The sequence below is a fragment of the Cellulomonas sp. CW35 genome (assembly GCF_052378485.1).
In the GTDB taxonomy this organism is placed as follows: Bacteria; Actinomycetota; Actinomycetes; order Actinomycetales; family Cellulomonadaceae; genus Cellulomonas; species Cellulomonas uda.
Window position 1 is genome coordinate 281,495 of record NZ_CP199000.1, and the last position, 453,527, is coordinate 735,021.

At 73.7% G+C, this 453,527-nt stretch carries 416 protein-coding genes, 7 tRNA genes, 1 other RNA gene, 9 pseudogenes and 4 riboswitches (2 of these 437 running past the window's edge); of the genes and pseudogenes, 246 read left to right on the plus strand and 187 right to left on the minus strand.

The window, feature by feature from the left end:
* A protein-coding gene (locus ACT17Q_RS01340; protein WP_444664204.1) for a cold-shock protein crosses the window boundary here: on the plus strand, positions 1–558 show its 3' portion. The gene continues 390 nt to the left of window position 1, outside the view; the window shows 558 of its 948 coding nt (coding positions 391–948); its start codon lies beyond the left edge, outside the window; its stop codon occupies positions 556–558.
* An 8-nt stretch (positions 559–566) separates the two neighbouring features.
* Here the strand turns inward: ACT17Q_RS01340 and ACT17Q_RS01345 are convergent, their stop codons facing one another.
* A complete protein-coding gene (locus tag ACT17Q_RS01345) occupies positions 567–1,544 on the minus strand; it encodes a DUF5692 family protein (RefSeq protein WP_444664206.1) in 978 nt (325 codons plus the stop codon).
* A gap of 203 nt (positions 1,545–1,747) precedes the next feature.
* Between ACT17Q_RS01345 and ACT17Q_RS01350 the strand changes: the two genes are divergently transcribed.
* Positions 1,748–2,422 (plus strand): TetR-like C-terminal domain-containing protein, encoded by a 675-nt coding sequence (locus tag ACT17Q_RS01350; RefSeq protein WP_268534673.1) that lies wholly within the window; start codon positions 1,748–1,750, stop codon positions 2,420–2,422.
* A gap of 55 nt (positions 2,423–2,477) precedes the next feature.
* Here the strand turns inward: ACT17Q_RS01350 and ACT17Q_RS01355 are convergent.
* The 4 genes and pseudogenes from ACT17Q_RS01355 to ACT17Q_RS01370 form a co-directional block, all read right to left on the minus strand.
* Positions 2,478–2,687, minus strand: a pseudogene (locus ACT17Q_RS01355) (AAA family ATPase); the annotation flags it as partial.
* Positions 2,688–3,353: an SDR family oxidoreductase gene (locus ACT17Q_RS01360; RefSeq protein ID WP_444664208.1), complete on the minus strand. Its 666-nt coding sequence runs from the start codon at positions 3,351–3,353 to the stop codon at positions 2,688–2,690.
* 44 nt (positions 3,354–3,397) lie between these two features.
* A complete protein-coding gene (locus ACT17Q_RS01365) occupies positions 3,398–4,165 on the minus strand; it encodes a 2-phosphosulfolactate phosphatase (RefSeq protein WP_444664210.1) in 768 nt (255 codons plus the stop codon).
* Positions 4,166–4,186: 21 nt separating this feature from the next.
* A complete protein-coding gene (locus ACT17Q_RS01370) occupies positions 4,187–4,705 on the minus strand; it encodes an AAA family ATPase (protein ID WP_444664212.1) in 519 nt (172 codons plus the stop codon).
* Positions 4,706–4,772: 67 nt separating this feature from the next.
* Here ACT17Q_RS01370 and ACT17Q_RS01375 point away from each other — a divergent pair, with 67 nt between their 5' ends.
* A complete protein-coding gene (locus ACT17Q_RS01375) occupies positions 4,773–5,156 on the plus strand; it encodes an HNH endonuclease (RefSeq protein WP_444664214.1) in 384 nt (127 codons plus the stop codon).
* On the opposite strand, the gene ACT17Q_RS01380 is transcribed toward ACT17Q_RS01375, so the two are convergent.
* On the minus strand, positions 5,157–5,639 hold the full coding sequence (locus ACT17Q_RS01380) for a GNAT family N-acetyltransferase (RefSeq protein ID WP_444664216.1): 483 nt from the start codon (positions 5,637–5,639) through the stop codon (positions 5,157–5,159).
* 183 nt (positions 5,640–5,822) lie between these two features.
* On the opposite strand from ACT17Q_RS01380, the gene ACT17Q_RS01385 reads away from it, so the two are divergent.
* Complete coding sequence (locus tag ACT17Q_RS01385; RefSeq protein WP_444664218.1) at positions 5,823–6,806, plus strand: LacI family DNA-binding transcriptional regulator; 984 nt, start codon at positions 5,823–5,825, stop codon at positions 6,804–6,806.
* 114 nt (positions 6,807–6,920) lie between these two features.
* On the plus strand, positions 6,921–8,396 hold the full coding sequence (locus ACT17Q_RS01390; RefSeq protein WP_444664220.1) for a cellulose binding domain-containing protein: 1,476 nt from the start codon (positions 6,921–6,923) through the stop codon (positions 8,394–8,396).
* 31 nt (positions 8,397–8,427) lie between these two features.
* Here ACT17Q_RS01390 and ACT17Q_RS01395 read toward each other — a convergent pair whose 3' ends face one another.
* Complete coding sequence (locus ACT17Q_RS01395) at positions 8,428–8,790, minus strand: hypothetical protein (protein WP_444664222.1); 363 nt, start codon at positions 8,788–8,790, stop codon at positions 8,428–8,430.
* A gap of 200 nt (positions 8,791–8,990) precedes the next feature.
* Here ACT17Q_RS01395 and ACT17Q_RS01400 point away from each other — a divergent pair, with 200 nt between their 5' ends.
* The 4 genes from ACT17Q_RS01400 (at position 8,991) to ACT17Q_RS01415 (ending at position 12,184) form a co-directional block, all read left to right on the plus strand.
* The gene (locus ACT17Q_RS01400; RefSeq protein ID WP_444664224.1) at positions 8,991–9,398 is read left to right on the plus strand and encodes a TOBE domain-containing protein; all 408 of its coding nucleotides are present in this window, start codon (positions 8,991–8,993) and stop codon (positions 9,396–9,398) included.
* A 68-nt stretch (positions 9,399–9,466) separates the two neighbouring features.
* Positions 9,467–10,225 (plus strand): molybdate ABC transporter substrate-binding protein, encoded by a 759-nt coding sequence (modA, locus tag ACT17Q_RS01405; protein WP_444664225.1) that lies wholly within the window; start codon positions 9,467–9,469, stop codon positions 10,223–10,225.
* 19 nt (positions 10,226–10,244) lie between these two features.
* Positions 10,245–11,090 (plus strand): ABC transporter permease, encoded by an 846-nt coding sequence (locus tag ACT17Q_RS01410; RefSeq protein WP_444664227.1) that lies wholly within the window; start codon positions 10,245–10,247, stop codon positions 11,088–11,090.
* On the plus strand, positions 11,087–12,184 hold the full coding sequence (locus ACT17Q_RS01415) for an ABC transporter ATP-binding protein (protein WP_444664229.1): 1,098 nt from the start codon (positions 11,087–11,089) through the stop codon (positions 12,182–12,184). The genes ACT17Q_RS01410 and ACT17Q_RS01415 overlap by 4 nt, the downstream gene beginning before the upstream one ends.
* Before the next feature lie 4 nt (positions 12,185–12,188).
* Here ACT17Q_RS01415 and ACT17Q_RS01420 read toward each other — a convergent pair whose 3' ends face one another.
* The 3 genes from ACT17Q_RS01420 to ACT17Q_RS01430 form a co-directional block, all read right to left on the minus strand.
* Positions 12,189–12,929 (minus strand): YqjF family protein, encoded by a 741-nt coding sequence (locus ACT17Q_RS01420; RefSeq protein ID WP_444664231.1) that lies wholly within the window; start codon positions 12,927–12,929, stop codon positions 12,189–12,191.
* Positions 12,930–12,969: 40 nt separating this feature from the next.
* On the minus strand, positions 12,970–13,761 hold the full coding sequence (locus ACT17Q_RS01425) for a TlpA family protein disulfide reductase (protein WP_444664233.1): 792 nt from the start codon (positions 13,759–13,761) through the stop codon (positions 12,970–12,972).
* 114 nt (positions 13,762–13,875) lie between these two features.
* A complete protein-coding gene (locus tag ACT17Q_RS01430) occupies positions 13,876–14,469 on the minus strand; it encodes a TetR/AcrR family transcriptional regulator (protein ID WP_444664235.1) in 594 nt (197 codons plus the stop codon).
* A 122-nt stretch (positions 14,470–14,591) separates the two neighbouring features.
* Here ACT17Q_RS01430 and ACT17Q_RS01435 point away from each other — a divergent pair, with 122 nt between their 5' ends.
* On the plus strand, positions 14,592–15,182 hold the full coding sequence (locus ACT17Q_RS01435) for a maltose acetyltransferase domain-containing protein (protein ID WP_444664237.1): 591 nt from the start codon (positions 14,592–14,594) through the stop codon (positions 15,180–15,182).
* 35 nt (positions 15,183–15,217) lie between these two features.
* On the opposite strand, the gene ACT17Q_RS01440 is transcribed toward ACT17Q_RS01435, so the two are convergent.
* A complete protein-coding gene (locus tag ACT17Q_RS01440; RefSeq protein WP_444664239.1) occupies positions 15,218–15,790 on the minus strand; it encodes a GNAT family N-acetyltransferase in 573 nt (190 codons plus the stop codon).
* Between the two features lie 64 nt (positions 15,791–15,854).
* Positions 15,855–16,421: a dihydrofolate reductase family protein gene (locus ACT17Q_RS01445; RefSeq protein ID WP_094181209.1), complete on the minus strand. Its 567-nt coding sequence runs from the start codon at positions 16,419–16,421 to the stop codon at positions 15,855–15,857.
* A 113-nt stretch (positions 16,422–16,534) separates the two neighbouring features.
* Between ACT17Q_RS01445 and ACT17Q_RS01450 the strand changes: the two genes are divergently transcribed.
* Positions 16,535–17,155: a GNAT family N-acetyltransferase gene (locus ACT17Q_RS01450; RefSeq protein ID WP_094181208.1), complete on the plus strand. Its 621-nt coding sequence runs from the start codon at positions 16,535–16,537 to the stop codon at positions 17,153–17,155.
* 80 nt (positions 17,156–17,235) lie between these two features.
* Here the strand turns inward: ACT17Q_RS01450 and ACT17Q_RS01455 are convergent, their stop codons facing one another.
* The 4 genes from ACT17Q_RS01455 to ACT17Q_RS01470 form a co-directional block, all read right to left on the minus strand.
* The gene (locus ACT17Q_RS01455) at positions 17,236–18,624 is read right to left on the minus strand and encodes a cellulose binding domain-containing protein (RefSeq protein WP_444664241.1); all 1,389 of its coding nucleotides are present in this window, start codon (positions 18,622–18,624) and stop codon (positions 17,236–17,238) included.
* A gap of 111 nt (positions 18,625–18,735) precedes the next feature.
* Positions 18,736–19,107 (minus strand): VOC family protein, encoded by a 372-nt coding sequence (locus ACT17Q_RS01460; RefSeq protein WP_444664243.1) that lies wholly within the window; start codon positions 19,105–19,107, stop codon positions 18,736–18,738.
* 94 nt (positions 19,108–19,201) lie between these two features.
* Entirely contained in the window at positions 19,202–19,660 is a 459-nt protein-coding gene (locus tag ACT17Q_RS01465) for a helix-turn-helix transcriptional regulator (RefSeq protein WP_444664245.1), read from the minus strand.
* Positions 19,657–20,112: a MarR family transcriptional regulator gene (locus ACT17Q_RS01470; protein ID WP_268531239.1), complete on the minus strand. Its 456-nt coding sequence runs from the start codon at positions 20,110–20,112 to the stop codon at positions 19,657–19,659. The genes ACT17Q_RS01465 and ACT17Q_RS01470 overlap by 4 nt, the downstream gene beginning before the upstream one ends.
* 111 nt (positions 20,113–20,223) lie before the next feature.
* Here ACT17Q_RS01470 and ACT17Q_RS01475 point away from each other — a divergent pair, with 111 nt between their 5' ends.
* The 4 genes from ACT17Q_RS01475 to ACT17Q_RS01490 all read left to right on the plus strand — a co-directional run bounded on the left by ACT17Q_RS01475 (position 20,224) and on the right by ACT17Q_RS01490 (position 21,825).
* Entirely contained in the window at positions 20,224–20,793 is a 570-nt protein-coding gene (locus ACT17Q_RS01475) for an isochorismatase family protein (RefSeq protein ID WP_268531238.1), read from the plus strand.
* A gap of 62 nt (positions 20,794–20,855) precedes the next feature.
* Positions 20,856–21,224: a thioredoxin family protein gene (locus ACT17Q_RS01480; protein ID WP_094181202.1), complete on the plus strand. Its 369-nt coding sequence runs from the start codon at positions 20,856–20,858 to the stop codon at positions 21,222–21,224.
* Positions 21,225–21,256: 32 nt separating this feature from the next.
* The gene (locus tag ACT17Q_RS01485) at positions 21,257–21,421 is read left to right on the plus strand and encodes a hypothetical protein (RefSeq protein WP_094181201.1); all 165 of its coding nucleotides are present in this window, start codon (positions 21,257–21,259) and stop codon (positions 21,419–21,421) included.
* A 29-nt stretch (positions 21,422–21,450) separates the two neighbouring features.
* A complete protein-coding gene (locus ACT17Q_RS01490; RefSeq protein WP_444664248.1) occupies positions 21,451–21,825 on the plus strand; it encodes a rhodanese-like domain-containing protein in 375 nt (124 codons plus the stop codon).
* Positions 21,826–21,852: 27 nt separating this feature from the next.
* Here ACT17Q_RS01490 and ACT17Q_RS01495 read toward each other — a convergent pair whose 3' ends face one another.
* Positions 21,853–23,562, minus strand: a complete 1,710-nt coding sequence (locus ACT17Q_RS01495; RefSeq protein WP_444664250.1) for a glycoside hydrolase family 27 protein — start codon at positions 23,560–23,562, stop codon at positions 21,853–21,855.
* A 209-nt stretch (positions 23,563–23,771) separates the two neighbouring features.
* Between ACT17Q_RS01495 and ACT17Q_RS01500 the strand changes: the two genes are divergently transcribed.
* Entirely contained in the window at positions 23,772–24,032 is a 261-nt protein-coding gene (locus ACT17Q_RS01500) for a hypothetical protein (RefSeq protein ID WP_444664252.1), read from the plus strand.
* 116 nt (positions 24,033–24,148) lie between these two features.
* On the opposite strand, the gene ACT17Q_RS01505 is transcribed toward ACT17Q_RS01500, so the two are convergent.
* Positions 24,149–24,955 carry an SRPBCC family protein gene (locus ACT17Q_RS01505; RefSeq protein WP_444664254.1) on the minus strand — a complete coding sequence of 269 codons (807 nt, stop codon included), beginning with the start codon at positions 24,953–24,955 and terminating at the stop codon, positions 24,149–24,151.
* Positions 24,952–25,530, minus strand: a complete 579-nt coding sequence (locus ACT17Q_RS01510) for a winged helix-turn-helix domain-containing protein (protein ID WP_268531232.1) — start codon at positions 25,528–25,530, stop codon at positions 24,952–24,954. Before ACT17Q_RS01510 ends, ACT17Q_RS01505 begins: the two co-directional genes overlap by 4 nt.
* A 135-nt stretch (positions 25,531–25,665) precedes the next feature.
* Between ACT17Q_RS01510 and ACT17Q_RS01515 the strand changes: the two genes are divergently transcribed.
* On the plus strand, positions 25,666–26,859 hold the full coding sequence (locus ACT17Q_RS01515) for an NAD(P)/FAD-dependent oxidoreductase (protein WP_444664257.1): 1,194 nt from the start codon (positions 25,666–25,668) through the stop codon (positions 26,857–26,859).
* 12 nt (positions 26,860–26,871) lie between these two features.
* Here the strand turns inward: ACT17Q_RS01515 and ACT17Q_RS01520 are convergent, their stop codons facing one another.
* The 4 genes from ACT17Q_RS01520 to ACT17Q_RS01535 all read right to left on the minus strand — a co-directional run bounded on the left by ACT17Q_RS01520 (position 26,872) and on the right by ACT17Q_RS01535 (position 29,238).
* A complete protein-coding gene (locus tag ACT17Q_RS01520; RefSeq protein ID WP_444664259.1) occupies positions 26,872–27,474 on the minus strand; it encodes a hypothetical protein in 603 nt (200 codons plus the stop codon).
* Positions 27,475–27,523: 49 nt separating this feature from the next.
* Complete coding sequence (locus ACT17Q_RS01525; protein WP_444664261.1) at positions 27,524–27,901, minus strand: hypothetical protein; 378 nt, start codon at positions 27,899–27,901, stop codon at positions 27,524–27,526.
* Between the two features lie 128 nt (positions 27,902–28,029).
* Complete coding sequence (locus ACT17Q_RS01530; protein WP_268531229.1) at positions 28,030–28,449, minus strand: SMI1/KNR4 family protein; 420 nt, start codon at positions 28,447–28,449, stop codon at positions 28,030–28,032.
* A 138-nt stretch (positions 28,450–28,587) separates the two neighbouring features.
* Complete coding sequence (locus ACT17Q_RS01535; protein ID WP_444664263.1) at positions 28,588–29,238, minus strand: class I SAM-dependent methyltransferase; 651 nt, start codon at positions 29,236–29,238, stop codon at positions 28,588–28,590.
* A 111-nt stretch (positions 29,239–29,349) separates the two neighbouring features.
* Between ACT17Q_RS01535 and ACT17Q_RS01540 the strand changes: the two genes are divergently transcribed.
* Positions 29,350–30,291: a helix-turn-helix domain-containing protein gene (locus tag ACT17Q_RS01540; RefSeq protein WP_444664265.1), complete on the plus strand. Its 942-nt coding sequence runs from the start codon at positions 29,350–29,352 to the stop codon at positions 30,289–30,291.
* Between the two features lie 102 nt (positions 30,292–30,393).
* Here ACT17Q_RS01540 and ACT17Q_RS01545 read toward each other — a convergent pair whose 3' ends face one another.
* Positions 30,394–31,374: a DMT family transporter gene (locus ACT17Q_RS01545; protein ID WP_444664267.1), complete on the minus strand. Its 981-nt coding sequence runs from the start codon at positions 31,372–31,374 to the stop codon at positions 30,394–30,396.
* Positions 31,375–31,562: 188 nt separating this feature from the next.
* Entirely contained in the window at positions 31,563–32,762 is a 1,200-nt protein-coding gene (locus ACT17Q_RS01550) for an RICIN domain-containing protein (RefSeq protein WP_444664269.1), read from the minus strand.
* 402 nt (positions 32,763–33,164) lie between these two features.
* On the opposite strand from ACT17Q_RS01550, the gene ACT17Q_RS01555 reads away from it, so the two are divergent.
* Entirely contained in the window at positions 33,165–34,817 is a 1,653-nt protein-coding gene (locus ACT17Q_RS01555) for a cellulose binding domain-containing protein (RefSeq protein ID WP_444664271.1), read from the plus strand.
* Between the two features lie 127 nt (positions 34,818–34,944).
* On the opposite strand, the gene ACT17Q_RS01560 is transcribed toward ACT17Q_RS01555, so the two are convergent.
* Complete coding sequence (locus ACT17Q_RS01560; protein ID WP_444664273.1) at positions 34,945–35,376, minus strand: MarR family winged helix-turn-helix transcriptional regulator; 432 nt, start codon at positions 35,374–35,376, stop codon at positions 34,945–34,947.
* Positions 35,377–35,487: 111 nt separating this feature from the next.
* Between ACT17Q_RS01560 and ACT17Q_RS01565 the strand changes: the two genes are divergently transcribed.
* Positions 35,488–36,066, plus strand: a complete 579-nt coding sequence (locus ACT17Q_RS01565; RefSeq protein WP_444664275.1) for an isochorismatase family protein — start codon at positions 35,488–35,490, stop codon at positions 36,064–36,066.
* Positions 36,067–36,105: 39 nt separating this feature from the next.
* Positions 36,106–36,588 (plus strand): VOC family protein, encoded by a 483-nt coding sequence (locus ACT17Q_RS01570; protein ID WP_444664277.1) that lies wholly within the window; start codon positions 36,106–36,108, stop codon positions 36,586–36,588.
* Positions 36,589–36,682: 94 nt separating this feature from the next.
* On the opposite strand, the gene ACT17Q_RS01575 is transcribed toward ACT17Q_RS01570, so the two are convergent.
* Entirely contained in the window at positions 36,683–37,909 is a 1,227-nt protein-coding gene (locus tag ACT17Q_RS01575) for a phosphotransferase (protein ID WP_444664279.1), read from the minus strand.
* 232 nt (positions 37,910–38,141) lie between these two features.
* Between ACT17Q_RS01575 and ACT17Q_RS01580 the strand changes: the two are divergent.
* From ACT17Q_RS01580 to ACT17Q_RS01595, 4 genes and pseudogenes are all read left to right on the plus strand, one after another.
* Positions 38,142–38,246 (plus strand): annotated as a pseudogene (locus ACT17Q_RS01580) (MerR family transcriptional regulator); the annotation flags it as partial.
* A 193-nt stretch (positions 38,247–38,439) separates the two neighbouring features.
* Positions 38,440–38,931, plus strand: coding sequence for a GyrI-like domain-containing protein (locus tag ACT17Q_RS01585; protein ID WP_444664281.1), 492 nt, complete (start codon positions 38,440–38,442; stop codon positions 38,929–38,931).
* 484 nt (positions 38,932–39,415) lie between these two features.
* Positions 39,416–41,104 carry an NERD domain-containing protein gene (locus ACT17Q_RS01590; protein ID WP_444664283.1) on the plus strand — a complete coding sequence of 563 codons (1,689 nt, stop codon included), beginning with the start codon at positions 39,416–39,418 and terminating at the stop codon, positions 41,102–41,104.
* Positions 41,105–41,249: 145 nt separating this feature from the next.
* Positions 41,250–41,936, plus strand: coding sequence for a DUF6308 family protein (locus ACT17Q_RS01595; protein ID WP_444664285.1), 687 nt, complete (start codon positions 41,250–41,252; stop codon positions 41,934–41,936).
* A 172-nt stretch (positions 41,937–42,108) separates the two neighbouring features.
* On the opposite strand, the gene ACT17Q_RS01600 is transcribed toward ACT17Q_RS01595, so the two are convergent.
* Genes ACT17Q_RS01600 through ACT17Q_RS01620 form a run of 5 tightly spaced genes read right to left on the minus strand, consistent with a single transcriptional unit; the run spans position 42,109 to position 60,739 of the window.
* Positions 42,109–44,322 carry a UvrD-helicase domain-containing protein gene (locus tag ACT17Q_RS01600; protein WP_444664287.1) on the minus strand — a complete coding sequence of 738 codons (2,214 nt, stop codon included), beginning with the start codon at positions 44,320–44,322 and terminating at the stop codon, positions 42,109–42,111.
* Complete coding sequence (locus tag ACT17Q_RS01605; protein WP_444664289.1) at positions 44,322–50,678, minus strand: DEAD/DEAH box helicase; 6,357 nt, start codon at positions 50,676–50,678, stop codon at positions 44,322–44,324. The genes ACT17Q_RS01600 and ACT17Q_RS01605 overlap by 1 nt, the downstream gene beginning before the upstream one ends.
* On the minus strand, positions 50,675–53,173 hold the full coding sequence (locus ACT17Q_RS01610; RefSeq protein WP_444664291.1) for a GmrSD restriction endonuclease domain-containing protein: 2,499 nt from the start codon (positions 53,171–53,173) through the stop codon (positions 50,675–50,677). The genes ACT17Q_RS01605 and ACT17Q_RS01610 overlap by 4 nt, the downstream gene beginning before the upstream one ends.
* Before the next feature lie 19 nt (positions 53,174–53,192).
* Entirely contained in the window at positions 53,193–57,863 is a 4,671-nt protein-coding gene (locus ACT17Q_RS01615; RefSeq protein ID WP_444664293.1) for a class I SAM-dependent DNA methyltransferase, read from the minus strand.
* Complete coding sequence (locus ACT17Q_RS01620) at positions 57,860–60,739, minus strand: SNF2-related protein (protein WP_444664295.1); 2,880 nt, start codon at positions 60,737–60,739, stop codon at positions 57,860–57,862. Before ACT17Q_RS01620 ends, ACT17Q_RS01615 begins: the two co-directional genes overlap by 4 nt.
* Positions 60,740–60,945: 206 nt before the next feature.
* Between ACT17Q_RS01620 and ACT17Q_RS01625 the strand changes: the two genes are divergently transcribed.
* The 9 genes from ACT17Q_RS01625 to ACT17Q_RS01665 all read left to right on the plus strand — a co-directional run bounded on the left by ACT17Q_RS01625 (position 60,946) and on the right by ACT17Q_RS01665 (position 77,755).
* Positions 60,946–62,229, plus strand: a complete 1,284-nt coding sequence (locus ACT17Q_RS01625) for a protein NO VEIN domain-containing protein (protein WP_444664297.1) — start codon at positions 60,946–60,948, stop codon at positions 62,227–62,229.
* A gap of 431 nt (positions 62,230–62,660) precedes the next feature.
* Positions 62,661–63,026 carry a hypothetical protein gene (locus ACT17Q_RS01630; RefSeq protein ID WP_444664299.1) on the plus strand — a complete coding sequence of 122 codons (366 nt, stop codon included), beginning with the start codon at positions 62,661–62,663 and terminating at the stop codon, positions 63,024–63,026.
* Between the two features lie 238 nt (positions 63,027–63,264).
* Positions 63,265–64,791: a DNA (cytosine-5-)-methyltransferase gene (dcm, locus tag ACT17Q_RS01635; RefSeq protein WP_444664301.1), complete on the plus strand. Its 1,527-nt coding sequence runs from the start codon at positions 63,265–63,267 to the stop codon at positions 64,789–64,791.
* A 76-nt stretch (positions 64,792–64,867) separates the two neighbouring features.
* On the plus strand, positions 64,868–65,284 hold the full coding sequence (locus tag ACT17Q_RS01640) for a very short patch repair endonuclease (protein ID WP_444664303.1): 417 nt from the start codon (positions 64,868–64,870) through the stop codon (positions 65,282–65,284).
* A 41-nt stretch (positions 65,285–65,325) separates the two neighbouring features.
* Positions 65,326–66,921, plus strand: coding sequence for an ATP-binding protein (locus ACT17Q_RS01645; RefSeq protein ID WP_444664305.1), 1,596 nt, complete (start codon positions 65,326–65,328; stop codon positions 66,919–66,921).
* Positions 66,918–69,131: a Z1 domain-containing protein gene (locus ACT17Q_RS01650; protein ID WP_444664307.1), complete on the plus strand. Its 2,214-nt coding sequence runs from the start codon at positions 66,918–66,920 to the stop codon at positions 69,129–69,131. The genes ACT17Q_RS01645 and ACT17Q_RS01650 overlap by 4 nt, the downstream gene beginning before the upstream one ends.
* A 100-nt stretch (positions 69,132–69,231) precedes the next feature.
* A complete protein-coding gene (locus tag ACT17Q_RS01655; RefSeq protein ID WP_444664309.1) occupies positions 69,232–72,255 on the plus strand; it encodes a hypothetical protein in 3,024 nt (1,007 codons plus the stop codon).
* Positions 72,256–72,264: 9 nt separating this feature from the next.
* The gene (locus ACT17Q_RS01660; RefSeq protein ID WP_444664311.1) at positions 72,265–77,481 is read left to right on the plus strand and encodes a DEAD/DEAH box helicase; all 5,217 of its coding nucleotides are present in this window, start codon (positions 72,265–72,267) and stop codon (positions 77,479–77,481) included.
* Between the two features lie 13 nt (positions 77,482–77,494).
* The gene (locus ACT17Q_RS01665; RefSeq protein WP_444664313.1) at positions 77,495–77,755 is read left to right on the plus strand and encodes a hypothetical protein; all 261 of its coding nucleotides are present in this window, start codon (positions 77,495–77,497) and stop codon (positions 77,753–77,755) included.
* 67 nt (positions 77,756–77,822) lie between these two features.
* Here the strand turns inward: ACT17Q_RS01665 and ACT17Q_RS01670 are convergent.
* The 7 genes and pseudogenes from ACT17Q_RS01670 to ACT17Q_RS01700 form a co-directional block, all read right to left on the minus strand.
* Positions 77,823–77,942, minus strand: a pseudogene (locus ACT17Q_RS01670) (IS481 family transposase); the annotation flags it as partial.
* A gap of 14 nt (positions 77,943–77,956) precedes the next feature.
* Positions 77,957–78,297 (minus strand): annotated as a pseudogene (locus ACT17Q_RS01675) (transposase); the annotation flags it as partial.
* 59 nt (positions 78,298–78,356) lie between these two features.
* Entirely contained in the window at positions 78,357–79,145 is a 789-nt protein-coding gene (locus tag ACT17Q_RS01680) for an HNH endonuclease (protein ID WP_444664315.1), read from the minus strand.
* Between the two features lie 133 nt (positions 79,146–79,278).
* Positions 79,279–79,620, minus strand: a complete 342-nt coding sequence (locus ACT17Q_RS01685; RefSeq protein ID WP_444664317.1) for a HepT-like ribonuclease domain-containing protein — start codon at positions 79,618–79,620, stop codon at positions 79,279–79,281.
* Complete coding sequence (locus tag ACT17Q_RS01690) at positions 79,617–80,339, minus strand: nucleotidyltransferase domain-containing protein (protein WP_444664319.1); 723 nt, start codon at positions 80,337–80,339, stop codon at positions 79,617–79,619. Before ACT17Q_RS01690 ends, ACT17Q_RS01685 begins: the two co-directional genes overlap by 4 nt.
* A gap of 8 nt (positions 80,340–80,347) precedes the next feature.
* Positions 80,348–80,953, minus strand: a pseudogene (locus ACT17Q_RS01695) (ABC transporter ATP-binding protein); the annotation flags it as partial.
* 109 nt (positions 80,954–81,062) lie between these two features.
* Complete coding sequence (locus ACT17Q_RS01700; protein ID WP_444664321.1) at positions 81,063–82,157, minus strand: ABC transporter permease; 1,095 nt, start codon at positions 82,155–82,157, stop codon at positions 81,063–81,065.
* 151 nt (positions 82,158–82,308) lie between these two features.
* Here ACT17Q_RS01700 and ACT17Q_RS01705 point away from each other — a divergent pair, with 151 nt between their 5' ends.
* From ACT17Q_RS01705 to ACT17Q_RS01755, 11 genes are all read left to right on the plus strand, one after another.
* Complete coding sequence (locus ACT17Q_RS01705) at positions 82,309–83,619, plus strand: sensor histidine kinase (protein WP_444664323.1); 1,311 nt, start codon at positions 82,309–82,311, stop codon at positions 83,617–83,619.
* Positions 83,616–84,242 (plus strand): response regulator, encoded by a 627-nt coding sequence (locus ACT17Q_RS01710; RefSeq protein WP_141370287.1) that lies wholly within the window; start codon positions 83,616–83,618, stop codon positions 84,240–84,242. Before ACT17Q_RS01705 ends, ACT17Q_RS01710 begins: the two co-directional genes overlap by 4 nt.
* Before the next feature lie 209 nt (positions 84,243–84,451).
* Positions 84,452–84,844 (plus strand): ArsR/SmtB family transcription factor, encoded by a 393-nt coding sequence (locus ACT17Q_RS01715; protein ID WP_444664326.1) that lies wholly within the window; start codon positions 84,452–84,454, stop codon positions 84,842–84,844.
* Positions 84,841–85,491, plus strand: a complete 651-nt coding sequence (locus ACT17Q_RS01720) for a cation diffusion facilitator family transporter (RefSeq protein WP_444664328.1) — start codon at positions 84,841–84,843, stop codon at positions 85,489–85,491. The genes ACT17Q_RS01715 and ACT17Q_RS01720 overlap by 4 nt, the downstream gene beginning before the upstream one ends.
* A complete protein-coding gene (locus tag ACT17Q_RS01725) occupies positions 85,481–86,131 on the plus strand; it encodes a methyltransferase family protein (RefSeq protein ID WP_444664330.1) in 651 nt (216 codons plus the stop codon). Before ACT17Q_RS01720 ends, ACT17Q_RS01725 begins: the two co-directional genes overlap by 11 nt.
* Positions 86,128–87,045: a cation diffusion facilitator family transporter gene (locus ACT17Q_RS01730; RefSeq protein ID WP_268531209.1), complete on the plus strand. Its 918-nt coding sequence runs from the start codon at positions 86,128–86,130 to the stop codon at positions 87,043–87,045. The genes ACT17Q_RS01725 and ACT17Q_RS01730 overlap by 4 nt, the downstream gene beginning before the upstream one ends.
* A 491-nt stretch (positions 87,046–87,536) precedes the next feature.
* Positions 87,537–89,393 carry a molecular chaperone DnaK gene (gene dnaK / locus ACT17Q_RS01735; protein WP_444664332.1) on the plus strand — a complete coding sequence of 619 codons (1,857 nt, stop codon included), beginning with the start codon at positions 87,537–87,539 and terminating at the stop codon, positions 89,391–89,393.
* Positions 89,390–90,022 (plus strand): nucleotide exchange factor GrpE, encoded by a 633-nt coding sequence (locus ACT17Q_RS01740; RefSeq protein ID WP_444664334.1) that lies wholly within the window; start codon positions 89,390–89,392, stop codon positions 90,020–90,022. Before dnaK ends, ACT17Q_RS01740 begins: the two co-directional genes overlap by 4 nt.
* A 37-nt stretch (positions 90,023–90,059) precedes the next feature.
* On the plus strand, positions 90,060–91,031 hold the full coding sequence (locus tag ACT17Q_RS01745; RefSeq protein WP_444664336.1) for a DnaJ C-terminal domain-containing protein: 972 nt from the start codon (positions 90,060–90,062) through the stop codon (positions 91,029–91,031).
* 115 nt (positions 91,032–91,146) lie between these two features.
* Positions 91,147–91,557: a heat shock protein transcriptional repressor HspR gene (locus ACT17Q_RS01750; RefSeq protein WP_141317864.1), complete on the plus strand. Its 411-nt coding sequence runs from the start codon at positions 91,147–91,149 to the stop codon at positions 91,555–91,557.
* 141 nt (positions 91,558–91,698) lie between these two features.
* Positions 91,699–93,066 carry an FGGY-family carbohydrate kinase gene (locus tag ACT17Q_RS01755; RefSeq protein ID WP_444664339.1) on the plus strand — a complete coding sequence of 456 codons (1,368 nt, stop codon included), beginning with the start codon at positions 91,699–91,701 and terminating at the stop codon, positions 93,064–93,066.
* 59 nt (positions 93,067–93,125) lie between these two features.
* Here ACT17Q_RS01755 and ACT17Q_RS01760 read toward each other — a convergent pair whose 3' ends face one another.
* On the minus strand, positions 93,126–93,437 hold the full coding sequence (locus ACT17Q_RS01760; protein WP_444664341.1) for a helix-turn-helix domain-containing protein: 312 nt from the start codon (positions 93,435–93,437) through the stop codon (positions 93,126–93,128).
* Between the two features lie 167 nt (positions 93,438–93,604).
* On the opposite strand from ACT17Q_RS01760, the gene ACT17Q_RS01765 reads away from it, so the two are divergent.
* The 3 genes from ACT17Q_RS01765 to ACT17Q_RS01775 all read left to right on the plus strand — a co-directional run bounded on the left by ACT17Q_RS01765 (position 93,605) and on the right by ACT17Q_RS01775 (position 97,832).
* Entirely contained in the window at positions 93,605–95,887 is a 2,283-nt protein-coding gene (locus ACT17Q_RS01765) for a SpoIIE family protein phosphatase (RefSeq protein WP_444664343.1), read from the plus strand.
* Positions 95,888–95,997: 110 nt separating this feature from the next.
* On the plus strand, positions 95,998–96,981 hold the full coding sequence (locus ACT17Q_RS01770; protein WP_444664345.1) for an ATP-binding cassette domain-containing protein: 984 nt from the start codon (positions 95,998–96,000) through the stop codon (positions 96,979–96,981).
* Positions 96,978–97,832, plus strand: coding sequence for an ABC transporter permease (locus ACT17Q_RS01775; protein ID WP_444664347.1), 855 nt, complete (start codon positions 96,978–96,980; stop codon positions 97,830–97,832). The genes ACT17Q_RS01770 and ACT17Q_RS01775 overlap by 4 nt, the downstream gene beginning before the upstream one ends.
* A gap of 5 nt (positions 97,833–97,837) precedes the next feature.
* Here ACT17Q_RS01775 and ACT17Q_RS01780 read toward each other — a convergent pair whose 3' ends face one another.
* Complete coding sequence (locus ACT17Q_RS01780; RefSeq protein WP_444664349.1) at positions 97,838–101,101, minus strand: AfsR/SARP family transcriptional regulator; 3,264 nt, start codon at positions 101,099–101,101, stop codon at positions 97,838–97,840.
* A 185-nt stretch (positions 101,102–101,286) separates the two neighbouring features.
* Here ACT17Q_RS01780 and ACT17Q_RS01785 point away from each other — a divergent pair, with 185 nt between their 5' ends.
* The 6 genes from ACT17Q_RS01785 to nrdF all read left to right on the plus strand — a co-directional run bounded on the left by ACT17Q_RS01785 (position 101,287) and on the right by nrdF (position 107,243).
* Positions 101,287–102,162 carry an SDR family oxidoreductase gene (locus tag ACT17Q_RS01785; RefSeq protein ID WP_444664351.1) on the plus strand — a complete coding sequence of 292 codons (876 nt, stop codon included), beginning with the start codon at positions 101,287–101,289 and terminating at the stop codon, positions 102,160–102,162.
* A 418-nt stretch (positions 102,163–102,580) separates the two neighbouring features.
* Positions 102,581–102,829 (plus strand): glutaredoxin-like protein NrdH, encoded by a 249-nt coding sequence (nrdH, locus tag ACT17Q_RS01790; protein WP_094181154.1) that lies wholly within the window; start codon positions 102,581–102,583, stop codon positions 102,827–102,829.
* A gap of 83 nt (positions 102,830–102,912) precedes the next feature.
* A complete protein-coding gene (nrdI, locus tag ACT17Q_RS01795) occupies positions 102,913–103,329 on the plus strand; it encodes a class Ib ribonucleoside-diphosphate reductase assembly flavoprotein NrdI (RefSeq protein WP_094181153.1) in 417 nt (138 codons plus the stop codon).
* A gap of 11 nt (positions 103,330–103,340) precedes the next feature.
* The gene (gene nrdE, locus ACT17Q_RS01800) at positions 103,341–105,446 is read left to right on the plus strand and encodes a class 1b ribonucleoside-diphosphate reductase subunit alpha (RefSeq protein WP_208405296.1); all 2,106 of its coding nucleotides are present in this window, start codon (positions 103,341–103,343) and stop codon (positions 105,444–105,446) included.
* A gap of 10 nt (positions 105,447–105,456) precedes the next feature.
* Complete coding sequence (locus ACT17Q_RS01805; RefSeq protein ID WP_444665350.1) at positions 105,457–106,266, plus strand: NUMOD3 domain-containing DNA-binding protein; 810 nt, start codon at positions 105,457–105,459, stop codon at positions 106,264–106,266.
* Positions 106,263–107,243 (plus strand): class 1b ribonucleoside-diphosphate reductase subunit beta, encoded by a 981-nt coding sequence (nrdF, locus tag ACT17Q_RS01810; RefSeq protein WP_094181151.1) that lies wholly within the window; start codon positions 106,263–106,265, stop codon positions 107,241–107,243. Before ACT17Q_RS01805 ends, nrdF begins: the two co-directional genes overlap by 4 nt.
* A 132-nt stretch (positions 107,244–107,375) precedes the next feature.
* Here nrdF and ACT17Q_RS01815 read toward each other — a convergent pair whose 3' ends face one another.
* From ACT17Q_RS01815 to ACT17Q_RS01825, 3 genes are all read right to left on the minus strand, one after another.
* Positions 107,376–107,948, minus strand: a complete 573-nt coding sequence (locus tag ACT17Q_RS01815) for an NADPH-dependent F420 reductase (protein ID WP_444664355.1) — start codon at positions 107,946–107,948, stop codon at positions 107,376–107,378.
* Positions 107,949–108,061: 113 nt separating this feature from the next.
* On the minus strand, positions 108,062–109,138 hold the full coding sequence (locus ACT17Q_RS01820; RefSeq protein ID WP_444664356.1) for a DUF7910 domain-containing protein: 1,077 nt from the start codon (positions 109,136–109,138) through the stop codon (positions 108,062–108,064).
* A gap of 108 nt (positions 109,139–109,246) precedes the next feature.
* Positions 109,247–110,269, minus strand: coding sequence for a zinc-binding dehydrogenase (locus ACT17Q_RS01825; RefSeq protein ID WP_094181148.1), 1,023 nt, complete (start codon positions 110,267–110,269; stop codon positions 109,247–109,249).
* A 176-nt stretch (positions 110,270–110,445) separates the two neighbouring features.
* Between ACT17Q_RS01825 and ACT17Q_RS01830 the strand changes: the two genes are divergently transcribed.
* The 4 genes from ACT17Q_RS01830 to ACT17Q_RS01845 are packed head-to-tail and all read left to right on the plus strand — an operon-like array spanning position 110,446 to position 115,175.
* Positions 110,446–111,003 carry an SRPBCC family protein gene (locus tag ACT17Q_RS01830; RefSeq protein WP_141317889.1) on the plus strand — a complete coding sequence of 186 codons (558 nt, stop codon included), beginning with the start codon at positions 110,446–110,448 and terminating at the stop codon, positions 111,001–111,003.
* Positions 111,000–112,541 (plus strand): AMP-binding protein, encoded by a 1,542-nt coding sequence (locus tag ACT17Q_RS01835; protein ID WP_094181146.1) that lies wholly within the window; start codon positions 111,000–111,002, stop codon positions 112,539–112,541. The genes ACT17Q_RS01830 and ACT17Q_RS01835 overlap by 4 nt, the downstream gene beginning before the upstream one ends.
* Before the next feature lies 1 nt (position 112,542).
* Entirely contained in the window at positions 112,543–113,166 is a 624-nt protein-coding gene (locus ACT17Q_RS01840) for an isochorismatase family protein (protein ID WP_094181145.1), read from the plus strand.
* Complete coding sequence (locus tag ACT17Q_RS01845; protein WP_444664359.1) at positions 113,163–115,175, plus strand: chorismate-binding protein; 2,013 nt, start codon at positions 113,163–113,165, stop codon at positions 115,173–115,175. The genes ACT17Q_RS01840 and ACT17Q_RS01845 overlap by 4 nt, the downstream gene beginning before the upstream one ends.
* Here ACT17Q_RS01845 and ACT17Q_RS01850 read toward each other — a convergent pair.
* Positions 115,113–116,255 (minus strand): glycosyltransferase, encoded by a 1,143-nt coding sequence (locus ACT17Q_RS01850; protein WP_444664361.1) that lies wholly within the window; start codon positions 116,253–116,255, stop codon positions 115,113–115,115. The genes ACT17Q_RS01845 and ACT17Q_RS01850 overlap by 63 nt on opposite strands.
* Before the next feature lie 203 nt (positions 116,256–116,458).
* Here ACT17Q_RS01850 and ACT17Q_RS01855 point away from each other — a divergent pair, with 203 nt between their 5' ends.
* The 5 genes from ACT17Q_RS01855 to ACT17Q_RS01875 all read left to right on the plus strand — a co-directional run bounded on the left by ACT17Q_RS01855 (position 116,459) and on the right by ACT17Q_RS01875 (position 121,629).
* Complete coding sequence (locus ACT17Q_RS01855; protein WP_444664363.1) at positions 116,459–117,517, plus strand: LacI family DNA-binding transcriptional regulator; 1,059 nt, start codon at positions 116,459–116,461, stop codon at positions 117,515–117,517.
* Between the two features lie 37 nt (positions 117,518–117,554).
* A complete protein-coding gene (locus ACT17Q_RS01860; protein ID WP_444664365.1) occupies positions 117,555–118,115 on the plus strand; it encodes an NADPH-dependent FMN reductase in 561 nt (186 codons plus the stop codon).
* A 36-nt stretch (positions 118,116–118,151) separates the two neighbouring features.
* A complete protein-coding gene (locus ACT17Q_RS01865; protein ID WP_268530873.1) occupies positions 118,152–119,396 on the plus strand; it encodes an MFS transporter in 1,245 nt (414 codons plus the stop codon).
* Between the two features lie 14 nt (positions 119,397–119,410).
* Complete coding sequence (locus tag ACT17Q_RS01870) at positions 119,411–120,307, plus strand: glycosyltransferase (RefSeq protein WP_268530874.1); 897 nt, start codon at positions 119,411–119,413, stop codon at positions 120,305–120,307.
* Between the two features lie 77 nt (positions 120,308–120,384).
* Positions 120,385–121,629 (plus strand): transposase, encoded by a 1,245-nt coding sequence (locus ACT17Q_RS01875; RefSeq protein WP_444664368.1) that lies wholly within the window; start codon positions 120,385–120,387, stop codon positions 121,627–121,629.
* Between the two features lie 167 nt (positions 121,630–121,796).
* Here ACT17Q_RS01875 and ACT17Q_RS01880 read toward each other — a convergent pair.
* Together ACT17Q_RS01880 and ACT17Q_RS01885 are read right to left on the minus strand one after the other, a co-directional pair.
* A pseudogene (locus tag ACT17Q_RS01880) lies at positions 121,797–122,654 on the minus strand (AAA family ATPase); the annotation flags it as partial.
* A gap of 203 nt (positions 122,655–122,857) precedes the next feature.
* Positions 122,858–123,295 (minus strand): hypothetical protein, encoded by a 438-nt coding sequence (locus ACT17Q_RS01885; protein ID WP_444664370.1) that lies wholly within the window; start codon positions 123,293–123,295, stop codon positions 122,858–122,860.
* Between the two features lie 603 nt (positions 123,296–123,898).
* Here ACT17Q_RS01885 and ACT17Q_RS01890 point away from each other — a divergent pair.
* Entirely contained in the window at positions 123,899–124,531 is a 633-nt protein-coding gene (locus ACT17Q_RS01890) for a GNAT family N-acetyltransferase (protein ID WP_444664372.1), read from the plus strand.
* 185 nt (positions 124,532–124,716) lie between these two features.
* On the plus strand, positions 124,717–125,016 hold the full coding sequence (locus ACT17Q_RS01895) for a DUF1540 domain-containing protein (protein ID WP_141321099.1): 300 nt from the start codon (positions 124,717–124,719) through the stop codon (positions 125,014–125,016).
* Between the two features lie 10 nt (positions 125,017–125,026).
* Here the strand turns inward: ACT17Q_RS01895 and ACT17Q_RS01900 are convergent, their stop codons facing one another.
* A complete protein-coding gene (locus ACT17Q_RS01900; RefSeq protein WP_244937757.1) occupies positions 125,027–125,773 on the minus strand; it encodes an aminoglycoside phosphotransferase family protein in 747 nt (248 codons plus the stop codon).
* Between the two features lie 341 nt (positions 125,774–126,114).
* Positions 126,115–126,870: a hypothetical protein gene (locus ACT17Q_RS01905; protein WP_444664375.1), complete on the minus strand. Its 756-nt coding sequence runs from the start codon at positions 126,868–126,870 to the stop codon at positions 126,115–126,117.
* 143 nt (positions 126,871–127,013) lie between these two features.
* On the opposite strand from ACT17Q_RS01905, the gene ACT17Q_RS01910 reads away from it, so the two are divergent.
* On the plus strand, positions 127,014–130,955 hold the full coding sequence (locus tag ACT17Q_RS01910) for a sigma-70 family RNA polymerase sigma factor (protein WP_444664376.1): 3,942 nt from the start codon (positions 127,014–127,016) through the stop codon (positions 130,953–130,955).
* 4 nt (positions 130,956–130,959) lie between these two features.
* Here the strand turns inward: ACT17Q_RS01910 and ACT17Q_RS01915 are convergent, their stop codons facing one another.
* Positions 130,960–131,625: an NAD(P)-binding oxidoreductase gene (locus ACT17Q_RS01915; protein WP_444664378.1), complete on the minus strand. Its 666-nt coding sequence runs from the start codon at positions 131,623–131,625 to the stop codon at positions 130,960–130,962.
* A gap of 110 nt (positions 131,626–131,735) precedes the next feature.
* Positions 131,736–132,371, minus strand: a complete 636-nt coding sequence (upp, locus tag ACT17Q_RS01920) for a uracil phosphoribosyltransferase (RefSeq protein ID WP_094181120.1) — start codon at positions 132,369–132,371, stop codon at positions 131,736–131,738.
* A 123-nt stretch (positions 132,372–132,494) separates the two neighbouring features.
* On the opposite strand from upp, the gene ACT17Q_RS01925 reads away from it, so the two are divergent.
* A complete protein-coding gene (locus ACT17Q_RS01925) occupies positions 132,495–132,932 on the plus strand; it encodes a nucleoside deaminase (protein WP_094182348.1) in 438 nt (145 codons plus the stop codon).
* A 21-nt stretch (positions 132,933–132,953) separates the two neighbouring features.
* Here ACT17Q_RS01925 and ACT17Q_RS01930 read toward each other — a convergent pair whose 3' ends face one another.
* Positions 132,954–133,772: an NAD-dependent protein deacetylase gene (locus tag ACT17Q_RS01930; protein WP_444665351.1), complete on the minus strand. Its 819-nt coding sequence runs from the start codon at positions 133,770–133,772 to the stop codon at positions 132,954–132,956.
* Positions 133,773–133,974: 202 nt separating this feature from the next.
* Here ACT17Q_RS01930 and ACT17Q_RS01935 point away from each other — a divergent pair.
* A tRNA-Ser gene (locus ACT17Q_RS01935) sits at positions 133,975–134,064 on the plus strand.
* A gap of 58 nt (positions 134,065–134,122) precedes the next feature.
* Here the strand turns inward: ACT17Q_RS01935 and ACT17Q_RS01940 are convergent.
* Positions 134,123–135,382 carry a serine hydrolase domain-containing protein gene (locus tag ACT17Q_RS01940; protein ID WP_444664381.1) on the minus strand — a complete coding sequence of 420 codons (1,260 nt, stop codon included), beginning with the start codon at positions 135,380–135,382 and terminating at the stop codon, positions 134,123–134,125.
* 178 nt (positions 135,383–135,560) lie between these two features.
* Positions 135,561–137,054: an MFS transporter gene (locus ACT17Q_RS01945; RefSeq protein WP_444664383.1), complete on the minus strand. Its 1,494-nt coding sequence runs from the start codon at positions 137,052–137,054 to the stop codon at positions 135,561–135,563.
* Positions 137,055–137,227: 173 nt separating this feature from the next.
* Here ACT17Q_RS01945 and ACT17Q_RS01950 point away from each other — a divergent pair, with 173 nt between their 5' ends.
* A complete protein-coding gene (locus ACT17Q_RS01950; protein ID WP_444664385.1) occupies positions 137,228–137,821 on the plus strand; it encodes a TetR/AcrR family transcriptional regulator in 594 nt (197 codons plus the stop codon).
* A gap of 36 nt (positions 137,822–137,857) precedes the next feature.
* Here ACT17Q_RS01950 and ACT17Q_RS01955 read toward each other — a convergent pair whose 3' ends face one another.
* From ACT17Q_RS01955 to ACT17Q_RS01970, 4 genes are all read right to left on the minus strand, one after another.
* Complete coding sequence (locus ACT17Q_RS01955) at positions 137,858–138,811, minus strand: diguanylate cyclase domain-containing protein (protein WP_444664387.1); 954 nt, start codon at positions 138,809–138,811, stop codon at positions 137,858–137,860.
* Positions 138,812–138,917: 106 nt separating this feature from the next.
* Positions 138,918–140,384 carry an NAD-dependent succinate-semialdehyde dehydrogenase gene (locus ACT17Q_RS01960; protein WP_444664389.1) on the minus strand — a complete coding sequence of 489 codons (1,467 nt, stop codon included), beginning with the start codon at positions 140,382–140,384 and terminating at the stop codon, positions 138,918–138,920.
* A gap of 376 nt (positions 140,385–140,760) precedes the next feature.
* Positions 140,761–142,176, minus strand: a complete 1,416-nt coding sequence (gene phoA / locus ACT17Q_RS01965) for an alkaline phosphatase (protein ID WP_141321116.1) — start codon at positions 142,174–142,176, stop codon at positions 140,761–140,763.
* Between the two features lie 156 nt (positions 142,177–142,332).
* Entirely contained in the window at positions 142,333–142,728 is a 396-nt protein-coding gene (locus ACT17Q_RS01970) for a L,D-transpeptidase (protein WP_444664391.1), read from the minus strand.
* A gap of 176 nt (positions 142,729–142,904) precedes the next feature.
* Here ACT17Q_RS01970 and ACT17Q_RS01975 point away from each other — a divergent pair, with 176 nt between their 5' ends.
* From ACT17Q_RS01975 to ACT17Q_RS01985, 3 genes are all read left to right on the plus strand, one after another.
* Positions 142,905–144,827 carry an AAA family ATPase gene (locus tag ACT17Q_RS01975; RefSeq protein WP_141321120.1) on the plus strand — a complete coding sequence of 641 codons (1,923 nt, stop codon included), beginning with the start codon at positions 142,905–142,907 and terminating at the stop codon, positions 144,825–144,827.
* A 53-nt stretch (positions 144,828–144,880) separates the two neighbouring features.
* Complete coding sequence (locus ACT17Q_RS01980) at positions 144,881–145,840, plus strand: Fpg/Nei family DNA glycosylase (protein WP_444664393.1); 960 nt, start codon at positions 144,881–144,883, stop codon at positions 145,838–145,840.
* 322 nt (positions 145,841–146,162) lie between these two features.
* Positions 146,163–147,098: an LLM class F420-dependent oxidoreductase gene (locus ACT17Q_RS01985; protein ID WP_094181111.1), complete on the plus strand. Its 936-nt coding sequence runs from the start codon at positions 146,163–146,165 to the stop codon at positions 147,096–147,098.
* Here ACT17Q_RS01985 and ACT17Q_RS01990 read toward each other — a convergent pair.
* Both ACT17Q_RS01990 and ACT17Q_RS01995 read right to left on the minus strand, forming a co-directional pair.
* On the minus strand, positions 147,086–148,327 hold the full coding sequence (locus ACT17Q_RS01990) for a glycosyltransferase 87 family protein (RefSeq protein ID WP_444664396.1): 1,242 nt from the start codon (positions 148,325–148,327) through the stop codon (positions 147,086–147,088). The genes ACT17Q_RS01985 and ACT17Q_RS01990 overlap by 13 nt on opposite strands.
* Before the next feature lie 125 nt (positions 148,328–148,452).
* The gene (locus ACT17Q_RS01995; protein ID WP_094181109.1) at positions 148,453–148,668 is read right to left on the minus strand and encodes a hypothetical protein; all 216 of its coding nucleotides are present in this window, start codon (positions 148,666–148,668) and stop codon (positions 148,453–148,455) included.
* 165 nt (positions 148,669–148,833) lie between these two features.
* On the opposite strand from ACT17Q_RS01995, the gene ACT17Q_RS02000 reads away from it, so the two are divergent.
* On the plus strand, positions 148,834–150,183 hold the full coding sequence (locus tag ACT17Q_RS02000; protein ID WP_444664398.1) for a uracil-xanthine permease family protein: 1,350 nt from the start codon (positions 148,834–148,836) through the stop codon (positions 150,181–150,183).
* 80 nt (positions 150,184–150,263) lie between these two features.
* On the opposite strand, the gene ACT17Q_RS02005 is transcribed toward ACT17Q_RS02000, so the two are convergent.
* The 4 genes from ACT17Q_RS02005 to cspE form a co-directional block, all read right to left on the minus strand.
* Positions 150,264–150,875: a LytR C-terminal domain-containing protein gene (locus ACT17Q_RS02005; RefSeq protein WP_094181107.1), complete on the minus strand. Its 612-nt coding sequence runs from the start codon at positions 150,873–150,875 to the stop codon at positions 150,264–150,266.
* Positions 150,872–151,168, minus strand: coding sequence for a type II toxin-antitoxin system VapB family antitoxin (locus ACT17Q_RS02010; RefSeq protein ID WP_094182346.1), 297 nt, complete (start codon positions 151,166–151,168; stop codon positions 150,872–150,874). Before ACT17Q_RS02010 ends, ACT17Q_RS02005 begins: the two co-directional genes overlap by 4 nt.
* A 68-nt stretch (positions 151,169–151,236) precedes the next feature.
* Entirely contained in the window at positions 151,237–151,911 is a 675-nt protein-coding gene (locus ACT17Q_RS02015) for a DUF2510 domain-containing protein (protein WP_444664400.1), read from the minus strand.
* Between the two features lie 104 nt (positions 151,912–152,015).
* Entirely contained in the window at positions 152,016–152,219 is a 204-nt protein-coding gene (gene cspE, locus ACT17Q_RS02020) for a transcription antiterminator/RNA stability regulator CspE (RefSeq protein WP_094181106.1), read from the minus strand.
* Positions 152,220–152,464: 245 nt separating this feature from the next.
* Between cspE and ACT17Q_RS02025 the strand changes: the two genes are divergently transcribed.
* The 3 genes from ACT17Q_RS02025 to ACT17Q_RS02035 are packed head-to-tail and all read left to right on the plus strand — an operon-like array spanning position 152,465 to position 155,127.
* Positions 152,465–153,823 (plus strand): hypothetical protein, encoded by a 1,359-nt coding sequence (locus ACT17Q_RS02025; protein ID WP_444664403.1) that lies wholly within the window; start codon positions 152,465–152,467, stop codon positions 153,821–153,823.
* A gap of 32 nt (positions 153,824–153,855) precedes the next feature.
* A complete protein-coding gene (locus ACT17Q_RS02030; RefSeq protein WP_444664405.1) occupies positions 153,856–154,212 on the plus strand; it encodes a TraR/DksA family transcriptional regulator in 357 nt (118 codons plus the stop codon).
* Between the two features lie 39 nt (positions 154,213–154,251).
* The gene (locus ACT17Q_RS02035) at positions 154,252–155,127 is read left to right on the plus strand and encodes an endo alpha-1,4 polygalactosaminidase (protein ID WP_444664407.1); all 876 of its coding nucleotides are present in this window, start codon (positions 154,252–154,254) and stop codon (positions 155,125–155,127) included.
* 15 nt (positions 155,128–155,142) lie between these two features.
* Here ACT17Q_RS02035 and ACT17Q_RS02040 read toward each other — a convergent pair whose 3' ends face one another.
* The 3 genes from ACT17Q_RS02040 to idi all read right to left on the minus strand — a co-directional run bounded on the left by ACT17Q_RS02040 (position 155,143) and on the right by idi (position 156,974).
* Positions 155,143–155,652, minus strand: a complete 510-nt coding sequence (locus ACT17Q_RS02040; RefSeq protein ID WP_444664409.1) for a mycothiol transferase — start codon at positions 155,650–155,652, stop codon at positions 155,143–155,145.
* 75 nt (positions 155,653–155,727) lie between these two features.
* Positions 155,728–156,369, minus strand: coding sequence for a maleylpyruvate isomerase family mycothiol-dependent enzyme (locus ACT17Q_RS02045; RefSeq protein ID WP_444664411.1), 642 nt, complete (start codon positions 156,367–156,369; stop codon positions 155,728–155,730).
* A 5-nt stretch (positions 156,370–156,374) separates the two neighbouring features.
* Entirely contained in the window at positions 156,375–156,974 is a 600-nt protein-coding gene (gene idi, locus ACT17Q_RS02050; protein ID WP_094181102.1) for an isopentenyl-diphosphate Delta-isomerase, read from the minus strand.
* Between the two features lie 347 nt (positions 156,975–157,321).
* On the opposite strand from idi, the gene ACT17Q_RS02055 reads away from it, so the two are divergent.
* The gene (locus ACT17Q_RS02055) at positions 157,322–157,813 is read left to right on the plus strand and encodes a hypothetical protein (protein ID WP_094181079.1); all 492 of its coding nucleotides are present in this window, start codon (positions 157,322–157,324) and stop codon (positions 157,811–157,813) included.
* Here ACT17Q_RS02055 and ACT17Q_RS02060 read toward each other — a convergent pair.
* Positions 157,810–158,064, minus strand: a complete 255-nt coding sequence (locus tag ACT17Q_RS02060; protein WP_444664413.1) for a hypothetical protein — start codon at positions 158,062–158,064, stop codon at positions 157,810–157,812. The genes ACT17Q_RS02055 and ACT17Q_RS02060 overlap by 4 nt on opposite strands.
* Positions 158,065–158,169: 105 nt before the next feature.
* Positions 158,170–158,254: transfer RNA gene (locus ACT17Q_RS02065), tRNA-Ser, on the minus strand.
* A gap of 134 nt (positions 158,255–158,388) precedes the next feature.
* Between ACT17Q_RS02065 and ffs the strand changes: the two genes are divergently transcribed.
* An RNA gene (gene ffs, locus ACT17Q_RS02070) (signal recognition particle sRNA small type) lies at positions 158,389–158,485 on the plus strand.
* Positions 158,486–158,498: 13 nt separating this feature from the next.
* Here the strand turns inward: ffs and ACT17Q_RS02075 are convergent.
* Both ACT17Q_RS02075 and ACT17Q_RS02080 read right to left on the minus strand, forming a co-directional pair.
* On the minus strand, positions 158,499–159,170 hold the full coding sequence (locus ACT17Q_RS02075; RefSeq protein ID WP_444664415.1) for a GNAT family N-acetyltransferase: 672 nt from the start codon (positions 159,168–159,170) through the stop codon (positions 158,499–158,501).
* A 1-nt stretch (position 159,171) separates the two neighbouring features.
* Positions 159,172–159,600 (minus strand): Lrp/AsnC family transcriptional regulator, encoded by a 429-nt coding sequence (locus ACT17Q_RS02080; RefSeq protein WP_094181076.1) that lies wholly within the window; start codon positions 159,598–159,600, stop codon positions 159,172–159,174.
* A 132-nt stretch (positions 159,601–159,732) separates the two neighbouring features.
* On the opposite strand from ACT17Q_RS02080, the gene ACT17Q_RS02085 reads away from it, so the two are divergent.
* The 4 genes from ACT17Q_RS02085 (at position 159,733) to ACT17Q_RS02100 (ending at position 164,869) form a co-directional block, all read left to right on the plus strand.
* Positions 159,733–160,386 (plus strand): LysE family transporter, encoded by a 654-nt coding sequence (locus ACT17Q_RS02085; protein ID WP_444664418.1) that lies wholly within the window; start codon positions 159,733–159,735, stop codon positions 160,384–160,386.
* Positions 160,387–160,480: 94 nt separating this feature from the next.
* A complete protein-coding gene (locus ACT17Q_RS02090; RefSeq protein ID WP_444664420.1) occupies positions 160,481–163,447 on the plus strand; it encodes a DNA polymerase III subunit gamma and tau in 2,967 nt (988 codons plus the stop codon).
* 179 nt (positions 163,448–163,626) lie between these two features.
* On the plus strand, positions 163,627–164,226 hold the full coding sequence (gene recR / locus ACT17Q_RS02095; RefSeq protein ID WP_094181071.1) for a recombination mediator RecR: 600 nt from the start codon (positions 163,627–163,629) through the stop codon (positions 164,224–164,226).
* Between the two features lie 64 nt (positions 164,227–164,290).
* Positions 164,291–164,869, plus strand: a complete 579-nt coding sequence (locus ACT17Q_RS02100; protein ID WP_444664422.1) for a DUF5063 domain-containing protein — start codon at positions 164,291–164,293, stop codon at positions 164,867–164,869.
* A gap of 60 nt (positions 164,870–164,929) precedes the next feature.
* Here the strand turns inward: ACT17Q_RS02100 and ACT17Q_RS02105 are convergent, their stop codons facing one another.
* Positions 164,930–166,036, minus strand: coding sequence for an ABC transporter permease (locus ACT17Q_RS02105; RefSeq protein WP_444664424.1), 1,107 nt, complete (start codon positions 166,034–166,036; stop codon positions 164,930–164,932).
* Complete coding sequence (locus ACT17Q_RS02110) at positions 166,033–167,085, minus strand: ABC transporter ATP-binding protein (protein WP_141322162.1); 1,053 nt, start codon at positions 167,083–167,085, stop codon at positions 166,033–166,035. The genes ACT17Q_RS02105 and ACT17Q_RS02110 overlap by 4 nt, the downstream gene beginning before the upstream one ends.
* A gap of 164 nt (positions 167,086–167,249) precedes the next feature.
* Between ACT17Q_RS02110 and ACT17Q_RS02115 the strand changes: the two genes are divergently transcribed.
* The 7 genes from ACT17Q_RS02115 (at position 167,250) to ACT17Q_RS02145 (ending at position 173,876) form a co-directional block, all read left to right on the plus strand.
* Positions 167,250–167,696 carry a thioredoxin family protein gene (locus ACT17Q_RS02115; RefSeq protein WP_444664427.1) on the plus strand — a complete coding sequence of 149 codons (447 nt, stop codon included), beginning with the start codon at positions 167,250–167,252 and terminating at the stop codon, positions 167,694–167,696.
* 82 nt (positions 167,697–167,778) lie between these two features.
* On the plus strand, positions 167,779–168,237 hold the full coding sequence (locus ACT17Q_RS02120) for a DUF4395 domain-containing protein (RefSeq protein WP_094181066.1): 459 nt from the start codon (positions 167,779–167,781) through the stop codon (positions 168,235–168,237).
* Positions 168,238–168,371: 134 nt separating this feature from the next.
* Positions 168,372–169,643: an aspartate kinase gene (locus ACT17Q_RS02125; protein ID WP_094182341.1), complete on the plus strand. Its 1,272-nt coding sequence runs from the start codon at positions 168,372–168,374 to the stop codon at positions 169,641–169,643.
* The gene (locus tag ACT17Q_RS02130) at positions 169,640–170,698 is read left to right on the plus strand and encodes an aspartate-semialdehyde dehydrogenase (RefSeq protein ID WP_141322158.1); all 1,059 of its coding nucleotides are present in this window, start codon (positions 169,640–169,642) and stop codon (positions 170,696–170,698) included. The genes ACT17Q_RS02125 and ACT17Q_RS02130 overlap by 4 nt, the downstream gene beginning before the upstream one ends.
* A 198-nt stretch (positions 170,699–170,896) precedes the next feature.
* Positions 170,897–172,321 (plus strand): sensor domain-containing protein, encoded by a 1,425-nt coding sequence (locus ACT17Q_RS02135; protein WP_444664430.1) that lies wholly within the window; start codon positions 170,897–170,899, stop codon positions 172,319–172,321.
* On the plus strand, positions 172,309–172,971 hold the full coding sequence (locus tag ACT17Q_RS02140; protein WP_141322519.1) for a response regulator transcription factor: 663 nt from the start codon (positions 172,309–172,311) through the stop codon (positions 172,969–172,971). The genes ACT17Q_RS02135 and ACT17Q_RS02140 overlap by 13 nt, the downstream gene beginning before the upstream one ends.
* Positions 172,968–173,876, plus strand: a complete 909-nt coding sequence (locus tag ACT17Q_RS02145; RefSeq protein ID WP_444664432.1) for a DUF4097 family beta strand repeat-containing protein — start codon at positions 172,968–172,970, stop codon at positions 173,874–173,876. The genes ACT17Q_RS02140 and ACT17Q_RS02145 overlap by 4 nt, the downstream gene beginning before the upstream one ends.
* Before the next feature lie 84 nt (positions 173,877–173,960).
* On the opposite strand, the gene ACT17Q_RS02150 is transcribed toward ACT17Q_RS02145, so the two are convergent.
* The 3 genes from ACT17Q_RS02150 to ACT17Q_RS02160 all read right to left on the minus strand — a co-directional run bounded on the left by ACT17Q_RS02150 (position 173,961) and on the right by ACT17Q_RS02160 (position 177,564).
* Positions 173,961–174,034 (minus strand) — tRNA-Pro (locus ACT17Q_RS02150).
* 99 nt (positions 174,035–174,133) lie between these two features.
* Positions 174,134–175,096, minus strand: coding sequence for a metallophosphoesterase (locus ACT17Q_RS02155; RefSeq protein WP_444664434.1), 963 nt, complete (start codon positions 175,094–175,096; stop codon positions 174,134–174,136).
* Complete coding sequence (locus ACT17Q_RS02160; RefSeq protein WP_444664436.1) at positions 175,093–177,564, minus strand: transglycosylase domain-containing protein; 2,472 nt, start codon at positions 177,562–177,564, stop codon at positions 175,093–175,095. The genes ACT17Q_RS02155 and ACT17Q_RS02160 overlap by 4 nt, the downstream gene beginning before the upstream one ends.
* Positions 177,565–177,938: 374 nt before the next feature.
* Here ACT17Q_RS02160 and ACT17Q_RS02165 point away from each other — a divergent pair, with 374 nt between their 5' ends.
* The 3 genes from ACT17Q_RS02165 (at position 177,939) to ACT17Q_RS02175 (ending at position 178,935) form a co-directional block, all read left to right on the plus strand.
* Positions 177,939–178,229, plus strand: coding sequence for a WhiB family transcriptional regulator (locus ACT17Q_RS02165; RefSeq protein ID WP_094181059.1), 291 nt, complete (start codon positions 177,939–177,941; stop codon positions 178,227–178,229).
* Positions 178,230–178,291: 62 nt separating this feature from the next.
* Positions 178,292–178,450, plus strand: coding sequence for a DUF4177 domain-containing protein (locus tag ACT17Q_RS02170; RefSeq protein WP_094181058.1), 159 nt, complete (start codon positions 178,292–178,294; stop codon positions 178,448–178,450).
* Positions 178,450–178,935, plus strand: a complete 486-nt coding sequence (locus tag ACT17Q_RS02175) for a RidA family protein (protein ID WP_141322415.1) — start codon at positions 178,450–178,452, stop codon at positions 178,933–178,935. Before ACT17Q_RS02170 ends, ACT17Q_RS02175 begins: the two co-directional genes overlap by 1 nt.
* Positions 178,936–178,988: 53 nt before the next feature.
* On the opposite strand, the gene ACT17Q_RS02180 is transcribed toward ACT17Q_RS02175, so the two are convergent.
* Both ACT17Q_RS02180 and ACT17Q_RS02185 read right to left on the minus strand, forming a co-directional pair.
* Complete coding sequence (locus tag ACT17Q_RS02180) at positions 178,989–179,666, minus strand: Crp/Fnr family transcriptional regulator (protein ID WP_094181056.1); 678 nt, start codon at positions 179,664–179,666, stop codon at positions 178,989–178,991.
* A gap of 126 nt (positions 179,667–179,792) precedes the next feature.
* Positions 179,793–180,206, minus strand: a complete 414-nt coding sequence (locus tag ACT17Q_RS02185; RefSeq protein ID WP_444664439.1) for a hypothetical protein — start codon at positions 180,204–180,206, stop codon at positions 179,793–179,795.
* Between the two features lie 171 nt (positions 180,207–180,377).
* Here ACT17Q_RS02185 and nth point away from each other — a divergent pair, with 171 nt between their 5' ends.
* Complete coding sequence (nth, locus tag ACT17Q_RS02190; RefSeq protein WP_141322411.1) at positions 180,378–181,091, plus strand: endonuclease III; 714 nt, start codon at positions 180,378–180,380, stop codon at positions 181,089–181,091.
* 20 nt (positions 181,092–181,111) lie between these two features.
* Here nth and ACT17Q_RS02195 read toward each other — a convergent pair whose 3' ends face one another.
* Genes ACT17Q_RS02195 through ACT17Q_RS02205 form a run of 3 tightly spaced genes read right to left on the minus strand, consistent with a single transcriptional unit; the run spans position 181,112 to position 184,116 of the window.
* Positions 181,112–182,047 (minus strand): alpha/beta fold hydrolase, encoded by a 936-nt coding sequence (locus ACT17Q_RS02195; protein WP_141322409.1) that lies wholly within the window; start codon positions 182,045–182,047, stop codon positions 181,112–181,114.
* A gap of 10 nt (positions 182,048–182,057) precedes the next feature.
* On the minus strand, positions 182,058–183,413 hold the full coding sequence (nhaA, locus tag ACT17Q_RS02200; protein ID WP_444664442.1) for a Na+/H+ antiporter NhaA: 1,356 nt from the start codon (positions 183,411–183,413) through the stop codon (positions 182,058–182,060).
* A complete protein-coding gene (locus ACT17Q_RS02205; RefSeq protein WP_444664444.1) occupies positions 183,385–184,116 on the minus strand; it encodes a winged helix-turn-helix transcriptional regulator in 732 nt (243 codons plus the stop codon). Before ACT17Q_RS02205 ends, nhaA begins: the two co-directional genes overlap by 29 nt.
* Positions 184,117–184,377: 261 nt before the next feature.
* Here ACT17Q_RS02205 and ACT17Q_RS02210 point away from each other — a divergent pair, with 261 nt between their 5' ends.
* The 10 genes from ACT17Q_RS02210 to ACT17Q_RS02255 all read left to right on the plus strand — a co-directional run bounded on the left by ACT17Q_RS02210 (position 184,378) and on the right by ACT17Q_RS02255 (position 192,602).
* Entirely contained in the window at positions 184,378–185,112 is a 735-nt protein-coding gene (locus tag ACT17Q_RS02210; RefSeq protein ID WP_141322405.1) for a hypothetical protein, read from the plus strand.
* Between the two features lie 248 nt (positions 185,113–185,360).
* The gene (locus ACT17Q_RS02215) at positions 185,361–185,981 is read left to right on the plus strand and encodes an FABP family protein (RefSeq protein ID WP_444664446.1); all 621 of its coding nucleotides are present in this window, start codon (positions 185,361–185,363) and stop codon (positions 185,979–185,981) included.
* 19 nt (positions 185,982–186,000) lie between these two features.
* Positions 186,001–187,179, plus strand: coding sequence for a CAF17-like 4Fe-4S cluster assembly/insertion protein YgfZ (gene ygfZ, locus ACT17Q_RS02220; protein ID WP_444664448.1), 1,179 nt, complete (start codon positions 186,001–186,003; stop codon positions 187,177–187,179).
* A 2-nt stretch (positions 187,180–187,181) separates the two neighbouring features.
* Positions 187,182–188,321, plus strand: coding sequence for an FUSC family protein (locus ACT17Q_RS02225; RefSeq protein ID WP_444664450.1), 1,140 nt, complete (start codon positions 187,182–187,184; stop codon positions 188,319–188,321).
* 282 nt (positions 188,322–188,603) lie between these two features.
* Positions 188,604–188,939: a type II toxin-antitoxin system Phd/YefM family antitoxin gene (locus ACT17Q_RS02230; protein WP_444664452.1), complete on the plus strand. Its 336-nt coding sequence runs from the start codon at positions 188,604–188,606 to the stop codon at positions 188,937–188,939.
* Positions 188,939–189,358: a type II toxin-antitoxin system VapC family toxin gene (locus ACT17Q_RS02235; RefSeq protein WP_094181046.1), complete on the plus strand. Its 420-nt coding sequence runs from the start codon at positions 188,939–188,941 to the stop codon at positions 189,356–189,358. Before ACT17Q_RS02230 ends, ACT17Q_RS02235 begins: the two co-directional genes overlap by 1 nt.
* Before the next feature lie 194 nt (positions 189,359–189,552).
* On the plus strand, positions 189,553–189,885 hold the full coding sequence (locus ACT17Q_RS02240; RefSeq protein WP_268535531.1) for a DUF2516 family protein: 333 nt from the start codon (positions 189,553–189,555) through the stop codon (positions 189,883–189,885).
* Positions 189,885–190,856, plus strand: a complete 972-nt coding sequence (locus ACT17Q_RS02245) for an asparaginase (RefSeq protein WP_094182338.1) — start codon at positions 189,885–189,887, stop codon at positions 190,854–190,856. The genes ACT17Q_RS02240 and ACT17Q_RS02245 overlap by 1 nt, the downstream gene beginning before the upstream one ends.
* 58 nt (positions 190,857–190,914) lie before the next feature.
* Positions 190,915–191,352, plus strand: coding sequence for a D-aminoacyl-tRNA deacylase (dtd, locus tag ACT17Q_RS02250; RefSeq protein WP_094181045.1), 438 nt, complete (start codon positions 190,915–190,917; stop codon positions 191,350–191,352).
* Positions 191,353–192,053: 701 nt separating this feature from the next.
* Positions 192,054–192,602 carry an O-acetyl-ADP-ribose deacetylase gene (locus tag ACT17Q_RS02255; protein WP_268535533.1) on the plus strand — a complete coding sequence of 183 codons (549 nt, stop codon included), beginning with the start codon at positions 192,054–192,056 and terminating at the stop codon, positions 192,600–192,602.
* Positions 192,603–192,612: 10 nt separating this feature from the next.
* On the opposite strand, the gene ACT17Q_RS02260 is transcribed toward ACT17Q_RS02255, so the two are convergent.
* The 11 genes from ACT17Q_RS02260 to ACT17Q_RS02310 all read right to left on the minus strand — a co-directional run bounded on the left by ACT17Q_RS02260 (position 192,613) and on the right by ACT17Q_RS02310 (position 199,893).
* Entirely contained in the window at positions 192,613–193,197 is a 585-nt protein-coding gene (locus ACT17Q_RS02260; RefSeq protein ID WP_444664456.1) for an alpha/beta hydrolase family protein, read from the minus strand.
* Positions 193,198–193,202: 5 nt separating this feature from the next.
* Complete coding sequence (locus ACT17Q_RS02265) at positions 193,203–194,102, minus strand: Cof-type HAD-IIB family hydrolase (protein ID WP_444664458.1); 900 nt, start codon at positions 194,100–194,102, stop codon at positions 193,203–193,205.
* An 11-nt stretch (positions 194,103–194,113) separates the two neighbouring features.
* The gene (locus ACT17Q_RS02270; RefSeq protein WP_244937736.1) at positions 194,114–194,833 is read right to left on the minus strand and encodes a SanA/YdcF family protein; all 720 of its coding nucleotides are present in this window, start codon (positions 194,831–194,833) and stop codon (positions 194,114–194,116) included.
* 212 nt (positions 194,834–195,045) lie between these two features.
* Positions 195,046–195,387, minus strand: a complete 342-nt coding sequence (locus ACT17Q_RS02275) for a HepT-like ribonuclease domain-containing protein (RefSeq protein WP_444664460.1) — start codon at positions 195,385–195,387, stop codon at positions 195,046–195,048.
* Positions 195,384–195,830, minus strand: coding sequence for a nucleotidyltransferase domain-containing protein (locus ACT17Q_RS02280; protein WP_444664462.1), 447 nt, complete (start codon positions 195,828–195,830; stop codon positions 195,384–195,386). The genes ACT17Q_RS02275 and ACT17Q_RS02280 overlap by 4 nt, the downstream gene beginning before the upstream one ends.
* Before the next feature lie 37 nt (positions 195,831–195,867).
* Positions 195,868–196,602, minus strand: coding sequence for an SIR2 family NAD-dependent protein deacylase (locus ACT17Q_RS02285; RefSeq protein WP_268535514.1), 735 nt, complete (start codon positions 196,600–196,602; stop codon positions 195,868–195,870).
* A gap of 1 nt (position 196,603) precedes the next feature.
* The gene (locus tag ACT17Q_RS02290) at positions 196,604–197,086 is read right to left on the minus strand and encodes a PPOX class F420-dependent oxidoreductase (protein ID WP_444664465.1); all 483 of its coding nucleotides are present in this window, start codon (positions 197,084–197,086) and stop codon (positions 196,604–196,606) included.
* A 20-nt stretch (positions 197,087–197,106) separates the two neighbouring features.
* Positions 197,107–197,700 carry a hypothetical protein gene (locus tag ACT17Q_RS02295; protein ID WP_444664467.1) on the minus strand — a complete coding sequence of 198 codons (594 nt, stop codon included), beginning with the start codon at positions 197,698–197,700 and terminating at the stop codon, positions 197,107–197,109.
* Positions 197,697–198,209 carry a hypothetical protein gene (locus ACT17Q_RS02300; protein ID WP_444664468.1) on the minus strand — a complete coding sequence of 171 codons (513 nt, stop codon included), beginning with the start codon at positions 198,207–198,209 and terminating at the stop codon, positions 197,697–197,699. The genes ACT17Q_RS02295 and ACT17Q_RS02300 overlap by 4 nt, the downstream gene beginning before the upstream one ends.
* A complete protein-coding gene (locus ACT17Q_RS02305) occupies positions 198,206–198,760 on the minus strand; it encodes a nucleotide-binding protein (protein WP_198303437.1) in 555 nt (184 codons plus the stop codon). Before ACT17Q_RS02305 ends, ACT17Q_RS02300 begins: the two co-directional genes overlap by 4 nt.
* Entirely contained in the window at positions 198,757–199,893 is a 1,137-nt protein-coding gene (locus tag ACT17Q_RS02310) for a helix-turn-helix domain-containing protein (RefSeq protein WP_444664471.1), read from the minus strand. The genes ACT17Q_RS02305 and ACT17Q_RS02310 overlap by 4 nt, the downstream gene beginning before the upstream one ends.
* A gap of 226 nt (positions 199,894–200,119) precedes the next feature.
* Between ACT17Q_RS02310 and ACT17Q_RS02315 the strand changes: the two genes are divergently transcribed.
* The 3 genes from ACT17Q_RS02315 (at position 200,120) to ACT17Q_RS02325 (ending at position 204,340) form a co-directional block, all read left to right on the plus strand.
* A complete protein-coding gene (locus ACT17Q_RS02315; RefSeq protein WP_444664473.1) occupies positions 200,120–203,302 on the plus strand; it encodes a type I restriction endonuclease subunit R in 3,183 nt (1,060 codons plus the stop codon).
* Between the two features lie 106 nt (positions 203,303–203,408).
* Complete coding sequence (locus tag ACT17Q_RS02320; protein ID WP_444664475.1) at positions 203,409–204,023, plus strand: hypothetical protein; 615 nt, start codon at positions 203,409–203,411, stop codon at positions 204,021–204,023.
* A complete protein-coding gene (locus tag ACT17Q_RS02325) occupies positions 204,020–204,340 on the plus strand; it encodes a hypothetical protein (RefSeq protein WP_157732586.1) in 321 nt (106 codons plus the stop codon). The genes ACT17Q_RS02320 and ACT17Q_RS02325 overlap by 4 nt, the downstream gene beginning before the upstream one ends.
* A 61-nt stretch (positions 204,341–204,401) precedes the next feature.
* Here ACT17Q_RS02325 and ACT17Q_RS02330 read toward each other — a convergent pair.
* A pseudogene (locus tag ACT17Q_RS02330) lies at positions 204,402–204,734 on the minus strand (MMPL family transporter); the annotation flags it as partial.
* A gap of 545 nt (positions 204,735–205,279) precedes the next feature.
* On the opposite strand from ACT17Q_RS02330, the gene ACT17Q_RS02335 reads away from it, so the two are divergent.
* The 4 genes from ACT17Q_RS02335 (at position 205,280) to ACT17Q_RS02350 (ending at position 210,856) form a co-directional block, all read left to right on the plus strand.
* Complete coding sequence (locus ACT17Q_RS02335) at positions 205,280–207,859, plus strand: ATP-dependent Clp protease ATP-binding subunit (RefSeq protein WP_094181028.1); 2,580 nt, start codon at positions 205,280–205,282, stop codon at positions 207,857–207,859.
* Between the two features lie 129 nt (positions 207,860–207,988).
* Complete coding sequence (locus ACT17Q_RS02340; RefSeq protein WP_444664477.1) at positions 207,989–208,819, plus strand: hypothetical protein; 831 nt, start codon at positions 207,989–207,991, stop codon at positions 208,817–208,819.
* On the plus strand, positions 208,816–210,321 hold the full coding sequence (locus tag ACT17Q_RS02345; protein ID WP_094181026.1) for a serine hydrolase domain-containing protein: 1,506 nt from the start codon (positions 208,816–208,818) through the stop codon (positions 210,319–210,321). The genes ACT17Q_RS02340 and ACT17Q_RS02345 overlap by 4 nt, the downstream gene beginning before the upstream one ends.
* A 25-nt stretch (positions 210,322–210,346) precedes the next feature.
* Positions 210,347–210,856 carry a gluconokinase gene (locus ACT17Q_RS02350; RefSeq protein WP_094182333.1) on the plus strand — a complete coding sequence of 170 codons (510 nt, stop codon included), beginning with the start codon at positions 210,347–210,349 and terminating at the stop codon, positions 210,854–210,856.
* Positions 210,857–210,866: 10 nt separating this feature from the next.
* On the opposite strand, the gene ACT17Q_RS02355 is transcribed toward ACT17Q_RS02350, so the two are convergent.
* Complete coding sequence (locus tag ACT17Q_RS02355; protein WP_268535492.1) at positions 210,867–211,946, minus strand: LacI family DNA-binding transcriptional regulator; 1,080 nt, start codon at positions 211,944–211,946, stop codon at positions 210,867–210,869.
* 131 nt (positions 211,947–212,077) lie between these two features.
* On the opposite strand from ACT17Q_RS02355, the gene ACT17Q_RS02360 reads away from it, so the two are divergent.
* The 4 genes from ACT17Q_RS02360 (at position 212,078) to ACT17Q_RS02375 (ending at position 215,195) form a co-directional block, all read left to right on the plus strand.
* Positions 212,078–212,539 (plus strand): tRNA (cytidine(34)-2'-O)-methyltransferase, encoded by a 462-nt coding sequence (locus ACT17Q_RS02360; RefSeq protein WP_094181025.1) that lies wholly within the window; start codon positions 212,078–212,080, stop codon positions 212,537–212,539.
* On the plus strand, positions 212,539–213,291 hold the full coding sequence (locus ACT17Q_RS02365) for an IclR family transcriptional regulator (protein WP_444664480.1): 753 nt from the start codon (positions 212,539–212,541) through the stop codon (positions 213,289–213,291). The genes ACT17Q_RS02360 and ACT17Q_RS02365 overlap by 1 nt, the downstream gene beginning before the upstream one ends.
* 122 nt (positions 213,292–213,413) lie before the next feature.
* Complete coding sequence (gene eda, locus ACT17Q_RS02370) at positions 213,414–214,058, plus strand: bifunctional 4-hydroxy-2-oxoglutarate aldolase/2-dehydro-3-deoxy-phosphogluconate aldolase (RefSeq protein ID WP_094181024.1); 645 nt, start codon at positions 213,414–213,416, stop codon at positions 214,056–214,058.
* 27 nt (positions 214,059–214,085) lie between these two features.
* Complete coding sequence (locus tag ACT17Q_RS02375) at positions 214,086–215,195, plus strand: sugar kinase (protein WP_268535488.1); 1,110 nt, start codon at positions 214,086–214,088, stop codon at positions 215,193–215,195.
* 109 nt (positions 215,196–215,304) lie between these two features.
* Here the strand turns inward: ACT17Q_RS02375 and ACT17Q_RS02380 are convergent, their stop codons facing one another.
* The 3 genes from ACT17Q_RS02380 to ACT17Q_RS02390 form a co-directional block, all read right to left on the minus strand.
* Positions 215,305–216,594 carry an ABC transporter substrate-binding protein gene (locus ACT17Q_RS02380; protein WP_444664483.1) on the minus strand — a complete coding sequence of 430 codons (1,290 nt, stop codon included), beginning with the start codon at positions 216,592–216,594 and terminating at the stop codon, positions 215,305–215,307.
* A gap of 147 nt (positions 216,595–216,741) precedes the next feature.
* On the minus strand, positions 216,742–217,665 hold the full coding sequence (locus tag ACT17Q_RS02385; protein WP_094181021.1) for a carbohydrate ABC transporter permease: 924 nt from the start codon (positions 217,663–217,665) through the stop codon (positions 216,742–216,744).
* Between the two features lie 7 nt (positions 217,666–217,672).
* The gene (locus ACT17Q_RS02390) at positions 217,673–218,653 is read right to left on the minus strand and encodes a carbohydrate ABC transporter permease (protein ID WP_444664485.1); all 981 of its coding nucleotides are present in this window, start codon (positions 218,651–218,653) and stop codon (positions 217,673–217,675) included.
* A gap of 207 nt (positions 218,654–218,860) precedes the next feature.
* Here ACT17Q_RS02390 and ACT17Q_RS02395 point away from each other — a divergent pair, with 207 nt between their 5' ends.
* The 13 genes from ACT17Q_RS02395 (at position 218,861) to ACT17Q_RS02455 (ending at position 234,180) form a co-directional block, all read left to right on the plus strand.
* Positions 218,861–220,807: a DUF6807 family protein gene (locus tag ACT17Q_RS02395; protein ID WP_232514455.1), complete on the plus strand. Its 1,947-nt coding sequence runs from the start codon at positions 218,861–218,863 to the stop codon at positions 220,805–220,807.
* Entirely contained in the window at positions 220,804–221,988 is a 1,185-nt protein-coding gene (locus tag ACT17Q_RS02400; RefSeq protein WP_094182331.1) for a Gfo/Idh/MocA family protein, read from the plus strand. Before ACT17Q_RS02395 ends, ACT17Q_RS02400 begins: the two co-directional genes overlap by 4 nt.
* Before the next feature lie 24 nt (positions 221,989–222,012).
* Positions 222,013–223,461: a Gfo/Idh/MocA family protein gene (locus ACT17Q_RS02405; protein ID WP_094181018.1), complete on the plus strand. Its 1,449-nt coding sequence runs from the start codon at positions 222,013–222,015 to the stop codon at positions 223,459–223,461.
* A gap of 124 nt (positions 223,462–223,585) precedes the next feature.
* Positions 223,586–224,371 carry a 3-ketoacyl-ACP reductase gene (locus ACT17Q_RS02410; protein WP_094181017.1) on the plus strand — a complete coding sequence of 262 codons (786 nt, stop codon included), beginning with the start codon at positions 223,586–223,588 and terminating at the stop codon, positions 224,369–224,371.
* A 43-nt stretch (positions 224,372–224,414) separates the two neighbouring features.
* Positions 224,415–226,547: an FAD-binding protein gene (locus ACT17Q_RS02415; protein ID WP_444664488.1), complete on the plus strand. Its 2,133-nt coding sequence runs from the start codon at positions 224,415–224,417 to the stop codon at positions 226,545–226,547.
* A gap of 89 nt (positions 226,548–226,636) precedes the next feature.
* Positions 226,637–226,731, plus strand: a riboswitch (TPP riboswitch).
* Between the two features lie 313 nt (positions 226,732–227,044).
* Positions 227,045–228,073 carry an ABC transporter substrate-binding protein gene (locus tag ACT17Q_RS02420; protein WP_444664490.1) on the plus strand — a complete coding sequence of 343 codons (1,029 nt, stop codon included), beginning with the start codon at positions 227,045–227,047 and terminating at the stop codon, positions 228,071–228,073.
* Complete coding sequence (locus tag ACT17Q_RS02425) at positions 228,070–228,837, plus strand: ABC transporter permease (protein WP_444664491.1); 768 nt, start codon at positions 228,070–228,072, stop codon at positions 228,835–228,837. Before ACT17Q_RS02420 ends, ACT17Q_RS02425 begins: the two co-directional genes overlap by 4 nt.
* Positions 228,830–229,654: an ABC transporter ATP-binding protein gene (locus ACT17Q_RS02430; protein WP_094181013.1), complete on the plus strand. Its 825-nt coding sequence runs from the start codon at positions 228,830–228,832 to the stop codon at positions 229,652–229,654. The genes ACT17Q_RS02425 and ACT17Q_RS02430 overlap by 8 nt, the downstream gene beginning before the upstream one ends.
* The gene (locus tag ACT17Q_RS02435; RefSeq protein ID WP_444664492.1) at positions 229,651–230,490 is read left to right on the plus strand and encodes an ABC transporter permease; all 840 of its coding nucleotides are present in this window, start codon (positions 229,651–229,653) and stop codon (positions 230,488–230,490) included. Before ACT17Q_RS02430 ends, ACT17Q_RS02435 begins: the two co-directional genes overlap by 4 nt.
* On the plus strand, positions 230,487–231,488 hold the full coding sequence (locus ACT17Q_RS02440; protein ID WP_094181011.1) for an NrtA/SsuA/CpmA family ABC transporter substrate-binding protein: 1,002 nt from the start codon (positions 230,487–230,489) through the stop codon (positions 231,486–231,488). Before ACT17Q_RS02435 ends, ACT17Q_RS02440 begins: the two co-directional genes overlap by 4 nt.
* Positions 231,485–232,189, plus strand: a complete 705-nt coding sequence (locus ACT17Q_RS02445) for an ABC transporter ATP-binding protein (RefSeq protein WP_444664495.1) — start codon at positions 231,485–231,487, stop codon at positions 232,187–232,189. Before ACT17Q_RS02440 ends, ACT17Q_RS02445 begins: the two co-directional genes overlap by 4 nt.
* Positions 232,190–232,362: 173 nt before the next feature.
* The gene (locus tag ACT17Q_RS02450; protein ID WP_157732584.1) at positions 232,363–233,394 is read left to right on the plus strand and encodes an ArsR family transcriptional regulator; all 1,032 of its coding nucleotides are present in this window, start codon (positions 232,363–232,365) and stop codon (positions 233,392–233,394) included.
* Positions 233,395–233,463: 69 nt separating this feature from the next.
* Entirely contained in the window at positions 233,464–234,180 is a 717-nt protein-coding gene (locus ACT17Q_RS02455; RefSeq protein ID WP_444664497.1) for a prevent-host-death protein, read from the plus strand.
* Positions 234,181–234,276: 96 nt separating this feature from the next.
* On the opposite strand, the gene ACT17Q_RS02460 is transcribed toward ACT17Q_RS02455, so the two are convergent.
* The 4 genes from ACT17Q_RS02460 to ACT17Q_RS02475 all read right to left on the minus strand — a co-directional run bounded on the left by ACT17Q_RS02460 (position 234,277) and on the right by ACT17Q_RS02475 (position 238,936).
* Positions 234,277–235,173 (minus strand): sugar phosphate isomerase/epimerase family protein, encoded by an 897-nt coding sequence (locus ACT17Q_RS02460; protein ID WP_444664499.1) that lies wholly within the window; start codon positions 235,171–235,173, stop codon positions 234,277–234,279.
* Complete coding sequence (locus tag ACT17Q_RS02465) at positions 235,170–236,306, minus strand: Gfo/Idh/MocA family protein (protein ID WP_444665352.1); 1,137 nt, start codon at positions 236,304–236,306, stop codon at positions 235,170–235,172. Before ACT17Q_RS02465 ends, ACT17Q_RS02460 begins: the two co-directional genes overlap by 4 nt.
* 141 nt (positions 236,307–236,447) lie before the next feature.
* The gene (locus ACT17Q_RS02470) at positions 236,448–237,926 is read right to left on the minus strand and encodes a mannitol dehydrogenase family protein (RefSeq protein ID WP_444664501.1); all 1,479 of its coding nucleotides are present in this window, start codon (positions 237,924–237,926) and stop codon (positions 236,448–236,450) included.
* The gene (locus ACT17Q_RS02475) at positions 237,923–238,936 is read right to left on the minus strand and encodes a LacI family DNA-binding transcriptional regulator (protein WP_444664503.1); all 1,014 of its coding nucleotides are present in this window, start codon (positions 238,934–238,936) and stop codon (positions 237,923–237,925) included. The genes ACT17Q_RS02470 and ACT17Q_RS02475 overlap by 4 nt, the downstream gene beginning before the upstream one ends.
* Positions 238,937–239,151: 215 nt before the next feature.
* Between ACT17Q_RS02475 and uxaC the strand changes: the two genes are divergently transcribed.
* On the plus strand, positions 239,152–240,573 hold the full coding sequence (gene uxaC, locus ACT17Q_RS02480) for a glucuronate isomerase (RefSeq protein WP_444664505.1): 1,422 nt from the start codon (positions 239,152–239,154) through the stop codon (positions 240,571–240,573).
* 114 nt (positions 240,574–240,687) lie between these two features.
* On the opposite strand, the gene ACT17Q_RS02485 is transcribed toward uxaC, so the two are convergent.
* A complete protein-coding gene (locus ACT17Q_RS02485; protein ID WP_444664507.1) occupies positions 240,688–242,220 on the minus strand; it encodes a UxaA family hydrolase in 1,533 nt (510 codons plus the stop codon).
* 85 nt (positions 242,221–242,305) lie between these two features.
* Between ACT17Q_RS02485 and ACT17Q_RS02490 the strand changes: the two genes are divergently transcribed.
* The 3 genes from ACT17Q_RS02490 (at position 242,306) to ACT17Q_RS02500 (ending at position 244,991) form a co-directional block, all read left to right on the plus strand.
* Positions 242,306–243,331 carry a LacI family DNA-binding transcriptional regulator gene (locus ACT17Q_RS02490; RefSeq protein WP_444664509.1) on the plus strand — a complete coding sequence of 342 codons (1,026 nt, stop codon included), beginning with the start codon at positions 242,306–242,308 and terminating at the stop codon, positions 243,329–243,331.
* Between the two features lie 79 nt (positions 243,332–243,410).
* Positions 243,411–244,454 carry an L-glyceraldehyde 3-phosphate reductase gene (gene mgrA / locus ACT17Q_RS02495; RefSeq protein ID WP_444664511.1) on the plus strand — a complete coding sequence of 348 codons (1,044 nt, stop codon included), beginning with the start codon at positions 243,411–243,413 and terminating at the stop codon, positions 244,452–244,454.
* On the plus strand, positions 244,455–244,991 hold the full coding sequence (locus ACT17Q_RS02500; protein WP_444664513.1) for a GNAT family N-acetyltransferase: 537 nt from the start codon (positions 244,455–244,457) through the stop codon (positions 244,989–244,991). It abuts the gene before it with no gap.
* Between the two features lie 28 nt (positions 244,992–245,019).
* Here ACT17Q_RS02500 and nirB read toward each other — a convergent pair whose 3' ends face one another.
* Positions 245,020–247,902 carry a nitrite reductase large subunit NirB gene (gene nirB / locus ACT17Q_RS02505; RefSeq protein WP_444664515.1) on the minus strand — a complete coding sequence of 961 codons (2,883 nt, stop codon included), beginning with the start codon at positions 247,900–247,902 and terminating at the stop codon, positions 245,020–245,022.
* Positions 247,903–248,043: 141 nt separating this feature from the next.
* On the opposite strand from nirB, the gene ACT17Q_RS02510 reads away from it, so the two are divergent.
* From ACT17Q_RS02510 to ACT17Q_RS02525, 4 genes are all read left to right on the plus strand, one after another.
* A complete protein-coding gene (locus ACT17Q_RS02510; RefSeq protein WP_232514453.1) occupies positions 248,044–248,619 on the plus strand; it encodes a YbjN domain-containing protein in 576 nt (191 codons plus the stop codon).
* On the plus strand, positions 248,616–250,559 hold the full coding sequence (locus ACT17Q_RS02515; RefSeq protein ID WP_444664517.1) for an HSP90 family protein: 1,944 nt from the start codon (positions 248,616–248,618) through the stop codon (positions 250,557–250,559). Before ACT17Q_RS02510 ends, ACT17Q_RS02515 begins: the two co-directional genes overlap by 4 nt.
* Positions 250,556–252,571 (plus strand): hypothetical protein, encoded by a 2,016-nt coding sequence (locus tag ACT17Q_RS02520; RefSeq protein ID WP_444664519.1) that lies wholly within the window; start codon positions 250,556–250,558, stop codon positions 252,569–252,571. The genes ACT17Q_RS02515 and ACT17Q_RS02520 overlap by 4 nt, the downstream gene beginning before the upstream one ends.
* 163 nt (positions 252,572–252,734) lie before the next feature.
* Positions 252,735–253,334: a YdeI/OmpD-associated family protein gene (locus ACT17Q_RS02525; RefSeq protein WP_444664521.1), complete on the plus strand. Its 600-nt coding sequence runs from the start codon at positions 252,735–252,737 to the stop codon at positions 253,332–253,334.
* Between the two features lie 26 nt (positions 253,335–253,360).
* On the opposite strand, the gene ACT17Q_RS02530 is transcribed toward ACT17Q_RS02525, so the two are convergent.
* The 3 genes from ACT17Q_RS02530 to ACT17Q_RS02540 all read right to left on the minus strand — a co-directional run bounded on the left by ACT17Q_RS02530 (position 253,361) and on the right by ACT17Q_RS02540 (position 256,000).
* On the minus strand, positions 253,361–253,753 hold the full coding sequence (locus ACT17Q_RS02530; protein ID WP_444664523.1) for a PIN domain-containing protein: 393 nt from the start codon (positions 253,751–253,753) through the stop codon (positions 253,361–253,363).
* Position 253,754: 1 nt separating this feature from the next.
* Complete coding sequence (locus tag ACT17Q_RS02535; RefSeq protein ID WP_444664525.1) at positions 253,755–254,027, minus strand: type II toxin-antitoxin system Phd/YefM family antitoxin; 273 nt, start codon at positions 254,025–254,027, stop codon at positions 253,755–253,757.
* A 77-nt stretch (positions 254,028–254,104) separates the two neighbouring features.
* Positions 254,105–256,000: a DNA/RNA helicase domain-containing protein gene (locus ACT17Q_RS02540; protein WP_444664527.1), complete on the minus strand. Its 1,896-nt coding sequence runs from the start codon at positions 255,998–256,000 to the stop codon at positions 254,105–254,107.
* Positions 256,001–256,250: 250 nt separating this feature from the next.
* On the opposite strand from ACT17Q_RS02540, the gene ACT17Q_RS02545 reads away from it, so the two are divergent.
* Positions 256,251–257,006: a DUF6318 family protein gene (locus ACT17Q_RS02545; RefSeq protein WP_444664529.1), complete on the plus strand. Its 756-nt coding sequence runs from the start codon at positions 256,251–256,253 to the stop codon at positions 257,004–257,006.
* Between the two features lie 166 nt (positions 257,007–257,172).
* On the opposite strand, the gene ACT17Q_RS02550 is transcribed toward ACT17Q_RS02545, so the two are convergent.
* The gene (locus ACT17Q_RS02550) at positions 257,173–258,333 is read right to left on the minus strand and encodes a lytic polysaccharide monooxygenase (protein ID WP_444664531.1); all 1,161 of its coding nucleotides are present in this window, start codon (positions 258,331–258,333) and stop codon (positions 257,173–257,175) included.
* A 157-nt stretch (positions 258,334–258,490) separates the two neighbouring features.
* The gene (recQ, locus tag ACT17Q_RS02555) at positions 258,491–260,569 is read right to left on the minus strand and encodes a DNA helicase RecQ (RefSeq protein WP_444664533.1); all 2,079 of its coding nucleotides are present in this window, start codon (positions 260,567–260,569) and stop codon (positions 258,491–258,493) included.
* Positions 260,570–260,689: 120 nt separating this feature from the next.
* Here recQ and ACT17Q_RS02560 point away from each other — a divergent pair, with 120 nt between their 5' ends.
* The 4 genes from ACT17Q_RS02560 to ACT17Q_RS02575 are packed head-to-tail and all read left to right on the plus strand — an operon-like array spanning position 260,690 to position 263,454.
* On the plus strand, positions 260,690–261,490 hold the full coding sequence (locus ACT17Q_RS02560) for an SDR family NAD(P)-dependent oxidoreductase (protein ID WP_094180978.1): 801 nt from the start codon (positions 260,690–260,692) through the stop codon (positions 261,488–261,490).
* 29 nt (positions 261,491–261,519) lie between these two features.
* Positions 261,520–262,098, plus strand: a complete 579-nt coding sequence (gene pyrE, locus ACT17Q_RS02565) for an orotate phosphoribosyltransferase (RefSeq protein WP_094180977.1) — start codon at positions 261,520–261,522, stop codon at positions 262,096–262,098.
* Between the two features lie 35 nt (positions 262,099–262,133).
* Complete coding sequence (locus ACT17Q_RS02570) at positions 262,134–262,853, plus strand: hypothetical protein (protein WP_444664536.1); 720 nt, start codon at positions 262,134–262,136, stop codon at positions 262,851–262,853.
* Between the two features lie 31 nt (positions 262,854–262,884).
* Positions 262,885–263,454: a LemA family protein gene (locus tag ACT17Q_RS02575; protein WP_094180975.1), complete on the plus strand. Its 570-nt coding sequence runs from the start codon at positions 262,885–262,887 to the stop codon at positions 263,452–263,454.
* A gap of 231 nt (positions 263,455–263,685) precedes the next feature.
* Here the strand turns inward: ACT17Q_RS02575 and ACT17Q_RS02580 are convergent, their stop codons facing one another.
* From ACT17Q_RS02580 to ACT17Q_RS02590, 3 genes are all read right to left on the minus strand, one after another.
* A complete protein-coding gene (locus ACT17Q_RS02580; RefSeq protein WP_444664538.1) occupies positions 263,686–264,600 on the minus strand; it encodes a YwiC-like family protein in 915 nt (304 codons plus the stop codon).
* A 100-nt stretch (positions 264,601–264,700) separates the two neighbouring features.
* On the minus strand, positions 264,701–265,474 hold the full coding sequence (locus tag ACT17Q_RS02585) for an HAD-IIA family hydrolase (protein WP_444664540.1): 774 nt from the start codon (positions 265,472–265,474) through the stop codon (positions 264,701–264,703).
* Positions 265,471–266,199 (minus strand): VTT domain-containing protein, encoded by a 729-nt coding sequence (locus ACT17Q_RS02590; RefSeq protein WP_141322218.1) that lies wholly within the window; start codon positions 266,197–266,199, stop codon positions 265,471–265,473. Before ACT17Q_RS02590 ends, ACT17Q_RS02585 begins: the two co-directional genes overlap by 4 nt.
* Positions 266,200–266,382: 183 nt before the next feature.
* Here ACT17Q_RS02590 and ACT17Q_RS02595 point away from each other — a divergent pair, with 183 nt between their 5' ends.
* The 3 genes from ACT17Q_RS02595 to fbaA all read left to right on the plus strand — a co-directional run bounded on the left by ACT17Q_RS02595 (position 266,383) and on the right by fbaA (position 269,274).
* The gene (locus ACT17Q_RS02595) at positions 266,383–267,432 is read left to right on the plus strand and encodes an NAD(P)H-dependent flavin oxidoreductase (protein ID WP_444664543.1); all 1,050 of its coding nucleotides are present in this window, start codon (positions 266,383–266,385) and stop codon (positions 267,430–267,432) included.
* 56 nt (positions 267,433–267,488) lie between these two features.
* A complete protein-coding gene (locus ACT17Q_RS02600) occupies positions 267,489–268,124 on the plus strand; it encodes a TrmH family RNA methyltransferase (protein ID WP_371860801.1) in 636 nt (211 codons plus the stop codon).
* Positions 268,125–268,251: 127 nt separating this feature from the next.
* Positions 268,252–269,274, plus strand: coding sequence for a class II fructose-bisphosphate aldolase (fbaA, locus tag ACT17Q_RS02605; RefSeq protein ID WP_268535259.1), 1,023 nt, complete (start codon positions 268,252–268,254; stop codon positions 269,272–269,274).
* Between the two features lie 79 nt (positions 269,275–269,353).
* On the opposite strand, the gene ACT17Q_RS02610 is transcribed toward fbaA, so the two are convergent.
* On the minus strand, positions 269,354–269,791 hold the full coding sequence (locus ACT17Q_RS02610; RefSeq protein ID WP_232514452.1) for an STAS domain-containing protein: 438 nt from the start codon (positions 269,789–269,791) through the stop codon (positions 269,354–269,356).
* Positions 269,792–269,964: 173 nt separating this feature from the next.
* Here ACT17Q_RS02610 and ACT17Q_RS02615 point away from each other — a divergent pair, with 173 nt between their 5' ends.
* Positions 269,965–272,100 (plus strand): SpoIIE family protein phosphatase, encoded by a 2,136-nt coding sequence (locus tag ACT17Q_RS02615; protein ID WP_444664546.1) that lies wholly within the window; start codon positions 269,965–269,967, stop codon positions 272,098–272,100.
* Positions 272,101–272,209: 109 nt separating this feature from the next.
* Here ACT17Q_RS02615 and ACT17Q_RS02620 read toward each other — a convergent pair whose 3' ends face one another.
* Positions 272,210–272,569: an STAS domain-containing protein gene (locus ACT17Q_RS02620; protein WP_141322215.1), complete on the minus strand. Its 360-nt coding sequence runs from the start codon at positions 272,567–272,569 to the stop codon at positions 272,210–272,212.
* Positions 272,570–272,786: 217 nt separating this feature from the next.
* On the opposite strand from ACT17Q_RS02620, the gene ACT17Q_RS02625 reads away from it, so the two are divergent.
* Together ACT17Q_RS02625 and ACT17Q_RS02630 are read left to right on the plus strand one after the other, a co-directional pair.
* The gene (locus ACT17Q_RS02625; protein ID WP_094180966.1) at positions 272,787–273,215 is read left to right on the plus strand and encodes a DUF3151 domain-containing protein; all 429 of its coding nucleotides are present in this window, start codon (positions 272,787–272,789) and stop codon (positions 273,213–273,215) included.
* A 165-nt stretch (positions 273,216–273,380) separates the two neighbouring features.
* Positions 273,381–274,667, plus strand: a complete 1,287-nt coding sequence (locus ACT17Q_RS02630) for an adenylosuccinate synthase (RefSeq protein ID WP_268530666.1) — start codon at positions 273,381–273,383, stop codon at positions 274,665–274,667.
* 67 nt (positions 274,668–274,734) lie between these two features.
* Here the strand turns inward: ACT17Q_RS02630 and ACT17Q_RS02635 are convergent, their stop codons facing one another.
* Positions 274,735–276,069 carry an MFS transporter gene (locus ACT17Q_RS02635; protein ID WP_444664548.1) on the minus strand — a complete coding sequence of 445 codons (1,335 nt, stop codon included), beginning with the start codon at positions 276,067–276,069 and terminating at the stop codon, positions 274,735–274,737.
* Between the two features lie 135 nt (positions 276,070–276,204).
* Between ACT17Q_RS02635 and ACT17Q_RS02640 the strand changes: the two genes are divergently transcribed.
* The 12 genes from ACT17Q_RS02640 (at position 276,205) to ACT17Q_RS02695 (ending at position 286,061) form a co-directional block, all read left to right on the plus strand.
* Positions 276,205–276,858, plus strand: coding sequence for a helix-turn-helix domain-containing protein (locus ACT17Q_RS02640; RefSeq protein WP_444664550.1), 654 nt, complete (start codon positions 276,205–276,207; stop codon positions 276,856–276,858).
* A 167-nt stretch (positions 276,859–277,025) separates the two neighbouring features.
* On the plus strand, positions 277,026–278,291 hold the full coding sequence (gene purD / locus ACT17Q_RS02645; protein ID WP_094182326.1) for a phosphoribosylamine--glycine ligase: 1,266 nt from the start codon (positions 277,026–277,028) through the stop codon (positions 278,289–278,291).
* Positions 278,292–278,388: 97 nt separating this feature from the next.
* Positions 278,389–279,321, plus strand: a complete 933-nt coding sequence (locus ACT17Q_RS02650) for a phosphoribosylaminoimidazolesuccinocarboxamide synthase (protein ID WP_444664553.1) — start codon at positions 278,389–278,391, stop codon at positions 279,319–279,321.
* A gap of 58 nt (positions 279,322–279,379) precedes the next feature.
* Complete coding sequence (locus tag ACT17Q_RS02655; RefSeq protein WP_444664554.1) at positions 279,380–280,123, plus strand: phosphatase PAP2 family protein; 744 nt, start codon at positions 279,380–279,382, stop codon at positions 280,121–280,123.
* Complete coding sequence (locus ACT17Q_RS02660; RefSeq protein WP_444664556.1) at positions 280,123–280,860, plus strand: phosphatase PAP2 family protein; 738 nt, start codon at positions 280,123–280,125, stop codon at positions 280,858–280,860. Before ACT17Q_RS02655 ends, ACT17Q_RS02660 begins: the two co-directional genes overlap by 1 nt.
* Positions 280,857–281,780, plus strand: a complete 924-nt coding sequence (locus tag ACT17Q_RS02665) for a diacylglycerol/lipid kinase family protein (protein WP_444664558.1) — start codon at positions 280,857–280,859, stop codon at positions 281,778–281,780. Before ACT17Q_RS02660 ends, ACT17Q_RS02665 begins: the two co-directional genes overlap by 4 nt.
* Positions 281,781–281,821: 41 nt before the next feature.
* On the plus strand, positions 281,822–282,157 hold the full coding sequence (locus tag ACT17Q_RS02670) for a PadR family transcriptional regulator (RefSeq protein ID WP_444664560.1): 336 nt from the start codon (positions 281,822–281,824) through the stop codon (positions 282,155–282,157).
* Positions 282,157–283,344 carry a hypothetical protein gene (locus ACT17Q_RS02675; protein ID WP_094180958.1) on the plus strand — a complete coding sequence of 396 codons (1,188 nt, stop codon included), beginning with the start codon at positions 282,157–282,159 and terminating at the stop codon, positions 283,342–283,344. Before ACT17Q_RS02670 ends, ACT17Q_RS02675 begins: the two co-directional genes overlap by 1 nt.
* Before the next feature lie 43 nt (positions 283,345–283,387).
* Entirely contained in the window at positions 283,388–283,648 is a 261-nt protein-coding gene (purS, locus tag ACT17Q_RS02680; RefSeq protein WP_094180957.1) for a phosphoribosylformylglycinamidine synthase subunit PurS, read from the plus strand.
* Positions 283,645–284,340, plus strand: coding sequence for a phosphoribosylformylglycinamidine synthase subunit PurQ (gene purQ / locus ACT17Q_RS02685; RefSeq protein ID WP_141318385.1), 696 nt, complete (start codon positions 283,645–283,647; stop codon positions 284,338–284,340). The genes purS and purQ overlap by 4 nt, the downstream gene beginning before the upstream one ends.
* Positions 284,341–284,343: 3 nt before the next feature.
* Positions 284,344–285,330: a GNAT family N-acetyltransferase gene (locus tag ACT17Q_RS02690; RefSeq protein WP_444664563.1), complete on the plus strand. Its 987-nt coding sequence runs from the start codon at positions 284,344–284,346 to the stop codon at positions 285,328–285,330.
* A 197-nt stretch (positions 285,331–285,527) separates the two neighbouring features.
* Entirely contained in the window at positions 285,528–286,061 is a 534-nt protein-coding gene (locus ACT17Q_RS02695) for a hypothetical protein (protein ID WP_444664565.1), read from the plus strand.
* 103 nt (positions 286,062–286,164) lie between these two features.
* On the opposite strand, the gene ACT17Q_RS02700 is transcribed toward ACT17Q_RS02695, so the two are convergent.
* Both ACT17Q_RS02700 and ACT17Q_RS02705 read right to left on the minus strand, forming a co-directional pair.
* A complete protein-coding gene (locus ACT17Q_RS02700) occupies positions 286,165–287,418 on the minus strand; it encodes an O-succinylhomoserine sulfhydrylase (protein ID WP_444664567.1) in 1,254 nt (417 codons plus the stop codon).
* A complete protein-coding gene (locus ACT17Q_RS02705; RefSeq protein WP_444664569.1) occupies positions 287,415–287,834 on the minus strand; it encodes a rhodanese-like domain-containing protein in 420 nt (139 codons plus the stop codon). Before ACT17Q_RS02705 ends, ACT17Q_RS02700 begins: the two co-directional genes overlap by 4 nt.
* A gap of 6 nt (positions 287,835–287,840) precedes the next feature.
* Positions 287,841–287,939: riboswitch (SAM riboswitch) on the minus strand.
* A 118-nt stretch (positions 287,940–288,057) separates the two neighbouring features.
* Positions 288,058–288,171, plus strand: a riboswitch (SAM riboswitch).
* A gap of 39 nt (positions 288,172–288,210) precedes the next feature.
* Between ACT17Q_RS02705 and ACT17Q_RS02710 the strand changes: the two genes are divergently transcribed.
* Positions 288,211–289,653, plus strand: coding sequence for an aminotransferase class V-fold PLP-dependent enzyme (locus tag ACT17Q_RS02710; RefSeq protein WP_444664571.1), 1,443 nt, complete (start codon positions 288,211–288,213; stop codon positions 289,651–289,653).
* 74 nt (positions 289,654–289,727) lie between these two features.
* Positions 289,728–290,144, plus strand: a complete 417-nt coding sequence (locus tag ACT17Q_RS02715; protein WP_444664573.1) for a hypothetical protein — start codon at positions 289,728–289,730, stop codon at positions 290,142–290,144.
* Positions 290,145–290,163: 19 nt separating this feature from the next.
* Here the strand turns inward: ACT17Q_RS02715 and ACT17Q_RS02720 are convergent, their stop codons facing one another.
* Positions 290,164–290,751, minus strand: a complete 588-nt coding sequence (locus ACT17Q_RS02720; RefSeq protein ID WP_094180951.1) for a pentapeptide repeat-containing protein — start codon at positions 290,749–290,751, stop codon at positions 290,164–290,166.
* A 91-nt stretch (positions 290,752–290,842) separates the two neighbouring features.
* On the opposite strand from ACT17Q_RS02720, the gene ACT17Q_RS02725 reads away from it, so the two are divergent.
* Entirely contained in the window at positions 290,843–292,051 is a 1,209-nt protein-coding gene (locus ACT17Q_RS02725; RefSeq protein ID WP_444664576.1) for a GNAT family N-acetyltransferase, read from the plus strand.
* An 835-nt stretch (positions 292,052–292,886) separates the two neighbouring features.
* Here the strand turns inward: ACT17Q_RS02725 and ACT17Q_RS02730 are convergent.
* From ACT17Q_RS02730 to ACT17Q_RS02740, 3 genes are read right to left on the minus strand one after another with little or no spacing between them, the layout of a single operon-like run.
* Positions 292,887–293,774, minus strand: a complete 888-nt coding sequence (locus ACT17Q_RS02730) for a MaoC/PaaZ C-terminal domain-containing protein (RefSeq protein ID WP_444664578.1) — start codon at positions 293,772–293,774, stop codon at positions 292,887–292,889.
* Entirely contained in the window at positions 293,771–295,168 is a 1,398-nt protein-coding gene (locus ACT17Q_RS02735; protein ID WP_268535269.1) for a 3-oxoacyl-ACP reductase, read from the minus strand. The genes ACT17Q_RS02730 and ACT17Q_RS02735 overlap by 4 nt, the downstream gene beginning before the upstream one ends.
* A 1-nt stretch (position 295,169) precedes the next feature.
* The gene (locus ACT17Q_RS02740) at positions 295,170–296,495 is read right to left on the minus strand and encodes an acetyl-CoA C-acetyltransferase (protein ID WP_444664580.1); all 1,326 of its coding nucleotides are present in this window, start codon (positions 296,493–296,495) and stop codon (positions 295,170–295,172) included.
* A 224-nt stretch (positions 296,496–296,719) separates the two neighbouring features.
* Between ACT17Q_RS02740 and ACT17Q_RS02745 the strand changes: the two genes are divergently transcribed.
* The 3 genes from ACT17Q_RS02745 (at position 296,720) to ACT17Q_RS02755 (ending at position 299,938) form a co-directional block, all read left to right on the plus strand.
* Positions 296,720–297,472 (plus strand): TetR/AcrR family transcriptional regulator, encoded by a 753-nt coding sequence (locus tag ACT17Q_RS02745; RefSeq protein WP_268535275.1) that lies wholly within the window; start codon positions 296,720–296,722, stop codon positions 297,470–297,472.
* A gap of 13 nt (positions 297,473–297,485) precedes the next feature.
* On the plus strand, positions 297,486–299,564 hold the full coding sequence (locus tag ACT17Q_RS02750; RefSeq protein WP_444664583.1) for an acyl-CoA dehydrogenase family protein: 2,079 nt from the start codon (positions 297,486–297,488) through the stop codon (positions 299,562–299,564).
* A gap of 92 nt (positions 299,565–299,656) precedes the next feature.
* The gene (locus ACT17Q_RS02755; protein WP_444664585.1) at positions 299,657–299,938 is read left to right on the plus strand and encodes a DUF1361 domain-containing protein; all 282 of its coding nucleotides are present in this window, start codon (positions 299,657–299,659) and stop codon (positions 299,936–299,938) included.
* 18 nt (positions 299,939–299,956) lie between these two features.
* Here the strand turns inward: ACT17Q_RS02755 and ACT17Q_RS02760 are convergent, their stop codons facing one another.
* Together ACT17Q_RS02760 and ACT17Q_RS02765 are read right to left on the minus strand one after the other, a co-directional pair.
* Complete coding sequence (locus tag ACT17Q_RS02760) at positions 299,957–300,835, minus strand: DUF2599 domain-containing protein (protein ID WP_444664587.1); 879 nt, start codon at positions 300,833–300,835, stop codon at positions 299,957–299,959.
* 165 nt (positions 300,836–301,000) lie between these two features.
* Complete coding sequence (locus ACT17Q_RS02765) at positions 301,001–301,936, minus strand: LPXTG cell wall anchor domain-containing protein (protein ID WP_094180944.1); 936 nt, start codon at positions 301,934–301,936, stop codon at positions 301,001–301,003.
* 357 nt (positions 301,937–302,293) lie between these two features.
* Between ACT17Q_RS02765 and purL the strand changes: the two genes are divergently transcribed.
* Positions 302,294–304,633 carry a phosphoribosylformylglycinamidine synthase subunit PurL gene (gene purL / locus ACT17Q_RS02770; protein ID WP_444664589.1) on the plus strand — a complete coding sequence of 780 codons (2,340 nt, stop codon included), beginning with the start codon at positions 302,294–302,296 and terminating at the stop codon, positions 304,631–304,633.
* Between the two features lie 272 nt (positions 304,634–304,905).
* Here purL and ACT17Q_RS02775 read toward each other — a convergent pair whose 3' ends face one another.
* Both ACT17Q_RS02775 and ACT17Q_RS02780 read right to left on the minus strand, forming a co-directional pair.
* Positions 304,906–305,328: a flavin reductase family protein gene (locus ACT17Q_RS02775; RefSeq protein WP_444664591.1), complete on the minus strand. Its 423-nt coding sequence runs from the start codon at positions 305,326–305,328 to the stop codon at positions 304,906–304,908.
* Positions 305,325–305,906, minus strand: coding sequence for an NAD(P)H-dependent oxidoreductase (locus ACT17Q_RS02780; protein ID WP_444664593.1), 582 nt, complete (start codon positions 305,904–305,906; stop codon positions 305,325–305,327). The genes ACT17Q_RS02775 and ACT17Q_RS02780 overlap by 4 nt, the downstream gene beginning before the upstream one ends.
* A 17-nt stretch (positions 305,907–305,923) precedes the next feature.
* Positions 305,924–306,032, minus strand: a riboswitch (SAM riboswitch).
* A 240-nt stretch (positions 306,033–306,272) separates the two neighbouring features.
* Here ACT17Q_RS02780 and gdhA point away from each other — a divergent pair.
* The 9 genes from gdhA (at position 306,273) to purM (ending at position 316,305) form a co-directional block, all read left to right on the plus strand.
* Positions 306,273–307,607, plus strand: a complete 1,335-nt coding sequence (gene gdhA / locus ACT17Q_RS02785) for an NADP-specific glutamate dehydrogenase (protein ID WP_094180940.1) — start codon at positions 306,273–306,275, stop codon at positions 307,605–307,607.
* Between the two features lie 132 nt (positions 307,608–307,739).
* Positions 307,740–308,837 (plus strand): glycoside hydrolase family 6 protein, encoded by a 1,098-nt coding sequence (locus ACT17Q_RS02790; protein ID WP_444664596.1) that lies wholly within the window; start codon positions 307,740–307,742, stop codon positions 308,835–308,837.
* Positions 308,838–308,913: 76 nt separating this feature from the next.
* Positions 308,914–309,978, plus strand: coding sequence for a ribosome small subunit-dependent GTPase A (rsgA, locus tag ACT17Q_RS02795; protein WP_444664598.1), 1,065 nt, complete (start codon positions 308,914–308,916; stop codon positions 309,976–309,978).
* 180 nt (positions 309,979–310,158) lie between these two features.
* Positions 310,159–310,992: a glycoside hydrolase family 6 protein gene (locus ACT17Q_RS02800; protein WP_444664600.1), complete on the plus strand. Its 834-nt coding sequence runs from the start codon at positions 310,159–310,161 to the stop codon at positions 310,990–310,992.
* 47 nt (positions 310,993–311,039) lie between these two features.
* On the plus strand, positions 311,040–311,420 hold the full coding sequence (locus ACT17Q_RS02805; protein ID WP_444664602.1) for a sterol carrier family protein: 381 nt from the start codon (positions 311,040–311,042) through the stop codon (positions 311,418–311,420).
* Between the two features lie 50 nt (positions 311,421–311,470).
* A complete protein-coding gene (locus ACT17Q_RS02810; RefSeq protein WP_444664604.1) occupies positions 311,471–311,851 on the plus strand; it encodes a histidine kinase in 381 nt (126 codons plus the stop codon).
* Between the two features lie 254 nt (positions 311,852–312,105).
* On the plus strand, positions 312,106–313,491 hold the full coding sequence (locus ACT17Q_RS02815; protein ID WP_444664606.1) for a glycoside hydrolase family 6 protein: 1,386 nt from the start codon (positions 312,106–312,108) through the stop codon (positions 313,489–313,491).
* Between the two features lie 61 nt (positions 313,492–313,552).
* Positions 313,553–315,100, plus strand: a complete 1,548-nt coding sequence (purF, locus tag ACT17Q_RS02820) for an amidophosphoribosyltransferase (RefSeq protein WP_141318342.1) — start codon at positions 313,553–313,555, stop codon at positions 315,098–315,100.
* A gap of 71 nt (positions 315,101–315,171) precedes the next feature.
* Complete coding sequence (gene purM / locus ACT17Q_RS02825; RefSeq protein WP_444664609.1) at positions 315,172–316,305, plus strand: phosphoribosylformylglycinamidine cyclo-ligase; 1,134 nt, start codon at positions 315,172–315,174, stop codon at positions 316,303–316,305.
* 220 nt (positions 316,306–316,525) lie between these two features.
* On the opposite strand, the gene ACT17Q_RS02830 is transcribed toward purM, so the two are convergent.
* Positions 316,526–316,729, minus strand: coding sequence for a DUF3073 domain-containing protein (locus ACT17Q_RS02830; RefSeq protein WP_094180932.1), 204 nt, complete (start codon positions 316,727–316,729; stop codon positions 316,526–316,528).
* Between the two features lie 539 nt (positions 316,730–317,268).
* Between ACT17Q_RS02830 and ACT17Q_RS02835 the strand changes: the two genes are divergently transcribed.
* Positions 317,269–317,472 (plus strand): BldC family transcriptional regulator, encoded by a 204-nt coding sequence (locus ACT17Q_RS02835; protein ID WP_094180931.1) that lies wholly within the window; start codon positions 317,269–317,271, stop codon positions 317,470–317,472.
* 138 nt (positions 317,473–317,610) lie between these two features.
* On the opposite strand, the gene ACT17Q_RS02840 is transcribed toward ACT17Q_RS02835, so the two are convergent.
* From ACT17Q_RS02840 to ACT17Q_RS02865, 6 genes are all read right to left on the minus strand, one after another.
* The gene (locus tag ACT17Q_RS02840; protein ID WP_268532598.1) at positions 317,611–317,910 is read right to left on the minus strand and encodes a DUF3618 domain-containing protein; all 300 of its coding nucleotides are present in this window, start codon (positions 317,908–317,910) and stop codon (positions 317,611–317,613) included.
* Positions 317,911–317,953: 43 nt separating this feature from the next.
* Entirely contained in the window at positions 317,954–318,358 is a 405-nt protein-coding gene (locus tag ACT17Q_RS02845) for a phage holin family protein (protein ID WP_141318337.1), read from the minus strand.
* A gap of 163 nt (positions 318,359–318,521) precedes the next feature.
* Entirely contained in the window at positions 318,522–318,959 is a 438-nt protein-coding gene (locus ACT17Q_RS02850; RefSeq protein ID WP_094180928.1) for a phage holin family protein, read from the minus strand.
* Between the two features lie 159 nt (positions 318,960–319,118).
* Positions 319,119–319,191 (minus strand) — tRNA-Phe (locus ACT17Q_RS02855).
* Between the two features lie 54 nt (positions 319,192–319,245).
* Positions 319,246–319,319 (minus strand) — tRNA-Asp (locus ACT17Q_RS02860).
* A 42-nt stretch (positions 319,320–319,361) separates the two neighbouring features.
* A tRNA-Glu gene (locus tag ACT17Q_RS02865) sits at positions 319,362–319,434 on the minus strand.
* A 128-nt stretch (positions 319,435–319,562) separates the two neighbouring features.
* Here ACT17Q_RS02865 and ACT17Q_RS02870 point away from each other — a divergent pair.
* Positions 319,563–319,907, plus strand: coding sequence for a metallopeptidase family protein (locus ACT17Q_RS02870; RefSeq protein WP_166772193.1), 345 nt, complete (start codon positions 319,563–319,565; stop codon positions 319,905–319,907).
* Between the two features lie 36 nt (positions 319,908–319,943).
* Entirely contained in the window at positions 319,944–320,843 is a 900-nt protein-coding gene (locus ACT17Q_RS02875; RefSeq protein ID WP_444664613.1) for an LLM class flavin-dependent oxidoreductase, read from the plus strand.
* A gap of 4 nt (positions 320,844–320,847) precedes the next feature.
* Here ACT17Q_RS02875 and galE read toward each other — a convergent pair whose 3' ends face one another.
* Positions 320,848–321,807, minus strand: coding sequence for a UDP-glucose 4-epimerase GalE (gene galE, locus ACT17Q_RS02880; RefSeq protein WP_444664615.1), 960 nt, complete (start codon positions 321,805–321,807; stop codon positions 320,848–320,850).
* 252 nt (positions 321,808–322,059) lie between these two features.
* On the opposite strand from galE, the gene ACT17Q_RS02885 reads away from it, so the two are divergent.
* The 3 genes from ACT17Q_RS02885 to ACT17Q_RS02895 all read left to right on the plus strand — a co-directional run bounded on the left by ACT17Q_RS02885 (position 322,060) and on the right by ACT17Q_RS02895 (position 325,631).
* Positions 322,060–323,310: a winged helix DNA-binding domain-containing protein gene (locus ACT17Q_RS02885; protein WP_444664617.1), complete on the plus strand. Its 1,251-nt coding sequence runs from the start codon at positions 322,060–322,062 to the stop codon at positions 323,308–323,310.
* 10 nt (positions 323,311–323,320) lie between these two features.
* The gene (locus ACT17Q_RS02890) at positions 323,321–324,421 is read left to right on the plus strand and encodes a DNA glycosylase AlkZ-like family protein (protein WP_444664619.1); all 1,101 of its coding nucleotides are present in this window, start codon (positions 323,321–323,323) and stop codon (positions 324,419–324,421) included.
* A 103-nt stretch (positions 324,422–324,524) separates the two neighbouring features.
* Positions 324,525–325,631 carry a M23 family metallopeptidase gene (locus ACT17Q_RS02895; RefSeq protein WP_141318329.1) on the plus strand — a complete coding sequence of 369 codons (1,107 nt, stop codon included), beginning with the start codon at positions 324,525–324,527 and terminating at the stop codon, positions 325,629–325,631.
* Positions 325,632–325,680: 49 nt separating this feature from the next.
* On the opposite strand, the gene ACT17Q_RS02900 is transcribed toward ACT17Q_RS02895, so the two are convergent.
* Positions 325,681–326,967, minus strand: coding sequence for a hypothetical protein (locus ACT17Q_RS02900; RefSeq protein ID WP_444664622.1), 1,287 nt, complete (start codon positions 326,965–326,967; stop codon positions 325,681–325,683).
* Positions 326,968–327,271: 304 nt separating this feature from the next.
* Positions 327,272–328,033: an arsenite methyltransferase gene (gene arsM / locus ACT17Q_RS02905; RefSeq protein ID WP_444664624.1), complete on the minus strand. Its 762-nt coding sequence runs from the start codon at positions 328,031–328,033 to the stop codon at positions 327,272–327,274.
* A gap of 104 nt (positions 328,034–328,137) precedes the next feature.
* Between arsM and ACT17Q_RS02910 the strand changes: the two genes are divergently transcribed.
* The 3 genes from ACT17Q_RS02910 (at position 328,138) to ACT17Q_RS02920 (ending at position 332,105) form a co-directional block, all read left to right on the plus strand.
* Positions 328,138–328,512, plus strand: coding sequence for an ArsR/SmtB family transcription factor (locus tag ACT17Q_RS02910; RefSeq protein ID WP_232514445.1), 375 nt, complete (start codon positions 328,138–328,140; stop codon positions 328,510–328,512).
* A gap of 327 nt (positions 328,513–328,839) precedes the next feature.
* A complete protein-coding gene (locus ACT17Q_RS02915) occupies positions 328,840–330,372 on the plus strand; it encodes a non-reducing end alpha-L-arabinofuranosidase family hydrolase (protein ID WP_444664626.1) in 1,533 nt (510 codons plus the stop codon).
* A 302-nt stretch (positions 330,373–330,674) separates the two neighbouring features.
* Positions 330,675–332,105: a non-reducing end alpha-L-arabinofuranosidase family hydrolase gene (locus tag ACT17Q_RS02920; RefSeq protein WP_444664628.1), complete on the plus strand. Its 1,431-nt coding sequence runs from the start codon at positions 330,675–330,677 to the stop codon at positions 332,103–332,105.
* A 119-nt stretch (positions 332,106–332,224) separates the two neighbouring features.
* On the opposite strand, the gene ACT17Q_RS02925 is transcribed toward ACT17Q_RS02920, so the two are convergent.
* From ACT17Q_RS02925 to ACT17Q_RS02950, 6 genes are all read right to left on the minus strand, one after another.
* Positions 332,225–333,487, minus strand: a complete 1,263-nt coding sequence (locus ACT17Q_RS02925) for an outer membrane protein assembly factor BamB family protein (RefSeq protein WP_198303433.1) — start codon at positions 333,485–333,487, stop codon at positions 332,225–332,227.
* Positions 333,488–333,672: 185 nt separating this feature from the next.
* The gene (locus ACT17Q_RS02930) at positions 333,673–334,101 is read right to left on the minus strand and encodes a GNAT family N-acetyltransferase (protein ID WP_094182321.1); all 429 of its coding nucleotides are present in this window, start codon (positions 334,099–334,101) and stop codon (positions 333,673–333,675) included.
* Between the two features lie 118 nt (positions 334,102–334,219).
* Positions 334,220–335,353, minus strand: a complete 1,134-nt coding sequence (locus ACT17Q_RS02935; RefSeq protein ID WP_444664631.1) for an acetamidase/formamidase family protein — start codon at positions 335,351–335,353, stop codon at positions 334,220–334,222.
* Positions 335,350–335,796, minus strand: coding sequence for a RidA family protein (locus tag ACT17Q_RS02940; protein ID WP_094180915.1), 447 nt, complete (start codon positions 335,794–335,796; stop codon positions 335,350–335,352). Before ACT17Q_RS02940 ends, ACT17Q_RS02935 begins: the two co-directional genes overlap by 4 nt.
* Positions 335,797–335,801: 5 nt before the next feature.
* Positions 335,802–337,388 carry an amino acid ABC transporter permease/ATP-binding protein gene (locus ACT17Q_RS02945; protein WP_094180914.1) on the minus strand — a complete coding sequence of 529 codons (1,587 nt, stop codon included), beginning with the start codon at positions 337,386–337,388 and terminating at the stop codon, positions 335,802–335,804.
* Between the two features lie 46 nt (positions 337,389–337,434).
* Positions 337,435–338,376, minus strand: a complete 942-nt coding sequence (locus tag ACT17Q_RS02950; protein ID WP_444664634.1) for an ABC transporter substrate-binding protein — start codon at positions 338,374–338,376, stop codon at positions 337,435–337,437.
* Between the two features lie 328 nt (positions 338,377–338,704).
* Here ACT17Q_RS02950 and ACT17Q_RS02955 point away from each other — a divergent pair, with 328 nt between their 5' ends.
* Positions 338,705–339,355: a FadR/GntR family transcriptional regulator gene (locus tag ACT17Q_RS02955; RefSeq protein WP_232514444.1), complete on the plus strand. Its 651-nt coding sequence runs from the start codon at positions 338,705–338,707 to the stop codon at positions 339,353–339,355.
* The gene (locus ACT17Q_RS02960) at positions 339,355–340,104 is read left to right on the plus strand and encodes a YoaK family protein (protein WP_444664637.1); all 750 of its coding nucleotides are present in this window, start codon (positions 339,355–339,357) and stop codon (positions 340,102–340,104) included. The genes ACT17Q_RS02955 and ACT17Q_RS02960 overlap by 1 nt, the downstream gene beginning before the upstream one ends.
* 32 nt (positions 340,105–340,136) lie before the next feature.
* On the opposite strand, the gene ACT17Q_RS02965 is transcribed toward ACT17Q_RS02960, so the two are convergent.
* Positions 340,137–340,955 (minus strand): hypothetical protein, encoded by an 819-nt coding sequence (locus ACT17Q_RS02965; RefSeq protein ID WP_094180910.1) that lies wholly within the window; start codon positions 340,953–340,955, stop codon positions 340,137–340,139.
* 132 nt (positions 340,956–341,087) lie between these two features.
* On the opposite strand from ACT17Q_RS02965, the gene ACT17Q_RS02970 reads away from it, so the two are divergent.
* Both ACT17Q_RS02970 and ACT17Q_RS02975 read left to right on the plus strand, forming a co-directional pair.
* On the plus strand, positions 341,088–341,543 hold the full coding sequence (locus ACT17Q_RS02970; RefSeq protein WP_094180909.1) for a potassium channel family protein: 456 nt from the start codon (positions 341,088–341,090) through the stop codon (positions 341,541–341,543).
* 139 nt (positions 341,544–341,682) lie between these two features.
* Positions 341,683–341,755, plus strand: a tRNA-Lys gene (locus ACT17Q_RS02975).
* A 181-nt stretch (positions 341,756–341,936) separates the two neighbouring features.
* Here the strand turns inward: ACT17Q_RS02975 and ACT17Q_RS02980 are convergent.
* Positions 341,937–342,665 (minus strand): hypothetical protein, encoded by a 729-nt coding sequence (locus ACT17Q_RS02980; RefSeq protein WP_444664640.1) that lies wholly within the window; start codon positions 342,663–342,665, stop codon positions 341,937–341,939.
* An 81-nt stretch (positions 342,666–342,746) separates the two neighbouring features.
* Here ACT17Q_RS02980 and ACT17Q_RS02985 point away from each other — a divergent pair, with 81 nt between their 5' ends.
* Complete coding sequence (locus tag ACT17Q_RS02985) at positions 342,747–343,478, plus strand: DUF6308 family protein (protein WP_444664642.1); 732 nt, start codon at positions 342,747–342,749, stop codon at positions 343,476–343,478.
* A gap of 360 nt (positions 343,479–343,838) precedes the next feature.
* Here the strand turns inward: ACT17Q_RS02985 and ACT17Q_RS02990 are convergent, their stop codons facing one another.
* Entirely contained in the window at positions 343,839–344,663 is an 825-nt protein-coding gene (locus ACT17Q_RS02990; protein WP_444664644.1) for a protein kinase family protein, read from the minus strand.
* Between the two features lie 216 nt (positions 344,664–344,879).
* Here ACT17Q_RS02990 and ACT17Q_RS02995 point away from each other — a divergent pair, with 216 nt between their 5' ends.
* Complete coding sequence (locus ACT17Q_RS02995) at positions 344,880–346,121, plus strand: IS256 family transposase (RefSeq protein WP_444664646.1); 1,242 nt, start codon at positions 344,880–344,882, stop codon at positions 346,119–346,121.
* A gap of 12 nt (positions 346,122–346,133) precedes the next feature.
* Here the strand turns inward: ACT17Q_RS02995 and ACT17Q_RS03000 are convergent, their stop codons facing one another.
* The 7 genes from ACT17Q_RS03000 to ACT17Q_RS03030 all read right to left on the minus strand — a co-directional run bounded on the left by ACT17Q_RS03000 (position 346,134) and on the right by ACT17Q_RS03030 (position 353,849).
* Positions 346,134–346,424 carry a hypothetical protein gene (locus ACT17Q_RS03000; RefSeq protein ID WP_444664648.1) on the minus strand — a complete coding sequence of 97 codons (291 nt, stop codon included), beginning with the start codon at positions 346,422–346,424 and terminating at the stop codon, positions 346,134–346,136.
* 148 nt (positions 346,425–346,572) lie between these two features.
* Positions 346,573–347,741 (minus strand): IS3 family transposase gene (locus ACT17Q_RS03005; protein WP_444664650.1). Its coding sequence is split into 2 segments (ribosomal slippage): positions 346,573–347,454 and positions 347,457–347,741, totalling 1,167 coding nucleotides; the frame shifts between segments, so codons are not numbered across the junction.
* 95 nt (positions 347,742–347,836) lie between these two features.
* A complete protein-coding gene (locus ACT17Q_RS03010) occupies positions 347,837–349,081 on the minus strand; it encodes a type II toxin-antitoxin system HipA family toxin (RefSeq protein WP_094180901.1) in 1,245 nt (414 codons plus the stop codon).
* Entirely contained in the window at positions 349,068–349,409 is a 342-nt protein-coding gene (locus tag ACT17Q_RS03015; RefSeq protein ID WP_094180900.1) for a helix-turn-helix transcriptional regulator, read from the minus strand. Before ACT17Q_RS03015 ends, ACT17Q_RS03010 begins: the two co-directional genes overlap by 14 nt.
* Positions 349,410–349,596: 187 nt before the next feature.
* Positions 349,597–349,923 carry a hypothetical protein gene (locus ACT17Q_RS03020; RefSeq protein WP_444664651.1) on the minus strand — a complete coding sequence of 109 codons (327 nt, stop codon included), beginning with the start codon at positions 349,921–349,923 and terminating at the stop codon, positions 349,597–349,599.
* A gap of 268 nt (positions 349,924–350,191) precedes the next feature.
* Entirely contained in the window at positions 350,192–353,239 is a 3,048-nt protein-coding gene (locus tag ACT17Q_RS03025; protein ID WP_444664653.1) for a glycoside hydrolase family 2 TIM barrel-domain containing protein, read from the minus strand.
* Positions 353,240–353,291: 52 nt separating this feature from the next.
* Positions 353,292–353,849, minus strand: a complete 558-nt coding sequence (locus ACT17Q_RS03030; protein ID WP_444664655.1) for a hypothetical protein — start codon at positions 353,847–353,849, stop codon at positions 353,292–353,294.
* 270 nt (positions 353,850–354,119) lie between these two features.
* Between ACT17Q_RS03030 and ACT17Q_RS03035 the strand changes: the two genes are divergently transcribed.
* Positions 354,120–354,722 (plus strand): class I SAM-dependent methyltransferase, encoded by a 603-nt coding sequence (locus ACT17Q_RS03035; protein ID WP_444664657.1) that lies wholly within the window; start codon positions 354,120–354,122, stop codon positions 354,720–354,722.
* 186 nt (positions 354,723–354,908) lie between these two features.
* Complete coding sequence (locus ACT17Q_RS03040) at positions 354,909–355,172, plus strand: GlsB/YeaQ/YmgE family stress response membrane protein (protein ID WP_094180895.1); 264 nt, start codon at positions 354,909–354,911, stop codon at positions 355,170–355,172.
* 99 nt (positions 355,173–355,271) lie between these two features.
* Here the strand turns inward: ACT17Q_RS03040 and ACT17Q_RS03045 are convergent, their stop codons facing one another.
* The gene (locus ACT17Q_RS03045; RefSeq protein WP_444664659.1) at positions 355,272–358,535 is read right to left on the minus strand and encodes a glycoside hydrolase family 48 protein; all 3,264 of its coding nucleotides are present in this window, start codon (positions 358,533–358,535) and stop codon (positions 355,272–355,274) included.
* Positions 358,536–358,805: 270 nt separating this feature from the next.
* Here ACT17Q_RS03045 and ACT17Q_RS03050 point away from each other — a divergent pair, with 270 nt between their 5' ends.
* The 4 genes from ACT17Q_RS03050 to ACT17Q_RS03065 all read left to right on the plus strand — a co-directional run bounded on the left by ACT17Q_RS03050 (position 358,806) and on the right by ACT17Q_RS03065 (position 362,201).
* Complete coding sequence (locus ACT17Q_RS03050) at positions 358,806–359,399, plus strand: NUDIX domain-containing protein (RefSeq protein ID WP_444664661.1); 594 nt, start codon at positions 358,806–358,808, stop codon at positions 359,397–359,399.
* Between the two features lie 9 nt (positions 359,400–359,408).
* A complete protein-coding gene (locus ACT17Q_RS03055; protein ID WP_444664663.1) occupies positions 359,409–360,887 on the plus strand; it encodes a hypothetical protein in 1,479 nt (492 codons plus the stop codon).
* 145 nt (positions 360,888–361,032) lie between these two features.
* On the plus strand, positions 361,033–361,308 hold the full coding sequence (locus ACT17Q_RS03060; RefSeq protein ID WP_094180891.1) for an adhesin: 276 nt from the start codon (positions 361,033–361,035) through the stop codon (positions 361,306–361,308).
* A gap of 29 nt (positions 361,309–361,337) precedes the next feature.
* Entirely contained in the window at positions 361,338–362,201 is an 864-nt protein-coding gene (locus ACT17Q_RS03065; RefSeq protein ID WP_444664665.1) for a M15 family metallopeptidase, read from the plus strand.
* A gap of 20 nt (positions 362,202–362,221) precedes the next feature.
* On the opposite strand, the gene ACT17Q_RS03070 is transcribed toward ACT17Q_RS03065, so the two are convergent.
* Both ACT17Q_RS03070 and ACT17Q_RS03075 read right to left on the minus strand, forming a co-directional pair.
* A complete protein-coding gene (locus ACT17Q_RS03070) occupies positions 362,222–362,842 on the minus strand; it encodes a CE1759 family FMN reductase (RefSeq protein ID WP_444665353.1) in 621 nt (206 codons plus the stop codon).
* A 23-nt stretch (positions 362,843–362,865) separates the two neighbouring features.
* The gene (locus ACT17Q_RS03075) at positions 362,866–364,041 is read right to left on the minus strand and encodes an LLM class flavin-dependent oxidoreductase (protein ID WP_444664667.1); all 1,176 of its coding nucleotides are present in this window, start codon (positions 364,039–364,041) and stop codon (positions 362,866–362,868) included.
* Between the two features lie 286 nt (positions 364,042–364,327).
* Here ACT17Q_RS03075 and ACT17Q_RS03080 point away from each other — a divergent pair, with 286 nt between their 5' ends.
* Genes ACT17Q_RS03080 through ACT17Q_RS03105 form a run of 6 tightly spaced genes read left to right on the plus strand, consistent with a single transcriptional unit; the run spans position 364,328 to position 370,631 of the window.
* The gene (locus tag ACT17Q_RS03080) at positions 364,328–365,437 is read left to right on the plus strand and encodes a response regulator (protein ID WP_444664669.1); all 1,110 of its coding nucleotides are present in this window, start codon (positions 364,328–364,330) and stop codon (positions 365,435–365,437) included.
* Positions 365,434–366,426 carry an ATP-grasp domain-containing protein gene (locus ACT17Q_RS03085; protein ID WP_444664671.1) on the plus strand — a complete coding sequence of 331 codons (993 nt, stop codon included), beginning with the start codon at positions 365,434–365,436 and terminating at the stop codon, positions 366,424–366,426. The genes ACT17Q_RS03080 and ACT17Q_RS03085 overlap by 4 nt, the downstream gene beginning before the upstream one ends.
* Complete coding sequence (locus tag ACT17Q_RS03090; protein WP_444664673.1) at positions 366,426–367,169, plus strand: histidinol-phosphatase; 744 nt, start codon at positions 366,426–366,428, stop codon at positions 367,167–367,169. Before ACT17Q_RS03085 ends, ACT17Q_RS03090 begins: the two co-directional genes overlap by 1 nt.
* Positions 367,169–368,659: a glycosyltransferase gene (locus ACT17Q_RS03095; RefSeq protein WP_444664675.1), complete on the plus strand. Its 1,491-nt coding sequence runs from the start codon at positions 367,169–367,171 to the stop codon at positions 368,657–368,659. The genes ACT17Q_RS03090 and ACT17Q_RS03095 overlap by 1 nt, the downstream gene beginning before the upstream one ends.
* Complete coding sequence (locus ACT17Q_RS03100; RefSeq protein ID WP_444664677.1) at positions 368,656–368,835, plus strand: hypothetical protein; 180 nt, start codon at positions 368,656–368,658, stop codon at positions 368,833–368,835. The genes ACT17Q_RS03095 and ACT17Q_RS03100 overlap by 4 nt, the downstream gene beginning before the upstream one ends.
* A complete protein-coding gene (locus ACT17Q_RS03105) occupies positions 368,832–370,631 on the plus strand; it encodes a sensor histidine kinase (protein ID WP_444664679.1) in 1,800 nt (599 codons plus the stop codon). Before ACT17Q_RS03100 ends, ACT17Q_RS03105 begins: the two co-directional genes overlap by 4 nt.
* 18 nt (positions 370,632–370,649) lie before the next feature.
* Here ACT17Q_RS03105 and ACT17Q_RS03110 read toward each other — a convergent pair whose 3' ends face one another.
* The 4 genes from ACT17Q_RS03110 to ACT17Q_RS03125 form a co-directional block, all read right to left on the minus strand.
* Positions 370,650–370,901, minus strand: coding sequence for a hypothetical protein (locus ACT17Q_RS03110; RefSeq protein WP_268531997.1), 252 nt, complete (start codon positions 370,899–370,901; stop codon positions 370,650–370,652).
* A complete protein-coding gene (locus tag ACT17Q_RS03115; RefSeq protein WP_444664681.1) occupies positions 370,882–371,487 on the minus strand; it encodes a signal peptidase I in 606 nt (201 codons plus the stop codon). Before ACT17Q_RS03115 ends, ACT17Q_RS03110 begins: the two co-directional genes overlap by 20 nt.
* A 124-nt stretch (positions 371,488–371,611) precedes the next feature.
* On the minus strand, positions 371,612–372,292 hold the full coding sequence (locus ACT17Q_RS03120; protein WP_444664682.1) for a TasA family protein: 681 nt from the start codon (positions 372,290–372,292) through the stop codon (positions 371,612–371,614).
* 108 nt (positions 372,293–372,400) lie between these two features.
* Positions 372,401–374,473 carry a putative bifunctional diguanylate cyclase/phosphodiesterase gene (locus ACT17Q_RS03125; RefSeq protein WP_444664684.1) on the minus strand — a complete coding sequence of 691 codons (2,073 nt, stop codon included), beginning with the start codon at positions 374,471–374,473 and terminating at the stop codon, positions 372,401–372,403.
* A gap of 164 nt (positions 374,474–374,637) precedes the next feature.
* On the opposite strand from ACT17Q_RS03125, the gene msrB reads away from it, so the two are divergent.
* The 3 genes from msrB (at position 374,638) to ACT17Q_RS03140 (ending at position 376,570) form a co-directional block, all read left to right on the plus strand.
* Positions 374,638–375,048: a peptide-methionine (R)-S-oxide reductase MsrB gene (gene msrB, locus ACT17Q_RS03130; RefSeq protein ID WP_094182317.1), complete on the plus strand. Its 411-nt coding sequence runs from the start codon at positions 374,638–374,640 to the stop codon at positions 375,046–375,048.
* 165 nt (positions 375,049–375,213) lie between these two features.
* Entirely contained in the window at positions 375,214–375,966 is a 753-nt protein-coding gene (locus tag ACT17Q_RS03135; RefSeq protein ID WP_268532005.1) for a nuclease-related domain-containing protein, read from the plus strand.
* A 127-nt stretch (positions 375,967–376,093) separates the two neighbouring features.
* Positions 376,094–376,570 (plus strand): MarR family winged helix-turn-helix transcriptional regulator, encoded by a 477-nt coding sequence (locus ACT17Q_RS03140; RefSeq protein ID WP_094180880.1) that lies wholly within the window; start codon positions 376,094–376,096, stop codon positions 376,568–376,570.
* A gap of 130 nt (positions 376,571–376,700) precedes the next feature.
* On the opposite strand, the gene ACT17Q_RS03145 is transcribed toward ACT17Q_RS03140, so the two are convergent.
* The 3 genes from ACT17Q_RS03145 to ACT17Q_RS03155 form a co-directional block, all read right to left on the minus strand.
* Positions 376,701–378,269: an MDR family MFS transporter gene (locus ACT17Q_RS03145; RefSeq protein ID WP_444665354.1), complete on the minus strand. Its 1,569-nt coding sequence runs from the start codon at positions 378,267–378,269 to the stop codon at positions 376,701–376,703.
* Between the two features lie 169 nt (positions 378,270–378,438).
* On the minus strand, positions 378,439–378,918 hold the full coding sequence (locus ACT17Q_RS03150) for a MarR family winged helix-turn-helix transcriptional regulator (RefSeq protein WP_444664687.1): 480 nt from the start codon (positions 378,916–378,918) through the stop codon (positions 378,439–378,441).
* Positions 378,919–379,062: 144 nt separating this feature from the next.
* Positions 379,063–380,601, minus strand: a complete 1,539-nt coding sequence (locus ACT17Q_RS03155; protein ID WP_444664689.1) for a sugar porter family MFS transporter — start codon at positions 380,599–380,601, stop codon at positions 379,063–379,065.
* A 201-nt stretch (positions 380,602–380,802) separates the two neighbouring features.
* Between ACT17Q_RS03155 and ACT17Q_RS03160 the strand changes: the two genes are divergently transcribed.
* Positions 380,803–381,438: a hypothetical protein gene (locus ACT17Q_RS03160; protein WP_232514439.1), complete on the plus strand. Its 636-nt coding sequence runs from the start codon at positions 380,803–380,805 to the stop codon at positions 381,436–381,438.
* Between the two features lie 46 nt (positions 381,439–381,484).
* Here ACT17Q_RS03160 and ACT17Q_RS03165 read toward each other — a convergent pair whose 3' ends face one another.
* The 5 genes from ACT17Q_RS03165 to mshD form a co-directional block, all read right to left on the minus strand.
* On the minus strand, positions 381,485–382,486 hold the full coding sequence (locus tag ACT17Q_RS03165) for an anion permease (RefSeq protein ID WP_444664691.1): 1,002 nt from the start codon (positions 382,484–382,486) through the stop codon (positions 381,485–381,487).
* Positions 382,487–382,491: 5 nt separating this feature from the next.
* Positions 382,492–383,112 carry a DUF47 domain-containing protein gene (locus tag ACT17Q_RS03170; RefSeq protein ID WP_094180877.1) on the minus strand — a complete coding sequence of 207 codons (621 nt, stop codon included), beginning with the start codon at positions 383,110–383,112 and terminating at the stop codon, positions 382,492–382,494.
* A gap of 368 nt (positions 383,113–383,480) precedes the next feature.
* Positions 383,481–384,452, minus strand: coding sequence for an NUDIX hydrolase (locus ACT17Q_RS03175; RefSeq protein WP_444664694.1), 972 nt, complete (start codon positions 384,450–384,452; stop codon positions 383,481–383,483).
* Positions 384,449–386,689, minus strand: a complete 2,241-nt coding sequence (locus ACT17Q_RS03180) for an RNA degradosome polyphosphate kinase (RefSeq protein WP_444664696.1) — start codon at positions 386,687–386,689, stop codon at positions 384,449–384,451. Before ACT17Q_RS03180 ends, ACT17Q_RS03175 begins: the two co-directional genes overlap by 4 nt.
* Entirely contained in the window at positions 386,686–387,672 is a 987-nt protein-coding gene (gene mshD, locus ACT17Q_RS03185; protein WP_141318922.1) for a mycothiol synthase, read from the minus strand. Before mshD ends, ACT17Q_RS03180 begins: the two co-directional genes overlap by 4 nt.
* Positions 387,673–387,828: 156 nt before the next feature.
* Between mshD and ACT17Q_RS03190 the strand changes: the two genes are divergently transcribed.
* Positions 387,829–389,406: an NAD(P)-binding domain-containing protein gene (locus tag ACT17Q_RS03190; RefSeq protein WP_444664698.1), complete on the plus strand. Its 1,578-nt coding sequence runs from the start codon at positions 387,829–387,831 to the stop codon at positions 389,404–389,406.
* Positions 389,407–389,476: 70 nt separating this feature from the next.
* Here the strand turns inward: ACT17Q_RS03190 and ACT17Q_RS03195 are convergent, their stop codons facing one another.
* A complete protein-coding gene (locus ACT17Q_RS03195) occupies positions 389,477–389,704 on the minus strand; it encodes a cellulose binding domain-containing protein (RefSeq protein WP_244937650.1) in 228 nt (75 codons plus the stop codon).
* 97 nt (positions 389,705–389,801) lie between these two features.
* Between ACT17Q_RS03195 and ACT17Q_RS03200 the strand changes: the two genes are divergently transcribed.
* A complete protein-coding gene (locus tag ACT17Q_RS03200) occupies positions 389,802–389,897 on the plus strand; it encodes a hypothetical protein (RefSeq protein ID WP_444665355.1) in 96 nt (31 codons plus the stop codon).
* 182 nt (positions 389,898–390,079) lie between these two features.
* Here ACT17Q_RS03200 and ACT17Q_RS03205 read toward each other — a convergent pair.
* The 4 genes and pseudogenes from ACT17Q_RS03205 to ACT17Q_RS03220 all read right to left on the minus strand — a co-directional run.
* Positions 390,080–390,895 (minus strand): annotated as a pseudogene (locus ACT17Q_RS03205) (glycoside hydrolase family 5 protein); the annotation flags it as partial.
* 260 nt (positions 390,896–391,155) lie between these two features.
* Positions 391,156–393,168, minus strand: a complete 2,013-nt coding sequence (gene acs, locus ACT17Q_RS03210) for an acetate--CoA ligase (RefSeq protein ID WP_141318926.1) — start codon at positions 393,166–393,168, stop codon at positions 391,156–391,158.
* 130 nt (positions 393,169–393,298) lie between these two features.
* Entirely contained in the window at positions 393,299–394,141 is an 843-nt protein-coding gene (locus ACT17Q_RS03215; protein ID WP_444664700.1) for a hypothetical protein, read from the minus strand.
* Between the two features lie 48 nt (positions 394,142–394,189).
* The gene (locus ACT17Q_RS03220; RefSeq protein ID WP_444664702.1) at positions 394,190–395,125 is read right to left on the minus strand and encodes a formate/nitrite transporter family protein; all 936 of its coding nucleotides are present in this window, start codon (positions 395,123–395,125) and stop codon (positions 394,190–394,192) included.
* 90 nt (positions 395,126–395,215) lie between these two features.
* Here ACT17Q_RS03220 and ACT17Q_RS03225 point away from each other — a divergent pair, with 90 nt between their 5' ends.
* Positions 395,216–396,343 carry an NADH:flavin oxidoreductase/NADH oxidase gene (locus ACT17Q_RS03225; RefSeq protein ID WP_444664704.1) on the plus strand — a complete coding sequence of 376 codons (1,128 nt, stop codon included), beginning with the start codon at positions 395,216–395,218 and terminating at the stop codon, positions 396,341–396,343.
* A gap of 37 nt (positions 396,344–396,380) precedes the next feature.
* Here ACT17Q_RS03225 and ACT17Q_RS03230 read toward each other — a convergent pair whose 3' ends face one another.
* Positions 396,381–397,766: an NAD-dependent malic enzyme gene (locus tag ACT17Q_RS03230; protein ID WP_094180867.1), complete on the minus strand. Its 1,386-nt coding sequence runs from the start codon at positions 397,764–397,766 to the stop codon at positions 396,381–396,383.
* Between the two features lie 225 nt (positions 397,767–397,991).
* Here ACT17Q_RS03230 and ACT17Q_RS03235 point away from each other — a divergent pair, with 225 nt between their 5' ends.
* Positions 397,992–398,906, plus strand: coding sequence for a Fic family protein (locus tag ACT17Q_RS03235; protein ID WP_444664706.1), 915 nt, complete (start codon positions 397,992–397,994; stop codon positions 398,904–398,906).
* 337 nt (positions 398,907–399,243) lie between these two features.
* Here the strand turns inward: ACT17Q_RS03235 and ACT17Q_RS03240 are convergent, their stop codons facing one another.
* On the minus strand, positions 399,244–400,077 hold the full coding sequence (locus ACT17Q_RS03240; protein ID WP_444664708.1) for an HAD family hydrolase: 834 nt from the start codon (positions 400,075–400,077) through the stop codon (positions 399,244–399,246).
* Between the two features lie 336 nt (positions 400,078–400,413).
* Here ACT17Q_RS03240 and ACT17Q_RS03245 point away from each other — a divergent pair, with 336 nt between their 5' ends.
* The 7 genes and pseudogenes from ACT17Q_RS03245 to ACT17Q_RS03275 form a co-directional block, all read left to right on the plus strand.
* Positions 400,414–401,319, plus strand: a complete 906-nt coding sequence (locus ACT17Q_RS03245) for a pilus assembly protein FlpE (RefSeq protein WP_198303430.1) — start codon at positions 400,414–400,416, stop codon at positions 401,317–401,319.
* A gap of 152 nt (positions 401,320–401,471) precedes the next feature.
* Positions 401,472–402,752 carry a TadA family conjugal transfer-associated ATPase gene (locus ACT17Q_RS03250; protein ID WP_444665356.1) on the plus strand — a complete coding sequence of 427 codons (1,281 nt, stop codon included), beginning with the start codon at positions 401,472–401,474 and terminating at the stop codon, positions 402,750–402,752.
* A complete protein-coding gene (locus tag ACT17Q_RS03255; protein WP_444664710.1) occupies positions 402,749–403,402 on the plus strand; it encodes a type II secretion system F family protein in 654 nt (217 codons plus the stop codon). Before ACT17Q_RS03250 ends, ACT17Q_RS03255 begins: the two co-directional genes overlap by 4 nt.
* On the plus strand, positions 403,389–403,955 hold the full coding sequence (locus ACT17Q_RS03260) for a type II secretion system F family protein (RefSeq protein ID WP_444664712.1): 567 nt from the start codon (positions 403,389–403,391) through the stop codon (positions 403,953–403,955). Before ACT17Q_RS03255 ends, ACT17Q_RS03260 begins: the two co-directional genes overlap by 14 nt.
* Positions 403,956–404,157: 202 nt before the next feature.
* Entirely contained in the window at positions 404,158–404,436 is a 279-nt protein-coding gene (locus ACT17Q_RS03265; protein ID WP_268532035.1) for a DUF4244 domain-containing protein, read from the plus strand.
* Positions 404,433–404,777: a TadE family type IV pilus minor pilin gene (locus ACT17Q_RS03270; RefSeq protein WP_094180862.1), complete on the plus strand. Its 345-nt coding sequence runs from the start codon at positions 404,433–404,435 to the stop codon at positions 404,775–404,777. Before ACT17Q_RS03265 ends, ACT17Q_RS03270 begins: the two co-directional genes overlap by 4 nt.
* 77 nt (positions 404,778–404,854) lie before the next feature.
* A pseudogene (locus tag ACT17Q_RS03275) lies at positions 404,855–405,091 on the plus strand (Rv3654c family TadE-like protein); the annotation flags it as partial.
* Between the two features lie 84 nt (positions 405,092–405,175).
* On the opposite strand, the gene ACT17Q_RS03280 reads toward ACT17Q_RS03275, so the two are convergent.
* Together ACT17Q_RS03280 and ACT17Q_RS03285 are read right to left on the minus strand one after the other, a co-directional pair.
* Positions 405,176–407,596 carry a DEAD/DEAH box helicase gene (locus tag ACT17Q_RS03280; RefSeq protein WP_444664715.1) on the minus strand — a complete coding sequence of 807 codons (2,421 nt, stop codon included), beginning with the start codon at positions 407,594–407,596 and terminating at the stop codon, positions 405,176–405,178.
* A 70-nt stretch (positions 407,597–407,666) separates the two neighbouring features.
* A complete protein-coding gene (locus tag ACT17Q_RS03285; RefSeq protein ID WP_444664717.1) occupies positions 407,667–408,227 on the minus strand; it encodes a GNAT family N-acetyltransferase in 561 nt (186 codons plus the stop codon).
* A 68-nt stretch (positions 408,228–408,295) separates the two neighbouring features.
* Between ACT17Q_RS03285 and ACT17Q_RS03290 the strand changes: the two genes are divergently transcribed.
* From ACT17Q_RS03290 to ACT17Q_RS03310, 5 genes are all read left to right on the plus strand, one after another.
* Entirely contained in the window at positions 408,296–409,042 is a 747-nt protein-coding gene (locus tag ACT17Q_RS03290) for a LamB/YcsF family protein (protein WP_444664719.1), read from the plus strand.
* Positions 409,039–409,773 (plus strand): 5-oxoprolinase subunit B family protein, encoded by a 735-nt coding sequence (locus tag ACT17Q_RS03295; protein WP_444664721.1) that lies wholly within the window; start codon positions 409,039–409,041, stop codon positions 409,771–409,773. The genes ACT17Q_RS03290 and ACT17Q_RS03295 overlap by 4 nt, the downstream gene beginning before the upstream one ends.
* Positions 409,770–410,708, plus strand: coding sequence for a biotin-dependent carboxyltransferase family protein (locus tag ACT17Q_RS03300; protein WP_444664723.1), 939 nt, complete (start codon positions 409,770–409,772; stop codon positions 410,706–410,708). Before ACT17Q_RS03295 ends, ACT17Q_RS03300 begins: the two co-directional genes overlap by 4 nt.
* A 257-nt stretch (positions 410,709–410,965) precedes the next feature.
* Positions 410,966–412,789 carry a ribonucleoside triphosphate reductase gene (locus ACT17Q_RS03305; protein WP_094180858.1) on the plus strand — a complete coding sequence of 608 codons (1,824 nt, stop codon included), beginning with the start codon at positions 410,966–410,968 and terminating at the stop codon, positions 412,787–412,789.
* Positions 412,786–413,538 carry an anaerobic ribonucleoside-triphosphate reductase activating protein gene (locus ACT17Q_RS03310; protein WP_444664725.1) on the plus strand — a complete coding sequence of 251 codons (753 nt, stop codon included), beginning with the start codon at positions 412,786–412,788 and terminating at the stop codon, positions 413,536–413,538. The genes ACT17Q_RS03305 and ACT17Q_RS03310 overlap by 4 nt, the downstream gene beginning before the upstream one ends.
* Here the strand turns inward: ACT17Q_RS03310 and ACT17Q_RS03315 are convergent.
* Both ACT17Q_RS03315 and ACT17Q_RS03320 read right to left on the minus strand, forming a co-directional pair.
* The gene (locus ACT17Q_RS03315; RefSeq protein ID WP_444664727.1) at positions 413,525–414,295 is read right to left on the minus strand and encodes a hypothetical protein; all 771 of its coding nucleotides are present in this window, start codon (positions 414,293–414,295) and stop codon (positions 413,525–413,527) included. The two genes, ACT17Q_RS03310 and ACT17Q_RS03315, sit on opposite strands and share 14 nt — an antisense overlap.
* Positions 414,292–414,876: an RNA polymerase sigma factor gene (locus ACT17Q_RS03320; RefSeq protein WP_444664729.1), complete on the minus strand. Its 585-nt coding sequence runs from the start codon at positions 414,874–414,876 to the stop codon at positions 414,292–414,294. The genes ACT17Q_RS03315 and ACT17Q_RS03320 overlap by 4 nt, the downstream gene beginning before the upstream one ends.
* 121 nt (positions 414,877–414,997) lie before the next feature.
* On the opposite strand from ACT17Q_RS03320, the gene ACT17Q_RS03325 reads away from it, so the two are divergent.
* Both ACT17Q_RS03325 and ACT17Q_RS03330 read left to right on the plus strand, forming a co-directional pair.
* Positions 414,998–415,549: an RNA polymerase sigma factor gene (locus ACT17Q_RS03325; RefSeq protein WP_094180854.1), complete on the plus strand. Its 552-nt coding sequence runs from the start codon at positions 414,998–415,000 to the stop codon at positions 415,547–415,549.
* Complete coding sequence (locus tag ACT17Q_RS03330; protein ID WP_444664731.1) at positions 415,546–416,625, plus strand: hypothetical protein; 1,080 nt, start codon at positions 415,546–415,548, stop codon at positions 416,623–416,625. The genes ACT17Q_RS03325 and ACT17Q_RS03330 overlap by 4 nt, the downstream gene beginning before the upstream one ends.
* An 84-nt stretch (positions 416,626–416,709) precedes the next feature.
* Here the strand turns inward: ACT17Q_RS03330 and ACT17Q_RS03335 are convergent, their stop codons facing one another.
* Both ACT17Q_RS03335 and ACT17Q_RS03340 read right to left on the minus strand, forming a co-directional pair.
* Positions 416,710–417,984, minus strand: a complete 1,275-nt coding sequence (locus ACT17Q_RS03335; protein ID WP_444664733.1) for a hypothetical protein — start codon at positions 417,982–417,984, stop codon at positions 416,710–416,712.
* On the minus strand, positions 417,981–418,520 hold the full coding sequence (locus tag ACT17Q_RS03340; protein WP_094180851.1) for a sigma-70 family RNA polymerase sigma factor: 540 nt from the start codon (positions 418,518–418,520) through the stop codon (positions 417,981–417,983). Before ACT17Q_RS03340 ends, ACT17Q_RS03335 begins: the two co-directional genes overlap by 4 nt.
* A gap of 277 nt (positions 418,521–418,797) precedes the next feature.
* On the opposite strand from ACT17Q_RS03340, the gene ACT17Q_RS03345 reads away from it, so the two are divergent.
* Positions 418,798–421,107 (plus strand): sodium-translocating pyrophosphatase, encoded by a 2,310-nt coding sequence (locus ACT17Q_RS03345; RefSeq protein ID WP_444664736.1) that lies wholly within the window; start codon positions 418,798–418,800, stop codon positions 421,105–421,107.
* Between the two features lie 106 nt (positions 421,108–421,213).
* On the opposite strand, the gene ACT17Q_RS03350 is transcribed toward ACT17Q_RS03345, so the two are convergent.
* Both ACT17Q_RS03350 and ACT17Q_RS03355 read right to left on the minus strand, forming a co-directional pair.
* Positions 421,214–421,933, minus strand: a complete 720-nt coding sequence (locus ACT17Q_RS03350) for a ThuA domain-containing protein (protein WP_444664738.1) — start codon at positions 421,931–421,933, stop codon at positions 421,214–421,216.
* Positions 421,934–422,118: 185 nt separating this feature from the next.
* Positions 422,119–423,675, minus strand: a complete 1,557-nt coding sequence (locus tag ACT17Q_RS03355) for a DUF7059 domain-containing protein (RefSeq protein WP_444664739.1) — start codon at positions 423,673–423,675, stop codon at positions 422,119–422,121.
* Between the two features lie 256 nt (positions 423,676–423,931).
* Here ACT17Q_RS03355 and proC point away from each other — a divergent pair, with 256 nt between their 5' ends.
* The 11 genes from proC to ACT17Q_RS03410 all read left to right on the plus strand — a co-directional run bounded on the left by proC (position 423,932) and on the right by ACT17Q_RS03410 (position 438,642).
* The gene (gene proC, locus ACT17Q_RS03360) at positions 423,932–424,759 is read left to right on the plus strand and encodes a pyrroline-5-carboxylate reductase (RefSeq protein ID WP_444664741.1); all 828 of its coding nucleotides are present in this window, start codon (positions 423,932–423,934) and stop codon (positions 424,757–424,759) included.
* A gap of 160 nt (positions 424,760–424,919) precedes the next feature.
* Positions 424,920–425,945, plus strand: a complete 1,026-nt coding sequence (locus tag ACT17Q_RS03365; protein WP_444664743.1) for a LacI family DNA-binding transcriptional regulator — start codon at positions 424,920–424,922, stop codon at positions 425,943–425,945.
* Positions 425,946–426,114: 169 nt separating this feature from the next.
* The gene (locus ACT17Q_RS03370; protein WP_444664745.1) at positions 426,115–427,746 is read left to right on the plus strand and encodes a xylulokinase; all 1,632 of its coding nucleotides are present in this window, start codon (positions 426,115–426,117) and stop codon (positions 427,744–427,746) included.
* A gap of 46 nt (positions 427,747–427,792) precedes the next feature.
* A complete protein-coding gene (locus tag ACT17Q_RS03375; RefSeq protein WP_444665357.1) occupies positions 427,793–428,539 on the plus strand; it encodes an L-ribulose-5-phosphate 4-epimerase in 747 nt (248 codons plus the stop codon).
* Positions 428,536–430,044, plus strand: a complete 1,509-nt coding sequence (gene araA, locus ACT17Q_RS03380) for an L-arabinose isomerase (RefSeq protein ID WP_094180843.1) — start codon at positions 428,536–428,538, stop codon at positions 430,042–430,044. Before ACT17Q_RS03375 ends, araA begins: the two co-directional genes overlap by 4 nt.
* A gap of 590 nt (positions 430,045–430,634) precedes the next feature.
* Positions 430,635–431,627, plus strand: a complete 993-nt coding sequence (locus ACT17Q_RS03385; RefSeq protein ID WP_444664748.1) for an ABC transporter substrate-binding protein — start codon at positions 430,635–430,637, stop codon at positions 431,625–431,627.
* A 228-nt stretch (positions 431,628–431,855) separates the two neighbouring features.
* Complete coding sequence (locus ACT17Q_RS03390; protein WP_444664750.1) at positions 431,856–433,397, plus strand: sugar ABC transporter ATP-binding protein; 1,542 nt, start codon at positions 431,856–431,858, stop codon at positions 433,395–433,397.
* Positions 433,394–434,479, plus strand: a complete 1,086-nt coding sequence (locus ACT17Q_RS03395) for an ABC transporter permease (RefSeq protein WP_444664752.1) — start codon at positions 433,394–433,396, stop codon at positions 434,477–434,479. Before ACT17Q_RS03390 ends, ACT17Q_RS03395 begins: the two co-directional genes overlap by 4 nt.
* Entirely contained in the window at positions 434,476–435,528 is a 1,053-nt protein-coding gene (locus tag ACT17Q_RS03400) for an ABC transporter permease subunit (protein ID WP_444664754.1), read from the plus strand. Before ACT17Q_RS03395 ends, ACT17Q_RS03400 begins: the two co-directional genes overlap by 4 nt.
* Before the next feature lie 82 nt (positions 435,529–435,610).
* Positions 435,611–436,366: an Ig-like domain-containing protein gene (locus ACT17Q_RS03405; protein ID WP_444664756.1), complete on the plus strand. Its 756-nt coding sequence runs from the start codon at positions 435,611–435,613 to the stop codon at positions 436,364–436,366.
* 107 nt (positions 436,367–436,473) lie between these two features.
* Entirely contained in the window at positions 436,474–438,642 is a 2,169-nt protein-coding gene (locus ACT17Q_RS03410) for an alpha-galactosidase (protein ID WP_444664758.1), read from the plus strand.
* A gap of 14 nt (positions 438,643–438,656) precedes the next feature.
* Here the strand turns inward: ACT17Q_RS03410 and ACT17Q_RS03415 are convergent, their stop codons facing one another.
* The 3 genes from ACT17Q_RS03415 to ACT17Q_RS03425 form a co-directional block, all read right to left on the minus strand.
* Positions 438,657–439,532, minus strand: coding sequence for a PPK2 family polyphosphate kinase (locus ACT17Q_RS03415; RefSeq protein WP_444664760.1), 876 nt, complete (start codon positions 439,530–439,532; stop codon positions 438,657–438,659).
* Positions 439,533–439,624: 92 nt separating this feature from the next.
* Positions 439,625–440,320, minus strand: a complete 696-nt coding sequence (locus ACT17Q_RS03420) for a potassium channel family protein (protein ID WP_094180839.1) — start codon at positions 440,318–440,320, stop codon at positions 439,625–439,627.
* A 4-nt stretch (positions 440,321–440,324) separates the two neighbouring features.
* The gene (locus ACT17Q_RS03425) at positions 440,325–441,701 is read right to left on the minus strand and encodes a TrkH family potassium uptake protein (RefSeq protein ID WP_094180838.1); all 1,377 of its coding nucleotides are present in this window, start codon (positions 441,699–441,701) and stop codon (positions 440,325–440,327) included.
* A gap of 175 nt (positions 441,702–441,876) precedes the next feature.
* Here ACT17Q_RS03425 and ACT17Q_RS03430 point away from each other — a divergent pair, with 175 nt between their 5' ends.
* The 3 genes from ACT17Q_RS03430 (at position 441,877) to ACT17Q_RS03440 (ending at position 443,766) form a co-directional block, all read left to right on the plus strand.
* The gene (locus ACT17Q_RS03430; protein WP_094180837.1) at positions 441,877–443,052 is read left to right on the plus strand and encodes an acetoin utilization protein AcuC; all 1,176 of its coding nucleotides are present in this window, start codon (positions 441,877–441,879) and stop codon (positions 443,050–443,052) included.
* A 212-nt stretch (positions 443,053–443,264) separates the two neighbouring features.
* Positions 443,265–443,489, plus strand: coding sequence for a helix-turn-helix domain-containing protein (locus ACT17Q_RS03435; RefSeq protein ID WP_094180836.1), 225 nt, complete (start codon positions 443,265–443,267; stop codon positions 443,487–443,489).
* 178 nt (positions 443,490–443,667) lie between these two features.
* Complete coding sequence (locus tag ACT17Q_RS03440) at positions 443,668–443,766, plus strand: 30S ribosomal protein bS22 (protein ID WP_003792170.1); 99 nt, start codon at positions 443,668–443,670, stop codon at positions 443,764–443,766.
* 96 nt (positions 443,767–443,862) lie between these two features.
* Here ACT17Q_RS03440 and ACT17Q_RS03445 read toward each other — a convergent pair whose 3' ends face one another.
* Positions 443,863–444,393: a GNAT family N-acetyltransferase gene (locus ACT17Q_RS03445; protein WP_268531257.1), complete on the minus strand. Its 531-nt coding sequence runs from the start codon at positions 444,391–444,393 to the stop codon at positions 443,863–443,865.
* A gap of 136 nt (positions 444,394–444,529) precedes the next feature.
* Complete coding sequence (locus tag ACT17Q_RS03450; RefSeq protein ID WP_094180834.1) at positions 444,530–445,348, minus strand: HAD family hydrolase; 819 nt, start codon at positions 445,346–445,348, stop codon at positions 444,530–444,532.
* Positions 445,349–445,439: 91 nt separating this feature from the next.
* Between ACT17Q_RS03450 and ACT17Q_RS03455 the strand changes: the two genes are divergently transcribed.
* Positions 445,440–445,712 (plus strand): glutaredoxin family protein, encoded by a 273-nt coding sequence (locus ACT17Q_RS03455; protein WP_232514433.1) that lies wholly within the window; start codon positions 445,440–445,442, stop codon positions 445,710–445,712.
* Between the two features lie 10 nt (positions 445,713–445,722).
* A complete protein-coding gene (locus ACT17Q_RS03460) occupies positions 445,723–446,364 on the plus strand; it encodes a redox-sensing transcriptional repressor Rex (RefSeq protein ID WP_094180833.1) in 642 nt (213 codons plus the stop codon).
* Between the two features lie 152 nt (positions 446,365–446,516).
* Here ACT17Q_RS03460 and ACT17Q_RS03465 read toward each other — a convergent pair whose 3' ends face one another.
* Positions 446,517–447,080: a YceI family protein gene (locus ACT17Q_RS03465; RefSeq protein ID WP_444664765.1), complete on the minus strand. Its 564-nt coding sequence runs from the start codon at positions 447,078–447,080 to the stop codon at positions 446,517–446,519.
* Positions 447,081–447,339: 259 nt separating this feature from the next.
* Between ACT17Q_RS03465 and ACT17Q_RS03470 the strand changes: the two genes are divergently transcribed.
* Genes ACT17Q_RS03470 through ccsB form a run of 6 tightly spaced genes read left to right on the plus strand, consistent with a single transcriptional unit; the run spans position 447,340 to position 453,072 of the window.
* Complete coding sequence (locus tag ACT17Q_RS03470) at positions 447,340–447,858, plus strand: MarR family winged helix-turn-helix transcriptional regulator (protein ID WP_094180831.1); 519 nt, start codon at positions 447,340–447,342, stop codon at positions 447,856–447,858.
* A gap of 49 nt (positions 447,859–447,907) precedes the next feature.
* Positions 447,908–448,666, plus strand: coding sequence for a histidine phosphatase family protein (locus tag ACT17Q_RS03475; protein ID WP_268531252.1), 759 nt, complete (start codon positions 447,908–447,910; stop codon positions 448,664–448,666).
* A 1-nt stretch (position 448,667) separates the two neighbouring features.
* A complete protein-coding gene (locus ACT17Q_RS03480; RefSeq protein WP_232514432.1) occupies positions 448,668–449,300 on the plus strand; it encodes a TlpA family protein disulfide reductase in 633 nt (210 codons plus the stop codon).
* A complete protein-coding gene (locus ACT17Q_RS03485) occupies positions 449,297–450,214 on the plus strand; it encodes a cytochrome c biogenesis CcdA family protein (RefSeq protein WP_444664768.1) in 918 nt (305 codons plus the stop codon). The genes ACT17Q_RS03480 and ACT17Q_RS03485 overlap by 4 nt, the downstream gene beginning before the upstream one ends.
* Position 450,215: 1 nt before the next feature.
* Positions 450,216–452,024, plus strand: a complete 1,809-nt coding sequence (gene resB, locus ACT17Q_RS03490; RefSeq protein ID WP_444664770.1) for a cytochrome c biogenesis protein ResB — start codon at positions 450,216–450,218, stop codon at positions 452,022–452,024.
* A complete protein-coding gene (ccsB, locus tag ACT17Q_RS03495) occupies positions 452,011–453,072 on the plus strand; it encodes a c-type cytochrome biogenesis protein CcsB (protein ID WP_444664772.1) in 1,062 nt (353 codons plus the stop codon). Before resB ends, ccsB begins: the two co-directional genes overlap by 14 nt.
* 168 nt (positions 453,073–453,240) lie before the next feature.
* Here ccsB and ACT17Q_RS03500 read toward each other — a convergent pair whose 3' ends face one another.
* On the minus strand, positions 453,241–453,527 hold the 3' portion of the coding sequence (locus ACT17Q_RS03500; protein ID WP_444664774.1) for a PLDc N-terminal domain-containing protein. Its footprint extends 52 nt past the window's final position; only the last 287 of its 339 coding nucleotides appear in the window; its start codon lies off the right edge, out of view; its stop codon occupies positions 453,241–453,243.

A 453,527-nucleotide genomic window follows, 5' to 3' on the forward strand; every position in this document is an offset into this window, starting at 1 on the left:
GGCCCGCAGGCGGACCACCTGCTGCCGCTGGGCCCGTCGGCCGGTGGTGGCGGCGGGGAGGACGACGGCGCGAACGGCACCGTGACCTGGTACGACCCCGACAAGGGCTTCGGCTTCGCGACCGCCGACTCCGGCGGCGACGTGTTCGTCCACGCGTCCGCGCTGCTCGGCGGGGTGCGCGAGCTGGCCGAGGGCGACCGGATCGCGTTCGACGTGGTCGAGGGGGACCGCGGGCTGCAGGCGCGCGACGTCGAGCTCGTCGGCGGCCGTCCCCGGCGCCCGTCCCCGCGCACGGGCGGCCGGCGCCGCCCCGACTCGCACCGCCCCGACTCGCACCGCGGGTCGGGGGCGCCCGCGCGCGGCGGCGAGGGCGTCGTCGCGCGGTACGACGCCGACCGCGGCTTCGGCTTCATCCGGCCCGACTCGGGCGGTGACGACCTGTTCGTGCACGTCTCCGTCGTGCGCGGCGGCGAGGTGCTGGCCGAGGGCGACCGCGTGCGCTACCAGGTGCGCCAGAGCGACCGCGGCCCCCAGGCGGACCGCGTCGAGCTGGTCTGACCCGACGGTCAGGCGTGCACCGGCGTCGGGGTGGGCCCGACGGCCGGGACGCCGACCGCAGCGGTGGTCGGCGCGTTCGCCTCGACGACCTCGCGGTACTGCGGCAGGTGCGTGAACAGCTCCTCGCGCAGCGGGTTGCGCCGGCGGGTCACGATCACGCGCACCTGGTAGACGGCGACGGCCACGTTCACGACGAGCGACAGCGCGGACACGACGAACAGCGCGGTGGTGTCGTGCGACGACGCGACGGCGAACGACGACGACGAGACGAACGTCGGGACCGCCATCGTGAACATCATCCACAGCGCGAGCGTGTGCGCACGGTGCTGGAGCCAGGCGCCCTTCTTGATGAAGAACGCGGGGATGGTGCAGGAGATGAGCAGCGCGGCACCCGCGTAGAACGCGTGGTCACCCACGCAGTTGTAGACGTACGCGAAGTTCCACAGGTCGTACGCGACGATCCAGAACCACATCATGTCCGGCCAGATCATGTCCTTGGACCGGTCACGCGAGACGACGATCCCCATCCACCCGCAGATGGTCAGGGCGTTGAGGATGCCCGCGACGCCGTTCATGTAGTTCCACACGCCGCCGACCATGAAGACGCCGTCGTGCATGCCCTGCAGGCCCGCGACCTGGAAGTCCCGGATCACGGCCTCGCCGATGTTGACCGCGAGGATCAGCGCGGGGAACAGCAGCATCCAGCGGTTCTTGGACAGCTTGTCGACGTACCGCAGCAGCATGAACCCGAGGCACCCGGCGAGCGCCGAGTACACCTTGACCCAGTGGAACCACGTGCCGGTCGAGGACCCCTCGCCGGCGGTCGAGGGCCACACGAACACCGTCAGGACGAGCGGCAGGGCGACGAAGAACGCGATGCCTGCCCACTTCCAGCGGCGCGTGACCTCGTTGAGGGCGATCAGAGCGCCCAGGACGACGAACCACATCACCCAGGACTGCCAGGGGATGGACTCGAACAGGAACACCACGGCCTCCTCTGCACGGCCCGCGGCCGGTCGGCCCCGGGGGACGTGGGAAACGTAGGCACGCACCGCGGCGGCGGTCACTGGACACCGGGCGCGGTCTGTCCAGACGGGGGCGCTCGGCGGCGTCGTCGGGCCGCGGTCCGGGGCGTCCGGGGGGACCTTGGGCCCACGGGAAACGCGCGTCGACGGTCGTTGCACAGGACGTGACCCTCGACGCGACCCTCGACGTGACTCTCGACGCGACCCTGGACCGCTCCGTCGACGCGGGGCCGGACCTCGCCCTCGACCCGCCCCGCGACGAGCGCCGCCCCGACGCCCGGGTCGCGCTCGCCGCCGCCCTCAAGGAGCGCCTGCGGACGCAGCCGCTGGCCCGCGTCACGGTCACGCAGCTCGTCCGCGACCGCGGCCTGACGCGCCAGGCGTTCTACTACCACTTCCACGACGTGCAGGACCTGGCGGCGTGGGTGTTCGAGACCGAGGTCGCGCAGCTCGTGCACGCGGAGGCGCGCCACGACTCATGGGCCGACGGGCTCGTACGGCTCCTGGCGTACCTGCGCGCGAACCGCACGTCGACCGAGGCGGTGCTCGACGGCCTCGGCCGTGCCCGGCTCGCGGACTTCCTGTTCCGGCAGATGCGGCCCGTCACCGACGCCGTGGTGCGTGAGGTCGGGGGCGGCGGGCCGGCCCAGGCGGCGGACCACGCGCTCGTCGTGGACTTCTACACCTCGGCCGTCGTGGCGGTCGTGCTGCGGTGGGTCGTGGACGGCATGGTCGACGACCCGTACCGCCTGGTCGGTGACGTCGAGCTGATCCTGCACGGCTCGGTGCGCGAGTCCGTCGAGCGGCTCGACGCGCGGGCCCGCCCCCGAGCGCGGTGACCGCGGCCCACGCCGCGAGCTCGTCGCGGCTCCACAGCCCGAAGTCGAGCACCACGTCGACGCCCAGGGTGAGGGCGCGCAGTGCGACCGCGACCAGCCGCCCCTCGATGACCGCCGTCGCGGCGCGCGGGTTCTCGTCGCCGAGCAGCGCCTTGACCCACTCGTCCTTCGTCAGCCGCAGCGCGCCGCACCCGGCCTCGAGACGCCGCGCCTCGGTCGTCTTGCCCGTCCCCGGCAGGCCGACCATGAGGTGCAGCGTCGCCATCTAGAACCGGGCCGAGAACGCGCCGTCGGACTGCAGGAGCTGGCCCGAGACCCAGCGGCCCTCCGGCGAGACCAGGAACGCCACGACCGCGGCGATGTCCGTCGGCGTGCCGAGGCGCCCGAGCGGGTGCGCCGCGGTGAGCGCCGCGCGCGTCTCGTCGTCCATCCAGCCGGTGTCGACGGGTCCGGGGTTCAGGACGTTCGCCGAGATGCCGCGCGGTCCGAGCTCGCGGGCGGCGGAGATGACGATCCGGTCGAGCGCGCCCTTCGACGCGCCGTACGGCAGGTTCCCGGTGGTGTGGTCGCTGGTCAGCGCGACGACCACGCCGCCGTCGTCCGGTGCCTGCCGCGCGAACGCCGCGATGAGCAGCAGGCTCGCGCGCGCGTTGACCGCGACGTGCAGGTCGAAGCTCTCCGGGGTCGTGTCGAGGATCCCGGTGTTCACGTCGTGCGCGTGGCTCAGCACGAGCGCCGCGATCGGCCCGTGGTCGCGCGTGACGGCCGCGACGAGCTCGTCGGGACCCGTGGCGGTCGACAGGTCGCACGGGTAGTCCGCGTCGGCGAGGTCGCTGGTCACGACCGTCCACCCGTCGGCGCGCAGGCGGGGGACGATGCCGGCGGCGATGCTGTTCGCGCGCGCGGCGCCGGTCACGAGGGCGAGAGGCATGGTCCGGTGTTCTAGCACGCACCGCCTGGCCGCGCGGGCAGATCTCACACGTGGCCGTCGGTGAACGCGCCGCCGACGAGCACCGGCACGGTCGTGCAGGCGTCGAGCTCGGCGGCCACGACCACGTCCGCCCCGAAGCCCGACCCGACGAGCTCACGGCCGCTCACGCACTCGCGCAACAAGCGGCCCAGGTCCGCCCGCGACGCGTCGAAGAGCGTGGCTGCGGCGCTCGCCTCGGGGCTGAACCCGTCGCCGTGCCCCGTCGCTCGCAGGTGCGCGAGGACCGCACCCGCCCCGAGGTGGTCCTCCAGGCACGGGCGCAGCGACCCGTCGGCCCACCGCTCGCCCGCCGCGACCACTGCGACGCTCTGGCCGGCTGTCACGGCACGCGCGACGTGACCGGCCACCGCACGCGCGTTGCGCAGGCACCCGGCGGCGACGCCCGCACCCGCGTCCGCGAGCGCCGCCGCGATGCTCGACCCGTTCGGCGACGGCAGGACCAGGCGCGGGACGGACGGTGCGACGAGCAGGCCCGCGGGGGACAACGACGGTGCGACGACGGCGCCGGCCCGCGTCGCCTCGAGCCGCCCGACCGCGAGCGTGGCGCCGTGCGCCGCCGCGAGCGCCGCCGCGCGCTCGTCGGACCAGGGGCAGGGGATCACCCGCGTGCCGCGGTCCACGGCGACCGTCACCGCGGTCGAGAAGCTGAGGACGTCGACGACGACGACCACGTCCGCTCCGAGGGTCGCGGCGCCGGCCGGACCCCAGTCCAGGCGCACCTGGTAGCGACCCTGAGAGAAGACGTCGCTCACCAGCCGACTGTATGCCGAGGGTCAGGGCATCGCGTCGACGATCTGCCGGGCCGCCTCGGCGGGCGTGCAGGTGGTGGTGTCGACGACGTGCGCGTCGGCGTGCAGCCAGGTGCGCGCGGCCTGCGCGTACGCGTCGACGTACGCGAGGCGGAAGGGGGAGGGGCCGAGGACGGTGTCGCCCAGGATCCGCGCCCGCAGCGTGTCCGGCTCGGCGTGCAGGACCAGGTGCCGCACGGGGATGCCGTGCGCCGCGAGGCCGCCGCTGATCTCGCGCCAGTACTCCTCGACGAGCACGGTCATGGGCATGACCAGCGTCCCGCCGACGAAGTCCAGGACGTGCCGGGCGGTCTCGACGACGAGCGGTCGCCACGGCGCCCAGTCCTGGAAGTTGCCGGTCGGCGGGAGCGCGGGCCGCACGTCCATGAGCGTCTCGCCGACCTTCTCCGCGTCGAGGACGTGCGAGCCGGGGAGCAGCTCCTGCACGAGCGCGGCGGTGGTGGTCTTGCCCACGCCGTGGGTGCCGTTCAGCCAGACGATCATGACGCGCGACGGTACAGGTCGGAGCGTCGCGGCCGGCCCCCGCCCGGCCGGTGCCTACGCTCGGCCCATGGCCACGCCCACGCGGCGCACGCGATACGCCCGCCGACGAGCGCGCCGGCTCTCGCTCGTCGACAACGACCTCACGACGGCGCAGTGGGACGCGCTGCTCGCCGCGTGGGGCGGGTGCGCGTACTGCGGGGCAGCGGACCGCTCGCTGCAGCGTGACTGCGTCCTGCCGATCTCCCGGGGCGGCCGGTACACGGTCGAGAACGTGGTGCCGGCGTGCGGGCCGTGCAACGCGAGCAAGTGCAACACCGAGGTCGTCTCGTGGCTGCGCCGCAAGAAGCTCGACGAGCGGGCGTTCCTGCTGCGGCACGCGACGCTGGTCGTCGCGCTGCGCGCGGCGTGCACGGACCCGGTGCCGCCCACCGACCCCGTGACCACGGCCTGATCAGGCGCGCGGCGCCATGTCGTAGGTGACCCACGGGGTCGCGGTGGCGTGCTTGTCGTACACCGCGCGGGCGGTGGCGTTGTCGGTCGCGGTGATCCACCGCACGACGCTCGCGCCGCGCTGTGCGGCCAGCGTCGCCGCGGCCTCGAGGAGCGCGCCGCCCGCACCGGACCGCCGCGCGGACGGGTCGGTGAACAGGTCGTCGAGGTACAGGCCCTGGGTGCCCGTCGTCGGGCGCGCGAACGTGCGCAGGTTGGCGAGGCCGAGCAGCGTCGTGCCGTCGGGCGCGGTCGCGACGAGGCCCGTCATCCCGTGCTGCTCGCCGAGCACCCAGCCCCACGCGGTCGCGACGACGTCCGGCTGCTCGGGCATCTCGTAGAACGCCCGGTAGGCCGCGTACAGGCGGGCCCACTGCGGACCATCCTGCGCCCGGACCCGGCGGACGGTCGGTGCGGGCGGGCGGGTGCTCTCGTCGTCGCTCACGGACGACAGCGTGGTGCACGCCCGGGTGTCTCCGATGCGGGCGACCGCCCCCTGGACGCCCGACGAGGCGGCGGTCGCGCGCGAGGGCCCGGCCCCGGCGCGCTCGTCGGGGGTACGTTCCTCGTCGAGGAGACCCGCCCGACTCGCGCCCAGGAGGTCACGATCGCCATCACGCTGCGGGACGTGGCCGAGCTGGCGGGCGTCTCGATCAAGACGGTCTCCGAGGTGGTCAACCGCACCGGCCGGGTCGCGCCCGCGACGAGCGCGCGGGTCGAGGACGCGGTGGTGCGCCTCGGGTACCGCCCGAACCTCAGCGCGCGGCGGCTGCGCTCCGGGCGGGCGGGCGCGATCGGGCTCGTCGTGCCGGAGCTGGGCTCGTCGGGATACTTCGCCGAGCTCGCCGAGCTCGTCGTGTCCCGGGCGGCGCGGCACGGTGTCGCGGTGCTCATCGAGGAGACGGGCGGCGTGCGTGAGCGCGAGCGCGACGCGCTGCTGGGCCCCCGGCGCTCGCAGCTCGACGGCATGCTGCTCAACGCGCTGCGGCTGACGGACGACGACGTGCCCGGCGTGCCCGACGACTTCCCCGTGGTGCTGCTGGGCGAGCGGCAGGTGGGCGCGCTCGACCGCGTCGCGTTCGACAACGCCGCCGCGGCCCGGCTGGTGACCGAGCACCTGCTCGAGGTGGGGGCGCGCCGGATCCTCGTGGTGGGCGGCGACCCGTCCGTGAGCGAGAGCGCCGTGCAGCGGCTCGCGGGTCACCGTGCGGCGCTCGAGGCGGCGGGCCGGCCCGCCGCGGTGCGGCACGTGGTCACGACGCAGTGGGACCACGAGAGCGGGTTGGCCGCGATCGCGGGTGCGCTCGCGGCGGGCACCGACTTCGACGCGGTCCTCGGGCTCAACGACGCCCTCGCCCTCGGGGTGGTGCGCGGGCTGCTCGACGCGGGCCTTCGCACCCCGCAGGACGTGCTGGTCGCGGGGATCGACGACATCCACACGGCGCGGTTCACGACGCCGCGCCTGACGACGGTCGACGCGCGCCGGCCCGCGATCGTCGAGCGCGCGCTCGCGCTGCTACTCGCGCGGATCGCGGGGGCGGACGACGAGGGCGGCCTCGTGGAGCTCGAGCCGTCGCTCGTCGTGCGGGAGAGCACGACCCCCGCCACCTAAGGGTTTAGGTGCGGTCCCGCCCTCTGGCGGTGCGCGCACGAGGGGCGCCACGATGCCGATCACAACGTTTACCTCCGGGCCGCACGCCCGCCCACGACCTCGATGGAGACAGTCATGGTGCACACGTCACGGCGCCGCGCCGGAGCCTGGCTGACGTCGGCGCTCCTCGCGCTCGGCGCCCTCGGCCTCGGCGCCTCGAGCGCGCAGTCCGCCACGTCCGCAGCCGACGACGGCACGTTCGTCGGCGTCTTCCGGGAGACGCGGCCCCTCACCGCGATCGCCGACGGGTACCGGGCGGACACCGGTCTCGAGCTCGCGAGCGCGCTGTGGTTCGAGGCCTGGAGCAACAAGCGCGCGTTCCCCGTCCAGGAGGCGAAGGACCTGTGGGCGCGCGGCGTCCTGCCGCACTGGACCTGGGAGCCCTGGGACCCGTCGCTCGGCGTCAGCGCCCCCGGCCAGATCACGCTGCAGGACATCGTCGACGGCGACTGGGACTCCTACATCCGCGCCCGCGGCGCCGAGCTCGCGTCCGTCGGGTCGCCCGTGATGGTGCGCTGGGGCCACGAGTTCAACGGGAACTGGTACCCCTGGTCGACGAGCGTCAACGGCGCCTCCGGCGCGCTCTACGTCCAGGCGTACCGGCACGTGCACGACCTCGTGGTCGCGCAGGGTGCGACGAACGTGCAGTGGATCTGGGCGTTCAACAACTCCTCGACGGGCACCGACGCCGCGAGCATGCCGGCGGGCGCCTACCCGGGGGACGCGTACGTCGACTGGGTCGGCATCGACGGCTACAACTGGGGCTTCGACCCGACGTGGGACCCGGGCGTGAACCACTGGACGACGTTCGACCAGACCATCGGCGACGCCTACCGCACCGCGCTGCGCATCGCGCCGTCCAAGCCGATCGCGGTCTCCGAGTACGCCAGTGCGCAGGAGGGCGGGGACAAGGCCGAGTGGTTCCGCGCGATGTTCGCGGACCTCGACGCGGGCCGCTACCCCGGCATCCGGCTCATCACGTACTTCGACACGGTCAAGGAGAAGCCGTGGGCGATCACGTCGTCCGCGTCCGCGCTGCAGGCCTGGGTGGCGGGCGCGTCGAAGCCGGGCTTCCGCGGCACGGGCGCGCAGCTCGCGGCGATCGCGGGTGACCCGACGCCCACGCCCACCCCGACCCCCACCCCGACTCCGACGCCGACCCCCACCCCGACTCCCACGCCGACCCCGACCCCCACGCCGACGCCCACGCCCACCCCGACGCCCCCGCCGGCCCGCGGCTGCACCGTGCGGTACACGACCAACGACTGGCCGGGCGGGTTCACGGCGTCGGTCCGCATCACCAACACCTCGGGCGCGAGCCTGTCGTCCTGGTCGCTCGGGTTCACGTTCCCCGGTGACCAGCGCGTCACCAACGGCTGGTCCGGCACGTACGGCCAGGCCGGCCAGGCCGTCACGGTCACCCACGCACCGTGGAACGGCACGATCCCCGCGGGTGCCTCGACGGAGATCGGCTTCAACGGCTCGTTCACCGGCGCGAACCCGAGACCCGCGGCCTTCACGCTGAACGGCACGCCGTGCGAGGTCGGCTGACCCGACGAGCGCCCCGGCAGGCCGCCTGAGCTCAGCCCACGAGGTGGCCCGGGCGACCGGGGGGACGACGAGGCCGCGCTCGTCGTCCCCCGCGGGCGCGTCCGCCGTTGGCGTTGAGAACCGCCCGGTCACGGTAGGGGAACGTCTCGACGACCCCGCCCAGGCGGGTCTGGATCCACCAGTGCTCCCACGAGATGTTCGTCTGGCGCTCGTGCATCCCGATGAACCACCGGCTCGGCGTGCCGGGCGGCAGGACCGTGAAACCCGACCCCTGGACCATCAGCTCCATCATCGCCCGTTGTGCGTCGCGCTCGCGGTGCGGGCTCGCGCCCGTCATGAACCGGGTGACGCTCCCCTGGAGCACGCCCGCCTGGTTGTCGAGCCGGCCGCGCATGCCGACGTCGTCCGTCGCCGCGTCGCGCGCCTGCGTCCGGGTTGCGTGCGTCGAACCCCTGGGTGGCCCAGGAGCTCGGAGCGGTGCTCGGGAATCGGAGGCGCAGATGCGGCTTCACGCTCCCATCGGACCCGCATCTTCGGATAGCCTGCGTCCGTCACGACGACGAAGGGGGTCCGATGGGGGCGGGAGGGCGTCACGTGCCGACGTTCCGGATCCGGGACGCGGCGGACCTCCTGGGGGTCAGCGACGACACCGTGCGCCGCTGGGCGGACAGCGGCCGCCTCGCGACGACCACCGACGCGTCCGGGCGGGCCGCGGTCGACGGCGCGGAGCTCGCCCGGTTCGCGCAGGAGCTCGCGCGCCACGCCGCGCCCCCGCCGGGCGACCTGAGCGCCGCATCCGTCCGCAACCGGTTCACCGGGCTCGTCACGCGCGTCGTCAAGGACACCGTGATGGCGCAGGTGGAGATCCAGGTGGGGCCGCACCGCGTCGTCTCCCTGCTGAGCCGGGAGGCGGTCGACGAGCTCGGGCTCGAGCCGGGCGTGCTGGCGGTCGCCGCGGTCAAGGCGACGAACGTGTCCGTCGAGATCCCGCGCTCGCGATGAGACGACCGGCTCGGTCCCGGCGGTCGCCGCGCGTCCGCCCGGTCACGGCGGCGCTCGCGGTGGCGGTCGTGACGGGCCTCGGTCTCGTCGCGTGCGCACCGGGTGCCGCGGACGCCTCGGGCTCGACGGCGGAGCCGACCGGTGGCGCGACGCTGCGCGGCGACCTGACGGTGCTCGCCGCCGCGTCGCTCACCGAGGCGTTCACGGCCCTCGGGGAGCGGTTCGAGTCCGCCCACCCCGGCGTGCACGTGACGTTCGTCTTCGCGGGGAGCTCCGCGCTCGCCGCGCAGGTCGCCGACGGCGCGCCGGCGGACGTGCTCGCGACCGCCGATCCCGCCACGATGGACGGGGTCGTCGCCGCCGGCCACGCGCACGCACCGGTCGTGTTCGCGACGAACACGCTACGGATCGCCGTCCCGCGCGGCAACCCCGGCGCGGTGACCGGGCTCGACGACCTGGCGGACCCCGCGGTGAAGGTCGCGCTGTGCCAGCCGGAGGTGCCGTGCGGGACGGCGGCCGCCGCGGTGCTCACGCGGGCCGGCCTCGAGGTCACGCCGGTCACGCTCGAGCCGGACGTCAAGGCGGTGCTCGCCAAGGTCCGCCTCGGCGAGGTCGACGCGGGCCTGGTGTACGTGACCGACGTGGTCGCCGCGGGAGACGACGTCGAGGGCGTCGACCTCCCGCCCGGCTCCGACGTGACGACCGACTACCCCGTCGCGACCCTGACCGCCGCGCCCCACCCCGACGCCGCCGCCGCGTTCGTCGACCTCGTGCTGTCCCCGACCGGCACCGAGGTGCTCTCGGCCGCCGGCTTCGGGCGACCGTGAGCCCGGCCGGAGCGTCCACGTGGCCTCGACGCTGAGCGCACGGGAACGGGCACGCCGCACGACGGGCGGCGGCGGTCCGCGGTCCGCGCCCGCGCCGCTGCTCGTCCCCGCGCTCGTCGGCATCGCGTTCCTCGCGGTGCCGGTCCTCGGCCTGCTCGTGCGCGCGCCCTGGGGCCAGGCCTGGGAGGTCCTCCGGGCGCCCGCGACCGGGGAGGCGCTGCGGCTGTCGCTGTGGACGTCGCTCGTGGCGACCGGGATCAGCCTCGTGGTCGGGGTGCCGCTCGCCTGGCTCCTCGCCCGCGCGCGCCTGCCCGGTCTGCGGCTCGTGCGCGCGCTGGTCACCCTGCCGCTCGTGCTGCCGCCCGTCGTCGGGGGCGTCGCGCTGCTGCTGGCGTTCGGGCGGCGCGGCGTCGTCGGGCAGTACCTGGACCAGTGGTTCGGGCTCACGCTGCCGTTCACGCCCGCCGCGGTGGTCCTCGCGCAGACGTTCGTCGCGATGCCGTTCCTCGTCGTGACCGTCGAGGGTGCGCTGCGCACCGCGGACCGTGGACTCGAGGAGGCCGCCGCGACGCTCGGTGCGACGCGGACCGCGGTGTTCCGCCGCGTCACGCTCCCGCTCGTCGGGCCGTCGCTCGTCGCCGGCGCGGTCCTGTGCTGGGCGCGGGCGCTCGGCGAGTTCGGCGCGACCATCACGTTCGCGGGCAGCTTCCCGGGGCGCACCCAGACCATGCCCGTCGCCGTCTACCAGGCGCTCGAACGCGACCCGGACGCGGCGATCCTGCTCAGCCTCGTCCTGCTCCTCGTGTCCGTCGGCGTGCTCGTCGCGCTGCGGGACCGCTGGTTGCGCACCGGGGCGGCGCCGTGAGCGGCCCGCGCACGGGCGCGCTCGTCGGGCCCCCCGGGCTCGTCCTCGACGCGCGCGTCACCCGCGGCGCGTTCACCCTCGACGCGGACGTGCGCGTCGCGCCGGGCGAGGTGGTCGCGGTGCTCGGCCCGAACGGGGCGGGCAAGTCCACGCTGCTCAGCGCCGCCGCCGGGCTCGTCCCGCTCACCGCGGGCCGCGCCGTGCTCGACGGCCGCGTGCTCGACGACGCGCGCACCGGAACGTTCCTCGAGCCCGCGGACCGGCCCGTCGGCGTCGTGTTCCAGAGCTACCGCCTGTTCCCGCACCTGAGCGTGCTCGACAACGTCGCGTTCTCGCCGCGCGCACGCGGCGCGGGGCGCACGCGGGCCCGGGCGGTCGCCCGCGACTGGCTCGACCGGCTCGGGCTGGCCGATCTCGCGTCGCGTCGGCCGGGCGACCTGTCCGGTGGGCAGGCGCAGCGCGTCGCGCTCGCCCGCGCGCTCGCCGGCGCCCCGGACCTGCTGCTGCTCGACGAGCCGCTCGCCGCGCTCGACGCCCGGACGCGGCTCGACGTCCAGTCCGAGCTCAAGCGGCACCTCGCGGGCTTCGCCGGCCCCTGCCTCGTCGTGACGCACGACCCGCTCGAGGCCCTCGTGCTGGCCGACCGGCTCCTCGTCCTCGAGGGCGGGCGCGTGGTGCAGGAGGGCGCGCCCGCGCACGTCGCCCGGCGCCCGGCCACGGAGTACGTCGCCAGGCTGGTCGGGCTGAACCTCTACGCGGGCGTCGCCGACGGCGACGCGGTGCACCTCGACGGCGGCGGCACGCTCGTCGTCCCGGACCACGGCGAGCGCGGGCCGGTGCTCGTCGCGCTGCGTCCGTCCGCGGTCGTCGTCAGCCCGCACCGGCCCGACGTCTCGAGCGTCCGGAACACGTGGCCCGCGACCGTCGTCGGCCTGACCATGCTCACCGACCGCGTGCGCCTGGACCTCGCGGGCGAGCCGTCCGCGCTCGTCGACGTCACGCCCGCCGCGGTCGCCGAGCTCGGGCTCGCGCCCGGCGACCGGGTGTGGCTGTCCGCCAAGGCCACCGAGCTCGAGGTGTACGCCCGCGGGTAGCGCGTCAGGCGCCCGCGTCCGCGGGCGTGCCGAACACCGTGCGGACGCCGCGGGAGAACAGGACCGAGTCCGGCGGGCGGTCCGCGACGCCCGGGAGCCCGCACGCGGCGAGGAGCCGCTCGTCGAGCGTCAGCAGCTCGGCGGTGCGCAGCGGCCAGGGCTCGTGGTGGTTGCGCAGGTAGAGGGTGCGGCCGTACGCCCGCGTGTGCAGTGCCCAGCGCGCGGTGAGGAAGTCGGCCAGCGGGTCGCCCGGCGGGAGCGGCTCGCCCGGCCGCACGACGACGCGCGTCGTCGCCTCCCGCGGACCGGGCCACCGCCGCCGCGAGGTGTACGTGAGCACGCCGTCCTGCTCGGTCACGCGCATCCGGGCCCACGTGTACGGAAGGGCGAGCGCCGCACGCGAGCCGAGGACGAACGCCAGCCGGGCCGCCTCGAGCGTCAGGAAGACGACCGCTCGGCGCCCCTGCGCGTCGACCGAGTAGAGGCGGACGTTCGTCTCGGGGAACGTGCCGAACCAGGGGATGTGCGGACCGGCCGCCGCGCCCGCGCCGACCATGCGGAACGGGACCAGCCCGACCCAGCTCGACCCGCCGTGCACGTCCGGCCGCGTCCCGGGCGGCAGGAGCGGCGCGACGACGTCCTCGTCGACCCGCCAGAGCACGAACGTCAGGTCCCGCCACGACTGCCGCAGGACTGCTCGCCCGCGCAGCGGGGGTGGGCTCGCCGTGACGGGCTCGGGCTGCATGCCCCCATCGTGCCTTCTCGCCCCCGTTCCCGGCCCTCCGTCAGAGGGTCACGAGGAGGCCCACCGCGGCCGCGAGGGCGACACACGTGAGGGCCGCCGCGGCGGCGGGTCCCCGCCGGTCGAGGGGCAGGTCACGCAGGAGCCCGGCGGCCCGCCCGAGCAGGGCCAGGGGCGGGACCGCGCGCCACACGTCGCGTTCGGCCTTGCTGCCCGCGCGGCGGACGACCTCGGGCAGGTGCCCGATCGCCTCGAGCAGAGGGCGGGCCGTGCTGCCGCGCCGGCGGTGCGGCGCCGTCCCGCGCAGGACGTGCTCGACGCCCGCCCGCACCGCGGCCGCGTCGTTGGCCCAGTGGACGCGTGCGGTGATGGTCCCGTCGGGCCGCAGGACGTACGCCGAGTTGGGCTTGGGCCCGACGGCGCGGTGGAGCGTGCCCGCCACGTCGTCGACCGCGACCTCGAACGGGACGTGCAGGTCGTCGCGCATCGCGGCTGCGTGCGCGGCCTTCTGCTCGTCCGTGCGCGGCTGCGGCAGGAGCTCGCCGGGGTGCGCCTCGCGGGTCTGCACGAGCACGAAGCGGACCCGGTCGGCGTACTCGTCGTGCAGGTCGCGCAGGTGCGGCACGGAGCTGCGGGTCACGGGGCAGGTCTGTGACCCGAACACGAGCAGCACGGGACGGTGGCCGAGCGCGTCGCTGCGGAACCGGGTGCCGTCGAGCGTCGGGAGGTCGAACGCGGGGATGCGGTCGCCGGGTGCGGGGTCGGTCGGGAGGTAGCGCATGTCGGCGAGCACGTCGCGCGTGCGCAGGTCGTCGAACAGGTAGGTGGTCGCCATGGTGGTCCCTTCGATGGAGTTGACCGATCGGTCAACCGAGTGGATACGGGTGGGCGTCGGCCTGGGGCGGAGGGTCAGCGAGGGAGGGTCAGCGAGGGGGTGAGCGAGGGCGGGTCAGCGAGGGAGAAGCAGGAGGGTCCGGACGAGGGGGCGCAGCGGGTCGAGCGCCTCCGGGTCGTCCTCGGCCTTCGCCAGGACGCTGTAGCCCTGGATGCAGGCCACGACGGCGCGCGCGGCCGACGTCGCGTCGAGGGTCGGCTCGACGTCGCCCCGGGCCTGCGCCTCACGGACGACGTCGGCGATGCGGTCGCTCCACGCCGCGAGCACCTCGGTGATGCGCGCGCGCATCACCGGCTCGTGGGCCGAGAGCTCGGCCGCGAGGTTGCCCAGCGGGCAGCCGGGCACCACGCCCAGGTGCTCGCGCATGGTGCGCATCATCGACGCGTAGCCGGCGAGGAACGCGTCCAGGCGGTCGAGCGGTGGGCCCTGCACCCCCAGCGTCTGGTCGAGCAGCGCGCACATGAGCTCCCAGTTGCGGTCGAGGACCGCGAGGCCGAGCGCCTGCTTCGACGGGAAGAAGTGGTACAGGCTGCCCTTGTTGACCCGGGCCGCCCGGCACACGTCGTCGACGCCGACGTCGGCGTACGTCGACGCGTGCACGAGGTCGCGCGCGGTCGTGAGCAGCCGCTCCCGGGTGTCCCTCGCCATGCCGCCACGCTAGAGGCGAGTTGACAGATCGGTCAACTACTGGGCCGCGGAACCGAAGGTCACGCGGGGAGACGAGCGTGGGCTGGGAGACTGGCCGGGACGACGAGCGAGCGGGAGCGTGCATGGACCTGGACGTCGCGGCGGCCCTCGAGGACGCCCGCACCGAGTACGACAAGATGGTGGCGGGCGACTGGTACCGCTACCGCCACGGGCCCGAGCTGGCCGACCTGACGACGACGACGCAGCGCACCTGCCGTCGGATCACGGCGCTGTACGACGAGGACCGCGCCGCCGCGCACGCGCTGTTCCGCGAGCTGCTCGGCACCGTCGGCGAGGGAGTCGACTTCCGCCCGCCGTTCTACCTGGACTACGGGCACCGCCTGCACGTCGGCAACCGGACGTTCATCAACGCCGACTTCCTCACGCTCGGCGGTGGCGAGATCCGCATCGGTGCCGACGTGCTGATCGGCCCGAGCGTTCGCCTGTACACCCCGACGCACGTGCTCGACCCGGAGCTGCGCCCGCAGGGCTGGGAGCGGGTCTCGCCCGTCACGATCGAGGACGGTGCCTGGCTGGGTGGCAGCGTCGTCGTCTGCCCGGGCGTGACCATCGGTGCGCGCTCGGTCGTCGGCGCCGGGTCGGTCGTCACCAAGGACGTCCCGCCCGACGTCGTCGTCGCCGGCAACCCCGCGCGCGTGGTCCGGGGGCTCTAGCCGGACGCGCCACCAGGCGACCGGTCGCGGGGGCCTCAGCCCTCCGGGTCCCACTCGGTGTCGAGGACCGCGTACAGGTAGGCGTCGTGCCACACCGGTCGGCCGGCGTCGTCGGTGCGGAACGACGCCGCCTGCCGGACGTGGCCCTCGCGGCGCAGGCCGAGGCGTTCGAGCAGCCGCCAGGACGCCTCGTTGCGGGGATCGCACCGCGCGGACACCCGGTGCGCGCCCCACTGCCGGAAGCAGACGTCCAGCAACGCGCGGCACGCCTCGGTGGCGTAGCCCTGGTGCCACTCGTCGGGGTGGAACACGTACCCGAGGCTGTAGCCGTGCCAGCCGCGCGGCTCGTCGTGGTGCAGGTAGAGGTTGCCGACGAGTGCGCCGTCGCTGCCCCGGCACACCGCCCAGAACGACGGGTCCTGCGCGCGGGCGGTGGCGAGCTCGTCGCACTGCGCACGCGTCTGCACGTCGTAGGGCTCGAACCGCACCGCCTCGGGCCGGGACAGGTACGCGTGCAGGCCCGCGCCGTCGTCGCGCGTGAACCGGCGCAGGACGAGGCGGTCGGTGCTGACGCGGGACGGGGGGCGCGCGGGGCCCACGGCTGTCATCCCCGCAGCGTCCCGCGCGGCGGTCCCGTCCGCCGCGGACCTTCGTCCGCGGCTCAGGCGTCCGTCACGCGACGCCGCGGACCGCGTGGTGCACGGCGACCACGCCGCCGGCGAAGCGGCGTTCGTCGAGCAGCTCCAGCTCCAGGCGGACCCCGCGCGGCAGCGCCGGCTTGCCGCCGCCGACCGTCACCGGGCACAGGAGCAGCACGCACTCGTCGACGAGCCCGTGCCGGAACGCCTCGGCCGCCAGGATCGCGCCGCCGATGCTCAGGTCCCCGGGTGAGGCCGCCTTGAGCTCCCGGACCGCGTCCGGGTCGAACCGCCGCTCGATGCGCGTGCGCGCCGTCGAGACCGCGTCGAGGCTGCTGGAGTAGACGATCTTGTCGGTGTCGCGCCAGATCCCCGCGTACTCACGGACGACCGCCGGCTCGTCGGCGAGCCAGTCGTCGTCCTCCCAGACGCGCATCGTCTCGTACATGCGGCGGCCGTAGAGCGACGTGCCGATCTGCCGCTCGTGCTCGTTCCAGAACGCGTGGACCTCCTCGTCGGGCATCGAGAAGTCGAACGCGCCGTGCTCGTCCTCCAGGTAGCCGTCGAGCGAGGTGTTGGCCGCGTAGATCAGCTTGCCCATGAGTGCCTCCGGCTCGACGAGGTCTCCAGCCTGCAGGTGTCCCGGCCGCACCAGCAAGAGCGTGAGGACGACGAGGTCTGGTCCCGCGCGGTCGGGCCGGGCAGGCTGGTGCCGTGCCGCTCACCTCTGTGCCCGTCGTCCCCGCCGGCTGGTTCCGTGACCGCACCCAGCCCACGCTCGCCGCCGACGGCCTCGTCCTGCGCCCGTGGCGCGCGCACGACGCCGCTGCGGTGTGTGCCGCCTACGACGACAGCGCGATCCGCCGCTGGCACGCACGCACGATGGCCGACCACGACGAGGCCCGTGCGTGGATCGCCGGCAAGCGTGCCGCGTGGCAGGAGGAGCGCGCCGCGGAGTGGGCCGTCGTCGTCACGCCCGGCGACACCGACGGCCCTGGTGCGGCGACGACGCTCGGCCCTGACCGGCTCGTCGGCCGCGTCGCGCTCACGCACCTGGACCTGCACGAGGGGTACGGCGCGCTGGCGTACTGGGTCGTCCCGGAGTCGCGGGGGCGGCGCGTCGCCGTCCGTGCGGGCACGGAGGTGCTGCGCTGGGCGTTCGAGGACGTCGGGCTGCACCGCGTTGAGGTCGAGCACTCCACCGCGAACCCCGCGTCCTGCCGCGTCGCGCACCTGCTCGGCTGCCGCCCCGAGGGTGTGCGACGAGCTCACGCCCTGCACGCGGACGGGCATCACGACATGCACCTGCACGCGCGGCTGCGCACCGACGACTGACCGGCGGGCCCGTCACCCACGCTGGGGTGTCGGACCCGCCGGGGCAGGCTTGTCGACGCTGGGCGTCGGCGTCGGGGACGTCAGGCCGCGCAGGTCAGCTGCGGGGTGCCGGGGGAGCCGGAGCCGACGAATCCGAAGCTCGTCGTCCCGCTGGCGACCACGGTGCCGTTGTACGGCGCGTTGGCGACGGTCGTCGTCGAGCCGGACGTCGTCACGGTCCCGTTCCAGAGGCTGCTCACGGACGCGCCGGAGAGCGTGACAGTCCAGGACGAGATCGCCGAGGCGCCGGCCGTCACCGTGACCTCGCCTTGGTACCCGCCGGGCCAGGTGCTCACGGCGCGGAACGTCGCGGTGCAGGTGGCCGGGCCACTGGTCGGGGTGGGCGTCGGGGTCGGCGTCGGCGTCGGGGTCGGCGTCGCAGTGGGAGTGGGAGTGGGGGTCGGCGTCGGGGTCGGCGTGACCGTCGGGTCGGGGGTCGGCGTCGTCGTCGGCGTGGGCGTCGGGGTGGGGGTCGAGTCGTCCCCGCCCTTCGTCGTGTACGGGACGACCGTCCGCGGCGCGGAGCACTTGCCGCCGCAGCTCGTCGGCAGGGAGAAGGAGTACTCGCGGCCACCGAACAGGTACTGGTCGTCGACGTCCTTGACGCGGATCCGGTAGTCGGTGCCGCCGGTCGTCGTCGGCTTCACCAGGAACGACTGGCCCATGTCGACGTTCATCGCCGCGCTCACCCAGGCGCCGCCGGTGAAGTTCTCCACGCCGTGGATGCCGTTGGGCAGGTGGTTGATCGACACCCCGGCCCACCACTTCTCCGAGCCCTGGATGAACCCGATCTCGATGTCGCCGGAGTAGTTCGGCGCCTCGATGAACTGCCAGGTCACGTGCCGGTTGCCCCAGTGCGCAGGCTCCAGGTCACCGACCGGTGCGCCGTTCTTGACGAACGTGTTGATCGCCGCGTGCGCGAGGTCCAGGTGGTACGGGTCGTCGCGGCACCACGCGTTGGGGTCGCCGCAGGAGTCCGCGACGAGCATGTCGAGCGTCGCGCCGTTGTACTTGTCCGCGACCCACGAGCCGTTGCGGCAGAACGCCTGCCCGGCGGCGCCGTCGTTGATCCCGGTGCAGTAGTCGTCGATCGAGACGCGCACCCAGCGGCCGCAGTTGCGGCCGTTGTCGAACAGGCCGAGCTTCGGGTCGTCCGCGGCCATCGGGCGCGGGTACATCGCGTAGTCGCCGGGGGTGTTGAACACGTTGAGCGCGATCCAGCTCTGCGTCTCGAGCTGGTCCTGCGGCAGCCCGCAGCCCCCGTACGGCGCGCCGAGGTTGTCGAACCACGTCGCGTTGCCGGTCACCGGGCCGGTCTCGCCGCCGGGCGGCACGGCGTGCGCCTGGGCCTGCACCCCGACGAGCGCGCCACCCGCCAGCAGCACGGCGAGCAGTCGGCTCCACGAACGGATCTTCCCGGGCGACGACATGACGAGCTCCTCTGGTGGTCAGCGATCGGCCCGAGTCTTCACCTCCGCGCGGGCCCCGGGCGGCGGGGTCGTCCCACCGGCCCGGGGCGCAAATCGATTACGCGCGGCCGGTCAGGCAGGCGGACGGCTGAAGAGGTTCACGACATTCCCGTCCGGGTCCCGGAGCAGGGCGGACCGGTTGCCCCACGGCATGGTCGACGGCGGCAGGACGACGTCCTGCGGGTCGGGCTGGAGCCGGGCGAGCTCGGCGTCGACGTCGGCGACCTCGAACTCGACGATCACCGAGCGGTTGGCCCCGGGTTCCACCGCGCCGCCGAGCATCGCCACGGTCTGCGTGCTCGCGATGGCGAGGGCCGCGCCCGGGCCGCCGAGCTGGGCGAAGACCGGGGCGGGACGGGCCGCGACCTGCCCGGTGAGGCGCTCGTAGAACGCCACCAGGCGGTCGACGTCGTCGGTGACGAGACGGATCGATGCGAACGGCACGGGAGAACCTCCAGGTCGGGGATCGGTCGTCCCAGCGTCCCGCCGGTCCGCGACAGCGTCCTGTCGGTGTTTGTGCGCGGGTGTGCCCGACGTGTCAGGAGGGGTGGTCGACGACGGGCCGCAGCACCCCGGTCGGGATCCGGAGGTCCTGCGGCCGCAGCGCACGCGGGGTGGGGCGGACCCTGCCCGCGAGCGCGGCGGCCCGGCGGGCGTCCTCGCGGGGCAGCACCGCGAGGAACTTGGTGAGGGCCGTCCCCGCCGACTCCCGGAACGGTCCTCGACGCAGCGTGCCGAGCCCGACGAGCACCGCTAGCGCCTCGTCGCGCGTGAAGGCCATCGGTCCGAGCGTCGCGGACGCGTCGATCGCGTACCCGCCCGTGCGTCCCGGCTCGGCCCAGATCGGCACGCCCGCCTGCTGGAGTGCGGACAGGTCCCGCTCGACGGTCCGCACCGAGACCTCGAAGCGCGCGGCGAGCCAGCGCGCGCTCCGGCGTCGGGGCGAGACGGCGCGCAGCTCGTCCACGAGCGCGTAGAGGCGATCCGTCCGGTTCACGGGGCGGATGCCTCGTCGCGTCCGTCCGCACGGTGCTCGTCCCAGGCGACGATGCGGGCGAGCAGCGGGACGGCGGCCTCGATCGTCTGCTTCTCCCGGGGGTCGAGCGCCTCGGCCAGCGCGAGCGTGAGCCAGTCCGTCCGGCGCCGCCGCTCCTGCTCGAGCGCGGCGCGGCCGTGCGCGGTGAGCACCAGCGGCGACTTGCGGCCGTCCGTCGGGTCCGTGGAGCGCTCGACGAGGCCCTCGTCCTCGAGCGCGCGGACCGTGCGCGCCATCGACTGGGGGCGGACGCGCTGGGCGCCGGCGAGCTCGCTGGTGGTCAGCGCACCCTCACGTGCGAGCAGCCCGAGGACCGCGGTCAGGGCCTGGGGGCGGGGGTCCTCGGCGCGTCCTCGTCTCACGAGCCGGCCCAGCTGCAGGCGGAGCTCGGCGGCCAGCAATGCGTCGTCCATGCTCGCAGCGTACCCAGACGAACAGCAGAACTGTGCAGTCTTGCTTGACATCGAGCGCCACGGCGATAGACAGTCTTGCTGTCTTTCTCGTCCCGAGTCAGGAGCCACCCCATGCCCGTCGACGCACTCGACCCCGCCACCGCCCTCGTCCTCGTCGACCTCCAGAAGGGCATCACCGCGCTCCCGACGGTCCACGACCCGGCGGTCGTCGTCGCCCGCGGCGCCCTGCTCGCCGGTGCCGCGCACCGGGCCGGGCGCCCGGTCGTCCGCGTGCGCACCGAGTTCTCGCCGGACGGCGGCGACCTGCTGCGCGGCCGCACCGACTCGCCCGGTCCCGCTGTCGCGCAGCCCGCCGACTTCTCCGACCTCGACCCCCGCGTCCCGGTCTCGCCGTCCGACCTGCACGTCGCCAAGCGCGGGTGGGACGCGTTCACGGGCACCGAGCTCGACTCGCGGCTGCGCCGCCGGGGCGTGCGCTCGGTGGTCGTCGCCGGGATCGCGACGAGCATCGGCGTGGAGTCCACCGCGCGGACCGCGCGCGAGCTCGGCTACGAGGTGGTCGTCGCGCACGACGCCGTCACGGACCTCGTCGCCGCCGCGCACGTGAACAGCCTGGAGGTGATCCTCCCGCGCATCGCGCGGCTGGACACGGCGGCGACGCTCGCCGGCCTGCTGGGCTGACGCGCGCTCGTCGTGCCTGCCTCGACGTGACAGTGATACCCCCGGGGGTATATGGTCGGGACATGGCAACGCGAGAGATCACCCTCGAGAACCTCCAGGAGACCGTCGCCGGGAACGGGATCGTCCTCCTGGACTTCTGGGCGCAGTGGTGCGGACCGTGCCGGTCGTTCGGCCCGATCTTCGAGGCCGCGTCCGAGCGGTACCCGGACGTCGTGTTCGGCAAGGTCGACACCGAGGCGCAGCCCCAGCTCGCCGCAGGCTTCTCCATCACGTCCATCCCGACGCTCATGGCGTTCCGCGACGGCGTGATCCTGTTCGCCGAGCCCGGGGCTCTGCGCGCGAACGACCTGGACCAGCTCGTCGACGCGATCAAGGCCGTCGACATGGACACGGTCCGCGAGCAGCTCGCCGCCGAGCGCGCCGCCGTCTGACCCCGCACCCCCACCACCTCGAGGAGAACCCCATGTGCTACCCCGCCACCTGCAAGACCTGCGGCAAGACGACCTGGAAGGGCTGCGGCCAGCACGTCGCCGACGTCAAGCGTTCCGTCCCCGCGTCCCAGTGGTGCCCCGGGCACCCCGACGCGCCCTCGTCGGGCGGCTTCCTCGCACGCCTCTTCGGCCGCTGACCCCCCGGCCTGACGAAGGAGAGCGACGAGTGACGAGGAACCGACGGACCGCGCTGGTCCCCGGCGCGGTCGTCCTGGCCGGCGCCCTCGCGCTGGCGGGCTGCACGAGCACGCCGGCGGGCATCGAGATGGACGCGGACACGGTCGTGATCGACGTGCGCACGGCCGCCGAGTACGACGCCGGGCACCTCGAGGACGCCGTGAACTACGACGTCCAGAGCCCCGGCTTCGCCGCCCAGGTCGCCACGCTCGACCCCGAGGGCAGCTACGTCGTGTACTGCCGCACGGGGAACCGCGCGGGCGTCGCCGTCGACCGCCTGGAGGACCTCGGCTTCGACGACGTCCAGAACGCCGGTGGTCTCGACGACGCCGCGCGGGCGACCGGCCTCGACGTCATCTCCTGACCCCTCGCCCGACGAGCCTGCCCGCCCCTACCGGCGCGACCAGACCTGGTTGGCCGAGCCCGTGCACGTCCAGAGCAGCACCGCGGTGTTGTTGGCCGTGAGGTTGTGGTCGACGTCGAGGCACAGCCCGGACCGGACCCCGCGGATCGTGCCGTTGCCCTCGAGCGTCCACTGCTGGTTGGTGCCGCCGTTGCAGTCCCACAGCTGCACACGCGTGCCGGCGGTGGCGCTCGGGGCCGCGTCGAGGCACTTGCCCAGCGAGCGCAGCGTGCCGTCGGTGCCCGCGGTCCACGTCTGGTTGGCCGCCGAGTGGCAGTCCCAGATCACCAGGCCCGTGCCGTTCGTCGTCGCGCTGTTCGGCACGTCGAGGCAGCGTCCCGACGAGGCGCTGACCAGGCCCGTGCCGGTCGGCGGCGGCGGAGGCGGCGGGGTCGAGCCGTCGCTGGTGCTCACGCGGAACAGCGCGACGCCGTGCTGGGCGACCTGCGCGGAGATCTGCCCCGTCGTCGTGCCCGTCGCCCCCGTCCAGACCTCGCGGTACTGGTAGGTGCCGGAGCCCAGCCCGACCTGGCCGAGCGTCGTCGAGATCTGCCTGCTGCCGTTGCCGCGGTTGAGCAGCGCGACGGCCACCGAGCCGTCCGCGAGCGGCTTCGCCCACACCTCGGCGTCACCGTCGTCGCGCACCCGGTCCGCCTGGCGGACCAGCGGGTCCTGGTCGATCGCGAGGACGTCGCGGTTGGTGAGGACCGCACGGACGTCGGAGCTCATGTTCCGCAGGTCGTTGCCCGCGACGAGCGGTGCGCCGAGCATCGCCCACATGCTCATGTGGGCGCGGTTCTCGGTCGGGCTGAGGGCGCCCCGCACCCCGACCATCAGCATGTCGGGGTCGTTGTACTGGCCCGGCTTGGTCCACTCGCGCATGGGTTCGACGATGTCGAGGGCCTCGGTGATGCCGACGAAGCAGTCGGCGGACGGCGAGCAGCCGGTCGACCAGGAGGCGGACAGGTCCTCCGACGTGCGCCACATGTCCGCGAACGCGCCCCAGCCCGAGTAGGTCGGGGCGGTGTTGGAGTGCGCGCTGTTCGGGTTGATCGAGTAGACGATCGGGCGGCCGGTGGCCTTGAGCGCGTCGCCGAACCGCTTGAAGACGGTGGCCTGCTCGCTCACGTTGCCGCGCGGGTCGCACCAGTCGTGCTTGACGTAGTCGACGCCCCAGGACGCGAACAGGTTCGCGTCCTGCTGCTCGCGCCCGTACGACGACGTGCCGGGCAGGTTGGCGAAATACTGGTTGCAGGTCTTCTCGCGGGGCGCGTGGTAGATCCCGAACTTCAGCCCCTTGCCGTGGATGTAGTCGCCGAGCGCCTTCATCCCCGACGGGAACCGGTCGGTGCGCGCCCGCAGGTTGCCGTTCGCGTCGCGCGTGTCCTGCATCCAGCAGTCGTCGACGACGACGTACTGGTACCCGGCGGCCGCCATGCCCGAGCTGACCATCGCGTCCGCGGTCTGCCGGATCATCTGCTCGTTGATGTTGCAGTAGAACGTGTTCCAGCTGTTCCAGCCGAGGGGCGGCAGCGGCGCGGGCTCCGCGACCGTGGGTGCGGCGGCCTGGGCCAGTGGCGCGGCCTGGGCCAGTGGCGCGGCGGCCTGCGCGCCGCCCGTGCCGAGCGCGAGGCCGGACACCGTCAGGGCGGCCGTGGCCAGCGCGGCGCACCAGCGGCGACGACGAGACGTTCTCATGGGGCACTCCCTCGTGCGGTGAGGTCGCGGCCGGCTGCCGCGAGGTCGTGGTGCAGGCGCTCCGCCCGGTCGGAGCTGCATGAGAGCGCTCACATCACTCGCATCGTCGCAGCGGCGTCCCCGTCCGCAACCCGCTGGGCGCGGCCTGAAACAGTTACGGCAGGACCTCGGGGCGGCGCCCGGCCGCACGCGCGGGAGCTCGCCGGCGGATGACGGCGGCGGCGGCGGACCTCGTCGCCGGGGCCGACGACCTGCTGACCCTCGCCGTGCGCTACGGCTACGGGTCGGCCGAGGCGTTCGGGCGCGCGTTCCAGTCGGTGCACGGGCTGACTCCCGGTCAGGCCCGGCGTGACGGCGGACCCTTCCGCACCCAGCCCCGCCTCAGGTTCCGCCTGACCGTCGAAGGAGCAGCACCCATGGACGTCCGCCTCGCGGCCGCCCTGCCCTCGGGACCGCCGGCAAGTTCATAAGGGCACAGGGTGGATGCCTTGGCCCCTCCAACCCGTGGCGGCTGCGGCCCGGACCGGAGGTCGTCGCGGTCGTCGACCGCGCTGACGACTTCAGCACCGCCACGGTCGAGCTGTGGCTACCGGTCGAGCCGGGCTGAGCCGACGGGCAGCGCGTCGAGCCACGCCTGCCAGGCGGGCTCGGCGCGACGCCCGTGCTCGGGCGCGTCGTCGGAGAACCACGAGGCCCGCACGATCGCGAGCGCGTCACCGTCCTCGCCCGGCCACACCCCGACGCTCAGCAGGCCGGGGACGGGCGCGTCGAGCAGCACGACCGCATGCCGCTCGGCGACGTGCTCGACGCTGCCCGTGGCGCCGTTCGCCGCCACGACGGCGCCCGCACCGGTCAGGCCCAGCTCGTCGCGCACCACGGTCCACAGCGCCGCCTCGTCGGCCGGGAACGACGCGCTGACGTCCATGCGCGTGGCGGCCTGCCCCGCGAAGTGCCGCAGGTAGGCGCGCAGGGTGTCGAACGACGGGAGCCAACCCGGTCCCAGCGTGTCCCACCACTCCTGCTCCCAGTCGGCCCCGACCCCGAACCCGCTGGTGGTGACCCGCACGACGCACGTGCCGCCCGAGCGTGCCTCGACGAGGAACTCCGAGGTCAGCGGGCTCAGCTCGGCCGGGTCCTTGCCCATGAGGGCGGCCCAGTCCTCCTCGTACTCGAGGCGCCGCGGCGGGTCCCAGCCGGTGACCCGGCCGTCCGAGCCCATGTCGGGACCCATCGCGAAGTGCAGCGACCCGCCCTCGTGCTCGTCGAGGTCGGTGGGCAGGAACCAGGCGCTCATGCCGGTGGCGGTGGCGATCGCGTCCCACACCTGGTCCGGCGTGCCGGGCACCTCGACGCTGAACTCCAGGCGGTACGGGACGTCGGGGTTCGGGCTCATGTCTCCTCCTCGGGGACGGGGTGGGCGGCGACGACGAGGCGGTGCGGCCGTCCGTCGTCGTGGTGGTAGCGCGCGGCCAGGTCGAGCACGGCCGCGGTGAGGTCCTCGGCGAACGCCGCACGGTCGGCGGCCGAGCGGAAGCCGATCGTGGTGTCGACCGTCATCGTCGGGAGCCGGCCGCCCGACGAGCCGGCCCGCCGCGCGAGCGACCCGACCTCGCGGACCAGGCGGCCGGCGAGCGCGAGCAGGTAGGTGGCCGAGAGGTGGTCGGCGGTGGCGGCCGGGTCGGCCGCGGACGGGCTGACGGCCGCCGGCGAGACGACGTACGCCTGCGCGGAGGCCTGCAGCACGCGTTCGGTGATGCCGCCGTGGCGGCGCTCGTCGGCGAGCTCCACGAGGCCGTGGGCCTCGAGCGAGCGGAGGTGGTAGTTGACCTTCTGGCGGGCCATGCCCACCCGGGCTGCCAGCCCCGCGGCCGACGCCGGCACCCGGAGCTCACCCAGCAGCCGGGCACGCACGGGGTCCAGCGCGGTCGCCGCCGCGCGCGCGTCCTCGATGACCTCGACGTCCTGCATGACTCCACCGTGCGCCTTGACAAACATTGTTGTCAATACCTCGACGGCGGACGGTCGGGCGTCTCCCCGCGCGTCCGGCGGGCGGGTCGCCTAGCGTGGCCGGTCCGGGCGTCGATCGGTGAGGGGGCACGGCCCATGGGCGGTCCGACGCATCACGACGTGCTGGTCATCGGCGGCGGCAACGCCGGCATCTCGCTCGCGGCCAAGCTGCGGCGCGACGGGTGCCGTGACGTCGCGGTGGTCGACCCCCGCGACACGCACCACTACCGCCCCCTGCTGTCCTACGTCGCGTCGGGCATGGCGACGCTCGACGACCTGCGCCGACCCGAGCGCGACGTCGTCCCGGTCGGCGTGCGGTGGTACCGCGACGAGGTCACGGGCGTCGACCCGCAGGCGTCGCACGTGCGGCTCGCGAGCGGCCAGGTGCTCCACGGCACCGACGTCGTGGTGTGCCCGGGGTCGCAGGTCGACTGGGACGCGGTGCCGGGCGCCGAGGCGGCCATGGCGACGCCGGCCGCGGCGACCAGCTACCTGCCCGAGCTCGCCGCCAAGACCTGGACAATGCTCTCGTCGCTCACGAGCGGGACCGCGGTCTTCGCGGTCTGCGACCGCCACGTGCCGTGCAGCCCCGTGGCGCTCAAGCCCCTGCTCACGCTCGCCGACCACTGGCGCCGCACGGGCGTGCTCGACGCGATCGACATCCGGCTGGTCCACGAGGGTGACGCGCTCGTCGGGCAGGAGCGGGCGGACCGCGAGCTGCGCGCGGCCGCGCGGCGGTTCGGCGTCGACGTGCGGATGCGGACCAGGGTCGAGAGCGTCGACCCACAGCGCCGCGTGGTCCGCGTCTGGGGACCGGACGGGCCCGACGAGGTGCACTACGACGCGTTCTACCTCGCGCCCCCGCACCGCGCGCCCGCGTGGATCGCCGGGTCCGGTCTCGCCACGGCGGCGAGCGACGGCTTCGTCGCGGTGGACCCGTACACGCTGCAGCACGTCGAGCACCCCACGGTCTGGGGCCTCGGCGACGCCGCCGACGTGCAGACCCCGCCGTCGGGCGGCGCGCTGCGCAAGCAGGTGCCCGTCGTCGCGCACAACATCGCCGCACGCCGCACGGGCGCACCGATGCGGCGGTACCGGGGCTACACGGTCGCCCCGGTGACCACCGACCGGCGGCGGCTGCTGCTCGGTGAGTTCGACCGCGACGGCACGCCCGACCCGACGTTCCGGTTCCCTGACCTGGTGCGCCCGCGGCGGTCGCTGCTGGCCTTCGACCGGTACCTCGAACCGGCGGTCTACTGGCACCGCCTGCTCAAGGGCAAGGTGTCCTGACCCGCTCGTCCCTCAGGGCTGCATGTCCCCGAGCTGGCCGACGCCCGTGACGGCGAGGACGAACAGGACCGCGCCGACGACGACGGCGACGACGTGCGGCAGCACCACGTGCGGCATGCGCCACGACCGTCGGACCAGCCGCCGCACGGTCGCCGGGTCGAGCCGCCACGGAGGGTCCCCGCGCCAGTCGGGCTCGTCGCCCTTGTACGACCACGAGACGTCGATCCGCGGCGAGGAGAAGCCCGTGAGCCCCGTCGGCAGGTCGACGCGGTTCAGGTGGAAGGACGCGACCTCGAGGTCGCGCATGCGCGAGTAGTAGCGCACCTGGTGGACCTTGGTGAGCGCGTCGATGGTCCAGAACCCCAGCGCACTCACGGCCGCGAGGCCGAACAGCGCGTAGTGGTCGTGCTGGAACCCGAGGACGAGAGCGGCGAGGGAGAGCGTGACGGACCAGCCCTTGATCGTGAGCAGGCGGCCGTCGAAGTCGGACACCACCTTGACCAGCAGCTCGTACTCGCTGCGCATGGTGGCGGCGAGCGCGGCCGCGTCACGGCGGGGCGGCGGGCTCTCGTCGGAGGCCTGGTACGTCGAGTCGGTGGCGTCGTCGCCGGGCATACCGCCCATTGTTCAGCGACGGGCCGCGCAGGCAAAGGCGAGCCGTGTCCTAGTCGCCGGTCTGGTGCGGGTGTCCGGGTCCGGGTCCCGGGCCCCCGGGCCGCTTCGCCGGTGTGACGGTCACCAGCGCCGACTCCGAGATGCTCACGCCGCCCGCGGTCGCGGTGGCCGTGACCCTCACGTGCCCCGGCCGGGTCGCGGTCAGGACGCCTGCGGCGGTGACCGTGGCCCCCGCCGTGTTGGTGTCCATCGGGGCGATCCGGTAGCCGTACGTCGTGCCGGGGAGCGCCGGGACCAGTCGGGCGGAGAGGCGGACCGCTCCGTGCGTGGCGGCGTGGAGCGGCACGCTGCGGTCGGCGAAGTCCGCCGCGGGGCTGTGGGTGTCGGGGAACGCGCTGCCCGAGGCGTCGAGCGCACCGGCGGTCACGACGACCGGGAACGTGGTCGAGCGCGTCTCGCCGTCGGCGGTCGCCTTCGCCGTGATGAGGGCGGTGCCGACGCGCCGCGGAGCGACGGCACCGGGCGACGAGCAGCTCGGCTCGTCGCCGGACCGGACTAGACCTCCAGGCGGTCATGCATCGCCTTCTCGAGGTAGTCGAGCACGCTCCAGGCGACGTACACGCGACTGTCGGTCTCGTGGTCCCAGAGGAAGATCTGCTTGAGCCCGCTGAGGCTCATGAAGAACTGGTCTCCGTTCCCCGGGTCGCCGAAGAAGACCAATCCCTCGAACGGCATGTAGAGCTCGGGGAACACCTTGTGCGTGCGGAAGAGCGCGTTCTCGCGGCCGATGCGCGCCGCGTCCCAGAGCAGGCCCTCGCCGGTCTCCGCGACGATGCCGTTGGACTCGGCGAGCAGGGTGCGCAGCCCGTCCGGCAGTCGATGGCCGAGCTGCGCCTCCGCCGCCTCGATCTCGTCCGGCGTCGCGGGGTCGCTGAACTCCGCCTCGCCCCAGGCCGCAATCCGGTCGATCTGCATGGCGGCATGGTGCCCCAGGGAGGGCTCACGTGGGCGCGGTGCTACTCCCTGTGGATGACGAGGAGCCTCGTGAGGAAGTGGGCGGCGACGGTCGCGCGCGCGTCGGACTCCCGCGGGAGTCCGACGCCGTCGGCCACGTCACGTGCGGGCGGCGACGAGCACGAACGAACCGAGCCGGGTCTGTACGGGCGTCACGCTCGCGACCTCGATCCCGGCGGCGCGCACGAGCGCGGGGATCGCGTCGAGGTCCGCGTCGGGCTGCGGGTCGCGTCGGGTCCGACGAACGGCGAGCCCGTGCGTGTGGTTCTCGCCGAGGAAGTCGAGGACGTGGAGCCGCCCGCCGGGACGCAGCACGCGCCGTGCCTCGCGGAACGCCGGGATCTTCGCCTCGTCGGGCAGGTGGTGGAGCATCAGCGAGGACAGCACGACGTCGACGCTCTGGTCGGGGTAGGGCAGCGCATCGGCGAACCCGTGGTCGAGCCGCACGTCGAACCCGCGGCGGCGGGCCTTGCGTGCCGCGCGGGCGAGCGCCGCGCCGTCCGGGTCGAGGCCGGTGGTGTCGACCCCCGGCACGAGCCGTTGGGCGAGCAGCAGCAGGTTGCCGGTGCCGCAGCCGGTCTCGAGCACCCGGTCACCCGGCTGCAGGCACGCCTCGCCGAGCAGCCGGCGGTGCAGGCGCTCCGCTCCGACGAGCCGGGAGAAGGGGTCGTAGAGCGGCAGGAGCCACACCTTGCCCATCGGTGGCAGGTGCTCGCGCTCGCCTTCCGTGGCCGTGCTTCGGGTCGACATGGACGTTCTCCCTTCGGCGGTCCGCCCCGGTGCGGGTGGATTCCTCCAGCGTGGACGGGTCGTCCGTCGTCGACCAGGACCGCGGGCAGGGAGGAGTAGGACGATGTTCCGATGGACGACGACGCGCTCCTCGACGCGGCGTCCACACGCCTGCGCCGCCACCGGCCGGACGGTGTCCCTGTGTACGCGTGGGTCGGGCAGCCGGGCCGGCCGCCGGTCAGCCTGATGTGGTTCGGCGGCCCCGGGTCGGGAGCGCGACCGTCGGCCGTCGAGCACCGCCACGCGCACGACTTCCTCGTCCTCGCGTACGTCGAGCAGGGCGGCAGCCGTCTGCGCGCGGGCGACGTGGAGTACGACGTGACGGCTGGCGACGTGCTCGTCGTGCCGCCCGGGCAGGTCGTCGGACCCGTGGGACCGCGGCCGTTCGACGGCGTCGTCCGGGCCGTGTTCTTCCCGCCCGACGCGGTCGAGGGACGCAGCCCCGGTGCGCTGCGCTCGTGGCGTCGGCACCCGCTCCTCCTGCCGTTCGTCGGGCCGGGCACGAGGACGGTGCGTCGACTGCGCGTCCCGGAGGCCGACCGGAGCCGCTGGTCCCAGCGGCTGGCGGACCTCGAGGCGGAGGTGGCGCGGGGCGACGCGGTGGGGTCACCGGAAGCGGCGGTCGCCCATCTGACGCTCCTGCTCGTCGACGTCGCGCGCCTCGTCGACGACGCGCACGAGGGGTGGGACGACCCGCTGCTCGCCGCCACGTTCGAGGTGCTCGCCCGGCGGTTCGCCGAACACCTGTCCCTCGGGGACGTCGCGGCCGAGCTCGGTCTCACCCCGGGGCACGTCACGACGGCCGTCCGGCAGCGCACGGGCCGGACCGTGCAGCAGTGGCTCGTCGAGTACCGCATGGCCGAGGCCCGCCGGCTGCTCGAGGACGGCGACCTGCTCGTGGGGCTCGTCGGGACGCGCGTCGGGTACCCGGACCCCGCGTACTTCGCGCGCGTGTTCCGCCGGTCGCACGGGATGTCCCCCGCCGCGTGGCGGCGCGCGAGCCGAGGCACGTGATCAGACCGTTGCCCCCGGCGCGGGGACCGGGCGGGTCACGCCGGGTGTCCAGGCACGGGACCAGGTCCAGGCCGTGCTCGCCCACGTCGCGGGCGTCCGGCCTCAGTGGTCGTGGCGGTGGTGCGCGTCGGGGTAGTGCTCGTGGGTGTGCGTCAGCGCCTCATGCGTGTGCACGTGGCGATGCCGCACCCCGGGCGCCACGAGCTCGCCGGGTGCGTGCTCGTGGTCGTGGTGCCCGTCGTCGTGCGTGTGCCAGTGCTCGTGCGTCACGGCCTCGTGGTGGTGCTCGTGCGCGTGCTCCTCACTCAGGTGCAGCCACGTGCCCACGGCCATCAGCCCGCCGGCCGCCAGCAGCTCCCACGTGACCGGGTCACCGAGGGCGACCGCGAGCACCGCGCCGAAGAACGGCGCGACCGAGAAGTACGCGCCGGCGCGCGCGGTCCCGACGTGCCGCAGACCGACGATGAACAGCACGAGGCTCAGCCCGTACGAGACGAAGCCCAGACCCAGCGCCGCGGCCGAGGTGGCGAGCCCGGGCAGCTGTGCGCCGAGCACGAGCGCGACGACGAGGTTCGTCGGACCTGCGACCGCGCCCTTGACCATCGCGAGCCACGTCGCGTCCGTGAGCGAGACCTTCCGGGTCAGGTTGTTGTCCAGGGCCCAGCACGCGCACGCCCCGACGATCGCCGCGGCCGGCCACAGGCTGGTGACCTCGGCGTGCCCCGTCGGCACCGCGATCACGACCGCGCCGGCCACGATCGCCAGCATGCCCAGCACCACCCGACGATCCGCCGGCTCGCGGAACACCACCCACGCGACCACCGCCGTCAGCACGCCCTCGGCGTTGAGCAGCAAGGACGCGCCCGAGGCCGGCATCGACGACAGCCCGACCATCAGCAGCACGGGCCCCGCCACGCCCCCGGCCCCCACCGCTCCGACGAGCCACGGGACGTCCCGACGCGGGAGGTGGACCCGTGGGGCGCGGCGCACCCGGCGCCACACCCCCATCCCGACACCGGCACCGACGTAGAGCAGGCCGGCCAGCAGCCACGGGCTCACCTCGCCCAGCAGCAGCTTCGCCACCGGCGCGCTCGCCCGAACAGGACCGCGGCCCACAGCGCCGCCTGCACGCCCGCGTTGCGCAGCCCTCGCCTCGACTCGATCACCCACCCATCGTCGCCCACGGGCCTGGCGCCCTGCGCTGCGCGAGCCGCGACGGCCCCGCCCTCCCGAGGACGGGGCCGTCGTCGGTCACGCCGTGCGCGCCGGGGTCAGCCCACCTCGACGAGCTGCCACTGCTGGTTGGTGCCGTTCCAGTCGGCGTACTGGACGACATTGCCGCCGTCGGCGGTGGACGCCCCCTGCACCTCGACCGCCTTGCCGCTGTGGCGCGCGATCAGCTGGATGTAGCTGTCGATCGTCTGGATGCTGAACTGCTGGTTGGCGCCGCCGTGGTCGCCGTACTGCTGGATCGCCGCGCCGTCGGCGGTGGAGTTCCCGCTGACGTCCAGGACCTTGCCGGACAGCCGTGACTTCAGCCGGTAGTACCCGTTGCCGGAGCTGACGAACTGCCACTGCTGGTTGGTGCCACCGTGCCGCGACCACTGCGTGATCCGGGCGCCGTCGTTGGTCGCGTAGTTGTACACGTCGATGGCCTTGCCGCTGTTGCGGTTGACGAGCGTGTACCAGGCCGAGGTGTCCACGGTGCCGTTGCCCGGGTCAGGGGTCGGCGTGGGCGTCGGGGTCGGGTCGGTGCCGCCGGACGGGTTGCCGATGCTTCCCGGCACGGCGCGCAGCGCGGTGAACCAGGCGGCGGCCATCTTGTCGTAGCCCGTCGCGTTGGGGTGCACGCCGTCGCCCAGGTCGGCGGTGGTCAGCGCCCGGTACATGTCGACGAGGTGGACCTTCTTCCCGGCGGCGGCCCTGCTCGACACGATGCCGGGGATGGCGGAGTTGTAGGCCCGGACCTGCGAGTCGGCGAACGACACCGGGATCAGGGTCGCGACGAAGACGTCGGTCTGCGGGGACGTGCTCGTGATCTTGTCGATGACGGACGCGAGCCGGGCGGGTGCGTTCGCCAGGTCGCGGTTCTGGGTGATGTCGTTGGTGCCGATGTGCAGCAGCACGGTGCGCGGCTGGTAGGTGCGTACCCAGTTCACGACGTTGGCGTCGATCTGGTCGATCCGCCAGCCTCCGTGCCCCTCGTGGTCGTGGTCCCACAGGCTGGCCGGGCCGTTGAAGGCCGACCCGACGAAGTCGGTGGTGTAGCCGTTCTGCGCGAGGCGCTGCCACAGCCCGACGCGGTAGCCGCCCCCACCGGGGTAGCCCTCCGTGATCGAGTCGCCCAGGGGCATCACGCGGGTGCCCCCGTTGCTCTCGGCGGTGGCGGGCGCGGACGTCGCCGTGGCACCGCCCGCCAGTGCGATGCAGAGGGTGACGGCGAGCAGCAGCCGTCGGCCGATTCCGTGCATGTCTGCCTCCTGAGGGTGGCTGTGCGCCGTCCGTCCGGGCCCCCGGGCCGCGTCGTCGCGGTGGGGAGCACGTCGTGCGAGCCCTGGCCGGCGCCGTGCGGGTCCGCCTGTCGATGTGAGCGCTCACAGAGCGCGATCCGCCCACTTTGCACGGACTTCGCGAGCCTCGCGATCGGCCCAAACGGTTAGGGGAGGGGGCGGTGGACAAGGCCGATCCGGGCCGAGATAGTCGCGCCATCCGGGCACCCCCGGTCCCCGTCCGCCCACTGCCGACGAGGGCCGTCGGCGCGCATCGAACGACCAACAGCGATTGGACGAATCATGCGAGGAACTCCATGGCGGCGCCGAACGTGGCCGGCGGCTCTGGCGCTGGCCACGCTGCTCACCGGGGGGACGGTCGCCGTGGCGCCCGCGGCATCCGCCGCGACCGGCTGCCGCGTCGACTACGTCGTCCCGTCCCAGTGGAACGGCGGGTTCACGGCGAACGTCAAGGTCACCAACCTCGGTGACGCCGTGAGCAGCTGGCTGCTCACCTGGACCTTCCCCGCGGGGCAGACCGTGACCCAGGCGTGGAACACCAGCCTCACGCAGAGCGGCGCCACGGTGTCCGCGAGGAACGCGTCGTACAACGGCTCCCTGGGCACCGGCGCCTCGGCGGAGATCGGCTTCAACGGCACCTCCGGCGCCTCCAACCCGTCGCCCACCACGTTCGCGCTCAACGGGACCACGTGCACGGGGTCGACCACCGGCACCCCGACGCCGACCCCCACCCCGACGCCGACGCCCACCCCGTCGCCCTCCGTGAGCCAGACGCCGCGCCCGGGCTCACCCGCGGACCTCACGGTGAACACCGGCACCAAGTACCAGACGATCGACGGCTTCGGCGCCGCCGTGTCGATCTGGGGAGGTGCCTGGTCCACGGCCGACACCCAGACGCTCGTCGGGATGGGTGACAACCAGCTCGGCCTGTCCATCGTGCGCACGGGCATCTCGCCCGTGTCGAGCGAGTGGGGAGCGCAGGTCAGCGCCCTGAAGACGGCGAAGACGTACGGGTCGAACGTCAAGATCCTCGCCTCGCCGTGGACCGCGCCCGCGGCGTGGAAGACGAACAACAGCCGCACCGGCGGCGGGTCGCTCAAGACCGACTACTACGACGACTACGCCAACCACCTCAACAGCTACGTGCAGTACATGCGCAACCAGGGCGTGGCCATCGACGTGACGTCCGTGCAGAACGAGCCCGACTGGCACCCCGACTACGACTCCATGGCCTGGACCGGGGACCAGCTGCGCACCTTCGTGCGCGACCAGGGCGCCAAGGTCCAGAACACCAAGCTCATGGTGGCCGAGTCGCTCGGCTTCAACCGCTCCTACAGCGACCCGACGCTGAACGACGCCGCAGCCCGCAACAACATCGGGTACGTCGGCGGGCACATCTACGGCCAGGAGAACGGGCCGAACCTCTCCCCGTACCCGCTGGCCGCGCAGTACGGCAAGAACCAGTGGATGACCGAGTGGAACTACCACCAGGCCGACGGCAACGGCTCGAACATCTGGGGCGACCCGTCGAACGCCGCCGCCTGGAACGAGACCCTCGACAAGGTCATGTACACCGTGGACCGCTCGATGCAGGCCAACTGGAGCGCGTACGTCTGGTGGTACGGGCGGCGCTACTACTCGTTCATCGGCGACGGCGAGTCGGCGTACGGCACCACCGGCGGCGCGGTCCTCAAGCGCGGCTGGGCGTTCTCGCAGTACTCCAAGTACGTCCGCCCCGGCTACCAGCGGGTCGGTCTGACGAAGAGCTCGAAGGCCTCCCCGCTCGAGGTCACGGCCTACCAGGGCGACGGCAAGATCACGCTCGTCATGCTCAACCGCTCGACCAGCGCGGTGAACGGGACGGTGATCCAGGCCCCGCAGGCGGTCAAGGCTGCGCTCCAGACCATGACGTCGCAGTACTCCAGCCGCGCGCCCCAGGCCACGAGCGTCACCGGCAGCCAGGTGACGGTCAACGTGCCCGCGCGGAGCATCTCGACGGTCGTCATCACGCTCTGACGCCCGGAGCGCCCGGTGGATCCAGGCGCCTGTGACGGTGGCCCACGCCGAGCTGACGTGGGCCACCGTCGCGGTCGTCGAGGGGTGGCCCCGGTGGCGAGGCCGACGAGCGCGGCGAGCGGTGGCGTCAGCGCATGCGGCGCTCGTCCCACGCGACGATGCGCGCCATGAGGGGCACGGCGGCCGCGAGGGTCTCCCGCTCCGCCGGATCGAGCGCGTCGGCCAGCGCGAGCGTGAGCCAGTCCGTCCTGCGGCGGCGTTCCTGCGCGAGCGCCTCGCGCCCCCGGGCGGTCAGCACCACCGGCGACTTGCGGGCGTCGGTGGGGTCCGTGGACCGCTCGACGAGCCCGTCCTCCTCCAGCGTGCGGACCGTGCGCGCCATCGACTGCGGCCGCACGCGCTGCGCGGCGGCGAGCTCGCTCGTGGTCAGCGGACCCTCGCGGTCGAGGAGGCCGAGCGCCGCGGTGACCGGCTGGGGCCGCGGGTCCTCGGCGCGGCCTCGTCGGACCAGACGGCCGACCTGCAGGCGGAGGTCGGCGGCGATCTCGGCGTCGTCCATGCGGCCACCCTAGTCCGCAAGACAGCGCATCTGTGCAGTCTTGCTTGACATCGGCATGCGACACGATAGACAGTCTTGCTGTCTTTTCGCCTCTTGCGTCAGGAGCACCTCATGCCCGTCGACACGCTCGATCCCGCCACCGCCCTGGTCCTCGTCGACCTCCAGAACGGCATCACCGCGCTGCCGACCGTGCACGACGCGTCGCTCGTCGTCGCGCGTGCCGCGCTCCTCGCGGAGGCCGCGCACCGCGCCGGCCTGCCCGTGGTCCGGGTGCGGACCGCGTTCTCGAGCGACGGCGGCGACGTGCTCCGCGGTCGTACCGACTCTCCCGGGCCCGCGGTGACCCAGGCCGCGGACTTCGCCGAGCTCGACGCGCGTGTGCCGAGCGATCCTGCCGACCTCGTCGTCACCAAGCGGGGGTGGGACGCGTTCACGGGGACCGAGCTGGACTCGCGGCTGCGTCGCCGGGGCGTGCGCTGCGTGGTGATCGCCGGGATCTCGACGAGCATCGGCGTCGAGTCCACGGCCCGCACGGCACGTGAGCTGGGCTACGAGGTGGTGGTCGCGCAGGACGCGGTGACGGATCTGGTGGCCGCGGCGCACGCCACCAGCCTGGAGGTGATCCTGCCGAGGATCGCGCGCCTGGACACGGCTGAGGCGATCGCCCAGTGCCTGGCGGGGGAGCGCTGAGTACGTTCCGCCCGTGCCGGGGACACCTATCGTCCTGGTATGACGGACGACACCGCACGAACCGCCGGCGCGCCCAGCCCGGTCCGCCAGCTGCGCCTCGTGGTGGAGGCTGCCGACTACGACGAGGCCGTGACGTTCTACCGCGACGTGCTCGGCCTGCCCGAGCAGGCGGCCTTCGAAGGTGACGGCGACGCGCGCGTCATCATCCTCGACGCCGGCCGCGCCACCCTGGAGATCGCCAACCCTGCTCAGAAGCGCATGATCGACGACGTCGAGGTAGGGCGGCAGGTCGCACCCCACCTGCGGGTAGCGTTCGAGGTGGACGACGCCGTGGCGACCACCAGGGCGCTGGCCGACGCGGGTGCACACGAGCTTGCGCCGCCCACCCGCACGCCGTGGCAGTCGTTGAACGCCCGCCTGGACGCGCCGGCCGGGCTCCAGATCACGGTGTTCGAGGAGCTCGAGTCGCTCGACGAGCGTTCCGGCCGGCCCGGGTTCGGCACCGCCGGCACCCGCGACTGACCGCCGCACCCTCGGACGCGCCCGTGCCAACCAGGAGCCCCTGCGGGCACAGGAGTGCCCCCTGCCGGGGGTCGGGCGGGCACGGCCCGACCCCCTAGCATCGCGTCGTGACCGACTCAGCACCCCCGTTCGTCGTCCCCCGTCCCGATGCGCTCGACGCGTTGCGGGAGATCGACCTCGTCCTGGCCTCGCTGCACGCGATCGCCTCCGACGAGCACGCCCGCGACGACGACTGGTACGGGCGCGAGCTGGCGCGGTTCGTCGATGGCTGGCGCGTGACGCGCCGCCTCGCGCACGTCCGCCAGCTGCTGGACCCCGGGTTCGACCACGAGATCGGCGCGGACGGCATGGACGAGGCGGAGCGGGCGTGCGCCGGCTTGCCGTACTGGGAGACGTCCGAGACGCCGGCGCCCGGCCGCTGAGCCAGGACGGTCGGTCTCGCGAGGGCCGCACGTGCCGACTCATGGCCGATCACTGAGGACCCGGGCGAGCGCGGCACGTCCCGCCGGACCCCACGCCGGCTTCCCCCGGGCAGGCCGCGCTCGCCGTTCTGGCCCATGAGGATGAGGAACAGGCTCTTCAGCGCCGCCAGGCCGCGGGCTCGGCGGATCGTCGCGTCGTCCGCCCGCGAGTAGCCGTCGAAGAACCGGGCGGACGACCCCGCCGGCAGCAGCAGCCACGCCGCGGCGAGGTCCCACGCGGGATCCCCCGCGAACAGGTCCCCGAAGTCCACGACGCCCGCCAGCGTCCCGTCGGCGACGACGACGTTCGCTGGGTGCAGTTCCCCGTGCACCCACACCGGCGGGCCCTGCCAGGCAGGCGCGGCGACGGCGTCCTCCCACACGGCACGGACGTCGCGGGCCGCGCAGCCGAGTGCGGCGGGGTCGACGGACTCGAGGAAGTGGGTGAACCCACCGGTGCACTCCCGCGGGTGCGCACCCCGGTCAACCCCCGCCGGTGCGTCGGCGGGCGCTTCGACGTGCAGCGCCCGGAGGAACGCCGCCAGGGCGTCGGTCGCGTGCGCGGCGCGCGTGATCGTGGCACGGTCCAGCGGTTCACCGGGGACCCATGCGACGACCGTCCAGAGCTTGGCCGAGCGCGCGGAGGGCGCGCCGTGCCGCACCGGGACAGGGACCGGCAACGGCAGCAGCGGTGCGAGGACCGGCAGCCACCGACGTTCCTTGAGCTGGTGGTCCGGGCTGGTGTCCATGCGCTGGATCCGCACCGCCAGATCAGTGCCCAGGCGCCACATCTGATTCCCCCACCCGCCGTCCACCTCGACGAGGGGCAGGTCCGCGAGGTCGGGGTGCTGCTCGCGCACCAGGTCGCGGATGAGCTCCGCGGTGAACTCCGACGCGATGCGGCGTCACGTTAGCCGGTGCGTGGCTGGGATGCTCTGGTCGTGCCGACGCGCGTCTGTCGGGCCGCAGGAAGCGCCCCTCGTCGGAGGGCCGAGGCAGTCGCTTGACCTTCACACCGTGTCAGGGCCCACCGTCGGAGGTGCCATGTTCACCATCGGGGAGTTCGCCGCCCTGGGCCGGGTCTCGGTCCGCATGCTGCGCCACTACGACGCCGTCGGGGTGTTGCCGCCTGCGTCCGTCGACCCGGCGACCGGGTACCGCCACTACGCCGCCGAGCAGCTGCGCCGGCTCAACCGCATCGTCATCCTGAACGACCTCGGGCTCACGCTCGCCCAGGTCCGCCGGGTGCTCGACGACGAGGTCGACGCCGACCAGCTGCGCGGGATGCTCGCGCCTGCGCGAGGCGCAGCTCGAGGAGCAGCTCGTGCAGGACGCGGCGCGGCTGGCGGTGCTACGGGCCCACCTGAGAGCCGTCGAGAGGGGAGGTCGCATGTCCACCTACGAGGTCGTCGTGAAGTCCGTGCCGGTCCAGCGGGTCGCGCACGTCCACGCCTTCGCCGCGAGCTACGAGCCCGGCGACATCACGCCCGTCATCACGCCCCTGTACCCGCGCCTGTTCGACGGGATCGCCGCCGCGGGGCTCGCCATGACGGGCGCGCCGCTGGCCTGGTACGAGCCGGTCGAGGACAGCGAGGCAGTCGTCGTGCACGCGGCCGTACCCGTCGACGCGCCCCTGGCGCAGCACGACGACGCACCGTTCGAGGTCGTCGACCTGCCGCCGCTCGAGCGCGTCGCGACGATCGTGCACCACGGGCCGATGGACGAGGTCGAACCCACGATGGGTGCGCTGGCCGCGTGGATCGAGCAGCAGGGGTACCGCCCGCTCGGCCTGGCCCGCGAGGTCTACGTCGACTACGACCCCGAGCACGCCGCGACCGGCGTCACCGAGCTCCAGGTCCCGCTCGGCAACCGGAACCCCTGACGGGCCGAGCTCGGGCGCGGTCGACAAGCCGTGGGTCTGACTGGGGCGAGGCCGCCGACATGCCAGCGATCCTGGATGGACGCCCGCGCCGGCTCAGCGATGCGCCGGTTCCGTCGCCAGGACGAGGCGCCGAATGGCAGTGCTTGCCTCCTGCGGGGCCGGTAGCCGGACGTACGCGCCGTCCCCGCCACGGAAGACACAGTCCACCCCGTACCGGTGGAGCAGTGCGACCGCGGAGTCGTCGGGCCGGTGGGGGAGGAGCGCGGTCAGCACGTCAGGCGGGTCGGAGGCCATTGCCGCGGCGTAGTCGAGCAGCTGGGCTCGGTCACGGGGCCGAGCGTAGGACGCCTCGGTCAGCACCACTCGGCGTGCGCGGGCGGATGGTCACGCGGTCGGCGGACGAGCTCTTGCCCCTTCCGTCCTCCGGCACCGACCGGCCCATGCCGATAGCGGGAGTGGACACGAACCTCTGGAGGTCACGGCAGTGGCACGTACCTACCCCGAGCATCCCGCCTTCCCCGAGGACGGCGGCGCCGAGCAGGCCGTCTGGCAGGCGTTGCGGGACCACCTGCCTGACGACGCGGTCCTGCTCGCGGGCACCGCGTTGCAGGACGGTGCGAAGGAACGCGAGATCGACCTGCTCGTCGTGTGGCCGGGCCTTGGGCTCGCCGCGATCGAGGTGAAGGGTGGGCACGTCGCGCGCGCGGACGGGCAGTGGTGGCAGGGCTCCGGTGAGGGGCGCCATGCGATCGACCCGGTGGGGCAGGTGCAGGACGCGAAGCACACGCTTCTCGCGCTGCTGCATCGGCACGGTCTCGCGGCGGCGCGGGCACGGGCCGCGCACCTCGTCGCGCTTCCGCACACGTTCGTCCCAGGGGGGCGGGACGCACCGGAGCTGCCTCGCACGATGCTGCTCGACCGGGGCGACGTCACGGACGGCGGGCGGGCCGTCCACCTCGTGCGTCGGGCGATCGACGAGCACGGGGCCGGGCAGGCTCCGCTCGACGAGCCGTCGGCCGAGGCCCTCGTCGAGTGGCTGACCGGCGGTTTCCCCTCGCAGTCCGAGGCGCTCGCGGTGGCCGCCCAGTACGAGGACCACCTCGACCGGCTGACTCGCGATCAGGCGCAGGCCATGCGCTACCTCGACGCGGTGCGACGCGTGCACGTCGTCGGCGGGGCGGGCACGGGCAAGACGTGGCTGGCCCTCGAGCACGCCCGTCGCCGCGCGAAGGCGGGGGAACGGGTCGCGCTCATGTGCTACTCGCGTGGTCTGGCCCGGTACCTGGAGCGGACGACCGCCCAGTGGCCGGTCCGGGAGCAACCGGCGTACGTCGGGCTGTTCCACGAGCTGCCGGTGCGCTGGGGTGCCGCGCCCGGCGACGACGCCGACCCGACCGACTGGGAGGAACGCCTGCCGCGCGACCTCGGGGAGCTGGCCGCGCAGCGACCGGAGACCGACCTGTTCGACGCGGTCGTCGTCGACGAGGCGCAGGACTTCGGCGACGCGTGGTGGCCGGCCGTGCTGCGCTGCCTGCGCGACCCCGACGGCGGGAGACTGACGGTGTTCTCCGACGACGGGCAGCGCGTCTTCCCACGCGCGGGCACCGCACCGGTCGAGCTCACCGTCGTCGAGCTCGACGAGAACCTGCGCTCCACCAAGCAGATCGCCCAGCTGTGCGGGGCGCTGCACGAGGGCGTCACCCGCCCGCGCGGGTGGCCCGGCGCGCCGGTGCGTGTCGTGGACGTGCCGTTCGAGGACGCCGTCAGTGCCGCGGACGACGCCGTCGAGGCGCTGCTCGACGAGGGCTGGGAGCCCGGGCAGATCGCGCTGCTCACCACCGGGCGGCGGCACCCGATGCAGGTCGAGACCGTCGGGCTTGCCGGGTACCAGGAGTACTGGGACGGGTTCTTCGCCGGTGAGGACGTGTTCTACGGGCACGTGCTGGGGTTCAAGGGGCTCGAGCGGACGGTCGTGGTGCTGGCGGTCAACGGGGTCCGGGACGCGGCGCGGGCTCGGTCGATGATCTACACGGGGTTGTCGCGGGCGCGTGTGTTGCTCGTGGTGGTGGGGCCGCTCGGGTACGTGGAGGAGATTGGTGGGGAGGCCGTCAGGAGGCGGTTGGGGGACGCGTGGGAGTGGGGGGAGCAGGGCCACGCGACGACTGCCGGATAGCGCGATGCCTCCGTCGCGCCAGCACGCGCTGACATGACGGCACGAGACCGGGCGGCAGGGGGTGCTCGCAGCCCAGTTCGCGCGCTACCCTGCCGATCCTCTCCTCGGCAGAGCACCGACCGGTAGACGCGGGAGAACCGGACCGATGACCACGACCACGGTGCGCGTCGGCGCACGATCGACGACGGTCGACGACGCGTTCGTGTTCGTCCGTCGGTACCTGAACGCCCCGGAGGAGCGGTGGTCGTACCCGGCGTACGACGAGTACCCCGGGGCGGCGACTGACCTGCTCGGACCCCAGGACCTCTTCGCACCGGAACTCCTCAACGCCGGCCTGAACCTAGGTTCGTACTACGCCTTCCTCAGCGTTCTCGACGAGGTGAACGCGGCGCTGGCTGCCGTTCCGACGGGTGTGGCGCTGGACGAAGCGGAGAACGTCGCTGTCACGGCCGTCGCCGACCTCATCGGCGTTCTCGACGATCCGTCGATCCCGGGCGTCAAGCTGACGAAGCTGTCCAAGGTGCTCCACCGCAAGCGGCCCTCGCTCATCCCCTTGTACGACGAGCAGATCCGCCGCTGCTACCAGGACGGAGACGGCGCACCCGTGCCCGCCGCGAATCGGACGTGGCGTGAGTTCGCGACGCTGTGGCTCGGCGCCGTGCAGGCCGACCTGGCGTCCCAGTTGGACGTCTGGAGGGCGCTCGCCGCCCTCACCCCGCCCGGAGGGCCGACGATCACCCCGTTGCGGGCACTGGACATCGTCGGTTGGAGGCTGGGTAGTCGAGCCACTGACCGTGGGCTCACGAGGTTGACGACGCCGCGCGAGGCGTGAGGGAGGGTAGGCCTTCCGGCGGCAGGATGGGAAAGTGCGACCGACGCGTCCGCCCCGAGAACGACGCTCGGTCAGTCAGGCGTCGATCCGCGCCGGGCTCACCGCTCCGGCCGCACTCCGAGTCTGCGCGTCTGGGAAGATCTCGGTCCTGGTTGTACCCAGGTCGCGGTTCTCAGCGAGTCACGACCACCAACTCGTCCCGGGCACGCGTCGCCGCGACGTACAGCACCGACCGGTTGCGCTGCTCCGCGTCCTCGCGCTCGGCCGCGTCCATGGCAGCCAGACGCTGCACCTCCCACGGAGCCGTCCAGCCTACGTCCGTCAGCAGGACCTTGGAGAACTCCGTGCCTTTGGCGCGGTGGCGGGTCATCACGGCGACCTTCTTCGCCGGCGGACGTTCGCGGTCGACAGGGTGCGCGGGCACACCGGCGTCTGCCAGTGCCTGCGCGACTCGGTCGCGCTGCTGGCGGTCGGGCACGAGCACCGCAACGGTGCCCGGATCCTCAGTCGTGGGGAGCCAGCTCTGGACGCGGTCGACGACGACCGCGAGCTCCTCACTCAGGCTCGCGGTGTGGACCACCTCGGGCGGGGGGCCGGTACGGGCGGAGCGGTACCCGGTCTGCTCCTGCTCGCCCTCGAGGTCGACCCACTCGACACCGTCGAGCTGAGCCAGGGCCCACCTGAGGTTCTGTGCGGTGGTGCGGTAGTTGAGCGTGAGGCGGCGTGACCGGCCGACGATGTTGACGCCCAGCCGCTTGAGCGGAGTCCGGTGGCCGTAGATGCGCTGGTGGGAGTCCTCGGCGATGAAGAGGTCGTCCGGACCGCTCGGGGCGAGGGCGCGCAGTAGCTTCCAGTGCGCGGGCGTGAGGTCCTGCCCTTCGTCGACGAGGACATGGTCGGCGAGCTGCGCTCCTGGATGACCGGGGGTGCCCTTGAGGTAGGCGGCTGCGACCACGCCTGCTTCGGCGAAGTCGAGCGAGCCGTCGAGACGAGCCTGGGTGCGGTACTCCTGGAGCAGTCGCCACATCTCGGTCCGTGAGGCGCGGTCGAGGGCCACTCCGCGTCCGGTGCGACGCACGCGGAGGTACTCCTCGAGGGTCGTGACGCCCGATGGCAGCACGACGAGGTCGTACTCGTCCTTTAGGAAGCTCTCGTTGGCGACAGTCGCCGGCAGGGAAGTGGCGACGTGGTCGAGGACGGCCCGCCACCGTGCGTGCGGGGTGCGCTGGTTCGGGTGGGATCGTGACTCCCCGAGCACCGCGGTCTGGGCGGCGTCGAGCGCTGGCCCCGGCGCGCGCCGGACGACGGCGCGCGCGAGGGCGTCGACGCCGGTGACGTGGATGCCCGGGGCGCCGAGCTCGACCAGAGGCACCGAGGGGTCGAGGCGTCGGACCTGGTCCCGGAGCGCATCGGCGAGGTTCGTCGTGTACGTGGTCAGCACGATCCGGGCGTGCGGGTCACGGGCGGCGAGGGCGCGCGCCCGGTGGACGAGCACGACCGTCTTGCCGGTGCCGGCCCCACCGGAGACGCGGAAGGGTCCGTTCGTGCGCTGATCGACGTAGCGCCGCTGCTCCGGGTGGAGGAAGACGCGCCAGGCCTCGAAGTCGTCGGCCTCGATGACCCTCCGCAGCTCCTCCTGGCCCTCGATGAACGCGAAGGTGGTACGGGCGGCCGGTCGCCGCAGCGCCCGCACCAGGTCCTCGTCCGCATCGCCGGTCGTCGGTTCGGGCGTCAGGTCGAGGCGCTCGATGATGCTCTCGACCGGCTCGCCGGAGCCGAGGTCGACGAGCACCAGGCCGATCCAGCCGTCGTGCTCAGCCGCCAGCGTCAGCAGGTCGTCCTCGGTCGCCACGGCGAGCGCGGCGTCGGCGAGCGCTTCCGGCAGACCGAGGCGCTGGACGAGGTCGTCACGGCTGTACCCGAGAGCGACCAGCGTCGGAGTCGGCGCGCCGTCCTGTGCCAAATCCTCCTCGACGGGACGAGGGGGCACGGGCGTCGTGTCTGCGGTGGGTCCCGCCGGGGTGGGGATCGGTGCCGGGGTCGGTTCCGGCACGGCGATCTCCTCGATCACCGGCATGCCGTTGATCGGGTTCTGCTTGAGCGTGACCTTCATGGCGACGGCGATCGCGTCGTCGTGCGCCCAGATGCCGTGGAACACGTAGTGCGTGTCGCCCTGGCCGGTGAGCTTGAACAGCACGGCTCGCCAGAACTCGTCGACACGCCCTGTCCGCACCCGCGGGTCGCGCGACCCGTTGATGGGCTCGATGTGCAGGCCGGGTGTGGTGTCGTCCTCCTGGAGCTTCTCCAGGAAGGTCCAGGCCTTCTTCTTCAGCGCGCCGTCGGCGATCTTGTGCGGGGCCTTGCCGGCCATGACGAGCGTGGGCATCAGATGTCAGCCTCTCCGGTGGCGTCGCCGACGACGGCGGCGACCTTCTCGATGTCGTGCGCGTCCAGGACCCGCCAACCGGCCGCCTGCAGGTCGGCACGGTCCTCGTCCGGGAGCGGGTGGACGGCGAGCGCGACGTGCAGCCCGGGCCATGCCAGGTCGAGCACGATGCCGTCCGGCCCCTCGGCGCCGACGCTCGGCACCGGGACGGACCTGTCCGCGAGCTGCACGAGCACCTCGCGCTCCACCGGAGTCGCCTGCTCGAGCGCCGTCTGCCACTCCGCGGGCAGGTCGTCCGTCGCGGCCGGTGCGGGGACAGGTGTCTCGGTCGTGCCACTCGTCGCGGCCGCCTGCCACGCCGTGACCGTGGTGATGGTCGTGGGCCAGTCGCGCAGGTCCAGCGCGTTGGACAGCTCGAGCCACCGACGCCACGCCACGGCGTGCTCGTCGTCCATGACGCTCGCTCGGTCGTCGAGCACGACGGCCACCCGTGCGACCGTGCCCACCTGCTCGACGGCACAGGCCAGCGGCCCGGTGCGCATGACGTAGACGAACCGTGCCGTCGGCTCGCTGGTCGCCGGTGCACCGACGAGGGTGTCCACCGCGACCTGCGCGATGTCGACGCCGTCGGCAGCCGCGACGAACTCGCCCGGGTGCGCGGGCGAACCCAGCAGGTAGAACGGGACACCGCGCGTGACCTGGCGACGGTCGTCGGGCGCGGGGTCCGCGACCCAGGCGACGAGCTGGTCCAGCACGCCCCGGCCGAGGTCCTGGTACGCCGTCATCGACGCCTGCGTCGACGCCCCAGCGATGAGACGGGACGTGATCTCCGCGCTGTACCAGTCGGGCGTCGCGGGTGCGGCGTCGTCCAGGTCCGCGGACGTCACGGCGATCACGCGGTGCCCGGCGAGGCGCAGGCGTGCGCGCTTCTCGGCGTCGTCGGCCAACCGGTTGTGCGCGACGCTCGCGTGGTACGCCCGGCCGTCCGCGTAGATGGCGGTCTGCGGGACGCCGGCGGTCGACAGCACGAAGTCGGGACGCGTCCCGAGGATGTCGACCTGCGGCGCCAGGACCCACTCGCGGCCGCGGCCCGTGAACCTTGCGGTGTTCCCCCGCGGGCCGGGCACCTCGGTGACCTTCATGCCGAGACCGCGCGGCCCGAGTCGCTCGAGGAGGCGACGGTACAGCTCCTGCTCCAGAGCCGAGTCCCCGCTGCCGGCGGTGGCCGGGGCGTCGCGTGTGATCGTCCAGGCCCCCGGCTCTGCCCCGTCCTCCTGCACCGTCAGCAAGCGGCGCAGATGCCGTTCCGCGGAGGCTCGCGACACGGTCTGGACATGACCGGACAGCGCGAACGGCAGGAGGCAGCGGTGGCAGGCGAGGCGATTCTCGAACCGGCACTCGCAGTCGCGAACGGTCTGCCACGCCACGGTCAGGAGACGGTGCAGGTGCTGCGGGTCGGCCAGCTCGGCCAGGTAGCCGGTCCCTCCGGGGACGACGTCGTGCAGCAGGATCGCGTCGTGGACGTCGCCGCCGTCCGTCGGATCGGGGTCCTTGACGACCTGCACCGCGAGGTGGTCGGGGTGCCCGCCGATGTGCTCGCGCAGCCCCAGCAGCAGCGCGGCCGCGAGGCTTGGGACGGCGAACGTGTCGCCGATCGTCACGCTGTAGGGCAGCCGTAGCAGCAGGCCCTGGGTCTGCAGCGTCCGGCTCAGCGCGATGGTGCGGGTCTGCTCGTCGCGCGCCGTGCGGTGCGGGCACCACGGGCGGTGCTCGTGCGGCTTGTTGGTCCCGGCATCGGAGTCGAGCTTGCCGCAGCCGGCGCAGACCCGGAAGAGCCCGGCCTGCAGCTCGTGCCCGGCGATGCGGCGTGCGCCGCCCAGCGACGGCAGGCCGAGGTTGATCCAGCGCAGGTCCACGCGCCGCAGCAACGTGCACCCGAGGCCGACGCCGTCGACGAACCACCGGTCCACCACGTTCGCCAGGTCGATGTCCGCGGCGACCGGGATCTGGAAGCGGGTGCGCTCGCGGTCGTCGCTGCGGTCGGTGATGACGGCCTCGTCGCGGCGCACCTCGGCGGTGACGTGCTGCAGCTCCACGACCTCGTACCGCTGACCGGTGTCGGCGATGCCGGTTCCGCCACAGCGCGGGCACGAGGCGACCTGCCGCTCGTCGCCCTCCGCGCCCACGTCGATCGCGTAGCCACAGCCCGGGCAGAACCGCCACGGGCGCACGGCGGCGCCGTCGTTGCCCAGATCGACGGCGTCGATGGCGATCTCCCACCCGCTGGCGTAGAAGGTCGCGCCGGGGGCGAGCTCGCGGATGGCCTGGCCGGCGCCGCGCCGGAACTCGGCGTGCGACGTCTCGAACTGCTGTGTGTCCGGGTCCATCCAGGAGAACCCGACGTCCAGGGTGACGCCGTCGTCCAGCAGCGTGTAGTTGGGGAGGATCCCGTACTGCTCGAGGACGCCGATCCAGTACTCCCCGGTGAGCTCGGCGAGCTGCCCGCCGGTCAGTGCCCGAGCGGCCCGCGCCGAGCGCAGCGCCCGCTTGTCGTCGTCCGTGACAGCCGGTGAAGCGGCCGCCGCCTCGAGGGTGGGGAGCAGGGCGTCGACCGCTGCGAGCCGGTGCCGCAGGAGCTCGACGGTGCGCTGCCACCGCCCGCAGGCGTCGGCGACGTGCGCGGCGAACGGGCTCGTGCGCGGGCCGTCGGACGGAGTCAGCCACGCGCGCAGGCCGGCGGTGACGTCGGCGGGGAAGTCCGCGGGGAAGGTCGCCACGAACGTGTCGACGTGCGCGTCGGGGTCACCCTCGCCGAGGTCGACGAGCGTGCCCAGGTAGGTCCCCGGGTCGACCGACCCGATGGCGGCCGTGGCCGTCCGGGGCTGGACGAGCGCGGCGTCCCGGGCGAGCCCGTCGGCGAGGTGCGCCGTGAGCTGGCGGCGCAGGATCTCCTCGGCGCGCAGGTACGTCGCCGGGGGGCGGACCTCCCCGTTGATGACCGACAACGGGTCGCCCAGGCGGGGGAGCTGGTCGCCGCGCCCGGTGACGAACGCAAGGTCCAACGCGTTGCCGGTGAGGCGACCGGCGCGGCCGACGCGCTGCAGGTAGGACGCGACGGTGCGTGGCAAGGAGGAGAGCAGGACGGTCGACAGGTCGCCGATGTCGATGCCCATCTCGAGGGTGGGCGTGGCGACGAGCACGTTCGGGTCACCGGGCTCCTGCTCGGGCCTCTTGAACGCGGTCTCGTACGCCTCGCGGTCCTCGTCGGTGAGCAGGCTGGTGTGCTCACGCGCGACGATCCGCCGCATGTCCGGGGACGCGTAGAGCCGCTGGTAGAAGCCTGCCTCGAGCGGCTCGCGGCGCAGCACGCCGGGGCAGCGGACGGAGAAGCAGGGGCAGCCGTCCAGCTGGTCGACGGTCGCGGTGCTGCCCGGGTTGCCTGCCTGACACACGTCGCACACCAGCAGGTGGCGACTGGCCGCGAGGTCCGCCGGGTCGGCCGGCTGCACCAGCACCCGGTCCTGAGGGATGCCGTAGACCCTTGCGCCCGACCCCGACGTCTCGAACGTGAGCAGGCCGTCGTGGGCGAGTCGTTCGATGAGCAGCTTCGCGAGCGCACCGCCGTCGCGCGGCGGGACGCCGAGCACGCGACCGGTCCAGCGCGCGAACCACGACTGTGCCGGCGTAACAGGCTCGAGTCCCGTGGCCCGCTCCAGCGCACTGCCGCCGATGCGAGGAAAGCCCGGAGCGGGACGACCGGATCGGAAGGCCGGCATCCCCTCGTGCCGGGGCCGACCGCCCCAGATCGACCAGCGGGCACCGTCCTCACGGCGGTAGCGCGTGAACCACGGGTGGTCGATGGCGCCCTGCGTCCGCATCCGCTCGAGCACCCCTCGGGACCAGGCGGCGAGCGTCGGGTCGTCGGGGTCGCCGTCGAGGGTTCCCTGGACGGCGAAGCCGTCGAGCACGCTGCGGGCGGCGCCGGCCAGGTACGCGGGGGAGCCGGCCTGGATCTCGACCGCGACGGAGCCGGTCAGCTCCAGAGTGCGTCCGAGTCGGGACGCGAGGCCGAGCTCCAGCGCGGTGTCGAGCTCGAGGCGTCGGCGCACTCGGTTGCGGACGCTGACCGGCACGGCGCTGCGCCGCGGCGCCTGCCAGAACGGCCGGAACGTGTCACGGTCCGCCAGGTCCGTGGGCAGCAGGCGGTGGCGGGCGAAGGGGTCGTCGCCCGCCTGCTCCAGCAGCCGCACCACGAGCTCGTCGAGGGTGACCGGGCCGTCGGCGACCGCGGCGCGCACGGCGGCACGGAAGGTGACCGTGTGCGACCGCGCCTGGACGAAGCCTGCGCGGTGCGCGGCGTCCTGCACCGAGTCGGTGAACACGAGCGCGCGCTTCTCGCGCGGGTTGAGGGTGGCGGAGCCGAACATCGTCGACAGCGTCACCGAGAGCAGCGTCGCGATGGCGCTGCCGAGGAACCGGATGCCGTCGGCCTGCCCGCACGAGGGGCACACCTCGTCCTTGGCCTGCTTGTCGGCGTCCTGGTCGCCCGTGCCGACGGTGAGGACGGGCAGTACCCAGCCCTCCTGCAGGTCCGGGTCGTCGTCCGGCGGGGGTGAGGTGAGCAGCTCGCGGTTGCGGACGTGGAACCACTGGAGGCCCTCGACCGGCCGGCCCCGCAGCACGGCGTCGTCGGCCTCCCCGGCGGCGTGCAGCAGCGCCCGGGTGCGGCCGGCGCGGGTGGCGTGCTCGCGCCGGATCGTCTCGTCGTCGCCGGCCAGCCCGCGCCCCACGGGGTTGAGCAGCACCATCCAGCCCGACCGTCCGCAGTGCCGGCAGTACACGGCCGGGAAGGACGGGCGCAGGGTGTCGGTCGCGGACTCGGCGACCACGGGGCCGTCGTCCCCCCACCGGAACTCGGTGCGGGAGTCCGCGGCGCGGTCGATGCGGGTGAGCTCGCGCACCCACAGGTGCACCTCGGTGGAGAGGGCGGCGCGTCCACCGACGGCACGGACGTGACCCAGCATCGCGACGACGTCGGCCACGACGCTCTCCCACAGCGCGGTGTCGAGCGCCGCCGTGGGGGAGACGTGCGCGGCGAGCTCGCTCAGGGACACCGCTTCGAAGGACGCAGCGGCCAGGTCCGCGACGAGGGGGTGGGCGCGCGTCGCCGCCAGGAGGGCGTCCACGTTCCAGTCGACGTCCGCGTGGTCGCCGTCGTAGAGGTGCGTGAGCACGACACGCGCGAGGTCCGTGCCTGCCGGGTCGTCGCCGAGGTCGTCGACGGCCTGGCGCATCGCCGCGGCCCGCGCACCGTCGACGACGGCCGGCGTCAGTCCGAGGCGGGCGACCTGCGTGGCCGCGTCCCCCACCCAGGCGTCGAGCGTCAGACGGGTCTCGGTGACGACGGCGTCGGGTCCGAACGGCTCGCCGAAGACGGTCTCGGCGAACCCGCACATCACCGACAGGTCGCCCTGGTCGCCGAGCGTCGCGGACGTGGCGACGGGGGTGACGATCCCCAGCGGGCGAGCCCGGTCCTCCTCGGTGACCGGCGCGTCGTCCGGCCAGTGGCTGCGCAGCAGGAGGCCGAGCCGGCGCAGCAGCATGGCGACGTCGGTGCCCTGGGCGCCGTCGTAGGTGTGGAACTCGTCGAGCACGAGGTACTGCAGGCTCAGCGCCGAGGCCCGCCACAGGTGCTGGTCCTCCTGCCGCAGCAGGAGCTGGTCGAGCATCTTGTAGTTGGTGAGCAGGATGTCCGGCGGGTCGTCCCGGATGACACCGCGGTCGGTGATGAGCCCCTCTGCGGTGACGGTGGAGCGTGGCTTGCCCTTCTCCCCGACGTACAGCGCGGCGGTGACGCCCGAGAGCTCGGCGTGCTCGGTGATGATGCGGGCGAGACGCTGCGCCTGGTCATTGGCCAGCGCGTTCATGGGGTACAGCAGGAGCGCCTTGGTGCCGCGCACACCGCGGCGTCGGGCGCGCAGGACGTGGTCGAGGATCGGGAAGAGGAACGCCTCGGTCTTGCCCGAGCCGGTACCGGTGGTGACGAGGGTGGGCTGCGGCCGGCGGTCGAGGCCGTCGCGGACCGAGGCCAGCCGTGCGAACGCCGCTGCCTGGTGCCCGTACGGGTGCGGCCCGCCGTACCACTCGAGGACCTCGCGGGGGTCACGGTCGGCAGGGCGGAACGGCAGTCGCAGCCGGACGTACGGGCCCTTGAACATGCCGGTGTCCGGGTGGGCGAGGAACCGGTCGAGCGCGGCGCGTGCGTCGGCGTCGGCGAGCGCGAACGTCGTCGTCAGGTAGTCGACGAGGCTCGTGCGGACCGAGGACGCCTGGACTGTGGGCAGCAGCTCGCTCATGGCAGGAGGTCCCTGAGATCGGCCAGGGTTCGTCCTGGTTCGGGGCGCCAGAAGCGCCAGCCGTTGACGGCGTCCTGGCCGCTGACGACAGCGGCCGCCGTCGACGGGGACGTGAACAGCTCGCCGTCGTCGGCCCGCAGGCGTCCGTCGGCGAGGACCGTGACGCCGAAGGTCGTGCCCAGGTGCTGCCCGGTGAGTCGGGTACCCGTGGGGAGGAGCCCGGCCTCGACGAGGTCGACGACCCGAGTGAGGTGGACGGTGCGGGTGCGCTGCTCGCGTGCGCTGCCGTCCTCGGCGGCCTCCTCGGGCGCGCGCTGGAGCACGACCCTCTCGGCGTCGAGATCGACGACCGCCGTCCGCCAGCCCGCGTCGACGATCGCGCGGTACAGGGCGGAGCCCTGGTAGCCGCGCCAGTGCTGCTCGAAGGCGCGCGCCGATGCAGGCAGGGGGGCGGCGACGACGTCCTCGACCTGCTCGAACGAGAGGCTGACGACGTCGATAGGCTGCTCGGCGAGCCACTCCCTCAGAGAGTCGTACGTTCCCGCCGCGTTGCGGCTGCGACCTGCACGAGCCTCGCCGGAGGCATCCGAGTCGGGGGCAGTCGCGGGGGCGTCCTCGTCAGCAGGCTGCGTGGCCTCGGCGTCATCTGCTGGCTCGACCGCACGGCGCTCGGCCGGCCCCGGCCAGATGCGCAGAAGGGAGTCCACCAGCACCGCGGTGCGGTCGTCGATGTCCTCGTCCGTCCAGGCCGACTCGTGCCGTGCCGCGATGGCGGCGCTCAGCTTGAGCTGGGCGTGCTCGAGCAGATACGTGCGCTTGCCCGTCTGGCCCAGTCCCCGGCGCGTCGCGTGCTCGTCGCGCCAGGGGCGGTTCGACAGCGTCGGGTTGAGACGGCCGCTGACGAGGGTGAGGTTGCCCAGGCGGTGCAGGCGTTCGTCACGCTCGGCGACGAGGTCCGCGTCGTCGTCGAGGTAGGCGGTCCAGTGCTCACGCCACGCCTGGGGCATGACGTGCTCGATGGTGAGGTTGCGCGGGCAGGGGATCCCCTCGCCGAGTGGCCCGCGGTGGTGGTCCTCGAGCGCCTCGAGGACCATCCGCAGACGCGGGCGCGTGAGCGTGAGGTAGACGGGCGCGCGCAGCAGGGTCGTCGTGACCGTGAGGTCGTCGGGCCAGGAGCGGGACGGCGCCGTCTGCGACTCGAGGTGGTCGACGAGGGCGTCCCCGGCCGTCGCGGGCGCGGCGTCCCGCAGTACCCGGAGGATCGTCAGCACCGCGTTGTTGAGGTCCTTGCTGGTGCCACGCACGAGCGCCCGCCGCACGAGCCAGCTCTCCAGTGCGCGCAGGGCCGTGTCGCGCTGGTCGGTGGGGAGGTCGGCGGGAGCCTGGCGAAGGAGCCACAGCAGGACGGGCCAGACGACCGTCGCGTCGAGGGTCTGCAGCACCCGGTACCGGAACAGGCCGGGCACGCTGGTGGCCGGCAGGGCGTCCATGCCGGCGTAGACCTGCGCGTCGTGGGCGATCTCCTCGAGGAGCGGCACCAGGTCGACGTCCTCGGCGGCGAGGACGCGGTCGCGGAACGTGGCGAACACCTGGTCGGCAGGCACTTCCTGGACCAGTCGCATGGTGAGCCAGTGGTGGAAGAACACGTCGAGGCGGGGCCGCATGAGGCGTCCCTGCCGCTGCGGTCGCCGCCACTCGTCGGTGTCGAAGGGGCGCCACAGGCGCCGGTAGAGCCCCACCACGTCGAGTCGGCGGCTCTGGGCGACCTGGAAGACGAGGTTCTTGATGAGGTCGGCCGCCAGCAGCGGGCTGCCGCGGTGGTTGAGCGTCTCGAAGATCACCTGGGCGTTGTCGCCCGGCTCCAGGTCGATGACGACGAGACGCAGGTGCTGCGCGAGTGCCTGCGTGAGGGCCGCCAGCCGCTCTCCGACACCGTTCGGCTCAGCCAGGGCCCACTCCCGGGCAGCGTCGGTGAAGTACCGGTGCGCGCGGACGAGCAGCGACCCGGACAGCTCGCCCGAGCGGTTCCCCTCCATGGCGGCGGTGAACGCCGCCTGGTCTCGGTCGGTCGGCCAGACCTTGAAGACCTCCTCGGGACGGCCGGCGATCGCGCTGTTGTTACGCGCGAGGCTGTGCAGTCCGGCCGCGTCTTGCGGTGAGCCGTGCTCGGCGACCACGCCCTGCACCGCGTCGAGCAGGAGCTGCAGCGTGGTGAGGCGCTGCTGCCCGTCGACGACGTGCCGCACGTCGATGAACCCGGCAGGCACGGACTGCTGGTCGACGACGACGGCCCCGAGGAAGTGCGGCGAGACCTGGGCCGGCCCGAACGCCACCGACGGGGCGTCGAGCACACGCTCGGCGAGCGTCCGCACGTCCTCCCACAGCGGCTGCCACTGCGTGTCGCGCTCCCAGACGTACGGCCGCTGGAACAGCGGCACCACGTACCGCACCGAGTTGCCGAAGATCTCCGCCGGTGTGCGGGCGTACGCCTTCATCGTCGTTCCCTGCCCCGGCTCACGAGCGCTCCGCGAGGCGACGTTCGAACTCGGCGTACGCGCGGCGCATGTCGGCCTCCCGGTCGAGGGTGACGAACGGGAGCTCGTAGGTGTACGCGATACCGCTGCCGGGATGGACGGCGGTGCGCTCGGCGGTCGCTAGAGAGTTGCCTGTCTTTCGCCACATCCTCATCACGGGAGCCGGCACGAGTCGACCGTGCGCGTCATAGAACCGCTCCATTTCGTCATACTTGCGCAGAATCGGAAACTGCAAACGGTATATGTCGACCAACTCATTGATGGATAGGCCAAGCATGAGTGCAACAAGTGAGTCGATCTCCACCTGAGCGCGTTGCCGATCTGCGGCGATCCGAATCCCATTACCGATAGGTCGATCCAAGAACCGAGTGAGTTCGCCCGCCTTAGCTGCCTCATCCATGAGAGCTGACTCCGCATCCTTGTACGCATCCGTCAGGAACGTCAGCCGCGCGACTCTTTCGACTAGATCCCAAACAAGGGGGTGATTGGCACACGAGAACATGCGCCTCATTGCGGTGGCGCTGATTGTGGACTTTGGGATCAGGCGGATCCAGAAATCTCCGAGTATTGAGTAGACCGAACCGGCAACTGTGAGCAAATCTCGGATGCGGGTCTCAGCAAAGCCGGCTGATTGGATGCCATCGACGTGCGAGACGCCGGGCGGGATGACTGCTGCGATCAACGAGCGCTCTCGGTCGAGTTGCATCATGTATCGCCAGGCTACGCGGTAGTAGTCCCTGGCTGGCAACGGGTAATCCGGAGTGCCCCAGTCAGAGTAGGCGCAGTCAAAAGAGTACGAGTCTGTCGCGCGCTTGAAGGATGTTACCTGGATCTCGCTTGGTGCCAAGGACTCCAGATCGACCTCGGTCCAGTCTTGCTTGTTCTTTAGTGACGGATTCGGGTATTTGTAGAATGCTGTACCGACCCATAGGTTCGGTCCCAAGAGGATGGTGTCATCCAGAGAGCCCGGGCGCCCCCATTCCTCGACTATAAGCCCGCGGCGTTCGCTGTTCGCCTTGTGCCATCCTGCCGAGTAATGCAGTTCAGTCTCGGAGAGTCGGTGTGCGCGCGACAGTTTCTCCGCTGCGGAAGCAAGGCCCGAACTGACCATAAATACCATCGGGGTTTCGGGCGGCGATGCGGTGCCATGCAAATCGGCCCAGGCGCGGAGCATCTCTTCGTTGACCGTGACGATGCGGCTCCTGTGGGGGCGCGTGTCCCACTTTCCCGCGGCGTCTTTCACCCCTGGCGGGTCGCCAGCGCCGTCGTGGCGAAGCGAGTCGCTCACGGTCGACGGTGTGTAGATGTAGGCAGCCATCAAGAAGTCTGCACGGCTTCGACTGGAGCCGTAGACGTGGACGCCAAAGAACGCGTCGCTTGCCAGCGAGGCCGTATCAAATAGGCGTAGCGAATTTTTGAAGTGCCAGAACCTGCGAAGGCGCGGATAGGTGTTCCTGCGCAGCAGGCTCGCGCGGTTATCGGTGAAGTGAGTTTCCGGATGAATGAGGCTCACTGAGCCACGTGGTGTGCCGTTTCGCCATGTGGTCTGCATAAAGCAACGATAGAGATCTGGCTGCAAGCCTTCCGTCAGCGGGTAGTTGGCTCGAGCGGAGCAGTATGCGGTGGTGCCAGAGTTCTCCACAATGCAACGCGAGAAGTAATCCCTTCGCGCATTGTCCCCCTCGGATGCCTGCAGAAGTGCCGTGCTCGGTGAGAACTTGTTCTTCCTTAGCGACCACCGTGGATCGGCTTCTGCGAGCCATGCGACGTAATCCGCCTGGGGTCGTACCCAGGGCGGGTTGCCCACCTGCAGGTCGAACCCGGCACGCAGGAACACCGAGGAGAAGTCGAGCTCCCAGTGGAAGAACCCCTGCTCGGCGGCGACCCGTTCGCACACCTCCATCCACGGGTGGTCCCGGACGACGTCGGCGACGGGCTTCGCGTCGGCGAACATGAGCACCTGCTGCTCGACGTCCTGCAGCTCGTCCCAGGAGGCGGCGTCGGTGAGCGTCTGGTTGCCCGGCAGGGACCGCCGCGTGAGCTCCGGTGCCCGTCCCACCAGGCGCTGGAGTGCGTCGATCCACTCGTCGAGCCGCGGCGGTGTGGCCCGCACACGCGCGCCGGCACGCTCGACCGTCGTGGCCGCCTCGGTCAGTGGCCAGAACCACAGGGCGCACCACGCGTCCATCACGCGACGTAGCCGGCGGTACGCGCCGTCGGCGTCGGCGAGCGATGTCTCGACCTGCTCACGGGTCACCGTGCCCGCCTGCTCGACGTCGGCCCCCCACACCTCGACGCTGCGGCGGATGCCCTGCTCGGCGATCGACATGCGACGGGCCGCGATCTGCCAGAGCACCTCGACGCGGTGCGCGACCTCCGTCAGCGCGTCGATCTGCGACTTCGTCGGCTTGGCCTTCAGGGCGCTGCGCCACGCCTTGAGGGCCTTGGTCGCCTCGGGGGCGAGGGTGGCCGCCTCCTTGGCGTCGGCGGCCGCGCCCCACCCGTCGGCCGGCAGGAGGAAGTGGTGGACGCCGGTGGCGGGGCCGTCGAGGAGCGTGCTCAGGGCGGCGTCCGCGGGCACGGCCGACAGCCACGACTTGTCCGTCACCTGATCGCGCCGGTACAGGGCGCGACGGGCGCCGATGAGCGAGTTGCCACGGCGCAGGTGCAGGCCGAACCACGGGGCGTCGAGGCCGGCGACCATCGTGTCGAGCCACAGCGAGATCTCGGCGAGCTCGACGGCGGTGGCGTTGAGGTCGACGCCGTACACGTTGTGGAGCGCGATGTACGCCTTGGTCCGCTGCAACTCGCGCGGGTACGCGTCGGGGTCGATGCGCTCACCCAGCTCGGCCTGCCGGCGGGTGAGGTACTGCTCCGCGAGCTGACGGACCGCCTCCAGGGCGAACGCACCCGATCCGAGGGCCGGCTCGCAGACCGTCATGCGCAGCACGTCCGCGGCGGGCGTCGTCGTGCCGTCCTGGTCGAGCAGCTCCTCGAGGGCCTGGCCCACCGTGAAGCGCGTGAGCACCTCGGGCGTGTAGAACGACGCCGACTGCTGCCGCTCGCGCCCCGCGAGCCGGAACACGAACGTGCCCCGGCGGTGCAGCACCGGCTGCTGCTCGCTCGTCACGGGGTCCGGGGCCCGCACGAAGTCCTTCGTGGCGATGCCCTCGATGCGGTCCGCCGGCACCACCCAGGAGCCCTTGGACGCGTCGCCGTCCTTTGCGACCTCGAACAGGTCCTCCTGCGCGAAGAACCCGGTGTACGACATGAGCCCCTCGTACACCGCACCGAGCTGGTTGATGCCCAGCTCGGCATAGGAGATGTAGCCGCGGTCCGCGCCGCGCTTCTCCTTGCTGAGCAGCAGGTGGCCGAGCACGCGCTGCAGCGCGCCGTTGCCCAGGCCCACCTCGTCGATGTGCGCCGTTGCCGCTGCGGAGAACAGGTCGGCGCGCAGCGCGTGGAAGGTCAGGCCCTCGCCGCGCAGACCGTCCTCACGCGGCGCCGCGGGCTCATGCCCCGTGTCGACCAGCCGGAACAGCACCGCCAGCGACTCGTACAGGTGCGTGCCGTGCAGCGCGCGATCGGACGTCAGCGGCACCTGCACCGTCTCGCGGAGGCGGTCGAGGCTGTACCCCGCGTCGTACTCCGGGGCGCCGGTCGGCAGCACCCCCAGCTCGGGGGACGCCTCGGCGTACAGCAGGAACAGGATCCGGTAGAGGAAGCGCAGGGACTGCTTGGCCAGCACCTGGGCCTCGGCCTGCGGCAGCGGCTCCAGGCCGGCGCGGGCGCGACGGGCCACGACGTCGTTCGCGATGATCTCGATCGACAGTCGCACACCGTCGCGCAGGTCCTGCGAGACGCCGACGGTGTGCTTGACCGACGCCTCGAGCACTCCGTCCCACCACAGGCGCCCCTCGGCGTCGGGCGCCACCGAGGCTGCTTCCAGGCACGTGAGTGCCGTGTCGACCTCGCCGCCGCGGCGGGCGTCGTTGCGCTCCGCGACGAGCTGCAGGTCCACCGCCAGGTACCGGCCCTCCGCCCAGCGCGCCCGCTCGGCGAGCAGCACCCACCGGCCCGCGAGGACCAGCGCGTACGCCGGGCCGTCCTCCTGCACGAAGAGCTGCGACAGCAGCCGGGCTGCCGACCGGGTCGGGTCGGAGTCCTCGTCGACCGCGACTGGCACGGCCAAGGTCAGGCCGTCCTTGGCGAGCAGGTCCTCCACGGCCGTCACCGGCAGCGCCTTGACGAGGGTGAGCGGCGCCCCACCCGTGAGCCCCGCCGCGCGTACGCGCCGCAGCGGCCCGTCGCCCTCCAGTCGCAGCCCGTGCTGGTCGAGCTCCAGGACGGACACCATCCGGTCCGCCACCGTGTCGGCGAGGTCGGCCAGGGCCATGGTGTCCAGCGCTGCGTCCTCGTCGCGCGCCTGCTCCCGCAGCGTCTCGACCCGCTGCGACAGGTCCGCCAGAGCCGTCTGCAGCTCACCGCGCGCGGCGCTGAACCGGCTGCGCGGCGTCTCACCGGACTGTCCGTCCCACTCCTTGCGGCGCGCGAGGACCAGCGTGCGGAACGACTGCGACGTCGCATCGGACGTGAAGAAGTGCTCCGAGATCCAGTTCTCACCGACGACGAAGGCGTCCGACGCGCTCACCGTGCCTCCCCTCCGTGCTCCGGGACCACCACGAGCAGCGGCCGCAGCAGGCCACGGTCGGGCAGCATCGACTCCACCAGGTCCCGCTCCTCCTGCACCGGCAGGCGGCGCTCCTTGAGCAGCTTGGTCTGCACGTACCCGCGCGCGTCGGCATCCCACTCGTCCAGGCGCGTCGCCCACTGCTCGACCCGCAGCCGGACGTCCTCGGCCGCGACCTCGAAGTGCTGGTCCAGCTGCGGCGTCGCACGGTCGATGGCGACGCGCACGAACGGCCGCAGACCCGCCGCGTCCGGGACCGGCCCGGGGTTCGCGCGGCGCCCGTCGACCCCCAGCGCTGCGAGTGCCTCCGCCGCCGCGTCGTGCGCGGTCACCAGGGCGAGCCCGTCGGCGTTCGCGGTCGGGAACTCGACCGTGAGCCACGATGCCGCCACCACCTGCCCACGGCGGTTGGTCAAGGTGCCCTGCAGCAGCACGGTCGGCCCGTCCACCGGCCCGCGCACCGCGAACACCTCGTTGCGTCCCAGCCGGGCCAGGGCACGGTCCGCGGCCCACTCCAGCACGGGGTGCAGCGGGGAGAGGAAGTGCGCGTCCGGCCAGGACGACCCGCCGGCGTCCGTCAGGGCATCGCTCAGCCGCTCCTTGCCGCGAGCCGCAGTGGTCGCCAGCACCAGGGACTCGGTGACGCGGCGGTCGGTGAGGTACGACTGGGGGAGCACCTCGAGCCGCTGCCGCAGGTCCGCCGGCGGGGTCAGGCGCGCGGTGCCGAAGCCGGCGTCACGTGACCACGCCACGCCGCCCTTGGCCGGGGGCGACGCCGGGTCGGCCTCCTCGAACGCGGCGTGCAGCGCCTCCTCGAGGAACTCGACCTCGGTGGTGAACAGGCCGGTGTCCGCGGCCGGCGCCGTCGCGGGTGCGGACGGTGCGGCCGGGGCGGGGGCGGACGGCATGCCGCCCGTGAGCTGCGCAAACAGGGCGGCGAGGTCGTCGCCCGCCGCGACCTGCTGCGGGGTGCGGACCACCTCGTCGAGGTCCTTCTGGCCCGCGAGCACGCGCGTGAGGATCTCCTCCTCGCCCTTCACGTCGTACGTGCCCATGAGGCTCGCGACGTCCCCGAGGGCCCGGTGGGCCTCGTGCTCCTTGTCCACGAGACGCGCGAGCACGCGGACGTCACCGGAGAACCGCTCGTCCGACGGGGTGAGCAGCAGTGTCGTGATCCGCGGCGGGTGCTTCTGGCCGTACCGGTCGATGCGCCCGTTGCGCTGCTCGATGCGGATGAGGCTCCAGGGGATGTCGTAGTGCACCAGCTCGTGGCACTGCGCGTGCAGGTTCACGCCCTCGGACGCGACGTCGCCCGTGACCAGAACACGCACGGGTGTCGACGCCTGCTTGAAGCGGTCGACGACCGCCTGCTGCTCCTCGTCGGTCAGGCCGCCGTGCATGATCTCGACCGCGTCGGCAGGCAGGCCGAGGTCCGTCGGAAGCTGTGCCCGCAGGTGCGTCAGTGTGGCGACCCGCTCCGCGAACACGACAGCGCGTGTCGCTGAGCCCTTGCCCACGCCGATGCTCCGCAGGTGCGCGAGCAGCGCGTCGTACTTCGCCGACCGGGCCACCGCCGCGTTGAGGTCGGCCAGGCGGCGCAACGCCGCACGCTCGGTCTCTGCCGCCGGGCCCGTCGCAGCGGCCAACCGGGACAGCCGCTGCCGGATCGACTCCGCCAGCGCGGCAGGGGACGAGAGGTACGCCTTGGCCAGCGTCCACGGGAAGAGGGACTCGTTGCGCCCGGAGTACGGTGACGCCCCACCCGCAGGGTGCAGCCACGTGCGGACCAGCTCGTCGGCGACCGCGTCCTCCGCGGCGCTCGCCACCACCCGCACGTGGTGCGGCTCCTGGCGCTCCGCCCAGTCCGCACCCACGACGCCTGCCACCTCCGGACTGTGCCGGTGCCGGCGGACGACGAGACGCGCGACCTCGTCGGGGCGGATGTCGCCGTCCGGGGCGGCAGCCGTCGGCTCGAGCAGGCGCACCAGCTCCGCGAACGACTCGGTCCTGCCGTTGTGCGGTGTGGCCGACGCCAGGATCAGCGCCTCCGTGGTCCGCGCGAGCGTCCGCGCCAGCTTGTTGTTCTGCGTCGAGGGGTTCGTCAGGTTGTGGGACTCGTCGATGACCACGGCGTCCCAGCGCTGCTTGCGCAGGTTGTGCACGTACCGGTCGGACTTCAGCGTGTCGATCGAGATGATGACGCGGCGGTAGTGCGAGAACGGGTTACGGGTCGCCGGGAGCTTCTGCCGCACGCGCTGGATGCCCGCGGAGTCCAGCCGGACGAACGGCAGCGCGAACCGGTTCCACAGCTCCTGCTGCATCTGCTCGAGCACGTGCCGTGGCGTCACCACGAGGATTCGCTCACCCCGGCCACGGCGCACCAGCTCGGACAGGATCATGCCGATCTCGAGCGTCTTGCCCAGACCCACGGCGTCCGCCAGCAGGATGCGGGGGCGCAGGTTGGCCGGGTCGAGGGCCGTGCGAACCGCCGTCTGCTGGTACGGCAGCGGATCGGCCAGAGCCTGCGTCGACACGGTGAGTCGAGCGTCCGTCAGCGGCACGGGCGTCTTGCGGATCGTCGACTCCAGCCACAGCCGCGCAGAGCGATACCGCGGGCTGGCGTCCGCGACCACCGTGGCGTCGCGAGGGTCCTTGGGGACGATCGTGTCGAGTGCCGTGTAGAAGACGGCGGGCAGATCCCGGACCAGCTCGCTCACACCCTGCACCCGGATCAGGGTGCCGTCAGCGGTGTCCTCGGTGGAGTGGACCAGCCACTCCTCGTCACGCACGACCACGACGGACCCGGGCGCGACGACGAGGTCAGTGTCCGGACCCACGCCCAACCCCCTTGGTGCTCGAGCGCGGAACCCCGCGCCTGGCCAGGATCGTAGCCAGGCGGCAAGACGTCACCGGCATGACTTGCGTCTGGACTCCGCGTTCCTTGGCTGTCGGTGCGGAACTTCACCCGACCTTCGCGGGTGACTTGCACGATGGCGTAAGGAATCGAGGGCGGCTACGAAGCCGAGCGACGAGGATGCGTGCCGTGGCCATCAACTTCGCTCTCACAAGGGCAACCTCGGAAGACCCTCGGGTCGATCCCATGGCTCGCTCATGGTACGGATGGGATCCGACGCGGACGGACGCCGAGCTCTGGGCGGCCAACCGCGGGGTGTGGCGGCTGGATGAGAAGAGTGTCGCGGCCGAGCGATACGCGACACTCTCCTTCGACGGCGTGGTCCAGGTCGTGACACGCATCGAGGGTCTCGAGCCGTATGTCGACGGTGTCGTGGCCAAGAAGGCACTCACCGGTGAAGTCCTGCCGCGCCATCACCCGGTTGCGAGGGCGCTCCTCGGATGGCCCGTGCCGGCCCAGCGGAATCCTGTTGCCTATCTTGAGACCGGGGACGTCGAAGCGGCAGCTGAGACGAGCAGCGCCGTCCGGCCGTCCAGCGCGGCGAGTACGTCGGGTTTCCTGTTGACGTACAACCCCGCAGTCTGGGTCTGGCCTCCCGACGACCTGACCGCGGCGATCGATGTCACGCGGAGCGGTGGTCTCTACCGCGACTCGTGGGCAACCGGCGGCCGGACGTCGGGTGTGGCGCCTGGCGACCGGGCGTTCCTCCTCAAGCAGGGGGCGGGCCAACGGGGCGTCGTCGCCGCAGGCCGGTTCGCGTCCGGCGTGTTCCAGGCACCGGACTTCCGGGAGGGGAGCGAGGGACCCGTGAACTACGCGCAGGTCGAGTGGGACACGGTTCTGGATCCTGACGACGTCCTGCCGCTCGACATCCTCCAGGCTCGTATCCCCGACGCGGGCGGATGGACTCCTCGCAGCAGTGGCACGCGCATAGCCGACGGTCCGTTGGCTGCTCTCGAGAAACTATGGGCGGAGCACCTTGACGCCATGGGGTCCGGGACACCGACAGTCCGCAGGGCGCAGGGATGGGAGGCGAATCCCGTTCTCCGCCGGGAGGTGGAGGATGCCGCACAGGCTCGCCTGATGGAGCACTTCCGGGACCGTGGCTGGTCGGTGCGCGACACCCACACGACCGAGCCGTACGACGCTGTCGCCACGCGGGGAGACGAGACGCGATACCTGGAGGCGAAGGGCACCCGGACGGCGGGCGACAGCGTCCTGGTGACGCGCGGTGAGGTTCTGCACGCCCGCGCCCACCCGGGGGAGTGCGTTCTCGGCATCCTGTCCGACGTGTCGCTCGGTCTCGAGGGACACGTCGACCCTTGCAGCGGCCGCCTCCGTGTCCTGCCGTGGGACGTCGAAGCCGGTCAGCTTGAGCCGACGGCCTACGCGTACACGCCGCCGGCGGGGTAGCCGTCGAGGAGCCTGGCGAAGGCCGGGTGCCTGCTCCGACGAGATGGCGAGACGCAGGCCGGCGGGGAGGTCTGGCTGCTGGTGCAGGACGAGTTCGGGCCGAGCATCCTCCAACCCACCTTCGAGGAGCCTCTCGGGGCGTTCGCGGACGACGGCCACGACGACTGGAGAACCCGGGCGCATCCCGTTGGCCACCGCCCCTGTCGGCCGGCACAGGTTCGCGCCAGGGCGTCCTCGGCGCCGCACCTGCGCGAGCGGGCGGCGCTGCCGCGGACAGCGACGGTCATCGACGTGCAGTCCGCGGGTGGCACCGGGACCACGTCTACCGGCCAACCGACATGACGGCGCCCGCGCGGAGGTGAGTGCCGTCCGGGCCCACTCTCACCTGCTTGCCCCGCCGCTCCCTTCTCCGACATCACTAGCCTGAGGCGATGCGCGGCGACGAGGCACGGGTGATCGAGGCGTTCACGGCTTGGCTCACGAGTGACGGCTGGAGCGTGGAGCGAGACGTCGGTTTCTGTGACGTCGTCGCCCACCGCGGCACGACGACTCTCTATGCCGAGGCCAAGGGCCGGACGGCGGCCGTCGGCCTCGACGTCGACACGCTGTACGGTCAGCTGCTGCGGCGTGCCGACGTGAGCGCGGAAGGCGTCGTCTTCGGCGTTGTCGTTCCAGTCGAGGCGCGTGCTGCGGCGCTGCGGGTGCCGGAAGCGACGCGGCGGGCACTGCGTGTGACTGTGTACGTCGTGGACGCCCTCGGCCAGGTCGAGGTGGTCGAGCCGAGCCAACTCGCGTGAGGGCCCGTGGCTCGACTTCCGTGCACGCCGTCAGCCCGAGTGTGCGCACCGGGGCTGGAGCGCGCCATGCATGCGCGGCCGGCGATGCGGCAAGGGGCGCGGTCTGAGGGCCATCTACTCGACCGGGTGCTCCGGGCTGGGACCGATGAGCCCTCGGGTGCCGCGTCGGCCGGGGCTGAACGCTGGGAAGCCGTAAGCTTGCACCCAAGCGCGTGGGGTCGCGCCTAGGAGGAGGGCCATGAGCCAGGTCGGGAGCGGCCAGGGGTTCACCTTCGTGGACCTCTTCGCAGGGATCGGCGGGTTCCACGCAGGCCTCCACGGACTCGGCGGCCGATGCGTGTACGCGGCCGAGCTCGACGACGCCGCGCGGGCGATCTACACGAAGGCATGGATCGACCCCTTGCCGGAAGCTCAGCGTTTCCCCTTCGCCAAGGACGTGAACGTGGCGGCGCCGTTGCTGCCTGAAGGCGTGACAGACGACCACGCTGGTGACGACGTCGACGTGCCCGACCATGACGTGCTCGCCGCAGGGTTTCCGTGCCAGGCGTTCAGCAAGTCGGGGCGCCAGCGCGGCGTGCTCGACGAGGTGCGCGGGACGCTCTTCTACAACGTGCTGCGGATCATCAGGGCGAAGCAGCCGAAGGTCGTGTTCCTCGAGAACGTGCGTAACCTCGTCGGTCCCCGTCATCGCGAGACCACGTTCGCGACGATCGTGCGGTCGCTCGGCGAGTTTGGCTACACGGTCTCGCAGGACCCGACGATCATCTCGCCGCACCGCATCCACCCCGACCACGGCGGGACCCCCCAGGTCCGCGACCGGGTCTACATCTTGGCGATCCGGTCAGACCTCCTCGACTCGGTCGAGACGACCGAGTTCCCAGGCTTCGACTACGGCACGTGGGACCCGTCCGGTTGGCAGATCGACCAGACCCCGCTCGCGTTGTACGGCGGGCGGCCCGCTGTCGAGCGGAACGCCAAGGTCCCGCCGCGGTTCCGTATTGGCGCGGACAGCCCGGAGAGAGCCTTGCTCGACACGTTCCAGCGGTTCCTCGTCGAGCACATGAAGACGAGCGGGATGCGGCCAGGGGACGGCGTACGACGACTTCCCGGCTTTCCCTTGTGGTTCAGGCACCAGGGCATGCCCGATGACGAGTTCGACGTCGAGGTGGCTGCCGCGAGGTCCGCCGGCTACGAGTGGAAGGTCGAGTTCCTCGAGAAGAATCGCGACTTCTTCTTGAAGAACCACGAGACCGTCGTGCCTCTTCTCGACGCGATCAAGGAGTTCCCCGAGAGCCGCAAGAAGCTGGAGTGGCAGGCCAAGGACGCAGCCTCGCTATGGGACTGCCTTATCCAGCTGCGCCCGTCCGGCATTCGCGTGAAGCCGCTGACCTACGCACCAGCGTTGGTCGCTATCAACCAGGCGCCCGTCTACGGGCCGGGAAAGCGACGGATCACGCCGGGCGAAGCGGCCCGGCTCCAGGGGTTCCCAGACGCGGTGATCGATCTTCTCGAGCAGCAGGACGACAAGCACTCGTACAAGCAGCTGGGCAACGCCGTCCACGTAGGTGCTGTGCGGCTCGCGCTCGCGCAGTTTCTCGCCCACCACGAGCCGGCACTGACCGAGGCAGCGGCTCGCGACGCCGCCGTCCGGGCGCTCGTCGACGGGACGAGGAGCGCGCGGGGAGCTCTGCACGGCGTGGCGAACCCTGGTCCCGAGCAGCTGGCCCTGGCGATCGATGAGCCAGCGCGGGTCGCGGTCGCCTGAGACGGCCGGCGCCGGTCCCGTCCCGGTGTCCGTGCCTGCTCACCCCGGCTCGAGCTCGGTTGCGGTCTCGAGGCGCATGAGCGACGCGCGCCGACGTGACACGGCCCCAGAGATCGCTCTGCGCTCCGTCCTCCACCACGCCGGGCTCCGGTACCGGGTCGCCTGGCCGGTTCCTGGCCAGCGTCGACGCACCATCGACATCGCCTTCACCCGCGCGAGGCTGGCCGTGTTCGTCGACGGCTGCTTCTGGCACGGTTGTCCTGACCACGGCGTCCGACCGAGAGCGAACTCCGACTGGTGGCGTGAGAAGCTCGCCGCGAACGCCGCGCGGGACCGAGACACAGACAGGGTGCTCACCAAGATGGGCTGGCGCGTCCTGCGGGTCTGGGAGCACGAGACCCCGGACGACGCGCTCGTTCGTGTCCGGGCGGCGCTGGCAGCGTCGACGACGTCGGGCGTCGTTGCTCGAGTCGACGCCGATCGCGACCGATAGATCGTTGACGGCCGCCCATGCGCGGTGACAGGGGGAGACACGTGAACGACGTCCAGAGCGTGACCGTCCGACCGGGCGTCGGCATGCTCGCGCTCTTCCCGTCGATGAACTACAAGCAGTGGTACGCGATCGGCGAGTTTATCGACAACGCCATTCAGTCGTGGCGTGCCCATGAGACAGACCTCGCTCGGGCGGGTGGCGGCGTTGCGAGGCTGCGGATCGAGGTCGAGATCGACAGGGCCGCAGGTCGCATCACGGTCACGGACAACGCCGCGGGCATCTTCGCGGAGGACATCGGGCGAGCCTTCACGCCTGCGGCTCCGCCCGCCGACGCCACAGGCCTGTCGCAGTTCGGTATCGGCATGAAGAGTGCCGCGTCCTGGTACGCACGCCACTTCGTCGTGACGACCACCGCGCTCGGCGAGGGCGTCAGGCGTCAGGTCGTCTTCGACATCCCCCGTATCGTCGAGTCCGGTGCCGAGACGATCCCGCTGACGACGGTGCCAGAGAGACCTGAGGCGCACGGGACGAGGCTGGTGCTGACTGATCTCAACCACCCGGCGCCCACCGGCCGGACCTTGGGCAAGATCCGCGACTACCTCAGCTCGATCTACAGGGTGTTCCTTGCTGACGACCGGATCGAGATGGTCGTCGGCGGTGTGCGCCTCCGCTATGGGGCACCCGAACTCTTGAAGGCGCCGCGATGGAGCGACCTCGACGGCGAGGTGGTCGAGTGGCGCAAGGACGTTGCTGTCGACCTGCCTTCAGGGCGCCGGGTGACCGGCTGGGCCGGACTCTTCGCCAAAGGTGACACCACCGGAGCAGGGTTCGCGCTGTTGTACCGGGGCAAGGTCGTCCAGGGCGCGGGCGGCATGGCCAGGGACTCAGCGGACAGCTACAAGCCGCACCAGATCTTCGGTTCTGGTAACTCGTTCCAGTCCCAGCGCCTCGTCGGCGAGCTCGACGTGTCCCAGATCGATGTCACGCACACCAAGGACTCGCTCGTCTGGGACGACGAGGACGAGGCCGCATTCCTCGACCGGCTCGAGGGCGCTCTCGACGAGGAACCGCTCCCGCTCCTGAAGATGGCCCGCAACTACCGCACGACCGAACGTGGTCGCATGGTCCAGACGACCGTCCGCGGCATCGTCGACTCGGTCGCCCGCGCGACCGAGATGAGTGCCAAGAGCGGTCACGACGTCGAGACGGCCGGTCGGGAAGCGGTGGACGGCAGCGCTGGGCCGACTGCGACCGAGGCTGTCCTTGACGGCGAGACCGTCTCCTCGCCACCCTCGCCACCAGTCGAGCAGGTCGTCCCGCTCGGTGACACCGAGTGGAGCCTGCTCGGGGAGTCTCTGCGGATCAGTGTGATCGACGACCCCGCGGACCTCCGGCATTGGCTGCGGGTCGTGCAGGACGACGGTGACTGGGTGGTCACGATGAACCGGGCGCACCGGTTCACGCAGTCGTTCGCCGATCTGCCGGGCATGGACCTCGAACCCGTCTTCCGGCTGGCGGTCGCGATCTCGCTCTCCCAGATCAAGGCTGAACGCAGTGGTTCGCGTGAGCCCCGGTTCTTCATCGCGGAGCTGAACAAGATCCTCGGCGGTCCGCTGGCCGAGAGGAACGAGTCGTGACCGCGGGTCCTGCGCCGTCGCAGGAGTGGACACCCACGTCAGGCCCGGCTCTGGAGGGGATGTTGCGGCGGTCGGGGCTGGGTGACGGCGCCGTCGCCGTCACCCGCTCTGAGACCCTCCGCGTGCTCGGGCGGTGCGGCCGACCCGAGTGGGACGCTCGGCGTGCCGAGGCTGAGCTGGTCGTCGGCGCTGTCCAGAGCGGCAAGACGATGTCGTTCACCGCGCTCATCGCAGCCGCGAGAGACAATGGGTTCCCGCTGGTGGTCGTGCTCGCGGGGACCAAGAAGAACCTGCGCGACCAGACGTACGAGCGGTTGCTGCGCGACCTCGGCATGCAGGGAGACGGTGGCCTGCCGGCGTGGTCACCGATCAACGGCCCCGACCTGCCGGACGCCGACGAGGTGGCGCGCCGCCTCGACCGCTGGGCGCGAAGACCTCGCCCGGCGCACGTCGTCACCACCGTCGCCGTGGTGCTCAAGAACCACGCGAGTCTCCGACGAGCCCGGGCCTTCCTCGCAGCGATCGCTGCCAAGTCCGGTGGGGTGCCGACGCTCTTCGTCGACGACGAGGCCGACCAGGCGGGCCTCAACCTGGCTGCGCGGCGCGGGGACGAGAGCTCGACGTACCGGGCGATCCGGCTCGTACGAGAGGCGGCACCGAACCACACGTACGTCCTGTACACCGCGACACCGCAGGCACCCCTGCTGATCTCGCTCACGGACGCACTCTCGCCACGCAGCGTGACCGTCCTGCGTCCCGGCGTCGACTACGTCGGGGGAGAGCACCTGTTCGTGGATCGGCGCCGCGAGTTCGTCAGGCTCATCGACGACGACGGAGCACTGGATGCCCAAGGCATCCGGCCTCCAGAGTCCCTCGAGCGCGCGCTCGCGACGTTCCTCCTCGCGATGCTCGTCGCCCAGCGCCGCGGGGCGCCGCGACCGTTGTCCATGCTGATCCACCCTTCGTCGGGGAAGGACCTCCACGCCTCCTACGCCGACTGGACCAGGGCGCTGCTCTCACGGGTGGACACCGCGTTGCTCGATGGCGACCCCGTCCTGCGGCACCAGCTGCGGACCGAGATGTTCGTCGGACCATACGCCGACCTCGGCTCGACCGGAGGAAACGTCGTCGACGGCACCGTCGTCGAGCTGGACGACCTTCTCACCGACCTCGAGGCGTACCTGCCGGAGATCGCGGTCAGGGTCGTGAACAGCGAGGACGGGCACGAAATCAAGCCCGGCGAGTGGGGGCGACACCCGGGTTGGGTGGTGATCGGCGGCAACAAGCTGGACCGTGGCTTCACCGTGGAGAACCTCGCGATCACCTACATGCCTCGGGGGCCCGGCATGCGGAACGCCGACACCGTGCAGCAACGAGGTCGCTTCTTCGGCTACAAGGCTCGTTACCTGGATCTTCTCCGGGCGTGGCTCAATCCCGAGACGCTAGCCGTCTACACCTCATACGTTGACCACGAGATCGCGATGCGCCGTGACCTGGGCGACCTCGACGTCTCGGGGACGCCGCTGCGAGAGTGGCGTCGCTCGATCCTCCTGGACCCGGCGCTCAACCCCACACGGCGCCAGGTCATCACTCTCGAGAACGGGAGCCACGCTCTTCGTCCGGGATGGGTTCTCGCGCAGACGCACGTGTACGGTGACGCGGTCGGGCCGACCCCAGACGCTGAGATCGCGCTGCAAGACCTCCTGGACGAGACAGAGTTGGATGAGCGTGACAAGCGGTCCGACTTCTCTATCCGCAACAGGACCGTGCACCTCACCTGGGATCGGCTCGTCCCGGTCCTCGCCGACTGGCGCGGTGCGGCGTCCGAGCAGGACCGCATCTACGCACTACTCCTCGCCCTCCGGGAGCACGACCCGACGACGATCCAGTGTGACCTGGTGCAGATGAACGGTGGACGCCCTCGAACGCGTGGGCTCCATCCGCAGTCGGAGGCCGCGCTCGCCGCGGTGGGCTACCAGCTCGACATGGTCGATGACCCGGAGGCGCTGGAGGTCGCAAACCTCATGCAGGGGCCGGACCCCGACGACGGGTCGGTGTACCCCGGAGACAGAGGATTCCGCTCCTCCGACGCGATCACGGTCCAGGTGCACCGGGTGGTTACGGCCGTCGGCCCTTCTCGGAGAGAGGTGACGGCGCTCGCCGTCCACCTGCCGGCCGACGTCCGCCACCGCGTCATCCTGCAGACCTGACCGTCGGCGACGAGACGCGCCGCACCGGATGTCTGGTGCGCGGGGATGTCAGTCGCCGGCGGCATGATGTCGTTCACGACGGGTTGCTGAAGGAGGGTCGATGGTGACCGCCGGGGACTGGAGCGAGTACGACCGGTGGAACGATGCCATCGCCGAGGTGCTCTTCCCTGAACTGGTCACGCCCGTGCCTGTCTATCTCGATCTCGAGGACGAGGCTCTGGGGAAGATCGGGTCTCGACTCGGTCTCCAGAAGAGCGACGTCGTGGCCCGACTGAGCGAGGTGGTCGCACGGACGTCGATCCTCGGCTCCAACCACGCGTTCAAGGCCCACCACGTTCGCTTCGTCAGGTGGCTCGACGGTGGGCGCGCGAGCCTCCCGCCGATCTTCCCCGTCCTCAGCGTCTTCAGCCTGGCGGCCGAGCGGATGGCCGCCGGGTCGGGGATGAGCGCCGCGAACTACTACGGGCGTCTCGCGGAGATCCTCGACGCGAAGAGCGAGCACATGGGTTTCAGCTATCGCGCGGTCGCAGAGCCGCTGTGGGGAGCCCTGAACTCGTGGCTGTCCGGCCTGCGTGGCGCGCGAGGACTCCCCACCGCATTCTCCGTCGGCCAGCGGTACGTCGGGATCTCTGTCTCGCAGGCACTCGTGCGAGAGGCCGACCGGCGTCGCCTCGAGCGGTTCTACGTGGACTTCGAGTTCGCTCCTCGCTCGGCCGTTCCCCCGGTCGAGCTCGAGCCTCTGCTCGATGCGTGGTTCAGCCAGGACCCGAGCCCAGCCACGCACCACTTGATGACCTTGTGGAGCAAGCCGCAACTGAGGGCCCACATCGCCGAGGTGGCTGCCACAGAGCTGGCCGAGTGGGACGGCGCGGACGAGGCGTCGACAGACGGGCACAGCTCCCGTTCCCGTGTCGTGCTCTCGATGGAGCTGACGTCATTCCCTTCCCGTCGCCTCCGGCTCAGTCCCTTCTTCTTCGCGGCGCAGGCAGGGGTTGCCCGTACCGCGGACCTCGCCACACCAGACGGCCCCGTTCCGGCCGAGCTCGAACCCGGGATGAACGGGGCGCTCGCTCTCGTCGATCGTGGGCTAGTCGACACGAGCGACCTTCTCGAGGGGACGCTCCGAGTGGTCGACCCGCTGGCGGGAGAGATGGTGCGCCAGCCGAGACGTCTTGTCGTGTTCAGGAAGGACGAGCTGTCTGGGCGGTGGCTCGAGGCGCGTCAGGTGCTCATGGGGGATGACGTGACGGTCCTCGTGTCAGGGCCCGTCCTCGCGCAGGCACGCAGCATCTTGACCGAGGTCGCGAGGCCGGGCTGGACGGTCGTCGATTCGATGGCCGGGCTCCCGGAGGGATGGACCCTCGTGCGGGGGGTCGAGATCTTCGCTCGCCCGCTGCAGGCCGTGCCCACGCTCAGCGAGCTCAGTGCGCTCGTCCCCTTGACCACGAGTCAGCTGAAGCTGGGCGCTGGACTCTCGCTCCCGAGCGCGGCACGGAACCTGTGGCACGTCCGGCGTCCGCCTGAGGTCAGAGCCATCGACGACTCAGGCGAGCCGATCGAGGTCCGCCTGTTCGATCTGGGCGCGCCGGGGAGTGGCACGAACGAGCAACTTCTGGTCGACACCTGGTCCGACGGGGGGACGGGTTCAGTCGTCGTCGACCTCGGAGAGGCTCAGCTCGCGGAGGGCGACTACGCAGTCGAGCTGGTCGTCGGCGACGGGAATGTCCCCCGCGCGCGGAAGGAGCTGCTGCTCAGGTCGTCGGACAGCCCCGACATGCGGCAGTGGGAGTCAGTCGCTCCCATCATCCACGACGTCGGTCACCCGCTTGCCGTCCTCGGCGCGGACCCGGGAGCAGAAGGGCACTCCGTCGGGCCCGGAGTCCACGGCGTCGTTCTCGAGGACGTGCCGTCCATCGGGCCTGTCGCTCTAGTCAAGTCGGTGCCGTGGTGGAAGCAGGGCGCAGACGAAGCGCGGTCCGGCGCTGTACGACTCAGCCGTCCGGAGCCCGGTTCCTGCTTCTATACGGGCGCCCACCACGAGGTGCTCGATGCCGCAATCTCGGACAGTCGCGGGCGGCCGCTCACCAAGTACACGACAGGGACGTGCAAGTTCTGCGGGCTGCAGCGCCGATACTCCTCCAGCTACTGGACGAACAGGCGTAAGCACGAGCGAGCGCAAATGGCCGCGAGCCAGCCGCGAGCTGTCGTTTCGTCACGGGTTCCGGCCGTACGCACGGAGGACGGGGGCGTGGACTGGGACCTCGCGCTCGACGCGATCCGATGCCTCGGAGGCGGTCCGATCAGCCTGCTCGAGCGCGTCGCGCGGCAGCTGGACCCGAGCCGCCTCTTCCTCCACCAGTTCGTGCGGACGCTGGAGTCGCTTGGGCACATCGAGGTGCGGAGGTCTGACGCGACGCTCGAAGTGCTGAGCTGGGAGGTGTGCGACACCAGGGTCATCGACGTCGGCGATCGGCGGGTCTGGGCCGGGTTCTGGACGCCGGACATGGTGTCGGCGGCGGAACGGCACTTCGATCGACTCGGTCGTCTGACGGGGTGGGACGCGCAGGCGAGCGCGCCGTCACGCGTCTGGACGACGGCAGCGCCCGACGAGGTCGGTGCCTGGACGGAGGTCGGCGACATCCCCGTAGCCGAGTCCGCCGCACGCGATCTCGTGTCGGTTCTTCCAACTTTGAGCACCTTGCTCGGTGCGCTCCCACGCAAGCCGTCTCCGTCTCTCCTGGGTGCGCAGTGGTTCGACCCTACGTCGGCGGCGTGGCAGGCTGTGGCCGACATGGACTCGCCTGGTGCCTACCGGGTCGGCCGGTACGGGTCGAAGTACTACGTCCGCACAGCGAGCGACCTCGCGACGGGGCAGGTGACGGTCGCCGACGCAGCGGTCGCGAAGCACGCGGCTTCTGCGCTCCTGACCGCGCGGGCCCTGGTGGCCTACGACGAGCGCGCCGGCGATCTGGTCGTGCCGCTTGGAGCGAACCTTCCTGGCATGTACGAGCGCGCCGCCGTCCTCGAGTCGGGGACCGCCCCGCTCAAGCGCCGCGGACGCACGGTCTACCGCGACGTGTCGCCCTACGTCGCGGGGCGACTCGCCTACCTTCTCGAGAACTGAGGCCGTCTGGTGACCAATCCGACTCCGATCTCTGTGGGATCCGGCATCCAGGACACGGTGCTGCGATACATCGACACCGCGTTCTACCTGCGCGACGGGGCGCTCCGCGCGGAGCGCCGCCGTCTGCTCACCGACGAGCGTCCACTCGTCCCGCCGCCGCTGCTCGAGCCTGTGCTCCCGTACGACGGGGTCGTCGATGCGGTCGTGGCGTGCCAGGCCGCTGGGCTGACGAGGCCGGAGGCGGAGGCACTCGTCTCCGGAGTCTTCGGAACCAGCGAGGGAGTGCTGCTGCGCGAACACCAGGCTCAGGCGCTCGAGGTCGCGATGAGCGACGGGAGCCGGACGAACCCGATCGTGACGTCGGGCACCGGCTCTGGCAAGACTGAGGCGTTCATGCTCCCGGTTCTCGCGCGCCTGCTCGTAGAGGCGCGCTCATGGCCGAGCTCGGGCGACCGCACGCACCCCTGGTGGGACTCGGCGCCGCCCCGCTGGTCGCCGGTCCGACGGACAGGGCGGGCAGCGGCTGTGCGGGCGCTCGTGCTGTACCCCACGAATGCGCTGGTGGAAGACCAGGTCGCGCGCTTGCGCCGGACCGTACGGCGCCTCGTGTCCGCCGGCGGACCACAGTTGTGGTTCGGTCGGTACACGTCAGGGGCTCCCGGTGGGACGCGCATGCCGACCCCGAGGGGCGCCCACCAGCGCTTGGGCGAGGCTTCTCGCGACCTCCGAGCAATGGTCCAGGAGTACGACTCCGTCGCGCGGGCGAACCCTGAGGTCGCCGACTATCTGTGCGACCCGCGCAGCGCGGAGCTCCTCACCCGCTGGGACATGATCGCGACGCCGCCCGACGTGCTGGTGACCAACTACTCGATGCTCAACATCATGCTCATGCGCGAGCTCGAGCAACCGATCTTCGAGTCGACGAGACAGTGGTTGGCCGAGGACCGGGCGCACGTGTTCACCCTCGTCGTGGACGAGCTGCACCTGTACAGAGGCACGCAGGGTGCGGAGGTGGCCTTGATCATCCGCAACCTGCTGCTGCGGCTCGGCCTCGAACCGACGTCGCGGCAGATCAGGGTCATCGGCACCAGCGCGTCGCTGGACAGCGACTCGCGTGCCTACCTCGAGCGGTTCTTCGGGGTGCCGGCGAGCTCATTCGTCCAGATCAGCGGGCGTCCGCGCGACGTGGGCACCGAGTTGCCAGTCGACGCGGAGGCGGCGCTGTCGGGTGCCGGTCCCGCATCGCTCGACGTCGTGCTCACCGAAGCATGTCGCGCCGAAGACGGTGCGATCCGTGCGACGTCGCTCACCGAGGTGGCGCGTCGCGCTCTTGGATCTGACGCGCTGGAGCCGCTGGAACAGGCGCTGGACGTGCTGGCTGGTGGGGGCGGGGTGGACCAGATCCCCTTCCGTGCGCACTACTTCGTGCGGACGATGCGGGGGATGTGGGCGTGCAGCAACCCCGACTGCACGGAGATCGCTGACCGGGGCGAGGAACGGCCTCACGGGATCGGGCGTCTGTTCGCCGTGCCCGCCCGCGTCTGCGCGTGCGGCGGCCGGGTCCTCGAGCTGCTCTACTGCAACAGCTGCGGTGACGCCAGCCTTGGCGGCCACGTCCTTGGTTCGCCAGACGGGGAGGGGGTGTTCCTCGGCGTCGATGCGGCGGAGTCGGAGTCGGACCGGCACCGGCTCGTCTTCGAGCGCCACGCCGGTGAGTACAGGTGGTTCCTGCCTCGACGCGAGGCTGTGGGGCAGAAGTGGACCCACTCGGGTCCGCTCGGCAAGCAATGGACGCTGGCATTCGCGACTGCGAGCTATGACTCGCAGACGGGCTACCTGCGAGTCGGCTCTGATGACTCGCAGGTCACCGTGATGACCTGGAGCGGCCCGGACAAGGAGTGGACTCCGCCCGCGCTGCCGACACGGTGCCCCAGGTGCGGGCACTCCAACCGGCAGACGGAGTTCAGCAAGGGGCGTGTGCGTTCGCCTATCCGCGCGCACACCCAGGGCGCGAGCGTCGGTGCTCAGCTGCTGGTCTCGGAGATGTTCCGCGCGCTGGGCGAAGACCCCGACGCGAGCCGCACCATCGTGTTCAGCGACTCGCGCGACGACGCCGCGCGGATGGCCGTCGGGCTCTCGCTCAACCACTACTCCGACCTCGCCCGGCAGCTCGTCCTGAACGAGCTGGCGGCGCCCGGCGAGGACGTCGGTGAGATCATCCGCGCGGGCCTCGCGGGCGCGCTCTCGGGGGCGTCCCTGGGCAGGTACGCTGAGCTCGCCGCGAAGTACCCGACCGAGCACAAGGCGTACATGAAGGGGCATCTCGGCTTCGGCGACGACGCCGACAGGCGGCTCATCGCGTCGTTCGAAGCGATGCAGTCGGGGACCCAGGCGAAGTCGTGGGTCGGGCTCGTGGACAGCGTCCTGGAGCGCCTAGTCGAGCTCGGCGTGCCACCGGGCGGGCCCAGGGCTTCGCTGCTCAAGCTCGAGGACGGGACACCCTGGAACAGGGCGTTCGAACCGCCGACACCGGGCGAGTGGAAGCCCATCGCGGACTTGGATGTCCGAGAGCAGCGCAGGAAGACGTACCGCCTGCGCCTGGTCGAGTCGCTCGGTGCGTCGCTGACCGGCCGCGAAGGACGCGACATCGAGTCGACGCTGGTGGCGGTGCTCGTCCCACGGCTGTGCGACCAGAGCCTCTCTGATGAGCTGGACCAGGCCGCGACATCGTTCGTCCGGATTCTGCTGTCCTCCGAGAGATGGACGCCGCAGGGTCTCGACGAGCCGAGCCAGGCGACACCGAAGGCGACCGTCGACTACGTGGCCCGGGTGGCGCAGCAGCTCGGCCGCGACGCCGAGCTGGTGATGAAGGAGATCTCGGAGCGGCTCGACGGGCTGCTCGTCAGTGGCCTCATCCGTCTCGAGATGCTGGACGTCGCGCTCGACGTCGTCCCCGCGAGCGGCCGAGTGCACGTGTGCCAACTGTGCGGCCAGCGCCACCTCCACGCGTCGGCAGGGGTGTGCGTCCGCCCTGAGTGCACCGGCGCCCTCCAGGAGATGTCGACCACCGCGCTCGTCGGCGACGACTACTACGCGTGGCTCGCCGCGCAACCGCCACAGCGCCTCGCGGTCGCCGAGCTCACCGGTCAGACGAGCCCCCCCGAGGAGCAACGACGGCGGCAGCGACTCTTCCGGGGTGCCTTGCTCCCGCAGCCGCAAGAGAACGCACGCACCAGCCCGCTGGACGTGCTCTCCGTCACGACGACGATGGAAGTCGGCGTCGACATCGGCTCGTTGCGCTCGACCGTCATGGGCAATATGCCCCCGCAGCGGTTCAACTATCAGCAACGCGTCGGTCGGGCCGGGCGTAAGGGGCAGGCGTTCTCGTTCGCTGCCACGATGTGCCGCGACCGCTCGCATGACGACTACTACTTCGCCAACCCGAGCCGGATCACCGGTGACCCGCCGCCGCAGCCCTTCCTCGACACATCACGTACCACGATCCTCAAGCGGGTCGTCGCCGCGGAGCTGCTGAGGCGAGCGCTGCTGTCGCTTCCTGACCCGCCCCCGCAGCGCGGTGACCACGTCCATGGTTCCTTCGGTGAGGCGGCAGACTGGCCCCAGCTTCGTGCAGGGGTCGAGGCGTGGTTGATGACGTCGCCGGATGTCCCTCTTGTCGTCCACCGGCTGGCCGAGCTCACGGGTGTTGCCGATGTCCGTGAGGTCGTGCAGTGGGCCCGAGACTCCCTCGTCCTCGAGGTCGATGACGTCGCTTCCTCTGACGTCCACACGCAGCGAGCACTGAGCGAGCGGCTGGCGAACGCCGGAGTGCTACCGATGTTCGGCTTCCCGACTCGGGTCCGTGAGCTGTTCAGGGTGGGGCCCGACGGGCGCCTCACTGCCGAGGCGGTGTCCGACCGTCCACTCGGCCAGGCCGTGTCGCTCTTCGCGCCCGGCGCACAGGTCGTCAAGGACGGCTGGGTCTACACGGCGAACGGGTTCGCATCCGTGCGAAGGACGGGCGGCGGGAAGCACCAGTCAGTGAACCCGCTGAAGTCCTCGGTCCGTCTCGCTCGATGCCGCGACTGCGGCGCGTCGACGATCAACGAGGACGACGAGGCCAGCTGGGGGTCCTGCCCGGTGTGCGCTGGCGACGTCAGGCACATGACCGTGTTCCAGCCAGAGGGATTCCGTACCCATCGTGACCGGACTGACAAGGGCATCGATGACAGGGGTGGAGCTAGTGCCTCCCGGCCCGTCTTGGGTTGGTTGAATCCCGGAGAGGCCCAGCAGCGCGTCGGCGCACTCGACGTGTGGGAGCTGGAGCAGGCGCGCCTGCTCACTATCAACGACAACAACGGCGCGCTGTTCGCCATGTACCAGCACGCGGACCACTCCGTGATCGTTCCCACGGTGGAGACCGACGCGAACACGATGCCGAGGCTGCCGGACGCGGCGATCGGTGAGATCCGGGTCACCGACGCCGTGCTCCTGCTCGGACGCGGTGTCGCGCTCCATGGGGGCGTCGTGGCGACAGGTCGGGAGAGTTGTCCGTCCGGCCACGCCGCTCTGACGTCGTTTGCGGAAGCGCTCCGTCGCGGGTGCCAAGCCGAGCTCGACATCGACCCGAGCGAACTCGTCGTGGGACTCCAGCCGCGTTCGGTCGACGGCCACCGGACGGCCGCGCTCTACGCGGCCGACACGCTCGAGAACGGTGCTGGGTACGCCCTGGAGCTGGCGAACGGCCGACTTGACGCCGTGCTCCGCCGGATCACGGACGAGGTGGGCGAACGTTGGGCACGTGCGCCGCACGACGTCTGCGACACCTCCTGTCCCGACTGCCTGCGGTCCTGGGACAATCGGCACCTGCACGCTGCTCTTGATTGGCGGCTCGCGCTCGACGTGGCCGAGCTCGCACTTGGCCGGGAGCTCAGGCTGGACCGCTGGCTCTCGCTCGGCCAGGACGCGGTGAGGCAGTTCGTCATCGGCTTCGAGGGCGCGATCGAGGGCCTTGCTGCGTCGGAGGTCGACGATGTCCATGTCCTGACCTCTGGATCGACGTCGGTGGCGATCGGCCATCCCTTGTGGTCACGGGAGGCCGGTTCGTTCGCCGTTCGGCAGGCCGACGTGGACCGCCAGCTGAGCGCCGGCGGTCGGTCCGTGCGCTGGTCGGATGTCCGCACTCTCCGGAACCGGCCCGACCAGGTTTTCTCTCTGCTCACATGAATCGGAGGAAGTGATGGCGTTCATCACGAGGATGTTTGAGCTCGAGCCATCCGAGAAGCGCCGCCCGCACTCGGAGTCGGAGTGCAGCTGGCGTGTCGCCTACCGCAACGGCGAGCTCGTCATGCAGCTGGACACCTACGGCTCACCGACGCGCCAGGATGTCGGCACCATCAGCCAGTCCCTCCAGTTGAGCGAGGACGTGGCTGTGGATCTGGTGCACGCCATGGCGCGGACCTTCCCGGCAGTCGCGGATCTTCTGGTAGACGCGCGCTGAGTTCTCGGACCGCTGTGCGGAGGGAGGTCCGGTCATCCGTCACGCCGAATGGCAACCGCGCTGCGCGCTAGGTGTTCTGGGTCATGACGTTGGTGACGCCTGCGCGGAGGCGTGAGGCCGGGGGTCGGTCGCCGGCGGCGGTATGAGCGCGATGGTAGTTGTAGTGCACGTTCCAGATCTTGATCGCCGCGGCGGGGAGTGTCGCCGCTGACGCTTCTTGACGATCGCGGCTCGAACGTGCCCTCGCGGTCACGCGGGACGTCGATCTGCACCGGGCCGATCTCGGTGATCACCGTCTTGGACCGGGACCCGTTGCGCTCGTTCGAGCCTGTCTTTGCCTCGCGCTCGCCGGGCGGGTAGCCGAGGTGGTCGGTCAGCTCCTCCTCCAGCGCGAGCTCGAGGACCTGCTTGGTCAACCCCGCGAGCAACCCATCCGGACCGACCAGGTCCACCCCGCACGCCCGCGCCTGAGCGACCATCGACCTGGCGATCTGCTTGCTCTCATCGTCGTCGAGCTTCACGGGCTCGATCGTGTCGGTCATACCGCCTGCTTCCCCGCCAAGCCTCAGCCCGGCATGTCAGGCCGACCCCCGCCCACCGTTCATCTGACAGACCCCATCGGCCCGTCGACCTCCTCCATGAGGTCCCGGTCGATGTGCACGACGTAGTCGGGCGAGATCCCGAGCATGTTCTGGTCGAATGCCGCGTGGTGGATCTTGCACAGCGCCAGGCCGTTGGGCGTCGTCGGGATGCCGCGCGCCGAGGAGTCGGGCGCGATGTGCGCGGCGTCGAGGAGAGACCCGTGCCTCAACGTGCAGACGGCACACCGCGTCTCGTAGGCGAGCAGCACCCGGGTGCGGAACGCCGGCTGGTGCAGGCGCTGCTTGGCCAGCCGCAAGGCGTACGCGCGCTGGGGCTCGGAGAGCGAGCGCACGTCGCCCATGTACCGGAACGACTCGTCCAGGGCGATGAGGAACGCGTTCTCCTCCGGCACGTCGTCGACGACGTAGACCGGGGCGATCGGCGTGTCGTAGTTGGGCGTCTCCTTGCGGAACAGGATCAGCGGCGCGCCCGTCTCGATCGCCGCGCGGAGTTTGCGGTTGTCGCCGCCGAACGGGTCGCCCGAGCGGTAGGCATAGTGCAGCAGGCCGTCGTCCGGGTCCTCGATGTCGTCGTACGGGCCGTGCGCTGACTGCACGATCGCGAGCGTCGAGGCGAAGCCTGCGGGATTGCGGATGCCGCGGGAGAAGTCGATCAGCGGAAGGTCCCGATCGCCTGTGCGGTAGCTCAGCAGCTCATGGCGGTGGAGGAAGCCGCCGTTGCGGTCGGCTCGTTCGTGCAGCCAGGCGATGATCTGCAGGCGAAGGGCTGACTCGACGGCGGTGTCCACGGCCTTGAGCTCACCAGGTCGAACGCGTTGCGGCAGGGATCGCCACGCCGGACATCATGGCGACCGTGCGTTGACGACGACCCGTTACGTGCAGGCAGGACGCTGAGTACGTCGCGCGGGCGGTCCGCTGTGCTCAGCGACCCCGCACGCGACGCACGAGCTCAGGGATGCGCCCCTTGAGCGTTGCCCACACGAAGTCGGCCTGGACCTTGTCATAGTGGTGCGCGACGAGGTTCCGCATCCGCTGGATCTTGACCCACTCGATCTCCGGGTACTGCTCCTTGAAGTCCTCAGGGAGGCGCTCCACCACGGTCGACACCTTGATGACGATGCGCTCGCCCGCGTTGCGCAGCAGTCGCCCATGGGCGTCGTCGGCCAGGTACGCGTCCTCGCCCAGGCCGACGATGTGGGCCGCGTCGTCCGCCATCGTCACCAGGTCGTCGAGCAGCCGCGCGACCTTGTCGTCACCGGTCACAGCGGGACCGCATCGCGCCGAGCGTGGGTGCTCACGGCCCCGTGGACACGCCCCGAGACCACATCCACCTTGGCGCCGAGGAGCTGCTCGAGCTCGTCCGTGAGGTCGAGGACGTCCACGAGGTCGGTGCCGTCATCGAAGGTGATCATGAGGTCGACGTCGGACGCAGGGGTGTCGTCGCCGCGTGCTACGGACCCGATGACGTAAGCGTCGTGACCCCGGTGCCGCGCAACCGCGTCACGGACGGCTGCTCGGTGGCGCTGCAGCACCACGGACGGTCGCACACTCAGCGCAGCGTCGAGCCGGGACCGTGTGACAGCGCTCGCGCTACGTCGGCCGGTCTCCGTGGCCGCGATGACCGGCTGCGCGACGCCGGACAGGCGAGCGAGCTCACGTTGCGTCAGGCCGAGGCGGAGGCGCCGAGCTCGGAGCTCCGCACCGTATCCAGAGGGCATGTACCGGACGATAGCGCTTCTGCTATCACGGCGCGCGAGTGACCGCTTGACCGGAGCGTCCCCGCGACGAGTCACGGCCCCGACGTCGTCGCGGAACTGTCGAACGCCGCAAGGCATGCCGTGCCGCAGCCGTGACGTCGAGGCGGATGGGCACAGGGTCGTCTTCGAGACCATCACGGATGCGCTGGTCCGCGTAGGCCGCAGCGAGGCGGACTCAGCGTCGAGGAGGTGGCCGATCGAGCTGCGGAACGAGCCGGGGGCCATCCGTGCACTCACGTCCCGACGGCCGACCGAGATGCTTCTTCCAGTCGTCCGTCGAGCATCCGGACGGTCCGATCGACCGAGTCGAGTGTCGAGGAGTCGTGCGACACGACGAGTGTGGCCGCGTCGAGCTCGCGGGCAAGGCGCGTGATGAGGTCGATGACCTGGGTGCCGCGGGCGTGGTCGAGCGCCGACGTCGGTTCGTCGACGAGGAGGACCTGCGGGGCGCCGATCAGCGCGCGGGCGATCGCCACACGCTGCCGTTGCCCGCCGGACAGCTGAGCGGGTCGCTTGTGCGCGTGGTCGCTCATCCCCACCTCGGCCAGGAGGTCCAGGGCCCGCGCTCGCAGGCTGGCGGGCCGGTCGCCGCGCAGGTGCGCGTGCAGCTCGAGCTGTTCGAGCGCGGTCAGGGATCCCAGCAGCTGGGGCGACTGGAAGACGATGCCGATCCGGCCGAGACGTGCTCGGGTGGCTGCCGCGACGGTGGTTCCCGGGTGGAAGACGACGTCCTGCCCGATCCGGACGGTGCCGGCCGTGGGCCGCGTGAGGCCGCCGGCCACGGCGAGCAGGCTCGACTTGCCGGAACCGGACGGTCCGAGCAGGGCGGTCGTCGTCCCCGACGGGATCGACAGGTCGAGGTCCTCGACGGCGGTGAGGGTCGAGTCGCCGTCGGGGTAGACGAGGGTGATGGCGTCCAGGTGCAGATCCATGGTGTTCCTCCGGTGCTCAGCGCGCGGCGAGAGCGGCGTGGGGGTCGATGGTGGTGATGCGGGCGACGGCCAGGACGGCGCCGACGAGGCCGAGGGCGACCAGGGCCGCACCGGGCAGCAGCGTCGTCGTGGTGGTGACGACCACCGGCACGGCGTCGGCCAGGAGGGTCGCGCCGGCGGCAGCCACCCCGGTACCGAGACCGACGCCGATGACCAGCACGAGGAACGCCTGGCCGATGGCGTCGCGCAGCAGGTAGCGGGTGGACGCGCCGAGCGCCTTGAGGACGGCGATGTCGCCGAAGCGGCTGATGGTCCAGACGGTGAAGAAGGCGCCGACGACGAGCGCGGAGATCGCGATCAGGAACGCCTGCATGGTCACCAGCGAGCCGTTCTCGGACGAGAACGAGCTGATCGCGGCTCTCGCCTCGCCGACGCCCAGCGTGGTGGTGCCTGCCGCGGCGTCCGTGCGGCGAAGGGTGTCGTCGTCGACGTCGCCGGTCACCGCGACGACCGTCGCGGTCTCCCCCTCGTCGGACGCAGGTGCTCGCCCGCCGATCGTCTGCCAGTCCGCCAGGGCGACCCAGACGACGGGGGTGTGCGCGTAGGACGCGTCGACGTCCAGGACCGTCCCGACCTGCAGGTCGTGCCCTCCGAGACTCACGGTGTCGCCGACGGCGACCGACAGGTCGTCGGCCGCACCTCGGGACACCGTCGCCGTCCCGCTGATGGGCGCAGGCGTGTCGGCGGGCACCAGAGTCGATCCCGGCTCGACCCCGAAGGCGGTGACGGCGGCGGTCGTCGCCGCGGACTTCGCGCGTGTCGTGGCCACGCCGAGAAGCTCGGCGCCCTCGACACCGGCCGCCGCGGACCAGGCGTCCCGCTGAGCGGAGGTGACGGTGGACGCGGTGAAGTCGGGGTCGTCGTCCGCCTCCGCCATCGCGAACGCGAGGTGGCCGACCGGCAGGTCCGTGACCGCCGACGTCGACTCCCGGGCGAGGCCGGCGGTCAGCGAGGAGAGGAACGCGACGAGGAACGCGATCAGCGCGATGACGACGAGCATGAGGGCGAATCGGCCACGGGCGTGGCGCAGGTCGCGCAGCGCGACGAACATGGGACCTCCTGGTCTGCGGGGTCCCACCAGCCTGCGCCGATCGACGGTCCGGTCCATCGGGCCCCGGGACGCACGTCGGCCGACGAAGGGTGGCCGCCGGGCTCCACCTTTCGGCCGATGCGGGACGGCGGAGCGTGGCTACCGTGGCGGCATGCGTGCGCAGACCCTGCCGACGGTCACGCGGCGCCTGCTCGTCGGGCTCGACGTGCTGGTGGCCGGGCTCGTGATCGTGGCCGTGCTGCGCCCCGCCGACTCCGCCCGGCAGTGGGCCACCCTCGTGGCCGCTGCGGCGTTCGCGGCCCTGTACGCGGCCGGGCGCGCCACGATCCGGGTCCACGAGTCACCCCTGGACGCAGGTCGCGGCCGGTGGTGGCCGGCGGGTGCGTGGATCGCGGCCCTGATCGTCGTCTGGACGATCCTCCTGCAGGTCAGCGACGGCGCGTTGTGGCTCGCCTTCCCGCTGATGCTGCTGCAGATGCACGTCCTCGGGCCGCGCGCCGGGGTGCTCGCCGTCGTCGTGACGACCCTCGTCGCCGCCGTTGACGGCATGCTGCAGCGCGCCCCCACGGACACCTCCATCGCACCGGCGCTCGGTCCAGCCGTCGGTGCGGCCGTGGCCGTGGCCGTCACCCTCGGGCTCGAAGCACTCGTGCGCGAGTCGCAGGAGCGGCAGCGGATGCTCGAGGAGCTCGCCCGCGCCCGCGACGACGTCGCCGCCGCCGAACGGGACACGGCGGTCGCCACCGAGCGGGAACGCCTCGCGCGCGAGATCCACGACACCCTCGCGCAGGGCTACTCCGCGATCGAGCTCCTCCTGCGGGCGGCAGCACGGGACGTGGGGCACGACGACGCCCGTGCTCACGCCTACATCGACCAGGCGCGCAGCACCGCGCAGGGGAACCTCGCCGAGGCCCGCCGGTTCGTCCGTGCGCTCGCGCCGGCGGACCTGGACGGCGCAACCCTCGTCGCCGCGCTGCACCGCATCGCGGGCCGGACCCAGGCTGCGGCGGTCACGGCCCCGGTCGCGGACGACGAACCTCGGGACACGGCACCCGGGTCGCTTGTCGTGCGTGTCCAGACCTCGGGCGAGCCCCGAGCCCTCCCGCTCCAGGTCGAGGCCGCGCTCGTGCGCATCGCCCAGTCGGCCCTGGCCAACGTCGTCCAGCACGCCGCCGCCCGGAACGCCACCCTCACCCTCAGCTTCCTGCCCGACGAGGTCATCCTCGACGTGGTCGACGACGGACGCGGCTTCGACCCGGACCGCCAGCCCTCACCCGACCGGCCCGGCGGGTTCGGCCTCACCGCGATGCGCTCCCGCGCGCGTGAGCTCGGCGGCTCGCTGGCGATCGAGTCCAGCCCCGACGACGGCACCGCCGTCGCGGTCCGCCTCCCCGCGCACGACGAGGACGTCCCGGACCAGGCCCCGCCCACCCGTCCGACGCAGCACCAGGAGGACGGGTGATCGACGTCGTGCTCACCGACGACCACCCCGTCGTGCGTGCCGGCCTGCGCGCGGTGATCGAGAGCGAGCCCGACATGCACGTCGTGGAGGAGTTCGGCACCGCCGAGGAGCTCCTGGCCCACGTCCGCAGGGGCGGACGTGCCGACGTGCTGCTGCTCGACCTCCAGTTCGGTCCGGGGCGCCTCGGCGGGGCGGACGCCACCCGGCAGATCGTCCAGGCCGGCGGTCCCCCCGTGCTCGTCCTGACGACCTACGGCTCGGACGCCGACATCCTCACCGCCGTCGAAGCCGGAGCGACCGGGTACCTGCTCAAGGACGCCCCGACAGACGAGCTCACCTCCGCGATCAGGGCCGCAGCCGGTGGAGCCGTGACTCTCGGGCCGGCCGTGCAGGCGCGCCTCCTGGACCGCATGCGCCGCCCCGGCATCTCGCTCACGCTGCGCGAGCTCGAGATCCTCCGCATGGTCGCGCTCGGCCGCTCCAACGACGCCATCGCCCGCGAGCTCGTCGTCTCCCGCGCGACCGTGAAGTCCCACCTCGCCCACGCCTACGACAAGCTCGGCGTCCAGTCCCGAACCGAAGCCGTCGCCGTGGCACGCGAACGCGGCCTGCTCCCGAGCTGACTCTCCACTTGTAGGAACTCGTGCTTGTTGTCCGAGCAGTAAGCGCCGGACCTGCGGATGGACAAGCGGGTGAGACCCGACTCGTCTCATGTTCTTGTCCAGATCTTCTCTGCGCGGCGTGCCATGTCACCGCGCAGTCACGGCGCATCCCGGGCGCCCGACACTCGCGAGGTTGCCACAGTTACACCGCTGGGCTATATCATCGCGGTATGACGATGATAGAGACAGGGCGCGATGCGGTCGCGGTTGACGAGTCGCACGCGTTCGAGGCCGCAGCGTGCCTGTTTCACGGCTTCAGCGATCCCTCGCGCCTGACGATCCTGCGCCACCTGGCCCTGGGGGAGCACCGCGTGGTGGACCTGACCGAGCACCTGGGGCTCGCGCAGTCCACGGTGTCCAAGCACCTGGCGTGCCTGCGTGACTGCGGCCTGGTCAGCTCACGCCCGCAAGGCCGCGCCTCGGTGTTCAGCCTGAACCATCCCGAGGCGCTGATGGACCTGCTCGCGGCCGCCGAGCGGCTGCTGGCCCTGACTGGCGACGCGGTCACGCTGTGCCCGACCTTCGGTATCGCTGCGGCCGGCACCGACCAGGTGACGGCATGAGCGCGACCGGCGAGCTCGACGCCGTCGAGGTCGAACGCCTGACCCGCCGCGGGCTGCGCCTGGCGCAGTTCACCGTCGCGTACAACGTGGTCGAGGGTGCCGTCGCGATCACCGCGGGCCTGCTGGCCGGACTGGTGTCGGTGGTCGGGTTCGGCGTCGACTCCGCGATCGAGTCGATCGCGGGCGTCCTGGTCGCGCTGCGCCTGTCCGCGCGGCTGCGCCACGGCGAGGCGGACGAGCGCAAGGAGCGGCTGGCGCTCAAGGCCGTGGCCGTGACGTTCTTCGTCCTGGCCGCCTACGTCACCATCGAGGGCATCCGCAGCTTGATCGACGGCGAGGCTCCCGACAGCTCGCCGCTGGCGATCGGGCTGCTCGTCGCCTCGATCATCGTCATGCCCGTGCTGGCCGCCATGAAGCGCACCGTGGGCCTGCGGCTGAAGGACAACCTGATCCTCGCCGACGCCGCCGAGACGCGGATCTGCGTGCTGCTGAGCATCTCCACCCTCGCCGGCGTCGGGCTCTACGCCCTGACCGGCGCCGCGTGGCTGGACCCGGTCGCGGCGTTCGTGATCGCAGCGTTCGCCATCCACGAAGGCAAGGAGGCCTGGGAGGGCGAGCTGGTCGAGGACGGCGACGATGACGACTGACACCGCGGCAGGCCTCGCGCTGGGCCTGTACCTGCTCGGGGTCGTGGCGGCGTTCGGCGTGCGGACCTGGCTGCACCGGCGGCGCACCGGCACCAGCGGCTACCTGGGCCTGTCCGGCGCGCCCGGTTCGGCGCAGTGGTGGGGCGGGGTGCTGTTCGCGGCCGCGGTCGTGCTCGGCGCCGCCGGACCGGCACTCGCCGTGGCCGGCACCGGACCGCAGCCGGCCGCCCTGCCGGCAGCGCTGCGCTGGGCGGGCCTGGCCGCCGCGGTGCTGGGATTCGCCGCGGTGCTAGGGGCGCAGTCCGCGATGGGCAACTCCTGGCGCATCGGCGTCGACCCGGGCGAGCGCACGAGCCTGGTGACCACCGGCGCGTTCGCGCTCGTGCGCAACCCGATCTTCACCGCCATGATCACCGCGCTGACCGGCGTGGCTTTGCTCGCCCCCACCCTGGTGACGGCCGCGGCCCTGGTCAGCCTCGTGCTCGCCGTCGAGCTGCAGGTCCGCGTCGTCGAGGAGTCGTACCTGCGCCAGGTCCACGGCCAGCAATACGCGCTCTACACCGCCCGCGTCGGGCGGTTCGTCCCCGGGATCGGGCTGCAGCGGCAGGTGCTCGCCACCGAAGGAGAGAACGCACGATGAGTGCCGGGCACGCCCACGCGGGCGGCACCGCGACCGCCCAGCACCGCAAGCGCCTGGTCCTGGTGCTGGTCATCACCCTCAGCGTCGTCGCCGCCCAGATCGTCGGCGGACTGGTCTCGGGCTCGCTTGCGCTGCTCGCCGACGCCGGGCACATGCTCACTGACGCCACCGGCGTCGCGATCGCCCTGGTCGCCAGCACCCTGGCCACACGGCCCGCGACGAACACTCGCACCTACGGGCTGCAGCGCGCCGAGATCCTCGCCGCCCTGGCCAACGCACTGCTGCTGGGTGGGTTGGCGATCTGGGTCATCGTCGAGGCGGTGCAACGCTGGAACGACCCGCCCGAGGTCGCGACCGGGCTCATGCTGGCCGTCGCGGCCGTCGGCGCGCTGGCGAACCTGGCCAGCTTGATGATCCTGCGCGCCGGCAAGCACGAGAGCCTGAACGTGCGCGGCGCCTACCTCGAGGTCCTCAGCGACCTGGTCGGCTCGATCGCCGTCATCATCGCCGGCATCGTCATCGCCACCACCGGGTACACCCGCGCCGACGTCATCGCCTCCGTCGCGATCGGGGTGTTCATCATCCCTCGAGCCTGGTCCCTGCTGCGCGACGTCATCGACATCCTGCTCGAGGCCACACCCAAGGGCCTGAACCTCGAGCAGGTCCGCGACCACATGCGCGAGGTACCCGGCGTCGTCGACGTGCACGACCTGCACGCCTGGACCATCACCAGCGGCGTCACCGCCCTGTCCGCACACGTCGTCGTCGACGACGAGTGCATCGACCAAGGACGCCCCGGTGCGGTCCTGGACGCGCTCGACGAGTGCCTCGGTGAGCACTTCGCGATGGAGCACTGCACCCTGCAGCTCGAGCCGGTCGGCCACCGCTCGCACGAGAACGCGCACCACGACTAGGTACGAGCGTTCCTACCCGGCCAGCGCGGGCACCGACGCAAAGCGAGGCACTCGTCGCCCAGACCGCGACAAGCGCCCTGTCCAGCGACCACTCGACCTCTCGGCCCTTGCAGGAGATGACCGCACGTGGCAGCGCCCTCACGTCCACAGCACCACGGCCCACGCGCGACAACCACTGCGAAGAACGCCACGCCGATGACAGCTTCGCGCGAAAGTGACAGGTCCGGTGCGAACCCACACCGGGTGCCGCGGGACAGGGACGTCTTGCCGCGGGATCGGGACGTCTTGCCGCGGGACCGGGGCCTGTCGACACACGCGAGGTCGTCGTGCGCGGCGTCGGGAATGCGGAGTGACGGGATGAAGTTGAGCCAGGCAGACTCAAGTTTGCTGTGTAGAGCTTGCGGGGCCCGGGTGCCCGGGTGCAAGGTTGAGCGCAGCGGACTCAAGAGCGTCCAGAGCATCTGCATCACGACCGAAAGAAGGCATCACACATGGCACGAGCAGTCGGCATCGACCTGGGCACGACGAACTCCGTCGTCGCCGTCCTCGAGGGTGGCGAGCCCACGGTCATCGCCAACGCGGAGGGGTCGCGCACGACTCCGTCGGTCGTGGCGTTCTCCAAGACCGGCGAGGTCCTCGTCGGCGAGATCGCCAAGCGCCAGGCCGTCACCAACGTCGACCGGACCATCACGTCCGTCAAGCGTCACATGGGCACGGACTGGACGGTCGACATCGACGACAAGAAGTACACGCCGCAGGAGATCTCCGCGCGCGTGCTCGGCAAGCTCAAGCGGGACGCCGAGGCGTACCTGGGCGAGCCGGTCACGGACGCCGTCATCACGGTCCCGGCGTACTTCAACGACGCCGAGCGTCAGGCGACGAAGGACGCGGGCGCCATCGCGGGCCTCAACGTCCTGCGCATCATCAACGAGCCCACGGCGGCGGCGCTCGCGTACGGCCTGGAGAAGGGCAAGGAGGACGAGCTCATCCTCGTCTTCGACCTCGGCGGTGGCACGTTCGACGTGTCCCTCCTGGAGGTCGGCAAGGACGACGACGGCTTCTCGACGATCGAGGTCCGCGCGACGTCCGGCGACAACCGCCTGGGCGGCGACGACTGGGACAACCGGATCGTCGACTTCCTGGTCACCGAGGTGAAGAACTCGTCCGGCGTGGACCTGTCGAAGGACAAGATCGCGCTGCAGCGTCTGCGTGAGGCGGCGGAGCAGGCCAAGAAGGAGCTCTCGTCGGCCACCAGCACCAACATCTCGCTGCAGTACCTGTCGATGAGCGAGAACGGCCCCATCCACCTGGACACCAAGCTCACGCGCGCGCAGTTCCAGCAGATGACGCAGGACCTGATCGACCGGACCAAGGCGCCGTTCCACGCGGTCATCCGCGACGCGGGCATCCAGCTGTCCGACATCGACCACGTCGTGCTCGTCGGCGGCTCGACCCGCATGCCCGCGGTCACCGAGGTCGTCAAGGAGCTCACGGGCGGCCGCGAGCCGAACAAGGGCGTGAACCCCGACGAGGTCGTCGCCGTGGGTGCCGCGCTGCAGGCCGGTGTCATGAAGGGCGACCGCAAGGACGTCCTGCTGATCGACGTCACCCCGCTGAGCCTCGGCATCGAGACCAAGGGGGGCGTGATGACCAAGCTCATCGAGCGCAACACGGCCATCCCGACGAAGCGCTCGGAGATCTTCTCCACCGCGGAGGACAACCAGCCGTCGGTGCTCATCCAGGTGTTCCAGGGCGAGCGTGAGTTCGCGCGGGACAACAAGCCGCTGGGCACGTTCGAGCTGACCGGCATCGCGCCGGCGCCGCGCGGGCTGCCGCAGATCGAGGTCACGTTCGACATCGACGCGAACGGCATCGTGCACGTGTCCGCCAAGGACCGCGGCACGGGCAAGGAGCAGTCGATGACGATCACCGGCGGCTCGGCCCTCCCCAAGGAGGACATCGAGCGCATGGTGCGCGAGGCCGAGGAGCACGCGGCGGAGGACAAGAAGCGCCGCGAGGACGCCGAGGCGCGCAACAGCGCCGAGCAGCTCGTCTACTCCACGGAGAAGCTGCTCGTCGACAACGCCGACAAGCTGTCCGAGGACGTCAAGACCGAGGTCCAGTCGAAGGTCGACGACCTGAAGAAGGCGCTCGAGGGCACCGACACCGACGCGGTGAAGTCCGCGACGACGGCGCTGTCCACGTCCGCGCAGAAGATCGGTGAGGCCATCTACTCGCAGGCCCAGGCGGAGACCCCGGCCGACGCCCCGACGGGTGACGCGGGCTCGTCGTCCGACGACGACGTGGTCGACGCCGAGATCGTCGACGACGAGGACGACAAGAAGTGACGGACCAGCCGACGACCCCCGGGCCCGAGCAGGGCCCGGGGGACACCCCCGAGAACGAGGCGCCCCGGTTCACGGACAAGCGCCGCATCGACCCGGAGACCGGCCAGGTGCGTGAGCCCACGCCCGAGGAGGCCGTGATCGCGGAGGCCGAGGCCGCCGCGGCCGGCGGTGGCGAGGCGTCGGACGCGCAGCGGCTGGCCGACGAGCGGCTCGAGGAGCTGCAGCGCGCCCAGGCGGCGCACTACAACCTCGAGCAGCAGTACAACGCGTACGTGAAGCGCTCGAAGACCGAGGTGCTCGCCGCGCACGAGCGCGGTATCGCGGCGGTCGCCGAGGCGCTCATCCCGGTGCTCGACGACATCGAGCTGGCCCGCCAGCACGGTGACCTCGCCGAGGGGCCGTTCGCGTCGATCGCCGAGAAGCTCGAGGCGACCCTCGGGCGGTTCGGCGTCGAGCGGTACGGCGCCGCGGGCGAGGAGTTCGACCCGGCGGTGCACGAGGCGCTCATGCACTCGCACTCGGCCGATGTGACGACGTCGACCGTGCAGATGGTCCTGCAGCCGGGCTACCGGACCAAGGACCGGGTGCTGCGCGCGGCACGCGTCGCGGTGGTGGACCCGGAGGCCTGACGACGAGCACGCACGACATCACGAGGAGGGAGGCGCCGTGACCGGGCAGGACTGGCTCGAGAAGGACTTCTACTCGGTCCTCGGCGTCCCCAAGGACGCCGACGCGGCCACGATCAAGAAGGCGTACCGCAAGCTCGCGCGGGAGAAGCACCCGGACCACAACCCGGGTGACGCGAAGGCCGAGGCGCAGTTCAAGGACATCGGCGAGGCGTACTCGGTGCTGTCCGACCCCGAGCAGCGCCAGCAGTACGACCAGCTGCGCGCGATGGCCGGCGGTGCGCGCTTCACGGCAGGCGGCCGCGGTGGCGGCGGTGGGTTCGAGGACATCCTGGGCGGCATGTTCGGGGGCGGCGGCGGGGGCAACACCCGCGTCCGCTACTCGAGCGGCGGTGCGGGTGGCTTCGAGGACATCCTCGGGGGCATGTTCGGTGGCGGGTTCCAGCGCGGACCGCAGCCGGGTGCGGACCTCGCGGCGGCCGTCGAGCTGCCGTTCCGGCAGGCCGTCGAGGGCTCGACCGTGTCGTTGCAGGTCGGCGGCCGCACCGTCAACGCCCGCATCCCGTCCGGGGTGCGCGACGGGCAGAAGATCCGGCTGCGTGGCAAGGGGCGGCCCGGTGAGCCCGGGGCGCCCGCAGGCGACCTCGTCGTGACCGTGCACGTCGCGCCGCACCCGGTGTTCACGCTCGACGGGCGCAACCTCAAGGTCACCGTGCCGGTGGCGTTCGACGAGGCCGCGCTGGGCGCGACGATCGACGTGCCGACGCTCGACGGCGACACCGTGCGCGTCAAGGTGCCCGCCGGGACGCCGTCGGGGCGCACGCTGCGCGTCAAGGGCAAGGGCGTGCGCGCGTCCGGCTCGGCGAAGTCCGACGGTGACCTCATGGTGACCGTGCAGGTCGTCGTGCCCCAGCGCCTGTCCGACGCGGCCCGCGAGGCCGTCCAGGCGTTCGGCATCGCGACCAGCGGCGAGAACCCGCGCGCGTCCCTCATGGAGCAGGCGCGCGCATGACCCACACCGCCGAGCGCGCACGTCCCGCCCCGAGTGCGCACGCCGGTCGTGCGCACTCGGGCGCGGGCGTGCGCACTCGGCGGACGGGGGGTGGGCGGTGAACGAGGACACGCCCATGTTCGTGATCTCGCGGGCCGCCGAGCTCGCGGGCATGCACCCCCAGACGCTGCGGCAGTACGACCGGCTCGGGCTGGTCTCGCCGCGGCGCACCGCCGGGCGCGGGCGCCGGTACTCGCTGCGCGACGTCGCGACCCTGCGCGAGGTGCAGCGGCTCTCGCAGGACGAGGGCATCAACCTGGCCGGCATCAAGCGGATCCTCGAGCTCGAGGCGCAGGTGCTGCGGCTCGAGCGGCAGGTCGACTACCTGCGCTCCTTCGTCGAGCCCGGGCGTCGCGTCTTCACGGCCGACCCGCGCGGCGACGTGGTCGCGACGAGGCGCCCACCCCGCTCCCCGCGCGTCGCGCAACCCCCGCGCGCGATCACGGCGTCGACCTCCGCGGTCGTCCTCTGGCGCCCCACCCGCTGACCCCCAATACCGCCCGACCCGGCCCATCCCCTCGCCGAGCGCGCACGGTCGTGCGCGAGTGCGCGCGCAAGACGTGCGCACTCGGTCCGGGACGTGCGCGCTCGGCCGGGGAGGGGGTGGGTGGGGCGGCAGGATGGGTGGGTGAGCACCGCGCTGGGGGTCGACGTCGGGACGACGCACACCAAGGTCGCGCTCGTCGACGTCGACGTGGCGCGCACGCTCGCGGTCGCGTCGGCGCCCACGCCCGCACCGGGCGACCTCCTGCGCGTCGTCGCGGAGCTCACGCGCCGGGTGCTCGGGGCCGCGCCGGACGCCCCGGCACCCGCTGCGGTGGGGGTCGCGTCGATGGCGGAGACGGGCGTGCCCGTGGGTCCCGACGACGAGCCGCGCGGCGACTGGCTGCGCTGGGACGGGCACCGCGCGGGCCGGCAGGCCGACGAGCTCGCGGCCCGGCTCGGGCGCACCGCGCTCTTCGCCGCCACGGGTGTGCGGTCCTCGGCGAAGGTGCCTCTCGCGACGTGGGCGTGGCTGCGCGACGAGGCAGACGCGCGGATGGGCGCGGCCGGCGGGCCCGGTGCCGGGCCGTTGCACGGTGACGGTCGCTGGGTCGGCGCCGCGGACCTCGTGGTGCTCGGGCTGACCGGGCACCTGGTCACCGACCACACGCTCGCAGGCCGCACGGGCGTGCCCGCGAGGAGCCCCGCGTCGGTGAGGGGTCCCGTGCGCAGCGGGACGGTCTCGCCCGGCCGCAGCACGCGCGGCAGGTGGCGGGGCGCGAGCCCGACCTCGGCGAGCAGCTCGGTGTCGAACGCCGTCGGCAGGTCGCCCGGGGCGCCCAGCCGGTACGCCATGGCACTGGTGGCGGGGTCGTCGAGCGCCGGCGGGGCGGTGGCGGCGTGGCTCGCGCAGGTCGCGCCCGACGACGAGCGTGCGCGGCTGCTCGAGCGCGCCTCGACGCTCGACGACGCGCTCGTCGCGCAGCTGACCGGGGCACCGGACGCGGCTCCCGCGGACGGCGAGGCCGCGTCGTTCGTCGTGCTGCCCTACGTGCACGGGAGGCAGACCCCGGCGCCCGACGCGGCGGCGACCCTGCGGGCGGTCGGGCGTGTGCCGGACGACCCGGTCGCGGCGGTGCGTGGCGTGCTGCTCGGCGCGGTGCTGCACGCGCGGTGGATGCTCGACGCGCAGGCCGCGCTCGCGGGCGCCCCGCCGACGCGAGTGCTCGCGCTGGGCCGGCCCGTCACGGCGAACCCCGCGTGGGCGGCGCTCAAGCGTTGGTGCACCCCGGTGCCGGTGGACGTCGTCGCCGACGAGGAGGCGGTCGCCGCCGGTGCGGCGCTCCTGGCCGCCGAGCGCGCCGGGCTCGTCGCCCCCGCCCCCGCGCTCGGTGCCGCGCCCGCAGCCGGGGCTGGCACCCGGCTCGACCCGCGGCTCGTCGCGCGCCGCCTCGCGGCCTTCGTCACCGCCGCCACCGCCCCTTCCGGAGCCACCCCCGCTGAAGCCCGCTGAACCACCCACGCCGCGCAGGGTGCGGCCCCGCGCGCACCGACCCCGGGGGGAGCGGTCGCTCAGGTGCGGGCGAGGGCCGTCGCGAACGTGCGGCGGTAGTCCGACGGGCTGACCCCGACGAGGCGGTGGAAGTGCAGGCGCATGTTCGCGGCCGTCCCGAGCCCGCACTCCTGGGCGACCCGGTCGGTGCCCCAGGCGGTGCGCTCGAGCAGCTCGCGCGCGCGGTCGACGCGCGCGGCGGTGAGCCAGCGCAGGGGTGAGGCGCCGGTCTCCGCCGCGAACGCGCGGGCGAGCGTGCGCTGCGACATGCGGGCGTGCCGCGCGAGGTCCGCGACAGTCAGCGGCTCGTGCAGGCGGTCGAGGGCGCGCACCGGGCAGCGCCAGCACGGCGACGTCGCGCATCCACCGCGAGAGCGCGAACGTCGAGAGCGCCGCCGCGCTGGCGGTGGGCACGGTGCTGGTGCGGCCGTGGCGACGATGACGTGGACGGGGTGGGTTACCTTTCACCCCGGAGCCGCAGACGAGGAGGTGCAGCCCCATGCCCGAGCCCGGGTCCGTCACGGAGCTGCTGCCCCCCGGTGAGCCCGTCGACCTCGACAACTGCGCCCGCGAGCCCATCCACGTGCCCGGGTCCGTGCAGCCGCACGGCGTGCTGCTCGCGGTGACCGAGCCGGACCTCGTCGTCGAGCAGGTGTCGCAGAACGTCACCGACCTGCTCGGCCGCACGCCCGACGAGGCGCTCGGCTCGGACCTCGGCGCGCTGCTCGGCGCGGACGCCGCGGAGCAGCTGCGCCAGCACCTGCGCACGTTCGGCAACCTGCGCCTGCGCAACCCGCTCGTCGTCGTCGCCACGACACCCGCGGGCCCGGTCGAGGTCGACGCGGTGCTGCACCGCGTGGCCGTCGGTGACCGCACCCTGCTCGTCGTCGAGCTCGAGGCGTCCACGGGGCCTCGCCCGTTCTCCTTCCCGAACACGTACCAGGCGGTGCGTGAGGCGGTCGAGCGGCTCAACGGCACGCACTCGCTCGCGGACCTGTACGACGTGGCGGCGCGCGAGGTCCGCGCACTGACCGGGTTCGACCGCGTGATGATCTACCGGTTCGACGCGGACTACAACGGCGAGGTCGTCGCCGAGGCGAAGCGCGCGGACCTCAACTCCTTCCACGGCCTGCACTACCCCGCGTCCGACATCCCGCCGCAGGCGCGCGCGCTGTACGAGAAGAACTGGATCCGCCTCATCGCGGACGTGCGCTACCGGCCGGCCGCGATCGTGCCCGGGCTGGACACCGCGACGGCTGCGCCGATCGACCTGACGCACTCGGTGCTGCGGTCGGTGTCCCCCATCCACCTCGAGTACCTCGGCAACATGGGCGTCGCCGCGTCGATGTCCATCTCGCTGCTGCGCGACGGCGTGCTGTGGGGGCTCATCGCGTGCCACCACTACTCCGGCCCGCACCACCCGCCGTACGGCGTGCGGGCCGCGGCCGAGTTCCTCGGGTCGTCGTTGTCGCTGCGGCTGGTCGCGCGCGCCGAGGAGGACGAGCTGCAGGCCGCGCTCGCCGCGGAGTCGACGCTCGTGAACCTGCTGATCGCCTCCCGTGACGCCGCGAGGACGCTCGGCGACGCGCTCGTCGGGCGGACCGACTCCGGGGTGTCCCTGCTCGACCTCGTGCCCGCGCAGGGGGCCGTGGTGTTCGGCGACGGCAGGTGGAGCACCGAGGGCGAGGCGCCCGAGGACCTGTCCGCGTTGCGCACGTGGGTCGCGCAGCAGGGCGAGGACGTCACGGCGCGCACCGAGCTCGGCGCCCAGGAGCCCGCGCTCGCGGACGCGCTGCCGGGTGTCGCCGGCCTGCTCGCCGTCCGGCTGCCCGAGGACCGCGCGATGGTCTGGCTGCGCCGCGAGGCGGTGCACGACGTGTCCTGGGGCGGGGACCCGCACAACAAGGCGATCGCCCGGCGCGAGGGCGACGAGGTCCGGCTGAGCCCGCGCAAGTCGTTCGAGAAGTGGACCCAGACCGTCCGGGGCCGCAGCGCGCCGTGGACCGGGCAGGAGCTGCGGTCGGTCACCGACCTGCGCCGGCGCCTGCTCGAGACGCTCCTGCTGCGCACGCGCTGGGCGCTCGGCGCGGCCGAGACGGTGCAGCGCTCGCTGCTGCCCGGCGAGCTGCCGCGCGTCGAGGGGTGGCAGCTGCACGCCCGGTACGTGCCCGCCCCCGGCGGGCAGGTCGGCGGCGACTGGTACGACGCGCTCGAGCTGCCCGACGGCCGCGTCGCGGTGGTCATCGGGGACGTCGCCGGGCACGGGCTGTCCGCCGCCGCGGCGATGGGCCAGCTGCGCAACACGGTGCGGGCGTTCCTGCTGCGCGGGGACGGCCCGGCCGACGCGCTGCGGTGGACCGACGTGGTGGCGCGCCGCACCATGGCCACCGACATGGCCACGGTCGTCGTCGCCGCCGTCGACCGCGCGACGGGCGTGGTCGAGGTGTCGATCGCCGGCCACCCCCGCCCGCTCGTGCTCGACGCGGTCGGCGGGGGCGAGCTGCTCGAGGTCAGCGTGGACCGGCCCGTCGGCGTCGGCTCGGGCGAGCCGCCCACGCACCGGTTCGTGATCGAGCCCGGCGGCGGCGTGGTGCTGTACAGCGACGGGCTGGTCGACTCGCGCTCGACGAACCTGCGGGCCGGTCTGGCGCGGCTGGTCGGCGCGTTCACGCGCGAGGACCCGACCCGGCCGGTCGACATCGACGACGTCATCCGCGAGTGCAGCGACCCGTCGTCGGTCGACGACGTCACGCTCCTGCTGCTCTGCCGCGACCTCACGTAGCGGCCCGGCGGATCCGGCGACCATCCCCGTCGGTGCCCTCGTCGGCCCCTGTCGGCCCCGTGTCGGCGACGTGTCGGGGCGGTGTCAGCCGGCCCGCGCAGGGTGGCGGCATGACAACAGACCTGGTGATCGAGGCCGAGGGCCTCGTGAAGCACTTCGGCGAGACGAACGCGCTGCAGGGCGTCGACCTCGTCGTCCCCCGGGGCACCGTGCTCGGTGTGCTCGGCCCCAACGGCGCCGGCAAGACGACGACCGTCCGCATCCTGTCCACCCTGCTCACCCCCGACGCGGGCACGGCCCGCATCAACGGCCTCGACGTGGTCCGCGACGCCGAGAAGGTCCGGCACATGATCGGCCTGACGGGGCAGTACGCGTCCGTCGACGAGGACCTCACGGGCCGGCAGAACCTCGTGCTGTTCGGCACGCTGCTGGAGCTCGGCCGCGCGGGGGCACGTGCCCGTGCCGCCGAGCTGCTCGAGTGGTTCGACCTCGCGGACGCCGCCGACCGGCCCGCGAAGACGTACTCCGGCGGCATGCGCCGCCGCCTGGACCTCGCGGCGTCGCTCGTCGGGCGGCCCGACGTGATCTTCCTCGACGAGCCGACGACGGGCCTCGACCCGGCCAAGCGTGAGCAGATGTGGGACGTGGTGCGCTCGCTCGTCGCGGACGGCTCGACCGTGCTGCTCACGACGCAGTACCTCGAGGAGGCGGACGCGCTGGCCGACGAGATCACGGTCGTCGACCACGGCCGCGTGATCGCGCACGACACCCCGGACGGCCTCAAGCGGGTGGTCGGCGGGCTGACGCTCGAGGTCCGCCCCAGTGACCCCGCGCGCCTGGCGCAGACCGCGCAGATCCTGTCCGAGGTCAGCACGGGTGCGGCGGCCGACGAGATCCGCAAGGGCGTGCTCGCCGTGCCCGTGGCCGACGACGAGGCGCTCACCGCGACGGTCGCGCGGCTCGGCTCGGCGGGGGTCGCCGTGACCGAGTTGTCCCTGCACCTGCCGAGCCTCGACGAGGTGTTCTTCACGCTGACCGGCCGCACCACGTCCACCGACGAGCCCGACGACGACCCGAAGGAGGCGGCGGCATGAGCACCCCGACCAGCACCCCGACGAGCACAGTGACGCTGGACCGCCCGCGCACACCCGACGCACCGCGCGGCGAGGCGGTCCGTCGACCCCGCCCGTTCCCGCTGGTGCGGCACTCCGCGGCACTGACCAAGCGCTCGTTGATCAAGACGTGGCGCACACCCGAGGCGCTCATCGACGTGACGCTGCAGCCGATCGTGTTCCTCGCGATCTTCGTGACGATCTTCGGCACCGCGGTCGCGGGCAGCACGGGCAGCTACCTGCAGTTCCTGCTCCCGGGGATCCTCGCCCAGACCATCGCGCAGGGTGCGATCGCGATCGGCGTGAACCTCAACACGGACCTGTCCAAGGGCATCTTCGACCGGTTCAAATCGCTGCCGATCCCGCGCAGCGCACCGCTGCTGGGTGCGGTGCTGGGGGACGTCGTGCGGTACGTGATCGTCGCGGTCGTGACGATCGTGACGGGCTACGCGATGGGCTTCCGCATCGCGACGAGCCCCCTCGAGGCCGTCGCGGGCTGCCTGCTCGCGGTGCTGTTCGCGGTGTGCCTGAGCTGGGTGTCGGTGTGGGTCGGGATGCTCGTGCGCACGTCCGGTGCGGTGCAGGGCGTGATGTTCCTGATCGTCATGCCGCTCAGCTTCGGCTCGAACGTCTTCGTGCGGACCGACGACCTGCCCACGTGGATGCAGGGCTTCGTGGACGTCAACCCGTTGACCCACCTCGTGGAGTCCATGCGCGGGCTGTTCCTCGGTTCGCCGGTGGGTGACCACGTGTGGTGGACGCTGGCGTGGTGCGTGGGCCTGGTGGCGGTGTTCATGCCGCTGGCGCTGCGCGCGTACCGCCGCAAGGTCTGACCCGGTCAGGGAGCCAGGCCGAGCACCCGGTCCGCGGTGGCGGCGACCATCCGGTCGACCTCCGCCGCGGGCCGGGCGCGCAGCTCGTCGAGGCGGCGCTCACCCGCCTCGCCCGCCGCGCGGGTCGCGAGCGAGTGCGGCTGCCCGAGCGGCAGGGCGGCGTTGGCGACGGTGGCCCCCATCCGCCGCCCGAGCGCCCACAGCGTCGTCGCGTGCTCGTCGTCCCCGCGCCACGCCGCGAGCTCGGCGCACCCGAGCGCGAACGTCCCGACGACGGGCATGTCGGCGAGCGTGCGCGCGTCCGCGGCGGCGTCGCGCAGCACCGCGACGACGTGCCGCTCGACACGGGCCCGCTCGTCGTCGTCCGTGCTGTCCCGGGGCGTCGCCTGCAGCAGGACGACCGCGGCGGAGACGAGGAACACGACGCGCGCCTGGGCGACGGGGTCCCGCCGCCGCGTGACCACCGCCGCGGCCCGCAGCGCGCGCGCCACGGCCGTGGGCCGGTCACCGCCGGCGAGCGCGACCATCGCGAGCCCCAGCAGGGCGTGCTCGACGTCGATGCCGTCGGCGCGCGGCGCGTCGGCGGTCTCGTGCAGTGCGTCGAGCGCCTCGGTCGAGCCGTCGAGCGCACGCTGCACGTCGAGCAGCACGCGCAGGCTCCGCGCGTCCTGCGCAGCGCCGACGAGCTCGAGGTGCTGCACGCCGCGCTCGAGCCACTGCACGGCCTGCGCGGCGTCCTGCGCGGCGGACCACTGCGCGACGCCCTGCGCGGCCATGCCCATGCCCCAGTGGTCGCCGAGCTGCTCGAACAGCGCGAACGCCGCACGCGCGTCCTGCGCGGAGTCGAGCGGCTCGCCGGCGTTCTCGCGCACCGCACCGCGCAGGAACAGCCCGAGCGCGCGTACGTAGTCGTCGTCGTGCGCGACGAGCGCGTGCGCCGCCGCGTCGAGCTCGGCGGTCGCCGACGACGCGAGCGCCGGCACCACCTGGCCGAGCGCGCGCATCCGGTCGCTCACCTCGTCGGGCTGCTCGCGCAGCACGCGGCGCAGCACGCGCGACGCCAGGGCGGTCGCCCGCCAGGACGCCGCCGCGCCCGCGTTCATCGCGCTCTGCAGCACCACGGTCGCGGTGCGGTCGCCGTCCGGCAGGTGCGCGCCGGCTGCGAGTCCGGGGCGCCCGACCAGCAACGGGCACGCGCGCCGTGCGGCGGGGTCGTCCGCGTGCAGCAGCCGCTCGGCCCAGGTGACGACCTCGGCGTGCATGCCGCGCACGGACCACCACTGGAACAGCGTCGAGGCGAGGTCGACGGCCGCGGTGTCGTCGGCGGTCTCGACCGCCCGCCGCAGGGCCACGACGAACGTCTCCGCCTCGTCGTCGCAGCGCGCGAGCGCGGCGAGCTGCCCCGCGCCGACGAACCGCGGTGCGAGGTCCGCGCACTCGCGTGCCGCCCACGTGACGAGCCCCGCCAGCGCGTCGTCCCGTGCGCCGGCGGCGGCGAGGCGCGCCTCGCCGTACTCGCGGACCGTCTCGAGCATCCGGTACCGCGCGGGCCCCGAGCCCGCGTCCTCGAGCGCCAGCAGCGACTGGTCGACGAGGTCCGCGAGCCCGCGGCGCACGTCGTCGACCCCCGCGACGGCCGCGGCGAGCGACGCGGGGAACGCGCCGGGGACCACGGCGAGACGCTCGAGCAGGTCGCGCTCGTCGTCGGGCAGCAGCTCACGGCTCCAGTCGACCAGCGCCCACAGGCTCGCGTGCCGCTCGGGCAGGCCGCGCAGCGCGTCGTCGAGCAGTGCGAACCGGTCCGCGAGCCCGTGCAGCAGGTCCTCCACGGGCATCGACCGCAGCCGGGCGGCGGCGAGCTCGAGCGCGAGCGGCAGGTTGTCGAGCCGGCGGCACAGCTCGAGCGCGCGCTCGTCGTCCCACACCAGGCCCGGGCGCGCGTCCTGGGCGCGCGCGTGCAGCAGCGCGAGCGCGTCGTCGTCGGGCAGGGCAGCCAGGCGGTGCACGCGTTCGCCGACGAGCCCCAGCGGCGCGCGGGACGTCGCGAGCACCGTCACGTCGGGCGGTGCGACCGTCAGCAGGTCCGCGACCGTGCGGGCGGCGTCCGCGAGCACGTGCTCGCAGTTGTCGAGCACGACGAGGCCGCGCAGGTCGTGCGCGGCCGCGCGCAGCCGCTCGAGCCGGGGCAGCATGCGCCGCTCGGCGACGTCCGGGAGCGTCGGGGCGGTCTCCGCCCCGCCGAGCTCGCCGAGCAGCGCGGGCAGCACGTCGTCACCCGACCGCAGACCCGCGAGCTCGACTACGTGGACCGACTCGCCGCGTTCGGCGGCGAGCCGCGCGACCTCGGCCGCGAGGCGCGTCTTGCCGGCCCCGCCCGTCGCGACGACCGTGACCACCGGGCCCGCCCCGAGCGCGGCGGTCACGGCGGCGACGTCCGCCTCGCGCCCGACGAGGGGCGTCGCCGGGCGTCGCCACGCGCGTGGCAGCCGGACCGGCCCGCGCTGCGACTCGTCCGGCGACGCGTCCGGCGACGACTCGCCCGGCGGCGGCGGCGACGCGTCGGGCACGGCGGGCGTCGTGGTCGCGGACGGGCGCCTCAGCTCGCCGCGCAGCAGCGCGAGGTGCGCGTCCTGCACCACCGGGGAGGGGTCGGTGCCGTAGCGCTCGGCCAGGTCGCGGCGCAGCGCCTCGACCACCTCCAGCGCCTCGGCGTCCCGCCCCTGCGCTGCCAGCACATGCACCAGCAGGGCCGTGGCGGGCTCGTCGGGCGGTGTGCGGGTGGCGAGCAGGCGCAGGTCGTCGTCGTCGAACGGCCCACCGGAACGCAGCGCGGCGCGGGCCGCGACGTCGGCGGTGTCCGCGAGCAGGCGCACGGCCGTCGTGTCCAGCGGGGTCGCCGGCAGCAGGGCCCGGGCCGCGGTGGCGTGCGCACGCGCGGCCGCGGTGTCGTCGGCGGCGAGCGCGGTCCGCGCGGCGACGACGAGCGCGCGCACCTCGTCGGCGTCCACCACGAGCCCCTCGCGCGGCACCCGGTACCCGCCGGGGACCGACTCGACGGCCATTCCGAGCCGCCGCACGCGCGAGACGAGCGCCTGCACGGCCCCGGTCTCGTCGTCGGGCGGCGCGCCGTCCCACACGGCCTCGACCAGCGCGCGCACGGACACCGCGTGACCGCGCGCCGCGACGAGCTCGCGGACCACGGCCGCGAGCCGCTCGCCGCGCACGGGCCGGCCGTCGAGCGCGAGCGGTCCGAGCGTGGTCACCTGCACGCGCCCAGCATCCCCCACGGCGCGTGGGGATCCGCGCAGCGTCCGGCGGGAATGCGCCGCGCGCGCGATGGTTGACGTGTGCGGCGCAGCCGTGCGCCGCCACCGCCGCCGAGCCCGTCGTCGGTTCCCTCGTGGGTTCCCTCGTCGGGTCCGCCGGCGCGGTGCCCCGTCCTGAGGAGGAGCTCATGTCCGTCGTCGTCACCGGTGCCACCGGTCACCTGGGCCGTCTGGTCGTCGAAGGTCTGCTGGACGCGGGGGTCGCCCCGGACGAGGTCGTCGCGGGAGGCCGGCGCACCGAGCGCCTCGCGGACCTGGCCGCGCGCGGCGTGCGCGTCGCGGAGGTGGACTACGGGCGCCCGGAGACGCTCGCCGGCGCGTTCGCGGGGGCGGACACGCTCGTGCTCGTCTCGGGCTCGGAGGTGGGGCAGCGCGTCCCGCAGCACCGCGCGGCGATCGAGGCGGCGCGGGCGGCCGGCGTCCGGCGCGTCGTCTACACGAGCGCGCCGCACGCGGACACCAGCACGCTCGTCCTGGTGCCCGAGCACCGCGCGACGGAGGAGCTGCTCGCCGCGTCGGGGCTCGTCGTGACCGTGCTGCGCAACAACTGGTACACGGAGAACTACGTGACGACCCTGCAGCAGGCGGCGGAGACGGGCGAGGTCGTCGCGTCGGCCGGTGACGGGCGTGTCGCGTCCGCGTCGCGCGCGGACTTCGCGGCGGGCATCGTGGCCGTCGTCACCGGGTCGGGGCACGACGGGCGCACGTACGAGCTCTCGGGCGACCACGCGTGGACGTTCGACGAGCTCGCGGCGGCCGCCGCCGAGATCCTCGGCCGGCCGGTGACGTACCGCCGGGTCACGCCCGACGAGCAGCGCGCGGCCCTGCTCGCCGCAGGTCTCGACGAGGGCACCGTGGGCTTCCTGGTGACGTTGGACCAGGACATCGCCGGCGGTGCGCTCGCGGACGCGACCGACACGCTGCGCACGCTGATCGGGCGGCCGACCACCCCGCTCGTCGAGGGTCTGCGCGCGGCCTGGCAGGAGTCGTCGCGGCCGTCGTGACGGACATCTCGGGAGCATCCCGGACATAGCGGCTGTGGACGGTCCTGGGGACGACACGGGGCGTGGTGTGGACGGCCTGTGGGCCGCCTGTGCGTCGAACCACACCCGTGTCGTTCGAGCGCCGCAAACGTGCAGTTCAGGGGCCGTGTCAGTGGGTCGTCGTACTGTGGAGAAGTCATCCACGGGGTGAAAAACGACACGCGTGTAACACAACACCTAGTGGTTGGTTGCGGTGTCAGACACTAGGTGTAGTGTCTTCACCACGCGGTCGGCCGGGGAGCCGAGCGGTCGTCGGAGCCCCGGACAGGCTTCACGAGCGCTCGAGAGAAGGCAGCTCCCGAGGCCGTCACCGGGGCCTGACAAGGCCCCGCGCGGCACGGTTCCACCAGAGTTTCTGAGCTTCCAGGAGAGAGTCACGATGACGATCACGGTCTACAGCAAGCCCGCGTGCGTGCAGTGCAACGCGACCTACCGTGCTCTCGACAAGCTGGGTGCGGACTACACGGTCGTCGACATCAGCGAGGACGCGGACGCCCGCGACTACGTCATGTCGCTCGGGCACCTGCAGGCGCCGGTCGTGATCGCGGACGGTGACCACTGGTCCGGTTACCGTCCCGACCGGATCAAGGCGCTCGCGGAGCGTCTCGAGGCCGTCACCGTCGCCTGAACCGCCGCCCCCTTCGAGGGTGGCCACGCCGGTGGCCTGCGAGCCACCGGACACGTCAGCTTCCGGACCCGGGGAGGGCAACGATGAGCGCGCTCGTCTACTTCTCCTCGGCGTCCAACAACACGCACCGCTTCGTGGAGAAGCTGGGCCTGCCGGCCCAGCGGATCCCGTTGCGCCCCGCCGAGCCCTTCCTGCACGTCACGGAGCCGTACGTGCTGGTGGTGCCGACGTACGGGGGCGGTAACGAGGGCGGTGCGGTCCCGCGCCAGGTCGTGAGGTTCCTCAACGACGCGGCCAACCGCGCCCTGATCCGCGGGGTGGTCGCAGCGGGCAACACCAACTTCGGCGAGGCGTACTGCATCGCGGGGGACATCGTCGCGGCCAAGTGCCGCGTCCCCTACCTGTACGGCTTCGAGCTCATGGGAACGAACGAGGACGTGCAGCGCGTCCGCGAGGGATTGGAACGGTTTTGGCAGCGACAGTCACTGATTTCCGCGTAGATACGTCGGGGATGGACTACCACGCCCTCAACGCGATGCTCAACCTGTACAGCGCGGACGGGAAGATCCAGTTCGACAAGGACCGCGAGGCGGCCCGCGCGTACTTCCTGCAGCACGTCAACCAGAACACGGTCTTCTTCCACGACCTCGAGGAGAAGCTCGAGTACCTGGTCGAGAACAAGTACTACGACCCGGCGGTGCTCGCGCAGTACGACCGCGCGTTCGTCAAGACGCTGTTCCAGTACGCGTACTCCAAGAAGTTCCGGTTCCAGACGTTCCTCGGCGCGTTCAAGTACTACACGTCGTACACGCTCAAGACGTTCGACGGGAAGCGGTACCTGGAGCGGTTCGAGGACCGCGTGTGCATGGTCGCGCTCGCGCTGGCGGAGGGCGACGAGGACTTCGCGACCTCGCTCGTCGACGAGATCATCTCGGGGCGGTTCCAGCCCGCGACCCCCACGTTCCTCAACCTCGGCAAGGCGCAGCGCGGCGAGCCCGTGTCCTGCTTCCTGCTGCGCATCGAGGACAACATGGAGTCGATCGCGCGCGGCATCAACTCCGCGCTGCAGCTCTCCAAGCGCGGCGGCGGCGTGGCCCTGCTGCTGTCGAACATCCGTGAGCACGGTGCGCCGATCAAGCACATCGAGAACCAGAGCTCGGGCGTCATCCCCGTGATGAAGCTCCTCGAGGACTCGTTCTCCTACGCCAACCAGCTCGGTGCGCGCCAGGGTGCCGGCGCGGTGTACCTGCACGCGCACCACCCGGACATCTACCGCTTCCTCGACACCAAGCGCGAGAACGCGGACGAGAAGATCCGCATCAAGACGCTCTCGCTCGGCGTCGTCATCCCGGACATCACGTTCGAGCTCGCCCGCAAGAACGAGCCCATGTACCTGTTCTCGCCGTACGACGTCGAGCGGGTGTACGGCAAGCCCTTCGCGGACATCGACGTGACCGAGAAGTACTACGAGATGGTCGAGAACGCGTCGATCCGCAAGACCAAGATCAACGCACGCGAGTTCTTCCAGACGCTCGCCGAGATCCAGTTCGAGTCGGGCTACCCGTACATCATGTTCGAGGACACGGTGAACCGGGCCAACCCGATCGAGGGCAAGGTCACGCACTCGAACCTGTGCTCGGAGATCCTGCAGGTCTCGACCCCGTCGACGTTCAACGAGGACCTCTCGTACGACCACGTGGGCCGCGACATCTCCTGCAACCTCGGCTCGATGAACATCGCGCTGTCGATGGACTCGCCCGACCTGGGCAAGACCGTCGAGACCGCGATCCGTGCGCTCACGGCCGTGTCCGACCAGACGGACATCGAGTCGGTCCCGTCGGTCAAGCGCGCCAACCGGGGCGGTCACGCCATCGGCCTCGGCCAGATGAACCTGCACGGGTACCTGGCGCGCGAGCGGATCTTCTACGGCTCCGACGAGGGCCTCGACTTCACGAACATCTACTTCTACACGGTCGCGTACCACGCGATCCGTGCGTCGAACCTGCTCGCGCAGGAGCGCGGCTCGTCGTTCTACGGGTTCGAGAAGTCGAAGTACGCGACGGGCGAGTACTTCACCAAGTACCTCGAGAAGGAGTGGGCGCCGCGCACCGAGCGCGTGGCCCGGCTCTTCGCCGACGCCGGCGTGCACATCCCGACGCAGGACGACTGGCGCGAGCTCGCCGAGCTCGTCCGCGTCCACGGCCTGTACAACCAGAACCTGCAGGCGGTCCCGCCGACCGGCTCGATCTCCTACATCAACCACTCGACGAGCTCGATCCACCCGATCGCGTCGAAGATCGAGATCCGCAAGGAAGGCAAGATCGGCCGCGTCTACTACCCGGCGCCGTTCATGACGAACGACAACCTGGAGTACTACCAGGACGCGTACGAGATCGGCTACGAGAAGATCATCGACACCTACGCCGAGGCCACGCAGCACGTGGACCAGGGCCTGTCGCTGACGCTGTTCTTCAAGGACACCGCCACCACGCGTGACCTGAACAAGGCGCAGATCTACGCCTGGAAGAAGGGCATCAAGACCATCTACTACATCCGCCTCCGTCAGATGGCCCTCCAGGGGACGGAAGTGGAGAACTGCGTCTCCTGCATGTTGTGACGCCGTGACCATGGAGAAGAGCACCGCATCGGGGCCGGACGTCGTAGGACGCATCTACGGCGTCCGGCTCGCGGACAGCGCTGAGTACCGCTACATCGGTCTGACCGAGTCCACGGTGGCTCGCCGGTTCGCCCGGCACCGCGCCAACGCGCGCGCCGGCCGCCGCACCCCGTTCTACGACTGGCTGAGCAAGCATGACGACGAGGCGGTGGTCGACGAGCTCGAGCTCGTCCGCACCACGCGGATCGAGCTCGGCGAGGCAGAGGTCAGGTGGATCGCGGCGCGGCGCGCGGCGGGGGATCGTCTCCTGAACCTGACCGACGGCGGCCTCGGTCCTCTCGGCATGGTGTGGACCGACGAGCAGCGCGAGGCGGCTCGCGTGCGGTCGACAGGTCGCAAGGGAGTGAGCAGGCCGGGGGAGCTGAACCCGTTCTACGGCGCGAAGCACTCCGCCGAGCAGCGGGCTCGGTGGTCGCAGCAGCGCGCCGGTACGAACGCGGGTGAGGCGAACCCGAACTACGGGAAGTTCGGCCCTGAGCACCCGAGCTATGGACACACGATGAGCGAAGCGGCTCGTCAGACGCTCTCGGAGGCCCGGAGCGGAGAGGGGAACCCCAACTTCGGCAGGACGGCGAGCGCCGAGACCCGCGCGAAGATGTCTGCAGCCCGCCGGGGCCGGCCGATGCCGTCGAGCCGTCGGAGCGCGCACACTCGATACCACGTCAACGGAGGCGGCTGGAGTCCCCGATGCCTCTATTGCGACTCGACAGTCGAGCGGCAGTTCGCGCTGCTCGTCCTTCAGGGAGATGAGAAGGCATGAGCCCCACGGGGAAGCTGAAGCTGGTCGACCGGGTCTCGGCGATCAACTGGAACCGGCTGCAGGACGAGAAGGACCTCGAGGTCTGGGACCGCCTGGTCGGCAACTTCTGGCTGCCGGAGAAGGTGCCGGTCTCCAACGACATCCAGTCGTGGGCGACCCTGACCGAGGCCGAGAAGACGATGACGACCCGCGTCTTCACCGGCCTGACGCTCCTGGACACCATCCAGGGCACGGTCGGCGCGGTCAGCCTCATCCCCGACGCGCTCACGCCGCACGAGGAGGCCGTCTACACGAACATCGCGTTCATGGAGTCGGTGCACGCGAAGTCGTACTCCTCGATCTTCTCCACGCTGATCTCCACCAAGGAGATCGACGAGGCGTTCCGCTGGTCGGAGGAGAACCCGAACCTGCAGCGCAAGGCCGAGATCGTCCTGAACTACTACCGGGGCGACGAGCCGCTCAAGCGCAAGGTCGCCTCGACCATGCTCGAGTCGTTCCTGTTCTACTCGGGCTTCTACGCGCCCATGTACTGGGCGTCGCGCGCCAAGCTCACGAACACGGCCGACCTGATCCGCCTGATCATCCGTGACGAGGCGGTGCACGGGTACTACATCGGCTACAAGTTCCAGAAGGGCCTCGAGCTCATCTCGCCGGCCGAGCGCGCGGAGCTCAAGGACTACACGTTCGAGCTGCTCTTCGAGCTCTACGACAACGAGGTCGAGTACACGCAGGACCTGTACGACGAGCTCGGCCTCACCGAGGACGTCAAGAAGTTCCTGCGCTACAACGCCAACAAGGCCCTCATGAACCTCGGCTACGAGGCGCTGTTCCCGCGCGACGAGACCGACGTCAACCCGGCGATCCTGTCCGCGCTGTCCCCGAACGCCGACGAGAACCACGACTTCTTCTCCGGCTCGGGCTCGTCCTACGTCATCGGCAAGGCCGTCAACACCGAGGACGAGGACTGGGAGTTCTGACCTCCTGCTGACCGACACCCGGCTGTCGACCGACACACAACTGTGGGGACCGCGCACGACACCGCGCGGTCCCCACAGTCGTCGTCGGGCGCGCACCTCGGGGCCATCGGCGGCCGGGCGCGCGACCGCAGGTCAGGGGGCCAGGGTGAAGCCGCCCGTCCAGGCGATCTTCTCGCCCGCCGCCAGGGTGAGCTGGACGAAGCCGAGCGCCTCGAGCTCACGCGCGCGGCGCAACGAGCCGGCGTCGACGCCGCGCAGGCCCGCGTCGGTGACGACTCGCAGGAGCAGCGCCTTCGCGTCGGCGTCGTCACCCGCGACGAGCACCGTCGTCGTCTGGTCTCCGACCTGGCCCGACGCGAGCGTCGCGGCGAAGTTCGTGTTGAACGCCTTGAGGACGCGTGACTGCGGCAGCGCGGCCGCGAGCTCCGCAGCGGCGGAGGCGTCGGGCGGCACGACGAGCGAGTCGAACGTCTGGAAGTCGAGCGGGTTCGTGATGTCGACGACGACCTTGCCCGCGAGCTCGTCGCGGCGCGCATCCGCGATGGCGGACAGGGCCGGGTAGGGGACGGCGAGCACGACGAGCTCACCGTCGACGGCGGAGTCGTCGTCGTGCCCGATGGTCTGGGCCTGGTGCCCGCCCTTCGTGACCAGACCCGCGATCGCCTGGCCCATGTTCCCGGTGCCGATGATGCTGACGTGCGTCATGATGCCGATCTCCCCCGCGTGTGCCGGCGGCACCTCCTGGCGGGAACGGGACGTCCCGTCGGTGCCGTCACCAGCGTGGCCCCGCGGGCGCCGACCCGCGCGCCGACGGAGCGTCAGGGGCGGTGCAGGGTGAAGACCTCGTACTCGTCGCGCACGGGCCGGTTCGCGACGAGCTCGCGGCCGCCACCGTGGTAGGCGGACACGTAGTGGCCGTTGAACGCGCGCAGGGCGATCCGGTCGACCATGACCTCCTCGACGCGGAACGTCTCCCACTCGCCGATGCGGTCGCCGACAGCGAGCACCTCGCGGCCACCGCCGCCCGCGGCGGACACGTAGTCCCCGTTGGGCGCGATGAGCGCGACGCGGTCCCCGCCGAGGCGGACGAGGCCGAACGTCTCCCAGTCGCTGGGCCGGGGGCGGTTCGCGACGAGGGTCTGGCGGCCGCCGGCCTCGGCGACGACGAAGTCGCCGTAGTGCACCTGCAGGTGCAGGACGTCGTCGGCGACGGGGAGGTGGCGGATGCGCCACTCGACGCGCAGGCGGTAGGTGTCCTGCGCGGGGCCGGTGACGACGAGCTCCTGGGCGAGGGCTCCGGCGTCGGCGCCGGCGGGCACGAGCAGGGACGTCTGGACGAGCGCGAAGTCCTCCCGGGGCCAGGACGCAAGGGTGTCCCGCAGCCCGGCGACGCTCCCGCCGAGGACCGCGCCGCCGGTCAGGCCCTGCGGCTCGTCGTCCTTGAGGCGCGCGCGCACGGTGGCGCCGACGGCGTCGGCGAGCGTGGGGGCGAGCTCGTCGAGGACGTCCTGCGCGACGGCGTCGCGCGTCGTGCCGTCCCAGTCCTCGACGGCGAGCAGCAGCGCGGCGTGCACGGCGGTGGGGCCCTGGGTCGCGGCGGGGACGAACACGCGGTGCAGCTCGCGCTCGAGCGTGCCGGCGGGACGCTCGACGATCGCGGGGGCGAGGTCCTGCGCGACGAGCGTGCGCACCTCGGCGGTGCCGTCGGCGCCGACCTGCGCGGTGAGCGCACCGGTGAGCCGCAGCGCGTCGGGGCCGACGGGGGGCGCGCCGTACGGCCAGGGCGCGCGCAGGCCGGTGCCGTCCTCGCGGGTCAGCGCGGTGACGTGCAGCGAGACGATCGTCCCGCCGCGGTGGTCGATGATCGGCTGACGGCAGATGGGCATGACGGGCATCGCGGGGCCTCTCGGGTGGGGTCGTGGTGCGCTCGGACGTGGGGACGGGCGGGGCGTCGCCGGTGACGCCCCGTGCAGCTGGCGGGTGTGCCGGGGGTCGGCTGCCGGTCAGGTCGGGACGGCACGTGCCCCCTCGATCGGGGTGGTGCGCGGTGCGGGCGGGTGGTGCGCGGCGACGGCGACGACGACCTTGCCGCGCACCTCGCCGCGCTCGAGCCGGGCGTGCGCGTCGGCGACGAGCTCGAGGGGCACGGAGGACAGGCGGCGGGGACGCAGACCGGTGCGCTCGACGGCGTCGACGACGTGCCGTGCGGCGAGCGCGAGGTCCTCGACGGACGCCTGCGAGATCGCGAAGCCCGTGACGGTGGCGGCGTTGAGGTACAGCGCGCCGACGGGGAACGACGCGCGGGTCGCCATGCCGGCGAGCAGGACGACGCGCCCGCCGGGGGCGAGCACGTCGAGGTAGGCCTCGAGGTCGTTGCGTCCCGCGGTGTCGACGACGAGGTCCACGGCGCCGCCGAGCGTGGACCGGTCGAGCCGGGCGGCGCGGTCGACGGGCGTCGCGCCGGCGCGGTCGAGGTCGAACGCGTCGTCGGTGCCGCAGGTCGTCACGACGACGGCACCCGCGGCAACCGCGAGGTGCACGGCGGACCAGCCGACGTTGCCGCCGCCGCCGACGACGAGCACGCGCATCCCGGCGCGCAGGTGGCCGTGCCGGAACAGGGCGAGCCACGCGGTGCTCGCGGGGTGCGCGAGCGCGACCAGCTCGGACGCGGGCAGGCCGGCGGGGCACCGGTAGAGGCGCGCGCGGGGGACCCGCACGAGCTCGGCGAGCGCACCGTCGCGCCCGTCGTAGCCGAGCGAGCTGGTCCAGACCTCGTCGCCCGCCCGGAACTCCGCCGCGGCGGCGTCCCCGGCCTCGACGACGGTGCCGACGGCGTCGCGGCCGACGACGAACGGGAACGCCAGAGGGGTCCGCCAGGCACCGCTGCGGACGAACGTGTCGACGTGGTTCACGGAGCCGAAGGCGACGCGCACGAGCACCTCGTCGGGACCCGGGGTCGGGACGGGGAGCTCGCGCAGCGTGATGCACTGCGGCGGACCGTGACGGTCGATGACTGCGGCTCTCATCGCGGCCGAGCATGCCGACCGGCGGGGCCCGCGCGGGTGCGGCGGGGTGCGGGTCTGTCAGGTCGGCGCGGCGCGCGTGTCAGGTCGGGGCGGCGCGCCGGGGACGACGACCCGACCTGACATGCGGCGTGCGGGTGTCTTGCCGCGCACAGGTGGCGTCCGCACGATCGGGCGCCATGACGATCATCGACAGCAGCCCGCTCTTCACGGCGGCGGAGTCCATCGAGCTCGACCTGTCCCCGGACGAGGTGTACGACGCGGTGTCCGACCTGGCGCGCAGCGGCGACTGGAGCCCCGAGTGCCGGGGCGGCGTCTGGACGGGCGAGCCCGGCGCGGTGGGCTCGGTGTTCCGGGGTGAGAACTACCGGGCGGAGGACGTCGTCGGCTGGGCCCCGCTCGTGCGCGGCACCTGGTACACCGAGGCGGAGGTCGTGGAGGCCGAGCGTCCGGTGCGGTTCGCGTGGGCGATGCGCACGCACGCCGGGACGACGCAGGACAGCATCTGGGGCTTCCGCGTGGAGCCGGGGGCGACGGGGTGCGTGCTGACGCACGACTACGTGATGACGCGGGCCACGGAGGGCATCCACAAGATCGTCGCCGACCTCGACGAGGAGGCGCGTGTGCGGTTCGTGCGGGAGTGGGGCGACAAGATCGTCGACGACGTGCGCCGCACCCTGAAGAGCATCAAGGCGGTCCTGGAGGCGCAGCCGGCGCGGGCGGGGTCGGGCGCGTGATCTACCAGCGCCTCGGGAACCGGGGGATCCGGCTCGGCACGCTGTTCGCGCGCGGTCACCGCGCGAACCCGCGCGCCCGTGTCGTCACGGACCACGACCTGGACCTGGCACCCGGCCGTCGGGAGTTCTCGATGGCGGACCTGCAGGCCCTCGTCGAGGACTTCTCGGCCCGGCTGTGGTCCGCGGGCCTGCGCACGGGTGACCAGATCGTCGTCTACAAGAGCGACAACGTCGACGTGACGCTCCTGGCCTGCGCGTGCGCGCGGATCGGCGTCGTCCCCGTGCTGCTGTCGCCCAAGCTCGAGCCGGCGACGGCGTTCGCGCTCGTGCAGCGGCTCGGTCGCCCGCACCTGCTGACCGACCCGCGCAAGCTCTCGACGCCGGCGCTGGCCGACGTCGCCGGGCACGTCGCGACGCTGCTGACGGTCGGGGCGTGGCACGAGGGCGTGGACCTGGTGGCCCTGACGGACCGGCCGCCCGTTCCGGAGGTCGAGGTCTCGCCCGACGCGCCGCTGTTCGTCACGCACACGTCGGGCACGACCGGGCTGCCGAAGCTCGCGGTCCACACGCGCCGCACGATGCAGTCGCGCTACCGCCCGCAGTCGCTGTTCGCGCGGCTCGTGCCGCGCCGCGAGGCGGTCGCGATCCACGTGTCGTTCGTGCACTCGCGGATCTTCACCGCGCTGCCGATCGCGGTGCTGCACGGGCACGACGTCGCGCTGCTGCGCGAGGACGACCCGGCGGCGGCCGCCGACCTGCTCGCGCGCGTGCGCCCCGGCCTGGTCGAGGCGCACCCGAACACGTTCACGTCGTGGGAGGTGCTCGCGGACCACCCCGCCCGGCCGCTCGCCGACGTGCGCGTGTTCTCGAGCACGTTCGACGCGGCGCACCCGCGGACCGTCGAGGCGATGCTGCACGCCTCGCGCCGGCGCCGGCCCGTGTACGTGCAGATGTACGGGCAGAGCGAGGTGGGCCCGATCGCGTGGAAGGTGTACGACCGGCGGCGCGGCATGCCCGAGGGGCGCGACGTGGGCCGCGGTTTCCCGCTGTCCACCGCGATCCGGGTGGTGCCGCGGGACGGCCGTCGGCCGAGCCGTGAGCACCCGGGCGACATCGAGGTCCGCAGCGACGGGCGCATCGTGACGTACCTCGCCGAGCACGAGCGCTGGCTCGCGCAGGTCCACGACGGCTGGTGGCGCATGGGCGACGTCGGCTACAAGGACGCCCGCGGCCACCTGCACCTGCAGGACCGCGAGATCGACCTGATCGACGGCGTGCCGAGCACGCTCGAGGTCGAGGACCGGCTGCTGGTGCGGCTGCCCGAGGTCGCCGAGATCGTCGTCGTCGAGCTCAGTGAGGGCCCCACCGCGGTGCTGTGCACGCGCGACGGCCGACCGCTCGACCCGACGCGCTGGTCCCTCGCGTCGCAGGACCTGCCCGTGACGCGTCGCGTGCAGCTCCCGCGCGAGCAGATGCCGACGACGTCGACGACGAAGGTGCGGCGCCGCGAGCTCGTCGCCCTCCTGGAAGGGCGCTGACGTGCCGGGACTGCCGACGATGGAGCCGTACACGCTGCCGACGCGCGGCGAGCTCCCCGTCTCGACGATGCCGTGGCGGGTCGAGGAGGGGCGCGCGGTACTGCTCGTCCACGACATGCAGCGGTACTTCGTGCGCGGGCTGCCGCAGCCGTTGGCCGACACGCTCGTCGACCGGGTCGCCGCGCTGCTCGCCTGGGCGCGGCGCAGCGGTGTCCCGGTGGCGTACACCGCGCAGCCGGGCTCGATGAGCCCGCAGGAGCGCGGCCTGCTCGCGGACGTGTGGGGTCCTGGCATGCGCGCCGTGCCGGACGACCGCGCGGTGGTCGACGCGCTCGCGCCGCGGGCGCAGGACTGGGTGCTCACGAAGTGGCGCTACAGCGCGTTCGTGCGCTCACCGCTGCTCGACCGGATGCGCGAGGCGCGGCGTGACCAGCTCGTGGTGTGCGGCGTGTACGCGCACGTCGGTGTGCTCATGACCGCCGCCGACGCGTTCCAGCACGACATCCAGCCGTTCGTCGTCGGGGACGCGATCGCGGACTTCTCGCTCGCGTACCACCGGCTCGCCCTGGACTGGGCGGCGGACCGGTGCGCGGTCGTGACGACCACCGCGGACGTGGTCGGATGACCGCAGCCGAGCTCCTGGGTGCGCTCCTCGCGGACGGCACCCGCCCGTTCGCGCTCGTGCACCGGCCCGCGCACGGCGAGGACGTCGTCGACCTGCTCGTCGGTGACGTCCTCGAGGCGCGGCGGCTGCACGACCTCCCGCTGCACGGCACGGCGTGCAGCCGCCGCGGCCCGGGCGAGTCGCTCGAGTCGCTCGTCGTCGTCCCGTACCGCCAGGTCACCGAGCGCGGCTTCGCGGCGGTCGACGACGACGAGCCGGTCCTGTGTCTGACGGTCCAGGAGCACCACCGGCTCGCCTGGGCCGACGTGGTGGGCGCGCTGCCGGGCAGACCCGCGGTCGTCGTCGGGGACTTCGACGTCACCGACGAGCAGTACGCCGACCTCGTCTCGACGGTCCTGCGCGACGAGATCGACACGGGGTCCGGCGCGAACTTCGTCGTGCACCGCTCGTGGGAGGGCCACGTCGCGGACGGTCGCACCCCGGTGGTCGCCGCCGCGGCCGCGCTGCGCCGGCTGCTGCTGCGCGAGGCGGGTGCGTACTGGACGTTCGTGATCCACACGGGCCCGCGCACGTTCGTCGGCGCGAGCCCCGAGCGGCACGTGACGCTGCGTGCGGGCACGGCCACCATGAACCCGATCAGCGGCACGTACCGCTACCCCTCGTCGGGGCCCACGTTGGAGGGCGTGCTCGGCTTCCTGGGCGACACCAAGGAGACCGACGAGCTCAACATGGTGCTCGACGAGGAGATCAAGATGATGTCGCGGCTGTGCCGCGACGTGCACGTGCGCGGCCCGTACCTGCGGGAGATGGCGAGCCTCGCGCACACCGAGTACCTCGTGGAGGGCACGGCCGAGGTGGACGTGCCGACGCTGCTGCGCGAGACGATGCTCGCGCCCACGGTCACGGGCAGCCCGATCGAGAACGCGTGCCGGGTGATCGCGGCGCACGAGCGACGCGGCCGGGGCTACTACAGCGGCTTCGCGGCGCTCGTCGGGCGGGACGCCACGGGCGACGCGAGCGTCGACTCGGCCATCCTCATCCGGACGGCGGACGTGCGTGCCGACGGTCGCATGACGATCGGGGTGGGTGCGACGCTCGTGCGTCACTCCGACCCGTGCGCGGAGGCCGCGGAGACCCGCACCAAGGTCGCGGGCGTGCTCGGCGGGTTCGACGTGGGGGCCGCGGGCCCGCTCGCGTCGCACCCCGACGTGCTCGCCGCCCTCGACCGCCGTGGGCGGCGGATCGCGGACTTCTGGCGGCCGGTCGGCGGCGGTCGTCGTCCGAGTGCGCGCTCGTCGGCGGCGGGCAGGACGGGCCGTGCGCCCGGGCGGGTGCTGGTGCTGGACGCGGAGGACACGTTCACGCACATGCTCGCCTGCCTGCTCACCGACGGCGGGTGGGACACCCGGATCGTGCCCGCGGCCCAGGTCGCGGGGCCGGGGCGGGACCTGGACGCGGCGCTCGCGGACGCGGACGTCGTCCTGCTCGGGCCGGGCCCGGGCGACCCGCGCGCGGACGACGACGAGCGCGTGCGCGCGCTGCGTGCCGCGGGTTCCCGGCTGCTGGCGCGCCGCTCGCCGTTCGTCGCGGTGTGCCTGGGGCACCAGGTCACGGCGGGGCTGCTCGGGCTGCGGGTCGTGGCGCACGACTGCGCGCGCCAGGGCCTGCAGAGCGAGGTCGACCTGTTCGGTGCGCGCGAGACGGTCGGGTTCTACAACAGCTACGTGGCGCAGTCCCATGTCGACTCGTTCGACGTGCCGGACGTCGGGTACGTCGAGGTGGCCCGCCGCGGGGCCGAGGTGCACGCGCTGCGTGGCCCGTTCTTCTCGACGCTGCAGTTCCACCCCGAGTCGGTGCTGACGCTCGACGGCGGCCGGCTGCTGCGCGACGCCGTGGCATGGGCGTACGGGGGCCGGGACCGCGACGCCGATGCGCGGGGCCGACGATCAGGTGGTCAGGAGCCCCTCGAGCCGGTCGGCGGCCTCCGCGGCTCCGTCGCGGGCCTGTAGCGCGGCGGCCAGCCGGCGGGCGGCCGCCGCGTAGGACGCCTCGGTCAGCACCGCGGCGGCCGCGGCGGCGACGTCCTGCGCCGGGGCGTCGGCCGGCAGCGAGCGCCCGGCGCCCCGCTCCTCGAGGAACGCGGCGACGCGCGGCTGGTCGAGCGCGGCCACGCCCTCCTGGTCCTCGGCGCGCCCCGTCAGGCAGACGACGGGCACCGCGTGCCGCAGCGCGCGCATCGCGGTCCCGTGCCCGCCGTGCGTGACGACGAGAGCGGCGTCCTGCATGAGCCGGCCGTGGTCGGCGAACGCGACCGCCGTGGCGTTGGGCGGCACGACGAGCGACCCGGGCGGGACGGCGCCGACGGTCGCGGTCACCCGGACCGGCAGGCCGGCCAGGCCGTCCAGCGTGCGCTGGAGCTTGCCGACCGACGACTGCGCGACCGCGGTGCTGAAGCTCACGACGACGTGCGGGCGGTCGTCGTGCGCGGTGCCCAGGGGCTTGGCGCGCGAGTCCAGTGCGAGCACGGGCGCGCCGTGGCGCGCGTTGGGCCACGGCGAGCGGGCGGGGGAGTCGAACTCCTCGAGCGCGTTGACGTGCAGCGCGTCGGCGCGTCCCCACAGCGTGCGCACGTCGGCCATGGCGCCCAGACCGGCGCGGTGCCGCGCCGCGGCCTGGTCGCCCATGAGCGTCTCCCAGCCGTCGATCGTGCGGTGCAGGAACGTGTGGAGCATGACGGCCACCGGGACCCCGGCTCGGGGTGCGGCGTCGAGCGCGGCGCCGAACATCGCGTCGACGACGAGCACGTCGGCGTGCTCGTCCGCGCCGACCGCGAGCACCTCGTCGCCGACCGCCGGGTCGGTGAGGTAGCTGAACAGGCGGCCCCGCGGGTGCCACGCGTAGGCCTCGGCGTGCGCGTAGGACGACTCGAGGACCGTCGCCGGCAGCCCCGCGGCCGTCACGCGCGGCGCCATCTCGGGCCGACCGGCGAACACGACCCGGTGCCCGCGCGCGGTGAGCGCCTGCGCGATCCCCACGCTCGGCGGCACGTTCCCGCCGCCGTCGAAGCACGCCCACACGAACGTCGCCACGTCGTCCCCCTGACCTCGCCGTTCGGACGGGCCGCCACAGTAGCGGCGCCGCCGTGCGGTACGGCGGGGCTCCGGACGCGTCTGTCAGGTCGCGTGCCGGACGGGTGTTGACCCTGCCGGGGTGCCGGTGCAACGATCCAGTAATACGATCTACTAGAACGATCCAGCAGACGAGCGGCCGAGCGCGGACAGGGGAGGTCACGGTGGGCGAGCGTCCCAGCATCAAGACCGTCGCCGCCGCGGCCGGGGTCTCGCCGTCGACGGTGTCGAACGCCTACCGTCGGCCCGAGCAGATGACCCCCGCGGTGCGCGAGCGCGTGCTCGACGCCGCCGACCGCCTCGGCTACCCGGGTCCCAACCCGATCGCGAGCTCGCTGCGCAGCCGCCGCACCGGGTCGGTCGGCGTGCTGTTCGCGCAGGACCTCACGTACGCGTTCAGCGACCCGTACTGCCTCGACCTGCTCACCGGCATCGCGCAGGTCGCGAGCGAGCAGGCGACCAACGTGCTGCTCATGCCCGTCGGTCCGCACGTCGTGTCGCGCACCTACTCGCGCGACGAGGAGCTGCGGCTGCTGCAGTCCGTGCGTCAGGCCGCGCTGGACGGCGTGATCGCCGACGGCGTCGACCCCACGCACCCGGTGCTGCGCGTCCTCGCCGAGCGCGGCGTCCCGGTCGTCGGGACCGTCGACGGCGACGGGCCGTGCGTGCTCGTCGACGACCACGACGCCGCGGTCGTCGTCGGCGCGCACCTGCGCGGCCTCGGGCACCGGCGCGTGGTCGTCGTCGCGGACAGCATGGACGACGACGACGTCGCGCTCGCCGACCCCGACGACCCGCGGATCTTCCCGTACGCGCGGCTGCGGGCGCGCGGCGCCGAGGTCGGTCTGGGCGCCGGCGCGCAGGTCGCCACGGTCTCCGCGGGCCAGAACACGCCCGCGGCCGGCCGCGCCGCCGCAACGCTCGCGCTCGGGCTCCCGCTCGCCCCGACCGCGATCGTCGCGACCACCGACGTGCTGGCCCTCGGCGTGCTCGATGAGCTGCGTGAGCGGGGCCTCGTCGCCGGTCAGGACGTCTCCGTCACGGGCTTCGACGACGTGCCGCGCGCGGCCGGGCTCGGCCTCACGACCGTGCGTCAGCCGGTGCAGGACAAGGGCCGCCTCATGGCCCGCATGCTCGTCGACCCGCTCGTCGAGGCCGCGCGCGTGACGCTGCCGACCGATCTCGTCGTCCGGACCAGCACAGGGCCCGCCCCGCAGGGGTAGCCGTACCGAACCAGCAGGAGCACCAGGGGGAAGTCGCATGTCCAGTCAGCTCAAGGTCGCCCTCGTCGTCGCGAGCGTGCGCGAGCAGCGGTTCGGCCCGGTCGTCGCCGGGTGGGTGCGCGAGCAGCTCGAGGCGCACGGCGGGTTCGAGGTCGACGTGCTCGACCTCGTCGACGTGCACGTGCCCGTGACGCTCGACGGCTCGGGGGACACCGACGCCCTGCGCGCCCGCATCGGCGCGGCCGACGCGTTCGTCGTCGTCACGCCCGAGTACAACCACGGCTACCCGGGGTACCTGAAGATCGTCGTCGACACCGTGCTCGAGGAGTGGGCGGGCAAGGCGCTCGGCTTCGTCTCCTACGGCGGGTCCGCGGGCGGGTCGCGCAGCGTCGAGCAGCTGCGGCAGGTGTTCACCGAGCTCCAGGTCCACACGATCCGCAGGCAGGTCGTGTTCTCCGGCGTCTGGGACCGGTTCGACGACGAGGGCCGGCTCGTCGAGGGCGCCCGCTACGAGGGTGCCGCCAAGTCGATGTTCGACCAGCTCGTGTGGTGGGCGGCGGCGCTGCGCGAGGCGCGCCGCACGCCCGTGGTCGCCTGACGCGACCGTCACCCCACCACCGACCAAGGAGCCGTCATGTCCTCCCCGAGTGCCGCCGCGCCGCCGGCGCCCCTGACCTCACCGCGACGCGCGGTGCTCGCCCTGACGGTGCTCGCCGCCGGCGCGTTCTGCTTCGTGACGTCGGAGACGCTGCCCAGCGGCCTGCTGACCATGATCTCCGACTCGCTCGGCGTGGAGCAGTCGACGACCGGCCAGCTCGTCACGGTGTACGCGGTCGTCGTCGTGCTGTTCTCGCTGCCGCTGACCCGCGTGACCGCCCGCGTTCCCCGGCGCGGGCTGCTCACGGTCACGCTGGTCGTGTTCGCCACCGCGTCCCTGCTCGCGGCGCTCGCCCCGTCGTTCGGCGTGCTCGCCGCGGCCCGTGTGCTCGCGGGCGTCAGCCACGCCCTGTTCTGGTCGATCGCCGCCGCGGCCGCGACCGGGCTGTTCCCGCCCGAGGTCCGTGGGCGCATGGTGGCGCGGCTGTCGATCGGCAGCGCGCTCGGCCCCGTGCTCGGCGTCCCGCTCGGGACGTGGCTCGGGCAGCAGCTCGACTGGCGGGTCCCGTTCGCGGCGATCGGCGCCGTCAGCGTCGTCCTCGCGGTCGCCGTGCTCGCCCTCGTGCCGCGCTACGCGCCCGAGGAGGGCGGTGCGGCGCGCGGGCTGACGCCCAGCGTCTCGCGGTTCGTCGTGCTGCTCGTCACGACGTGCCTCGCCGTCGCGGGCGGCATGGCCGTCCTCACCTACATCGCGCCGTACGTGCTCGACCACGCCGGCTTCGCCGAGAAGTCGCTGAGCCTGGTCCTCGCGGTCTCGGGCGGTGCCGGGGTGGTGGGCACGACGGTCGTCGGCCGGTTCCTCGACTCGCACGCGCGGGCGTGCCGGGTCGTCGTGCTCATCGGGCTCGCCGTCGCGCACGCCGGGCTGTGGGCGTTCGGGCACCGGCCCGCGGTCGTCGTCGCGTGCGTCGCGCTCACCGGCGCGTGCTTCGGTGCGCTCGCGGCGACGCTCATGCACCGCGGCCTGCAGGTCGCACCGGGGAACACCGACATCGCGATGGCCGCGGTGAGCACCGCGTTCAACATCGGCATCGCCGCGGGCGCGTTCCTCGGCGGCCGCGTCCTGGCCGCGGGCGGCCCGCACCTCGTGCCCCTCATGGGGGCCGGGCTCGTGACGCTGGCGCTCGTCGTCGTGCTGGCCGAGCCGCTGCTGGTCGCCCGCCGCGGCTCGGGACCGGCGCCTCGCACCGCCGAGCCCGCCCTGACCTCGACCACCCACTGACACCGGAGGCCGCCGTGCGCACCGACCACCCGCTGACGGCCACCGTCGTCGTCCCGACCTACAACCGCGCCGACCTGCTCGCGGCGACCCTCACGTCGCTCGTCGCGCAGGACCTGGCGGCGGACCGGTTCGAGGTCGTCGTCTGCGACGACGGCTCGACCGACGGCACGCCGGACGTCGTGGCCGACTTCGCGACCCGGCTGCGGATGCGCTACCTCTACCAGGAGGACGACGGCTACCGCGTCGCGGCGGCCCGCAACGCGGGCATCACCGCCGCCGCCGGTGACATCTGCGTGTTCGTCGACTGCGGGGTGGTGCTGACCAGCGGGGCCGTGCGGGCGCACCTCGAGGCGCACGAGCGCACCGACGGGCCCGCGGCCGTGATCGGGTACGTCCACGGCTTCGAGCAGGACGACGACGACGCGGAGCGGCTGCGCGCCGAGACCGACCTCGCGGACCTCGACGCGACGCTCGCGGACTTCGTCGCCCGGGGCGTGTGGCCCGACATGCGGGAGCGCTCCTACGCCCGCTACGACGACGCGCTCGCGGGCCTGCCGGCGCCGTGGGTCCTGTACTGGACGTGCAACGTGTCCGCGTCGACGGAGCAGCTGCGGCGCGTCGGGATGTTCGACGAGGCGTTCCGAACCTGGGGCGGTGAGGACATCGACCTCGCGTACCGGCTGTTCCAGGACGGTGCGACGTTCGCGCTCGCGCGCGCGGCCACCGCGCTGCACCTGCCGCACCCGAAGAGCTACGCCGAGCGCGAGGAAGGCGCCATCGCGAACTACCGCTACATGGCGGGCAAGTACCGGGACCCGATCGTCGACCTGATCACCGAGCTGCCGCCGCTCGACTTCCGGGAGCTGAACGACGAGGTCGTCGAGCGTGGCCTGGCGGTCGCCACGACGTGAGCAAGGACCCGTGCGTGAGACCCACGTGACGGGACGACGGTGCCGGGCACCCGCCCGGCGAGCTGCAGGGGACAGTCATGACTTCCACGACATCGCACGTCTCGGCCCAGCTGATCGGCAGACCGGACTTCGAGGAGTTCTGCGCCAGCGTGTTCGGTGCGCTGCCGCGCCGCGACCAGCAGCGCAAGGCAGCCGCGTACGTCGCCGGGCTGCTGCGCGCGAGCGGCCGCAAGTCGCTGCGCAACATCGCCGCCGCCGCGGGGGCGGAGGTCAACGAGCAGAGCCTGCACCACTTCGTCAGCGAGTCGACGTGGCCGTGGCGCACGGTCCGCCGCGCGCTCGCCCAGCACGTGGTGCCGACGAGCCGCCCCCAGGCGTTCGTCGTGCGGCACCGGGACACCCCCGCCCGGCCGGCCCGCCGCGCCGGTGCCGAGCTGCCCCAGCCCCGGCGCACCTACGGCCTGTGGGCCGCGACCGACGGCACGGCGCTGCCGCTCTCGTGGTGGCTGCACGAGGACCCGCGCACGGACGCCGCGCCCGGTCGAGCGGCCGGTCGCGTGCCGGGACGGTCACCGGAGGCCGTCGTGGTGGAGGCGTACCGGGACGCGGTGGCGGCCGGGCGCGGGACCGTCCCGCTCGTCGCCGACGCCCGCGGGATCTCCGTGTCCTCGATCCTGCGCGGGCTCGAGGCCGCCGTTCCCGGCGCGCCCGTGGCGCTGCGGGTCGCCCCCGGGCAGGCCGTGCAGGTCACCGACCCGCGCTGTCCGCGCGGGGTCTGGACGCCCGCGCACGAGGTCGCCGCGTGGACGCGGGACCTGCGCCGCACGAGCGCGACGGGCGACGAGCCCGGTCGTCTCGCCGTCTCCCGCATCGCGGTCCAGGTCCCGGAGCGCACCGCCGCCGCAGGCGCTCGCTCAGCGCCGCCTCTGCTCGCCGAGCTCGTGTGCCTCGGCGACCCGCGCCGCCCCTGGCCGCAGCAGCTCTGGCTCGTCGCCGGCGCCCCCGCCGACCCGGACCTCGCGCAGCACCTCGCGCGGTGGCTCGAGCACGCCCCCGCGAGCGCCGAGCGGACCAGCGGTGCGCTCGGGCTCGACGACTACCGCGGGCGGTCCGACGACGGCTTCCACCGGCACGCCGCGCTCGTCGGCGTCGCACAGGCGTTCCTCGCCCGCCAGTCCGTGGCACCTGTCCGGCTGCGCCCGGTGCTCCCCGCGGGTGGCGACCGGTCCGCGCTGTGCTCGTCGCGGTTCCCGGTCTCCCGGACGTCCCGCACGTCGCTGGTCCACCGCCTGCACGCGTGCCCGGACACCGCCCGCGCCTGACCGCCGACCCTTCGAACGGGCTCACTCACGCCGCTATCACGGCCAGGACGACCTCGGTCTTCTGCTCCGGCGTGAACTGCCGGTACTTGCGCTTCTCGCTCATCAGCCCTCCTCAGGGCGATCAGAGCGACCATCCTCCCCAAGCCCGACGGCTCAGGGAAGTGTCAACGAGCCGACGGGGTCCTCGTCACCAGGTCCCGCAGCGTGCACGTGCGCACGTCGTCCTCACCCAGGCTCGGCAGCGCGTCCGACACGTAGTCGAGGTAGGGCTCGTGCGGGCCGACGAACAGCAGCCCGCCGTGCCCGCTGCGCAGGCGCGGGTCCGCGTACAGCAGGTACGCGGCGCGGTGCAGCGCCACCACCGTCTTGCCCGTCCCCGGACCGCCGTCGACGACGAGCGGGCCCGCCGACCCCGCGCGCACGATCGCGTCCTGGTCCGCCTGGATCGTCGTCAGCACGTCCCGCATCCGCGCCGACCGGCTCGCCCCCAGCGACGCGAGCAGCGCCGAACCCTCGTCCGGCGCCACGCCGCCCGGCGCGACCGCGCCCGGCACCAGCACCTCGTCCCAGTAGTCCGTCACCCGCCCGCGCGACCACCGGTACCGGCGCCGAGCCACCACCCCGGACGGGTGCGCGGGGGTCGCGGCGAAGAACGGCTCCGCCGCGGGCGAGCGCCAGTCCACCAGCAGCCGCTCGCCGTCGGAGGCCGTGACGCCCACCCGTCCCACGTACACCGCCGCACCGTCGGCGGAGACCGTGCGGCCGAGGCACAGGTCCAGCCCGTAGCGGCGCAGCGTGCGCAGCCGCGCCGAGAGCCGGTGCACCTCCTGGTCGCGCTCCAACGCCGCGGTGCCCGACCCGCCCGGCGCCCGGCGCGCCTCCGTGAGCCGGGCGTCGAGCTCGGCGACCTGCTGCTCCAGCCGCGCCGCGACCCGGGCCAGGTGCGCGTCGTCGCCGGCAGTCAGGGACGGGTCCGCCTTGGCGGCGAGGGCGACGTCGAAGACGCTCAGGGGAAGGGTGGTCACGAGGTCTCGCTCCCGGGGGTCACGGCGCCCGGGACGGCTCGGCGGGCGCGACGAGCGCCGATCACCCGCCTCGACCGGGGTCTTGCCGCAAGACCCCCCGTGCTCTATACGTTGAAGAGGGAGAGCACCGCACGGATGCTCTCCCTCGTGACGCCGGCCGTCGGGCCGGCCCCGTGACGCGGGTCAGGCCCGCGGGTCGCCGCTCAGGCGCAGTAGTCGCACACACCCGTCGCGGGCAGCGTCATCGAGCACGTCGGGCAGATCGCCGGTGCGGGCTCGGGCGTCGCGGTGCGGCGCGGGGTGCTCGCGCGCGGCGTCGTCGTGCGAGGGGCGCGTGTGGCCGTGCGCGAGGACGAGCGTGCGGCGGGTGCCGACGCGCCGCCCGGCTCGGTGACCTCGAACCCGCGCTTGCGCAGGATCGACGCCGCGGACCCGATGCTGCCGACGACCTCGTCGGACGGTGCGAGGCGGCCGGTGGCGAAGCGGTGCGCCACCCCGAGGACCGCCGGCAGGTCGTAGCTCGAGCCCTCGTGCACGATCGCGTAGCCCGGCGTCGGCGCGTAGCCGTAGACCCCGAGGAAGCCGTCGCGACCGCGGGAGTCGTACTCCGCGATCGCCTGGAGGACGTGCTGACGCGTCACGCCGGAGAAGGTAGCCACAACCCCCCACCTTACGTCTCCCTCCCCCTCCCCCCCTGGCCCCCCGCCCCCCGACCCCCACCACCCGACCCCGCGATTCCTCCGGCTCCCAGCCCCGATACCCGGAGCAACCGCAGGCTCGTTGAGCGCCAGCCCACCGAGACCGTCGTTGGTCCGGGTTCGCTGGCTGATAGCCGGAGGAACCGCGGGGTCGTCGTGCCGGCCACCGAGACCGTCGTTGCTCCGGGTTCGCTGGCTGATAGCCGGAGGAACCGCGGGGTCGTCGTGCCGGCCACCGAGACCGTGGTTGCGCCGGGTTTGGGGGCTGATGGCCGGAGGAACCGCGGGCTCGTCGGGCGGGCGGCGGCTGAGACCGTCGTTGCTCCGGGTTCGCTGGCTGATAGCCGGAGGAACCGCGGGGTCGTCGTGCCGGCCGACGAGACCGTCGTTGGTCTGGGTCTGGCGGGTGAGAGCCGGAGCGATCGCGGGGTCGTCGTGGGAGTGGGTGAAGGTGAGGAGGCGGGGCAGACAGGGACCGAGGGCCCAGGACGGACGAACCGCCGGAAGGAAAGATTGGACAGTCGTCCAGGAGAGGAGAGCAGGGGGATGTTCGACGTCGGGGCTGCCTCGCGCGCCGAGCTTGCGGCCGTGGCAGGCGTGCTCGGCGAGGCGTTCGCCGACGACCCGGTCGTCGTCGGCATGATCGGCGCCGCCGACGGCCGCTGCGAGCGCGCGACCGCGCTGTACGCGGCACTCCTGCGCGCGCAGGACCCCGACGGGATCGAGGTCGACGTCGCACGCGACGAGACGGGCCTGATCGTCGGCGCCGCGGTCTGGGAGCGTCCCGACGCGCGTGGCGCGACCGCCCGGCGCCTGCTGCGCGAGGCGCCCGGCTTCCTGCAGGCGCTCGGTCCGCTGCGGGTCCCGCTCGCGCTGCGCGGGTGGAACGCGTTCGTCCGGCACCGGCCCGACGAGCCGCACTGGTACCTCGGCGAGATCGGCGTGCGGGCCGCGCAGCGCGGCACGGGCGTGGGCTCGCGGTTGCTGGCGCACCGGCTGCGGCACGTGGACGACCACGCCCACGGGGCGTACCTGGAGTCGTCGACGCCGCGCAACCGTGCGCTCTACGTCCGGCACGGGTTCGAGTCCCGGGGCGAGATCCGCGGCGTGCACGCCGCGCGGCCCACCGCGATGTGGCGCCCGCCCGTCGACGCGCCCGGCCGGCCCGCGGCGCGCTGACCTCGCACTCGTCGTCCCGAGCGCCATTTCCGCAACACGCCTGTGCGCAAGAAGCGGGTCTGACCTGCGGTGTTGATCCGGCTGGCGTGCTGGCGCGCGGGCCCGGGCGGGTCTACCGTCGACGAAGGAGCCCCTGCGGCTCCGGAGTTCGCAGGTTCGCAACGGCCCACCTTCGGAGGCGCGAGATGACCGACCTCATGGAGCTGCCCGCCATCGCCGAGTGCTCGGTGGCCGGCTGCTCGTACAACGACCACTCGCACTGCCACGCGGCCGCCATCACGGTCGGCGGCACCGGCGGCGACGCCCAGTGCGCGACGTTCATCCCGCTCACGGTCAAGGGCGGTCTGGACAAGGTGCTCAGCCACGTCGGCGCGTGCCAGCGCCAGGACTGCTCCCACAACGCCCACCTGGAGTGCACCGCGGACTCGATCCGGGTGGGCAGCGGTCACGACGTCGCCGACTGCCTGACGTTCGCCCCGCGTTGACGGGCGTCCCTCAGGACGCGACGCGCACCATCTCCTGCACCAGCTCGACGGCGCCGCCGACCAGCTCCTTCTCGCCGGTGAGCAGGCCGGGGTCGCTGCGCCGTGCGGCGGCGGCCTGGTCGAGCGCGGGGACGGGCGAGACCCGGCTCGCGGCGAGGAACGCCGCGAGGAACGCGCGCGCGGCCAGGGAGTAGTCACCCCCGGCGTCCACGGCGACCTCGGCGACCATCAGGGCGGTGAGCGCGACGTCGAGCTCCGCCGTCGCGGCGCGCGCGTTCGCCCAGTCGACCACGCAGGGCCCGTGCGTCTCGGTCAGCACGATGTTGCCGGGATGCAGGTCGAGGTGCGCGACGACCGGCCCGGCGGGCACGTGCGGCCACTGCGTCTCGTCGTGCGGCACGTCCTGCGGTGCGGGGATCGCGTGCAGCCGCTCGTGCAGCTCGACGACGAGCCGCGCGCCGTCCGCGATGGACACCTCGCCCGCCGCGAGGGCCTGCAGGAGGGTCGGGCCGTGCAGCCGCTCCATGAGCAGGTTCGGGCCCTGCGCGACGTACACCGCCGGTGCCGGGAAGCCTCGCGCGGACACGTGCTGCAGGAACCGGGCCTCGTGCGTCGCGTCCCGGCCGCAGCGGTAGCGACGCACCACGTAGTCCTCGTCGAGCGCGTACACGTCGGCGCTAGACCCGGACGCGAGCACCGGTCCGGGGTCGTCGAGCGTCAGGACGTCGGCGGGCGGGACCGGGCCCGGGGTCCGCACCGGCGGACGGGGGCCGACGTGCAGGCCATGCGGTTGCGGGAGCGAACCGTGGGGGGTCGTGGGGGCGCCGGCGGGCGCCGTGGGGTCGTCGGAGCTCTCCGAGCCCTGAGGTGCGGGGTCGTGCGGGGCGGCGAGTCCGGACGGGGTCATACCTCGAAACTAACCCCGCGGAGCGGGTTTGCACCCGTCGAGACCCGTCCGATGTGCGACACACCGGGCGCATCACGTGACAGCGGGACGACAGGCCCGCTCGTGGACCGGTCGTCCGGCCCGGTGGGCAGGAGTAGCCCGAACAGGTGAAGCGGCGTGCGTCGAGGCAGGGGCGCCGGCGCACGCCGCGGTCAGGGACGCGCCAGCTGCGCGAGGCGCCGCACCGCGCACTCGTGCGTCGGCGGCAGGGGCTCGACCCAGCACCGCAGCGGGTGCCGCGTCACGCGCTCGACACCCAGTGCGAGGACACGCTCGTCCACGCGCCGCCGTAGCCGCGCCACGGGCTCGTCCGTGTCCTCGTCGTCACCGACCAGCACGACGAACGCGCCGCCGCCGATGCTCGCCATCGCCCGCGCCGCACCGAACACCTCCCGCAGCGCCGCGCCCACGGCCGCGGACCGGGCGAGGCGGCTGAGCGCGTCGGGCACGCCCGCCGCGACGTCGACGACGAGCAGCCGGCCCGTGGGCACGTCGTCGGGGTAGCACTCCATGAGCCGCAGACGCAGGTAGTCCGCCGAGGGCAGCCCCGAGTCCGCGTCGAGACCGAGGGGCAGCGTCACGCCGCCGGCCTGCGCGTCCGCCCAGCCCGTGCACAGCGCCCGCAGGACGTCCAGCGGCGGCTGCGACCGCGACGTCGCGCGGTACAGGCACGCGAGGTCGTCGATGGTCTCGGCGATCCCCACCCCGGACTCGCCCCGGGCGCCACCCAGGCGGGCGGCGGCCGGCACGGGGTCGTCGTCGAGGAGCAGCGCGACCGCGAGGTCGTCGGCGGCGGGGTGGTACCAGTCGGAGGGGCGGCGCCAGACGGACGCGACGCTCTCGTGGCGCCAGCGCTCGAGCAGTCGCGACGGCTGGGCGGGCAGCAGAGGTCCGGTCTCGGTCGTCACGCGGGATGAGAGAGGGCTTCGGTGCAGGTGTGACGGCACTTCTGGGTGTTTTCACCCGGAGGCCGCCGCAAGCCCGTGACCCGGTTGTTTCCTGTGGGTCCGGCCGATATGTCACCCTGGTACGGATTTCGCGCGGATCAACCGTGCCACGAGCAAGCCGGGACGAGGTCGAGGTGGAGGCGCAGGCGGCTGTCGTGCGCAGCGACGCGGAGCTCATCTCCGCAGTGCGCGCAGGCGACGAGTCGGGCTTCGCCGCGCTCTACGAGCGGCACTCGGCCGCCGCGGCCGTCGTCGCACGGCAGTACACCGACAGCGCCGCGGACGCCGACGACGTCGTCGCGGACGCGTTCACCGCCGTCTACGCGGCGCTGCGCAACGGCAACGGTCCCGACGAGGCGTTCCGCGCCTACCTGTTCACGGTGGTCCGCCGGACCGCGGGCGTGCGGCGCGAGGGTGCGCGGCGCGTGCAGCCGACCGACGACCTCGCCACGCTCGAGGCCGGGACGGCGCTCGCGGGCACCGCGGAGGAGCCCGCGCTCGAGGGGTTCGAACGCGGTGTCGTCGCGCGCGCGTTCCACTCCCTGCCCGAGCGGTGGCAGGCCGTGCTGTGGCACACCGAGGTCGAGGGGCTGCCGCCCGCCGAGATCGCACCCGCGCTCGGGCTGACCGCCAACGGCGTGGCCGCGCTCGCGTACCGCGCGCGCGAAGGGCTGCGCCAGGCGTACCTGCAGCAGCACCTGCGCGACCCGCTCGACGAGGGGTGCCGCGCCGTGGCGGGGTCGCTCGGCGCGTACGTGCGCGGTGGCCTGGGCACGCGTGAGAGCACCAAGGCGGCCCGGCACCTCGACGACTGCGACGAGTGCCGCGCGCTCGTGCTCGAACTGGGCGACGTCAACCACGGTCTGCGCGCGGTCGTCGCGCCGCTCGTGCTCGGCCTCGCGGGGCTCGGTGCGCTCTCGCACACGTTGCCGCTCGGGGCGGCCGCCGTCGGGGCCGCGGGTGCGGCCGGCGCGGGCGCGGGTGCGGCCGGGTCCGGTCACCTTGCGGAGCTCGAGGGCGGTGCGGGTGCCGGGGCGGTGGGCGGTGGTGTCGCAGCGCTCTCCGGTGGCGGCGCGGCGGCCGGTGCCGGCGGGGTCGCGGCGTTCCTCGCGAGCGTGCCCGCAGCCGTCGTCGCGACGGTCGCCGGTGCCGTGGCCGTCGCCGCGGTCGCGGCGGCGGTGGTGCTGGGGCTCGGTGCCGACCAGCAGGTCATCGAGGCGGACCCGCCCGTGGTGCTGACCACGCCCACGCCGACGACGTCCCCGGGCGCCTCCGCGAGCCCGACGAGCACACCCACCGGACCGGCCTCGCCCGGACCGACCTCCTCGGCCGACCCCGCGGTCCCCCCGGGCGCCCCCGACGTGCCCGACCCCGCCGACGAGCCGACGGCCGGGCCGTCGCTCGGCCCGACACCCGACCCGACGGGTGGGCCGACCGCAGAGCCGACCTCGGGACCCACCGCCGAGCCGACGAGCGCGCCGTCGCCGGGACCGACCGCCGGACCGACCGCCGGACCGACCGCCGGACCGACCACCGAACCGACCCCGCCACCGCGCGCGCCCGACGTGGTCGTCGCGCTGCCCGAGGGCGGGCTGGTGCTCGCCGCGGGCGTCGGCCCGCAGGACCTCGCGATCACGCTGCGCAACGCGGGTGGGCGGGCCGCGACGGACCTGCGCGCCGAGCTGGGGCTGCCCGAGGGTGTCTCCGTCGAGGGTGTGCTGGGCGTCGCGCCCGCCGGGACGGCCTCACCCGCGACGACCGGCGGGAGCGCGACGGTCGCGGCGCTGCGCGACCGTCTGCAGGCGACCGACTGGACATGCCGCGGCGCGCAGACGCGGCACGCGAGCTGCGAGCTGCCCTCGCTGCCCGCGGGTGAGGCGGCGCGGCTCGTCGTGCGGGTCGCGGTCGACGAGGCGTTCGACGCCGACGACGCGCAGGTCGAGCTCGTCGTGACCGGCAGCGACATCGACTACCGCCCCGCACCGCTGCCCGTGCGCGTCACCCCGAGCCCGGCGCGGCTCGCGGTCGCGTCCACGCAGGAGCCGCTCGCGCTCGTCGCGGGCCGCGTGCGGGACGTGACGTTCGACCTGCGCAACGCCGGCCGGTCGGCCGCCGGGCAGGCGCGCGCCGAGCTCGTGCTGCCGGACGGTGTCACCTGGGCCGGTGCGCCACCCGCCCAGGGCTGGCGCTGCGAGGCCGGTGCGACGGTCGTGTGCACGCGCGACGAGCTGCCCGGGCGGGGTCAGGTACCGCTCACGCTCGGCCTGCGCACGGCGCGGGACGCCGCGGCGGCCCCCGTCGAGGTGCAGCTGAGCCCGGCGCCCACCACCGCGCGCCACGCGGGGGTGCCCGTCACGGTGCAGTCGCCAGCGACCCTCGTCGTGACGGCCCGGCCGGATGCACTGACCGTCGCCGGCGGGCGCACGAGCGTCGCGGACGTCGCGGTGCGGAACACCGGGGACCTGCCGGCCGCCGCGGTGACGCTCGACCTGACGACCCCCGCCGGGCTCGCATGGGCGGGTGGTGCGCCCGACGGCTGGGCCTGCGTCGCCGACGGGCCGCGCGTGCGGTGCACCGGACCCGGGCTCGCGCCGGGGGAGAGCGTGAACGCGGGGCTGCCGTTCGTCGCGGAGCCCGGCGCCGTGGGAGCGCTCGGCGCTCTCGTCGTCGCGGCGGCGGCCGACGACGCCGACGGCGCGAGCGTGACGGTCGAGGTCCAGGGGCGTGCGCCCGGGCTCGAGCTGCGTACCGCGGACGTGGTGCTGCAGTACGACGACCTCGGCCAGCTCGCGTTCGGGGTACGTGTCGCCGACGGCGACGACCCCGCGGCGGACGCCGCGCAGGTCGTGGTGCGCGCGGCACTGCCCGGCAACCTCGTCGTGCAGGAGCGGACCGGGCTGCCGGTGCCCGACGCGTGCCACGTGGACCGCTCCGGGCGGACCGTCGAGTGCACCTGGCCGGTGCTCGCGGCGGGCGCGACGGGCGAGGTCCTGCTCCCGGTGCGCTCGACGTACTCGGCGGCCGGGACGGTCACGCTCACCGCGACCGCCGCCGGGGTCGACGCGCCCGTGACCGGGCGCGCCGCCGTGCCGGGCCGGTCCGGTGGGCTGGCGCAGCGGTTCACCACCGCCACCGGCGGGTGGGACGTGACCGAGGCCGGTGCGGCGGTGCTCTCGTGCGACCCGGACGTGGCGGCGTGCCAGGCCGCGCTGCGCGGCGACCAGGACAACAACTCCCAGGACATGCTCGCCCTCGACGAGGCGCGGCCGGACGGGCAGCGCACCAAGGTGCCCGTGTCGTCGAGCACCGAGGTGGACGTGCCGCGGGGCAGCGAGATCGCGTTCGCGGGGCTCTACTGGTCGGCCGTGCGGGGCAGCCGCGACGGGTGGAGCGCGCCCCTCGACGAGGTTCTCCTGCGGGGGCCAGGCGGCGCCTACGTGCCGGTGTCCGGTGAGGCCTCCCGGCGCACCGACAGCACCTACCGCGAGTACTACTCGTCGTTCGCCGACGTGACCGACCTCGTGCGCGCCCAGGGGGGTGGGACGTGGTCGCTCGCCGACATGGCGGTGAGCACCACGCGCACCGACAAGGACCCGACGTACTACGGCGGGTGGTCGCTCGTCGTCGTGCACTCCGCGCCCGGGGACGCGCGCGTGACCGTCTACGACGGGTCGCTGTGGGTCGGTACCGGTGCGCAGCCCGCCGCGTTCCGGTTCGCCGCGCCCGCCGGGTCGACCGCGCGGATCGGCGTCGTCGGGTGGGAGGGCGACCGGAACCTCACCGGCGACCGGCTGCGCCTGGGTGGCCTGTGCACCGCGGCGACCACCGACCTCACGCCGTTGCGCGCCGACGGGACGCGCGGCAGCGCCGAGAACGCGTTCGACTCGACCGCGGCCGGCTGGCGCACCGCCTCGTCGCTCGGCATCGACGCCAAGGGCTTCGCCCCGGCCACGCTCCCGTGCGACGTGTCCTCGCTCACGCCCAGCACGTCGGGCGACCAGTACCTCGTCGGCGCGATCACGCTGCGCGCCGAGGGCGCCGGCTGAGCGGTCAGTCCGCGCGCTCGGTGGCCGCGACGACGGCCGCCTCGACCGGCACGACGCCCGTCACGAGCTCGAGCGTGAGCCCCGCCGACGCGGGTGCCCGCAGCAGCGCGGCCAGCACGGCCGCCACGTCCCCCCGGGGGACGTCGCCCCGGCCGACCGCGCGCTCGAGCGTCACGTGGTCCGTCGGCTCGTCGTCCGTCAGACGGCCCGGCCGCAGGATCGTCCAGTCCAGGTCCCGGCCGCGCAGGTCCTGCTCGCTCGCCGCCTTCGCCTCCAGGTACGCGGCGAACACGTCGTCGGTGCCCTCGGGCGGGCGCTGGTCGACGCCCATCGACGACACGAGCACGTAGCGGCGCACGCCCGCCTCCTGCGCCGCGTCGGCGAGCAGTGCCGCCGCCGCGCGGTCGACCGTGTCCTTGCGCTGCGCACCGCTGCCCGGTCCCGCGCCCGCGGCGAACACCACGGCGTCCGCACCGGTGACCGCGCCCGTGACGTCGGCGACGTTGCACCGCTCCAGGTCGAGGACCACGGCCTCCGCGCCGTCGCCGGTGACGTCCTCCACCTGGTCGAGGGAGCGGATCAGCGCCACCGGCACGTCACCGCGCGCCGCCAGCGCCCGGGTCAGGTGCCGGGCGACCTTCCCGTGGCCCCCGGCCACCACCACACGCATGCGGCCACGGTAAGCAACGACGTCCGGTCCGGCGACCGGGGACGCGGTCCCGCAGGTCACACGTCCGAGTGGTCGTCGGGCGCCCGGGTGGGCCGGTGCGGGGTGGTCGCTCAGACGACGCCGTACAGGCGGTCGCCCGCGTCGCCCAGGCCCGGGACGATGTAGGCCTTCTCGTTGAGGCGCTCGTCGACGGCGGCCACGACGACCTGCACGTCCGCACGGTCGCCGACGAAGTCCTCGACGACCTTGATGCCCTCGGGCGCCGCGATGAGGCAGACCGCGGTCACGTCACGCGCGCCGCGCTGCAGCAGGTAGTCGATCGCCGCGACGAGCGTGCCACCCGTCGCGAGCATCGGGTCGAGCAGGAAGCACTGCCGCCCCGAGAGGTCCTCGGGCAGACGGTTGGCGTACGTGATCGCCTCGAGCGTCTCCTCGTCGCGCTGCATCCCGAGGAACCCGACCTCGGCCGAGGGCAGCAGCCGCGTCATCCCGTCGAGCATCCCGAGGCCGGCGCGCAGGATCGGCACGACGAGGGGGCGCGGGGAGGCGAGCTTGGTGCTCAGCGTCGTCGCGACCGGGGTGGTGATCTCCACCTGCTCGGTGCGCACGTCGCGCGTGGCCTCGTAGGCGAGGAGCGTGACGAGCTCGTCGACGAGCAGCCGGAACGTCGGCGACTTGGTGTTCACGTCGCGCAGGACGGCGAGCTTGTGGGCGACGAGCGGGTGGTCGGCGACGTGCAGGCGCATGCCCGTCAGGCTACTCGCCGGTAGGGGTCGCCGTGCCGGGACCCGCCCGCCTGTGACGGGCGGGTGCGCCATCATGGCTGCGTGGACAGGGGACGGCCGGTGGACGTCGCGGACGAGTGGGCGATGGGGATCGCGCTCGACGAGGCACGGCGTGCCGTGGCGACGGGCGACGTGCCGGTGGGTGCGGTCGTCGTCGACCCGCACGGCGCGGTCGTCGGACGCGGACGCAACGTGCGGGAGGCGGAGGCCGACCCGACCGGCCACGCCGAGGTCCAGGCGCTGCGCGCGGCGGCCGCGACGCTGGGCCGGTGGCGCCTCGACGACTGCACGCTCGTCGTGACGCTCGAGCCGTGCGTGATGTGCGCGGGCGCGATCGTGCTCGCACGCGTCCCGCGGCTCGTGCTGGGCGCGTGGGACCCGAAGGCCGGGGCGTGCGGGTCGCAGTGGGACGTGGTGCGCGACCGCCGGCTCAACCACCGCGTCGAGGTGGTCGGCGGCGTGCGGGACGAGGAGTGCGGCGCGCTGCTGCGGCACTTCTTCGAGCTCCAGCGCGACCCCTGACCTCCCGGCTCTGCCCCGACGCTAGACGGGGTCGCCGGTCCTGGGCGTGGGGAGTCTGTCGCTGAGCGCCGTGAGCGTCTCGGACGTGCCCGCGTCCAGCGTGATCGTCGCCAGGCCGTCACCCCGGGTCGCACCCCGGTTGACGACGACGACGGGCTTGCCCGCCTTCGCGGCGTGCCGCACGAACCGCAGCCCCGACTGCACCGTCAACGAGGACCCTGCGACGAGCAGCGCGTCGGCGGCGTCGACCATCGCGTACGCGCGCTCGACCCGCTCCCGCGGCACCGTCTCGCCGAAGTACACGATGTCCGGCTTGAGCATCCCGCCGCACACCTCGCAGTCCGCGACGACGAACCCGCTCGTCGTCTCGATCACCGCGTCCGCGTCGGGCGCGATCTCGACGTCGCCCACCGCGCCCACGGACTCGACGAACCCCGGGTTGAGCTCCTCGAGCCGCTGCGCGAGATGCGCGCGGGACACCACGTGCCCGCACGACAGGCAGACCACGCGGTCGTAGCGGCCGTGCAGGTCGATCACGTTGCGCGAGCCCGCGTCCTCGTGCAGCAGGTCCACGTTCTGCGTGACGACCCCGACGACGACGCGCCGCGCCTCCATCGCCGCGAGAGCGCGGTGCCCCGCGTTCGGCTCGGTGCGGTGCACGTGCCGCCAGCCCACGTGGTTGCGGGCCCAGTAGTGGCGACGGAACGCCTCGTCGCCGACGAACTGCTGGAACGTCATCGGGGTGCGCGGCGGGGAGTCCGGGCCGCGGTAGTCCGGGATCCCGGAGTCGGTCGAGACGCCCGCGCCCGTCAGCACCGTGAGCCGCTTGCCGCGCAGCAGTGCGACGACCTCGGCGAACGTCCCCGCGGCCGGGCGCGCCTCGTCGGTGCGCTGGGCGGGCGCCGCGTAGCGGGTCGAGCGGGTCTCGGGCGTCACCCGACCACGGTACGTCGGCACCGCGCGGGACTCCCGGGCCCTGGCCGGAGGTGGATCTGGACCGGATTCGGAGCATCGGGCCCGAGCGGGTACCCTTCTGCACCGAGGTAGCGTGTCCGAGCGGCCTAAGGAGCACGCCTCGAAAGCGTGTGTGGGTGAAAGTCCACCGTGGGTTCAAATCCCACCGCTACCGCCAGTCGAAGGGCCCCACCCGCAGCGCGCTGCACCGGGTGGGGCCCTTCGTCGTCGCCCCGTCAGGCGCACAGGAGACGGTCGATGGTGGCCGCGATCTCCTGGGTGACCGCGGCGGCGTGCTCCGCGGGCAGGACGCCGTGCATGGCCGTCGTCGCGATGGTGACGGCGCGGCCGCCGGCGGTGACGCCGCCCTCGGTCTGGTAGCCGGGGATGATCCCGCCGTGGCCCCACGCGAGGCGCCCGCACGAGAGCTCGGTCGACTGCAGCCCGAGCCCGTAGCGCATGGTGGTGGGGATGCCCGGCAGGTCCATGGCGACGGTCGTCGTCATCTGCGTGAGCTCGGCCGGGCGCAGGAGCCGCCCACCCAGGAGCGCGCGGAAGAAGGTGTTGAGGTCGCCGGGCGTGGTGACCAGGTCCCCGGCGCCCCAGGACGTCGACGGGTCGATCGCGCTGTGCTCGACGAGGGCGCTGCCGGCCGGCTCGGCGTGGTAGCCCAGCGCGTGCGGTCCGCGCAGGGTCCGCTCCCCGCGTGCGGGGACGTAGGTGCCGGTCAGGTGCAGGGGCCGGATGATGCGCTCGGTGATCGCCTCCCCGAGCGGGCGGCCGGTGACCTTCTGGACGACGAGCCCGGCGAGCACGTAGTTGGTGTTGGAGTACGACCAGCGTCCGGCGGGGGTGGCGGGCCGCGCGAGGCCGAGCCGCACGAGCTCGTACGGCTCGAGGTAGAGGTCCTTGACCCCGACGAGCCGGGGCTCGCCGTCGACGACGAACGGCGGGCCGTCGGTGTAGGAGCCGATGCCGCTGGTGTGCTGCAGCAGGTCCCGCACGGTGATGTCGTGCCCGTCGACGGGCCCGCGCACCAGGCCCGGCAGGTACGTCTCGACGGGCGCGTCGAGCGAGACCGTGCCCTCGCCGACGAGCTGCAGGACGACGGTGGCGACGAAGGTCTTGGTGTTGGACCCCGCGCGCACCTGGCCGTCGAGGGGCACGCGCCCGCCGTGCTCGAGGCTGCGCACGCCGGCGACGAGGTCGCGCTCGCGGCCCGAGGTCTCGGTCACGGCCGCGAGGACGGCGGGGACGCCGTGCTGCTCGACGAGCCGTGAGACGGCCCGCTGCGCGTCGTCGCCGCGCGGCCCGCCGGGGCCCGAGCCGGGTGCGGGTCCGCGGTCCCCGGCCACGGCGACGGCCGGTACAGCGATCGCGGTCCCCGCGACGACGGCGCACACCGCGGCGAGCGCCGACAGCCGCGCGGGGCGCCGCGGCCGGCGCGGCGCGGTGCGGGGCACGAGGGTCGTGGAGGGTGCGGTGCGAGCGGTCATCGGAGCTCCTCGTGCGGCGTCGGCGGCCTTCGGCGGATGCGGGGACCGATGCAGGTCGAGCCGTGTGTCAGCGGCCTGACCTGCATCGATCCCGGCATGCTCCAGCGTGGTCGGTGGGGCCCGGGCGCCACCATCGGGGGACCACCCCAGTCGGGGGTGGGGGAACCCCTAGTGGGCGTCAGTCCGCGAGCGCGAGCTCCGGGGTGCGCTCGTCGGCCGCGGCCTCGCGGTGCGGGGTGACGACGGTGGGGGCTGGGGCGGGGCGGCGCACCAGGGCGGCGAGCAGGACGACGGTCGCGGCGGTCAGCCCGGCGCCGACGAGGAACGCCTGCTGCGCGCCCGCGACGAACGCGTGGCGGGCGACCTCGAGCGCGGTGGCCCCGACCGGTGCGGCGGCACGCGCGGCCGACTCCGCGACCGTGACGAGCACCGCGAGCCCGAGCGCGCCGCCGATCTGCTGCGACGCGTTGACGAGCCCGGAGGCCGCACCCGCGTCGCGCGGGTCGACACCCTGCAGGCCGGCCGCGGTGAGCGGCACGAACGCGAGCCCGTTCCCGATCCCGAACAGCACGAGCGCGACGAGGATCTGCGGGTAGCCGGTGCCGGCGTCGATGCGGGAGAGCAGCAGGAGCGCGACGGTCGTGGTCGCCAGGCCGACGACGAGCAGCGGCCGGTTCCCGACGCGCTGCATGAGCCGCGCGCTGACCTGGGAGAACACGAGCAGCATGACGGTGATGGGCAGGAACGCGACGCCCGTGGCGAGCGGTGAGTACCCGAGGACGTCCTGCAGGAACTGCGTGAGGAAGAAGAACAGCCCGGTCATCGCGGCCATGAGGAGCAGCCGTCCGCCGAGCGCGGCGGAGCGCGTGCGGTCGGCGAACAGCCGCAGCGGCGTGATGGGTGCGGGTGCGCGCAGCTCGGTGAGCACGAACGCGGCGAGCAGGAGCGCACCGACGGTGAACGAGGCGAGGGTCGTGGGTGCGCCCCAGCCGTCCTCGGCCGCCTCGACGAACCCGTACACGAGCGCGGTCATGCCGATGGTCGAGGTCGCGGCGCCGACGAGGTCGAACCGCCCGGGGTGGCGCGGCGTCTCGGGCAGCACGGCCCGCACGAGCGCGACGAGGGCGAGACCGATGGGCACGTTGACGAACATGACCCACCGCCAGGACGCCCACTGCGTGAGCATGCCGCCGGCGATGAGGCCGAGCGCGGAGCCGCCGATCGAGACGGCGGAGAAGTAGCCGAGAGCGCGGGCACGCTCGGCGCCCTCGGGGAAGCGGGCCATGAGCAGCGCGAGCGCGGACGGTGCGGCGAACGCGGCGCCGACGCCCTGCGCGGCGCGGGCCGCCAGCAGCACGCCGGGGCCGGCGGCGATCCCGCCGACGAGGGACGCGGCGGTGAACAGCGCGATCCCGGCGACGAGCACGCGCCGCCTGCCGAGGAGGTCGCCGGTGCGGGCCCCGAGCAGCAGGAGCCCGCCGAACGCGAGCGTGTAGGCGTTGAGCACCCAGGACAGGCCGGTGGGCGTGAAGCCGAGCGAGGACTGCAGGTCGGGGAGCGCGACGTTCACGATGGTCATGTCGAGCACGAGCATGAGCTGGGTGGTGAGGATCGCCGCGAGGACGAGGACGGACGAGGCCGGACGGCGACGAGGGGACGCGGGCGCGATCATGCGGACCTCCGCGGGGTTAGGGTGGGAGCAGAAGCGGAACCCGCCTCCGGATATGACTATACGGAGGATGCCTCCGGTTGAGCAACCGTGTTTCCCCGTCCCCGTGGGAGCATGGCGTCCGGACGGCCACGACGGGCCGGACGACGACGAGCGCGACGAAGGCAGGTGACCAGGTGAGCGACCGGACGACGACGCAGCGCCCCCTGCGCGCCGACGCCGCGCGCAACCGCTCGAAGATCCTCGAGGCCGCCGGCGCCGCGTTCGACGCGAGCGGCACCGAGGTCTCGCTCGAGGACGTCGCCAAGGCCGCGGGCGTCGGCATCGGCACGCTGTACCGGCACTTCCCGACGCGGCTCGACCTCATCGCCGCCGTCTACCGCTCGAGCCTCGACGCGTTCGTCGCGCACGCCGACGAGCTGCTCGCCGAGCGCCCCGCGGCGGAGGCCCTCGACGACTGGGTCCTGTCGTTCGTCGACTACGTGATCCGCAAGCGCGGCATGGCCTCGGCGCTCAAGGCCGGGCTCGGCCCGGACGCGCAGCAGGTGTTCGCCGAGGGGCGCGAGCGCATGCTCGCCGCCGCCTCCCGGCTCGTCGTCGCCGCCCAGGAGCAGGGCGCGATCCGCGCGGACGTGGACGCGGGCGACCTCATGCGCGCGGTGAGCGGCGTGTGCCTCGCGGGCTCCGAGAGTGCCGACCGTGAGAGCACGGTGCGCGTCCTGCGCCTCCTGCTCGACGGCCTGCGCTGGTCCGCGCCCGCGCCGGCCTGACCACCCGGCGCACGCGACCGGCGCCGGACGGCGCGGTCACGACGAGCGCGCGAGCTCACCCACGAGGGCCGCCGCGGCGGGGTGCTGCTTGGTCGCCTGCATCTGCGCGAGCGCCGCGGCCACGAGGTCCTCGGGTCGCTCGGGCCCCGCCGCGACGACGACGCGCACCGGCCGGTCGTCGCCGCGCTGCGGGGTGAGCGCGCGCATCGCCGCACCGCGCACCAGCGACACGTGGCGCGCGAGCCGCTCGTCGCCCGCGCCGCTCATCGTCACCGCCATGAACTCGTCGGACCCGGTCCGGCCCACGAGGCTCCCGCCCGGCAGCGCCGCCTGCAGGCGGGCCGCGACGCGGCGCAGGAACTCGTCCGCCGCGTCCGGCCCGTGCGACGCGTTGAGCGCGCCGAACCCGTCGACGTCCGCGACGAGCAGCACCAGCCGGCGCCCCGAGCCCGCGAGCATCGCCGACCACGAGCGCAGCGTGTGCAGCACCATCTCCCGGCCCGGCAGGCGCGTCAACGGGTCGTGCAGCGACCTCGTCGTCAGGGACGCGACGAGCGACAGCACCAGGTCACCGGTCGCGACCGACGCCCACGTCGCGGAGCGCACCACCGCGTCGTCGTACCGCGCGGCACCCGTGCGCTCCATCGCCCGCGTCGCCGCCTCGGCGATGCTCGTGCCCGCGTCGACGACGAGCGGCGCCCAGTCCGCGACCTCGCCCACGGGCCGGCGGGACAGCACCGCGCGCCCGAAGCCGAGGCGGCCCGTCTGCGCGTCCGTGAACCGCGCCCGCGTCAGGAGCCCGATCGCGGCCTCGTCGTGCCCCCGCACGCCCAGGCACGAGACCAGGGGCGAGCGGAAGAACGCCTCGACGTCGCTCATCGGGACGTCGGGCTCGACCACGGGCAGGTCGACCGCCAGGTCGTCCACCGTCCGGTGCACCCCACCGGCGGCCCGCGCCGCCCTGACCAGCATCTCCACGTCGTTCGCCACGCGGGCATGCTGCCCGACGACCGGCGCGGTGAATCGGTCCGAACGGACACCGCGCACAAGAGTTCACCGAGCGGTCACCGACCGTCCGCCGGGGCGACGGCAAGGCTCAGGCGAACGGGTCGGCCGTGAGCGTGTACTTGGTCTGGAGGTACTCGTGGATGCCCTCCGCGCCGCCCTCGCGGCCCAGGCCGGAGAGCTTCCACCCGCCGAACGGGGCCGCCGCGTCGGAGACGACGCCCACGTTGAGCCCCGTCATCCCCGTCTCGAGCCGCTCGACCATGCGCTGCCCGCGCGCGAGGCTCTCGGTGAACACGTACGAGACCAGCCCGTACTCGGTGTCGTTCGCGAGGCGCACGGCCTCGTCCTCGTCGTCGAACGGGACGATCGCGAGCACCGGGCCGAAGATCTCCTCGCGCAGGAGCGCCGCGTCTTGCGGCACGTCGGCCAGCACCGTCGCGGCGTAGAACGAGCCGGGCCGCTCGACCCGGGAGCCACCGGTCAGCAGCCGTGCACCGCGGGACACCGCGTCGTCGACCAGCTCCTCCACCTTCGCCACCGCGCGGTCGTCGATCAGCGGCCCGATCGTCACGCCCTCCTCCGTGCCGCGCCCGGTACGGAACGCCGCGACCCGCTCGGTGACCCGCCGAGCGAACTCGTCGGCGAGCGAGCGGTGCACCAGGAACCGGTTCGCCGCCGTGCACGCCTGGCCGATGTTGCGGAACTTGGCCGCGATCGCGCCGTCCACCGCCGTGCCGAGGTCCGCGTCGTCGAACACGACGAACGGCGCGTTGCCGCCGAGCTCCATCGACGTGCGCAGCACCCCGCCCGCGGCCTGCGCGAGCAGCTGCCTGCCCACGGGCGTGGACCCCGTGAAGGACAGCTTGCGCAGCCGCGGGTCGCCGATGACGGCCTCGGACACCGGGCCCGTGCGCGTCGTCGTGACCACGTCCACCACGCCCGCCGGGACACCCGCGTCGAGCAGGAGCTGCGCGACGAGCAACGTGGTCAGCGGGGTGAGGGAGGCCGGCTTCACGACGACCGTGCAGCCCGCCGCGAGCGCGGGCGCGATCTTGCGCGTGGCCATCGCGAGCGGGAAGTTCCACGGCGTGATCAGGTAGCACGGCCCGACCGGGTGCTGCGTGACGACCATCCGCCCCGTGCCCTGCGGGTTCGCGCCGTAGCGGCCCTGCACGTGCGCGGCCTCCTCGGCGAACCAGCGCAGGAACTCCGCGCCGTACGTGACCTCGGCACGCGACTCCGCGAGCGGCTTGCCCATCTCGACGGTCATGAGCAGCGCGAGGTCGTCGGCGTGCTCGACCACCAGGTCGAACGCCCGGCGCAGGACCTCGGCGCGCTCGCGGGCGGGTGTGCGGGACCACGCGGGGAACGCGTCGACCGCGGCGTCGAGCGCCGCGCGGCCGTCCTCGACCGTGGCGGACGCGACCTGCTTGACCACCGAGCCGTCGCTCGGGTCGTGCACCGGGAACGTCGCGCCGTCGGACGCCGCGCGCCACCGCCCGCCGACGAGCAGGCCGTCGGGGACCCGCGCCAGCAGGTCCGCCTCGCGGCTCACGTCCGCACCCTCACCCATCACCAGCCGACCTCCCGCGCCGCGCCCCACCGTCCCCGCGAGCGTGCCACGCCCGCCCCCCTCCGGCACGGCGTCGCCGGCCCGCCCGGGCGCTGTGGGTGGAGAAACGCTCGCCAGGTGAGCGTTTCTCCACCCATTGACGGCCGGGCGCGGGCAGGTGCCCGGCGGTCGGTGCAGCAGGTACTTCAGGCCGATCACGACGATCCCGAGGGAGCCGCACACCAGCACCTCGGACGCGAGCGACCACCGGCGCGCGCCCGCGCGCCACGCCGTGGTGTGGTCGGGGTCGAGGAACCGGAGCGGACGCGGACGCGGGCCCGACGAACGTGCGTCGGGCCCGCGTCGGGGTGGCCTGCGGTCAGCGCGCGGGCCTGCGCGGGTCGAGGCGCAGCGCGTCACGCATCGTGAAGAACAGGTCCGTCTGGTCGGTGAGCCCGACGACGTTCGCGGCCCATGGCCCGTACGCCGCGACCCGCAGCTGGCTGCCCGTGTGCTGCTGCGAGCCGCCGGCCTCCGCGGTGCCGTACGCGACGGTCATGGGGACGCCGTCCGCGGTGAGCAGCGTGCGCGTGAGGCCGGGCGTGGTGCTGCCCGCGGCGACGATCTGGCTCGAGTGCGCGTGGTCGGCGGTCACGACGACGAGCGTGTGGCGGTCCTTCTTCGCGAAGTCGAGTGCGGCGCGCACGGCCTCGTCGAGGTCGACCGTCTCGCCGATCTGACCGCACGGGTTGGCGGCGTGGTCCTGCTTGTCGATGCTCGCGCCCTCGACCTGCAGGAAGAACCCGGTGCGGGCGTGCTTCTGGTCGAGCAGCCGGATCGCGGTCCGGGTGAGCTCCGCGAGGGTCGGGGCGGTCCCGTACGCGGGGTTGGGCGTGCAGCGCACGGCCGGCTCGGCGCCGCCGGTGCGGGTCGCGAGCGGGCCCGTCCAACGCACGGGCAGGTTGCCGGGCGCGAACAGCCCGAGCACGGGCGTCTTCTGGTCGGCGCGCTTCACGGCGGCGAGCGACGCGGCGTCCGTGACCACCTGGTAGCCGCGGTCGGCCGCCTGCTGGAGCAGCGTGCGCCCGGCCCAGGGGCCGGCGACGGCCTTCTCGCCGAACGTCGTCGCGCCGCCGCCGAGCGTCACGTCCGCCCGCGTGTCGAGGATCTGCTCGGAGATCGAGCCGCGCCCGCCGTTCTCGCGCGCGTTCGTCGGGCACGTCCTGCTCGTCGCGACCGGGCCGTAGCAGGACCGGCTCGTGACGTGCGACGCGAGCACCGCTGGGGTCGCGTCCTGGATCTCGGCGGTCGAGACGTTGCCGGTGCGCAGACCGTTCGCGCGTGCGAGCTCGAGGATCGAGCGCTGGGCCTTGCCGGTGACGTCGACCGAGACCGCCCCGTTGTACGTCTTGGTGCCCGTGGCCCAGGCGCTGCCCGACGCGGCCGAGTCCGTCACGTAGTCGGGCGTGCCGTCCTTCTCGAGCGCGTACGTCGTGTACTGGCCGGTGAGCGGCAGCGCGTCGATGCCGGCGAAGCGTCCGGCGGCACCGAGCGCGTAGTTGCGGGCGACGGTGATCTCCGAGTCACCCATGCCGTCGCCGACGAGCAGGATGACGTTGCGGGCCGGGCCCGGGTCGAGCTGGCGGCGCAGCTCCTGGGTCTGGTTGCCGGAGATCCGGCGGGCGTCGCCGTTCCCGGTCAGGTCGCTCGTCGCGGCCCAGCCCGTCGCGGCGCCGGCCGTGAGCGCGACGACGATTGTCGCGACGGCGGCCGCGCGCAGCTTGCGTGTCCTCATCAGGGGCTCCTCCACCTGGGTGTGCCCGCCGCGGGGGTGCGCGGGCCGCACGGCAGTCCACCGGCGCCGGGTGGCGTGCGGGCACCGGGCAGGTGACGGGGTGGGGACGCGCGGACGAGCATCGGACGAACACGACGAACCGCCCGGGTGCGCCGGTCAGCGCACGACGACGAGCGTGCCCGCCGGTACCGTGCGCCACAGCACGTCGAGCACGTCGTCGGCCCGCCGGACGCAGCCGTTGGACACCTCGCCGCGCGAACGCAGCGTGGTGGAGTGGAACGCGGTGGCCGACGTGCGCGTAAGCGTGTCGTACGCGTCCATCGTCTCGCTCTGCGACGAGAGCAGGACCACGCGCCGCGTCGTCGTGCCCGGCTCGGCCCAGAACGTGCCGACGACGAACTGCGGGCCCGGCGGTGTGGGCCGCGCGGCCGTGTCGACCGTGAGCCGCCAGTCCGTGCCGGACCGTGCGGTGTCGGCGGTGCGCACCCACGCCGTGCGCTGGTTGACGCGCGTCGGGTCCTGCGACGGGCACGCGGCCCGGGCCGCGACCATGACGCGCAGCCAGCCGGGGCGCGCGTCGACCTCGAACCGGGGTCTAGGCCGAACGGGTGGTCCGAATTGTCGCGTATTGCGAAGGTCCGTCACCCGCTCGACGATGGGCGCACGCGGCGCCGCGCGCGCCGCCCTGACCGCGTGCCCGGCGTGCGCGCCCCCGAGAGGAGTCCCTCGTGGCCGACGAGCTGCTGTCACCGATCCGTCAGGGTGCGCACGACATCGCGATCGAGCGTGAGCGGATGCGCCGCCGCCGGGTGTACCGGCTCGCGGCCGTGGTGCTCGCGGTGGAGGCGTGGGTCGTCGTCGGCTCGCTGCAGGGCTGGCCGCTGCTGCCGCAGCTGCCCCCGGTCGACCCGTTCCTCGTGACGATCGTCGTGTTCTTCGTCGCGATGCTGCTCATCGTCGTGCTGACGACCGTCGGGACGTCGCGCTCGCCGCACCTCGTCTACCGCCCCGAGCAGGTGGACGTCACGCTCGACGACGTCATCGGCATCGACCCCGTCAAGGAGGACGTGCGCCGCTCGATCGACCTGTTCCAGACCCACCGCCGGTTCGCCGACCAGATGGGCGGCACCCCGCGGCGCGGCCTGCTGTTCGAGGGCCTGCCGGGCACCGGCAAGACCATGACCGCCAAGGCGATGGCCGCCGAGGCGGGCGTGCCCTTCCTGTTCGTGTCCGCGACCTCGTTCCAGTCGATGTACTACGGCGCGACGGCCCGCAAGATCCGCGCGTACTTCAAGGCGCTGCGTCGCACGGCACGCCGGGAGGGCGGTGCCATCGGCTTCATCGAGGAGATCGACGCGATCGCCCTGCGCCGCGGGGGGATGCTCGGGGCGTCGGCAGGGTCCTCGTCGGGGCTGCCCGCGGGGCTCTCGGCGGCGGGCGCGTGCGTGCAGTCGCCCGCCGTGCGCCTGCCCGCCGTTCACCTGCCCGGGGTCGGGGGGACGACGACGAACGCCGTGGTGTCCGAGGGCACGGGCGGCGTGGTCAACGAGCTCCTGGTCCAGATGCAGTCGTTCGACGAGCCCACCGGCGGCGACAAGCTGTACAACCGGGCGGTCGCGGCCGTGAACCTCCTCCTGCCGGCGCACAAGCAGCTCAAGCAGCGCCGGCCCGGGCGCGCGCCGATCCTGCTCATCGCGGCCACGAACCGCGCCGACTCGCTCGACCCCGCGCTCCTGCGTCCGGGGCGCTTCGACCGGCACCTCACGTTCTCCACCCCCGACGCGCACGGCCGCCGCGCGCTCGTCGACCACTTCCTCGCGCGCCGCTCGCACGAGGTGTCGCTCGACGAGCCGACGCTGCGCGACCGCATCGCCGCGGCCACCAACGGCTGGACGCCCGTGATGATCGAGCACCTGCTCGACGAGGCGCTCGTCAACGCGCTGCGCCGTGGCTCGCTCACCATGTCGTTCGAGGACGTCGAGCAGGCGCGCATCACCGAGATGGTCGGCATCGGCCAGCCCGTTCGGTACACCACGGCCGAGCAGGAGCTCATCGCGACCCACGAGGCCGGCCACGCGACCGTCGCGTGGCTCGTCGCACCCAACCGCACGCTCGAGGTGCTGACGATCATCCGCCGCGGTGAGGCGCTCGGACTGCTCGCGCACACGGACTGCGAGGAGGTGTGGACGCACTCGCAGTACGACCTGCAGGCGCTCGTGCAGATCGCGATGGGCGGCTGGGTCGCCGAGGAGCTGTTCTTCGGGCAGACGACGACGGGCCCTGCGAGCGACCTGGCGGCCGCGACCCGCACCGCCGCCCAGATGGTCGGCGCCGCCGGCATGACCGGGTCGCTCGTCTCGTTCCTCGCCGTCGACCGCGACCTCGTGTCCGCGGTGCTGGCCGACTCCGCCTCGCGCGAGCAGCTCGAGGGCGTGCTCGACGACGCGCGCTCCACCGTGCGGCGCCTGCTGTCCCGCAACCGGCACCTGGTCGAGGCGCTGCGCGACGCGCTGCTCGAGCGGCACGAGCTCATCGGCCCGGAGATCACCGACGTGCTCGAGCGCGCCCAGACGCAGGCCGACGTCCGGGCGTCCCGTCCCGTGCTCGCGGCGGCGATGGGCGCCCGCATCACGCGTCCTCCGGCCGCCTGACCGCGGCGTACCTCGACGACTCGTCGGACGCGTCGGGTCGGTAGCCTGCGGGGGTGCCCGAGGGTCATACCGTTCACCGGATCGCGCGGCAGCTCACGCTCGACCTCGTCGGCCGCCCGCTGGCCGTGAGCTCCCCGCAGGGGCGGTTCGCCGCCGGCGCGGCGCGGCTCGACGGTCACGTCATGGAGAGCGCCTCGGCCGTCGGCAAGCACCTGTTCTGCGCGTTCTCGTCGGGCGACGTGCTGCGCGTGCACCTCGGGCTGTACGGGGCGTGGGACTTCCACGGCCGGCTGACGCCGCTCACGCCGGGCGAGGCCGCCTGGGGGTCGCTCGGGGCACCGCGGCTGCGCCGGGCGGTGCGCATGGGGGAGGACGAGCGCGAGTCGCCCGCCGACGAGGGCGGCCTGGTCGCGGGGGTGCCGCACGACGACGGCCCGTTCCCGCCCGAGCCGGTCGGTGCGGTGCGGGTCCGGCTCGCGTCGGACACGACCGTGGCGGACCTGCGCGGGCCGTCGGCGTGCGAGGTGCTCGACCCCGACGAGGCGGCCGCGGTGGTCGCCCGGCTCGGGCCCGACCCGGCGAGCGTGACCGACCTGGACGCCGCGGGTGCCGAGGTGGTCCGACGGCTGCGGGCACGCGGCGTGGCCGTCGGCCAGCTGCTCATGGACCAGTCGGTCGTCGCGGGGATCGGCAACATCTACCGCGCGGAGCTGCTGTTCCGCGCGCGCCTCGACCCGTGGACGCCGGGCAGGCAGGTGCCGGCCGAGGTCGCCCGCGCGCTGTGGGACGACTGGGCACGGCTGCTGCCGGACGGCATCGCGACGGGCGTCATGCTCACGCGCGAGGACCTCACGCCCGACGAGCGCCGTGCCGCCCTGACCGACCGCACGCTGCGGCACTGGGTGTACGGGCGGGCCGGTGAGCCGTGCCGCGTGTGCGGCACGCCCGTCGTCGTCGAGGACATGGCCGCCCGCAAGCTCTACCGCTGCCCCCGCTGCCAGACCCGCCCCTGACCCCCGCCCCGGCGGACCCACCCGGGCCACCCCCCCGCCCGACCCGCCCCCACCCTCCGACCGACCCGCGACCCCGCGGTTGCTCCGGCTCTGGCGGGTCTTACCCGGAGGAACGGCGGTCTCGCGCGGGACGAGGACGCCGACCCCGCGGTTGCTCCGGCTCTGGCGGGTTTTTCCCGGAGGAACGGCGGTCTCGCGCGGGACGAGGACGCCGACCCCGTGGTTGCTCCGGCTCTGGCGGGCCTTTCCCGGAGGAACGGCGGTCTCGCGCGGGGTGGTGGGGTGGTTGGGGCGGGCAACTCGTGGTGCGGGATGATGCGGGATGGAACTTCGTGTCTTCACCGAGCCTCAGCAGGGTGCCACCTACGACGACCTGCTCCGCGTCGCCCGCGCGACGGAGGACCTGGGCTTCGACGCCTTCTTCCGCTCCGACCACTACCTGGGCATGGGCACGCCCGGCCTGCCGGGACCGACGGACGCGTGGACCACGCTCGCCGGCCTCGCGCGCGAGACGAGCCGGATCCGCCTGGGCACCCTCGTCTCGTCGGTGACGTACCGCTACCCGGGCATCCTGGCGATCCAGGTCGCGCAGGTCGACCAGATGTCCGGCGGTCGCGTCGAGCTCGGGCTCGGCACGGGCTGGTTCGAGCAGGAGCACACGGCGTACGGCATCCCGTTCCCGGCGAAGCGGTTCGGCCTGCTCGAGGAGCAGCTCGAGATCGTGACCGGCCTGTGGGGCACCCCGGTCGGCGAGACGTACTCGTTCGACGGCGAGCACTACACGCTCACGGACTCCCCGGCGCTGCCGAAGCCGACGCAGCAGGTGCACGGCCGGCCGGGTGTGCCGGTGATCGTCGGCGGCAACGGCCCCACGCGCACCCCCGCGCTCGCGGCCCGGTTCGCGAGCGAGTTCAACCTCGCGTTCCCGGAGCTCGACACGGTCGAGGCGAAGTTCGCGCGCGCCCGCCAGGCGTGCGAGGAGATCGGCCGCCCGGCCGACGACCTGGTGCTGTCCGCGGCGCTCGTGCTGTGCGTCGGCACGGACGAGCAGGAGTTCGCGCGCCGCGCCGCGGCGATCGGCCGGGAGCCCGCCGAGCTGCGCGAGCACGGGCTCGCGGGCACGCCCGGCGAGGTCGTCGAGCGCCTGCAGTGGCTGCGCGGGCTCGGTGCGAGCCGCGTCTACCTCCAGATGCTCGACCTGGCCGACCTCGACCACCTCGAGCTGGTCGCGGACGCGGTCGCGCCTCAGCTCGGCTGAGACGCGGTCTCGGGGAGCTGCCCGCCGGGCATGGGCGACGTGTCGTCGTCGGGCGGCGCGGGCTCGTCGCGCGCGTCCCGTACGAGCGCGACGACGACCGTCGCGGCGAGCACGACGAGCGCGACGTTGCGTGCGGCCAGCAGCGCCGTCGCGCCCGCGCCGCCCGCGGTGATCTGCGAGTACAGCCACGGGAAGACGAGCTGCGTGGCACCCGCGACGCCCGCGACGAGCCACGCGGTGACCCGCCAGCCCGGCAGGCGCAGCGCGAGCGCCACCGCGACCGGCGGCGCGATCCACCCGACGTACTGCGGCGAGCCGACCTTGTTGAGGACGATGAGCAGCGTCGCCACCAGCAGCGCCCCGCGCAGCAGCAGCTGGGCGCGCGCGGTGTCGTCGGACCACAGCCGCGGGCCGAGGCGCCGCGCGCACCACCACAGGAGCGCGCCCGCGGCGGCGACGCCGAGCACGAACAGGACGCCGAGGGTGTCGGAGACGGCCTGGGTGCCGGGCCCGTGCACCTCCCACGTCACGAGCTCCGCGTTGAGCTCGACGCGCAGGTCGGGGGAGACGAGGCTCGCGAGCATCCACGGCGTCGCGCCGACCGCCTCGATCTGCAGTCCGCGCTCGCCCTGCTCGGACAGGAACGACAGCAGGTGCTCGCGGCCCCCGCCGGCGAGCACGAGACCGACGACGCCCGCGCACACGAGTGCCGCGGGCAGCACCACCTCACGCCACGGGCGGCGGACCACGACGACGAGCGCGAGCAGCAGCGCGCCGGGCGCGGCCTTGACCCACGCGCCCAGCGTCAGGAGCGCCGCGGCGAGCCGCGGGTGCCGCAGCGCGACCACGAGCGCCACGACCACCACGGGCGCGACGACCGCGTCGAGCCGGCCCATCGCGACCGGACCCAGCAGCGCGGTGAACGCGACCCACCACCACGCGCCCGTCGTCGTGCGCTCGATGCGCCGGTGCCCGACGACGCGCGGCGCGTGCAGCAGCGCCACCAGCCCCACCGCGTTCAGCGCGGTGACCAGCAGGCTCCACGCGAGCGAGAACCCCGGCCCGTACCCGGTGCCGCCCAGCGCGGCCAGCAGCATCGGCGCGACCGCGCCCGCGGGGTAGACCCACGGCCCGTCGAGCACCGGCCACACACCCTCGTGCAGGCCGAGCCACATCCACCAGCGGTACAGGTCGAGGTCCCAGAACGTCTCGGTGGGGCGCAGGTACACCCCCAGGACCAGCAACCAGGCGTGGACCAGCAGGAACGCGGTCCAGACGGGCAGCGACGAGCGCAGCAGGCGGTGCAGCGGGGCCTCCGGTTCGGTCGGCCCCGCTCACCGGCGGGGCGTGGTGGTCAGTGCACGGGCGGGACGGCGACGCCCGTCTGCGGTCCCGCGGGCGGGATCACGACGGGACGCTCCTGCGAGAGCAGCTCGTCCACGTCCTCCTCCCGTCCCTCGTCGGGTGCGGGCGGCGCGCTCGGAGCGGTGCTCACGACCGGGTCCGGCGCGTCCCCGGGGACGACGTGGCTCGGCGTGGGCGGGGTGACGGTCGGGTCGTTCTCGGACATCTCGGCCTCCCGAGTCGATGCGGACGTTACCCCACGAAGATGGCATGCGGATCCGCACCCCGCGCGGCGGGCCCGACCACTACCTTTCTCCCGGGGGCGAGCGGTCGCCCGACCGCTCGTGGTGACGCCCGGGTGTCGGGCCGACAGGAGGACGACGTGGCGGTGGTGGCCAGGGTCAGGAGCACGCTCGGGCTGGGCGGGTGGAAGGTGCACGGCGACGGGCGCTCGATCCCTCCGGGTGAGGTGGTCGCACCCGACGAGCGGCTCTCGTGGCCGCGGACCATCGGCATCGGCATGCAGCACGTCGTCGCGATGTTCGGCGCGACGTTCCTGGTGCCGCTGATCACCGACTTCTCGCCGCAGACGACGCTGTTCTTCTCGGCGGTCGGGACGCTCGCGTTCCTCGTCATCACGGGCAACCGCGTGCCCAGCTACCTGGGCTCGAGCTTCGCGTTCATCGCGCCGATCCTCGCGGCGACCGCGAGCGGGGGCAAGCAGGTCGCGGTCGGCGGCATCCTCGCGACGGGCCTGACCCTCGCGGCCGTCGGCGTGCTCGTGCACCTCGTCGGGACGCGGTGGATCGAGGTGACGATGCCGCCCGTGGTGACGGGCACGATCGTCGCGCTCATCGGGCTCAACCTCGCGAGCGCCGCCTGGGGCAAGAGCGAGGACTCCGGGTTCCGGTCCGCGCCCGTGACGGCGCTCGTGACGCTCGGCTCGATCGTGCTGTGCACGGTGCTGTTCCGCGGCATCCTCGGCCGGCTGTCGATCCTCGTCGGCGTGGTCGTCGGCTACGTGTTCGCGATGCTGCGGGGCGAGGTCGACTTCGACGCGCTGCGTGACGCGCCGCTGATCGGCCTGCCCGAGTTCGTGACGCCGCGGGTCGACGGCAGCACCCTGGGACTGTTCCTCCCGGTGGTGCTGGTCCTGATCGCGGAGAACATCGGCCACCTGAAGTCCGTGACCGCGATGACGGGCCGCGACCTCGACCCGGTGACGGGCCGCGCGCTGCTCGCCGACGGTGTCGCGACCAGCCTCGCCGGCCTCGGCGGAGGGTCGGGCACGACGACGTACGCCGAGAACATCGGCGTCATGGCCGCGACGCGCGTGTACTCGACCGCGGCGTACTGGGTGGCGGGGTTCACCGCGCTTCTGCTGTCGATGTCGCCGACGTTCGGCGCGGCCATCGCGACCGTGCCGCAGGGCGTGATCGGCGGGGCCGCGACGCTGCTCTACGGCATGATCGGCCTGCTCGGGGCGCGCATCTGGATCCAGAACAAGGTCGACTTCTCCAACCCGGTGAACCTCACGCCGGCGGCGATCGCGCTGATCGTCGGCATCGCGGACTACACGTGGGTCGTCGGGGACCTGACGTTCTCGGGCATCGCGCTGGGCACGGCGTCCGCGATCGGCGTCTACCACCTGATGCGCCTGGTCGCGCGGTGGCGTGGGACGTCGCTCGAGCCCGCCTCGCCGGCGTCGGCCCCGGCCGGCGACGAGGTCGCGGCGCACTGACCCGGACGACGAAGGGGCCGGTCCCGCCGAGGACCGGCCCCTTCGTCGTGCGACGGGAGGTGGTCAGGAGCAGAGCGGTGTCAGCTCGTGGGGGCTGCGCTGGTCGCGCCGGCCACCGGCACCTTGGTGCAGCCCTTGGGGGCCGCGAGCGGCTTCTCGGGGTCGAGGCCGACCTCGTCGGCCGGCACGAGCGCCTTGAACTTGGTGCCGAGCACCACGTCGATCTCGGGCCCCTTGCGACCGTCGAGCACGAACTGCGGCTTCTGCACGTGCGCCGCGACGGTGTACGCCGCCGCGATGCCCGACTGGCCGAACGCGATGCGCACCGTGCCGTCGAACGTCGGCTGGTTGTCGGCCTCACCACCCGCGAACCCGCGGTCCGTGAAGCCCTTGAGCGTCGCCGCCGCGAGCCCGGCCGTGGACGTGGAGTTGTACACGTTGACGGTGATGTCCCCGTACGGGACGGGCAGCGCGCCGTCGGGCGGGCACGGGTAGCTGCGGGTGGTCGCGCTCGGCGTGGGCTCCGCCGCGAACTCCTGCTCCATGAACGGCAGGCTCAGGCTCCCCGTGTACACGGCCGCCGAGCCGAGTCCGACGACCGCGAGGGCCGCGAGCAGCACGCCGAAGATCACGGCCTGCCGCTCGTGCATGTGGCGCCGGCGCAGGGCCCGGGCGCGGTCCACGTCGCTCACTCGATCACCAGCACCCGGGCGTGCAGCACGGGACGCTGCTGCAGGGCCGCGCGCACCGCGCGGTGCAGCCCGTCCTCGAGGTACAGGATCCCCTTGTACTGCACGACGTGCGCGAACAGGTCGCCGTAGAACGTGGAGTCCTCCGCGAGCAGCGCGTCGAGGTCCAGCGTCCGCTTCGTCGTGACGAGCTCGTCGAGACGGACCTGGCGCGGCGGGACCTCGGCCCACTGCTTGGTCGTCTCGAGCCCGTGGTCAGGGTAGGGCCTGCCCTCGCCCACGGCCTTGAAGATCACGGAGGCCACTCTAGGGTGCGCGGCGCCGGGCGCGGACCGGACCACGCCCAGCACGGGCGTGCGGACGGTCACGCGCTGCCCGTCGAGCTCTCGTCCCATGTGTTGTCGATCCAGGTCTGGTTGTCGCTGTCGATGGTCAGGACGAGGCGCACCGGGCGCTGGAAGCCGTCGGCCCACCGCGCCATGCCCTCGCAGGTCAGCAGGTGCGCCTCGGCCCCGTCGGCCGGCCGGGTGGCGGTCGCGAGGTGGTCCTCGACCGTGCGGACCTGGTCGATCGCGACGAGTGCGACGTCGCCCGGGGCGGCGTCCTCGGCGGCGAGGCGGACCTCGTCGACCGCGACCTGCTCGCACGACTGGCCGCGCAGCGACTCGTCGAACAGCTCGTCGTCCCACATGGCGACCACCCGCGGGGCCGCGAGCAGCCCGGCCCCGACGACGACGACGCCCGCGGCGACCGCGCTCCCGACCGAGACGAGGGCGATCTTCCCGCCCGACCACGGCGGCTTCGTCGGACCGGGGGCCGCACGTCGCGCCTGCCGCACGTGCGCGGTCCACGAGGCACCGTCGAACCAGCGCACCTGGTCGGGGCGCTGGGGATCGGGGTACCAGCCGGGGATCGGCGTCGTCATCGTGTCCTCGTGGTGCGCGCGGCTCTCGTCGTCCTCGTCGCCTGGGTTGTCGGCACGCGCGCAGCGCGTCATGAGCCGAGCGCCATGAGCCGTGCGCCATGAGCCGAGCGTCATGAGCCGAGCGTGACGGCCCGCGGCCGCAGGACGGCGGACGGCGGGCCCGTGCAGACCCGCCGTCCGTGCGACGACTGCGCGGTGCGTGCCCGCGCGACGTCAGGTCAGAGCGGCTGGATGTTCGCGGCCTGCGGGCCCTTCTGGCCCTCGGTGACCTCGAACTCGACCTTCTGGTTCTCCTCCAGCGAGCGGAAGCCGCTCGACTGGATGGCCGAGTAGTGGGCGAAGACGTCGGGTCCGCCGTCGTCGGGGGCGATGAAGCCGTACCCCTTCTCGGCGTTGAACCACTTCACGGTGCCAGTTGCCATGTGGCCGTTCTACTTCCTTGCGGCGGGACGACCCCGGCGGTGCCGGGACCGGTGATCACGGTGAAACGTCGTCCGGCCCGCGGCGGAAGCACACGGTGACAAGCGATGCACTGCGACTACGGCGCCCACCGTACCGGCCGCGGACGCCGCCGGGGAGGCCTGCGTGGACGTCCGTCCAGGGGATCCCCCGGATGCCTGTGCACAACGGCCCCTGCGCAGGTCGCGCCGTTGCTACGGTGCGCGGCGTGAGCGCGAGCCGCACCACCCTGTACGTCCGCGAGGACGGGGACGACGAGGCCGACGGCCGCACGCCCCGCACCGCGCTGCGGCAGGTCGCCACGGCCGCCGCGCGCTGGCGTGCGGCAGGCCCGGCGTACGAGGCGGGCTGGACGATCGACGTCGGTCCCGGCACGTACACCGGCGGGATCGCCCTGACGGGCGCGCGAGGGCTCGCGCAGCACGACTTCCTGCGGATCGTCGGGCCGCGGGTCGGCGGGCACCCGAACCGGCCGCTCGCCGTCATCGACCACGCCGCGCACCCGGGGTACCGGTTCGGGCTGCGCGCCTACGACGGCGTGTCCGTGTGGCTCGAGGACCTCGCGTTCCGCGGCGGGTTCGCGCACGCCGTGGACGTGCGCCGCCGCAGCCTGCTGCACTGGCACAACTGCCACGTCGACGGGCAGGGGGTCGGGCAGGTCGGGATCGGGGTGCTCGACCACTGCACGTACGCGGTGGCGGGCGGGATCGTCGAGAACCTCACCAAGCACGGCGTGCAGGAGCACCACCACGTGTTCCGCTCCTACGACATCGCCCGCTCCTACGACGAGCAGCTCGTCATCCGGGGCTGCCCCATCGGGCTCAAGGCCAAGGAGAACTGCAACGGCCACGTCGACTACCTGACGATCGAGGACTGCGGCACGGGCATGCAGCTGAACGGCATGTCGGTGGCGAACCTGCGGTTCCTGCGGCTGCGGCGCAACGGCGTCGGGCTCGCGGTCGTGAACTCGCAGGTGCACAACACCTCGAGCGTGCAGTTCGGCGAGGGCGACGACGCGAACGAGCGCGACCTCGTCGAGCTGGGGGTGTCCGCCGACCTGACGAGCTGGGGCTGGCAGGAGGGCTCGTTCGCGCGGACGACGGCGAACGCGCACCGGCCGCTGCTCACGCTCGGCGCGTCCTACGACGACGAGGACGTCGACTCCCGGCACCCCCGCGCGCACGTCGAGCTGCGCCGCGTCGTGCGGGCGCGTCGGTACCGCGCGGCGGGCACCCGGTTCCGCGTGGTCGTGCGGGGCGTGGTCACGCAGCGGCTCGCCCGGGCCGCGACCGTGGACGTCCGGCTCGACGACGACGTGCTCGCGCACCTCGTCGTGCCGGCCCGCACGCGTGCGGGGACCGCGTTCGAGGCCGAGGTCGAGGTCGTGTGCGCGCGCGACGGGGACCACCAGAAGGTCACCGCGCGCGTGCACGGCGTGCCCGGGGCGCTCGTGCACCGTGCGCTCGAGCTCGACCTCCTGCGGGACCGGAGCGTGCTCGTCGTCGCAGGCGTGGACCCGGACCGGGAGGGTGCGCTCGTCGTCAGCACCGTGGAGGTCTGGGGGTGAGGTCCGCGCGTCCGCGTGCGAGGGTGGCGGGCATGGCGCTGCCCGTGGACGACGACGAGGTGCGCGCGCGGCTGCTCGCGCTGCGCGCCGACGCGCTCGAGCGCGCGGTCGGGCTCGGCGCCGCGAAGTCGGACCTGGTCGAGGCGGCGTGGGGCGCCAACATCGACGACGAGCACGACCCCGAGGGGCAGACCATCGCGTTCGAGCGCGCGCAGGTCGACGCGCTCGCCGCCGACGTGCGCCGGCGCCTCGCGGAGGTCGACGCCGCGCTGGACCGGCTCGCCGCGGGCACCTACGGCACGTGCGTCGTCGGCGGGGAGCCCATCGACCCGGCGCGGCTGCTCGCCCGCCCCACCGCGACCACGTGCGTCGCGCACGCGCCGCGCTGACCCGGGCGGCGCTGACCCGACCGCGCCTACAGTGACGCGGTGACGACGAGCCCCACCCGCCCGCGGCGGCGCCCCGCGCGTGCACCGCTCGCCGCGCTCGTCGTCGGCGCGCTGCTCGTCGCCCTCGGGGCGTGCACGACGACCGCCCCGCGGCCCTCGTCGTCGGCGTCACCACCGGCGCCCCTCGTCGCGCTGCCCGATCCGGGCTCGCCGTTCGAGTACCAGCTGGGCGGCGCCGACGAGCCCCTCGACGCGACGCGCGTCGTCGTCCGGGACTCGACCGAGGCACCCAGCGGTCGCTACGACGTCTGCTACGTCAACGGCTTCCAGACGCAGCCCGACGAGACCGAGCAGCTGCTGCGCGCGGCGCCCGAGCTGGTCCTGCACGACGACGGCGAGCCCGTGCGGGACGAGGGCTGGCCCGACGAGGCGCTCTACGACCTGCGCACGGACGCGCTGCGGGCACGAGTCGCCGAGCGCGTCGGGGCGGTGGTCGACGCGTGCGCGGCCGCGGGCTTCGACGCGGTCGAGGTCGACAACCTCGACTCGTACACGCGCTCGCACGGCCTGCTCACCGCGGAGCACGCCCTCGCGTACGCCGCGCTGCTCGTCGAGCGCGCGCACGCGCGCGGGCTGGCGTTCGCGCAGAAGAACACCGCCGAGCTCACCCGGCAGGTCCGTGCGCTCGGGGCGGACCTCGCGGTCAGCGAGGAGTGCCAGGAGTGGGACGAGTGCGCGATGTACACCTCCGCGTACCCGGTGGTGCTCGACGTGGAGTACAGCCGCGCCGCGTTCGACGAGGCCTGCGACTCCCGGTCGCACGCGGCGCATCGGGACCGGGGTCTGTCGGTCGTGCTGCGCGACCGCGACGTGCTGCCGCGCTCGGACCCGGACGCCGTGCACGAGACCTGCTGAGCGCGATCCCGCCGGTCAGGCCGTGCGGTCGAGCACCCCCCGCAGGTACGCCGCCTGGCCCGCGTGCTCGAACGCGTCGCCCAGGATGCTCACGAGCCGCACCCCGAGCGTCACGGGCGGGTCCCAGCGCTCGTCGACGACCACGTCCAGGTCCTCGTCGGCGAGGCGCTCGACGTACGCGAGCGACGCCGCGGTCGCGTCAGCCAGGTAGCCGAGCAGCAGGTCCGCCGTCGCGACGACCTGCGCGACCTCGTCGGACGTGTGCCCGTACCCGATCGCGGAGTCGTCGAACGGCAGCCCGAACCGCTGCGACCAGCCGCGTGACGTCCACACCTGCTCCGTGCCCGCGAGCGGGGCGACCTGCCCGTCCTGCTCGCGCGCGATGTGCCACGCGAGCCACGCGAGCGTGTTCGCGTCCGGGTCGATCCGGCGCGTGAGCAGCGCCTCGTCGGAGCCCTCCACCGCGCGGCGCACCAGGTCGTCGATCCGCCCGAACCCGTCCGCCAGGACGTCCTTCGCGTGCATGGCCCCTCCGTCCTCGTCGGTCCGTCCCACCGTAAGGTGCGGGTCGCGCGAGCGCCGGGTGGGGCCCGAGCTCGGCTACGACGGCGTCAGGCGGTCGCGCAGGACGGCCAGTCCCGGGCCCGTGAGGTCGTCGAGGTACGCCGCCCGTCCGGCCATGGCCATCACCAGCGCGAGCGTGGAGCCGCTCACCAGCGGCCCGTCACCGGAGGCGAACGGGCCGTCGTCGGCCGCCAGCCGCAGCCCCGCGCCGACCGTGCGGCTCTCGACCGCGAAGTCACGCGCGGCGTAGAACTCCGCGACGGGTGTGAGAGCCGCGACGTCCGGGGTACGTGCGATGCCCAGCGGCCGGCGGACGTCCTGGGCGTGCACGACGACCTCCCCCAGGTACGCGGGGGTGTGCCCGGACGCGGCCGTCGTCGAGCCCACGACCGCGCGGAGCCGTTCGAGCGTCTCCGCGGGCGTGCGACCGCGGTGCTCCTCGATGCGGCGCCGGTTGTGCACGTCCGGACGGAACCGTGCCCCGACCATGCTGCGCAGCCAGGCCCACCGGCCCGTGCGAGCCGCAGCCACCAGGTGTGCGACGACCTCCTCGACGTCCCACTGCCCGCACAGCGTCGAGTGCCGCCACTGCTCGGGGCTCAGGCGCTCGAGGTCCTCCGCGAACGCCGCCCGCTCGTCGCGCGCCAGGACCCACAGCTCGTCGTCACGTCCTCGCACGGCTCTCAGCCCTCTCGTGCGGAGCGACGTGCCGCAGGGCCGTCGAGCAGCGCCGACCAGTCGACCTCGCGGCCGAGCTGCTCCACCTGCAGACGCGCCCACGGGCTCGCCTCCGGGTGCGTGAGCGCCAGGTCGTGGAACTGCGCGTACGGCATCCACCGCACCTCGGCGACCTCGCTCGGGTCCGGCGTCACGACGACGTCCGCCGGCACGCGCACCGCGAACACCGGGCAGATCTCGTTCTCGACGATCCCGCCGCTCTCAGCGCGGTACCGGAAGTCCGGCAGCAGCGGCACCACCGGCCCCGCCTCCGTGATGCCCAGCTCGTCGTGCAGCCGCCGCCGGATCGCGTCCTCGAACGCCTCGCCCGGTCCCGGGTGCCCGCAGCACGAGTTGGTCAGCACGCCCGGGAACGTCGCCTTGTCCCACGCGCGCCGCGTCACGAGCAGGCGTCCGTCCGGGTCGACCACGTACGACGAGAACGCCAGGTGCAGGGGAGTCGTCGCGTGGTGGACCTCGCGCTTGAGCGCGGTCCCCACGGGCGTCCCGTCGTCGTCGAGCAGCACGACGAGCTCGTCGGCCGTTGCCGTCCCAGGTGAGGTCACGCCCCCACCCTGCCTCCCCGGACCCCCACCCGCGAAACCAACCCGCCCCGCACCACCCGCCGACCGCGCACGTCCCGAGTCGAGCGCGCACGCTCGTCGTCCGCGCTCGAGCACGAACGTGCGCACTCGGCGGTGGCGGTGGGTGCGGGCCGTGGTGCGCGCGCCTGGCGCGACGACGAACGAGAGCCCGGCCGATGGCCGGGCTCTGCACCATGAACGATGACGCGGGACACTCCCGGTGTGCCATCGTCGGAGACGAAAACAGCGCCGGCGGGTGGGACTACCAGAGTTTCCTGCAAACCAACCGCGTCGTCGCTGACGAGTGGTTTACAGTGAAGGTGATCTAGATGACGGTACTCGCCGAAGGCACGGCGCGAGTTTCTGTCGACTACCACCAGTTCTGCGTGATCGACGAGGGCGAGCTCGACCCCTACCCGGCGGACGTCTTGTGCCACCTCGTTGGGGCGTTCACCACGTCCGGTTTGCTGATCTCCACGGGTATCGGCGGCGGTGCCGTTGACGTCACGTGGGCGTCACACGACGTCGAGCCCACAACGGACTTGGACGCGTGGGAAGATGTCGCGCAGGTGGTCGCGAACTGCCCGTCGGGTTCGTGGGATCTCGTCGGGTGGGGAAACGAGAGCCGCGACGCAACGGCGCTCGCATCGAACGGTCCGGGTCGTTACGTCGTGCGTGTGAGCGCGCGCGGTCGTGACGCCGTGTGGGACGACACACTCGACCCCAGCACCGAAGCGATCCACCTCGATGTCTGGCCCGCCGCGGACGATGACGCCGATCTGGTGCTGAAGGCGACCAGCGAGGTCGCGTCCGCCGGCTAGGCAGCTACGTCCGCGAACGTCGGGACGGGCGCCGCGGGCTCGACGGCCTGGACGTAACCCTGGCCCTTGACCCACCCGTCGGGCCACTGCATCCCAGCATCCTCGACGTCGAGACAGAACCGCTGCGCTGCACGCTCGCTGGTGAAGGACTCGGACGCCCACGCCCCCGCGCGGGTGCCGCCCAAGCGCCACTTGACCTGGTACGTCACGCCGCCGTCGGCGCGCTGCCGAGCGAGGGGCTTGGGGCTCATCGGAGGTCCTCCTGGGGCGTCGGTGTTCCCCGTGGTGTTCCCGCAGCGTAGACGAGAAACGGCCCCTCACCGCGTTTTTGCAGGTGAGGGGCCGTTTCGTGTCGGCGGAGGATGGGGGATTCGAACCCCCGAGGGCTTGCACCCAACACGCTTTCCAAGCGTGCGCCATAGGCCACTAGGCGAATCCTCCAGGTGCCGTCGGACCGGGCTACCGGCACGACCGCGGGTAGGAGTCTAGCGGAGGAACCGAGTGTCTCCGTCCGAGGGCCGGGCCGGTACCAGCGCCGGGTGCTGGAGGACCGACGCTCTGGGTTAGGCTTTCTCCCAGACCCCTCGTGCGGCGTCATCTTGCCGAACTCCCCCAGGGCCGGAAGGCAGCAAGGGTAGGTGAGCTCTGGCGGGTGTGCGGGGGGTCCTCACTTTCCCCCGCGAGGTCAGGCGCGGATCGTGTCCCCGGTCAGTGCGCCGACGATCGCGTCCCACTCGGGCCCGGTGGGGGCCGTCCCCTCCGAGAGGGTGAAGTACTCCTCCAGGAACGCGCGCAGCGGCGCGGTCGGGACGAGCCACGTGCCGTCCGCCGCGACGCCCGCCAGCCGGTCACCCGACGCGCACAGCGCGAGCAGCAGCAGCCCCGGCACGCGGCGACCGCCCGCGTGCATGGCGGGCTGCGTGTAGGGCAGCGGGAGGACGCGTGCGCCGTGCCGCCGGTAGAACCGCAGCCGGGCGGTCGGGTCGCCGTGCTCCTCGGAGCCGGTGTGCTGCGCGGGGTCCTCGACCTCGGCGACGACGAGCCACGGGTCCAGGTCGGTGCGCCACGCGTCGACCGCGTGGTCGAGGAGCCTGCTGCCGACCCCGCCGCCGCGCGCGCCGGGTGCGATCGCCAGGTACGCGAGAAGCAGGACGCCCGTGGCGGGGAACCACTCGGCGATCGCGGCGCCGCGCAGACCGTGCTCGTCCTGGGCGACGACGAGCCGCAGCGTGCCGTCCGCGAGCATCGCCTGCAGCGTGGGCAGGTCCGCGAGCTCGTCGTCGGGGAACGAGGGACGCAGCACGTCGTCGTGGACGCGGGTGAGGTCGACGGGGCTCGTCGTCGTCCGGATGTGCACGTCAGGCTCCCCGCAGCGCGAGGCGGGTGAACGTCTGGGCGGCGCCGGCCTCGCGCTTGAGGCGCCGCACCAGCTGGTCGAGCGCGGCCGGGTCGGCGACCACGGCGTGCAGCAGGTAGTCGTACGACCCTGTCACGTGCACCGCGTCGAGCACGCCGGGGAAGTCCGCGGCGAGCACCGCGGTGAACCGCTCGTTCGTCGTCCCCTCCGCGAGCCGCACCTCCACGAAGACCTCCAGACCGGCCGACGACGAGCCCGCGGACGACCCCCGCACGACCGTGAAGCCCCGGATCACGCCCTCGTCCTGCATGCGCCGCACGCGCGCCGCTGCGGCGTTGGCGGACAGGCCGACGCGCGCGCCGAGCTCGCGGTAGGGCAGGCGGGCGTCGGCGGTGAGCTCGTGCAGGATGCGCTCGTCGATGCGGTCCATGGCGACGATTCTCGCCGTCTCGCCGCGGATCTGCGAGGTCTGGACGGGCGAGGCGCTCGGTTGCCGAGGTCCGGCGGCGGATCGCGCGGTCGGGCTCGCGGCGCGGGATGCGCGACGACGACGATGCGCGTCATGACCGACGCGTCGAGCGTGACCACCGCAGCCGTGCTCGGCGCGGTCGCGGGGCTGTCCGTCGCGGTGCCCGTCGGCCCGGTCGCGGTGCTGATCGTGCGCGAGGCGCTCGTGCGCGGCCGTAGCGCGGGCCTCGCGGCCGCCGGCGGGGTGGCGAGCGTCGACCTCGCGTACGCGCTGGTCGCGGTCCTGCTCGGCACGCAGGTCAGCCGGCTGCTCACGGGCCACGAGCAGTGGCTGCGCGTCGGTGGCGCGGTGGTGCTCGGCGTCGTCGGGGTGGCGGGGGTCCTGCGCTGGTGGCGCACGCGGCACACCGCGGTCGTCCCGGTGCCGCAGGACGAGCCGGCTCGTGCGGTGGGCGGCGGTGTGCTGCGGGTGTGGGCGCGGTTCGTCGTCGTCACCGCGCTGAACCCCGCGACCGCCCTGATCTTCGCGACCGTCGCCACCGGGCTCGCGGGCCGGCTGGTCGCCGGGACCGGCACGCTCGTGGCGTTCGCCGTCGGGGCGGGGGTCGCGTCCCTCGCGTGGCAGAGCGGGCTCGCGCTCGCGGGCGCGTGGGCCGGCGGGCGCCTCGGGCCGCGGTGGCACGAGTGGTCCGCGCCACTGGGCTCCGCGCTCGTCGTCGTGCTGGCCGCGGGGATGGTCGTCGGCTGACCTGCGGCGGCACGCCGGGGCGCGCCGTGCGGCGTGTCGTCGGCGGCTGTGGGCGGGGGCGGACGGTGTCGGCGGGGGCGTCTAGGGTTCGGGGGTGACCACAGCGCTGTACCGCCGCTACCGGCCGGAGACGTTCGCCGAGGTGATCGGCCAGGACCACGTCACCGCGCCCCTGCGCCAGGCGCTGCGCTCGGGTCAGGTCAACCACGCCTACCTGTTCTCCGGGCCGCGCGGGTGCGGCAAGACGACGAGCGCGCGGATCCTCGCGCGCATCCTCAACTGCGCGGCGAACACCGACGCCAGCCCCACCGACACGCCCTGCGGGACGTGCGAGTCGTGCGTCGAGCTCGCGCGCGGCGGGCCGGGCTCGCTCGACGTGGTGGAGATCGACGCCGCGAGCCACGGTGGTGTGGACGACGCGCGTGAGCTGCGCGAGCGCGCGACGTTCGCCCCCGCGCGGGACCGGTTCAAGATCTTCATCCTCGACGAGGCCCACATGGTCACCACGCAGGGCTTCAACGCCCTGCTGAAGATCGTCGAGGAGCCGCCACCGCACGTGAAGTTCGTGTTCGCGACGACCGAGCCCGACAAGGTCATCGGCACCATCCGCTCCCGGACGCACCACTACCCGTTCCGGCTCGTGCCGCCCGACGTCCTGCTGCCCTACCTCGAGGAGCTGTGCGGCCGCGAGGGCGTGCCCGTCGGCGGGGGTGTCCTCCCGCTCGTGGTGCGCGCGGGCGGGGGGTCCGTGCGCGACACGCTCTCGGTCCTCGACCAGCTCATCGCCGGGTCCGACGAGTCCGGCATCGACTACGACGGCGCGGCTGCGCTGCTCGGCTACACGCAGGGCGCGCTCCTGGACGACGTGGTGGACGCGATCGCTGCGGGCGACGGCGGTGCCGCGTTCCGCGTGGTCGAGCGCGTGATCGCGACCGGCCACGAGCCGCGCCGGTTCGTCGAGGACCTCCTCGAGCGCCTGCGTGACCTCATCGTGCTCGACGCCGCCGGCGAGGCCGCGGGTGCGGCCCTGCGCGGGCTGCCGGAGGACCAGCTCGCCGCGATGCGCGTGCAGTCCGCGCGGCTCGGCGCCGCCGAGCTGTCGCGGTCCGCCGACCTGACCAACGCCGCCCTGACCGAGATGACCGGCGCGACCTCGCCGCGCCTGCACCTCGAGCTGCTCATGGCCCGCCTGCTGCTCCCGGCCGCCGACGACCAGCGCGTCGGGCTCGCCGCACGGCTCGACCGCCTCGAGCGGGGTCTGCCGGCCATCGCGGGCGCGGCACCGGCAGCCGCCGCCGAGAGCGTCTCCGCTGCTCCTGCGGGCAGCGAGCCTGCGCCGCCCGTCCGGCTGGGTGGTGCCGGCCGGGGTGCGGACGCCGCACGTGCCGTGCTCGCGGCGCACCGGGCCGCGCAGCGCGGCGACGCGGAGCAGCCGTCCGCGGTCCCCGCGTCCGTCCAGCCCGTGGCCGCCGCGCCCGTGAGCCCTGAGCCCGTGGCCGCCGTGCCCGTGCCCGTCCAGACCGGGGCGGGGCGCGTGCCCGACGAGCCCGATGTCCCCGTGCCGGCGGTCGACCACGTCGTGACGCCGGACGACGTCGACGACGTCGCCACGCCGGTGGGTGGTGCGTCACCCGAGACGGCAGCGCCCCCCGAGGAGGACGTGCCGGCCGAGGGTGAGGCGACGACCGAGGGCGACGCGTCCTCCGACGGCGAGATGTCCTCCGACGGTGAGGTGTCCTCCGAGGACGAGGCGCCGTTCGAGGCCGTGCGGGTGCAGGCGGTCTCCGAGACGGAGACGCTGCGTCGTCGCTGGCCCGAGGTGCTCGACACGGTCCGCTCGTTGCGTCGGGTGACCGGTGCGCTCGTCGACCCGAACAACGCACAGGTCGCCGAGCTCGACGCGACGACGCTGCGCCTCGCCTTCACCACGCCCGAGCTCGCCCACGCGTTCCGCGGCGGCCCGCACGCCGACGTCGTCTCGCGCGCGGTCCACGAGACGCTCGGGTTCCAGGTCCGTGTCGAGGCGGTCACCGGTGACGCCCGCGCGGCTCAGCCGGCTGTCGCACGCCCGCAGCCGGGCCCGAGCCGGCAGGGTTCCGCGCAGGAGCGGCCGGGTCACGAGCGTCCCGCTCAGCGGCGTGCTGCCGAGCAGCGTCCTGCCGGCGCGACGCGGTCCGCCCAACCGCGTGCAGACGAGGCGAGCGCCACCGCGGTCGCGGACTCGGGCGACGCCGACGCGGAGGGCCACCGGGCGTCCGGCACACGAGCGGCCGACCACCCCGCCGAGCCGGGCGAAGAGCCTCGGGCGGGAGCGCGCGCGGGTCGTCCCGGCCTCGAGGACGGCAGCGCCCCTCAGGACGGCAGCGCCCCCCAGGACGGCAACGCCCCCCAGGACGACTGGGTGCCCCCGGAGGAGCCCGACGACCCCTGGGCGACGCACGTCCCGGCCGAGACTCCGACGACACCCGACCCGGTCCGCGCGGCGGCCCCGATGCCCGCCTCCGCCCCGGCGCACCCGTCGTCGCCGGCACCCGACCCGGCGATGCCCGCAGCCGACCCGGCGCCCGCCCCACCTCGTGCGACCCTGACCGCTCCCGGTGTGATCTCGCCCGAGGACGCGGCTGCGTCCTGGGGCCTGCCTGCCACCATCCCGGCGGCGCCCGCCTCGCCCGCAGCCGCCTCGCCCGCAGCCGCACCGTCCGCAGCCGCACCGTCCGCAGCCGCATCGTCCTCGGTCGGGCGGCCTGCGGCCGCGTCGTCGTCGGTCGCATCGACTGCGGCCAGGGCACCCTCGGGCCGCGAGGGGGCCGGCCCGGGGCCGCGGGCGATGAGCGCGGTCGAGTCCGCGGTGGCCCGCGCGCAGCGGCTCGCGGCGGCGGCGCCGCAGCGGTCGGCGAGCGCGCCTCGTCGGCCCGCGCCGAGCGTCCCGAGCGACCCGTACTTCGACGCGTCCCCGGACGACCCGGACATGGCCTCGTCGGGCCTGGTCGGCGCGCCGCTCGTCGCGCAGATCCTCGGCGGCACCGTCATCGACGAACAGCTCGACGACCCCCGCCCCTGACACCCCCGCCCCCCCGCCGCCCCCGCGATGAGGTCGTGGGTCTCTCGGGAAGTCGCGCAGTCGAACGCACGACCTCGCGAGAGACGCACGACCGTGCGAGAGACGCGCGACTTCACCAGCGGCGGCGGGGGTGGGCGCGGGAGGCGGGTCGTGGGGGTGGCAGCACGTACGCTGGGGGCGTGTACGAGGGCGCGGTCCAGGACCTGATCGACGAGCTCGGGCGGTTGCCCGGGGTCGGCCCCAAGAGCGCCCAGCGCATCGCGTTCCACGTGCTGGCGGCGGACCCGGCGGACGTGCGGCGGCTCGCGGACGCGCTCATCGAGGCCAAGGAGCGCGTGACGTTCTGCGAGACGTGCGGGAACGTGGCGCAGGAGCCGCAGTGCCGGATCTGCAAGGACCCGCGGCGCTCGCCGACGGTCCTGTGCGTGGTCGAGGAGGCGAAGGACGTCGTCGCGATCGAGCGCACGCGGGAGTTCCGCGGGAAGTACCACGTGCTCGGCGGCGCCATCAACCCGATCGCGGGGGTGGGACCGGACGACCTGCGCATCGCGCAGCTCATGCGTCGCCTCGCGGACGGCACGGTCACCGAGGTGATCCTGGCGACGGACCCGAACGTCGAGGGTGAGGCGACGGCGACGTACCTCGCGCGGCTGCTCCTGCCGATGGGCCTGACGGTGAGCCGTCTGGCGTCGGGCCTGCCCGTGGGCGGGGACCTGGAGTACGCCGACGAGGTCACGCTCGGCCGCGCGTTCGAGGGTCGTCGCCTGCTCTCGGCGTGACGGGCGCGCCGGGACGGCCTGCGCGTCGGATGACACGCGCGCCCGCGACGCGGAGGATGGGCGGATGAGCTCCTCGGCTGTCCTCCCGCCCGACGACGACCTGCGCTCCATCGCCGAGGCGATGGCGACGGAGTCCCGCTCGTACCTGACGACGGTGACGGAGGTCGCCGCGGGTGCGAACCCGGAGGCGGGGCTGCCGCTGCTGCTGCTCGCGGTCTCGGACCTGCTGGCGGTGGGGGCGCGCCTGGGTGCGACGACGGACGTGGTGCCCGTCGAGCGGTTCGAGCCGGACGTCGGCCCGGACCCGGACGTCGAGCCGCTGCGTGCGGGGCTGGCGAACGCGTTCGAGGGCATCGACGAGTACGTCGAGGTCGTCGACCCGCTGCTGGGTGCGGAGGTCGCGGCGGCGACGGTGTCGGGCGACCTGGTGGCGATCGCGGGCGCGGTGGTGCAGGGTCTGCGGCACCACGAGCGCGGCGGTGTGCTCGAGGCGCTGTGGTGGTGGCAGTTCTCGTACCTGTCCGACTGGGGGGAGCGTGCGTCGAGCACGCTGCGCACGTTGCAGGTGACGCTCGCGCACCTGCGCCTGGACGTGGACGACGACGTCGCGACCGAGGCGGAGTACGACGCGCTGCAGCCCTGAGCGTGACCGAGCCCGGCCCGGGAGTACCCCGGACCGGGCTCGGCGAGGACCCCGCCTGCGTCAGGCCACGCGGGTCCCGCGGGGCAGCGTGCGGGTCGGGATGGACAGGCGCCGCACGGCGAGCACGTAGCCCACGGCGCCGAGCGCGAGGTTGAGGCCGAGTCCCCAGGGCCACACGGGTGCGTCGCTCGTGGCGCCCTCGAAGTCGTCGTTCATCCAGCACTCGTCGACCTTGCCCTCGGCCCCGGCGCGCACCTGCCGGACGACGTGCCGCAGGCCGCCCAGGACGTCGGACTCGTCGTCGAGGGCGGTGCGTCCCGCGCCGTCGGCGACGACGACGAAGGGGTTCACGGCGAGCAGCCACCACGTGCGCTCGGTGTGCGCGACGTCCCGCTCGCCCGAGCGCCAGACGCACTCCACGTCCGCGGAGCCGTCCCAGTCGTCGGGCATCGAGTAGACCTGGACGCGGTCGGTGGATGTGACGGAGCCGTAGGTCAGCCCGAACAGCATGGGCGACAGGAACGTGACGGCCGCGACGACGATGAACGTCAGCACGGTCGACCCGGCGGTGCGGGACACGAGTGCGGACATGCCCAGCCCGATCGCGCAGACGGCGACGAGCAGCGCGGCGATCAGCAGCACGACGCGCAGCAGGGCCCACCAGGAGGTCGGCCCGGACGCGGTCGCGAGCGCGAGGAACGGCACGCTCAGGACGAGGAACGCGCACGCGGCGGCCCACGCGGCGAGCAGCTTGCCGAGGGCGATCTCCGCGGGCGTCAGGAGCGTGACCTGGAGCGTCGCGAGCGTGCCCGCGTTGCGGTCGCCGTTGACGGAGGTGGAGGACAGCGTCGGCGTGACGAGCAGCCCGAGCCCGAGCACCAGGAACGTCACGGCGGCGAACAGCACGGGCCCCTGGCTGGCGCGCGTCATCCCCGCGTCGCCGGTGCCGAACACCGTGCCGAGCGCACCGAGCATCAGGAGGGTGAGCGCCCCGATGACGACGGTCCACACGACGAGCGCGACGACCCACCGGGTCGAGCGCACGCGCTGGCGCAGCTCGAGGGCCGCGACCGTGCGCACGCCGTGCCAGGTCAGGCTCCACCGGCCGCGGATGCGGGGCGTGCCCGGGGCGGGTGCCGCCGCCGGTACCTCGATCGTCTGCGTCATCGCCGCTCCTCCTCGAGTGCCAGGTACGCGCGCTCGAGCGCGCCCGCCGCGGGCGCGAGCGAGACCAGCGGGACGCCGGCGGTGACCGCGTCGCGCACGAGCCGCGCCGCACCCTCGTCGCCGTCGACCGTGAGCAGCACGCCTCCGGGCTCCTCACGTGGCGGTTGGTGGGGGTCCTGCTCGTCGTCGGGCCGCCACGACGCCCCGGCGGCCGTGAGCCAGCCGACGAGCGCCGCGTAGGACAGGGCGCGCACGTGCCACGTCGCGCTCGCCGCTGCCCCCGCGCGCACCGTGCCGGCGCCGAGCTCGTCGGACGTGACGGTGCGGCCGCGGGAGACGAACACGACGTCGTCGGCCATCTCCTCGAGCTCGGCGAGGATGTGGCTGGAGACGATCACGGTGCGGCCCTCGTCGGCGAGGCGGCGCAGCAGCAGGCGCAGGTCGACGCGCGAGCGCGGGTCGAGGCCCGAGGCGGGCTCGTCGAGCAGCAGCACCTGCGGGTCGTGCACGAGCGCGCGGGCCAGGCCGAGCCGCTGCTTCTGCCCGCGGGAGAGCACGGACGCCGGGCGGTCGGCGTACTCGGTGAGGTGCACGGTGGCGAGCAGCTCGGCGGCCCGGCGGCGCGCGGTCGCGGGGTCGAGCCGGTACGCGGCGCCGAACGTGTGCAGCACCTCGCGCGCGGTGAGCGAGTCCCACGTGCCGAACGCGTCGGGCATCCAGCCGGTGCGGCCGCGCGCGGCGAGGCCGTCGGTGACCGGGTCGTGGCCCGCGACGCGGACCTCGCCCGCGTCCGGCACGAGCAGTCCCGCGAGCACGAGCAGGAGCGTGGTCTTGCCCGAGCCGTTGGGCCCGACGAGCGCGGTCACGGCTCCCGAGCGGGCGGTGAACGAGACGCCGTCGAGCGCCTGCACGGAGCCGAACGCGCGGCGCAGGTCGCGCACGACGACGCCCGGCGCCGGGCTGGGCGCTGCTGCCGCCGCGGGCCCGGGGCCGGGTGCCGGGGTCGGGGGCGCCGGCGGCCCCTCGGGGGGAGCGGGAGTGTCGGTCATGCGAGCGACCCTAGGAGCCGGAGCCCGGCCGCGGAGTCGTCCTGCGGGTGGATCTGCCGGTGGCGCGCGTCATCACCCGGTCGGGTGGCGTCCGTCCGCGTGCCGACCGCCGCCTACCTTGACCGGCTCGGTCGGGTTATCGTGAGCGCCTCGACCCGGGAGGCATGGTGAAGGAAGTCGCGCTCGTCGCGGTGGTCCTCGCGCTCGCCTCCGTGCTCGGGGTCGTGTGGCGGACGCGCAACGGCCGGTTCCGCGCCGCGCCGACGAGCGCCGCGGCCGCCGACCTCGTCGTCCTGACGCCCGACGAGGTGACGGTGCCGCTCGGTGCCCGCGCGACGTTCCTGCAGGTCTCGAGCGAGGTCTGCAGCGCGTGCCGTTCGACGCACCGCGTGCTGTCCGCGGTCGCCGCGCAGGAGCCCGGCGTGGTGCACGTCGAGCTCGACGCCGCACAGCACCTGGACCTGGTGCGCCGCCTCGACGTGCTGCGCACCCCCACCACGTTCGTGCTCGCGCACGACGGCTCGGTGGTCGGCCGCATGTCCGGTGCGACCGACCGCCGGCAGGCCCTCGCCGCGCTCGCGTCCTGTCCGGACGTGGCGCCGGCCCGCTGACCCTCCCGCCCCCGCGGGACCACCGCCCGTCGCCCGTCCTCCGGCGACGCGCGTCGTCGGACTCCCCCCACCTGGAGCCGTCATGACCACTGCCTCTGCGACCACCACCTCGGTCGGCGTCGACCCGCGCGGGCCGCGGTTCGGGGCCGGCGTCACCGCCGTCCTGCTCGTCCTCGTCCTGCTGCTCGGCGGCTCGCTCGCGGCGACCGTGCTGCTCGCGCTGGTCGCCGCGAGCTTCGCGCTCGGTGCGGTCGGTGGCGTGGGCGCCACGTGGCAGGGCCGGGTGTTCGCCGCGGTCGTGCGCCCCCGCCTCGTGCCGCCCGCCGAGCTCGAGGACCCGCGCCCGCCGCGGTTCGCGCAGCTCGTCGGCCTGGTGATCACGGCGCTGGGCGTGCTGGGCGCGCTGCTCGGCGCGGCGTGGGCCGTGCCGCTCGCGGCCGCGTTCGCGCTGGTCGCGGCGTTCCTCAACGCGGTGTTCGGGCTGTGCCTCGGCTGCGAGCTGTACCTGCTGGGCGTGCGCCTGCGCGCGCGCCGGCCGTGACGGCCGCATCCTGATGACGACCGCATCCTGATACTGCTGGCCCTCGCGCGCCGGCGGCGTTTACGATCCCTGCGACCAGGAGGACCCGGCGGGCCGTTGAGACAGACGGCGACCGGCGACAGATGGAGCAGCACGTGGCACTTGTCGTGCAGAAGTACGGCGGTTCGTCGGTAGCGGACGCCGAGAGCATCAAGAGGGTGGCCAAGCGCATCGCCGCGGCGAAGCGCGCCGGGGACGACGTCGTGGTCGTCGTGTCGGCCATGGGTGACACCACCGACGACCTCCTCGACCTCGCGAAGCAGGTCTCGCCCCTGCCGCCGCAGCGTGAGATGGACATCCTCCTCACGGCGGGTGAGCGCATCTCGATGTCGCTGCTGGCGATGGCGATCAACAACCTCGGGGTGCGCGCGAAGTCCTTCACGGGCCAGCAGGCGGGCGTCATCACCGACGCCGTGCACGGCAAGGCCCGCATCGTCGACGTGGTCCCGACGCGCGTGCGCGAGACCGTCGAGAAGGGCCAGGTCGCGATCGTCGCGGGCTTCCAGGGCGTCACGGAGTCGACGAACGACGTGACGACGCTGGGCCGCGGCGGCTCGGACACCACGGCGGTCGCGCTCGCGGCGGGCCTGGGCGCCGACGTCTGCGAGATCTACACGGACGTCGACGGCGTGTTCACCGCCGACCCCCGGATCGTCTCGACCGCCCGCAAGCTCGACCGGGTCTCCTACGACGAGATGCTCGAGCTCGCCGCGTCGGGCGCCAAGGTGCTCATGCTGCGGTGCGTCGAGTACGGCCGCCGCTACTCCGTCCCCATCCACGTGCGCTCGTCGTTCACCAACCACACGGGCACGCTGGTCACCAACGAGAAGAACGAGGACTCAGACGTGGAGCAGCCGATCATCGCGGGCGTCGCGCACGACCGCTCGGAGGCCAAGATCACCGTCGTCGGCGTGCCGGACGTCCCGGGCAAGGCCGCACGGATCTTCCAGGTCGTCGGCGACGCCGGCGTGAACATCGACATGATCGTCCAGAACGTGTCGGTCGCCGCGACGGGCCTGACCGACATCTCGTTCACGCTGCCTGCCCTCGACGGGACCGCGGCGCTCACCGCGCTGACCGAGCGCCAGCCCGACATCGGGTTCCACTCGCTGCAGTTCGACGACTCGATCGGCAAGCTCTCGCTCGTCGGCGCGGGCATGAAGTCGCACCCGGGCGTCTCGGCGAAGCTGTTCGCCGCGCTGGCCGACGCGGGCATCAACATCGAGATGATCTCCACCTCGGAGATCCGGCTCTCGGTGGTGACGCGGGCCGACGACCTGGACGACGCGGTGCGCGCGGTGCACACGGCGTTCGAGCTGGACGCCGAGCAGGACGAGGCCGTGGTGTACGGGGGGACCGGACGATGAGCGGGCTGACCATCGCCGTCGTCGGCGCGACCGGCCAGGTCGGGGCGGTCATGCGCCGCCTGCTCGACGAGCGCGACTTCCCCGTCGCGTCCATCCGCTACTTCGCGTCGGCCCGGTCCGCGGGGCGCACCCTGCCGTGGCGTGACCAGGAGGTCGTCGTCGAGGACGTCGCGACGGCCGACCTGTCGGGCATCGACATCGCGCTGTTCTCCGCGGGTGGCTCGACCTCCAAGGAGCACGCCCCGCGCTTCGCGGCGGCGGGCGCCGTCGTCGTCGACAACTCCTCCGCGTGGCGGCGTCACCCGCAGGTGCCGCTCGTCGTGTCCGAGGTGAACCCGGACGCGCTCGACGAGATCCCGCTCGGCATCGTCGCGAACCCGAACTGCACGACGATGGCCGCGATGCCGGTGCTGCGCCCGCTGCACGAGGAGGCCGGCCTGCGCCGCCTCGTCGTCTCGACGTACCAGGCGGTGTCCGGCTCGGGCCTCGCCGGTGCGCAGGAGCTCGACAGCCAGGTCCGTGCGGCGGTCGAGCAGGACACCCTCGGCCTGGTGCACGACGGCTCGTCGGTGTCGTTCCCCGACCCCGTGAAGTACGTCGCGCCGATCGCGTTCGACGTGATCCCGCTCGCGGGCTCGGTCGTCGACGACGGCCGCAACGAGACCGACGAGGAGCAGAAGCTGCGGCACGAGTCGCGCAAGATCCTGTCGGTGCCGGACCTGCTGGTCTCCGGCACGTGCGTGCGGGTCCCGGTGTTCACGGGCCACTCGCTCTCGGTGAACGCGGAGTTCGAGCGGCCGATCAGCCCGGAGCGGGCGCGTGAGCTGCTCGCCGACGCGCCCGGCGTGCGCCTCGAGGACGTCCCGACGCCGCTCGCGGCCGCCGGTCAGGACCCCTCGCTCGTCGGACGCATCCGGGCCGACGAGGGCGCGCCCGAGGGCCGCGGTCTGGCGCTGTTCATCTCGAACGACAACCTGCGCAAGGGTGCCGCGCTCAACGCGGTGCAGATCGCCGAGCTGCTGGCGACGCGTCTGACGGCCCGCGCGACGGCCTGACCCCGCCCGCCCCGACCCACCCCGACCCACCCCGACCCACCCCGACCCACCCCCGCCGACCCCGCGGTTCCTCCGGCTCCGACGCACGTGAGCCGGAGCAACCGCGGGGTCGGCGCGCGTGACCGGGGGTTCTCCCTACCGTGACCTGGTGGGGCGACGGGATGTCGACGCAGGCCAGGGGGCCCGTAGGTTCGTGGCATGACCTCGCAGCTCGCTCGCGGCCCGGTCCCCTCCGGGCCCGTCGACCAGCCCGTCGACCAGCCCGTCGACCCGGTCGACGCCGCCTTCCCGCCCACGTCCCGCGACCTCGCCACCGTGGCGCCCGCGCTGGCCGACTCGGGGCGGTTCGCGCTCGCACCCGTCACGCCCGAGACGTGGCGTGCGCTCGCGCAGACGACCATCGGCTTCCTCTGGCTCGTCACGGTCGGCACCGTCGTGCTGACCGTCGTGCCGATCGCGGTGTCGTTCGTCCTCGTCTTCGGCGTCGGCCTGCTCATGCTCCCGCTCGTCCTGCGCGCGGCCCGGGGGTTCGCCCGCGCCGAGATCGCGCGGCTCGGCGCCCAGACCGGTGCGCTGGTCCCGCCCCCCGTGCCCGCCCACCGCGGCGGACCGGGCTGGTGGTCGCGCTACCTCGCCCCGCTGCGCGACACGCGCGCCTGGGCCGCCCTCGGCTACGCGGCGCTGGCGACCCTCACGTCGTCGCTCTCGTTCGCGCTCGTCGTCGGCCTCGGTGGTGGCGGCCTCGCCGGAATCCTCGCGCCCGTCTACGGCACCGGCCCGCTGCTCGAGGACTGGCTCGGCTGGCCCACGTGGCTCCTCACCGCGGCCCTGGTGCTCGCCGGGCTCGTCGCGCTGTGGCTCGCGGCGCTCGCGGCGCAGGCGACCACGCTCCTGCACGTCCGCATGGCCCGCGGGATGCTCGGCGCCCCGCGGTCCGCGTACGAGGTCGCGGTGGCCGACGCCGCGCGCGAGCGCGCCGAGTCACGCGTCGCGCACGTGGAGGAGACCCGTCACCTCGTCGTGGGCGCCGCCGACGACGAGCGCCGCCGCATCGAGCGGGACCTGCACGACGGCGCGCAGCAGCGCCTCGTCGCCCTGGGCCTCGAGCTCGGCGCGGCCAAGCGCCGCGGCGCACAGGACCCGGAGGTGGCCGCCGCCGCGCTGGACCACGCGCACCGCGAGATCCAGGAGACCCTCGCCGAGCTGCGCGACCTGGTGCGCGGCATCCACCCGGCCGTCCTCACCGACCGCGGCCTCGACGCCGCGCTCAGCGCGCTCGCGTCCCGCTCGCCGATCCCGGTGACCGTCCGGACGCCCGACGACGACACGCTCGAGCAGTGCGGCACCGCCGCACGGGCCGCCGCGTACTTCGTCGTCGCCGAGGCGCTCACCAACGTCGCCAAGCACGCCCAGGCGCGCTCCGCGCAGGTCGCGGTCGCGTGCGACGGCACCACGCTGCGGCTCGTCGTCTCCGACGACGGGCGCGGGGGAGCCGAGGCGACACCCGGCTCGGGCCTCGACGGCCTGCGCAGCCGCGTCGCCGCCCTGGACGGCACCTTCGACCTCGCCAGCCCCGCCGGGGCCGGCACGACCCTCACCGTGGAGCTCCCGTGCGCATCGTGATCGCGGAGGACTCGGTCCTCCTCCTGGACGGCCTGACCCGGCTGCTGACCGCCGAGGGGCACGACGTCACCGGCTACAAGACCGCCGACGAGCTCGTCGCGGCGCTCGGCCCCGACGCGGCGGTCCCCGACGTGCTGGTGACCGACGTGCGGATGCCTCCCTCGCACACCGACGAGGGTCTGCGCGCCGCGATCCACCTGCGCAGCCTGCACCCGCGGCTCCCCGTGCTCGTGCTCTCGCAGTACGTCGAGCAGCGCTACGCCCGCGACCTGTTCGCGGGTGACGTGCGCGGCCTGGGCTACGTGCTCAAGGACCGCGTGACCGACGTCGACGAGCTGCTCGACGCGATCTCCCGGATCGCGGCCGGCGGCACCGTGATCGACCCGGAGGTCGTCGCGCAGATCATGGCGCGCGCGACCCGGACCGGCCTGGAGGACCTCACCCCGCGCGAGCGGGAGGTCATGGCGCTCGTCGCGGAGGGCCGCTCCAACTCCGCGATCGCCGAGCGCCTGTTCATCGGGCTGCCCGCCGTGGAGAAGCACGTCACCTCGATCCTCACCAAGCTCGGGCTGCCGCCGGACAGCGACGACCACCGTCGCGTCCTGGCCGTGCTGCGCTGGCTCGAGCACCGACCGAACGGAGAGTCATGAGCACCGCCACCCAGACCCCCACGCCGCCCGCACCGGTGCGCGACCCGCGCACCTCCGGCTGGGCCAAGGCCCTGCTGTGGGTCGGCGGCACGATCGGCGCCCTCGCGATCGTGTGGGCCGCCCTCGACGTCACGAGCCTCATCGCCCGTGAGAAGACCACCGGTGACGCCACGTACGCGGTCGCGCCGACCGTCGAGCTCGTCGCCGACGGCCGCGTGACCGTCACCGCCGGCGGGTCCGACGAGGTGCACGTCTCGCGCGAGGCGCGGTTCGCGTTCGTCGACCCGCACTACGCGGCGAGCGCGTCCTCGGACCGGCTCGTCGTCTCCTACCAGTGCTCGTGGGGCTGGGTGTGGGACTGCGACACCGACCTGGACGTCACGCTGCCCGCGGGCACCGCGATCGTCGTGCGGACCTCCGACGGCGACGTCCGTGCCACCGGGGTGCTCGGTGACGCGGACCTGCGCTCCAGCAACGGCCGCGTCGAGGCCTCCGCGATGGGCGGCGACCTCGTGGCGCGCTCGAGCAACGGCAGCGTCGACGTGCGTGACGTCACCGGGTCGGTGCGCGCCACGTCGAGCAACGGCTCGGTGGTCGTGCGCGGCGCCGCCTCGGTCGAGGCGCGCTCGAGCAACGGCCGCGTCGAGGTCGAGGACGTGCAGGGCGTCGTCGTCGCCGAGTCCAGCAACGGTGACGTGCAGGTCGCCGAGGCCCACGACGACATCACCGCCACGTCCAGCAACGGCAGCGTGACCGTGCACGGCACGGGCCGGCCCGTCGCGCTCGACATCCGCACCTCGAACGGCTCGCAGCGCACCGAGGCCCCCACGGACCCCGCGGCCCCCGTGCACGTGACGATCCACTCGTCCAACGGCTCGGTGAGCTACCTGCCCCCGCGCTCCTGACGGACCGTGTCCGGCGCGACGGCGCGAAAGCGATGGGCCCTCACGCCCCGGCATGATCGCCGGGGCGTGAGGGCCCATCTGCTGTCGGGGTGGCGGGATTCGAACCCACGACCTCTTCGTCCCGAACGAAGCGCGCTACCAAGCTGCGCCACACCCCGTGGAAAGCCCGCTCAGACTACCTGACCGACCCCCGGATCTCCGAATCCGTCCCGCCCCGAGACGGGCCCGGGTCCGGCTCGGGTCCGGCCCGCGTCCGGTCAGTGCTCGGCGGGGACCAGGGTGAGGAGCGTCGCCTCCGGGCGGCACGCGAACCGCACGGGTGCGTACGGAGACGTGCCCAGGCCGCCGCTCACGTGCAGCCACGTCGAGCCGGCCCCACCCGGCGCGTCGGGACGGGGCCCGGGCCAGCCGTGCAGGCCCTTGGCACGGCCCGGGTCGAGGTCGCAGTTCGTCACGAGCGCACCCCAGCCGGGGACGGCGAGCTGGCCGCCGTGCGTGTGGCCCGCGAGGACCAGGTCGGCGTCGTCGGCCAGGAACGCGTCGAGGACGCGCTGGTAGGGCGCGTGGGTCACGCCGACGTGCAGGTCGACGCCCGGCGTCCCGGCCGGGCCGGGCTCGGTGCGGGCGTCGTCGGGACCGCCCGCGGCGGGCATCCGGTCCCGGTCGAGGTGCGCGTCGTCGGTCCCGACGAACGACACGCGCCGCCCCGCGACGTCCAGGACGCCCCGGTGGTTGTCGAGGTCCAGCCAGCCCGCGGAGCGGAACAGGCGCACCATCTCGCGCCACGGCAGCTCCTGCGGGGGCTGCGGGGGAGTGGAGCGCGCGTCGGCGCGCAGGTACCGCGCCGGGTTCTTGGGCTGCGGCGCGACGTAGTCGTTGGAGCCCATGACGAACACGCCCGGGCGGGCCAGCAGCGGCTCGAGCGCGTGCGCGAGCAGGCCGAACGACTCGAGGTGCGCCCAGTTGTCGCCCGTGTCGACGACGAGGTGCGGGTCGAGCTGCGCGAGCTCGCGCACCCACGCGGCCTTGCGGTCCTGCTCCGGCGTGAGGTGCAGGTCGGAGACGTGCAGCACCCGCAGCGGGTCGTGCCCGCTCGGCAGCACGGGGACCGTCACCTCGCGCAGCGTGTACCAGCGGGCCTCGACCAGGCCCCACGCCACCCCCGCCGCGGCGAGCGCGACGAGGCCCCCCGTGGCGCGGGCGAGCGAGGCTCCCGTCACGGCTTCACAGCGGCGTCGTCACGGCCGCCGCGGTCGCGTCCGGGGGGTCCGGGCTGGTCGCCCTGGCAGGCCGGGTGGTCGGGGTTCACCTCGCACGGGTCGCGGTCCTTCTTGCCGCTCGACAGCGTGAGCGTGATGACGGAGCCGGCGGTCGCGGACCCGCTCGGGTCCTGCCGGGCGACCCGGCCCTCGGGCACGTCCGACTCGATGCGCTCGCTGGAGACGACGACCTGGAACCCGTGCGACGCGAGCGTCCGACGCGCCTCGTCCTCGGTCTGGCCGACCACCCACGGCACGGAGATCTTCTCGCCGTAGATGTACTTGGCCGGCGGCTCGTCGAAGGACGGGTTGTCCTGGTCGCCGAGCGCGTCCTCCATGAACCGGACCCAGGTGGGCGCGGCGATCGACGAGCCCCACGGACCGCCGCCGTACCCGCCGTAGTAGTTGCCGTTGATCGTCAGGCCGTGCATCGACTTCATGCCGTCGGTGTGGCCGACCCACACGGCGGCGGACAGCTTGGGCGTGTAGCCGACGAACCACGTGTGCTCGTTCTGCGACGTCGTGCCGGTCTTCCCCGCGGCGGCGAAGCCGGGCTGCTTGACGCCCTTCGCGGTGCCCTTCCAGACGTTGCTGAGCGCGTAGTTCATCGTCTTGGCGATGTTCTGGTCGATCTTCTGGCTGCACCCGGCGCTCGGCACCTCGAGCTCCTTGCCGTCGCTCTTGGTGACCTTGAGGACGGCGATGGGCTTGCAGTACTTGCCGTCGGCGGCGAACGTGGCGAACGCGGAGGCCATCGTGAGCGGCGAGACGGACTGCGAGCCGAGGACGTTCGCGGGCAGCGGGTCGATCTGCCCGTCGCCGGCGAGCCCACCGGCCTTCACGACGCCCAGCTCGGCCGCACCGGTGAAGATGCCGCACAGGTCGACCTTGCTCGCCATGGCGACGTACGCCGAGTTCACCGAGTTCATGGTGCCCTGCAGGACGGTCATGACGCCCTTGCCGCCCTCGGCGTTGTTGAAGTCCCAGGTCCCGGTCAGGTTGGTGCACGACGCCTTGAACTCCGAGAGGTTGTACGACATCTTCGTCGCGTTGAGGACCTCGTAGAGCGAGTGCCCCTCCTTGAGCCACTGCAGCAGCGTGAACGGCTTGAACGTCGAGCCGGGCGGGAAGCCCGAGGCGCTGCCGAACGCGTTGTCCGCGGTGAAGTTCACCGCGGTCTCGCGGTCGCCGTGCTCGAGCGTGTTGTTGTACACGCGGTTCTGCGCCATGGCCTTGATCTGGCCCGTCCCGGGCTCGACGACGACCATCGCGGTGCCGATGCCGGAGGAGTCGTCGACCGGGATCCCGGCCTTGACCTCCTTGTCGGCGTCGGCCTGCATGTCCTTGTCGAGCGTCGTCCAGATGGTCAGGCCGCCCGTGAGCAGCAGGTGGCGCCGCTCCTTGGCGGTCTCACCGAACGCGGGGTCGTTCGCGATGACCTTGGTGACGTAGTCGCAGAAGAACCCCGAGCCCGGCACGGTCTCGCCGGCCGACATGCAGCCGAGCTTGGCGGACTGGGGGTTGAGGGTGTCCTCGATGGGCGTCTTCTTGCCCTCCTTGAACTCCTTCTCCGTGATGTAGCCCTCGCGGAGCATGAGGCTCAGCACCGTGTTGCGGCGCTTCTCCACCCGCTTCGGGTACTTCAGCGGGTCCCAGTACGACGGCGACTTGGTGATGCCGGCGATCGTCGCGGCCTGCAGGTAGTTGAGCTTGCTCGCGCGCATCCCGAAGTAGCGCTGCGAGGCGGCCTCGACGCCGTAGACGTTGGTGCCGAACGCCGCGATGTTGAGGTACTTCTCGAGGATCTCGTTCTTGGACATCGTCTTCTCGAGCGTGATCGCGAGCTTCGCCTCGCGGAGCTTGCGCGCGAGGCCCTCGGTGCCCTCGTCGGCGCGGGCCTCCTCGATGGCGGCGAGCTTCGCCTCCTCGGTGTCCTCGTTCAGGGCCGCGTCGATCAGCACGTTCTTGACGTACTGCTGCGTGAGCGTGGACGCGCCCTCCTGCGAGACGTGCAGCGCGTTGCGCGCGGCCGCACGGAACATGCCCATGACGTCGACGCCCGCGTGCTGGTAGAACCGGCGGTCCTCGGTCGCGATCACGGCCTTCTGCATGATCTCGGCGATCTGGTCGAGCGGGACGACGACGCGGTCCTGGTCGTAGAACGTCGCGAGCGTGGTGCCGTCGGACGCGAGGATGCGTGACTTCTGGGGCAGCGGGCTCTGCTTGAGCTCGGTGGGCAGGTCGTCGAACGCGGTGACGGACATGTTCGTCACCGCGTTCGCGATCGCGACGCCCGGCAGGGCGAGCCCCGCGGCGAGCACGCCGCCGATCCCGGCGACCAGCACGAAGGACAGCAGGAGGGCCAGCGCCTGGACGGCGTTGACCTGGCGGCCGCGCGTGCGGGCAGGCGTGCGGGCAGGGTTCGGCATGCCCGTCAGGGTAGTCGGCCCACCTGGACGACCGCCTCGTACCAGGGGAGGACCCGGACCTCTGCACCGGACCTGCACATCCACCGTCCGTGGGGTGACCGCTCATCCCCGGTCCCGACGAGGGTCCGCGCGGTCGGGTGCACCCGGTCGGGTCGAGCCGGGGTGCCCGGTTCACCCGATCCGGTCACCGCGTGCGGGAGCGCGTCCACACCTCGGGATGACCCGATCGGAGTCTCGTCAAGATTCCAGATCACGCGCTAGTTTTCCAGTCATCCAGCGGACGACGACGCCTTGTGGTAAAAGCCAATGACGCTCAGAGGTCCGGGAACGGTACCGGCGACGGGGGCCTCGCCGACTTCGAGCAAGGGGGCGCGGTGGTAGCGACCAAGGAGGGTCACTGGACCGCGTCTGCGGCCTGCGGGTCCGGGAACGTCTCGCCCGACGCGCTGTTCGTCGAGGGCTCCGCGCAGCGTGACGCCCGGTCGGTGTGCCAGCAGTGCCCCGTCCGGCTGGAGTGCCTCGCGGACGCGCTCGACAACCGCATGGACTTCGGGGTGTGGGGCGGGATGACCGAGCGGGAGCGTCGCGCGCTGCTGCGGCGCCGGCCCGAGGTCCGCTCGTGGTGGTCGGAGCTCGTCCCGCGCGGCGAGCTGGTCCCGAACTGAGCGACCCGTCGCGGCGGTGGCCGGGACGCACGGCCGCGCGGGCGGCTGGCTAGGGTGGGCGCATGGCGACCAAGTGGGAGTACGCGACCGTCCCCCTCATCATCCACATGACCAAGGCGATCCTCGACCAGTGGGGCTCCGACGGCTGGGAGCTCGTGCAGGTGGTCCCGGGGCCCGGTGACGGCCTCGTCGCCTACCTCAAGCGCCCGCTGGACTCCTGATGGGTGCCGCGCAGCGGCTCGCCGAGCTCGGGCTCACGCTCCCGTCGGTGGCCGCGCCCGTCGCGGCGTACGTCCCGGCGGTGCGCAGCGGCGCGCACGTGCACACCTCCGGGCAGCTGCCGTTCGTCGACGGCGCGCTGCCGACCACCGGCAAGGTCGGCGCGCAGGTCGGTCCCGACGAGGCCACGGTGCTCGCCCGGACCGCGGCGCTCAACGCCCTCGCCGCGGTGGCCGCGCTCGTCGAGCGGGAGGGCGGGCCCGCGGGTGCGGACGCGCTCGACCGGGTCGTGCGGGTGGTCAAGGTCGTCGGGTTCGTCGCGAGCGACCCGTCGTTCACCGGCCAGCCCGCGGTCGTCAACGGCGCGAGCCTGCTGCTGCACGACGTGCTCGGTGACGCGGGCGTGCACGCCCGGTCCGCGGTCGGGGTCGCGGTGCTGCCGCTCGACTCCCCGGTCGAGGTCGAGATCGTCGTCGAGACCGCGTAGACGCCACGGAGGCCCGGACCGACGGTCCGGGCCTCCGACGTCGTCGAGGCGTGTCAGCGCGCGCGGCGCTCCAGGCGGTCGATGTCCAGCAGGACGACCGCACGCCCCTCGCGGCGCACCCAGCCGCGGGCGGCGAAGTCGGCCAGGGCCTTGTTCACGGTCTCGCGCGAGGCGCCGACGAGCTGCGCGAGCTCCTCCTGCGTGAGGTCGTGCGCGACGCGCACCCCCTCGTCCACCTGCTCGCCGAACCGCGTCGACAGGTCCAGCAGCGCCTTCGCCACCCGGCCCGGCACGTCGGAGAACACGAGGTCGGCGAGCGCCTCGTTGGTACGGCGCAGCCGGCGCGCGAGCGCCTGCAGCAGGTGCCGCGCCACGTCGGGGTTGTCGGCGAGCCAGCGGACCAGGTCGTCGTGGTCGAGCTCGAGCAGGACCGCGTCGGCGACGACGGTCGCGGTGGCCGTGCGGGGACCCGGGTCGAACATCGAGAGCTCGCCGAACATCTCGCCCGGGCCGAGCACCGCGAGCAGGTTCTCCCGCCCGTCGGTCGAGCGCCGACCGAGCTTGATCTTGCCGTCCCGCACGATGTAGAGCCGGTCACCCGGCTCGCCCTCGTGGAACAGCACGTCGCCTCGCACCATCTCGAGCGGGGTCATGCTCGCGACGAGCGCGAGCGCCGCGTCCTCGTCCAGTCCGGCGAACAGCGGTGCTGACAGCACGACGTCCTCGGCCACGCCACGCTCCTTCGTCTCGATCCAGCCCGGAACACTCCGGTTCACCCGGCGCGCCGAGGCCCGGCCACGTCGAGATCCACCCACCAGTCTGCCGCATCCGGCGTCGCTGTCCCGCGCGAGCGGGGGTCAGCGACGGACCGGTGGCGTCGCCACGACGTCGCCGGCGGACGCCGGGTGGTCGGCGAGACGCGAGATCAGACGGTCCGTGGTGCGTGCGAGCGCCTCCGTGACGCCCTGCTCGTACAGCGCGAGCTGCTCGTCCAGCGCGCGCAGCCGGTCGATCGCGGGCATGTCGCTCGGTTGCAGGTCCGGCAGCAGACGCTCGAGCTCACCCATGCGCGGCACGCCGAGCGTGACGTCGAGCGGCAGCTGGAACGCGACGTCCTCACCGAGCGGTGCGGGCCGCGCGGCTGCCGCCAGGGCCAGGTCGAGACGTGCGCGTACGAGCCGACGCCACCAGCCGACGCGCTGGCTCTCGGCACGTAGCGCCCGTCGGTCGAGCCGCAGGCTGCGGACGCCGTGGTCGCCCCCAGATGTCATCGTGGTACGTCCTCCTCGTCCCGCTGACCAGTACGTCTACGGCAGACCGGACGTCCGACTTGAACGGTTCGGCCTGTGGTTCTTCGCACGTCACCCTGGGGGAGCAACGCGAACCGATGCGGACATCCGTCCAGGTCAGGGGGTGTGGGTACCCGCACCTACGCTGACAGGGTGACGAGGACCACCCCGCAGCCCGCTGTTGCCGAGACCCCCCTCGCCCGGACCCGCCGCGCGCGGCGCGTCGACCGCCTGCTGGCGCAGCGCTACCCCGACGCCCGGTGCGAGCTGGACTTCACCGACGCGTTCACGCTGCTGGTCGCGACCGTCCTGTCGGCACAGACGACGGACGTGCGCGTCAACGCCACCACCCCCGAGCTGTTCGCGCGCTACCCCGGCCCGGCGGAGCTCGCGGCGGCGGACCCCGACGAGCTCGAGGCGATCCTCAAGCCGCTCGGGTTCTTCCGGGCCAAGGCGAAGGCCGTGACCGGGCTGTCGCGCGCGCTCGTCGAGCAGTTCGGCGGGACGGTCCCGCGCCGGCTCGACCAGCTCGTCACCCTCCCGGGCGTGGGCCGCAAGACGGCCAACGTCGTGCTCGGCAACGCGTACGGCGTCCCCGGGATCACCACCGACACGCACGTGCTGCGGCTGTCACGCCGGCTGGGGTACACGACGAGCGAGGACCCGCTGGTCGTGGAGCGCGAGCTCGGCGCGCTGCTGCCGCGGCGCGACTGGACCATGGCGTGCCACCGGCTGATCTTCCACGGCCGCCGCACGTGCCACGCGCGACGGCCCGCGTGCGGCGCGTGCCCGCTCGTGCGCCTGTGCCCGTCGGCGGGCATCGGGGAGACGGACCCGGTGCGGGCCGCGGCCCTGCTCAAGGGCTGACGCGACCCGGGGAGCCGGGGTCAGGGCTCGAGCGGCGCGACGCGACGCAGCCACGCCAGCAGCGTGCGCGTGACGTGCTCGGGCTCCTGCTCCGCGAGGAAGTGCCCCGCGCCGGGCAGCAGCTCGTACGTGTAGTCCGAGCCGACGAGCGCCGAGGTCTCGCGCGTCAGCGCGGCCGCCCGCGAGCCGAACAGCCCGTCGCGCGAGCCGTGCAGGTGCAGCACGGGCGTCGGACGCGTGCGCCGCAGCCCCGCCGCGAACCGGCGGCCGTCGGGCCGGGGGGCGGAACGGCCCAGCCAGCGCAGCTGCTCGAGCTGCGAGTGCGCCGCGAACGGCACGCGCAGCGCCCCGAGGTAGGTCCGCTCGGTCGCGCGGTCGAGCCACTGCCCGCCGCCCCACTCGACGAGGAACCGGTGGGCGAGGTCGCCGCGCGCCAGCGCCCGCTCGGGCAGGGACGGCAGCTGCACGTACGCGAGCCGCCGCGCGGCGGCGGGGCGGAACGTGGTCCAGGGCCGCCGCACCACGTCGAGCGGGTGCGGCGACGACAGCACACCGACGGCGCGCGTCGCGGCGGGCTGCAGCGCGGGCATGGCCCACGCGACGGCGCCACCCGTCCCGGCGCCGACGACGACGGCCGAGCTCGCCCCGAGCGAGCGCACCACGCCAGCGACGTCGGCGGCGAGGGTCGGCACGTCGTAGCCCTGCGGCGGCTTGTCGGAGCCGCCGGTGCCGCGCAGGTCGAGCGCGGCGGCGCGGTACCCGGCCTCGGCGAGCGCGGGCAGCTGGTGGCGCCACGCCCACCAGAACTGCGGCACCGCGTGCAGCAGCACGACGAGCGGGGCGTCGCGGTCGTCGGGTCCGGCGACGGCGGCGTGGAACCGCGCGCCGTTGGCGGCGACGAACCGGTGCTGCCACGGCCCGTCGATCAGGAGCGTGGCGGAGTCGACGGCTGTCATCGTCGTGAACCTATCCGTTCGGCGGTGACGCGGGCGCCTCGGTGCCCGCAGGGTCGGCCGGGTGAGGGGTGGTCGGGTCGGTGCTCGCGCGCAGCCGCCGGCCACGCGCTGCGAGCACGGTACCGCCGACGAGCGCGGCGACGAGGGACGCCGCGAGCACCGCGAGGACCGCGTGCTCGTCGTGCCCCGAACCCTCGTCGAACGCGAGCTCGGCGATCAGCAGCGACACGGTGAACCCGATCCCGCCCACGAGCCCCACGCCGATCACGTCCCCCCAGCGCAGCCCGGGTGCGAGGCGGGCGCGGGTGAACGTCGCCACCAGCCACGTGACGCCGACGATGCCGAGCGGCTTGCCGACGACGAGGCCGACCGCGACCCCCTGCGCGACGGGGTCGGACAGGGCGCCGCGCACGACGTCCGACGAGATGGTCACGCCCGCGGCGAACAGCGCGAACACCGGCACGGCGACGCCCGCCGAGACGGGACGCCACACGTGCTCCCACCGTTCGGCGAGCGACTGCTCGGGGTCGTCGGCGAGGCCGTGCGCGCGTGCGGTCGCGGCCGGGCTCGCGGGCACGACGAGGCCGAGCGCGACACCCGCGAGCGTGGCGTGCACCCCGGACGCGTGCAGCAGGGCCCACGCGAGCACCCCGAGCGGCACGAGCAGCCACGCGGTGGTGCGCCGGCGCCGCACCAGCACCGCGAAGACGACGACGCACCCGACGGCGCCGACGAGCGGCAGCCACGCGAGCGAGTCGGTGTAGAACGTGCCGATCACGAGGATCGCGAGCAGGTCGTCGACCACCGCGAGCGTCAGCAGGAACGCGCGCAGCGCCACGGGCAGCCCGCGGCCGACGAGCGCGAGCACCGCGACGGCGAACGCGATGTCGGTCGCGGTGGGCACGGCCCAGCCCTCGGGCGCGCCACCGTCCCGGCTCAGGTTGACCGCCAGGTACAGCAGCGCGGGTGCGACCATCCCGCCCACGGCCGCCACGATCGGCACGACCGCCGTCGCGGGGTGGCGCAGCTCGCCGACGGTCAGCTCCCGCGCGAGCTCGAGACCCACGACGAAGAAGAAGACCGCGAGCAGGCCGTCGGTCGCCCACTGCGCGAGCGTGAGGTCGAGGTGCAGCGCGTGCGGACCGACGACGGTGTGCGACACGCTCGCGTACGCGTCCGGCCAGACGTTCGCCCACACCAGCGCGACGAGCGTCCCGACGAGCAGCAGGACCCCGCCCGCGCGCTCACCGCGCAGCGTGTCGGCGAGGTTGCGCTCTCCGCCGGGGGTGAGCCGGGCGAAGAGGTCCGGTCCGCGGCGGGCGGGCGGGCGGGTGGGGTCAGACGGCGGGTTCGGTGACGTCGTCACGGTCCCCCGACGCCCCCGACGCCCGGCGCTCCTTGGGCGGGTCGAAGCGGTACCCGACGTTGCGCACGGTCCCGATGAGCTGCTCGTGCTCGGGGCCGAGCTTCGCGCGCAGACGCCGCACGTGCACGTCCACCGTGCGCGTACCCCCGTAGTAGTCGTAGCCCCACACCTCCTGGAGCAGCTGGGCGCGGGTGAACACGCGACCCGGGTGCTGCACCAGGTACTTCAGGAGCTCGAACTCCTTGTACGTGAGGTCGAGCGGACGGCCGCGCAGCCGAGCGGTGTACCCGCCCGCGTCGATCGTCAGCTCGCCCGAGGAGATCTCCTGCGGCGCGTCCTCGAAGCCCGAGACCGCGGCACGCTCCATGACGAGCCGGAACCGCGTCTCGACCTCCGCCGGGCCGGCCGAGTCGAGCACGATGTCGTCCGCGCCCCACTCCGCCGTGACGACCGTGAGGCCGCCCTCGGTGAGCACGAGCACGAGCGGGACCGCCAGACCCGTGGCGCGCAGCAGCCGACAGGTGGTGCGCGCGGTGACCAGGTCGCGGCGCGCGTCCAGCACGACGATGTCCGCATCCGGCGCGTCGACCAGCGCCGAGGGCTCGACCGGCAGCACGCGCACGCGATGGGACAGCAGCCCGAGCGCCGGCAGCACCTGTGCCGATCCACCGGACGCCGGGGTCAGGAGCAGAAGGTCTGCCACCGTGGAACCTCCCTGCGGCGAGTGGGGACACGCTACCGCGTGCGCTGCGCCCGGCGGACGGGCGTCCGGGAGTCGTCGGCGGCGCGTCGTCGGGCCGCTCGGGCGGGTGATCACGGGCCGTCGCACCGGGCACCGGCCCGGTCATCTGCGAGACTGTCGGCCGTGCTCTCCCTGGTCCTGATCGTCCCCGTGCCCCGTGCGGGCGTGCTCGTCGGCGTGCGCGCCGCGTCGCACCGAGCGGCGGACGGGCGGTAGCGGACCGTGCAGCTCGCCACGCGTGCGGTCGTCACGGCCGCCCTCGCCGCCGTCGTCGCGGTCGCCGGGTACGTCGGCGGCCTGCCCGTGACCGTGGTCGCCGCCCTGCTCGCGATCGCGTTCGCGGTGGGCTGGCCGTCGCTCGCGAGCCTGCCGTTCAGGCCCGGCTCGGCGGCCGTGATCGGCATCGGCGGGGTCGGTGCCGTGCTCGCGGTGCACGCCGTGCTCGACCAGCCGTACCTGCGGTACCTGCCCGTGGTGTTCGCGACGACGATCCTGCTCGCGTTCCTCAACGAGCTGCTGCGGCGCGGCGGGCGGGACCGGCTCGTCGAGTCGGTCGCGGGCACCGTGACCGGCACGCTGCTGGCGGTCGCGGTGGCCGGCTGGGTCGCGATCGGGCGCACGCCCGGCGGTGAGCCGATCGTCGTCGTCGGTGCGCTCGCGCTCGCGGTCGGGTCCGCGGTCGTCGCGCTGCCGTTCGCGGGCTGGGCCGGGGCCACCGTCACGACGCTGGCGGCCACCGGCGCCGGCGCGCTCGCCGCGCTCGTCCTGCCGGACATCGACCTCGTCGCGGGTGTCGTGCTCGGCGCCGCGGTGGGTGTGCTCGTCGCGTCGCTGCACGTCCTGTTCGACGACCTGCGCACGCTCGCGCGCCACCTGCCGTCCATCGCCGCGGTCGTGCTGCCCGTCACGGTGACCGGGATCCTCGTGTACGTCGTCGGGCGCGTGCTCGTCGGCTGACGAGCCCCCGGGACGACCCGGGACACGCGGCGCGCGGCGCGGCGCGAGGTGGATGTGACGTGCGTCGTCGCGATCGACGGGGGCACAGCGCGCCGAGGTCGTTAGGATCGGTCCATGACAGCGCTCGAGGGGCTCTTCATCGGTCTGCTGGTCCTCGCCACCGGCGCCATCGCCTGGACGGCGGGCATCGTGGTGCTCCGCCTGTTCAAGTCGCAGAACTGACGCCCGGACCCGGGAGGCACCACCCCATGGCCTTCGTGCTGCCCGAGGGGCTCGCACCCGAGGTGTACCCGCTCGCCTGGCTGGTCGGCCGCTGGCACGGCCAGGGCGTCGTCGGGTACCCCGGCATCGACGAGACCGCGTTCGTGCAGGACGTCGTGTTCGACCACGACGGCGGCCCGTACCTGTCCTACACGTCGACCATCCGGCTCGTCGTCGCGCCGGACGACGCGTCCGCGCTCGCGGACGCCGCACCCGACGAGGGCGGGGCCGGGGACGGCGCGCCCTCCGCGCGTCCGACGAGCGACGTGCCCGTCGAGGACGGACCGGTCTGGTCGACCGAGTCCGGGTACTGGCGGGTGCCGCCCGAGCGGCCCGCCGACCTGCCCGACGCGCAGTTCCCCGTCGAGGTCCTCCTCGCCGATCCGTCCGGGCACGTCGCGGTGTACGTCGGCGCCGTCGGCAACGGCCGCGTCGACCTCGCGTCCGACCTGATCGCGCGCACCGCGACGGGCGCCGACGTGACCGCCGCGAAGCGGCTCTACGGCCTGGTCGACGGCGAGCTCATGTGGGCGCACGACATGGCGGCGTTCGGCCGGCCCATGCAGTCCTACGCGTCGGCGCGCCTCGCGCGCGTCGAGGACGCGTGAACCGGTGACGGGCCCGGCGATGACCGAGGCCGCCGTCCCCGCCGAGGCCCCGTCCTACGAGGCGCCCCGCCACCGCAGCCCGCTGCTCGCGCGGCGCGGCGCGGTCGAGGGCGTCGGACCGGACGCGGGCGTCGCGTGGCACTACGGCGACCCGACCGCCGAGCAGCGCGCGCTCGCGCGCGGGGGAGCGGTCGTCGACCAGTCGCACCTGGGCGTCGTGCGCGTCGCGGGGCCGGACCGGCTGACGTGGCTGCACTCGATCACCACCGCGCAGCTCGCGGACCTGCCGCCCCGCACCTCCACCGAGCTGCTGGTGCTGAGCCCGCACGGGCACGTCGAGCACGCGGCCGCGGTCGTCGACGACGGCGAGGCGACGTGGCTCGTGACGCAGACACCCGCGGCGCTCGCGGCGTGGCTCGACCGCATGAAGTTCATGCTGCGCGTCGAGATCGCGGACGTGAGCGACGACTGGGCGGCGATCGGCGAGCCCGTCGCGGCCGAGGGCGGCCCCGACGAGCCCGTGACGTGGCGCGACCCGTGGCCGCACGTCACACCGGGCGGGACCCGCTACGGCCCCGCCCCCGACGAGCACCCCGGCGCCGACCGTGCGTGGCGGCTCGTGCTCGTCCCGCGCGGCGAGCTGGCCGAGCAGGTCGCGGCCCGTGAGGCGACCGGGTGGCCGCTCGCCGGCACGTGGGCGAGCGAGGCGCTGCGGGTCGAGGCGTGGCGCCCGCGCGCCGCGTCCGAGGTCGACCACCGGACCATCCCGCACGAGCTCGACTGGCTGCGTACCGCCGTGCACCTGCACAAGGGCTGCTACCGCGGGCAGGAGACGATCGCGCGCGTGCACAACCTCGGGCGCCCGCCGCGGCGCCTGGTGTTCCTGCACCTCGACGGCTCCGGGCACCTGCTGCCCGAGCCGGGGGCCGCGGTGCACGAGACCACCGGCACGCCCGGCGAGCCCGGGCGCGAGGTCGGCCGTGTGACGTCGGTGGCCCGCCACCACGAGCTCGGGCCCGTCGCGCTCGCCGTGGTCAAGCGCTCGCTCGCCACCGGCGCCGAGCTGCTCGTCGCGTGCGAGGGCGCGATGGTGTCCGCGGGGCAGGAGGTCGTCGTGCCCGGTGAGGGCGTCTCGACCGACCGTCCCGCGCCGCGCGGGCCCGTCGCCCGCGGGCTCGGCGTCCACCCCTCGCTCTGACCATGGGGGCCGCGCCGACGAGGCCCGCGACCGACGCCCCGCGCGGGGGCCTGCGCGAGCTGCGGCTCGTCGCCCGTGCGCGCTGGCGGCAGGGGATCGACCGCGTCCGGGCGGCGTGGTTCCCGATCCTGCAGGCATCGGTGGCCGCAGGCATCGCGTTCGGCATCGGTCGGTACGTGCTCGACCACCCGTACCCGTTCTTCGCGCCCGTGTGCGCGTGGATCGCGCTCGGCTTCAGCGCCGACCGGTCGCTGCGCCGCGTCGCGGAGATCGCGGTGGGCGTGGCGATCGGGGTCGGGCTCGGGGACGCGCTGGTCCACGTCATCGGGTCCGGGCTGTGGCAGGTCGCGCTCGTGCTGTTCGTCGCGGCGACGGCCGCGCGGCTCCTCGACCGTGGTGCGCTGCTCACCACGCAGGCCGGCGTGCAGGCCATGATCATCGTCGGCCTGCCGAACATCGCCGCGACGGGCGGGCCGCTCGGCCGGTGGACCGACGCGCTCGTCGGCGGTGCCGTCGCGTTCGCCGTCGCCGTCCTCACCCCGTCCGACCCGCGGCGGGCCCCCCGCGAGCTCGCCTCACGCGCGACGCAGGAGGTCGCGGACGTGCTCGGCGAGCTCGCGCACGCGCTGGCGACGCAGTCGCCCGCCGACGCCGAGGACGCGCTCGTGCGAGCCCGCGCGTCGCAGCCGCGGCTCGACGAGTGGCGCGAGACCGCGACCAACGCGCGCGAGCTCGCGCGACTCTCGCCCGCCGCGCGCCGGCACCGGGGCGAGCTCGTGCGGCTCGTCGGGGCGTCCGTGCAGCTCGACCGTGCGATGCGCAACACGCGCGTCATGACCCGGCGCGGGCTCGCGCTCCTCGAGGCGCCCACGGCACACGACCTCGTCGCGGCCGGGCAGCGGCTCGAGGCGACCGCGGCCGCCGCCGACGACCTGGCGTCGGCGTTCGCGAGCGGACGCGACGCCGCGCGCGTGCGCGAGGCCCTGCTGCGCTCCGCCGCGGCCCTCGACCCGTTCACCATCGCGCCGGACGACTGGCAGGTGCAGAGCCTCGTGCTGCTGCACCGCTCGCTCGTCGTCGACCTGCTCGAGGCCGCGGGCGAGGACCCGGCCCGTGCCCGCGCCGCCCTCCCGGACCTCTGACCCTCCTCGTCGAGACCGCTGTTGCTCCGGGAATGGCCGCGGTGAGCCGGAGCAACCGCGGGGTCGGCGATTCCTCTCCGGCCGAGACTCAGCTCCCTCCCTGGTCGAGACCGTCGTTGTTCCGGGAATGGGGGACGTGAGCCGGAGCAACCGCGGGGTCGGCGGACCGCTTCTCGTCGAGACCGTTGTTGCTCCGGGAATGGGGGACGTGAGCCGGAGGAAGCGCGGGGTCGCGGGTGCTGGGGGGTGGGCCGGGGAGGGGGGAGCCGGTAGCGTGCCGCCGTGGAGGTCGCGGTCAGCGCGTTGCGCGCAGAGCTCAGGCAGTGGATCGAGACGGCGCGCGCGGGGCAGGACGTCGTGATCACCGAACGCGGCATCCCGGTGGCGCGGCTCACCGGCATCGAGTCCGCCGACCTGCTCGCGCGGCTCGAGCGCGACGGTCTGCTCGCGCCCGCCCGGGCGGCCCGCGAGCCTGCGCGGCCGGTCTCCGTGGACGGGACCCGCGGCGGTGCGCGTGACGGTGCGCGTGACGGGTCGCGGGAGGGGTCGCGGGACGGTGCACGCGACGGTGCACGCGACGGTGCGCTGTCCGGGCTCGTGCGGCGGCTGCGCCGCTGATGGCCGTCTGCTACTTCGACACCAGCGCGCTCGTGAAGCTGTGCGTCGCGGAACCCGGCTCGGAGCTCGCCGCGGCGCTGTGGGAGGGCGCGGACCTCGTCGCGACGTCCCGGCTCGCCGACGCGGAGGTGCGCGCGCTGCTCGCCGGGGGGCGGCGGGCCGGCGTCATCGACACGCGCGTCGAGCGCGCCGCGCTCGCGCAGTGGGACCGGCTGTGGCCCGCTCTGCACGTCGTCGAGTTGCACGAGCCCGTCACCGCGGGCGCCGCGACGCTCGTCGGGTACCACGCGCTGCGTGCCGCGGACGCGTTGCACCTGGCGTCCGCGCTCGCGCTGCGGTCCGACGAGCTCGTCGTCGTCGCGTGGGACGAGCACGTGGCCGCGGCGGCCCGCGCCGAAGGGCTGCGCGTCGTGCCGTGACGCGGTGGACCGGCGGGGCGGAGGTCGCCGACGAGCGTGCGCGGGGCACCGCGCACCGCGCACGGCGTGCCGGCCACGGGACTGCGCGGGGTGACTGCGCGGGGTGACTGCGCGGGGTGACTGCGCGGGGTGACTGCGCGGGGTGACTGCGCGGGGTGACTGCGCGCGGCGCGTGCGGCCCGTAGGCTCGGCGCGTGGCAATCGTCGGAAGCCTCCAGTGGATCCTCTACCTGCTGTTCCTGCTCGCGATCTTCGTGCTGTGCGTGTGGGCGCTCGTCGACCTCCTGCGCCGCCCCGCGAGCGCGTTCCCCGCGGCGGGCAAGCGCACCAAGAACTTCTGGCTCGTGATCGTGGGCGTCGCGACGTTCCTCGCGTTCCTCGCGATGCCCCCGCTGCAGCTCATGCCGTTCCTCGGCCTGCTCTCGGCGGTCGCCGCGATCGTCTACCTGGTCGACGTCAAGCCCGCCGTGGCGCCCTACTCGCGCCGCAGGCCCGGTGGTCCGACGAGGTCGACGGGCGGCTGGTGATGTCCGACGTCGCGACGTCGGCCGTCCCGCTCGCGCGCGTGGTGCGCGGCGGTCTCGTCGAGTCGGTCCACGCGGGGCACGTCGTCGTGCTCGCACCCGACGGCGACGTCCGCCTCGCGCTGGGCGACCCGGACGTGACGATCTGGGCCCGCTCGTCGCTCAAGCCGCTGCAGGCCGTCGGGATGCTGCGGCACGGCCTCGACCTGCACGACGAGCAGCTCGCGATCGCGTGCGCGAGCCACAACGCCGAGGCGGGACACCTGGACACGGTGCGCACGCTGCTCGCGGCGCACGGCCTGACGGTGGCGGACCTGGACAACACGCCCGACTGGCCGCTCGACCCCGAGGCGGCGTGGTCGTGGCGCGAGCAGGGGCACGGCCGCGAGCCGCTCACGCAGAACTGCTCGGGCAAGCACGCGGCGATGCTCGCGACGTGCGTGGCCGCGGGCTGGGGCGTCGCGGGCTACCGCGAGCCCGGGCACCCGTTGCAGCGCGCGCTGCACGACGCGGTGGCCGAGCTCACGGGCGTGCCGGTCGAGGCGACCACGGTCGACGGGTGCGGCGCGGCGCTGTTCTCGACGAGCCTCGTGGGCCTGGCCCGCGCGTTCGGGCGGCTGGGCCGCGCGCCCCACGACCCGGCGCACGCGGGCACGCCGGAGGGCCGCGTCGCGGCGGCCGTCACCGCGCACCCGTGGCACGTCGCCGGGACCGGGCGGGACGCCACGCGGTTCATGCAGGCCGTCCCGGGGCTCGTCGCGAAGGACGGGGCCGACGGCGTCTACGCCGCGGGACTGGCGGACGGCGGCGCGGTCGCGCTGAAGATCGCCGACGGCTCGGCGCGGCCGCGGGCCGCGGTGCTCGCGGCGGCGTTGCGCGTCGCGGGGGTGGACCCCGCGCTCGTCGACGAGGTGGGCCGCACGCCCGTGCTCGGGCACGGCGAGCCGGTCGGGGCGGTCGAGGCCACGTTCTGACGCGCCCGACGAGGCGCCGGACGCGCCCGGGAGGCACCGGGCCGGGAGAGGCAGGGACATGCGAGCCGTCGTGCAGCGGGTCACGCGCGCGTCCGTGACGGTGGAGGGCGAGGTCGTCGGGGCGATCGACAGGCCCGGGCTGGTCGCGCTGGTCGGCGTCACGCCCGGGGACGGGCCGGCGCAGGTCGAGCTGGTGGCGCGCAAGATCGCGGAGCTGCGGATCCTGCGCGACGAGCGGTGCGCGGTGGACGTGGGCGCGCCCGTCCTCGTGGTCAGCCAGTTCACGCTGTACGGCGACACCCGCAAGGGGCGTCGGCCCACGTGGAACGCGGCCGCACCCGGTCCGGTCGCCGAGCCGCTGGTCGACGCGGTCGTCGAGGCGTTGCGTGCCCGCGGGCTCGAGGTCGCGACGGGCGTGTTCGGCGCGGACATGGCCGTGGAGCTCGTCAACGACGGCCCGGTGACGATCCTGCTGGAGTCGACGCCGGAGGCGTGACGACTGAGGCGACGCCCGGGCACGGGAGAAGGCCCCTCGAAGTAAGCGTTCGAGGGGCCTTCCCGGGTGATCCCAGGCCGTCCGTCCGGTCGGGCGAACCCGGCCGTCCGTGTCGTCACCGACGGGTCGGTGCGACCGGCGCCGCTTCGACGGTGCGGCTCCCACCCGGCACCCGGTGGTCCGGCGAACCGGTCCGCCGCGGGCGGGGGGACTGCGATCGACCTCCCGGCTCCGAGCGGCCCTCGCGTCGTCGTCCGCGAGCCTCCGGGTTGCCCCGTCGGTGTGGTCGCCCGTTCTCCGGTCGGCCCGGTCCCGCTGTCCCTGTCCCCGTCAGGGGCACCTCCCGAGGGGGGCGGTTCCTGTCGGTTCTCGATCCGGCGGGGCCGATGAGTGATTTCTAGTCCTGCGTCCAGGACCCCGCAAGGGGCAGGTCAGGGGCAGTTTCGTCCACAGGTCCCTCCACACGGTCGTGCACAGGCCGGCCTGCGAGAACACCGGCCGAACACAGGGTTGTGGACAGAATTTGTGGACAAGTCGCGTGTCGTTCACCCGGTCGGCGGTCGCCCTCCTCGTACCCTGGAGATCGGTGAGGGCCCCTCGGAGTAAGCGTCCGAGGGGCCCTCTCATGCGTGAGGCGTCTCACGGCGCCGGCGGGACCGTTGGCCGCGCGGACCCACCCGCACCCGGTCGAGGATGGGGGCATGAGGATCGACGCCTCGCTGGGGGACATCACCGAGCTGGCCGTGGACGTCGTCGTGAACGCGGCGAACTCCTCGCTCCTGGGCGGCGGGGGCGTGGACGGGGCGATCCACGCCGCGGCCGGGCCCGGGCTGCTGGAGGCCTGCCGCGAGCTGCGCGCCACGCGCTACCCGGACGGCCTGCCCGTCGGGCACGCCGTGGCGACCGACGCGTTCGACCTGCCCGCGCGGTGGGTCGTGCACACCGTCGGGCCCAACTGGCGCGCGGGTGAGCGTGACCCCGCGATGCTCGCGTCGTGCTTCCTCAGCTCGCTCGAGGTCGCCGTCGACCTCGGTGCGCGCACCATCGCGTTCCCCGCCGTCAGCGCGGGGGCGTACGGGTGGGACGTCGACGAGGTCGCGCGCATCGCCACGGCCGCCGTGCGGACCTGGAAGGTGGGCACCGCGCAGGACCGCCGGCCCGACGGCACGCCCAACGGGATCTCGCACGCGCAGTTCGTGCTGCACGACGAGCGCGCACTGCGCGCGTTCCAGGAGGCGCTGGCGGCCTGAGGCGAGCGCCTCAGCCGACGGGGCGTGCGAACCAGCCGAGCACGGCCGCGACCACCGGCGGGTCCTGCGGGGAGTGGTCGCCCGGCACCGTGACCAGCTCCCACGGACCCGCGAGCGACGCCAGGTGGTGGCGCAGCTCGTCGGGGGAGCCGAACGGGTCACGCTCGCCGCTGACCGCGAGCACCGGCACCCGCACGTCCGGCAGGTGCCCGACGCGCAGCTGCTCGGGACGACCCGGGGGGTGCAGCGGGTACGACAGCAGGAGCAGACCCGCGGCGGGCTGGCCCTGCGCCACGGCCATCGACGCCATGCGCCCGCCGAACGAGCGCCCGCCCAGCACCAGCTGCGCCGGGTCCACGCCCAACTCGTCGGCCCACGCGTCCGCGCGTTCCCGCAGGTGCGGGACGGCGGCCTCGGGGCGCTCGGGGCCACTGCTGCCGCGCTCGCGGTTGGCGAAGTCGAGCCGCAGCACCGGCAGCGGGGCGAGCGCGGCCTCGAGCGCGACGAGCGTGCGGTGGTCACGGTCCGCGCCCGCACCCGGCGTGAGCACCACCCCGGCGACGGTCGTCGGGTCGAACGCGCGGTCGTCGGCCATGGCTGTCAGGGTAGCGACGCGTCCAGGCGGAACGCCGCGCGCAGGGTCGCCAGGACGCCGTCGTCGTCGTTCGACGGCGCGACGAACCGGGCCGCCGCGCGGACGTCCGGGTGGGCGTTGGCCATCGCGAACGACCACCCCGCGGCCTCCAGCATGCCGAGGTCGTTGAAGTAGTCACCGAACGCCATCGTCTGCTCGGGTGGGACACCGAGCCGGGCCTGCAACGCGCGCAGCGCCCGGCCCTTGTCGGCGTCCGGGCCCATGACGTCGACCCAGTGCTCGCCCGAGACGAGCACGCGGTCGGGGCCGTCGAGCGGCGCGAGCAGCGGCCCTGCGCCGTGTTGCGCGTCGTCGACGTCGAAGACGGCGAGCTTGAGCACCTCGTCGTCCACCGCCTGCAGGTCCGCCACGTGCTCGAGGCGGCGGTAGTACGGGCGCACGTGGGCGAGGAACTCCTCGTCGGTGCGCTCGACGTACGCCGAGCGGACACCGCACAGCACCGCGCCGAGCCGCGCGCCCTGCGCGACCGCGCCGCGCACCAGGTCCACGCCGCGATGCGCGGTCCCGCGCGCGAGGGGCGCGACCGCCACCGGCTCGTCGTGCTGCACGACGAGCGCACCGTTCTCCGCGATGTACGTCAGGTCCCCGCGGTCCAGCTGCGCGCGCAGCGTCGCGTGCTGGCGTCCGCTCGCCGGGCACACCGTGACGCCCCGCGCGAGCAGCGCGTCGAGCACCGGGCGGAAGCCGTCCGGGAGGCGCTTGGCGGAGTCGAGCAGCGAGCCGTCCATGTCGAGCGCGACCAGGCGCACGCACGTCGCGTCGAGCGTCGAGCGCAGGTCGTCCAGGAGCGTGGCGGGCCGGGTGTCGGCGGTGCGGGCGTGGTTCGCGGGCTGGTCCTCGGGCACACCCGATCGTCTCAGGAGTCGCGCAGCGCGTCCTGCACGCCCTGCTCCGCGGGACCCAGGTGCACCGGCTCGCGTCCCGTCAGGCCGTCCCACCAGCCCTTGTAGGACGCCGCGACCTCCCGCAGCTCCCAGCGCCGCAGCTGCGCGGACCGCACCCCGGCCGACGAGACACCCACACCCTGCGTGTCGATGCCCGCCGCCGTGCAGGAGAACACCGCGCGGCGCACGTGGTAGTCCTGCGTGAGCACGACCGCGGCGTCCACGCCGAACACGCGGTGCGCACGCACGCACGAGTCGTGCGTGTCGAACCCGGCGTAGTCGAGCACCACCGCGGACGTCGGGACGCCGTTCGCGACGAGGTAGTCGTGCATGGCCGTCGGCTCGTCGTGACCCACCGAGCCGTTGTCGCCGCTCACGAGGATCACCTGCACCGTGCCGCGCTCGTACAGCGCACGCGCGGCGTCGAGGCGGCGGCGCAGGTAGGTGGACGGCGAGCCGTCGGGACGCAGACCCGCGCCGAGCACGATCGCGACCGGCGTGTCCCGCACGTCGTCGAGCGCCCGCAGCCGCGCCTGGCCGGTGCCCTGCACCCACGCGAGCGGGACGAGCAGCACGACGACGAGCGCGGCGGCGACGAGCAGGCGGCGGCGCCACCGCCTGCGCGCGGGCCGGGCGTGCCGCGCCGGCTCGTCGGGCGGCGCGGCGGGAAGCTGCTCCGCCTCGATGCTCACCCGCCCACCCTACGACCCCCCTCCCACCCCCGACCGCCGCCGCGCCACCTGCCACCGGTGGCCGGTCCGAAGCGGAGCTGGACCGTGAGTGGGTGGAGAAACGCTCGCCATGCGAGCGTTTCTCCACCCGTTGCGGGAGCGGCGCACGCGGCGGGGCGTGGATGAGAGGTCTCTCATCGGGGACTCCTGGTCGGTGGGCACCGTCAGCGCCGTCAGCGGTCCGGCGCGAGCAGGTCGGCTCGCAGCACGGGCAGCTCGCGCACCAGGACGTTCCACAGCAGGTCCTTGTCGATGCTCACGTCGTGGTGCGCGAGCCGGTCCCGGATGCGCTTCAGCTCGCGCCACGGCACCCTCGGGCGCGCGGCCCTGAACTCCTCGTCGAAGGCCCCGCACGCCGTCTGCAGATCGATGAGCAGCGCCTTCGTCGCGAGGTACGCGATCTCGTCGTCGCCCACGAACTCGTCGTACCCGCGCGCCACGATCCGGTCGGCCACGTCGAGCATCCGGGCGACGTCCGCCAGGGCGCGGGTCGCGCGCTCCGCCGGTGTGCTCACAGCGGGCGGGCGGTCGCCCGGGCCGACTCGACGACCGGGCCACGCCCGTCGTCGTGCACGATGTCGACCCGCACCTCGAGCAGGTCCTCGAGGTCGAGCTCCATGCGCATGACGTCGACGAGCGACGTCCCTGGCGCGGTGTCGACGAGGAGGTCGAGGTCGGAGTCCTGGGTGTCGGAGCCGGCAGCCGTCGACCCGAACACCCGGACGGTGCGTCCGCCGTGCGCCCGGACGATGTCCAGGATCTCGTCGCGGTGCTCGCGCAATGCCTCGGAGGGGAGCGGCCGGAGCGCGGCGAGCACCCGGTCGAGCTGGACCGGCCCGAGCGGGCGGCGGCCGGTCTCGTGCGCGCTGATGTTGGGCTGCGGCACGCCGCTGCGGTGCGCGAGCTCGGCCTGCGTGAGGCCGCGCCGGCGCCGGCGCTCCGCGAGGTCGGTCGACACGTACCGACCATAGCGCGTCGCTATAGGGCTCGCGGGGTCAGCGGGTCAGGGTCGCGACGAGGGCGGGGACCGCCTCGTCGATCGGGGTGCGGATCACCTCGTCGGCCAGGTGGTCGTACGGCGTGGGCTCGGCGTTGACGATCACCAGCCGCGCCCCGGACTCGACCGCGAGCGGCGCGAGGCTCGCGACCGGATGCACCGTGAGCGTGGTGCCGATCGCGACGAACGTCTGCGCGTCCGTGGCCGCCGCGACCGCGCGGCTCAGCGCGTCCTCGGGGAGCTGCTCGCCGAAGTACACGACGTCCGGCTTGAGCACCCCGCCGCACTCGACGCAGCGCGGGTCCGGCTCGTCGGGCAGCCGTGCGAGCACCTCGCTCGTCGGCCACGTCGTCGTGCACCGCAGGCACGACGTGGTGGCGAGCGACCCGTGCAGCTCGACCACGTGCTCGTCGGACGAGCCCGCGGCCTGGTGCAGGCCGTCGAAGTTCTGCGTGAGGACCGCGCGCAGCCCGCCCGCCCGCTCGAGGTCCGCGAGCGCGCGGTGCGCCGCCGTCGGACGGGCGTGCCAGACCGCGTGCGACGCCCACGCGCGCCAACCCTGCACCCGCACGTCGGCGTCGCGCACGTACGCGGAGATCTCCAGGAGCCGGGCGGCCGACGGGTCCTGCGTCCACACGCCCTGCGGTCCCCGGAAGTCGGGGATGCCCGACGACGTGGAGATCCCCGCGCCCGTGAGGACCGTGACGCCTGGCTCGTCGTGGTGGTGCGGCACGTCAGCCCTGCGCGTCGAGCCGGGCCGCGACGTCCGCGGGGAACCCGCCCGTCGCGATCGGACCCCAGCGCTCGGGCGTGACCCGGATCAGCGACTTGCCCTGCACCCGCATCGCCGCCCGGTACTCGTCCCAGTCCGGGTGCTCGCCCGCGATGCAGCGGAAGTAGTCGACCAGCGCGTCCTCCGCCTCCGGCATGTGCAGCACCTGCGCGGTGCCGTCGACCTGCACCCACGGGCCGTCCCACTCGTCCGAGAGCACGCACACGCTCACCCGCGCGTCACGCTCGGCGTTGCGCGTCTTGGCGCGACCCGGGTAGGTGGAGATCACGATGCGGCCCTCGTCGTCCACGCCGCCCGACACGGGCGAGACCTGCGGGCGGCCGTCCGCGCGCGTGGTGACGAGCAGCAGGTGATGCCGCGGCCGCACGAACTCGAGCAGCTCGTCGCGGGTGGCGGCGGTGGTGGTCGCGATGGAACGTCCCATGGGATGACGGTACGGCGAGCTCACCCGACCTCGTCGGAGAGTGCCGTGGCGGCGTCGACGAGGAGGTCGTCGACGCCGCTCAGGTCCCACCCCTCGGAGCTGGCGACGCGCTCGCGCTGTAGGTCGCAGACGACCGCGACGGCGCCCGGGAACGCGCGCTCGATCATCCGCAGCCCGAGGTCGAACGCGACGGGCGTGAGCTCTTCGGCCAGGAGCCAGGTGCCGACGACCTCGAGGATCCCGTCTGGGCGCCGCTCGGCGAAGGTCGGCCGGACCTCGACGAGCAGGTCGACCAGTCGTGCGTCTGCGGGTGTGGTCGACTCGTGGCGAGCGGCTCTCCACCGAGGGTGAACCCGGTCCCATGCCAGTGCGACGCGCTCGTACGACGGGCGGCGTCGCGGGTTGGCGCGCGCGGCGGCTCCTCTCACCCGTGCGCCATCGCGAGTCGTCGCGCGGTCGCTCCGGATCGCACTGCGGATCGGCATCCAGAAGTCGAGTGCGGGCTCGTAGGCACCGGTGCGTTCCACGATGTCGCGGACGACCCGAGTCCTGCGGGCCGGACTGCCGGCGTTGACGTACTTGAGCACGTCCGTCGCGCCGAGCGGGCGGCTCACTGCTTGCTCCACGTGCCGCAGTCACTCTCGAAGTCCTGCCCGGCGCTGAGGGTGACGGTGGGGTGCCCGCCGTTGACGATGTCGTTCTGGATGATGTCGTCCTGGTTGGTCCCCGTGCGGTAGATGCCCCAGTAGCAGGACGACGCGACGGGCTCGGTGGTCCTGTAGGTGCCCGGCTCCACGTCGACCCCCACCGTCCAGGTACCGATGTCGATCTGGGACGCGGCCACCGCCTCCTCCGCAGCACCGATGACCGCCTCGCGGTCGTCGAGCTCGGTGGCGCGCGTGTCGAGCTGGGTCTCCCGTTCGTCGAGCTCCGCGGCTCGCGAGGCGAGGTCGCTCGTCGCGGTCTCGGCGGCGTCGGCCCTCTTCTCCGCTGTGGTGGCGCGCCGCTCGGCGGCGCTCAGTGACGCCTTCAGGTCGGCGGCCGTCGTCTCGGCGGCCGTGTCGAGAGCACCGCTCGCGACGATCGCGCACCGACCGGTGCCGTCAACGGGCGGCGAGTTCACGAGTCGTCGTAGTCGAGCAGACCGTTCTCGATCACGTGGCGCCGGAACCCGCCGGCCTCGAACGGAAGGAAGTACTCGCTCGCGAGCAGGTCGTCCGCGAGCTTCTCGACCATCACCAGCGTCAGCTGCTTCGTCCGGACTGCGTCGCAGAGCAACGGAACTGTCGCGATGACGCGCAGCCCTTTCTCCTTCGCGACCTGACGAGCGGTGTTGTCGTCGATGACGATCTCGCAGCCGTAGACCTCCCCCATCGCGAGAACTCCGCACTCACCCAGGTTGGTGCGTCCGACCGCGAGCCGGCTCTCGTACGAGGCGAACGTCGCGAGGTAGGCGACGTCGGTCGCTCGGTGGACCGTGATCCACTCGGCATTGAGGACGGCGCCGAGCGTGGGGTTGTGCTCCGAAGCGCGGCGCAGCTCGTCCTCGACCGCCTCCGGGATGTAGACGGCTCGCCCGGCCGCGAGGAACCGCAGCACGCCCAGCCAGCCCTGGGCTGCGAAATGGCGCAGCGGTCCCGTGTCGAAGACCAGCGCGTCGGCCGGGACTGTCACGACACGAACGACCAGATCTCGTCGCTCCTGCGGGTCCGAGGTTGGGGAAGGTCCGACTCGTCGAACGTCCCGTGGAGCAGCTCGAGACCGCGTTCGCGGCTGATCCGCTCGTCGCGGACAAGACGCACCACGGCGCGGGCGTAGGGTCCGGGCACCGTGGTTCCCGCCAGCTCCTCCAATGGAACGTGGAGGTTCATCTCCACGATGTCGGCCCGAGTGGTGCGGATCTCGCGGACTGCGGCTATGGCGTCGCCATCGGCCAACGAAAGTTCCCTCAGCCGTGCTGCCAGTGTCGCCATGTCGACGCGGTAACTGCTTGCGATGTGGATCGCCGCTGCGCGGAGACCCTGCTCGTCCACCGAGGTGGACCACGTGGTCAGAGACGCAGCGGGCAGGAGGAGCGCGCGGGCGAAGCGGTCGAGGCGGGCTTCAGTCGGCACCGCGTCGTCGGACCGAGCCACGCGCCAGTCGATCGTGTAGTCGTCTCCCACCAGGTAGTGCCCGAGCTCGTGCGCCAGCGCCAGGCGGCGTCGCCCTACCTTCATGTGGCTGTTCACCAAGCTGACGCCACCTCGGCGTAGCAAGACCGTTCCAGCATCGGCTGTGTCCTTGCCGATGTCTCGGGAGAAGGCCAGCAGACCCAGGGTCGCAACACTCGCGCTCAGGTCCCGAACGGGTTCGTCGGCGGTCAGGCCGAGGAGGCGCCGCGCGCGCGCGGCGAGAGTGTCTGCCTCGGCGTTCGTGGTCGGCTGCGCGAAGTCGTCGGGAATCGCTGCTGCTCCAGCATCGAGACCAATCTCGGAGCTGTCCAAGCCGGCGACGAACTCGACATCGTCAGTGATCCGCGCAAGGAGGGCGTCGATCTGGGAGTCGCTCGTGTCCAGGCCTTGGCTCGAACGGTGTGCGACGAGCGCGGGGATCGGCTCAGTGAAGAACGACGTCATGCGCACGCCCAGTGCGGTGGCGATGTCGGCGAGCTCGAGGGCCGTCACCCGCCGGCTTCCCGCCTCGATCTTGTTGACGGCCGTGCGGTCGATCCCGACCATGTGGGCCACGTCGTCCTGGCTGAGATCGGCGCGCTTTCGTGCCTCGCGGATGCGCTCGCCCAGCATCTTGGCGTTGACCGTCGTCACATGTGCGATTCTCGCACAGGCTCGTGTGCGGAACCTGCGGCACCGGGTGGACTCGGTTGCGCCGTCATACGTTTCGGCATCGGGAACCTATGGCGCAACGACCGGCGAGCAGCGCCCATCGGCGAACAGCCCCCTTATCGGCACGGCCCCACACGATTGCCCGGCACCGCGGCTAGGGTCCGAGCATTGGAAGGCCGATGACCCAGCAGGCGGGAGCGAGCGTGCGATGACCATGTCCGAGGACGCGTGGGAGCAGCTCGCGCTCGAGACGCTCGCGGAGCCCCTCATGTGGCGCGTTGCGCGCGGCCCGCAGATCGCACCCGGCTCTGGTGAGCGCGAGAGCTGGGACGACCTCGTCATCCCGTCCCGCCTGCGCCGCGCCCTGCGAGACCTCAACCCGTCCGTCCCCGTCGGGTACCTCGAACAGGCGATGGCGGAGATCCTCGCGCCGTCGTCGCAGGACGCGCTGACCGAGAACTACCGCATCCATCGCTTCCTCACGGAGGGCTACCGGGGCCTGACGTACATCGACGACGAAGGACGCGAGCAGACCCCGACGATCCGTCTGGTGGACGTCGACCCGGACCGCAACGACTGGCTCGCCGCCAACCAGGTGACCGTGGTCCGCGGCGACGTCGAACGGCGCTTCGACGTCGTTCTCTACCTCAACGGCATGCCCGTGGTCCTGATCGAGCTGAAGCGCGCCGGTTCGGCGAACGCGGGCCTCGCCAGCGCACACGCACAGATCGAGACCTACGTGCGCGAGCTTCCGCTCGTGTTCCGGTTCGCCGTCCTCGCGGTGATCAGTGACGGCATCACCGCGCGGTACGGGACCCCGTTCACCCCGCTTCACCACTGGACGCCGTGGAACGTGGACGACGTCGGTGCGGTCGTCGGTGCGGAGCACACCGCGGACGGGATGTCGGCACTCGACGTGCTGCTCGACGGGCTCGCCTACCAGCCCCGCTTCCTTCAACTGCTGAACGGGTACGTCGCGTTCGACGGCGGAGACGACGGTCTCACCAAGCGGATCGCGAAACCCCATCAGTACTTTGCCGTGGACAAAGCGATAGCGGCGACGATCGCGGCCGTCGGCAGCAACGGCAAGGCGGGTGTCGTCTGGCACACCCAGGGCTCCGGCAAGTCGATGGAGATGGAGCTGTACGCCAACCAGGTGCTGCGGCACCCGCGCCTGGCGAACCCGACGATCGTCGTCGTCACCGACCGCACCGAGCTCGACGGGCAGCTGTACCAAGGCTTCGCGCGCAGCCTGCTGCTCCCCGAGAAGCCCCAACAGGTGGTCCGCCGCGAGGAGCTGCGCGCCGAGCTGCGCGGCCGCATGTCCGGCGGCATCTATTTCACGACGCTGCAGAAGTTCTCCCGCACCAAGGACGAGCGCGACGCAGGGGCGGCGCACCCGCTGCTGTCCGACAGGTCCAACATCGTCGTCATCGTCGACGAGGCGCACCGCAGCCACTACGACGACCTCGACGGGTACGCCTGGCACCTGCGCAACGCGCTGCCCCGCGCGACGCTCATCGCGTTCACGGGTACGCCCGTCGCGTTCGCTGAGCGGGACACGCGGGAGGTGTTCGGCGACTACATCGACATCTACGACCTCACACGGGCGGTCGAGGACGGCGCGACCGTCCCCGTGCACTTCGAGTCCCGCCTCGTGAAGGTGCGGTGGGCCGACGAGGTCGACGAGGACACGATCGACCGCGCCGCGGACGAGGTGACCTCCGGTCTCGACGACACCGAGCGAGAGCGGATCGAGAAGTCCGTCGCCGTCGTCAACGCCGTCTACGGGGCCCCCGCGCGGATCGCGATGCTCGCTGACGACCTGGTCGCCCACTGGGAGGACCGACGCGCCTCGATGGGTGCCGCGCTCGGCACACCCGAGACTCCGTTCATCTCCGGCAAGGCCCTGGTGGTCTGCGCGACGCGGGAGATCTGTGCGCGGCTGTACAGCGCCCTCGTCGAACGCCGACCGGACTGGCACTCCGACGAGCTCGAGAAGGGACGCGTGAAGGTCGTCTACTCGGGCTCGGCGAGTGACACGATGCCCGTCGCCCAGCACGTGCGGCGGGACTCCGCGAACGCGGTGGTCAAGCAGCGGCTGAAGAACCCGGACGACGAGCTCGAGATCGTCATCGTCAAGGACATGATGCTCACCGGGTTCGACTCGCCCCCGCTGCACACCCTCTACCTCGACCGTCCCCTCAAGGGTGCGTTGCTCATGCAGACGCTCGCCCGTGTGAACCGCACGTTCCGCGGCAAGCAGGATGGTCTGCTCGTCGCCTACGCGCCGCTGGCCGACAACCTTCACGCAGCGCTCGCCGAGTACACGGTCAGCGACCAGGAGACGAGGCCCGTGGGGCGTCCGGTCGACGAGGCGGTCGACCTCGTCGGCCAGCTGCTCGACCGACTCGACACCCTCCTGGACGGCTATGACTGGAGAGCCCGGCTTCGGCAGGGTGATCGTCGGGCTTACGTCGCCGCCGTGCTCGGCGCCGTCGACTACCTGCGACGCCCCGACACCCCGCCCGTCACCAGCAGCGACGGCGAGGAGTCGCGCGTCGCGGCGTACCGGCGCGAGGCCGGCCGGCTCGCTCGCGCGTGGGCGATCGCGGGCCGCGCGGACGCCTTGCACGCCCGCCGGCCGGACGCGCAGTTCTTCGAGGAGGTGCGCGTCTGGATCGGGAAGTTCGACGCCGAGGACCGACAGGCTCGCGGAGAGCCCGTGCCCGACGACGTCCAGCGCCTGCTCAACCAGCTCCTCGCGGGCGTCGTCCAGTCGACCGAGGTTCTCGACATCTACACGGCGGCCGGCATGCCTCGGCCCGCTCTGTCCGACCTGACGCCGGAGTTCCTGGCACAAGCCCAGGCATCCGAGCGCCCCCACCTGGCGATCGAGGCGTTGCGCGCACTCATCGAGGCAGAGTCCCGTACCGCCACGCGACACAACCTCGTGCGGCGCTGTGCGTTCTCCGAGCGTCTGGCCGAGCTGATGAACAGCTACACCAACGCGCAGCTCACGTCGGCCGAGGTCATCGCCGCGATGATCGAGCTCGCCCGCGACGTCGCGCGCGAAGCGAGCCGCGGCGCGCACTTCTCGCCGCCGCTCGACGAGGACGAGCTGGCCTTCTACGACGCGGTCGCGTCGAACGAGTCGGCCGTCGAGCTCCAGGGGGAGGACGTCCTCGCCCAGATCGCCCGTGAGCTCGTCACGATCATGCGCCGCGACGTCAAGACCGACTGGACCGTCCGCGACGACGTGAAAGCGAAGCTGCGCTCGTCGATCAAGCGGCTCCTCGTCAAGCACGACTACCCGCCGGACAAGCAGCCCGCCGCGATCCGTCTCGTGCTCGAGCAGATGGAGTCGATGGCGCCGCGCCTCACGGCCTGACGCCTCGGGCACCAAGGCCTGTGGACAGCGGATCGCCGCGTCTTCGTATCGTCACTACCTTCAGGGCGAACCGGAGCGAACCGGACGTCAGGGGAAAGGTGGTCGAATGAGATCCCGATTGATTCTCACGGCATGTGCTGCGCTGGTGGTTGGACTCGCTCTGCCCAGCGCGAGCGTGGCCGCCGACGAAGTCGCTTGGAGCGCCGATGCCGCGAGCAGCACAGAGGAGTCGCCGACAATCGGCGCTGGCGGCGCCGAGCCTAGTTCCGCAACATCCGATCTCGACGCGGACACCGGCTCCGACGTGATCTCCATCCGGATCGGAGGAGAGGCGGACGCGGGTGGGCCGCTCATCAAGATCGGCTTCATCGTGTGCAACCTGTGGTCCGACAAGCCCCACTACTCGAACGGGGCCGGTGGAGTCATCTACAAGGTCCGCGGTGAGTGCAAGAAGTACGGCGTCGGTCTCGAGAACGTCGTCAAGGTGCATATGAACGGGACCTTGACCAAGGACGGTGTCGTGCGTGCGACGAGGTATGGAACATTCAGCATCAAGACGGATGGCACGAAGCACACCTGGTACGTGCCGCTCATGAACTCGGGCGGCTCGGGGTGCGGTACCTGGAAGGGGAGGAACGTGGTCACGAGCACGGTCCCCTCAGGTATCGCGCCGGACGGGGTTGTCTTCTCGAGTACGAGGTCGGGGTGTTTGCGGGGATGATCGAGAGTCTCTCGTCTGTTCTGGGACGGCTGCCCGAGGGGCGGGTCGCCGATGTCCATCCCACCTACTTCGTGACGTTCCTGACAGGACCGGTCGAGGGCGAGCTGGCGGACATCGACACCGAGGCCACGTACGTGGTCGAGGGTGCGCGCGACGTGACGGCGGTGGTCGCCTGGGCGCAGGCTCACCTCCCGGAGCGGCTGCTGCTCGCAGAGGTGAGCGTGCAGGCGTACGACGGGCCGGACCGTGCCCAGGTCTGGTCGCTGCAGCCTGACACGCCCTGGGCGCGCGAGGTCGGGCCGGACTACACGCACTGAGGACGGACCCGCCCCCGCGCCACGGGTCGCGTGGGCGGGGGCGGGACCGTTCTCGGGTGGGTCAGGCGACCGGTTCGGGCACCCGCTCCGCGACCACCGCGGGCTCCGGTTCGGGCCGGCGGGCCAGGCGGCTCGGCCACCACATGCGCGGGCCGATGTCGAGGTTCAGGGCCGTGACGAGCACCGAGCGGACGACGAGCGTGTCGAGCAGCACGCCGAACGCGACGGCGAACCCGATCTCCGCGAACCCGACCGCGGGGAGCGTGCCGAGCGTCGCGAACGTGCCCGCGAGCACCAGCCCGGCCGACGTGATCACGCCACCGGTCGCGGCGAGGCCGATGAGCGTGCCGCGGCGGTGCCCGACGCGCTGCACCTCCTCACGCACGCGCGTCATGGAAAGAGTTGAAGGAAGTACCGACCGACGTCCCCGGCGGAGTCCTCCGTAGCCGGTCCGTCAAGACCTGCTGGGCGAACCGGCGGTGTGGTCATGTCCTGGTCCGCACCTGTCGCGGCCGTGGGTGCGGGGGATGCGGGCCGCCTTGTCGGACTTGGGGGCAAGGTCGATGGGGCCAAGGTGCGTGCGTCACTCGCTGTAGGCGTGCTCGGCGACGGCTCCGCAGGCGTCGAGGTGCAGGCGGCGAGAGCGAGGGTCGCGAGGAGGATCGTCAGCGCGGCGCGCGTACGGGACATGACCGCAAAGTACTCAACTCGGACATGCGGCGGGTGGGATCGTCCGCCTGGTTGTGGACAACTGTCCTCGTGGGGTCGTCCTCCCGGGACGCAGCGGGGCGGCGTGGGCTTTCACGCCTGCGGCGAACACGGGCCTATCGGCCAGGGTGCCGCCGTTAGCATCGAACAACGCCGCATCGTCGTCGGCCCCTGGCGCTCCCCACCGAAGCCGGGTCAGGGCGACGAGCACGCCGCTCGTGAGGAGTGCACATGTTCGAGAGATTCACGGACCGAGCCCGTCGCGTGGTCGTCCTCGCCCAGGAAGAGGCGCGGATGCTCAACCACAACTACATCGGCACCGAGCACATCCTCCTGGGCCTGATCCACGAGGGTGAGGGTGTCGCGGCCAAGGCGCTCGAGTCGCTCGGGATCTCGCTGGAGGCCGTGCGCGCGCAGGTGCAGGAGATCATCGGCGAGGGCCAGCAGGCGCCCTCGGGCCACATCCCCTTCACGCCGCGCGCCAAGAAGGTGCTGGAGCTGTCGCTGCGCGAGGCGCTGCAGCTCGGCCACAACTACATCGGCACCGAGCACATCCTGCTCGGGCTCATCCGCGAGGGTGAGGGAGTCGCCGCCCAGGTGCTCAACAAGCTGGGCGCGGACCTCAACCGCGTGCGCCAGCAGGTGATCCAGCTCGTCTCCGGCTACCAGGGCAAGGAGCCCGTGGCCGCGGGCGGGCCGCAGGAGGGGCAGCCCTCGGGCTCGGCGGTGCTCGACCAGTTCGGGCGCAACCTGACGCAGGCCGCGCGCGACACCAAGCTCGACCCGGTGATCGGGCGCGAGAAGGAGATCGAGCGGGTCATGCAGGTGCTGTCCCGCCGCACCAAGAACAACCCGGTCCTGATCGGCGAGCCGGGCGTCGGCAAGACGGCGGTCGTCGAGGGTCTCGCGCAGGACATCGTGCGCGGTGACGTGCCCGAGACGCTCAAGGACAAGCAGCTGTACACGCTGGACCTGGGCGCGCTGGTGGCCGGCTCGCGCTACCGCGGTGACTTCGAGGAGCGCCTGAAGAAGGTGCTCAAGGAGATCCGCACGCGCGGCGACATCATCCTGTTCATCGACGAGATCCACACGCTCGTCGGCGCGGGCGCCGCCGAGGGTGCGATCGACGCCGCGTCCATCCTCAAGCCGATGCTCGCCCGTGGTGAGCTGCAGACGATCGGGGCCACAACGCTCGACGAGTACCGCAAGTACGTCGAGAAGGACCCGGCCCTGGAGCGCCGCTTCCAGCCGATCCAGGTCAGCGAGCCGAACCTGCAGCACGCGATCGAGATCCTCAAGGGTCTGCGTGACCGGTACGAGGCGCACCACCGCGTCTCGATCACGGACGGCGCGCTCGTCGCGGCCGCGACGCTCGCGGACCGCTACGTCAACGACCGGTACCTGCCGGACAAGGCGATCGACCTGGTCGACGAGGCGGGCGCGCGCCTGCGCATCCGCCGCATGACGGCCCCGCCGGAGCTGCGCGAGCTGGACGAGGAGATCGCCGCGACGCGTCGCGACAAGGAGTCGGCGATCGACGAGCAGGACTTCGAGAAGGCCGCGCGCCTGCGCGACCAGGAGAAGCAGCTCGGCCTCAAGCGCCAGGAGAAGGAGAAGGCCTGGAAGTCGGGCGACCTGGACGCGGTCGCGGAGGTCGACGAGGAGCTCATCGCCGAGGTGCTGGCGAACGCCACGGGCATCCCGGTGTTCAAGCTCACCGAGGAGGAGTCCAGCCGGCTGCTCCACATGGAGGAGAACCTGCACAAGCGGGTCGTCGGCCAGGACGCCGCCATCAAGGCGCTCTCGCAGGCCATCCGCCGCACGCGTGCGGGCCTCAAGGACCCGAAGCGTCCCGGTGGGTCGTTCATCTTCGCCGGACCCACGGGCGTCGGGAAGACCGAGCTCGCCAAGGCGCTCGCGGAGTTCCTGTTCGGTGACGAGGACGCGCTGATCCAGCTCGACATGTCCGAGTTCTCGGAGAAGCACACGGTCTCGCGACTGTTCGGCTCGCCCCCCGGGTACGTCGGGTACGACGAGGGTGGTCAGCTCACCGAGAAGGTGCGCCGCCGGCCGTTCTCCGTCGTGCTGTTCGACGAGGTCGAGAAGGCCCACGCGGACATCTTCAACTCGCTGCTGCAGATCCTCGAGGACGGTCGCCTGACCGACTCGCAGGGCCGCGTGGTCGACTTCAAGAACACCGTCATCATCATGACGACGAACCTCGGCACGCGGGACATCGCGAAGGGCGTCATGACCGGCTTCCAGGCCGGTGGCGAGCTCGCGACGGACTACGAGCGCATGAAGGCGAAGGTCAACGACGAGCTCAAGACGCACTTCCGTCCGGAGTTCCTCAACCGCGTCGACGACGTGGTGGTCTTCCCGCAGCTCTCGCAGCCGGAGATCTTCGCGATCGTGGACCTGATGATCGCCAAGCTCGACAAGCGCCTCAAGGACAAGGACATGGGCATCGAGATCACGCCCGCGGCCAAGAAGCTGCTGTCCGAGAAGGGCTACGACCCGGTCCTGGGTGCCCGCCCGCTGCGTCGCGCGATCCAGCGCGACATCGAGGACGCGCTGTCGGAGAAGATCCTGTTCGGCGAGCTCAAGTCCGGGCAGAAGGTCATCGTCGACGCGGTCGGCGAGGGTCTGCTCGGGGAGTTCACGTTCGAGGGCGTCGAGCGCGGCGCGGTCGGGAAGGAGCCGGTGGGTGCCGGTGTCTCGGCCGGCACACCCGGCTCGGGCCGCGACCTGCCCGCAGCGCCGCCGATCGCGGCGTCCGGTGACGGCGGATCGGGCCTGCAGCCCGCCTGACGCACCACAGCACGACACCGGCGAGGGCCGGGACCCCACCAGGTCCCGGCCCTCGCCGCATCCGGGGATGCGTGCCGCCCGCCCGGGTGGGTCTCGACCTGCGCGCGGGGCTGGACGACGATCGTCGTCGTGCATGCCCGTGCGGTCCGGTTCGTCGTCGGGGTCGCCGCCGTGACGGCTGCGGCGGCGGCGTGCGCACCGGCGGGGACCTCGGTCGACGAGCCGACCGCAGCGGCCACCACGGTCGCGCCGCTCGAGGACGACGTGCTGGGCGGCATCGCCGTGTCGGTCGCGCAGGCGCGGCTCGACCGGGAGCGGCGGGTCGTGCAGGTGCGGGTCGCGAACGGCTCGGCGGTCGACGTCACGGTCGTCGAGGCGCGGCTCACCACACCGGGTGCGGCGGGGGTGGCGATCTCGACGCGCGGGCGGGCGGTGCGCAGCGGGGTGGACCGTGACCTGTCGGTCGCGCTCGGGGCGCCGCGGTGCGACGGGGCCGCGGCCGCGGCGGGCGGTACGACCGCCGTCGAGCTCGACCTCGTCGACGACGACGGGCGCACCGGTGCGTGGCGCGGGACGCCGGACGACCCGAACGGCGTGCTGGCGCGTATCCACCGCGAGGACTGCGCCGCTGCGGCGGTCGCGTCCGGCGCGCGGCTGAGCCTCGACCCGCACGTGACGGTCGGCGACCCGGGCGGCGGCGGTCGGCTCACGGGGTCGGTGACGCTGCGGCTCGAGCCCGTGCCGGGCGGTCCGCGCGTCGAGGTCGTGCGGGTCGACGGGACGACGCTGCTGACCCCGCTGGGTGGCGCGGCGTCGTGGCCGCTCGCGCTCGACTCGGCGGCGGGATCGGCCGAGGTGACGCTGACGTTCGAGCCCGCGCGCCGGGGTCCTGACGGGGGTCCCGGGTGGACCAACGGCCCTCGTGGGTTGTCGGTGGCCGGTGGCAGGATCGCGGTATGACGCCCGCCGATGACGACGGTCGCGCCGATGTGCACGGCCTGCCCGAGACCCTGCCGCGCAGCACACCCGAGGAGCAGGGTGTCGACCCGCGCGGCCTCGCGGCCCTCGTGCGCGCGCTCGCGGGCGGCCCGCCCGAGCAGGAGCTGCGCGCGCTCGTCGTCGTGCGGCACGGGCACGTCGTCGCGGAAGGCGCTCGCGCGCCGTACGCGACCGACCGCCGGCACGCGCTGTACTCGCTGAGCAAGACGTTCACCGCGACGGCCGCGGGTTTCGCGGTGGACGAGGGTCTGCTGAGGCTCGACGACCTCGTCGTCGACCTGGCGCCCGACGAGGTCCCGACGAGCGGGCTCTCCGACGACGAGCGCGCGCGCCTGGGCCGGATGACGGTGCGCGACCTGCTGACGATGCGCTCGGGCCACGACGTGGAGCCGAACGTGTTCGAGCAGCGCGGCTGGGTCGCCGCGTTCCTCGCCGCGCCGCTGCAGCACGAGCCCGGCACCCATTTCCTGTACAACACCGCGGCGACGTACGTCCTGTCGGCGCTCGTCGAGCGTGCGACGGGCCAGGGGCTGCTCGCGTACCTGCGTCCCCGGCTGCTCGACCCGCTCGGGTTCGCCGACGCCACGTGGGAGGTCTCGCCCGAGGGGCACGCGACGGGCGGGTTCGGCATGTCGGCGGCGCCGCGGGACGTCGCGGCGTTCGGCGAGCTGCTGCTGCGCGACGGAGCGTGGCGGGGGCGGCGGCTGCTTCCCGAGGGGTGGGTCGCGCTCGCGTCGCACGCGCACGTCCCGCCGGGGACCGCACCGGGCGACGAGCGCAGCGACTGGTCGCAGGGCTACGGCTTCCAGATGTGGCGCTCGCGGCACGGGTTCCGCGGCGACGGCGCGTTCGGGCAGTTCTGCCTGGTGCTGCCGGAGCAGGACGTGGTCGTCGCGATGTCGTCCGCGGTGGGCGACATGCAGACGCCGCTCGACCTGGTGTGGGAGCACCTGCTGCCCGCGTGCGGCGACGCACCGCTCGCGCCGGACGACGCGGGCCGGGCCGCGCTCGCGGAGGCGTTCGCCGGACTGCGCGTCACCTGGCCGCAGGGTCGGCCGACGTCGCCCGTCGCGGCACGCCTGGACGGCCGGCGCGTGCGGTTCGACCCGAATCCGCTCGGTGTCACGTCCGCGACGGTCCGCTTCGGCGACGCCGCCGACCGCGTCGAGGTGCGGCTCGAGGGGGACCCGGTCGCGCTGGAGCTCGGGCATGACGAGCCCGTGGGCGGCGCGCTGCCGCCGCGGTACCCGGGCATGCCCGGGCCCGAGCCCGTGGTCGCGCACGCGGTGTGGACGACGCGCGACGAGTACGTCGCGACGGTCCGCGCGCTCGAGGACACCCACGTGCTCACGGTGACGGCCAAGGTCACGGGTGACCTGGTCGAGGTCACGCCCCGGGTCACCGCGACGTTCGGGCCGACGGACCTGCCGACCCTGCGCGGTGTGCTCGCCGACCACGCCTGACGGTTCGCCTGACAGGATGGCGGCCATGCAGCACCTGGTCGTGATGGGGGTCTCGGGCTCCGGCAAGACGACGGTCGCGCTCCTGCTCGCGGAGCGGCTCGGCTGGACGTTCGCGGAGGCGGACGACTTCCACCCGGAGGCGAACGTCGCGCTCATGGCGGCGGGCACGCCGCTCACCGACGAGGACCGTGCGCCGTGGTTGGCATCGATCGCGCACTGGGTGTCGCAGCGGGACGCGGAGGGGGTCTCCACCGTCCTCACGTGCTCGGCGCTGCGGCGCGCGTACCGGGACGTGCTGCGCGGCGGTGGCGGGCGCGTGCGGTTCGTGCACCTCGCGGGCGACCCGGAGGTCATCGCGACGCGCATGGCGGCGCGCACGGACCACTTCATGCCGCCGTCGCTGCTGCCGTCCCAGCTCGCGACGCTCGAGCCGCTGGAGGACGACGAGGACGGGGTCGTCGTGCCGATCGGTGCGCCGCCCGCGCAGGTCGTCGACGACGCGTTGCGCGCGCTGGGGCTCGCCGCCGACCGCTGACGCCGCGGGCTCAGTGCGCGGGCGGTGCCGTGCTCTCGCGCACGACCAGCTCGGTCGCGAGGTCGATCCGCAGGTTCGCCGGCGTGGACCCGCCCGCGATCTGCAGGAGCATGCGTGCGGCGGTCGCCGCCATCTCCTGCAGCGGCTGGCACACGGTCGTCAGGCCGGGCTGCACCCACTCGGTGACGGGCAGGTCGTCGTACCCGACGACGGACAGGTCCCGCGGCACGGACAGCCCGAGCTCTCGTGCGGCGCGCACGACGCCGAGCGCCTGGAAGTCGGCGCCCGCGAAGATCGCGGTCGGCCGGTCCTCGCGGCTGAGCAGCTCGCGGCCATGCTTGTAACCGCCGTCGACGAAGAAGTTGCCGTAGCGGACCAGGTCCGGGTCGAACGGCAGACCGGCCTCGTCGAGCGCGGAGCGGTAGCCGTCGATGCGCGCGCGCGAGCACAGGACGTCGCGCGGGCCGGAGATCACGGCGATGCGGCGGTGGCCCAGGCCGAGCAGGTGGCGCGTCGCGGCGAGGCCACCCGCCCAGTTGGCGGAGCCGACGACGGGCACGCCCGGGGGCTGCTCGCCCGCGGTGTCGACGACGACGAACGGGATCGAGCGCGACTTGAGCTGCGCGTGCTGCGCGGGGTCGAGCTCCGACTGCACGAAGATGACGCCGCGCGGCCGGCGCGCGAGCACGTCGTCGAGCCACTCCTGCGGCGGACGGTGCTCGCCGCCGAGCTCGGACAGCACGACGCCGATGCGCGCGGGCCCGGCGACGGTCTCGACTCCCTTGATGATCTGCAGCGCCCACGGCGAGTCGAGCTCGTGGAAGACGAGCTCGATGAGGCCGGAGCCGGTGCCCGACGAGGAACGCCGGCGCCGGTAGCCGTGGCGCTCGATGACCTCCTCGACGCGTGCGCGCGTCGCCGCGGCCACGTCGGCCCGCCCGTTGAGCACCTTCGACACGGTGGGCACGGAGACGCCGGCCTCGGCGGCGATCGCCGCGATCGTCGTCCCGCCCCGTCCGCCAGCGGCGCCGTCGCCGGCAGCGGTGCCGGGCGTGGGCGTCGTCGCCTCGTCCGGCTCGGTGGTCGTCATCTCGGGTTGCCCTTCCGCTGGGCCGACACTTTCGAGCGCGACGTTAGCACCGTGCGCCCCGCCGCCGTACCGGGCTCGCGGGACGACTCGGACGCGTCGTCGCGCGGGTCCCGGCCTGCGAGGATGGGCGCGTGCTCCACCTCGCCTACTTCGAGCCGCGCATCCCGGGCAACACCGGCAGCGCCATCCGTCTCGCCGCGGGGACGGGCGCCACGTTGCACCTGGTCGAGCCGCTCGGCTTCGACCTCAGCGAGGCCAAGCTCAAGCGGGCGGGATTGGACTACCACGACCTCGCGCACGTCGTCGTGCACCCCGACCTGGAGGCGTTGCTGGACGCGCTGCCGGGCCGCGTGCTCGCGTTCACGACGCGCGCCACCCGCTGGTACACGGACGTGGAGTACCGCGACGACGACGTGCTGCTGTTCGGTCCGGAGCCGACGGGTCTGCCCGACGAGGTGCTCGCGCACCCGCGGGTCGACGACGAGGTGCGCATCCCGATGCTGGCGGGCCGCCGCTCGATGAACCTCACGAACGCGGCGGCGGTCGCGACGTACGAGGCGTGGCGCCAGCTCGGCTTCCCGGGTGGCGCGTGATGACGCAGCCGCAGGAGCAGGGCTCGCCCATCGAGAGCGTGGACCGCGCGCTGCAGGTGCTGACTACGCTCGCGGAGGCCGGGCCGCGCGGGCTCGTCCTGGCGGACCTCGCGGCGCGTCTGGGGGTGCACAAGACGACGGTGCACCGCACGCTCGCGGCGCTGCGGCACCGGGACTTCGTGACGCAGGACCCCGGCGGTGCGTACGCGCTCGGGGGGGCGTCGGTCGCGCTGGGGGAGACGTACCTCGCGGGCGACAACCTCGCGGTGCTGCTGCACCCGGCGCTCGTCGCGCTGTCGAAGGACGTCGCGGAGCTCGTGCACCTCGGCGTGCTGGTGGGCACCGAGGTCGTGTACCTCGACAAGGTCGAGCCGGACCGTCCGGTGCGCGTGTGGTCGCAGGTGGGTCGGACGATCCCCGCGGCGCGCACCGCGCTCGGGCGTGCGCTGCTCGCGTTCCGTGGCACGGACCGGGCGGCGCTCGCGGGGTACTCGACGCCGGGTGATGCGGCGCGCGTGTGGGCGGCGCTCGAGAGTGCGCGGGCGACGGGCCGTGCGGTCGAGAACCAGGAGAACGAGCCGGGCATCGGGTGCGTCGCGGTGCCGGTGCTGCGCGGCGGGGTGCCGGTCGCGGCGGTGAGCGTCACGGCGCCGGTGGAGCGGCTGGACGACGAGCGTGTGGTCGAGGTGCACGAGCGCATGCGCGCGGTGCTGCCCCCGCTCCTGCCGGCCGGGCTGCACCTGCCCGCCTGACGTCCGGCGTCGTCGGCGGAGCGTCCGCCGGGTTCCACGCGGCCTGGTGACGTCGCGCGCGCGAGATGGCAGGATGTTGCGCGTAGCGACACCAGTGTTTCGCCTAGCGCAACGGAGCCTTTGTGGACGTCCTCGCCGAGCTCGCCCGACACCGCCTCGTCCCCGTCGTCGTGATCGACGACGCCGCCGACGCCCCCGCGCTCGGCGACGCGCTCGTCGCCGGCGGGCTGCCGGTCGCCGAGGTCACGTTCCGCACCGCAGCCGCGCCCGACGCGATCCGCGCGCTCGCGGACCGGGGCGACGTGCTCGTCGGCGCGGGGACCGTGCTGACGCCCGCGCAGGTCGACGCCGCCGTCGCGGCCGGCGCGCGGTACGTCGTCTCGCCCGGCACGAGCCGCGCCGTCGTCGAGCGGTGCGCCGAGCACGGCGTGCTCGCGCTGCCCGGTGCCGTGACAGCCACCGAGGTGCAGGCCGCCCTCGAGCTCGGCATCTCGACCGTGAAGTTCTTCCCCGCGGGGACGAGCGGAGGCGCACCCGCGATCGCCGCGCTCGCGGCCCCGTTCCGCGACGTGCGCTTCGTCCCCACCGGCGGGATCGGCCGGACGAACCTGCACGACTACCTCGCCCTGGAGTGCGTCGCGGCCGTCGGCGGGTCCTGGATGGTGCCGCGCGACCTCGTCGCCGCCCACGCGCACGACGCGCTGCGCACGCTCGCCGCGGACGCCGTCGCGCTCGCCGACGCTCTGCGCCCGCTCACCCCCGCCTGACCCCGCCCACCACCCGAAGGACCGACAGTGACGCACACCCGCCTGACCCTGCGCCCCGCCGACAGCGTGCGCTACGACGTCGTCGCGCTCGGGGAGGTGATGCTGCGGCTCGACCCCGGCGAGGGGCGCGTGCGCACCGCGCGCCAGTTCCGCGTGTGGGAGGGCGGCGGGGAGTACAACGTCGCGCGCGGGCTGCGCCGCGCGTTCGACCAGCGCGCCGCGGTCGTCACGGCGCTCGCCGACAACGAGGTCGGCCGCCTGGTCGAGGACCTGGTCCTGACGGGCGGGGTCGACACCGCGTTCGTCCGGTGGGTGCCGTACGACGGCGTCGGCCGCGCGGTTCGCAACGGCCTCAACTTCACCGAGCGCGGGTTCGGCGTGCGCGGCGCGGTCGGCGTGAGCGACCGCGGGCACACCGCCGCGTCGCAGCTGCGGGCCGACGACGTCGACTGGGACCACCTGTTCGGCGAGCTCGGTGTCCGGTGGCTGCACACCGGCGGCATCTACGCCGCGCTCTCCGAGACCTCCGCGGACACCGTGCTCGCCGCCGTCCAGGCCGCGCGGCGGCACGGCACCGTCGTCTCGTACGACCTCAACTACCGGCCCTCGCTGTGGAAGGCGATCGGCGGGCAGGCCCGTGCGCAGGAGGTCAACCGCGCGGTCGCGCCGTTCGTCGACGTCATGATCGGCAACGAGGAGGACTTCACCGCGGCCCTCGGGTTCGAGGTCGAGGGCGTCGACGAGTCCCTGTCGCACCTCGAGGTCGACGCGTTCGCCGCGATGATCGACTCCGTCGCCCGCGCGTACCCGAACTTCCAGGTCATCGCGACGACGCTGCGCACGGTGCGCTCGGCGACCGTCAACGACTGGGGCGCGCTCGCGTGGTCCCGCACCGAGGGGCTCGTGCAGGCCACGCACCGTGAGCGCCTGGAGATCCTCGACCGCGTGGGCGGTGGCGACTCGTTCGCGTCCGGGCTGGTGTACGGGCTGCTCGAGGGGCTGCCGCTCGCGACCGCGGTGGAGTACGGCGCCGCGCACGGCGCGCTCGCCATGACCACGCCCGGCGACACGACGATGGTCACCAAGGCCGAGGTGCTCAAGCTCGCGGGTGGCGGCTCGGCCCGCGTCGACCGCTGAGCCGACCGCGACGGAACCGGAACGACGAAGCCGGGCACGACGAGCCGGGCACGACGAAGGGGCCCCGCCTGACGGCGGGGCCCCTTCCTTCGCAGGCAGTGGCCGGGAATCACTGCCCGATGGCGGAGCTCACCTCGCTCGTGAACTGCTCGGCGGCCTTCTGCGGTGTGAGCCGCTCGAACAGCACCTCCTGGTTGATGCGCTTGGTGATCGCGGCGACCTCGCCGGCACCGTTCGGCGGGACGGGCGGGCCGTCGACGATGTCGTCCGCGATGTCCGCGAGGAACGCGGCGGCCTGCTTGTCGGTCTCGTTGAACAGCGGCTCGACGGCGGCGCGCACGTCGGTGTTCGCGGGCAGTCCGCGGTCCGACAGCAGGAGCTCGCCCGCGGCCTGCGAGTTGACGAGGAAGTCGACGAACAGCGCGGCCTCCTCCGGGTGCTGCGACTTCGAGGACACCGAGTAGAACATCGCGGGCTTGAAGTACATCCCGGTGCGCTCGCCCTCGGTCTCGCCGGGCACGCGCAGCAGCTCGAGCGGGTGTCCCGCGGCGCTCGTGATGGCGGTGAGCTGGTTGGTCCAGAACCACGCCATCGCGCCCTTGCCGGTCGCGACGACGGACTGCTCCGGGCCGCCCGCGTCGATCTCGACGCTCTGGGCCGCGCTGGGGGTGCCGCCGGCGGCCTGCATGTCGAGCGAGTACTGCCACCACTGCGCGAGCGTCGCGTCGTCGTACCCGAGCGTGCCGTCCGGCGCGTACAGCGACTGCCCGCGCTGCCGCGCGAAGATCGAGAACCCGGGCTCGTTGAACCCGTAGTCCTGCGCCCCGACCACGGAGCCGCCGGACTTCTCGGTGATCTCGTTGGCGAGGTCCACGTAGTCCTGCCACGTCCACGTCTCGTCGTCGGGCAGCTCCACGCCCGCCTTCTCGAAGGCGGTGGGGTCCGCGACGACGACGTACGCGTTGACGCCGGTCGCGACGCCGTAGAGCTTGCCGTCGATCGTGCCGGAGCCGAGGATCGACTCGTCGATCTTGGACGTGTCGAGGTCGAGCTCGCCGAGGTCGGCGAGCACGCCGCGCGACGCGTAGTCGGTGAGGAAGCGCTCCTCCTGCGTGATGACGTCGGGTGCGTCGCCGCCCGCGACGGACGTGCTGAGCTTGTCGAAGTACGAGTCCCAGTCGGTGTAGTCGGGCTCGACGTGGATGTTCGGGTGCTCGGCCTCGAACGCGTCGATGACCTGCTGGGTGAGCTCGTGGCGGGTGTCGGAGCCCCACCAGGAGAAGCGGATCGTGACCTGCTCCTCGTCGGTGGAGCCGCCGGTCTGTGCGGAGCTGCCGGGACCGTCGTCGCTCCCGCAGGCGGTCAGCGCGAGCGCGCCTGCGGCAGCGAACGCGGCCACCTTGAGAAGGGTCGGGCGTGGGTGTCGCATGGTTCTCCTTCGTGACGAGACGCCGTCGTGCTGGTCACCCCGAGCGAGGCTCGGGTGGTGCCGCGCCGAGGGCGGTGGCAGTGCGGGTGCCGCCGACCCCGGCGCGAGTTCGGAGTGCTACTTGATCCCGGTCGTGGCGATGCCCTTGACCAGGTACTTCTGGCCGAACAGGAACGCGAGGAACACCGGTACGAGCGTCACGATCGACATCGCGAACATCGGCCCCCACGAGCTCTGCCCGCTGGAGTCGAGGAACGTGCGCAGCGCGACGGGTGCGGTGTACATCGAGGGTTTGGTGAGGAAGATCAGCTGGCTGAAGAAGTCGTTCCAGGTCCAGATGAACGTGAAGATCGCGGTGGTCGCGAGCGCCGGCATCGACAGCGGCAGCATGATCCGCGCGTAGATCCGCAGGTGGCCGCAGCCGTCGAGGCGGGCGGCCTCGTCCAGCTCGCGCGGGATGCCACGGAAGAACTGGACCATGAGGAAGATGAAGAACGCGTCGGTCGCGAGCAGCTTCGGGACGATCAGCGGCAGGAACGTGTTGATCCACTCGAGCCGGGAGAACATCACGTACTGCGGGACGATGATCACGTGGATCGGCAGCATGATCGACATGAGCATGATCGCGAACCACAGCCGCCGACCCCGGAACTCGAGCCGCGCGAACGCGTACGCGGCCATCGAGCATGCGACGAGGTTGCCGAGCAGCGAGCCGAGCACGATCACCGCGGAGTTCAGCAGGTAGCGCCCGAACGGGTACGTCAGCGCGTTCCAGCCGTCGGTGTAGTTCGACAGGTCCACGTCGGTCGGGATGACCGACAGGTCGCGGAAGATCAGGTCGTTCGGCTTGAGCGAGCTCGCGAGCAGCCAGATCAGCGGGTAGAGCATGACGAGCGCGAGCGCGATCAGCCCGGCGTGCTTGAGCGTCGAGCGCACCGCGCCGCGCCAGCGGGGGTGCCGCCGGACGCGCGGCGCGGGGGCCGTCGAGGTGCGGGAGTCGGCGCGCGACGCGTGGACGCCGGCGGCGGGGTCGGGTCGCATGTCGAGGTCAGTCACCGTAGAACACCCAGTACTTGGAGGCGAGGAAGTTGAGGGCGGTCATGGCGCCGACGATGAGCAGCAGCAGCCACGCCATGGCGGACGCGTAGCCCATGTCGAGGGACGCGAAGCCCTTCTGGTACAGGTAGAGCGTGTAGAAGAGGGTCGAGTCCGCGGGGCCGCCCGTGCCGCCGGAGACGACGAACGCCTGCGTGAAGCTCTGGAACGCGCCGATCACCTGCAGCACGAGGTTGAAGAAGATGATCGGCGTGAGGAGCGGCACCGTGATGGAGAAGAACTGGCGCACCTTGCCGGCGCCGTCGATCGACGCGGCCTCGTAGTACATCTCGGGGATCTGCCGCAGCCCGGCGAGGAAGATGATCATGGGCGCGCCGAACGTCCACACGTGCAGGATCACGAGCGTGCCGAGCGCGGTGTCGGGGGACGACACCCAGCCCTGTCCCTCGATGCCGAACAGGGCGAGGAACGCGTTGACGAGCCCGTCGACGCCGAACACCTCGCGCCACAGGATCGCCACGGCGACCGAGCCGCCGAGCAGCGACGGCAGGTAGAACACGGAGCGGTAGAACGCGAGCCCGCGCATCCCGCGGTCGAGCAGCATCGCGAGCCCGAGGGCGACGACGAGCTGCAGCGGCACCGCGGTGAGCACGTACGTGAACGTGACGACGAGCGCCTTGTGCAGCCGGGGGTCGTCGAGCATGCGCGTGTAGTTGTCCAGGCCGATCCACTCCGGGGGCTGGAGCAGGTTGTAGTCGGTGAACGACAGGTACGCCGAGGCGGCCATCGGCCCGATGGTGATGAGCACCAGGCCGAGGAACCACGGCGCGAGGAAGACCGCGGCCATCCTCCCGTCGCCTCGTCGGCGCGGCCGCGCGCCAGGCGCGCCGTCGCCGGCGGACGTGCCGGACGTCCCGGGAGGGCCGCCGCGACGCGGTCCTGAGACGCGTCGCAACTCGGACACCACGGACATCGTCGATCACCTCTTCGTGAGTCGCGCATATCGGGGAAACCGGTTCCTTGGCGGGTACCGTAGCACCGTGCCAGAGTGTTGGGAACCGGTTTCCCGTCGTGTATGTTCGGGTTCGAGCCGACCACCGGTGGCGGCCCGGGGCGAGGGTGCTCCGCGGCCCACGCGCTCCCGGAGGTCGACGCGACGAGCCCTTCCCAGGAGGCTGCAGTGACGCAGAACGCGTGGGCCAGACCGGCGCCCACGATCGCCGAGGTGGCGCGAGCCGCGGGTGTCTCGCGCGCGACCGTCTCGCGCGTCATGAACGGCCGGGTCACGGTCGACGAAGAGCTCGCGCAGCGCGTCCGCGAGGTCGCCGAGCGTCTGCACTACCGCCCGAGCACGGTCGCGCGGAGCCTGTCGCTCGGGCGCACCAACACCGTGGCGGTCGTCGTGCCGGACCTCGCGAACCCCATGTTCCAGCAGGTGCTGCGCGGGGTGTCCGCCGCCGCCGGCGAGGACGGGTACCGCGTGCTCGTCGCCGACACGTCCGAGACCGCGTCCGACGAGCGCCAGGTCGCGCTCGACGCCCGGCTGCGCTGCGACGCGCTCGTGCTCGTCTCGCCGCGCATGCCCGAGGCGGAGCTGCGCGCGGTGCTGCCCGAGGTCGGGCCCGTCGTCGTGATCAACCGGGAGCCCGACGGCACCACGCCGACCCTCGCGATCGACTACGCCAGCGGCATCGAGGAGATCGTCGAGCACCTCGTCGGGCTCGGGCACCGCCACCTGCTCTACCTCGCGGGACCGCCGCAGAGCGCGTCGCACGCGGCACGCCTCGGCGCGCTGCGCGTGGCCGCGGCACGCCGCGCGGAGGTCCGGCTGTCCGAGCGGGCCGCGGGCTCGTCGGTCGAGAGCGGCTACGCCGCCGCGGGCGACGTGCTCGCGTCGCGTGCGACCGCCGTCGTCGCCTACAACGACCTCGTCGCGTTCGGCCTCCTCGCGCGCCTCAACGAGCTGGGCGTCGCGGTGCCCGGGGACGTGTCCGTCACCGGGTTCGACGACATCGAGCTCGCGCGGTTCTCGGTCCCGTCGCTCACGACCGCGACCGTCCCGCAGGTCGACCTCGGCCGCGCCGCGTGGGCCCGCCTGGGCGCGCTCGTCGGCCTCGGCTCGGGCGTCTCCCCGCTGCCCGACGAGCCCATCCGCCCGCGGCTCGCGGTGCGCGCGAGCACGGGACCCGTACCGCCGGCCGTGCGCTCGTCGGTGACCGACCACGCACCCGCCCGCACGACCTCGGAGGTGACCCACGTGCGTTGGCGGAACGACGGCGACGTCCTGCGGCTCGACGGCCGCACCGGCGAGGGCGACGGCCTGCCCCTCGCACGGTACGAGACGGGTGAACGCGTGCCGCAGGTGCACGCGCCGCGCCCGTACCTGCACCCCGTGCGGTCCGCCGCGGGCGTCGACCTCACCGAGACGAGCCCCGTCGACCACCGGCACCACTACGGCGTGTCCATGGCGGTGCCGGTCGTCAACGGGACGTCCTACTGGGGCGGACGCACGTACGTGCGCGACGAGGGTCCGACGCTGCTGCCGAACCACGGCCGGCAGGTGGGGCTGGGCGCGCGCGTCTCGTCCGACGGGCGGTCCGCGCTCGACGACGTGGCCTGGTACGACGAGCACGGCGACGTGCTGCTGCGTGAGACGCGCACGCTCGAGGCGGCGCCCGCGGCGGGTGGCTGGACGCTGCGCTGGACGTCGGTGCTGCGCGCGAGCGAGCGCGACCTGCTGATCGAGAGCCCCGGCACCAACGGGCGCGCGAACGCCGGGTACGGCGGCCTGTTCTGGCGGCTGCCGGGCGCGCACTCGACGCTCGCGCTCGGCCGCGGGCTCGTCGGCGAGGCGTCCGTGCACGGCAGCGACTCGCCGTGGCTCGCGTTCGTGCAGCGTCGCGACACCGCGGCCACCACGCTGCTGCTCGTGCAGGACCCCGGCACCGTGCGCCCCTGGTTCGCGCGCGTCGCCGAGTACGTGGGCGCCGGACCGGCGCTCGCGTGGGACACACCGCTGCACGTCGCGCACGGCGACGAGCTCGTCGTGCGGATGGCGGCCGTGGTGCTCGACCGGGCGGTCGACGCCGACGAGGCGGACGCGCTCGCGGCGGGGGCGTGGTCATGACGGACGTCCCCGCGGTCGCGGTCGTCGGCGTCCACGGCCACGGCCACACGCACGTGCGCCACGTGCTGCGGCTCGCCGAGAAGGGCGCTGCACGGCTCGCGGCCGTCGTCGACCCGCGGCCCGTCGACGACCTCACGTACGTCCCGGCCGGCACGCGGTGGGTGTCGGCGCTCGACGACCTGCTCGCCGGGCCGGACCGGCCCGACGTCGTCGTCCTCGCGACGCCCATCCACACGCACCTGCCGCTCGCGCGGGCCGCGCTGCGGGCCGGGTGCGACGTGCTGCTCGAGAAGCCGACGACCGCGTCCCTCGCGGAGCACGCCGAGCTCGTCGCGTTCGTCGAGGAGACGGGGCGCCGCTGCCAGGTCGGGTTCCAGTCGTTCGGGTCGGCCGCGGTCGACGAGCTCGAGCGGCTCGTCGCGTCGGGTGCGCTCGGCGAGGTGCGGGTCGTCGGCGCGGTCGGGACGTGGGTCCGCACGGCCGCGTACTACGCGCGCGCCCGGTGGGCGGGGAAGCGCCGGCTGGACGGCGTGGACGTGGTCGACGGCGTCGTGACGAACCCGCTCGCGCACGCCGTCGCGACCGCGCTGCGCGTCGCGGGGGCCCGGACCGCGGCGGACGTGCTCGACGTGCGCCTCGACCAGTTCCACGCGCACCCGATCGAGGCGGACGACACGTCCTCGCTCGTCGTGCGGACCGCGGGCGGGGTCACGGTCGGCGCCGGGCTCACGCTCGCCGCCGCGGAGCGGACGCCCGCGCGCGTCGTCGTGCGCGGCACCGCGGGCGAGGCGACGCTGCTGTACGAGCACGACGAGCTCGAGGTGCACACCCGCACGCAGTCCTGGCGGCGGACGTTCGCGCGCGTCGACCTGCTCGACGACCTGCTCGCCGCGCGCGTCGACCCGTCGGCGCGGCTGCGCTGCGACGTCGCGTCGACCGGTGCGTTCATGCGCGTGCTCGAGGCCGTGCGGCTCGCGCCCGACCCGCGTCAGGTCCCCGCCGCGCACCTGCGCTGGCGCGGGGTCGGGCAGGACCGGCACCCCGTGGTCGGCAGCATCGCCGCGTGGTGCGAGCGAGCCGCGCTCGAACCCGCGACGTTCACCGAGCTGGGCGCGCCGTTCGCGCTCGCGGCGGCGCAGGCCGAGCCCGCGGCCGTGACCGCGCCCCTCGCCCGCCCGTAGGCCGGCAGGCCGTCAGGAGGAACCGTGCACGAGCCGAGCGACCAGAACCCGACCGCGCCGCGCCCGGCGTCGCACCGCGCGACCGTCCCCGGGGCGGGCGTCGTGCCCGACTACGCGCCCGCACCGCCGGGCGAGCGGCTGCGGTACGCGGTCGCGGGGACCGGGCACCGCGCCGGGATGTACGTCGACGCGATCACGGGCGAGCACGCGGACGTCGCGCAGCTCGTCGCGTGGCTCGACCCCAACCCGGGGCGGATCGACCACTACGACGCGCACGCCGCGCGGCGCCTGGGCCGCGACGAGCCGCTCGGCCTGCCGCGGTACACGCCCGACGGCCTGGAGCGGATGGTGGCCGACGAGCGGGTCGACGTCGTCGTCGTGACCTCGCCCGACCGCACGCACGCGGACCTCGTCGCGCGTGCGCTCGACGCGGGCGCGCACGTCGTCGTCGAGAAGCCGCTGACGACGACGGTCGAGGGCTGCCGCACGATCGCGGACGCGGTGCACCGCAGCGGCAACGACGTCGTCATGACGTTCAACTACCGCTACTCGCCGCGGAACTCGACGCTGCGCCAGGTGGTCGCGTCGGGCGAGATCGGCACGGTGACGTCGGTGCACTTCGAGTGGGTGCTCGACACCGTGCACGGCGCGGACTACTTCCGGCGCTGGCACCGGGACAAGGAGTGGTCCGGCGGGCTGCTGGTGCACAAGTCGAGCCACCACTTCGACCTGGTCAACTGGTGGCTGGGCGACGTGCCCGCGCGCGTGTTCGCGTCGGGCGGGCTGCGGTTCTACGGCGACGAGAACGCCCGCGCGCGCGGGCTCGGCCCGCGGCCCGAGCGCGGGACGGGAGTGCAGGGCGACCCGTTCGCGCTCGACCTCACGCGCGACGCGCGCCTGAAGGCGCTGTACCTGGATGCCGAGCACCACGACGGGTACCTGCGGGACCGTGACGTGTTCGGGCCGGGCATCACGATCGAGGACAACGCCTCGCTCGTCGTCGACTACCGCGGCGGGGCGTCGATGACGTACGCGCTCAACGCGCACAGCCCGTGGGAGGGGTACCGGGTCGCGGTCAACGGGACGGCGGGTCGCGCCGAGCTCGAGGTGGTCGAGCGCGGGGCGATCGCGGTGGACGACGAGGGGCGCGCGGTGCTCGACCCGTCGGCGACGCCCGTGGCCGCCGGCGGGCAGCGGGTGCGCCCCGAGGGGGAGCGGCTCGTGGTGCAGCGGCACTGGGAGGCGCCGCGCGAGGTGCCGATCCCCGCGGGGATCGGCGGGCACGGGGGCGGGGACGCGATCCTGCTCAAGGACGTGTTCCGCCGGCACCTGCGCGTGTCCGACGACCCGTTGGGGCGCAGCGCGGGGATGACGGACGGGCTGCGCGCGGTCGCGGTGGGGATCGCGGCGAACCGGTCGCTCTCGACCGGGCAGGCGGTGCTGGTCGACGAGCTGGGCCTCGGTCTCGGCTAGCGGAAAGCGCTTGCCGAACCGGGCGCCCTCTGCCACGATCGGGACGCGGGGCGCGGTCGCGTCCCGCTCTCCGACGGCTCGACGACGAGCCCGACGACGAGCCCGACGACAGAGGGGACGGCCCGTGGCGCGCGTCGCACTCATCACCGGCGGCAACCGGGGCATCGGGCTCGGCATCAGCCGACGACTCGTCACCGACGGGTACGCCGTCTCGATCCTCGCGACGCGCGAGGAACCCACCGACGTGCTCGCCGAGCTGCGCGAGGTCGCCGGGTCCGACGACGCCGTGCGCTACGTCCGCGGCTCGGTCGCCGACCCCGCCGACCACGTCCGCTACGTGCAGGACGCGCTCGACGCGTGGGGCCGGCTCGACGTGCTCGTCAACAACGCGGGCGTCGCGCCCGCGCAGCGCGCCGACCTGCTCGAGGCGACCACCGAGTCGTTCGACCGCGTGCTCGGCATCAACCTGCGCGGGCCGTACTTCCTCACGCAGGAGTTCGCGCGCCGCGTCATCGCGCTGCGGGGCGAGCTCACCGCGCCGCAGCAGGAGCCGGTCGCGACGATCGTCAACGTCTCGTCGATCTCCGCGACGACCGTCTCGACCGACCGCGGCGACTACTGCGTGTCCAAGGCGGGCGTCGCGATGGCCACGCAGCTGTGGGCCGTGCGGCTCGCGTCCGAGGGCATCGTCGTGCACGAGGTGCGGCCGGGCGTGATCGCGACCGACATGACCGCGGGTGTCGCGGGCAAGTACGACGCGCTGCTCGCCGACGGCCTCGCGCCCATCGCGCGCTGGGGCCGACCCGCCGACGTCGCGGGCGCGGTCGCGCTGCTCGCGTCCGGTGCGACGCCGTACTCGACGGGCGAGGTCTTCCACGTCGACGGCGGCATGCACGTCCCGGTCCTGTGACCGACCCCATGACCAGCGAGGTACCCGACCGCAGGAGCCGACGATGCCCCACCGCCACGACCCCGTGCTCGTCCGCATCGGTGAGACCGACGTGCCGGTCGTCACGGCGAACACCGTCGTCGTCGGGACCGGCTCGGCCGGGTTCTGCGCCGCCGACCGCCTGTGGGAGCTCGGCCAGGACGACGTCGTCATGGTCGCGGACAAGGTCAACGCGGGCGCGTCCCGCAACGCGGGCTCCGACAAGCAGACGTACTACAAGCTCACACTCAGCGGCGGCGACGGCGACTCCGTGCGCGAGATGGCGCAGACGCTGTTCGCGGGCGGCGCGATGGACGGCGACAACGCGCTCGCGGAGGCGGCGCTGTCCGCGCGCGGGTTCCTGCGGCTGTGCGACCTGGGCGTCCCGTTCCCGCAGAACCGGTACGGCGAGTTCATCGGCTACAAGACCGACCACGACCCGCGCCGACGAGCCACGTCCGTCGGTCCGTACACGAGCCGCACCATGGTGGAGCGGCTCGAGGCGAAGGTGCACCGCAACGGCACGCGCGTCTTCGACGAGTGCCGCGTGGTCGACCTCGTGACGGTCCCCGCGGACGGCGGGGGCCGCGCGGTCGTCGGGCTGCTCGTCCTGCGGACCGACGTCCGGCACGACGGCGAGCAGTCGCCGTTCCTGCTGTTCCGCTGCACCAACGTGGTCTACGCGACCGGCGGCCCCGCGGGGATGTACGCGACGCGCGTGTTCCCGCACGGGCAGTGGGGCGCCTCCGGCGCGGCGTACCGCGCGGGCGTGCACGGCAAGAACCTCACCGAGTGGCAGTTCGGGCTCGCCTCGACGCACCCGCGGTGGAACGTGTCCGGCACGTACATGCAGGTCATCCCGCGGTTCGTGTCGACCGACGCGGACGGCGGCGACGAGCGCGAGTTCCTCACCGAGGCGATCGGGGACTACGGGCGGCTGCTGTCCCTGGTGTTCCTCAAGGGCTACCAGTGGCCGTTCGACGTGCGCAAGGCGCGCGACGGCTCGTCGCTCGTCGACCTGCTCGTGTACCGCGAGACCGTGCTGCGCGGGCGGCGCGTGTTCCTCGACTTCCGCCGCAACCCCATGCGCGACGAGCTCGACCCCGCGGCGCTCAGCCCCGAGGCCCGCGACTACCTGGAGCGCGCGGGCGTGCTGTTCGGCACCCCGGTGCAGCGGCTGCGGCGCATGAACGAGCCCGCGTACCAGTTCTACCTGCGCAAGAACCCGTACGTGGACCTCGAGACCGACCTGCTCGAGGTCGACGTGTGCGCGCAGCACAACAACGGCGGGCTCGTGGTCGACGCGTGGTGGGAGTCGAACGTGCGCGGGCTGTTCCCCGTGGGCGAGGCCGGCGGCGCGCACGGCGTGTACCGCCCCGGCGGCGCGGCGCTGAACAGCGGGCAGGTCGGGGCGACGCGGGCCGCGCAGATGATCGTCGCACGCCGCACGGACCCGCCCGTCGCGCTCGACCGGTACGCCGCGGCTGCCGCGCCGGTCCAGGCGGCCGCGACCGGGCTCGTCGCCGCCGCGGCGGGGCGGGCCGCGGACGGGTGGGACGAGGACACGGGCGACCTGCTGCGCCGCGTCCAGGAGCTCATGAGCGCCAAGGCCGGGCCCGTGCGCTCCGAGAAGTCCATCCACGAGGCGCTCGACCAGGTGCACGCCTGGCTCGCCGAGTACGAGCGGACCGTGAGCGCCGACCCGTCGTCGCGTCGCTCGGTCAACCGCGTGTTCCTGGTCCGCGACACCCTCACCGCCGCGTACGTGTACCTGTCCGCGATGGCGGACTACGTCGCGCACGGGGGACGCTCGCGCGGGTCCGTCCTGTACTCCGACCCGGCGGGCGAGCTGCCGCGCGTCGGGTACGGCCCCCGGTCCGACGACGAGCTCGACCTGCCCGAGGTGTTCCGCTTCCGTCTCGACGAGGGCGCGCTCGACGACGAGGTGCAGGAGGCCGCGTGGCGGCCGCCGACGGCCGCGGGATCGTCGTCGCCCGCCGAACCCGGCGAGGGCTGGCGCGGGGTCGTCCGACGCGCGCCCGACGACCCCGCCGGCGAGCCGGTGCTCCGGTGGCGGCCGCGCCGCCCGCTGCCCGAGGACGACGACTTCTTCGAGAACGTCTGGCGCGAGTTCCGCGACCACGGCAACGTCCACTGACGGACCCGCCGCCGGCACGGTGACGGCGCGCATCCGAGGGGTGGACAGGGGTGGGGGCGAAGGGGGCAGACCGGACTACGGTGGGCCCGTTCCGTGACACGGGGTGCCGCACAGCGCGGCTGAGATCACACCCGTCGAACCTGATCTAGGTAGCACTAGCGAAGGGATGTCGCGCATGACCCGCATGCGTCCGCACCGCACGCCTCTCTCCCCGAGACCGCCCCGCGAGCACCTGCGCGCGTAGCCGCCGCGCGCTCCTCGCCCGCGCGAGCCGGACGTCCACGCCGGTCCGCGCCACCCGCCGCTCCGTCCGCGGCGACGGATGCAGCGACGAGTGCAGCATGCCCCGCCTTCCCGGCGACGGATGCCGCACCCGTCCCTGCACCGACAGCGCATCCGGCTGCGGATGCGGCCTTCGCGCGCGCTCGTCGCGGGCTGCTGCGCCGTGCGCGCGACCGCCGCGGCGTGCTCGGTCCTTCTGCTGAACGAGGTCCTCGATGTCTCGCACCACCGTCCGGGCGCGGGTTGCCGCGCTGCTCGTCGTCGCGTCGCTCGCCACCGGGTGCGCCGGTCCGTCGTCGGGCGACGACGACGGGCTCACCCGCGTGCGGTTCGCGCTCGACTGGACGCCCAACACCAACCACACCGGCCTGTACGTGGCGCTCGCGCAGGGCTGGTTCGCCGACGCGGGGCTGGACGTGCAGGTGCTGCCGTACAGCGACACCGCGCCGGACCAGCTGGTCGACGCGGGCGCCGCCGAGGCGGGGATCAGCACGCACGACTCGTCGCTCATCGCGCAGGCCGCCGGCGCGGACGTCGTCGCGGTGCTCGCGGTCCTGCAGCACTGGGCGACCGCGATCGGCGTGCGCGCCGACGACGAGCGCATCACCAGCCCGCGCGACCTGGACGGCCTGATCTACGCGGGCTTCGGCGCGCCCGGTGAGGTCCCGCTGCTGCAGGAGGTCATCCGCGCGGACGGCGGGACGGGCGAGTTCACGACCGTCGTGCTCGGCTCGTCGGCGTACGAGGCGCTGTACGCCGGCGAGGCGGACTTCACCATCCCGTACGTCGCGTGGGAGGGCATCGAGGCCGAGCGTGCGGGCACGCCCATGCGCTACCTGGAGTACACGGACCACGGCTTCCCGGACGCGTACGCCGTGGTCGTGGACGCATCCCGCCGGTGGGTCGCCGACGAGCCCGAGACGGCGCGCGCGTTCGTCGGGGCGCTGCAGCGCGGGTACGCGTGGGCGGCGGAGCACCCCGACGAGGCCGCGGCGCTGCTCGTCGAGCAGAACCCCGACGCGTTCGCCGACCCGGACCTGGTGACGCAGAGCCAGCGGATGCTGTCCTCCGACTGGCTGCGCGCCGACGACGGCACGGTCGGCACCATGACGCTCGACCAGGTCTCCGGCTACGGGGACTTCCTGTTCGACGCGGGCATCCTCGCGGGACCGGACGGCGAGCCGCTCACCGAGCGTCCGGACTGGTCGGCCACGTTCACGACGAGCCTGCTGGGGGAGCCGTGACGCGCCACACCGCGCGCGGGCTGCCCGTGCTGCTCGTCCTGGCGGTGCTCGGGGTGGCGTGGCAGGTCGCGGCGCTGAGCGTCGCGAACCCGCGGCTCCTGCCGACGCCCGGACGCGTGGCCGAGCAGGCGTGGGCGCAGCGCGACGTGCTCGCGGAGCACACCACGGCGACGCTCGGGGTGACCGCCGCGGGCTTCGGGGTGTCGGTCCTGGTCGCGTGGGGTCTCGCGCTGCTGGTCGACCTGGTGCCCGCGGTCGGGCGCGGGATCGTTCCCGTGCTCGTCGCGTCGCAGACGATCCCCGTGGTCGCGCTCGCGCCGCTGGTGGTGCTGTGGTTCGGGTTCGGGCTGCTGCCCAAGGTGCTCGTTGTGACGCTCGTGACGTTCTTCCCGCTCGTCGTCGGGCTGGTCGAGGGCCTGCGCGCGGCGGGTCCGGGCGCGACCGCGCTGCTCACGAGCATGGGCGCCTCGCGGTGGCAGCAGCTGCGCTGGGTCCGCCTGCCCGGGGCGCTGCCGCGGTTCTTCACGGCGCTGCGCATCGCGGTCACGTACGCGGTCGTCGGGGCGGTGTTCGCCGAGTACGTCGGCGCCGTGCGGGGGCTCGGCACGTACATGAACATGCAGCGCGCGGCGTTCCGCACCGACCTGGTGCTCGCGGCCGTCGCGCTGTGCGCGCTCGTCAGCGTCACCCTGTACGGGCTGACGTGGCTGCTCGAGCGCGTGACCGTGCCGTGGGCGCACCCCCGGGCGGTGGCCCGTGCGTGAGCTCGAGGTCCGCGACGTGCACGTCGCGCGCCCCGGCGCGCGCGGACCGCTGCCGGTGCTCGGCGGCGTCGACCTGCGCGTGCGACCGGGCGAGCTCGTGTGCGTCGTCGGGCCCAGCGGGTGCGGCAAGAGCACGCTGCTGTCGGTCGTCGCGGGACTGCTGCGACCCGACCGGGGCCGCGTGCTCGTCGGCGGGCTCGACGTGACCGGCACGCCCGCGCGCACCGCCTTCATGCCGCAGCAGGACCACCTGTTCGCCTGGCACACCGTGTGCGACAACGTCGCGCTCGGCCTGCGCGTGCAGGGCGTGCGACGACGCGACGCGCGCGCCCGCGCCCGCGACGTGCTCGCCGAGTTCGGGTTGGAGTCCTTCGCGGACGCGCGGCCCGACGAGCTGTCCGGCGGGATGCGGCAGCGCGCCGCGCTCGCCCGCACCGTGCTGCAGGGCCGGGACGTCGTGCTCCTCGACGAGCCGTTCGGCGCGCTCGACGCGCTCACCCGTCTCGACGCGCAGCGCTGGCTCGCCGCGACGTGGGCCGCGCACGGGTGGACCGGGCTGCTCGTCACGCACGACGTGGGCGAGGCCGTCACGCTCGGCGACCGCGTGGTGCGCCTGTCCGGCCGCCCCGCGGTCGTCGCGCACGAGATCGCGGTCGACGACCCGCGCCCGCGCACGCCCGGCGTCCCCGACGCGCGCGTCACGCGCGCGGTCCTCGCCGGCCTCGGCGTGGGCGACGAGCGCGTGCCCGACGAGCGCGTGCCCGACGAGCGTGCGGTCGACGAGCGCGTGCCCGACGAGCGCGTGGCGCTCTCGTGACGCGGCTCCCGCGCGCGTGGCGGCCGTGGCTCAGCACGGTCGGTCTGCTCGCCGCCTGGGCGGCCGCCGGTGCGAGCGGGCGGCTCGACCCGCACGTCCTGCCAGCGCCGGGTGCGGTGCTCCGGGCCGCGCGGGACCTGGTCGCGGACGGTTCGCTGCCCGCCGCGCTCGCGGTGAGCGGCACGCGCGTGGCCGTCGGTGCGGGAGCAGGTGTCGCGGTCGGGCTGCTGCTCGGGCTGCTCGCGGGGCTGTCGGGGATCGCGCACGACGTCGTCGACCGGCCCCTGCAGGCCGTCCGGGCCGTGCCGTTCACGGCGGTCACGCCGCTGCTCGTCGTCTGGGTCGGTCTCGGTGAGCCGCCCAAGGTGCTGCTCGTCGCGGTCGCCGCGCTCGTCCCGACGTACCTCGCGACCGTCGGCGGTGTGCGCGGCGTCGACCCGCGGCTGCGCGAGCTCGCCGCGGCCTACGGCCTGGGCCGGCGTCGCACCGCGACGCGCGTGCTGCTCCCCGCGGCGCTGCCCGCCGTGCTCGTCGGGCTGCGCCTCGCGCTCGGCACCGCGTGGGTCGCGCTCGTCGTCGCCGAGAGCGTCAACGCCGCCGAGGGCGTGGGCGCGCTGCTCACCGACGCGCGGACGTACGCGCGCACGGACGTCGTCCTGCTGTGCGTGCTCGTCTACGCGGCGCTCGGCCTGGTCACCGACGCCCTGGTCCGCGCGCTCGAACGCCTCCTGCAGCCGCCGCCCGTCGTCGGGCGCCATCCGTCCGCCACGCCCACGACCCCGACCACGTCCACCCCGACCCTCGCGTCCGTCACCCCTGGAGCCCAGCACCCATGACCCGAGCACGCCTGACCCGATCCCCCCTGACCCGCGTCCGACCTCGCGCCCTCGCCGCGCTCGCGCTCGCGGCCGCCCTCGCCGGGTGCGCCGCGACCGCGGACGGCACCACGACGACCGCGCCGCCCGACGTGCCCGTGCGCGTGGGCGTCCTCACGACGCAGAACCTCCTGACGCTCGCGGCCGGCGACCGCACGCTCGACGAGGCCGTCGCGAGCGTCGGCGCGCGGGCCGAGACCACCGAGCCGTTCGCGGCGTTCGCCCCCGCGGCCGAGGCGATGGCCGCGGGCCGGGTCGACGTCACGTCGGGCTCGACCACGGCCGTCGTCGCGGCGCTCGCGGGCGACCCGGACCTCGTCGTCGTCGCGGTGGAGCGCACCGACGGCGACACGCAGGGCATCGTCGCGACGCCCGCCAGCGGCATCGCGGACGTCGGCGACCTCGCGGGGCACTCCGTCGCGGTCAACCAGGGCGGCACGGGGGAGTACCTGCTGCGCCTCGCTCTGCGCCGCGCGGGCCTCACGCCGGACGACGTCGAGACCGTCTACCTGGCCCCGCCGGACGCGGCGGCGGCGTTCGCGGCGGGCAAGGTCGACGCGTGGGCGACGTGGGACCAGTACCTCGTGGGTGCGCAGGTCGACGGCGCGCGCACGGTCGCGCTCGCGCGGGACCTGGGCTCCGACAACGCGAGCGTGCACGTCGCGCGGCGGGACTTCGTCGACGCGCACCCGGACGTGGTGCGCGCGGTCGTGGACGCGCTCGCGGCCGAGGCCGACGCGCTCGCCGCCGACCCCGCGCCGCTCGCGGACGCCTACCGGGACGCGGGCGCGTCGGACGCGGTCGTCGCGGGGCTCACCGCGCTGGCGACGCCGCGGCTCGCGTACGCCGACGAGGACCTCGCGGCCGAGCTCGCGCGCGTCGCCGAGCTGTACGTCGAGGAGGGGCTGCTCGCGGAGCCGGTCGACGTGTCGCGCGCGTGGCACGACGTGCGCGGGTGACCGTGCCGACCCGGGACCGGGCCGTGTCGCGGGCGCCTGCGGCGGTCCGGGTACGGGGGCTGCACCGCGTGTTCGCGGACGGCGCGCCGCCCGTGCTCGCGGGGCTGGACCTCGACGTCGGCGCCGACGAGCTCGTGGCGGTCGTCGGGCGCAGCGGGTGCGGCAAGTCGACGCTGCTGCGGGTGCTCGCCGGGCTGGACGGTGCTGCGCACGCCGACGTCCTCGTGCGCCCCGAGCGGGTCGGCATGGTGTTCCAGGAGGCGCGCCTGCTGCCGTGGGAGCGCACGTGGCGCACGGTGCTGCTCGCGGACGCACCCGTGCGCCGCGCCGACCGCCCGCGTGCGGTGGCGGCGCTCGCGCGGGTCGGTCTCGCGGACGTGGCGGACCAGCGTGCGGGCACGCTCAGCGGGGGTCAGGCGCAGCGCGTCGCGCTGGCCCGCGCGCTCGCGCGCGACCCGGACCTGCTGCTGCTCGACGAGCCGTTCGCGGCGCTCGACGCGCTGACGCGCCGCGAGGCGCACGCGCTCGTGCGTGAGGTGCGCGCGGCCCGCCCGGTCGCGACGGTCCTGGTCACGCACGACGTCGACGAGGCCCTCGCGCTGGCGGACCGCGTCGTCGTGCTCACCGAAGGCCGGCTGATGTGCGACACGGGACCGCGCCGTGGAGCCCGGGAGCGAGTCCTCGCGAGCCTTGGCGTCTAGCGGGTCGTCTCTGAAGTCGTCCGACGGTGGCTCTTGTGAGGATGTCGTCGGCGGTCTTGCTCGTCCGGGCCGTCGATGACGAGATCACGTCGGACCGCCAGGACGCCTGTACTGACTGCGGTGTTCGGTGTTCGGGTCTTTCCGAACACCGAACACCTGGCTAGACTGTGGCAATGCCTGCTCGTGCGGACGAAGCCGCGGCACTGTTGCAGGACGCCTTCGAGACGACGGGAGTCCGTGTATCGCGGCGGTCCGACGCGGCGAGCGATCTTGAGCTGCTCGTCGGAGGCGCGCGCGTCCCGGTGCAGGTCAAGCGGTGGTCCGTGTTTCCGGAGCACGCGGTCCGGACCAACCCCGCCTTCCGTCCAGGCGCGACGTCGCCGGGTGTACGCGTCGTCGTCGCGGACAGAATCGGTGTCGACGCCCGTCGAGCGCTCGAGGCAGCGGGCTGGGGATGGCTGGACCTGCGCGGGATGCTCCACGTCGAAGGTCAGGACTTGTTCATCCATGCCGAGGTTCCGGCGGTGCGAGACCGACCGCGGCCGCGCGATCCCCTCGGCGCGCCCGCCGGGCTCGAGATTGCCTGCGCCCTGTTGTCCTCCCCAGCCGAGGATCACGCTGTTCGCGGCCTCGCGCGTCGCTTGGGACGCTCGCCGAGCACGGTCTCGGAACTCCTCAGCGCGCTCAGAGACGCGTCGCTGGTGGAGGGATCGACGTTCCGGCCGGCCCCTGAGCTCTTCTGGAGCGTCGTGGACGTGTGGCCCGGGAACCGTGTCGGCCTTGCCAGCGCCCCCGGTCCTGGGATGGGCGCCGCCTACGAGGTGCTCGGGCTGGGGTTCGAGGACGTCGCGGCGACAACCGGATGGGCTCTCACTGACACGCTCGCCGCCGCCGCTTACGGCGCGCCCGTGGCCGCGCGTGCTGACCGGCCGGCGGACTTCTTCGTGCCGACCGAGGTGTCGCTGCGGCGCGCTCGCAGTCTCCTCGGCGTCGCGAGGTCGCCCGCCGAGGTGCGATGTACGGTGCGCGTCGCCCCCGTTCCCGAAGTCTGCCGCGTCCGAGTGGATGCTGCGGATCTGTCTGTCGAGGCTGATGCACTCGCTGCGCCGGTCTTCGTCGCGCTGGACCTCGCTCAGGACGCCGGGCGTGGCCGGGAGATCCTCGATGACTGGACACCCCCGGAACCGTGGACCCGTGTCTGGTGACGTGCCACATGTCGTGCTCGTGGGCGACGAGACGCGGCGCCTCGTCGATGCGATCGGGTAGTCGCCGGCGTGCTCGGCGAGCCGCCGACCATTGTGGGTGGCGTCGCCGTGCTCTGCCGGGTACAGCGAGCGCACCGCGCGACCTCCGACCTTGATGCGCTGGACCTGAGGCGCGTCGAGCGACCAGCAGACCACGACAGTCAGGCCGGTCACGGCACTCGGAGCATCCTTGAGCTCCTGCGCGCTTCCCCCGGTGCCAAGCCGGTAGCGCCAGCCGCTGCGTCGGTGATCACGCCGAGCGGCCCAGTGCGGGTAGATGTCATCGACGTCCTCGAGGTGCCGGACTCTGCCAACATCGAAGACCCGACCGACAGGCTCTACGAGATGGCACACGCCTGGGCCTTTCGGACGGCGACCGAGGTGCGCATCGACGCGTGGGGCTCGGATGGGTCCGTCTCAAGCTCCGTTGCGCGGGTGGCGGAGGCAGGTCCGCTCGTGGCCATGAAGCTGCAGTCCGTGCTCCTTCGCTCGACCGCCAAGGAGGGCACCGACCTGCATGACATCGTGACGATCCTGCTGGACCCTGTCGCCAGGGATGCGGCGCTCTCGCAGCTGGTGGACTGTGACCCGACCATTGCAGCCGATGCCGCTCTGCACGCCGAGAGGTGGTTCGTCGCACAGGTCGACCGAACGCTCCGGCTCATCCGTACCGCGGGAGCGTTCGACGTGGGTCGTGACGACCTCGACCTCGTCGCCGACCTGCTCAGGGTTGCCACGCGACGTTGAGCAGGTCGCCGGGGTAGGCCGTGGGAGCGCCGGAGTCTCAGTCGGCAGGTGAGATGGTCTACGAGTCTCCTTGGGGCTAGATACGGGCCGGGTCCGCTACACGTAGGGGAGCACGTGCCGCACGTAGCGCTCGACGAGCGTCGCGACGGTCTCGTCGCCGGGTGCGTCCCACACCGTCTCGGCGAAGATCTCGACCTCGACGTCGCCGGTGTACCCGGCGTCGCGCACCCAGGACGTGATCGCGGCGAAGTCGACGTACCCGTCGCCCACGTGCCCGCGGGAGCGCAGCGCGGTCGGGGACAGCGGCAGCACCCAGTCGCACACCTGGTACCCCGCGAGCCGCCCCTGCGCCCCGGCGCGGGCGACCTGTCGCGCCAGGTCCGGGTCCCACCACACGTGGTAGGTGTCGACGACGACCCCGACGACCGCGGGGTCGAACGGTGCCGCGAGGTCGAGCGCCTGGCCGAGCGTGCTGACGACCGCGCGGTCCGCGGCGAACAGCGGGTGCAGGGGCTCGAGCACGAGCCGCACGCCGTGCTCGGCGGCGAACGGTGCGAGCTCGGCGATGCGGTCGGCGACGCGCGCGCGGGTCGCGACGAGGTCGCGCGCCGGGTCGGCGGCGGCCCCCGCGGGGTACGGGGACGCGGCCGCCTCGGGTCCGGGGGCGGCGGTCAGGCCGCCGACGACCATGACGAGCTCGCGCGTGCCGAGCGTCGCGGCCTGCTCGACGGCGCGGCGGTTGTCGTCGAGCGCCCCGCGTCGCCCGCGCTCGTCGTCGGCCGTGAGGAAGCCCCCGCGGCACAGCGACGAGACCCGCAGGCCCGCGTCGGCGACGATCTTCGCGGCGCGCTCCGCGCCGATCTCGTCGACGCGGTCGCGCCACAGCCCGACGGCCCCGAGCCCGGCGCGCGCGGCACCGGCGACGGCCTCCTCGAGCGTCCAGCGCGTGGTCGTCGCGGTGTTGAGCGACAGTCGCGAGAGGTCGGGGGTCACAGCGTGATCTCCGGGACGTCCAGGCGGCGTCCTTCGGTCGACGACCGCAGGCCGAGTGACGCGAGCTGCACGCCGCGCGCCGCGGACAGCAGGTCGTACCGGTGCGGACGGCCCGTCGCGACGTCGGCGAGGAACTCCTCCCACTGCAGCTTGAACCCGTTGTCGAGGTCGCCGTTGTCGGGCACGTCGAGCCACTGCTCGCGGAACGGCTCGGTGACCGGCAGGTCCGGGTTCCACACGGGCTTGGGCGTGTGCGCGCGGTGCTGCGCGACGCACCGGCGCAGCCCCGCGACGGCGGAGCCGTGCGTGCCGTCGACCTGGAACTCGACGAGCTCGTCGCGGTGCACGCGCACGGCCCAGGACGAGTTGATCTGTGCGACGACCGGGTCCCCGCCGGGCGTGACGACGTCGAAGATCGCGTACGCGGCGTCGTCGGCGGTCGCGTCGTACGCGCGGCCCTGCTCGTCCCAGCGCGTGGGGATGTGCGTGACGGTGGTCGCGGTGACGGTGCGGACCGTGCCGAGGATGCCTTCGAGAACGTAGTTCCAGTGGCAGAACATGTCGGTGGTCATGCCGCCGCCGTCCTCGGCGCGGTAGTTCCACGACGGGCGCTGCGCGCTCTGGTGGTCGCCCTCGAACACCCAGTACCCGAACTCGCCGCGCAGCGACAGGATCCGCCCGAAGAACCCCTCGTCGACGAGCCGGCGCAGCTTGACCAGGCCGGGCAGGTAGAGCTTGTCGTGCACGACGCCCGCGGTGACGCCGGTCTCCTCGCGCAGCCGGGCGAGGTCGACGGCCTCGGCGAGCGTCTCGGCGGTGGGCTTCTCGGTGTAGACGTGCTTGCCGGCCTTCATGGCGTGGGAGAGGGTCGCGGCGCGCAGGCTCGTCATGGACGCGTCGAACACGATGTCGATCTCCGGGTCGGCGATCAGTGCGTCGAGGTCGGTGCTCCAGCGCTCGACGCCGTGACGGCGCGCGATCTCGCCGACCTTGTCCGCGTTGCGGCCGACGAGGACGGGCTCGACCTGCACGCGCGTGCCGTCGGGGAGCGTGATGCCGCCCTGCTCGCGGATCGGCAGGATCGAGCGGACGAGGTGCTGGCGGTAGCCCATCCGGCCGGTGATGCCGTTCATGGCGATGCGCAGGGTGCGGGTGGTCACGTGGTCCTCCGGTGCGGTCGTGGAATGCGCTTTCCATCGTTCCGCACGACTGCCCGCCCGGTCAACGGGTCTCGTCCGGTCAGCCGGGTCGCCGGGTCAGCCGGTGCCGTCGGGTCAGCGGACGGGGAACGACCTCAGTGCCGAGGTCACGGCCGCCCGGAACGCCGCGTGCTCCGCGAGGTCCGCGCCGAACACCGCCTCGACCCGCAGCAGCCGGTCGGCCAGGCCCTCGACGGGTCCCTCGGCTGCGTCCGCCAGCGCGCCGGCCAGCGGGTCGTCGAGCGTCACCCCGCGTCCGGCGACGACGAGCGCGCCCGACGAGGCCGCGCGCACGTACGCCATCCACGCCGCGACGACGAGCGCCGCGTGCTCGGGCACAGCGCCGGCGGCCAGCCGGTCGCGCACCGTGCCCAGGAGCCGCTGCGGCAGCTTCACCGAGCCGTCCATCGCGACCTGCACGGTGGTGTGCCCCGTCGCCGGGTTGGCGAACCGGCGCAGCAGCGAGTCCCGGTACGCGACCAGGTCCGCGCCGTCCGGCGGCTCGAGCGTCGGCAGCACGTCGGTGTCCGTGAACGCGGTCGCCCACGCGCGCAGCTCGTCGTCCTCGACGGCCTGCGCGATCGTCGCGTGCCCGCGCAGCGCACCCGCGTACGCGAGCAGCGAGTGCGTCGCGTTGAGCAGCCGCAGCTTGGCGCGCTCGTACGGCTCCACGTCCGCGGTGAGCGTCGCGCCGGCCTTCTCCCACGCGGGCCGCGGCCCGGCGAACGCGTCCTCGACCACCCACTGCGTGAACGGCTCGCCCACCACGAGCGCCTCGTCCCGCAGCCCGAGCAGCCGCTGCGCGCGCTCGCGGTGCTCCGCGGTCGTCGCGGGGACGATCCGGTCGACCATCGTCGACGGGAAGCGCACCGACGCCGCGACCCACGCGCGCAGGTCGTCGTCGCCGGTCGCGGCGAGCAGGTCGTCGACCATGCGCGCGAGCACGCGGCCGTTGCCCGTGAGGTTGTCGCAGCACACGACCGTCAGCGGCCCGGCGTCCGCGCGCCGCCGCCGGTCGAGCGCCCGCACGAGCAGCCCCGTGGCCGAGCGGGCCGGGGCGTCGCTGCGGCCGCGCAGGGCCGCGAGGTCGGCGAGCACGCCCTCGTCGGACAGGTCCGCGCGCCCGTCCGCACCCAGCCGGTAGCCCTTCTCCGTGACGGTCAGCGTCACGACGTGCACGTCCGGCGACGCGACCGTCGCGAGCACGCGCGCCGTCCCGGACCCGGGCGGACCCGGGAAGGCCGCCTCGCGCAGCGCGGCGACCACGCGCAGGTCCTCGCGGTCGCGGTCGAGCGTCAGCACCCCGTACAGCCCGTCCTGCGGCGCGACCTGGTCGACGACGCGCGCCGAGCGCTGCGTGACCCCGAGGATCCCCCAGCGGTCGTCGTCCGCCGCGGCCGCGGCGTCCTCGGTGAGCACGGCCTGGTGCGCGCGGTGGAACGCCCCGAGGCCCAGGTGGACGATGCCGGTGCGCGCGGGCACGAGCGGCGGGCCGCTGACGCCGGGCCGTGGGAGCGCGTCGGCGAGCGTGGCGCGGGACAGGCGTGCGGTCACGACAGGGCCTCTCGGGTGGGTGCGGTGGTCGGCGCGGTGGTCGGCGCGGTGGTCGGTGCCGTCGACGCGCGCACGACGAGCTCGACGGGCAGCGGGACGTCGGGGCCGGGGTCGTCGTCGAGCAGGCGGTCGACCGCCGCGCGGCCCAGGCGGGCGAGCGGCACGGCGACCGTCGTCAGGCGCGGGCTGCCGAGCACCGCGACCGTGTCGTCGTGCCCGACGACCGATACGTCCTCGGGGATCCGGACACCGCGCGTGCGCAGCCGGTCCAGCAGCGCGAGCGCGACGAGGTCGTTGTGCGCGAGCACCGCGGTCACCCCGGCCGCCGCGACGACGTCCGCCGCGGCGGTGCCGCCCCCGGTCGTCGCCGGGAAGGCGCCGAGGTCGACCACCTCGAGCCGGTGCAGCCCGTGCGCCGCGACCTCGAGCCCGTCGCGCCGCCGCGCGTCCGACCACGACCCGGCCGGCCCGCCCGCGAACCCGATGCGCCGGTGCCCGAGCGCGTGCAGGTGCCGCACGGCCTGGCGCATGCCGTCGGTGTTGTCGACGACCACCGACGCGTGCGCGTCGTGGCGGCGGTTGACCAGCACGAACGGCCGGTCGTCGGGCAGGCGCGCGACCTCGTCGTCGGACATCCGCGGTGAGGCGAGGATCGTGCCGTCCGCCTGTGCGCCGACCTGCGCGACGAGCTCGGCCTCGAGGCGCGGGTCGTCGTCGGCGTCCGCGACGAACACGCCGTACCCGAGCTCGCGCGCGCGGGCCTGCACGCCCTTGACGAGGCCCGCGAAGAACGGGTTGGCGATGTCGGGGACGACGACCGCGAGGTTGCCGGTGCGGCCGCTCGCGAGCTCGCGCGCGGCGCGGTTCGGCCGGTAGTCGAGAGCCGCGGCCGCGCGCTCGACGAGCACGCGGCGTCCGGGAGCGACGAGCTCGGGGTGCGTCAGGGCGCGCGAGGCGGTCGCGGGGGAGACCCCGGCGGCTCGCGCGACGTCGCGCAGCGTCGTGACCACGTGGACCTCCTCGGGGCGGTCGTCGTCGACCGGTGGATCAGGGGTGCCGGACGCCCTCGTCGGGCCCGGATGTCGATGAACGCGATTTCATCACGGCACACCCTAGCCGGGGAAGCGCTTGCCGTGTAGCGTCTGCCGTGCTTGAGACGCGCGGTCGACCACGTGAATGCGCGTTCAGGATGTTTCAGAGCCGCGATGTCCCGAGAGGCGCGAGCATGACGACGACGACCCGCACGCTGCACCCCGACCGCGCGCTCCCCGCAGACCCGACGCTGCGTCCCCTGGCCCGCGAGATCTTCGAGCAGACGCGCGACCTGCCGCTCGTCTCCATGCACGGGCACGTCGACGCCGCGCTGCTCGCGGACGACGAGCCGTTCCCCGACCCGGCCGCGCTCCTCGTCGTCCCCGACCACTACCTGGTCCGCATGCTGATCTCGCAGGGCGTCCCGCAGGACGCGCTCGGAGTGCCGCGCCGCGACGGCGTGCCGGTCGAGACCGACCCTCGCGCGATCTGGCGCACGTTCGCCTCGCGCTGGCACCTGTTCCGCGGCACGCCCACGCGGCTGTGGCTCGAGCACGAGCTCGTCGAGGTGTTCGGTGTCACCGAGCCGCTGTCCGCCGCGTCGGCCGACCGCGTCTACGACCACCTGGTCGACCGCCTCGCACAGCCCGAGTACCGGCCGCGCGCGCTGTTCGAGCGGTTCAACCTCGAGATCCTGTCCACCACCGACCCCGCCGACTCGGGCCTCGAGGACCATGCGCGCCTCGCCGCCGACGGCTGGGGCGACCGCGTCGTGCCCACGTTCCGCCCCGACGCCGTCGTGCACCTCGACCGGCCCGGCTGGCGGGCCGCCCTGCGCGCGCTCGAGGCCCGCGTGGGCTACGAGATCTCGTCGTACCGCCTGCTGGTCCAGGCGCTCGAGGAGCGGCGCCGCGCGTTCAAGGCCGCCGGCGCACGCTCGTCGGACCACGGCCACCTGCGCGCCGACGCGACCCCGCTGACCGACGCCGAGGCCGAGCGCATCGTCACCGCCGCGCTGCGCGGGCAGGTCGAGCCCGCCGCCGCCGCCGCGTTCGCCGGCCACATGCTCCACGAGACGGCGCGCATGGCCAGTGAGGACGGCCTCGTCCTGCAGCTGCACGCGGGCGTGCTGCGCGACCACGACCCCGCGGTGCACGCCGCGCGCGGCCCCGACGTCGGCTACGACATCCCCGTCCCCACCGAGTTCACGCGCGCGCTGCGCCCGGTGCTCGAGTCGTTCGGGCACCACCCGAACCTGCGCATGGTCCTGTTCACCGTCGACGAGGACGCGTTCTCCCGCGAGCTCGCGCCGCTCGCGGGCGTCTACCCGGCCGTCCGGCTCGGCGCGCCGTGGTGGTTCCTCGACACCCCCGACGGCATGCGCCGCTTCCGCGAGGCCGTCACCGACACCGCGGGCTTCTACAACACCACCGGCTTCGTCGACGACACCCGCGCGTTCTGCTCCATCCCCGCCCGCCACGACCTGGCCCGTCGCATCGACGCCGGCTACCTCGCCCGGCTCGTCGCCGAGCACCGCCTCGACCTCGACGAGGCCGTCGAGACCGCCGTCGACCTGGCCCTGCACCTGCCGCGCGAGTCGTACGCGCCGCGCTGAACCCCGTGTGCCCGGTGCCGACCGGGCGCGCGGTTCGCGCGGGCGGGCTCGTCGCACTTCCTCCTCTGGCACGACGAGCCCGCCCGCACCCTTGCCGCCGTCGAGGGCCTCGGCTCAGGTGACTGCGCCGAGCTGCCAGGGGACGAACTCGTCGGCGCCGAGGTCGAGCTCCTCGGAGACCGTCTGCCGGCCGGACGCGACCTCGACGACGAGGTCGAAGATCTCCTGGCCGACCTGCTCCAGGGTCGCGGTCCCGTCGACGATCCGTCCCGCGTTCAGGTCCATGTCCTCGGTCATGCGCAGGTACGTCGCGGTGTTCGTCGCCACCTTGATGGACGGGGTCGGCTTGCAGCCGAGCACCGAGCCGCGGCCCGTGGTGAACACGACGACCGTCGCGCCGCCCGCGACGAGCCCGGTGACGGACACCGGGTCGTAGCCGGGGGTGTCCATGAACGCGAGGCCGCGGGTGGTGACGCGCTCGGCGTACTCGTAGACCGCGGTGAGGTCCGCGGTGCCGGCCTTGGCGACCGCGCCGAGCGACTTCTCGAGGATCGTCGTGAGCCCGCCGGCCTTGTTGCCGGGGGAGGGGTTGTTGTCGAGGGTGCCGCCGCCCGCGGCGGTGTACTGCTTCCACCAGTCGATGCGGTCGAGCAGGCGCTGCGCGACGTCGCGCGACACCGCGCGGCGCAGGAGCAGGTGCTCGGCGCCGAACACCTCGGGCGTCTCGGCGAGGACGCTCGTGCCGCCGTGCGCGACGAGCAGGTCGGACGCGCGGCCGAGCGCGGGGTTGGCGGTGATGCCGGAGTAGCCGTCGGAGCCGCCGCAGTTGAGGCCGAGGACGAGCTCGGAGACGGGGGCGGGCTCGCGGCGCAGCGCGTCGACCTCGGGGAGCATGTCCTCGATCGCGGCGACGCCCGCGCGCACGGTGCGGCGGATGCCGCCGGTCTCCTGGATGGACAGGACGCGCACGGGCTTGTCGGCGGGCAGGTCGAGGCCGTCGAGGACCGCGGCGGGCGGGAGCATCTCGCAGCCGAGGCCGAGCACCAGGAGCGCGGCGATGTTGGGGTGGTCGGCGTAGCCGCGCAGCGTGCGCAGCGTGAGCTGCGCGCCCTCGCTCGTCGGGACCAGGCCGCAGCCCGTGTCGTGCGTGAGCGCGACGACCCCGTCGACGTGCGGGTACGCCTCGAGCACGCGTCCGCGGAACTGGTCGGCGATGAGACGTGCGGTCGACGCGGAGCAGTTGACCGAGGTCACGATCCCGACGTAGTTGCGCGTGCCCCAGCGGCCGTCGGCGCGGCGGTACCCGTCGAACGTGCGGGGCTGCGTGGGCGCGGGCAGCGTGGTCCGTGCGGTGCCGACCTCGTACGTCCGCTCGTCGTCGGCCATGCCGAGGTTGTGCGTGTGGACGTGGTCGCCGGGGGCGATGTCGCACGTCGCGCGGCCGATCGACTGGCCGTACTTGTGCACGGGACCGCCCGTGGGGACCGCGCGCAGCGCGACCTTGTGCCCGCGGGGGATGCCGTGGCGGACGACGAGCGTCGTACCGCCCGGCAGCGGCACGGCGGTGCCGGCGGGCAGGTCGCGCGTCGCGACGCCCACGTGGTCGTCGTCGCGCAGCACGAGCACGCCGGCGGAAGGGTTCGTCATCGTCGTCCTCGCGGGTGAGTCGTGCCGAGCGGGATCACCCCGAGGATACCGCTTTCCCGACGAGCGGTCCCCTAGTCTCGTGCGCATGGCCGGACCCGTGACGCTGAGCGACGTCGCCCGCGAGGCAGGCGTCTCGCTCGCCACCGCCTCCCGCGCGATCAACGGCAGCCCCACCCGCACCGTCGGGCCGGAGCTGCGCGCGCGGGTGCTCGCCGCCGCCGAGCGCCTGCGCTACTCGCCGGACGCCAACGCGCAGGCCATGGCGCGCGGCCGCACCACGTCCGTCGGGCTCGTCGTGCACGACATCGCCGACCCGTACTTCTCGACGATCGCGCGCGGCGTCGCGCACGCCGCCGGCCGGGCCGGGCTGCAGGTGATTCTCGCGAGCACCGAGCAGGACCCGTCGCGCGAGGTCGAGATCGTCGGGCTGCTGCGGCGCCAGCGGGCGCGTGCGATCGTCATCGCCGGATCGCGGTACGACGACGAGGGCACCGCGAACGCGCTGCGCGACGCGCTCGACGAGTACCGGACGTCGGGCGGTGCCGCCGCGGTCGTCGGCCAGCCCGTGCTCGGCACCGACGCGGTGCACGTGGCGAACGTCGACGGCGCCCGCGCACTCGCCCGCGCCCTGCACGGGCGCGGCTACCGCGACGTCGCCGTGCTCGCGGGCCCCGAGCACCACCTCACCGCGCGCGAGCGGCACACCGCGTTCACGTCCGAGCTCGCCGCGCTGGGTGCTCCCGTGCCCGACGAGCGCGTCCTCACCTGCGGGTTCGACCACGAGGGCGGTGAGGACGCCATGACGCGCCTGCTCGCGTCCGGCACCCGCCCGCAGCTCGTGTTCGCCGTCAACGACGTCATGGCGCTCGGCGCGCTCGCCGCGGCCCGGGCCGCGGGTCTCGTCGTGCCCGACGACCTCGCGCTCGCGGGCTTCGGCGACATCACGACGCTGCGCGACGTCGTCCCCGGACTCACGACCGTGCGGATCCCGCTCGAGGAGGTCGGCACCGAGGCCATGCGGCTCGTGCTCGAGGCGGGCAACGGTGCGCCGCGCGTCGTCGAGGTGCCGACCGAGGTCGTGCTGCGCGAGTCCACACCGGTCCTGGCCTGACGCCCGGACGCGCAGGTCCGGACCTGCGCGCGTCGTCGGATAGCGTGCAAGGCACCGCCCGACGAGAGGAACCGCCCGCATGGCCACCGAGCCCGCCTACCGTGCCGACGAGACGCGCTACGACGCGATGACGTACCGCAGGGTCGGGCGCAGCGGGCTGCGGCTGCCGGGGCTGTCGCTCGGCCTGTGGCACAACTTCGGGCACGGCACGCCGTACGAGACGCAGCGCGCCGTGCTGCGCCGCGCGTTCGACCTGGGGATCACGCACCTCGACCTCGCGAACAACTACGGCCCGCCGTACGGCTCCGCCGAGGAGAGCTTCGGCCGGGTGCTCGCCGCCGACCTGCGGCCCTACCGCGACGAGCTCGTCATCTCCACCAAGGCCGGCTACGACATGTGGCCCGGCCCGTACGGCGACGGCGGGTCGCGCAAGTACCTGCTCGCGTCGCTCGACCAGTCGCTCGCCCGGATGGGCCTGGACTACGTCGACATCTTCTACTCGCACCGCATGGATCCCGACACGCCGCTCGAGGAGACCATGGGCGCGCTGCACACCGCGGTCGCCTCGGGCCGCGCGCTGTACGCGGGCATCTCGAACTACACGCCGTCCGCGACGCGCGAGGCCGCGCGGATCCTCGCGGACCTCGGTACGCCGCTGCTCATCCACCAGCCCAGCTACTCGATGTTCAACCGGCACGTCGAGCAGGTCGCCGACGGGCAGAGCGAGTCGCTGCTCGAGACCGTGGGGGACCTCGGCATCGGGATGATCGTGTTCTCCCCGCTGCAGCAGGGGCTGCTCACCGGGCGGTACCTGTCCGGGGGCGTGCCGGCCGGCTCGCGCGCGTCCGTCGGGCACTTCCTGACGCCCGACGCGATCTCGCCCACGTACCTGCAGCGGGCACGCGCGCTCGCGGCGGTCGCCGAGGCGCGCGGGCAGTCGCTCGCGCAGCTCGCGCTGTCCTGGGTGCTGCGCGACGAGCGCGTCACCTCGGCGCTCGTCGGCGCGTCGTCGGTCGCGCAGCTCGAGGACGACGTGGCCGCGTTGTCCGCGCCGCCGCTGACCGACGAGGAGATCGCGGCGATCGAGCCGTACGCCGTCGACGGCACGCACACGGGCGCCTGAGTGGCGGCCGCCGACCCCGCACGGCCCGACGACGAGCCCGCGCGCACGCTCGAGCCCGTGACCGTCCGTCGCGCCGGCCCGGGCGACGCCGCCGCGCTCACCCGCCTGCGCCGCGGCATGCTCCAGGCGATGGGCGTGCCCCGCGCCGACGAGGACGACTGGCAGGCCACGTGCACGCGGTGGTTCACGGAGCGTCTCGCGGCCGGGACGGTCGTCGCGTTCGTCGTCGACGGTGACCTGGGCGACGGCACGACCGGACCCGTCGCGTGCGCGGTCGGCGACTTCCAGGACCACGCGCCCGAGCCGTGGAACCCGTCCGGCCGGCGCGGCCACGTGTTCAACGTGTCGACCGAGCCCGCGTACCGCCGCCGCGGCTACGCGCGCGCGACGGTCATGGCGCTCATGACGTGGTTCCACGACGAGACCGAGGTGACGCGCGTCGGGCTGTCGGCCACACCGGACGGGCGTGCCATGTACGAGCACCTGGGGTTCGCCGAGCCGTTCGGGCGCGAGCTGGTCTGGCGCATCGCGCGCTGACCGGCCCGACGAGGTGCCGCGACCCGCGTCACGAGCCGAGCAGCACGTCGCCCCCGTCGACGGTCACGCGGTAGACCCGCAGGTCCTGCGGGTCCTTGCCGACCGGGTCCAGGCACTGCCCGGTCTCGAGGTCCCACACCTGCTTGTGCATGGGCGAGGTGAGCGTGGGCCGCCCGCCGCGGTCCCCGACGATGCCGCGGGACAGGACGTTCGCGCCGCTGAACGGGTCACGCTGCTGCACCGCGAGCACGCGGTCGTCGGCCAGACGGAACACCGCGACGGGCACCGACCCGCCCAGGAGCACGCCCGCGCCCCGCTCCGGCGTGAGGGCGTCGAGCGTGCACACCCGCTCGGCCACGGCGGTCGTCGCCCGGCCCTCCGGCGGCGCGGCCACGACCTCGAGCGGCAGCGGCACCCGCTGCCCGCGGCGCGGGACGTACGCGAGGTCGGGGTCCGTGCGCTCGGGCGCGTTGAGGTAGGGCGTGAACTGCGCGACCTTCGCGGGGTCGTCGAGGGTCGCGCGCCACTCGTCGACGTACCCGGCGACGTGCCGCTCGATCTCGGCCTCGAGCTCGGCCGCGATGCCGTCCCGGTCGTCGACGACGACCGCGCGCAGCGCCTCCATCCCGCCCGGGTAGGCCGCGACCCACGGCGCGGTGCGCTGCAACCGGTCGGCGGAGCGGATGTACAGCGCGAGGAACCGGTCGACCACCCGCACGAGCGTGTCGTCGTCCAGGTCCTCCGCGAGCAGCTCGGCGTGCCGCGGCGTGAACCCGCCGTTGCCGCCGACGTACACGTTCCAGCCCTGGGCGGTCGCGATCACGCCGACGTCCTTGCCGCGCGCCTCGGCGCACTCGCGCGCGCAGCCCGACACCCCCACCTTGAACTTGTGCGGCGAGCGCAGACCCCGGTACCGCAGCTCGAGGCGCACCGCCATGGACGACGAGTCCTGCACGCCGAACCGGCACCACGTCGAGCCCACGCACGTCTTGACCGCTCGCAGCGACTTGCCGTACGCCTGCCCGGACTCGAAGCCCGCCTCCACCAGCCGCCGCCAGATCTCCGGGAGCTGGTCCTGGCGCGCGCCGAACATGCCGAGCCGCTGCGCGCCGGTGACGCGCGTGAACAGCCCGAAGTCCGCGGCGACCTGCGCGAACGCGAGCAGCTTGTCGGGCGTGACCTCACCGCCCGGCATGCGCGGCACCACGGAGTACGTGCCGTCCTTCTGGAGGTTCGCGAGCAGGTGGTCGTTGGTGTCCTGGAGCGGCGCCTGGTCGGGCTGCAGCACGTGCCCCACGCCGAGCGACGACAGGATCGACGCGACCACGGGCCGGCAGATCGCGCAGCCGCGGCCCGTGCCGTGCGCCGCCACGATCTCGCTGAAGGTCCGCTCCGCGCCCGCGCGCACCAGCGCGAACAGCTCGGCGCGCGGCATCGCGAAGTGCTCGCACATCGCGTTCGACACCGCGACGCCCGCCTGCTCGAGCGAGCGGTTGACGATCGTCGTCACCATCGGCACGCATGAGCCGCAGACCGTGCCGGCACGCGTGCACGTCTTGACCTCGCCGACCGAGCGGCAGCCGTGCTCGGTGACCGCGCCGCGGATCGTGCCCGCGGTGACGTTGGCGCACGAGCAGACCACGACGTCGTCGGGCACCTCGAGCGTCGCGGGCGCACCGCCCTCGGGTGCGAGGAACGCGGACGGGTCGGCGCCGAGCGCGCGGCCCAGCAGTGGGCGCAGCGACGAGTACAGCGCGATGTCGCCGACGAACACGCCGCCGAGCAGCGTGCGCGCGTCGTCGGACACCACGAGCTTGCGGTACGTGCGCGCGACGGGGTCCGCGAACGTCACCTCGAGCGCGCCGGGGGTCAGGGCGAGCACGTCGCCGAAGCTCGCGGCCTCGACGCCCACACCCTTGAGCTTGGTGCCGTCCGCGGGCCGCTCGTACGTCGTCGTGCCGCCGAACAGCTGGTCGACGACCACGTCCGCCATCGTGTTGCCCGGCGCGACGAGGCCCGCGCACTCGCCGTCGTGCGACGCGCACTCGCCGATCGCCCACACGCGCGGGTCGGACGAGCGGCACGTCGGGCCGACGAGCACGCCACCGCGCTCGCCGATGCCCAGCCCCGACTCGCGCGCGAGGCGGTCGCGCGGGCGGATGCCGGTGGAGAACACCACGACGTCCGCGTCCAGCACCTCGCCGGTCGACAGCTCGAGCGAGGCGACCGTGCCGTCCGGCCCGGCGAGCACGCGGGACGCCGCGGTCGTCGTGCGCACGTCGATGCCCGTGTCCCGGACCAGGACACGCAACGCCTCGCCGCCGCCCGCGTCGAGCTGCACCGCCATGAGCCGGTCCGCGAACTCGACGACCGTCGCGCTCGCGCCCAGGTTCTGCAGCGCGGCGGCGGCCTCGAGCCCGAGCACCCCACCGCCCACGACGACGCCCCGGACCGGGCGGCCGAGCTCCGCGCGGCGGCGCGCGACCCAACCGGTGATGGCGTTGATGTCGTCGAGCGTGCGGTACGCCAGGACGCCGGGCAGGTCGGCGCCGTCGGTGCGCGGCACCCACGGCCACGAGCCGGTCGCGAGCACCAGGTCGTCGTACGCGACGACCCGGCCCGAGCGCGTCGTGACGGTCTGCGCGTCGCGGTCGAGGGTCGCGACCGCGTCGCCCGTGACGAGCTCGACGCGCTCGTCGTCCCACACCGACGGGTCGAGCGTGAGGTCCTCGACGCTCGCGCCCGTGATCGCGTCGGACAGGTGGACGCGGTCGTACGGCGCGTACGGCTCGTCGCCGACGACCGTCAGCTGCCACCCCCCGCCGCGCGCGACCATCTGCTCCGCGAACCGGTGCGCCACCATCCCGGCCCCGACGACGACCACGCGCCCGGGCTCCTGCTGCTCCCTCATGCGGCCATTTTCGACGACGGGGGTCGTGCTTATCGGGCCGTACGGCCCACGTGGACGCACAGCGCCCACGGGCCTGCTGTGAGGTCGCCGGACGCGGTGCGCGGCCGGGTCCTGGACCACCACGTCCGGACGCCGCCCGGGTTGTCTAGGCTCGTCCCGGGCTCGACGACCAGCGCACCCGGCGCGGCGGCCCGGCAGAGCGGGGAGATCATGGGTTTCTTCACCAAGGACGTCACGGGACCGCAGGAGGGCCTCGCGCCGCTCAGCCGCGACCGGATCACCGCGAGCCTCGACGCGCGCGAGCTGAACTACGGCATCGACGACGACGGTGACGTCGGCGGCGTCTGGGACGGCCACCTGTTCTACTTCTTCGTCCTGGGCCAGAAGGGCGAGTACCTGCAGACCCGCGGCCGCTGGAACCGGGTGATCGGCGTCGAGCACCTCGACGAGGTCACGCGCGTCGTCAACGCGTGGAACGCGGACCGGCTGTGGCCCAAGGGGTACGTGCGCGTCGAGGACGACGTGCTCGGCGTCTACGCGGAGCACACCGTCGACTACGAGCACGGCGTGAGCGACGCGCAGGTCGACCTGCACCTCGCGTGCGCGATCTCGACGAGCCTGCAGCTGTTCGAGCACCTCGACGAGAAGTACCCCGAGCAGGCCGCGGCCGCGCGGGCCCAGCAGGAGGCGGCCGAGCAGGAGCAGGGCGGCGCGTGAGCGAGGACCTCACCGCCGCGGGTCGTGCCTTCCAGGTCGACCTGCGCGGCGTGGTCGACCTGCTCGCCCGGCACCTGTACTCCGGCCCGCGCGTCTACGTGCGCGAGCTGCTGCAGAACGGCGTCGACGCGATCACGGCCCGGCGCCTGCACGACGCGGACGCCCCGGCCCGGGTGCGGCTGCGCCCCGGGCCGGGCGGCACGCTCGAGGTCACGGACACCGGGATCGGGCTCACGCCCGCGCAGGCGACCGAGCTGCTGGCGACCGTCGGCCGCTCGTCGAAGCGTGACCTCGACCTCGGGCTGGGCCGCGAGGAGTTCCTCGGGCAGTTCGGCATCGGCCTGCTGTCCGCGTTCATGGTGGCCGACGAGATCGAGCTCGTCTCCCGCTCCGCGGTCGAGACCGACGAGCCGCCCGTGCGCTGGGTGGGGTACGCCGACGGCCGCTACGACCTGACGGTGCTGCCGCGCGACGCGGACGTGCCCGCCGGGTCGACCGTCCGGCTGCGCGCGCGCCGCGACGCCGAGCACTGGCTGTCGGCCGACACGGTGGTCGCCCTCGCCCAGGAGTTCGGCAGCCTGCTGCCCGTGGACGTCGCGGTCGAGGTGCCGTTGCCCGACGTCACGGGCGGTGCGCCCGCCACCGCGTGGCGGCGGGTCTCCGAGCCGTCGCTGCCGTGGCTCGCGACCTACCCCGACGAGGCCGCGCGCACCGCCGCGCTCGCGGCGTACTGCGAGCGGACACTGGGCTTCACGCCGCTCGCGCACATCGACCTGTCGGTGCCCCTGGCCGGGCTCACCGGCGTCGCGTTCGTGCTGCCCACCGCGGTCCCGCCCGGGGCCGGCAGCCGCCACCGCGTCTACCTCAAGCGCATGCTGCTGGGCACGCACGTCGACGACCTGCTGCCCGAGTGGGCGTTCTTCGTCCGGTGCGTGGTCGACACGAGCGTGCTGCGCCCCACCGCGTCACGCGAGCAGCTCTACGGCGACGAGCTGCTGCTCGCGACCCAGGAGGCGCTCGCCGCCCAGGTGCGCGCGTGGACCGTCGCGGCGCTGACGGCGTCGTCGGCCGGCCTCGCGGGCTCGTCGGACCCCGACCTCACCGCCGCCGCGGGCATGCCGCCCGCGACGACCCGACGCATCGTCTCCACCCACCACCTCGCGCTGCGCTCGCTCGCGACCACGGACGACGAGGTGCTCGACCTCGTCGCGCAGGTCCTGCCGTTCGAGACCACCGACGGCGCGACGACCCTCGCGCAGGTCCGCGCGGACGTCGGCGAGGTGCTGCACACCACGCGCGTCGAGGACTTCCGCCGCGTCGCCCCCGTCGCGCGCGCGCAGGGCATGACGGTCGTCAACGCGGGCTACGTGTACGACGACGAGCTGCTCGCCCGGCTCGCGCTGCGCCCCGGCTGGCAGGTCCGTGAGCTGCGCGCGCAGGACGTCGCGCAGGTGCTCGGTGCCGTCGAGCCGCACCGCGAGCTCGAGGTGCTCGACCAGGTGCAGGCCGCCGCCGCGGTGGTCCGGCCGCTCGACTGCGCGCTCGTCCTGCGCAGCTTCGAGCCCGCCGAGGTCCCGGCGGTGCTCCTGCAGGACCGCGACGGCGAGCGCCAGCAGGACGTGCGTCGCACCGTCGCCGCGCAGGACGACCTGTGGGGCGGCGTCCTCGCGGGGTTCGTCAGCGGCGAGGACGAGCCCGCCCGCCGGCTCGTCGTGAACGACGCGAACCCCACCGTGCGGCGGCTGCTCGCCGCCGACCCGGCCGACCCGGTGCTCGCCGCGGGCGTCCGGTCGATGTACGTCACCGCCGTGCTGCTCGCGGGCGAGCCGCTGCGCGCGCGTGAGGCCGAGCTGATGAACGACGCCATGAGCGTGCTGCTCGAGGCGGGGCTGACGCGGCCCGGTGCCGCCCTGCCCGACGAGACCCAGGAGGACGTGTGACGCGCTCGACCGACGAGGCGAACCGGGAGATCTCCCGCGTGCGCAAGATGCCGTACGGCATCGCCCGCACGCAGGCCGCCGAGCAGCAGGTGCGGCTGGTCGAGGCCGAGGGGCCTGACGAGGTCCGCGCGTACGCGCTCAACGTGCTCGTCGAGTCGTTCGTCTGGGGCGGCGAGGTCGAGCGCGCGTACCTGCCGTTCACCAAGGCGGTGCGCTGGTACGACGAGCACCCGGAGCACTTCGACGCCGAGGACACCCACGGGTTGTTCTGGTCGTTCAAGTGGATGGTCGGGCACCTGTCGGACTTCCCCGACATCCCCGCGGAGCAGATCGAGGCGACGCTCGCCGACATGGAGCGCCGCTACGCGCTCGCGGGCCTCGGGCGGGACGCCGTCGCGTTCGAGGCCTTCGGGTGGGCGCGCCTGCGCGGCTCCGACGACGTCGACGCGCTCTACGAGGAGTGGGTCCGCACACCGCGCGACGACTACTCGCAGTGCCGCGCGTGCGACCCGGGTGACCGCGCGTCGTACCTCGTCGCGCGCGGCGACCACGACGAGGCCGTGCGGCTCATCCAGCAGACCCTGGACTCGGGTGTCACGTGCGCGACCGAGCCGGCCGACATGCTCTCGACGCTCGCGCTCGTGCACCTCGACGCGGGCCGGGCCGACGAGGCCGTCGCCGCGCACCGGCGCGCCGTCGCGGCGCTCGCGGGCTCGCCGTCCGACATGACCGGCGCCCGCGGCGCACGGTTCGTCCTGCTGGCGCGCGGCGGCCAGACCCGCCGCGCGCTGCGTGCCCTGACCGAGGACGCGCACCTGCTGCTCGCGGCGGACACCCCGAACGCCCGGTTCGACTTCCTCACCGACGTCGTGGCCGGCACCGCGGCCCTGCTGCCCGGGGCCGGTGCGGAGCCGGTCGCGTTCGAGGGCGTGGCCGCGTCCGACGTCGCCGGGCTGCACGCGTGGTGCGTCACGGAGGCGGCCGCGCTCGCGGCGGCCTTCGACGCGCGCAACGGCACCGACCGGTTCGCGCGGCGGCTCGCCGAGGCCCGCGAGACCCGCCCCGCCGACGTGACGCTCGACCTCGCGGTCATCCCGACGGGCGCGGCGGCGCGGCCCGTCCGGCCCGCCCCCGAGGTGGTCCTGACCGACGCGGGCGCCGGTCCGCTCGGCGCCGACCCCACGTCGCTGCCCGGCGGTCTGCTCGACGGCTCCGGGCTCGTCACCGCCGTCGAGTCCGGCCCGGACCGTGCCGAGCGGCTCGTCCGCGAGGGCGACCTCGTCGCCGCCGCCGCCGTGTGGCTCGAGGAGTCCGCGTCCGCCGAGGCCGCCGGCCGTCTGGCCGACTCCGGGCTCGCGCTGGCCGAGGCCGCGCGCTGCGCGCAGGAGGCGGGCGACGACGAGGGCGCCGCGGCCACCTACCCCGCAGCGGTGGCCCGGATGCGTGCCGGGGGAGTGGGCGTCGAGGTGCTCACGACCGTCGTCGTCGCGTGGGCGCCCGTCGCGGCCGCGACCGGCGGCGCGCAGGCCGTCCTCGCGGCCGTCGACGCGCTGCTCGCGGAGCTCGACGCGTCGGACGTGGCCGGCGCCGACACGGGCGCGCCCGCGGACACCGGTGCCGAGGTCGCCGGGGCGGGCCTGGCCGAGCGCCGCGAGGCGGTCCGGCGCCGGGCGCGCGCCGACCTCGACGACACCGCGGCCCGGGTCCTGGCGTCCACGGGCCCCGAGCGCGCCGCCGAGGCCGCCGCACGCGCCACCCGCGCCGCGGAGGCGTACGCCGGTGCCGGGCACGTCGCCGACGCCGCGCACGCGTTCTGGCTCGCGGGCCGCCTGCACGACGGCCTGGGCCAGGTCGACGACGCGGTGTGGAACCTGGAGTCCGCGGTCGAGGGCTTCTCGATCGCGCACCAGGCCGCTCCTCGCGGCGAGGCGGCCTCGGCCCTCGTCTCGGTGCTCCGCGCCGCGGGCCGCGACGACCGCGCCGAAGAGGTCCTCCGCACGCTCACCCGCTGACCCCGCCGCTTCCGCCCCGCCGGGTCGTGCGTTCCTCGCCAGGTCGCGCGTTTCTCGGTCAGTCGTGCGTTCATCTGCACGACCTACCGAGAAACGCACTACTCCGCGAGAGACGCGCGACTTTCGCGGTGGGGATGTGGGTGGGGGGCGGGAGGGTTGGGGGGTGGCTGACGAACTCCCTGTGCTGCTGCTCCCCGATGCCGACGCCTGGCGGGCGTGGCTCGCCGAGCACCACACGCAGACGACCGGCGTCTGGCTCGTGACGCACAAGAAGGGCGGCACGGTCACCGAGCTGACGTACGACCAGGCCGTCGACGAGGCGCTGTGCTTCGGCTGGATCGACGGGCAGCGGCGCAGCCGCGACGAGCAGAGCAGCCTGCTGCGCATGACCCCGCGCCGCCCCCGCAGCGTCTGGTCGGCGGTGAACGTCGAGCGCATCGCGCGGCTCGAGCGCGAGGGACGCATGCGCGACGCGGGCCGCGCCCAGGTCGCGGCCGCGCAGGCGGACGGCCGCTGGGACGCCGCCTACCACGGCCCGGCCCGCATCGAGGTGCCCGACGACCTCGCGGCGGCTCTCGACGCCGTGCCCGCCGCGCGCGCCTGGTTCGACGCGCTGACCTCGGCGAACCGCTTCGCGGTCCTGCTGCGCGTCACCCAGGCCAAGCGGCCCGAGACCCGGGCCCGGCGTATCGCGGGGTTCGTCGCCGACCTCGCCGAGGGCCGCACCGTCTACCCCCAGAAGCGCCGCCCCGACGGCATGTGACCCGGCTGCACGCCGCTCGTCGTCGGCTACCGCTCGACCGGGTCGGTCACCTTGAGGCCGAGCTCGGTCGCGACGGACTTCATGGTCGCGTCGTGGCTCGCCACCGTGACGGGCTCGCCGATCAGCAGCGCGGTCGCGAGGTGCAGGGCGTCGAGGGTCTTGATGTGCGACTGGATGGACTCGGCGACGACGAAGGTCTGAGCGGTCATCTCCAGGATGCCGACCCGGTCGAGCAGCGGAGCGCCCTCGACGAGCGGGCGACGTTCGCGGCGCAGCACCCGGACCACCTCGGTGCGCAGCAACCGCGACGAGACGAACGTGTGACCGGGGGTGTCGAGCCATGACCGCAGGCGGGCGCGCTCGGGCACGCCCAGGATGGTCCGCAGCGCGACCGAGGAGTCCAGGTACACGAGCGACACGTCAGTGTTCGCCCTTCAGCTCGTCGAGCAGAGCGTCCACCTGCGCGTCCGTGTACTCGGGGCCACCGTCGTGCCAGGGGGCGGGTGCCGCCGACGGCGGCGTGTACCGGCCCTCGCGGATGAGCCGGGACAGTCCTGCGGCGGGCTCGGTGTAGGCGGTGACACGCCAGCGGGGCTCGCCGCGCTCGGTCACGACGACCTCGTGGGTGGGCGTGACCTGCTCGAGCACCTGGGCGGTGTGCTGGTTGAGCTCGCGCTTGGTGACGGTCGACACGAAGCAAATGTACTACGCATGTCTGACGTGGTGCCGGGCGCAGGTGATCCGGCAGGTACCGGGGTGCCGACCAGGCGTCAGCGTCTCGGGACCAGCGTGCGCAGGTACGTGCGGGTGTCGGGGTCGGTCGAGTAGACCAGGGTGCCGACCATCCCGCGTGTGAGCAGGACCTTGTAGACGTTGCGGACCAGGCGCGCGAACTCGTCGTCGGGAACGGCCCTCCGGCTGCGGAAGTCGGGGTCGCGGCTGTGCTCACGGCGCGCGACCCAGCCTCCGCGATCCGCGCGCCAGACGAGGTCCGGGCCGATCACGACACCGTTCCAGTCGTACTCGAAACCCTGCGCGGTGTAGATGCAGCCGACCTGTCCGAAACCCGCCGGGTCGCTCGCCCACAGCGCGGCGGGCGGAGCCCCGCCGACCGATCGGTCACCGCGCAGGTTCCACGGCCGGGACCAGCCGTCGATCCGGACGTCCGGGACGAGCGAACCGTCGGGCCGCGGGTCCGACCACGGCCAGCAGTACCCGGCGGTGATCCGCGCACCGTAACCGGCGTCGGTGTACGCGCCCAGCCGGCCCTCGAGCTCGTCGGGCGAGTCGACCACGTCGAGGACGAAACCCTCGTCGCCGGGCCACGGAACGGGACCGACCTCGGGCTCTCGTAGCCCGAGCAGCCGCTCCACCCACTCGACGTAGGCTTGCGAGCCGCCCGCGCGGAACTGCGCATCGAGCCGGACCTCGTGCACGGGCAGGCCGCGGCGGGCGGCTGCGGCGCGGATGTCCGCAGGGGAGCCGAGCTCGCCCGGCCGCACGACCTGGTGCTGGTCGAGCAGGAAGACCGGGACGCGCGCCGCGTCGAGCAGCTCGTCCACCTGCGGACGCGCGCGCTCGCGCAGCCGCGCAGGGGTGAACCGCTGCACAGACTTCTCGCGGATGCGGTGCGCCTCGTCGAGGACCAGGACGTCGAGGCCGTTGCGGTCGGCGTCCATGAACGCGTTGAAGTACGTGAAGAGCTTGGCGGTGCGGGGCGAACCGCGGCCCGCGACTTTGCGCAACGTCTGCGTGAACGACCGCGACCCCGTGGCGTGCAGCACCGACCTGCCCTCGCGTGCGAGCTCGCCGAGCAGTGACAGCGCGATGACGGACTTGCCGGATCCCGGGCCGCCGGTCACGAGGACCACCGACTTCGAGTCGGCACGGCGAGCCTTGGCGACCTCGCGGAGCACCAGGTCGAACGCGACCCGCTGCTCGTCCAGCAGGACGAACTGCTCACGGTCGCGGATCTCGTCGGCCGCGACGCTCAGCAGCTGTCGCGACGGCGCGATCGACGACGACAGGAACGCGTCTGCGGCCTGGACCGACTCCCTGCCGGGCGCGTCGACGCTGAGCACGCTGCGCAGGTGCTCGTGCAGCCGCGCCCGTCGCTGGCCGGTGAACACGGGCGCGGGTGCCGGTCCCGTCAGCAGGTCGGCGACGGGCTCGTCGGACGCGTTGTGCAGATAGGCGAGCCCCGTGATGGTGTGAGGTGCGTGCTCCAACGCCCGGACGAAGTCCGCCAGGTAGCGCACGTACTCCTCCACCTGCACGCCGGGGTGCAAGACAGGGCGGTACGGCGCGCCAGGGACGTCGACGAGTGTCTCGGAGTCCTCCCAGCGGCGTGCCTCAGTCCACTGCTTCAGCTCGACGACGACGTACGAGGGCTCGCCCGTGCGCGGGTGGACGCCCGCCAGGACGGCATCCGTGCGCCTCGAGCTCAACGGCAGCCGGTGCTCGAGCAGCACCTCGACGTTGCCGAGCCCTGCGTCGTCGAGGTCACGGGCGAGCGCCGGCACCGAGTGGCGCCACGCCCTGCGCTCGGACGGTCCGGGCGGGATTCCCTGGGCGCTCAGCATCTGGGCGAGGTGGCGTTCCACGGCGGTGTCGTCGTCGGAGGTGACGCGGGCGAGAGCATCACCGCTGTAGCGGGCGGTCGGCACGGAAGGTCCCCTGGGCAGCACGAAGGTCGTGCGGCGGGGGACATGTCCCGGTCTCGTCGTCGGACGACGTGCGCGGCGGGAAGTCCGTCGGTTACCGCTGGTCGGGCTCGACGATAGCGGCGGCCACCGACGAGGTCTCGTGACCCACGCGGAGCCGCACGGGCTGTGTCGGTGACGCGCCGTAGGGTCGGCAGAGGTTGTCCACAGGGCCGCCGACGACTCCTGCCCGATCTGACTACGTTTGCGTGCTGTGCGAACCTACGAACGGCAGCTCCTGGCCCGGTCAGCCGCGATCGTCGTCGCGCTGGCGTGCCTGGTGAGCGTGTCCGCGTGCGCGGCGCTGCGCACGCCGTCGGACACGCCGTCCGCCGGCGCGAGCCTCGGCACGAGGACGAGCACGCCGCGCCCGACCGCCGGCCCCACGTCGCCCCCCGCTGCGACAGCGACTGCCCTCCCGGCCCCCGTCCCGAGCCCGACGCAGTCCGTCGCCCCGTTCGACGCGAGGTCGGCCCCCGCACGGCCGGACGCCCTCGACGCGGAGTTCACGCCCGAGGCCGCCGCCGAGGTCGGCGAGTACTTCTTCCAGCTCCTGCCCTACGCGTGGGCGACGGGCGACGTGTCGGAGCTCGAGGCGCTCGCGGCGCCCGAGTGCGACTACTGCGCGAGCATGATCGAGGCCGCCACGGAGCTGTTCGACCGGGGCCAGCACGAGAGCGGGAACCAGATGACGATCGACAACTCGCAAGGCGCGCTCATGGACGAGGCACTCCTCGACTACTACGACTACACGAGACCGACCGCGTCCGTGGTCGTGAACCTCGTGCAAGGGCCGTGGACGCGCTTCGACTCGTCGGGTGCGGTCGTCGAGGCCGACCCGATGTACGTGTACGTCAACGCGCACCTGGACGTCGCGAAGCCCGACGGTGCCTGGAAGGTGCTCGGGGTCTCCGCCAGCGAGGTCGCGGAGAGCGAAGACCCGATCCTCGGCATCCGGCCCGACCTCTGACCCGAGCCGGCAGCGGGCTCGTCGTCCTTCCCCGTGCCCCCTGCGGCCCGGACCGATCGGGTCGTGCGTCTCTCGCGGAGTCGTGCGTCTCTCGCGGAGTCGCGCGGTTGACTGCGCGACCTGACGAGAGACGCACGACCTCGCGAGCTGCCGTGGTGCGTGCGGGTCAGCGGATGATGCAGCTGGCTCCGTTGAGGGTCGCCGCCTTGACCGGGGCGGGCGTGCCCGAGCCGATGAAGCCGAAGGACACCGCGTTGTGGTGCGCGATCGTCGCGTTCCACGCGACGTTCTTGGCGGTGACGACCGAGCCCGACTGGGTGGCGTTCGCGTTCCACGCCTGCTGCACGGTCTCACCGTTGGCGAACGTCCACGTCACCGTCCAGCCGTTGACGGGCTGCATCGTCGCGTTGAACGCGGTGACCGTGCCCTGGAACCCGCCCGGCCACGCGTTGGAGACGTCGACCTCGATCTCGCACTGGCCGTCGGTCGGCGCGGGCGTCGTGACGGTCGGGGTCGGGGTGGGCGACGGGCTCGTGTTCGGCGTGCCGGTCGGACCCGGCGTCGGGGTCAGGGTGGGCGTGGGGGTCGGCGTCGGCGTCGGGGTGGGCGTCGGAGTAGGCGTCGGCGTGGAGGTCGTGCCGCTGAAGTCGACGTCGACGCAGTTGTAGAACGACTCCGGGCTGTCCGTGCGCTCCCAGATGTTGAACAGCACGTGCTTGCCGGTCTTGTTCGTCGGCAGCTTCACGTCCCAGTAGTACTCGGGTCCGGCGACCCCGCCCTCGCGCAGCGGCGGGTTGAGCACGCGGTCGAACGGCGCGGGCTCGAGGTCGTCCCAGCCGATCGGCTCGGACGGGTTCCAGCCGTCCTTCGTCACCCAGGTCGTGAAGTAGCCGGGGTGGCGGGCGACTGCCGCGTACTTGAAGGTGAGCTGCTGGCCGGGCTTCACACTCGTCGTCGGCCACGCGGAGGACGGCGTGTTGTAGGAGGCGAACTTTGCGTCCGGGCCGCACAGCTTGCCGTCGGGGATCGTCTCGTGGCGGCCCGCGATGGTGCCGAGCAGGTTGCCGTACCAGTTGTAGAACGAGTAGTTGCCCTCGTTGGTGAAGGCGTTGACGCACGCGGGGTTGCGCGGCTTGATGTTGCCGGCCTCGCCGGCCGCGGCGCCGCCGGCCAGGCCGTCCTGGTAGCAGGCCCACGTGCGGGTCGGCGGGTCGGTGAGGCCGCCGTGCGCCTGCGCGGCGCTCGGGATGACGGCCAGTGCGATGGCCCCGGCGACGACCGCGGCGAGGCCGCGCCCGGTCCGGAGGATGGTGCGGTGCCGTGTCATGTCGGATCACCCTCATTCGAGTGCGCGGCATCGTCGCCGCATGGTCTGGACACCGGCTGGGGCGGTGTCCTCCCAGGCTGCGAGGCCCCGACCAGGGCGACAACCGGCCGAATCGTTTCCGGCTGGGCGGTCGTCGCCCGCGGCGGCCCGGGTGGGGTCAGTCCGCGAGGGTCGCGAGCACCCCGTCGCCGTACCGCTCGAGCTTCGTCGCGCCGACCCCGCCCACGGTCCCCAGCTCGTCCGGCGACGTCGGCCGGCGCAGCGCGATGTCACGCAGGGTCGCGTCGTGGAACACGACGTACGCCGGGACGCCCTGCTCCTTGGCGACCCCGGCGCGCCAGGCGCGCAGCCGCTCGAACAGCGCGAGCGTCTCGCCCTCGAGGTCCGCCGCCGCCTTCGACGTCGAGCCCGACCCCGCGCCCGAGCCGCCCGAGCCCGACGGGCGTCGTCGTGCGCGCTCCGGCTCGCGCCGCACCAGCACGGGCCGCTCGCCCTTGAGCACCTCGCCCGACGCCTCGACGAGCTGCAGCGTCCCGTACCCCTCGGTGTCCACGGCCAGGAGCTCCGCCGCGATGAGCTGGCGCACCACACCACGCCACTCGGTGTCGGACAGGTCCGCCCCGATCCCGAACGTCGACAACGACTCGTGACCGAGCTGGGTGACGCGTGCGGTGCGCTTGCCGCGCAGCACGTCGACCACGTGGCCGACCCCGTAGCGCTGCCCGCGCTGCGCCATCCGGACGATCGTCGACAGGAGCTTCTGGGCCGCGACGGTGCCGTCCCACGTGGACGGCGGGGTCAGGCACGTGTCGCAGTTGCCGCACGGCTGCGCCTGCTGGCCGAAGTAGTTGAGCAGCTGCACGCGCCGGCAGGACGCGGTCTCGCACAGGGCGAGCATCGCGTCGAGGTGCTGCGTGAGGCGGCGGCGGTGGGCCGCGTCGCCCTCGGACGTGTCGATCAGGCGGCGCTGCTGGACCACGTCCTGCAGTCCGTACGCCATCCACGCGGTCGACGGCAGGCCGTCCCGCCCGGCGCGGCCGGTCTCCTGGTAGTACCCCTCGACGGACTTCGGCAGGTCGAGGTGCGCGACGAACCGCACGTCGGGCTTGTCGATGCCCATGCCGAACGCGATGGTCGCGACCATCACGATGCCGTCCTCGCGCAGGAACCGGGCCTGGTTGTGCGCGCGGACCTGCCGGTCGAGTCCCGCGTGGTACGGCAGGGCCGGCACGCCGTTCGCGACGAGGTGCTCGGCGGTCTGCTCGACCGACGCGCGCGACAGGCAGTAGACGATCCCGGCGTCGCCCGCGTGCTCGGTGCGCAGCAGGTCGAGCAGCTGGGCGCGCGGGTTGTCCTTGCCGACGATCCGGTACTGGATGTTGGGCCGGTCGAAGCTCGCGACGAAGTGCCGCGCGTCCTCGAGCTGGAGCCGCTGCGCGATCTCGGCGTGCGTGACCTTGGTGGCGGTCGCGGTGAGCGCGACGCGCGGCACGTCCGGCCACCGCTCGTGCAGCATCGACAGCCGCAGGTAGTCGGGGCGGAAGTCGTGGCCCCACTGCGACACGCAGTGCGCCTCGTCGATCGCGAACAGCGCGACGGTCCCGCGGTCCAGCAGGTCGATCGTGTCCGGGACGTTCAGCCGCTCGGGTGCGAGGTAGAGCAGGTCGAGCTCGCCCGCGAGGTACGCGTCCTCGACCTCGCGACGCTGCCACGCCTGCTGGGTCGAGTTGAGGAAGCCCGCGCGCACGCCCAGCGCCGACAGGGCGTCGACCTGGTCCTGCATCAGCGCGATCAGGGGTGAGACGACGACGCCCGTGCCCTCGCGCACCAGCGCCGGCACCTGGTAGCAGAGCGACTTGCCGCCACCGGTCGGCATGAGGACGAGCGCGTCCCCGCCCGCGACGACCGTGTCGATGATCTCGGCCTGGTCACCGCGGAACTCGTCGTACCCCCAGACCCGGCGCAGCACCTCCAGCGGTGTCCCGGACGCGGCCGCCGCCGCACGTGCAGGGACGTCCGACGCGCGTGCGTGCCGTCGCGCACCTCCGGCCGTGCCGCGGGTCGTCGCGGCGACCGCGGCCGCCAGCTCGCCCGACGCAGCGTCGTGCGGGACGCCGTGCGCCCACGCGTCGAGGTCCGGCGGTGCGTCGTCGTAGAACGGGTCGAACGGCGGCTCGTCCGGCCAGGGCTCGGCGCCGGCGGGCGCGTCGAGGAGGGGCGAGTCGTCGGGGTGCACGCGACCACCCTACGAGCCGCGGCCGACACGTCCGCGACCGCGTCCACAGGTCCCGTCGCACCGGTCACGCGCGCGCGTGGCGGGAGTTGCCCGCCGCGCCCCGGTCCGTAGGGTGGGCGCGTGGGAACCGCACTCGTCACCGGCGCGTCCGCCGGACTGGGCCTGGAGTTCGCGTGGCAGCTCGCGACGGCCAGGCACGACCTCGTCCTCGTCGCGCGCGACGAGGCCCGCCTCACCCGGCTCGCGCACCAGCTCGAGGCGGGTGCGGGCGTGCGCGCGGAGGTGCTCGTCGCGGACCTGGCCGACCGGGGCCAGGTCGAGCGCGTCGCGGACCGGCTGCGCGACGACGAGCACCCGGTGGGGCTCCTGGTGAACAACGCGGGCCTGGGGCTCAACCAGCGCTTCGTCGGGGGCGACCTCGAGCGTGAGGAGCGCGCGCTGGACCTCATGGTCCGCACGCCCATGGTCCTGTCGCACGCCGCCGCGGGGTCGATGGTCCGACGAGGCCGCGGTGCGGTCCTCAACGTCGCGTCGATCGCGGCGCTGCTCGCGTCGGGCACGTACTCGGCGCACAAGGCGTGGGTGCGCTCGTTCACCGAGGGGCTCGCGGTCGAGCTCAAGGGCACGGGCGTGACGGCGACCGCGCTGTGCCCCGGGTTCGTGCGGACGGAGTTCCACGAGCGCGGTGCGATCGACGTCTCGTCGTACCCGGACTTCGCGTGGCTCGACGCCGAGGACGTCGTCGCGCGTGCGCTCGCCGACGTCCGGCGCGGGGTCGTCATCTCCACGCCGAGCCTGCGGTACCGCTCCGTCGCCGCGGCCGCGCGGCTCGCCCCGCGCGGTGCGGTGCGCGCGGTCGGCCGCTACCGCAAGGCCCTCGAGCTGCCGGGTGACGCGGGGCCCGTGGACGACGCCCGCTGAGCCCTGCCGCCCGGCGGTAACCTTCCCGCGTGACCGACGCCACCCTCGCCGCCAGCCCTCGGGACCAGCTCCGCACGCTCATCAAGGACCTCGCCGTCGTCCACGGCAGGGTGACGCTCTCGTCGGGCCGCGAGGCCGACTACTACGTCGACCTGCGTCGCGTCACGCTGCACCACCGTGCCGCCCCGCTGATCGGCCACCTCATGCTCGACCTGCTGGAGGAGTCCGGTCTGGGCACCGCCGAGGTCGACGCGGTCGGCGGGCTCACGCTCGGCGCGGACCCCGTCGCGACGTCCGTGCTGCACGCCGCGGCGAGCCGCGGTCAGGACGTCGACGCGTTCGTGGTCCGCAAGGCCGGCAAGGCCCACGGCCTGCAGCGCCGCATCGAGGGCCCGGACGTGACGGGCCGCCGCGTCGTCGTGCTCGAGGACACCTCCACCACGGGCGGCTCCGCGATCACCGCGGTCGAGGCCGTGCGCGAGGCGGGGGGCGAGGTCGCGGGGGTCGCGGTGATCGTCGACCGCGGCACGGGAGCCCGCGAGGCGGTCGAGGCGCTCGGCGTCCCGTACCACTTCCTGTTCGACCTCTCCGACCTCGGCCTGGCCTGACCGCCGGCAGGACGCCGGGACGGAGGTGCGCAATGGTGGGCGTTGACGCAGGGCTCGGACCCGCGTTCAACCCGATCTGGCTGCTGGTGGTCGGCGGCGCCCTGATGGTGCTGCTGGTGGTGTGGTCGACCATCTCGAACCGCAAGCACCAGGCGGCCCTCGACGCGTGGGTCGCGGCTCGCGGCTGGCGCCGCCGGCCCGCGGACCGCTCGCTCGTGAGCCGATGGCGCGGGTCCCCGTTCGGCACCGGTGACAACCGCAAGGTCGCGGACGTCGTGGCGGGCACGTTCCAGGGCCGCCGGCTCATGTCGTTCGCGTACTCCTACGAGACGTCGAGCACGGACTCGGACGGCCGGCGCAGCACCACGACCCACACGTTCCACGTCGTCACCCTCGAGCTGCCGGCGTTCCTGCCGGACCTCGAGGTCACGCCGGAGTCGATCGGCTCCCGGATCGCGAGCGCGTTCGGCAGGACGGACCTCGACGTCGAGTCCGACGAGTTCAACAAGCGCTTTGCAGTGCGGGCGACGGACCTCGCGGTGGGGCACGCGATCCTGCACCCGCGGCTCGTCGAGCGGTTGCTGCGCGAGGACCGCGTGGCGTGGCGGATCGAGGGCACCACGGTGCTCACCTGGTCCGCGGGCCGCACGGACCTGCAGCGACTCGACGCGCGGATCGCGCTGCTCGTGGCGATCGCGGACGCCGTCCCTCGTCACGTCTGGCTGGACCACGGGCACGACCCGCTGGCCCGCTAGGCTCACCGGTACCCCTGGAGAAGGAGCTCTCGTGCCTGCTGGAGCCATCGTCGCGATCGTCGTGGTCGCGCTGGTCGTCATCGTCCTGCTGTGGGCCGTCGCGCAGTACAACGCGCTCGTGCGCCTGCGGAACCTGGTGCAGGAGTCGTGGCGTCAGATCGACGTCGAGCTGCACCGCCGGCACGACCTGATCCCGAACCTCGTCGAGACGGTCAAGGGCTACGCGGCTCACGAGCGCGCGGTGTTCGACGAGGTCACGCGCGCCCGCGCCGCCGCGGCCGGGACGGGTGCGTCCGTCGCCGAGCAGGCCGTGCAGGAGAACCAGCTGACGCAGGCGCTCGGTCGCCTCTTCGCGGTCGCGGAGAACTACCCCGTGCTGCGCGCGAGCGAGAACTTCCAGCAGCTGCAGAACGAGCTGTCGACGACCGAGGACCGGATCGCCGCCGCGCGCCGCTTCTACAACGCGAACGTCCGCAGCCTCAACACCAAGATCGAGACGTTCCCGACGAACGTCATCGCGGGCATGTTCCACTTCGAGCGCGCCGAGTACTTCGAGGTGCAGGACCCGCAGGTCCGTCAGGCGCCGACGGTCCAGTTCTGACCTGAGCAGCCGAAGGCCGGTCGCCCGAGCGACCGGCCTTCGTCATGCCCGCCACCCCACCCGCCATCCCGCCCGCCCTGCCACCCCACCCGCCGACTGCGCACGTTCCTGCGCGAGTGCGCGCGGCGGACGTCAGCACTCGGGCCGGGACGTGCGCAGTCGGCGGTGGGGGTGCCGCCGGGGCGAGGGCGCCGGAGCGAGGGCGCCGGGGTGGGGATGGCGGGGGCGTGGTCAGCCGACGAGGGACGGCGCCGCGAGCGCGGGCACGGCGAGCGCGACCGCGGTCACCGCGAGCGTCGCCGCGATCTCGCCGAACCCGATCGCCCTCGGGCTCGGCCATGGGCGGCGGCGCGGGACGAGGACCGCGCGCGCGAGCAGGCCCGCGGCGACGACGACGAGGGCGACCGCGACCGCGATGCTCCCCGCGGCCCGCTCGTGCGTGACCTGCACGGCCAGGACGGCGACGGCCGCCACCACGAGCAGCGCGTGCCAGGCCACCGACGCCGCGAGCACCGCGCGGTTCCCGCGCTCGCGCAGCAGCGTCTTGACGTACGGCACGGTCCCGAGGAAGTACCCGGCGAGCACGGCGGTGACGGCCCAGGCCGCCGGGTCGTCGGCGCCCGGCGGCACCCACGTGCCCGTGAGTGCGGTCGCGGGCGGCGTGCCGTCGCGGCCGAGCCCGGCGGACACCACGGCCATGAGCACGGCGGCACCCACCGTCACACCGTCGTTGAGCCAGGACCGGTCCGCGCGCCGCAGCGAGCACACGAGGCTCGTCGCGAGCAGCACGCCGTACACCGGCGCCCAACGCAGCAGACCGGGCGCGGTCGCGAGCAGCGTGCCGCCGAGCAGGACGAGCGCGGTGGCGTAGGCGCGCACCGGGGGCAGGTAGCGCGGTCGTCGGGACGCGCGCAGCCACAGCCCGGTCGCGTGGAACGCGAGGTACGCGGTGAGCCAGGTGACCAGCAGGAGCGCGGTGCGCCAGGTGGGGGACGTCAGGACACCGCCGACGAGCACGGGGACGACGAGCATCGCCCACGCGCCGTGCTCACGGGGCACCCACCCGGGCCCGCGTCGCCGCGACGCGGGCCGTGCACCGGCGGTGCGCGGCGTGGTCGGTCGAGCCGGTGCGCGGGAGGTGGGCATGCGCGCAGGATCGCCCGCACGCGCCCGGTTCCACCCGGGACCAAGGTCCCGGGTGGGCGTCGTCCCGCCCCGAGACGGCCGCGGCGAACTCCTCGGGCCGTCAGACGCGCTCGACGAGGTCCGCGACGGACTCCACGATCTCGGACGGCCGGAACGGGAAGCGCTCGACCTCCTCGCGCCGGGTCGAGCCGGTGAGCACCAGGTAGGTGCGCAGGCCGGCCTCGATGCCGGCGACGACGTCGGTGTCCATGCGGTCCCCGACCATCGCGGTCGTCTCCGAGTGCGCGCCGAGCCGGTTGAGGGCCGTGCGCATCATGATCGGGTTCGGCTTGCCGACGAAGTACGGCTGACGCCCGGTGGCGGCCTGGACCATCGCGGCGACGGCGCCCGTCGCGGGCAGGTCGCCCTCGATCGACGGACCCGTGACGTCCGGGTTGGTGCAGATGAACCGCGCACCGCCCTGGATCAGCCGGATCGCCTTGGTGATGGCCTCGAACGAGTAGGTGCGCGTCTCGCCCAGCACGACGAAGTCGGGCTCGGCGGCGGTGAGCGTGTAGCCCGCCTCGTACAGCGCGGTGGTCAGGCCGGCCTCGCCGATGACGTACGCCGACCCGGTGGGCATCTGGTCGACGAGGAACCGCGCGGTCGCGAGGGCGGAGGTCCAGATCGCGCCCTCGGGCAGGTCGATGCCCGAGGTGGCGAGACGCGCCCGCAGGTCGCGCGGCGTGAAGATCGAGTTGTTGGTCAGGACCAGGAACGGGCGTTCGGCGTCCCGCAGCGCGCGCACGAACTCGGCCGCGCCGGGCACGGCGATGCCCTCGTGCACGAGCACGCCGTCCATGTCGGACAGCCAGGCACGGATCTCGCGGGTCACTCGAACACCTTCCGCTCGACCTCGGCCCGCTCGGCCGGCTCGTCGTACCGGGTGTCGCGCGCCCGACGCCTCGCCCGCCAGACCTCCCACACCATCGGCAGCACCGAGATCAGGACGAGGACGACGAGCAGCACCTCGATGTTGTCCTTGACGAACGAGACGTTGCCGAGCGCGTAGCCGAGCATGGTCACGCCGACGCCCCACAGCAGGGCACCGATCACGTTGTAGGACACGAAGTGCCGGTAGCTCATCTTGCCGACACCCGCGGCGACCGGGGCGTACGTGCGCACGATGGGCACGAAGCGCGCGACGATGATGGTGCGGCCGCCGTACTTGTCGAAGTAGGCGTACGTCTGGTCGATGTACGACTGCTTGAAGAACCGCGAGTCAGGCCGCCGGAACACCCGGGGACCGAGCTTGCGCCCGATGAGGAACGCCGTCTGGTCGCCCAGGAACGCCGCGAGGAAGATCAGCAGGCACAGCAGCCACAGCGGGAAGTCGAGGAACTGCTGCGCGACGAGCGCGCCCGCGGTGAACAGCAGCGAGTCGCCGGGCAGGAACGGGAACAGCAGCCCGGTCTCGATGAACACGACGACGACGATGCCGATGAGCGCCGCACCGCCGAACGACTGGATGAGGTGGTCGGCGTTGAGGAAGTCGGGCCCGAGAGCGGGGACCGGCCCCGCGGCGTGGAGCGCGGCCGTCAGCGCGGTCGTCGTGAGCATACGGTCCAGCGTACGGGGCGGTGTGTGTGGGCCTTGCGTCCGGACTGCGAGGTTCACACGGACGTCCGGACGACCCCGCGCGCCGGTCGACGCGCTCGCTAGGCTCGCGGTCGGCCGGACGGCCGCGCCGTGACCTGAGGGTGACCTGAGGGCGACGTGAGGGTGACGTGAGGGGGACACGACATGACCGGCCGCCTGGAGGCCCTGCTCGGCATCGACGTCCCGGTCGTGCTCGGGCCGTTCGGCGGGCTGTCGTCGGTGGAGCTGACCGCGACGGTCAGCCGGCTCGGCGGGCTCGGGTCCTACGGGCTGTACGGCTACGCGCCGGACCGCGTCGCGCGCACGGCGGCCGAGCTGCGGGCCGCGACGGACCGGCCGTTCGCGCTCAACGTGTGGCTCGCGACGGGCGACGAGGTGCGCCCCGGCCAGGTCGACCTGACGGGTCCGCGCGCCGCGGTGGACGCGTTCTTCGCCGAGCTCGGCCTGGCGCAGCCCGACGAGCCCGCGGCCTTCCTGCCGGACGTCGACGAGCAGCTCGCGGCGGTCCTCGACGCGCGTCCGGCCGTGCTGAGCGTGGTGTACGGCGTCCCCGCGCCCTGGGTCGTCCAGAGCGCGCACGAGCGCGGCACGTGCGTCGTCGGGACCGCGACGACCGTCGACGAGGCGCGTGCGCTCGCGGACGCGGGGGTCGACGCGGTGGTGGCGTCCGGCGCGGAGGCGGCCGGGCACCGCGTGTCGTTCCTGCACGACCCGGCCGACGCCCTCGTCGGGACGTTCGCGCTGGTCCCGCAGGTCGTGGACGCCGTGCGCGTGCCCGTGCTCGCGGCCGGGGGAGTCGCGGACCGGCGGGGTGTGGCCGCCGCCCGCGCGCTCGGCGCGCACGGCGTGGTCGTCGGCACGGCGTTCCTGCGCACGCGTCAGTCGGCCGCGAGCGAGGCGTACCGGGCGGCGATCGCGGCGAGCCCCGCGCACGGCACGGTCCTCACGCGGGCGATGAGCGGGCGGCTCGCGCGCGGCGTGCCGAACCGTGCGGTGCGCACCATCGAGGCGTCCGGTGCGATCGCCCCGTTCCCGGCGCAGAACTGGCTCACGGGGCGGTTCCGCGCGCCGGCCGCGGGCCGCGACGAGGCCGGGCTGCTCTCGCTGTGGGCCGGGCAGTCCGCCGCGCTCGCCACGTGGGACGACGCGGGGGCGGTGTTCGCCGAGCTCGTCGCGGGTCTGCGCGACGGTTGACCGACACACCGGTCCTCGACGGGAGCGCACGCGGGTCCGGGGCTACTTTGGAGCGCGTGGAGGAGTCCGAGATCGGTGTCCCCCCGTGGCCGGGCGGACCGCAGGCGTGGCCCGACGCGCCGCACTACGACCCGGAGCTGCTCGCGCACGGGGACCGGCGCAACGTCGCGGACCGGTACCGCTACTGGACGCTCGAGGCGATCGTCGCCGACCTCGACGCGCGTCGGCACACGTTCCACGTGGCGATCGAGAACTGGCAGCACGACCTCAACATCGGGTCCGTCGTGCGGACCGCGAACGCGTTCCTCGCGGCGCGCGTGCACATCGTCGGACGGCGCCGCTGGAACCGGCGGGGTGCGATGGTGACGGACCGGTACCAGCACGTGCAGCACCACGCGAGCGTCGGTGAGCTCATCGACTGGGCCAACGACGAGGACCTGCCGGTGCTCGGGGTCGACAACCTGCCGGGGTCGGTGCCGATCGAGGGCTACCCCCTGCCGCGCGCGTGCGTGCTGCTGTTCGGCCAGGAGTCCGTGGGCCTGTCCGACGAGGCGCGCGCGGCGGCGGTCGACGTGCTGCACATCGCGCAGTTCGGCTCGACGCGGTCGATCAACGCCGGCGCCGCGGCGGCGATCGCGATGCACGCGTGGGTCGAGCAGCACGCCGACCTCCCCGCGCCCGCGGAGGCGTGAGCGCCGCCCCGGACGTACGACGCCGCAGGTGACGTCCATGGGAAGGACGTCCCGGCCACCGAGACGGCGGGTAGTGGCAGACTCGGTGCCGACACCACCCCCATCCAGCCACAGGAGTTGTGAGCGCATGGCCATCGCCACCCCCGAGGTGTACGCGGAGATGATCGACCGGGCGAAGGCAGGCAAGTTCGCCTACCCGGCCGTCAACATCACGTCGTCCCAGACCGTCACCGCCGCCATCCAGGGCTTCGCGGAGGCCGAGTCGGACGGCATCATCCAGGTCTCCGTCGGCGGTGCGGAGTACGCGTCCGGCTCGACGATCAAGGACCGCATCGCCGGTTCGCTCGCGCTCGCCGCGTACGCGCGTGAGGTCGCCAAGAACTACGACGTGACCATCGCGCTGCACACCGACCACTGCGTCAAGAAGAACCTCGACTCCTGGGTGCGCCCGCTGCTCGCGCTCGAGGCCGAGCAGGTCAAGCGCGGCGAGGACCCCACGTTCCAGTCGCACATGTTCGACGGCTCGGACATCCCGCTCGAGGAGAACCTCGTCATCGCCGCGGAGCTCCTCGAGCTGTCGCAGGCCGCGCGCACGATCCTCGAGATCGAGGTCGGCGTCGTCGGTGGCGAGGAGGACGGCCACGAGGCCGAGATCAACGAGAAGCTCTACACGACGGCCGAGGACGGCCTCGCCACGGTCCGCGCGCTCGGCGCCGGCGAGAAGGGCCGCTACCTGACGGCCCTCACGTTCGGCAACGTGCACGGCGTGTACAAGCCGGGTGCGGTCAAGCTGCGCCCGTCGATCCTCGCGGACATCCAGAAGGCCGTCGGCGCCGAGATCGGCAAGGAGAACCCGTTCGACCTCGTGTTCCACGGCGGTTCGGGCTCGACGGCCGCGGAGATCTCCGAGGCGGTCGACAACGGCGTCATCAAGATGAACATCGACACGGACACGCAGTACGCGTTCACGCGTCCCGTGGTCGGGCACATCTTCACGAACTACGACGGCGTCCTGAAGGTCGACGGCGAGGTCGGCAACAAGAAGGCGTACGACCCGCGTGCGTGGGGCAAGCTGGCCGAGGCCGGCATGGCTGCGCGCATCGTCGAGGCGTGCCAGCAGCTGCGCTCGGCGGGCCAGAAGATCCGCTGACGCGAGCGCACCACGCGTGCGACGCACGAGCCGCCGCGGTCCTTCATCGGACCGCGGCGGCTCGTCGTGCACCCGGGACCTACGGGGTGGGTGTCACGTCGGGCGCGACGGGCTGGAACTCCCGCTCGTCGGACTCCTCGACGACGTCCAGGAGCTCGCCGATCCGCGTGACCTCCAGCAGGAAGCGCACGGTCGGCGGGACGCGCAGCAACCGCACGCGGTGCTGCGACCGGATCGACAGCCGGGCGAGGAACGCCACGCCCGACGAGTCCATGAACGTGACGTGGTGCGCGTCCACCTCGATCGGCAGACCCGCGTTCTCGGCCTCGGTGGTGGCCTCGTGCAGCTCGGGGCCGAGGTCGGCGTCGACCTCCCCGGACAGGACGATCCTCGTCGTGTCCGCCCCGACGATCACGTGGACGCCCCCCTGCTCCCCGCCACCTGGTGACGAGGAGCGCGTCGGGCCGGCCGTCGGCTGGACGGGCCCGCCCTCCATCGTGCTGTTACCGTCGCGCACGGTGCTCCTTCCGCGAGTGGCGACGACCAGACGACGTCGCACCCGTTCGGCACGCTAGACGATCGGAGGTGGTGGTGGTCAACACCCCGGGCACGACCCGTACGTCCGGATCTGTCGAGGAGGCCCCGACCGACCCACCGATCGGCCCGTCGGCGGGCCCGTCGACAGCCCCCGTGACGGACGTCGTCGAGCCCCCGTCGACCACCCTGCTGGCGCGTGCGCTCGAGGCGACGATCGTGCCGTACGCGATGTGCGAGGCCGGCGACCTGCGCATCGTGTGGGCCAACGCGGCGTTCGAGCAGACGATGGGCTACGACGCTTCGGGGGCACGCGAGCGGCAGCGGCACCCGATCCCGGAGGGTGCCCGACGGCACGGCGAGATGGCCGCGCTGCGCGCGCGGCTCGCGCAGGGTGAGCCGACCACGGCCGAGCTGTCCATCCCGCGCGCGGACGGGTCGCTGTTCCCGTGCCGGGTGCACTTCGCGCCGGTCGACGAGCCCGACGACCGGCCCGCCGACGCGCCCGGCACCCCGGCGCGGGGGCCCGCGCACTGGATCGTCGCGTTCGAGGACCGGTCCGAGCGCGTCTCGCACGACGAGCAGCAGGCGGCCCTCGTCGAGGCGGAGCGTCGCGAGCGACGCAGCGTCGGCATCATCGTGCAGGTCTCGGACCTGCTGATGGACGTCACGGACCGGGCGACGCCGCTGCACGAGATCGCGACGCTCCTGCGCCGCTCGGTCGTGTCGTGGGCGGCGTTCTACGTCAACGACGGCGGCCTGCGGCCCGTGGACGCGACGAGCGACGTCCGGCCCCCGTCCGGCCGCGGGAGCCGGCACGGCGAGCACCGCCGCCCGGACGGCGGCGACGTCGAGCACGCGCCGCAGGACGCCGTGCAGCAGCTGCTCGACGGTGACCGGGACCGGCCCGTGGAGCTCGCGCTGGACCGCGAGTACCCGCGAGCGAGCGCGTCGCACTGGTTGGTCGAGCGGGTCGCGCTCGAGTCGGGCGTCGACAGGCCGGACTCCGCGTTCGTCGTCCCGGTGCCCGGCCGGCGCCGGGTCATCGGCGTGCTCGTCGTCGTGCCGCGGCCCGAGGCGGGCGGTCGTCTGGAGGAGTCGACGACGACCGTGCTCGAGCTCATCGCGCGCCGCGTCGGGCTCGTGCTCGACAACGCACGCCTGTACGACCGCGAGCACCGCCTCGCGGAGACCCTGCAGCGCGCGATGCTCCCGCAGCAGGCCGAGGTCGACGGCCTCGACGTGTGGACCTACTACGCCCCCAACTCCGAGAACGCGCAGGTCGGCGGCGACTGGTACGACGTCCTGCAGATCGAGCAGGACGTCGTCGGTGTCGTGATCGGCGACGTGGTCGGGCACGACGTCGAGGCCGCAGCGGCCATGGGTCAGCTGCGCTCCGTGGTGCGGTCCTACGCGTACGACGTGACGCTGCCGGGGCCGGTGCTGGAGCGCGTCGACCAGCTCGTCGCCGGTATGCGGATCCCCCGCGCCGCCGGGCTCGTGCTGTCCACGCTGCACCGCCTGGGCGAGCGCTGGCTGCTGCGCTGGTCGCGTGCGGGGCACCTGCCCGTGCTGCACGTGCGCGGCGGTGAGGTCTCGCAGCTGCTGGGCGCGGGCGGGCCGCTCGTCGGGTTCGGCAACGGCCGGCGGGCCACGGCCGAGCTCGAGCTCGAACCCGGTGACGTGCTCGTCTACCACACGGACGGGCTCGTCGAGCGGCGCGACCGCGACCTGCGCGAGGGCCTCGACGCGCTGTCCCGCGTCGTGTCCGGTGTCACCGCGCGCGACTCCGCGGGTATCGGCGAGGAGCTGCTGTCCCGGCTCGCGGACCATCCCGAGGACGACGTCGCCGTCGTCGTCGTGCGCGTGCCCGACCCGCGGGACGTCGCGGAGCGTGGCCGCAGCCCGCGCCGCCGGCGCTGGTCGCTGCCGAGCGAGGCCGCGTCCGTGGGACGCGCGCGGCACGCGGTCGTGCGCACGTGCCACGCGTGGGACATGCCCGACGCGTCGAACGCGGAGCTGGTCGTCTCCGAGCTCGTCGCGAACGCCGTCCTGCACGGTTACGGGCACGTCTCGCTGCAGCTGTACGACACGGGGGACGGCCTGCGCATCGAGGTCGAGGACGGCAACCCCGCCCCGCCCGTGACGACCGACGGCCACCCCGGCCGTGTCGGGGGGTTCGGCATGCAGATCGTCGAGCGCCTGGCCGACTGGGGCTGGCGGCAGTCGAGCCGCGGCAAGGTCGTGTGGGCCAAGGTGCGCCCGGGCGCGCTGCCGCCGACGGGTCGCTGACGAGCGCCACGGCAGGGCTCGCCGGCAGGGTTCGCCAGCAGCGTTCGCCGGCAGGCGTCGCCTGAGTGCCTCGCCGCCGGGGCGGGCGCCCGACCGCCGGGACGAGGCGTCAGGTGGTCGCGGGCGCCGAGAAGTCCGACGTGGGCCGCGCGTCCTCGCAGCGGTGGTCCGCGTCGATGCGGAACAGCTCGAGCGCCCCGCACACCTCGAGCACGAACAGGTCGCGCGGGTCCGCCCCGCGCAGCGCCGCGGCACCGCCGCGCTTGCGCGCCGAGTCGGCGAGGGAGATCAGGAAAGCCGCACCCGTGGAGTCCATGAACGTGACGCGGCACATGTCGATCACGACGAGCTGACGCCGCAGGCCGACGACGCGCGCGGCGACCTCGGGGAACTGGTCGCGCTCGGCGAGGTCGAGGTCGCCGGCGATCACGAGGGTCGTGCTCGTCGGCGACGTGGAGATCTCGATCATGTGTGCTGTCCGTCCCCGGGGGGTGTGGTGGCTCGGCGGGACGACACTAGTTGCGCCCGCGGCGGTCCGCACGCCGAACCGCTCGTCTGCCGGACGGTTGTCCGATGAGGCCCCGGTCGTCCCCTCGGACGTGTCGCGGGTGGCGGGCGAGGGGCCGACGAGCGCGCCCTGCCACGCGGGTGCGGTGCCGCGGCGCGTGACGCGCCAGACTGGTGCCATGACCCACGAGAACCTGCTCGGCGGCCCCGAGCCGACCCTGCTGCCCGTCGACGGTGCCGACGCCGACGCCCGCGCCGCGCTCGCCGCGGGCGAGGACGCCCGGGGCGCGGTGCGCCTCGCGCCCGCCGCGTCACTGGTGTGGGCGCTGCTCGCGGAGCAGGCGCTGCAGGACACGGGCGACCCGGTCGCGGCGTACGCGTACGCGCGCACCGGCTACCACCGCGGTCTGGACGCGCTGCGCCGCGCGGGCTGGCGCGGGCGCGGCCCGATCCCCGCGGACCACGAGCCGAACCAGGGCTTCCTGCGCGCGCTGCTGGCGCTGGCGGAGGCGGCGGACGCGATCGGCGAGTCGCAGGAGGCGGAGCGCTGCGAGCAGCTCCTCGTCGACTCCGGCACGTCGGCGCAGGAGGTCGCGGCGCTGCGCTGACGCCCGTACGCCCGCCCGTACCCCCGCGCGCCCGGTGGACCGGTCCTGACCGTTTCTTGACCGTCGGGTACCCTCTCGGAGGTACCGGGTCCTGTCGCCCTGTGCCCGCCGCCGCCCGACGACGCGGCTCGGCGAAAGCCTCAGGCAGGTGGGAGTGGTGATCAGATGCCCGCCGTCGTGGTGCTCGGCGTCCAGTGGGGCGACGAGGGCAAGGGCAAGGCGACCGACCAGCTCGGCTCGCGCATCGAGTACGTCGTGAAGTTCAACGGCGGCAACAACGCCGGCCACACGGTCGTCGTCGGCGGCGAGAAGTACGCGCTGCACCTGCTGCCGTCGGGCATCCTCTCCCCGGGCGTCGTCCCCGTGATCGGCAACGGCGTCGTGATCGACCTCGAGGTCCTGTTCCAGGAGATCGACGGGCTCGAGGGGCGCGGCGTGGACACCTCGCGCCTGCTGGTCTCGTCGGCCGCGCACGTCATCGCGCCCTACAACCGCACGGTCGACAAGGTCACGGAGCGGTTCCTCGGCAAGCGTCGCATCGGCACGACGGGTCGCGGCATCGGGCCGACGTACGCGGACAAGATCAACCGCGTCGGCATCCGCGTGCAGGACCTGTTCGACGAGAAGATCCTGAGCCAGAAGGTCGAGGGGGCCCTCGACCAGAAGAACCACCTGCTCGTGAAGGTCTACAACCGGCGCGCGATCACGGTCGAGGAGACGGTCGAGGACCTGCTGCGCCACGCCGAGCGCCTGCGCCCGTACGTCGCGGACACCCCGCTCGAGCTGAACCGCGCGCTCGACGCCGGCAAGACGCTCGTGTTCGAGGCGGGCCAGGCGACGATGCTCGACGTCGACCACGGCACGTACCCGTTCGTGACGTCGTCGTCGGCGACGGCGGGCGGCGCGTGCACCGGCTCGGGCGTGGGCCCGACCCGCATCGACCGGGTCGTCGGCGTCGCGAAGGCGTACACGACGCGCGTCGGCGAGGGTCCGTTCCCCACCGAGCTGCTGGACGACGACGGCGAGTGGCTGCGGCAGACCGGCGGCGAGTTCGGCACCACGACGGGCCGCCCGCGCCGCACCGGCTGGTACGACTCGGTGGTGTCGCGCTACGCGTCGCGCGTGAACGGCCTGACGGACATCGTCCTGACGAAGCTCGACGTGCTGACCGGCCGCGACCGCATCCCGGTGTGCGTCGCGTACGAGGTGGACGGCGAGCGCGTGGACGAGATGCCGCTGGACCAGTCGGACTTCCACCACGCGAAGCCGGTCTACGAGCTGCTCGACGGCTGGGACGAGGACATCACGGGCGCGCGGGAGTGGGACGACCTGCCGGCGGCCGCGCAGCGGTACCTCGAGTTCCTCGAGTCGGTCTCGGGGACGCGGATCAGCGCGATCGGCGTCGGCCCGGGCCGTGAGGCCACGATCATCAAGCACGACCTGCTCGACTGAGCGCACGCCGGGAGCCGGCGACGCGGGCCGCCGCCCGGTCGCCGGCTCCCGCCGTCCCTGGAGGGGCTCAGGCCGCGGCGGTCGGCGTCGCGGCACGCGCGGCCGCCTCGGCACGCTCGACGGTGCCGCGCCGGACGGTGAGCATGGGGTACGCGATCGCGAGCGCGGTGACGGCGGTCGCGCCGACGAAGACCGTGGGCAGCCCGGCGTGCTCCGCGACGACCCCGCCGAGCACCGCGCCCACGGGCATGAGACCGAACCCGATGGTGCGCCCGGCGCCCGTGGTGCGGCCGAGCAGCGCGCGCGGCACGATCCGCTGGCGCAGCGACTGCGAGAGGGTGTTGCCGACCGTGTTGGTCAGGCCGACGAGGAACATGGCGGCGGCCAGCGCGGGCACGTTCGGGAACAGCACCGGCACGAGCATGAGCGGCACGCACGCGAGCCAGCAGGCGTACATGACGCCGAGCTCGGGGAGCCGCGCGACGAGCCGCTCGGTGAGCAGCGAGCCGACGACCGCGCCCACGGCGAGCACCGCGGTGACGAGCGGGAAGTGCTCGGGTCGCATCTCGAGGCGTGACCCGGGCCCGACGACCCACAGCACGAACACCGCGAAGTAGGCCGTGCTGGCCATGTTCATGATGCCGCCGCCGATGACGAACGGTCGCAGCACGGGGTGGTGCACGACGTAGCGCAGGCCCTCCCGGACGTCGTCGACGGGCTTGCTCGGGGTGGTGCGCTCGGGCTTGTAGCGTCCGGGGACGCCGCGCAGCAGCACGGCGACGGCGACCACGGCGAGCGCCGCGGGCAGCCCGAACACCCAGCCCGTGCCGAGCGCGAGCAGCCCGCCCGCGACGGGTCCGCCGACGAACGTGTTGGTCACCTGCTGGACGGCGATGAGGCGTCCGTTGGCGGCCTGCAGACGGTCGCGGGGCACGACGTCCGGGACGAGCGAGGTCTGCGCGAGGTCGGCGAACACCTCGGTCACGCCGTAGAGCAGGACGAGCACGACGAGCGCGGGCATGGACAGCGCGTCCGTCAGGGCGAGCCACGCGCCCACGCCGAGCAGCGCGGCGCGTGCGGTGAGCGCGACCACCTGCGCGACGCGGCGGTCGGTGCGGTCGATCGCGACGCCGCCCGCGAGGCCGAGCAGGAGCCAGGGCAGCCAGGCGGCCGCCGACAGCAGCGCGATCTGGCCGGGGGAGCGCGTGAGCGTGAGGGCGACGAGGGGCGCGCCCATCTGCACGATGCCGTCGCCGAGGTTGGCGAGGCCGGTGGTGGTGAGCAGCGCCGTGAACCGCGAGCCGAGCGGCCCGGGGGTCGGGGTGTCGGCGGCGGGCGTGCCGGCGACCTCGCGCGCAGGCGCCGCGGGGGTGACGTCCTGGGCCGTCTGCGTGGTGGTCATGGGTGCTCCCGGTACGCTCGTCGCAGTGCAGAGAACTCGATGCAAAGAACTCTCTGCAAAGGAACGAGTGCAAAGGTATCTCTGCATATGGCCGAACGCAAGACCCCCGCGTCTGCCGACGTGCCTTCCGACGACGTGCCTTCCGACGACGACGCCAGGCCGGACGAGGCCACCGCGGCGCAGGAGGGGGCAGCAGGCTCGTCGGGACTGGGGGAGCTGCGCGACGCGCCCCGCGCGCTGGGCGCCGAGGCGCTCAAGTCGTTCGCGCACCCGCTGCGCATCGCGATGTACCGCTACCTGACGGCGCACGGCCGCGGCACCGCGAGCCAGGTCGCGCGGCACCTGGGGGAGAGCACGGGTCAGACCAGCTACCACCTGCGCCAGCTCGAGCGGCACGGCCTGATCGAGGACGACCCGACGGCACCCACCGGTGGGCGCGAGCGGTGGTGGCGGCCGGTCGGCTTCACGCTCGACAGCCGGCACCTCGAGGACCCCGCGGCACGCCTCGCGGCGGACACCGCGCTGCGCGCCGTCATCGCCGAGCGCGCCGAGACCCTGCAGACGTGGTTCGACTCGATCACCACCGCGGCGCCCTGGGACGACGCGGCCGTGCACACCACGTCCTCCAGCGACCTCACGCTCGACGAGGCGGCGGCGCTCTCGCGCGAGCTCATCGCGGTCGTCGACCGGCACACCGACGCGGCCAAGGCCCGCAAGGACGCCGGTGAGACCGAGGGCCGCCGCCGCGTGCGGGTCTACGTCGACGTCTTCCCCCTCCCGCAGGACTGACCCCGCCCCACTCGCCGACCGCGCACGCTGCTGCGCGACCGCTCACGCCGAGCGTGCGCACTGGAGCCGGACCGTGCGCGCTCGGCGGCAGGTTCGTCGGGCTGGGCGGGGTGGGTGGGGTGGGACGCGGGGGCGTCGGCCGGGGCGTCGCGGGTACTCTCGCCGCCGTGAAGATCCTCGTCGTCGGCACCGGCGCCCGTGAGCACGCGATCACCCGAGCCCTCGCGCTCGACCCGTCCGTCACCGGGCTGCACGCGGCCCCCGGCAACCCGGGGATCGGTGCGGTGGCGACGCTGCACCCGGTCGACCCGCTCGACGGCACCGCGGTCGCGGACCTCGCGCGCGAGCTCGGCGCGGACCTCGTCGTCGTGGGTCCCGAGGCGCCGCTCGTCGCGGGCGTCGCCGACGCGGTGCGCGCCGCGGGCATCCCGGTGTTCGGACCCTCCGCGCAGGCCGCGCGGCTCGAGGGCTCCAAGGCATTCGCCAAGGAGGTCATGGCCGCCGCGGGCGTGCCGACGGCCGAGCCGCGCGTCGCGCGCACGGTCGACGAGGCCGTCGCCGCGATCGACGAGCTCGGGGCGCCGCACGTCGTCAAGGAGGACGGGCTCGCGGCGGGCAAGGGCGTCGTCGTCACCGAGGACCGGCAGGTCGCGGTCGACCACGCGCGTGCGTGCCTCGCCAAGGAGGGCGGCGCGGTCGTCGTCGAGGAGTACCTCGACGGTCCGGAGGTCTCGCTGTTCGTGCTCGCGGACGGCACGGACGTCGTCCCGCTGGTCCCCGCGCAGGACTTCAAGCGTGCGCTCGACGACGACAAGGGCCCCAACACCGGCGGCATGGGCGCGTACACGCCGCTGCCGTGGGCGCCCGAGGGCCTGGTCGAGGAGGTCCTCGAGACCGTCGCGCGCCCCACGGTCGCCGAGATGGCCCGCCGCGGCACGCCGTTCGTCGGCGTCCTGTACTGCGGCCTGGCGCTCACGTCGAAGGGCGTGCGCGTCGTGGAGTTCAACGCGCGGTTCGGCGACCCGGAGACGCAGGTCGTGCTCGCGCGGCTGCGCACCCCGCTCGCGGGCGTGCTGCACGCCGCCGCGACGGGCGGGCTGGGTGCGCTCGCGCCGCTCGAGTGGTCCGACGAGGCCGCGGTCACGGTGGTCGTCGCGTCCGAGGGCTACCCCGCCGCGCCGCGCACGGGCGACGTCATCACGGGTCTGGACGTCGCGGAGAGCGTCGAGGGCGTGCACGTGCTGCACGCGGGCACCGCGCTCGACGACGAGGGGCACGTGGTCAGTGCGGGCGGTCGCGTGCTGTCGGTGACGGCCACCGGCGCGGACCTCGCGCAGGCGCGCGAGCGTGCGTACGTCGCGGTCGCGAGCATCGGCCTCGCGGGCTCGCACCACCGCGCCGACATCGCCGCGAAGGCCTCCGCCGCGTCCTGATCTCGCGGGTCGCCGGGCGCGAGAGCGGCGAGCTGGGGACAGCCCACGGGCTGACCAGGATGTGACCTCGCGGCCCGCGCCCGCCACACTGGGCCCCGTGACCCACGACGCCACGGATCCCTCGGCAGCGACGATCCCCGGTTGGACGCACACGTACTCAGGCAAGGTGCGGGACCTGTACGTGCCCGACGAGGGCGTCGAGGGCCGCGCCGTGCGTGAGCAGCACGGCGACGTGGTGCTCGTCGTCGCGAGCGACCGGGTCTCGGCGTACGACCACGTGCTCTCGCCGGGCATCCCGGACAAGGGTGTGGTGCTCACGCAGCTGTCGCTGTGGTGGTTCGAGCAGCTCGCGGACCTCGTGCCCAGCCACGTCGTGTCGACCGACGTGCCTGCCGCGGTCGCCGGGCGCGCGATGATCTGCCGGCGTCTGCAGATGTTCCCGGTCGAGTGCGTCGTGCGCGGCTACCTCACCGGCTCGGGGCTCGCGGAGTACCGCGCGTCGGGCGAGGTGACCGGGATCGAGCTGCCCGCGGGGCTCGTCGACGGCTCGCGGCTGCCCGAGCCGATCTTCACGCCCGCCACCAAGGCCGAGCTGGGCGACCACGACGAGAACGTCCCGTTCTCCGTGGTCGCGGCCATGGTCGGCGACGAGACCGCCGCCGCGTTGCGTGACCTCACGCTCGCGGTCTACGGCCGCGCCGAGGCGATCGCGCGCGAGCGCGGCGTGCTGCTCGCGGACACCAAGCTCGAGTTCGGCACCGACCCGGCCACGGGTGCGATCACGCTCGGCGACGAGGTGCTCACGCCGGACTCGTCGCGGTTCTGGCCCGCCGGGGCGTGGCAGCCGGGGCACCCGCAGCCGAGCTTCGACAAGCAGTTCGTGCGGGACTGGCTGACGTCGGCGGCGTCCGGGTGGGAGCGCGCGTCGGACGCGCCGCCGCCGCCCCTGCCCCACGACGTCGTCGAGCGCACGCGAGCGCGTTACCTCGAGGCGTACGAGCGTCTCACCGGGGTGCCGCTGGCCCTCTGACCGCGACGGGAGCCCGTTCGACAGGCCGGTTCGCGCGGCGTGTGGCACGGTGTGCCGCGTGACCCGCCAGCTCCTGAACCGCGTCCGGCGTACCCCGCGCCCGGTCGACCCCGCGCGCGCCGCGCACGGTGCCCGTGGCCTCGCGTTCGCGGTCCTGACCGGCGTCGGGACGGGTGTCCTCGTCGTCGCGGTCGCCCTGCTCGTGCGCGGCCAGTGGTCGCCGCTCGTCCGCCTCGACGAAGGAGCGGTGCAGGCCGGCACACGGCTCGCGGCCGCCGAGCCGGGGCTGCTGCGCACGCTCGTCGTGTGGCAGACCGTCTTCCTGGCGCGCAACCTCGTCGTGCCGGTGCTCGCGCTGTGCGCCTGGTACTGGTGGCGCACGCGGGACACGGCGCGCGCCTGCTGGGCCGGCGCCACGGTGCTGGTGGGCTGGGCACTGTCCAACCTCCTCAAGGAGCTCGTGCGCCGCGCCCGGCCCGTGCTGGACGAGCCCGTCGAGGTCGCGCACGGGTACTCGTTCCCGTCCGGTCACGCGACGAACACCGCGCTCATGACGACCGTGCTGGTCCTGCTGGTGTGGCCCGCGCTGCGCTCGCGCGGGCTGCGGGTCGGGGCCGTGAGCACCGCCGCGGTGCTCACGCTGCTCACCGCGCTCGACCGCGTCATGCTCGGCGTCCACTACCCGAGCGACGTGGTCGCGGGGATGCTCCTCGGCGTGGGGTTCGCCCTCGCGTCGTACCTCGCGTTCCGGCACTGGTACCGGCCGCAGTCCCGCCCGCACGACGAGAAGGGTGCCGCCTGATGCTCGACCCGCACCGTTGGGACCCCGACGTCGTGACCCGGCCCACGCCACGCGAGGCGGCGCGCGACCTCGCCCTGCGGGTGCTCGCGCCCGCCGTGCTGTGGGGCGCGGTCGTCGTGGGCCTCGGCCTCCTGCTGGGCGGCCCGCTCAGCGGCATCGCCGACGCCGAGGACGGGGTGAACCGCTGGTTCGTCGACCAGCGCACCGCGGCGCTGGACTCGCTCACCGCGTTCGCGTCGCACGTCGGGAACACCGGCGCGATCATCGCCGTGTGCCTCGTCGTCGTGGCCGCGGTCTGGTGGCGCACGCGCCGGTGGTGGTACGCCGTGGTGCCCGGCGTGGCGCTCGGCGCGCAGGTCATGGTGTTCCTCGCGTCGTCGAGCCTCGTCGGGCGCAGCCGCCCCGACGTGCCGAAGCTCGACCACGCACCGCCCACGTCGAGCTTCCCGAGCGGTCACTCGGGGGCCTCGACCGCGCTGTACGTGACGCTCGCGCTCATGGCGCAGCGCATCGAGCGCACGTGGCTGCGCGTCTCGCTCACGGTGGTGCTGCTCCTCGTGCCGCTGTTCGTCATGACCTCGCGGCTGTACCGCGGGATGCACCACCCGACCGACGTCCTCGTCGGGTGCGCCAACGGCGTGCTGTGCGCGCTGCTGGGCTGGTACTGGCTCCGGCCGACCCGCGAGCGGGCGCCGCAGGAGCCTCAGGAGACGCAGACCGTGGAGGGCCGGCGATGACGCGCGTGGCGATCGTGGCGAACCCCGCCAAGCAGGAGGTCGTCGAGGCGCGACCGCGGCTCGACGCGGTGTGCGAGCGGCACGGCCTCGAGCGGCCGCTGTGGTTCGAGACGACCCCCGAGGACCCCGGGTCGGGCCAGACGCGCAAGGCGCTCGAGCAGGGCGCGGACCTCGTGTGCGCGTTCGGCGGCGACGGGACGGTGCGCGCGGTCGCCGAGGTGCTCGCCGGGGGCGACGTCCCGCTCGGGCTGCTGCCCGGTGGGACGGGCAACCTGCTCGCACGTGCCCTGAGCCTGACGTCCGACGACGTCGAGGACGCGATGCAGGTGGTGCTCGACGGGCGCGACGAGCGCATCGACGTCGGGACGCTGCGGTTCGACGGCGACGACGAGGAGCACGTCTTCCTGGTCATGGCCGGGGTGGGGCTGGACGCGGAGACGATGGTGCGCACCGACGAGCGCCTCAAGGCCGTCGTCGGGTGGCCGGCGTACATCCTCGGCGGGCTGCGGGCCGTGGTCGGGCGGGGGTTCACGGCGCGCGTGCAGGTCCAGGGCGGGTCGCCGGTGCGACGCACGACGCGGGCCGTGGTGATCGGCAACAGCGGGCGGTTGCAGGGCGGTGTCGAGCTCATGCCGGACGCGCGGCTCGACGACGGCCTGCTCGACGTCGCGGTCGTCGCGCCGCGCGGCCTGGTCGGCTGGGTGCGCGCGCTCGCGACGGTCGTGACGTCGGGGCGTGGGCACGGGCACCTCGACCGGCACCAGGGCGCGGCGGTACGCGTGCGCACGGACCGGCCGATCGCGACGCAGCTCGACGGCGACCCCGTCGGCGACCATCGCGAGGTCGAGGCGCGCGTGCGAGCGGGTGCGCTCACCGTGCGGGTGGCGCGTGAGGCGCACGAGGTGCGCGGGCACGACTGACGGCCATTGTCCCATGTATCGATCAGCGATATATATCGAGCATGGCGAAAGGGATCAGCGAGCAGACGTACCTCGTCATGCTCGCGCTCGCGGACGAGCCGCGGCACGGGTACGGCGTGCTGCGCGAGGTGAAAGCGCTCTCGGGCGGCCGGGTCGCGCTCGGCGCGGGCACGCTCTACGGCGTCCTCGACCGGCTCGTCGAGCGCGGCTGGGCGCAGATGTCCGACGAGGTGGTCGTCGACGGACGCCTGCGGCGCTACTACCGCCTGACCGACGAGGGGCTCGCCCAGGTCACCGCGGAGACCGAACGGCTGCGTGAGCTCGCGGCCCGCGCACGGCGTGTGCTCGCCGCACGTCCCGCGCTCGGTGGCGCGTGATGGCGCGCCGGGGCGTCCCGCTGCGCTGGTGCCTCGCGGCGTACCCGCCGCGGTGGCGTGCCGCGCGCGAGCACGAGGTGGCCGGCCTGCTCGCCGACCTCGCCGACGACGAGCAGGCCGGAGGCGACCCCGGGCGCGTGAGCGTCCCCGAGGCGCTCGGCCTCGTCCGTGCGGGGCTCGCGACGCGCGTGCGCACCGGCCCTCCGCTGCGGACCCGCGCCGCCTACCGGATGCTCGACGCGCGGATCCCCGCGCGCCATCGCGGGTGGGCGCACGACGAGCAGCACTCCGTCGCCGGTGCGGTCGGCGACCTGGTCTGGTCGGCGATGCCGTTCGCGATCGCCGCCGCCCTGATGCGTGAGCTCTCGTTCACGGTCGTCGCCGCGCTCATGCTCCCCGTCGTCCTGCTGCGCCGCGAGCTGCACGGTGAGCGTCGCCGCGCCAAGCACCTCGTCGCGCAACCCGGTGAGCCGCCCACGCCGTGGGACCTCGCCTGGTCGTGGGTCCCGCGGCGGCGCGTGGCGGCCCGCCCCGCGCTGCGCCGCGTCGCCGTCGGGGCGCTCGTCGCGACCGCCGCGGCCCTGGGCGTGGTGCTCACCGCACCCGGCCACCTCGCGGTGACCCCGTGCGGTCGGGCGTGCGTCGAGGTCGACGCGGTCGCACCGGGCGGACCCGGAGCACTGGGGGTGGGGATCCTCGTCGGCGCCGTGCTCCTCGGCCTCGTCCTCGCGGTCGTCGTCGTGGCCGGGCTGCGGGGCCGGCGGCGCCGGGCGCTGCCGGACCAGCCGCACCGCATCGTCGTCCCGGCCGGGCGCGCGACGGGGCTCGCCGCCCTGCTCGTCGTCGGCCTGCTGGTCTGGCTCGTCGCGCTCGAGCGCTCCGCGGCGCCCGGCCTGTCCTACCTCGTCGCGTCGTGCGGCCTCGTCGTGCTCCTGGTGTCGGCCGCGGCGCTCGCTGCGCTGCACGATGCGGGGCACGGTGCGGTGGACGGTGCGGTGGACGGTGCCGCGTCGCCCGGGGGCGGGCAGGAGCTCGCGCTCGTCGACGTCGTCGCGCTCGCCGTCGGGCGCGTGCCCGCGGCGGACACCCCCCGTGCGGCGGTCGTGCCCGACGCCGTGCCCGACGCCGTGCCCGGCGCCGTGTCCGACCGGCGGTCGGCGCGGTCGGCCGTGCGGGACGGGTCGTAGACTCGCGGCGAACCCCCGCCACCGCGCAACCAGGAGCAGACCTGTGGGACGAGTTGTCGTCGACGTCATGCCGAAGCCGGAGATCCTCGACCCGCAGGGCAAGGCCGTCGCCGCCGCGCTGAGCCGGCTCGGGTTCGGTCAGTTCGCGGGCGTGCGCCAGGGCAAGCGGTTCGAGCTCGAGGTCGACGGCGACGTCACCGACGAGGTGCTCGCCGCGGCACGTGAGGCCGGCGAGCAGGTCCTGTCGAACCCCGTGATCGAGGACGTCGTCGCGGTCTACGCCGACGAGCAGGTCCCGGCGTGACCCGCATCGGCGTCGTCACCTTCCCGGGGACGCTCGACGACCGCGACGCCGCGCGGGCGGTGCGCCTCGCGGGTGCCGAGCCCGTCGCGCTGTGGCACGCGGACGCGGACCTGCACGGCGTGGACGCCGTGGTGCTGCCCGGCGGGTTCTCGTACGGTGACTACCTGCGCGCCGGTGCGATCAGCCGGTTCGCACCGGTCATGACCGAGATCGTCGACGCGGCGCACGGCGGGCTGCCGGTGCTCGGCATCTGCAACGGCTTCCAGGTCCTCACCGAGGCGCACCTGCTGCCCGGGTCGATGATCAAGAACGACCACCTGCACTTCGTGTGCCGCGAGCAGGTGCTGTCGGTCGACAACGTCGACACCGCCTGGACCCGCGACTACACGCTCGGCGAGCGGATCACGATCCCGCTGAAGAACCAGGACGGCCAGTACGTCGCCGACGAGCGCACGCTCGACGAGCTCGAGGGCGAGGGTCGGGTGGTGTTCCGCTACCAGGACCACAACCCGAACGGGTCGCGGCGCGGCATCGCGGGCATCAGCAACGCGCGCGGCAACGTCGTCGGGCTCATGCCGCACCCCGAGCACGCCGTCGAGGCGGGCTTCGGGCCGGACGGCGCGAAGGGGCCGCGCAGCGGCACGGACGGCCTGCGGTTCTTCACCTCGGTGCTGCACGCGCTCGTCGGCTGACGCATGACGGTCGCGCTCGACCTCGTCCACTGGGACGACCCGGCCGCCGCCACGCTGCGCACCGCCCAGCAGGCCGAGCTGCGCGACCGGTACGGCGACGACGACACCGGCCACACGATGACCGGTGACGGGATCGTCGCGATGGTCGTCCTGCGGGACGGCGACGAGCCGGTCGCGTGCGTCGCGCTGCGCGACGCGTCCGGAGACCTCGGCGCGGGCGTGGGCGAGGTCAAGCGCCTGTACACCGCGCCGCGGGCACGCGGGCGTGGCCACGCGCGGCGGGTCATGCTCGAGCTCGAGCGGCTCGCACCCGCGCACGGCTGCACGCGGCTGGTCCTCGAGACCGGCGTCCTGCAGCCCGAGGCGATCGGCCTGTACCTCTCGCTGGGGTACCGCTCGATCCCGAACTACGCCGAGTACGCCGACGAGCCGCTCTCGCGCTGCTTCGCCAAGGACGTCCCCGCGGGCCCCCGCACCTCGTCGCGGCGCTCCACCGGTGCCGCGGACGTCGCGCTCGAGACCGTGCCCTGGGACCACGACGAGGCGCGGGGGTTGCGGCGCGCGATGTGGGCGTTCAACGTCGAGCGCTACCCGGAGCTGGTCCCCGACGCGCCCGACCTCGGCTTCGCGTCCGACGACGCCCGCCAGGGCGTCGGCGTGCTCACCACCTGGCTGGCGCGGGTCGCGGGGGTGCCGGTGGGCTGCCTGTCCCTGCGGGCGCCGCGCCCCGGTCAGCCGGACGGGAGCGCCGAGCTCAAGAAGATGTTCGTGAGCGACGCGGCGCGCGGGGCCGGCGTGGCGCGGACGCTGCTCGCCGCCGCGCACGACGACGCGCTCGCCCGCGGGTTCACGAGCACCGTGCTCGCGACCGGCATCCGTCAGCCCGAGGCCGTGACCCTGTACCTGTCCGCGGGCTACCGGCCCGTGCCCCCGTACACCGACCACGCCGACGACTTCCTGACCCTCTGGTTCGGGCGCGCGCTCCGCTGAGCTCGACGCGGCGGTGGTGACGTCCCGGGGTGACGGCTGCCGGATCGTGGACGCGGGGTGGTCACAACCGCGCCGCCGTGGTTACCCTGTCCGCCATGTTCTCGGTCCGGGTGTGTTGTCGCTGAGCTGACGCTCGCGCGCGCCCGCGGCCCCCTGGCCCTCGTCGCGCACCCCGTCCGACCCGAGGACCTCCTCCCGTGGCTCAGCCCCTCGCGCACGTGCGCACCCCTGACCTGACGTCCCCCGCGCGGCCCGCCGCCGTCGCGCTCGCCGCCGCCACCCCGCGGCACGTCACCGAGTTCGTCATCGACGACTCGACGCTCGTACCCACGACGCTCGCCCTCGCGGCCGCCCGCGCCGACGTGATCCGCGTCCGCCACGGTGCGGGTCTGCCGACGCACGCGGCGGTGCGCGCGCTCGTCGCGATGCTCGACGGTGAGATGGCCGCGCTGGGCCGCCCGCGCAGCGACGTCACCGTCGTGCTCGAGGTCGAGACGGTCGTCGCCGACGACGCGCACGACGCGGCTCGTCGTCGCGGCCACCTCGCCTACGCGGCGGCGTTCAGCCACCTCGCGTGGCACGTGGACGCGACGATGCTCGTCGCGCCGCTCGACACGCTCGCCGCCGAGGCGGCGCACGTCGCGCGCCGCGCGGGCGTCGACCGGGTCGAGCTCGCGCTCGTCGGCGGCTCGCGCCGCCACGCCGCCGCCCTGGCCCGCACGCTCACCTGACCACCCCGCGGTTGCTCCGGTTCCGGGACGTCGGAGCCGGAGCAACCCCGGCGTCGGCCGGGTGGGGTGGTGGGGTCCCCAGCGGAGAGGTGGTGGCGGAGGGTCAGCGCAGCGTGCTGAGAGCCTGGTCGAGGTCGTCGCGCAGGTCTTCGACGTCCTCCAGACCCACCGAGAAGCGGACCGTGGCCTCACCGATGCCGACCCTGGCGCGCCCCTCGGGGCCGAGCTTGCGGTGCGTCGTCGTGGCCGGGTGCGTGACGATCGACTTCGCGTCACCCAGGTTGTTCGAGATGTCGACCACGCGCAGGGCGTCGAGCACACCGAACGTCGTCTTCTTCGCGAGCTCCGGCGTCGCGCCCTCGGGCGTGCGCAGCGTGAACGTCACGACCGTCCCGCCGCCGGTCTGCTGCCGCCGCGCGAGGTCGTGCTGCGGGTGCGACTCGAGGAACGGGTAGCGGACGGACTCGACCGCCGGGTGCTCCTCGAGCCAGCGCGCGAGCGTCAGCGCGGACGCGGCCTGGTGCCGCACGCGGATCGACAGCGTCTCGAGGCCCTTGAGCAGGACCCACGCGTTGAACGGCGAGAGCGAGGGCCCGGTGTTGCGGATGAGCGTCTGCACCGGCCCGCCCACGAAGTCCGCCGAGCCGAGGATCGCGCCGCCCAGGACACGGCCCTGCCCGTCGATGTGCTTGGTCGCGGAGTACACGACCACGTCGGCGCCCAGGTCGAGGGGGCGGGAGAACACGGGGGTCGCGAACACGTTGTCGACGACGACGACCGCGCCGGCCGCGTGCGCGAGGCGCGAGACCGCCTCGATGTCGACGAGGTCCTGCATCGGGTTCGACGGCGTCTCGAAGAACACGACGTCGGCCGGGGTGGCGAGCGCCGCCTCCCACTGCGTGAGCTCGTGCCCGTCGACGTACTCGGTGCGCACGCCCCACTTCGCGAGGATCTCGTCGAAGATGACGACGCTCGACCCGAACAGCGCACGGGCCGCGACGATCCGCGAGCCCGAGCCGACGAGCGCGGCGAGCGCCGTGAACACCGCGCTCATGCCGGACGCGGTGGCGTAGCAGGCCTGCGCGCCGTCGAGCAGGCGCAGGCGCTCCTCGAAGGTGGACACGGTCGGGTTGTTGTAGCGGGAGTACAGGAACCGGTCGACCTCGCCCGCGAAGGCGGCCTCGGCCTGGCCCGCAGAGTCGTAGGTGAAGCCCTGCGTGAGGAACAGCCCCTCGCCGAACTCGCCGAACTGCGAGCGGACGTGCCCGCCGCGCACCGCGAGCGTGTCCGGGCGCAGCGTCGAGCGGTCGACCCGCCGGGCGTCCCAGTCGCCGGGGCCGGGGGCGTACGGGCTCACGCCTGCCGCCAGGGCAGGCCCTCGGCGCGCCAGCCCCAGTGACCGCGGTGCCCGTCGGGCCCGACGTCGCCCTCGAACCCGCGCAGCACGTTGTAGGCCGGGCCGTAGCCCGCGGCGGTCGCGGCCTGCGCGGCGGCGACCGAGCGGACGCCCGACCGGCACAGGAACACGACGGGGCGGCCGTCGCCGGGCTCGAGCCCGGTCGCCGCGAGCTCGTCGAGGAACGTGGGGTTGGGGCCGACCGGGGTCAGCCACTGCACGAACGCGGCGCGCCCGCCCGTGTCGGCGGCGTCGGGGACGCCGATCTGCTGCCACTCGGCCTCGGTGCGCACGTCGACGAGCAGCGCACGCTCGTCGGACGCCACGAGGTCCCAGGCCTGCTGCGGGGTGAGGTCGCCTGCGTAGGGTCCGGCCATGTCGCTCCTCCATCGGTCCTGGCGGTAGCACCCTCGGCCAGGCGCGGGGCCTGCGGGTTGCTGCGGCGTCGTCGAGCCAGATCTCTCGGCCGCTCTGGATGGTGCGAGGACTGTAACGCCGATTCGTCGGCCACATCCACCTCGTGGACACGCGTTCCGCGTGGCGAGACGGACGGGTGTCCGCGTTGACAGCCGCTCGCTCGGCTCGCCACCCTTTCGGTCAGGTCATGAGCGCCAGCGCGAAGCCCCGGCTCGCTGGCCGGCAACCCTCCTCCGCGGTGGGGTGCCCCGGGTGACGACCAGGCCGAGCACCGACCGGTGCCGGCAAGCGCGGGATGCCCGGACCCGGGGTCCCCGGATCCACGGAGGTACCCCCGTGACCGTACTGGCCGAGACGACGTCCTGTCCGACGACGGCCCCGACGTCCGGCACGACGACCGGCACGACGACGGGCGCGACCACCGTGTCCGCCGTCCAGCCGCTCCTGCCCGTGGTCGGGGGCAGCACCACGGTGCCGCTCGTCGACGGCACGCAGCGCGTCTACGCGAACCTCGACTACGCCGCCAGCGCACCGGCGCTCCAGGCCGTCGCCGACCGGGTCGCGGAGGTGCTGCCGCTGTACGCGTCGGTGCACCGCGGCGCGGGGTACCTCTCGCAGGTGTCGACCGCGCTGTACGAGTCCGCGCGGCAGGCGGTCGCGCGGTTCGTCGACGCGCGCGAGGACGACGTCGCGATCATCACCCGCAACACCACCGACTCGCTCAACCTGCTCGCCGGGGTCGTCCCGACCGGTGAGCGGGTGCTGGTGCTCGACCTGGAGCACCACGCGAACCTGCTCCCGTGGCTGCGCTCGAGCGACCCGCACGGCCGTCGCACGACGATCCTGCCGATCGCCGAGACCGTCGCCGCGACCCTCGAGTCGCTGCGCGCGGAGCTCACCGCGCGCGCGTACGCCCTGGTCACGGTGTCGGGCGCGTCCAACGTCACGGGTGAGGCGCTGCCGGTCGAGCGGGTCGTCGAGATCGCGCACGCCGCGGGTGCGCGGGTCGCGGTCGACGGTGCGCAGCTCGTGCCGCACCGCGGCTTCTCGCTCGCGCGCACGGGCGCCGACTACGTCGCGTTCTCGGGCCACAAGACGTACGCGCCGTTCGGCGCGGGCGCGCTCGTCGGCCGTCGCGACTGGCTCGACACGGGCATGCCGTACCTCGCAGGGGGAGGTGCGGTGCGCGACGTGCGGGCCGACCGGACCGTGTGGCAGCCGGCCCCGGCGCGCCACGAGGCCGGGTCGCCGAACGTCATCGGTGCGATCGCGTTGGCGGAGGCGTGCGACGCGCTCGCGGCGCTGCCGGCCGGGGCGCTCGTCGAGCACGAGCGGGCGTTGCGGGGCCGGCTCGTCGCGGGGCTCGAGCGGGTCCCGGGTGTGCGCGTCGCGAGCATCTGGCCCGACTCGGCGGAGCCCGTGGGGGTCGTGACGTTCACGGTGGAGGACCACGACCCCGGCCTGGTCGCCGCGTACCTCGCGGCCGAGCACGGCATCGGTGTGCGTGACGGCCGGTTCTGCGCGCACCCGCTGCTGTCCCGCCTGGGTGCGAGCGGCGGTGCGATCCGCGCGTCGGTGGGGGTCGGGACGCCGAGCGAGGCCGTCGACCGTCTGGTCGCGGCGCTGCACGCGTACGTGACGGACGGGCCGCGCTCGCGGTACGCGGTCGAGGACGGCTGCTGGGCGGTCGTCGACGACACGCGTCCGCTGCTCGCGGTGCACGGCCTGGACCACCTGGCCGCGACCGCCGCGGCGGCGTGCGGTCCTGCGCTCGACTGAGCCGAGCGGCGCCGCAGAGGTCAGGGAGTCAGGACGCGCGCGGCGCGCGCGAGCATGCTCCGCACGACGTGCGGGTGCAGCGCACGCACGGGCAGCAGGTAGAGGCGGCCGCGCCGGTTGTGCAGGCGCACGTTCGTCGTGACCGCGACGAGGCCCGCGCGGGAGTCGACGGCGACGGCCGCGGCGACGCCCGGGACCGCGTCGAGGCCCTGTTCACGGCCGTCGCGAGCCGGCGCCGCGACTGCGCGCGCCTGTACGTCGAGGCCGCCGCCGAGGGCGTCTCAGACGTCGTCGCACGGGTGTCCCAGCGGCGCGTCGACTACCTCGCCGACCTGCTCGTCGAGCTCGGGCAGGACCCCGACGAGGCCCGCCGCCGCTCGTCCGTCGCGCTCGCGGCCGTCGTCGGGCTCGGCCAGCTCGCGGCCGTGGGCGTGCGCCCCGACGACCCCGCCGCACTCACCGCGACCGCGCTGGCCATGACGCTCGCCTGACGCGCCCGCGCGCGGTCCGTCACCGGACGCGCAGACCCATGTGCTCGGCCAGCGCCGGCGCGAGCTCGACGAGCTGCTCGGACGTGATCGTCGCACCCGCGAGCCCCGCGACGCCGTCCAGGTGCTGCAGGTCGCGCACGCCACGCAGGTCCGCGTCGGTCAGGGTCGCGCCGGTGACGTCGAGTCGCCGCACGCGGCAGTCCTCGAGCACGAGCCGCCGTGCGCGCACCCGCGCCAGGTCGAGCTCGTCCACCACGACCCCCGTCAGCCGCACCTCCTCCAGCGTCGCGTCGCGCAGGTTGAGGTAGTCGAGCTTGCCGCCGGACACGTGCACGCGCGTCCACCGCGACCCGTACGCCTGCACCGCCCCGAGCCGGCAGTCCGTCCACCCACCGTCCTGCCACGCGGTGCTCGACAGGTCGAGCGCACTCGCCCGCACGCCCGTCCACGTGGTGTCGACGAACCGCGCGTGCGCCAGCTCCGCGTCGTCGAGCACGCAGCCGACGAACGTGCAGTCGAGGAAGCGCGCCTCGCGACCGTCCTGCCCGGACAACCGCTCGTCGGTGAACGTCAGCCCGTCGTAGTCGCCTCCGGCGTCCAGCAGCATGGGCCCACCTTGCCACCCGCGGCCGTCCCCGGCCGTCCACGGGGCGCAAAGGGCTCGAACCGCACGTGCGCCGGATGGCACGATGCGGCCCGTGCAGCACGACCTGACGCTCGACGCCCCCGGGGTCAACCTCGTCCCGCTCGGTCCGGAGCACGCGGCGGCGCTCGTCGTGTTCGTCGACGACCGGGTCTGGCGCGGCATGACGACGCCCGTTCCCCGCACGCCCGACGACATGCTCGAGGACGTCGAGCGCGCGCTCGCGACGCCCGGGCGGTACGCGTTCGCGGTGCTCGACGCCGAGTCCGGCGCGGTGCTCGGGTCGACCTCGTTCTACGACGTCGACCTGCGCATGGGCCGGCTCGAGGTCGGGCACACGTTCTACGACCCCGCGGTGTGGGGCACGCACGTCAACCCCGCGTGCAAGCTCGCCCTGCTGACGCACGCGTTCGAGACGTGGGGCGTGCACCGCGTGGCGCTGCGCGTGGACGCGCGCAACGCGCGCTCGCTCGCGGCCATCGCGCGGCTCGGCGCGGTCGAGGAGGGGCGGCTGCGCGGTCACCGGCTCGCGCCCGACGGCTCACGCGGGGACTCCGTGTACTTCTCGGTCCTGGCCGACGAGTGGCCCGCCGCGCGTGCGCGGCTGCGCACACGGCTGGGACTGCCGGGCTCCGACGAGCACCTAGCGTCCGACGAGCACGCGTCCGACGAGCACGCAGCGTCCGACGAGCGTGCGGGAGCCGCCCGGGACGACGAGCGCGCGCGGCCCGGCGACGGCGGCCCCGGCGAGCGGTCGCACGTCGTGCTGATCGGCGGCCGGTCCGGGGTCGGCAAGACCAGCGTGGCCCACGCGCTGCACGCGCTGCTCCGCGACGCCGACGTCCCGCACGCCGTGATCGAGGGCGACTACCTGGACCTCGCGCACCCCGCACCGCACGCCGACCGCCTGGCCGAGCGCAACCTGCGCGCGGTGTGGTCCGCCTACCGCGACCTCGGCCACCGCCGCCTGGTCTACACGAACACCGTGAGCCCGCAGTACGCCGACGACCTGGCCGCCGCGATGGGCGACTCCCCGCGCGTCACCGCCGTGCTGCTCACGGCCGACGACGAGACCGCACGCGAGCGGCTCGCGCAGCGCGAGCACGGCGCCGAGCTCGCCGCGCACGTGGCGCGCAGCGACGCGGCGGCCCGCGCGCTCGAGCGTGGCTGCCCCCCGTCGGTGCACCGTGTCGGCACCGCGGGCCGCACTCCCGACGAGGTGGCCCGCGGCATCGCCGCCCTCGCAGGCTGGCTCCCCACCTGACCCCCCCACCTGGCCACCCCCACCTGACCCACCCGACCCCTCAGACCCCCGAGCGCCGCGCCGCACAGCCCGTCCGCACCCCGTCGTGCGCGCCGAGCTCCGCGACCCCGCGCTTCCTCCGGCTCCGGTAGCGAATACCCGGAGCAACGACGGTCTCGCGGCTGGATGGCCTGTCGACCCGTGGCCGGATGGCCGGTCGACCCCGGCTGGATGGTCGATCGAGCCCGCGGCTGGATGGTCGACGAGGCCGGGGTTGCTCCGGGTTTCGTCGCGCATACCCGGAGCAACGGCGGGGTCGCGGTTGGATGGCCGGTCGAGCCCTCGGCTGGATGGTCGACGGACCCCGCGGCTGGGTGGGTGACGAGCCCGGGGTTGCTCCGGCTCTCGTCGCGCATACCCGGAGCAACGGCGGGGTCGCGGTTGGATGGCCGGTCGACCCGCGCGGGGGAGGGCCGTTCGGGCCTGCGGTTGGGTGGGTGACGAGGCCGGGGTTGCTCCGGGTCACGTCGCGCATAGCCGGAGCAACGGCGGGGTCGCGGTTGGATGGCCGGTCGACCCGCGCGGGGGAGGGCCGTTCGGGCCTGCGGTTGGGTGGGTGACGAGGCCGGGGTTGCTCCGGGGTCTCGTCACGGATAGCCGGAGCAACGGCGGGGTCGCGGCTGGATGGTCGGTCGACCCGCGCGGCGGATCGTCGACCGACTCCGCGGCTGGATGGTCGACGAGCCCGGGGTTGCTCCGGTTCTTGTCGCGGATAGCCGGAGTAACGGCGGGGTCGCGGGTGGAGGGGGGGTCGACCACGCGGCGGATGGTCGGTCCGGCCTGCGGTTGGGTGGGGTCAGGGGAGGGGGGCGACCGAGGCGAGGGCGTGGGGCTTGCCCGAGCGCGGGTGCCACGCCGCGAGGTCGAACCCGCCGCCCGGGCGGTGGCGCACCGAGGTCGCGACGGTCGCGGGCAGCAGCACCGGCTTGACGAAGTCCACCGACCAGACGAACGCGTCGCCCCGTCCCCGGCCCGCGTCGGCGAGCAGACGCGCGGCGGTGTACATCCCGTGCGCGATGGTCCGCGGGAAGCCGAACGCCTTGGCCGTGAGCGGGCTGAGGTGGATCGGGTTGCGGTCGCCCGAGACGGCGGCGTACCGGCGGCCCGTGTCGGCCGCGAGCCGCCACTGACCGGTGGGGAGCGGGGGTTCGAACGGTGCGCGCTCGTCGTCGGACGCGCGCTCGTCGGACGGCAGGTGCACGCCCTTGGCGAGGTACGTCGAGACGCCGCGCCAGACGACCTCGTCGTCGACGGCAGCCTCGACCGCCAGGTCGACCTGCGTGCCCGTGCGGTGGGGCCGCAGCCGGTCCGCGGACGCGGAGACGTCCAGCGTCTCGTCGTAGCCGATGGCGCGACGCTGCTCGACGAGGTTCGCGAGGTGCACCATCCCGAGCATCGGCAGCGGGAAGTCGGTGCGCGCCATGAGCGCGATGGCGAGGGGGAACCCGAGCACGTGCACGAGGCCGGGCGGCAGGGTGTCGCTCGCCTCCTCGCCGACGAGCCGCTGGTAGGCCGCCAGGTGATCGAGCGAGGCGCGCACGCCCCGGACCCGGTAGGCGGTGGCGGGCAGCTCGAGGGGCGCCGAGCCGGTGCGCCGGGCGAGCGCGAGGCGGCCGGTGGACGCCGCGCCGCGCGCGTACAGCCCACCCAGCCCGGGGACGGCGGGCAGGTCGACGAGCGTCACGCGCCCACCACGTTCTGCCCGCACACCCGCAGCGTGCGCCCGACCACCCCGCCGGCCTGCGGCGACGCGAGGAACGACACCGCCTCGGCGACGTCGACCGGGAGGCCACCCTGCTGCAGCGAGTTCAGCTGCCGCGCGACCTGCCGTGTCACGGCGGGCATCCGCGCGGTCATCTCGGTCTCGATGAAGCCGGGCGCGACGGCGTTCGCGGTGCCGCCGAACGGCTCGAGCAGCGGCGCGGTCGCGCGGACCATGCCGATCACGCCGCCCTTGGTGGCCGCGTAGTTGGCCTGGCCGCGGTTGCCCGCGAGGCCGGTGGTCGACGAGATCGAGACGATGCGCGGCGCGTCGGTGAAGTCGCCGGACGTGAGCAGCGCCTCGTTGATCGCGAGCTGCGCGGCGATGTTCACGGCGATCACCGAGTCCCACTGCGCCTCGGTCATGTTGGCGAACAGCTTGTCGCGCGTGATGCCGGCGTTGTGCACGACGACGTCGAGGTGCCCGTGCCGTGCGAGCGCGTGCTCGAGGATCGTGGCGCCCGCGTCGGGGGCGGTGATGTCGAGCTGGAGCGCGGTGCCGCGGACCTCGTTGGCGACCGCGGCGAGCTGCTCGCCCGCGGCGGGCACGTCGACCGCGACGACGGTCGCGCCGTCCCGGGCGAGCGTGCGCGCGATCGCCGCGCCGATGCCGCGTGCGGCGCCCGTGACGACCGCGACGCGGCCGGCGAGCGGGGCGTCCCAGTCGGCGGGCAGGGCGCCCGCGGTGGAGTCGACCGCGAGGAGCTGGCCGTGCACGAAGGCGGAGCGGGTGGACAGCAGGAACCGCAGCGCGCCGACCGCGGACGCGGCGGTGACCGGGACGCCGTCGCCGAGCACGATGCCGTTGGCGGTCGCGCCGCCGCGCGACTCCTTGGCGATGGTCCGCACGACGGCGTCGACGCCCTGGCGGGCCGCGGCGACCGCGGGCGCGTCGGACGCGCTCGCGGCGCGCGAGATGGTCACGACCCGGCCGCCGCGCGCGAGCTTCTTGAGGGTCGAGGCGGCCGCGAGCAGCGGCTCGTGCAGCGCGTCGGGGTGCTCGACGCCGGTGAGGACGAGGACGACGGCGGCGTACCGCTCGTCGGGCACGGGGTGGCGGTACACGTCGAGGCCCCAGCCGTCGAGCACCTCGGTGCCCGCGGAGTCGGGCGTCGCGGACGGCTGCGCGGGCGAACCCGACAGGAGTGCCGCGACGGCGTCCGCGTCGGCGTCGGGCCCGGTGCCCGAGCCGAGCACGAGGACCTTGCCGTCGACGAGCGGCTGACCGGCCGACCAGCGGCGCAGCGGGACCGCGGGGGAGAACCCCAGCAGGCCCGACAGCTTGGCCGACAGGGTCGTCGTGATCGGGTTCGCCATGTCAGGCCGCCTCGAGGATCGCGGTGAGGCCGAGCCCGCCGGCCGCACAGATGGACACGAGCGCACGCGGCGTGCCGCCGTCGCGCTGCTTGCGCAGGTGGAGCTCCTTGGCGATGGTCGCGACGATGCGGCCGCCGGTCGCGGCGAACGGGTGGCCGGCCGCGAGGGACGACCCGTGCACGTTGAGCCGCGCGCGGTCGACGGTCCCGAACGCGCCGTCGAGGCCCAGGCGGGTGCGGCCGAACTCGTCGGACTCCCACGCGGCGAGCGTGGCGAGCACGGTCGAGGCGAACGCCTCGTGGATCTCGACGTACTCCAGGTCCGCGAGCGTGAGCCCGTTGCGCGCCAGGAGCCGCGGCACCGCGAACACGGGTGCCATGAGCAGGCCGTCCTCGCCGTGCACGAAGTCGACCGCCCCGGCCTCCGCGTCGACGACCGCGGCGAGCGGAGTGAGCCCGCGGGTGGCGGCCCACTCCTCGGAGCCGAGCAGCACGGTCGACGCGCCGTCGGTGAGCGGCGTGGAGTTGCCGGCGGTCATGGTCGCGGGCGCGTCGAGACGCGTGCCGAACGTGGGCTTGAGCCCCGCGAGCTTCTCGAGCGAGGTGTCCTTGCGCAGGTTCCCGTCGACCGTCTGCCCGCGGTACGGGGTGACGAGGTCGTCGAAGAACCCGGCGTCCCACGCGGCGGCGAGCCGCTGGTGCGAGGCGAGCGCGAGCTCGTCCTGCGCCTCGCGTGTGATGCCCCACTGCGCGGTCGTCAGCGCCTGGTGCTCGCCCATGGACAGGTGCGTGCGCGGCTCGCCGGTGGACGGGGCGACGGGAGCGAGGTCCTTGGGGCGGATGCGGCCGAGCGCGGCGAGCTTCTGGCCGGCGGTCCGGGCGCGCGAGAGGTCCAGCAGCGCGCGGCGCAGGCGGTCGGTCACGACGATCGGCGCGTCCGAGGTGGAGTCCACGCCGCCCGCGATCGCGGACTCGAGCTGGCCGAGCCGGATCTTGTTCGACAGCCCGACGAGCGTCTCGAGCCCGGTCGCGCACGCCTGCTGGACGTCGTACGCGGGCGTCGTCGCCGCGAGCGACGAGCCCAGCACGGCCTCCCGCGTGAGGTTGAAGTCGCGGCTGTGCTTGAGCACGGCGCCCGCGGCGACCTCGCCGATGCGTTCGCCCTGGAGCCCGTAGCGGGCGACGAGCCCCTCGAGCGCGGCGGTGAGCATGTCCTGGTTCGAGGCGTGGGCGTAGGCGCCGCCGGAGCGGGCGAACGGGATCCGGTTGCCGCCGAGGACCAGGGCGCGGCGGGGCGCGCTCGGGGTGGCTGTGTTCTTGAGTGCCATCTGCGTGGCGCTCCTCTCGCGTCGTCGCGATCAGCGTCGGACCCGCAGGTCCAGGGACGTTCGTCCCGAAGTGGTGTCCGCAACCCACAGTACCTGATACCGTCGGTTTCGTGAGTCCGATCACACCGGGCCCGTCGACGACGACGGCCCCCAGCGCACCGGCCGGCACCCCAGGGGGCAGTGCGGCAGGGTCCTCCACGTCCGCCACACCCCCCGTCCCCTCCGTGCGCGACGTGCGGCGCGACGACCCGTTCGTCGTCGACGGCCGCTCCGCCCGCTGGGCCGACCACCGCGAGGCGCGCCGCGCCGAGCTCGTCCGCATCGCGCGCCGCACGGTCCATCACAAGGGGCCGGACGTCTCCATGGAGGAGATCGCGAACGCCGCGGGCACGTCGAAGTCGATCGTCTACCGGTACTTCTCCGACAAGACCGGGCTGCAGATCGCGGTCGCCGAGGCCGTCGTCCTGCAGATCCAGGGCGCGCTCGAGGGCGTGCTGCGCGTCGCACCGACGCCGCGTGACGGGTTGCGCGCGATGGTCGCGGTGTACCTCGAGATGATCGAGTCCTCGCCGCACGTGTACGCGTTCGTCACGCGCGACGGCTCGGTCGAGTCCGGGGGCCCGCTCGGGCACTTCCTCGACTCCGTGACGCACCTCGTCGCGCTGCCGTTCGCGCGCGAGCTGTCCGACCACCACGACCAGCGCGGCGAGGACGCCACGCCGGACCCCGCGCCGGGCACCGCGCCGGACGCCGCCACCGCGGCCCGCGACTCGCTCGCCGAGGTCTGGGCCGCCGGCGCCGTCGGCTTCGTGCGCGGCGCCGGCGAGTGGTGGATGGCCCACCGCGGCGAGCCGGGCGTGCCCGACCGCGAGACCCTCACCGCCCAGGTCGCCGCGTGGCTGTGGGCCGGCCCCGTCGGCCTGCTCGCCCGCGAGCGCTTCCCGCACACCTCCACCCGCCCATGGGAGATCCGATGACCCGGGAGACCCGATGACCGCCACGACGACCGCACCCTCCGGTCCCACCACCCCGTCCCCGCAGCGCGGCACCAGCCTCGCGTCCACCGCCGAGCCGCGCGTCGACGTCGCCGCGCTGACGGAGCAGCTCCTCGGGCGGTACGCGACGCTGCGCCGCGAGGCCCGTGCCCTCACCGGCAGGCCCGAGTTCCAGAAGATCGAGGGCCTGCCGATGGCGGAGCACCGCGAGCGCGTGCTGCACCAGCTGCGCGAGCTCGCGGCGCACCACGACGTGCTGCGCGCCTTCCCCGCTCGGCTCGGTGGCGCCGACGACCACGGCGGCAGCCTCGCCCGGTTCGAGGAGCTCGTCGCCGGCGACCCGTCGCTGCAGATCAAGGCCGGTGTGCAGTGGGGGCTCTTCGCGTCCGCGATCCTGCACCTGGGCACCGAGCACCACCACGACACGTTCCTCCCGGCCGCGATGTCGGTCGACATGCCGGGCGCGTTCGCGATGACCGAGACGGGCCACGGGTCCGACGTCGCGTCGATCGGCACCACGGCCGAGTACGACCGCGAGACGCAGGAGTTCGTCATCCACACCCCGTTCCGCGCGGCGTGGAAGGACTACCTGGGCAACGCCGCTCTGCACGGCCGCGCCGCGGTCGTGTTCGCGCAGCTCGTCACCGCGCCCGAGGGCAAGCCGCGCGTCAACCACGGCGTGCACGCGTTCTACGTGCCGATCCGCGACGAGGACGGCGCGTTCCTGCCGGGCGTCGGCGGCGAGGACGACGGGTTCAAGGGCGGCCTGAACGGCATCGACAACGGCCGCCTGCACTTCGACCACGTCCGCGTGCCGCGCACCCACCTGCTCAACCGGTACGGCGACGTCGCCGAGGACGGCACGTACACCTCACCGATCTCCAGCCCCGGCCGCCGGTTCTTCACGATGCTCGGCACCCTCGTGCAGGGCCGCGTGTCGCTCGACGGCGCCGCGGTGAACGCGTCGAAGATCGCGCTCGCCATCGCGGTGCGGTACGCGAACGAGCGTCGCCAGTTCGCCGGTGCGGGCGAGGACGAGGTCGTCCTGCTCGACTACCAGCGCCACCAGCGCCGCCTGCTGCCGCTGCTCGCCGAGACGTACGCCTCGACGTTCGCGCACGAGGAGCTGCTCGCCGCGTTCGACGAGGTGTTCTCGGGCCGCAACGACACGCCGGAGACCCGGGAGGACCTCGAGACCCTCGCGGCGGCCCTCAAGTCGACGTCCACGTGGCTCGCGATGCGCACCGTGCAGGAGTGTCGCGAGGCGTGCGGCGGCGCCGGCTACCTCGCGGAGAACCGGCTCGTCGGCCTGCACCAGGACCTGGACGTGTACGTGACGTTCGAGGGCGACAACACCGTCCTGTCGCAGCTCGTCGGCAAGCGGCTCCTCGGCGACTTCGCGAAGGCGCTCAAGGCGGGCGGCGCGGGTGACGTCGCGCGGCTCGTCGCCGACAAGGCCGTGCACCGCACGCTGCTCGTGCGCGCCGCGCAGACCATCGCCGACGTGGGCGACGCGCGTCGCTCCGCCGGTCAGCTGCGCGACGAGGAGACGCAGCGCGAGCTGCTCACCGAGCGCGTCGAGGTCATGGTGGCCGAGCTCGCCACCGCGCTGCGCCCCGCGACGAAGCTGCCGCCCGCCGAGGCCGCCGCGCTCGTCAACTCCCACCAGCACGAGCTCATCGAGGCCGCGCGCGCCCACGCCGAGCGCGTGCAGTGGGAGGCGTTCACGCGCGGCGTGCACGCCGCCACCGACCCGGGCACCCGGCAGGTGCTCACGTGGCTGCGCGACCTGTTCGGCCTCACGCTCGTCGAGCGCCACCTCGCGTGGTACCTCGTCAACGGTCGCCTGTCCGCCGGCCGGGCCCGCACCGTCTCGTCCTACATCGACCGGCTGCTCGTGCGCCTGCGGCCCTACGCGCAGGACCTCGTCGACGGGTTCGGCTTCGCGCCCGAGCAGCTGCGCGCCCCCATCGCCTCGGGTGCCGAGAAGGAGCGGCAGGACGAGGCGCGCGCGTACTTCCGGACCGAGCGCGCCGCGGGGCGGCTCGCCGTGCCCGAGAAGCACGTGCGCTGACCCCTGCGACCTCGGCCGCCCTCGTCCCACCTCACCCGGGGGTAGGCGGGGGCGGCCGCGGTCTGCTGGTCACGTCGGGCGACGACGCGAGCGTGCTCGCCGACAGGTCGTCCGTCGTCCTGTGCGTCGTGATCCTGCTGCTCGTCGCGCTCGGCATCCACCTGGGGCGCGACGTGCGCCTCAACTCGTGGGACGTGCGGCACCCGTCCTCGCTCGTGCGCAAGGTCGTCGCGCACGTGCGGCGGCCCGGCGGGCTCGCGGGGATGGTGTGGTTCACGCTGCTCACGGCGCTGTTCCTGGGGCTGATCCACCTCGTCGTGGTCGGGCCCGTCATCGCCGGGCTGGTGCGCGTCGAGGACCTGCGCGGCGGCTGACCCGGCGCCCGGCGCCGGTCAGGTGGGGTTGCAGCGCGTCGCCACCAGCTCGAGCGCCGAGACCCGCGGACGCCACGGCTCGATGTTCCACACGTCCTTGTGCCGCGCCCCGCGCTGGTGGCACGCGAGCTGGTCCAGCATCGTCGGCGCCCCCGCCTCGGGCGCGGCCGCGACGACCTGCGCGGGCACCAGCGCGTCGGCCGCGAGCCCGCCGCCGCGCGCCCAGTCCGCGGGCGTCACCGCGAGTGACCGCCCGCCCTCCCGTTCGCCCCACGCCACGTCGAGCACCGCGCGCGCCGTGAACCACACGCTGGTCGGCTCGTCCCCCGCGCGCAGCACCGCGACGTCGCTGCGAGCGCCGCCCGCCTCGGTGCGGGCGAGCGTGCGCAGCCGCCCGTCCGGCTGCGCGCGGACGCCCGCGACGGGCACCTCGCCGCGCAGGACGAGCGCGGTCCCGTCCGGGAGCACGTCCAGCCGCCAGGGTGCGGGTGCGACGACGACGGCGCCCGTGCCCGCCGCGAGCGGGACCCGCACCGAGCCGTCGTCGAGCAGGCGGGCCGGGGCGTCGGCGAGCACGCGCAGCGCGACCGGGCCGGTCGACGGACCGGACGAGCGGACGGTCACACCGTCGCGGAGCGCGCGGGCGAGGAGCGCGGCGTCCGCCGCCGACGTACCGGCTGTGCTCAGGGGGTCCGCCGTGCTCGTGGGGCCGACCGTGCTCGTGTCACCGGGTGTGCGCGTGGGAGCGGGCGTCGCGGTCGGTCCGACCGTCGGCGAGGGTGCGCTCGTCGTCGGCGCGACGTCGTCCGACGCCCATGGCCCACAGGCGCCGACCAGGGCGAGGACCAGCGCCGCGAGCGTGACGGCGCTCGTGCGTCGGGTCGCTGCGGTGGGCACGCGTCGAACCTAGCGCGCGCGTGCCGGAGCCCGGCGGGCCGAGTGTGCGGCTCGTGCCCGCCGGGCCCGCGCCCGGCCGCTCAGGGGGAGGGGGTGCGGCCGGACGTCGGCGCCGACGGGCCGGGGCCCGCACCCGGAGGCGCGGTCACCGGCCCGTCGGTCGCGTCAGCGACGGTGCGCGGGGCGGTACCCCTTGCGGGCGCGGACGGCGAGGAGTCCCGCACCGGCGGCGAGTGCGCCGAGCCCGGCGGCGAGGCCGGGGACGAGCGAGTCGGAACCCGTGCTCGCGAGCGGCGGGGTGTCGTCGGGGTTCTCGTCGGCCAGCACCGCGGACGGGTAGCTCGGCGTCGGGCTCGGCCCGGCGACGACGACCTCCTCGTCGTCACCCGGCGCGACGGGGCTCGACAGCGAGGGGACCGGGGTCGGGGTGACGTCGTCCGACGGCGGGGTCGACTCGCCGGGCGTGGGGGCCGGCGTCGTCTCGTCAGCGGTGGGCGTCGGCGTCGGCGCCTCGACCGACGGCTCCGGGCTGGGCAGCGGCTCCTCGACGGGCGGGAGCGGCGGGACGGTCGGGCCCGGCGTCGGCTCCTCGACCGGCGGCGTCGGCGTCACGGTCGGCTTCGGCGTCGGGGTCGGGCGCGGCGGGTAGGTCGGGTACGACGTCGGCTGGGGCGAGGGGGACGGCTGCGGCGGGGAGCTCGGCTGCGGGGTGGGGCGGCACGTCGTCGAGCAGACCGGCTTCTGGCCGCCCTCACCGAAGTGCTCCTCGTACTTGCTCACCTGGACCCAGGTGATGCAGGAGTTCGCGGGGATGCCGACCGTGTCCCAGCGCACCGCGCTCTTGCCGATCAGGCCGCCGGTCGAGCGCGTGCCCTCGATGTGCAGGTTGGCCGAGCCGGTGCGTCCGTGGTGCGTGTACTGCACGTTCACGTGGTCGTGGTTCGCGAACGTGTCGCCCGGTGCCAGCGTCAGGCCCTCGGCGGTCACGGCGTAGGGCACGGGGCCGTCCGACGTGCCCGCCCACGCGCCCGATGACGACGCGACGAGGAGCAGACCGGTGACGATCGGGAGGGCTGTGGCGGCAGCGGCACGGGGGAGCATCGGACCTCGGCTCGGGAGAGTGCGTCGAAAACGGTCGAATCGGACATCCGACCAAGCCGAGACAGTAGGGCGATCAGGCATAACGCACAATTCCCCCATCGGCGTGTCGCGCGCGGCGCGCCGGGGCGTGCGCACGTGTCACCCGTTGAGCGCACGCCGGGCTCGCCCGTCCGGGCGAGCGTCACCTGGACGCGCGTCCGACGAGCCTGCGCCGCGCGGGGCCGGGAGGGCTCCGCGCCGGGGAGTGGACGCGCGTCGGACGGCCCCGTGGGCGTCGGTATCCTGTCGCCGTCCGCCGACGACGGCCGTGTCCCCGCGGGCCGGCCGGCACGGCCCGGAACTCGCCCAAGGGAACCGATGACCTCCGCACCCGCGCGCAGCGACCAGCACTACGACACCGTCGAGGACGCCGCGGCGACTCCCGACCTCGCCCAGCCCTACGCCGAGCTCGGTCTCAAGCCCGACGAGTACCAGCGCATCCGCGGCATCCTCGGCCGCCGGCCCACCGCCGCCGAGCTCGCGATGTACTCCGTCATGTGGTCCGAGCACTGCTCGTACAAGTCCTCCAAGACGCACCTGCGCCAGTTCGGCGACAAGACCACACCGGCGATGAAGGAGCACCTGCTCGTCGGCATCGGTGAGAACGCGGGCGTCGTCGACATCGGCGACGGCTGGGCCGTGACGTTCAAGGTCGAGTCCCACAACCACCCGTCGTACGTCGAGCCGTACCAGGGCGCGGCCACGGGCGTCGGTGGCATCGTGCGCGACATCATCTCCATGGGTGCCCGCCCCGTCGCCGTGATGGACCAGCTGCGGTTCGGTGCGGTCGACCACCCGGACACGGCCCGCGTCGTGCACGGCGTGGTCGCGGGCGTCGGTGGCTACGGCAACTCGCTCGGTCTGCCGAACATCGGCGGCGAGCTCGTGTTCGACGCCTCGTACCAGGGCAACCCGCTCGTCAACGCCCTGTGCCTGGGCGTGCTGCGGCACGAGGACATCCACCTCGCGAACGCGTCGGGTGCGGGCAACAAGGTCGTGCTGTTCGGCGCGCGCACGGGCGGCGACGGCATCGGCGGGGCGTCGATCCTCGCGTCGGAGACGTTCGACGACACCAAGCCGTCCAAGCGGCCGTCGGTGCAGGTCGGCGACCCGTTCATGGAGAAGGTGCTCATCGAGTGCTGCCTCGAGCTGTACGCCGCACGCGTCGTCGAGGGCATCCAGGACCTGGGCGCGGCGGGCATCTCGTGCGCGACGAGCGAGCTCGCCTCGAACGGTGACGGCGGCATGCACGTCGACCTCGAGAACGTCCTGCTGCGCGACCCCACCCTGACGGCCGGCGAGATCCTGATGTCGGAGTCGCAGGAGCGCATGATGGCGGTCGTCACCCCCGCCAAGCTCGAGGAGTTCCTCGCGATCACGCGCAAGTGGGACGTCGAGACCGCGATCATCGGCGAGGTCACCGGCTCGGGCCGGCTCACGATCGACCACCACGGGCACCGCATCGTCGACGTCGACCCCAAGACGGTCGCGCACGACGGCCCGGTCTACGACCGCCCGTACGCGCGTCCCGCGTGGCAGGACGGGCTGAACGCCGACACGTCCGCGTCGCTCGCGCGTCCGACGAGCCCCGACGAGCTGCGCGCGACCGCGCTGCGCCTGCTCGGCTCGCCGAACCTCGCGTCCAAGGAGTGGGTCACCAAGCAGTACGACCGCTTCGTGCAGGGCAACACCGCCCTCGCGCAGCCCGACGACTCGGGCGTGGTCCGGGTCGACGAGGAGAGCGGCCTGGGTGTCGCGCTCGCGACCGACGCGAACGGCCGCTACGGCAAGCTCGACCCGTACACGGGTGCGCAGCTCGCGCTCGCGGAGGCGTACCGCAACGTCGCGACGACGGGCGCGCGCCCGCTCGCGGTGACCGACTGCCTCAACTTCGGCAGCCCCGAGCACCCCGACTCGATGTGGCAGCTCGTCGAGGCGATCCGCGGCCTGGCCGACGCGTGCCAGACGCTCGAGGTCCCCGTCACGGGCGGCAACGTCTCGCTCTACAACGGCACGGGCGAGCCCGGGAAGATCGACTCGGCCATCCACCCGACGCCCGTCGTCGGTGTGCTGGGCGTGCTCGACGACGTCGCGTCCGCGGTGCCGTCCGGCTGGACCGCGCCGGGCGTGTCGGTCTACCTGCTCGGCACCACGCGTGCCGAGCTCGACGGGTCCGCGTGGGCGGACGTCGAGCACGGTCACCTGGGCGGCGTGCCGCCGCGGGTCGACCTGGCCGCCGAGCGTGCGCTGGCCGCGGTGCTGCAGAACGCCGCGCGCGACGGCCTCGTCGACGCGGCGCACGACCTGTCCGAGGGCGGCATGGTCCAGGCGCTCCTCGAGTCGTCGCTGCGGTTCGGCGTGGGTGTGCGCGTGTCCCTCGACGCGCTGTGCGAGCGGGACGGCCTCACGCCGTTCGAGGCGCTGTTCTCCGAGTCCACGGCACGTGCGCTCGTCGCGGTGCCGCGCTCGGAGGAGGTGCGCTTCGCGGACCTGTGCGTCGCGCGCGGCGTCCCGGCGCTCAAGCTCGGTCAGACCGCGGACGTCGCGTCCGACGACGAGGAGGCCGGTCCGGCCGTCGAGGTCGAGGGCCTGTTCGCGATCCCGCTGGCCGAGGCCCGCGACGTGTTCGAGGCCACCCTCCCGCGCCACTTCGGCTGACCCCGCACCACCCCGGAGCCCCCGCACCCACCCGGCGCGGGGGCTTCGTCGTCCCCGACACCCAGCCCCCGCACCCGACACCCGATACCTGACCGCCCCACCCCGCCGACCTCGCGCTTCCTCCGGCTCGGCCCCTCCAGAGCCGGAGCAACGACGGGGTCAGCGGCGGGGGCCTCGGTCGAGACCGCGCTTGCTCCGGCTCAGCTCCTTCGGACCCGGAGGAACCGCGGGGTCGGCGGGCGGGGGCGTGGGCGAGGTGGGGCAGCGGGGGCTCACACGGGGAACGAGATGGTCCAGATCGTGGGATCGGGATGAGTGGTCGTTGACACCGGCTCCCCGGCCGGCAGCGCGGTCCAGCCGCCGGCCGCGAACCGGTCGATGCCGCTCGTCGCGAACCTGGCCGAGACGTCGTCCTGGTGGTCGGCGAGGAAGCTGAGGGCGAGGGTCGTCGCACGCGAGACCGCGGGCCACGAGGACGACGAGGACGCGAGCGAGAACGCGAGCAGCGGCGGCTCGGTGGAGACCGAGATGACGGACGTCGCGGTGAACCCGACGGGTCGGCCGTCCGCGTCGCGCAGCGTCACGACGACGACGCCCGCGGGGTGGCCGCGGAACACGGCCTTGTACTCGTCGGGTGACAGGCGCGACTCGTGCGGCGCGTCGGTGTGCGGGCGGGCGACCGGCTCGGCGGTCATCGGGCTGCCTCCGCGAGGTCGAGGTCCGCGGCCGGCTGACCGACGGCGCGGCGCAGCGCGTCGCCGCCGCGCGCGAGCCAGGCGTCCACGGCGCGGTCGAGGCCGGTCGGGTCGGCGAGGTCGGCCTCGGTGACCGTGAGGGCGCGGGTCGGGACGACCGCGCCGAGCTCGACGAGCACGGGCCGCAGGTGGACCTCGCCGACGAGCGCGTGCGCCGGGTTGCCGGACACGACGAGGGGCACGACGACGACGCCCGCGAGCCCGTCGGGGCCGTACAGGTCGAGGAACGCCTTCAGCAGGCCCGTGTAGGAGGCCTTGTAGACCGGGGTCGCGATCACCGCGACATCGGAGTCCGCCAGCGCGCCGAGCGCGGCGTCGACCTGGGGTCGCTGCCCGGCGAAGAGCTCGCCGGCGACGGTCACCAGGTCGACCGTGGTGGTGACCGTCCCGCCGACGTGGGCGGCGACGGCAAGCGCCGCGGCCCGGGCGGCCGCCAGGGTGCGCGATCCCTCGCGCGGGTTGCCCGCGACCACCACGACGGTGGGCTCGGGGTGGGTGTCAGGTGCGTGCGTGCTCATGGTCCCTCGCAATCGTTCCGTCACGTTTGCCGGCCCGTGGGCCGGCCAGGTCGTCCCCCGGAGCACCCCGCGCGTGACCGGGGTTGCCGACCAGCGAGCCGGGGCTTGGCGCTGGTTCTCGTGACCTCGGGAGGGGTATAGCAGCGGGTGCGAAAAGGGATACCAGATTGGTCGGAAATCTCGTCTGGTGGACGTCGCGGGGCCCCGCGCCCCAGCGGCACGCCGACCGCGGGGCGACGAGCGCCGCGCCGCCCAGCGACCCGCGGATGTCCACGGGTCGGGAGTCCTGCGCCCGACTGCCGGACGGCGTCTAGCCTGGGGCGTCCTCACATCCAGGCCACGCGGAGCAGAGCGGAGCCGAAAGACATGCAGGTGCAGCTGGAGCGTGCCCTCGAGCAGGTGCTCGCGCGCAACGCCGGGGAGCACGAGTTTCACCAGGCCCTCCACGAGGTGTTCGACAGCCTCGGGCCGGTGCTCGACCGCCACCCCGAGTACGTCGACGCCGCCGTCCTCGAGCGGCTGTGCGAGCCCGAACGGCAGATCATCTTCCGTGTCCCCTGGGTCGACGACTCGGGGACCGTGCAGATCAACCGGGGCTTCCGCGTCGAGTTCAACTCCGCACTCGGCCCGTACAAGGGCGGCCTGCGGTTCCACCCCTCGGTGTACCTCGGGATCGTGAAGTTCCTGGGCTTCGAGCAGGTCTTCAAGAACGCGCTGACGGGCATGCCGATCGGCGGCGGCAAGGGCGGCTCGGACTTCGACCCGCGCGGCAAGTCCGACGGCGAGGTCATGCGCTTCTGCCAGTCGTTCATGACGGAGCTGTACCGCCACATCGGCGAGTACACGGACGTGCCGGCCGGTGACATCGGCGTCGGCGGCCGTGAGATCGGCTACCTGTTCGGGCAGTACAAGCGCATCACCAACCGCTACGAGTCGGGGGTGCTCACGGGCAAGGGCCTCACCTGGGGCGGCTCGCTCGTCCGCAAGGAGGCGACCGGCTACGGCACGGTGCTCTTCGCGGAGAGCATGCTCCGGACGATCGGCGAGTCCTTCGACGGGCAGCGCGTGGTCGTCTCCGGTGCGGGCAACGTCGCGCTGTACGCGATCGAGAAGGCCCAGCAGCTGGGCGCGCACGTGGTCGGGTGCTCGGACTCGTCGGGCTACGTGCTCGACGAGAAGGGCATCGACCTGGACCTGCTGCGGCAGGTGCGCGAGGTCGAGCGCGGGCGCGTCTCGGTGTACGCCGAGCGTCGCGGCGCCGTGTACGTCCCGGGCCGCCGCGTCTGGGAGGTCGGTGCGCAGGTCGCGCTGCCGTGCGCCACGCAGAACGAGCTCGACGAGGACGACGCGCGCGCGCTCGTCGGCTCCGGCGTCAAGGTCGTCGCCGAGGGCGCGAACATGCCCACGACGCCCAAGGCGATCACGCTGCTGACCGAGTCGGGCGTGCTGTACGCGCCCGGCAAGGCCGCGAACGCAGGCGGTGTCGCGACCTCCGCGCTCGAGATGCAGCAGAACGCGTCGCGGGACTCGTGGACGTTCGAGCACACCGAGGAGCGCCTCGCGGCGATCATGCGTGACATCCACGACCGGTGCCTGACGACGGCCGACGAGTACGGCGTGCCCGGCTCGTACGTCGCCGGTGCCAACATCTCGGGCTTCGTGCGCGTCGCGGACGCGATGCTCGCGCTCGGCCTGGTCTGACGGCCGTGCGGCCCCGGTCGCCTCACGCGAGGCGACCGGGGCCGCGGCCTGTCGCGAACGGGTGAACCCGGACGTCCGGGCTGCAGTGCGCGCCCCGTGCGGCCGCTGACGTGCTCATGGGTGGACGACCTCATGGGTGACCGACGCGCTGCGCAGCCCACCTCCGGAGCCGGGCTCGTGGCCGGCGCGCCCGTGCGGGCAGGCGTCCTCGCCGTGCTCCTCGCCATGATTCTCATGGGGCTCCTCGCCGCGTGCGACGCCACCGCGGGTCCGGCCACGACCACCCCGGCCGCCTCGTCGGCCGCTCCGGGCACGGCCGACGCGCCCACCGCCGCACCCCCGTCGGCGGCGCCGCAGACGCCGGCACCCAGCACCGCCGCCGGAGCGGACGCAGCCGGCGGCCTGCTGGTGCGCACCGAGTCGCAGGCGGTCACCGCCTGGAGCGCGGCCACGGGAGAGGAGAAGCGACTCCTCGCGACGATCGCCCAGACCCCGCAGGCCGCCTGGGTGGGCGACTGGGTCGACGCCGGCGTGGCCCGTGATCAGGTCGCCCGGCTCACGTCGGCCGCCGCCGACTCGGGCACCACCGCTGTGCTCGTGGTGTACGCGATCCCGGGCCGCGACTGCGGGCTGCACTCCGCGGGCGGCGTCGCCGCCGACGCGTACGCGGCGTGGGTCGAGGCGGTGGCCGGCGGGATCGTCGGGCACCCCGTCGTCGTACTGGAACCCGACGCGCTCGCCCAGCTCGGCGACTGCGACGGCCAGGGCGACCGGGTCGCGCTCCTCGCCGCGGCCGCGCGCACCCTCGACGAGGCGGGCGCACGCGTCTACCTCGACGCCGGCCACAGCGGGTGGCTGCCCGTCGGCGAGGCGGTCGCGCGCATCCGCGCGGTCGGCACCGCGCACCTCGCGGGCTTCGCGCTCAACACGTCGAACTACCAGACCACCGCCGACGAGCGCGCGTACGGCGAGCAGGTCGCGGCGCAGCTCGACGGCCTGGGCTTCGTGGTCGACACCTCGCGCAACGGGAACGGCTCGAACGGCGAGTGGTGCAACGCGCGCGGCCGCGCGCTCGGCGAGGCGCCGCGGCTCGTCGACGACGGCACGGCGCTCGACGCGCTGCTGTGGGTCAAGTCTCCCGGCGAGTCCGACGGCACGTGCAACGGCGGGCCCGCCGCCGGGCAGTGGTGGCAGGAGATCGCCCTCGAGCTGGCGCGCAACGCGTCCTGACGTCGGTGCTCGGCCCCTTGCCGGGGGTCGGAAATGGAGCGGACGGGCGCGGGTGCGTCGGCCTACCGTCGGCGGCATGTCCTCCTCGCAGCGATGGCGTGTGGTGCGCGCCGACAAGGGTGCGGTGCTCGTCGTGCCCGACCTCGGCGTCCCCGGACCCGCCCTCGCGGGGGTCGCCCCGGCACAGCCCGCCCCGGCACAGCCCGCCCCGGCAGAGCCCGTGCGCGCGGCGCTCGCGCGCGACGGGCTCGCGGAGCACGACGAGGGGCGTGTCGTCCCCGCGGTCGGCGACTACGTCCTGCTCGACGACGCGGGCTGCGTCGCGCGGGTGCTGCCGCGCTCGTCGGCGCTCGTGCGGGACACCGCGGGCCGCACGTCGCTGACGCAGGTGCTCGCGGCGAACGTGGACGTCGTGCTCGTCGTGGAGCACCTGGACCCCGACCCGGACCTCGGGCGCGTCGAGCGGCTGCTGACCCTCGCGTGGCGCTCGGGCGCGACGCCGGTGGTGGTGCTGACCAAGGCGGACCTGGTCCCCGACCCGTGGGGGATGGCCGCTGACGTGCAGCGCGTCGCGCTCGGGGTCGACGTGCACGCGGTCACGGCGACCGCCGACGAGGGGCTGGGGCCGCTGCGCGCGGTGCTCACGCCGGGCACGACCCTCGTCGTCGTCGGACCCTCGGGAGCCGGCAAGTCGACGCTGGTCAACGCGCTCGCGGGCCGTGCGGCGATGCCGACGGGTGAGCGCCGCGCGGACGGCCGCGGCCGGCACACGACGACGCACCGGGAGCTGGTGCCGCTCGCGGGCGGCGCGGTGCTGATCGACACCCCGGGGCTGCGTGCGGTGGGTCTGGTGGCGGACGCCGAGGCGCTCGAGCACACGTTCGCGGACGTCGCCGCGCTGGCCGCCCGGTGCCGGTTCTCGGACTGCGCGCACCGGTCCGAGCCGGGGTGCGCGGTGCGGGCCGCGCTCGACTCGGGCGAGCTCGACGAGCGCCGGTTCGACAGCTGGCGCCGGCTCGAGCGTGAGGCGGCGTACCAGGAGCGGCGCGTGGACGCGCGGCTCGCGGCGGCCGAGCGCGCCCGCTGGAAGAAGCTCACGGCGGAGCACAGCCGCGGCCACCGCCCGGTGCCGCGCGCCTAGCGGCGGCGCCTCCCGCCCGGGCCGGTGCGGGCTGGCGAACGGGCGACGGACCTTGGGCCTACGGGCAGGAGCCCCGCGGTCGACCAGGCTGCTGCTCGTGTCGGAGCGCTCCCACACCGGCGGAGCCGGCGCGCGGACCGCCCCGACCCGGACCGAGATGGCGCGACGACAGGACGAGCGGTGACCGGCCTCTACCTCAGCACCCGGACGAAGGCGTACGCGGCCTGGCAGGCGTCGCACGGCGCGGACCGAGCCGCGCTCGAGCTGCTCGCGACGACCCCGCAGGCCACGTGGCTCGACGACCCGTCCGACCCGGACGCGACGCGCGAACAGGTCCGCGAGCTCACCCGTGCCGCGCACGACGAGGGCAGCACGGCGGTCCTGGCGGTGTACGCGATCCCCGGCCGCGACTGCGGGCACTACTCAGCGGGCGGTGCCCCGGCGGAGCGGTACGGGCAGTGGGTGCGGGACGTGGCCGCCGGCATCTGCGGTGCGCCGATCGTCGTGCTCGAGCCGGACGCGCTGCCGCAGCTCGGGGCCGGGGACCACCAGGGCGACCGCGTCGCGTACCTCGCGGACGCCGCGCAGGTGCTGCACGCCGCCGGTGCGCGCGTCTACCTCGACGCGGGGCACTCGGCGTGGCTGACGCCGCGGGAGGTGGTGCGGCGCGTCGAGCTGGTGGGCACGCAGCACCTGACGGGCATCGCCCTGAACACCTCGAACTACCAGTGGACGGCCGACGAGCGCGGGTACGGCGAGGCGATCTGCGCCGAGCTGGACCTGCGGTTCGTCGTCGACACCTCCCGCAACGGCCGCGGGAGCGACGGGGAGTGGTGCAACGCGCGCGGTCGCGCGGTCGGTGACCTGCCGCGGCTGGTCGACGACGGCACGGCGTGCGACGCGCTGCTGTGGGTCAAGCCCCCGGGCGAGTCGGACGGCACCGGCAACGGCGGGCCGGCGGCCGGCGCGTGGTGGCAGGAGATCGCGCTCGAGCTCGTGCGCAACGCGACCTGAGCCGGGCCACCGGGCCGCGGCACCCGGCGGTGGGGGAGAATCGCGGGGTGCCTCCTCGTCGTCGAACCGATCCTGTGGCGGGACGTGCGGCGCTCGCCGCGTGGCGAGCGGACCCCTCGTCGGTCCCGGCCCGGCGCACGGCCGTGCGGTTCACGCTCGAGGAGCTCGCGGACGTCGCGCCCGGGCACACCGTCGAGGTGCGGGTGCCACCGGACGGTGCGGTGCAGGCCGTCGCCGGGCCGCGGCACACGCGCGGGACGCCGCCGAACGTCGTCGAGATGGACCCGCAGACGTGGCTCGAGCTCGCGACCGGCGCGCTGACGTGGGACGACGCGGTGCGCGACGCCCGGGTGCGCGCGTCGGGCGAGCGCGCGGACCTCGCGGACTGGCTGCCGCTCCAGGCGGCGCGCGAGCGCCCCGGCCGCTGACCGGCCCGGCGCGAGCCGGGACCCGCGGCGGGCTGACCTAGGATCGCGGGGTGTCGCACGACCCGCAGGACCCGCAGCGCCCCGACGAGCCCGCGTCGCCCCAGGGCGGTGAGCCGGCCCCCTCGGAGGACGAGCTCGCGCGCCTCGCGGTGCCCGCGCGGGTGCGGCGGGCGCCCAAGTACGGGGTGTTCATCGTCGCGGGTGCGCTCGTCGGCGTCGTCGTCGGGCTGCTGCTCACGCTGTTCCTGGGTGCGGGCTCGGACGGCACGGGCTCGTCCGACGTGGCGTCGGGGACGGGCTTCATCTCGTTCCTCGACGGGCAGGGCTCGATCCGGCTGGTGATGGGGACCGCGGGTGCGGTCGTCGGCGGGTTCGTCGGCGGGGCGTTGGCGGTCCGCGCGGACCGGCGCAGCCGCGACCCGCTGGGCTGACCCGGGACCGGTCCCGTGCCGCGCGTCCGTGCTGCGGCGGGACGCGGCGCGGCTGACCTGCACTTAAACGATGTGGGCGACCGCCCGGTGTGGCCGGGGCGGGTGGACGTCGGGTTGCCTGGTCGCTACCGGCCCAGGGGCGTGCTCGCGCATCGACGTCGACGTCGACGCGCAGCGGCAGCGCACGTGCCGCAGCGTGTCCGCCGGACGCGCCCTGGGTCCGGTGCCCGTGTCCGCCAGCCCGAGGAGCATCCATGTCCGCCCGCAGAACCGCGTCCGCGCTGCTGACCGCCGCAGCGTTGTCCGTCACAGGCCTCACGGCCGTCGCGAGCACCGCGAGCGCAGCCGACGGCTGCCGCGTCGACTACACCGTCCAGAGCCAGTGGAACTCCGGGTTCCAGGGCGACGTCAAGATCACCAACCTGGGGTCCCCGCTCTCGTCGTGGACCGTCGCGTGGACGTTCCCGTCCTCGGGGCAGCGCGTCTCGCAGTCGTGGAACGCGAACGTCACGACGAGCGGCTCGCGCGTCTCCGCGTCGAGCATCGGCTGGAACGGCTCGCTCGGCACGGGTGCGTCGACCCAGTTCGGCTTCATCGGCTCGTTCACCGACTCGAACCCGGTGCCGACGTCGTTCACGGTCAACGGCGTGGCGTGCACGGGCACCGTCACCCCGACGCAGGGCCCCACGCAGGGTCCGACCCAGGGCCCCACGCAGGGACCGACCCAGGGTCCGACCCAGGGCCCCACGCAGGGCCCGACGCAGGGACCGACCCAGGGCCCCACGCAGAACCCGCAGCCGTCGGGTGACCTGTACGTCGACACCGAGAACCAGTCGTACGCCGCCTGGCAGGCTGCCTCCGGCAGCACCAAGGACCTCCTGGCCAAGATCGCGCTGACCCCCCAGTCGGTGTGGATCGGCAACTGGAGCAGCCCGTCGGTGTCGCAGCAGCAGATGCGTGACGCCACGAGCCGCGCCTCGGCCGCCGGCAAGACGGTCTCGGTCGTCATCTACGCGATCCCGGGCCGCGACTGCGGCTCGTACTCGGGCGGCGGCGTCGCCGAGAGCGAGTACGCGCAGTGGATCGACACGGTCGCGAGCGGCATCGTCGGCAAGCCGATCGTGATCCTCGAGCCGGACGCGCTCGCCCAGCTCGGTGACTGCAGCGGTCAGGGTGACCGCGTCGGCTTCCTGCGGTACGCGGCGAAGTCGCTCACGCAGGCCGGCGGCCGCGTCTACATCGACGCGGGCCACTCCGGCTGGCTGTCGGTGGACACCGCCGTGAACCGTCTGAACCAGATCGGCTTCCAGTACGCGGTGGGCTTCGCGCTCAACACGTCGAACTACCAGACGACGTCCGCGTCGCAGCAGTACGGCGAGCAGATCTCGCAGCGCCTCGGCGGCAAGGGCTACGTCATCGACACCTCGCGCAACGGCAACGGCTCGAACGGCGAGTGGTGCAACCCGCGCGGTCGCGCGCTCGGCGACAAGCCGCGCCTGGTGAACGACTCGACGGGCCTCGACGCCCTGCTGTGGGTCAAGCTGCCGGGTGAGTCGGACGGCACGTGCAACGGCGGCCCGGCCGCCGGCCAGTGGTGGCAGGACATGGCCCTGGAGCTCGCGCGCAACGCCAAGTGGTGACCACCTGACGACAGGTGAACGGGGGGCCATGCGTCCGCGGTCGGTGTGCGACCATGGACGCGTGGCCCCCCGCGCTGACGGACGACTGAACCACGACCTCCTCCCGGACGAGAAAGGCCCCCAGGACGCCTGCGGCGTCTTCGGTGTCTGGGCACCGGGCGAGGAGGTCGCCAAGCTCACCTACTTCGGCCTCTACGCGCTGCAGCACCGCGGCCAGGAGTCCGCGGGCATCGCGACGAGCAACGGCAGCCAGCTCCTGGTCTACAAGGACATGGGCCTGGTCTCGCAGGTGTTCGACGAGACGGCCCTCAACGCCCTGCAGGGGCACATCGCCATCGGGCACGCGCGGTACTCCACCACCGGCGCGAGCAACTGGGAGAACGCCCAGCCGACGCTCGGCCCCACGGCCGCCGGCACCGTCGCGCTCGGCCACAACGGCAACCTGACGAACACCGCGGAGCTCGTCGAGCTCGTCGCGGAGCGGTACGGCAGCCAGCGGCGCGGCGAGCTCGCCCGCGGCAACACCACCGACACGGCGCTCATCACCGCGCTGCTCGCGGGGGACCCGGACCACACGCTCGAGGCCACCGCGCTCGAGGTCCTGCCGCGCCTGCGCGGCGCGTTCTCGCTCGTCTTCATGGACGAGCGCACGCTGTACGCGGCGCGTGACCCGCAGGGCGTGCGCCCGCTGGTCCTGGGCCGTCTGGAGCGCGGGTGGGTCGTGGCGTCGGAGACGCCGGCGCTCGACATCGTCGGCGCGAGCTTCGTGCGCGAGGTCGAGCCGGGCGAGTTCATCGCGATCGACTCCGACGGCCTGCGGTCGACGAAGTTCGCGACGCCCGAGCGGGCGGGCTGCATCTTCGAGTACGTGTACCTCGCGCGGCCGGACACCACGATCTCGGGCCGCTCGGTGCACGCCGCGCGCGTCGAGATGGGGCGTCGCCTCGCCGTCGAGCACCCGGTCGAGGCGGACCTCGTCATCCCGGTCCCCGAGTCGGGCACGCCCGCCGCGGTCGGCTACGCGCAGCAGTCGGGCATCCCGTTCGGGCAGGGCCTGACCAAGAACGCGTACGTGGGCCGCACGTTCATCCAGCCGTCGCAGACCCTGCGCCAGCTCGGCATCCGGCTCAAGCTCAACCCGCTGCGCGAGATCATCCGCGGCAAGCGGCTCGTCGTCGTCGACGACTCGATCGTGCGCGGCAACACCCAGCGCGCGCTCATCCGCATGCTGCGGGAGGCGGGTGCGGCCGAGGTGCACGTGCGGATCTCGTCGCCGCCCGTGAAGTGGCCCTGCTTCTACGGGATCGACTTCGCCAGCCGTGCCGAGCTCATCGCCAACGGCCTCACGCCCGACGAGATCGGCGCGTCGCTCGGAGCGGACTCCCTCGGCTACATCTCCGAGAGGTCCCTCATCGAGGCGACCGAGCAGCCCGCGAGCCAGCTGTGCACCGCGTGCTTCTCGGGCCGGTACCCCATCGAGCTCCCGTCGGCCGACCAGCTCGGCAAGCACCTGCTCGAGCAGAACGAGCTGCCCCTCGGTGCCCCCGAGGACGGCCTCGTCGCGATCATCCCGGGAGCGGGCGGCGCCACGGCGCTCGACCACCCCTGACCCGCCGAACCCCGGCCGTCGCGCCGCGCCCCGCGCGTCCGCGGCCGACCCGACCACCCCTTGGAGCGCCCGTGACCCAGCCCGACGAGAACGCCCCGCTGACGTACGCCGCGGCGGGCGTCGACACGGAGGCGGGCGACAAGGCCGTCGAGCTCATGAAGGACGCCGTGCGCGCGACGCACGGCCCGCGTGTCCTCGGCGGGGTCGGCGGCTTCGCGGGTCTGTACGACGCGAGCTTCCTCACGCGCTACCGCAAGCCGCTGCTCGCGACGTCGACCGACGGCGTGGGCACCAAGGTCGCGATCGCGCAGGCGCTCGACGTGCACCACACCATCGGATTCGACCTGGTGGGCATGGTCGTCGACGACATCGTGGTGGTCGGCGCCGAGCCGCTGTTCATGACCGACTACATCGCCACGGGCCGCGTGGTGCCGGAGCGGATCGCGGACGTCGTGCGCGGCATCGCGGACGCGTGCCGGGTCGCGGGCACCGCGCTCGTCGGTGGCGAGACCGCGGAGCACCCCGGCCTGCTGGCACCCGACGAGTACGACGTGGCGGGCGCCGCGACGGGCGTCGTCGAGGCCGACGAGCTGCTCGGCTCGGAGCGGGTGCGCGCGGGCGACGTGCTGGTGGCGTTCGCGTCGTCCGGCCTGCACTCCAACGGCTACTCGCTCGTGCGCGCGGTCGTGCGCCAGGCGGGCTGGGGCCTCGAGCGGCACGTCGACGAGCTGGGCCGCACGCTCGGCGAGGAGCTGCTCGAGCCGACGCGCGTGTACGCGTCCGACTGCCTGGCGATCGCCCGCCGTGCGGGCACGGCGGGGGTGCACGCGTTCAGCCACGTCACGGGCGGCGGGCTCGCGGCGAACGTCGCGCGCATCCTGCCGGCCGGGCTGGTCGCGGACGTCGACCGTGGCGGCTGGGTCGTGCCGCCGGTGTTCTCGATGGTGCAGAGCCTGGGTCAGGTGCCGTGGACGGACCTCGAGGGCACGCTCAACCTGGGCGTCGGCATGGTCGCGGTCGTCGCGGCCGACGCGGTCGACGGGGTGCTCGCGCACGCCGGCGAGCTCGGTCTGCCCGCGTGGGAGCTCGGGGCCGTGCGCGCGGCCGGTGAGCGCGACGTCGTCGGTGCGCCCGGGTTCGTCTCCGGGACCAAGGGCGTCGAGGGCGGCGCCGTGAGCCTGACCGGGGAGTACCGCACCCGCTGACGCGTGAACGGCGCTGCGGGGCTCACCCGCAGCGCCGTCAGCACGACTCGTGAGCACGACTCGTCAGCACTACTCGCGAATGAGAGTCGACGACGAGACGCACCGACGTGAGACGTCAGCGAAGGTCGACGACGAGAGTCGTCGACGAGACAGACGTCAGCGGGAGTCGGAGGACGACGAGCGTGGCAGGTGCGCGCTCAGCGCCCCGGCACCGCGGGGGTCACCGCTCGTCGTCGAGCCAGCGGCGGTAGTCCTCGGGAGGCTCGTCCTCGGTGTCCAGCGCGGCCACACCGCGACGGTCCACGGGATCGTGGTTGCGAGACGCCAGCTCCTGCTCGAGGGCTCGGTAGTTGGTCTCCGGGCTGAAGTACTTCAGCTCCCGGGCCACCTTCGTCTGCTTAGCCTTCTGACGGCCGCGCCCCATGGCATCGACCCCCTCTAACGTGGAAGCGGGGCGGCACCGTGCTCACACGTGCGGCCCCGGGGTGCTGAATCGTCTGTTCGTGCCGTAACGCTACATGGAACTCAGTTGTTCCGGCCACTCACGGGAGGGCGACTCGCATCACGTTCACTCAGGGCGCACCGGTCCGACACCGTGTCGGGCGGAGCGTCCGGGGCGGCGTCATGCGCCCGCGCGCGACACCGGGCCCGGGGGCGCGCGGCGGCGCGGCCTTCCGGGGTCGAGACCGCCTCGTCTCGCATGGGCGAATCGCCCGGTTTAGTGTGGGTGATGCGGGCGCTGGCCTGCCGAGTCGTCGGATCCCAGGGCCGAGATGTACTATTTCGTAACGAAATCGTAGCCCGGAATGCGCTGCATGCCGGGTTCGCACATGCTAATGGTGCGGGCCGCGCGGACGTCGTCCGAACGGCATCCAGGTCCGTGCTGACACACCAGCCACCACACCGGTGGCCCCGGTGGGAGGGGAGTCCCACCCGGCCGCCCGTCCGCCAGGAGGCATCCGCATGACCGCCAAGCCCGCAACGTCCGAGAACCTGCTCACCCCGTCCGAGGTCGCGACCCTGTTCCGTGTCGACCCGAAGACCGTGACCCGCTGGGCCAAGGCCGGCAAGCTGTCGTCGATCCGCACCCTCGGCGGGCACCGCCGCTACCTCGAGTCCGAGGTGCAGGCCCTGCTCGAGGGGATCCCGCAGCAGCGGGTCTCCTGACACCGCCGGCGGGTCCGCACCCGCCGCAGCGACCAGGACCCCGGACGCGTGCCCGCGTCCGGGGTCCTCGTGCGTCGTCGGGCGTGACGCGCGGTCGTGCGCGTGCGCTCGTCGTGCGGGTGCCTGTCGTGCTGGTGCTCAGCGGCGGGCGAGCCGCAGCACCACGATCGCGGTCACGAACGCCACGCCCACCCCCACGCCGGCCAGCACCTTGCGGGCGTGCGCCCGGTCGGCCGGGTCGGCCTCCGGGCTGGTCGCGTCGGACGCGAGCCGACGCGCGGTGGCGATCGCCGCGTCCGCCTGCGCGCGGGGTGCCAGGCGCGCGGTGAGCTCGTCGACGGTCGTGGCGAGCTGGTGCCGCGTCGCGGCGATGTCCGCCTCGACCGCGAGCATCGCGGGCGTCGTGAACCGCTCCGGTGCGCTCTTGTCGTCGCTCATCGGGCGTCTCCTTCCAGGTGCACGGTCCAGGGGCGCGGCGCGCTCACGACGCGGCGCCCTTGAGGGCGTCGACGTCCGCCTGCACGCTCGCGATGGCGGCCTGCGGGCTGGGCGGGGAGCCCTTCTTGACGGCCTTGAGCCCGACGAGCGCGAGCACCACCACCACGACGAGCAGCAGGAGCGTCACGACGAGCGCGGCGACCCACAGGGGCATCCAGAGGTCCAGCACGATCACGAGCGTCATCAGGACCGCCGCGAGCAGGTAGAGCGCGAGCACGCCGGCGGCCGCGAGAAGCCCCGCACCCGCGCCCAGCAGCTTCGCGCGCTCGGCGATCTCGGTCTTGGCCAGCTGGATCTCGGCGCGCACCAGCCGCGAGGTCTGCTCGCTCAGGTCGCTCACGAGCTGACCGAGCGAACGCTGCCCCGGGGGATCCGCGTGCGTCGTCATGGTGTGCCTCTCCTCGTCGTGCGCGCCCGTCCCGCACGCGGTGCGTTCGGGGCCTTGTCGTCAGGCTCTCCAGTCTGGTGGCGGCCTCGTCGTGCCGCGAGGCGAGACGACCCGCCGTGCCGCGACGAGCCTCCGTCCCGCGACGACCCGCCGTGCCGACGCGTCAGTCGGCCCAGGGGTGGACCTGCTCGCCCGCGGGGTGCGTGGGCTCGCGGATCTGGGTGAGGTCGACCATGGGGGTCCGCGGCAGGTGGCTGCGGCCCCAGGCCGCGAAGCCGGCGGCCAGGAGCACGAGCGCGAGGCCGACGAGCAGCGCCGAGAGCCACGGCTCGACGACGTGCGCCAGTCCGATGACGGCGGCCGTGACGAACAGCGCGAGCCCGAGGAACGTGAGAACCGCGGCCGCCGCGAACGCGATCGCGGACGGGCGGACCTCGACGGCCCGCGTGCGGACGCTCGCGCTGACGGCGTCGATCTCGGCCTGGATCGACGCGCGCACGCGGTCCTCGGCCTGGCCGATCTTCTCGCGGGCGCGCTCGGCGATCGGCTCGGTGAGCCGGTCGAGCAGTCGGCGGCGTTCGGGGCCTGTCTCGCTGGTCACGGGCTCCTCCTCGCGGGGCACGGTGTGTCGCCAGCCTAGTCAGGAGGAGGGCTCGTGGGCCCGGATCACGCGCGCGTCGTCGCAGGTCGCGTCGGGGTGGCCGCGCCGCTGCGGAGACGACGAAGCCCGCCAGGCTGCTCCCTGGCGGGCTTCGTACGGTGGCTCCGACCGGCGTCGATCCGGTGACCTTTCGATTTTCAGTCGAACGCTCTACCAACTGAGCTACAGAGCCGTGAGGGCGTGCCCTCGAACGACGATGCCGGCCACGAGTGACCGGCATGTCGAGCGACCCCGACGGGACTTGAACCCGCGACCTCCGCCGTGACAGGGCGGCGCGCTAACCAACTGCGCTACGGGGCCTCGTGGTGAGACCTGTACTGCGTTTTCACCTGCACTTGCTCGTACCCCCAACGGGATTCGAACCCGTGCTACCGCCGTGAAAGGGCGGGGTCCTAGGCCGCTAGACGATGAGGGCGTCGCCCCTGACGTCGAGGCGTCGGTTGACCGTGGATGAGCATACGGGGTCACGGGCCGGATCCCCAAACCGGTTCGTGGGCGGGCTTGGTCACACCGGTCAGGGGGCAGGATGGGGTCGTGGTCGAGATGTCGCGCGAGGAGTTCGAGGACGCCGTCCGGGACGCGCTCGACGAGATCCCGCCGGAGCTCGCCGAGGTGATGGACAACGTCGTCGTGCTCGTCGAGGACGACCCGCCGCCCGGGGACGAGGACCTGCTGGGCCTGTACGAGGGTGTGCCGCTCACCGAGCGCACGCACCAGTGGGCCGCCGGGTCCCTGCCGGACCGCATCACGGTCTTCCGCAACCCGACGCTCGAGATCTGCGAGACGCGCGAGGACGTCGTGGAGGAGGTCGCCATCACGGTGGTGCACGAGGTCGCGCACCACTTCGGCATCGACGACGACCGGCTGCACGAGCTCGGCTGGGCGTAGATGGCCCGGCGCACCGGTCGGCCCTAGGGTCGGCGCATGAGGTCGGTGCAGGTCGGGGTGGTGATCCTGCCGCAGGAACGGTGGGCCACGCAGCGCGAGAAGTGGCGCCGCGCGCAGGAGATGGGGTTCGCGCACGCGTGGACCTACGACCACCTGGCGTGGCGCAGCCTGGCCGACGAGCCGTGGTTCGCGACCGTGCCGCTGCTCGCGGCCGCGGCCGAGGCGACCGACCGGATCGGGCTCGGCACGTTCGTCGCGTCCCCGAACTTCCGGCACCCGGTGCCGTTCGCCAAGGACGTGATGGGTCTCGACGACGTCTCGGGCGGGCGGTTCCTGCTCGGGGTCGGCGCCGGCGGTGAGGGGTTCGACGCGTCGGTGACGGGTCCGGCGCCGAGCCGCGGCGGGCGAACGCGCCGGTTCGAGGAGTTCGTCGGGCTGCTGGACACGCTGCTCACGCAGCCCGTTACCGAGCACGCGGGGGAGTTCTACACGGCGCACGACGCCCGCATGGTGCCCGGGACCCTCGCGCGGCCGCGCACGCCGTTCGTCGTCGCGGCCGCCGGTCCGCGCACCATGACGCTCGCGGCGCGGTACGGGCAGGGGTGGGTCACCTACGGTGCGGCGTACGCCACCGAGGACGTCGAGGACCAGCCCGCGCGTGCGCAGGAGCGCTGGTGGGCGGCGCTCGAGCAGCAGGTCGCGCAGTTCGACGAGATCGAGCGCGCGCACCGGCCCGGCGACGTGCCGCTGCGGCGGTACCTGAGCCTCGACGGCGCCCCCGTCTACTCGTTGACGTCCGCACAGCTCGCGGCCGAGGGGGTCGAGCGCGCGGCGGCACTCGGCTTCACGGACGTCGTGGTGCACTGGCCGCGCGCGCACGGCATCTACGCCGGGTCGGAGCGTGCGCTCGAGGAGCTCGCGGCGACGCTGCGCTGACGCGTCAGTGCGCGGTGCGGGCCTCCCAGGCGCTGCGCACCATGTCGTCGATCGTGTGCGTCATGCGCCAGCCGAGGTCGCGCGCTGCGAGCTCGCCCGACGCGACGATGCGTGCCGGGTCGCCCGCGCGCCGCTCGGTCACCTCGGGCGTGAACTCGATGCCGGTGGCCGCGGCGACGGCGGTCATGATCTGGCGCACCGACAGCCCGTCACCCGAGCCCAGGTTGTAGACGCGCTCGAGCGTGCCGCCCTCGGCGAGCGTGCGCGCGGCCGCGACGTGCGCGTCCGCGAGGTCCGCGACGTGGATGTAGTCGCGCACGCACGTGCCGTCGGGGGTGGGGTAGTCGTCGCCGCGGATCTGGGGCGTGCGGCCGGCGAGCAGGGCCTCGAACACCAGCGGGAACAGGTTGTGCGGGCTCGTGTCGTAGACGTCCGGGGTCCCGGAGCCGACGACGTTGAAGTACCGCAGGCTCGTGTGCTTGAGGCCGGTGGCACGGCCCTGGTCGCGCAGGAGCCATTCGCCCACGAGCTTGGACTCGCCGTAGGGCGACTCGGGCGTCGTCGGCGTGTCCTCGGTGACGAGCTCGACGTCGGGCGTGCCGAACACCGCGGCCGACGAGGAGTACACGATCGCGGCGACCCCCTGCTCGGCCATGACCTCGAGGAGCGTGAGCGTGCCCGCGACGTTCTGGCGGTAGGTGTGCAGGGGGCGGTCCACCGAGACGCCCGCGTACTTGAAGCCCGCGAGGTGCACGACGCCCTCGACGCCGTGCCGCGCGAGCGTGTCGGCGACGACGTCCGCGTCGTCGACCGAGCCGCGCACGAAGGGGACGCCCGCCGGGACGAACTCCTCGTGGCCGCTGGACAGGTCGTCCAGCACGACGGGCTCGAGCCCGACCTTCGTGAAGGCGCGCACCACGTGCGCACCGATGTACCCCGCCCCGCCGGTCACCAACCACGTCATGGGTCCGAGGGTAGCCGTCCGGGACGAGAGAAGCGACACAAGGCGATCAGAAACGAACATCATCCGACAGAATCGCGCGGTCGGCTCGCGCAGGATGCCACGGATGGGTGAACCTGCGGTGTTCGGATCTGATCGAACGCGCCCCGGCGAGAACGCCGAGAAGCGGCGCGTGTGACGAACCGGACGGCAGGAGGGCGCGCTGCGTGGACCGCCGGTGGCGCGGATGTCGGTGGCGGTCGCGATGATCGGGGCATGCCCCGCGAGCGTCCGGCCGTCGTCGGTGTCGTCGACACCGCGCAACGACGCGCGCGCCTCGCGCGTCGGCACGGGCTCGTCGAGCCGCTGCCCGACCTGCACGCCGCCGTCCGGGCGCTCGTCGTGCTGCACGGCACCGACGCGTCCGGCCCGTACCTGGCCGCGTGGGCCCGGGTGCCGGGGTTCGCGACGAGCGACCTCGACGACGCCCTGTACCGCGACCGCACGGTCGTCCGGCAGCTCGCCATGCGCCGCACGCTCTGGGTGGCCGGCACCGACCTGCTGCCCGCGCTCGTCGCGTCGCCGGGGGCGCGGGTCGCCGGCGCCGAGCGGCGCCGGCTGCTCAAGGAGCTCGCGCAGGACGGCCGCTACCCCGACCCGCAGGGGACGCTGACGCGCGCCGAGGCCGGCGTGCTCGCGGCGCTCGCGGACGGCCGCTCGCGGACCGCGGCGGAGCTGCGCGACGAGGTCCCCGAGGCCGGTGGTGTGTTCCGGGCCGCCGGCGGCACCCGGTGGGCGCAGGAGCTGGCGGTCATGCCGCGGCTGCTGACGATCCTCGGCGCGAGCGGGCTCGTCGTCCGCGCCGAGAACCGCGGCGGGTGGACCGTGTCCCGGCCCTCGTGGGCGCTCGCCGAGCGATGGCTGGGCGGCCCGCTCGTGCTGCCCGACGCGGCCGCCGCGCACACCGCGGTCGTGGCGCGCTGGCTGCGGGCGTTCGGGCCCGGGACCGAGCGGGACCTGCAGTGGTGGCTCGGCTCGACCCTGACCGCGGTGCGCCGCTCGCTCGCGGACGTGGGCGCGGTCCCGGTCGGGCTCGAGGGGAGCCAGGACGTGGGGTGGCTGCTGCCGGACGACCTCGAGCCGGTCGAGCCCGCCGGGCCGTGGGCCGCGCTCCTGCCGGCGCTGGACCCGACCACGATGGGCTGGGCCGCACGCGACTGGTACCTGGGACCGCACGCGAGGCAGGTGGTCGACGCGGTCGGCAACGCCGGGCCGACCGTGTGGGTCGACGGGCGCGTCGTCGGGGCGTGGTCCGCGAGCAGCGGGACGGTCGAGGTGGCGCTGCTCGAGGACGTGCCCACGCCCGCCCGCGCCGCGATCGCCGACGAGGTCGAGCGCCTCACCGCGTGGCTCGCGGGCGGCACCGTGTCGCCCACCTTCCCGTCGCCGCTGTTCGGCGGCCGGCGTCACGCGCCCGAGCCGGCGGCGGCCGCCTCGTCGGCCGTGCCCGCCGCACCGCGGGGCTGAGGTCGGCCCGGTGGTGGAGCAGCTGTCCCGGCGCGACGCGCGGCGGATCGCCGTGCGGGCGCAGGCGCTCACCGCGCGGCGGCCCGACGGCGTGCTGGACACCGTCCGGCGGCTGGACGCCCTGCAGCACGACCCCATCGCGGCCGTCGCGCCGAGCGTCGACCTCGTCCTGTTCAGCCGGCTCGGCTCGTCGTACGACCCCGACGAGCTGGCGGACCTGGTGGCGCAGCAGCGCGTCGTCGAGCTCGACGGCATGCTGCGCGACGCGCGCGACGTGCGGCTGTTCACCGCCGACATGGCGGCCTGGCCCGGCCCGGACGCACCCGCGTGGCGGCTCGGCAACGCGCAGTGGCTCGACGACAACCGCGGCGCGCGCGGCGACGTGCTCGACGCGCTGCGCATGGACGGCCCGCTCACCGCGGGCGAGCTGCCCGACACGTGCGTGCGGCCGTGGCGCTCGTCGGGCTGGAACGACCACCGCGACGTGACCATGCTGCTCGGCCTGCTCGTGCAGACCGGGGACGTCGCGGTCGCCGGGCGGCGCGGGCGCGAGAAGCTGTGGGACCTCGCCGAGCGGGTCTACCCGCCCCACGAGCCGGTGCCCGCGGCGCAGGCGCGGCGGGTGCGGGACGAGCGGCGGCTCGCGTCGCTCGGGCTCGTGCGCGACCGTGCGCTCGAGGGGTACCCGGACGAGCTCGTCGGCGAGGTGGTCCAGGTCGAGGGCGTGCGCGGTCGCTGGCGCGTCGACCCCGCGCTGCTCGACGCGGTCGGCGCACCGTTCGAGCCGCGCACGGCGTTGCTCTCGCCGTTCGACCGGCTGGTGACCGACCGCCGGCGCCTCGCGGAGGTGTTCGAGTTCGAGTACGCCCTCGAGATGTACAAACCGGCGAGGCAGCGGCGCTGGGGCTACTACGCGCTGCCCGTGCTGCACGGCGACCGGCTCGTCGGGAAGCTCGACGCGACCGCCGACCCGCGGCGCGGGCGGCTCGTCGTGCACGCCCTGCACGAGGACCCGGTGGACGGGGAACCGTGGGACAGCGAGGTGCGCGGCGCGGTGCACGCGCAGCTCAGGGACCTCGGGGAGTGGTTGGGGCTGCGGATCGAGCGGTGACGGGTCATGGTGGTCGTCACACGGTCGGGTGACGACAAACCCTCCAGATCGTGCGCGCGTGTGCCGAACAACGACGTGAACCCACTCGCGAGGAGACCCTCCCATGCGCTTCCGGACGCGTACGTCGAGCCTCGGTGCGCTCGGCACCGCCGCGGTCGTCGCGGCCGCCGTGATCGGTGCCGCACCCGCGACCGCCTCGACCATCGACCCGCCCCCGCCGTCGCTCACGCGCGCGGCGGAACGTGCGGCGGCCACGAGCGACGCCGCGAGCGAGAAGCGCCTCGACGCGGCCGCGGCCGTGCCGGACGACCTCACGACGCGGCGCACCGCGAGCGGACGCGTGCTCGCACTCCCGCTCGTCGACGAGTCGTACGCGCTGACCTCCGCGTGGGGTGCTCGGTGCATCCCCGTCAAGGGTGCGTCCACGTTCCACTACGGGCTGGACATGGGCACGGGCGACAAGAAGCCGATCTACGCGGTCGCGAGCGGCGTCGTCACCCACGTCGTGCCGCCGACGAACGGTGCCGCGGGCTACCTGACGGTGAAGTCCGAGATCGAGGGCGTGCCGACGTGGATCGCGTACGTGCACCCGTGGGACCCCGGCAAGTACGTCAAGGTCGGTACCAAGGTGAAGGTCGGCAACCGCATCGCCGAGGTCGGCGCGTCCGGCCCCGCGACCGGGCCGCACCTGCACCTCGAGGTGTGGCAGAACGCGTTCTACGGCTCGGGCACGTCGGTCGACCCGAAGACGTGGCTGTCCGGCTTCAAGCTGCCGGTGGTGGACCGCGCGACCGCGGACAACACGCAGCCGGCGCCGACGCGCTGCTACTACTACCCGACGACGAGGCTCAACCTGCGCGCCGGTCCGTCGGTCGGCAACACGCTCCTCGCGACGCTCAAGCCGAACACGCGCATGCTCAACACGCCGGGCATCAAGCGCAACGGCTTCATCCCGGTGACGGTCGCGCTCGACGGTGCGCGCGTGCGCGGCTGGGTGCACACCGACTACATCTCGCAGGTGAAGACCTACCACCTCACGGTCGACGCGACCGTGCGCGCCGCCGCGAACGCGCAGGCCAAGGCGCTGTTCCTGGGCAAGAAGGGCACGCCGGTGAGCATCAAGGAGGCCTCCGGCGGGTGGCGCAAGGTGATCATCAAGGGCACCACGGGCTGGGTGCCGCGCACGTCGGTCGGCGCCGGGCTCGGGTGACGCCCGTGCCGCAGGCCGCGCCGCGCGGCCGGCCCGGTCACCCGGGCGCTCACCGTGCGTACTGGCCGTACCCCGTCAGGTACGCGCTGGTGGCGGCCTTCGCGGTGCAGCCGGTGACCGACCCGGTGTAGCCGATGCGGCCCGTGGTGGCGTTGCGCTGCTTGACCAGCGACTCGCCCGGGGCCTCGTGGTAGGACTTCGAGTAGCCCGCGAACAGGTTGCGCTTGACCGAGACGAGGTCGTGGCGCTCGAGCTCCCACGTCTTGACCGCGGCGTCGTACGACGTGCGGGTCGCGGGCTGGTTGGCGATGAGGTTGCGCCACAGCGAGACGTCCTGCGCGGCGACCCCGACCGTCACGCCGGCCGCGCCGCCGAGCATCGTGTTGTACCGGATCGTCACGTGGCGCGGGCTGTCCTGCCAGGTGTCCCACGTCGACGCCGAGGCCTTGATCTGCGCGCCGTTCGGGGCGGCCGCGAGCAGGTTGCGCTCGATCATGCCGCCGCTCGAGTAGATGCCGGCCATCAGGTAGATGTTGTGGTCCATGCCGTGCGCGTGCGTCCCGTTGTTCGTGCGGATGCAGTTGTAGGCGATGGTGTAGTCGTTCGGTCCGGCGGCGCGCTGCGTCGAGGGTGACGCGCCCCGCGCGCCGGGCGTCACCATGAGGTTGGCCGTCTCGCGCGAGCCGCTGACCTCGTTGTTCGTGAACACCCAGCCCGTCCCGCCCTGGATGTGCACGACCGCCTGACCGCGGCCCTGGATGGTGCGGTTGTACGTGAAGTGGATCCCGCGGACCGTCCAGTGGCTCGCGTTCTTGAGCTGGAGCGTGCCGTTGAGCTCGACGCGCTCGCCCGGCTGGCTCTGCAGCTCGATGGGCTTGGTCGCGGTGCCCACGGCGGCGCCGTAGCCCGCCGCCTCGCGGTACGTCCCGCCGCGCACGACGATCACGTCGCCCGGGCGGCCCGCGCGGATCGCCGCGGTGATCGTGCGCAGCGGGCGTGACCTCGTCGCGGCCGGGCACGTCGCCTGGTCGCGGGAGTTCTTGCGCAGGCACACGTGCCGGTCGACGGTCTTGGTGCCCCACGACGTGGCGTACGTGTACGTGTCGGAACCGTTGGTGGCGACGTACATCGTGCGGGCGCCGGAGGTGGCCTTCGCGACGACCTTCGAGCGCACGCCGTAGTACGGGTCGGACGTCGCCGCGGTCGCGGTCGTCGCGGGGAGCGCGACGAGCGTCCCGACGAGCGCGGCGACGAGCGTCCCTACCGTGAGCAGGCGGCGGCCGGTGGTGCTCGGCCGGGTGCGCGGCGGGCGGTGCATCTCGGTGGTGGCGGGCATCGCGTCTCCTCGTCGTCCCGGTCCGGCGCGCTCGTCGGACCGGTGCGTGCCGCTCGGCGAGGCTAACCCCGGGCCGGGACCGTTCGAAGGGCCGCGCGGGCAGGACGTCCGCGACGTGCCGGACGAACCGGGGCGAGCCGGGACGGACCGACCGCCGCGACCGAGGGTGAGGTTGCGCCCGGCACCCCGGGGCGTCCACCAGGCGGACGCCCCGGGTCGTCCCGGCGGACGGCTCAGGTCACGCGGTGCGGGCGCGTGCGCCCCGAGGCGCGGGACGCGGTGCGCCGGGAGAGGGCGGGGTCCGTCACCGCGCGTGCGGCTTGGTGGCGCGGACGACCGCGCTGTGCATGCCGTCGGCGACGGCGTGGGTGAAGCGGACCTCGGCGTCGTGGAAGCCCGCGGCCGCGAGCCCCTCGAGGTACTCGGCGCGCGAGAGCGCACCGGCGATGCAGCCGACGTACGAGCCCCGCTCGGCCCGGTCGTCGGGCGACAGGTGGTCCTCGGCGACGACGTCGGAGATGCCCAGCCGGCCGCCGGGTGCGAGCACGCGGAACGCCTCGGCGAGCACCGCGGGCTTGTCCGGGGACAGGTTGACCACGCAGTTGGAGATGACCACGTCGACGCTGGCGTCGTCGAGCGGCAGGTCCTCGATGACGCCCTTGCGGAACTCGACGTTCGTCGCACCCGCCTTGGCCGCGTTGGCGCGGGCCAGGTCGAGCATCTCGTCGGTCATGTCGACGCCGTAGGCGAAGCCCGTGGGGCCGACGCGGCGGGCCGAGAGCAGCACGTCGATGCCGCCGCCCGAGCCCAGGTCGAGCACGCGCTCGCCCTCGCGCAGCTCGGCGACGAGCAGCGGGTTGCCGCAGCCGAGCGAGGCGGCCAGCGCCTCGGCGGGGATGCTCGCGGCGTCGTCCGCGCCGTAGAGGCCGGCCCCGAACCGCTCGTCGACGAGCGCGTCCGTGCCGCACCCGCCGCCGCAGCAGCCGGCGTCTGCGGTCGCGGACGGGGCGCTGTGGACGGCGGCCTGTGCGTAGCGGGCCCGGACCTGCTCGCGGATGTCCTGCATGATGACTCCTCCAGACATTGATGGGTGTCGATGGCAGGAGCGTCGCGCAGATATCGACCAGTGTCAATATCGACCGTTGTCGATGCGTGAGGCATGATGGGGGCGTGCCTCTCGAGCTGCTCCCCGTGACCGCCGCACCGTCGGCCGCGTGCTGCACGCCGGCGCGCGGACCGGTCCTCAGCGCCCAGGACGCGGAGGGCGTCGCGCGCACCCTCAAGGCGCTCGCGGACCCCGCCCGCCTCCGGCTGCTGTCGATCCTCGCGGCGCACGACGAGGGCGGGGCGTGCGTGTGCGACCTGACCGAGCCCGTCGGGCTCACGCAGCCGACGGTCTCCCACCACCTCAAGGTGCTCACCGAGGCGGGCCTCGTGACGCGGGAGAAGCGCGGGGTGTGGGCGTACTACGCGCTCGTGCCGGGAGCGGTCGACGCGATCGCCTCGCACCTGGCGACCCACCTGACCCCCCGCCCCCCGGCCTGACGACACCGTCCGCCGACACCGCCCCCCCACCGCACACCGCGCACCGCCCCCGCACCAACCCGCCGAGCGCGCACGCTCCGGCGCGAGTGCGGACGCCGTTCGTGCGCGGTCGCGTGCCACCGTGCGCGCTCGGCGGGGTAGCGCTTGCCCGATGGGAACGGGTCCGGGCGGTCCGAACCGTTTCATCGGTGGAGATGAGGCTTCCCTGAGGACCGAGCGCACGCGATGTTAAGGCTCACATCGCGCGGAGACCGGGTCTGCGCGACACCGCGACCGGGCCGCATCCGGGGCGCGGTCGACCTCGCACCTGACTCGAAGGAGAGCAGCATGAGATCACGCGTCCAGGGACCGGCCCACCGGGCCAGGCGGTCCGAGCGGGGGCGCCGGCGTCTGCGTTGGGTGTCGACGGTCGTCGCCGGCGTCACCACAGCGTCGGCGGGCGTCCTCGCGCTCGTCGTCGCACCCGCCGCCACGGCCGCGACGGTGGACACCAACGCGTCCTACGTCCTGGTCAACCGCGGCAGCGGCAAGGCCCTCGACGTCTACAACCTGTCGATGGCCGACGGTGCCCGCATCGCGCAGTGGACGCGCAACGACGGCGCGCAGCAGCAGTGGCAGTTCGTCGACTCCGGCAACGGCTACTACCGGCTGAAGTCGAAGCTGTCGGGCAAGGTGCTCGACGTCTACAACTGGTCGACGGCCGACGGCGGCGCGATCGTCCAGTACGCCGACTACAACCAGACCAACCAGCAGTTCCGTCTGCAGGACACGTCGAACGGCTACGTCTCGCTGATCAGCCGGCACTCCGGCAAGGCCGTCGAGGTGCAGGGCGCTTCCACCGCCGACGGCGCGAACGTCGTCCAGTACGCGAACTGGGGCGGGAACAACCAGCAGTGGCAGCTGGTGCGCGTGGGCTCGTCGCCGACGACGAACCCGACCCAGAACCCGGGCACGTGCGACCTGCCGTCGTCGTACCGCTGGTCGTCCACGGGTGCGCTGGCGCAGCCGCGTTCGGGGTGGGCGTCGCTGAAGGACTTCACGGTCGCGCCGTACAACGGCCAGCAGCTCGTCTACGCCACGACGCACGACTTCGGCAGCTCGTGGGGCTCGATGAACTTCGGGCTGTTCTCGAGCTACTCGCAGATGGGCTCCGTGAGCCAGAACCAGATGCCGTTCTCGGCGGTCGCCCCCTCGCTGTTCTACTTCGCGCCCAAGAACATCTGGGTGCTCGCGTACCAGTGGGGCGGCGCGGCGTTCTCGTACCGCACGTCGACCAACCCGGCCAACGTGAACAGCTGGTCGTCCGCCCAGACGCTGTTCTCGGGCAGCATCTCCGGCTCGGGCACCGGCCCGATCGACCAGGCCGTGATCGGCGACAGCCAGAACATGTACCTGTTCTTCGCCGGTGACAACGGCAAGATCTACCGCGCCTCGATGCCGATCGGGAACTTCCCCGGGTCGTTCGGCTCGTCGTCGACCGTCGTCATGAGCGACACGACGAACAACCTGTTCGAGGCCGTGCAGGTCTACAAGCTCCAGGGCCAGAACAAGTGGCTCATGATCGTCGAGGCCATCGGCTCGCAGGGCCGGTACTTCCGGTCCTTCACGACGACGAACCTGGGCGGCTCCTGGACGCCGCAGGCGACCAGCGAGTCCAACCCGTTCGCGGGCAAGGCGAACAGCGGTGCCACGTGGACGAACGACATCAGCCACGGTGAGCTGCTGCGCACCAGTGCGGACCAGACCAACACGGTCGACCCGTGCAACCTGCAGCTGCTCTACCAGGGCCGCAGCCCGAGCTCCGGCGGCGACTACGGCCAGCTGCCGTACCGCCCGGGCCTGCTGACCCTCCAGCGGTAGTCCCTCCGGGCGGGCCTGGCTGGACCCGCCCTGAGGCGCCCGCCTCGCGCCACCGCTCCCGGCTCTGCCGAGCCGGCGCGAGGCGGGCGCCTCGGCGTTCCTGCCGCACGCTCGGTGCGCGCCGACGCTCGGGCCGGTCTCGGGCGGCGAATCGATTCGGCGGCGTCCACCCCCTTCGGGGGGCGCTCCTCGCCGGTGCAATGTGAAGGCTCACATCCGTGGTTCGACCGGTGGTGGGACGGCACCGTGGCCGTCTCCCGACCACCGGGACGGCCCGTGTCCATCAGACCGAGGAGCGTCCAATGACCACCCGTACCAGGTCCACCCGGGCGGCAGCCGCGCTGCTGTCCGCCGCCACGCTCGTGATCGGCGGCCTCACCGTCGCGGCGAGCTCCGCGACCGCGGCCGAGGGTTGCCGCGTCGACTACACCGTCCAGAACCAGTGGCCCGGCGGGTTCCAGGGTGACGTCAAGGTCACCAACCTCGGTTCGGCGATCTCGTCGTGGAAGGTCACGTGGACGTGGCCGTCCTCCGACCAGAAGATCCAGCAGGTATGGAACGCCGACGTCACCTCGTCGGGCTCGCAGGTGTCCGCCTCCAGCGTCAGCTGGAACGGCGCGCTCGGCACCGGCGCCAGCGCCTCGTTCGGCTTCCTCGGCAGCGCCGGCTCGTCGAACCCCGCGCCGACGAGCTTCGCCGTCAACGGCGTCGCGTGCACCGGCACCGTCCCGACGCAGACCCCGACGCAGACCCCGACGCAGACGCCCACGCAGACCCCCACGCCGACCCCGACACCCACCCCGTCGCAGACCCCGCCCCCCACCACGTGCCAGCTGCCGTCGTCGTACCGCTGGTCGTCCACGGGCGCGTTGGCGCAGCCGCGTTCGGGGTGGGCGTCGCTGAAGGACTTCACGGTCGCGCCGTACAACGGCCAGCAGCTCGTCTACGCCACGACGCACGACTTCGGCAGCTCGTGGGGCTCGATGAACTTCGGGCTGTTCACCGAGTACTCGCAGATGGCCTCGGCCAGCCAGAACCCGATGCCGTTCAGCGCGGTCGCGCCGTCGCTGTTCTACTTCGCGCCCAAGAACACCTGGGTCCTGGCCTACCAGTGGGGCGGTCCCGCGTTCTCCTACCGGACGTCGTCGAACCCGGCGAACGTCAACAGCTGGTCGTCGGCGCAGACGCTGTTCTCGGGCAGCATCTCCAACTCCGGGACGGGCCCGATCGACCATGCGCTGATCGGCGACGACCGGAACATGTACCTGTTCTTCGCCGGTGACAACGGCCGGATCTACCGGGCGTCGATGCCGATCGGGAACTTCCCCGGCAGCTTCGGGTCGAACTACACGACGATCATGACCGACTCGACGAACAACCTGTTCGAGGCCGTCCAGGTGTACAAGCTCCAGGGCCAGCAGCGGTACCTCATGATCGTCGAGGCCATCGGCAGCCAGGGGCGCTACTTCCGGTCCTTTACGGCGACCGACCTGGGCGGGTCCTGGACCCCGCAGGCGGCGTCCGAGTCGAACCCGTTCGCGGGCAAGGCGAACAGCGGTGCCACGTGGACGAACGACATCAGCCACGGTGAGCTGCTGCGCACCAGCGCGGACCAGACCATGACCGTCGACCCGTGCAACCTGCGGCTGCTCTACCAGGGCCGCAGCCCGAGCTCGGGCGGCGACTACGGCTTGCTGCCGTACCGCCCGGGCCTGCTCACGCTCCAGCGCTGACCACCTGGCGCTGCACCGGACGCCTCACCGGCGCCCCACCTGGACCGCCCCGTACCGCTCGGCCACGACCTCTTCCCTGGTCGACGCGGTGCGGGGCGGTCCGCCCGTCGGGGGACCGGTCAGGCGGTCGCCGGGACGAAGACAACCGCCTTGTCGCGGTACATGAGGGCCCCGTACTCGTTCACGGCGACGAACGAGCCCGGCACGTCGACGGTCACGTCCTCGCCGGTGCGCCCGTCGAGCACGACGCTCGCGCCGGGCACGCGCCCGTACACGTGACCGCCGAAGACCACGGGGCGCTCGACCGCGACGCGTCCGTCGGTCGGCAGGGTCCACAGCGGCTCGAGCGTGCGGGGGTCGAGCGCGCGCAGCCCGCCGCCGACGTCGTACAGCAGGTCGCCGTCCCGCACCGGCCGCTCGAGCGTGACGTCCAGGTCCCGCACGACCTCTCCCGTGCGGGGGTCGATCACGGCGGTCCACGGGTCCGCGCCCGTGTACGGGCCGGCGGTCACGACGAGGCCCTCGTCGGTCGCCAGCGCCGCGGCCGACGAGACCGCCGTCGCCACCTCGTCGCCGCCGCTCCACAGGACGTCGCCGGTCGTCGGGTCGAGACCGAGGAGCTGCGGGTATCCCGGACCGTCGCCGCCCTCGGGGACCTCCGCGACGACGAGCACCGCGTCGGCCGTCACCGCCTGCACCGTGCCCGGGCGGGACCACAGCACGGTTCCGTCCACGGCGGACAGCGCCGCGGCCTGGCCCGCCGCGCTCACGACCACGCGCTCGTCGTCGACCGCCTCCACCCGGACCGGCCCGGACTCGGCGAGCACGGTGTCCTCGTCGTCGACCTGGGCGTCCCACACCGGTTCCCCGCTCGCGGCGGTGACGGCGAGGACCTCGAACGCGTCCCGAGCGGCGGTCGTGCCCGAGCCGGGGACGTGCACGGGCAGGACGGCGTAGAGCGTCGCGCCGTCGTCGCTCGGCACCGGGGCTCCCGGCCGGCGGTCGCTGTAGAACACGTCGGCGGGAGCGTCGTCGGGCGCGTGCGGGAAGCGTGTCTCCCACGCCGTGCCGCCGGTGGCGAGGTCGACCGCGCCGACGCTGGTCGCGGTGACGCCGAACGCCGTCGGGCCGGACAGCAGGAAGCCGCTGGTGAAGTCGCCCGCGACGTTCGCCTCGAGTGCGGGGAGCGTGACGGGCACGGGGTCGCCCTCGAAGCGGGTCGGCGAGTCGAACGTGCGCAGCGTGATCGGGGCGGGCGTCGGCGTCGTGCGCGCCGTCGTCTGCGAGGTGGCGGGTGCGGACGGTTCCGGCGACGCGGTGCACGCCGCGGTCGCCAGGACCAGTGCGACGAGACCGGCGGTGCCCAGTTTGTGGTGATTCACGCGCGTGACTATGGCATGTCCCGTGACGCGGCGGCGCCGGCGCCCGGAATGCGCCCGGCCCCCACCGCCGACTGCGCACGTCCCGACTCGACCGCGCACGCTCGACGTGAGCAGTCGCGTCGGAACGTCCGCGCTCGCGCGGGTGGGGTGGGATGTGGCCCAGGTCGGGAGTGCCGGTGCCCGGGTCAGAGGGGCTTCTTGAAGAAGACGGCGGAGTCCTCGTAGCCGAGGGCGGTGTAGAAGTCCCCTGCACGGCGGCTCGCGAGGGCGAGGTAGGCGGCGCCGGACCGGTGCGCCCAGTGCTCGGCGTGGCGCATGAGCTCGCGCCCGACGCCCGACCTGCGGTGGGGCTCGACGACCATGACCTCCTCGACCCAGGCGACCGGGCCGTTGGCGAGGAACGTCAGATGGCGGTGGGCGAGCAGGTACCCGACGACCTGGCCCTCGGACTCGGCGACCACGACGAGCGCGTCGGGGACGTCGCGCAGGTGCTGCCAGGTCGTGTCGAACGACTCCCGGCGCGGGGTGAACGACGTCGCGAAGTCGCGGGCGAGGGGCCAGACGTGGTCGGCGTCGTCGGGCCGCGCGGCGCGGACGAGCAGGGTGTCGGGCACCGACGCAGTCTCCGGGTGCGCGCGCAGGCGCGGCAAGGGGTTTGCGCGGTCGTCGTCGGGACAGGGGAAGGCCTCCGGGGCGCGCGGTGCACGTGCGCGCCCCGGAGGCTCGGGTGAGTCAGACCCAGGTGGTCCAGTCGGACTTGCGGATCAGGCAGTGCACGCCCTTGACGGCGTCGACGACCTGGCTGACCTCGAAGTCGCCCGCCGCGGACAGGTACGCCAGCGCCACGGAGCGCGGGACACCGAACCGGCCGTGCAGGAACGCCACCGCGTTGCGCACGGCCTGGCGCATCGCCTCGTCGAGATCGGGGTCCATGCCGGTCGGGATCCAGTGGGTCGCGGTCTCGACGACGGGTGTGCGCACGCCGCCGAGGACCCCGGGCAGCTGCGCCGCAGGGATCACGCTGAGGCGGACCGTCGCGCGCAGCGACGCCTCGAGCGCGGTCAGCGCGACCTCGCCGTTGCCCTGAGCGAAGTGCGGGTCACCCGCGTAGAACAGGGCACCGTCGACCGACACCGGGAGGAAGAGCGTGGCGCCCACCCCGGCGTGCTTGATGTCGATGTTGCCGCCGTGCTCACCCGGCGGGACGGACGGGACGGGGTTGCTCGTCGCGGAGGCCGTGCCCATGAGGCCGAGGAACGGGTCGAGCGCGAACTGCACGGTGCGCCCGGAACCCGCGTCGATGAGCCCGACGTCGTACCCGTCGCGCGCCTCGACCCACGAGAAGTGGCTGACCGTGCCGTCGCTGACCATCGCGTCGACGTGCCGCGTGGGCGTCGAGTCCTGGTCCTCCGGGAACTCGCCGGCGAGCGCGCCGAACCCGTGCCGGTTGGACACGAACCCGTAGGGCACGCGGTAGGTGAGGTCGAGGACGTCGACGCGCAGCACGTCGCCGGGCCGCGCGCCGGCGACCGCGATCGGGCCGGTCACGACGTGCGGGCCGTCCTCGGCGGTGTTCACCAGACCGCTCGCGGCGATCTCGATCGCGTCGTCGAGCACGTCCACGTCGCCGAACTGGCGGATGTAGCGGGCGGGGTCCCGGCCCTGGTCGCCGAGCAGACCCTCGTGGGAGAGGGTGTCGATGGTGACCGTGGCGCCGTCGGCCACGCCGAGCACGGGGGAGGACTCCGCGTTCGGGAGCCAGCCCCAGCGGACCTCGTCGGCCCGCGACGGCAGGTAGTGCTCACCGAGCACGGGCCCCTGGCCCGGCTGCAGCGTGGGGAAGCCCGTCAGGGTCGTCGTGCTCATGCCGCACCTCCAGCAATCCCGACCACGAGGTCGATCTCGACGAGCGCGCCGACGGCGAGCCCGGTGACGCCCACGCACGTGCGGCTGGGCAGGGGGTCGTCGAACCAGGTCCGGTACTCCGCGTTGAACGCGTCGTAGTCGTCGAAGTCCGTCAGGTAGGCGCGGACCATGAGCGTGTCGCTCAGCTCGGCGCCGGCTGCGCGGACCACGGCCTGCAGGTTCGACATGACCTGACGGGTCTGCTCGACGAGCCCGCCGGCGACGAGCTCGCCCGTCGCGGGGTCCGTCGGCATCTGACCCGTCACGAACAGCAGGTCGCCGAAGCGCACGGCGTGGCTGAACGGGCCGACCTGCGGCGGCACACCGGCCGACGCGGGGAAGACGTGGTGCGTGCGCTGCGTGCTGGTCGGGCTCGTCGCGCTCGTCGTGGTTGTGGTGCTCATCGTGCTCAGACCTCCGCCGAGTCCATCGCGTTGACGAAGCGACGCGTCGCCTCGACCTGCGGGTTGCCGATCACCTGGTCCGCCGTGCCCTGCTCGACGACGACCCCGCCGGCCATGAACACGACCCGGTCGGCCACCTCGCGCGCGAACCGCAGCTGGTGGGTGGCGATGATCATCGTGAGACCGCCCTGGCGGGCGAGGTTCTGGATGACCCCGAGGACCTCGGCGACGAGCTCGGGGTCGAGCGCGCTCGTCGGCTCGTCGAGCAGGAGGACCTTGGGGTTCGAGGCGAGCGCCCGGGCGATGCCGACGCGCTGCTGCTGGCCGCCGGACATGTGGCGGGGGAGGGCGTCGGCGCGGTGCGCCATGCCGACCTGCGCGAGCAGCTCGTCGGCGCGGGCGTCGGCGTCCTCGCGGGACCAGCCGTGCACCCAGCGCAGGGGAGCGGCGACGTTCTCCCGGGCGGACAGGTGGTGGAACAGGTTGAACTGCTGGAAGACCATCCCGACGCCCGCATCGACGCGCTGGCGGGCGACGTGCCGTTCGACGAGCTCGTCGCCGCGCTCGCCGTAGCCGATCGCGGTGCCGCCGACGAGCACCGAGCCACCGTCGAGGCCCTCGAGGTGGTTGATGCAGCGCAGCAGCGTGCTCTTGCCCGAGCCCGACGGGCCGAGCAGGGCGACGACCTCGCCCTGGCGGATGTTCAGGTCGATGCCGCGCAGCACCTCGTTCTCGCCGTAGGACTTGCGCAGGGCGAACGCCTCGATGAGCGCGTCGCCGAAGCTGCGCGGCGGCGGGTCCGCGTGGGTCAGGGGCGCGGGGGTGCCGATGCCGGTGTCCGTGCGGTCGGGAGCGCGGCGGGGGTCCGCGTCCACGCTCGTCGGGACCGCGGTCGCCGGGCGGCTGAGGCGGGCGAACCACGTCCGCAGCGACGCCTGCGCGGGGCGGTCCAGGTCCAGCGCGCGCTCGACCGCGAGCTGGACCAGCGTGAGCGCACCGGTCAGGACCAGGTACATCGCGGCGGTCGCGAAGTAGATCTCGAAGTAGTCGAACGTCGCCGACGCGAGCTGCTGCGTGCGCAGCGTCAGCTCGGGGACCGCGATGATCGACGCGAGCGCCGAGTTCTTCATCGTCGAGATCGCCTCGCTGCCCAGCGACGGCACGATCGACCGGAACGCCTGCGGGCCGACGACGCGCGCCATGAGCATCGCCGGGCGCATGCCCAGCGCGCGGCCCGCGGCGACCTGGCCCGGGTCGACGCCCTTGATGCCGGACCGGAAGATCTCGGCGAAGAACACGGCCTCGTTGAGGGCCAGCGCAAGGCCACCTGCCACGAGCGGGGTCAGGGTGATCCCCGCCCGTGGCAGGACCGAGAAGACGAAGACGAGCTGGAGGATCAGCGGCGTTCCCCGGTACAGGGTCACGTACGCCCGGGCGACCCAGGTCAGCGCCTTGAAGCGCGTGAGCTGCATCGCCGCGAGGAACAGTCCGAGGACCATGCCTCCGGCGAAGCCCATCCCCGTGAGCCGCAGCGTGAAGCTGATGCCCTCCAGCAGGTAGGGAAGGGTCAGGTAGTGCAGGAACTCGCTCATGATCGGCGCGCCCTCCAGTCGTCGTTCTCGGTGGCCTGGCGGAGGGTCAGCCGACGCTGAGGATCGAGGGCTCGGCCACGGCGTTCTCGTCGAGCTTCCACTTGGTGGCGAGCTCGGCCTGCAGCCCGGAGTCCTGGATCTCGGTGAGCGCGGCCTGGACGGCGTCGCGGAAGGCGTGGTCGCCCTGCAGCACGCCGATGCCGATCTCGTAGTCGAGCATCACGGTCTCGGCGGAGTCGAGCTCGTCCGGGTGCTCGGCGATGTACCCCTTCACGGTGTTGATGTCGTTCATGTACGCGTCGGCGCGGCCGGCGAGGATCGCCTGCACGCAGTCGGCGCTGGAGTCGAAGAGGCTGACCGTGGGGGCCGGCAGACCGGCCTTCTCGCACTCGGGGCCCATGGCCTCGACGAGCGGGACCTCGACGTAGCCCTTGTTCAGGGCGACCGTGGTGCCGCACACCGAGGTGTCGATGCCGGTGATGCCCTTGGGGTTGCCGGTGGTGACGAGGATGCCGTCGAACACCTTGGAGTAGCTGATGAAGTCGACGCCTCCCTGCGCGCGCTCCTCCGTGGCGTACAGGTTCGAGACGATCCAGTCGGCCTGGCCGCTCGCGACGGTCGGGATGAGCTCGGCGAAGCCGACGGGGATGTAGTCGACCTCGAAGCCGAGGCACGCGCCGATCGCCTCGCCCAGGTCGATGTCGAACCCGATGTACTGGTCCGGGTTCTCGGGGTCGATGACCTCGTAGCCCGGGGTGTGGGGGTTGAGCGCGTTGGTCTTGGTGGTCCCGACGAGGTCGGGGTTCGTCTCGCGGAGGTCGACGCATGCCGACGAGTCCGCGAGGGACTGGTAGGCGCCGGCCGCGGGGGCGGCGGTCGTGGCGTCGTCAGTCGCGGAGCTGGAGCTGGAGCAGGCGGACAGGGCGAGGAGCGCGGCGAGGGCGCCGCTGGCCAGACCTGCCGTGCGGAGGGACTTCGAGGGGAGCATCGCGCATGCCTTCCGGTCGCTGAGCGGGGCGGCGCGGACCCTCCACGGACGGCGGGATGCGACGCCGCCGTTGGTGTCGTCGGTCGGATGGTCTGACCGATGGAGCAGGAACGTAGCCCCAGGTCGTCGGCACGATCCAGACAGTTCGGACGCGGTAACGCACTGTTTACGCGACCGACCCAGAGCGAAACATTGGTCAGACCATCTGACCGAGATGCTGCTACCGTGCCGCCCACGCAGATCCGCTGCGACGCACGACGCACACCCTTCAGGAGCACCCGTGCCGACGCCCGTCCCCCCGCTCGCCCGCAGGTCGCCGACCATCTCCGTGACTCTGGCCGCCCACCTCGAGCGGCTCATCGCCACCGGCGAGCTCGCCCCCGGCCAGCGCCTCCCCGGCGAGCGCGAGCTCGCCGAGCAGCTCGCCGTCTCCCGCGCCACGCTGCGCGAGGCGATGTTCGAGCTCGAGTCGAAGCACCTCATCGAGCGCCGCCCCGGGAGGGGCACCGTCGTCGTCGAACCCTCCGCCGAGCAGCGCGACCTGCAGGAGCTCACCGCCGCCGCTCTGGGCGGCGCCGAGAACGCCGACGCCGCCGAGCTGCGCCTCGTCGTGGAACCCTCCGTCGCCGGGCTCGCCGCTCGCCGCGCCACGCCCGCGAACCTGCTCCAGCTCCAGGACGTGCTCGCAGCGTCCGAGCCGCCCCTGACCGCCGCGCGCTCCGTCGAGGTCGACCTCGAGTTCCACCTGCTGCTCGCGCAGGCCGCCCGCAACCCCCTGCTCGTCACGCTGCACGGCCTCATGACCGAGTGGACGCTGCCCGTGCGCCGCCGCTCCCACGCCACCAAGGCCGGCCGCGCGCACTCGCTCGCCGGGCACCGCGCGATCTACGCCGCCGTCGCCGCGCACGACGCCGAGGCCGCCACCGCCGCGATGCGCGAGCACCTCACCGACATCCACACGCTGCTCAAGGAGACCTGATGCGGCGCGCCACCACCGCCGGTCTGTTCACCACCGGCCTGCTCCTGCTCACCGCCGCGACCGGCGCCATCGACGCCGTCAGCTACCTCGCGCTCGACGGCGTGTTCACCGGCAACATGACCGGCAACGTGCTGTTCCTCGCGTTCGCGCTCGTCGGCGTGCCCGGCATGCCGCTGCTCAACAACGCGCTCGCGCTCGTCGGGTTCGTCGTCGGCTCGATCCTCGGCGGACGTCTCATGCGCCGCGGGCACCCCGTCGGGCTGCCCGTCCGCAGCGCGTGGCTGCTCGGGGGTGGCGCCGCGCTGATCGCCGTGCTCGTCGTCGTGTGGCTCGTGGTGGGCGACCTGACGCCGACCGGTCAGGCCGTGCTCACCGCGGTCCTCGCCGCGCTCATGGGCGCGCAGGTCGCCGCCGTGAAGCCCGTCGGGAACACCGACATCACGACCGTCGTCGTCACCAGCACGCTCGCCAACGTCTCCCGCGAGAGCCGCCTCGGCGGCGGGCGGCAGACCCCGGGCCAGTGGCGTGACCGGTCGCTCGCGGTCCTGTCCATGGGCGTGGGTGCCGCCATCGGCGCGGCCGTGCTGCGCGCGGCCGACGGGCCCGTCGCGCTCGCCGCCTCCGGTGTCCTGTTCACCGCCGGTGTCGCCGCGCTCCTCGTCGCCCGGCGCGACCAGCGGCGGCGTCCGCGCGGCAGTGCCGACGTCCCGACGAGCGCGCGGGCCGACGAAGCGCTCGTCGGCCCCTGACACGACCGGACCTGCCTCCGCGCGTCTCCGGCTCAGCGCGCCGCTGCGGACCGGTCGAGGTCGGCGTTCGTCGCGACGACGCAGGCGTCGACCACCGCGCGATACAGAGCACCCGTCACGGCGTCGTACCGGGCCTGCGCCTCGTCGTCCTGCATCCAGACGTCGTTCCACGAGCCCATGCCACCGAACACCCACGACCGCGCGGCCACGCCGAGGAGGTGTCGGGCCTCGGGCGTGACCGGCGGGCACGGCGCCATGTCCGCGTGGTAGGGGATCTCGGCGTGACCCGACCGGGCCTGCTCGAGAGCTCCCGCGAACCACGTGGCCCACGAGTCGAGGTCCTGCTCACGCGCCAGCGCCTCCGCCGCCTCCAGGACGGTCGTCAGGCCCGCAAGAGCGGTGCCGACCGGGGCCCGCTGCGGGGGTGCCACCCCCTCCGCCCACGAGCCGACCAGCCGCACGTCCCAGATCCGGCGGTCCGCCCGGTGGGCGTCCCCCACCTCCCAGCGCGGCACCCACACGCTGGAGCGGCGGCCCGTCGCCAGCACAGCCCACTGGCCGCCGTTGGCGAACGCCGCACCGACGTGCGGTGCGAGTGGCCCGCGCACCCGGTCGGGGGTCGCCAGCCACAGCCGCTCGACCCCCTGCTCCCGCAACCAGCGGAACCACGTCGCCCCGTCCATCGTCGCGTCGCGCTTCCACCGCCGCGGCGGCGGCTCGACCTGGAACGCGCCGACGAACTGGAACGTCGAGCTCGTCCGCTCCAGCTCCGGCGGCGGACCCGACGGGTCCGCGAGCCAGGCCGATCCGTGCAGCGCCAGGGCGATCACGTTCGCCAGCTCTCCGTTCACGGGTCAGACCGTATCCGCCGTTGTGGGCCCGGCGTGCGGTCTTCCGCGACCGCCGCGCGGCACCGCCCCGCGTCGGCCGAGGTACCCGCGGCGGGCGTTGCGGGCCCTCGACGACCGGCGAAGAGTGCCGACATGCCGCGGATGCACTTGCTCGAACGCCGCTTCGCCACCTTCCACCGCACCCCGCTGTCCATACGCAGCGCCATGGCGGTCATCGTCACCGCGACCGCCGCGAGCGTCATCCTCGGCGGCGTCCTGGTCCGTGTCCTCGCGCCCGAGGACTTCGACGACCTCGGCACCGCGATGTGGTGGGCGCTGCAGACGGTGACCACCGTCGGTTACGGGGACGTGATCCCCTCGAACGGCATCGGCAAGGTGCTCGGCGCGATCTTCATGCTCGAGGCCATCGCGTTCATCGCGATCGTCACCGCCGCGATCACGTCCAGCTTCGTCGAGCGCGCCCGTCACGAGCGCCTGGAGGCCGGCGTCACCGACGCCCCGACAGCGCAGATCATGGAGCAGCTCGCCGCGATCACCGCCGAGCTCGAGGCCCTGCGACGGGCGGTCGAGCACGAACAACGCCCATAGGGTCGGGCGGCATCGCGAGCCCCCATCTCCTCCGCCAGCGTGGTCGGCGCGTGCCGTATCGTCGGGGCGCAGACGCGGTGGGGCGGTGCCAGCCGTCGGGCATCGACAAGGTGCTGTCCGTACTCCGAGTCGTCGACCGGGGCCTCTAGCTCAACTGGCAGAGCAGCGGACTTTTAATCCGCGGGTTGTGGGTTCGATCCCCACGGGGCCCACTGAGGTGTCTGCGCAGGTCAGGGCCGCTATTGGGGGCTCGGTAGGAGGTCCCGCTGGGCGACCATCTGGGCTGCTAGTCCGCATCTAGTCCGCACTTGGATCGCAACGGCCGTCCGCGCATGGCCGGACGCTGGGAGTCGGCGGCACCAGAAGGGGGCTCGCCTTCGCGAGGTCGGTGCTTCACCCGCTTAGGAGACGGTTCCGTGCGGAGCGCCCTCCCCGCACCCGCACGGTCAACTCGCGCCACGGAGACCTGTCGTCCGACCAGTCCAGCCACATGCTCACGTCAGCGACGTCGTCGAACGGTTCGACGGCCCAGTGCACGTCCGGGCGCGGTGCACCCGAGGAGCCGTGTGGCAGTCGGCACGTGAGCACGAGCGCTGTGTGGTTGTTGCGTGCCACCTCACGTAGCCACCGGACGCCGGCCAGCCGCTGCTCTCGGGTGTGGCTCCAGTGCTCGGGGCGCCACATCTCGTCCCACGTGTCGAGTACAACCACGTCGGCGCGCTCGCAGTCACCGTCCCAGGAGTTGTCGCCGAGGTTCGGGAGCGGAAGCCACGAAGCCAGACGAGGCATTGCCAGCGAGGCCTGAGGTTCGGTCTGGCCGACGCGGCCTGCGATCTGCTGCGCCTGTCGCGCCAGGGAGCGGCTCGGGACGTGGCCGTTGGCGAGGATCACAGTGCCGCTCGCTCCAGCTGCGGTCGCGAGCCTCGTGGCGAGAGTCGTCACCCCGACGCCCGTCGCACCCAGGACCGTCCAGACGGAACCGGGTGCAACCCCGCCGGTCACCTGGTCGATCCACTCGACGCCCGTCGACAGCGAGGGTGGACCCGGGGACACGAGCAGTTCGTCGACGCTGTACGACAAGCCACCCGCGACCATGGGGCCGTCGAAGTGGAGGGACGTCACAGCGATGACCGTCCCACCGCCCGCCGACAGTTCACCCGATCAGCGGCACCGCCTCACCCCGGCCGCGGGGACGCTTGCGCCATGAACGCGCCCGCCTCGCCCCAGCGCCACGACGTGCCCGATGACTGGCCGGCGCTCGACGCCGCCGTCCGGTACCAAGCGATCGCCCAGGCACTCGAGGCACTCTCGGGGGAGTCGCGGGCCGGGGCGGTTCAGAGGCTCGTCTCCTACTATGCGGTGGACGGCAACTACGCGGGCGCCAGCTTCGCGACCCTCCCGCCGGTCCGGCCGAGCGCCATCACTGCCACCGACCTGCACGCCACGTCGCTGCTCAGTGTCGACGTGGGACCGGGAGCGACAAGACGACTGCTGAACCCGTCGCCCGATCGAGATCGCGCGGTCGCGGTGCTGGGCAACCTGCCCGAGATCAACCTCGCCGACGCCGGCGCGGAGGTTCTCATCTCGATGGAGGAGTTCTATCGCTGGGTGAAGGGCGCGCTCTCCTCGCCGGCCGCCAAGGACCCGAATCCGTGGATCACGGCAAGCAAGGTGTGTGCGCGCAAGCGCCCGCATCTGTTCCCAGTTCGGGATCGGAACGTGTGCGCCTTCTTGGGGGTCTTGGGGCTGAAGGACTTCCGGCTGGACTGGCTCGTGTTCCGCGAACTCGTGCGGAGTCCTGATGTCGCGCAGGAACTCGCACTCCTGCCCGCCCGGGTGCTGGCGGCCGCGGGCGAGCGCGCCGTCGTGATCGACGAGTCACCCCTGAGGCTGCTCGATGCGGCGCTGTGGACCCACACGGTCTGGACGGACTAGCCAGCCCAGCGTTGCCCGACCCCTGGACGTCGCGCCGAGGCTGCGCGGCTCGCCTTCCTCAGCGGCTCGGACCCGAAGCGACTCCGGACCTGAGCCGCCTGGTCTGCCGAGAGCTGCCAGCGCGCGTAGGGGATGCTCTGCCACCCCTGCTCCCTCGGCCAGTGGCGGATGCGCCGCGCACTGACGCCGAGCTCGCGCGCCAGCTCGGTGGGGGTGACGGTCTGCTCCATGCAACGACGATACGGCGAGCCTCCCGAGGTGCGGCAGGGGTCGGCGGTGCCCTGCGGGCAGACTGCTGAGCAGCCAACAGCGGCCCATCGACCGACTGGATGGCGAACGGCGTCGCGCGGTCTGCGAGTCCTAGGCCGTTGGCTGCACCGACGGCGCTTCCAGCCGCTCCACATCTGCAATTACTTCAGCGACGGTCTGATAACGAAGCCCCAGGTCGTTGATCGCGCACTTGTGGATAATCCTTCCCACGTCATCGCTGGCCGGCGGCAGAGACTCTCGGCCCTTGAAGATGTACGCAAGGACCCAGGCAATCGTGTACACCTCGTTAACGACCGCGTAGTCCTTGAAGGACTCCAGCATCGGGTCGACGAGCGTACCCTTCATCTCGGTCTGCGTCCGCGTGAACTCTTTCGACTGATCCTTGACGAGGCCGAAGTCCGAGAGCTTAACCAGCACGGCGCCAGCGTCGAACACCTTCACAAGCACGTTCTGAAGGCTGATGTCGCGGTGCAGGAGGCCCTGGTGATGTAGGAAGTTGATGCCGTACAGGAACTGCAGGGCGATGCGCTTCCGAGCGGCGAAGGACAGAGTCGAGTTTTTCCGGCTGACGTACTCACGCAGCGTCGTGTCGCAGTACTCCATCCGGTACTCATTGAGCGTCGCGTCGTACCTGTAGACCTCCACCACGTACGGGTAGCTCAAGCCCTTAAGGACCTCATACTCCTGCTTGAACCGCTCAAGGTCCCGCCCACCAAGACCCCTCTTCGCTCGCTTCACCGCGAACTGGATGCCGTAGTCGGGATCAAGGTATGAGTACACGTGGGCATAGGAACCGCTCCCCACCATCTTGAGTGGCACCGGCTTCGGCTGCTTCTCAAGCCTGATGTTGGACGCTGCGTAAACGAAGACCGGGTCGTAGGTGACGACTCGAATTGGATCGAAGTCGTCCGGCACGTGACTTCCGCCGCTCGGCGATAGCCAGGGCCGGCACCGTTCCAGCGCGTCTTCATACGGGCCGATCAACTCGACCTCACGGCCAGAACGATTCAGAAGGAGTTGCGTCCCTGATAGTGGTGTAGCGCTGGTGGCGACGTTGTCGTAGACGACGGCGCGGTCACCGCGTGATCCTTCGAGTGAACCTTCCACAGCACTCTCGAACGGAGCATCACGATGACCGCACCACGCATTGTCGACCCCGGCGCCGTCCTGGGCCAGGCCCTGGCCGACGCCTCGCCCGATCTGATGCGTCACCTGCTCGGCACGGTGATCAACTCGCTGCTCTCGGCGGAGGCAGACGCGGTCTGCGGCGCCGAGTGGGGACAGGCCTCGCCCGACCGGGTCGCCCAGCGCAACGGGTACCGGCACCGCGACCTGGACACCCGGGTCGGCACGATCGACGTCGCGATCCCCAAGCTGCGCCAGGGGACGTACTTCCCGGAGTGGCTGCTTGAGCGGCGCAAGCGCGCCGAGGCCGCGCTCATCTCGGTCGTGGCGACGTGCTACCTGCTCGGGGTCTCGACCCGGCGGATGGACAAGCTCGCCGCGTCCCTCGGGATCACGTCGTTGTCGAAGTCGCAGGTCTCGCGCATGGCCGCCGGCCTGGATGCGCAGGTCGCCGCGTTCCGCACCCGGTCGTTGGCCGACGCCGGACCCTTCACCTTCGTGGCCGCGGACGCGTTGACGATGAAGGTCCGCGAGGCCGGCCGTGTGATCAACGCCGTCGTGCTCGTGGCCACCGGCGTCAACGCCGACGGACACCGCGAGGTCCTGGGCTGCAAGGTCACCACCTCCGAGACCAAGGAGGCGTGGAACGTGTTCTTTGCCGACCTGGTCGCCCGCGGCCTGGCCGGGGTGCGTCTGGTGACCTCCGACGCCCACCGCGGCCTGGTCGAGGCCACCGCGGCGAACCTACCCGGCGCGACGTGGCAGCGGTGCCGCACCCACTACGCCGCGAACCTGATGTCCGTGACGCCGAAGAGCTCCTGGCCGGCGGTGAAGGCCGCCCTGCACTCGGTCTACGACCAGCCCACGGCCAAGGACGTGCACGCCCAGTACGACAAGCTGCTCGACCTCGTCGCCGACAAACTGCCCGAGGTGCACGAGCACCTGGACGGCGCCCGCGCGGACCTGCTCGCGTTCACCGCGTTCCCCAAGGCGATCTGGCGCCAGGTCTGGTCGAACAACCCGAACGAGCGGCTGAACAAGGAGATCCGCCGCCGCACCGACGTCGTGGGGATCTTCCCCGACCGCGACTCGGTGACCCGCCTGGTCGGCGCCGTCCTGGCCGAGCAGCACGACGAATGGGCCGAAGGCCGCCGCTACTTCGCCCTCGACGTCCTGACCCGCTCCCGCCTCACGCTCATCGACGACATCCCGGAGGTGACCGAGCAGCACTTGGCTCTGACCGCCTGACCAGCACGAAGATCACGCCGAAGCGCTACACCACTTCCAGGGGCTTGACCTCAGAAGGTGAAGTTCGGCCTCGATGTCGTCTATGAGCGTCAGCAAGTCCCGGCTGTTGTCTGCCCAGTAGTGATGCGTGGACTTCGCGCGGCCATTGATAGCAGTGAAGTGGTCGTTCAGCCGCTTGTGGAGTACTGCGAACATGTGGCCCCACTCGGGGTCGTCGTACAAGCGGGCAAAGCTCCGCGCAGTCGGCAGGGCCTCGTACTTCTCCCGAAGGTCGGCCAGCATCAGCTCCATCGGGTCGGTCACCGCATCCCCCGCTCACTCAGGCGTCGCTCCTCGTCATGATCGCATCGCAGCCCGACATCGCAGGCGGCTTTGGATGACAAGCGCACGATCGAGGAGCCCGGTCGGGTCGACGGGGGGGTCTGCTGCACGGATAGGTGACAGCGGGTAGTCACGCGGCCTGGGCGGCCGGTGCGGTCATGATGATCTCGTACTCGATGGGGGTCAACCGGCCCAGGCGGTCCTGCCGGCGCCTGCGGTGGTAGGTGCGCTCGATCCAGGTGACGATCGCGATGCGGAGTTCCTCGCGCGTGGTCCAGGAGCGGCGGTCCAGGACGTTCTTCTGCAACAGCGAGAAGAAGCTCTCCATGGCGGCGTTGTCCCCGGCGGCGCCGACCCGGCCCATCGATCCGACCAGGTCGTGGCGGTGCAGAGCGCGGACGAACTTCCTTGATCGAAATTGGCTGCCGCGGTCCGAATGCACCACGCACCCGGCCACGTCACCGCGCCGGGCGATGGCGTTCTCCAGTGCGGTGACGGCGATCCGGGACTTCATCCGCGAGTCGATCGAGTACCCCACGATGCGGCCAGAGAACACGTCCTTGATCGCACAGAGGTACAGCTTGCCCTCAGCGGTCCGGTGCTCGGTCAGGTCGGTCAGCCACAGCCGGTTCGCCGCGGTCGCGGTGAAGACCCGCCCGACCAGGTCGTCATGGACCGGTGGACCGACCTTCGTGCCCTTGCCGCGGGCCTTCTTCTTGCCGAACACGCTCCACCACTGGTTGTCCGCGCAGATCCGCCACGCGGTCCGGGTGGACATGACCTGGCCGGCGTCGTGGGCCTCCTCGGCCAGGTATCGGTAGCCGAACTCCGGGTCGTCGCGGTGAGCGTCGAACAGCGCGTTCGCCCGGTACGCCTGCGTCAGTTCGGCGGGGGTGACGGGGTTGGCCAGCCACCGGTAGTAGGGCTGTCTGGCGAGCTTGAGGACCCGGCACGTCACCGCGACGGGGATCCCGTCGCCGGCGAGCTCACTCGCGAGCGGGTAGAGCCTTTTCCCGGCAGGTTCGCCTGGGACAGGTAGGCCGCCGCGCGGCGCAGGACCTCGTTCTCCTGCTCCAGCAGCCGGATCCGCTTGCGCGCCTCGCGCAGCTCAACGCCCTCGACCCGGCTGGTTCCGGGCCGCGCGCCGTCGTCGACGTCGGCCTGTCGCATCCACTTGAACAAGGTCATCGGGTGGACCCCGAAGTCCTTGGCGATCTGCTCCACGCTGACACCGGGCTCACGGTTGCGGGCCACACGAACCACGTCGTCACGGAACTCGCGAGGGTAGGGCTTGGGCACGGCAACATCCTCCCCGGCCGCCGCAAGGCAAGCCAGATCAGGTGTCACCTATCCGTGCAGCATGACGCGTTGGCCGTATGGCGACGGTTGGCTCGTCAGAGCGGTGCATCTTCATAGTCGAAGAAGGCTGCCCTCGGCAGAATCTGCCTCTCGCGAAGGCTCTTCTTGTCTGCGGCGCTCAAGCGCGCGACCTCTGCAGCGTCGTTCCAGTTGTCGCTGATGGCAGACACGAGATGGTCGATGATGTCCCGAGCTTGTGCCGCGCTGAGCCCGTAGGTCTCCGACTCGCGTACCAGGGCCGCAAAGTTGGACACCTTCGCGCCGTGGTCGCCTCGCCCGAAAGCCATCGCCTGCTCGAATGTGTCTCCGGACCTTTGCCCGGGCGCGAGGTCGTAGGCAGGGGTCAGCTCCAGGTGCCTCCCGTCCCAGAATGCGGCGTGATTCCGGGCGTGGTCATCGTTGTTGCTGATGGCGATGTTCATCGCGATGCGCCGGAAAAGCTCAGGCCCGGGCTGAGCCGCATCCTTCGCGTACAGACGAAGCACATCGAGGATCTGCGGGTAGGACACGTACCGCGCGTACATCTCGTCGGTCTGCGCCATCGTCAGACCGGATACCACGTGGCGCCGTCCTCCTGTGGCATCTCGGTCGAACCGCCGGACAAGAAGAACCTCTTTACCAAGAGACGACACGACCTTGCTCTCAGGAACGTTGATACCCGCCCTGCGCGCAAGCTCAAGCATCGCGCCTTCGGCGTTCACCACTGAGAACACGCGATCGTCTGATGACGCGAACTTCGCGAGCCACTGGCTCCCATCGTCACTGGTGAGGGTCGCCTTCGGCCGTGCGCCTCCCAGGCTTGTGCCATGTATCAGCGCGGCGTCGAGGCCCGCCGATAGTTCGCCGCCCTCGTCGAGGATGATGGCTGCCTTGTGCAGCTCATCGAGGGTCGCCGAGTCATCCCGCGGAACGTAGGTCTCGCGACTGGCTTGGAAGTCCAGTGCTCCGAAGCGATTCGAGCTGGAACTCAGCATGTAGTCGATTTCGCTGAGGGAGTTCGGTGTGGCACCTCGTCGGCGTTCGATGACACCCCGCCCCCACCTGTCGGGACTCCCGTCCCTGAGGACGCCCGCTATGGTCAATCCATCTGCCGGCTCCTGGATGCCGGGGCGCAGCGGAAGCTCCGGCGCGAACAGACTGATGGCATCCGGCCTCGATCGGTACCTCAGCGCGTAGATGAAAGTGAAGAGCGGCCCAGCCTGGTCCACCCTCCCGGCCAGGACGGGCTCGGTCTGGCCTGGCAGCCACGTCCAGACATAGAGATCCTCAGAAGTCGTCATCGATGGTTCCTGCCTTCGACCGGCGAACACGGCTTGGGAGCAGAGCGAGCATCTCCTCGCCGCGTCGACGACGGATTGCGATCTCGGAGCGGTCTTCGATACCGAAGAGGGGGATGCCGACGAGGTCGGCCAGATCCATCATCGTGCCGACGGCGGTGCCACGGTGGCCGGCCTCTGCGGAGAGGACGGTCTGCTCCGAGACGTTCGCGCGGGCCGCGAGATCCTTGGCCGTCCAGGCGCGGTCGAGCCGACCGCGCCTGATGAGCTGTCCCCACACGCTGAGGGCGTCCTGCACGTGCGGTCGCAACGGGACAGTGCGCTTCGCCATCACAGACCTCCTTAAAACATATCCAGACGCCTCTAGAGATGTTTTATCATAGCAGTGACGTCGGCTCGTGAAGTGTCTCCGCGGTGCGGACCCGGTCTGCCGGGCGCCCCTCCGACCTGAGGCCGAGGCCCCCAGGGCGCCTTCACGCACGCGTCAAGCGCTCATGCAGGAGAAGGCCTGGCGCACATCAGGTCGCCGCTTGAACACGACGACCACTCGGGCGGATCGCGACCCCCTCGGCCGCAAGCGCACGGCGCACCGTCTGCTGGCTGACACCAAAGCGCAACCCCACCTCCATGAGCGTCAAGCCTTCGGAGTACAACTCGCCCGCTTCGGCGAGGTGCCGTTCATCCAGGCCTCGCGTGCGGATCGGGACTGACCGGCGGACAAGGTGGGCGGCCGCCGTGCGACGGTGCACGCCGAACCGTTCACCCAGTTCCACCAGTGTCGCGCCCGCCTCGTAGAGGGCCGCCAGCTCGTCCACCTGCGTCGGGTTCAGAAGGGTTTGAGTCATCCCAACTGCGCGCACCAGCCGCCCTCGCAAATCCACCACGGACGGCTCCAGCGGCCTCCGATCCCGTCGGTAGACTCCCCGCGACCTCCGAGAAGCCACCGTTTTCAAGGCCGAGCAAGGGTTCTCGAACTCTCTACGGAGGTCCACCTGACCTCGGGTTTTTCCTGTCCTTTGTTTCGAGTCACGACTCAGAGTCGCTCTCACCGCGATCGATGACCGCTGCGGGTGGAACCGCCCGGGAGGGTGAGCGCACCGCCCGCTGGCGACGTCAGGCGTGGCGCAAGCGCAGGGTGAGCGTGCGGGTCTGCGGCCGCAGAAGGTGGTCGGGCCACACGTCGGGACCGCAGGCCCGGGAGCCGAGCCCGTTCTGGGCGGCGTCGAGGTAGAGGTACGTGCGGCCGGTGTCGGGCAGCTCGTGCGGGTGACGCGCCGCGTCGAGCTGCTGCGCGGTGTGCCGGGTGAGCGTGAAACCGGGCCTGCGGCCGCTGGTGTCGGCCGCGGCGTCCACCTGGAGCCACGCGGCTCCGCCACGCGTGAGCGTGAGTGTGCGCAGGTCGCTGCGGTGGCCGCTCTCCTGAGGTCTGGAGTAGCGCTCCGTGAGGTCGTCGATCGCCGCCGCGAACCGGCCGACCCGGGCGGCGTGGCGGCTGTCCGGGTAGGACTCGCGCGGCCCGGTGCCGAACCAGGACGCGCCGTCGACGTCGCCCGGCAGGTCCAGGCGCAGGCCGATCCGGGGCCAGACCATGTCCCAGCCCCGGCTGGGCTCGATCTCGGCGCGCAGCCACAGTTCGTCGTCCACCAGGTGCCATCGCTCGTCGGTGACGACCGTGGCTGCCTGGTCCGCAGCGGACCAGCGGCGCCGGAGGTGCGCCGTCTCGCGCGTGGTGCGGACGAGCTCGACCCGGGCGGTGAGGCGGTCGAGGCCCGCCGCGCGCCAGATCTGGTCGTAGGGGGGCGCGGGCACGCCGTTGCCGTTGTTCTCCCAGGGGTCGGCCAGGTCGTACGAGCCGCCGCCCTGGCCGCGGTCGTTGTCGGTCGGGCCTCGCCACAGCTCGAGCCGCGGCCCGGACACCGGCTGGCCCGCGAGGCGTACCAGGCGACCGTGCGCGAACTCGGCGGGCCCGAGGGTGAGGAGCTCGGCGGGTGCGGCCGCCACCTGCGCGGGCATCACGAGCCGTGGCGCGGTGAGGCCTGCACGCCGGGGGGTGAGGGCGTGCTGCGTGAATACGATGCCGTGCCCCGCGGGCGCCCAGGGGGTCGCCTCGCGCAGCTCGGCCTCGACGGTCAGCCAGACCTCGCCGGTGGTCGGCACGGCGAGCTCGGGGAGCGGGACGGTCGCGGTCGCACCGGCGGCGACGACGGCGTCGAGCACGCCGGTCGCGGTCGGGACGCCGTCGGCCTCGACCCGCCAGCGCAGGACCAGGTCGCTCGTGTCGGCGGCGTGCCGGCGGTTCGTCACAGTCAGCGCCAGGCCGCTCGCGTCGTCGGAACGGCCGATCACGGCCAGACGCACGGGCGCCACCACCTGCTTGTACTCGAACAGGCCGGGCGTCGGGGTCGAGTCGGGCAGGACCATGCCGTCCATCACGAAGTTGCCGTCGTGCACGACCTCGCCGAAGTCCCCGCCGTAGCCGAAGAACTCCGTGCCGTCGGCGGCGCGCGTGCGCACGCCGTGCTCACGCCACTCCCAGACGAACCCGCCGTGCAGCCGCGGGTGCCGCCAGACGAGGTCCTCGTACTGGTCGATGCCCCCGGGACCGTTGCCCATCGCGTGCACGTACTCGCACAGCAGGAACGGCTTGGTGCGCTGGCGGGCCGACTCCGCTGCGGTGCACCCGAGCAGCAGCGAGCGCGAGCCGTCGGTGCCGATCGCGGCGGTCTCCGGCACCGAGGAGTACATGCGCGAGTAAACGTCGGTGTAGGCGCCGGTGTGGTCGCCCTCGTAGTGCACCGGGCGCTCGGGGTCGCGGGCGTGCACCCAGGAGGCCATCGCGGCCAGGTTCTGGCCCGTGCCGGACTCGTTGCCGAGCGACCAGATCACCACCGACGGGTGGTTCTTGTCCCGCTCGACGGTGCGTTCGATCCGGTCGAGGTACGCGTCTCGCCACGCCGGGTCGTCGCTCGGGTTGCCCGCCCAGCCGACGCGCTCGAAGCCGTGCGTCTCGAGGTCGCACTCGAGGATCACCCAGAAGCCGAGCTCGTCGGCGAGGTCGAGCAGTCGCGGGTGGGGCGGGGCGTGGCTGGTGCGGATCGCGTTCACGTTGAACCGCTTCATCAGCGCGAGGTCCTCGCGCGCCCACTCCTCGTCGAAGACGCGGCCGCGGTCGGGGTGGGTCTCGTGCCGGTTGACCCCGTGGAACACGACCCGCTCGCCGTTCACGAGGAACCGGTCGCCGTCGATGCGCACGGTGCGGAAACCGAGACGCAACGAGAGAGTCTCGGCGGCGCTCGACACGGTCGCGGCGTACAGCCGGGGGACCTCGGCCGACCACGGTTCGACGGTGTCCACGCGCACCGGCGCGACGTCCGCGGGCGACGACCACTCGACGTCGACCCCGAGCTCGGGGACCCGCAGGGTGATCGGGTACGACCCATCGCCGGCGGTCAGGTCCGCCGTCACGAGACCCGAGCCGTCCGGCTCGACACCCGCGCGCAGCCACACGTCCTCGATGCCGCCGACAGGGCGCGCCTGCAGCGTGACGTCACGGAAGATCCCGGGCAGCCACCACTGGTCCTGGTCCTCGAGGTAGCTCGCGGCGGACCACTGGTGCACGCGCACGACGAGGACGTTGGCACCGGGCCGCACGACGTCGGTCACGTCGAACTCCTGGGCGAGACGGCTGCCGGACCCGACGCCGACCTCGGTGCCGTTGACCCACACCTTGTACCGGGACTCGACGCCCTCGAAGCGCAGCACCACCGCCTCGGCGTCGGACCACTCGCCCGGCACTTCGAAGCTGCGGCGGTAGTCACCAGTCGGGTTCTCGTCGGGCACGTGCGGCGGGTCGAGCGGGAACGGGTACTGCACGTTCGTGTAGATCGGCGCGCCGTGCGGCCCGCCCGCGGGCAGCACCCAGTGCGACGGCACGGGGATGGTGCCCCAGGCGCTGTCGTCGAACGCCTCGAGGGCGACGTCCTCGACGCCCTCGTCCGGAGGGAGGACGCCGTGCGCACCCGGCTGACCCGGTGCGCCGGGCAGCAGCCGGAAGCGCCAGTCGCCGTTCAGGGAGAGGGTCGGGGCGTCGGTGTGCAGCCAGGAGCGAGCGGGGCGCCGCGCGCCGGTGCCCGGCCCGCGATGGGTGAGATACCCGGTCATGCCGTGACCGATCCTTCCGTGGGGCCGCCGTGCCGGCGCCCGAGCCCGTCGTTCAGGCCGAGCGTAACGGGGTCGTGCGGGGAGCCGGACTGTCGCACGAGCGTGCGGGTGACGGGCGTGCGGGCGACGGGCGTGCGGGTGACAGGGATCGACGCGATCGCGTGCGGGTCACGACGAGCACGACGGCGGCGCAGGCCACGACCGTCACCACGTCGCCCGGGTCGGGCTGGATGACGACGGGGACGGGGGAGCCGGTGCCGGTGAGGAGGGCGTCGGCCGGGTAGCGGAGCCGGCCGACGACGGTGGCGTACACGTCGCGCGCAGGGTCCGAGAGCTTGACCGCGGTGAACGTGGACGCCGTGACGACCGCGGCGACCCAGGCCGACCGGGCAGTCGGCGGACGTCGCAGCAGGACGTCGCGAGCGGCGAGCAGGAGGAACGGGAAGAACGCCATCCCCGCGAGGTCCGAGAGCTTGCCCGTCACGAACCCGGGCGCGGCGGCCTTCAGGACGTGGTCGTTGAGCAGCAGCACGACGAGGCCCGTGAGGGCGACGGGGTGCAGGACGAGGTCGCCCCGCACGCGGTCGTCGGACCGCGCGGTGTTCGTCATGTGCCCGGTGCTCACGGCGTGCCCGGGGCTGGGGCGGACTCGTCGAGCGGGACGGCCCCGACGTCGCCGCTCAGGGCGCCGAGGTGCAGCGTGACGGGCGGGGCGATGTCGACCGGGAGCGCGAACGTGAGGTTCGCGCGTGCGAGGACCGCGCGCCCGCCCTCGTACTCCTGCGCCTTCCACTCCTGGGAGTCGACCTGTGCCGGTTCCCAGACGCGACCGCGACCCGGGCGTCGTCGTGATGTGCTGGGGGCGGCGACGGGAGGCCGGGTGGACGGGCGGGACTACTGGGACGGGCAGGCGGCGACGTACGACCGTGCGACGGCGTGGCTCGAGCCGCGCCTGCTGGCGCCCGCGCGGCGGTGGGTCGCGGAGCGTGTGCGGGGACGCACGCTCGACGTCGCGGCCGGTACGGGCGCGAACCTGCCGCACCTGCGCGGACGCGCCGACGAGCTCGTCGTGAGCGACCAGAGCGTGCCGATGCTCGTCGCGGCCCGGGACCGGGCTGCGGCGGAGCGCGTGGAGGTGACGGTGGTGCAGGCCGACGCGGCACGCCTGCCGTGGCCGGATGCGCACTTCGACTCGGTGGTGTGCACGTTCGCGCTGTGCTGCGTGCCCGACGAGGTCGCGGTGCTCGCCGAGATGCGGCGTGTGGTGCGGCCCGACGGGCTGGTGCTGGTCGCGGACCACGTGGAGTCGTCGGCGGTGCTGGGCCGCGTCCTGCAGCGCGGGTTGGATGTCGTCGGGCGGCGGCACGGCGAGCATCATCGCCGTCGGCCGTTGCTGCGGCTCGCGGAGGCCGGGCTCGACCTGGTGGAGCACGAGAGCAGCCGGTACCGCCTGGTGGAGCGGGTGGCGGCCCGCCGCGCGTGAGAGTGGGTCAGGCGGTCGTGGGGGTGCTGTCGGCCGGGACGAGGACGGTGGAGAACAGTCGCCCTGGCGTGTGCCGGGGCGCGTCACCCGCACGGGGGGCGGTGAGCTCTCGACGGGCGCGCTTCGACCGGGGGACCTAGATTCCGGGTGTCGGACCGAGAGGTCTTCGCTCATCTGGAGGTTGACATGACCATTTCCGGGATCATCTCCGCGATCATCATCGGCCTGATCATCGGGGCGCTCGGGCGACTGTTCGCGCGGGGCAAGCAGGACATCCCGATCTGGCTCACGATCGTCGTCGGGATCGTCGCCGCGCTGATCGGCTCCCTCATCGCCGGGCTGCTGGGCGTCAAGGACACCGACGGCATCGACTGGATCGAGCTCATCATCCAGATCGTTCTCGCGGTGATCGGTGTCTCGATCGCCGCGAACATGCGTGGCCGCCGCTGACACCGGCGTGGTGAGACCCGCCCGGTGAGGGCGGGCACGGGAGAGCCCCGAGGACCGTCGGTCCCCGGGGCTCTCCCGTGTCGTCCTGCTAGGTGGTGGTCAGCTGCACGAGGCGCCGTTGAGCGTGAAGCCCGTCGGAGCGTTGTTCGTGCCGTTGTGCGCACCGTTGAAGCCGATGTCGGCGGTCTGGCCGGGGGCCAGCGAGCCGTTCCACGCGGCGTTCTTGGCGGTCACGGTCGAGCCGGACTGGCTCCAGTCGGCGCTCCAGCCCTGCTGCAGCGTCTGGCCGTTGGCGTACTGGAACGTCAGCGTCCAGCCGTTCAGCGCGGTGGTGCCGGTGTTGGTGACCCGGATCGACGCGGTGAAGCCGGTGTTCCAGCTCGACGCGTTGTACACGACCTTGCACGAGCCGGTCGTGGTGGTCGACTTCGTGGTGACCGACAGCGCGGAGGACGGCTGCGAGACGTTGCCCGCCGCGTCCTTGGCCCGCACGGTGTACGAGTACGCGGTCGCGGCGGTCAGGCCGGTGTCCGAGTACGTCGTGCCGGTCGAGGAGCCGACCTTGGTGTCACCGCGGTAGATGTCGTAGCCCGTCACGCCGACGTTGTCGGTCGAGGCGGTCCAGGACAGCACCACCGAGGTCTCCGTGACCGTGCCCGCCGTCAGGCCCGTGGGCGCCGTCGGCGCCTGCGTGTCGACGACCGTGCCGGTCTTCGTCGTGACCGCGAGGGCCGACGACGCGCTGGAGACGTTGCCCGCGGCGTCCTTCGCCCGGACGGTGTACGAGTACGCGGTCGCGGCGGTCAGGCCCGTGTCCGTGTACGTCGTCGTGGTGGAGGAGCCGACCTTCGTCGTGCCGCGGTAGACGTCGTAGCCGACGACACCGACGTTGTCGGTGGACGCCGTCCAGGACAGCGCGACCGACGTCTCCGTGACCGTGCCGGCCGTCAGACCCGTCGGCGCGGTGGGCGCCTGCGTGTCGGTGCCGGTGCCGGCCTCGGTGGTGACGGCGAGCGCCGACGAGGCTGCGGACACGTTGCCCGCGGCGTCCTTGGCCCGCACGGTGTACGAGTACGCCGTGGCGGGCGTCAGGCCCGTGTCGGCGAACGACGTGGTGGTCGACGAGCCGACCTTGGTCGTGCCGCGGTAGATGTCGTAGCCCGTCACACCGACGTCGTCGGTCGAGGCGGTCCACGAGATCGTGGCCGAGGTGCTGGTCACCGCGGTCGTCTTCAGACCCGTGGGCACCGACGGCGCCTGCGTGTCGCCCGGCGTCGTGCCGTCGCCGAACAGGCGGTCGTAGTCGGCCAGGGCCGCCGCGATCGCAGTCTGCGACCAGAACCGGTGGTAGGTGAACTTCGGGGCCACGCCGGTGCTCAGCGCCGTCTCGATCTTCGACCACGCCGGGTCGTTCTTGTAGAACGAGCGGATGTCGAGGAACGACACGCCCGGCTTGATCGCGTCACCGTTGGGCATGGTGCCCGTCCAGCCCGACGGGATGTAGACGCCGTCGCCGCCCGCGACGTACTTGTCGTCGAAGCGCAGGTAGTCCCCGCGCGTCTCCTCGGTCGCCACGCCGATCGCGTCCTGGTTGTTCTCCCACATCGCGTCGAGCAGCGCCTTGGCGGTGTCACGCGCCTCGGTGTCGCCGGACTTCGCGGCGTAGAAGAGGAGGGCACGGGCGGTGTCGCCGGCGACGCCGACGTCCTGGCCGTAGTCCTTGACCGTGACGGTCAGGCCCGGGTTGCCCGTGGGGCTCGTCGGGTTCCAGGTGTCGGGCTTGCCGTTCCAGACGAGCGTGCTCGGGACCTTCCAGTCCGCGCCGTCCGTCGAGATGTTGTCGATCACCCAGGGGACCCACTTGTCGAGGATCGCCTTGGCCTTGGCGTTGCCCGACGCGTAGTAGAGCTCGGCGACGCGCTGCACACCCCAGGCCTGCATGCCGAACCACTGGTTCGACGGCGGGTCGGAGTAGACGGGCGCCTCGGTGTAGCCCATGCCGTAGAACGTGGGCGTGCCGGCCGGCGGCGTGGCGTACGCGCCGTCCCAGCTGTTGGTGGCGCCACCGGCGATGCCGCCGTTGGAGGCCTGCAGCCAGGTGTAGAACTCGAGCTGGCGCTCGAGCGACTTCGACCAGTCGTCCTTGGCGGTCGGCGACTTCGGCGTCAGGGCCGGGTCGGTCGACAGCGCGTAGGCCGCGAGCGGGTTCTGGTAGCCGAAGTGCGCGTGCGACGAGCCGATGCGCCAGGCCCAGCCGGCGCTCGCGTCGGTCGCACCACCCCAGGCCATGTACCACGAGAGCAGGTAGTGCGCGCTGCTGCGGCCGCTGCCCGCCGGGCAGGACGGCGACGTGCAGCCGATGGTCTTGAAGTACTTGTCGAACAGCGTGTACCGCAGGTAGTCGCCCATCTTCGCGGCCTTCGCGACCGTCGCGGCGATCTGCGCCTGCTTGCCCTGCTCGGTCGCCCACTTGTTGGCCCAGTAGACGGCCTCGATGGCACGCGCGTCGGCGTCGGACGCCGAGGTGTACTTCCACTGCTTGGCGTATTGGGCGTCACCCGTGAACAGGTCGAGGTAGCCGTTCTTGCCGCCGTACTTGAACTCGTCGCAGCTCGGCTGCGGGACGGTCTCCCAGACCGACTCCTGCGGGCCGCGCTGGAACGTGTTGATGAAGGACGTGCCGGTCGCGGTCGGGCCGAGCTCGCAGCCCGCACCCGGCGTCACGCCGTAGCCGTAGACGTTGTCGACGTCCGCGAGCCAGTGCATCTGGTAGATGTCCGGGTTGCCGTACGTCGACTTCAGCTCGTTGGCGAGCGGGTCGGTGCCCACGCTGACGCCGCTGTTGAGCTGGGACGGGTACTTGCTCGGGTGGCTGTACTCCGAGGCATAGGTGCCCGGAGACGAGGGGTTGTAGAAGGAGTTCGTGGGCTGATCCACCGCGGCGGGGATCATGTACTTCTCCATCGTGTCCCACGCGTGGTTCAGCGGCGCCCAGTCGCCCGTGACCTGGCCGTACAGCGCCTCGAGCCAGATCCAGTAGGAGTAGGCCTCGGACGTCGTCTCGTGCCCGTAGTCCGGGGCCTCGACGATGAGGGTCTCGACGGAGTGGTACGGGATGCCCTGCGGGGAGAAGTACCCGTTGGCCGGGTCCTTGATCTTGTCGTACTGCTCCAGGAAGCGCTGCGCGTACTCCCCGTCGACGGCGGCGCGCAGTGGCGACGCCGCGGGGACGGAGACCGTCGAGGGCAGTGCGCCCCCGCCGGTCGCGGCAGCAGCGGGAGTGATCCCGGCCGCCAGGAGTGACGACACGCTCAGGGCGGCGAGAGCCACCCAGGCGTGTCGCCGTCGGGTCGAAGAGGACATCGTCCGTACCTTTCTGGCTGGTGGGCGAGCCGGGCGCAGCCGTGCGCGAGGTCGCCCTCGCACCCGTCGGCTGGAACGGGTGCGGTGACGGAGGTGCACGAACCCCTGCGTGCATCGACTGGGGCGGGCGACGATGCCGACCACCTGCGAGACACGGCGGGACGCGATCACCATCCCCAGTGGCCCTTCGGGCCGTAAACCACCCAAATCGATTCACGTGGGAGCGTGACCACGGCGACGCGCAGGTCGCAGCGGGGGCAGGATCGAGGGATGGCTCCCGTCAGCGCCGGACTGCTCGTCTACCGCCTGGTCGCGCGCGCTGCGGGTCCCGAGCCCGGGACCGGTTCCGGGCCGGGGGCAGCTGCCGGTGCGACCGCCGCCGGCCCGCCCGGCGACGTCGAGGTGCTCCTCGCGCACATGGGCGGCCCGTTCTGGGCCCGCCGCGAACGCGCCTGGTCCGTCCCCAAGGGCCTCGTCGAGCCCGACGAGGACCCGCACGCCGCCGCGCTGCGCGAGTTCGCCGAGGAGCTCGGGTTCGCGCCGCCGCCACCGCTGCGCGACGACGAGCCGCTCGGGGAGGTCCGCCAGTCCGGCGGCAAGCGTGTGCACGCGTGGGCCCGCGAGGGGGACCTGCCGGTCGCCACGCTCGTCGGCGGGCCCGGGGCGGACGGCACCGCCGGCGGGACGCGGGTGACCAGCAACCTCGTCCGGGTCGAGTGGCCGCCGCGCTCCGGCCGCACGCTCGAGGTGCCCGAGGTCGACCGGGTCGCCTGGGCGGGCCTCGACGACGCGCGCGGCCTCGTCGTCGCGGCGCAGGAGGGATTCCTCGACCGGGTGGCCGACATCGTGGCGCGCCGGGGCTAGGTTGCGCCCGTGGACATGCAGCGCGTCGAGCTCGACGAGGACGAGGACCGGTCCGACCTCGCCGCGCCCGCCGGACCCGACGACGAGCTCGCCGACACGGTGCGCCGGCCGCGCCGGTCACGCCGTGGCGCGGTCCTCCTCGGCGCGGGTGCCCTGCTCGTCGTCGGGAGCCTCGTCGGCGCGCAGGCCGTGCTCGACGCGCGCGAGCGTCGGGCCGTCGCCGCGCTCCAGGACGTCGACGGGGTGGTGCCGCCCGTCGGCGACCGGATGACCGCGGCCTTCTCGATCGCCGACCCGCTCGCGTTCGAGGCGGTCGACGACCTGCTGATGACGGTCGCGGCCGAGCCGGACGGCCGGCAGCGGGTCGCGGTGCACTCGGCGCAGGACGGGCGTGAGCTGTGGTCGGCGCCCATCGGTACCGCGCGGACGTCGGACGACGCCGTGCTCGCGCGGCCGCCGTGCGCCACCGGGACGTCGAGCGACTGGGGCGACGTGGTGCTGTGCCTCGACACCGACGGCAGCGTCCGGTGGGGCGACACGGGCGAGCTCGAGCGGGACGAGGCGACCTACGCGCGCCTGCTCGTCCTCGGGCTCGCGGACGGGACGGAGCACGTGCGCCGCGACCTGGCGCCGGACGTCCGTGACGTCGTGCTGCTCGACGACCTGCTGGTCACGGCGAGGGAGGGCGCGGGCCAGGTGGTGCTCGTCGCGAGCGACGTGGACGGGACGGTGCGGTGGCGCAAGCGGCTGGCCGACGGCGGCGCGGGCGCCGCTGGCGCCGGCCCGATCAGCCTCTCGATCGCGGGCGGCGGCGTGTGGGTCGACGGCTCGTCGGGATCGCCGCTCGGGCTGGTGACACGCGAGGGCGAGGTCCTGGCGAGGGCGGTGGGGAACCGGTGGTCCTCCGACGAGCGGTCGCTGCTCCTCACCACGTCCCGCGGGTCCGCGACGCAGACGCGCGTGGTCCGGGACGCGGCCGTCGTCGCGACCGTCGAGGGCGATCCCGTGTCCAGCACCGTCGACGACGGGAGCCTGGGGGACGTGCTCCTGACGGACGGCGAGGGCCTCACGCTGTGGGACGTGGCGACGGGTGAGCGGCGGTGGGTCGTGCCGGAGGGCGACGACGACGGCTCCGACTCCTACCGGCGGACGGCCTCGGGCTCGATGGTGCTGCGCGGCGTGGTCTACGTCTGGGACGACGCCGTGATCCGGGCGTTCGCGGGGTCCGACGGTCGGCTCCTGTGGACCGACGCGCCGCCGGGGTCCTCGGTGGCCGAGGTGCTCACCGACGGTCGGCGGCTGCTCGTGTCGCCGCAGTTCGAGGAGGGCTCGGACACCGTCATGTCGTTGCGCGCCCTCACGCTCGACGGGGAGCCGGCGGGACGGGTCGAGCTGCCCTCCGGTCTGCGGTGGACCACGTCGTTCGAGGGGATGTTCTGGGGCGTGCGGGAGGGCGACGGGGAGTACGACGTGGTGGCGCTGCGCTGAGCCGGGCCGTCTCGCCCAGCGGACCCTCCGGTTGCCCGGACGGCGACGACCTGGGCACGGTGGTGTCGACCGAAGGCGAGCGGCACCACCGCGCAGGACCCGCGTGTGGGTGGCGCTCGTCCCCAGGCGACGAGAGGAGAGCCCCGTGCTCACCCTGACCGACAACGCCCGCACCGCCGTCGAGACCCTCACCGCCCGATCGGGCCTGCCCGCCGAGTCCGGTGGGTTGCGCATCGAGGAGCAGGAGTCGGGGGCGTTCGACCTCGCGCTGGTCGCGGGACCGACCCCCGGTGACGAGGTCGTGGAGGCGGGCACGGCCCGCGTGTACGTCGACGAGCGCACGGCCGAGACCCTCGCGGCCTCCCGGCTCGACGTCGAGGCGTCGGGCACCGGCCCGGCGTTCACGCTCAGCGCGCAGTGATGCGCTGAGCACGGCGCCGACCGCCTGACATGACACGGCGACCGCCCCGGAGGTCCTGGCAGGACCGCACCGGGGCGGTCGTCGTCTGCGCGCTCGGGCCGGTGCTCGTCGCGGTCCTGGCGGTCGGCGCGTGCTCCGGGCCGACCGCCACCGTGACGGGGGGCGTGACGACGGGGGGCGTGACGGGGGACGCGACGGGCGGCACGACGGGGGCCTCGCAGTCCGTCACGGGCACGCCCGGGACCAGCCCGGCGGCCCGCCCGACCGCCGCCTGGAGCACGCGGCCTCCCCGCCCGTCACCGACCCCGCCCGACGACCGACGTCCGCCGTTCCGCGCGAGCGTCTCGCGCGTCGACGCGGCGTTGGCGGCGCGCATGCACGCCTCGTGGCGACCGGGCTGCCCGGTGCCGTTGGCGGACCTGCGCCACCTGCGGCTGCGGTACGTGGACTTCGAGGGGCGGGTCCGGGACGGCGAGCTGGTCGTGCACGCGGACGTCGCGACCGGCGTCGTACGGGTCTTCGAGCGGCTGTACGACCTCGAGTTCCCCCTGCGCTCGCTGCGGCTCGTCGACGACTTCGGCGCGGACGACGACGCGTCGATGGCCGCCGACAACACGTCGGCCTTCAACTGCCGAGGGGTCACGGGTGGCACCGCCTGGTCGGAGCACTCGTACGGCCGCGCGATCGACGTGAACCCGGTCGAGAACCCGTACGTGAGCGGCACGTACGTCGCGCCGCCCGCGGGACGGGCGTTCCTCGACCGGGTCGCGGGCCCGGGGGTGATCCTGGCCGACGACGAGGTGGTGCGGGCCTTCGCCGCGCAGGGCTGGTCCTGGGGCGGGTACTGGACCCGGCCGGTGGACCACCAGCACTTCTCGACGACGAACCGCTGACGGGGACGCGGCCGCAGCGCTCAGTGACCCAGCAGGTCCTCGAAGCTCGGCACCGCGTCGTACAGGCCGACGGGCTTGGCGGGCTCACGCTCGGCGACGATCTCGGCGAGCTCGCGGCCCGCGCGCCGGATGCGCTCCGGCAGCGGCTTGACGTCGTCGCCGCCCCCGTCGGCCCAGTCGTCGGTCGCGGCGAACACGCCGGTCCCGACGACGTCCGCGTGCAGGTAACCGAACAGCGGCCGCAGCGCGTACTCGAGCACGAGCGAGTGCCGGCCCGTGCCGCCGGTCGCGCCGAGCAGCACCGGCATCCCGGCCAGCGCGTCCTTGTCCAGCACGTCGACGAACGACTTGAACAGCCCCGCGTAGGACGCCGTGAACACCGGGGTCACGGCGATCACGCCGTCGGCGGCGGCGAGCTTGGCGAGCGCGTCGGCCAGCGCACCGGACGCGAAGCCGGTGAGCGTCATGTTGACCACCTCGTGCGCGAGGTCGCGCAGCTCGATCGTCGTGACGCTCGCGCGCAGGCCGCGTGCGGCGAGCTCGTCGGACGTCGCGACGGCGAGCCGGTCCGCGAGCAGGCGGGTCGACGACGGCTGGCTGACGCCGGCCGAGATCACGACGAGCGAACGCTCCTGGCCCATGGGTCCTCCGATCGGGGGCGTGCTCATCGTGCCACCGCGTCCGCGGCCGCGACGTCGTCCTCGGCGGTCCGGCCGGTCCAGTGGTCGGCGGCGGCGACGGGCTGGGCGTGCACCTCACCGGCCGCGCGGGCAGCGGCGACGCGCTCGGTGTGGCTCGGGGGGTTCGCCGGGACGTGCGCGGGACGACGAGCCTCGGCCTCCTGGCGGAGCACGGGGACGACCTCGCCGGCGAGCAGGTCGATCTGCTCGAGGACGGTCTTGAGGGGCAGGCCCGCGTGGTCCATGAGGAACAGCTGGCGCTGGTAGTGCCCGACCTGCTCCCAGAACGCGCCGTACCGGTCGATGACCTGCTGCGGCGAGCCGACGGTCAGCGGGGTCTCGCGCGTGAAGTCCTCCATCGACGGGCCGTGGCCGTAGACGGGGGCGTTGTCGAAGTACGGGCGGAACTCGTCCCACGCCTTCTGCGAGTCCTTGCGCATGAAGACCTGGCCGCCGAGCCCGACGATCGCCTGGTCGGCGCTGCCGTGGCCGTGGTGCTCGTAGCGCCGGCGGTAGAAGTTCACCATCTGCGCGGTGTGCTCCATGGGCCAGAAGATCGCGTTGTGCAGGAACCCGTCGCCGTAGTACGCGGCCTGCTCGGCGATCTCGGGCGAGCGGATGGAGCCGTGCCACACGAACGGCGCGACGCCGTCGAGCGGGCGCGGGGTCGAGGTGAAGCCCTGCAGCGGCGTGCGGAACGTGCCGGACCAGTCGACGACGTCCTCGGTCCACAGGCGGCGCAGCAGCGCGTAGTTCTCGATCGCGAGCGGGATGCCCTGACGGATGTCCTGGCCGAACCACGGGTAGACCGGGCCGGTGTTGCCGCGGCCCATCATGAGGTCCATCCGGCCGTCGGAGATGACCTGGAGCATCGCGTACTCCTCGGCCAGCCGGACCGGGTCGTTCGTCGTGATGAGCGTCGTCGCGGTGGACAGCGTGATCTGCTTCGTGACGCCCGCGAGGTAGCCGAGCATCGTGGTGGGGGAGGACGGGACGAACGGCGGGTTGTGGTGCTCGCCGGTCGCGAAGACGTCGAGGCCCGCCTCGTCGGCGTGCTTCGCGATCGTGAGCATCGCGCGCACGCGCTCGGTGTCGTCGGGCGTGCGGCCGGTGGTCGGGTCGGTCGTCACGTCACCGACGGAGAAGATGCCGAACTGCATCGCGGCTCGCCTCGTTTCGCTGGTCCTGGGCGGTCTCGTCGACCGTCAGATTCATGCGTTTGCATGTACTGCTGGCGACAACCCTACGGCGGAAAGCCCTATTCCCCGCCCCCGCCACGGACCCATCCTCCCTGCCCGCCGCGCTGACGACCCGCGTCTCGACGCCCCGGTCGTCCCGGTTCGTCCCAGGTGCTCGCGTGAGACGCGCCGCTTCGCCCTCCGACCGTTTGTCGGGTGGCCCGTCCGGTGATGAGATGACCGCACGGAGACAAGGGGGGCGTCGTTGGTGGACGGCCAGATCAAGGTCCTCGTCGTCGAGGACGACGCCGACACGGGGCTGTTCGTCCGGACGGTGCTCGAGCGCCGCGCCGGGATGTCCGTGACCGTCCTCACCGACGCGCTCGGGGCGCTCGCGCACGCGACGACCAGGCCCGTCGACCTCGTCATCACCGACATCCAGCTCCCCGGCATGTCCGGGCTCGAGCTGCTGCGCGAGCTGCGGCGCGCCGTGCCCGGCCTCCCCGTCATCGTCATGACCGCGTTCGCGAGCGTCGACTACGCCGTCGACGCGCTGCACGAGCAGGCCGACGACTTCCTGGTCAAGCCCGTGTCCGCGGCGGACCTCACCGAGCGCGCCACGCAGATCGCCGAACGCGGGCGCGCGCGGCGCGAGGCGGACCGCGGTGCGGTCGTGCTCGCCGTCGGCGCGCACCCCGACGACGTCGAGATCGGGATCGGCGCGACGCTCGCGTCCCACCGCGACGCGGGCGACACGGTCGTCGTGCTCACGATGTCCTGCGGGGCGGTCGGCGGCGCCGCCGCGGACCGGCGGCACGAGGCGCTCGCGGCCGCGGGCGTCGTCGGCGCGCGCCTGTTCCTGCTCGACTTCGTCGACACGCAGCTCGAGTCCGCACCGGACCTCATCCCCGCGGTCGAGCGGACCGTCGCCGAGGTCAGGCCCACGGTCGTCTACACGCACTCGGTGCACGACCGGCACCAGGACCACCGGGCGGTGCACCGCGCCGTGCAGGTCGCGTCCCGCGAGGTGCCCACGCTCGGCTGCTTCCAGAGCCCGTCCTCGACCATCGACTACCGGCCCACGCGGTTCGTGACGGTCGACGGGTACCTCGATCGGAAGCTCGAGATGCTCGCGTCGTTCAGCTCGCAGTCCCACCGCGCTTACATGGACCCCGACGCGGTGCGGTCCGCGGCGCGGTACTGGGCGAGGTTCGGCACGGGGACCTACGTCGAGCCGCTCGAGATGGTGCGCGCCGCGGGCGGCGTGCCGTCGTCGGGCGCGCGCGTGGCCGCCGACGAGCGCGCCGACGACAAGGCCCGAGGCAGGGCCGGCGGCGGCGCCGGCCGCGACACGCAGGACGGATCGGTGAACGCATGACGCGGGTGCTCGTGACCGGGGCCGGAGGACCCGCCGGGGTGGCGGTGGTCCGCTCGCTGCTGCGGCGCGGCGACGTCGAGGTCTACGCCGCGGACATGGACCGCTGGGCGAGCGGCATCTACCTGGTGCCGCCCGAGCGTCGCCGGCTCGTCCCCGCGGGGCTCGCCCCGCACTTCGTCGACACCGTGGTCGAGCTGTGCGCCGCGGACGGCATCGAGGTGCTCTACCCGACGGTCGACGTCGAGCTCCCCCGCATCGCCGCGCAGCGCGAGCGGTTCACGCAGGTCGGCACGCGCGTGGCGTCACCCGAGCTGCGCACGCTCGAGACCGCGCTCGACAAGCTGACGCTCGCGCGCGCGTGCGCGCACGTCGCGTACGTCCCGCGCACCGAGCTGGTCGGCACGCCGCAGGCGATCAGCGGCTGGCAGTTCCCCGTGATCGTCAAGCCGCGCCGCGGGGCCGGGTCGCGCGGTGTCCGCGTGGTCGCCACGGCGGCCGAGCTCGACGCGGTGCACGACGACGAGGACCTGCTGGTGCAGGAGCTGCTGCCGGGCGAGGAGTTCTCGGTCGACGTGTTCGCTGACCTCGACGGCCACGTGGTCGCCGCGGTGCCGCGGTCCCGGCTGCGGGTCGACTCGGGCGTGGCGGTCGCGGGGGTCACGGTGCAGGACGAGCGGCTCGTCGCGGCGGCCACCGCCATCGCGGAGGCGATCGGGCTGACGACGGTCGCCAACGTGCAGCTCAAGCTCACGGCCGACGGCACACCCGGGCTGCTCGAGGTCAACCCCCGGTTCCCGGGTGCCATGCCGCTGACCATCGCCGCGGGCGTCGACATGCCGTCGCTCGTGCTCGACGCGGTCCTGGGCCTGCCGGTGCCGCGCCACGTGGAGTTCGTCGAGGTCGCCAACGTGCGCTACCTCGAGGACGTGTTCCTGCCGGTCGGCGACGTCCTGCCCCCGATCGAGCCACCGCCCGCGCCGGAGGGCTGATGGCGCCGTCCCCGCCACCGTCGCCCGCCGAGGACCACCACGTCCACTCGACGTTCTCCGACGACGCCGTCAGCACCCCGCAGGAGAACCTCGTGGCGGCGCTCGAGCGTGGGCTGCGCGTCGTGCGGATGGTCGACCACGTCCGGGCGACGACGGCGGACGTGCCGCAGCGGCTCGACGCGCTCGCGCGGCTGCCACGCGCCGCGGGTCTGCGCGTCGAGACCGGCGTCGAGGCGAAGATCCTCGACGTCGCGGGCGGGGTCGACGCCCCGGCGGACGTGCTGCGCGCCGCGGGCGGCCCCGGCGGTGTCGACCGCGTGCTGCTCGCCGACCACCAGCTGCCCGGCCCGGACGGGCCGTGGAGCCCCCGCCGCACGCACGAGGCGATGGCCGCGGGCGACGTGACGGCAGCCGACGTGCTCGCGATGCTCGTCGACGGGACCGTCGCCGCCCTGCGGCGCACCCCCGCCGCGCAGCTCGCGCACCCGCTGTCGCTCGTCCCCAAGCTCGGCCTGACGGAGGACGACGTGAGCGACGAGCACCTCGACGCGATCGCCGCCGCCGCGCTCGCGGCCGGCGCGCTCGTCGAGGTCAACGAGAAGTGGCGGTGCCCGGGACCGCGCGCGGTCGCCCGGTGGCGCGCCGCGGGCGTGCCGCTCGTCGCCTCGACCGACGCGCACGACGCGCGTGACGTCGGCCGCTACGACTGGCTCCGGCGGTCCGCCGGGGCGGGGGAGCCGTGATGGCGCACGACGCGCTCGTCGTGCTGCTCGTCGCGCTCGTCGTGGTCGGGGCGGTCCCCGTACTCGTCGGGCTCGTGCAGTACCTGCTGGTCCCCGTCCACGCGGTGCGCAACCACCTGCGCGACGCCTCGCCGTACCTACCGCGCGTCGTCGTGATCGTGCCCGCGTGGAACGAGGGGGCCGTGCTCGCGCCCTCGCTCGAGCGGCTCATGCGCCTGGAGTACCCGCCCGACCGGCTCAGGGTGTTCGTCGTCGACGACGCCTCGACCGACGACACCCCGCAGGTCGTCCAGGCCAAGGCCGCCGAGCACCCGGGCCGGATCGTGCACCTGCGCCGCGTACAGGGCGGTCAGGGCAAGGCGCACACGCTCAACCACGGCATCGAGCGGGCGCTCGCGGACGACTGGATGCAGGCGCTGCTCATCATGGACGCCGACGTCATCTACCGCCCCGACGCGCTGCGCAAGATGACGCGGCACCTCGCCGACGAGCGCGTCGGCGCGGTCACCGCCTACATCCGCGAGGGCAGCGCGCGGCCCGGCTCGGTCGCGCGGTTCATCGGCTACGAGTACGTGACGGCGCAGGCCGCGGCACGGCGCGCGCAGAACGTGCTCGGCGCGATGGCGTGCCTCGCGGGCGGCGCGCAGCTGCACTCGCGCACGAACCTCGAGTCGATCGGCGGGCGCGTCGACACCACGACCCTCGCCGAGGACACGTTCACCACGTTCCTCACCCAGCTCGACGGCCGCGAGGTGGTGTTCGAGCCCGCGGCGGTCGTGGCGGCCGAGGAGCCGGACTCCGTGCGCGCGCTGTGGAAGCAGCGCGTGCGCTGGGCGCGCGGCAACGTCCAGATCACGCGGCGGTTCTCCGACGTGTGGTTCCGCCGCCCGTGGCCGCTGCGCCGCGGCGGGCAGCGGCTCGGGTCCTGGACGTTCGGGCTCATCTGGTTCTCCGTCTACATGCTGCCCGTCGCGATCGTCCTGGCGACCGCCGGCCTCGTCGGGCTGCACCTGCTCGACTCGGCGGTCGCGCTGACCGCGTTCCGTGCCCTGTGGTGGCTCGGGGTCGTCGCGTACGTGTACATCACCATCACGACGCTCCTGCTCGACCGCGAGACCGCGGGCCGGGCGTGGTTCCAGGCGTTCACGTTCCCGGGCCTGCTGGCGCTCGTCGTCATGACCGCGGCGTGGGTGCCCGGCCTGTGGGAGGAGCGCGTGCCGGCGCTGTTCGGCCTGCGGATGACCGACCAGGGGCGCGACGCGTGGCAGCTCGCGCTGTACGCGTGGCCGCTCGTCGCGATGCTCGTCGCGCCCGTCGTGCGGGGCGTCGACGGCGTGCGCGGCGTCAAGGTGCTCGCCACGCCGCTGCTCTACGTGATCGGCTACGGCCCCGTGCTGTGCGCCATCACGCTGGACGCGTACGTCAAGCAGTGGCGCGGGGCCTCCGCGCAGTGGGACAAGACCGAGAAGACGGGACGGGTCGTGGGATGACGGGTCGTGGCCTGGCGGGTCCGACGAGCGGGCGGCCGCCCGTGCGGCTGGACCAGCGCGCGCTGGAGCGCGAGATCCGCGCCGACGCGCGCGCCGAGCGCCGGGTGCTCGCCGTCGGGCTCGTCGCGGCCGTCGTGACCATCGCCGCCCTCGCGCTGCTCTCGACGCTGCGATGAGCACGCCACCGGGAGTGGACCGCCGCAGGCGGGGCTCGGGGTTCCTGCGGTTCGTCTCGCGGTACACCGGCCCCGAGGCGGGCGTCGTCGAGCGGCAGCTGCCGTTCGTGCTCGCCTTCTCCGTCGGCATGGTCGTCCTCGCGGTCGTCGACGTGGTCGTCGACCCGACGCTCGTGCTCGCGTCCGCGATCGTGACCGTCGCCGTGCTGGTGCTCGCGGTCACGCTGCCGTGGCGCCGGTGGCCGGCCTGGGCGGCGGACGTGCTGCCCGTGGTCTCGCTCGGCGCGGTCGCGCTGCTGCGGGCCGGCACGGGAGGGCCCGGCTCGGTGCTCGCGGCGCTGCTGTTCATCCCGGTGCTCACGCTCGCGTCCCAGCGCGGGCGACGGGGCGTGACGCTCGCGACGGTGTGCGTCGTGCTCGTCGTGTTCACGCCCGCCGTCATCGACCCGAGCACGTTCACCTCGCTCACCGTCGCGCGCGCCGTCGTCGTCGCGCTCGTCGCGTTCGTCCTCGCGCTCGTCTCGCACGAGACCACCGAGCGCCTGCGGGTGCGCAACGCCGCGCTCGACCGGTTGCGCGTGGACCAGGACGAGCTGCTCGACCTGGTGCGCACCGACGCGGAGGTGATCGCGCGCGTCGCCGCGGCCCGCGAGTCCGCGCTCGAGCAGATGGTCGCGGTGATCGACTCCGCGACCGAGCAGGCGATCATCGCGACCGACGCCGACGGCGTGATCCAGGTGTTCAACGCGGGAGCCGAGCGCCTGCTCGGTCACGCGCAGGGCTCCGTGGTCGGCCGCCTGCGGCTCACCGCGCTGCACGACCCGGACGAGCTGCGCGAGCGGTACCGCAGCGCGACCGGCCACGACGTGCGCGGCGAGGGCGAGCAGGCCGACCGGCGTCTGCTCGACGTGGTCGTGTCCCCCGCGCGGGGCGACGGCTCGAACGTGCGCGACTGGACGTGGGTGCGGCGCGACGGCGAGCGCCGGACCGTGCGGCTCGCGGTCACGCGTCGCGTCGAGGGCGACGGGGCGAGCAGCGGCTTCGTCGTCGTCGCCTCCGACGTCACCGCCGAGCGCGAGGCGGCGGCGTTCAAGGACCAGTTCGTCAGCCTCGTCAGCCACGAGCTGCGCACGCCCCTGACCGCGGTGCTCGGCTACCTCGAGCTCCTGCAAGACGGGCCGGACCCGCTGTCCGACGAGCAGCGCGAGTACGTGACGATCATCGAGCGCAACGCGCGCCGCCAGCTGCGGCTCGTCAGCGACCTGCTGCTGACCGCGCAGGTGGACGCGGGCACGTTCCAGGTCTCCCCCACGCGGATCGACCTCGCCGACGTGGTGCGGTCCTCGGTGGCCTCCGCCGCGTACGCCGCGCAGAACGCGAACGTCACGCTCACGCAGGACGTCGCACCGACCCCCGTGGTGGCCGACGCGACCCGGCTCGCGCAGGTCGTCGACAACCTGCTGACCAACGCGATCAAGTTCACGCGGCCCGGGGGCACGGTCGTGGTGTCGGTCGCGCCCGGCCCGCCCGACGAGTCGGGGCGGACGGGTGCCGTCCTGGAGGTCAGCGACTCCGGCGTCGGCATCGCGCCCGACGAGATCGCACGGCTCACCCAGCGGTTCTTCCGCGCGGCGTCCGCGCAGCGCGGCGCCGTCCCGGGCGTCGGGCTCGGGCTGTCGATCGCCAAGGCGGTGGTCGACGCGCACGGTGGGACGCTGGACGTCGCGAGCACCCTGGGGGAGGGCACGACGATGACCGTGCGCCTGCCGGCGCAGCCGGAGGACCCGCGCGGCTGACGGGCGCCCCGCGGGCCGTCAGGGGGTCGCGCTCGGCGCCGGCGCGTCGAGCGGCGCGGGTGCGAAGTCGACCGCCGTGCCCACCGTCGCCGGGACCTCGACCGAGTCGGTGAACTGCGCGGACGTGGGCGTCAGCCGGGGTCCGACGAGCGCGGCGAGGCCGAGCAGCACCGTCACGACGAGCCGGACCAGCGACCCGCGGTCGACCGCGAGGAACTCCCGGCGCGCACGCCGGTCCTCAGCGCCGTGCTCAGCCGTGGAGGACCGCATCGAGGTACCTCTCGTCCGGTGGCGGCGTGCGGGGACGGCGGGCGCGCGCCTCACGCACCGCGAGCAGCTCGAGGACGCCCAGGGCGAGCAGCGGTGGCACGAGCATCACGGCCCGCCCGACCGCGGAGCTCGCCCACTGCAGCACCCATCCCCACCCGGGGTGCACGTCGAGCACGATGCCGCGCACGCGCGTGTACGGCGTCGCGTTCGGGTCGTTCTCCGCGTTCGCGTCGCCCTTCGTCACGATGTACGGGCTCGTGATCACGTCGCCGGCGGCGTCGCGCACCTCGACCATCGTCCCCGTGGCGTCCTGCTCGAGCTTCGGCAGGCTGACCAGGTCGACGATGCGGTGGGTCACCATCTGCCGGGAGCCCAGCGGCCAGAACGAGATGATCTGGCCGACCTTGAGCTGGGACGGGTCGTCGACCTTGCGCATGACGACCGCGTCACCCGCGTCGAACACGGGCGCCATCGACCCCGACGTCACGATGAGCAGGCGCTGGTCGCGCGACTGGAACCACAGCGGGACGGCGAGCGACGCGGTGAACGCGAGCGTCCCGACCGCGACGACCGTCCACAGCGCCACGGACGTCAGCAGACGCCACCGGGGACGACGCCGAGCCGGCTCGGGGCGGGCCGGGCGGCGCTGTGCGCGCCGCTCGCCCTCGAGCCGGATCGGTTGCCGCGGCGGACGAGGCATCGCGCAGGGCTCAGGCGTCGGACTCGTCGGGGTCGGCCGGGTCGAACGTGATCTGGCGCGCGTCGAAGGTCAGCTCGAGCGTGGTCGACGTGTCCTGGAAGGAGTTGTCGGCGGTCTCGTCGAAGTCGATGCGGACGCACAGGTCCTCGGACGCGGTCGCGTTGAGGAACCGGTTGCCGGTCGCCTCGTCGACGCCGGGCGTCCCGACGATCGGGGTGTCGCTCGTCGCGAGCCCGAACGTGCCGGGAGCGCCGCTCTGGCCGATGCGGTTGGTCGCCGTCGACGTCCCCGCGAGCGTGCACGTCGACGTGTCGTAGATGCTGACGCGCAGCGCGCTCGACAGGTCCGCCGTGTCGCCCGAGCGGTCGTCCGCGCGGTAGCTGATCGCGTACTGGTAGCGCAGCGAGCCGTTGTTGCTGACCGTGACCGGCGCGACGACGGACGCCCCGGGGAGCATGTTGTCGACCGGCACCGAGAACTCGAGCTGGCCGAGCTCGAGGTTCACGCGGCCGGTGGTGATCGCGTCGTTCGCCTTCTCCTGGTCGGTGAACAGCGCCGACGTGGTCAGCGAGGTGACGCCCAGGGCCGCCAGGCCGACGATCGTGACGGTCGCCCACAGGCGGCGCCGGCGGGCCTTGTCGGCCTGCGCCGGGGCAGGGTTGACCATCTCCTCGATCAGGTCGTCCATCATCGTGCGGTTCCCCCCTCGGGCGGGTCTCGGCTGACACCACGGGTACTCGGCTCATCGACGCGACGGCCCCGTGACTTGAGCGGTTGGCCCGACTTTCTCCGGATGATCTCACGCGCCCCGGGCGCCGCGCACGCGTGGCGCGCGCGCGGGGCGCTGCGCTGCGGGGACCTCCTCGGGCGGCACGGCGGGGGAGTACCAGAACCCCTGGGCGCGGTCGACCCCGAGCCGGCGCAGCGTCGCCGCGGTCTGCTCGTCCTCGACGCCCTCGGCGACGACGCGCAGCCCGAACGAGTGCGCCAGGTCGACCATGGCCTGCACGACGACCTCGGACCGCTCGCCGTCGCCGTCGCGCAGGTCGGCGACGAACAGCCGGTCGATCTTGAGCTCGCCGACCGGCAGGTCGCGCAGCTGCGAGATGGACGTGTTGCCGATGCCGAAGTCGTCGATCGCGACGTGCACGCCCAGTGCGCCGAGTCGCTCCAGCACGGGCACGATGCGCGAGGGGTCCGCGACGAGCGCGGTCTCGGTGATCTCGACCTCGAGCAGTGCCGCGGGCACGTCGTGCTCGACCAGCAGCCCCTCGATCGCGTCGACCACCGCGGTCGTCGTGACGTCGTGCGCGGACAGGTTGACCGCGACCGGCAGCGGCGTGCCCGCCTCGCGCCACCGTGCGAGCTGGGTGATCGCGCTGGTCAGCGCGAACCGGGTGAGCTCGTGGATGAGGCCCGACTGCTCCGCCAGCGGGATGAACGCGCCCGGCAGCAGCAGCCCGCGCGTCGGGTGGTCCCAGCGCATCAGGGCCTCGTACCCGACGGGGCGGCCCGTCTCGAGGGACACCTTCGGCTGGTAGTGCATGACGAGCTCGGACTCGCCGACGGGCGCCTCGATCGCGTGGTGCAGGTCGCCCAGCAGGACGAGGCGCTGCGGCGAGGAGTGGTCCTCGTCGGGGTCGTACACCGCGACGCCCGTGCGGTGGTGCTTGGCGGAGTACATCGCGACGTCCGCGGTGCGCATGAGCGACGAGGCGTCGCTCGCGTGGTCCGGGATGCACGCGACCCCCACGGACGTCTCCACGTGCAGGGACATCTCCCCGAGCTGGAACGGCGGGATGAACAGCTGGCGCACGCGGCGGGCCAGCCGCTCGGCGTTCGCGACCGACCGCACGTCGGGCAGGAGCACCGCGAACTCGTCGCCGCCGAGCCGCGCGACGACGTCCTCGTCGCGCAGCGCGCCGCGCAGCCGCTCCGCGACCTGCTCGAGCAGCTCGTCGCCGTGGTCGTGCCCGAGCGAGTCGTTGATGTCCTTGAACCGGTCGATGTCGAGCAGCACCAGGCCGACCCGACCGCCGGACCGCAGCGCCTCGGCGACGTCGCGACGCATGCGGTCCGCGAGCAGGCGACGGTTCGGCAGGCCGGTCAGCGAGTCGAGCAGCGCGAGCCGCGCGTTCTCCATCGCCGACGCCTGCAGGCGCTTGGACGTCGCGTGCACGGTGCGGAACAGCAGGAGCCACAGGGCGACCAGCCCGCCGCCGACGACGAGCGTGACGGTGCCGCGGGCCTGCGCGAGCGTGGCGACCGCCTCGGTGTGGTCGAGCACGATCTCGGCCGCGCCGATCACCGGATCGGAGCTGCCCGCACCCGGTGCGGCGGAGGGCAGCGGTGTGCCGATCACCGCGCCCGCCAGGTCCCGCGCGTCCGACGCCCGCACGGGCACGTACACGTCGAGCACCTCGGTGACGGTCGCACCCGTGCCGATCGAGTCCACCTGGTTGACGTCGTCGAGCACCTGCGCGTCGGCCTCACCGTCGGCGAGCACCTGCGCGAGCCGCTCGGTGTCCGGGAAGCCCACGGTGGCGTCGGTCGAGCTGTACATCAGCGCGCCCGCGGTGCTCCACAGCCGCAGCTCGACGAGGCGCGACGAGAACAGCGAGGTCGCGCTGCGCACGGACTCACGCTGCGCATCGCCGAGCACCGCGATGTCGAACGCCTCGGGCGGCAGCGGTGCGGCGGCGTACGCCATGACCGAGGCCGCCGACTGCGTGCCGTCGCGCACCGACTGCTCGTGCATGACCCGCCCGGTCATCCACACGAGCGCGACGCCGAGGGCGGCCATGGCGAGGAAGCTCACGACGCCGAAGTAGCGCGTGAGCGACCAGCGTCGCCGTGCGGCGGCTCGCGCCACGGGGCCTCCCTCCGGTCCGCCCGGTCCCTACCGGAGGTTAGGCGGTGGCGGCCCCCGCGGCGAGCACCACCCGTCCTCGACGCGCGGGAACGACCGCGCACGTGGTCGTGTTGAGGGCGATGGACGGCGCGCACGACGCGCGTCGCGGGCGAGGAGGTGGGCACGTGACGTACGAGGTCACGAAGACCGACGAGCAGTGGGCGCTCGAGCTCGAGCCGCAGGAGTTCGCGGTCCTGCGGCGCGCGGGCACCGAGCGCGCGTTCACGGGCGCGCTGCTCGACGAGAAGCGCCGCGGCGTGTACCGGTGTCGCGCGTGCGGTGGCGAGCTGTTCTCGTCGGACGCGAAGTTCGACTCGCACTGCGGGTGGCCGAGCTTCTTCACGCCGCTCGCGGGCGACGCGGTCGAGCTGGTCGAGGACCGGTCGCACGGGATGGTCCGCACGGAGGTGCGGTGCGCCCGGTGCGGCTCGCACCTGGGCCACGTGTTCGACGACGCGCCCCAGACGCCGACCGGCGACCGGTTCTGCATGAACTCGGTGAGCCTGACGTTCGAGCCGGTGGACGCCCAGGGCTGAGGACCGGACCGTCAGCCGGACGAGGGCTCCCGACCCGCCGCCCGGGTGCCGGGAGCACCCGTCCGGGCCTCGTCGGCGGGACACGCCTGATCCGTTCGGTCGACACGCCGGGCGAACCTGCGAGACGGGCTGAAGCCGGGGCCCGTACGCGCCGATAATGACCGCGTGGACGAGGTGCTCACGGTGCGACGGTGGCGGCGGTACGGCGCCGACCGGCTCTACGTGACCCACGAGACCGGTGCGCGGGTCGGGTCGATCGACCTGCAGTCGGGTGAGGTGGTCGTCGAGGAGCCGGAGCTCGAGGAGGGCCTGCGCCGGGCGGCGCAGGAGTTCCTGCGCGGCGACGGCAACGAGATCACGCTCCCGCTGCCCCGCCAGCCGTTCGGCGAGCCCGAGCGCACCGCGCTGCACGCGTGGCTCGGCCCCACGGACGAGCCGCGCGCGGAGCGCGGCGCACCGCTGCGCACGCGCCTCGAGCGCCTGTACGCCGAGGGCTGGCACGTGGTGCACGACGTGCCGCTCGGCCGGCAGGGGACGGTCGTGGAGCACCTGCTCGTCGGCCCCGGCGGCATCCTGACCGTCGCGGAGCGCGGCACGCCCGGCGAGCGCGTGGTCGTGCGTGGCCGGCTCATGACGATCGGCGGGACGGCCGTCGGCCACCTGCACGCGGCCCGCATGGAGGCCGCGCGGGTGCAGGGGCTGCTGCTGCGCGCGGGGTGCGCCGACATCACGGTCCGGGCGCTCGTCGTCGTCCGCGGGGAGCTGCAGGTCGAGGCCCCGCCCGCGCCCGGGGAGGCCGTCGTCGTGACGCGTGGCGAGCTGCCGCGCGCGATCCGCGGGCTCCCACCCGTGCTCGAGCCGGACCGTGTCGCGGCCGTCGCGCACGTCGCCCGGCAGCGCGTCACCTGGACGCGATAGCACCTGGATGCGCCCGATCCGGGCCATCGGGCACGGACCGGCGCAGAACGTTCACCCCTTCGGGCTCGACGTCGGCCCGGGCGAACCGTTCCCACAGGGGCACCTCACGCGCCAAGATGTGCGCGTGATGGACGACGACCTGCAACAGCTCGAGCGCGAGCTCGGCTTGTTCCTGCGCCGAGCGACCGCGTCCTCGACCGCGATGGCGCGGCGGGTGCACCCGGAGCTCGAGCCCTCGGCGTACGAGCTGCTCGCGCTCATCGAGCGGACGCCCGGGGTGCGCGCGAGCGACCTGGCCGCGTACATCGGGGTGGGACGCGGGACGATGTCCCGCCAGCTCGCGCGGCTCGGCGCGCTGGGGCTCCTGACGCGCTCGCCCGACCCGGACGACTTCCGCGGCCAGCTCCTCGCGCTGACGCCCGAGGGGTCGTGCCGGCTCGCCTCCGCGCAGCAGGCGCGGACCGACTTCCTGGCCCGCGCGCTCGAGGACTGGGCGCCGGAGCAGATCTCCCAGCTCACCGCGCAGCTGGGCCGGCTCAACCGCGACCTGTCCTCGGCGTGGGCGACGCAGCCCGCGACGCCGGCCGCGTCGGCGGTGGGCTGACCTCGACGGCTTCACGCCGTGGCTCGACCTGCGGACGACGACCACGCTGGGGTGCACCTGAGCGGACGGTCGGACCGACGACGACGGGGACGGGCGCGGGGCGAGCCCCCGTCGTCGTCGGGGTGGGACGTCAGCGGCGTCGCGCGCCGTCCGCGAGCTCGTCGCGCACCTGCTCGTCGGTGGCCTGCTCGTCGAGGAGCTGCTCGACGCCCGAGCGCCGGCCGAGCGGCACCTCCTTGAGGAACAGCACCGCCACCAGCGAGATGAGCGCGACGGGCGCCGCGAACAGGAACAGGTCGGCGATCGCGTCACCGAACGACTGCTCGACGACCGTGCGCACCGGGCCGGGGAGCGTCGACAGGTCGGGCAGCGTGCCGTCGCCGCCCATCGCGCGCGGGTCGATGCCCAGCTTGCTCAGGCCGGTGACGATGTAGTCCGTCGAGCGGTTCGACAGGACCGCGCCGAGCACCGAGACGCCGATCGCGCCACCGAGCGTGCGGAAGAACGCGACGGTCGAGGTGCCGGAGCCGACCTCGGAGACGTGCAGCGTGTTCTGCACGGCGAGCACCAGGTTCTGCATGAGCATGCCGACGCCCGCACCGAGGATCACCATGTACGCGCTGACGAGCACGAAGCTCGTGTCGTAGTGGATCGTGCCCATGAGGCCGATGCCGGCGGTGAGCACCGCGGCGCCCCAGATCATGAACGCCTTGTAGCGGCCCGTCTTGGAGATGATCTGGCCGGACACGGTCGACGAGACGAGCACGCCCGCGATCATCGGGATCGTCATGAGGCCCGACTCGGTCGGGGTCTTGCCGCGGGCGAGCTGCATGTACTGGCTGAGGAACACCGAGGTGCCGAACATCGCGATGCCCACCGCGATGCTGGCGATGACGGACAGCACGAGCGTGCGGTTGCGGAACAGGTGCAGCGGGATGATCGGCTCCGCCGCGCGGGACTCGACCCACAGCGCGGCCGCGAGCGTGACGACGGCACCGCCGACCATCGCGGCGGTCTGCCACGAGGCCCAGTCGAACGAGCTGCCGGCGAACGTGATCCACAGCAGGAGCAGCGCGATGCCGACCGAGATCAGCGTGGCGCCCCAGTAGTCGATCCGCACCACGCGGCGCGCGACCGTGGGCAGGTGCAGCGTGCGCTGGAGGACGACGATCGCGAAGATCGCGAACGGCAGCCCGACGAAGAAGTTGGCGCGCCACGTGAGCGAGGAGTCGGTGATGACCCCGCCGAGCAGCGGGCCGCCGACCATCGAGATGCCCATGATCGCGCCCATGAGGCCCATGTACCGGCCGCGCTCGCGGGGGCTGATGATGTCCGCGATCAGCACGGTGCCGAGCGCCGTCATGCCGCCCGCGCCGACGCCCTGCAGGGCGCGCATCGCGATGAGCATGTCGGTGTTGTGCGCGAGGCCGGCCAGCGCGGACGACACGACGGTCACGGCCAGCGCGAGCTGCACGAGCAGCTTGCGGCTCACGAGGTCGGCGAGCTTGCCCCAGATCGGCGTGGAGATCGTGGTGGTCAGCAGGGTCGCGGTGACGACCCAGGTGAACGCCGACTGGCTCCCGCCGAGGTCGGTGATGATGCGGGGCAGCGAGGACGACACGACGCTCGTGGCGAGCATCGAGACGAACATCCCGAGCAGGATGCCGGAGAGCGCCTCGAGGACCTCGCGGCGGGTCATGGCGGGCGCGGTGGTGCCGGGCGCGGTGGTGCCGGGCGCGGTGGTGCCGGGTGCGCCGGGCGGGGTGGGGTGCTGGGACACGGTGTTCCTGGTTCTCTTCGTGCGGTCGGGGCCCGGCGTCGTCGGCGGGGTGCTGTGCGGCTGGTGCGAGGGGGAGCGCGAGGCGGCGTCAGGCGGGTGCGCGGTCGGGCAGGACGCTCGCGCGGTCGAACGTCGCGCTGAGCCGGACGAGCACCTCGGTGGCCGCCGCGAGGTCGCGGTCGTCCCAGTCGGCGAACAGGTCGGCGGTGCGCTCTGCGAGGGCCGCCTCGATCTCCTCGGCGCGCGCGACGCCCGCGGGGGTCAGGTGCAGCGTGCGGGCCCGGCGGTCGTCGGTGTCGACGATGCGCTCGACGAGGCCGTCGTCGACGAGCTGGCTGACCTGGCGGCTGGCGACGGACACGTCGACCCGCATGAGGTGTGCGACGTCGCCGACCTGGGTGGGGTTCCCCTCGCGGGCGCGTGTCGCGAGGGTGCGGATGAGCGCGGCGGTGGCCCGGCTGCAGTCGATGCCGCGGACGAGGGGTGCGCTCGCGTCGCGCAGCGTGCGCCAGAACGTCTCGGCGGCACGGAGCATCGCGAGCTCGGGGTTCTGCTGGTGGGCGGTCACGGGGTCCTCACTGGTGGTTGCTGCATGCAACTGTACGCGCCGATGTGTGCAGTATGCAACGAAACCGGGCGTCTCGTGGCTCACACGCCGAGCGCCGCCCCCGGCAGGGAGCGGCGCTCGCGACGGACGGCCCGGCGGGGCGCGTCAGGCGGTCTGCCCGCGGCGCTGGACCCGCACGCCCTCCATGTCCTCGAGCTCGACGCCCTTCGTCTCCGGCACGCGCCAGAGCGTGAACACGAACGACAGCGCCGCGAACAGCGCGTACATGAAGTACGGCACCGACGCGCCGAACGCTCCCAGCAGCGGCGGGAACGAGATCGTGATGAGGAAGTTCGCGATCCACTGCGCGGCCGCGGCGACGCCGAGGGCAGCGGCCCGGATGCGGTTGGGGAACATCTCGCCCAGCAGCACCCACACCAGCGGGCCCCACGTCGCGCCGAAGAACACGACGAACGCGTTCGCGGCGATCAGCGCGGTCGTGCCCCAGCCGTCGGGCAGCTGCGTCAGCACCTCGCCCGCGTTCTCCGGGTCGGGCACCTCATAGGAGTTGAGGAACGCGATCGCCATGACCGCCAGGCACACCGCCATCCCCGCGGAGCCGATCAGCAGCAGCGGACGGCGGCCCACCTTGTCGACGAGCGCGATCGCGATGAACGTGACGACGACGTTGGTGACCGCCGTGATCGTCGAGATCGTGAACGAGTCGCTCTCGTCGAACCCGACGGCCTGCCACAGCGTGTTCGAGTAGTAGAAGATCACGTTGATCCCGACGAACTGCTGGAACACCGACAGCAGGATCCCGACCCACACCACCGGCAGGAGCCCGAACCGCGGCCCGCGCAGGCTCGCCTTGGGCGCGTGCTCGTCGCTGCGGATCGTGTTCTCGATCTCGGCGACCCGGTCGGCGGCCTCCTCGCGCGTGCCGAGCACGTCCGTCAGCACCGCCAGCGCCTCGTCCTGGCGGCCCTTGCTCACCAGGTAGCGCGGCGACTCGGGGATGCGCAGCGCGAGGATCCCGTACACCGTGGCGGGCACCACCGCGACGATGAACATCCACCGCCACGCCTCGAGCCCGAGCCACAGCTCGCCCGCCGCGTCCGCGCCCTCGCCCGGCGTCGCCAGCGCGAGCAGCTGGTCGGACAGCAGCGCGGCGAAGATGCCGATGACGATCGCGAGCTGCTGCAGCGAGCCGAGCCGCCCGCGGATCACCGCGGGCGCGATCTCCGCGATGTAGGCGGGTGCGATCACGGACGCGATGCCGATGCCGACCCCCGCGAGGAACCGCCACAGGATCAGGTCCCACACGCCGAACGCGATACCGGACAGGATCGACGAGACGAAGAACAGCACCGCGCCGATGAACATGACGCGCGTGCGGCCGTACCGGTCCGCGAGCCGACCGCCCAGCCAGGCACCGAGCGCGCAGCCCAGCAGCGCGACCGCGACCGCGAAGCCCGACAGCGCGTCGCTGAGGCCGAACTCGTCGGTGAACGCCTTGACCGCGCCGTTGATGACCGACGAGTCGAAGCCGAACAGGAACCCGCCGACCGCCGCCGCCACGGCGAGCGCGACGGCCTTCCCGTGGTGCGGGCTGCGCCGGGCGTCCGCGGGACCCCCGGCACCCCCCGGCCCGCCGCTGCGGACCGTCTCCGGACCTGTGGACGCCTCCGGACCTGTGGACATGGTGTGCGCCCCTCTCGTCACGTCGCGGCCCCGTCGCGCCGCCCCGAGGTCCACCCTGACGCCGACGCCCGTGCGCTGCACGTCGAGAGGTGGCACGTCGAGCGCCCACGGTGCCGTCCGCGTTGCTATCTGCGACGACGGCTGCGACGTCGGCCGATGCCCGGGCGGCCCGCTCGGGGGAGACTGGGCGCGGAGGTGACGATGTCCGACGAACCGCGCCGGCCCCGGCGTCCCGCGATGCTCGACCCCCAGGCGGCGGACGAGCTGCCCGGCGAGCTCGACCCCGCGCTGCGTGCCGAGGTCGCGCACACGACCGCGGCCGCGCTCGTCCACCAGGGCCGCGCCAACCAGGACCCGCAGGTGGTGGCCCGGCTGGTCGCGCTCGTCGAGACCGAGGGGCTGGACGTGGTCGCCGGGCTGTGGTCCGACAGCGCGCCCGCGACGCTGCCCGGCGCGCTGTGGCGGCTGTACGTGCTGCGCGAGTGGGTGCGCCGCGACCCGGAGACCATCGCCGACCGGTACCGGCAGGGCACCGCCGCGGTCCCGGTGCACGACGTGGTCGCGGGCGTCGCACAGGCACCGGGGCCCGCCGACGTGCGGGCGGTGGCCGACGCCGTGCTCTCGGGCGTCTACACGGGCGACCTCGACGTCGCGCTCGAGCGGGCGGGCGCGTTCTGCCGCGTGCTGGCCGCGGGGGCCGCGATCGACGCCGACCACCTGGACGCGGTCGACCCGCGCGGGGCGACGCGTCAGACGTTCGGCGCGTCCGCGCTGCTGCGCACGGCCGAGGAGCTCGAGCACGCCGCACAGCTGTGGCGCGCCGGCCGGCTCGAGTAGGGCCGGGGCCGCGTCGCGGTGCGGGTGGCCCGCAGCGTGGCGCGGGTCAGCCGAGGAAGGGGTGGACGAGCAGCGTGAACACCGCGGCGACGAGCGCGGCCGCGGGGATCGTCAGGATCCACGCGATCGCGATGTTCTTGGCCACGCCCCAGCGCACGGCGGACAGACGCTTGGTCGCGCCCACGCCCATGATGGCCGAGGTGATCGTGTGCGTCGTCGAGACCGGCGCGTGCAGCACGAACGCGTTGACGTAGAGCACCGTGGCGGACACCGACTCGGCGACGAACCCGCGCGCCGGGTCGAGCTCGATGATCTTGCGACCGAGCGTGCGCATGATGCGCCAGCCACCGGAGTACGTGCCCGCGGAGATCGCGGCGGCCGCGGCGAGCTTGACCCACAGCGGGATCTCGCCCGGCTCGGCCCAGCCGACCGCGGCGAGCGCCATGACGATGACGCCCATGGTCTTCTGCGCGTCCTGCAGGCCGTGCCCGAGCGCCATCGCGGCGGCGGAGACGGTCTGCGCGAGGCGGAACCGGCGCGTCGCGCGCGACGGGTTGGCGTTCTTCACGACCCACAGCAGCGCGACCATGATGAGGAACGCGAGCCCGAAGCCCACGAGCGGCGAGAAGATCATCGGCAGGACGACCTTGTCGACGATCGCGGAGCCGTACACGCCGAGACCGCCGGCGACCCCCGCGCCGACGAGCCCGCCGATGAGCGCGTGCGTCGACGACGACGGCAGCCCGAACCACCACGTGATCATGTTCCAGGTGATCGCACCGACCAGCGCGCACAGCACCACGACGAGCTGGGTGTGCGCGGGCGCGTCGCCGAGGTCGACGATCGACTTCGCGATCGTCTCGGCGACCTCGGTACCGAGCAGGGCGCCGGCGAAGTTCATCACCGCGGCCATGAGCAGCGCGATGCGCGGCGTCAGGGCCCGCGTCGACACCGACGTGGCGATGGCGTTCGCGGCGTCGTGGAACCCGTTGGTGTAGTCGAACCCGAGAGCGAGCGCGACGACGAGGATGGCGAGCGCGACCTCCACGACGCTCAGGACTCCTTGAGGGCGATCGTCTCGACCGCGTTCGCGACCTTCTCGAAGGCGTCCGCGGCCTCCTCGAGCTTCTCGACGATCTCCTTGAGCTTGAGCAGGAGGATCGGGTCGCTGATCTCGTCGAACAGCTGCGCGAGGAGCTTGCGGTAGGACTTGTCGGCCTGGTTCTCGAGGCGGTTGACCTCGACCCAGTACTCGGCGAGCGAGTCCATCGAACGCAGGCGGGGCATGGCCTCGGCCGTGAGCTCGGCGGCGCGCTGGAGCACCTGGACCTGGTCGGCGACGCGCGGCGGCAGCTCGCCGATCTTGTACAGGACCATGAGGTCCGCGGCCTCGTCCATGAAGTCCATGCAGTCGTCGAGCGCGGACGCGAGCATGTAGATGTCGTCGCGGTCGAACGGGGTCACGAACGTCTGGTTGAGCCGACGCATGATCTGGTGCGTCGCCTCGTCGGCCAGGTGCTCGGCCTCCGACATCCGCTTGTTGAGCTCCTTGCGGGCGGCGCTGGACGCACCGAGCATCTCGCCGAGCAGGTTCGACCCTGTGACGAGGTGCTGCGCCGAGGCGGCGAACAGGTCGAAGAACGTGGTGTCGCGCGGTGTCAGGCGCAGGCGCACTTCAGGCTCCGGAGGAGGGGCGGCAGGTCGGGATCAGGCTAGTTGCACGACGACGCTCACGTGAAACGCGAGTGTCGCGGGTATGGACCCGGGGTGACAGCCGAAGTCTGCCACTGTCCGGGGCTCTCCTGGTCAGGACCTGGGTCGGGGGTTCCGGACGCGGGGGGGCATCCGGTCCCACGGCCGGGTGGTCGTGGGTGCGACGTCGGACCGGGAGCGCCTCTCGGCGCGCGGCCGCTCGAAGCGGCTGAAGATGGAGCCCGGGGCTACCGCGGCCCGACGTCGCCCGACCATCGTAAGACCCCGCGGCGGTGCGATCGACGCCGCGGGCGTGGGCACGGTCCAGGTCCAGGCCCCGGTGCCGCACGTCACAGCGGCCGGTGCACCTCGACGGCCACCACGCGCGGTCCCGCGGCGCGCTGCGCGACGTGCGCGACGAGCACCTGGCCGGGACGCAGGTAGGGGTCTGCAGCCGGGAGCGCCTCGCGGGCGCCGCGGCGCGCGTGTGCCGCGAGCGTCTCGAGCACCGTGGGGAGCACGGGCCGGTGCGTGCACAGCAGGGCGTCCTGCGTGCGGTGCAGCAGGTCCGTGACGACCTCGACCACCGCGCCCGGGTCGACCGCGTGCCCGTGCTCGGACAGCGCGGGGACGTGCTCGATCGGCACCTGCGCGTGCGACGCGTACGGCTGCGTGGTCTCGACGCAGCGCCGCCACGGGCTGGTCACGACGCGCGCGGCGCCGAACGCCGACACGACCGGCACCAGCCCCGCCGCCTGGTGGCGCCCGTCGGGCGTGAGCGGCCGGGAGGCCTCGTCGTCGGGCCACGCGGCGCGGGAGCGCGCGCTGCCGTGCCGGGCGACGACGAGCGCGCGCGTGTCCAGACGGCCGCGGGCGTGCTCCTCGACGAGCGCGACGAGCGGCACCCGGTCCGCCGGGCGGGTGAGCCGCGCCGCGGCGGCCTCGACGTCGTACCAGCGCACCTGGTCGATCTCGTCGCGCGACGCCCGCGGGATCGGCGGGCGGGCCCGCAGCGCGGCCGCGTCCTGGCGCCCGGCGACCTGCGCCGCCCAGTAGTGCACGCGCTTGAGCCGGCCGTCGGACAGCCGGTACTCGAGCGGGGGCAGCGGGACGCCCAGCACCACGTCGTGGGTGGTCTCCTCGGCGACCTCGCGCCACGCGGCCTCGACGACCGTCTCGCCCGGGTCGATCTTGCCCTTGGGCCACGACCAGTCCCGGTACCGGGGCCGGTGCACGAGCGCGACCTGCAGCCGGCCCGTGCGCACGCGCCAGACGAGGGCACCGGCCGCCTCCACGACGGCCCCGCGTGCCGGTACGGTCACCGGCCCGAGCCCGGGCGCCGCCGCTGGCGCGTGATGAGGACGGACTGCAGGTCGACCAGCGGGGTGCCGTCCTCGGCGTGCGCGTGGCGCCGCCAGGCGCCGTCCGGGCCGAGGTGCCACGAGGACGTGGTGTCCGCGACGGACTCGTCGACCAGGTCGACCAGCTCGGCGACCTGGTCGGGGTCCGCGACACGCACGAGCGCCTCGACTCGGCGGTCCAGGTTGCGGTGCATGAGGTCCGCCGAGCCGATCAGCACCTCGGGGCCCGTGAAGCCGTCGTCGTCGGCGGGTGTCGCGTGCGCGAACGCGAAGATGCGCGAGTGCTCGAGGAACCGCCCGAGGATCGAGCGCACCCGGATCGTCTCGCTCAGGCCCGGCACGCCGGGCCGCAGCGCGCAGATGCCGCGCACCACCAGGTCGACGGGCACGCCCGCCTGGCTCGCGCGGTACAGCGCGTCGATCGTGGTCTCGTCGACCATCGAGTTGACCTTGATCTTGATCCACGCGGGCTGCCCGGCCCGCGCGGCCCGCGCCTCGCGGTCGATGCGCTCCACCAGCCCGCTGCGGACCGAGCGCGGCGCGACGAGCAGGCGGTGGAACCGGCTCTTGGGGGCGTAGCCCGAGAGCTGGTTGAACAGCCGCGTCAGGTCCTGGCCGACCTCGGGGTCCGCGGTCAGCAGGCCCAGGTCGGTGTACAGGCGCGCGGTCTTCGGGTGGTAGTTGCCGGTGCCGACGTGGCTGTAGCGGCGCAGGCCGTCGGCCTCCTGGCGGACGACGAGCGAGAGCTTGCAGTGCGTCTTGAGCCCGACGATGCCGTACACCACGTGCACGCCCGCCTGCTCGAGCTTGCGTGCCCAGGAGATGTTGTTCTGCTCGTCGAACCGCGCCTTGATCTCGACGAGCGCGAGCACCTGCTTGCCGGCCTCGGCCGCGTCGATCAGGGCGTCGACGATCGGGGAGTCGCCCGACGTGCGGTACAGCGTCTGCTTGATCGCGAGGACGTTCGGGTCGGCCGCCGCCTGCTCGAGGAACGTCTGCACGCTCGTCGAGAACGAGTCGTACGGGTGGTGCAGCAGGATGTCGCGCTCGCGGATCTTGGCGAACACGTCCGTCGGCGTGGCCGACTCCACCTCGGCGAGCTGGCGGTGCGTCGTCGGGACGAACCGCGGGAACTGCAGCTCCGCGCGGTCGAGGTCCGCGATGACGTTCAGGCCCGTCTGGTCCAGCGGCGCGGGCAGCTCGTACACCTCGTCCTCGGCCATGCCGAGCTCGCGGACCAGGAGTGTGCGGATGCGCGGGCTGATCCCCTCCGCGAGCTCGAGGCGCACGGGCGGGCCGAACCGCCGGCGCAGGAGCTCCTTCTCCATGGCCTTGAGCAGGTTCTCGGCGTCGTCCTCCTCGACCTCCACGTCCTCGTTGCGCGTCACGCGGAACGTGTGGTGCTCGCGCACCTCCATGCCCGGGAACAGGTGCTCGAGGTGCTCGGAGATGACGTCCTCGACGGGCACGAAGCTCGTCGGGCCGTTCTCGACCGTCGCCGACTTCTCGTCGGGCGCGCTCGGCCGGCCCGAGGCGTCCACCACGATGAACCGCGGCAGCAGCGGCGGCACCTTGACGCGCGCGAAGTGCTCCTTGCCGGTCGTGGGGTTCACGACGACGACCGCGAGGTTGAGCGAGAGCCCGGAGATGTACGGGAACGGGTGCGCCGGGTCCACCGCGAGCGGCGTCAGCACCGGGAAGATCTGCCGGCGGAAGAACTTGCGCAGCCGGTCCTGCTCGGAGTCCCCGAGGTCCTGCCAGCGCACGAGCGTGATGCCCTCGGCGGCGAGCGCCGGCTGCACCTGGTCCGCGAACACGCGCGCGTGCCGGTCCATCAGCTCGTGCGCCTTCTCGCTGATCGCCTCGAGCACCTGGCGCGGGCTCAGGCCGGACGCCGCGGTCATCGCGATGCCCGTCGCGATGCGCCGCTTGAGGCCCGCGACGCGGACCATGAAGAACTCGTCGAGGTTCGACGCGAAGATCGCCAGGAACCGCACTCGCTCGAGCAGCGGCAGGTCCGCGTCCTCCGCGAGCTCCAGGACCCGCTGGTTGAACGCGAGCCACGACAGCTCGCGGTCGAGGAAGCGGTCGTCGGGCAGGGGGGTGCTCTCGGCGTCCCGGTGCGCCTCCTCGGCCAGCGCGAGGTGCTCGGCGATGCGGGCCTCGAGCTCGGAGTCGAGGGCGGTCGCGTCGGTCATGCGCCCATCGTGGCATCCCCGGGTGAACGCGGCGTGTCGTCGCCGAACATCACGTCGACCGCGGACCGCTCGAACCCCGCGCGGCGGTAGGTGCGGATCGCGACCTCGTTCGAGGCCTCCGTGTAGAGGATCACCTCACGCAGCCCGGCCAGGGTCAGGTGCGTCAGCCCGAGGTCCGTCAGCGCGCCGCCGAGGCCGAGGCCCTGTGCGTCCGGGTCCACGCCGACGACGTAGATCTCGCCGACGGGCTCGGGGCCGTGCTCGCCCGCGGCGTGCACCTTGGTCCACACCGAGCCGAGCAGCATGCCGTCGCGCTCCGCGAGCAGGAACCCCGCCGGGTCGAACCACGGCTCGGCCTCGCGCGCCCGCAGGTCCGCGCTGGTCATCCGGCCCTGCTCGGGGTGGTGCGCGAACGCGCGCGAGTTGACGCGACGCCACGCCTCCTCGTCCTGCCCGGGGACGAACCGGCGGACGCGCACGCCCGTCGGCAGGGTGCGGTCGGGCGCCTGCGGGCGGCGCGCGAGCTCCAGGCGCATCTGCCACAGCTCGCGCACCACCGCCATGCCGGCGGAGCGCGCGAGGGCCCGCGCCGCGGGCAGGTCGCCGTGCGCCCACACGTGCAGCGCCCGGCGCGGCGACTCGTCGGCCGTCGCGCGGGCGGCGTCCAGCAGCGCGCGGCCCATCCCCGCGCGGCGGTGGTCCGGGTGCACGACGAGCTCCGCGCGCGCGGTCGTCCCGCTGCCGACGTCGACCTGCGCGTAGCCGACGACGTGCGCGTCGGCGTCGTCGCCGGTGGTCGCGACGAGGTGCACGACGCGCGCCTCGTCGGACTCGAGCGACAGCAGCGGCTGCTCCGACAGCGGGGCGACCTCGTCGTGCACGGCCGCGGCAGCGGCCAGGGCCCGCACGGCGTCGGCGGTCACGGGTGCGAGGGGTGCGGGGCGTGCGGCCACCGCGATGCGCGCCTTCGTCGGCTCCACCATCCACCCATCCCACCACGCGAGACGGGTCGGGGGCACCAGGTCACCCGTGCGAGCGACACGTGGGCTGCGGCTCGACGCCGGTCGCGTCACGCCACCCGCAGGCGGTCGCCGAACCCCCTGTGGCACGACCCCACGGTGACGTACGTTGGTCCGATCATGGACCTCAGCCCCGACCTCTCGCGCGTGAGCGGACGGGACCGTGACCCGGTGCCCGCAGCAACCGCCCCCACGGGCGCGCCGACCAGGGAGGACGCCTCGCCGAGCAGGACAGTGCCCCCGCTGCCGACGACCGCCGACCCGCTGGACCATCGGCCGGACGCCGGTGCGCCGACGAACCCGTCGGGCACCCGGCGCGTGACCCGCCGCAGCCTGCGCGAGGCGGCGGACGCGGCTGCCGAGCCGGCGCGGGCGGACCTCGAGCAGGCCGCCCCGGCCACCGGCGCCCCGGGCCGGCGTGCGACGCCGGACGTGCCGCAGCCCTCGCGCTCGACCCGCCGCTCGCGCCGGGCCGCCGTGTCCGAGGCACCCACGCGTCCCGTCGTCGACGTCGACGTCGTCGTGATCGGCGCCGGCCAGGCCGGCCTGTCCGCGGCGTACCACCTCCACAAGGCCGGGCTCGTGCCCGTGGGCGACCGCGGCTGGCAGGACGCGGAGGCGACGTTCGTCGTGCTCGACGACGCCCCGGCGCCCGGCGGCGCGTGGCAGCACCGCCCGCCCGGCATGCGCGTGTCCGACGCGCACGGCGTGCACGACCTGCCGGGCATGCCCCTGCTCGTGCCCGACCCCGCCGAGAGCGCCGCACACGCGGTGCCGTACTACTTCGCGCAGTACGAGGAGGCGTTCGGCCTGCACGTGCAGCGGCCCGTGGCCGTGACGCGCGTCGAGGACGAGGACGCCGACGAGGCGCCCGCAGGCGGACGACGCCTCGTCGTGACGTCGCACCTCGTCGACTCGCCGGGCGAGGAGGTGCTCTGGCGCGCGCGTGGCCTGGTCAACGCGTCGGGGACATGGCGCAAGCCGTTCTGGCCCACCTACCCCGGGCGGGCCGCGTTCCGCGGCCGCCAGCTCCACTCGCGTGACGTGCTCGACCCCGGCGCGCTCGCCGACGGGCACGTCGTCGTGGTCGGCGGCGGGACCTCGGCCGCGCAGCTGCTGCTCGCGCTCGCGGACGTCACGACGACCACCTGGGTCACCCGCCGCCCGCCGGCCTGGCGCGACGGACAGCTCACGCCCGAGCTCGGGCGGGCCGCCGTCGCGCTCGTCGACGAGCGCACCCGTGCCGGGCTGCCGCCGGGCTCGATCGTCTCGGTCACCGGCCTCCCGCTCACCGATGCGTACCGCGCCGGCATCGACGCGGGCGTGCTGCGCGCCCGGCCCGCGTTCAGCCGGATCGTCCCCGACGGCGTCGTGTGGGACGACCCGGTGCCGCCGCCCGTGCCCGCCGCGGAGCCGTTCGACGGTGTCGTGCCGGGGCTCGGTGCGTGGGTCGGCGGGGACGCGCACGTCGCCGCGGGGACCCTCGTGTGGGCGACCGGCTACCGCCCCGCGCTGGACCACCTGGCGCCGCTGCGGCTGCGCGGCCCGCGCGGCGGGATCGTCATGGACGGCACGCGCGTCGCCGCCGACCCACGCCTGCACCTCGTCGGGTACGGGCCGTCCGCGTCGACCGTCGGCGCCAACCGCGCCGGGCGCGACGCGGTGCGCGAGCTCCTGGGCCACCTCGCCCTGCGCTGACGCGCCTGCACCCGCACGTGCCGGGGGCCCGGGCACACGGTCCGGGCCCCCGGTACGGGGTGTGCGTCCGTCAGGAGCAGACGACCGGGACGGCGCCCGTCGGCGCGGTGCCCGAGCCGATGAACCCGTACTCGGCGCTCTGCCCCGGCGCGAGCGAGCCGTTCCACGCCGCGTTCGCGACCGTCACCGCGCTCGTGCCGGAGAACGTGCCGCCCCAGCCCTGCGCGACCGTCGCGCCGGACAGCGTGAACGACGTCGACCACGCCGCGATCGGCCTGGCGCCCGCAGTGACCTTCACCGAGCCCTGGAACCCGCCCGGCCAGCGCCCGACGACCGTGAACGTCGCCGTGCAGGTGCCGCCCGGCGTCGTCGTGGGCTCGTCCGTCGGCTCCTGGGTGGGCTCGTCGGTCGGGTCGACGGTGGGCTCGACGGTGGGCTCGACGGTGGGCTCGTTCGTCGGCTCCTGGGTCGGGTCGGTCCCGCCGCCGTAGATCTTCGCCGTCACGGCGGTCGCCTTGATGCCGTTCGCGCCGTCGAAGATGCGCGTGCCCCACGTCGACTTCCGGGCCGGGTCGAACCCGGTCACCATGTCGAGGTACTCGACCCCGCCGCCGTTGCCCGACCAGGACCAGCCGTAGTAGCCGATCCCGCGCGCCGCGGCCTCGGACATGATCGTGTCCTCGTCGGGGTCGCCGTCGGAGTGCATGTTGCCGAACTCGCCGATCACGAGCGGCAGGCCCTTGGCCTTGAACGCGTCGAGGTACGTCCGGATCGTCGACGCGTTGTTGTACACGCCGTACATGTGGACCGAGAACAGCACGTTGCCGTCGGGGTCGCCCGCCGCGACCGTCTGGGCGTTGTCGCGCATGATCCCGGCCCAGTCCTGGCCCCACGACGGGGCGTCGACCACGATGTTGTGATGCAGGCCCGCGGCGCGCAGCTTCTTGATCGCCGCGACGGTGTCGGCGGTCCACGTCGCGTTCGCGGTGGCGTTGTTGCCGTACGGCTCGTTGCCGATGTTGATCTGGACGTAGTCCTCCTGGCCGATCAGCGCCGACCTGATGCTCACCCAGTAGCTCGCGGCGGTGTCGAGCGTGACGGCGCCGCTCTGCTCGCCGTACCCGGTGGTGTCGTGGTTCTCGAGCATGCAGATGAGCTTGTTCGCCTTGCACAGGCTGATGACGTTCGCGACGTCCGCCGCGTCGTTCTTGGTCCACCGGTCGCCGCCCGACAGGACGACGCGCAGCGCGTTCGCGCCCGCGGCCCGGATCGCGGGGATCGCGGTCGGGGTCTGCGAGGTGTACCAGGTGTGCGCGTGGCTCACGCCGCGTGCGACGAACGGCGTGCCGTCCTTCTCCACGAGCGCCGTGCCGGAGACGTGCAGCCCGGGCGGGGTGGCGGCGTGCGCCGAGGTGGCCAGGGCCGTCGCGCCGAGCGCGGCGACCAGGGCGGCCGCGGCGGCGCCGGCGAGCAGGGGACGAGACCTCATGGAAATCCTCTTTCCTGAGAGCCTCGGCGACTGGGCTGTGGGGTCCGCCGAAGATCCACTGGTGTTCGTGGTCACGACGTCGTGACCGATGGGTTGGCTGAGTGCCCGCCGAGGCGCGCACGGGCGACACCCAACCACCCGCACGGTCCGACGAGGACCCGCTAATCGATTCCGTCCGCACCTGCCACGGACGGACGCGGGCACGCGTACGTCGGGCCCGGGCCGTCTCGACGACGACCCGGGCCCGAGGGCGTGCGTGCTCAGTCCTGCGACGCGGCCGCCGGGGTGGAGAGCCCCTGGGCGATGAGGTCCATCACGGACGAGTCCGCGAGGGTCGTCGCGTCGCCGACCTGCCGGTTCTCGGCGACGTCCCGCAGCAGGCGACGCATGATCTTGCCCGAGCGCGTCTTGGGCAGCTCGGCGACGACGAGCACCTGGCGCGGCTTGGCGATCGGGCCGATCTCCTTGGCGACGTGGTTGCGCAGCGTCGTCTGCACGTCCTGCGCGGGCAGGTCCCCCGCCTCGGAGTCGCCGCGCAGGATCACGAACGCGACGACGGCCTGGCCGGTCGTCTCGTCGGCCGCGCCGACGACCGCGGCCTCCGCGACCCACGGGTGCGAGACCAGCGCGGACTCGATCTCCGTGGTCGACAGCCGGTGCCCGGAGACGTTCATGACGTCGTCGACGCGGCCGAGGAGCCAGATGTCGCCGTCCTCGTCCTTCTTCGCGCCGTCACCCGCGAAGTACAGACCCCGGAAGCGGGACCAGTACGTGTCGACGTAACGCTGGCGGTCACCCCAGATGCCGCGCAGCATCGCCGGCCACGGCTCGGTGAGCACCAGGTAGCCCCCGGAGCCGTCCGGCACCGAGTGCGCCTCGTCGTCCACGACGTCCGCGGCGATGCCCGGCAGCGGGACCTGCGCGGAGCCCGGCTTGGTCTCCGTGACGCCGGGCAGGGGGCTGATCATGATCGCGCCCGTCTCGGTCTGCCACCACGTGTCGACGATCGGTGCCCGGTCCCCGCCGACGACCCGGCGGTACCACATCCACGCCTCGGGATTGATGGGCTCGCCCACCGACCCGAGCACGCGCAGCGACGACAGGTCGAACTGCGCGGGGATCTCCTCGCCCCACTTCATGCACGTGCGGATCGCCGTGGGCGCCGTGTAGAGGATCGTCACCCCGTACTTCTGCACGATCTCCCACCAGCGGCCGCGGTGCGGCGTGTCCGGCGTGCCCTCGTAGATCACCTGCGTCGCGCCGTTCACCAGCGGGCCGTACACGACGTACGTGTGCCCGGTGATCCAGCCGACGTCGGCCGTGCACCAGTACACGTCCGTCTCGGCCTTGAGGTCGAAGACGTTGAGGTGCGTGTACGCCGCCTGCGCCAGGTAGCCGCCCGTGGTGTGGAAGATGCCCTTCGGCTTCCCCGTGGTGCCCGAGGTGTAGAGGATGAACAGCGGGTGCTCGGCCTCGACGTCGACCGGGGTGTGCTCGTCGGACGCCGTGTCGACGACGTCCGACCACCACACGTCGCGACCCTCGGTCCACTCCACCGGCTGGCCGGTGCGCTTGACGACGAGCACGTGCTCGACGCTCGGGGCGCCCTTCGCGAGCGCCTCGTCGACGGCCGGCTTGAGCGCCGAGGCCGCACCGCGCCGGAAGCCGCCGTCCGCCGTGACGACGAGCTTCGCCTCGGCGTCGAGGATCCGGCTGTGCAGCGCCTCGGCGGAGAAGCCGCCGAACACCACGGAGTGCGGCGCGCCGATCCGCGCGCACGCGAGCATCGTGACGACCGCCTCCGGGATCATCGGCAGGTACACCGCGACCCGGTCGCCGGTGGTGACGCCCAGCGACGTCAGCGCGTTCGCGGCCCGCGAGACCTCGCGCTGGAGGTCCGCGTACGTGAGCGTGCGCGTGTCGCCGCCCTCACCCTCGAAGTGCAGCGCGACCTTGTCCCCGCGGCCCGCCTCCACGTGCCGGTCCACCGCGTTGTACGCGGCGTTCAGCCGACCGTCGGCGAACCAGCGCGCGACCGGCGCGTCCGACCAGTCGAGCGTCTGCTCGAAGGGCGTGCTCCACGTCAGCAGCTCACGCGCCTGCTCACCCCAGAACGCGGGCCGGTCGGCGTTCGCCCACGAGTACAGGTCGGCGCTCGCGTTCGCCTGGGCGGCGAACTCGGCGGACGGCGGGAAGCGGCGGTCCTCGGAGAGCAGGTTCTCCAGGCCGCCGGCGGTCGGGTCGGACACGCGGGCCTCCAGGTGCAGCGACATCGGTGCGGGTGTCGGAGTCGGGGACCAAAGTCCCTCCGCTGGGGAACTCTAGTCACGTCGCGGACCGAAGTGCCCGGAACACCCGTGTTCCTGGTCCGCCGGGTGGTGCGGACGAGCGCGGCGCCGTGCCTCAGCGGTGCCGTTCGCGGAACGTGCCCAGCCGCACGCCCTGCCGGTGCGCGGCGGTCCCCACGACCCCCGCGAGCAGCACCAGGAAGCCCGCGACGAGCAGCGTCCCGGACGTGCCCGCGACCGTCACCTCGACCGCGGTGGAACGCCACTCGCTCCCCTCGACGACGTTCAGCACCTGCGTGCGCACCACGTCGGGCGACACCAGCGCCACACAACCCAGCACGCTGAGGATCGCCCCGCCCGTGTAGGGCGCGGCGGGCGTCCAGGCCGCGAGGAGCGCGACCCAGCCGAGCGCGAGCAGCCCGAGCGCGACGAGCACGACGCCCGACCAGTCGAGCGTCGCATCCCACCCGACGACCTGCGCCGCGAGGATGCGCGACTGCCCGAGCAGCAGCACGCCCGCGGCGAGCGGGGCGAGCACGAGCCCGACGAGCGCGCCCAGCACGTGCGTGCCCACGGACGCGCGCGCCGGGGCGTGGGCGTCCGGGAACAGGTCCGGCTTCTGCGCTGCGGGCTCGCGCGTCGGTGCGTCGGTCGCGGGCAGGACGCGGGTGCCGTCGGCGGGCGTGCCCGCGGGCCCGGTGACGACCGTCGGGTCGGCCGGCTCGGCCGGGCCGGCCGGTGCTGCGGGTGCGGCCGGTGCGGCCGACGCCGCGGGTGCGGCCGGGCTCGGGCGCGCGCTCGTGCGGGCCGGCGGCGGGTCGACGGGCGCGGGTCGGACCGCGGCGTGGCGGCCCGTGTCGAGCCCCGGCTCGGGTGCGGGGGAGGAGGCGGCGTCCCGTGCCGGCCGCTCGTCGGGACCGGTGCGGTCGGGGCGACGCTCGTCGTCAGAGGTGCTCATCACGGCTCTCCCGGGTCGAGGCGGTGCCGTGCTGCACCGCCACCGCGATCACCGTAGGGCGGGCTCCTGCGCCTGCGCAGCCCGGACGGGTGCGACCCCCGGCGTGTCGACGGACCCGTCGAGGGGCTCGTCGACGGGCGCGGCCGCCGTCAGCGGTGCGGTCGGGCCGTCGTCGGACGCGCTCGTCGTCGCGACGAACCCCGGCTCGGCCACGCGCGGCGTCGCCCGGTACGCGTAGGCCGCGCCGACGAGCAGCGCACCGCCGATGGTGTTGCCGACGCCGACGAACAGCACGTTGCGCGCGAACTCGGCGACCGTCGCGCCCGGCAGGCCGCCCATGAGTCCCAGCGACATCGTCGTCATGTTCGCCACCACGTGCTCGAAGCCCGAGGTGATGAACACCATGACGCACGCGAAGATCGCGGCGATCTTCGCGGCCTCGCTGCGCAGGCGCGTCGCGCACCACACGGCGAGGCAGACCAGCAGGTTGCACAGGATGCCGCGCACGAGCAGCTGCGCGTTCGTCTCGTGCGCCTTGTGCTCCACCATGCGGGCGATCTGCTGGCCCGCGGCGGTGTCGGGCGCGGTCACGCCGGAGACGTGCACGAGCGCGGCGAACAGGATCGACCCCAGCAGGTTGCCCGCGAGCACCGCGAGCAGCGTGAGCCCGCCCATGCCCCAGGTGATGCGGCGGCGCATCGCGCCCTGCGTGAGCATCATCATCGCGGAGGTCGCGAGCTCGCCCCCCGCCACGACGACGATCGTCAGCGCGACGCCGAACACCATGCCCTGCACGAGCGGGGCGAACGGGTTGCCGGCCGCGACGAGCGGGCCGCCGGCCTCGACCATGATCACCACGCCGATGCCGATGTACGCGCCCGCGAGCATGGTCCGCACGGCGAACAGCCACGGGGTCGAGAGCAGGTGGACCTTGTGGTGCGCGGCCTCGACCTGCGTCTCGACGGCCTCCTCGATGCTCAGCACCCGACCAGGGTCGCAAGGCCGGGCGTCCGGCTCGTGGGACGAAAGGGCCGCCCGGACGCCCGCGTGCCCGCGCGTCGTATGTTCGTCCGCGTGACCCACCTGTTCAGCCCGCTCACGCTGCGCGGCACCACGTTCACCAACCGCGCCTGGCTCGCCCCGATGTGCCAGTACTCCTCGAGCGACGGCTTCCCCGACGACTGGCACCTGGTCCACCTGGGTGCGCGCGCCGCGGGCGGCTTCGGGCTGCTGCTCACCGAGGCGAGCGCCGTGGTCCCCGAGGGTCGCATCTCGCCGCAGGACGCCGGGCTCTGGTCCGACGAGCACGCGGTGGCGTGGCGCCGCGTCACCGACTTCGTGCACGCGCGGGGCACGCGCATCGGCGTGCAGCTCGCGCACGCCGGGCGCAAGGCCTCGGTGCACCGCCCGTTCGGGCACGGGTCCGGCTCGGTGCCGCCCGCCGAGGGCGGCTGGGCCACCGTCGCGCCGTCCGCGCTCGCGTTCCCCGACCTCGCGACGCCCGCCGCGATGACGCCCGACGAGGTCGCCGCCGTGCCCGCGGCGTTCGCCGCCGCCGCGCGCCGTGCCGTGACCGCCGGGTTCGACGTCGTCGAGGTGCACGCCGCGCACGGGTACCTGCTGCACCAGTTCCTCTCGCCGCTGTCCAACACCCGCGACGACGAGTGGGGCGGGTCGCCCGAGAACCGTGCGCGGCTGCTCGTCGAGACCGTCGACGCCGTGCGGGCCGTGTGGCCCGACGACCGGCCGCTGCTCGTGCGGGTCTCGGCGACCGACTGGACCCCCGGCGGGCTCACGGTCGACGACGTCGCCGAGGTGGTGCGCGGGCTCGCCGGCCACGGCGTGGACCTGGTCGACGTCTCGTCGGGCGGTAACGCGCCCGCCTCGATCCCGGTCGAGCCCGGCTACCAGGTGCCCCTGGCGCGGCGCGTGCGGGAGGTGGGCGGTCTGCCCGTCGCCGCCGTCGGGCTGCTCGACGAGCCGCGCCTCGCGGAGAAGGTCCTCGCGGCGGGCGACGCGGACGCCGTGCTGCTCGGGCGCGTCGCGCTGCGCGACCCGTCGTGGCCGCTGCGCGCCGCGTACGAGCTCGGCGAGCGGCTCGACGCCCTGCCCGCGGGTGACGACGCGGGCGGCAGCGTGCCGCTCGAGGCGGTCGGCTCGACGGGCTACCAGCCGCAGTACGCGCGCGGCGCCTTCCGCTGACCGGTCCGGCCGGCCGGCCGTCGGGCTCGCCCTTCGGTCAGTCGCCCCGGGCCGCCGCCGCGACCGCGGCCGCCACGCGCGTCGTCACCTCCGGGTTGAAGACGCTCGGGACGATGTAGGTCGGGTTCAGCTCGTCCGGCCGGACCACCGCGGCGAGCGCGCCCGCGGCCGCGAGCAGCATCGCGTCCGTGATGCGGTGGCCCTGCGCGTCGAGCAGACCGCGGAACACGCCCGGGAACGCGAGCACGTTGTTGATCTGGTTCGCGAAGTCCGAGCGGCCCGTGCCGACGACCGCGGCGTACTGCGCGGCGTCGTCCGGGTCGACCTCCGGGCGCGGGTTGGCGAGCGCGAACACGATCGCGTCGCCCGCCATGCGGGACACCTCGTAGCCCGTGATCACGTCCGGCGCCGACACCCCGATGAACACGTCCGCGCCGACGAGCGCGTCCCCGATCGTCCCGGAGACGCCGCGCGGGTTCGTCGCCGCCGCCGTCCACCGCAGCTGCGGCGTCAGGCCCGGCCGGTCGGGGTGCACGACGCCGTCCACGTCCGCCACCACGACGTCGTCGGCCCCCGCCGCGAGCAGCAGCTTGAGCACCGCGGTGCCGGCCGCACCCGCACCCGAGAGCACGATCCGCACGTCCTCGATCCGCTTGCCCACCACCTGGAGCGCGTTCGTCAGCGCCGCGACCACGACGATCGCCGTGCCGTGCTGGTCGTCGTGGAACACCGGGATGTCCAGCCGCTCCCGCAGCCGGCGCTCGACCTCGAAGCAGCGCGGCGCGCTGATGTCCTCCAGGTTGATGCCCGCGAACACCGGCGCGATCGCGCACACCGCCTCGACGATCTGGTCCACGTCCGTGGTGTCGAGCGCGATCGGGAACGCGTCGATGTCCGCGAACCGCTTGAACAGCACCGCCTTGCCCTCCATCACCGGCAGCGCCGCCAGCGGGCCGATGTCCCCGAGCCCGAGCACCGCCGTGCCGTCCGTGACGACCGCGATGGTGTTGCGCTTGATCGTGAGGCGGCGCGCGTCCTCCGGGCGGGCCGCGATCGCCTCGCACACGCGCGCGACGCCCGGCGTGTACGCCATCGACAGGTCGTCGCGGTTGCGCAGCGGCACCTTGGACGTGATCTCGAGCTTGCCGCCCAGGTGCAGCAGGAACGTGCGGTCCGAGACCCGGTCGACCGCCACCCCGGTGAGCGCGCCGAGCGCGGCGACGATCTGCTGCGCGTGCTCCTCGCCGAGGGTCGCGCACGTGACGTCCACCTGCATCTGCTCGTGCCCCGAGGCGGTCACGTCCAGCGCCGTGACGATGCCGCCCGCCTGCTCGATCGCCGTCGTCAGCTCGCTGACCGCGGTGGGCCGCGCGGCGACGTGCAGGCGCGCGGTGATGGACGACGACACGCTCGGCCCGACCATGGCGCCAGTCTGTCGCCGCCCACGCCCCCCGTCGCGCCGAGCGCCCCCACCCCGCCGCCCGCACCCACCCCCCTTGCCGTGAAGTCGCGGATCCCTCGCGGGGTCGTGCGTCTCTCGGTCAGTCGCGCGGTCATCCGCGCGACGTACCGGCAGACTCGCGACCTCGCGGACCGGGGCGGGGGCGGTGTGGGTCCGAGGGTGGTGGGGGGCCGGTAGGTTCGAGCGGTGACGCAGGATGCGCTGGCCGGGTGGGTCGACGTGACGGCCGACGCCGTCGGACGAGCACGCTCCGCGTGCGCCGAGCTGCGATGGCACGAGGCGTACCGGCGGCGGTGGCGCGAGGTGCGCGCCGAGGCCGGGCTGCGTGCCGCGCACGCCAGTGCGGCGCTCGAGGGCGCCCGGCTGCCGCTCGAGCTGGTGCGCTCCCTCGCGACGGGCGGCACGGCGCTCGGGCACACCGACGCCTCGGCGCGCTCGGACACCGACGCCTCGGCGCGCGGGGGCACCGGCGGGCCGGCGCGCGAGGCGGGCGCCGAGGCCGTGCTCGTCGGGGCCCTGCGCGGAGCCTCGTTCGTCGACGCGCTCGTGCCCGACCTGGGCGCGCAGCAGGCCGCCGCGCTGCCACCGCTGCCGCAGCTCCTGGCGCGCGCGCACACGCTCGTCGGTGCGGGCTGGCTGCCCGTCGAGCAGCTCGGGCGGCTGCGCACCGACGAGCCCGCCCTCGACCAGCGCGGCCTCGGCCCCGCACCCACCGGCCGCGAGGTCGCCGCCCGGGTCGACCTGCTGGCGCGCACGATCGCGACCACGCAGGCCCCCGCGCTCGTCGTCGCCGCGCTCGTGCACGCCGAGGTGCTCGCGGTCCGGCCGTTCGTCGCGGGCAACGGGCTGGTCGCGCGGGTCGTCGCGCGCGCGCTCGCCACGACCGGCGGGCTCGACCCGACCGGTTCCGTGCTGCCCGAGGTCGTCTGGGCCGCGGCGCCGCAGCAGTACGTCGCCGCGGTCGCCGGCTATGCGACCGGTGAGCCGCAGCGCGTCGCTGCCTGGTTCGGCACGTACGCCGACGCCGTGGTCGCGGGTGCTGCGCAGGCGCGCCAGGTGGCGGACGCCGTCCTCGTGGGCCGCCTGACCCCACCGCAGTGACATCACCGCGCTGACGTCACCGCTCTGACGTCAGCGCTCTCGTCGTGTGGACGCAAGACGACGGCGTCCCGGAGGACGCCGTCGTCGGAGCTGCTGCCGCGAGGGTGATCATGCGTGCACTCGAATGGTTCGCAACGGGACCAGCCCGGTCGACCTGCCCGAAGGTGGGCAACACCTGCGCGTGGGTGCCTTCGCGGCTCTGCAGTTGTGCTCACTGTGATACGCCGGTTCCCGCCGCGGCGGTAGTGGGACGCGCGTCGCCGCAGGTCAGCGACGAGCCAGTCGCCGGATGGCAAGACTCACGTCCGGCATACGGACCTTGATCCGCGCGAACCGGTCATCTCGGACGCGTGCGGCGCCACCACCACCAGGCCACCACGCCCGCGACCGCCGCCCCGACGACGACCGCGCTCGCGACACGGGCCTCGCGGTCGAACGCGAACAGCGGCACGGGCCGGCGGAACGTCAGCACGCCCCACCCGGACTCCGCCGCGAGCCGGCGCAGCGCCCGGTCCGGGTTCACGGCGAACCCGTGCCCGACCGTCCCCAGCATCGGTGCGTCCGTGATCGAGTCCGAGTACGCGTAGCACTCCGCCAGGTCGTAGCCGTGCGTGCCCGCGAGATCGCGGATCGCCCGGGCCTTGTTCTCGCCGTACGCGTAGAAGTCGATCTCGCCGGTGTACCGGCCGTCGACCACCTGCATGCGCGTCGCGACGACGTGGTCCGCGCCCAGCACCGCCGCGATCGGCTCGACGATCTCGCTGCCTGACGCCGAGACGATCACGACGTCACGGCCGGCCGCGTGGTGCTCCGCGATGAGGTCCACCGCCTCGGCGTAGACCGTCGGGTCGATCGCCTCGTGCAGCGTCTCGGCGACGATCTGCGAGACCTGCTCGGTGGGCCAGCCGGTGACCGTGCGCGACAGGCTCGCGCGCAGGCGCTCGGTCTGGGCGGCGTCCGCGCCACCCATGAGGTAGAGGAGCTGCGCGACCGCCGTGCGCAGCACGTTCCGGCGGGTGAGCAGCCCCTCGGCGAGGAAGCCGCGCGAGAACGCGGTGGCCGACGACGTCGCGATGATCGTCTTGTCGAGGTCGAAGAACGCGGCGGAGCGCGGGTGCGACCCCCGGTGCGCGCCGGGCGCGCAGCGGTGCGCGGGGGCGTCGTCGGACATCCGCACTCCTCTCGTCGGGCTGTCTCGTCGGCCGGTCTCGTCGGGCTGCCGCGTCGGATGCGCTCGTCGGATGCGCCCGCCGGAGGCGCTCGTCGATCGAGCCGGACCCCGCGAGCGTAGCGATGGCCGCCCACACCGCACCCGCGTTCGGCTCCGGTCCGCCACCCGACCCCAGCCCCCCGACGCGCACCGTCCGTCCACAGCCGGCGCCCTGCGTGCTTCGGCCGTGCGCGGCGTGCGGCAGCGTCGGCGTCGTCCGGGACGTGACGGAGGTGGACGGTGACGCAGCTCCCTGGAGCGACATGGCGAGGTCGGGACGGCGGCACCCCCCGCCCGGTGCTCGACGCGCCGGTCGCCGTCCCGCCTCGTGGTCCGGACGGCGCGGCGGCGGCGTGGGGCGCGCCGTCGCCGCGTCCCACGACGCCCGCGCTCGCCGCACCGCCCGCCTGGCCCACCCCGGTCGGGGCGCGCACGGAGCGTGGCCGCGCGCTCGTCGTCGGCGTCGTGGGGGCGCGTGGGGGAGCCGGGGCGTCGACGTTCGCGGCCGCGCTCGCGGCGCGCTTCGCGCGGCGGACCGCCACCGCGCTCGTCGACCTCGACCGCTGCTCGGCGGGGGTCGACGTGCTGCTCGCGCTCGAGGACAGCGACGGTGTGCGCTGGCCCGACCTGACCTCGGCGCGCGGCGACGTCGACGGTGCCCAGGTGCTCGCCCTGCTGCCGCGCTGGGGTCCGTGCGCCGTGCTCTCCGCGGACCGGCACCGGCCGGGGCTGCCGGACGCCGGCGTGCTGGCCGACGTGCTGCACGCGCTCGGCGGCGTGTGCGGGGTCGTCGTGCTCGACCTCGAACGGGTCGGCGTCGTCACCGGCGACTCGTTCGCGCCCGTCTGCGACGCGGTCGTCGTCGTCGCGCCGCGCGATCTGCGGTCCGCCGCCGGGCTCCTCGCGCTGCGCGGGACGCTCGTCGCGCACGGTGCGCTCGTCGGGTTGGTGACGACCGGGCCGTCGCCCGGAGGGCTGGGGTCCGACGAGCTCGCGCACGCCGTCGACCTGCCGGTCCTGGCCCGCCTCGGGGTCGACCGGCGGACCGCCGCGGCGACCGAGCGAGGTGGTGTGCCGCTCACCGGCGCCGTGGCGCGGGCCGCCGCGCGCGTCGCCCGCGCGGTCGTGCGGGACGCGCCGTCGCCCGGCAGCCCGGTCGCGGTGCGCGACGAGCCCGCGGCCGTCGTGCGAGGGCCCTGGTGAGCGGCGGTGTGCGCGCGACCAGTGCCCCGGCGGCCGGTGCGCTGGCGGCCGGTGCGCTCACGACCGGTGCGCTCACGACCGATGCGCGCCGGGTCGGTGGGCGCGCGGGCGGTGGACCCGGGGTCGGTGGGCTCCCGCCGGCCGGGTCCCCGGTGCTCGCCGGCGAGCTGGTCGACGCCGTGCGCGAGCGGCTGCGTGGCACCACGCCGGGCGACCACGAGCTCGCCCGCGCCGTCGAGCAGGTCGCGCGTGAACGCGGGACGGTGCTCGGCTCGGCAGCGCTGCCCGCGGCGGTGCAGGCCGTGCGCGCCGCGATCCTCGGTGCCGGGCCGCTGCAGCCGTTCCTCGACGACCCGAGGGTCAGCGACGTGCTCGTCAACGGCCCGCGGGACGTGTGGGTCGAGCTCGACGGGCGCCTCACCCGCACCGACGTCGACCTCGGGTCGCACGACGACGTGCGCGCGCTCGCGGTGCGGCTCGCCGCCGCCGGCGGGCAACGGCTCGACGACGGGGCGCCCACGGTCGACGCACGCCTGCCCGACGGCACGCGCCTGCACGCGGTGCTGCCCCCGGTCGCGGGCGGGTGCACGCTGCTGAGCCTGCGCGTGGTGCGGCAGCGCACGCTGTCCATGCCCGAGCTCGTGCGCGCCGGGACGGTCGCGCCCGGTCTCGTCGGCGTGCTGCACGCCCTGGTCGAGTCGCGCGCCAACCTCCTCGTCTCCGGAGCCACGGGCGCCGGGAAGACGACGTTGCTGGCCGCGCTGCTCGCCTGGGCGGGGCACGACGAGCGGATCGTCGTGATCGAGGAGTCCGGCGAGCTCGCGCCGCAGCACCCGCACGTCGTGCGGCTGCTCGCGCGCCGGGCGAACGTCGAAGGCGTCGGCCGGGTGGACCTCGCCGAGCTCGTGCGCCAGTCGCTGCGCATGCGGCCCGACCGGATCGTGCTGGGCGAATGCCGCGGCGCCGAGGTGCGCGAGGTGATGGCCGCCCTCAACACCGGCCACGACGGCGGTTGCGCGACCGTGCACGCCAACGCGGCTGCCGACGTGCCGGCCCGGCTCGAGGCACTGGCCGCGCTCGCGGGGCTCGGCCGCGAGGCGACCGCCACGCAGGCGTCGGCGGCGTTCGACGCGGTGCTGCACCTGCGCCGGACCGGGCCGGGGCGGACGCGGCGGATGCTCGCGGAGGTGGCCGTCGTCGGACGCTCGTCCGACGGGCTGGACGTGCGCACGGCGGTCGAGGTGGACGAGGCCGGTGGTGTGCGCCGCGGTCCCGGCTGGCCACGGCTCGCGGCGCGCATCGGGCTCGGCGCGCGCATCGGGCCGGCCGACGACGCGGACGCCGGTGACCGCGGCGGGCCGCCCGTCGCGCTCGCGCCGCCCGCTGCGCTCGCGCGGCCCGTCGCGCTCGCGCCGGCCGGGCGCGCCCCGTGAGCGTGGTCGTGGGGATGGCGAGCGCGGCCGCGGTCCTGGTGGTCGCGGGAGTCGGGCCGCGCCGGGCGCTCCTGCGGACGTCCGCGCCTGACCCGTCGCCACGCGGTGACGCCCCCGGCTCGGACCGGGACCTCGAGGACGTGCTGGTGGCGGTCGGTGCGCAGCTGCGTGCGGGTCGTCCGCCCGGTGCCGCGTGGGCGTCGGCGCTCGGCCGCCCCGTCGACGGCGACGTGCCTGAGCTCGCCGCGCTGGTCGCCGCGTGCGGGCGCCGCGGTCGGCTGGGCGGGCGCGACGACGAGCGGCTCGTTGAGCGGGCTGCGGCCGTGGTCGCGGCCGCACGCACCGCGCACGAGCTCGGTGCGCCGCTGGCCGCGATGCTGCTGCACGTGAGCGACTCGCTCGCGGCCGACGCGGCCGAGCGCGACGACGTCGAGGCGGCGCTCGCCGGTCCGCGCGCGACGGCGCGGGTCCTGGGGTGGTTGCCGGTGCTGGGTGTGGGTCTCGGTGCGCTGCTGGGTGCCGACCCGCTCGCGGTGCTGCTGGGCGGTGGCCTGGGGAGCGTGGCGGGCGTCGCGGGGGTGGTGCTCCTGCTCGTCGGGCGGGGATGGACGCGGCGTCTCGTCGCCCGGGCTGCGCGTGGCGGGGGCTGACGTCGTGCTCGCGGCCGTGGGCGCCCTGCTCGTGGTGACCCCGTGGGTCGTGGCGCGCCGGAGCCCGGGTGTGCCGGGAGGTGCCGCGCGCGTCGCGGTCGAGCGGGCCGCGCCACCCGTCGACCCGGTGCTGCTGCTCGAGCTCGTCGACGCGGCGGTGGCGTCGGGTGCGTCGCTGCCGCGCGCGCTGCGGGCGGTGGGTGCCGCGGCGGGCGGGGGTGCGGGCCGTGCGGTCGACGCCGCCGGTGCCGCGCTCGTGCTCGGGGCGTCCTGGGCCGCGGCGTGGGCGGACGCGCCGCCGGAGGTCCACGACGTGCGCGACTGCCTCGAGCAGGCGTGGGCGAACGGTGCCGCGCCGGGGCCGGCGGCGCGCGCCCGGGCGGCTGCGGTGCGGCGCGACCGTCGTCGTCGTGCCCGGACGGCGGGCGCCTCGCTCGGGGTGCACCTGGTGTTGCCCCTCGGGTTGTGCTTCCTGCCCGCGTTCGCCCTGCTCGGCCTGGTGCCGCTCGTCATGGGACTCGGCGCCGGGCTGCTCGACGGAGTGCTCCCGTGACGCCTGCCCTCCACCCGACCACAGCCCGCCGACCGGGGCGGCCCGTCCCCAGATGCGCCGAGCACGCCGGCACCCGCGCGGCGGGCGCACGACGCTGGCCGCGGCCGGGTCCGACCGGCCGGGCGACCACCGCCCACCGACCGTGCCCGTCGGGCCGGCGGACGACAGACGCCGGCGCGAGCCGGCAGACAGGAGGTGCTCGATGGACGGCACGGCACTCGCGCAGCGCCCGCACACCACGCCCGACGAGGGTGCGCGCGACGACCGCGGCGACGGGGCGCGACCCGCGCCGGGCTGGGTCCCGCAGCGCGTCGCGCGCAGGCTCGCGACCGGGACCCGGGACGCGGGCATGGCGACCGCGGAGTACGCGATCGCGACGCTCGCCGCGGTCGGCTTCGCGGGGCTGCTCGTCGTGATCCTCAAGAGCAACGAGGTGCGCGGGCTGCTCAGCGGGATCGTCAAGCAGGCGTTGTCCCTGTGAGGCGCGGGCAGGCCGACCGCGGGGCGGTGACGGCGGAGCTCGCGGTCGGCCTGCCCGCGGTGGCCGTCCTGCTGCTCGTGGTGCTGGGCGTGAGCGCGGCGGGCGTGGTGCAGCAGCGCTGCGCGGAGGCGGCCCGCACGGCGGCCCGGCTCGCGGCGCTCGGGGAGGACGACGCGGCCGCCGTCGCGGGTGCGCGTCACGTCGCGGGAGACGCCGCCCGCGTCGACCTCGCGCGCGACGACGGCTGGGTCACCGTGTCGGTGGCGTCGGCGTTCCCCGTCGCCGGGCTGGGTGAGGCCCTGACCGTCCGCGGCGCGGCGACCGCCTGGGAGGAGCCGTGAGTCTCGAACGGTCCGGGGACCGCGGGCGGCACGCGCGCATCGGTTGGCGCGACGAGCGCGGTGCGGGAACCGCCCTGATGCTCGCGGTCGCGCTCGCGGCGCTGCTCGGCTGCGGCGCGGTCGCCACGGTGGTGGCCGCGCACGCGGCCCGCGGGCGGGCGCAGGCGGGGGCGGACCTCGCGGCCCTCGCAGCCGCGACCCGGGCCCAGCATGGTGCGGACGCCGCGAGCGCGTGCGCGCACGCCGAGCAGGCCGCCGTGCGCAACGGGGTCGAGCTGGTGGCGTGCGCGCTCGGCGCCGGCGGGATCGTGACGGTGGACGTGCAGGCGCGGGCCGTCGGCTCGTCGGTCCGTGCGCACGCGCGCGCCGGACCGCGAGCGGCGCGCACGCAGTCTCGGTCAGCCGGCGGCGTGGGCGAGGACCGCGTCGAGCAGGCGCAGGGCGGCGGCCTTGTCGAGGGGGTGGTTCCCGTTGCCGCACTTGGGGGACTGCACGCACGCGGGACAACCGGTGGCGCACGGGCAGGAGGAGATGGCGTCGCGCGTCGCGCGCAGCCACGTGGCGCCCAGGTGGAAGCCGCGCTCGGCGAACCCCGCGCCGCCGGGGTGGGCGTCGTGGACGAAGACCGTCGCCTCGCCCGTGTCCGGGTGCAGGGCGGTCGACAGGCCGCCCAGGTCCCAGCGGTCGCACGTGGCGAGCAGGGGGAGCAGCCCGATGGAGGCGTGCTCGGCGGCGTGCAGGGCGCCGGGCAGCGCCTCGAGCGTCACGACCGCCTCCTCCAGCACGGACGCGGGCACGGTCCACCAGACGGACGAGGTGCGCAGCGTGCGGGCGGGCAGCTCGAGGTCCTCGTAGCCGAGCACGGCCAGGTCCGGCAGGTGCTTGCGCTGGAACCCGAGCACCTGCGACGTGACGTCGACGGTCCCGAGGTGCCAGGTGACCGGGCCCCACCGGCGCTCGTCGACGACGTCGACCACCGCGGTGGTGGTGAGCCAGCGCGCCCAGGTCCCGTAGTCGACGTCCCGCCGGGTGACGAGCGCGACGTCGTCGGCGTGGTGCAGGTCGTCCACGACGAACGTCGCGCCCTGGTGCACGTAGACCGCGCCGGGATGCAGCGTCGCGTCGGCGGACGCGGCGTCGACCGTGCCGAGCACGCGGCCGGTCTCCGACTCGACCACGCGCACCGGGTTGCCGCCCGAGCCGCGCAGGTCGGTCAGGCGCGACGCGGGCTCGGCGTGCGTCCAGTACCACCCGGACGGGCGGCGACGCAGCACGCCGTGCGCGACGAGGTCGTCGAGCACGGCCGCGGCGCGCGCGCCGAACAGGTCGAGCTCGTCGGTGCGCACCGGGCGCTCGGCCGCGGCGGCGCACAGGTGCGGCGCGAGCACGTACGGGTTGGTCGGGTCGAACGCGGTGGCCTCGACGGGGGCGTCGAGTGCGGCCTCGGGGTGGTGCACCAGGTAGGTGTCGAGCGGGTCCTCGCGCGCGACCAGGACGACGACCCCGTCGGCCCCCGCCCGTCCGGCGCGGCCCGCCTGCTGCCAGAACGACACCCGCGTGCCGGGCCAGCCCGCGATGAGCACGGCGTCCAGGCCGGAGATGTCCACGCCCAGCTCGAGCGCGTTGGTGGTCGCGAGCGCGCGCAGCGACCCGGTGCGGATGGCCTGCTCGAGCGCACGTCGCTCCTCGGGCAGGTAGCCGCCGCGGTACGCCTGGACCGTGCCGCGCAGCGCGGGGTCGACGGCCCCCACGTGCTCGCGCGTCGTGGTGGCGACCGACTCCGCGGCACGGCGCGAGCGCGTGAACGCGAGCGTGCGCCCGCCGTGCGCGACGAGGTCCGCGAGCAGGTCCGCGACCTCGGCCGTCGCCGTGCGCCGGGGGCGGTCCTCGGGCTCGCCCGGGGTCGCCCAGGGGTCCTCGTCGGGCAGCAGCGACGCCCACGGCGTGTGCGCGTCGGGCCCGTGACCGGGCAGCTCGGGGGGCTGCCACAGCACGACGGTCTTGCGTCCGGCGGGCGACGCGTCGACGGTGACGGCCTCGACCTCGGCGGGCGGGACGCCCAGGAGCCGCGCGGCGCTCTGCTCGGGGTCGGCGGTCGTCGCGGACGCGAGGACGAACGTCGGCGTGGCGCCGTACGCGGCGGCGAGCCGGCGCAGGCGTCGCAGGACCAGCGCGACGTGCGCGCCGAACACCCCGCGGAACGCGTGGCACTCGTCGAGCACCACGTAGCGCAGCGACGCGAGCAGGCGGGACCAGCGCTCGTGCTGCGGCAGGAACGAGAAGTGCAGGAAGTCGGGGTTGGTCAGGACGACGTCGGCATGGTCGCGGACCCAGCGCCGCTCGTCGGGCGAGGTGTCACCGTCGCAGGTCGCCACGCGCACGTCACGCACCTGCGCGGCCGCCAGGAGCCGCTCGACGGCCGCGAGCTGGTCGGCCGCGAGCGCCTTCGTCGGGCACAGGTACAGCACGCCCGCGCGGCGCCGGGCGGACTCGATGCGGCCCGGGTCCAGCGACGCCTCCGCGGCGCGGCCGCGCACCGCGCTGAGTGCGGGCAGCCAGTAGGCCAGGGACTTGCCGGACCCGGTCGAGGTCGCCAGGACGGTGTGCCGACCGGCCCACGCGGCCTCGGCCGCCTGCACCTGGTGCCGCCACGGCGCCTCGACGCCGAGCGCGCGGTAGCCGCGCACGAGGTCCGGGTCCGCCCACGTGGGCCACGACCCGCGTTCGCCTGCGCGGGCCGGCAGGTGGCGCACGTGGGTCGCGCGGTCGGCTCGTCGTCCGCCGGCGAGCAGCACGTCGAGCAGCTCGTCGGACTCCACGCGACCATGCTCGCACCCGCGCAGGTGTGCTCCGGACGGGGTGGACGGCGGCACGTGGGTACGCCGAGGCTCACCCGCGCAGGCTCCGCATGCGCCACACGGTGGCGAGCGCGGGGTCACCGCTCGGGTGCGGGTCGACGTGGTCCAGCACGAACCCCTCGCGCTCGTAGAATGCGGCGGCGCGGCGGTTGGCGGCGACGTGCTCGACGAGCAGCCGGTCGACGTCCGCCGGGAGCCGGTCGACGAGCGCGGCGATGAGCCGGGGGCCGAGCCGGCTCCCGCGCAGGTCCGGTGCGACGTAGAGCTTGTAGACCACGTGGTCGGGCCCGGCCCGGCCGTGCTGCGCCACGCCCACGACGCGACCGCCCTGCTCGGCGACGACGACGTCGCCGGCGGCGACCGCCGCCTGCACGTACGGCGGGTTCCACCAGCGTCGTACCTGCTCGTCGGCGGCCGCCGCGCCGATCAGCGGCGCGTAGTGCGGCCGCACGTGCGCCTCGCCGAACGCGCAGACTCCCGCGACGTCGGCGTCGCGCGCGGCGCGGACCGCGACCTCGTCGCGCTGGGCGGGGCCCCTGGCGGCGGGGTCCGTGGCGGCGGAGTTCGGGGTGGCGGGGTCGTGCGCGGTCATCGTGCTCCCTCGGCCGGACAGGGGGACGGCGGCGGTCGTCGGGCACGGCGCGGTGGCAGGGTGGTGCCGTGGACCTCAACTGCGACCTGGGCGAAGGCTACGACGCGTGGGAGCCCGGCGTCGTGGGCGTCGACGAGGCGCTGCTGGGCGTCGTCACGAGCGCGAACCTGGCGTGCGGCGGGCACGCGGGTGACGAGCGCACGGTCGCGGCCGTCGCGCGTGTCGCGGCGTCGCGCGGGGTGGTGCTCGGCGCGCACGTCTCGTACGCGGACCGCGCGTCGTTCGGCCGGCGGTTCGTCGACGTCCCGCCCGACGAGCTCCGTGCCCAGGTGGCGGCGCAGCTGGCGCTCGTCGTCGGGGTGGCTGCGGCGCAGGGCGCGCGGGTCGCGTACGTCAAGCCGCACGGGGCGTTGTACAACGCGCTGGTGCACCACGAGGCGCAGGCCGTGGCGGTGCTCGACGCGACGCGCGACCTCCCGGTGGTGGGGCTGCCCGGCGCGGCGGTGCTCGAGGCGGCGCGTCGGCGTGGGGTGCGGACGGTCACGGAGGCGTTCGCCGACCGCGGGTACCGCGCGGACGGCACGCTCGTGCCGCGTGGGCAGGAGGGTGCGCTCGTCACGGACGCGGCACAGGTCGCCGAGCGGGTCGTGCGGATCGCCACCCGGGGCGTGGTGCGCGCGGTCGAGGGCGTCGACGTCGCGCTCGACGTCGAGACGGTGTGCGTGCACTCGGACACGCCGGGTGCGCTCGCGCTCGCGCACCAGGTCCGTGCGGCGCTGACCGCCGCGGGTGTCGCGGTGCGGTCCTTCACGTGAGCGAGCAGGTGAGCGAGGGCGCGCCCGGCCCGGGTCCGACGCGCGTCGTGCGGTTCGGGGCGGCCGCGCTGCTCGTCGAGCTGGCGGACCTGGCCAACGTACGCCGCGCCGACGCCGCGCTGCGCGCCGCGCGCCGGCACGACGAGCTGCTCGCGCTCGTCGAGGACCAGGTGCCGGCCGCCGAGTCCGTCCTGGTCCGCGTCCGGCCCGGCACGGACCTGCGCGCGGTCGCCGCGCGGGTGCGCGCGGTGCTGGCCGACGCGTCCCGGGCGGACGACGCGCCCGACGAGGGCCGGGTGCCCGGCTCGGCCGCGAGCGACGGTCCGGCGTCTGCGGGCGTCGCTCCGCCCGGCGCGCTCGTCGTGCTGCCGGTGACGTACGACGGGCCCGACCTGGCGGAGCTCGCGGAGCTGACGGGACGCACGGTCGAGGAGGTCGTCGCGCGCCATACGGCGGTGACGTACACGGTCGCGTTCGGCGGTTTCATGCCGGGCTTCGCGTACCTCGTCGGGCTCGACCCGGTGCTGCACGTGCCGCGCCGCGCGACGCCGCGCGAGCGCGTGCCCGCGGGGGCGGTCGCGGTGGCGGACCGGTTCGCCGCGGTGTACCCGGCGGCGACGCCGGGCGGGTGGCGGCTGCTGGGCACGTGCGCGACGGTGCTGTTCGACGTGCACCGCGACGAGCCGGCGCTGCTCACCCCGGGCACGTCGGTGCGGTTCGAGGCGCGATGAGTCCCGCCGGTGGGCGCCGTGCCGCGCTCGAGGTCCTCGACCCCGGGCTGCTGACGCTCGTGCAGGACCGTGGGCGTCCGGGCTGGGCGCACGTGGGGGTGGGCCGGTCGGGCGCGGCGGACGCGGGTGCGCTGCGCGCCGCGAACCGCCGGGTCGGCAACGACGACGACGCGGCGGGGCTCGAGGTGCTGCTGGGCGGTCTGCGCGTCCGTGCGGTCGGTGACGTGCTCGTCTCGGTCGGCGGCGCGGTCGTGGACCTGCGGGTCGACGGGCGCCCCGTGGGCCCGGACCTGCTGCTGCGGGACGGTGCGGAGCTCCTGCTCGGCCGGCCCGAGCGGGGTCTGCGGACGTACGTGGCGGTGGGCGGCGGCGTGGCGGTGGACCCCGTGCTGGGCTCGCGCGCGAGCGACCGGCTGGGCGGCCTCGGGCCGGCCCCGCTCGCCGCGGGCGACCTGCTGCCCGTGGGCGCCCCCGCGGGCGCGCTGAGCACCGACGGCACGGGCACGGGCGGCATGGCCACAGCCGGCACGGGCACGCCGGGCGCGCGCCCGCACGTGCGGCCCGACGAGGGCCCGGTGGTGCTCCGGGTCGAGCCCGGCCCGCACGCGCACTGGTTCGACCCGCGCTGGCCGGGGGTCCTGTGCGCGCCGGAGGGTTACGGCGTGCTGCCGGAGTCCGACCGTGTCGCGGTGCGGCTGGACGGGCCGCCGCTGGCCCGTGCGCGCGGCTTCGTCGGACGTGAGCTCGCCCCGGTCGGTCTGGTGCCGGGTGCGGTGCAGGTCCCACCCGACGGGCGTCCGGTGGTGTTCGGGGTGGACCACCCGGTGACGGGCGGGTACCCGGTGGTCGCGGTGCTGCACGCGGGGGACGTGGACGTGCTCGCGCAGGTGCGGCCGGGCGACGCGGTCCAGCTCGTGCTGCGTCTCGCGCTCTGACCCGGACGGCTCGACGCGCGGGGCCGGCGGCGACACGCCGAGGGCGTTCGGATGAATGTCCGCAGCGACACGCCGCGAGTTGGCGGCGGGTGCGCGCGCACCACCGGCCGCGTCGCCGCGGGGCGGGACCAACGTCCCAGTCGCGACGGGTCGGCGGTCATAGAAATGCCCACATCTTGTGAGCCGCGGACCAACGAACCACTACATCTGGTGATCGCGGCGAGATGCTGGAACCTGAACCCCAAGGAGCGCACACCATGCCCGAGCCCGCCGCCACGCCCGTCACCGTCGACGTCGCGTCCTCGATCGACGAGTACCTGGACCGCAGCGACTGGCGCGTCAACGCCAACGCCAACCAGGGCTACAGCCTCGGCGGCCTGATCCTGAACACCGCGGGCAAGGTCGTCGCGAACTACTGGCTCTCGGAGGTCTACCCGGCGCAGGTCGGGCAGGCGCACCGCGAGGGCGACCTGCACATCCACGACCTCGACATGCTGTCCGGCTACTGCGCCGGCTGGAGCCTGCGCACGCTCCTGCAGGAGGGCCTGGGCGGCATCCCGGGCAAGGTCGACGCGCGTCCCGCGAAGCACTTCTCGGCGGCGATCGGCCAGATCGTCAACTTCCTCGGCACGATGCAGAACGAGTGGGCGGGCGCGCAGGCGTTCTCGAGCTTCGACACGTACATGGCGCCGTACGTGCGCACCGACGAGCTGACGTACGAGCAGGTCAAGCAGGGCATCCAGGAGCTCGTCTACAACCTCAACGTGCCCAGCCGCTGGGGCACGCAGACGCCGTTCACCAACCTGACGTTCGACTGGGTGTGCCCGGACGACCTCAAGGACCAGGTGCCGATGGTCGGCGACGAGCCGTGCGACTTCACGTACGGCGACCTGCAGCCGGAGATGGACGTCATCAACCGCGCGTACATCGAGATCATGACGGAGGGCGACGCCACGGGCCGCGTGTTCACGTTCCCGATCCCGACGTACAACATCACGCAGGACTTCGACTGGCACAGCGCCAACGCGGACGCGCTGTTCACGATGACCGCGAAGTACGGCCTGCCGTACTTCCAGAACTTCATCAACTCGGAGATGAAGCCCGGGGACGTGCGGTCGATGTGCTGCCGCCTGCAGCTGGACCTGCGTGAGCTGCTCAAGCGCGGCAACGGGCTGTTCGGCTCGGCCGAGCAGACGGGCTCGATCGGTGTGGTCACGGTGAACTGCGCGCGCCTGGGGTACGTGTACCCGGGCGACGAGGCGGGGCTGCTGGTCCGGCTCGACGAGCTGCTGGACCTGGCCCGCACGAGCCTCGAGCTCAAGCGCGACGTGATCGGCCGGCTCATCGAGCAGGGCCTGTTCCCGTACACCAAGCGCTACCTGGCGAACCTCGACAACCACTTCTCGACGATCGGCGTCAACGGCCTCAACGAGATGATCCGCAACTTCTCGGGCGACGAGTACGACATCACCGACCCGCGCGGTCACCAGATGGCCGTGTGGCTGCTGGACCACGTGCGGCGCCGGATGGTCCAGTTCCAGGAGGAGACGGGCCACCTGTACAACCTCGAGGCGACGCCGGCCGAGGGCACGACGTACCGCTTCGCCAAGGAGGACCGGGCGCGCTTCCCCGGGATCCTGCAGGCGGGGACGGACGCCAACCCGTACTACACCAACTCCTCGCAGCTCCCGGTGGGCTTCACGGACGACCCGTTCGAGGCGCTCTCGCGGCAGGACGAGCTGCAGACGAAGTACACGGGCGGCACGGTGCTGCACCTGTACATGTCGGAGCGTCTGTCGACGCCGGACGCCGCACGCGAGCTGGTCCGCCGCTCGCTGTCCCGGTTCCGGCTGCCGTACCTGACGGTGACGCCCACGTTCTCGATCTGCCCGAACCACGGGTACCTCGCGGGCGAGCACCTCGAGTGCCCGAAGTGCGCGGACGCCGGACGCATGCAGGAGTGCGAGGTGTGGACGCGCGTCATGGGCTACCACCGGCCGGTCTCGTCGTTCAACGTGGGCAAGAAGGGCGAGCACGCCGAGCGCACGCACTTCCGCGAGTCCGTGGCGGCGCTGGCGTGACCCTCTCGACCAGCGGGCAGCCGCCCCTCACGCTCGGGCTGCCGGGCGTGGGGGCGGCGTCCGCCGTCCCGGTCCCCTCGCGGGAGCGCCGCGCGACGTGCGCGGGGGACCTGGTCATCGCGGGTCTCACCCCGATGTCGTCGTGCGACTGGCCCGGGCGGCTCGTCGCGACGGTGTTCCTGCAGGGCTGCCCGTGGCAGTGCACGTACTGCCACAACCACGCGATCCTCGACCCGCGCGCGCCCGGCCAGGTGCCGTGGCGCGACGTGCGTGACCTGCTCGCCCGCCGTGCCGGCCTGCTCGACGGCGTCGTGTTCTCAGGCGGCGAGCCCACCCGGCAGCCCGCGCTCGCGGACGCGATGCGCGAGGTCCGCGCCGCGGGCTTCGGCGTCGGCCTGCACACCGGCGGCGCCTACCCGCGCCGGCTCGAGGCACTGCTGCCGCTGGTCGACTGGGTGGGCTTCGACGTGAAGGCGCCGCGGGACCTGTACCGCGCGGTCGTCCGCGCGGGCGGTGAGACCACCGCGGCGGACCAGGCGTTCGCGAGCCTGCGCCTGGTGCTGGACTCGGGCGTCGACGTGCAGGTCCGCACCACCGTGGACCCGACCGTGCTGTCCGACGACGACGTGCGCGGCCTGACCGCGACGCTGCACGCCCTGGGGGTGCGGGACCACGTCCTGCAGGAGGTGCGCCCGGACGGGACGACGAGCGAGTACCGCGCCGCGCTCGCGCGTGTCAGGGCACGCTGACCTGACGGGGCTCGCCGACGAGCACGGCCTGCCCGGGTGCGCCGGCGGTCGTCTCGCTCACGTCCGCCGCGACGACCGGCCACGCCTCGACCAGGCCCGTGGGCTCGTCGGCGTCGCACGCGACGAGGTGCACGGCCTCGTCGAGCTGGACCCACATGTCGCTCGTCCCCTCGAGCCGGACCGTCCCGTCCTCGTCCGGCCACAGGTAGCCGACGACGACGCCGTGCTCGACGAGCGCGTACGTCACGGTCCGCGGGACCTGCGCGGTGACCCGCTGCCCGTCCCGCACCCCGACGGACACGGTGCTGGCGGGCGCGGCCTCGAGCGTGAGGCCCCGGGCCTCGGGCGGGGTGCCGAGCCGCACGGGCAGCCCGCAGTCGAACACGCCTGCCCACGGGGCAGGCCGGTCGGACGGCGAGGTGCCGGCGCCGGGCTCCGCGGTGCCGACGAACGCGGTGCTCGGCTGGGCCGTGGCGCGCGTCGCGTCCGGTCCGCTCGCACCGGGCGTCGCGCGCGCGCCCCCGAGCCCGCCCACGTGCGACGCGCCGAACGTGACCGCGCCGACCGCACCCGCGGCCGCGATCGTCGTGCCGGCGCGGCGTGCCGCCCGGCGGCGGCGCACGCGGGACGTGACGCGTCCGACGAGCGCGCCGTCGAGCGGGCCGCGGGCCGATCCCGCGGCGTCCGCCAGGTCGGTGAGCAGCTCGCCCAGCGGGTCGCCGGGTGCGTGCGCGGGGGTGTGGTGGGTGCGGCTCATCGGGTCCTCCTGGCGTGGACGGCGATCCGTTCGAGGATCGGCGGCTCGGGTGGGGCGTCGGACGCGGGCGACGCGTCCGACGTGGGTTCCAGATGGGTGCGCAGCGCGGCGCGGCCGTCGGACAGGTAGCGCTTGACGGTCCCGGTCGACAGGCCCAGGACCTCGGCGATCTCGCCGACGGGCAGGTCCTCCACGTGGTGCAGGACGACGCACGCCCGCTCGCGCGGGGTGAGGGTCGCGAGCGCCTGCGCCAGCGCGAGGCGGTTGCCGACCACCAGCTCGGGTGGTGCGTGCGGGCCGTCCGGCGGGCTCGTCTCGCGTGCCGCGGTCAGGTGCCGGATGGTCGCCCAGTGCCGCCGCCGGCGGAACCCGTCGACGAAGATCGTGTGCATCGCTCGTCGGACGTACGCCTCGGCGGAGCCGACCTCGTCCGCGCGCCGACGTCCCGAGAACACCTTGACCAGCGCGTCCTGCACCAGGTCCTCGGCGTCCCGCACGTCACCGGTCAGCAGGTACGCGTGCCCGAGCAGCGCGGGCCCGCGGTCGCGGACCAGCTCGTCCAGCACGCTCTGCCATGCCACGGCCCCGTCACCTCTCGTCGTCCGACCCTCTCACCCCACAGGACGGACGGGAGGTCGGGTCGGTTGGGGTCGGGTCGCGGATCGGCTCAACAGCGCGGCGTCCTGCGGCAGTCTCCTGGGTATGGACAGCGACGCGCTCACGCGACCACCGGTCGCGCCCGTGCACGACGAGGTCGCCCGGTTCCTCGCCGAGCACCGGCGGGCCCTCGTGCGCGTCGCGCTCGGCCTGACGCGCGAGCCCGCGGGTGCCGAGGACCTCGTGCAGGACACCGCGGTGCGGCTCCTGCGGCACTGGGACAAGGTGCGCGCCGCGCGCAGCCCGTTCGCGTACGCGCGGACCATGCTGGTGCGGCTCTACCTCGACCAGGTGCGCGGCACCGAGGTCGAGGTCGTGGGGGCCCGGCGGCGTGAGCCCGTCGCGCCCGACGAGATCGCGCACCTCGAGTCGGTGGACGCCGCCGTGTCGATGATCGCCGGCCTGCCGCCCCGGGCCCGCGCGGTGCTCACCCTGAGGTACGTCGAGGACCTCGACGACCGCGCGATCGCCGAGGTGCTCGGCATCACGCGGTCCACCGTGCGCGTGACCGCGCACCACGCGCTGCGCCGGCTCTCGGTGACCGAGACCGCACGCCGCGACCGGCAGGACCGACCGGGACCGAGGGAGCCACGATGAGCATCACCGAGCACGAGCTCGCGGTCGTGTTCCGCGCGCGCGTCGACGACGAGGCGGACGCGCTGCTGAGCGCACACCCCGGGCCGCTCACGCTCCCGGTGCCCGAGCCGGACCCGGCGGGCGCCGCCCCTGCGGCGGACCTCGCGGGCCCGGTGCCCGTGCGCCCCCTGCCCGTGGGCCCCGTGCCTGTGCGCCCCGTGCGTGTGCGCCGCTCGGCGCCCGGCGCGCCCGGCCTCCCGGGGCTCACCGGTCCGTGGCGGGTGGTCGCGCTCGCGGCTGCGGCCGCGCTCGTCGTCGCGGGGGCGGCGGCGGTGCTCGTCGGCCGGTCGGGCGACGTCCGCCCTCAGCCGGCCGCGCCGGAGCCCGAGCCGACGTGGACGGTCGGCGCGTGGACCATGCACACCGACGGTGGCATGGAGGCGCTCCGGGTCGCGCACCTGCAGGTCGTCGACGGCTGCCTCGCGGTGGGCCCGCGCACCCTGCTCGTCGTCGACCCGAGCAGCTGGCTGTGGCAGGACGGCGTGCTGCTGCACCGCGGCACGGGCCGCACGTTCGAGCTGGGCGACACGTTCCTGCTCGGCGGCGGTGAGGCGCCCGCGGCGCAGTCCCGCGCGGCGCAGCGCGACGTGCCCGCGTCGTGCGCGGACTTCGACGGCGGACTGTGGTCCCCGAGCGACCCGCAGGCGGGCCCCGCGATCGTCGACGGCTCGGGCACGCTGCCGGTCGCGGCGCTCGACACGAGCGGGCTCCGCGTCGAGCCCGTCGACGGGCTGCCGGCCGGTCCCGCGGTCGAGGGGCGGCTCATGGTGGTCGACGGCTGCCTCGCCGTGGCCCCGGACGTGCTCCTCGGCGTGGACCACGGGTGGCTCTGGGACGGTGCGACCGGTGCGCTGACCTGGGTGCCGAGCGCGCAGAGCGAGCCGCTGCGCCTCGGGGACGCGGTGCGCGTCGAGGGGATGCGCGTGCCGGCCGCGCGGGTGCGTGCCGAGGGCGGCACGCTGCCCGCCTCGTGCGCGGGCTTCACGGGCGACGTGCTGCTCGCGACGGGGGCTCACCCGGCCGCCTCGGCCGGGTGAGCCCTCTGGGTGGACGTGCCCGTCGCCCTCACGCGTGCGGCGGACCGTGACGGTGCAGGTCCTGCCGCACGGCCTGCGGACCGGTCAGCGGACGACGACCCGCCACGGGCCCCCCGCGACGTCCCACGCCGAGGCCGGGTCCGGACCGCCCCCGGCGCGGTCCGGGATGACGTCCGTGACCGCCCACACCTCGTACTCGCCGGGGTCGAGCGCGGGCCCGGCGCTGCCGTCAGCCGAGCAGGCGAGCAGCCGCGCGCCCGCCTCGAGCCACAGGGACCCCCCGGGGTCGAGCGACATCGCGTGCCCCACGGACTCGACCGCGTCGAGCCCGCCCACGACGCGGCCGTCCTGCACCACGACGAGCGTCGGTGTGCTCGCGGTCGCGTCGAGACGCTCGGGCCCGTCGTTCGTGAGCTTGACCTGCACGACGAGCCGCTCACCGGCACGCGCGGTCGTCGGGGCACCGGGTGCCGACAGGCGGGACGGTGCGGGGTTGGTCCGCGGGTCCGCGAGGTCCCGCAGCTCGTCGTCGCTCGCCCCGCACGTCGCCGGGCCGGTCGGTGCGGGAGGAGCGTCGTCGTCGGCCACCGTGACCGCGAGCGGCTCGCTCGTCGCGCGGGCGACCCACTCGGTCGTGGAGTCCCCCTGCGACCAGCCCAGCGTGCGGGTCGCGACGAGCTCGTAGTCACCCGGTGCGAGCTCGGCGGGCTCGCCGGTGGCGCACGAGACGAACGTCGAGTCGATCTCGGTGTCGAGCGGGAACGGCTGGGGCTGGACGTCGACCGCGACCTGCGTGGCCTGCTGCAGCGACATGTCCTGCCACCCGTCGAGCACCGCGACCACTGCGCCGTCCTGCACCAGCACGAGCGTGCCCGCGATCGTCCACCCCTTCGGCTCGCTGACCAGCGACGCCGTCGGTGCGTCCACGTCCACGCGCACGAGGCCCCGCCACGCGCCGCTCGGCCTGAGCACGGCGTCGGCCTCGAGGCTCGTGGTCACGCGCCAGAAGTCCCCGTCGTCCGTCGCCGCGTTCCCGCTCCCCGGACGGATGCCGTCACCCGCACGCAGACCGGCGAGGGTCCGGCGGCACTCGGCCGGCGCGTGCGCCGCGACCGACGCGTGCGCGGCGACCGGCGCGGGTGTCGTCCCCTCGCCGCGCAGCAGCGGCGGCACGGCGAGCGCGACGCCGCCGACGACGAGCGCGACGGCACCCGCCGCACCCGCCGTGCGCGCCCGCCGTCGGCGCCGCGCCCGCGTGCGGACCAGCTCCACGGGCACCTCGTACGCCAGTGCCTCGGGGGAGCGCTCCGCGTGCGGCAGCGCGTCGGCCAGGGGGTTGCGGTTCTCGTGCTCGGTCATGGCCGGGCCCTCCCAGGGGTCAGCGGCACCGTCTCGTCCGTCCCGTCCGGGAGCGGGCCGAGCAGCGCCTCGAGCTTGTGACCGGCGGTCGACAGGTACCGCTTCACGGTGCCGTCGGCCAGGCCCATCCGGGCCGCGACCTGCGGGACCGTGAGGTCCTCGCACCAGCGCAGCACCGCTGCCGCGCGCTCCTGCGGCGCGAGGGTAGCGAGCGCGGAACGCACGTCCAGGCCCGCACCCACGGCGGTCGCCGGGTCGCGCGCGGGCTCGTCGTGCCGCCCCAGCAGGTGCCGCACCGCCGCCCACCGCGTCCGACGACGCGCGTCGTCGAGGAAGACGGACAGGATCGCGCGGCGCACGTACGCCTCGGCGTCGTCGGGCGAGAAGCCCGAGCGCCGCCGCGCGAACGTGCGCACCAGGGCCTCCTGCACCAGGTCCTCGGCGGCGTGCCGGTCACCCGTCAGCAGGTGGGCGTAGCCGAACAGCGCCCGCCCGCGCTCGCGGGCCAGCACGGCCAGCAGGTCCTCGTCGCCCACGTGTCCTCGTCCGTCCGTCCGGTCACGAGTCCGGCGGTCGCCGTCCTCATCAGCCAGGACGACGAACCCGTGCGAACCGTTGTACCGGAGCGTGCACCCTCGCGGGGCCGACTCGTCGTACCGCGGCCCGACGCCGGGGACGAAGGTCTGTCGACTCCTGGTCATCCGTCCGTTACTGAGCGGTATGAGCCCGTGGCTAGACTGCGCGGGTCGCACGGCAACGGGGCCGGGCGCGCGCGGGCGTGCAGGGGGTGCGCCCGAGGTCCGAGGAGGGTGCATGGTCGAGCTCGGTTCCACGAGCCTGACGATCGTCGGGGTCATCGCGGGGCTCGCAGTCGCCTCGCTCGTCGTCGCGGCGGTGCTGCGGCGGCAGGTCCTGGCGGCCGGCGAGGGCACGGCGTCGATGCAGCAGATCGCCAAGGCGGTGCAGGAGGGTGCGTCCGCGTACCTCAACCGGCAGTTCCGCACGCTGGCGCTGTTCGCGGTCGTCGTGTGCGCGTTGCTGTTCCTGCTTCCGGGCGACGGGGGCGTCAAGCTCGGCCGGTCGCTGTTCTTCCTGGTGGGCGCCGCGTTCTCGGCGTCCATCGGCTTCCTGGGCATGTGGCTGGCCACGCGCGCGAACCTGCGCGTCGCGGCGGCCGCGTCGCTGCCCGGAGGCCGGGCCGAGGGTGCGCGCATCGCGTTCCGCACGGGCGGCGTCGTCGGCATGTCCGTGGTGGGCCTCGGCCTGCTCGGCGCCGCGACCGTCGTGCTGATCTACAAGGGTGACGCACCCGCCGTGCTCGAGGGCTTCGGGTTCGGGGCCGCGCTGCTCGCGATGTTCATGCGCGTCGGCGGCGGCATCTTCACCAAGGCCGCGGACGTCGGCGCGGACCTCGTCGGGAAGGTCGAGCAGGGCATCCCCGAGGACGACCCGCGCAACGCCGCGACCATCGCGGACAACGTGGGCGACAACGTCGGCGACTGCGCGGGCATGGCGGCCGACCTGTTCGAGTCGTACGCCGTGACGCTCGTCGCCGCGCTCATCCTCGGCCGCGCCGCGTTCGGCGAGCAGGGCCTGGTCTTCCCGCTCATCGTCACCGCGGTCGGGGCGCTCGTCGCGGCGCTGGGCGTCGCGATCACGCGCGTGCGCGGCGCCGAGAGCGGGCTCACCGCCATCAACCGCGGGTTCTACGTGTCCGCCGTCGTGGGCGTGCTGCTCGCCGCGCTCGCCGCGTTCGTGTACCTGCCGTCCACGTTCGCGGAGTTCACCGACGGCACCGCGGGACTCACCGACCACGGCGGCGACCCGCGGCTGATCGCGACCGCGGCGGTGGCCATCGGCGTCGTCCTGGCCGGCGTCATCCTGTGGGTCACGGGCTACTTCACGGGTACGACGAGCAAGCCCACGCTGCACGTCGCCGAGACGACCCGCACGGGTGCGGCCACGGTCGTGCTGTCCGGCATCGGCGTCGGGTTCGAGTCCGCCGTCTACACCGCGGGCATCATCTGCGCGGCGATCTGCGGCGTGTTCCTCATCGCGGGCGGCAACGTCGCGCTGTCGCTGTTCCTCATCGCGCTCGCCGGGTGCGGCCTGCTCACGACCGTCGGCGTGATCGTCGCGATGGACACGTTCGGGCCGGTCTCGGACAACGCGCAGGGCATCGCCGAGATGTCGGGCGACGTCTCCGAGGAGGGCGCGCAGATCCTCACCGACCTCGACGCGGTCGGCAACACCACCAAGGCCGTCACCAAGGGCATCGCGATCGCCACCGCGGTGCTCGCCGCGACCGCCCTGTTCGGCTCGTACGCCGACGCCGTCGCCAGCAAGATCTCCGAGATCGGGAACGCGCCGGCCGACGACCTGGTCGCCGCGATGATGGACTACGACATCATCAGCCCGGTGACGCTCGTCGGCGTCATCCTCGGTGGTGCGACGGTGTTCCTGTTCTCGGGTCTCGCGATCGACGCCGTCACGCGCGCCGCGGGCGCGATCGTGTTCGAGGTGCGCCGCCAGTTCCGCGACTTCCCGGGCATCATGACCGGCGAGGTCCGGCCCGAGTACGGCAAGGTCGTCGACATCTGCACGCGCGACTCGCTGCGCGAGCTCGCCACGCCCGGGCTGCTCGCGGCGTTCGCGCCCATCGCGGTCGGGTTCGGCCTCGGCATCGGCCCGCTGGCGGGCTTCCTCGCGGGTGCGATCGGCAGCGGCGTGCTCATGGCCGTGTTCCTCGCGAACTCGGGCGGTGCGTGGGACAACGCGAAGAAGATCGTCGAGGACGGCCGCCACGGCGGCAAGAACTCCCCGGCGCACGCGGCGGCCGTCATCGGTGACACCGTCGGCGACCCGTTCAAGGACACCGCCGGCCCCGCGATCAACCCGCTCATCAAGGTCATGAACCTCGTGTCGGTGCTCATCGCACCCGCGATCGTCGTGGTCTCGTTCGGCGAGGACGCCAACACGGCGCTGCGTCTGTCGATCGCGGTGGTCGCGGCGCTCATCGCGTTCGGTGCGGTCATCGCGAGCCGCCTGCGGGCCGCGCGCGTGGACCGCGAGGGTGCGCTCGCGCATGCCCTCGAGGAGCCGGACGTCGTCACGGCCTCCTGACCCACCGGCTCACCGAACCGTTCCTCGACGAGCGCGGCACCCCCGGGTGCCGCGCTCGTCCCACGTCCCGGGGTGGACGGCGGGGCCGTCGGCGGGTGCGGGACCGTCAGGGGTGCAGGAGCCAGGCGAGCTCGGAGGCGAGCAGCGCGCGGCGCGAGGGGGACGCCATGGAGCGGGCGTCGTGCCCGAGCGCGTCGTACAGCACCCGGCCCGCGCCCGGCACGGTCCACACCACCGGGTGCTCGCCTGCGGTCCCGTGCGTCCCCGCCTCGTCGGCTGTCACGTCCGCGACGACGAGCACGTGGACGCCGGGGTCGACGGCGAGGTCGGCGTACCGCTCGTCGTCGGCGGTGACGGTGCGCAGGCTCCAGGTGACCGGGTGCTCGTCGTCGACGACGCGGAACGTCGTCGGCCCTTGGGCGGGGTGCCAGGACCGGCCGGGGACCCAGCGCCCGCCGATCGTCGCCGCCCACCGCGGGTCGTCCGCGAAGACGCACGCGGACGCGTGCAGCGCGAGCACGGCGGTGCCGCGCTCGACGAGCGCGTGACGGGCGTCGTGGAACGGCTGCCAGGCAGGCGAGTCCTCGTCGGGCTGCTGGCCGGGGTCACCGCTCGCGGCGACGACGAGCACGTCCGGCAGCCACGCCTCGCCGTCCGGACCGGGCTGCTGCGCGAGGTCGTCGAACGTCGACGGCCGGGTGCTGCGCACCCGCACCTCGTGCCCGAGCGCCCGCGCGACCTGTGCGACCTCGTCGCCCTGGGCGGCGTGGTCGTGCCACGGGTCCGCGTACCGACCGGCTCCCACGAGCACCAGAACTCGTCCCACGCCCCCACCCAACCACGACGACCGCCACGCGCCCACCGGCTGCGTCGGACGTCGAGCGGCCGGGACCCGCGCCCCGCACCACCGACCCCGCGGTTGCTCCGGCTCGGGCGCCCGAGACCCGGAGGAAGGGTGGGGTCGTCGAGGTGCGGGCGGGGCAGGTGGGTCGAGGACCGGTCGGTCGGCGCTCAGGTCGAGGCGGGCAGGAGGAGGCCGTCCTCGACGAGACCCCGCACGGTCGGCAGGACGTCCGCCGCGACCGCGTCCGCGCCCACGTCGAGCAGCGCTCCGAGCGCGCCGACGAGCTGCCCGACCGTGAGCTCGCCGTCGCACGCGCCGACGAACCCCGCCGCGGCGGTCCCGACCTGCACCGTGCGGCCGAACCCGCCGCCCTGCCGGAGCAGGACGATGCGCGGGTCCACGTCGCCGGGCGCGAGGTAGCGCTCCTCGGTCACGTCCGCGGCGACGACGAGCCGCTCGCGGGCGAGCGCGTCGTCGTCGCGCGCGGCGAGCCAGTCGTGCGCGGCCAGTGCCGCGGCGACCGCGGGCCCGAGCGGCTGGCGGACCGTGCCGGTGACCTCCTCGAGGCGGCGCAGGCGTGGCCGGTCGTCGTCGGCGGGGCGCCGCAGGGTGACGACCCCGAACCCGACGGCTTCGACGTCGCGGCTCGCGAAGTCGTCGAGCCACGCGTCGTAGCGCGCGGCCCAGCCGGCCGGGTCACGCTCGGGGGTCGTGCCGCCGTCGCGGATCCAGGTCTCGGCGTACTGCGCGGGGTCGAGGAGCTCGCGCTGCACGACCCACCCGTCGAGCCCGGACTCGTCGACCCACGCCCCGACGCGCTCGTGCCACGTCTGGCCGGCGCGCACCTCCCAGTTGCCGAGGAGCTGGGCGACGCCGCCCGGCGCGAGCACGGCGCCGACCCCGGTGACGAGGTCGCGCACGAGGTCGTCGCCCGCGCGTCCGCCGTCGCGGTACTCGTACGCGGGGACGTCGGCGCGGCGGGGGGTGATGACGAACGGCGGGTTGCTCACGACGAGGTCGAACGCCTGCCCGGCGACGGGCTCGAGCATCGACCCCTCGCGCAGCGTGACCCGGTCCGGCCGGACGCCCGCGAGCGTCGCGTTGAACCGCGCGAACCCGAGCGCCCGGGCCGAGATGTCGGTCGCTGTGACGTGCCGCACGTGCCGGGCGGCGTGCAGGGCCTGGACCCCGCACCCCGTGCCGAGGTCGAGCGCACGGGCGCGCTCGTCGCGCACGGTGACCTGCGCGAGCGTCGTCGACGCTCCGCCCACCCCCAGCACGTGGTCGGTGCGCAGCGCGCCGCCGGTCGCGAGCTCGCCGAGGTCGGACGCGAGCCACCACGTGGCGTCGCCGCGTCCGTCGGTGGCCGCGTAGGGGCGCAGGTCGACGAGCGCGCGCACCTCGTCGTCGGCGCCCGCTCCCGCCGCCGTGACGAGGCCGAGCCGCTGGGCGCCGTCCACCCCGAGGCGGGGGAGGGCGCGTGCGACGAGCGCGGCCGGTACCGCCGTGCCGAGCACGAACAGGCGCACGAGCGCCGCGACGCGAGCGTCGGCTCCGGTCGCCGCGGCCGTGGCACGCAGCGCGGGGACGGTCTCCTCGCGGTGCAGCGCCGCGGTCGCGACCGGTCCGAGCATCTCCTCGACGTGCTCGACGTCGTACCCGGCGTCCTCGAGGTCGGCTCTCAGCGCGTCGACGAGCCGCGGCTCGGTCTGGGGGACGTCCACGCCCCCATCCTCCCCGACGGCCGTGCGCCCGCCCGACGACCCCGCGGTTGCTCCGGCTCGCGGGCTCCTGAGCCGGAGGAAGCGCGGGCTCGGCGGGCTGGGGGGTGGGGGCGGGGCTCGGTAGGCTCACCGCGGTCCTCGCGGCGGCCCCGGCGGCCGACGACGGAGCGCGGACGGACCAGGCAGCGGACCAGGCAGCGGACCAGGCAGCGGACCAGGCAGCGGACCAGGCAGCGACGAGGAAGGTGGCGTCACCATGACCGAGCAGGAGCGCGGCGGGAGCACCCCCGCGGTGGCGGTGCTGGGCGGGGGCGTCATGGGCGAGGCCCTGGTGGCCGCGCTGCTGGCGGGCGGGTGGCCCGCCGACCGGGTCGAGGTGACCGAGCAGTCGCGTCAGCGCGGCGACGAGCTGGCGCAGCGGCACGGGGTGCGGACGGACGGGACCAACGCCGAGGCCGCCGCGCGCGCGGACGTCGTCCTGCTCGCGGTGAAGCCCGCCGTCGTCCCCGCCGTGCTCGACGAGGTCGCCGCGCACCTGACCGCGGGTGCGCTCGTCGTGAGCGTGGCCGCCGGGGTGCCGATCGCGGCGTACGAGGAGCGGCTGCCCGCCGGGACGCCGGTGGTGCGGGTGATGCCGAACACGCCCGCGGTCGTCGGCAAGGGGGCGAGCGCGATCGCCGCCGGGACGCACGCCTCCGACGAGCACCTCGCGCTCGTGGAGCGGGTGCTCGCGGCGACCGGGCTGGTCGTGCGCGTCGCGGAGAAGGACCTCGACGCGGTCACGGCGATCTCCGGCTCGGGTCCGGCCTACGCGTTCTACCTGATCGACGCGATGGCGGAGGCCGGCGTGCTGCTCGGCCTCACGCGTGACCTGGCGACGCGTCTGGCGGTCGCGACGGTCGAGGGCGCGGGCGCGCTCGCGGCCGGTGGCGAGCACCCTGCGGTGCTGCGCGAGCGGGTGTCGTCGCCGGGCGGGACGACCGTCGCGGCGGTCGCGGAGCTCGACGCGCACGCGGTGCGTGCCGGTGTGGTCGCGGCGGCGCGCGCCGCGTACGAGCGCTCGCGCGAGCTCGGCCGCGCCTGACCACGTCACCGCCACCTCGTCGGGCGGCACCACCCGCGTGTCACCCTCCGGTCACGTCACCGTGGAGGGGCCGGTGGCCCTACGGTACGTAGGGGGCGATGCGCGGTACCTGGGGTACCCGCCGATCGCGGCGCGCGGCGTCGCACGAGGGAGCACACGGATGTCGACGGACTCGGGGAGCCGGCCGCCTGCCATGAGCGACGTGGCGCTGGCCGCGGGTGTCTCGCACCAGACGGTGTCACGGGTCCTCAACGGGCACCCGAGCGTGCGCCCGGAGACGCGGGACCGCGTCCAGGCCGCGATCGCGTCGCTGGGTTACCGGCGCAACAGCGCGGCGCGTGCGCTCGTGACGCGTCGCTCGGACACGCTCGGGGTGGTGACGCCGGCCTCGGCGCTGTACGGGCCGACGAGCACGCTCGTCGCGTTCGAGCAGGCGGCGCGTGAGGCCGGCTGGTACGTCTCGGTCGCGACGATGCGCCGGTTCACCGCGGAGTCCATGCGCGGTGCGGTGGAGCACTTCCTCGACCACGGCGTCGACGCGCTGGTCGTGATCGCCCCCACGCGTGAGGTCGCGGCGGCCGTCTCGGGCCTCGACGTGCCCGTGCCGGTCGTGCTCATCTGCTCCGCGCTCGAGCTGCGCGAGACCGCGGGTGTGCTGTCCGTCGGCGTCGACCAGCGGCTGGGCGCGCGGCTCGCGACGCGGCACCTGCTCGCGCGCGGGCACACGGAGGTGCTGCACGTGGCCGGCCCGCAGGACTGGTTCGACGCGCAGGACCGGCTCGCGGGCTGGCGTGAGGAGTGCGCGGCGGCGGGCGTCGTGGTGCGCGAGCCGATCGTCGCGGGCTGGTCCGCGGACGCGGGGTACGACGTGGGCCGTGAGCTCGCCGCGCGCGGGCGGGTCCCGGAGTCGATCTTCGCCGCGAACGACCAGCTCGCGCTGGGTCTCGAGCACGCGTTCTGGGACGCGGGGATCCGCGTGGGGCAGGACGTCGCGCTGGTCGGGTTCGACGACGAGGTCGGCTCGGCGCACTACCTGCCGCCGCTGACGACCGTGCGGCAGGACTTCGTGCGGCTCGGTACGCTCGCGATCGAGGTGCTGCGGGGTGCGCTGGGCAGCAGCGAGCGGCGCGGTGCGCCGCGGTTGGTGCCGCCGGAGATCGTCGTGCGGCGCAGCTCGGGCGTGTAGCTCCGGCACCAGCCCGGCCCGGGGCCCGCAGTCCGCTGCCGGTTCGGGCCCGTCCGTACGCGTTCCTGGACGCCGGGCGGGTCACATGGTGTACGTCCACCGGTGTGAGCGTTAACATCTAGGGGTCGCCCTGCGGGGGGATGTGGACAGGGACGTGCGAAGGGGCGCGATGACCGAGAACGTGACGCCGCAGGGCGTCGACCAGGAGGCACGAGCCGCGCGGATCCGGGACGACATCGTCGCCGGCCGCACGGCGCTCGGGATCGAGCTCGGCTCGACGCGCATCAAGGCGTGCCTCGTCGGGCCCGACTGCGCGCCCGTCGCCACCGGCGCGCACGAGTGGGAGAACCAGCTCGTCGACCGCCGCTGGACGTACGCGCTCGAGGACGTGTGGGCCGGGCTGCAGGACGCGTACGCGTCGCTCGTCGCGGACGTCGAGCAGCGCTACGGCGTGCGCCCGACGACGTTCGGCGGGATCGGCGTCTCGGCGATGATGCACGGCTACCTCGCGTTCGACGCCTCCGACGAGCTGCTCGTCCCGTTCCGGACGTGGCGCAACACCAGCACCGGACCCGCCGCAGCCGAGCTGTCGGCCCTGTTCGGCCACAACATCCCGCTGCGCTGGTCGGTCGCGCACCTCTACCAGGCGGTCCTCGACGACGAGCCGCACGTGCCGCACGTCGCGTTCGTCACGACCCTCGCCGGCTACGTGCACTGGCGCCTCACGGGCGAGAAGGTGCTGGGCATCGGCGACGCGTCGGGCATGTTCCCGATCGACACGGCGACGCGCGACTACGACGCCGCGATGCTCGCGTCCTTCGACACGCTCGTCGCCGACCGTCGCCCGGGCACCCGCCTCGTCGACCTGCTGCCCGCCGTCCGCGTCGCGGGCCAGGACGCGGGCCGGCTCACCGCCGCGGGCGCCGCGTTGCTCGACCCGACCGGCACGCTCGTCGCCGGCGCGCCGCTGTGCCCGCCCGAGGGCGACGCGGGCACCGGCATGGTCGCGACGAGCTCGGTGGCGCCGCGCACCGCGAACATCTCGGTCGGCACGTCGATCTTCGCGATGGTCGTGCTCGAGAAGCCGCTGTCGCAGGTGCACGACGAGCTCGACCTCGTCACCACGCCGTCCGGCGACCTCGTCGCGATGGTGCACTGCAACAACGGCGCGAGCGAGCTCGGCGAGTGGGCGCAGGTGTTCGGCCGGTTCGCGCAGGTGCTGGGCCACCCCTCGTCGCCCGACGACGTGTTCGGCGCCCTGCTGCGCGAGGCGCTCGACGGTGACGCCGACGGCGGTGGCCTGCTCGCCTACAACTACCTGTCCGGCGAGCCCGTCACGGGCCTGACCGAGGGCCGCCCGCTGTTCGTGCGCACCCCCGACAGCCGGCTCACGCTCGCGAACTTCATGCGCGCGCAGGTCTACGGCGCGTTCGGCACGCTCAGCCTGGGCATGCGCGTCCTCGCCGCCGAGGGCGTCGAGCTCGACGCGATGTACGCGCACGGCGGCCTGTTCCGCACCGCCGGCGTGGCGCAGCGGCTCCTCGCGGCCGCCGTCGGCGCTCCCGTCGCGGTCGGCAGCGCCGCAGGGGAAGGTGGTGCCTGGGGGATCGCGGTGCTCGCCGCGTACCTGCAGCACGCCGCCGACCGTGACCTGGGCACGTACCTCGCGCAGGACGTGTTCGGCGACGCGCAGATCGACGTCGTCGAGCCCGACCCCGACGACGTGCGCGGGTTCGCCGCGTACCTCGAGCGGTACGAGGCCGGCCTCGCCGTCGAGCGCGCCGCCACCGACGCGATCTGACCCACGAGCCACCATGACCACCAGCACCACGCAGGAGCGCACCCCGATGACGAGGACCCTCGCCGACCACCCCGCGTCCGTCCAGGAGGACGTCGCGCGCACCCGCGAGGTCGTCGCCCGCCTGCACGCCGAGCTCCCGCGGTGGGGCCTCGTCGTGTGGACCGCGGGCAACGTCTCGCAGCGCGTCGTCGTCGACCCGGCGGGACCGAGCGAGCGTGACCTGCTCGTCATCAAGCCCTCGGGCGTCACGTACGACGAGCTGACCCCCGAGGCGATGGTCGTGTGCACGCTCGACGGCGAGCTCGTCGACGGCGACCGTGCGCCCTCGTCGGACACCGCCGCCCACGCCTACGTCTACACCCACATGCCCGAGGTCGGCGGCGTCGTGCACACCCACTCGACGTACGCGACCGCGTGGGCCGCGCGCGCCGAGCCCGTGCCGTGCGTGCTGACGATGATGGCCGACGAGTTCGGCGGCGAGATCCCGATCGGCCCGTTCGCGCTCATCGGCGACGACTCGATCGGCCGCGGCATCGTCGAGACCCTGCGCGGCTCGCGCAGCCCCGCGGTGCTCATGCGCAACCACGGCCCGTTCACGATCGGCCGCGACGCGAAGGCCGCCGTCAAGGCCGCCGTCATGGTCGAGGAGGTCGCGCGCACCGTGCACGTCTCACGCCAGCTCGGCGAGCCCCTGCCCATCGAGCAGCACCATGTCGACTCGCTGTACGCGAGGTACCAGAACGTCTACGGCCAGGGCAACGCCGCCACGGCCACCAAGGAGGAGCACGCGTGAGCAAGCCGTACGCCGACCGCGAGGTCTGGTTCTTCACCGGGAGCCAGGACCTGTACGGCGAGGAGACCCTGCGCCAGGTGGCCCAGCAGTCGCAGGAGGTCGCGCGCACGCTCGACGCCAGCCCTGACGTGCCCGTGACGATCGTCTGGAAGCCCGTCCTCAAGGACTCCGACTCGATCCGCCGGGCGATGCTCGACGCGAACAGCGACGACCGCGTCCTCGGTGTCATCACCTGGATGCACACGTTCAGCCCGGCCAAGATGTGGATCCACGGCCTGTCCGTGCTCGACAAGCCGCTGCTGCACCTGCACACCCAGGCGAACGTCGAGCTGCCGTGGGACTCCATCGACTTCGACTTCATGAACCTCAACCAGGCCGCGCACGGCGACCGCGAGTACGCGTACATCGCGGCCCGCATGGGCGTCACCCGGACCACGGTGTCCGGGCACGTGAGCAACCCCGCGGTCGCGCGCCGCGTCGGCACGTGGGTGCGCGCCGCCGCGGGCCGCGCCGCCACGCAGTCGCTGCGCCTCGCGCGGTTCGGCGACAACATGCGCAACGTCGCCGTCACCGAGGGCGACAAGACCGAGGCCGAGGTGCGGTTCGGCGTCTCGGTGAACACCTGGGGCGTCAACGACCTGGTCGCCGCGGTCGCGCAGGTCGCCGACTCCGACGTGGACGTGCTCGTCAAGGAGTACGAGGAGCTGTACGACGTGGCGCCCGAGCTGCGGGCGGGCGGCGAGCGCCACGAGTCGCTGCGCTACGCCGCGCGTCAGGAGGTCGCGCTCGAGCAGCTCCTGTCGTCGCTGGGCGCCAAGGCCTTCACGACGAACTTCGAGGACCTCGGCGACCTGCGTCAGCTCCCGGGCCTCGCGGTCCAGCGCCTCATGGGCAAGGGCTACGGGTTCGGGGCCGAGGGCGACTGGAAGACCGCCGTGCTCGTGCGCGCCGCCAAGGTCATGGGTGCCGGGCTGCCCGGCGGTGCGTCGCTCATGGAGGACTACACCTACGACCTCACGCCGGGCGACGAGCTGATCCTCGGCGCGCACATGCTCGAGATCTGCCCGTCCCTCACCACCGCCACCCCGCGCGTCGAGATCCACCCGCTGGGCATCGGGGGCAAGGAGGACCCGGTCCGCATGGTGTTCGACGCGGACCCGGGCGTCGGCGTCGTCGTCGCGCTGTCCGACATGCGCGAGCGGTTCCGTCTCACCGCGAACGTCGTCGACGTGGTCCCGCCGCGCGCGTCGCTGCCGCACCTGCCCGTCGCGCGCGCCGTGTGGAAGCCCCGTCCGGACTTCACGACGAGCACCGAGGCCTGGTTGACGGCCGGCGGCGCCCACCACACCGTGCTGTCGACAGCGGTCGGTGTCGAGGCGTTCGAGATCTTCGCGGACCTGTCGTCGGCGGAGCTGCTCGTCATCGACGAGAGCACCACCCGGCGCGGCTTCCGCGACCAGGTGCGCTGGAACCAGGCGTACCACCGCCTGGCCCAGGGTTTCTGACCCCACCACCTCGCCCGGGGGTCGTCCCGGGCGTACCGACGAGGCCCCGACCACCACGGTCGGGGCCTCGCTGTCTCCCCCCACCCGCCACCCCGCCCAAGCGCCCCACGCCACCCACGCGCCCCACCCCACCCACCCCACCCACCCACCCCACCCACCCGCCCCACCCCCCGCGGTCGAGTGCGGTCGTCGGTGCTCGAGTGCGCACGCCGGGCGTCCGCACTCGAGCCGGAGCGTGCGCACTCGGCGGAGGGGGAGCGGGCGGTGCGGGGCGCGGGTGGCGGGTGCCGGGTGTGGAGTGCCGGGTGTGGAGTGCGGGGTGTGGGGGTGGGAGGGCGTACCGTCGGCGTGGCGGCGGCGGCGCAGGTGGTCATGGCGGTCGCGGTCGCGGTGGTGCGGCGTGGAGGAGCGGGCGTGGCGCGGGTCGGTCACAGCTCGGTAACAGATCGTTCGAAGGCTGGCCCACCGGACGTGTGAGCGTTAACATCGCCAAGTGAACGCTCACATCGGGACGGATCGCGATGGTGCGACCGGCCGGTGAGGCCACACAGACGTGCTGGGCACGACTGGTTTCTCGAGGAGGAGAAAGCATGGTCAGCAAGAAGTTCCGGGCACGCGGCATCGCCGCGACCGTGGCCGTTCTCTCGCTCGGTCTGGCTGCCTGCAGCAGCGGCGGCGACGGCGACGGTGACGGCGACACGGGTGCGAAGGGCGGCGACGGCGACCTGATCAAGGTCGGCTTCTCGCAGCTGGGCGCCGAGTCGGGCTGGCGGACGGCCAACACGGAGTCGGTCAAGGCCTCGCTCACCAAGGAGAACGGGATCGACCTGACGTTCTCCGACGCGCAGCAGAAGCAGGAGAACCAGATCAAGGCCCTGCGCGACTTCATCGACCAGGGCGTCGACGTCATCGCGTTCTCGCCGGTCGTCGAGACCGGCTGGGACGAGGTGCTGCAGGAGATCAAGGACGCCGAGATCCCGGTCGTGCTCGTGGACCGCACGGTCGACACCACGGTCGAGGACCCGTACGTCACCTGGATCGGCGCGGACTTCCACTCGGAGGGCGTGAAGGCCGGCGAGTGGGTCAAGGAGAACTACCCCGACGCCAAGATCTTCGAGCTGCAGGGCACGCTCGGCTCGGGTGCGCAGGTCGACCGTGAGGCCGGCTTCGACGAGACGGTCGGCGCGGACAAGATCATCGGCAAGGCGTCGGGCAACTTCACGCGCGCCGAGGGCAAGGCCGCGATGGAGGCCGCGCTGCAGGCGTACCCCGACATGAACCTGCTCTTCGCGCACAACGACGACATGGGCCTGGGTGCGATCGAGGCGATCGAGAACGCCGGCAAGGTCCCGGGCAAGGACATCGTCATCGTCACGGTCGACGGTGTGCGCGACGGCCTGCAGGCGCTCGTCGACAAGAAGTTCAACTTCGTCGTCGAGTGCAACCCGGTGTTCGGCGACCAGATCGTCGACGCGATCAAGAAGGTCCACGCCGGTGACGACGTCCCGAAGGAGACCATCGTCGTCGACAAGACGTTCGACCAGAGCATCACGCAGGACGAGGTCGACGCGCGCCTGTACTGAGGCGAGCAGCACGACCGAGCCGCCGACGCCGGCTCGAGGCACGGGCCCGGACCGCTGACGCGGGCCGCGTGCCGGTGACACCACCACAGCCGTGCGGCGGGGCCCCCCGCCCCGCCGCACGGCGCGTCGTCGCAAGGAGTGCACCGCCCCGCGGCCCGGCCGCTCGGCACGGTGCACGGCACCACGTAGCCGCCCTCGGCGGCCCCTCAGCAGGACGGATGACCAACGATGTCCCTCACGTCCGACTCCGCCCCCGTCGTGCAGATGCGTGGGATCACCATCGAGTTCCCCGGTGTGCGGGCCCTCGACGGTGTCGACCTCACGCTCCGGCCGGGTGAGGTCCACGCACTCATGGGTGAGAACGGTGCGGGCAAGTCGACCATGATCAAGGCGCTCACGGGCGTCTACCAGGTCGACTCCGGCGAGATCCGCGTCGCGGGCGAGCCGCACCGCTTCCACTCGACCGCCGAGGCGCAGGCCGCCGGCATCAGCACGGTGTACCAGGAGGTCAACCTCTGCGGGAACCTCTCGGTCGCCGAGAACGTGATGCTCGGGCACGAGGTCCGCGTCGGACCGTTCATCAACTGGTCCGCGACGCGGCGCAAGGCCAAGGAGTACCTCGCGCGCCTCAACCTCGACATCGACCCGCTGTCGCAGCTGAGCTCGCACTCGATCGCGGTGCAGCAGCTGTGCTCGATCGCACGTGCGATGGTCGTCGACGCGAAGGTGCTGATCCTCGACGAGCCGACCTCGAGCCTCGACAAGGCGGAGGTCGCGGAGCTGTTCACGATCGTGCGCCAGCTGCGGGACAGCGGCGTGGCCATCTTGTTCGTCTCGCACTTCCTCGAGCAGATCTACGAGATCAGCGACCGGATGACGATCCTGCGCAACGGGCGGTTCGTGGGGGAGTACCTCACCGCGGAGCTGCCGCGCATCGAGCTCATCTCGAAGATGCTGGGCCGTGCGAGCGACGAGCTCGCGGCGATCGAGGCGGGCGCGCAGCGCGTCGCGCACGACGACGAGCGCGGCACGCCCCTGCTGAGCGCGGTGCGGCTGGGCCGCTCGGGTTCGGTCGAGCCCGTGGACCTCGAGGTCTACGAGGGCGAGATCGTCGGCTTCGCGGGTCTGCTGGGCTCGGGCCGCACCGAGCTCGCGCGCCTGCTGTACGGCGCGGACAAGCCCGACGCGGGCGAGCTGACGGTGTTCGGCGAGCAGGTGCGCTCGGCCGCGCCGCTGTCCTCGCTCAAGAACGGTGTGGCGTACTCGACCGAGGACCGCAAGAAGGAGGGGATCATCGGGGACCTCACGGTCCGCGAGAACATCGCCCTCGCGATCCAGGCGAACCGCGGGATCTGGCGGCGGATCCCCGCCAAGGAGCTCGACGACGTCGTCGACCACTACATGACGGCCCTGAACATCCAGCCGCCGAACCCGAACATGCTCATCAAGAACCTGTCGGGCGGCAACCAGCAGAAGGTGCTGCTGGCGCGCTGGCTCGCGACGTCGCCGAAGCTGATCATCCTCGACGAGCCGACGCGCGGCATCGACATCGGCGCGAAGGCCGAGATCCAGCGCCTCGTCGTCGAGCTCGCGTCGCAGGGCATGGGCGTCGTGTTCATCTCCTCCGAGCTGGAGGAGGTGCTGCGCCTGTCGCACCGCCTCGTCGTGCTGCGCGACCGCGAGAAGGTCGGTGAGCTCGTCAACGGCCCCGACGTGACCTCGTCCACGGTCCTCGAGACCATCGCAGCGAGCGGGAGTGACGCAGCATGATGACCGGAACCGTCCAGACCTCGGGGCTCGCGTGGCTCACGCGGGTCACGCGGCACCACCTGTTCTGGCCCGTGCTCGCGCTCGTCGCGCTGTGGGTCGCGTGCGGGATCGTGAGCCCCGGCTTCCTCGACATCAAGGTCGTCGACGGGCACCTGTTCGGCCAGCTCGTCGACATCACGCGCAACTCGGTGACGTTCCTGCTGCTCGCCTTGGGCATGTGCCTCGTGATCGCGACCGGTGGCATCGACCTGTCGGTCGGCGCGGTGATGGCGATCTCGCTGTCGGTGGCCCTGACGTACATCGACGGCTCGGGCAACGGCGAGAACGCGACGGTCGCGCTGTCGGCGATCGCGATCGCGCTCGCGGTCGCGGCGGTCGTCGGGGCGTTCAACGGGTTCCTCGTCGCAGGGTTGGGCATCCAACCGTTCATCGCGACGATGATCATCCTCGTCGCGGGCCGCGGTATCGCGCTCGCGTTCACGAGCGGGCAGATCACGACGACGCACTCGGCTCCGTTCAAGTCGATCGGGTCCGGCTTCGTGCTGGGCATCCCGACGCCCGTGGTGATCGGGGCGGTCGTGTTCGCGGTCGTCGCGGTCGTCGTGCGGCGCACGGCGCTCGGCATGCTGCTGGAGTCGGTCGGCATCAACCGCACCGCGAGCCACATGGCGGGCGTGCGGTCGCGCAACATCACGTGGCTCGTGTACGTGATCTGCGGCGTCCTGGCCGGCCTCGCGGGCCTGGTCTACGGCGCGCCGACGATGGCGGCCGACGCGAACAACATCGGCCAGCTCATGGAGCTCAACGCGATCATGGCGGTCGTCATCGGCGGCACCAAGCTCGACGGCGGCAAGTTCTCCCTCGCGGGCACGATCGTCGGTGCGCTCATCCTGACCACGCTCGACCGCGCGGTGATCATCTTCCACCTGCCGTCGGAGTCGAAGGACCTGTTCAAGGCGATCGTGGTCATCGCGATCTGCATCGCCGGCTCCGAGCGTCTGCGTGAGCTGTCGGGCCTGCGGCGTGTGCCGCGTCTTCCGGGTGGCCCGACGGCGGCCAAGAAGGTGGAGGTGGCGGCGTGACCGCGCAGACGGTGTCGGAGAAGCTGCCGACGAGGAAGCGGCCGGCCGGCGCGCCGGACGCGCGCTGGAAGCGGCTGCTGGACCGCCGGTACCTGCCGACGGCGGGCACGGTGGCGACGCTGCTGCTGCTCCTCGTGGTGGGCCAGCTGCGCTACAGCACCGACGACCGCAGCTTCATCAGCATGCGGCTGTTCTCCAACCTGTTCATCGACAACTCGTACCTGCTGGTGCTGGCGATCGGCATGACGTTCGTCATCATCTCCGGCGGCATCGACCTGTCGGTGGGTGGCGTGGTCGCGCTCGTCGGCCTGGTGGTGGCGAAGCTGCTGCTCAACGGCGTACCGCTGCCGGTGGTGCTCGTGGTGGGCGTGCTCGTCGGGACGGCGATCGGCTCGCTGATCGGCGTGATGGTCCAGTACTTCCGCATCCAACCGTTCATCGCGTCGCTCGCGGGTCTGTTCCTGGCCCGCGGGCTGGCGAACATGATCGGGACCACGTCGATCGGCATCAAGGACCCGGGCTTCGAGAAGCTGGCGTCCTGGAAGATCAAGTTCGGTGAGCGTCCCGACATCTGGTACATCAACCTGTCGATGATCATCGCGGCCGTGGTGCTGCTGGCCGCGGTGTACCTGCTGCACTACACGCGGTTCGGCCGCACGGTGTACGGGCTGGGCGCGGGCGACGGCGGGCAGGCGGCGGGCCTGATGGGTCTGCGGCCGGGCGCGACGAAGATGTGGGTCTACGTCGTGTCGGGCACGTGCGCCGGCATCGGCGGCATCCTGTTCGCCTTCTACACGAAGTCCGGCTACAACCTGTCGGGCGTCGGCATGGAGCTCGACGCGATCGCGTCGGTCGTCATCGGTGGCGCGCTGCTCACCGGTGGCGTCGGCTACGTGCTCGGCACGTTCGCGGGCGTGACGCTGTACGGCCTGATCCTGGTGGTCTGCAACCGCGAGGGCCTCGAGCCCTGGTGGAACCGCATCCTCATCGGCGCGATCCTGCTCGGCTTCGTGCTGCTGCAGCGCGTCCTCGTCGCGAGACGGAACTAGGGGACACGACGGGCGCGGGACGACGTGGTCCCGCGCCCGTCGCGTCCACCCCGCACGGTACGGCTGAGCGCACGGCGCAGCCGTGCGCGCGGCGGACGAGACGTCGGGCGTGGCGCGCACCGAGTACCGGATCGGCACCGGCGCGTGGACGGCGTGGACGTCTCCGCTCACGGTCGGCCCGGCGGCGACCGTCGTCGAGTACCGCGCGCTCGACGTCGCCGGCAACGTCGAGGTCGTCAACCGGGTCACGGTCCCGGTCGCGGGCTCGGTGCCCGTCGCGACGCGCACGGTCGCGCTCGCGACGACGCCCGTGAAGTACGGCCGCCCCGTCGCCGTGACCGTGAGGGTCACGTCCACCAAGGGCACCCCGACCGGCAAGGTGCGCGTCCTCGAGGGCTCGAGGAACCTCGGGACGACGACCCTCTCGGGTGGCGCCGCGTCGTTCCGGCTGCGCGGGCTCGCGGTGGGCACGCAGACGCTCACGGTCGTGTACGACGGCAACGCCACCCATGCGACGTCGCAGGCCACCGTGACGGTCAAGGTCATGCGGACCACGTCGCGCACCAAGGTCTCGACGCCGTCCGTGACGGTGGGCACGGCGCCGCGTGCCACGGTCACCGTCATCTCGAACGTCACGGTCACCGGCAAGGCGACCGTGACCGTCAGGAAGGGGACCACGGTCGTCGCGAAGGTCACCGGCACGCTGCGCAGCGGCGTCGTCACGGTGACCCTGCCGAAGCTCGCCAGGGGCACCTACGCGGTGTCGGCGACCTACGGCGGGTCGACGACCATCACCGGGTCGACCGGAGGCACGACGCTCGTCGTGAACCCGCGCTGACCCGCCCGACGGGCCGTGTCCACCCCTCCGCACAGGGGCGGACGCGGCCCGTCGGTGTACCGGCGCGGCGCGACGCGGGCACGGGGTCGGGTTGGTTGGATGGGCGCATGCTCGTGCACCTGCGCGCGGCGGGCGTGAGCCTGCTGCTGACCGCGACCGACGACCGCCTGCCGCACGTCCTGCACTGGGGGCGGGACCTGGGCGACGGCCTGGACGCCGACGCCGCGGCCGAGCTCGTGCGTGCGTGGGCGCCGCCGCGTGCGGGCGCGCAGGTCGACGAGCCGGTGCCGGTGCCGGTGCTGCCGGGCCAGGCCGAGGCGTGGCTCGGGACGCCCGGCGTCGCGGGGCACCGGGACGGGCTCGCATGGTCGCCGTCGTTCGTCGTGCGCTCGTCGTCCCTCGACGTGGCGCAGGCCGGGGGGACCGTCCGGGTGCAGGCGGCCGACGAGGACGCGGGGCTGGACCTCGAGCTCGTCGTCGAGCTCACGCCGCAGGGCGTGGTGCGCACGCGCGCGACGCTCACCAACGCGGGCGCGGGCACGTACACGCTCGACGCGCTGCAGCCCGCGCTGCCGGTCCCCGCGCACGCCGCCGAGATCGTCGACCTCGCGGGCCGGTGGGGCAAGGAGCGCACGCCCCAGCGGCACACGTTCACGGTCGGCACGCACGTGCGCGAGGGCCGGCGCGGGCGCACGGGAGCGGACGCGACGCTCGTGCTCGTCGCGGCCGAGCCCGGCACGGACTTCCGGCGCGGCGAGGCGTGGGGCGTGCACGTCGCGTGGTCCGGCAACCACCGCACGCAGGCCGAGCTGATGCCCGACGGCACGCGCCTGCTCGGCGGCGGCGAGCTGCTCCTGCCGGGCGAGGTGCGGCTCGCGCCCGGGCAGGCCTACACCTCCCCGTGGCTGTACGGCACGTACGGCGACGGGCTCGACGCGCTCGCGGGCCGGTTCCACGCGCTGCTGCGGGCCCGCCCGCACCACCCGCGCACGCCGCGACCCGTGACCCTCAACGTGTGGGAGGCCGTGTACTTCGACCACTCGCTGCCGCGGCTGCGCGAGCTCGCGGACCTGGCGGCGTCGGTCGGCGTCGAGCGGTTCGTCGTGGACGACGGCTGGTTCCGCGGCCGTCGGGACGACACGGCGGGCCTGGGGGACTGGTACGTCGACGAGGACGTGTGGCCCGACGGCCTGCGGGCGCTCGCGGAGCACGTGCACGGCCTCGGCATGCAGCTCGGGCTGTGGTTCGAGCCGGAGATGGTCAACCCCGACTCCGACCTCGCGCGGGCGCACCCCGAGTGGGTCCTGCAGGTGCCGGGCCGTACCCCGCCGCTCGTGCGCCACCAGCAGGTGCTCGACGTCGCACGGCCGCAGGTCGCGGCGTACCTGCGCGAGCGCGTCGTGAGCCTGGTGCGCGAGCTCGGTCTCGACTACGTGAAGTGGGACCACAACCGTGACCTCGTCGAGGCGGGCGGGGCGAGCGGCGCCGCGGGCGTGCACGCCCAGACCGCCGCGGTGTACGCGCTGCTCGACGCGATCCGCGCCGACTGCCCGGGGCTCGAGATCGAGTCGTGCTCGTCGGGCGGCGCACGCGTCGACCTGGGGATCCTCGAGCGCACCGACCGCGTGTGGGCGTCGGACTGCATCGACGCGCGCGAGCGGCACGAGATCCAGCGGTGGACCGCGCAGCTCCTGCCCCCCGAGCTCGTCGGGTCGCACGTCGGTGCGGCCCGGGCGCACACCACCGGTCGGGTGCTCGACCTGTCGTTCCGCGCGTCCACCGCGCTGCTCGGCTCGTTCGGCATCGAGTGGGACCTCGCGGCCGCGTCCGACGACGAGCGCGCGGAGCTCGCCGAATGGGTCGCGCTGTACCGGTCCGAGCGCGCCCTGCTGCACACGGGGGTCGTCGTGCGGGACGAGGCGCCGTCCGCCGGGCTGTGGGTGCACGGCGTGGTCGCCCCCGACCGTGCGCGGGCGTTGTACGCGCTCGTCCAGCGCGAACGGCCCGCGACGTGGCCGCCCGGGCGCGTCCGGCTGCCGGGCCTCGACCCGGACGCGCTGTACGAGGTCGCGCCGCACGGCCCGTACGCGCCGCACAGCACGTGGGACCGCCCGGCCTGGTGGTCGGCACCTGTCCGGCTGACGGGCCACGTGCTCGCGACGGTCGGCGTCGCGGCGCCCGCGGTCGAGGTCGACCACGCGGTCCTGCTCACCACCACGCGCGTCGCGGGGGCGGGGCAGTCAGCTGGTCGACACCCCGTTGTGCCGGCCAGCTGACATCCGTGCGCGCGTCAGCGGGTGGCTTCCAGACGCGCGAGCTCGGTGGCCACGTCGAACGACGGCTGCGGCCACGTCAGGTCGAGGTCGAGCAGCGCACGCAGCAGCAGCGCGCTCACGGCCAGGCGGGCGTACCACTTGTGGTCCGCGGGCACCAGGTACCAGGGCGCCACGTCGTACGACGAGCGTGCGAGCACCTCGTCGTACGCGGCCTCGTACGCGGGGCGCTGCAGGCGCACGTCCACGTCGTGCGGCGAGTACTTCCAGTGCTTGTCGGGGCGCTCGAGCCGCTCGTGCAGGCGCGTGTACTGCTCGTCGCGCGAGACCCACAGGACGGCCTTGACGACCGTCGTGCCGTTCGCGACGAGGTCACGCTCGAACGCCTCGATGTCGGCGAACCGCCGGTCGAGCTCGGCGGCGTCCGCCGTGCCCGACGCGTGCGGGACGAGGATGTCCTCGTAGTGCGAACGGTCGAACAGGCCGATGCGCCCGGCGGGCGGGAGCGCGTTGCGGATGCGCCACAGGAAGTGGTGCTCGAGCTCCTCGGGCGTCGGGCGGCCGAAGCCGCGCAGCGCGACGCCCTGCGGGTCGACCAGGCCGAGCACGTGCCGCGCGATGCCGCCCTTGCCGGCCGTGTCGAGCCCCTGGAGGACGACGAGCACGGAGCGCGTGCCCCCGGTGCGGCCCTCCGCGAACAGCCGCTCCTGCAGGTCGGACATCCGCCCGCCGATGGCCTCGAGGGTCGAGCGGCCCTCCTCCTTGCCGCGGGTGTACCCGGGCGTGGAGGCGGGGTCGAGCTGCGTGACGGACCGCCCCGGGACGGCGCGCAGGGCCTCGGCCACGTGGTCGAGGCGCTCGCGCACCTCGTCGTCCGACGGCCGCTTGGCCACGGGGACCGCCTCTCTCGTCGGCGAGCGATGGGACGCGGGGCGTGCCCCGCGCTCGGATGCTATCGGCGCACGGCGTGCCGCGCGAGACCTCGTCAGGGGCGGGCGGCGAACCGCTCGAGGAGGTCGGCGTGACCCGAGACGATGATGATGTCGTTCTGCGAGATGCGGGTCTCGGGGGTCGCGTAGACGAACTCGGTGCCGGGCGACTTCACGCCGACCACCGTGACCCCGTACCGCTCGCGGATCTTCGACTGCGCGAGCGTGAAGCCCTGCGTCTCCTTCGGCGGGCGCATCTTGACGACCGTGAAGCCGTCCTCGACCTCGATGTAGTCGAGCAGCTTGCCGGAGACGAGGTGCGCGACGCGCGAGCCCGCGTCCGCCTCGGGCAGCACCACGTGGTGCGCGCCGATGCGCTGCAGGATGCGCGCGTGCTCGTTGGAGACCGCCTTCGCCCAGATCTGGGGGATGCCGATGTCGACGAGGTTGCCCGTGATGAGCACCGACGCCTCGAGGTAGGACCCGACGCCGACGACCGCGACGGGGAAGTCCCGCGCGCCGAGCTGCTCGAGCGCCTCGGGGTTGGCCGCGTCGGCCTCGACGAGCGCGATGCGCCCCGCCCACTGGGCCACGAGCTCGGGGCTGCGCTCGACCGCGAGCACGTCCTGCCCGAGCCGGTCCAGCGTCGCCGCGATCGCGGACCCGAACCGGCCCAGCCCGATGACGAGCACACCCGAGTCCTTCTTGGGCGTGCGCGGGGCGCCCTGCGTGCCTGCGCGTGCGTCGCGCATGGTCTCAGCCAATGATCGGCCTCTCTTCCGGCAGCCGGATGACCCGACGACGGTTGCGCAGCGCGAGCGCGGCCGCAAGCGTCATGGTGCCGGTCCGGCCGATGAACATCAGGACGGTGAGCACGTACTTGGCGGCGTCGGGCAGGTCCGGCGTGATGCCGGTCGACAGCCCGCACGTCGCGAACGCGGAGATGACCTCGAACAGCACGACGTCGAGGCGCAGCCCCGTCATCGCGAGCAGCAGCAGCGAGGCGATGAGCACGAACGTCGCGGAGATGAGCGAGACCGCGATCGCGACCTGGAGCGCGTCGCGCGGGATGCGCCGGCCGTACGCCTCGACGTCCCGGTCGCCGCGGGCCTCCGCGACGATCGCGAGCAGCATGACCGCGAGCGTCGTCACCTTGATACCGCCGGCGGTCGAGGCCGAGCCGCCGCCGACGAACATGAGCGCGTCCATGAGCAGCCAGGTCGACTCGTGCATCTGGCCCACGTCGACCGTGGAGAAGCCCGCCGAGCGGGGCATGACGCCCGCGAACAGGGACGCGAGCGCGGTACCCGACGCGTCGATGGGTGCGAACGTGCTCGGGTTCGTCCACTCGAACGCGGCGACGAGCACGGAGCCCGCGACGACGAGCGCGAGGCTCGTCGTGATCGTCAGCTTGGCGTGCAGGCTCCACCGCCGCGGCTCGCGCAGGTTCCTGGCGACGTTGAGGATCACGGGGAAGCCGAGCGACCCGATGAACACGCCGACGATGATCGGCAGCAGCACCCACCAGTCGGAGATGAACGGCGCGAGCCCCTCGGGCGTCGGCACGAACCCGGCGTTGTTGAACGACGAGACGCCGTAGAAGATCGCGTGCCACGCGGCCGTGCCCCACGACTCGTCGTACATGTGGAAGCGGGGGAGCAGGACGAGCGAGATCGCGACCTCGAGGGTCGTCGAGGTCACGATGACGGTGCGCACGAGCGAGCCGACCTCGCCGAGCCGCGTGAACTTGGTCTCCGACGAGACCAGCAGGCGCTGCGTGAGGCCGATGCGCCGCGAGACCGCCATGCCCAGCAGCGACGCGAGCGTCATCACGCCCAGGCCGCCGATCTTGATCGCGACGAGGATGACGACGAGCCCCCATGTCGACCAGTACTCGCCGGTGGGGACCACGACGAGACCGGTGACGGTGCTCGCGGACGTCGCGGTGAACAGGGCGTCGACGAACGGGGCGCGATGCCCGGACGCGGTCGCCCACGGTGCGGACAGCAGCACCGTGACGAGCGCGATCACCGCGGCGAACACGCCGAGCGCGAGGCGGGCGGGCGACTGGCGCGCGGACCGGTCGACGAGCTCACGCGCGCGCCACGCGACGCCGGGGCCGCTGCGCGCCATCCCACCTCCCGAGCTCGTCCCGACCAGCGTGCATCGCACACTCTGGCACGTCGCGCGCACCTGGGCCGCGCGCGGTCCGCGACGCGCCCGCGCTCGTCCGGCCCGCCGCCACGCGCCGCCGCGGGACGCGCCACGGGGGTTCGACACCGCGCCGGTTCGGTGTTTGGGTGTGGTCATGACGCCGCGGCCGCGCGTGGAGTGGGCGCCCGAGATGCTCCGCTACGACTTCGGCACGGGGCACCCGATGTCGCCCGCACGGCTCGCCCTGACGATCGACCTGGCGGGCGAGCTCGGCCTGCTCGAGCACGTCGACGTCGTCGCCGCGCAGCTCGCGCCCGACGAGCTGCTGACCACGGTGCACGAGGCCGCGTACGTCGCGGCGGTGCGGCGCGCGGCCGACGAGGGTGTGCGCGACGAGGCCCGCGGCCTGGGCACGCGCGACGACCCGATCTTCCCGGGCATGCACGAGGCGTCCGCGCGCGCGGTGCAGGGCACCCTCGACGGGGCGCTCGCGGTGTGGCGCGGCGAGACCGACCACGCGGTGAACATCGCGGGCGGCCTGCACCACGCGATGCCGGGCGCCGCCTCGGGGTTCTGCGTCTACAACGACGCGGCGGTCGCGATCCGTGCGCTGCTCGACGCGGGCGCGGAGCGAGTGGCGTACGTCGACGTCGACGCGCACCACGGCGACGGCGTGCAGGCGGTGTTCTGGGACGACCCGCGCGTCCTGACGGTCTCGGTGCACGAGTCGGGGCGGACGCTGTTCCCGGGCTCGGGCCACGCGTACGAGACGGGCGGGCGGCACGCCGAGGGCTCGGTGGTGAACCTGCCGCTGCCGGCGGGCACGTCGGACGCGGGCTGGCTGCGCGCGATCGACGCGGTCGTCCCCCCGGTCCTGCACGCGTTCGGCCCCGACGTGCTGGTCACGCAGCACGGGTGCGACACGCACCGCATGGACCCGCTGAGCAACCTGCGGGTGACGGTGGACGCGCAGCGGCTCGTGGCGCAGCGGCTGCACGACCTCGCGCACGAGGTGGCGCACGGCCGGTGGGTCGCGCTGGGCGGCGGCGGGTACGCCGTGGTGGACGTCGTGCCGCGCGCGTGGGCGCACCTGCTCGCCGTCGCGGCGCACCGGCCGGTCGACCCGGACCGGGTGGTCCCGCAGGCGTGGCGCGACCGGGTCGCGCGGGACTTCGGGCGCGAGGGGCCGGTGTCGATGTCCGACGGCGCGGTGCCGGCGTTCCGCACCTGGGAGTCGGGCTTCGACCCGGCCGACGAGGTCGACCGGGCGATCCGGGCGACCCGGGCCGAGGTGTTCCCCCTGCTGGGTCTGGACGTCCACCACGAGTGACCGGCCTGCCGCGCGCGTCGCGGCGCTCGTGCTGGTCAGACGCCCGGGTGGGAGGGATCCGGGCAGACCGGTCGTCACACCCGTCACCCCTTTCACTCCTGTCCCAGGCGCCACTAAGGTTGGGCCAGCCCGTCGACGACGGGTCACAGGGCCGGCGCGTGAGCACCGGGGGACGGGTGCCGCAGGGCGCCCCAGGAGGACGATCCGCACCGATGAGCGACCAGCCGGGCCGCGTGCGCTACCTGACCGTCGTGGAGGTCGCGGACGTCATGCGCGTCTCCAAGATGACGGTCTACCGCCTGCTCCACTCCGGCGAGCTGCCGGGCGTGCGCGTGGGCCGCTCGTTCCGCGTCCCGCAGGACGCGCTCGACGCCTACCTGCGCTCGTCGATGTCGAGCGTGACCCCCGAGCAGGACACCGAGCGCCGCTCCTCCTGACGTCCTGTCCGACGCACGTCGCGGGCACCGGCCGTCATCGCGTAAGGTAGGCCCTCGGACTTTCCTTGTGCGGGCGGCCGTGCGCGAGCACGGCCGTGAGCCCTGACCGGGCGACCGCGCGTCGAACGACCAGCACAGGTCCGCTGCCGCGGGCCCCACCGGAAGCGAGAGTGGACCCATGGGCTCCGTCATCAAGAAGCGCCGCAAGCGGATGGCCAAGAAGAAGCACCGCAAGCTGCTGCGCAAGACGCGTCACCAGCGTCGCAACAAGAAGTGACCACCCGCTGCTCCGGCAGCGCGTGAGCGAGGGCTCGGCCGTCCGGCCGGGCCCTCGCTGTCTGTCCCGGCGCCTCGGACGCCCGAGCGGGATGTCTCAGAGCGCGCGCTCGAGGACGAAGTCGTCCTCGATGCGGGACCCCACGCGGAAGTGCTTGGTGCCGACCCGCAGGAAGCCGTGGCGCTCGTAGAACCGCTGCGCGCGCGCGTTGAGCTGGTTCACGCCCAGCCAGCACCCGAGCGCGTGGCGGCCGCGCGCGTCGGCGAGGGTCGCGGTCATCAGCGCGTCGGCCACGCCCCGCCCGTGGCGGTCGGGGTGCACGTAGCACTTGGACAGCTCGGCGGTCGGCCACAGCGACAGCGCGGAGCGCACGTCGGAGTCCGCGGGCATGCCGGCGACCAGCATCGTGTACCCCTCGAGCGTGCCCGCCTCGTCGTGCGCGACGAGCACCGTGCGCCTGCCGTCCGCGAGGTAGCCCTCGAACGCGGTGCGCGACAGCACGGTCTCGACGAACGCCCGCTGGTCCTCGGGCGTCGACCCCGGGGGGCAGGCGAGCGGGAACGTCACGGCTGCCAGGTCGGCGAGAGCGGCGAGGTCGTCGAGCCGCGCGCGGCGAACGGTTGTCACGGAGGAACCCTAGGACGCTCGCGGGGGGCCTCCGGGGCCCGGGACAGGCGCTGGCACCCAGGCCGGGCCACGTGTCGTGACGTCCGGCGCGTGTTCGTCCGACCTCCGCCCCGGCGGGACCGCGCGGAACGGCTCCTCAGCCTCCGGCGTGTCGCGTCAGCCCGCGCCGGGCGGCCCGCGCCGAGACGGCGGTCGCCCACACCGCGCCCGCCACGGTGGCGGCGCGGACCCCGCGCGTGAGCGAGCGCCGTGCGGGCCGGAAGTCGCGCACGGGCCATCCCTGGCGTGCCGCGTGCCGCCGCAGGCGACGGTCCGGGTTGATCGCGCACGGGCGCCCGACCGCGGACAGCAGCGGCAGGTCGTTCGTCGAGTCCCCGTACGCGGCGCAGCGCGCCAGGTCGATCCCGGTGCGCTCCGCGAGCGCCCGCACCGCGCGCGCCTTCGCCTCGCCGTGCAGCAGGTCGCCGACGAGCCGGCCCGTGTAGAAGCCGTCGACCTCCTCGGCGACCGTCCCGAGCGCACCCGTCGTCCCCAGCCGGCGCGCGAGCAGGCCCGCGATCTCCATCGGCGACGCGGTGACGAACCAGACCTCGTCGCCGGCCGCGACGTGCGCGTCGATCAGCGCGCGCGTGCCGGGGTACAGGCGCAGGTGCAGCACCTGGTCGTACACGTCCTCCGCGATCGCGGTGACCTCCGCGACGGAGTGCCCGCGCATGATCGCGAGCGCCTCGCCGCGCAGCCGGTCGATCTGCCGGCGGTCCTCACCGACGAGCCGGTAGCGCAGCTGGTGACCCGTGAACCGCAGCAGGTCCCACGGCCGGAAGAACCCTCGTCGGTACAGCCCGACGGCCAGGTGGAACGCGCTCGCGCCGCGCACCACGGTGTTGTCGACGTCGAAGAACGCGGCCGTGCGCCCGGCACCCACCGCGGCACGGTCGTGCGTCGGCTCCGGCATCCGGTCACTGTAGCCAGCCCCGAGCGGCCCGCGCCGGGTCGGCGGTCCGAGGCGCCCGCACGCGGGTCCCGCGCGCACTAGGGTCGGGCTCGTGCACGACGACGAGCCGACGACCACCGCACGCGTGGTCCTGTTCTCCCGCGCGGGGTGCCACCTGTGCGACGACGCGCGCGCGGTCGTCGCCGCCGAGGCGTCCCTCGCGGGCACCGCGTGGCGCGAGGTCGACGTGGACCGCGACGACGAGCCGGGCCGTGACCTGTCGCAGTACGGCGACCTGGTGCCCGTGGTCGAGGTCGACGGCGTGCGGCAGGGGTACTGGCGCATCGAGCCGGCGCGGCTGCGGCGCGCGCTGGCCGCCCGCTGAGGGCACGGGCGTGCGCACGACGCCGGACCGCGCGGAGCCGCCGGACGCGACCGTCGCCCGCCTGCCCGGGTACCTGCACGCGCTGGAGTCCGTGCGCGGCTCGCGGGTCGTGACGTCCGAGGAGCTCGCGGCGGCCGCGGGTGTCTCGCCCGCGCAGCTGCGCAAGGACCTGTCGTTCCTCGGCTCGTACGGGCGCCGGGGCGTGGGGTACGACGTCGCGCACCTCGAGCGCCAGCTCGGCGAGGTGCTGGGCGTGCAGACACGGCGCGCCGTGGTCATCGTCGGGATCGGATACCTGGGGCACGCGCTGGCCAGCTACGGCGGGTTCGCCGAGCGCGGGTTCGAGGTGGCGGCGCTCGTCGACGCCGATCCGCAGGTCGTCGGGACGACCGTCGCGGGGCTCGTCGTCGAGCCCGCCGACGCGATCGGCCGCGTGGTGGGGCGTACGTCGGCGTCGGTCGGGGTGATCGCCGTCCCGGCGCCGCACGCGCAGCCCGTGTGCGACGCGCTCGTCGGCGCGGGGGTGACGGCGCTGCTGACGTTCGCGCCGCGCGCGCTGCACGTGCCCGAGCACGTGACCGTGCGGCAGGTGGACGTCGCGAGCGAGCTGCAGATCCTCGCGTTCCACGACGCGCGTCGTCGCACGCGCTGACACCGCACGCGCTGACACCGCACGCGCTGCCGCACGTCCGGGGGCAGACGCCGCGGGCGGGCCCGGCGTGGTGCCGGACCCGCCCGCGGGTCACGCGGCGGCGTCAGGGGGTGCGCTGCCGCGGTGGTCGGGCGCCGCTGGGGCGCCCGGGCTCAGGCCTGCTTGATGGCCGAGACGTCGAGCGTGATGGTGACCTTGTCGGAGACGAGCACGCCGCCGGCCTCGAGCGCGGCGTTCCAGGTCAGGCCGAACTCCTTGCGGGAGATCGTCACCGACGACTCGAACCCGGCGCGCGTGTTGCCGAACGGGTCGACCGCGACACCGTTGAACTCGGTGGCGAGCTCGACCGGGCGGGTCTCGCCGTGGATCGTCAGGTCGCCGGCGATGACGTACGCGTCGCCCTCGGCACGGATGGCGGTCGAGGTGAACGACCACTCGCCGAACGTCTCCACGTCGAAGAAGTCGCCGCTCTTGAGGTGGCCGTCGCGGTTCGCGTCGCCCGTGGAGACGGTCGACGGGTCGAGCGTCGCGGTGACGGAGGTCGAGGCGAGGTCCTCGCCGACCGTGATGGCGCCGCCGGTGACGGCGACCGTGCCGCGGACCTTGGAGATGCCCGCGTGGCGGACGGTGAACGCCGCCTCGGTGTGCGAGGAGTCGATGGCCCAGGTGCCCGTGGTGAGGCCGGCGGGGAGGGCGGTGGTGGTCGTGGCGCTCATGGTGGTTCTCCCTGAGAGGTCGGTGGTGCCGGATGGTCCGGGCAGTCGGTCGAGTTGTTGAACTATCAACTGCTGCTAGTTCAAAGTTGTACTACAGTGGGAGGCCGAGCGCAAGACCCAGCCGGGGACTCGTCGTGCACCCGGTCGGCTGGGACACTCGTCCGGCGAGCCGCCGGGCACCCGACGACGCAGCCCCTGACGCACGCACGACGCACGCACGCACACCGCCGAGCACGGCGCCGCACGAGAGGTGAGACACGTGGCCACCACCACACCGACGACGTCCGCACCCGCGGCCCCCACCGCCGACGAGGTGCGGTGGCTGACCGCCGAGGAGCAGCTGAGCTGGCGCGCGTACCGCAACGGCGTCGCGATGCTCAACGACACCCTCGCGCACGAGCTCGAGGCCGAGACCGGCCTGTCGATCCACGAGTACGAGGTGCTCGTGCGCCTGTCCGAGGCCCCCGAGCGCACCATGCGCATGTCCGAGATCGCGACCGGCCTCGCGCACTCGCGCAGCCGCCTCACGCACACCATCCGGCGCATGGAGGAGCAGGGCCTCGTCGAGCGGCACCAGTGCCTGCACGACGCGCGCGGTGTGAACTGCACGATGACCGAGCAGGGGTGGCAGCGCCTCGTCGCCGCCGCACCCAGCCACGTGCGGTCGGTGCGCGCGCACCTCGTCGACGTGCTCACCCCCGAGCAGTTCCGCGCGCTGGGCGAGGCGATGGACGCCGTCGCCGAGCACCTGTCCGGTGGCGCGTCTCACCCCGGCTGACCCCCGGCCCGGCCCCGAGCACACGGCTGCGTGAGGGACACTGGCTCCCATGGTCGCGACCACCGTCCACCTGATGCGCCACGGTGAGGTGCACAACCCCGACGGCGTGCTCTACGGACGTCTGCCCGGGTACCGCCTGTCCGAACGCGGGCGCGCGATGGCGCGCCTCGTCGCCGCGCACCTGTCCGGCCGCCGGTACGAGGGCGAGTGGCTCAGCGAGCTGGGGCACGAGGACGCCGCCGCCGACGCCGTGGTGGCGAGCAGCGCCCTCGCGCAGGCCGCGGGCGCCGCGCCCCTGGCCGGGACGCGCCGGGACGTCGTCGCCGTGATCGCCTCGCCGCTCGAGCGCGCGCAGGAGACCGCCGCGCCCATCGCGGCCGCGTTCGGCGTCGAGGTCGGCACCGACCCCCGGCTCATCGAGGCCGACAACCACTTCCAGGGCAGGACGTTCGGCGTGGGCGACGGCTCGCTGCGGCACCCCGAGCACTGGCCGTACCTGCGCAACCCGTTCCGGCCGTCCTGGGGCGAGCCGTACCGCGAGCAGGTCGACCGCATGCTCGCGGCCGTCGACTCCGCACGCGAGCTCGCCCGCGGGCACGAGGTCGTGCTCGTCTCGCACCAGCTCCCCGTGTGGGTCACGCGGCTCGCGCTCGAGAAGCGCCGGCTGTGGCACGACCCGCGCCGCCGCCAGTGCTCTCTCGCGTCGCTCACGAGCCTGACGTTCGAGGACGACACGCTCGTGGCCCTCACCTACACCGAGCCCGCCGCCGCGCTGCTGCCCGGCGCCGCGACCGTGGCAGGTGCGTGACGTGACGCCGCTCGCCGGGGCCCGGGCGGCCCGCCGCGCCCCGCGCGCGCTGGTCGCCGCCGCGCTCACTGTGCTGGTCGCGGGGCTCGTCGGGGTGCTCGCCGCGTGCGGCCCCGCGCAGGAGCAGTCCACCGACACCACCGACGACGGCTACGTCTCGGGCGACGGCTCGACGAAGACATGGGCCCCGGGCGACCGCCAGGGCCCCGTCGAGCTCGCGGGCACGGACTACGAGGGCACCGCGCAGGACGTCGCCTCCTGGCGCGGCGACGTCGTCGTGCTCAACACCTGGTACGCCGCCTGCCCGCCGTGCCGCGCCGAGGCACCCGACCTCGTCGCGTTCGCGAACGAGTACGCCGAGCAGGGCGTGCGCGTCCTGGGGCTGAACTCGACCGACGAGGCCGGTGCCGCGCAGGCGTTCCAGCGCACGTTCGACGTGCCGTACCCGAGCCTCGAGGACACCAGCGGGCAGGGCGTGCTCGCGCTGCAGGGCGTCGTGCCGCTCAACGCCGTCCCGACGACCGTCGTGCTGGACCGCGAGGGCAAGGTCGCCGCGCGCGTCGTCGGGCTGCTCGACGCCTCGACGCTGCGCACCGTCGTCGACGACCTCCTCGCCGAGCCGGTGCCGTCGTGACGCCGGGCGCGCTGTCCACGCTCGCGGGGTCGACGCAGGTGCTCGCCGCCGGCGGGTCGTTCGGGCAGACCGCCGCGAGCGGGTCGCTGCTGCTGGCCGTGCCCGTGGCGGTCGTCGCAGGCGTCGTCGCGTTCGCGTCGCCGTGCGTGCTCCCGCTCGTGCCCGGCTACCTCGCCTACCTGGGCGGCATGACGGGCGCGACGAGCACGCGGCTCGGCGCCGGTGCGCCGACCGGGCCGGCCGGGTCAGCCGTGGCCGGTGGCGTCGTGCGCGGGGTCGCGCCCGGGCAGCCGGTCGTCGGTGCCGACCAGGACGCGCCGCGGCGCCACCCGGCCCGCGCGCGCGTGCTCGCCGGGGTCGGGCTGTTCGTCGCCGGGTTCTCGCTCGTGTTCGTCGTGTTCGGCGTGCTCGCCGGGACGCTCGGCTCGGCGCTCGTGCAGTGGTCCGACGTGCTCTCGCGCGTGCTCGGCGTCGTCGTCGTGCTCATGGGCCTGGCGTTCTGCGGCCTCGTGCCGTTCCTGCAGTACGAGAAGCGCCTGCACCTCGCGCCGCGCGCCGGGCTGTGGGGCGCGCCGCTGCTGGGCGTGACGTTCGGGCTCGGGTGGACGCCGTGCATCGGCCCGACGCTCGCCGCGATCTACAGCCTGTCGCTCGACCAGGCGTCCGCCGGGCGCGGTGCGCTGCTCGCGGTCGCGTTCTGCGTGGGCCTCGGGCTGCCGTTCCTGCTGGTCGCGCTCGGCGTCGAGCGCTCCGCGCGTGCGCTGACCTTCCTGCGCCGGCACCGCCTCGCGATCATGCGGGTCGGCGGCGGCCTGCTCGTCGTGCTCGGTCTCGCGCTCGTCACGGGCGTGTGGGACACGTGGGCGCAGTGGCTGCAGGGCGTGTTCACCGACGACTTCGTGCCGGTGGTGTGACGTGGCGACCTACCGCCCCGAGGGCCTCGAGGACACGTTCGCGACGAGCGCCGCCGCACCGGGCGCCGACGGCTCGTCGGACGCACCCGCCGCCCCGCCCCGGCTCCCGCGCCTGGGCCCCACCGGGTGGGCCCGCTGGGCCTGGCGGCAGCTCACGAGCATGCGCGTCGCGCTGCTGCTGCTCATGCTGCTGGCCGTGGCCGCCGTCCCCGGCACGATCTTCCCGCAGCGCGCGCAGGACGTCTCCGAGGTCGCGCAGTACATCGACGACCACCCGTCCACCGGGCCGTGGCTCGACCGGTTCGGGTTCTTCGACGTGTACTCCTCCGTCTGGTTCTCCGCGATCTACCTCATGCTGTTCATCTCGCTCGTCGGGTGCATCCTGCCGCGCACCCGCGCCCACCTGGGCGCGCTGCGCGGCCGCCCGCCGCGCACGCCACGGCGCCTCACCCGGTTCCCCGCGCAGGCGGGCGCCGAGGTCGCGGGCACGCCGCAGGACGTCGCACGCCGCGCGGCGAGCGCGATGCGCCGCGGCCCCCGGTGGGCGCCGTTCGCGCGGTCCTACCGCGTCGACGTGCACGACGAGGGCGGCGGCGCCTGGTCCGCCGCGGGGGAGCGCGGGTACCTGCGCGAGACCGGCAACCTCGTCTTCCACCTCGCGCTCGTCGGGCTGCTCGTGTCCGTCGCGGCCGGTCAGATGCTGCACTACCGCGGTCAGGCGATCGTCGTGCAGGGCCGCGGCATGGCGAACTCCGTCAAGGAGTACGACACGTTCGAGAAGGGCACGGCGTTCAGCGAGGACAGCCTCGAACCGTTCACGTTGCGCCTCGACGACTTCACCGCGCGGTTCGACGACGAGACGCTCGAGCCGCGCGACTTCGCCGCGTACGTCACGGTGACCGACCCCGACGGGACCCCGAGCGCCGAGACCATCAAGGTCAACCACCCGCTCGAGCGGGACGGCGCCAAGATCTACCTGCAGGGCAACGGCTACGCACCCGAGCTCACCGTGCGGGACGCGGCCGGCGAGGTCGCGTTCTCCGGCGCGGTGCCGTTCCTGCCGCAGGACGAGGTCTACACCTCGCGCGGCGTCGTGAAGGTGCCGGACGTCTCCGGCGACCAGGCGCAGGTCGGCCTCGTCGGCTACCTGCTGCCCACCGCGGTGGAGATCACCGACGGGCTCTACCAGTCGGTCGACCCGCAGCCCGACGCGCCGCTGCTCGTGCTCTCGGTGTGGTCCGGCAACCTGGGCCTCGACACCGGCGTGCCGCAGAACGTGTACCAGCTCGACGAGTCGCGCATGGAGCAGGCCGTCGACGCCGACGGCAAGGCCGTGACGATCTACCTGCGTCCCGGCGAGAGCGTCGAGCTGCCCGACGGGCTCGGGAGCGTCTCGTTCGACTCGCTGACCCGGTACGTCGCGCTCGACCTGCGCCACGACCCCGCGCTGACGTGGGTGCTCGTGTTCGCGCTCGCCGCGTTCGTGGGCCTCGCGGCCTCGCTGTTCGCGCCGCGGCGCAGGCTCTGGGTGCGCGCGGTGCCCGGCACGCAGCCGGGATCTACAGTGGTGAGCGCCGCGGGCCTCGCGCGCGGCGACGACGTCGGCCTCCAGCCCGAGCTCGATCGCGTGCTCGCGGACGCGCTGACCACGTTCGACCCGGTCACGGTCGAGCACACGACGGCACCGGGCACGGCGACGGTGCACACGACGACAGCGGACACAAGGGTCCCGCCGACGACCTCGGCGGACCAGACGCAGCCGGACGCCCCGGACGCGCCGAGGGACGGGAGAGACCATGCAGGTCGGTGACCTGAGCACGCTTCTGGTGTGGGCCGCGGCAACCGCGTTCCTGATCGCGCTCGTCGCCTACACCGTCGACCTCGCGCGCCTCGCGGACAACGCGCAGCGCCTCGACGTGCCCGAGGGGGCGAAGGCCGAGGCGCGCGTCGAGGCGCTCGCGGGCGCGCGCGGCGGCACCACGGTCCTCTCGCGCGGGCCGGACTCCGCGATCGCGGGCGCCACGGTGGACGCGGCGCCGGGACGTTCTCCGCGCGCCGAGGGCATCGCGCGCTCGACCACCTACCTCGGCATCGCGCTGATGTTCGCCGCGATCGTCCTGCGCGGCGTCGCCGCGGGCCGCTGGCCCACGGCCAACATGTACGAGTTCACGCTCGTCGGCGTCTTCGTCGCGACCACGGTGCTCGCGGTCGTGCAGCGCCGTCGCGTCATCGCGTTCCTCGGCGTCGTCGTCATGGGCATCGCGGTGACCGCGCTCGTCGTCGCGATCGAGAGCTTCTTCGTGCGCGCCGACGCGGTGCGCCCCGCGCTGCAGAACTACTGGCTGGTGCTGCACGTCGGCGTCGCGATCATCGCGACCGGCATCTTCACCGTGGCGTTCGCCGCCGCCGTCCTCCAGGTCATGCGCTACGGCCGCGAGACCGACCGCACGCACCTGGGCCACCGGTGGTCGCGCGCCGACGGCATGCGTCAGGCGTTCTCCGGCCTCGCCGTCACCGGACCGCGCTTCCGCTGGCTCGACCAGGTCCCCGACTCGCGGCGCCTCGAGGCCCTGTCCTTCCGTCTCAACGCCATCGCGTTCGTGCTGTGGACCCTGACGCTCATCGGCGGCGCGGTGTGGGCCGAGGACGCGTGGGGCCGGTACTGGAACTGGGACCCCAAGGAGGTCGGCACCTTCATCGCGTGGGTCGTGTACGCCGCCTACCTGCACGCGCGCACGACGCGCGGCTGGAGCGGCCGCAAGGCGGCCTACTTCGTCTTCGCCGGCTACGCGTGCGTGATCGCCAACTTCACGGTGGTCAACCTGGCGATCAAGGGCCTGCACTCGTACGCCTTCTGACCGGAGAGCGCGCATCCGCGCCCCCGGTCGCGGGTTCGTCGCCAGGTCGTGCAGTCGTCCGCGCGACCTGGCGACAGACGCGCGACCTCACGTCGGACCCACGCCCTTGGACTCCCCTCAGCCGGGCGGTCCGGCGGTGGGGTCCGGTGGTGGGGCCAGGTGGTGGGATCAGACGGTGGGGCCGGGCTGGTCGTGGGGCTCGTCGTCGGGCTTGCGGGCCTCGCGGCGGCGGCGCTCCTGCTCCAGGCGCCACAGGAACTCCGGGTCGTCGTCCGGGGCGACGGGCGCTCCGGGAGCCTGGGCCGTCTGCGTGCGGTAGGGGGTGCGCTGGCCGCGCTTCGTGCGGCTGACCGCGAGCCAGACCACGCCGCCGATCACCGGGAACAGCACCACGAGCACCCACAGCGCGGGGTGCACGCCCAGGCGCTCGTCCTCGTCGCTGCGCACGATGTCGA

What these genes read in the sequence shown, in the direction of transcription:
- ACT17Q_RS03300 (WP_444664723.1), top strand. Translation starts at nt 409,770, where the DNA reads ATGAGTCCCGCCGGTGGGCGCCGTGCCGCGCTCGAGGTCCTCGACCCC.
- ACT17Q_RS02875 (WP_444664613.1), top strand. Translation starts at nt 319,944, where the DNA reads ATGAGGTCGGTGCAGGTCGGGGTGGTGATCCTGCCGCAGGAACGGTGG.
- ACT17Q_RS02705 (WP_444664569.1), bottom strand. Translation starts at nt 287,834, where the DNA reads ATGGCCGGACCCTACGCAGGCGACCTCACCCCGCAGCAGGCCTGGGAC.
- ACT17Q_RS02365 (WP_444664480.1), top strand. Translation starts at nt 212,539, where the DNA reads ATGACGCAGCCGCAGGAGCAGGGCTCGCCCATCGAGAGCGTGGACCGC.
- ACT17Q_RS02995 (WP_444664646.1), top strand. Translation starts at nt 344,880, where the DNA reads ATGACCGCACCACGCATTGTCGACCCCGGCGCCGTCCTGGGCCAGGCC.
- ACT17Q_RS03050 (WP_444664661.1), top strand. Translation starts at nt 358,806, where the DNA reads ATGGCTCCCGTCAGCGCCGGACTGCTCGTCTACCGCCTGGTCGCGCGC.
- ACT17Q_RS03090 (WP_444664673.1), top strand. Translation starts at nt 366,426, where the DNA reads ATGGCGCCGTCCCCGCCACCGTCGCCCGCCGAGGACCACCACGTCCAC.
- ACT17Q_RS03240 (WP_444664708.1), bottom strand. Translation starts at nt 400,077, where the DNA reads ATGTCCGACGACGCCCCCGCGCACCGCTGCGCGCCCGGCGCGCACCGG.
- ACT17Q_RS01970 (WP_444664391.1), bottom strand. Translation starts at nt 142,728, where the DNA reads ATGGTCGCGGCCCGGGCCGCGTGCCCGTCGCAGGACCCGACGCGCGTC.
- ACT17Q_RS01550 (WP_444664269.1), bottom strand. Translation starts at nt 32,762, where the DNA reads ATGCACGGAATCGGCCGACGGCTGCTGCTCGCCGTCACCCTCTGCATC.
- ACT17Q_RS02945 (WP_094180914.1), bottom strand. Translation starts at nt 337,388, where the DNA reads ATGAGCGAGTTCCTGCACTACCTGACCCTTCCCTACCTGCTGGAGGGC.
- ACT17Q_RS02260 (WP_444664456.1), bottom strand. Translation starts at nt 193,197, where the DNA reads ATGGCCGACGACCGCGCGTTCGACCCGACGACCGTCGCCGGGGTGGTG.
- ACT17Q_RS02790 (WP_444664596.1), top strand. Translation starts at nt 307,740, where the DNA reads ATGGGTGACCGACGCGCTGCGCAGCCCACCTCCGGAGCCGGGCTCGTG.
- ACT17Q_RS03070 (WP_444665353.1), bottom strand. Translation starts at nt 362,842, where the DNA reads ATGGGCCAGGAGCGTTCGCTCGTCGTGATCTCGGCCGGCGTCAGCCAG.
- ACT17Q_RS03075 (WP_444664667.1), bottom strand. Translation starts at nt 364,041, where the DNA reads ATGCAGTTCGGCATCTTCTCCGTCGGTGACGTGACGACCGACCCGACC.
- ACT17Q_RS03425 (WP_094180838.1), bottom strand. Translation starts at nt 441,701, where the DNA reads ATGGCGCGCAGCGGCCCCGGCGTCGCGTGGCGCGCGCGTGAGCTCGTC.
- ACT17Q_RS01750 (WP_141317864.1), top strand. Translation starts at nt 91,147, where the DNA reads ATGTTCGTGATCTCGCGGGCCGCCGAGCTCGCGGGCATGCACCCCCAG.
- galE (WP_444664615.1), bottom strand. Translation starts at nt 321,807, where the DNA reads ATGACGTGGTTGGTGACCGGCGGGGCGGGGTACATCGGTGCGCACGTG.
- ACT17Q_RS01655 (WP_444664309.1), top strand. Translation starts at nt 69,232, where the DNA reads ATGGTGACCGCCGGGGACTGGAGCGAGTACGACCGGTGGAACGATGCC.
- ACT17Q_RS02315 (WP_444664473.1), top strand. Translation starts at nt 200,120, where the DNA reads ATGACCATGTCCGAGGACGCGTGGGAGCAGCTCGCGCTCGAGACGCTC.
- ACT17Q_RS02245 (WP_094182338.1), top strand. Translation starts at nt 189,885, where the DNA reads ATGTCCGACGTCGCGACGTCGGCCGTCCCGCTCGCGCGCGTGGTGCGC.
- ACT17Q_RS02950 (WP_444664634.1), bottom strand. Translation starts at nt 338,376, where the DNA reads ATGCTCCCCTCGAAGTCCCTCCGCACGGCAGGTCTGGCCAGCGGCGCC.
- ACT17Q_RS01665 (WP_444664313.1), top strand. Translation starts at nt 77,495, where the DNA reads ATGGCGTTCATCACGAGGATGTTTGAGCTCGAGCCATCCGAGAAGCGC.
- ACT17Q_RS03085 (WP_444664671.1), top strand. Translation starts at nt 365,434, where the DNA reads ATGACGCGGGTGCTCGTGACCGGGGCCGGAGGACCCGCCGGGGTGGCG.
- ACT17Q_RS02145 (WP_444664432.1), top strand. Translation starts at nt 172,968, where the DNA reads ATGAGCACCGCCACCCAGACCCCCACGCCGCCCGCACCGGTGCGCGAC.
- ACT17Q_RS02590 (WP_141322218.1), bottom strand. Translation starts at nt 266,199, where the DNA reads ATGCTCACGACGACCGCGCTGACGGCCGCGCTCCACGCCGCGGGGCCG.
- ACT17Q_RS01435 (WP_444664237.1), top strand. Translation starts at nt 14,592, where the DNA reads ATGGACCTGGACGTCGCGGCGGCCCTCGAGGACGCCCGCACCGAGTAC.
- dcm (WP_444664301.1), top strand. Translation starts at nt 63,265, where the DNA reads ATGAGCCAGGTCGGGAGCGGCCAGGGGTTCACCTTCGTGGACCTCTTC.
- ACT17Q_RS03230 (WP_094180867.1), bottom strand. Translation starts at nt 397,766, where the DNA reads ATGGTCGGGCCGAGCGTGTCGTCGTCCATCACCGCGCGCCTGCACGTC.
- ACT17Q_RS02345 (WP_094181026.1), top strand. Translation starts at nt 208,816, where the DNA reads ATGACGCCCGCCGATGACGACGGTCGCGCCGATGTGCACGGCCTGCCC.
- nrdI (WP_094181153.1), top strand. Translation starts at nt 102,913, where the DNA reads ATGAGCGCGCTCGTCTACTTCTCCTCGGCGTCCAACAACACGCACCGC.
- ACT17Q_RS01560 (WP_444664273.1), bottom strand. Translation starts at nt 35,376, where the DNA reads ATGGACGACGCCGAGATCGCCGCCGACCTCCGCCTGCAGGTCGGCCGT.
- ACT17Q_RS02415 (WP_444664488.1), top strand. Translation starts at nt 224,415, where the DNA reads ATGCCCCACCGCCACGACCCCGTGCTCGTCCGCATCGGTGAGACCGAC.
- ACT17Q_RS03160 (WP_232514439.1), top strand. Translation starts at nt 380,803, where the DNA reads ATGTCCGACGAACCGCGCCGGCCCCGGCGTCCCGCGATGCTCGACCCC.
- ACT17Q_RS01775 (WP_444664347.1), top strand. Translation starts at nt 96,978, where the DNA reads ATGAGCACCCCGACCAGCACCCCGACGAGCACAGTGACGCTGGACCGC.
- ACT17Q_RS01500 (WP_444664252.1), top strand. Translation starts at nt 23,772, where the DNA reads ATGACGGCGGCGGCGGCGGACCTCGTCGCCGGGGCCGACGACCTGCTG.
- upp (WP_094181120.1), bottom strand. Translation starts at nt 132,371, where the DNA reads ATGCGCCTGCACGTCGCCGACCACCCGCTCGTCGCCCACAAGCTCGCC.
- ACT17Q_RS02740 (WP_444664580.1), bottom strand. Translation starts at nt 296,495, where the DNA reads ATGGCACTCAAGAACACAGCCACCCCGAGCGCGCCCCGCCGCGCCCTG.
- ACT17Q_RS01505 (WP_444664254.1), bottom strand. Translation starts at nt 24,955, where the DNA reads ATGAGCCCGAACCCCGACGTCCCGTACCGCCTGGAGTTCAGCGTCGAG.
- ACT17Q_RS02055 (WP_094181079.1), top strand. Translation starts at nt 157,322, where the DNA reads ATGACGGTACTCGCCGAAGGCACGGCGCGAGTTTCTGTCGACTACCAC.
- ACT17Q_RS01455 (WP_444664241.1), bottom strand. Translation starts at nt 18,624, where the DNA reads ATGTCGTCGCCCGGGAAGATCCGTTCGTGGAGCCGACTGCTCGCCGTG.
- ACT17Q_RS01820 (WP_444664356.1), bottom strand. Translation starts at nt 109,138, where the DNA reads ATGCCCGTCATGCCCATCTGCCGTCAGCCGATCATCGACCACCGCGGC.
- rsgA (WP_444664598.1), top strand. Translation starts at nt 308,914, where the DNA reads ATGTCCTCCTCGCAGCGATGGCGTGTGGTGCGCGCCGACAAGGGTGCG.
- ACT17Q_RS02130 (WP_141322158.1), top strand. Translation starts at nt 169,640, where the DNA reads ATGAGCGGGCTGACCATCGCCGTCGTCGGCGCGACCGGCCAGGTCGGG.
- ACT17Q_RS02985 (WP_444664642.1), top strand. Translation starts at nt 342,747, where the DNA reads ATGAACGCGCCCGCCTCGCCCCAGCGCCACGACGTGCCCGATGACTGG.
- ACT17Q_RS03410 (WP_444664758.1), top strand. Translation starts at nt 436,474, where the DNA reads ATGCTCGTGCACCTGCGCGCGGCGGGCGTGAGCCTGCTGCTGACCGCG.
- ACT17Q_RS02170 (WP_094181058.1), top strand. Translation starts at nt 178,292, where the DNA reads ATGGCGACCAAGTGGGAGTACGCGACCGTCCCCCTCATCATCCACATG.
- ACT17Q_RS01495 (WP_444664250.1), bottom strand. Translation starts at nt 23,562, where the DNA reads ATGAGAACGTCTCGTCGTCGCCGCTGGTGCGCCGCGCTGGCCACGGCC.
- ACT17Q_RS01765 (WP_444664343.1), top strand. Translation starts at nt 93,605, where the DNA reads ATGCCCGAGCCCGGGTCCGTCACGGAGCTGCTGCCCCCCGGTGAGCCC.
- ACT17Q_RS02400 (WP_094182331.1), top strand. Translation starts at nt 220,804, where the DNA reads ATGACGGACGTCCCCGCGGTCGCGGTCGTCGGCGTCCACGGCCACGGC.
- fbaA (WP_268535259.1), top strand. Translation starts at nt 268,252, where the DNA reads ATGGCCATCGCCACCCCCGAGGTGTACGCGGAGATGATCGACCGGGCG.
- nrdH (WP_094181154.1), top strand. Translation starts at nt 102,581, where the DNA reads ATGACGATCACGGTCTACAGCAAGCCCGCGTGCGTGCAGTGCAACGCG.
- proC (WP_444664741.1), top strand. Translation starts at nt 423,932, where the DNA reads ATGACCGAGCAGGAGCGCGGCGGGAGCACCCCCGCGGTGGCGGTGCTG.
- ACT17Q_RS02675 (WP_094180958.1), top strand. Translation starts at nt 282,157, where the DNA reads ATGGCGCGCCGGGGCGTCCCGCTGCGCTGGTGCCTCGCGGCGTACCCG.
- ACT17Q_RS01890 (WP_444664372.1), top strand. Translation starts at nt 123,899, where the DNA reads ATGTTCGACGTCGGGGCTGCCTCGCGCGCCGAGCTTGCGGCCGTGGCA.
- ACT17Q_RS03375 (WP_444665357.1), top strand. Translation starts at nt 427,793, where the DNA reads ATGACGAGGACCCTCGCCGACCACCCCGCGTCCGTCCAGGAGGACGTC.
- ACT17Q_RS01470 (WP_268531239.1), bottom strand. Translation starts at nt 20,112, where the DNA reads ATGGACGACGCATTGCTGGCCGCCGAGCTCCGCCTGCAGCTGGGCCGG.
- ACT17Q_RS02845 (WP_141318337.1), bottom strand. Translation starts at nt 318,358, where the DNA reads ATGACGACGCACGCGGATCCCCCGGGGCAGCGTTCGCTCGGTCAGCTC.
- ACT17Q_RS02670 (WP_444664560.1), top strand. Translation starts at nt 281,822, where the DNA reads ATGGCGAAAGGGATCAGCGAGCAGACGTACCTCGTCATGCTCGCGCTC.
- ACT17Q_RS01610 (WP_444664291.1), bottom strand. Translation starts at nt 53,173, where the DNA reads ATGAAGGCGTACGCCCGCACACCGGCGGAGATCTTCGGCAACTCGGTG.
- ACT17Q_RS03040 (WP_094180895.1), top strand. Translation starts at nt 354,909, where the DNA reads ATGACCATTTCCGGGATCATCTCCGCGATCATCATCGGCCTGATCATC.
- ACT17Q_RS03015 (WP_094180900.1), bottom strand. Translation starts at nt 349,409, where the DNA reads ATGGCGAAGCGCACTGTCCCGTTGCGACCGCACGTGCAGGACGCCCTC.
- ACT17Q_RS02765 (WP_094180944.1), bottom strand. Translation starts at nt 301,936, where the DNA reads ATGCTCCCCCGTGCCGCTGCCGCCACAGCCCTCCCGATCGTCACCGGT.
- ACT17Q_RS03105 (WP_444664679.1), top strand. Translation starts at nt 368,832, where the DNA reads ATGAGCACGCCACCGGGAGTGGACCGCCGCAGGCGGGGCTCGGGGTTC.
- ACT17Q_RS02290 (WP_444664465.1), bottom strand. Translation starts at nt 197,086, where the DNA reads ATGGGACGTTCCATCGCGACCACCACCGCCGCCACCCGCGACGAGCTG.
- ACT17Q_RS01805 (WP_444665350.1), top strand. Translation starts at nt 105,457, where the DNA reads ATGGAGAAGAGCACCGCATCGGGGCCGGACGTCGTAGGACGCATCTAC.
- ACT17Q_RS01985 (WP_094181111.1), top strand. Translation starts at nt 146,163, where the DNA reads ATGGAACTTCGTGTCTTCACCGAGCCTCAGCAGGGTGCCACCTACGAC.
- ACT17Q_RS01585 (WP_444664281.1), top strand. Translation starts at nt 38,440, where the DNA reads ATGTCCACCTACGAGGTCGTCGTGAAGTCCGTGCCGGTCCAGCGGGTC.
- ACT17Q_RS02325 (WP_157732586.1), top strand. Translation starts at nt 204,020, where the DNA reads ATGATCGAGAGTCTCTCGTCTGTTCTGGGACGGCTGCCCGAGGGGCGG.
- arsM (WP_444664624.1), bottom strand. Translation starts at nt 328,033, where the DNA reads ATGCAGGACATCCGCGAGCAGGTCCGGGCCCGCTACGCACAGGCCGCC.
- ACT17Q_RS02085 (WP_444664418.1), top strand. Translation starts at nt 159,733, where the DNA reads ATGACCGACGCGTCGAGCGTGACCACCGCAGCCGTGCTCGGCGCGGTC.
- ACT17Q_RS01815 (WP_444664355.1), bottom strand. Translation starts at nt 107,948, where the DNA reads ATGACGCACGTCAGCATCATCGGCACCGGGAACATGGGCCAGGCGATC.
- ACT17Q_RS02835 (WP_094180931.1), top strand. Translation starts at nt 317,269, where the DNA reads ATGACCGCCAAGCCCGCAACGTCCGAGAACCTGCTCACCCCGTCCGAG.
- ACT17Q_RS01945 (WP_444664383.1), bottom strand. Translation starts at nt 137,054, where the DNA reads ATGATCGCGCCCGCGTCCCCTCGTCGCCGTCCGGCCTCGTCCGTCCTC.
- dnaK (WP_444664332.1), top strand. Translation starts at nt 87,537, where the DNA reads ATGGCACGAGCAGTCGGCATCGACCTGGGCACGACGAACTCCGTCGTC.
- ACT17Q_RS02195 (WP_141322409.1), bottom strand. Translation starts at nt 182,047, where the DNA reads ATGACAGCCGTCGACTCCGCCACGCTCCTGATCGACGGGCCGTGGCAG.
- ACT17Q_RS01785 (WP_444664351.1), top strand. Translation starts at nt 101,287, where the DNA reads ATGTCCGTCGTCGTCACCGGTGCCACCGGTCACCTGGGCCGTCTGGTC.
- ACT17Q_RS02320 (WP_444664475.1), top strand. Translation starts at nt 203,409, where the DNA reads ATGAGATCCCGATTGATTCTCACGGCATGTGCTGCGCTGGTGGTTGGA.
- ACT17Q_RS03285 (WP_444664717.1), bottom strand. Translation starts at nt 408,227, where the DNA reads ATGACCGCGCACGACCCCGCCACCCCGAACTCCGCCGCCACGGACCCC.
- mshD (WP_141318922.1), bottom strand. Translation starts at nt 387,672, where the DNA reads ATGGTGGAGCCGACGAAGGCGCGCATCGCGGTGGCCGCACGCCCCGCA.
- ACT17Q_RS03020 (WP_444664651.1), bottom strand. Translation starts at nt 349,923, where the DNA reads ATGACTCAAACCCTTCTGAACCCGACGCAGGTGGACGAGCTGGCGGCC.
- ACT17Q_RS01540 (WP_444664265.1), top strand. Translation starts at nt 29,350, where the DNA reads ATGGACGACGACGCGCTCCTCGACGCGGCGTCCACACGCCTGCGCCGC.
- ACT17Q_RS02660 (WP_444664556.1), top strand. Translation starts at nt 280,123, where the DNA reads ATGCTCGACCCGCACCGTTGGGACCCCGACGTCGTGACCCGGCCCACG.
- ACT17Q_RS02960 (WP_444664637.1), top strand. Translation starts at nt 339,355, where the DNA reads ATGCGGCGCGCCACCACCGCCGGTCTGTTCACCACCGGCCTGCTCCTG.
- ACT17Q_RS01940 (WP_444664381.1), bottom strand. Translation starts at nt 135,382, where the DNA reads ATGACCGCTCGCACCGCACCCTCCACGACCCTCGTGCCCCGCACCGCG.
- ACT17Q_RS03155 (WP_444664689.1), bottom strand. Translation starts at nt 380,601, where the DNA reads ATGTCCACAGGTCCGGAGGCGTCCACAGGTCCGGAGACGGTCCGCAGC.
- ACT17Q_RS01390 (WP_444664220.1), top strand. Translation starts at nt 6,921, where the DNA reads ATGGTGCACACGTCACGGCGCCGCGCCGGAGCCTGGCTGACGTCGGCG.
- ACT17Q_RS02690 (WP_444664563.1), top strand. Translation starts at nt 284,344, where the DNA reads ATGACGGTCGCGCTCGACCTCGTCCACTGGGACGACCCGGCCGCCGCC.
- ACT17Q_RS01565 (WP_444664275.1), top strand. Translation starts at nt 35,488, where the DNA reads ATGCCCGTCGACACGCTCGATCCCGCCACCGCCCTGGTCCTCGTCGAC.
- ACT17Q_RS02815 (WP_444664606.1), top strand. Translation starts at nt 312,106, where the DNA reads ATGTCCGCCCGCAGAACCGCGTCCGCGCTGCTGACCGCCGCAGCGTTG.
- ACT17Q_RS03465 (WP_444664765.1), bottom strand. Translation starts at nt 447,080, where the DNA reads ATGAGCGCCACGACCACCACCGCCCTCCCCGCCGGCCTCACCACGGGC.
- ACT17Q_RS02335 (WP_094181028.1), top strand. Translation starts at nt 205,280, where the DNA reads ATGTTCGAGAGATTCACGGACCGAGCCCGTCGCGTGGTCGTCCTCGCC.
- ACT17Q_RS03420 (WP_094180839.1), bottom strand. Translation starts at nt 440,320, where the DNA reads ATGCGCGACGCACGCGCAGGCACGCAGGGCGCCCCGCGCACGCCCAAG.
- ACT17Q_RS01730 (WP_268531209.1), top strand. Translation starts at nt 86,128, where the DNA reads ATGAGTGCCGGGCACGCCCACGCGGGCGGCACCGCGACCGCCCAGCAC.
- ACT17Q_RS02390 (WP_444664485.1), bottom strand. Translation starts at nt 218,653, where the DNA reads ATGTCCGTGGTGTCCGAGTTGCGACGCGTCTCAGGACCGCGTCGCGGC.
- ACT17Q_RS01485 (WP_094181201.1), top strand. Translation starts at nt 21,257, where the DNA reads ATGTGCTACCCCGCCACCTGCAAGACCTGCGGCAAGACGACCTGGAAG.
- ACT17Q_RS03140 (WP_094180880.1), top strand. Translation starts at nt 376,094, where the DNA reads ATGGACGACGACCTGCAACAGCTCGAGCGCGAGCTCGGCTTGTTCCTG.
- ACT17Q_RS01535 (WP_444664263.1), bottom strand. Translation starts at nt 29,238, where the DNA reads ATGTCGACCCGAAGCACGGCCACGGAAGGCGAGCGCGAGCACCTGCCA.
- ACT17Q_RS03365 (WP_444664743.1), top strand. Translation starts at nt 424,920, where the DNA reads ATGTCGACGGACTCGGGGAGCCGGCCGCCTGCCATGAGCGACGTGGCG.
- ACT17Q_RS02970 (WP_094180909.1), top strand. Translation starts at nt 341,088, where the DNA reads ATGCCGCGGATGCACTTGCTCGAACGCCGCTTCGCCACCTTCCACCGC.
- ACT17Q_RS02420 (WP_444664490.1), top strand. Translation starts at nt 227,045, where the DNA reads ATGTCTCGCACCACCGTCCGGGCGCGGGTTGCCGCGCTGCTCGTCGTC.
- ACT17Q_RS01715 (WP_444664326.1), top strand. Translation starts at nt 84,452, where the DNA reads ATGACGATGATAGAGACAGGGCGCGATGCGGTCGCGGTTGACGAGTCG.
- ACT17Q_RS03345 (WP_444664736.1), top strand. Translation starts at nt 418,798, where the DNA reads ATGGTCGAGCTCGGTTCCACGAGCCTGACGATCGTCGGGGTCATCGCG.
- ACT17Q_RS03370 (WP_444664745.1), top strand. Translation starts at nt 426,115, where the DNA reads ATGACCGAGAACGTGACGCCGCAGGGCGTCGACCAGGAGGCACGAGCC.
- ACT17Q_RS02485 (WP_444664507.1), bottom strand. Translation starts at nt 242,220, where the DNA reads ATGACGAACCCTTCCGCCGGCGTGCTCGTGCTGCGCGACGACGACCAC.
- ACT17Q_RS03315 (WP_444664727.1), bottom strand. Translation starts at nt 414,295, where the DNA reads ATGAGCCGCACCCACCACACCCCCGCGCACGCACCCGGCGACCCGCTG.
- ACT17Q_RS02840 (WP_268532598.1), bottom strand. Translation starts at nt 317,910, where the DNA reads ATGAGCGACGACAAGAGCGCACCGGAGCGGTTCACGACGCCCGCGATG.
- nirB (WP_444664515.1), bottom strand. Translation starts at nt 247,902, where the DNA reads ATGAGGGAGCAGCAGGAGCCCGGGCGCGTGGTCGTCGTCGGGGCCGGG.
- ACT17Q_RS02465 (WP_444665352.1), bottom strand. Translation starts at nt 236,306, where the DNA reads ATGAACGGCATCACCGGCCGGATGGGCTACCGCCAGCACCTCGTCCGC.
- ACT17Q_RS02935 (WP_444664631.1), bottom strand. Translation starts at nt 335,353, where the DNA reads ATGAGCACGACGACCCTGACGGGCTTCCCCACGCTGCAGCCGGGCCAG.
- ygfZ (WP_444664448.1), top strand. Translation starts at nt 186,001, where the DNA reads ATGACCGAGGCCGCCGTCCCCGCCGAGGCCCCGTCCTACGAGGCGCCC.
- dtd (WP_094181045.1), top strand. Translation starts at nt 190,915, where the DNA reads ATGCGAGCCGTCGTGCAGCGGGTCACGCGCGCGTCCGTGACGGTGGAG.
- ACT17Q_RS02175 (WP_141322415.1), top strand. Translation starts at nt 178,450, where the DNA reads ATGGGTGCCGCGCAGCGGCTCGCCGAGCTCGGGCTCACGCTCCCGTCG.
- ACT17Q_RS02735 (WP_268535269.1), bottom strand. Translation starts at nt 295,168, where the DNA reads ATGGCGAACCCGATCACGACGACCCTGTCGGCCAAGCTGTCGGGCCTG.
- ACT17Q_RS01600 (WP_444664287.1), bottom strand. Translation starts at nt 44,322, where the DNA reads ATGCCCACGCTCGTCATGGCCGGCAAGGCCCCGCACAAGATCGCCGAC.
- ACT17Q_RS01640 (WP_444664303.1), top strand. Translation starts at nt 64,868, where the DNA reads ATGAGCGACGCGCGCCGACGTGACACGGCCCCAGAGATCGCTCTGCGC.
- nrdE (WP_208405296.1), top strand. Translation starts at nt 103,341, where the DNA reads ATGGACTACCACGCCCTCAACGCGATGCTCAACCTGTACAGCGCGGAC.
- ACT17Q_RS02255 (WP_268535533.1), top strand. Translation starts at nt 192,054, where the DNA reads ATGAGGATCGACGCCTCGCTGGGGGACATCACCGAGCTGGCCGTGGAC.
- ACT17Q_RS02720 (WP_094180951.1), bottom strand. Translation starts at nt 290,751, where the DNA reads ATGCTGCTGGACGCCGGAGGCGACTACGACGGGCTGACGTTCACCGAC.
- ACT17Q_RS02115 (WP_444664427.1), top strand. Translation starts at nt 167,250, where the DNA reads ATGGTGAAGGAAGTCGCGCTCGTCGCGGTGGTCCTCGCGCTCGCCTCC.
- ACT17Q_RS03215 (WP_444664700.1), bottom strand. Translation starts at nt 394,141, where the DNA reads ATGAGCACCTCTGACGACGAGCGTCGCCCCGACCGCACCGGTCCCGAC.
- ACT17Q_RS03265 (WP_268532035.1), top strand. Translation starts at nt 404,158, where the DNA reads ATGGACGGCACGGCACTCGCGCAGCGCCCGCACACCACGCCCGACGAG.
- ACT17Q_RS02135 (WP_444664430.1), top strand. Translation starts at nt 170,897, where the DNA reads ATGACCTCGCAGCTCGCTCGCGGCCCGGTCCCCTCCGGGCCCGTCGAC.
- ACT17Q_RS02080 (WP_094181076.1), bottom strand. Translation starts at nt 159,600, where the DNA reads ATGGACCGCATCGACGAGCGCATCCTGCACGAGCTCACCGCCGACGCC.
- ACT17Q_RS01515 (WP_444664257.1), top strand. Translation starts at nt 25,666, where the DNA reads ATGGGCGGTCCGACGCATCACGACGTGCTGGTCATCGGCGGCGGCAAC.
- ACT17Q_RS02620 (WP_141322215.1), bottom strand. Translation starts at nt 272,569, where the DNA reads ATGATCGAGATCTCCACGTCGCCGACGAGCACGACCCTCGTGATCGCC.
- ACT17Q_RS01445 (WP_094181209.1), bottom strand. Translation starts at nt 16,421, where the DNA reads ATGGGCAAGCTGATCTACGCGGCCAACACCTCGCTCGACGGCTACCTG.
- ACT17Q_RS03010 (WP_094180901.1), bottom strand. Translation starts at nt 349,081, where the DNA reads ATGACGACTTCTGAGGATCTCTATGTCTGGACGTGGCTGCCAGGCCAG.
- ACT17Q_RS03065 (WP_444664665.1), top strand. Translation starts at nt 361,338, where the DNA reads ATGACACGGCGACCGCCCCGGAGGTCCTGGCAGGACCGCACCGGGGCG.
- ACT17Q_RS03025 (WP_444664653.1), bottom strand. Translation starts at nt 353,239, where the DNA reads ATGACCGGGTATCTCACCCATCGCGGGCCGGGCACCGGCGCGCGGCGC.
- ACT17Q_RS02885 (WP_444664617.1), top strand. Translation starts at nt 322,060, where the DNA reads ATGCCCCGCGAGCGTCCGGCCGTCGTCGGTGTCGTCGACACCGCGCAA.
- ACT17Q_RS01475 (WP_268531238.1), top strand. Translation starts at nt 20,224, where the DNA reads ATGCCCGTCGACGCACTCGACCCCGCCACCGCCCTCGTCCTCGTCGAC.
- ACT17Q_RS02185 (WP_444664439.1), bottom strand. Translation starts at nt 180,206, where the DNA reads ATGACATCTGGGGGCGACCACGGCGTCCGCAGCCTGCGGCTCGACCGA.
- uxaC (WP_444664505.1), top strand. Translation starts at nt 239,152, where the DNA reads ATGACGACGACGACCCGCACGCTGCACCCCGACCGCGCGCTCCCCGCA.
- ACT17Q_RS02780 (WP_444664593.1), bottom strand. Translation starts at nt 305,906, where the DNA reads ATGAGCACGCACGCACCTGACACCCACCCCGAGCCCACCGTCGTGGTG.
- ACT17Q_RS02350 (WP_094182333.1), top strand. Translation starts at nt 210,347, where the DNA reads ATGCAGCACCTGGTCGTGATGGGGGTCTCGGGCTCCGGCAAGACGACG.
- ACT17Q_RS01530 (WP_268531229.1), bottom strand. Translation starts at nt 28,449, where the DNA reads ATGCAGATCGACCGGATTGCGGCCTGGGGCGAGGCGGAGTTCAGCGAC.
- ACT17Q_RS01510 (WP_268531232.1), bottom strand. Translation starts at nt 25,530, where the DNA reads ATGCAGGACGTCGAGGTCATCGAGGACGCGCGCGCGGCGGCGACCGCG.
- ACT17Q_RS02160 (WP_444664436.1), bottom strand. Translation starts at nt 177,564, where the DNA reads ATGCCGAACCCTGCCCGCACGCCTGCCCGCACGCGCGGCCGCCAGGTC.
- ACT17Q_RS03330 (WP_444664731.1), top strand. Translation starts at nt 415,546, where the DNA reads ATGAGCATCACCGAGCACGAGCTCGCGGTCGTGTTCCGCGCGCGCGTC.
- ACT17Q_RS01875 (WP_444664368.1), top strand. Translation starts at nt 120,385, where the DNA reads ATGACTTCCACGACATCGCACGTCTCGGCCCAGCTGATCGGCAGACCG.
- ACT17Q_RS01480 (WP_094181202.1), top strand. Translation starts at nt 20,856, where the DNA reads ATGGCAACGCGAGAGATCACCCTCGAGAACCTCCAGGAGACCGTCGCC.
- ACT17Q_RS02120 (WP_094181066.1), top strand. Translation starts at nt 167,779, where the DNA reads ATGACCACTGCCTCTGCGACCACCACCTCGGTCGGCGTCGACCCGCGC.
- ACT17Q_RS02105 (WP_444664424.1), bottom strand. Translation starts at nt 166,036, where the DNA reads ATGACGCAGACGATCGAGGTACCGGCGGCGGCACCCGCCCCGGGCACG.
- ACT17Q_RS01375 (WP_444664214.1), top strand. Translation starts at nt 4,773, where the DNA reads ATGGCCACGCCCACGCGGCGCACGCGATACGCCCGCCGACGAGCGCGC.
- ACT17Q_RS01605 (WP_444664289.1), bottom strand. Translation starts at nt 50,678, where the DNA reads ATGAGCGAGCTGCTGCCCACAGTCCAGGCGTCCTCGGTCCGCACGAGC.
- ACT17Q_RS02100 (WP_444664422.1), top strand. Translation starts at nt 164,291, where the DNA reads ATGAGCTCCTCGGCTGTCCTCCCGCCCGACGACGACCTGCGCTCCATC.
- ACT17Q_RS02920 (WP_444664628.1), top strand. Translation starts at nt 330,675, where the DNA reads ATGACCACCCGTACCAGGTCCACCCGGGCGGCAGCCGCGCTGCTGTCC.
- ACT17Q_RS01865 (WP_268530873.1), top strand. Translation starts at nt 118,152, where the DNA reads ATGTCCTCCCCGAGTGCCGCCGCGCCGCCGGCGCCCCTGACCTCACCG.
- ACT17Q_RS01845 (WP_444664359.1), top strand. Translation starts at nt 113,163, where the DNA reads ATGACCGCAGCCGAGCTCCTGGGTGCGCTCCTCGCGGACGGCACCCGC.
- ACT17Q_RS02580 (WP_444664538.1), bottom strand. Translation starts at nt 264,600, where the DNA reads ATGCCCACCTCCCGCGCACCGGCTCGACCGACCACGCCGCGCACCGCC.
- ACT17Q_RS01370 (WP_444664212.1), bottom strand. Translation starts at nt 4,705, where the DNA reads ATGATCGTCTGGCTGAACGGCACCCACGGCGTGGGCAAGACCACCACC.
- ACT17Q_RS03100 (WP_444664677.1), top strand. Translation starts at nt 368,656, where the DNA reads ATGACGGGTCGTGGCCTGGCGGGTCCGACGAGCGGGCGGCCGCCCGTG.
- ACT17Q_RS02665 (WP_444664558.1), top strand. Translation starts at nt 280,857, where the DNA reads ATGACGCGCGTGGCGATCGTGGCGAACCCCGCCAAGCAGGAGGTCGTC.
- ACT17Q_RS01570 (WP_444664277.1), top strand. Translation starts at nt 36,106, where the DNA reads ATGACGGACGACACCGCACGAACCGCCGGCGCGCCCAGCCCGGTCCGC.
- ACT17Q_RS03435 (WP_094180836.1), top strand. Translation starts at nt 443,265, where the DNA reads ATGAGCGACCAGCCGGGCCGCGTGCGCTACCTGACCGTCGTGGAGGTC.
- ACT17Q_RS02030 (WP_444664405.1), top strand. Translation starts at nt 153,856, where the DNA reads ATGGCGCTGCCCGTGGACGACGACGAGGTGCGCGCGCGGCTGCTCGCG.
- ACT17Q_RS02750 (WP_444664583.1), top strand. Translation starts at nt 297,486, where the DNA reads ATGACCGCCACGACGACCGCACCCTCCGGTCCCACCACCCCGTCCCCG.
- ACT17Q_RS01995 (WP_094181109.1), bottom strand. Translation starts at nt 148,668, where the DNA reads ATGTCCGAGAACGACCCGACCGTCACCCCGCCCACGCCGAGCCACGTC.
- ACT17Q_RS03110 (WP_268531997.1), bottom strand. Translation starts at nt 370,901, where the DNA reads ATGCGGTCCTCCACGGCTGAGCACGGCGCTGAGGACCGGCGTGCGCGC.
- ACT17Q_RS02830 (WP_094180932.1), bottom strand. Translation starts at nt 316,729, where the DNA reads ATGGGGCGCGGCCGTCAGAAGGCTAAGCAGACGAAGGTGGCCCGGGAG.
- ACT17Q_RS03475 (WP_268531252.1), top strand. Translation starts at nt 447,908, where the DNA reads ATGGTCGCGACCACCGTCCACCTGATGCGCCACGGTGAGGTGCACAAC.
- ACT17Q_RS03305 (WP_094180858.1), top strand. Translation starts at nt 410,966, where the DNA reads ATGCCCGAGCCCGCCGCCACGCCCGTCACCGTCGACGTCGCGTCCTCG.
- ACT17Q_RS03180 (WP_444664696.1), bottom strand. Translation starts at nt 386,689, where the DNA reads ATGACCGACGCGACCGCCCTCGACTCCGAGCTCGAGGCCCGCATCGCC.
- ccsB (WP_444664772.1), top strand. Translation starts at nt 452,011, where the DNA reads ATGCAGGTCGGTGACCTGAGCACGCTTCTGGTGTGGGCCGCGGCAACC.
- ACT17Q_RS03095 (WP_444664675.1), top strand. Translation starts at nt 367,169, where the DNA reads ATGGCGCACGACGCGCTCGTCGTGCTGCTCGTCGCGCTCGTCGTGGTC.
- ACT17Q_RS01925 (WP_094182348.1), top strand. Translation starts at nt 132,495, where the DNA reads ATGGGGATCGCGCTCGACGAGGCACGGCGTGCCGTGGCGACGGGCGAC.
- ACT17Q_RS02915 (WP_444664626.1), top strand. Translation starts at nt 328,840, where the DNA reads ATGAGATCACGCGTCCAGGGACCGGCCCACCGGGCCAGGCGGTCCGAG.
- ACT17Q_RS02235 (WP_094181046.1), top strand. Translation starts at nt 188,939, where the DNA reads ATGGCCGTCTGCTACTTCGACACCAGCGCGCTCGTGAAGCTGTGCGTC.
- ACT17Q_RS02385 (WP_094181021.1), bottom strand. Translation starts at nt 217,665, where the DNA reads ATGCGACCCGACCCCGCCGCCGGCGTCCACGCGTCGCGCGCCGACTCC.
- ACT17Q_RS02870 (WP_166772193.1), top strand. Translation starts at nt 319,563, where the DNA reads ATGTCGCGCGAGGAGTTCGAGGACGCCGTCCGGGACGCGCTCGACGAG.
- ACT17Q_RS02630 (WP_268530666.1), top strand. Translation starts at nt 273,381, where the DNA reads ATGCCCGCCGTCGTGGTGCTCGGCGTCCAGTGGGGCGACGAGGGCAAG.
- ACT17Q_RS01630 (WP_444664299.1), top strand. Translation starts at nt 62,661, where the DNA reads ATGCGCGGCGACGAGGCACGGGTGATCGAGGCGTTCACGGCTTGGCTC.
- ACT17Q_RS03030 (WP_444664655.1), bottom strand. Translation starts at nt 353,849, where the DNA reads ATGACGAACACCGCGCGGTCCGACGACCGCGTGCGGGGCGACCTCGTC.
- ACT17Q_RS01720 (WP_444664328.1), top strand. Translation starts at nt 84,841, where the DNA reads ATGAGCGCGACCGGCGAGCTCGACGCCGTCGAGGTCGAACGCCTGACC.
- ACT17Q_RS01420 (WP_444664231.1), bottom strand. Translation starts at nt 12,929, where the DNA reads ATGCAGCCCGAGCCCGTCACGGCGAGCCCACCCCCGCTGCGCGGGCGA.
- ACT17Q_RS02635 (WP_444664548.1), bottom strand. Translation starts at nt 276,069, where the DNA reads ATGACCACCACGCAGACGGCCCAGGACGTCACCCCCGCGGCGCCTGCG.
- ACT17Q_RS03325 (WP_094180854.1), top strand. Translation starts at nt 414,998, where the DNA reads ATGGACAGCGACGCGCTCACGCGACCACCGGTCGCGCCCGTGCACGAC.
- ACT17Q_RS02595 (WP_444664543.1), top strand. Translation starts at nt 266,383, where the DNA reads ATGACCGGCCGCCTGGAGGCCCTGCTCGGCATCGACGTCCCGGTCGTG.
- ACT17Q_RS03430 (WP_094180837.1), top strand. Translation starts at nt 441,877, where the DNA reads ATGACGCCGCGGCCGCGCGTGGAGTGGGCGCCCGAGATGCTCCGCTAC.
- ACT17Q_RS02215 (WP_444664446.1), top strand. Translation starts at nt 185,361, where the DNA reads ATGGCCTTCGTGCTGCCCGAGGGGCTCGCACCCGAGGTGTACCCGCTC.
- ACT17Q_RS02355 (WP_268535492.1), bottom strand. Translation starts at nt 211,946, where the DNA reads ATGACGACCACCGAGCCGGACGAGGCGACGACGCCCACGCCCGGCACC.
- ACT17Q_RS02440 (WP_094181011.1), top strand. Translation starts at nt 230,487, where the DNA reads ATGACCCGAGCACGCCTGACCCGATCCCCCCTGACCCGCGTCCGACCT.
- ACT17Q_RS01705 (WP_444664323.1), top strand. Translation starts at nt 82,309, where the DNA reads ATGCGTGCGCAGACCCTGCCGACGGTCACGCGGCGCCTGCTCGTCGGG.
- ACT17Q_RS02940 (WP_094180915.1), bottom strand. Translation starts at nt 335,796, where the DNA reads ATGAGCACCACAACCACGACGAGCGCGACGAGCCCGACCAGCACGCAG.
- ACT17Q_RS02900 (WP_444664622.1), bottom strand. Translation starts at nt 326,967, where the DNA reads ATGCCCGCCACCACCGAGATGCACCGCCCGCCGCGCACCCGGCCGAGC.
- mgrA (WP_444664511.1), top strand. Translation starts at nt 243,411, where the DNA reads ATGGCCACCGAGCCCGCCTACCGTGCCGACGAGACGCGCTACGACGCG.
- ACT17Q_RS01915 (WP_444664378.1), bottom strand. Translation starts at nt 131,625, where the DNA reads ATGCGTGTGGTGGTGGCCGGGGGCCACGGGAAGGTCGCCCGGCACCTG.
- ACT17Q_RS02015 (WP_444664400.1), bottom strand. Translation starts at nt 151,911, where the DNA reads ATGACGCTCGGCTCATGGCGCACGGCTCATGGCGCTCGGCTCATGACG.
- purL (WP_444664589.1), top strand. Translation starts at nt 302,294, where the DNA reads ATGACCTCCGCACCCGCGCGCAGCGACCAGCACTACGACACCGTCGAG.
- ACT17Q_RS01425 (WP_444664233.1), bottom strand. Translation starts at nt 13,761, where the DNA reads ATGGCGACCACCTACCTGTTCGACGACCTGCGCACGCGCGACGTGCTC.
- ACT17Q_RS03145 (WP_444665354.1), bottom strand. Translation starts at nt 378,269, where the DNA reads ATGACCCGCCGCGAGGTCCTCGAGGCGCTCTCCGGCATCCTGCTCGGG.
- ACT17Q_RS03190 (WP_444664698.1), top strand. Translation starts at nt 387,829, where the DNA reads ATGGACCTCAGCCCCGACCTCTCGCGCGTGAGCGGACGGGACCGTGAC.
- ACT17Q_RS03120 (WP_444664682.1), bottom strand. Translation starts at nt 372,292, where the DNA reads ATGATGGACGACCTGATCGAGGAGATGGTCAACCCTGCCCCGGCGCAG.
- ACT17Q_RS01830 (WP_141317889.1), top strand. Translation starts at nt 110,446, where the DNA reads ATGACGATCATCGACAGCAGCCCGCTCTTCACGGCGGCGGAGTCCATC.
- ACT17Q_RS02775 (WP_444664591.1), bottom strand. Translation starts at nt 305,328, where the DNA reads ATGACCGCCGAGCCGGTCGCCCGCCCGCACACCGACGCGCCGCACGAG.
- ACT17Q_RS02895 (WP_141318329.1), top strand. Translation starts at nt 324,525, where the DNA reads ATGCGCTTCCGGACGCGTACGTCGAGCCTCGGTGCGCTCGGCACCGCC.
- ACT17Q_RS01690 (WP_444664319.1), bottom strand. Translation starts at nt 80,339, where the DNA reads ATGGCCCCCGGCTCGTTCCGCAGCTCGATCGGCCACCTCCTCGACGCT.
- ACT17Q_RS01700 (WP_444664321.1), bottom strand. Translation starts at nt 82,157, where the DNA reads ATGTTCGTCGCGCTGCGCGACCTGCGCCACGCCCGTGGCCGATTCGCC.
- acs (WP_141318926.1), bottom strand. Translation starts at nt 393,168, where the DNA reads ATGTCGCTGCACCTGGAGGCCCGCGTGTCCGACCCGACCGCCGGCGGC.
- ACT17Q_RS01770 (WP_444664345.1), top strand. Translation starts at nt 95,998, where the DNA reads ATGACAACAGACCTGGTGATCGAGGCCGAGGGCCTCGTGAAGCACTTC.
- gdhA (WP_094180940.1), top strand. Translation starts at nt 306,273, where the DNA reads ATGCAGGTGCAGCTGGAGCGTGCCCTCGAGCAGGTGCTCGCGCGCAAC.
- ACT17Q_RS02060 (WP_444664413.1), bottom strand. Translation starts at nt 158,064, where the DNA reads ATGAGCCCCAAGCCCCTCGCTCGGCAGCGCGCCGACGGCGGCGTGACG.
- ACT17Q_RS01520 (WP_444664259.1), bottom strand. Translation starts at nt 27,474, where the DNA reads ATGCCCGGCGACGACGCCACCGACTCGACGTACCAGGCCTCCGACGAG.
- ACT17Q_RS01395 (WP_444664222.1), bottom strand. Translation starts at nt 8,790, where the DNA reads ATGCGCGGCCGGCTCGACAACCAGGCGGGCGTGCTCCAGGGGAGCGTC.
- ACT17Q_RS01440 (WP_444664239.1), bottom strand. Translation starts at nt 15,790, where the DNA reads ATGACAGCCGTGGGCCCCGCGCGCCCCCCGTCCCGCGTCAGCACCGAC.
- ACT17Q_RS03450 (WP_094180834.1), bottom strand. Translation starts at nt 445,348, where the DNA reads ATGCCGGAGCCGACGCACGACCGTGCCGCGGTGGGTGCCGGGCGCACG.
- ACT17Q_RS03440 (WP_003792170.1), top strand. Translation starts at nt 443,668, where the DNA reads ATGGGCTCCGTCATCAAGAAGCGCCGCAAGCGGATGGCCAAGAAGAAG.
- ACT17Q_RS02040 (WP_444664409.1), bottom strand. Translation starts at nt 155,652, where the DNA reads ATGCACGCGAAGGACGTCCTGGCGGACGGGTTCGGGCGGATCGACGAC.
- ACT17Q_RS02450 (WP_157732584.1), top strand. Translation starts at nt 232,363, where the DNA reads ATGCCTGCTCGTGCGGACGAAGCCGCGGCACTGTTGCAGGACGCCTTC.
- ACT17Q_RS02625 (WP_094180966.1), top strand. Translation starts at nt 272,787, where the DNA reads ATGACCCACGAGAACCTGCTCGGCGGCCCCGAGCCGACCCTGCTGCCC.
- phoA (WP_141321116.1), bottom strand. Translation starts at nt 142,176, where the DNA reads ATGAGGACACGCAAGCTGCGCGCGGCCGCCGTCGCGACAATCGTCGTC.
- ACT17Q_RS02225 (WP_444664450.1), top strand. Translation starts at nt 187,182, where the DNA reads ATGGGGGCCGCGCCGACGAGGCCCGCGACCGACGCCCCGCGCGGGGGC.
- ACT17Q_RS03335 (WP_444664733.1), bottom strand. Translation starts at nt 417,984, where the DNA reads ATGACCGAGCACGAGAACCGCAACCCCCTGGCCGACGCGCTGCCGCAC.
- ACT17Q_RS01360 (WP_444664208.1), bottom strand. Translation starts at nt 3,353, where the DNA reads ATGCCTCTCGCCCTCGTGACCGGCGCCGCGCGCGCGAACAGCATCGCC.
- nrdF (WP_094181151.1), top strand. Translation starts at nt 106,263, where the DNA reads ATGAGCCCCACGGGGAAGCTGAAGCTGGTCGACCGGGTCTCGGCGATC.
- ACT17Q_RS01725 (WP_444664330.1), top strand. Translation starts at nt 85,481, where the DNA reads ATGACGACTGACACCGCGGCAGGCCTCGCGCTGGGCCTGTACCTGCTC.
- ACT17Q_RS01825 (WP_094181148.1), bottom strand. Translation starts at nt 110,269, where the DNA reads ATGAGAGCCGCAGTCATCGACCGTCACGGTCCGCCGCAGTGCATCACG.
- ACT17Q_RS01860 (WP_444664365.1), top strand. Translation starts at nt 117,555, where the DNA reads ATGTCCAGTCAGCTCAAGGTCGCCCTCGTCGTCGCGAGCGTGCGCGAG.
- cspE (WP_094181106.1), bottom strand. Translation starts at nt 152,219, where the DNA reads ATGGCAACTGGCACCGTGAAGTGGTTCAACGCCGAGAAGGGGTACGGC.
- ACT17Q_RS02490 (WP_444664509.1), top strand. Translation starts at nt 242,306, where the DNA reads ATGGCCGGACCCGTGACGCTGAGCGACGTCGCCCGCGAGGCAGGCGTC.
- ACT17Q_RS03395 (WP_444664752.1), top strand. Translation starts at nt 433,394, where the DNA reads ATGATGACCGGAACCGTCCAGACCTCGGGGCTCGCGTGGCTCACGCGG.
- ACT17Q_RS02110 (WP_141322162.1), bottom strand. Translation starts at nt 167,085, where the DNA reads ATGACCGACACTCCCGCTCCCCCCGAGGGGCCGCCGGCGCCCCCGACC.
- ACT17Q_RS01595 (WP_444664285.1), top strand. Translation starts at nt 41,250, where the DNA reads ATGACCACGACCACGGTGCGCGTCGGCGCACGATCGACGACGGTCGAC.
- ACT17Q_RS01430 (WP_444664235.1), bottom strand. Translation starts at nt 14,469, where the DNA reads ATGGCGAGGGACACCCGGGAGCGGCTGCTCACGACCGCGCGCGACCTC.
- ACT17Q_RS02550 (WP_444664531.1), bottom strand. Translation starts at nt 258,333, where the DNA reads ATGACACGGCACCGCACCATCCTCCGGACCGGGCGCGGCCTCGCCGCG.
- ACT17Q_RS03045 (WP_444664659.1), bottom strand. Translation starts at nt 358,535, where the DNA reads ATGTCCTCTTCGACCCGACGGCGACACGCCTGGGTGGCTCTCGCCGCC.
- ACT17Q_RS01895 (WP_141321099.1), top strand. Translation starts at nt 124,717, where the DNA reads ATGACCGACCTCATGGAGCTGCCCGCCATCGCCGAGTGCTCGGTGGCC.
- ACT17Q_RS03385 (WP_444664748.1), top strand. Translation starts at nt 430,635, where the DNA reads ATGGTCAGCAAGAAGTTCCGGGCACGCGGCATCGCCGCGACCGTGGCC.
- ACT17Q_RS03390 (WP_444664750.1), top strand. Translation starts at nt 431,856, where the DNA reads ATGTCCCTCACGTCCGACTCCGCCCCCGTCGTGCAGATGCGTGGGATC.